The organism is Dehalobacter sp. TBBPA1 (assembly GCF_040931655.1).
In the GTDB taxonomy this organism is placed as follows: domain Bacteria; phylum Bacillota; class Desulfitobacteriia; order Desulfitobacteriales; family Syntrophobotulaceae; genus Dehalobacter; species Dehalobacter restrictus.
Map to the genome: position 1 here is coordinate 477,053 of NZ_CP162385.1, position 461,373 is coordinate 938,425.

Annotated in this window: 460 protein-coding genes, 1 tRNA gene, 5 pseudogenes, 3 riboswitches and 1 other annotated feature (2 of these 470 only partly in view); of the genes and pseudogenes, 382 read left to right on the forward strand and 84 right to left on the reverse strand. The window is 44.3% G+C overall.

Translation table 11 applies throughout. The features are described 5' to 3' along the window. The 4 genes from argC to AB3489_RS02415 all read left to right on the forward strand — a co-directional run. Positions 1–906 carry the 3' portion of an N-acetyl-gamma-glutamyl-phosphate reductase gene (gene argC, locus AB3489_RS02400; protein WP_368293820.1) on the forward strand. 123 nt of this gene lie to the left of the window's left edge, so 906 of the gene's 1,029 nt are visible here — the last part of the coding sequence; the start codon falls outside the window, past its left edge; it ends in the stop codon at positions 904–906. Positions 907–973: 67 nt separating this feature from the next. Beyond that, positions 974–2,221 carry a bifunctional glutamate N-acetyltransferase/amino-acid acetyltransferase ArgJ gene (gene argJ / locus AB3489_RS02405; RefSeq protein ID WP_368293821.1) on the forward strand — a complete coding sequence of 416 codons (1,248 nt, stop codon included), beginning with the start codon at positions 974–976 and terminating at the stop codon, positions 2,219–2,221. A 118-nt stretch (positions 2,222–2,339) separates the two neighbouring features. Then, positions 2,340–3,242 carry an acetylglutamate kinase gene (gene argB, locus AB3489_RS02410; RefSeq protein WP_368293822.1) on the forward strand — a complete coding sequence of 301 codons (903 nt, stop codon included), beginning with the start codon at positions 2,340–2,342 and terminating at the stop codon, positions 3,240–3,242. Positions 3,243–3,302: 60 nt separating this feature from the next. Next, the gene (locus AB3489_RS02415) at positions 3,303–4,526 is read left to right on the forward strand and encodes an aspartate aminotransferase family protein (protein ID WP_368293823.1); all 1,224 of its coding nucleotides are present in this window, start codon (positions 3,303–3,305) and stop codon (positions 4,524–4,526) included. 100 nt (positions 4,527–4,626) lie between these two features. Here the strand turns inward: AB3489_RS02415 and amrB are convergent, their stop codons facing one another. Then, positions 4,627–5,508, reverse strand: a complete 882-nt coding sequence (gene amrB / locus AB3489_RS02420; RefSeq protein WP_368293824.1) for an AmmeMemoRadiSam system protein B — start codon at positions 5,506–5,508, stop codon at positions 4,627–4,629. Between the two features lie 62 nt (positions 5,509–5,570). Then, positions 5,571–10,538 (reverse strand): Ig-like domain-containing protein, encoded by a 4,968-nt coding sequence (locus AB3489_RS02425; RefSeq protein WP_368293825.1) that lies wholly within the window; start codon positions 10,536–10,538, stop codon positions 5,571–5,573. Between the two features lie 349 nt (positions 10,539–10,887). Between AB3489_RS02425 and AB3489_RS02430 the strand changes: the two genes are divergently transcribed. Together AB3489_RS02430 and AB3489_RS02435 are read left to right on the forward strand one after the other, a co-directional pair. Further along, complete coding sequence (locus AB3489_RS02430) at positions 10,888–11,268, forward strand: iron-sulfur cluster assembly scaffold protein (protein WP_368293826.1); 381 nt, start codon at positions 10,888–10,890, stop codon at positions 11,266–11,268. Between the two features lie 147 nt (positions 11,269–11,415). Then, the gene (locus AB3489_RS02435; RefSeq protein ID WP_368293827.1) at positions 11,416–12,606 is read left to right on the forward strand and encodes a pyridoxal phosphate-dependent aminotransferase; all 1,191 of its coding nucleotides are present in this window, start codon (positions 11,416–11,418) and stop codon (positions 12,604–12,606) included. A gap of 106 nt (positions 12,607–12,712) precedes the next feature. On the opposite strand, the gene AB3489_RS02440 is transcribed toward AB3489_RS02435, so the two are convergent. The 6 genes from AB3489_RS02440 to AB3489_RS02465 all read right to left on the reverse strand — a co-directional run bounded on the left by AB3489_RS02440 (position 12,713) and on the right by AB3489_RS02465 (position 17,689). Further along, entirely contained in the window at positions 12,713–13,213 is a 501-nt protein-coding gene (locus tag AB3489_RS02440; RefSeq protein WP_368293828.1) for a HyaD/HybD family hydrogenase maturation endopeptidase, read from the reverse strand. Positions 13,214–13,329: 116 nt separating this feature from the next. Further along, positions 13,330–13,953, reverse strand: a complete 624-nt coding sequence (gene cybH / locus AB3489_RS02445) for a Ni/Fe-hydrogenase, b-type cytochrome subunit (protein WP_368293829.1) — start codon at positions 13,951–13,953, stop codon at positions 13,330–13,332. Positions 13,954–13,973: 20 nt separating this feature from the next. Then, positions 13,974–15,539 (reverse strand): nickel-dependent hydrogenase large subunit, encoded by a 1,566-nt coding sequence (locus tag AB3489_RS02450; protein ID WP_019225238.1) that lies wholly within the window; start codon positions 15,537–15,539, stop codon positions 13,974–13,976. 3 nt (positions 15,540–15,542) lie between these two features. Next, positions 15,543–16,622 (reverse strand): hydrogenase small subunit, encoded by a 1,080-nt coding sequence (locus AB3489_RS02455; RefSeq protein WP_019225239.1) that lies wholly within the window; start codon positions 16,620–16,622, stop codon positions 15,543–15,545. A gap of 357 nt (positions 16,623–16,979) precedes the next feature. After that, the gene (locus AB3489_RS02460) at positions 16,980–17,276 is read right to left on the reverse strand and encodes a DUF5668 domain-containing protein (protein WP_368293830.1); all 297 of its coding nucleotides are present in this window, start codon (positions 17,274–17,276) and stop codon (positions 16,980–16,982) included. Beyond that, positions 17,273–17,689, reverse strand: a complete 417-nt coding sequence (locus AB3489_RS02465; RefSeq protein ID WP_019225241.1) for a PspC domain-containing protein — start codon at positions 17,687–17,689, stop codon at positions 17,273–17,275. Before AB3489_RS02465 ends, AB3489_RS02460 begins: the two co-directional genes overlap by 4 nt. A gap of 298 nt (positions 17,690–17,987) precedes the next feature. Between AB3489_RS02465 and AB3489_RS02470 the strand changes: the two genes are divergently transcribed. The 8 genes from AB3489_RS02470 (at position 17,988) to AB3489_RS02505 (ending at position 29,669) form a co-directional block, all read left to right on the forward strand. Beyond that, entirely contained in the window at positions 17,988–22,262 is a 4,275-nt protein-coding gene (locus AB3489_RS02470) for an acyl-CoA dehydratase activase-related protein (RefSeq protein WP_368293831.1), read from the forward strand. Positions 22,263–22,391: 129 nt separating this feature from the next. Then, a complete protein-coding gene (locus AB3489_RS02475) occupies positions 22,392–23,009 on the forward strand; it encodes a DUF47 domain-containing protein (RefSeq protein WP_019226820.1) in 618 nt (205 codons plus the stop codon). After that, complete coding sequence (locus AB3489_RS02480; protein ID WP_368293832.1) at positions 23,002–24,012, forward strand: anion permease; 1,011 nt, start codon at positions 23,002–23,004, stop codon at positions 24,010–24,012. The genes AB3489_RS02475 and AB3489_RS02480 overlap by 8 nt, the downstream gene beginning before the upstream one ends. 246 nt (positions 24,013–24,258) lie before the next feature. Continuing rightward, complete coding sequence (gene argF / locus AB3489_RS02485) at positions 24,259–25,203, forward strand: ornithine carbamoyltransferase (RefSeq protein ID WP_368293833.1); 945 nt, start codon at positions 24,259–24,261, stop codon at positions 25,201–25,203. Between the two features lie 26 nt (positions 25,204–25,229). Next, the gene (locus AB3489_RS02490; RefSeq protein ID WP_019226817.1) at positions 25,230–26,435 is read left to right on the forward strand and encodes an argininosuccinate synthase; all 1,206 of its coding nucleotides are present in this window, start codon (positions 25,230–25,232) and stop codon (positions 26,433–26,435) included. Between the two features lie 145 nt (positions 26,436–26,580). Further along, the gene (argH, locus tag AB3489_RS02495) at positions 26,581–27,963 is read left to right on the forward strand and encodes an argininosuccinate lyase (protein ID WP_368293834.1); all 1,383 of its coding nucleotides are present in this window, start codon (positions 26,581–26,583) and stop codon (positions 27,961–27,963) included. A gap of 353 nt (positions 27,964–28,316) precedes the next feature. Further along, positions 28,317–29,090, forward strand: a complete 774-nt coding sequence (gene nadE, locus AB3489_RS02500; RefSeq protein ID WP_368293835.1) for an NAD(+) synthase — start codon at positions 28,317–28,319, stop codon at positions 29,088–29,090. Continuing rightward, the gene (locus AB3489_RS02505; protein WP_015043883.1) at positions 29,091–29,669 is read left to right on the forward strand and encodes a hypothetical protein; all 579 of its coding nucleotides are present in this window, start codon (positions 29,091–29,093) and stop codon (positions 29,667–29,669) included. 59 nt (positions 29,670–29,728) lie between these two features. Here AB3489_RS02505 and AB3489_RS02510 read toward each other — a convergent pair whose 3' ends face one another. Beyond that, complete coding sequence (locus AB3489_RS02510) at positions 29,729–30,496, reverse strand: D-alanyl-D-alanine carboxypeptidase family protein (RefSeq protein ID WP_368293837.1); 768 nt, start codon at positions 30,494–30,496, stop codon at positions 29,729–29,731. A gap of 51 nt (positions 30,497–30,547) precedes the next feature. Beyond that, positions 30,548–31,903 (reverse strand): UDP-N-acetylmuramate--L-alanine ligase, encoded by a 1,356-nt coding sequence (gene murC, locus AB3489_RS02515; RefSeq protein WP_025205215.1) that lies wholly within the window; start codon positions 31,901–31,903, stop codon positions 30,548–30,550. A 281-nt stretch (positions 31,904–32,184) separates the two neighbouring features. On the opposite strand from murC, the gene AB3489_RS02520 reads away from it, so the two are divergent. Next, positions 32,185–32,550, forward strand: a complete 366-nt coding sequence (locus AB3489_RS02520; RefSeq protein ID WP_019226812.1) for an acyl-CoA synthetase — start codon at positions 32,185–32,187, stop codon at positions 32,548–32,550. A gap of 475 nt (positions 32,551–33,025) precedes the next feature. Here the strand turns inward: AB3489_RS02520 and AB3489_RS02525 are convergent, their stop codons facing one another. Beyond that, positions 33,026–34,441: an MFS transporter gene (locus tag AB3489_RS02525; RefSeq protein WP_368293838.1), complete on the reverse strand. Its 1,416-nt coding sequence runs from the start codon at positions 34,439–34,441 to the stop codon at positions 33,026–33,028. Between the two features lie 184 nt (positions 34,442–34,625). On the opposite strand from AB3489_RS02525, the gene AB3489_RS02530 reads away from it, so the two are divergent. Continuing rightward, positions 34,626–34,859 carry a DUF378 domain-containing protein gene (locus tag AB3489_RS02530; protein ID WP_015043877.1) on the forward strand — a complete coding sequence of 78 codons (234 nt, stop codon included), beginning with the start codon at positions 34,626–34,628 and terminating at the stop codon, positions 34,857–34,859. Between the two features lie 123 nt (positions 34,860–34,982). Here AB3489_RS02530 and AB3489_RS02535 read toward each other — a convergent pair whose 3' ends face one another. Continuing rightward, a complete protein-coding gene (locus AB3489_RS02535) occupies positions 34,983–35,702 on the reverse strand; it encodes a PrsW family intramembrane metalloprotease (protein WP_368293839.1) in 720 nt (239 codons plus the stop codon). A gap of 208 nt (positions 35,703–35,910) precedes the next feature. Between AB3489_RS02535 and AB3489_RS02540 the strand changes: the two genes are divergently transcribed. Next, positions 35,911–35,985: transfer RNA gene (locus tag AB3489_RS02540), tRNA-Thr, on the forward strand. A gap of 647 nt (positions 35,986–36,632) precedes the next feature. Here the strand turns inward: AB3489_RS02540 and AB3489_RS02545 are convergent. The 3 genes from AB3489_RS02545 to AB3489_RS02555 all read right to left on the reverse strand — a co-directional run bounded on the left by AB3489_RS02545 (position 36,633) and on the right by AB3489_RS02555 (position 39,618). After that, positions 36,633–37,301 carry a DUF6320 domain-containing protein gene (locus AB3489_RS02545; RefSeq protein ID WP_368293841.1) on the reverse strand — a complete coding sequence of 223 codons (669 nt, stop codon included), beginning with the start codon at positions 37,299–37,301 and terminating at the stop codon, positions 36,633–36,635. Between the two features lie 26 nt (positions 37,302–37,327). Next, positions 37,328–38,611 carry a hypothetical protein gene (locus tag AB3489_RS02550; RefSeq protein ID WP_368293842.1) on the reverse strand — a complete coding sequence of 428 codons (1,284 nt, stop codon included), beginning with the start codon at positions 38,609–38,611 and terminating at the stop codon, positions 37,328–37,330. Between the two features lie 80 nt (positions 38,612–38,691). Continuing rightward, positions 38,692–39,618: an alpha/beta hydrolase gene (locus tag AB3489_RS02555; protein WP_368293843.1), complete on the reverse strand. Its 927-nt coding sequence runs from the start codon at positions 39,616–39,618 to the stop codon at positions 38,692–38,694. 148 nt (positions 39,619–39,766) lie between these two features. Between AB3489_RS02555 and AB3489_RS02560 the strand changes: the two genes are divergently transcribed. Beyond that, positions 39,767–40,285, forward strand: a complete 519-nt coding sequence (locus AB3489_RS02560) for an HD-GYP domain-containing protein (protein ID WP_019226795.1) — start codon at positions 39,767–39,769, stop codon at positions 40,283–40,285. 128 nt (positions 40,286–40,413) lie between these two features. Here AB3489_RS02560 and AB3489_RS02565 read toward each other — a convergent pair whose 3' ends face one another. The 3 genes from AB3489_RS02565 to AB3489_RS02575 all read right to left on the reverse strand — a co-directional run bounded on the left by AB3489_RS02565 (position 40,414) and on the right by AB3489_RS02575 (position 41,407). Then, positions 40,414–40,557: a hypothetical protein gene (locus AB3489_RS02565; RefSeq protein ID WP_368293844.1), complete on the reverse strand. Its 144-nt coding sequence runs from the start codon at positions 40,555–40,557 to the stop codon at positions 40,414–40,416. Positions 40,558–40,576: 19 nt separating this feature from the next. Then, positions 40,577–40,771 carry a hypothetical protein gene (locus AB3489_RS02570; protein WP_019226797.1) on the reverse strand — a complete coding sequence of 65 codons (195 nt, stop codon included), beginning with the start codon at positions 40,769–40,771 and terminating at the stop codon, positions 40,577–40,579. 321 nt (positions 40,772–41,092) lie between these two features. After that, entirely contained in the window at positions 41,093–41,407 is a 315-nt protein-coding gene (locus AB3489_RS02575; RefSeq protein ID WP_368293845.1) for a nucleotide pyrophosphohydrolase, read from the reverse strand. A 125-nt stretch (positions 41,408–41,532) separates the two neighbouring features. Between AB3489_RS02575 and cdaA the strand changes: the two genes are divergently transcribed. The 5 genes from cdaA to glmS all read left to right on the forward strand — a co-directional run bounded on the left by cdaA (position 41,533) and on the right by glmS (position 49,198). After that, complete coding sequence (gene cdaA / locus AB3489_RS02580) at positions 41,533–42,360, forward strand: diadenylate cyclase CdaA (RefSeq protein WP_015043824.1); 828 nt, start codon at positions 41,533–41,535, stop codon at positions 42,358–42,360. Beyond that, complete coding sequence (locus tag AB3489_RS02585) at positions 42,347–43,594, forward strand: YbbR-like domain-containing protein (RefSeq protein WP_368293846.1); 1,248 nt, start codon at positions 42,347–42,349, stop codon at positions 43,592–43,594. The genes cdaA and AB3489_RS02585 overlap by 14 nt, the downstream gene beginning before the upstream one ends. 11 nt (positions 43,595–43,605) lie before the next feature. Continuing rightward, positions 43,606–45,213 (forward strand): NAD(P)/FAD-dependent oxidoreductase, encoded by a 1,608-nt coding sequence (locus AB3489_RS02590; RefSeq protein WP_368294564.1) that lies wholly within the window; start codon positions 43,606–43,608, stop codon positions 45,211–45,213. Between the two features lie 87 nt (positions 45,214–45,300). Next, entirely contained in the window at positions 45,301–46,647 is a 1,347-nt protein-coding gene (gene glmM / locus AB3489_RS02595) for a phosphoglucosamine mutase (protein ID WP_019226801.1), read from the forward strand. 721 nt (positions 46,648–47,368) lie between these two features. Then, positions 47,369–49,198: a glutamine--fructose-6-phosphate transaminase (isomerizing) gene (gene glmS / locus AB3489_RS02600; protein ID WP_019226802.1), complete on the forward strand. Its 1,830-nt coding sequence runs from the start codon at positions 47,369–47,371 to the stop codon at positions 49,196–49,198. A 168-nt stretch (positions 49,199–49,366) separates the two neighbouring features. Here the strand turns inward: glmS and AB3489_RS02605 are convergent, their stop codons facing one another. Continuing rightward, on the reverse strand, positions 49,367–50,356 hold the full coding sequence (locus tag AB3489_RS02605; protein ID WP_019226803.1) for a sigma-54-dependent Fis family transcriptional regulator: 990 nt from the start codon (positions 50,354–50,356) through the stop codon (positions 49,367–49,369). A gap of 187 nt (positions 50,357–50,543) precedes the next feature. Here AB3489_RS02605 and AB3489_RS02610 point away from each other — a divergent pair, with 187 nt between their 5' ends. Then, positions 50,544–50,897 carry a hypothetical protein gene (locus AB3489_RS02610; protein ID WP_019226804.1) on the forward strand — a complete coding sequence of 118 codons (354 nt, stop codon included), beginning with the start codon at positions 50,544–50,546 and terminating at the stop codon, positions 50,895–50,897. Between the two features lie 258 nt (positions 50,898–51,155). Here AB3489_RS02610 and yedF read toward each other — a convergent pair whose 3' ends face one another. From yedF to AB3489_RS02625, 3 genes are all read right to left on the reverse strand, one after another. Continuing rightward, positions 51,156–51,494, reverse strand: coding sequence for a sulfurtransferase-like selenium metabolism protein YedF (yedF, locus tag AB3489_RS02615; protein WP_019226805.1), 339 nt, complete (start codon positions 51,492–51,494; stop codon positions 51,156–51,158). 104 nt (positions 51,495–51,598) lie between these two features. Next, positions 51,599–51,829 (reverse strand): DUF3343 domain-containing protein, encoded by a 231-nt coding sequence (locus AB3489_RS02620; protein ID WP_019226806.1) that lies wholly within the window; start codon positions 51,827–51,829, stop codon positions 51,599–51,601. Further along, the gene (locus tag AB3489_RS02625) at positions 51,826–52,968 is read right to left on the reverse strand and encodes an aminotransferase class V-fold PLP-dependent enzyme (protein WP_019226807.1); all 1,143 of its coding nucleotides are present in this window, start codon (positions 52,966–52,968) and stop codon (positions 51,826–51,828) included. Before AB3489_RS02625 ends, AB3489_RS02620 begins: the two co-directional genes overlap by 4 nt. Positions 52,969–53,250: 282 nt before the next feature. On the opposite strand from AB3489_RS02625, the gene AB3489_RS02630 reads away from it, so the two are divergent. The 5 genes from AB3489_RS02630 (at position 53,251) to AB3489_RS02650 (ending at position 58,129) form a co-directional block, all read left to right on the forward strand. Continuing rightward, on the forward strand, positions 53,251–54,144 hold the full coding sequence (locus AB3489_RS02630; RefSeq protein ID WP_368293847.1) for an RluA family pseudouridine synthase: 894 nt from the start codon (positions 53,251–53,253) through the stop codon (positions 54,142–54,144). 305 nt (positions 54,145–54,449) lie between these two features. After that, the gene (locus AB3489_RS02635; RefSeq protein ID WP_019225988.1) at positions 54,450–55,019 is read left to right on the forward strand and encodes a LemA family protein; all 570 of its coding nucleotides are present in this window, start codon (positions 54,450–54,452) and stop codon (positions 55,017–55,019) included. 10 nt (positions 55,020–55,029) lie between these two features. After that, on the forward strand, positions 55,030–55,782 hold the full coding sequence (locus AB3489_RS02640) for a YgcG family protein (RefSeq protein ID WP_368293849.1): 753 nt from the start codon (positions 55,030–55,032) through the stop codon (positions 55,780–55,782). 66 nt (positions 55,783–55,848) lie between these two features. Beyond that, on the forward strand, positions 55,849–56,778 hold the full coding sequence (gene cysK / locus AB3489_RS02645) for a cysteine synthase A (RefSeq protein WP_368293850.1): 930 nt from the start codon (positions 55,849–55,851) through the stop codon (positions 56,776–56,778). 67 nt (positions 56,779–56,845) lie between these two features. Further along, positions 56,846–58,129, forward strand: coding sequence for a homocysteine synthase (locus AB3489_RS02650; RefSeq protein WP_368293851.1), 1,284 nt, complete (start codon positions 56,846–56,848; stop codon positions 58,127–58,129). A gap of 194 nt (positions 58,130–58,323) precedes the next feature. Here AB3489_RS02650 and AB3489_RS02655 read toward each other — a convergent pair whose 3' ends face one another. Next, positions 58,324–59,244: a selenium metabolism-associated LysR family transcriptional regulator gene (locus AB3489_RS02655; protein WP_368293852.1), complete on the reverse strand. Its 921-nt coding sequence runs from the start codon at positions 59,242–59,244 to the stop codon at positions 58,324–58,326. 230 nt (positions 59,245–59,474) lie between these two features. Here AB3489_RS02655 and AB3489_RS02660 point away from each other — a divergent pair, with 230 nt between their 5' ends. The 18 genes from AB3489_RS02660 (at position 59,475) to AB3489_RS02745 (ending at position 77,533) form a co-directional block, all read left to right on the forward strand. Further along, positions 59,475–60,239 (forward strand): acyl-CoA dehydratase activase, encoded by a 765-nt coding sequence (locus tag AB3489_RS02660; RefSeq protein ID WP_019225993.1) that lies wholly within the window; start codon positions 59,475–59,477, stop codon positions 60,237–60,239. A 19-nt stretch (positions 60,240–60,258) separates the two neighbouring features. After that, the gene (locus AB3489_RS02665) at positions 60,259–61,401 is read left to right on the forward strand and encodes a double-cubane-cluster-containing anaerobic reductase (protein ID WP_368293853.1); all 1,143 of its coding nucleotides are present in this window, start codon (positions 60,259–60,261) and stop codon (positions 61,399–61,401) included. 252 nt (positions 61,402–61,653) lie between these two features. Beyond that, positions 61,654–63,903, forward strand: coding sequence for a heavy metal translocating P-type ATPase (locus AB3489_RS02670; protein ID WP_368293854.1), 2,250 nt, complete (start codon positions 61,654–61,656; stop codon positions 63,901–63,903). A 28-nt stretch (positions 63,904–63,931) separates the two neighbouring features. Continuing rightward, positions 63,932–64,147, forward strand: a complete 216-nt coding sequence (locus AB3489_RS02675) for a heavy-metal-associated domain-containing protein (RefSeq protein WP_287896889.1) — start codon at positions 63,932–63,934, stop codon at positions 64,145–64,147. Then, entirely contained in the window at positions 64,147–64,914 is a 768-nt protein-coding gene (locus AB3489_RS02680; protein ID WP_019225997.1) for a ThiF family adenylyltransferase, read from the forward strand. The genes AB3489_RS02675 and AB3489_RS02680 overlap by 1 nt, the downstream gene beginning before the upstream one ends. Before the next feature lie 119 nt (positions 64,915–65,033). Next, positions 65,034–65,495 (forward strand): MarR family winged helix-turn-helix transcriptional regulator, encoded by a 462-nt coding sequence (locus tag AB3489_RS02685; RefSeq protein WP_368293856.1) that lies wholly within the window; start codon positions 65,034–65,036, stop codon positions 65,493–65,495. A gap of 283 nt (positions 65,496–65,778) precedes the next feature. Continuing rightward, entirely contained in the window at positions 65,779–66,594 is an 816-nt protein-coding gene (larE, locus tag AB3489_RS02690) for an ATP-dependent sacrificial sulfur transferase LarE (protein ID WP_019225999.1), read from the forward strand. Positions 66,595–66,636: 42 nt separating this feature from the next. After that, entirely contained in the window at positions 66,637–67,590 is a 954-nt protein-coding gene (epsC, locus tag AB3489_RS02695) for a serine O-acetyltransferase EpsC (protein WP_019226000.1), read from the forward strand. 129 nt (positions 67,591–67,719) lie between these two features. Further along, the gene (locus AB3489_RS02700; protein ID WP_019226001.1) at positions 67,720–68,169 is read left to right on the forward strand and encodes an Rrf2 family transcriptional regulator; all 450 of its coding nucleotides are present in this window, start codon (positions 67,720–67,722) and stop codon (positions 68,167–68,169) included. 233 nt (positions 68,170–68,402) lie between these two features. Next, positions 68,403–69,332: a cysteine synthase A gene (cysK, locus tag AB3489_RS02705; RefSeq protein ID WP_025206108.1), complete on the forward strand. Its 930-nt coding sequence runs from the start codon at positions 68,403–68,405 to the stop codon at positions 69,330–69,332. 43 nt (positions 69,333–69,375) lie between these two features. Beyond that, complete coding sequence (gene pdxS, locus AB3489_RS02710) at positions 69,376–70,266, forward strand: pyridoxal 5'-phosphate synthase lyase subunit PdxS (RefSeq protein ID WP_368293858.1); 891 nt, start codon at positions 69,376–69,378, stop codon at positions 70,264–70,266. Between the two features lie 61 nt (positions 70,267–70,327). Next, positions 70,328–71,611, forward strand: coding sequence for a homocysteine synthase (locus tag AB3489_RS02715; RefSeq protein WP_025206107.1), 1,284 nt, complete (start codon positions 70,328–70,330; stop codon positions 71,609–71,611). A gap of 54 nt (positions 71,612–71,665) precedes the next feature. Next, positions 71,666–72,787 (forward strand): tRNA 2-thiouridine(34) synthase MnmA, encoded by a 1,122-nt coding sequence (gene mnmA / locus AB3489_RS02720; RefSeq protein WP_025206106.1) that lies wholly within the window; start codon positions 71,666–71,668, stop codon positions 72,785–72,787. Positions 72,788–73,395: 608 nt separating this feature from the next. Then, positions 73,396–74,595, forward strand: coding sequence for a saccharopine dehydrogenase family protein (locus AB3489_RS02725; RefSeq protein WP_368293860.1), 1,200 nt, complete (start codon positions 73,396–73,398; stop codon positions 74,593–74,595). Next, on the forward strand, positions 74,595–75,800 hold the full coding sequence (nspC, locus tag AB3489_RS02730; RefSeq protein WP_368293861.1) for a carboxynorspermidine decarboxylase: 1,206 nt from the start codon (positions 74,595–74,597) through the stop codon (positions 75,798–75,800). Before AB3489_RS02725 ends, nspC begins: the two co-directional genes overlap by 1 nt. Positions 75,801–75,935: 135 nt before the next feature. Then, positions 75,936–76,868: a homoserine O-succinyltransferase gene (gene metA / locus AB3489_RS02735; protein ID WP_019226007.1), complete on the forward strand. Its 933-nt coding sequence runs from the start codon at positions 75,936–75,938 to the stop codon at positions 76,866–76,868. Between the two features lie 115 nt (positions 76,869–76,983). After that, positions 76,984–77,244 (forward strand): GIY-YIG nuclease family protein, encoded by a 261-nt coding sequence (locus AB3489_RS02740; RefSeq protein WP_368293863.1) that lies wholly within the window; start codon positions 76,984–76,986, stop codon positions 77,242–77,244. A gap of 121 nt (positions 77,245–77,365) precedes the next feature. After that, positions 77,366–77,533, forward strand: coding sequence for a DUF1540 domain-containing protein (locus tag AB3489_RS02745; protein ID WP_019226009.1), 168 nt, complete (start codon positions 77,366–77,368; stop codon positions 77,531–77,533). A 95-nt stretch (positions 77,534–77,628) separates the two neighbouring features. On the opposite strand, the gene AB3489_RS02750 is transcribed toward AB3489_RS02745, so the two are convergent. Both AB3489_RS02750 and typA read right to left on the reverse strand, forming a co-directional pair. After that, entirely contained in the window at positions 77,629–77,943 is a 315-nt protein-coding gene (locus AB3489_RS02750; protein WP_019226010.1) for a hypothetical protein, read from the reverse strand. A 192-nt stretch (positions 77,944–78,135) separates the two neighbouring features. Then, entirely contained in the window at positions 78,136–79,965 is a 1,830-nt protein-coding gene (gene typA, locus AB3489_RS02755) for a translational GTPase TypA (RefSeq protein ID WP_019226011.1), read from the reverse strand. 353 nt (positions 79,966–80,318) lie between these two features. On the opposite strand from typA, the gene AB3489_RS02760 reads away from it, so the two are divergent. The 3 genes from AB3489_RS02760 (at position 80,319) to AB3489_RS02770 (ending at position 83,891) form a co-directional block, all read left to right on the forward strand. Further along, positions 80,319–81,023, forward strand: a complete 705-nt coding sequence (locus AB3489_RS02760; protein WP_019226012.1) for a CHAP domain-containing protein — start codon at positions 80,319–80,321, stop codon at positions 81,021–81,023. A gap of 286 nt (positions 81,024–81,309) precedes the next feature. Then, a complete protein-coding gene (gene uppS / locus AB3489_RS02765; protein WP_015043787.1) occupies positions 81,310–81,951 on the forward strand; it encodes a polyprenyl diphosphate synthase in 642 nt (213 codons plus the stop codon). Positions 81,952–82,041: 90 nt separating this feature from the next. Then, positions 82,042–82,303: a binding site (T-box leader), on the forward strand. A gap of 94 nt (positions 82,304–82,397) precedes the next feature. Then, positions 82,398–83,891, forward strand: coding sequence for a 2-isopropylmalate synthase (locus tag AB3489_RS02770; RefSeq protein WP_368293866.1), 1,494 nt, complete (start codon positions 82,398–82,400; stop codon positions 83,889–83,891). Positions 83,892–83,970: 79 nt separating this feature from the next. Here the strand turns inward: AB3489_RS02770 and speD are convergent, their stop codons facing one another. Beyond that, entirely contained in the window at positions 83,971–84,786 is an 816-nt protein-coding gene (gene speD, locus AB3489_RS02775; protein ID WP_019226014.1) for an adenosylmethionine decarboxylase, read from the reverse strand. Positions 84,787–85,017: 231 nt separating this feature from the next. Between speD and murI the strand changes: the two genes are divergently transcribed. Then, a complete protein-coding gene (murI, locus tag AB3489_RS02780; RefSeq protein WP_336571217.1) occupies positions 85,018–85,785 on the forward strand; it encodes a glutamate racemase in 768 nt (255 codons plus the stop codon). A 16-nt stretch (positions 85,786–85,801) separates the two neighbouring features. On the opposite strand, the gene AB3489_RS02785 is transcribed toward murI, so the two are convergent. Then, complete coding sequence (locus tag AB3489_RS02785; RefSeq protein ID WP_015043783.1) at positions 85,802–86,140, reverse strand: DUF190 domain-containing protein; 339 nt, start codon at positions 86,138–86,140, stop codon at positions 85,802–85,804. Positions 86,141–86,154: 14 nt separating this feature from the next. Next, on the reverse strand, positions 86,155–86,562 hold the full coding sequence (gene crcB / locus AB3489_RS02790) for a fluoride efflux transporter CrcB (protein WP_368293868.1): 408 nt from the start codon (positions 86,560–86,562) through the stop codon (positions 86,155–86,157). Positions 86,563–86,803: 241 nt separating this feature from the next. Here crcB and AB3489_RS02795 point away from each other — a divergent pair, with 241 nt between their 5' ends. The 3 genes from AB3489_RS02795 (at position 86,804) to AB3489_RS02805 (ending at position 89,613) form a co-directional block, all read left to right on the forward strand. Further along, positions 86,804–87,043 carry a FeoA family protein gene (locus AB3489_RS02795; RefSeq protein ID WP_015043780.1) on the forward strand — a complete coding sequence of 80 codons (240 nt, stop codon included), beginning with the start codon at positions 86,804–86,806 and terminating at the stop codon, positions 87,041–87,043. 196 nt (positions 87,044–87,239) lie between these two features. After that, complete coding sequence (gene feoB / locus AB3489_RS02800; RefSeq protein WP_368293869.1) at positions 87,240–89,261, forward strand: ferrous iron transport protein B; 2,022 nt, start codon at positions 87,240–87,242, stop codon at positions 89,259–89,261. Between the two features lie 22 nt (positions 89,262–89,283). Further along, positions 89,284–89,613 carry a FeoC-like transcriptional regulator gene (locus AB3489_RS02805; RefSeq protein ID WP_368293870.1) on the forward strand — a complete coding sequence of 110 codons (330 nt, stop codon included), beginning with the start codon at positions 89,284–89,286 and terminating at the stop codon, positions 89,611–89,613. 54 nt (positions 89,614–89,667) lie between these two features. Here AB3489_RS02805 and AB3489_RS02810 read toward each other — a convergent pair whose 3' ends face one another. Further along, positions 89,668–90,393: an outer membrane lipoprotein carrier protein LolA gene (locus AB3489_RS02810; protein ID WP_368293871.1), complete on the reverse strand. Its 726-nt coding sequence runs from the start codon at positions 90,391–90,393 to the stop codon at positions 89,668–89,670. 379 nt (positions 90,394–90,772) lie between these two features. On the opposite strand from AB3489_RS02810, the gene htpG reads away from it, so the two are divergent. Next, positions 90,773–92,650, forward strand: a complete 1,878-nt coding sequence (htpG, locus tag AB3489_RS02815) for a molecular chaperone HtpG (RefSeq protein WP_368293872.1) — start codon at positions 90,773–90,775, stop codon at positions 92,648–92,650. Next, a complete protein-coding gene (locus tag AB3489_RS02820) occupies positions 92,637–93,374 on the forward strand; it encodes a ZIP family metal transporter (protein ID WP_368293873.1) in 738 nt (245 codons plus the stop codon). Before htpG ends, AB3489_RS02820 begins: the two co-directional genes overlap by 14 nt. A 14-nt stretch (positions 93,375–93,388) precedes the next feature. Here the strand turns inward: AB3489_RS02820 and AB3489_RS02825 are convergent, their stop codons facing one another. Further along, the gene (locus AB3489_RS02825) at positions 93,389–94,978 is read right to left on the reverse strand and encodes a sensor histidine kinase (protein WP_368293874.1); all 1,590 of its coding nucleotides are present in this window, start codon (positions 94,976–94,978) and stop codon (positions 93,389–93,391) included. Between the two features lie 89 nt (positions 94,979–95,067). Beyond that, positions 95,068–95,751 carry a response regulator transcription factor gene (locus tag AB3489_RS02830; protein WP_019226022.1) on the reverse strand — a complete coding sequence of 228 codons (684 nt, stop codon included), beginning with the start codon at positions 95,749–95,751 and terminating at the stop codon, positions 95,068–95,070. A 286-nt stretch (positions 95,752–96,037) separates the two neighbouring features. Here AB3489_RS02830 and metH point away from each other — a divergent pair, with 286 nt between their 5' ends. Continuing rightward, the gene (gene metH, locus AB3489_RS02835; RefSeq protein ID WP_368293875.1) at positions 96,038–99,529 is read left to right on the forward strand and encodes a methionine synthase; all 3,492 of its coding nucleotides are present in this window, start codon (positions 96,038–96,040) and stop codon (positions 99,527–99,529) included. A gap of 58 nt (positions 99,530–99,587) precedes the next feature. On the opposite strand, the gene AB3489_RS02840 is transcribed toward metH, so the two are convergent. Continuing rightward, the gene (locus AB3489_RS02840; protein ID WP_368293876.1) at positions 99,588–100,355 is read right to left on the reverse strand and encodes a hypothetical protein; all 768 of its coding nucleotides are present in this window, start codon (positions 100,353–100,355) and stop codon (positions 99,588–99,590) included. A gap of 277 nt (positions 100,356–100,632) precedes the next feature. On the opposite strand from AB3489_RS02840, the gene nrdR reads away from it, so the two are divergent. The 11 genes from nrdR to AB3489_RS02895 all read left to right on the forward strand — a co-directional run bounded on the left by nrdR (position 100,633) and on the right by AB3489_RS02895 (position 112,594). Further along, a complete protein-coding gene (gene nrdR, locus AB3489_RS02845; RefSeq protein WP_025206092.1) occupies positions 100,633–101,091 on the forward strand; it encodes a transcriptional regulator NrdR in 459 nt (152 codons plus the stop codon). Positions 101,092–101,173: 82 nt separating this feature from the next. Next, a complete protein-coding gene (locus tag AB3489_RS02850; RefSeq protein WP_368293877.1) occupies positions 101,174–103,297 on the forward strand; it encodes a ribonucleoside triphosphate reductase in 2,124 nt (707 codons plus the stop codon). Between the two features lie 61 nt (positions 103,298–103,358). Continuing rightward, positions 103,359–104,030 (forward strand): anaerobic ribonucleoside-triphosphate reductase activating protein, encoded by a 672-nt coding sequence (locus AB3489_RS02855; RefSeq protein WP_368293878.1) that lies wholly within the window; start codon positions 103,359–103,361, stop codon positions 104,028–104,030. Between the two features lie 312 nt (positions 104,031–104,342). Continuing rightward, complete coding sequence (locus tag AB3489_RS02860) at positions 104,343–104,468, forward strand: hypothetical protein (protein ID WP_368294565.1); 126 nt, start codon at positions 104,343–104,345, stop codon at positions 104,466–104,468. A gap of 192 nt (positions 104,469–104,660) precedes the next feature. Then, the gene (locus tag AB3489_RS02865; protein ID WP_368293879.1) at positions 104,661–105,917 is read left to right on the forward strand and encodes a hypothetical protein; all 1,257 of its coding nucleotides are present in this window, start codon (positions 104,661–104,663) and stop codon (positions 105,915–105,917) included. A gap of 217 nt (positions 105,918–106,134) precedes the next feature. Next, positions 106,135–106,959, forward strand: coding sequence for an NYN domain-containing protein (locus tag AB3489_RS02870; protein ID WP_368293880.1), 825 nt, complete (start codon positions 106,135–106,137; stop codon positions 106,957–106,959). Between the two features lie 218 nt (positions 106,960–107,177). Continuing rightward, positions 107,178–107,477: a WYL domain-containing protein gene (locus AB3489_RS02875; RefSeq protein WP_368293881.1), complete on the forward strand. Its 300-nt coding sequence runs from the start codon at positions 107,178–107,180 to the stop codon at positions 107,475–107,477. Positions 107,478–107,516: 39 nt separating this feature from the next. After that, on the forward strand, positions 107,517–109,769 hold the full coding sequence (locus AB3489_RS02880) for a hypothetical protein (RefSeq protein WP_368293882.1): 2,253 nt from the start codon (positions 107,517–107,519) through the stop codon (positions 109,767–109,769). Between the two features lie 197 nt (positions 109,770–109,966). After that, positions 109,967–110,803 (forward strand): VanW family protein, encoded by an 837-nt coding sequence (locus AB3489_RS02885; protein WP_368293883.1) that lies wholly within the window; start codon positions 109,967–109,969, stop codon positions 110,801–110,803. A gap of 257 nt (positions 110,804–111,060) precedes the next feature. Further along, positions 111,061–111,855 (forward strand): class I SAM-dependent methyltransferase, encoded by a 795-nt coding sequence (locus tag AB3489_RS02890; RefSeq protein WP_368294566.1) that lies wholly within the window; start codon positions 111,061–111,063, stop codon positions 111,853–111,855. Positions 111,856–112,006: 151 nt separating this feature from the next. Continuing rightward, positions 112,007–112,594, forward strand: coding sequence for a sugar O-acetyltransferase (locus AB3489_RS02895; protein WP_368293884.1), 588 nt, complete (start codon positions 112,007–112,009; stop codon positions 112,592–112,594). 190 nt (positions 112,595–112,784) lie between these two features. On the opposite strand, the pseudogene AB3489_RS02900 reads toward AB3489_RS02895, so the two are convergent. Continuing rightward, a pseudogene (locus tag AB3489_RS02900) lies at positions 112,785–113,054 on the reverse strand (type II toxin-antitoxin system PemK/MazF family toxin); the annotation flags it as partial. Between the two features lie 304 nt (positions 113,055–113,358). Between AB3489_RS02900 and AB3489_RS02905 the strand changes: the two are divergent. Both AB3489_RS02905 and AB3489_RS02910 read left to right on the forward strand, forming a co-directional pair. Continuing rightward, entirely contained in the window at positions 113,359–113,877 is a 519-nt protein-coding gene (locus AB3489_RS02905; RefSeq protein ID WP_368294567.1) for a hypothetical protein, read from the forward strand. Positions 113,878–114,153: 276 nt separating this feature from the next. Further along, positions 114,154–114,435 carry a DUF4160 domain-containing protein gene (locus AB3489_RS02910; RefSeq protein WP_368293885.1) on the forward strand — a complete coding sequence of 94 codons (282 nt, stop codon included), beginning with the start codon at positions 114,154–114,156 and terminating at the stop codon, positions 114,433–114,435. Between the two features lie 208 nt (positions 114,436–114,643). On the opposite strand, the gene istB (AB3489_RS02915) is transcribed toward AB3489_RS02910, so the two are convergent. The 3 genes from istB (AB3489_RS02915) to AB3489_RS02925 all read right to left on the reverse strand — a co-directional run bounded on the left by istB (AB3489_RS02915) (position 114,644) and on the right by AB3489_RS02925 (position 117,190). Then, a complete protein-coding gene (istB, locus tag AB3489_RS02915) occupies positions 114,644–115,396 on the reverse strand; it encodes an IS21-like element helper ATPase IstB (RefSeq protein ID WP_368293886.1) in 753 nt (250 codons plus the stop codon). Then, a complete protein-coding gene (gene istA / locus AB3489_RS02920; protein WP_368293887.1) occupies positions 115,389–116,924 on the reverse strand; it encodes an IS21 family transposase in 1,536 nt (511 codons plus the stop codon). The genes istB (AB3489_RS02915) and istA (AB3489_RS02920) overlap by 8 nt, the downstream gene beginning before the upstream one ends. A gap of 101 nt (positions 116,925–117,025) precedes the next feature. Continuing rightward, positions 117,026–117,190, reverse strand: coding sequence for a hypothetical protein (locus AB3489_RS02925; protein ID WP_368293888.1), 165 nt, complete (start codon positions 117,188–117,190; stop codon positions 117,026–117,028). 86 nt (positions 117,191–117,276) lie between these two features. Here AB3489_RS02925 and istA (AB3489_RS02930) point away from each other — a divergent pair, with 86 nt between their 5' ends. The 3 genes from istA (AB3489_RS02930) (at position 117,277) to AB3489_RS02940 (ending at position 119,803) form a co-directional block, all read left to right on the forward strand. After that, complete coding sequence (istA, locus tag AB3489_RS02930) at positions 117,277–118,494, forward strand: IS21 family transposase (RefSeq protein WP_019224716.1); 1,218 nt, start codon at positions 117,277–117,279, stop codon at positions 118,492–118,494. Then, positions 118,491–119,270: an IS21-like element helper ATPase IstB gene (gene istB, locus AB3489_RS02935; RefSeq protein ID WP_019224717.1), complete on the forward strand. Its 780-nt coding sequence runs from the start codon at positions 118,491–118,493 to the stop codon at positions 119,268–119,270. Before istA (AB3489_RS02930) ends, istB (AB3489_RS02935) begins: the two co-directional genes overlap by 4 nt. Positions 119,271–119,332: 62 nt before the next feature. Further along, on the forward strand, positions 119,333–119,803 hold the full coding sequence (locus tag AB3489_RS02940; protein ID WP_368293889.1) for a VOC family protein: 471 nt from the start codon (positions 119,333–119,335) through the stop codon (positions 119,801–119,803). A gap of 151 nt (positions 119,804–119,954) precedes the next feature. Here AB3489_RS02940 and AB3489_RS02945 read toward each other — a convergent pair whose 3' ends face one another. Next, positions 119,955–120,245 carry a type II toxin-antitoxin system RelE/ParE family toxin gene (locus AB3489_RS02945; RefSeq protein ID WP_368293890.1) on the reverse strand — a complete coding sequence of 97 codons (291 nt, stop codon included), beginning with the start codon at positions 120,243–120,245 and terminating at the stop codon, positions 119,955–119,957. Between the two features lie 72 nt (positions 120,246–120,317). Between AB3489_RS02945 and AB3489_RS02950 the strand changes: the two genes are divergently transcribed. Continuing rightward, positions 120,318–121,106, forward strand: a complete 789-nt coding sequence (locus AB3489_RS02950) for a DUF3102 domain-containing protein (protein WP_368293891.1) — start codon at positions 120,318–120,320, stop codon at positions 121,104–121,106. Positions 121,107–121,331: 225 nt separating this feature from the next. Here the strand turns inward: AB3489_RS02950 and AB3489_RS02955 are convergent, their stop codons facing one another. Further along, on the reverse strand, positions 121,332–121,805 hold the full coding sequence (locus AB3489_RS02955) for a hypothetical protein (protein ID WP_287896346.1): 474 nt from the start codon (positions 121,803–121,805) through the stop codon (positions 121,332–121,334). Positions 121,806–122,006: 201 nt separating this feature from the next. After that, the gene (locus AB3489_RS02960; RefSeq protein ID WP_368293892.1) at positions 122,007–122,894 is read right to left on the reverse strand and encodes an FRG domain-containing protein; all 888 of its coding nucleotides are present in this window, start codon (positions 122,892–122,894) and stop codon (positions 122,007–122,009) included. Between the two features lie 333 nt (positions 122,895–123,227). Between AB3489_RS02960 and AB3489_RS02965 the strand changes: the two genes are divergently transcribed. The 4 genes from AB3489_RS02965 (at position 123,228) to AB3489_RS02980 (ending at position 125,973) form a co-directional block, all read left to right on the forward strand. Beyond that, a complete protein-coding gene (locus AB3489_RS02965; protein ID WP_368294568.1) occupies positions 123,228–124,334 on the forward strand; it encodes a saccharopine dehydrogenase NADP-binding domain-containing protein in 1,107 nt (368 codons plus the stop codon). 140 nt (positions 124,335–124,474) lie between these two features. After that, positions 124,475–124,759, forward strand: a complete 285-nt coding sequence (locus AB3489_RS02970) for a hypothetical protein (protein ID WP_019226043.1) — start codon at positions 124,475–124,477, stop codon at positions 124,757–124,759. After that, positions 124,760–125,551, forward strand: a complete 792-nt coding sequence (locus tag AB3489_RS02975) for a lipid II flippase Amj family protein (protein WP_368293893.1) — start codon at positions 124,760–124,762, stop codon at positions 125,549–125,551. It abuts the gene before it with no gap. A gap of 170 nt (positions 125,552–125,721) precedes the next feature. After that, entirely contained in the window at positions 125,722–125,973 is a 252-nt protein-coding gene (locus tag AB3489_RS02980; protein WP_368294569.1) for a CoA-binding protein, read from the forward strand. Between the two features lie 216 nt (positions 125,974–126,189). Here AB3489_RS02980 and AB3489_RS02985 read toward each other — a convergent pair whose 3' ends face one another. Next, a complete protein-coding gene (locus AB3489_RS02985; RefSeq protein WP_131930284.1) occupies positions 126,190–127,377 on the reverse strand; it encodes an IS256 family transposase in 1,188 nt (395 codons plus the stop codon). A 99-nt stretch (positions 127,378–127,476) separates the two neighbouring features. Between AB3489_RS02985 and AB3489_RS02990 the strand changes: the two genes are divergently transcribed. Next, positions 127,477–127,704: a CoA-binding protein gene (locus tag AB3489_RS02990; protein WP_368294570.1), complete on the forward strand. Its 228-nt coding sequence runs from the start codon at positions 127,477–127,479 to the stop codon at positions 127,702–127,704. Between the two features lie 59 nt (positions 127,705–127,763). On the opposite strand, the gene AB3489_RS02995 is transcribed toward AB3489_RS02990, so the two are convergent. Further along, positions 127,764–128,825, reverse strand: coding sequence for an HD-GYP domain-containing protein (locus AB3489_RS02995; protein ID WP_368294571.1), 1,062 nt, complete (start codon positions 128,823–128,825; stop codon positions 127,764–127,766). A 95-nt stretch (positions 128,826–128,920) separates the two neighbouring features. Beyond that, positions 128,921–129,006: riboswitch (cyclic di-GMP riboswitch) on the reverse strand. 324 nt (positions 129,007–129,330) lie between these two features. Here AB3489_RS02995 and AB3489_RS03000 point away from each other — a divergent pair. The 5 genes from AB3489_RS03000 (at position 129,331) to AB3489_RS03020 (ending at position 133,431) form a co-directional block, all read left to right on the forward strand. Continuing rightward, positions 129,331–129,909, forward strand: a complete 579-nt coding sequence (locus AB3489_RS03000) for a DUF3795 domain-containing protein (RefSeq protein ID WP_368293894.1) — start codon at positions 129,331–129,333, stop codon at positions 129,907–129,909. A 63-nt stretch (positions 129,910–129,972) separates the two neighbouring features. Beyond that, the gene (locus AB3489_RS03005) at positions 129,973–130,842 is read left to right on the forward strand and encodes a pentapeptide repeat-containing protein (protein ID WP_368293895.1); all 870 of its coding nucleotides are present in this window, start codon (positions 129,973–129,975) and stop codon (positions 130,840–130,842) included. Position 130,843: 1 nt separating this feature from the next. Beyond that, entirely contained in the window at positions 130,844–131,389 is a 546-nt protein-coding gene (locus AB3489_RS03010; protein WP_368293896.1) for a DNA-deoxyinosine glycosylase, read from the forward strand. A gap of 57 nt (positions 131,390–131,446) precedes the next feature. Further along, the gene (locus AB3489_RS03015) at positions 131,447–132,199 is read left to right on the forward strand and encodes an SGNH/GDSL hydrolase family protein (RefSeq protein WP_368293897.1); all 753 of its coding nucleotides are present in this window, start codon (positions 131,447–131,449) and stop codon (positions 132,197–132,199) included. Positions 132,200–132,288: 89 nt separating this feature from the next. Then, positions 132,289–133,431: a hydrolase gene (locus tag AB3489_RS03020; RefSeq protein WP_368293898.1), complete on the forward strand. Its 1,143-nt coding sequence runs from the start codon at positions 132,289–132,291 to the stop codon at positions 133,429–133,431. 30 nt (positions 133,432–133,461) lie between these two features. Here the strand turns inward: AB3489_RS03020 and splB are convergent, their stop codons facing one another. From splB to AB3489_RS03040, 4 genes are all read right to left on the reverse strand, one after another. Continuing rightward, positions 133,462–134,526, reverse strand: coding sequence for a spore photoproduct lyase (splB, locus tag AB3489_RS03025; RefSeq protein ID WP_368293900.1), 1,065 nt, complete (start codon positions 134,524–134,526; stop codon positions 133,462–133,464). Beyond that, positions 134,501–135,247 (reverse strand): Ni/Fe-hydrogenase, b-type cytochrome subunit, encoded by a 747-nt coding sequence (gene cybH / locus AB3489_RS03030; protein WP_368293901.1) that lies wholly within the window; start codon positions 135,245–135,247, stop codon positions 134,501–134,503. The genes splB and cybH (AB3489_RS03030) overlap by 26 nt, the downstream gene beginning before the upstream one ends. Positions 135,248–135,406: 159 nt before the next feature. Beyond that, positions 135,407–137,104: a nickel-dependent hydrogenase large subunit gene (locus AB3489_RS03035; RefSeq protein ID WP_368293902.1), complete on the reverse strand. Its 1,698-nt coding sequence runs from the start codon at positions 137,102–137,104 to the stop codon at positions 135,407–135,409. 22 nt (positions 137,105–137,126) lie between these two features. Then, positions 137,127–138,266 carry a hydrogenase small subunit gene (locus tag AB3489_RS03040; protein ID WP_368293903.1) on the reverse strand — a complete coding sequence of 380 codons (1,140 nt, stop codon included), beginning with the start codon at positions 138,264–138,266 and terminating at the stop codon, positions 137,127–137,129. Positions 138,267–138,532: 266 nt separating this feature from the next. On the opposite strand from AB3489_RS03040, the gene AB3489_RS03045 reads away from it, so the two are divergent. Continuing rightward, a complete protein-coding gene (locus AB3489_RS03045) occupies positions 138,533–139,051 on the forward strand; it encodes a DUF2179 domain-containing protein (protein WP_368293904.1) in 519 nt (172 codons plus the stop codon). Positions 139,052–139,176: 125 nt separating this feature from the next. Here the strand turns inward: AB3489_RS03045 and AB3489_RS03050 are convergent, their stop codons facing one another. Then, the gene (locus AB3489_RS03050; protein ID WP_368293905.1) at positions 139,177–141,273 is read right to left on the reverse strand and encodes a glutamine synthetase III; all 2,097 of its coding nucleotides are present in this window, start codon (positions 141,271–141,273) and stop codon (positions 139,177–139,179) included. Between the two features lie 428 nt (positions 141,274–141,701). Here AB3489_RS03050 and amrA point away from each other — a divergent pair, with 428 nt between their 5' ends. The 4 genes from amrA to AB3489_RS03070 all read left to right on the forward strand — a co-directional run bounded on the left by amrA (position 141,702) and on the right by AB3489_RS03070 (position 146,756). Continuing rightward, entirely contained in the window at positions 141,702–142,964 is a 1,263-nt protein-coding gene (gene amrA / locus AB3489_RS03055) for an AmmeMemoRadiSam system protein A (protein WP_368293906.1), read from the forward strand. Between the two features lie 21 nt (positions 142,965–142,985). Continuing rightward, the gene (gene amrS, locus AB3489_RS03060; protein WP_158208483.1) at positions 142,986–143,933 is read left to right on the forward strand and encodes an AmmeMemoRadiSam system radical SAM enzyme; all 948 of its coding nucleotides are present in this window, start codon (positions 142,986–142,988) and stop codon (positions 143,931–143,933) included. Positions 143,934–144,221: 288 nt separating this feature from the next. Further along, positions 144,222–145,484 carry an ammonium transporter gene (locus tag AB3489_RS03065; RefSeq protein WP_368293907.1) on the forward strand — a complete coding sequence of 421 codons (1,263 nt, stop codon included), beginning with the start codon at positions 144,222–144,224 and terminating at the stop codon, positions 145,482–145,484. 339 nt (positions 145,485–145,823) lie between these two features. Then, positions 145,824–146,756: a TIGR01212 family radical SAM protein gene (locus tag AB3489_RS03070; RefSeq protein WP_158208481.1), complete on the forward strand. Its 933-nt coding sequence runs from the start codon at positions 145,824–145,826 to the stop codon at positions 146,754–146,756. Between the two features lie 72 nt (positions 146,757–146,828). On the opposite strand, the gene eam is transcribed toward AB3489_RS03070, so the two are convergent. Continuing rightward, positions 146,829–148,091 (reverse strand): glutamate 2,3-aminomutase, encoded by a 1,263-nt coding sequence (gene eam / locus AB3489_RS03075; RefSeq protein WP_368293908.1) that lies wholly within the window; start codon positions 148,089–148,091, stop codon positions 146,829–146,831. A 344-nt stretch (positions 148,092–148,435) separates the two neighbouring features. Here eam and AB3489_RS03080 point away from each other — a divergent pair, with 344 nt between their 5' ends. The 5 genes from AB3489_RS03080 (at position 148,436) to alr (ending at position 153,586) form a co-directional block, all read left to right on the forward strand. Beyond that, positions 148,436–149,038 carry a TrkA C-terminal domain-containing protein gene (locus AB3489_RS03080; RefSeq protein ID WP_368293909.1) on the forward strand — a complete coding sequence of 201 codons (603 nt, stop codon included), beginning with the start codon at positions 148,436–148,438 and terminating at the stop codon, positions 149,036–149,038. Between the two features lie 21 nt (positions 149,039–149,059). After that, positions 149,060–150,412, forward strand: coding sequence for a sensor histidine kinase (locus tag AB3489_RS03085; protein ID WP_368293910.1), 1,353 nt, complete (start codon positions 149,060–149,062; stop codon positions 150,410–150,412). A 26-nt stretch (positions 150,413–150,438) separates the two neighbouring features. After that, positions 150,439–150,795, forward strand: a complete 357-nt coding sequence (locus AB3489_RS03090; protein WP_019225252.1) for a holo-ACP synthase — start codon at positions 150,439–150,441, stop codon at positions 150,793–150,795. Positions 150,796–150,888: 93 nt separating this feature from the next. Further along, the gene (locus AB3489_RS03095) at positions 150,889–152,466 is read left to right on the forward strand and encodes an NAD(P)H-hydrate dehydratase (RefSeq protein ID WP_368293911.1); all 1,578 of its coding nucleotides are present in this window, start codon (positions 150,889–150,891) and stop codon (positions 152,464–152,466) included. A gap of 1 nt (position 152,467) precedes the next feature. Continuing rightward, positions 152,468–153,586, forward strand: coding sequence for an alanine racemase (alr, locus tag AB3489_RS03100; protein ID WP_368293912.1), 1,119 nt, complete (start codon positions 152,468–152,470; stop codon positions 153,584–153,586). Between the two features lie 214 nt (positions 153,587–153,800). On the opposite strand, the gene gdhA is transcribed toward alr, so the two are convergent. Further along, complete coding sequence (gene gdhA / locus AB3489_RS03105) at positions 153,801–155,135, reverse strand: NADP-specific glutamate dehydrogenase (protein ID WP_025206067.1); 1,335 nt, start codon at positions 155,133–155,135, stop codon at positions 153,801–153,803. 314 nt (positions 155,136–155,449) lie between these two features. On the opposite strand from gdhA, the gene gltB reads away from it, so the two are divergent. The 3 genes from gltB (at position 155,450) to AB3489_RS03120 (ending at position 164,342) form a co-directional block, all read left to right on the forward strand. Then, positions 155,450–160,006 carry a glutamate synthase large subunit gene (gene gltB, locus AB3489_RS03110; RefSeq protein WP_368293913.1) on the forward strand — a complete coding sequence of 1,519 codons (4,557 nt, stop codon included), beginning with the start codon at positions 155,450–155,452 and terminating at the stop codon, positions 160,004–160,006. Between the two features lie 2 nt (positions 160,007–160,008). Beyond that, positions 160,009–161,493 (forward strand): glutamate synthase subunit beta, encoded by a 1,485-nt coding sequence (locus tag AB3489_RS03115; RefSeq protein WP_287895934.1) that lies wholly within the window; start codon positions 160,009–160,011, stop codon positions 161,491–161,493. Between the two features lie 242 nt (positions 161,494–161,735). After that, a complete protein-coding gene (locus tag AB3489_RS03120) occupies positions 161,736–164,342 on the forward strand; it encodes a PEP/pyruvate-binding domain-containing protein (protein WP_368293914.1) in 2,607 nt (868 codons plus the stop codon). 78 nt (positions 164,343–164,420) lie between these two features. On the opposite strand, the gene AB3489_RS03125 is transcribed toward AB3489_RS03120, so the two are convergent. Together AB3489_RS03125 and AB3489_RS03130 are read right to left on the reverse strand one after the other, a co-directional pair. Beyond that, entirely contained in the window at positions 164,421–164,786 is a 366-nt protein-coding gene (locus tag AB3489_RS03125) for a NifB/NifX family molybdenum-iron cluster-binding protein (RefSeq protein WP_019225259.1), read from the reverse strand. 21 nt (positions 164,787–164,807) lie between these two features. Continuing rightward, the gene (locus AB3489_RS03130) at positions 164,808–165,176 is read right to left on the reverse strand and encodes a helix-turn-helix transcriptional regulator (protein WP_019225260.1); all 369 of its coding nucleotides are present in this window, start codon (positions 165,174–165,176) and stop codon (positions 164,808–164,810) included. A gap of 231 nt (positions 165,177–165,407) precedes the next feature. On the opposite strand from AB3489_RS03130, the gene AB3489_RS03135 reads away from it, so the two are divergent. The 3 genes from AB3489_RS03135 to rpoN all read left to right on the forward strand — a co-directional run bounded on the left by AB3489_RS03135 (position 165,408) and on the right by rpoN (position 168,282). Further along, on the forward strand, positions 165,408–165,854 hold the full coding sequence (locus tag AB3489_RS03135) for a PPC domain-containing DNA-binding protein (RefSeq protein WP_287895928.1): 447 nt from the start codon (positions 165,408–165,410) through the stop codon (positions 165,852–165,854). A gap of 97 nt (positions 165,855–165,951) precedes the next feature. Next, entirely contained in the window at positions 165,952–166,620 is a 669-nt protein-coding gene (locus AB3489_RS03140; protein ID WP_019225262.1) for an HD domain-containing protein, read from the forward strand. A gap of 276 nt (positions 166,621–166,896) precedes the next feature. Continuing rightward, positions 166,897–168,282 carry an RNA polymerase factor sigma-54 gene (rpoN, locus tag AB3489_RS03145; RefSeq protein ID WP_368293915.1) on the forward strand — a complete coding sequence of 462 codons (1,386 nt, stop codon included), beginning with the start codon at positions 166,897–166,899 and terminating at the stop codon, positions 168,280–168,282. Positions 168,283–168,534: 252 nt separating this feature from the next. Here the strand turns inward: rpoN and AB3489_RS03150 are convergent, their stop codons facing one another. The 4 genes from AB3489_RS03150 to AB3489_RS03165 all read right to left on the reverse strand — a co-directional run bounded on the left by AB3489_RS03150 (position 168,535) and on the right by AB3489_RS03165 (position 172,999). Next, on the reverse strand, positions 168,535–170,253 hold the full coding sequence (locus tag AB3489_RS03150) for an NADH-dependent [FeFe] hydrogenase, group A6 (protein ID WP_368293916.1): 1,719 nt from the start codon (positions 170,251–170,253) through the stop codon (positions 168,535–168,537). Next, the gene (locus tag AB3489_RS03155; RefSeq protein WP_242836951.1) at positions 170,253–171,539 is read right to left on the reverse strand and encodes an NADH-quinone oxidoreductase subunit F; all 1,287 of its coding nucleotides are present in this window, start codon (positions 171,537–171,539) and stop codon (positions 170,253–170,255) included. The genes AB3489_RS03150 and AB3489_RS03155 overlap by 1 nt, the downstream gene beginning before the upstream one ends. Beyond that, complete coding sequence (locus tag AB3489_RS03160; RefSeq protein ID WP_025206058.1) at positions 171,523–172,002, reverse strand: NAD(P)H-dependent oxidoreductase subunit E; 480 nt, start codon at positions 172,000–172,002, stop codon at positions 171,523–171,525. Before AB3489_RS03160 ends, AB3489_RS03155 begins: the two co-directional genes overlap by 17 nt. Positions 172,003–172,339: 337 nt before the next feature. After that, positions 172,340–172,999, reverse strand: a complete 660-nt coding sequence (locus AB3489_RS03165) for a redox-sensing transcriptional repressor Rex (RefSeq protein WP_025206057.1) — start codon at positions 172,997–172,999, stop codon at positions 172,340–172,342. Positions 173,000–173,490: 491 nt separating this feature from the next. Then, positions 173,491–173,625, forward strand: a riboswitch (molybdenum cofactor riboswitch). Positions 173,626–173,698: 73 nt separating this feature from the next. On the opposite strand from AB3489_RS03165, the gene glp reads away from it, so the two are divergent. From glp to AB3489_RS03205, 8 genes are all read left to right on the forward strand, one after another. Next, positions 173,699–174,916: a gephyrin-like molybdotransferase Glp gene (gene glp / locus AB3489_RS03170; protein WP_025206056.1), complete on the forward strand. Its 1,218-nt coding sequence runs from the start codon at positions 173,699–173,701 to the stop codon at positions 174,914–174,916. A gap of 89 nt (positions 174,917–175,005) precedes the next feature. Then, entirely contained in the window at positions 175,006–176,025 is a 1,020-nt protein-coding gene (locus AB3489_RS03175; protein ID WP_368293917.1) for a molybdopterin-binding protein, read from the forward strand. Between the two features lie 51 nt (positions 176,026–176,076). Next, the gene (moaA, locus tag AB3489_RS03180) at positions 176,077–177,039 is read left to right on the forward strand and encodes a GTP 3',8-cyclase MoaA (RefSeq protein ID WP_287895916.1); all 963 of its coding nucleotides are present in this window, start codon (positions 176,077–176,079) and stop codon (positions 177,037–177,039) included. An 8-nt stretch (positions 177,040–177,047) separates the two neighbouring features. After that, positions 177,048–177,536, forward strand: coding sequence for a cyclic pyranopterin monophosphate synthase MoaC (gene moaC, locus AB3489_RS03185; protein ID WP_287895914.1), 489 nt, complete (start codon positions 177,048–177,050; stop codon positions 177,534–177,536). A 111-nt stretch (positions 177,537–177,647) separates the two neighbouring features. Further along, a complete protein-coding gene (locus AB3489_RS03190) occupies positions 177,648–178,145 on the forward strand; it encodes a molybdenum cofactor biosynthesis protein B (RefSeq protein WP_019225272.1) in 498 nt (165 codons plus the stop codon). 28 nt (positions 178,146–178,173) lie between these two features. After that, complete coding sequence (locus tag AB3489_RS03195) at positions 178,174–178,590, forward strand: MOSC domain-containing protein (protein ID WP_368293918.1); 417 nt, start codon at positions 178,174–178,176, stop codon at positions 178,588–178,590. A 74-nt stretch (positions 178,591–178,664) separates the two neighbouring features. Beyond that, positions 178,665–179,174 (forward strand): molybdopterin-guanine dinucleotide biosynthesis protein B, encoded by a 510-nt coding sequence (gene mobB, locus AB3489_RS03200; protein WP_019225274.1) that lies wholly within the window; start codon positions 178,665–178,667, stop codon positions 179,172–179,174. 41 nt (positions 179,175–179,215) lie between these two features. Further along, positions 179,216–179,656 carry an MOSC domain-containing protein gene (locus tag AB3489_RS03205; protein WP_287895910.1) on the forward strand — a complete coding sequence of 147 codons (441 nt, stop codon included), beginning with the start codon at positions 179,216–179,218 and terminating at the stop codon, positions 179,654–179,656. A gap of 66 nt (positions 179,657–179,722) precedes the next feature. Here the strand turns inward: AB3489_RS03205 and AB3489_RS03210 are convergent, their stop codons facing one another. After that, positions 179,723–180,271 (reverse strand): gamma carbonic anhydrase family protein, encoded by a 549-nt coding sequence (locus AB3489_RS03210; protein WP_019225276.1) that lies wholly within the window; start codon positions 180,269–180,271, stop codon positions 179,723–179,725. 244 nt (positions 180,272–180,515) lie between these two features. Between AB3489_RS03210 and AB3489_RS03215 the strand changes: the two genes are divergently transcribed. The 17 genes from AB3489_RS03215 (at position 180,516) to AB3489_RS03295 (ending at position 199,177) form a co-directional block, all read left to right on the forward strand. Next, positions 180,516–181,943, forward strand: coding sequence for a MurT ligase domain-containing protein (locus AB3489_RS03215; RefSeq protein WP_368293919.1), 1,428 nt, complete (start codon positions 180,516–180,518; stop codon positions 181,941–181,943). Then, the gene (locus AB3489_RS03220) at positions 181,940–182,740 is read left to right on the forward strand and encodes a type 1 glutamine amidotransferase (RefSeq protein ID WP_368293920.1); all 801 of its coding nucleotides are present in this window, start codon (positions 181,940–181,942) and stop codon (positions 182,738–182,740) included. Before AB3489_RS03215 ends, AB3489_RS03220 begins: the two co-directional genes overlap by 4 nt. A 159-nt stretch (positions 182,741–182,899) precedes the next feature. Beyond that, entirely contained in the window at positions 182,900–183,187 is a 288-nt protein-coding gene (locus AB3489_RS03225) for a CopG family ribbon-helix-helix protein (protein WP_019225279.1), read from the forward strand. Beyond that, positions 183,177–183,527: a type II toxin-antitoxin system PemK/MazF family toxin gene (locus tag AB3489_RS03230; RefSeq protein ID WP_015043684.1), complete on the forward strand. Its 351-nt coding sequence runs from the start codon at positions 183,177–183,179 to the stop codon at positions 183,525–183,527. The genes AB3489_RS03225 and AB3489_RS03230 overlap by 11 nt, the downstream gene beginning before the upstream one ends. 173 nt (positions 183,528–183,700) lie before the next feature. Continuing rightward, on the forward strand, positions 183,701–185,839 hold the full coding sequence (locus tag AB3489_RS03235; RefSeq protein ID WP_368293921.1) for a Tex family protein: 2,139 nt from the start codon (positions 183,701–183,703) through the stop codon (positions 185,837–185,839). 200 nt (positions 185,840–186,039) lie between these two features. Beyond that, on the forward strand, positions 186,040–187,263 hold the full coding sequence (locus AB3489_RS03240; protein ID WP_368293922.1) for an amidohydrolase family protein: 1,224 nt from the start codon (positions 186,040–186,042) through the stop codon (positions 187,261–187,263). A 17-nt stretch (positions 187,264–187,280) separates the two neighbouring features. Beyond that, positions 187,281–187,706, forward strand: a complete 426-nt coding sequence (tsaE, locus tag AB3489_RS03245; protein ID WP_368293923.1) for a tRNA (adenosine(37)-N6)-threonylcarbamoyltransferase complex ATPase subunit type 1 TsaE — start codon at positions 187,281–187,283, stop codon at positions 187,704–187,706. Positions 187,707–187,778: 72 nt separating this feature from the next. Next, on the forward strand, positions 187,779–188,489 hold the full coding sequence (gene tsaB / locus AB3489_RS03250) for a tRNA (adenosine(37)-N6)-threonylcarbamoyltransferase complex dimerization subunit type 1 TsaB (RefSeq protein ID WP_368293924.1): 711 nt from the start codon (positions 187,779–187,781) through the stop codon (positions 188,487–188,489). A gap of 73 nt (positions 188,490–188,562) precedes the next feature. Beyond that, the gene (gene rimI, locus AB3489_RS03255) at positions 188,563–189,051 is read left to right on the forward strand and encodes a ribosomal protein S18-alanine N-acetyltransferase (protein WP_368293925.1); all 489 of its coding nucleotides are present in this window, start codon (positions 188,563–188,565) and stop codon (positions 189,049–189,051) included. A gap of 210 nt (positions 189,052–189,261) precedes the next feature. Continuing rightward, the gene (gene tsaD / locus AB3489_RS03260; RefSeq protein WP_368293926.1) at positions 189,262–190,281 is read left to right on the forward strand and encodes a tRNA (adenosine(37)-N6)-threonylcarbamoyltransferase complex transferase subunit TsaD; all 1,020 of its coding nucleotides are present in this window, start codon (positions 189,262–189,264) and stop codon (positions 190,279–190,281) included. 345 nt (positions 190,282–190,626) lie between these two features. Beyond that, entirely contained in the window at positions 190,627–191,202 is a 576-nt protein-coding gene (locus AB3489_RS03265; protein WP_368293927.1) for a 5-formyltetrahydrofolate cyclo-ligase, read from the forward strand. A 40-nt stretch (positions 191,203–191,242) separates the two neighbouring features. Further along, positions 191,243–191,740, forward strand: coding sequence for an NADH-quinone oxidoreductase subunit NuoE (gene nuoE / locus AB3489_RS03270; RefSeq protein ID WP_019225287.1), 498 nt, complete (start codon positions 191,243–191,245; stop codon positions 191,738–191,740). 13 nt (positions 191,741–191,753) lie between these two features. Beyond that, positions 191,754–193,700, forward strand: coding sequence for an NADH-quinone oxidoreductase subunit NuoF (gene nuoF, locus AB3489_RS03275; RefSeq protein ID WP_368293928.1), 1,947 nt, complete (start codon positions 191,754–191,756; stop codon positions 193,698–193,700). 115 nt (positions 193,701–193,815) lie between these two features. Next, entirely contained in the window at positions 193,816–196,491 is a 2,676-nt protein-coding gene (gene fdhF / locus AB3489_RS03280) for a formate dehydrogenase subunit alpha (protein WP_368293929.1), read from the forward strand. 243 nt (positions 196,492–196,734) lie between these two features. Then, complete coding sequence (locus AB3489_RS03285) at positions 196,735–197,571, forward strand: NYN domain-containing protein (RefSeq protein WP_368293930.1); 837 nt, start codon at positions 196,735–196,737, stop codon at positions 197,569–197,571. Positions 197,572–197,633: 62 nt separating this feature from the next. Further along, positions 197,634–198,719: a hypothetical protein gene (locus AB3489_RS03290; protein ID WP_019225290.1), complete on the forward strand. Its 1,086-nt coding sequence runs from the start codon at positions 197,634–197,636 to the stop codon at positions 198,717–198,719. Between the two features lie 236 nt (positions 198,720–198,955). Continuing rightward, positions 198,956–199,177, forward strand: coding sequence for a hypothetical protein (locus AB3489_RS03295; protein ID WP_025206043.1), 222 nt, complete (start codon positions 198,956–198,958; stop codon positions 199,175–199,177). 155 nt (positions 199,178–199,332) lie between these two features. On the opposite strand, the gene AB3489_RS03300 is transcribed toward AB3489_RS03295, so the two are convergent. Further along, a complete protein-coding gene (locus AB3489_RS03300) occupies positions 199,333–199,530 on the reverse strand; it encodes a hypothetical protein (RefSeq protein ID WP_015043670.1) in 198 nt (65 codons plus the stop codon). A gap of 220 nt (positions 199,531–199,750) precedes the next feature. On the opposite strand from AB3489_RS03300, the gene AB3489_RS03305 reads away from it, so the two are divergent. From AB3489_RS03305 to AB3489_RS03395, 19 genes are all read left to right on the forward strand, one after another. Then, positions 199,751–200,209 carry a MarR family winged helix-turn-helix transcriptional regulator gene (locus tag AB3489_RS03305; RefSeq protein ID WP_368293931.1) on the forward strand — a complete coding sequence of 153 codons (459 nt, stop codon included), beginning with the start codon at positions 199,751–199,753 and terminating at the stop codon, positions 200,207–200,209. Positions 200,210–200,245: 36 nt separating this feature from the next. Then, the gene (locus AB3489_RS03310) at positions 200,246–201,085 is read left to right on the forward strand and encodes a DegV family protein (protein ID WP_019225293.1); all 840 of its coding nucleotides are present in this window, start codon (positions 200,246–200,248) and stop codon (positions 201,083–201,085) included. 181 nt (positions 201,086–201,266) lie between these two features. Beyond that, positions 201,267–201,557 (forward strand): ArsR/SmtB family transcription factor, encoded by a 291-nt coding sequence (locus AB3489_RS03315; RefSeq protein WP_368293932.1) that lies wholly within the window; start codon positions 201,267–201,269, stop codon positions 201,555–201,557. Positions 201,558–201,645: 88 nt separating this feature from the next. After that, positions 201,646–204,105 carry a CoA-disulfide reductase gene (locus AB3489_RS03320; protein ID WP_368293934.1) on the forward strand — a complete coding sequence of 820 codons (2,460 nt, stop codon included), beginning with the start codon at positions 201,646–201,648 and terminating at the stop codon, positions 204,103–204,105. Between the two features lie 201 nt (positions 204,106–204,306). Further along, positions 204,307–204,924 carry a molybdenum cofactor guanylyltransferase gene (locus AB3489_RS03325; protein WP_368293935.1) on the forward strand — a complete coding sequence of 206 codons (618 nt, stop codon included), beginning with the start codon at positions 204,307–204,309 and terminating at the stop codon, positions 204,922–204,924. Positions 204,925–204,942: 18 nt separating this feature from the next. Then, positions 204,943–205,278 carry a P-II family nitrogen regulator gene (locus tag AB3489_RS03330; RefSeq protein ID WP_368293936.1) on the forward strand — a complete coding sequence of 112 codons (336 nt, stop codon included), beginning with the start codon at positions 204,943–204,945 and terminating at the stop codon, positions 205,276–205,278. Positions 205,279–205,540: 262 nt separating this feature from the next. Continuing rightward, positions 205,541–205,825 carry a co-chaperone GroES gene (groES, locus tag AB3489_RS03335; protein WP_015043663.1) on the forward strand — a complete coding sequence of 95 codons (285 nt, stop codon included), beginning with the start codon at positions 205,541–205,543 and terminating at the stop codon, positions 205,823–205,825. Between the two features lie 73 nt (positions 205,826–205,898). Next, positions 205,899–207,533, forward strand: a complete 1,635-nt coding sequence (gene groL, locus AB3489_RS03340; RefSeq protein ID WP_019225298.1) for a chaperonin GroEL — start codon at positions 205,899–205,901, stop codon at positions 207,531–207,533. A gap of 829 nt (positions 207,534–208,362) precedes the next feature. After that, positions 208,363–208,677 carry a YmaF family protein gene (locus AB3489_RS03345; RefSeq protein ID WP_368293937.1) on the forward strand — a complete coding sequence of 105 codons (315 nt, stop codon included), beginning with the start codon at positions 208,363–208,365 and terminating at the stop codon, positions 208,675–208,677. Positions 208,678–208,805: 128 nt separating this feature from the next. Then, complete coding sequence (locus tag AB3489_RS03350; RefSeq protein WP_019225301.1) at positions 208,806–209,471, forward strand: hypothetical protein; 666 nt, start codon at positions 208,806–208,808, stop codon at positions 209,469–209,471. Between the two features lie 127 nt (positions 209,472–209,598). After that, positions 209,599–210,138, forward strand: a complete 540-nt coding sequence (gene hpt, locus AB3489_RS03355; protein WP_015043658.1) for a hypoxanthine phosphoribosyltransferase — start codon at positions 209,599–209,601, stop codon at positions 210,136–210,138. A gap of 87 nt (positions 210,139–210,225) precedes the next feature. Beyond that, positions 210,226–211,758 (forward strand): glutamine-hydrolyzing GMP synthase, encoded by a 1,533-nt coding sequence (gene guaA / locus AB3489_RS03360; protein WP_019225302.1) that lies wholly within the window; start codon positions 210,226–210,228, stop codon positions 211,756–211,758. Positions 211,759–211,951: 193 nt separating this feature from the next. Next, complete coding sequence (locus tag AB3489_RS03365) at positions 211,952–212,272, forward strand: hypothetical protein (protein WP_368293938.1); 321 nt, start codon at positions 211,952–211,954, stop codon at positions 212,270–212,272. Between the two features lie 255 nt (positions 212,273–212,527). Next, positions 212,528–212,794, forward strand: a complete 267-nt coding sequence (locus AB3489_RS03370) for a hypothetical protein (RefSeq protein ID WP_019225310.1) — start codon at positions 212,528–212,530, stop codon at positions 212,792–212,794. Positions 212,795–212,833: 39 nt separating this feature from the next. After that, positions 212,834–213,595 carry an A24 family peptidase gene (locus tag AB3489_RS03375; RefSeq protein WP_368293939.1) on the forward strand — a complete coding sequence of 254 codons (762 nt, stop codon included), beginning with the start codon at positions 212,834–212,836 and terminating at the stop codon, positions 213,593–213,595. 233 nt (positions 213,596–213,828) lie between these two features. After that, entirely contained in the window at positions 213,829–214,356 is a 528-nt protein-coding gene (locus AB3489_RS03380; protein WP_368293940.1) for an NAD(P)H-dependent oxidoreductase subunit E, read from the forward strand. Then, on the forward strand, positions 214,353–214,745 hold the full coding sequence (locus tag AB3489_RS03385; RefSeq protein WP_368293941.1) for a ferredoxin: 393 nt from the start codon (positions 214,353–214,355) through the stop codon (positions 214,743–214,745). Before AB3489_RS03380 ends, AB3489_RS03385 begins: the two co-directional genes overlap by 4 nt. 46 nt (positions 214,746–214,791) lie before the next feature. Further along, positions 214,792–216,123: an NADH-quinone oxidoreductase subunit F gene (locus tag AB3489_RS03390; protein WP_368293942.1), complete on the forward strand. Its 1,332-nt coding sequence runs from the start codon at positions 214,792–214,794 to the stop codon at positions 216,121–216,123. 11 nt (positions 216,124–216,134) lie between these two features. Then, positions 216,135–217,919: an NADH-dependent [FeFe] hydrogenase, group A6 gene (locus tag AB3489_RS03395; protein ID WP_368293943.1), complete on the forward strand. Its 1,785-nt coding sequence runs from the start codon at positions 216,135–216,137 to the stop codon at positions 217,917–217,919. Here AB3489_RS03395 and AB3489_RS03400 read toward each other — a convergent pair. The 5 genes from AB3489_RS03400 to AB3489_RS03420 all read right to left on the reverse strand — a co-directional run bounded on the left by AB3489_RS03400 (position 217,916) and on the right by AB3489_RS03420 (position 223,534). Next, positions 217,916–219,190 (reverse strand): SLC13 family permease, encoded by a 1,275-nt coding sequence (locus tag AB3489_RS03400; RefSeq protein WP_368293944.1) that lies wholly within the window; start codon positions 219,188–219,190, stop codon positions 217,916–217,918. The genes AB3489_RS03395 and AB3489_RS03400 overlap by 4 nt on opposite strands. A gap of 128 nt (positions 219,191–219,318) precedes the next feature. Beyond that, positions 219,319–219,461: riboswitch (cyclic di-GMP riboswitch) on the reverse strand. Between the two features lie 98 nt (positions 219,462–219,559). Beyond that, a complete protein-coding gene (locus AB3489_RS03405; protein WP_368293945.1) occupies positions 219,560–220,735 on the reverse strand; it encodes a glycosyltransferase family 2 protein in 1,176 nt (391 codons plus the stop codon). Continuing rightward, on the reverse strand, positions 220,732–221,424 hold the full coding sequence (locus AB3489_RS03410; protein ID WP_368293946.1) for an acetyltransferase: 693 nt from the start codon (positions 221,422–221,424) through the stop codon (positions 220,732–220,734). Before AB3489_RS03410 ends, AB3489_RS03405 begins: the two co-directional genes overlap by 4 nt. Before the next feature lie 3 nt (positions 221,425–221,427). Next, a complete protein-coding gene (locus tag AB3489_RS03415; protein WP_368294572.1) occupies positions 221,428–222,597 on the reverse strand; it encodes a DegT/DnrJ/EryC1/StrS family aminotransferase in 1,170 nt (389 codons plus the stop codon). A 25-nt stretch (positions 222,598–222,622) separates the two neighbouring features. Further along, entirely contained in the window at positions 222,623–223,534 is a 912-nt protein-coding gene (locus AB3489_RS03420; RefSeq protein ID WP_368293947.1) for a glycosyltransferase, read from the reverse strand. 188 nt (positions 223,535–223,722) lie between these two features. On the opposite strand from AB3489_RS03420, the gene AB3489_RS03425 reads away from it, so the two are divergent. Both AB3489_RS03425 and rfbB read left to right on the forward strand, forming a co-directional pair. Next, on the forward strand, positions 223,723–224,748 hold the full coding sequence (locus AB3489_RS03425) for a glucose-1-phosphate thymidylyltransferase (protein ID WP_368293948.1): 1,026 nt from the start codon (positions 223,723–223,725) through the stop codon (positions 224,746–224,748). A 46-nt stretch (positions 224,749–224,794) separates the two neighbouring features. After that, a complete protein-coding gene (gene rfbB / locus AB3489_RS03430) occupies positions 224,795–225,802 on the forward strand; it encodes a dTDP-glucose 4,6-dehydratase (protein WP_368293949.1) in 1,008 nt (335 codons plus the stop codon). A gap of 103 nt (positions 225,803–225,905) precedes the next feature. Here rfbB and AB3489_RS03435 read toward each other — a convergent pair whose 3' ends face one another. Both AB3489_RS03435 and AB3489_RS03440 read right to left on the reverse strand, forming a co-directional pair. Then, positions 225,906–226,700 (reverse strand): protein-glutamate O-methyltransferase CheR, encoded by a 795-nt coding sequence (locus AB3489_RS03435; protein WP_015043640.1) that lies wholly within the window; start codon positions 226,698–226,700, stop codon positions 225,906–225,908. A gap of 78 nt (positions 226,701–226,778) precedes the next feature. Beyond that, positions 226,779–227,219: a YaaR family protein gene (locus tag AB3489_RS03440; protein ID WP_019225323.1), complete on the reverse strand. Its 441-nt coding sequence runs from the start codon at positions 227,217–227,219 to the stop codon at positions 226,779–226,781. Positions 227,220–227,249: 30 nt separating this feature from the next. Here AB3489_RS03440 and AB3489_RS03445 point away from each other — a divergent pair, with 30 nt between their 5' ends. Continuing rightward, entirely contained in the window at positions 227,250–228,293 is a 1,044-nt protein-coding gene (locus AB3489_RS03445; protein ID WP_368293950.1) for a M28 family metallopeptidase, read from the forward strand. Positions 228,294–228,336: 43 nt separating this feature from the next. On the opposite strand, the gene AB3489_RS03450 is transcribed toward AB3489_RS03445, so the two are convergent. Both AB3489_RS03450 and AB3489_RS03455 read right to left on the reverse strand, forming a co-directional pair. Then, positions 228,337–229,212, reverse strand: a complete 876-nt coding sequence (locus AB3489_RS03450) for a flagellar motor protein MotB (RefSeq protein WP_368293951.1) — start codon at positions 229,210–229,212, stop codon at positions 228,337–228,339. 38 nt (positions 229,213–229,250) lie between these two features. Further along, positions 229,251–230,051 (reverse strand): flagellar motor protein, encoded by an 801-nt coding sequence (locus AB3489_RS03455; RefSeq protein WP_015045321.1) that lies wholly within the window; start codon positions 230,049–230,051, stop codon positions 229,251–229,253. Positions 230,052–230,401: 350 nt separating this feature from the next. On the opposite strand from AB3489_RS03455, the gene flgM reads away from it, so the two are divergent. From flgM to rfbC, 14 genes are all read left to right on the forward strand, one after another. Beyond that, entirely contained in the window at positions 230,402–230,686 is a 285-nt protein-coding gene (gene flgM / locus AB3489_RS03460) for a flagellar biosynthesis anti-sigma factor FlgM (RefSeq protein WP_368294573.1), read from the forward strand. Continuing rightward, positions 230,687–231,172, forward strand: a complete 486-nt coding sequence (locus AB3489_RS03465) for a flagellar protein FlgN (protein ID WP_368293952.1) — start codon at positions 230,687–230,689, stop codon at positions 231,170–231,172. A 78-nt stretch (positions 231,173–231,250) separates the two neighbouring features. Next, the gene (gene flgK / locus AB3489_RS03470) at positions 231,251–232,777 is read left to right on the forward strand and encodes a flagellar hook-associated protein FlgK (RefSeq protein WP_368293953.1); all 1,527 of its coding nucleotides are present in this window, start codon (positions 231,251–231,253) and stop codon (positions 232,775–232,777) included. Positions 232,778–232,789: 12 nt separating this feature from the next. Further along, positions 232,790–233,677 (forward strand): flagellar hook-associated protein FlgL, encoded by an 888-nt coding sequence (flgL, locus tag AB3489_RS03475; RefSeq protein WP_368293954.1) that lies wholly within the window; start codon positions 232,790–232,792, stop codon positions 233,675–233,677. Between the two features lie 79 nt (positions 233,678–233,756). Continuing rightward, positions 233,757–234,317 (forward strand): DUF6470 family protein, encoded by a 561-nt coding sequence (locus tag AB3489_RS03480; RefSeq protein ID WP_368293955.1) that lies wholly within the window; start codon positions 233,757–233,759, stop codon positions 234,315–234,317. Between the two features lie 67 nt (positions 234,318–234,384). After that, positions 234,385–234,837: a flagellar assembly protein FliW gene (locus AB3489_RS03485; protein ID WP_368293956.1), complete on the forward strand. Its 453-nt coding sequence runs from the start codon at positions 234,385–234,387 to the stop codon at positions 234,835–234,837. Beyond that, on the forward strand, positions 234,837–235,097 hold the full coding sequence (gene csrA / locus AB3489_RS03490) for a carbon storage regulator CsrA (RefSeq protein ID WP_368293957.1): 261 nt from the start codon (positions 234,837–234,839) through the stop codon (positions 235,095–235,097). Before AB3489_RS03485 ends, csrA begins: the two co-directional genes overlap by 1 nt. Before the next feature lie 102 nt (positions 235,098–235,199). Continuing rightward, the gene (locus tag AB3489_RS03495; RefSeq protein ID WP_368293958.1) at positions 235,200–236,273 is read left to right on the forward strand and encodes a glycosyltransferase; all 1,074 of its coding nucleotides are present in this window, start codon (positions 235,200–235,202) and stop codon (positions 236,271–236,273) included. 186 nt (positions 236,274–236,459) lie between these two features. Beyond that, a complete protein-coding gene (locus tag AB3489_RS03500) occupies positions 236,460–238,535 on the forward strand; it encodes a glycosyltransferase (protein ID WP_368293959.1) in 2,076 nt (691 codons plus the stop codon). Positions 238,536–238,592: 57 nt separating this feature from the next. Next, positions 238,593–240,002, forward strand: a complete 1,410-nt coding sequence (locus AB3489_RS03505) for a glycosyltransferase (RefSeq protein ID WP_368293960.1) — start codon at positions 238,593–238,595, stop codon at positions 240,000–240,002. 31 nt (positions 240,003–240,033) lie between these two features. After that, positions 240,034–240,813, forward strand: coding sequence for a glucose-1-phosphate cytidylyltransferase (gene rfbF / locus AB3489_RS03510; RefSeq protein ID WP_368293961.1), 780 nt, complete (start codon positions 240,034–240,036; stop codon positions 240,811–240,813). Next, complete coding sequence (gene rfbG, locus AB3489_RS03515) at positions 240,806–241,867, forward strand: CDP-glucose 4,6-dehydratase (protein ID WP_368293962.1); 1,062 nt, start codon at positions 240,806–240,808, stop codon at positions 241,865–241,867. Before rfbF ends, rfbG begins: the two co-directional genes overlap by 8 nt. An 11-nt stretch (positions 241,868–241,878) precedes the next feature. Further along, complete coding sequence (locus tag AB3489_RS03520) at positions 241,879–243,102, forward strand: methyltransferase domain-containing protein (protein ID WP_368294574.1); 1,224 nt, start codon at positions 241,879–241,881, stop codon at positions 243,100–243,102. Next, on the forward strand, positions 243,103–243,663 hold the full coding sequence (gene rfbC, locus AB3489_RS03525) for a dTDP-4-dehydrorhamnose 3,5-epimerase (RefSeq protein WP_368293963.1): 561 nt from the start codon (positions 243,103–243,105) through the stop codon (positions 243,661–243,663). On the opposite strand, the gene AB3489_RS03530 is transcribed toward rfbC, so the two are convergent. The 3 genes from AB3489_RS03530 to AB3489_RS03540 are packed head-to-tail and all read right to left on the reverse strand — an operon-like array spanning position 243,631 to position 245,642. Further along, entirely contained in the window at positions 243,631–244,302 is a 672-nt protein-coding gene (locus AB3489_RS03530) for a hypothetical protein (protein ID WP_368293964.1), read from the reverse strand. The genes rfbC and AB3489_RS03530 overlap by 33 nt on opposite strands. 18 nt (positions 244,303–244,320) lie before the next feature. Further along, positions 244,321–245,136 (reverse strand): NAD-dependent epimerase/dehydratase family protein, encoded by an 816-nt coding sequence (locus AB3489_RS03535; RefSeq protein WP_368293965.1) that lies wholly within the window; start codon positions 245,134–245,136, stop codon positions 244,321–244,323. A 17-nt stretch (positions 245,137–245,153) separates the two neighbouring features. Further along, positions 245,154–245,642 (reverse strand): acyltransferase, encoded by a 489-nt coding sequence (locus tag AB3489_RS03540; protein WP_368293966.1) that lies wholly within the window; start codon positions 245,640–245,642, stop codon positions 245,154–245,156. A 308-nt stretch (positions 245,643–245,950) separates the two neighbouring features. On the opposite strand from AB3489_RS03540, the gene AB3489_RS03545 reads away from it, so the two are divergent. From AB3489_RS03545 to AB3489_RS03760, 44 genes are all read left to right on the forward strand, one after another. Further along, positions 245,951–246,763 carry a flagellin gene (locus AB3489_RS03545; RefSeq protein ID WP_368293968.1) on the forward strand — a complete coding sequence of 271 codons (813 nt, stop codon included), beginning with the start codon at positions 245,951–245,953 and terminating at the stop codon, positions 246,761–246,763. A 104-nt stretch (positions 246,764–246,867) separates the two neighbouring features. Then, a complete protein-coding gene (locus AB3489_RS03550; protein WP_368293969.1) occupies positions 246,868–247,686 on the forward strand; it encodes a flagellin in 819 nt (272 codons plus the stop codon). A gap of 181 nt (positions 247,687–247,867) precedes the next feature. Beyond that, on the forward strand, positions 247,868–248,233 hold the full coding sequence (locus AB3489_RS03555; protein ID WP_368293970.1) for a flagellar protein FlaG: 366 nt from the start codon (positions 247,868–247,870) through the stop codon (positions 248,231–248,233). 18 nt (positions 248,234–248,251) lie between these two features. Beyond that, positions 248,252–249,706: a flagellar filament capping protein FliD gene (gene fliD, locus AB3489_RS03560; RefSeq protein ID WP_368293971.1), complete on the forward strand. Its 1,455-nt coding sequence runs from the start codon at positions 248,252–248,254 to the stop codon at positions 249,704–249,706. A gap of 93 nt (positions 249,707–249,799) precedes the next feature. Beyond that, positions 249,800–250,210: a flagellar export chaperone FliS gene (gene fliS / locus AB3489_RS03565; RefSeq protein ID WP_368293972.1), complete on the forward strand. Its 411-nt coding sequence runs from the start codon at positions 249,800–249,802 to the stop codon at positions 250,208–250,210. After that, positions 250,210–250,773 carry a hypothetical protein gene (locus AB3489_RS03570; RefSeq protein WP_368293973.1) on the forward strand — a complete coding sequence of 188 codons (564 nt, stop codon included), beginning with the start codon at positions 250,210–250,212 and terminating at the stop codon, positions 250,771–250,773. The genes fliS and AB3489_RS03570 overlap by 1 nt, the downstream gene beginning before the upstream one ends. Positions 250,774–251,112: 339 nt before the next feature. Further along, on the forward strand, positions 251,113–253,251 hold the full coding sequence (locus tag AB3489_RS03575; RefSeq protein ID WP_368294575.1) for a chemotaxis protein CheA: 2,139 nt from the start codon (positions 251,113–251,115) through the stop codon (positions 253,249–253,251). Between the two features lie 20 nt (positions 253,252–253,271). Further along, on the forward strand, positions 253,272–253,718 hold the full coding sequence (locus AB3489_RS03580) for a chemotaxis protein CheW (protein WP_368293974.1): 447 nt from the start codon (positions 253,272–253,274) through the stop codon (positions 253,716–253,718). Next, positions 253,702–254,769, forward strand: coding sequence for a chemotaxis response regulator protein-glutamate methylesterase (locus tag AB3489_RS03585; protein ID WP_368293975.1), 1,068 nt, complete (start codon positions 253,702–253,704; stop codon positions 254,767–254,769). Before AB3489_RS03580 ends, AB3489_RS03585 begins: the two co-directional genes overlap by 17 nt. A gap of 7 nt (positions 254,770–254,776) precedes the next feature. Then, the gene (gene flgC / locus AB3489_RS03590) at positions 254,777–255,259 is read left to right on the forward strand and encodes a flagellar basal body rod protein FlgC (protein ID WP_368293976.1); all 483 of its coding nucleotides are present in this window, start codon (positions 254,777–254,779) and stop codon (positions 255,257–255,259) included. Between the two features lie 3 nt (positions 255,260–255,262). Further along, a complete protein-coding gene (gene fliE, locus AB3489_RS03595) occupies positions 255,263–255,583 on the forward strand; it encodes a flagellar hook-basal body complex protein FliE (RefSeq protein ID WP_368293977.1) in 321 nt (106 codons plus the stop codon). An 18-nt stretch (positions 255,584–255,601) separates the two neighbouring features. Continuing rightward, positions 255,602–257,203, forward strand: coding sequence for a flagellar basal-body MS-ring/collar protein FliF (fliF, locus tag AB3489_RS03600; RefSeq protein ID WP_368293978.1), 1,602 nt, complete (start codon positions 255,602–255,604; stop codon positions 257,201–257,203). Positions 257,204–257,205: 2 nt separating this feature from the next. Beyond that, positions 257,206–258,213 (forward strand): flagellar motor switch protein FliG, encoded by a 1,008-nt coding sequence (gene fliG / locus AB3489_RS03605; RefSeq protein WP_015043597.1) that lies wholly within the window; start codon positions 257,206–257,208, stop codon positions 258,211–258,213. After that, on the forward strand, positions 258,197–259,063 hold the full coding sequence (locus AB3489_RS03610; protein ID WP_368293979.1) for a FliH/SctL family protein: 867 nt from the start codon (positions 258,197–258,199) through the stop codon (positions 259,061–259,063). The genes fliG and AB3489_RS03610 overlap by 17 nt, the downstream gene beginning before the upstream one ends. After that, positions 259,029–260,342 (forward strand): flagellar protein export ATPase FliI, encoded by a 1,314-nt coding sequence (gene fliI / locus AB3489_RS03615; protein WP_368293980.1) that lies wholly within the window; start codon positions 259,029–259,031, stop codon positions 260,340–260,342. The genes AB3489_RS03610 and fliI overlap by 35 nt, the downstream gene beginning before the upstream one ends. Further along, positions 260,342–260,773, forward strand: a complete 432-nt coding sequence (locus AB3489_RS03620; protein ID WP_368294576.1) for a flagellar export protein FliJ — start codon at positions 260,342–260,344, stop codon at positions 260,771–260,773. Before fliI ends, AB3489_RS03620 begins: the two co-directional genes overlap by 1 nt. A 13-nt stretch (positions 260,774–260,786) precedes the next feature. Continuing rightward, on the forward strand, positions 260,787–261,002 hold the full coding sequence (locus AB3489_RS03625; RefSeq protein ID WP_083916770.1) for a flagellar FlbD family protein: 216 nt from the start codon (positions 260,787–260,789) through the stop codon (positions 261,000–261,002). Beyond that, positions 260,992–261,426, forward strand: coding sequence for a flagellar basal body-associated protein FliL (gene fliL, locus AB3489_RS03630; protein ID WP_015043592.1), 435 nt, complete (start codon positions 260,992–260,994; stop codon positions 261,424–261,426). Before AB3489_RS03625 ends, fliL begins: the two co-directional genes overlap by 11 nt. Positions 261,427–261,461: 35 nt before the next feature. Then, positions 261,462–262,454 carry a flagellar motor switch protein FliM gene (fliM, locus tag AB3489_RS03635; RefSeq protein WP_368293981.1) on the forward strand — a complete coding sequence of 331 codons (993 nt, stop codon included), beginning with the start codon at positions 261,462–261,464 and terminating at the stop codon, positions 262,452–262,454. After that, a complete protein-coding gene (gene fliY / locus AB3489_RS03640; RefSeq protein ID WP_368293982.1) occupies positions 262,447–263,628 on the forward strand; it encodes a flagellar motor switch phosphatase FliY in 1,182 nt (393 codons plus the stop codon). Before fliM ends, fliY begins: the two co-directional genes overlap by 8 nt. Before the next feature lie 17 nt (positions 263,629–263,645). Further along, entirely contained in the window at positions 263,646–264,008 is a 363-nt protein-coding gene (locus tag AB3489_RS03645) for a response regulator (protein WP_020491880.1), read from the forward strand. Positions 264,009–264,010: 2 nt separating this feature from the next. Next, the gene (locus AB3489_RS03650) at positions 264,011–264,487 is read left to right on the forward strand and encodes a FliO/MopB family protein (protein ID WP_368293983.1); all 477 of its coding nucleotides are present in this window, start codon (positions 264,011–264,013) and stop codon (positions 264,485–264,487) included. Next, positions 264,484–265,134, forward strand: coding sequence for a flagellar type III secretion system pore protein FliP (fliP, locus tag AB3489_RS03655; RefSeq protein WP_368293984.1), 651 nt, complete (start codon positions 264,484–264,486; stop codon positions 265,132–265,134). Before AB3489_RS03650 ends, fliP begins: the two co-directional genes overlap by 4 nt. A gap of 36 nt (positions 265,135–265,170) precedes the next feature. After that, complete coding sequence (gene fliQ / locus AB3489_RS03660; protein ID WP_015043585.1) at positions 265,171–265,443, forward strand: flagellar biosynthesis protein FliQ; 273 nt, start codon at positions 265,171–265,173, stop codon at positions 265,441–265,443. Between the two features lie 24 nt (positions 265,444–265,467). After that, the gene (gene fliR / locus AB3489_RS03665; protein WP_015043584.1) at positions 265,468–266,247 is read left to right on the forward strand and encodes a flagellar biosynthetic protein FliR; all 780 of its coding nucleotides are present in this window, start codon (positions 265,468–265,470) and stop codon (positions 266,245–266,247) included. Further along, positions 266,235–267,302: a flagellar biosynthesis protein FlhB gene (gene flhB, locus AB3489_RS03670; RefSeq protein ID WP_368293985.1), complete on the forward strand. Its 1,068-nt coding sequence runs from the start codon at positions 266,235–266,237 to the stop codon at positions 267,300–267,302. The genes fliR and flhB overlap by 13 nt, the downstream gene beginning before the upstream one ends. A gap of 438 nt (positions 267,303–267,740) precedes the next feature. Then, positions 267,741–269,801 carry a flagellar biosynthesis protein FlhA gene (flhA, locus tag AB3489_RS03675; protein ID WP_368293986.1) on the forward strand — a complete coding sequence of 687 codons (2,061 nt, stop codon included), beginning with the start codon at positions 267,741–267,743 and terminating at the stop codon, positions 269,799–269,801. Then, the gene (gene flhF, locus AB3489_RS03680) at positions 269,801–270,991 is read left to right on the forward strand and encodes a flagellar biosynthesis protein FlhF (protein ID WP_368293987.1); all 1,191 of its coding nucleotides are present in this window, start codon (positions 269,801–269,803) and stop codon (positions 270,989–270,991) included. Before flhA ends, flhF begins: the two co-directional genes overlap by 1 nt. Then, positions 270,984–271,850, forward strand: a complete 867-nt coding sequence (locus AB3489_RS03685; protein ID WP_368293988.1) for a MinD/ParA family protein — start codon at positions 270,984–270,986, stop codon at positions 271,848–271,850. The genes flhF and AB3489_RS03685 overlap by 8 nt, the downstream gene beginning before the upstream one ends. Positions 271,851–271,920: 70 nt before the next feature. Then, a complete protein-coding gene (locus AB3489_RS03690) occupies positions 271,921–272,565 on the forward strand; it encodes a flagellar brake protein (RefSeq protein WP_368293989.1) in 645 nt (214 codons plus the stop codon). A 2-nt stretch (positions 272,566–272,567) separates the two neighbouring features. After that, the gene (locus AB3489_RS03695) at positions 272,568–273,164 is read left to right on the forward strand and encodes a chemotaxis protein CheC (RefSeq protein WP_368293990.1); all 597 of its coding nucleotides are present in this window, start codon (positions 272,568–272,570) and stop codon (positions 273,162–273,164) included. Continuing rightward, positions 273,161–273,643 (forward strand): chemotaxis protein CheD, encoded by a 483-nt coding sequence (locus tag AB3489_RS03700; protein ID WP_368293991.1) that lies wholly within the window; start codon positions 273,161–273,163, stop codon positions 273,641–273,643. The genes AB3489_RS03695 and AB3489_RS03700 overlap by 4 nt, the downstream gene beginning before the upstream one ends. A gap of 40 nt (positions 273,644–273,683) precedes the next feature. Then, complete coding sequence (locus AB3489_RS03705; protein ID WP_368293992.1) at positions 273,684–274,058, forward strand: hypothetical protein; 375 nt, start codon at positions 273,684–273,686, stop codon at positions 274,056–274,058. Between the two features lie 15 nt (positions 274,059–274,073). Then, complete coding sequence (locus tag AB3489_RS03710; RefSeq protein WP_368293993.1) at positions 274,074–274,826, forward strand: FliA/WhiG family RNA polymerase sigma factor; 753 nt, start codon at positions 274,074–274,076, stop codon at positions 274,824–274,826. 100 nt (positions 274,827–274,926) lie between these two features. Beyond that, positions 274,927–276,267, forward strand: a complete 1,341-nt coding sequence (locus AB3489_RS03715) for a flagellar hook-length control protein FliK (protein WP_368293994.1) — start codon at positions 274,927–274,929, stop codon at positions 276,265–276,267. 15 nt (positions 276,268–276,282) lie between these two features. Continuing rightward, the gene (locus tag AB3489_RS03720; protein WP_368293995.1) at positions 276,283–276,747 is read left to right on the forward strand and encodes a flagellar hook capping FlgD N-terminal domain-containing protein; all 465 of its coding nucleotides are present in this window, start codon (positions 276,283–276,285) and stop codon (positions 276,745–276,747) included. A 74-nt stretch (positions 276,748–276,821) separates the two neighbouring features. After that, positions 276,822–277,748 (forward strand): flagellar hook-basal body complex protein, encoded by a 927-nt coding sequence (locus tag AB3489_RS03725; RefSeq protein WP_368293996.1) that lies wholly within the window; start codon positions 276,822–276,824, stop codon positions 277,746–277,748. A gap of 60 nt (positions 277,749–277,808) precedes the next feature. Beyond that, positions 277,809–278,627 (forward strand): flagellar hook-basal body protein, encoded by an 819-nt coding sequence (locus tag AB3489_RS03730; protein WP_368293997.1) that lies wholly within the window; start codon positions 277,809–277,811, stop codon positions 278,625–278,627. A 2-nt stretch (positions 278,628–278,629) separates the two neighbouring features. After that, positions 278,630–279,037 (forward strand): flagellar basal body rod protein FlgB, encoded by a 408-nt coding sequence (gene flgB, locus AB3489_RS03735; protein ID WP_368293998.1) that lies wholly within the window; start codon positions 278,630–278,632, stop codon positions 279,035–279,037. Positions 279,038–279,068: 31 nt separating this feature from the next. Further along, a complete protein-coding gene (locus tag AB3489_RS03740; protein ID WP_368293999.1) occupies positions 279,069–279,848 on the forward strand; it encodes a flagellar hook-basal body protein in 780 nt (259 codons plus the stop codon). Positions 279,849–279,890: 42 nt separating this feature from the next. Further along, positions 279,891–280,319, forward strand: a complete 429-nt coding sequence (locus AB3489_RS03745) for a chemotaxis protein CheW (RefSeq protein WP_368294000.1) — start codon at positions 279,891–279,893, stop codon at positions 280,317–280,319. Positions 280,320–280,450: 131 nt separating this feature from the next. Further along, positions 280,451–280,561 carry an RCKP-type rubredoxin-like domain-containing protein gene (locus tag AB3489_RS03750; protein ID WP_019226161.1) on the forward strand — a complete coding sequence of 37 codons (111 nt, stop codon included), beginning with the start codon at positions 280,451–280,453 and terminating at the stop codon, positions 280,559–280,561. 116 nt (positions 280,562–280,677) lie between these two features. Further along, the gene (locus AB3489_RS03755) at positions 280,678–281,016 is read left to right on the forward strand and encodes a hypothetical protein (protein WP_368294001.1); all 339 of its coding nucleotides are present in this window, start codon (positions 280,678–280,680) and stop codon (positions 281,014–281,016) included. A 115-nt stretch (positions 281,017–281,131) separates the two neighbouring features. Beyond that, positions 281,132–281,755, forward strand: a complete 624-nt coding sequence (locus AB3489_RS03760) for an adaptor protein MecA (protein WP_019226163.1) — start codon at positions 281,132–281,134, stop codon at positions 281,753–281,755. 21 nt (positions 281,756–281,776) lie between these two features. Here AB3489_RS03760 and AB3489_RS03765 read toward each other — a convergent pair whose 3' ends face one another. After that, positions 281,777–281,959, reverse strand: coding sequence for a hypothetical protein (locus AB3489_RS03765; RefSeq protein ID WP_368294002.1), 183 nt, complete (start codon positions 281,957–281,959; stop codon positions 281,777–281,779). Positions 281,960–282,102: 143 nt separating this feature from the next. Between AB3489_RS03765 and selA the strand changes: the two genes are divergently transcribed. The 4 genes from selA (at position 282,103) to AB3489_RS03785 (ending at position 288,351) form a co-directional block, all read left to right on the forward strand. Continuing rightward, positions 282,103–283,551, forward strand: coding sequence for an L-seryl-tRNA(Sec) selenium transferase (gene selA, locus AB3489_RS03770; RefSeq protein WP_368294003.1), 1,449 nt, complete (start codon positions 282,103–282,105; stop codon positions 283,549–283,551). Positions 283,552–283,818: 267 nt separating this feature from the next. Then, complete coding sequence (gene selD, locus AB3489_RS03775) at positions 283,819–284,913, forward strand: selenide, water dikinase SelD (RefSeq protein ID WP_368294004.1); 1,095 nt, start codon at positions 283,819–283,821, stop codon at positions 284,911–284,913. Next, complete coding sequence (locus AB3489_RS03780) at positions 284,910–286,154, forward strand: LCP family protein (RefSeq protein WP_368294005.1); 1,245 nt, start codon at positions 284,910–284,912, stop codon at positions 286,152–286,154. The genes selD and AB3489_RS03780 overlap by 4 nt, the downstream gene beginning before the upstream one ends. 247 nt (positions 286,155–286,401) lie before the next feature. Further along, on the forward strand, positions 286,402–288,351 hold the full coding sequence (locus AB3489_RS03785; RefSeq protein ID WP_368294006.1) for a flagellar assembly protein A: 1,950 nt from the start codon (positions 286,402–286,404) through the stop codon (positions 288,349–288,351). Here AB3489_RS03785 and AB3489_RS03790 read toward each other — a convergent pair. Continuing rightward, complete coding sequence (locus AB3489_RS03790) at positions 288,348–289,265, reverse strand: Na/Pi cotransporter family protein (RefSeq protein WP_368294007.1); 918 nt, start codon at positions 289,263–289,265, stop codon at positions 288,348–288,350. The two genes, AB3489_RS03785 and AB3489_RS03790, sit on opposite strands and share 4 nt — an antisense overlap. A gap of 340 nt (positions 289,266–289,605) precedes the next feature. Between AB3489_RS03790 and AB3489_RS03795 the strand changes: the two genes are divergently transcribed. The 24 genes from AB3489_RS03795 (at position 289,606) to ftsZ (ending at position 315,534) form a co-directional block, all read left to right on the forward strand. Then, positions 289,606–291,114: a TldD/PmbA family protein gene (locus AB3489_RS03795; protein ID WP_368294008.1), complete on the forward strand. Its 1,509-nt coding sequence runs from the start codon at positions 289,606–289,608 to the stop codon at positions 291,112–291,114. Continuing rightward, positions 291,098–292,423, forward strand: a complete 1,326-nt coding sequence (locus AB3489_RS03800; RefSeq protein WP_368294009.1) for a metallopeptidase TldD-related protein — start codon at positions 291,098–291,100, stop codon at positions 292,421–292,423. Before AB3489_RS03795 ends, AB3489_RS03800 begins: the two co-directional genes overlap by 17 nt. Before the next feature lie 59 nt (positions 292,424–292,482). Further along, positions 292,483–293,262, forward strand: coding sequence for a histidinol-phosphatase HisJ family protein (locus AB3489_RS03805; protein WP_368294010.1), 780 nt, complete (start codon positions 292,483–292,485; stop codon positions 293,260–293,262). A 352-nt stretch (positions 293,263–293,614) separates the two neighbouring features. Continuing rightward, positions 293,615–293,785: a DUF362 domain-containing protein gene (locus AB3489_RS03810; RefSeq protein WP_019226170.1), complete on the forward strand. Its 171-nt coding sequence runs from the start codon at positions 293,615–293,617 to the stop codon at positions 293,783–293,785. A gap of 158 nt (positions 293,786–293,943) precedes the next feature. Further along, positions 293,944–294,366 (forward strand): Fur family transcriptional regulator, encoded by a 423-nt coding sequence (locus AB3489_RS03815; RefSeq protein WP_019226171.1) that lies wholly within the window; start codon positions 293,944–293,946, stop codon positions 294,364–294,366. Between the two features lie 255 nt (positions 294,367–294,621). Beyond that, positions 294,622–296,790, forward strand: a complete 2,169-nt coding sequence (locus AB3489_RS03820) for a beta-galactosidase (RefSeq protein ID WP_368294011.1) — start codon at positions 294,622–294,624, stop codon at positions 296,788–296,790. Positions 296,791–296,886: 96 nt separating this feature from the next. After that, positions 296,887–297,081, forward strand: coding sequence for a DUF1858 domain-containing protein (locus AB3489_RS03825; protein WP_368294012.1), 195 nt, complete (start codon positions 296,887–296,889; stop codon positions 297,079–297,081). Positions 297,082–297,288: 207 nt separating this feature from the next. Next, the gene (locus AB3489_RS03830) at positions 297,289–298,548 is read left to right on the forward strand and encodes a patatin-like phospholipase family protein (RefSeq protein ID WP_368294013.1); all 1,260 of its coding nucleotides are present in this window, start codon (positions 297,289–297,291) and stop codon (positions 298,546–298,548) included. A gap of 176 nt (positions 298,549–298,724) precedes the next feature. Further along, positions 298,725–299,162, forward strand: a complete 438-nt coding sequence (gene mraZ, locus AB3489_RS03835) for a division/cell wall cluster transcriptional repressor MraZ (protein WP_368294014.1) — start codon at positions 298,725–298,727, stop codon at positions 299,160–299,162. A 75-nt stretch (positions 299,163–299,237) separates the two neighbouring features. Beyond that, the gene (gene rsmH, locus AB3489_RS03840; protein ID WP_368294015.1) at positions 299,238–300,176 is read left to right on the forward strand and encodes a 16S rRNA (cytosine(1402)-N(4))-methyltransferase RsmH; all 939 of its coding nucleotides are present in this window, start codon (positions 299,238–299,240) and stop codon (positions 300,174–300,176) included. A 21-nt stretch (positions 300,177–300,197) separates the two neighbouring features. Next, on the forward strand, positions 300,198–300,722 hold the full coding sequence (locus AB3489_RS03845; protein ID WP_368294016.1) for a cell division protein FtsL: 525 nt from the start codon (positions 300,198–300,200) through the stop codon (positions 300,720–300,722). A gap of 47 nt (positions 300,723–300,769) precedes the next feature. Further along, on the forward strand, positions 300,770–302,827 hold the full coding sequence (locus tag AB3489_RS03850; RefSeq protein ID WP_368294017.1) for a penicillin-binding transpeptidase domain-containing protein: 2,058 nt from the start codon (positions 300,770–300,772) through the stop codon (positions 302,825–302,827). A gap of 78 nt (positions 302,828–302,905) precedes the next feature. Continuing rightward, a complete protein-coding gene (locus AB3489_RS03855; RefSeq protein ID WP_368294018.1) occupies positions 302,906–304,384 on the forward strand; it encodes a UDP-N-acetylmuramoyl-L-alanyl-D-glutamate--2,6-diaminopimelate ligase in 1,479 nt (492 codons plus the stop codon). Continuing rightward, entirely contained in the window at positions 304,374–305,780 is a 1,407-nt protein-coding gene (gene murF / locus AB3489_RS03860) for a UDP-N-acetylmuramoyl-tripeptide--D-alanyl-D-alanine ligase (RefSeq protein WP_368294019.1), read from the forward strand. The genes AB3489_RS03855 and murF overlap by 11 nt, the downstream gene beginning before the upstream one ends. 237 nt (positions 305,781–306,017) lie before the next feature. Further along, positions 306,018–306,179, forward strand: coding sequence for a hypothetical protein (locus AB3489_RS03865; protein WP_368294020.1), 162 nt, complete (start codon positions 306,018–306,020; stop codon positions 306,177–306,179). A 70-nt stretch (positions 306,180–306,249) separates the two neighbouring features. Beyond that, a complete protein-coding gene (mraY, locus tag AB3489_RS03870; protein WP_368294021.1) occupies positions 306,250–307,257 on the forward strand; it encodes a phospho-N-acetylmuramoyl-pentapeptide-transferase in 1,008 nt (335 codons plus the stop codon). Positions 307,258–307,275: 18 nt separating this feature from the next. After that, the gene (gene murD / locus AB3489_RS03875) at positions 307,276–308,643 is read left to right on the forward strand and encodes a UDP-N-acetylmuramoyl-L-alanine--D-glutamate ligase (protein ID WP_368294022.1); all 1,368 of its coding nucleotides are present in this window, start codon (positions 307,276–307,278) and stop codon (positions 308,641–308,643) included. An 82-nt stretch (positions 308,644–308,725) separates the two neighbouring features. Beyond that, positions 308,726–309,838: a putative lipid II flippase FtsW gene (ftsW, locus tag AB3489_RS03880; RefSeq protein ID WP_368294577.1), complete on the forward strand. Its 1,113-nt coding sequence runs from the start codon at positions 308,726–308,728 to the stop codon at positions 309,836–309,838. After that, positions 309,839–310,948: an undecaprenyldiphospho-muramoylpentapeptide beta-N-acetylglucosaminyltransferase gene (gene murG / locus AB3489_RS03885; protein WP_368294023.1), complete on the forward strand. Its 1,110-nt coding sequence runs from the start codon at positions 309,839–309,841 to the stop codon at positions 310,946–310,948. 65 nt (positions 310,949–311,013) lie between these two features. Continuing rightward, positions 311,014–311,889, forward strand: coding sequence for a UDP-N-acetylmuramate dehydrogenase (gene murB, locus AB3489_RS03890; RefSeq protein ID WP_368294024.1), 876 nt, complete (start codon positions 311,014–311,016; stop codon positions 311,887–311,889). 21 nt (positions 311,890–311,910) lie between these two features. Beyond that, a complete protein-coding gene (gene murA, locus AB3489_RS03895) occupies positions 311,911–313,173 on the forward strand; it encodes a UDP-N-acetylglucosamine 1-carboxyvinyltransferase (protein ID WP_368294025.1) in 1,263 nt (420 codons plus the stop codon). Between the two features lie 61 nt (positions 313,174–313,234). Then, a complete protein-coding gene (locus AB3489_RS03900; protein WP_368294026.1) occupies positions 313,235–313,960 on the forward strand; it encodes a cell division protein FtsQ/DivIB in 726 nt (241 codons plus the stop codon). A 13-nt stretch (positions 313,961–313,973) separates the two neighbouring features. Beyond that, complete coding sequence (locus AB3489_RS03905) at positions 313,974–314,318, forward strand: small basic family protein (protein ID WP_020491924.1); 345 nt, start codon at positions 313,974–313,976, stop codon at positions 314,316–314,318. A gap of 151 nt (positions 314,319–314,469) precedes the next feature. Next, positions 314,470–315,534 carry a cell division protein FtsZ gene (gene ftsZ / locus AB3489_RS03910; protein WP_158208468.1) on the forward strand — a complete coding sequence of 355 codons (1,065 nt, stop codon included), beginning with the start codon at positions 314,470–314,472 and terminating at the stop codon, positions 315,532–315,534. Between the two features lie 500 nt (positions 315,535–316,034). Here ftsZ and AB3489_RS03915 read toward each other — a convergent pair whose 3' ends face one another. Then, on the reverse strand, positions 316,035–316,667 hold the full coding sequence (locus AB3489_RS03915; RefSeq protein WP_368294027.1) for a TetR/AcrR family transcriptional regulator: 633 nt from the start codon (positions 316,665–316,667) through the stop codon (positions 316,035–316,037). Between the two features lie 207 nt (positions 316,668–316,874). Here AB3489_RS03915 and AB3489_RS03920 point away from each other — a divergent pair, with 207 nt between their 5' ends. From AB3489_RS03920 to AB3489_RS04030, 23 genes are all read left to right on the forward strand, one after another. Next, positions 316,875–317,939: a YhgE/Pip domain-containing protein gene (locus AB3489_RS03920; RefSeq protein WP_368294028.1), complete on the forward strand. Its 1,065-nt coding sequence runs from the start codon at positions 316,875–316,877 to the stop codon at positions 317,937–317,939. 487 nt (positions 317,940–318,426) lie between these two features. Continuing rightward, positions 318,427–318,879: a peptidoglycan-binding protein gene (locus AB3489_RS03925; RefSeq protein WP_368294029.1), complete on the forward strand. Its 453-nt coding sequence runs from the start codon at positions 318,427–318,429 to the stop codon at positions 318,877–318,879. 313 nt (positions 318,880–319,192) lie between these two features. Continuing rightward, complete coding sequence (locus AB3489_RS03930; RefSeq protein ID WP_368294030.1) at positions 319,193–320,086, forward strand: sigma-E processing peptidase SpoIIGA; 894 nt, start codon at positions 319,193–319,195, stop codon at positions 320,084–320,086. Positions 320,087–320,118: 32 nt separating this feature from the next. Beyond that, positions 320,119–320,823, forward strand: a complete 705-nt coding sequence (gene sigE / locus AB3489_RS03935; RefSeq protein WP_368294578.1) for an RNA polymerase sporulation sigma factor SigE — start codon at positions 320,119–320,121, stop codon at positions 320,821–320,823. Positions 320,824–320,903: 80 nt separating this feature from the next. Continuing rightward, positions 320,904–321,677, forward strand: a complete 774-nt coding sequence (gene sigG, locus AB3489_RS03940; RefSeq protein WP_368294031.1) for an RNA polymerase sporulation sigma factor SigG — start codon at positions 320,904–320,906, stop codon at positions 321,675–321,677. Between the two features lie 113 nt (positions 321,678–321,790). Beyond that, positions 321,791–322,048 (forward strand): YlmC/YmxH family sporulation protein, encoded by a 258-nt coding sequence (locus AB3489_RS03945; protein ID WP_368294032.1) that lies wholly within the window; start codon positions 321,791–321,793, stop codon positions 322,046–322,048. A gap of 87 nt (positions 322,049–322,135) precedes the next feature. After that, the gene (gene pgeF / locus AB3489_RS03950; protein WP_368294033.1) at positions 322,136–322,936 is read left to right on the forward strand and encodes a peptidoglycan editing factor PgeF; all 801 of its coding nucleotides are present in this window, start codon (positions 322,136–322,138) and stop codon (positions 322,934–322,936) included. A gap of 24 nt (positions 322,937–322,960) precedes the next feature. Then, the gene (locus tag AB3489_RS03955; RefSeq protein WP_368294034.1) at positions 322,961–323,944 is read left to right on the forward strand and encodes an HlyD family efflux transporter periplasmic adaptor subunit; all 984 of its coding nucleotides are present in this window, start codon (positions 322,961–322,963) and stop codon (positions 323,942–323,944) included. 109 nt (positions 323,945–324,053) lie between these two features. Then, positions 324,054–324,743 carry a YggS family pyridoxal phosphate-dependent enzyme gene (locus tag AB3489_RS03960; RefSeq protein WP_368294035.1) on the forward strand — a complete coding sequence of 230 codons (690 nt, stop codon included), beginning with the start codon at positions 324,054–324,056 and terminating at the stop codon, positions 324,741–324,743. A 49-nt stretch (positions 324,744–324,792) separates the two neighbouring features. Next, complete coding sequence (locus AB3489_RS03965) at positions 324,793–325,320, forward strand: cell division protein SepF (RefSeq protein ID WP_368294036.1); 528 nt, start codon at positions 324,793–324,795, stop codon at positions 325,318–325,320. A 95-nt stretch (positions 325,321–325,415) separates the two neighbouring features. Beyond that, complete coding sequence (locus AB3489_RS03970; RefSeq protein WP_368294579.1) at positions 325,416–325,658, forward strand: YggT family protein; 243 nt, start codon at positions 325,416–325,418, stop codon at positions 325,656–325,658. A 414-nt stretch (positions 325,659–326,072) separates the two neighbouring features. Then, the gene (gene pduL, locus AB3489_RS03975) at positions 326,073–326,654 is read left to right on the forward strand and encodes a phosphate propanoyltransferase (protein WP_368294037.1); all 582 of its coding nucleotides are present in this window, start codon (positions 326,073–326,075) and stop codon (positions 326,652–326,654) included. A 26-nt stretch (positions 326,655–326,680) separates the two neighbouring features. After that, a complete protein-coding gene (gene lspA / locus AB3489_RS03980; protein WP_368294038.1) occupies positions 326,681–327,151 on the forward strand; it encodes a signal peptidase II in 471 nt (156 codons plus the stop codon). Further along, positions 327,132–328,097 (forward strand): RluA family pseudouridine synthase, encoded by a 966-nt coding sequence (locus AB3489_RS03985; RefSeq protein WP_368294039.1) that lies wholly within the window; start codon positions 327,132–327,134, stop codon positions 328,095–328,097. The genes lspA and AB3489_RS03985 overlap by 20 nt, the downstream gene beginning before the upstream one ends. Positions 328,098–328,258: 161 nt before the next feature. Beyond that, the gene (gene pyrR / locus AB3489_RS03990) at positions 328,259–328,804 is read left to right on the forward strand and encodes a bifunctional pyr operon transcriptional regulator/uracil phosphoribosyltransferase PyrR (RefSeq protein WP_368294040.1); all 546 of its coding nucleotides are present in this window, start codon (positions 328,259–328,261) and stop codon (positions 328,802–328,804) included. 130 nt (positions 328,805–328,934) lie between these two features. Next, a complete protein-coding gene (locus AB3489_RS03995; RefSeq protein WP_368294041.1) occupies positions 328,935–329,870 on the forward strand; it encodes an aspartate carbamoyltransferase catalytic subunit in 936 nt (311 codons plus the stop codon). Next, complete coding sequence (locus AB3489_RS04000) at positions 329,857–331,194, forward strand: dihydroorotase (protein ID WP_368294042.1); 1,338 nt, start codon at positions 329,857–329,859, stop codon at positions 331,192–331,194. Before AB3489_RS03995 ends, AB3489_RS04000 begins: the two co-directional genes overlap by 14 nt. Then, on the forward strand, positions 331,194–332,288 hold the full coding sequence (locus tag AB3489_RS04005; RefSeq protein ID WP_368294043.1) for a carbamoyl phosphate synthase small subunit: 1,095 nt from the start codon (positions 331,194–331,196) through the stop codon (positions 332,286–332,288). The genes AB3489_RS04000 and AB3489_RS04005 overlap by 1 nt, the downstream gene beginning before the upstream one ends. Beyond that, positions 332,289–335,465, forward strand: a complete 3,177-nt coding sequence (carB, locus tag AB3489_RS04010; protein ID WP_368294045.1) for a carbamoyl-phosphate synthase large subunit — start codon at positions 332,289–332,291, stop codon at positions 335,463–335,465. A gap of 271 nt (positions 335,466–335,736) precedes the next feature. Beyond that, positions 335,737–336,564 carry a dihydroorotate dehydrogenase electron transfer subunit gene (locus tag AB3489_RS04015; protein WP_019226790.1) on the forward strand — a complete coding sequence of 276 codons (828 nt, stop codon included), beginning with the start codon at positions 335,737–335,739 and terminating at the stop codon, positions 336,562–336,564. After that, positions 336,551–337,477 carry a dihydroorotate dehydrogenase gene (locus AB3489_RS04020; protein WP_019226789.1) on the forward strand — a complete coding sequence of 309 codons (927 nt, stop codon included), beginning with the start codon at positions 336,551–336,553 and terminating at the stop codon, positions 337,475–337,477. The genes AB3489_RS04015 and AB3489_RS04020 overlap by 14 nt, the downstream gene beginning before the upstream one ends. 5 nt (positions 337,478–337,482) lie before the next feature. Then, positions 337,483–338,175: an orotidine-5'-phosphate decarboxylase gene (gene pyrF, locus AB3489_RS04025; protein ID WP_368294047.1), complete on the forward strand. Its 693-nt coding sequence runs from the start codon at positions 337,483–337,485 to the stop codon at positions 338,173–338,175. A gap of 161 nt (positions 338,176–338,336) precedes the next feature. After that, positions 338,337–339,491 (forward strand): GGDEF domain-containing protein, encoded by a 1,155-nt coding sequence (locus AB3489_RS04030; RefSeq protein ID WP_368294048.1) that lies wholly within the window; start codon positions 338,337–338,339, stop codon positions 339,489–339,491. Here AB3489_RS04030 and AB3489_RS04035 read toward each other — a convergent pair. Beyond that, on the reverse strand, positions 339,481–340,974 hold the full coding sequence (locus AB3489_RS04035) for a diguanylate cyclase (protein ID WP_368294049.1): 1,494 nt from the start codon (positions 340,972–340,974) through the stop codon (positions 339,481–339,483). The two genes, AB3489_RS04030 and AB3489_RS04035, sit on opposite strands and share 11 nt — an antisense overlap. A gap of 446 nt (positions 340,975–341,420) precedes the next feature. Here AB3489_RS04035 and pyrE point away from each other — a divergent pair, with 446 nt between their 5' ends. Continuing rightward, positions 341,421–342,026: an orotate phosphoribosyltransferase gene (gene pyrE, locus AB3489_RS04040; protein ID WP_368294050.1), complete on the forward strand. Its 606-nt coding sequence runs from the start codon at positions 341,421–341,423 to the stop codon at positions 342,024–342,026. Positions 342,027–342,260: 234 nt separating this feature from the next. Here the strand turns inward: pyrE and AB3489_RS04045 are convergent, their stop codons facing one another. Beyond that, the gene (locus AB3489_RS04045) at positions 342,261–344,078 is read right to left on the reverse strand and encodes an NFACT family protein (RefSeq protein WP_368294051.1); all 1,818 of its coding nucleotides are present in this window, start codon (positions 344,076–344,078) and stop codon (positions 342,261–342,263) included. 140 nt (positions 344,079–344,218) lie between these two features. On the opposite strand from AB3489_RS04045, the gene AB3489_RS04050 reads away from it, so the two are divergent. From AB3489_RS04050 to AB3489_RS04120, 15 genes are all read left to right on the forward strand, one after another. After that, the gene (locus AB3489_RS04050) at positions 344,219–346,975 is read left to right on the forward strand and encodes a calcium-transporting P-type ATPase, PMR1-type (RefSeq protein ID WP_368294053.1); all 2,757 of its coding nucleotides are present in this window, start codon (positions 344,219–344,221) and stop codon (positions 346,973–346,975) included. Between the two features lie 335 nt (positions 346,976–347,310). Next, positions 347,311–348,147, forward strand: coding sequence for a diaminopimelate epimerase (gene dapF, locus AB3489_RS04055; RefSeq protein ID WP_368294054.1), 837 nt, complete (start codon positions 347,311–347,313; stop codon positions 348,145–348,147). A gap of 82 nt (positions 348,148–348,229) precedes the next feature. Continuing rightward, the gene (locus AB3489_RS04060) at positions 348,230–349,465 is read left to right on the forward strand and encodes an LL-diaminopimelate aminotransferase (protein ID WP_368294055.1); all 1,236 of its coding nucleotides are present in this window, start codon (positions 348,230–348,232) and stop codon (positions 349,463–349,465) included. Positions 349,466–349,651: 186 nt separating this feature from the next. Then, on the forward strand, positions 349,652–350,530 hold the full coding sequence (locus AB3489_RS04065) for a YicC/YloC family endoribonuclease (RefSeq protein WP_368294056.1): 879 nt from the start codon (positions 349,652–349,654) through the stop codon (positions 350,528–350,530). Between the two features lie 60 nt (positions 350,531–350,590). Next, on the forward strand, positions 350,591–350,860 hold the full coding sequence (gene remA / locus AB3489_RS04070; RefSeq protein WP_019226779.1) for an extracellular matrix/biofilm regulator RemA: 270 nt from the start codon (positions 350,591–350,593) through the stop codon (positions 350,858–350,860). Between the two features lies 1 nt (position 350,861). After that, on the forward strand, positions 350,862–351,443 hold the full coding sequence (gene gmk, locus AB3489_RS04075) for a guanylate kinase (protein WP_368294580.1): 582 nt from the start codon (positions 350,862–350,864) through the stop codon (positions 351,441–351,443). Between the two features lie 38 nt (positions 351,444–351,481). Continuing rightward, a complete protein-coding gene (rpoZ, locus tag AB3489_RS04080; RefSeq protein ID WP_015043499.1) occupies positions 351,482–351,697 on the forward strand; it encodes a DNA-directed RNA polymerase subunit omega in 216 nt (71 codons plus the stop codon). Next, positions 351,684–352,892, forward strand: coding sequence for a bifunctional phosphopantothenoylcysteine decarboxylase/phosphopantothenate--cysteine ligase CoaBC (coaBC, locus tag AB3489_RS04085; protein WP_368294057.1), 1,209 nt, complete (start codon positions 351,684–351,686; stop codon positions 352,890–352,892). Before rpoZ ends, coaBC begins: the two co-directional genes overlap by 14 nt. Before the next feature lie 6 nt (positions 352,893–352,898). Further along, complete coding sequence (metK, locus tag AB3489_RS04090; protein ID WP_015043497.1) at positions 352,899–354,080, forward strand: methionine adenosyltransferase; 1,182 nt, start codon at positions 352,899–352,901, stop codon at positions 354,078–354,080. Between the two features lie 262 nt (positions 354,081–354,342). Continuing rightward, on the forward strand, positions 354,343–355,608 hold the full coding sequence (locus AB3489_RS04095) for a phenylacetate--CoA ligase family protein (protein ID WP_368294058.1): 1,266 nt from the start codon (positions 354,343–354,345) through the stop codon (positions 355,606–355,608). Positions 355,609–355,645: 37 nt separating this feature from the next. Continuing rightward, complete coding sequence (locus tag AB3489_RS04100; RefSeq protein ID WP_019226635.1) at positions 355,646–356,041, forward strand: ACT domain-containing protein; 396 nt, start codon at positions 355,646–355,648, stop codon at positions 356,039–356,041. Between the two features lie 157 nt (positions 356,042–356,198). Further along, complete coding sequence (locus tag AB3489_RS04105) at positions 356,199–356,834, forward strand: DUF3793 family protein (protein ID WP_368294059.1); 636 nt, start codon at positions 356,199–356,201, stop codon at positions 356,832–356,834. 43 nt (positions 356,835–356,877) lie between these two features. Next, the gene (locus tag AB3489_RS04110) at positions 356,878–357,432 is read left to right on the forward strand and encodes a manganese catalase family protein (protein ID WP_368294060.1); all 555 of its coding nucleotides are present in this window, start codon (positions 356,878–356,880) and stop codon (positions 357,430–357,432) included. A gap of 59 nt (positions 357,433–357,491) precedes the next feature. Continuing rightward, positions 357,492–358,826, forward strand: a complete 1,335-nt coding sequence (locus AB3489_RS04115; protein ID WP_368294061.1) for an aminotransferase class V-fold PLP-dependent enzyme — start codon at positions 357,492–357,494, stop codon at positions 358,824–358,826. Positions 358,827–358,902: 76 nt separating this feature from the next. Continuing rightward, positions 358,903–359,385, forward strand: a complete 483-nt coding sequence (locus tag AB3489_RS04120; RefSeq protein WP_019226639.1) for a DsrE/DsrF/DrsH-like family protein — start codon at positions 358,903–358,905, stop codon at positions 359,383–359,385. A gap of 44 nt (positions 359,386–359,429) precedes the next feature. Here the strand turns inward: AB3489_RS04120 and AB3489_RS04125 are convergent, their stop codons facing one another. Further along, positions 359,430–359,711, reverse strand: a complete 282-nt coding sequence (locus AB3489_RS04125) for a hypothetical protein (RefSeq protein ID WP_019226640.1) — start codon at positions 359,709–359,711, stop codon at positions 359,430–359,432. Positions 359,712–359,978: 267 nt separating this feature from the next. On the opposite strand from AB3489_RS04125, the gene AB3489_RS04130 reads away from it, so the two are divergent. The 4 genes from AB3489_RS04130 to AB3489_RS04145 all read left to right on the forward strand — a co-directional run bounded on the left by AB3489_RS04130 (position 359,979) and on the right by AB3489_RS04145 (position 362,551). Next, entirely contained in the window at positions 359,979–360,473 is a 495-nt protein-coding gene (locus AB3489_RS04130) for an NfeD family protein (protein ID WP_019226641.1), read from the forward strand. Positions 360,474–360,487: 14 nt separating this feature from the next. Next, positions 360,488–361,489 (forward strand): flotillin-like protein FloA, encoded by a 1,002-nt coding sequence (floA, locus tag AB3489_RS04135; protein ID WP_015043488.1) that lies wholly within the window; start codon positions 360,488–360,490, stop codon positions 361,487–361,489. Between the two features lie 10 nt (positions 361,490–361,499). Continuing rightward, complete coding sequence (locus tag AB3489_RS04140; protein ID WP_368294062.1) at positions 361,500–362,126, forward strand: hypothetical protein; 627 nt, start codon at positions 361,500–361,502, stop codon at positions 362,124–362,126. Between the two features lie 74 nt (positions 362,127–362,200). Then, on the forward strand, positions 362,201–362,551 hold the full coding sequence (locus AB3489_RS04145; protein WP_020492619.1) for an arsenate reductase family protein: 351 nt from the start codon (positions 362,201–362,203) through the stop codon (positions 362,549–362,551). Positions 362,552–362,557: 6 nt separating this feature from the next. On the opposite strand, the gene hisC is transcribed toward AB3489_RS04145, so the two are convergent. Then, entirely contained in the window at positions 362,558–363,616 is a 1,059-nt protein-coding gene (gene hisC, locus AB3489_RS04150) for a histidinol-phosphate transaminase (RefSeq protein ID WP_026156547.1), read from the reverse strand. Between the two features lie 236 nt (positions 363,617–363,852). Between hisC and AB3489_RS04155 the strand changes: the two genes are divergently transcribed. From AB3489_RS04155 to ligA, 13 genes are all read left to right on the forward strand, one after another. Further along, positions 363,853–364,185, forward strand: a complete 333-nt coding sequence (locus tag AB3489_RS04155) for a YerC/YecD family TrpR-related protein (protein ID WP_020492621.1) — start codon at positions 363,853–363,855, stop codon at positions 364,183–364,185. A gap of 2 nt (positions 364,186–364,187) precedes the next feature. Next, positions 364,188–365,348 carry an ATP phosphoribosyltransferase regulatory subunit gene (gene hisZ / locus AB3489_RS04160; RefSeq protein WP_026156548.1) on the forward strand — a complete coding sequence of 387 codons (1,161 nt, stop codon included), beginning with the start codon at positions 364,188–364,190 and terminating at the stop codon, positions 365,346–365,348. Positions 365,349–365,425: 77 nt separating this feature from the next. Continuing rightward, on the forward strand, positions 365,426–366,097 hold the full coding sequence (gene hisG / locus AB3489_RS04165) for an ATP phosphoribosyltransferase (RefSeq protein WP_026156549.1): 672 nt from the start codon (positions 365,426–365,428) through the stop codon (positions 366,095–366,097). A gap of 23 nt (positions 366,098–366,120) precedes the next feature. After that, positions 366,121–367,407: a histidinol dehydrogenase gene (gene hisD / locus AB3489_RS04170; protein ID WP_020492624.1), complete on the forward strand. Its 1,287-nt coding sequence runs from the start codon at positions 366,121–366,123 to the stop codon at positions 367,405–367,407. Between the two features lie 70 nt (positions 367,408–367,477). Then, complete coding sequence (gene hisB, locus AB3489_RS04175; RefSeq protein WP_020492625.1) at positions 367,478–368,062, forward strand: imidazoleglycerol-phosphate dehydratase HisB; 585 nt, start codon at positions 367,478–367,480, stop codon at positions 368,060–368,062. Positions 368,063–368,151: 89 nt separating this feature from the next. Then, the gene (gene hisH, locus AB3489_RS04180) at positions 368,152–368,763 is read left to right on the forward strand and encodes an imidazole glycerol phosphate synthase subunit HisH (protein ID WP_026156550.1); all 612 of its coding nucleotides are present in this window, start codon (positions 368,152–368,154) and stop codon (positions 368,761–368,763) included. Continuing rightward, positions 368,760–369,488, forward strand: a complete 729-nt coding sequence (gene hisA, locus AB3489_RS04185) for a 1-(5-phosphoribosyl)-5-[(5-phosphoribosylamino)methylideneamino]imidazole-4-carboxamide isomerase (RefSeq protein WP_020492627.1) — start codon at positions 368,760–368,762, stop codon at positions 369,486–369,488. The genes hisH and hisA overlap by 4 nt, the downstream gene beginning before the upstream one ends. Positions 369,489–369,711: 223 nt before the next feature. Next, positions 369,712–370,470, forward strand: coding sequence for an imidazole glycerol phosphate synthase subunit HisF (gene hisF / locus AB3489_RS04190; protein ID WP_020492628.1), 759 nt, complete (start codon positions 369,712–369,714; stop codon positions 370,468–370,470). Positions 370,471–370,535: 65 nt separating this feature from the next. Next, positions 370,536–371,216 (forward strand): bifunctional phosphoribosyl-AMP cyclohydrolase/phosphoribosyl-ATP diphosphatase HisIE, encoded by a 681-nt coding sequence (gene hisIE / locus AB3489_RS04195; protein ID WP_020492629.1) that lies wholly within the window; start codon positions 370,536–370,538, stop codon positions 371,214–371,216. A 63-nt stretch (positions 371,217–371,279) separates the two neighbouring features. Beyond that, positions 371,280–371,465, forward strand: coding sequence for a hypothetical protein (locus tag AB3489_RS04200; protein WP_083916799.1), 186 nt, complete (start codon positions 371,280–371,282; stop codon positions 371,463–371,465). Beyond that, positions 371,462–371,779 carry a MazG-like family protein gene (locus AB3489_RS04205; protein ID WP_020492630.1) on the forward strand — a complete coding sequence of 106 codons (318 nt, stop codon included), beginning with the start codon at positions 371,462–371,464 and terminating at the stop codon, positions 371,777–371,779. The genes AB3489_RS04200 and AB3489_RS04205 overlap by 4 nt, the downstream gene beginning before the upstream one ends. A 149-nt stretch (positions 371,780–371,928) precedes the next feature. Next, the gene (gene pcrA, locus AB3489_RS04210; protein ID WP_020492631.1) at positions 371,929–374,202 is read left to right on the forward strand and encodes a DNA helicase PcrA; all 2,274 of its coding nucleotides are present in this window, start codon (positions 371,929–371,931) and stop codon (positions 374,200–374,202) included. Between the two features lie 112 nt (positions 374,203–374,314). Further along, positions 374,315–376,315 carry an NAD-dependent DNA ligase LigA gene (gene ligA / locus AB3489_RS04215; protein ID WP_020492632.1) on the forward strand — a complete coding sequence of 667 codons (2,001 nt, stop codon included), beginning with the start codon at positions 374,315–374,317 and terminating at the stop codon, positions 376,313–376,315. Between the two features lie 68 nt (positions 376,316–376,383). On the opposite strand, the gene AB3489_RS04220 is transcribed toward ligA, so the two are convergent. Further along, positions 376,384–377,109: a hypothetical protein gene (locus AB3489_RS04220; protein WP_020492633.1), complete on the reverse strand. Its 726-nt coding sequence runs from the start codon at positions 377,107–377,109 to the stop codon at positions 376,384–376,386. 419 nt (positions 377,110–377,528) lie between these two features. Here AB3489_RS04220 and gatC point away from each other — a divergent pair, with 419 nt between their 5' ends. The 48 genes and pseudogenes from gatC to AB3489_RS04460 all read left to right on the forward strand — a co-directional run bounded on the left by gatC (position 377,529) and on the right by AB3489_RS04460 (position 416,976). Beyond that, positions 377,529–377,813 carry an Asp-tRNA(Asn)/Glu-tRNA(Gln) amidotransferase subunit GatC gene (gene gatC, locus AB3489_RS04225; protein ID WP_020492634.1) on the forward strand — a complete coding sequence of 95 codons (285 nt, stop codon included), beginning with the start codon at positions 377,529–377,531 and terminating at the stop codon, positions 377,811–377,813. A gap of 152 nt (positions 377,814–377,965) precedes the next feature. Then, the gene (gene gatA, locus AB3489_RS04230) at positions 377,966–379,429 is read left to right on the forward strand and encodes an Asp-tRNA(Asn)/Glu-tRNA(Gln) amidotransferase subunit GatA (RefSeq protein WP_020492635.1); all 1,464 of its coding nucleotides are present in this window, start codon (positions 377,966–377,968) and stop codon (positions 379,427–379,429) included. Beyond that, positions 379,430–380,881, forward strand: a complete 1,452-nt coding sequence (gatB, locus tag AB3489_RS04235) for an Asp-tRNA(Asn)/Glu-tRNA(Gln) amidotransferase subunit GatB (protein WP_020492636.1) — start codon at positions 379,430–379,432, stop codon at positions 380,879–380,881. It abuts the gene before it with no gap. 139 nt (positions 380,882–381,020) lie between these two features. Continuing rightward, positions 381,021–382,160: a homocitrate synthase gene (gene nifV / locus AB3489_RS04240; protein WP_020492637.1), complete on the forward strand. Its 1,140-nt coding sequence runs from the start codon at positions 381,021–381,023 to the stop codon at positions 382,158–382,160. Positions 382,161–382,242: 82 nt separating this feature from the next. Next, complete coding sequence (locus AB3489_RS04245; protein ID WP_020492638.1) at positions 382,243–382,929, forward strand: CPBP family intramembrane glutamic endopeptidase; 687 nt, start codon at positions 382,243–382,245, stop codon at positions 382,927–382,929. 176 nt (positions 382,930–383,105) lie between these two features. Then, positions 383,106–384,464, forward strand: coding sequence for a 23S rRNA (uracil(1939)-C(5))-methyltransferase RlmD (gene rlmD, locus AB3489_RS04250; protein ID WP_368294581.1), 1,359 nt, complete (start codon positions 383,106–383,108; stop codon positions 384,462–384,464). Between the two features lie 223 nt (positions 384,465–384,687). Next, positions 384,688–384,945, forward strand: a complete 258-nt coding sequence (locus AB3489_RS04255) for a hypothetical protein (protein ID WP_368294064.1) — start codon at positions 384,688–384,690, stop codon at positions 384,943–384,945. 139 nt (positions 384,946–385,084) lie between these two features. Continuing rightward, the gene (locus tag AB3489_RS04260; protein WP_368294065.1) at positions 385,085–385,807 is read left to right on the forward strand and encodes a hypothetical protein; all 723 of its coding nucleotides are present in this window, start codon (positions 385,085–385,087) and stop codon (positions 385,805–385,807) included. Between the two features lie 124 nt (positions 385,808–385,931). Next, positions 385,932–386,219, forward strand: a complete 288-nt coding sequence (locus tag AB3489_RS04265; RefSeq protein WP_368294066.1) for a DUF4314 domain-containing protein — start codon at positions 385,932–385,934, stop codon at positions 386,217–386,219. 180 nt (positions 386,220–386,399) lie between these two features. After that, positions 386,400–386,756, forward strand: a complete 357-nt coding sequence (locus AB3489_RS04270) for a hypothetical protein (protein WP_368294067.1) — start codon at positions 386,400–386,402, stop codon at positions 386,754–386,756. A 15-nt stretch (positions 386,757–386,771) separates the two neighbouring features. Then, positions 386,772–387,620: a DNA adenine methylase gene (locus AB3489_RS04275; protein ID WP_368294068.1), complete on the forward strand. Its 849-nt coding sequence runs from the start codon at positions 386,772–386,774 to the stop codon at positions 387,618–387,620. Further along, positions 387,617–388,120, forward strand: a complete 504-nt coding sequence (locus AB3489_RS04280; RefSeq protein WP_368294069.1) for a hypothetical protein — start codon at positions 387,617–387,619, stop codon at positions 388,118–388,120. The genes AB3489_RS04275 and AB3489_RS04280 overlap by 4 nt, the downstream gene beginning before the upstream one ends. Positions 388,121–388,176: 56 nt before the next feature. Next, entirely contained in the window at positions 388,177–388,734 is a 558-nt protein-coding gene (locus AB3489_RS04285; RefSeq protein ID WP_368294070.1) for a YodL domain-containing protein, read from the forward strand. A 24-nt stretch (positions 388,735–388,758) separates the two neighbouring features. Next, a complete protein-coding gene (locus tag AB3489_RS04290; RefSeq protein WP_368294071.1) occupies positions 388,759–388,998 on the forward strand; it encodes a DUF6133 family protein in 240 nt (79 codons plus the stop codon). Positions 388,999–389,015: 17 nt separating this feature from the next. Next, positions 389,016–389,393 carry a SpoVG family protein gene (locus AB3489_RS04295; protein WP_368294072.1) on the forward strand — a complete coding sequence of 126 codons (378 nt, stop codon included), beginning with the start codon at positions 389,016–389,018 and terminating at the stop codon, positions 389,391–389,393. 29 nt (positions 389,394–389,422) lie between these two features. Then, the gene (locus AB3489_RS04300; RefSeq protein WP_368294073.1) at positions 389,423–389,653 is read left to right on the forward strand and encodes a DUF6133 family protein; all 231 of its coding nucleotides are present in this window, start codon (positions 389,423–389,425) and stop codon (positions 389,651–389,653) included. Then, positions 389,643–390,065, forward strand: a complete 423-nt coding sequence (locus AB3489_RS04305) for a prepilin peptidase (protein ID WP_368294074.1) — start codon at positions 389,643–389,645, stop codon at positions 390,063–390,065. Before AB3489_RS04300 ends, AB3489_RS04305 begins: the two co-directional genes overlap by 11 nt. A gap of 14 nt (positions 390,066–390,079) precedes the next feature. Continuing rightward, positions 390,080–390,283 carry a hypothetical protein gene (locus AB3489_RS04310; RefSeq protein ID WP_111888597.1) on the forward strand — a complete coding sequence of 68 codons (204 nt, stop codon included), beginning with the start codon at positions 390,080–390,082 and terminating at the stop codon, positions 390,281–390,283. Between the two features lie 39 nt (positions 390,284–390,322). Then, positions 390,323–391,123 (forward strand): Flp pilus assembly protein CpaB, encoded by an 801-nt coding sequence (locus AB3489_RS04315; RefSeq protein ID WP_368294075.1) that lies wholly within the window; start codon positions 390,323–390,325, stop codon positions 391,121–391,123. A gap of 2 nt (positions 391,124–391,125) precedes the next feature. Continuing rightward, positions 391,126–391,938, forward strand: coding sequence for an AAA family ATPase (locus tag AB3489_RS04320; RefSeq protein ID WP_368294076.1), 813 nt, complete (start codon positions 391,126–391,128; stop codon positions 391,936–391,938). Positions 391,939–391,991: 53 nt separating this feature from the next. Beyond that, a complete protein-coding gene (locus AB3489_RS04325) occupies positions 391,992–393,389 on the forward strand; it encodes an ATPase, T2SS/T4P/T4SS family (RefSeq protein ID WP_368294582.1) in 1,398 nt (465 codons plus the stop codon). A gap of 7 nt (positions 393,390–393,396) precedes the next feature. After that, positions 393,397–394,326: a type II secretion system F family protein gene (locus tag AB3489_RS04330; RefSeq protein WP_368294077.1), complete on the forward strand. Its 930-nt coding sequence runs from the start codon at positions 393,397–393,399 to the stop codon at positions 394,324–394,326. Between the two features lie 6 nt (positions 394,327–394,332). Then, positions 394,333–395,205 (forward strand): secretion protein F, encoded by an 873-nt coding sequence (locus AB3489_RS04335; RefSeq protein ID WP_368294078.1) that lies wholly within the window; start codon positions 394,333–394,335, stop codon positions 395,203–395,205. A gap of 14 nt (positions 395,206–395,219) precedes the next feature. Further along, a complete protein-coding gene (locus AB3489_RS04340) occupies positions 395,220–395,615 on the forward strand; it encodes a DUF4320 family protein (protein ID WP_368294079.1) in 396 nt (131 codons plus the stop codon). Beyond that, positions 395,606–396,148: a hypothetical protein gene (locus AB3489_RS04345; RefSeq protein WP_368294080.1), complete on the forward strand. Its 543-nt coding sequence runs from the start codon at positions 395,606–395,608 to the stop codon at positions 396,146–396,148. Before AB3489_RS04340 ends, AB3489_RS04345 begins: the two co-directional genes overlap by 10 nt. A 100-nt stretch (positions 396,149–396,248) precedes the next feature. After that, positions 396,249–396,806 (forward strand): DUF6550 family protein, encoded by a 558-nt coding sequence (locus tag AB3489_RS04350; protein WP_368294082.1) that lies wholly within the window; start codon positions 396,249–396,251, stop codon positions 396,804–396,806. Between the two features lie 74 nt (positions 396,807–396,880). Further along, the gene (locus tag AB3489_RS04355; RefSeq protein WP_368294083.1) at positions 396,881–398,623 is read left to right on the forward strand and encodes a hypothetical protein; all 1,743 of its coding nucleotides are present in this window, start codon (positions 396,881–396,883) and stop codon (positions 398,621–398,623) included. A 27-nt stretch (positions 398,624–398,650) separates the two neighbouring features. Next, the gene (locus tag AB3489_RS04360) at positions 398,651–398,992 is read left to right on the forward strand and encodes a DUF3852 domain-containing protein (protein WP_300687950.1); all 342 of its coding nucleotides are present in this window, start codon (positions 398,651–398,653) and stop codon (positions 398,990–398,992) included. A gap of 12 nt (positions 398,993–399,004) precedes the next feature. Further along, a complete protein-coding gene (locus tag AB3489_RS04365) occupies positions 399,005–399,442 on the forward strand; it encodes a hypothetical protein (protein ID WP_368294084.1) in 438 nt (145 codons plus the stop codon). Between the two features lie 67 nt (positions 399,443–399,509). Beyond that, positions 399,510–400,412 (forward strand): conjugal transfer protein TrbL family protein, encoded by a 903-nt coding sequence (locus tag AB3489_RS04370; protein ID WP_368294085.1) that lies wholly within the window; start codon positions 399,510–399,512, stop codon positions 400,410–400,412. A gap of 54 nt (positions 400,413–400,466) precedes the next feature. Beyond that, positions 400,467–402,111: pseudogene (locus tag AB3489_RS04375) on the forward strand (DNA cytosine methyltransferase). After that, positions 402,112–402,369, forward strand: coding sequence for a hypothetical protein (locus AB3489_RS04380; RefSeq protein WP_368294086.1), 258 nt, complete (start codon positions 402,112–402,114; stop codon positions 402,367–402,369). Further along, positions 402,357–402,977, forward strand: coding sequence for a hypothetical protein (locus AB3489_RS04385; protein WP_368294087.1), 621 nt, complete (start codon positions 402,357–402,359; stop codon positions 402,975–402,977). Before AB3489_RS04380 ends, AB3489_RS04385 begins: the two co-directional genes overlap by 13 nt. 58 nt (positions 402,978–403,035) lie before the next feature. Then, positions 403,036–404,799, forward strand: a complete 1,764-nt coding sequence (locus AB3489_RS04390; protein WP_368294583.1) for a VirB4 family type IV secretion system protein — start codon at positions 403,036–403,038, stop codon at positions 404,797–404,799. Further along, positions 404,799–405,287: a hypothetical protein gene (locus tag AB3489_RS04395; RefSeq protein ID WP_368294088.1), complete on the forward strand. Its 489-nt coding sequence runs from the start codon at positions 404,799–404,801 to the stop codon at positions 405,285–405,287. Before AB3489_RS04390 ends, AB3489_RS04395 begins: the two co-directional genes overlap by 1 nt. 12 nt (positions 405,288–405,299) lie before the next feature. Beyond that, on the forward strand, positions 405,300–406,349 hold the full coding sequence (locus AB3489_RS04400; RefSeq protein WP_368294089.1) for an amidoligase family protein: 1,050 nt from the start codon (positions 405,300–405,302) through the stop codon (positions 406,347–406,349). Positions 406,350–406,358: 9 nt separating this feature from the next. Next, positions 406,359–406,862, forward strand: coding sequence for a gamma-glutamylcyclotransferase family protein (locus AB3489_RS04405; RefSeq protein ID WP_368294090.1), 504 nt, complete (start codon positions 406,359–406,361; stop codon positions 406,860–406,862). Between the two features lie 6 nt (positions 406,863–406,868). Continuing rightward, positions 406,869–407,948 carry a M23 family metallopeptidase gene (locus tag AB3489_RS04410; protein ID WP_368294091.1) on the forward strand — a complete coding sequence of 360 codons (1,080 nt, stop codon included), beginning with the start codon at positions 406,869–406,871 and terminating at the stop codon, positions 407,946–407,948. A 48-nt stretch (positions 407,949–407,996) separates the two neighbouring features. After that, positions 407,997–408,539: a DUF6329 domain-containing protein gene (locus tag AB3489_RS04415; RefSeq protein ID WP_368294092.1), complete on the forward strand. Its 543-nt coding sequence runs from the start codon at positions 407,997–407,999 to the stop codon at positions 408,537–408,539. Between the two features lie 11 nt (positions 408,540–408,550). After that, a complete protein-coding gene (locus AB3489_RS04420; RefSeq protein WP_368294093.1) occupies positions 408,551–408,931 on the forward strand; it encodes a DUF3846 domain-containing protein in 381 nt (126 codons plus the stop codon). Positions 408,932–408,943: 12 nt separating this feature from the next. Beyond that, a complete protein-coding gene (locus AB3489_RS04425) occupies positions 408,944–409,342 on the forward strand; it encodes a DUF6103 family protein (protein WP_368294094.1) in 399 nt (132 codons plus the stop codon). 63 nt (positions 409,343–409,405) lie between these two features. Next, on the forward strand, positions 409,406–409,666 hold the full coding sequence (locus tag AB3489_RS04430; protein ID WP_368294095.1) for a DUF6103 family protein: 261 nt from the start codon (positions 409,406–409,408) through the stop codon (positions 409,664–409,666). Positions 409,667–409,831: 165 nt separating this feature from the next. Beyond that, entirely contained in the window at positions 409,832–409,954 is a 123-nt protein-coding gene (locus tag AB3489_RS04435; RefSeq protein WP_368294096.1) for a hypothetical protein, read from the forward strand. A 121-nt stretch (positions 409,955–410,075) separates the two neighbouring features. Next, positions 410,076–410,495 carry a hypothetical protein gene (locus AB3489_RS04440; protein ID WP_368294097.1) on the forward strand — a complete coding sequence of 140 codons (420 nt, stop codon included), beginning with the start codon at positions 410,076–410,078 and terminating at the stop codon, positions 410,493–410,495. Between the two features lie 14 nt (positions 410,496–410,509). Continuing rightward, complete coding sequence (mobP3, locus tag AB3489_RS04445) at positions 410,510–413,191, forward strand: MobP3 family relaxase (protein WP_368294098.1); 2,682 nt, start codon at positions 410,510–410,512, stop codon at positions 413,189–413,191. Between the two features lie 211 nt (positions 413,192–413,402). Further along, complete coding sequence (locus tag AB3489_RS04450) at positions 413,403–414,806, forward strand: DUF3991 and toprim domain-containing protein (protein WP_368294099.1); 1,404 nt, start codon at positions 413,403–413,405, stop codon at positions 414,804–414,806. A 55-nt stretch (positions 414,807–414,861) separates the two neighbouring features. After that, complete coding sequence (locus AB3489_RS04455) at positions 414,862–416,709, forward strand: VirD4-like conjugal transfer protein, CD1115 family (protein ID WP_368294100.1); 1,848 nt, start codon at positions 414,862–414,864, stop codon at positions 416,707–416,709. A gap of 12 nt (positions 416,710–416,721) precedes the next feature. Beyond that, complete coding sequence (locus tag AB3489_RS04460) at positions 416,722–416,976, forward strand: helix-turn-helix domain-containing protein (RefSeq protein ID WP_368294101.1); 255 nt, start codon at positions 416,722–416,724, stop codon at positions 416,974–416,976. A gap of 291 nt (positions 416,977–417,267) precedes the next feature. Here AB3489_RS04460 and dcm (AB3489_RS04465) read toward each other — a convergent pair whose 3' ends face one another. Then, positions 417,268–418,494, reverse strand: coding sequence for a DNA (cytosine-5-)-methyltransferase (gene dcm / locus AB3489_RS04465; RefSeq protein ID WP_368294103.1), 1,227 nt, complete (start codon positions 418,492–418,494; stop codon positions 417,268–417,270). Positions 418,495–418,676: 182 nt separating this feature from the next. On the opposite strand from dcm (AB3489_RS04465), the gene AB3489_RS04470 reads away from it, so the two are divergent. Both AB3489_RS04470 and AB3489_RS04475 read left to right on the forward strand, forming a co-directional pair. Then, the gene (locus AB3489_RS04470; protein WP_368294104.1) at positions 418,677–419,069 is read left to right on the forward strand and encodes a hypothetical protein; all 393 of its coding nucleotides are present in this window, start codon (positions 418,677–418,679) and stop codon (positions 419,067–419,069) included. A gap of 9 nt (positions 419,070–419,078) precedes the next feature. Then, positions 419,079–419,228, forward strand: coding sequence for a hypothetical protein (locus tag AB3489_RS04475; RefSeq protein ID WP_368294105.1), 150 nt, complete (start codon positions 419,079–419,081; stop codon positions 419,226–419,228). Here AB3489_RS04475 and AB3489_RS04480 read toward each other — a convergent pair. Then, positions 419,208–420,566 carry a transposase gene (locus AB3489_RS04480; RefSeq protein WP_368294107.1) on the reverse strand — a complete coding sequence of 453 codons (1,359 nt, stop codon included), beginning with the start codon at positions 420,564–420,566 and terminating at the stop codon, positions 419,208–419,210. The genes AB3489_RS04475 and AB3489_RS04480 overlap by 21 nt on opposite strands. A 215-nt stretch (positions 420,567–420,781) precedes the next feature. On the opposite strand from AB3489_RS04480, the gene AB3489_RS04485 reads away from it, so the two are divergent. From AB3489_RS04485 to AB3489_RS04550, 14 genes are all read left to right on the forward strand, one after another. Next, on the forward strand, positions 420,782–421,429 hold the full coding sequence (locus AB3489_RS04485) for a hypothetical protein (protein WP_368294108.1): 648 nt from the start codon (positions 420,782–420,784) through the stop codon (positions 421,427–421,429). Between the two features lie 9 nt (positions 421,430–421,438). Continuing rightward, on the forward strand, positions 421,439–421,792 hold the full coding sequence (locus AB3489_RS04490; RefSeq protein ID WP_368294109.1) for an ASCH domain-containing protein: 354 nt from the start codon (positions 421,439–421,441) through the stop codon (positions 421,790–421,792). A gap of 265 nt (positions 421,793–422,057) precedes the next feature. Further along, entirely contained in the window at positions 422,058–422,255 is a 198-nt protein-coding gene (locus AB3489_RS04495; protein ID WP_368294110.1) for a helix-turn-helix domain-containing protein, read from the forward strand. Further along, the gene (locus tag AB3489_RS04500; protein WP_368294111.1) at positions 422,245–422,898 is read left to right on the forward strand and encodes a DNA-3-methyladenine glycosylase; all 654 of its coding nucleotides are present in this window, start codon (positions 422,245–422,247) and stop codon (positions 422,896–422,898) included. The genes AB3489_RS04495 and AB3489_RS04500 overlap by 11 nt, the downstream gene beginning before the upstream one ends. Further along, positions 422,891–423,214: a nucleotide pyrophosphohydrolase gene (locus tag AB3489_RS04505; protein WP_368294112.1), complete on the forward strand. Its 324-nt coding sequence runs from the start codon at positions 422,891–422,893 to the stop codon at positions 423,212–423,214. Before AB3489_RS04500 ends, AB3489_RS04505 begins: the two co-directional genes overlap by 8 nt. Before the next feature lie 43 nt (positions 423,215–423,257). Then, positions 423,258–423,995, forward strand: coding sequence for a hypothetical protein (locus AB3489_RS04510; RefSeq protein ID WP_368294113.1), 738 nt, complete (start codon positions 423,258–423,260; stop codon positions 423,993–423,995). A gap of 13 nt (positions 423,996–424,008) precedes the next feature. Beyond that, complete coding sequence (locus AB3489_RS04515; RefSeq protein ID WP_368294114.1) at positions 424,009–424,530, forward strand: Bsp6I family type II restriction endonuclease; 522 nt, start codon at positions 424,009–424,011, stop codon at positions 424,528–424,530. A gap of 11 nt (positions 424,531–424,541) precedes the next feature. Continuing rightward, on the forward strand, positions 424,542–425,465 hold the full coding sequence (locus AB3489_RS04520) for a hypothetical protein (RefSeq protein WP_368294115.1): 924 nt from the start codon (positions 424,542–424,544) through the stop codon (positions 425,463–425,465). 12 nt (positions 425,466–425,477) lie between these two features. Next, on the forward strand, positions 425,478–426,068 hold the full coding sequence (locus AB3489_RS04525) for a Bsp6I family type II restriction endonuclease (RefSeq protein WP_368294116.1): 591 nt from the start codon (positions 425,478–425,480) through the stop codon (positions 426,066–426,068). Between the two features lie 62 nt (positions 426,069–426,130). After that, a complete protein-coding gene (locus tag AB3489_RS04530; RefSeq protein WP_368294117.1) occupies positions 426,131–426,529 on the forward strand; it encodes a hypothetical protein in 399 nt (132 codons plus the stop codon). Positions 426,530–426,600: 71 nt separating this feature from the next. Continuing rightward, entirely contained in the window at positions 426,601–428,160 is a 1,560-nt protein-coding gene (gene dcm, locus AB3489_RS04535; RefSeq protein WP_368294118.1) for a DNA (cytosine-5-)-methyltransferase, read from the forward strand. Positions 428,161–428,367: 207 nt separating this feature from the next. Next, positions 428,368–429,357 carry a helix-turn-helix transcriptional regulator gene (locus AB3489_RS04540; RefSeq protein ID WP_368294119.1) on the forward strand — a complete coding sequence of 330 codons (990 nt, stop codon included), beginning with the start codon at positions 428,368–428,370 and terminating at the stop codon, positions 429,355–429,357. Positions 429,358–429,407: 50 nt separating this feature from the next. Beyond that, positions 429,408–429,719, forward strand: coding sequence for a hypothetical protein (locus AB3489_RS04545; protein ID WP_368294120.1), 312 nt, complete (start codon positions 429,408–429,410; stop codon positions 429,717–429,719). Positions 429,720–429,727: 8 nt separating this feature from the next. Next, positions 429,728–430,543, forward strand: coding sequence for a GIY-YIG nuclease family protein (locus AB3489_RS04550; RefSeq protein WP_368294121.1), 816 nt, complete (start codon positions 429,728–429,730; stop codon positions 430,541–430,543). Between the two features lie 43 nt (positions 430,544–430,586). Here the strand turns inward: AB3489_RS04550 and AB3489_RS04555 are convergent, their stop codons facing one another. Further along, positions 430,587–431,099 carry an ImmA/IrrE family metallo-endopeptidase gene (locus AB3489_RS04555; protein ID WP_368294122.1) on the reverse strand — a complete coding sequence of 171 codons (513 nt, stop codon included), beginning with the start codon at positions 431,097–431,099 and terminating at the stop codon, positions 430,587–430,589. Positions 431,100–431,164: 65 nt separating this feature from the next. After that, entirely contained in the window at positions 431,165–431,587 is a 423-nt protein-coding gene (locus AB3489_RS04560; RefSeq protein WP_368294123.1) for a helix-turn-helix domain-containing protein, read from the reverse strand. A 179-nt stretch (positions 431,588–431,766) separates the two neighbouring features. On the opposite strand from AB3489_RS04560, the gene AB3489_RS04565 reads away from it, so the two are divergent. The 7 genes from AB3489_RS04565 (at position 431,767) to AB3489_RS04595 (ending at position 438,850) form a co-directional block, all read left to right on the forward strand. Then, positions 431,767–432,357 (forward strand): hypothetical protein, encoded by a 591-nt coding sequence (locus AB3489_RS04565; RefSeq protein ID WP_368294124.1) that lies wholly within the window; start codon positions 431,767–431,769, stop codon positions 432,355–432,357. Positions 432,358–432,646: 289 nt separating this feature from the next. Then, positions 432,647–433,195, forward strand: a complete 549-nt coding sequence (locus tag AB3489_RS04570) for a sigma-70 family RNA polymerase sigma factor (RefSeq protein ID WP_368294125.1) — start codon at positions 432,647–432,649, stop codon at positions 433,193–433,195. Positions 433,196–433,854: 659 nt separating this feature from the next. Beyond that, positions 433,855–434,067 carry an SHOCT domain-containing protein gene (locus AB3489_RS04575; RefSeq protein ID WP_368294126.1) on the forward strand — a complete coding sequence of 71 codons (213 nt, stop codon included), beginning with the start codon at positions 433,855–433,857 and terminating at the stop codon, positions 434,065–434,067. Between the two features lie 81 nt (positions 434,068–434,148). Further along, entirely contained in the window at positions 434,149–435,753 is a 1,605-nt protein-coding gene (locus AB3489_RS04580; RefSeq protein WP_368294127.1) for a recombinase family protein, read from the forward strand. After that, positions 435,750–436,718, forward strand: a complete 969-nt coding sequence (locus AB3489_RS04585; RefSeq protein WP_368294128.1) for a recombinase family protein — start codon at positions 435,750–435,752, stop codon at positions 436,716–436,718. The genes AB3489_RS04580 and AB3489_RS04585 overlap by 4 nt, the downstream gene beginning before the upstream one ends. Continuing rightward, positions 436,663–438,327, forward strand: a complete 1,665-nt coding sequence (locus AB3489_RS04590; RefSeq protein ID WP_368294129.1) for a recombinase family protein — start codon at positions 436,663–436,665, stop codon at positions 438,325–438,327. The genes AB3489_RS04585 and AB3489_RS04590 overlap by 56 nt, the downstream gene beginning before the upstream one ends. Positions 438,328–438,415: 88 nt before the next feature. Further along, the gene (locus tag AB3489_RS04595) at positions 438,416–438,850 is read left to right on the forward strand and encodes a resolvase (RefSeq protein WP_368294130.1); all 435 of its coding nucleotides are present in this window, start codon (positions 438,416–438,418) and stop codon (positions 438,848–438,850) included. 47 nt (positions 438,851–438,897) lie between these two features. On the opposite strand, the gene AB3489_RS04600 is transcribed toward AB3489_RS04595, so the two are convergent. Further along, positions 438,898–439,140, reverse strand: a complete 243-nt coding sequence (locus AB3489_RS04600) for an AbrB/MazE/SpoVT family DNA-binding domain-containing protein (RefSeq protein ID WP_368294131.1) — start codon at positions 439,138–439,140, stop codon at positions 438,898–438,900. A gap of 229 nt (positions 439,141–439,369) precedes the next feature. On the opposite strand from AB3489_RS04600, the gene AB3489_RS04605 reads away from it, so the two are divergent. From AB3489_RS04605 to AB3489_RS04640, 8 genes are all read left to right on the forward strand, one after another. Further along, the gene (locus AB3489_RS04605) at positions 439,370–439,603 is read left to right on the forward strand and encodes a single-stranded DNA-binding protein (protein WP_368294132.1); all 234 of its coding nucleotides are present in this window, start codon (positions 439,370–439,372) and stop codon (positions 439,601–439,603) included. Between the two features lie 11 nt (positions 439,604–439,614). Beyond that, on the forward strand, positions 439,615–440,367 hold the full coding sequence (locus AB3489_RS04610; RefSeq protein ID WP_368294133.1) for a DUF6414 family protein: 753 nt from the start codon (positions 439,615–439,617) through the stop codon (positions 440,365–440,367). Continuing rightward, the gene (locus AB3489_RS04615; RefSeq protein WP_368294134.1) at positions 440,364–441,470 is read left to right on the forward strand and encodes an AAA family ATPase; all 1,107 of its coding nucleotides are present in this window, start codon (positions 440,364–440,366) and stop codon (positions 441,468–441,470) included. Before AB3489_RS04610 ends, AB3489_RS04615 begins: the two co-directional genes overlap by 4 nt. 286 nt (positions 441,471–441,756) lie before the next feature. Then, positions 441,757–443,556 carry an ATP-dependent endonuclease gene (locus AB3489_RS04620; RefSeq protein WP_368294135.1) on the forward strand — a complete coding sequence of 600 codons (1,800 nt, stop codon included), beginning with the start codon at positions 441,757–441,759 and terminating at the stop codon, positions 443,554–443,556. Then, positions 443,556–445,451 (forward strand): ATP-dependent helicase, encoded by a 1,896-nt coding sequence (locus tag AB3489_RS04625; protein ID WP_368294136.1) that lies wholly within the window; start codon positions 443,556–443,558, stop codon positions 445,449–445,451. Before AB3489_RS04620 ends, AB3489_RS04625 begins: the two co-directional genes overlap by 1 nt. A gap of 406 nt (positions 445,452–445,857) precedes the next feature. Further along, positions 445,858–447,114, forward strand: coding sequence for a recombinase family protein (locus AB3489_RS04630; RefSeq protein WP_020492640.1), 1,257 nt, complete (start codon positions 445,858–445,860; stop codon positions 447,112–447,114). 95 nt (positions 447,115–447,209) lie between these two features. Beyond that, complete coding sequence (locus tag AB3489_RS04635; protein WP_026156552.1) at positions 447,210–448,277, forward strand: ATP-binding protein; 1,068 nt, start codon at positions 447,210–447,212, stop codon at positions 448,275–448,277. Then, complete coding sequence (locus AB3489_RS04640; RefSeq protein ID WP_020492642.1) at positions 448,270–450,534, forward strand: S8 family peptidase; 2,265 nt, start codon at positions 448,270–448,272, stop codon at positions 450,532–450,534. Before AB3489_RS04635 ends, AB3489_RS04640 begins: the two co-directional genes overlap by 8 nt. Positions 450,535–451,002: 468 nt before the next feature. On the opposite strand, the gene AB3489_RS04645 is transcribed toward AB3489_RS04640, so the two are convergent. After that, positions 451,003–451,845: an SDR family oxidoreductase gene (locus AB3489_RS04645; RefSeq protein WP_026156553.1), complete on the reverse strand. Its 843-nt coding sequence runs from the start codon at positions 451,843–451,845 to the stop codon at positions 451,003–451,005. A 262-nt stretch (positions 451,846–452,107) separates the two neighbouring features. Here AB3489_RS04645 and AB3489_RS04650 point away from each other — a divergent pair, with 262 nt between their 5' ends. Next, positions 452,108–452,356, forward strand: coding sequence for a hypothetical protein (locus AB3489_RS04650; RefSeq protein WP_243103603.1), 249 nt, complete (start codon positions 452,108–452,110; stop codon positions 452,354–452,356). Further along, complete coding sequence (locus AB3489_RS04655; RefSeq protein ID WP_243103606.1) at positions 452,352–452,972, forward strand: AraC family transcriptional regulator; 621 nt, start codon at positions 452,352–452,354, stop codon at positions 452,970–452,972. The genes AB3489_RS04650 and AB3489_RS04655 overlap by 5 nt, the downstream gene beginning before the upstream one ends. A 201-nt stretch (positions 452,973–453,173) precedes the next feature. Here AB3489_RS04655 and AB3489_RS04660 read toward each other — a convergent pair whose 3' ends face one another. Together AB3489_RS04660 and AB3489_RS04665 are read right to left on the reverse strand one after the other, a co-directional pair. Beyond that, the gene (locus AB3489_RS04660; protein WP_083916800.1) at positions 453,174–453,959 is read right to left on the reverse strand and encodes an integrase core domain-containing protein; all 786 of its coding nucleotides are present in this window, start codon (positions 453,957–453,959) and stop codon (positions 453,174–453,176) included. Beyond that, positions 453,952–454,041, reverse strand: a pseudogene (locus AB3489_RS04665) (DNA recombinase); the annotation flags it as partial. The gene AB3489_RS04660 and the pseudogene AB3489_RS04665, both read right to left, overlap by 8 nt. A 135-nt stretch (positions 454,042–454,176) precedes the next feature. On the opposite strand from AB3489_RS04665, the gene AB3489_RS04670 reads away from it, so the two are divergent. The 12 genes and pseudogenes from AB3489_RS04670 to ligD form a co-directional block, all read left to right on the forward strand. After that, the gene (locus AB3489_RS04670) at positions 454,177–454,785 is read left to right on the forward strand and encodes a class I SAM-dependent methyltransferase (protein ID WP_020492646.1); all 609 of its coding nucleotides are present in this window, start codon (positions 454,177–454,179) and stop codon (positions 454,783–454,785) included. Between the two features lie 45 nt (positions 454,786–454,830). Then, a complete protein-coding gene (locus tag AB3489_RS04675; protein ID WP_034382451.1) occupies positions 454,831–455,232 on the forward strand; it encodes a hypothetical protein in 402 nt (133 codons plus the stop codon). Positions 455,233–455,340: 108 nt separating this feature from the next. Then, positions 455,341–455,502, forward strand: a pseudogene (locus AB3489_RS04680) (beta-ketoacyl-[acyl-carrier-protein] synthase II); the annotation flags it as partial. A gap of 151 nt (positions 455,503–455,653) precedes the next feature. Continuing rightward, entirely contained in the window at positions 455,654–456,184 is a 531-nt protein-coding gene (locus tag AB3489_RS04685) for a putative immunity protein (RefSeq protein WP_020492647.1), read from the forward strand. Positions 456,185–456,234: 50 nt separating this feature from the next. Further along, positions 456,235–456,600: a hypothetical protein gene (locus AB3489_RS04690; protein WP_085958643.1), complete on the forward strand. Its 366-nt coding sequence runs from the start codon at positions 456,235–456,237 to the stop codon at positions 456,598–456,600. A gap of 315 nt (positions 456,601–456,915) precedes the next feature. Further along, complete coding sequence (locus AB3489_RS04695; protein WP_020492648.1) at positions 456,916–457,248, forward strand: PadR family transcriptional regulator; 333 nt, start codon at positions 456,916–456,918, stop codon at positions 457,246–457,248. After that, entirely contained in the window at positions 457,248–457,595 is a 348-nt protein-coding gene (locus AB3489_RS04700) for a DUF1048 domain-containing protein (protein ID WP_020492649.1), read from the forward strand. The genes AB3489_RS04695 and AB3489_RS04700 overlap by 1 nt, the downstream gene beginning before the upstream one ends. 9 nt (positions 457,596–457,604) lie before the next feature. Beyond that, positions 457,605–457,979 carry a DUF1048 domain-containing protein gene (locus AB3489_RS04705; RefSeq protein ID WP_020492650.1) on the forward strand — a complete coding sequence of 125 codons (375 nt, stop codon included), beginning with the start codon at positions 457,605–457,607 and terminating at the stop codon, positions 457,977–457,979. Further along, positions 457,963–458,049, forward strand: a pseudogene (locus AB3489_RS04710) (ABC transporter ATP-binding protein); the annotation flags it as partial. The gene AB3489_RS04705 and the pseudogene AB3489_RS04710, both read left to right, overlap by 17 nt. 515 nt (positions 458,050–458,564) lie before the next feature. Then, entirely contained in the window at positions 458,565–459,113 is a 549-nt protein-coding gene (locus AB3489_RS04715) for a hypothetical protein (protein WP_131929835.1), read from the forward strand. Between the two features lie 124 nt (positions 459,114–459,237). Further along, entirely contained in the window at positions 459,238–459,366 is a 129-nt protein-coding gene (locus AB3489_RS04720) for a hypothetical protein (RefSeq protein WP_020492653.1), read from the forward strand. Between the two features lie 9 nt (positions 459,367–459,375). Further along, positions 459,376–461,373: the 5' portion of a DNA ligase D gene (gene ligD, locus AB3489_RS04725; protein WP_026156554.1), read on the forward strand. Its footprint extends 417 nt past the window's final position; 1,998 of the gene's 2,415 nt are visible here — the first part of the coding sequence; it begins with the start codon at positions 459,376–459,378; its stop codon lies off the right edge, out of view.

Consider the following 461,373-nt stretch of genomic DNA (forward strand, 5'->3'; position numbering starts at 1 on the left):
ATTTCAGATATTTGCCCTCACCTTCAGGAAAGTCTGGAAAACGTGCTGGAGGCAGAGGAGATACCTGATGTCAACGTGATGTTTATGGCACTGCCGCATGGTATAGCAGCGGCCAGAGCCAGGGAATTGATGGAACGCGGCATAAAAATTGTGGATCTTGGAGCCGACTTCAGACTTAAAGACGCCCAGGAGTATGAAAATTGGTATAAGGTTAAGCATGCTGATCCAGCTCTGCTGCCAGAGGCTGTCTACGGACTACCTGAACTATACAGAAATGAAATTGCGGGGAAAGCCCTTGTGGCGAATCCGGGCTGTTATCCCACAGCATCCCAGCTAGCACTGGTGCCGCTACTCCGGACAAGACTGCTTGATCCAACCGGCATCATCATCGATGCCAAGTCAGGTGTCTCAGGAGCAGGCCGCGGGATTGTCCAGAACCTTCATTATTCCGAAGTAAATGAGAATTTTAAAGCTTACGGTGTTGGTGTGCATCGCCACACACCGGAGATCGAGCAGCAGCTAAGCGGGGCAGCGGATGCGAAAGTCATGATTAGTTTTACCCCGCATCTCGTGCCAATGACCCGAGGCATACTGGTTACCGTTTATGCAACTGTCAAGAGTGGAATAACGGAGCAGGAACTGCGGGATTGCTGGCAGCAAGCTTACGAGAAAGAACCGTTTATTCATGTGCTGCCGGAGAAAGAGTGGCCCCAAACGAAATATACGTATGGGAGCAACCACGCATTCCTTCAGCTAAGATATGACCAGCGGACCTGCAGGGTCGTCCTGGTTTCCGTGATTGACAATTTGGTCAAAGGAGCATCCGGCCAGGCCATCCAGAATATGAACATCCTGTTTGAGCTGCCGGAAACGATGGGCCTTCAAACCACTGCGCTCTGGCCATAGGAGATAAGTGGGCGTTTCATTTGTCCCCAAACATCTAGAGACAGAAAAAATCGAAGGAGGAATAAAAATGACGGATAAATTATATCCTTGGCAAGAAATAAATGGCGGGATTTCCGCGCCGCTCGGATTTTATGCCTGCGGGGTCAAAGCAGGAATCAAATATCAAGATAAATACGATCTGGCGCTGATCTTATCTGAGATCCCGGCCACTGCGGCAGGGATGTTCACGCGTAATGTCGTGAAGGCCCACCCACTGGTACTCACCGAGAAACATCTTGCAGACGGCAAAGCGCAGGCTGTTATTGTCAACAGCGGCAATGCCAATGCCTGTATGGGCGAGATTGGAGAAAACGCTGCCTTGGAGATGGCCAGGGTGACCGCAGCAGAGCTCGCCTTTGCTCCGGAAGATATTCTGGTATCGTCTACAGGGGTAATCGGGCAGGAACTGCCACTGGCTAAAGTCATCCCAGGAATCAGGCTCGCAGCAAAGGAAGTTCAGGCACTTAAGGGAAAAGTCTCCGAAAGTGAAAAAACTGAATACGCTCACCAGGCGGCGTTGGCTATTATGACCACAGACACGGTTTGCAAAGAACTTGCTTTTGAACTGCAGTGTGCCCAGGGAACGATAAAACTTGGCATCATGGCTAAAGGCTCGGGTATGATCCACCCTAATATGGGAACGATGCTGTGTTTTATCACGACGGATGCGCAGGTTGCGCAGGATAAGCTGAAAGGGCTGCTGAAGGCAGAAACGGATGAAAGCTTTAATATGGTGACCGTGGATGGAGATACCAGTACGAACGATATGGTCGTGATCTTAGCCAACGGATTATCGGGAGTTGCGCCGGAAGGTCAGGAATGGGAGGATTTTTCTGCCATGGTCCGGGAAGCCTGCTGTACGATGGCCAAAGCGATTGCAAGAGACGGCGAAGGGGCCAGCAAGTTCCTGGAAGTGAAAGTTGCAGGGGCCGCATCATTGGAAGCAGCTAGAATGATTGCCCGCAGTGTCTGTTCCTCTAATTTGGTGAAATCGGCTATGTATGGCGAAGATGCCAACTGGGGAAGGATCCTGGCTGCAGCGGGATACTCCAGAGCCAGCTTTGATCCGAATAAAGCGGATATCTACCTGAATGGACTGCAGGTCGCTGCACACGGACAGGGCCTGCCATTTTCCGAGACGGAAGCTTCGGTTTTGCTGAAGAATGCAGATATTAAGGTCGACGTCGTTCTGGGTGACGGAAAAGAACAGGCTGTGGCCTGGGGTTGTGATCTTACACATAAGTATATTGACATCAACGCTGATTACCGGACGTAATAATGCCAGCGTAATTGAGTGACTATTAAATATAAATGTTAGTTCCGGTAATTATCTGTTTAAAACACTTGAGTTTTTTGAGACACCTTATGAAGAGGAGTAAAGGAGGCGCATCAAAATGGAAGATTTCAGTGTGAAGATCAGCAATCTGGATAAGGCCAATATTCTGATCGAAGCCTTGCCGTATATTCAGAAGTTCTCTGGGTCTACCGTTGTGATCAAATACGGCGGGCATGCCATGATTGATCAGGAGCTTAAAGAAAAAGTCATGCTCGATATCCTGTTGCTGCATACGGTTGGTATCCGTCCGGTTATTGTTCACGGCGGAGGACCGGAAATCAATACGATGCTGAAGCGTGTCGGTAAAGAAAGCACGTTTGTGCGGGGCTTAAGGGTTACGGATAAAGAGACTATGGAAATTGCAGCGATGGTCCTGGTCGGAAAGCTGAACACGGAGATTGTTTCGATGCTAAACAGCTTTGGCGGAAAGGCAGTAGGGCTGAACGGCCAGGATGCTAAACTGCTCGTCGCCGAGAAGAAACCGATGCAATTGGCAAATGAACGAGGATTGGTTGAGGAAATCGATCTTGGGTATGTCGGTGAGATCAAGAGGGTTACACCGGGGATCATTACCAGCCTTTTGGATCAGGGATATATTCCGATTATTTCACCGCTGGCCGGTGGAGATGATGGGGAAAGCTATAATGTAAATGCCGATACGGCTGCCGGAACCATCGCCGGATCCTTAAAAGCTGACAAATTCCTGCTTTTGACCGATGTTAAGGGAATTATGAAAGATATCAATGATCCGGAGTCTCTTATTTCTGTTATCCCGAAGGAAGATGTACCGGCAATGATGACGGAAGGGATCTTTAAAGGCGGAATGATACCGAAAGTAGAATGTGCAGTAAATGCGCTGGAACAGGGAACAGGTACCGTTCATATCCTGGACGGCAGACAGCCGCATGCGATTTTGCTGGAGTTGTTTACTGACGGCGGGATCGGGACGATGATAAAATAAACGGGAAATAATTCAATAAATCGTATTATAGTGTAAGTCTATTAATAGCAAGAAAGGTCGATGGTCGATATGAATATAGAGCTAAATACGGAACAAATGATCGCGATGGGCAAAGAAAATGTCATGAATACGTACGGCCGCTTGCCAATGGCGTTAGTCAAAGGATCTGGATCGCTGGTCTGGGACAGTGACGGCAAGCAATATCTGGATTTTGTCGCGGGGCTGGCTGTAACCTCACTTGGACATGCCAATCCGGAGATCGTGGAAACCATCTGCGAACAGGCCGGAGAGATCCTGCATACCTCCAATCTGTACTGGATCCCTGGGCAGGTCAAACTCGCGAAGATGCTGACGGACAATTCGTTTGCGGATAAAGTATTCTTCTGCAACAGCGGAGCGGAGGCCAACGAAGCTGCCATCAAACTGGCGAGGAAGTATGCCAAGGAACATTTTGGGGCTGAAAAAATTCAGATCGTATCCCTGAAGAATTCATTCCATGGCAGGACGCTGGCAACGATAACTGCCACAGGCCAGGCCAAGTACCAGAAGGGATATGAGCCACTGCCGGAAGGATTCTCCTATACCACGCTGAATGATTTGAGCGGACTGGAAGGGGTTATCAATGAGAAGAGTGCGGCTGTAATGATCGAACCTGTGCAAGGGGAAGGCGGCGTGCACCCCGTTTCGCGTGAGTTTCTGCAAAAAGCCAGAGAATTATGCGACAAGTACGGGGCGCTGCTGATCTTTGACGAAGTCCAGTGTGGGCTGGGCAGGACCGGGAAACTGTTTGCCTACGAGTGGTCCGGCGTAAAGCCGGATATCCTGACGCTGGCCAAAGCGCTGGGTAATGGTGTGCCGATTGGCGCGATGCTAGCAACAGACAACGCAGCAGCTTCTTTCCAGCCGGGAGACCATGCTTCGACTTTCGGAGGCAACCACCTGGTTTCGGCTGTCGGCTGCAAAGTAATGGAGATCATGACTCGGGAAGATTTTCTGACCGGGATTGAGAACAAGGGGTATTATTTCCAGGATAAGCTGCAGAAGTTAGCTGAAAAATTTGATTTGCCCGGTAAGGTCAGGGGACTCGGGCTGATGGTCGGCCTGCCTGTTGAAGAAAACGGCCCTGAGATTGTCAACAACTGCTGTGCAAACGGATTGCTAATCAACTGCGTCGGCGGCAAGACCCTGCGTTTCCTACCGCCGCTTACAGTCACATTTGACGAAATTGACAAGGCAATGGAGATTCTGGAGCAGGCCTTTCAAAGGAGCTTTAACGTAAAGTAAGAACAGATAAGATAATAATAACCAACAGATTAAAATGAATAAAAAGGGAGGGCGTAGCCAAACTCTATCAGAGTGCCGTTACGCCCCCCTTTTATGATTTTCAGATATCAGCGTAGAACACTAGCGTAAAATAGCTGGTTGTCTGAGTCATATCGTTTTGCAGAAGTATACCGGAATTTGTGTTGCCCAAAACGTGAAAAGCCCGAATTCCTTGTTTCTCAGCCAGCCGGAAAGATGCAGTGAGTGATGCGGGGGAATCCAGGTAATCATTGCCCAGCCTGAAGAGGGCAGGATAATTGAATTCCTGCATATATTTCAAGGTTTCGCGGTCTTTGCCTTGGGCCTCGACCCGGGTCAGATAATGCGAAAAGTCAACCGAGGAGATCAGGACCGTATGTTCATTCAGACAGGGCTCTAATCCGGCAAGCAGCGTATTGACTTCCTGAAGGGTGACATCATGATGCAGAATGAGCGGTACAATCTTTGCTTTGGGAAGATAATGCTTAAGAAGCGGTGCCAGGGATCCAATGGAATGTTCCAAAGAGAGGGTTTCCTCATCTCTGCTTGCTAGGTTGTTTTTAAGCAGAAGGTTGACGGTCGGCTGATCCGTTTCGACAAGGCCTTCAGGAGTCTCCCAGTTAGCCAGGCCTGTAATGATTCGGTTCCCTTTGTTAAGATGGTTTGGGCCCACCAGGATGATTAGGCCTGGCTCCTGCGCGGCAAGTATTTGCATCAGATCATTAATGAGGCGGGCGGCTGTCAGATGATGAGGCATCACGGCACTTACGATTCTTTTATCGACCGTTGATGGTACAGCAGGCTGGTCCGCCAGGATAGCATTTAATTCCTCCCGGGTGATAAAACCGGGATGGGAGGAAACGGATATCCCGCCGCCTTCGCCGGAGGATTTTTCCGTTAGGCTTGTTCCGCCGCATCCGGACAGGAGTAAGAAAGAAAAGCATAATAATAGTAGGACAGTCATGCTTAAGAAGGTTTTACATAAAACGAAGCAGCGAATATTCGTAATAGGTCATGCCCCCATTTTTATTTGATCACAATCCTGGATTGGCTGCCGCTTGTATAAACGATACTGTTCTTAATGTTGCTCAAAACGGGTGCTTCACAGTTAAATTCACCAGGTGAGATGACTCGTGCCAGATACGTAATCGTGCCTTTGTCCTTGCCGACGTGGAAGACCAACTTTTGTCCATTAACCTCTGTCGGATAATCCCAGTGATTTTTGGCAGTCGGGTCTTCATTGTAATTTTCGGGACGAGGGATAAGAGCAAGACCAGCAGGAAGTACATCCACAATTTCATAAAGCCCCTGGGGTGCTTTATCGCCGATGTTATAGCTTAACACGACCTGGACGAGATCCTGGCGATGGAAGGTATTTGTCTCCGTACTACCGGTGCGATAGGTGTGGCTGATCTTAAGATCTGTATTTTCTGATCCTTCTCCGGCTTGAACCGGAACACTGTAGTAGCTTATTATGCCAACCTTGCCTTTAATCCTGGTAAATGATATTTTCGTCAAATCCTTAGGAAGAATGGTCAGTTTAAAGAAGTCCATATTTTTTAAGGTTTTGGTCTCTTTTTTTCCGTTTAGTTCATAGGTAAAGCTTACCGGCGAAGAGGCCATATACTGAAGATTGTAGCGGAGTATCTCCAGCTGCTCGAGCGTATTCAAAATATCTTTGCCGGGATTCTCAAGCAGGTACTGGTAAAGCTTGTTTTTCTCCGGCTGGTCCAGGCGCGCTGCCAGAAGTGCCATCCGGGTTGTAGCCAGAATCATATCATCCTGATCGCTTCCTACGTTGATTCGCAGCACAGAACCGAGGTCCTGCTGATAAGTGCTGAGCAGTTCCTGATAAACCTGTTTGGCGTAGGCTCCATCCCCGGTTTCCAACAGAGCCAGAGCCAGGTTGATTTTTTCTTCCGCAGACAGATCTTCCTTCTGCATATAGTTGTCAATTTGCTGAAGAACAGGCTCTCCCAGGGAAGCAAGTCCGAGAAGAATCATACTTTCATCGTCTGCTGCAGGTGTCTGACTTCCCTGATTCCCTTGATCTTCCTCTTTTCCTGATTCTCCTGTGTCTTCAGCTTCCAGAATTCTGTAAAAATAGCGGATTAAGGCCTGATCATCAAAGACACCTGGGGCAGCGGAGGCGACCATTGCGGTCAAGGCCGGATCACTTTCTCCATAAGAAAGAATGCTGATTCCACCGTCGGACCGCTGGTAAAGGAGCAGAGAATCCCGATCCTCCCTATCTTCAACCAGAGGGATATTAGATTCGGGACTGTCGGAGAAATACTTTTCCAAAAGCCTGGCGGCTTCCTGGGCGGCAAGCTTTTGCTCGAGGCGGCTTCCATTATTCCAGATAAGCTGGTAAAGTCCCCGGAGGTATTGGCTCTTCTCAGAATCACTGAAGATCACTGTCGTTGGTTCTTCAGAAGAACCTTTGAGTCCATGGCCTTCCGTTAAAAGATTTTGGTCCGATACAATCCTTTGCTGAAACGATTTTACTGCGGTAAATTCCTTGGTCAGCGTGTCGGTAAGGCCATTCTGACTGCCGGATACGGTCAGCCGGTAAGTACCTGCTTCGAGGGTCGGAAGTTTCCAATCTGTAGCAGAAAATGCGGCATCGCTTTGACGCCACGTCTGCTCCTTCCCACTGAGACTGGTTAGTTTCACGGTATAAGAAACATTTTGGCTGCTTTTGAGTTTTTCTCCATAAGAACGTGTAAGGACAATCGGAGAGTCTCCTATGAGATAATTGCTGTTCAATGTCACTTCGACAAAGAACGGCAAACGTACCGTAAGCTGCGAGGTGCCACTGCCAGCCTGAAGATTCTGAGTAAAAGCCTGATAGGTAACCCGCCAGGATGTCAGATTGTCCGGCAGGGTAAAGTCCGTTGAGGCATTCCCGCCACTGTCGGTTTGCAGTGTGGTGAAGAGTACGGTATCCCGAAAATCACTGCGTTCCGAACCGCCCTCCCCGCCGGACTCAGCAAAACCATAGAAACCAGGGTGATAATGGGACTTTCTGGTTATCAGTGTCAGATACTGATTATCACCATAGAGGCTGTTCAAAAGATCTACACGCTGGTTTTGCAGGCTGAATAAGGCTTCATCGACAAGATTAAGATTAATCTGAGCCCTTTTAACCGGGGCATTGTTGCTGTCGGTCACCTTAAGGCTTAAGTGAACTTTATCGCCGGGCCGATATTCAGTCTTATCCGATTGTACCGCGACATTCAGTTTTTTTGTTTGGCTTGCAAATGGTATCATGACGCTGCTCGCTTCATAGTAGCTGTTCCCGTCGAAGTAGACCCCGCCTACGGTAACATTTGGAATGTATGAATCGGTAAATAAAAAGCTGTACTTAGGGGTAGTGCTTACCTGGTAGGCATCAATGACTTTTTGACCGTGGTAGAATAAAATATTTCTTCCGGCAGGATTTAAAACTTGGCTATTGACCATCATGGACACCTGAACTTGGTCCCCAGGATTATAACCGTGAATACCAGGTGTTCCCTGCAGGAAGTAATAAGCGTTATCCGGCTGAGGATCCTGTTTGCTGATAGATAATTGTCTTGTAAAGGATCGGCCGTCACTGTCGTGTGCTGTAAGATAGAGATTGTAGGATTCCTTCGGATCAACTTGACCTGTATATTTCAGCGTTCCGTCAGCATCTGTCGTTAGTGTAAACTCACTGACCAGTTTTGTGGCATAGTCATAATTATAAGATTTGACTATTTTTTTACTGATGAAATCATAGTACTGACCTGTTTCGGTTCTTGTAACGACTTCCTGGCAGAGCTTAGCTTTCACCGGGGCATTGGCAACCGGCCCCTGAAGATAGTTCTCTTCAGAAGCAAATTCTCCATTGTTTAGCTTGGTTAAATCAACAGATGACAATTTGGCGGAGAGGGTATAGGTATCTTTCTGGCGGACTGCTTGGCCGTTGATGTAGACTTTGCTTTTAAAGACAAGCAATTCAGCGTAATTGTAGATTTCACCTGCTTCCGGAAGGGTGGCGTTGGCCGCACATGTCTGGAAATCGTAGTCCGTATAATTCTCTGCGTGAGCCTTGCCGGTATAGGAAAGTACCGCCGTTCCTTTTGCATCGGTGGTCAGGTCACCTTCCTGATCAGACAAAAAGTAATGCAAAGACAGATTTGGGACAGGCGTGCTTTCAAAGAAGGAGGCCGAGAACTGAAAATTCACCTTCTCTCCAGCGAAGATGGCTTTCTTATCTTGAGTCAATGTTACTTGATAGGCCGGTTTTTGGTAGTTTTCTACGGAAAAGCTTCGTGAGAGCAGCTGAACATCGCCAGATTTAACCTGCAGTTCATAGTAACCGGGTTTTAGAACGGGAAGTTTGATTTGACCCTGAAAACAATCATCTTTTACTGCGGTCTCCTGGGTCAGGACCGGAGAAATCTCACCCCCCGGGTAGTAGGCGCCGTCATAACCATACACTTCAATCGTGAGATCACGAAGCGATTCAATCTGACTGCCCTGCGCACTGTTCCCGGACCGCGGTGCAGCGATTCCCCAAAAGTTCACCGTATCCCCAGGCTTATAAAGTCCTCGGTCCAAATAGAGATACTTCCAGTAATCCGACGGATTGATCTGGCCGGTGTTACTTTCTTCATACCAAGCCTCTATAGGGACAAGGATTTCTTTGCCTCCCTGCCGGATCCAGGCATAGTTTCTCTGCTCGCCGGACAGCTTTTGCTTGATTAAAACTGTACCGGATTTATCCGTACTGGCGGTAATCTTCTTATTTTCAAGACTGACAGTGGCTTCAGCAACGGATGTTTTGGTCTGCAGGTCATTAACCCAAAAGAGGCTTTCATCCTGTCCCTGGGCAAGGTAGACGGCAAGATCAGTTACCTGGAACCAGACTTGCCTGACGGATTCGTCTGCCTGGAATTCTGCGGAATAGTACCCTGCTTCCAGGGTTTCTGGTAGCATGATGTATTGATTATAAGGGTCTGTCTTCAGAAATTTGGTGTCATATTCAGCCAGTATGTAGGCTGACGATAATTTTTCGAGATAATGGTTCAAGGTATAGTACGACCAATCAGGCAGCACATCCCGTTTCGCCAGAGAGGCTTGAAAGATTTGGTGATCCGGATAGCGGTAAAGGTTGATATGAAGCGGAGGTGTGTCTATGATTTGGCCTCCCGAATACGTATTGTTGGTGAAATATACGGAAAATGCAGGCTGCTCACTGGTACTGAATTCGGTCAGACTTGTGTTCAGATCAAACGTAAAAGGAGGATTGTTCTGTTCAACCGTCCCGGTCTCAAAGCTGAAACGATAGTCTTCGAACAGGGTTTCCGTCGTACCGGGGAGTACAAAGCCTTTTTTGAGCGTGACCGTATAGACGGTGGCCGGTTGCAGTGCTTCCGGCGTAAATACCAGCGTTTTTTTGTGCTTTTCGAAAGCCCCCTTCAACTCGGGTGAGATACTGAAATAATCCTTCAGGCTGCTAATTTCATAGTTGTCGGAAGAGAAAGTCAATTCGATTCCCGTGTCTACCGGAACAGAGGTGCTTTTATTTCCAGGAAGGGAACGAAGCACCTGAAAGGCTGCTTTGGTCTGGAAGGCCCAGCTAAGGTTTTCCTTTCCCGATGCTTCCGGATCAAAGGCCAAACGATAAATCGTATTCGGTGCTAATTTTTCCTTGGGAATAATTTTATAGCTCTTGCCGTTATTCTGTTTATCCAAGGTGTAGGAAAATTCCGGACGAAGCTTGAGTGATGTTTTCACCATTTTTTCAGTCAGGCTTTCTTTACTGGTCAGTAAAAAAGTTGTCGTGGTATCAATCCCGAGCTGATCCAAGTCAACCGCAGTAATAGCGATATCCGAGGCCAAAACTGTTGTGTCATTTAGACGGAAAAAGTCAAATCCGTAGAAAATGCTGATAGCCATTACAAGAACTAAGGCGATGCCGATTGACCTTTTCCAACTCATCAAGTTCCTGAAATTCTTTGCCATAAATTAACCATCCTTTCGACACAATACGATGGTATTGTCAGTTTAATATTATATTTAGAAGCATCTCATAACTGATTAGCGTGTTTAACAACATATTAGACGTAATTAATCGATAATTCTATACATCTGACAAATATCCTTTTTATGGATGAAGCACTTTGTTCACGGATTTGCAGCTGCGTGTGCCGCTGCACGCCATACTATGTTTATGCAAAAACACTCTTTTTTAGACCACACTCGTTTAGATTTGAGAAAAAAGAATTTTGGTTGTAGACTATTAAAGAGAATAGGTCAAAAGGGTTGGAACGATTCTGGAAAAACAGGTTGGGATTAGACCGGAGGAAGAAACGTGGATTATTCGGATAAGGTTATTGAACATTTTATGTGCCCGCAAAATGTGGGCAGCATGCCTGATGCAGATGCCGAGGGAATCTTTGGAGATGTGACCTGCGGAGATTCGCTGACGATCTATCTGAAAGTAAAGGATGGTATCCTGACGGATATCAGTTATCTGGTGTTTGGCTGTGCCGCGGCGGTGGCAGCAAGCAGCATGTTTACGGTTTTAGTAAAAGGAAAAAGTATTGAGGAGGCTTTAGATATAGGCGGCAGAGACGTTTTCGACGCGTTGGATGGCTTGCCGGCAAGTAAAGTCCATTGTTCCGTACTGGGTCCCCAGGCCCTGAAAAAAGCTATCGAAGACTATGAATCCAAAAGAAAGAATCAGGGCTAAAAGTGTCGAAAATCTTGTCAAAATGGCAGAAATATGATGAAATTTTTGATTGTTTACGATATGATAATAAATAGTTTCAATAATAATGCCTGCAATCATGATGTCTGCAACATATACAGAACGCCATAGGTGAAAGGATTTGAAAGTATGAAGCTGTCCCAGCGCATTCTGGGCATGAAGCCGTCTGCTACGTTGGCTGTTGACGCCAAAGCCAAAGAATTAAAGAGCCAGGGAAAGAATGTTATTTCGTTTGGATCCGGGGAACCAGATTTCGTGTCCCCGCCGTCCGCTTTCAAGTATGCGGCGGAAGCGATGGAAAAAGGGAAAACTCATTACACATCAACACCTGGGGTTCCTGAACTTCGTCAAGAAATTTGTGCTTATTACCAAAAGGAATTTGGTCTGAAGTTTGATCCGGGACAGGTAGTCGTTGGCCCGGGAGCCAAACCTTGCATATATGAAGCGCTGGCAGCGATCGTTGATCCAGGGGATGAGATTGTCCTGCTTGCGCCGGCTTGGGTAAGCTATATCGAACAGATCCATCTTGTAGATGGGAAACCGGTGATCGTGGAAACAGAAGATAGTGGTTTTATACCAAGATTGGACCGCGTGGAAGCCGCAATTACGGACAGAACCATCGCACTTTTGCTGAACTCCCCATCCAATCCGACAGGGGTCCTATTTGACGAGAAGACCGTTAGAGGCCTGGCTGAGATCGCCCAGAAGCATGATCTCTGGCTGATCTGGGATGAGATTTATGAGAAGCTGGTTTACGGTCAGAACAAACATGTTAATCCGCTGCAGCTTATGCCGGAGCTGGCTTCCCGGACAATTATCATTAACGGGGTGAGCAAAGCCTATGCGATGACAGGCTGGCGGATCGGTTATTCGATTGCCCCACTCGAGTTATCTTCCAAGATCAATTCGTTTCAAAGTCATCTTACCTCCAATGCCTGCTCCATTGCCCAATGGGCCGCAGTCGGGGCGATGCGGGAAAGCAGGGAAGATGTGCTGAGAATGAAGGCAGCTTTTAGTGACAGACGGGACCTGATCTGCGGACTTTTGCGTAAAATGCCGCATATCTCCTTTCCGGAACCTGAAGGTGCCTTTTATGTTTTTGTAAACATTAAGAACTGTATCGGCATGTCCTTTGAAGGACAGAAGATCAAGGATGATATCGGATTCTGCAATATGCTGTTGGATTCCGAACTGGTTGCCGTCGTACCCGGCAGTGCCTTCCTGGCGCCGGGGTATTTACGGATTTCTTATGCAAGTTCTCCGGAACAGATAACGGAGGGTATGAGAAGACTGCATTGTTTTCTGGATAAGCTGAAATAGTGAGGTTTGTTGTAAAATCCTAAGTTTTCAAAAAGATACTGCCAATAGTATAAAACTATCAGCAGTATCTTTTTAGATTTAAAGTTACGCTTGAAGCACTTTATGCCTATTCGGCATGCGGAATAGCCAGGAAGCTGGATGCGGCATTGATTTGGCCGAATTCCTTAAACATTTGTTCCTTGAGTCGCGGGAAAACCGCCTTAATCTCCTCGGACAGGTCCATGCCCCATTCAAGACTCTTCGGCTGAACACCGTAGATCAGGGTTTGGGGAGTATTTCCCAGAATGTCTGCCAGTGCGAGAACTTCCAGAATGCCCACCTGATGAAACGATACTTGGTACTTCTCCGGGAAAACCCGGATATCTTCCGGACAGAACCGGAAGATACTGCCGGGCTCTGTCTGGGCATTGATTGCATCCACAATGATCAGGAAATCGGTTTCCTTGATCAGATGGACCAGTTCCAGACCGGCTGTTCCGCCTTCTAACAGCTCGACGTTGTCAGGAAGTTCTTCAGGCTTAAATTCATTTAAAAACTGAACGCCTAAGCCTTCGTCACTTAGTAAAACGTTCCCTACGCCCATCAGCATAATTTTTGGTGGAGTCATATGTGAAGTCCTTTCCTAAAAAGTTTCGTAAAGTAAAGCTAGTAATACGATGATACTAGCTTTACTTTTAATATTATACTCAATATGATGGAATTGAATCTTTCAGCCTGTAAATATCAGCCTTTTATGACCGATTGATTTGCTTTGTTAGCGCCACCCTTTTCTTTCTTACCGGTTTTACCGAAGAACATCAGAAAAAACTCATCCTTAGCTTCAGTAAAGACAAGGTAAACATGAACAAGGATGATCGCAATAAACAACCACATCACAACATAGTGGATCCCTCTGACTGCAGCCAGGCTGCCAAGTGCTTGAGCAGCTCCTGAGAACTTCATCGGCAGATATAGAATGATCCCGGTGATGGCCTGAAAGACAGCCAGGACTGGTAATGCAATATAGGCACATTTCTGCAGTCCATTGTATTTGTTGGTCTTTGGATGTTCCTTACTGATAAACAGATAATATTTAATCTGGGGGATAAAAGTCTTCAGATCTAGTTTGTTCAGGAAAAACTCCTTATAATCTTTATTTTTCCCGAAAAAGGAGACATAGAAACGTACAATCCCATTGATCACCAGAATGTACATGAAGATAAAGTGGAGATTTCTGGCGACATTCATATTGGCTCCCTGGAAAGGAGCATGGATGATAAAACCGGTCGAGATCAGGACCGCAAAGGTGATTAAGTTTATCCAGTGAGAGATTCGCTGGGTAAACGGATGATCAGATGCTTTAGCCATTTTTCGTTCCCTCTCTTTCCTTAGAAGCCGATATTGTATTTCTTGATTTCGTTGCTTTGCGGATCGATTAGGTGAATTGCACAAGCCAGACATGGGTCGTAGGAACGGATGACACGGACGACATTGATCGGATTGTCCGGATCTGGTACCGGTACCCCAATCATGGATTTGTCAACCGGGCCTAAAACGCCGTTTCCATCTGTCGGTGAAAAGTTCCAAGTCGAGGGGACGACCATTTGGTAATTTGCTGTTTTATGGTCTTCAACTTTAATCCAGTGGCCAAGCGATCCGCGGGCAACTTCAATCAAGCCTGCGCCCTGACCGCTTGCGGGGATTTCCCAATGATCGGTATCATGGATCTTAAAGTTCGGCTTGCCCATTTCGGCAATGAGGGAATCGACCCATTCGAGCATTTTCTTAGCCATAAGAATGGTTTCCACCGCCCGGGCGGCATGACGGGCGACAGCGCCGGGTTTGATGTTATATTTCGTAATAACGTCCATAAGCACTTTCGGCTGCATGACGAGCATACGGGCGAGCGGTCCGACTTCCATCGGTTTGCCTTCATAGCGCGGTGCTTTGACATAGGTATAGGCGTCCTTCTTATCCAAGTCAATAACTGTGTCTTCCTCATAAGGAGTTCTGCCTTTGTCACTCTTGTACCAGGCATGCGTGATATCTTCCGTGATTTTGTCGATACTGAACGGATGAACGGTCGCCAGGTTATTGTCGAGAATGATACCCGATGTAAATAACAAGTCTTTTCCTTCTGCATCTCCGGCAAAGCCACCATAAGACATGTAATTGCCATGACTACCGCCAACGCCGGCCTGAGCCAAAGGCAGAAGCGGCCCGGTCCCGAAGGTCAGGACATCCTGGAGGTAGACATTTTCAACGAAGGCGATCTGCTCCATCAGCATGGAACGGTATTGGAAGACTTGCTCCAAAGTAGGCAGTATCGTGACGCCGCCGACTACGATCGAGGATTGGTGTGGTTGTTTACCGGCGAATATCGCAGACATTTTCTTGGCTTTTGCCTGCATTTCCAAGGCTTTCAGGTAGTGCGCAACAGCCATCGTAACGAGTTCAGGATCGCTGACACAATATTGATCAGGATTGTAACGTGGCGTCAGAGGCGCCGTATCGTTAGCTGCAACCAGTTTCAAAATTTTGTCCTTAACGCCGTTTAAACCAGCGTCATTGCCTTTGTACTGGGCAATCGCCATGACATCCAGATAGTCCAAGGCAGATAGATGATAAAAATGGAGCGGGTGGTCATGCAAGAGCGTTGCGCCGTAAATCAGATTGCGAATAAGACGGCCGCCATAGGGGACTTCGGCACCAAAAGCAGCGTCCAAAGCCAGCGCGGAAGCTAAACCATGTACTGTCGAGCAGACGCCGCAGGCACGTTCCGTAACATAACTGGCATCTCTGGGATCACGACCGATAACCAAGTTTTCAAGGCCCCTGTACATGGTGCCTATGACACGGGAGTTAGAGACGACACCATTTTCGATCTCTACTTCTATTTTCAAGTGGCCTTCAATACGGGTAATGGGATCAATGACAATTTTCTGTGCAGACATTCCTTACTCCTCCTTATGTCCGTGGTCTTTTTTGCCTAAACGGCCGGTTGCTGCCGTAGCTGCAAGATGAACGGCAAGGCCTGCTACGGCAACGCCTCCGATAATCTTGCCGGTAGCATCGGCATTAATTTGGCCGATGCCGGGAAGTTCAAAGCCTTCTTGTTTGTCATAAAGAGGACTGAAGGTTTTAAAGAATCCTGCCTCTGAACAACCGGAACATGGTGAACCGGCGTTGATACAGAAGTTGGTATTGTCGTTGTACCAAACCTGTGCGCAGTCGGTATACGTCTTCGGGCCTTTGCAGCCTTTCAGGAGCAGACAATAGTCTTTTTGGGTGGGATCATTCCAGTCTTTCAGATAGTTGCCGGCTTCAAACTGGCCGCGGCGCGGGCAGTTGTCATGAAGCAGCTTACCGTAGAAAACGACCGGGCGAGCCTGATCATCCAAGGGTGGAACCGTGCCATAGGTCAGGTAGTAAACAATCGTTCCGAGCATGGTGGCCGGTTTGACCGGACAGCATGGAAGATTGATGACAGGGGTTGAAATGTTGTTTTGTTTCAACAGTTCACGGACGCCGACAGCGTCAACCTCACAGGCTCCGGGAATTCCGGCGCCATCGGTTGCGCAGCTGCCGACAGCAATAATGGCTTTAGCTTTCTTGGAAGCTTCCAGGACGGTTTCCCGGAAAGGTTTGCCGCCCACCATGCAATACCTGTCTTCCTTTGAAGGAATAGCTCCTTCGACAACGAGCACAAAGTTTTCTTTCAGGGCCTCCTGATAAGCTTCCTCGGCCTTATAGCCGGAAGCCGCCATAATGGTCTCATGATAACGAATCGAAAGCATATCCAGGACCACTTCAGCCGCTGACGGGTTCAGTGTTGCCAAAAGTGACTCAGAACAGCCTGTGCATTCCATTCCATGAAGCCATACGACCGGCGGTTTGTCCAAGGCAGTCTCAACAGCCTGAGTGACCTTGGGAGATACTGCAGCAGGGAGACCCAAAGCTGCCGTAGTCGCAGTCATCAGTTTTAAAAAGCTGCGCCGGGATACTCCTCTTGCTGCCAGAGCATCAAATGTGTTCATTCTGCAATTCCTCCTCCACATGTCCAAAAAATAAAGTTCTTACTTAATATAAAATAGGATAAAAATTATAAATATTTAGATAATACATTTTCGTAAAAATATATTATTGCAGTGAGCAATATACCGAAAAAAATCATCCAAATATATATAAAGTTTATCTATTTTCCAAATTAATAAATGCAAGAAGCGTGCCAAAATATAAAACGGCTAAAAAGCATGCAAGTAAGCTAAACACGAAAAAGTCATAGTTAGATAAATTATTAAAATAGACAAAATGTTTATCTTTCTGATACGAACTGTATCATCTGGAGAGACATAAGAACGAACTTGCAAAAATATAACTTAAGGTCAATGCAATCAGTAAAGATGTTCCTGCAACTTAAATTCCGGGTAATTCAACGTGCCGTTATTCATTCCATAAATACCATAAAACATGATGCAGATGACGATGATGATCCATACAATCATTTTCATCATGGAGTTTTTATTAATCAATAGACTGACACCGGCACCAATCAATAGCAGAGGCCAGAGCTTCCTGAGTGATAGGAAAAAAGTTCCGATGATTGAAAACGAAAAAACGTCAAGATTACTAAGCAGCCAGATTACACCGACCAGAATGATCACCGCACCCAGGGTAATATTTTTTTTCATTGATGATCTCTCCTCGCAAACAATACGTAAACGCCAACGGCAATCAAACCTATGGGTAGCAGGATGTCAATGTCGAACCAGTCGAAGAGTCTGTCTGACAAAAATACAGCACCAACAATGATCAGCGCAATGCCAAATACTTTAAGGCTTTTGTCCTTATTGATGGCCTGATTATGATCATTGTTTGGGATATCTGCCGAGTCGGCATAGTTCTGAGAACTGCCAAATGAGCCAAAAGGTTTTTGAGGAATCACTACCCAGCAGACGAGATAGGCAAGAATTCCAATCCCAGCAAAAAATGCGAGCAGCCAGATAATCCGTACAATCGTAGGATCTATTTCAAAATATTCCGCAATTCCAGAGCAGACCCCTGCAATCACTTTGTTTTGAGACCGATAGATTTGTTTACCCATGACCCATCCCCCTTAATCCAATTCAAAAGGAACTTCCTTGATGGTTTAGCTTTTTCACGGAATCGAAAAGTCATTTTTTCATAAATCTATGGATTCTCATCATTTATATTCCAGCGGTTCTATTTTGAGAGCTCCATCTGTTCTGGGTAATAATATTCCATTGTGATTTCATAAGACTATATTAACACGAAGGACAGAATGTGGGTAGAAAAATTTATATTATTTTTCTAATAACTTCAGACGGTAAGGTAGACAATGAATAATAACCCCCTCAGATGGAAAAATAATTCTGCTGAATTTGTTTGAGGGGGAATGTAATCTGGATTCGCATCATCACAGAATCACTGACAAAGAAAAGAATAACCTTCATGTTGGGATAGACATAGGTTCCACCACTGTTAAAATTGCTGTCTTAAATAAGGAAGGCGTTCTGTTGTTCAGCCGGTATACCCGGCATTATTCGGATATCTGGAGCACGTTGCAAAGGCTGGTGGATGAAGCCGGTCAGAAATATGCGGCATTTTCGCTGACGGTAGCAATTACAGGTTCAGGCGGACTGGCTGTGGCTGAACATCTGGACATTTCATTTATTCAGGAGGTCATTGCCGGAAGCAAAGCAGTGGATCGTTATCTGCCAGGAACGGATGTTGTCATTGAGCTTGGCGGAGAAGATGCCAAGATAACCTTTTTTGACAAGGGGTTTGATCAGCGGATGAACGGGATCTGTGCGGGAGGAACCGGTGCTTTTATTGATCAAATGGCTGTCCTGTTAAAGACGGATGCGGCTGGTCTGGATGCGCTGGCTGCCCATAGCCGGGTCATCTATCCGATTGCCGCCAGATGTGGGGTTTTTGCCAAAACCGATATTCAACCTCTCTTAAATGAAGGAGTCCGCAAGGAGGACATTGCAGCTTCGATCTTTCAGGCGGTTGTAAATCAGACCATTGGAGGGCTTGCCTGCGGACATAAAATTAAAGGGAAAGTTGGCTTCCTCGGAGGACCACTTCACTTCCTACCGCAGCTGCGAGTTCGGTTTCAGGAAACGTTGGGGCTGAAGGATGAAGATATGATTGTGCCGGGAAATTCCGAAGTTTATGTAGCTATCGGAGCGGCCCTCGCCTCTGCTCAGGATAAAGATATTACATTTGAACAGCTTGGTCAAAAATTGAGAACAGACAAAAAAAAGCTTCAGTATGAAACAGCCAGACTTGATCCACTTTTTGCAGATGAAGAGGAATACCGCGCGTTTGTAAGGCGGCATGCCCAAAATATTGTCAGCACAAATCAGCTGGAGATGTACCAGGGCCAATGTTTTTTAGGTCTGGATGTAGGATCTACCACGACAAAAGCTGTTTTGATCGATCCGCAAGGCACCCTTCTTTATTCCGCCTATACTAATAATGAAGGCAACCCTTTGGCTTCGGCAGTCAATATTCTGAAAGAACTATACAACAGGCTCCCGGAAAACACAAAAATTGCTTATTCTGCCGTGACTGGCTACGGAGAAAAACTGACTCAGGCAGCTCTTTTTTTTGATATGGGGGAAGTTGAGACCATCGCTCATTACACAGCCGCCAATCATTTCCTGCCTGGAGTCAACCTGATTCTGGACATCGGCGGACAGGATATGAAATGCCTGAAAGTAAAAAACGGTGTGATTGAAAATATTATGTTAAACGAGGCCTGTTCATCCGGCTGCGGTTCTTTTATTGAAACATTTGCGAGGTCACTGGAAATGAATGTGGCGGATTTTGCCCGCAAAGGACTTTTGGCTCAAAATCCTGCCGATTTAGGATCGAGATGTACGGTTTTCATGAATTCCAAAGTAAAACAGGCCCAAAAAGAAGGCATGACGGTCGCGGATATTTCGGCAGGATTATCCTACTCCGTGATCAAAAACGCGCTCTATAAAGTAATTAAGTTAAAAAGCTCTGAGGAATTTGGTGAAAAGGTTATTGTCCAGGGAGGGACTTTCTTGAATGATGCTGTGGTTCGCAGCCTGGAACGGACCATTGGCCGAGAAGTCGTCCGTCCGGACATTGCCGGCCTCATGGGAGCCTTTGGTGCGGCCCTCTTGGCCAGGAACGCCTGGCGGGAGGGAGTGGCTACGTCGCTGCTTTCCCCAGATCAAATTAATAACTTTTCGGTGGAAGTCAGCGCAGCCCGCTGCGAAAACTGTCAGAATCACTGTTTACTTACGGTCAACTGTTTCGGTGACGGGCGCAGGCACATTACAGGAAACCGCTGTGAAAAAGGATCAGAACGCGATCAGACAGATGAAATTCCGAATCTCTATGCCTATAAACTGAACAGGATCTTTCATTATACGCCACTGGCAAAAGAAAAAGCAGTCAGAGGAACCATCGGGATCCCAAGGGTTTTAAATATGTTCGAGAATTATCCTTTTTGGTTTACTTTTTTCACCCGTCTTGGTTTCCGGGTCGAGCTGTCGCCGGTTTCCACCCGGAAGGTTTATGAGGCGGGCATGGAGACAATTTCTTCCGATACCGTTTGTTATCCTGCCAAACTTGTTCACGGTCATATCGTGTCATTGATTAAACAAGGCGTGAAGTTCATATTTTATCCCTGCATACCGAAGGAGAGAAAAGAAATAGCCGGGGCGGACAACTGTTTTAATTGCCCGGTGATCAACGCTTATCCGGAAGTGATCAAAGCCAACATGGACGAGTTGAAGCAAAGCGGTGTCCAATTCTGGAATCCTTTTCTGCCGTATGAAGATAAAAAAAAGCTTAGTAAGAGATTGTATGAAGAACTGAAACATTCAGGCATTACCCTTGCAGAAATCATCCAGGCCGTCGACGCAGCCTGGAATGAAGATCTGAATTTCAAACGGGATATCCGCAAAAAAGGAGAAGAGGTCTTGCAATGGCTTGCAGAAACAGGAAATCGCGGGATTGTCCTTTCCGGCAGGCCTTACCATCTGGATCAGGAAGTTAACCACGGCATACCTAAAGTCATCACGGCCCTCGGAATGGCAGTGCTTACAGAGGATTCGGTAGCCCATCTCGGAAAAGTCACCAGGCCACTTCGGGTTCTGGACCAGTGGATGTATCATTCCCGACTTTACGAAGCAGCAGATTTTGTTGCCGGAAGACCGGAGCTAGAGCTTGTCCAGTTAAACTCATTCGGCTGCGGGCCGGATTCAATTGCTGCGGAACAAGCCCAGGAAATTTTACATAAAGCCGGTAAAATCTATACCATGATTAAAATAGATGAGGTCAGCAATCTGGGTGCAGTCAGAATAAGGCTTCGCTCGCTTAAAGCTGCGATGGATGCCAGAATAAAACATGATCATTCGATAGAGGACCCGGCAAAGGGGCCAAATGCCGTTCAGAGACCAATATTTACCAAGAAAATGCGTAAAACACATACCATTCTTGCTCCACAGATGGCGCCGATCCATTTTGAATTTGCCCAGGAGGTCGCCCGTTCGGAGGGGTACCATTTTGAAGTACTGGCTATAGTTGAAAAAGAAGATATTGAAGAAGGCTTGAAATATGTTAACAATGATTCCTGTTACCCTTCGGTCATTATTATCGGGCAGCTGTTAAGGGCATTGAAATCCGGAAGATACGATCTGAACAACACCTCAGTCATTATAACCCAGACGGGGGGGCCCTGCCGGGCCAGCAATTATTTGGGGCTATTAAAGAAAGCGCTTCAGGTCTCGGGACTGGAACACATTCCGATACTCTCGCTCAATGTCGCAGGCTTGGAGAAAAACCCCGGATTTAAGTTGACGGTCTCCATGGCGGTCAAAGCAATCATCGCCATGCTTTACGGAGACCTGCTGATGAAGGTTTTCTACCGGGTAAGGCCTTATGAAACAAATGCGGGAACAGCGGATCAGCTTCTGAGAAAGTGGATAGATATCTGCAAGATCAATGTTGCCAATGGAGACCGCAGCTTATTTCGTGAAAACCTGAAGGGCATTGTTCGGGATTTTGAAAATATTGAGATTGTTCAGCAGAGAAAACCCCGGGTTGGATTGGTCGGGGAGATCCTCGTAAAATTTCACCCTGCGGCGAATAACAACATGGCCGAGTTTATTGAAAAAGAGGGCGCAGAAATGGTGGTTCCGGGACTGATGGAGTTTTTACTTTACTGCTGCTATGGGAAGGAATTTAACTATAGATATCTTGCCGGTAAGCGATCTTCCAGAGTCATCGGAAATCTGCTGGTCAAGTATATGGAAAGCTATCGTGAAGATTTAAGGGCTGCCTTAAAGAATAGTAAAAGATTCGATATCCCGCCAACGATTCAGGAGATGGCGGAAAGTGTCAAACCATTCCTTTCCCTGGGCAACCAAACCGGAGAGGGTTGGCTGCTGACTGCGGAAATGGTGGAGCTGATCAAAAGTGGCGCCAACAATATTATCTGCATGCAGCCGTTTGCCTGTCTGCCGAATCATATTACCGGCAAAGGAATGATCAAGACCCTGAAAGAGCAGTATCCCCAGACCAATATTGTTGCCGTGGATTATGATCCCGGAGCCAGTGAAGTGAACCAGATCAATCGGATTAAGCTGATGCTGGAGAGAGCTTTTGGCTGAATCTTTCGTATTCTACCCATTGTTTTAAGTGCCTGTTTTTTATAAATTTAAGTATCTTATCCTTGGCTCTTGTGCTAAGATAATGTGGGAAGATTTGACCAGGTTATGATAAAGGAGGAAGTAAAGACTGTGTCAAAAAAAGAAAACGACTTTTTTGTACTTATGAAGGAAAACGCGCAGCTTATTTGCGAAAGCTCGCTGGTATTAAAAGAAGCAGTTAAGGATCCCACCACTTTCCCGGTCAAGATGAAGGAACTCATTGATTTGGAACACCGTGCCGATGATATTACCAACAAGATCATTGACAACCTGAATAAGACACTGGTGACGCCAATGGACAGGGAAGACCTCTACTCATTGGCGACAAACATGGATGATATCATTGATTTTATTCAAGGCGCCTTGGAACGGATGATCATGTATAAAGCGACGCCGCCCCACTCCGGGGTTGAAGAGCTGATTCGGGTTCTAGATGACTGTATCCATATTATTAAAATATCTGTGGACAACCTTCCCAGTATTCGCACCAAATTAAAGCTTATTCTTGAAAACACAGAAAAAATCCATAAACTGGAAAGCGAGGGAGATCGTTTATACCGGAGTGAAGTAGGCAAGCTGTTCGAAAATGAAAGCAATCCAATTGAAATCATTAAATGGAAAGAAATACTGGAACATCTGGAAGACGCCACGGACCGTTGTGAAGATCTCGCGCTTGTAATAAAAGGGGTCGTATTAAAATATGTCTAGTCTGCATATTGCATTATTCGTTGTCGTACTATTTGCGTTGGCATTTGATTTTATCAACGGATTTCATGATACTGCCAATGCCATAGCCACTTCGGTTTCGACAAGAGCGCTTACGCCAAGGACCGCAATCATTATGGCCGCGGTACTCAATTTTATCGGCGCGATGTACAGTACAGGGGTTGCCAAGACCATTGCAAAGGACATTGTCGATGCGAACAGTGTTACTTCCGAAGTGATGATCGCCGCACTGATCGGAGCGATTTTCTGGAATCTTTTGACATGGTATTTTGGTATTCCGAGCAGTTCTTCCCACGCGATTATTGGGGGAATCCTCGGAGCCGGGATCGCGGCAGCGGGACTCGGTGTTGTCCAGGGGGCCGGCATCAAGAAAATTGTCTTGGCGCTGCTGTGCTCGCCGCTCGTCGGCATGGGACTCGGTTATCTGATCATGACCATTCTATATTACCTGTTCCGCAATAAAGCGCCGATGAAAACGAACAATATCTTCCGGAGGCTGCAGATGGTTTCAGCCGCACTACTTGCGTTTAACCACGGTTCTAACGACGCACAGAAATCCATGGGTATTATCACGCTGACGCTTGTCGCCATGGGGGTACAGTCGACGATGGATGTTCCGCTCTGGGTAAAGCTCCTGTGTGGAATAGCCATTGCTTGCGGTACAGCAGTGGGCGGCTGGAGAATCATTCATACCCTCGGTGCCAAAATCTTTAAAATTGAGCCGATCAACGGATTTGCCGCAGATTTGTCATCCTCGATCGTTATCTGGGTAGCGACGGCGTTTCCGGGTCTCCATCTGCCGGTCAGTACCACGCACGTGGTATCCGGTTCCATTATGGGAGTAGGCGCTGCCAAACGTATTTCGGCCGTGCGCTGGGGCGTTGCGCAGCAGATGCTGATTGCCTGGTGTCTGACGATTCCTTCCACGGCAATCGTCGCAGCTCTGTCTTATCATCTGATTACACTCGTGGAGAGAATTCTCTAATCTAATATTCTAACGTAAGATACTGGAATTCTGCATCTTATATCGGATAAATACCAACTGATGCTATAGATGCTTTTATACAATCAGGTAAGCAGATCGTAGATTCAGTCTTCTTTTTTAATCCTCAGGAGGGTAAGGGTTACCCGTCTGGGGATAGCTTCTTTTTCATCAGGGATATTGAATAATTATGCATGATGAGGTATAATAATGCAATATTGCGTATTATTGAGATAAAGGAGAATAATGATGGTTCAATTAAACAAAGGCAAGTTTAAAGGCAGAGATTTTATTACACTGAATGCTTTCACAGCAGAAGAAATCTCATATATGGTTGACGTCGCCATGGAATTGAAGGCTGAGAGAAATGCCGGAATTCCCCACCCTGTCCTGCAGGGGAAGGTTTTGGCGATGATCTTTACCAAATCTTCGACGAGAACCAGAGTGGCATTTGAGGCCGGTATTTATCAGCTCGGCGGCTCCGGAATGTTTCTGAGCGCCCGCGATATCCAGCTGGGACGCGGTGAACCGATCCAGGATACAGCAAGGGTCTTGTCCAGGATGGTCGACGGCATTATGATCAGAACGTTCAGCCATCAGGAGGTTCTTGATCTTGCCGAGCATTCCTCTGTGCCGGTCATAAATGGCTTGAGCGATTTTCTGCATCCGACACAGATTCTGGCCGACCTTTTGACCATTAAAGAAACAAAAGGCAAGATTCAGGGATTGAAATTAACCTATATCGGTGACAGCAATAATGTGGCAAATTCCCTGCTGCTTGGCGGCAGCAAGATGGGCATGAACATCGTGATTGCTTCACCTCAGGGATACCAGCCGGTTCCGGAAATTATGGATCTGGCTTGGAAGAATGCATCTCTCAGCAGAAGTACGGTGCAGATCGTCGAAGATCCTGTGGCGGCTGCCAGGGGAGCGGATATTCTTTATACCGATGTTTGGGCCAGTATGGGACAGGAAGAACAAAGCGAAATCAGGAAGAAAATTTTTGCGCCGTATCAGATCAATGACGAAGTGCTTGGGGCAGCTCATCCTGAAGCGATCGTCATGCACTGTTTGCCTGCCCACCGCGGAGAAGAGATCACCGACAAAGTGATGGAAGGTCCTCAATCCGTGGTATTTCAGGAGGCTGAAAACCGGCTTCACGCCCATAAAGCGATTATGGCGCTGGTCATGTAATAAATATAAAATAAAGGAGAAAGCGTATGGCTAAAGTAGTGCTTGCCTATTCAGGCGGACTGGATACATCCATCATTATTCCATGGCTGAAAGAAAACTATGGTTATGAGGTTGTCGCGATGGCGGCAGATTTGGGACAGGGAGAGGAACTGGAACCTCTTCATGAGAAGGCTGCTAAAACCGGAGCCACCAAATTATATATTGAAGATTTGAGAGAAGAATTCATTACGGATTTCATTTACCCGACGCTTCAGGCAGGAGCCGTGTATGAAGGCAAATATCTTCTCGGAACATCCTTTGCTCGTCCGCTTATTGCCAGAAGGCTTGTGGAGATTGCTGAAAAAGAAGGCGCAGTCGCTGTTGCGCATGGCGCGACAGGGAAAGGCAACGATCAGGTTCGCTTTGAACTGGCTGTCAAAGCGCTGAATCCTGATCTGAAAATTATTGCTCCGTGGAGAGAGTGGGACATCAAATCGCGGGATGATGCGATTGATTATGCCAAAGAACGCGGAATCCCTGTCCCGGTTACCAAGGACAGACCGTACAGCATGGACCGTAACCTGTGGCATTTAAGCCATGAAGGCGGTGACCTCGAAGATCCCTGGAATGAACCGAAGGATGATCTTTATCTACTCGGGGTTTCCCCGATGCAGGCGCCGGACCAGGCCGCGTATGTGCTGATCGATTTAGAGAAGGGCATACCGGTAGCTGTCGATGGAGAGAAACTTGCACCGATTCAGCTGATCGAGAAATTGAATGCCCTGGGCGGCAAGAATGGAATCGGGATTGTCGACATGGTGGAAAACAGGCTTGTCGGGATGAAGTCGCGCGGGGTATATGAGACTCCCGGCGGGACAATTCTCTATGCCGCGCATCAGGCGCTGGAACTGTTGACCCTTGACCGTCAGACCCTGCATTATAAGGAACAAATTGCGCTGAAATATGCTGAGATGGTCTACGATGGTGTCTGGTATTCACCGCTGAGAGAAGCACTCGATGCGTTTGTAAAAGTTACACAGAAAAATGTTACCGGAACCGTCAGGATGAGACTATATAAAGGAAACTGTACACCGGTAGGGATAAAATCCCCTTATTCGCTGTATAATGAAGAATTTGCAACGTTTGGCGAAGATGCTGTCTACAACCAGAAAGACGCAGAAGGTTTTATTAATCTGTTTGGACTGCCTCTTAAAGTCCGCGCTTTAATGGAGAGAAAATCAGGCTTACGTTAATCATGATGCGCAACGGTGCGCGAGCATGGATTTGCGGGCATGGAACACAAGGATGTCAATTGTCTAAGCACATTGCGCATTCTTGTGTTCTGTCATATTGTTGCGTTATACTATACTTAATTTTGATTCGGAAGGAGTTAAACCAATGAAACTTTGGGGAGGACGTTTTGAGAAAGACACCGATTCCCTGGTCGAAGATTTCCACTCATCGATCTCATTCGACCGGCGCCTTTATAAATTTGATATTATGGGAAGCATTGCTCATGCCGGAATGCTCGGCAGGATAGGTATCCTGTCAGCCGAAGAAACGGAGAAAATAATAGGGGGACTGGAATGCATTCTGGCGGATATTCAGGCGGGAAGGGTTGAATTTGAAGTCGGAGCCGAAGACATCCATATGAACGTTGAGAAACTACTTACGGAAAGAATCGGTGATGCCGGTAAAAAGCTCCATACCGGACGCAGCCGGAATGATCAGGTTGCGCTGGATTTTCGGCTATTCTTAAGAGAAGAAATCGACAACACCAAAGATCTCCTCACTGCGCTGCTGGAAACCCTGCTTGACTTGAGTTCTAAACATCTTAAGACTTGGATGCCCGGATATACCCATCTGCAAAAGGCCCAGCCGATAACCCTGAGCCATCATCTTATGGCCTATGTCCAAATGTTTTTGCGCGATCTGGGACGGCTCGGAGATACTCGCAAGAGACTGAACCTCTCCCCGCTCGGATCGGGCGCGCTGGCGGGTACGACCTTTGCTTTGCGTCGGGAAGAAGTAGCTGCTGAACTGAATTTTGACGGCGTCACGCTTAACAGTTTAGACGGCGTTAGCGACAGAGATTTTGCTTTGGAATTTCTGGCAGCTGCATCTATCATGATGATGCATCTGAGCAGGCTGTGTGAAGAACTGATTATCTGGTCGAGCGGTGAATTCTCTTTCGTTTCGATTGATGATGCCTATGCCACCGGATCGAGTATTATGCCGCAGAAGAAAAATCCTGATGTCGCAGAACTCGTCAGAGGGAAAACTGGCAGGGTGTATGGGGATCTCATAACACTGCTCACCGTTATGAAAGGACTTCCCCTGGCTTATAACAAAGACATGCAGGAAGACAAGGAATGTGTGTTTGATGCTGTGGACACCATCCAAAAATCGTTGCTGGTCATCCGGCCAATGCTGGCTACAATGAAAGTGAATGCCGATATTATGGCAAGGGAAGCTAAGAAGGGCTTTACCAATGCCACAGATTTGGCTGATTATCTGGCCAAAAAGAATGTTCCTTTCCGCGAAGCCCATGCGATTGTGGGCAGGCTGGTACTGGAATGTTCCCACAGGGGCTGTTCGTTGGAGGATCTGACGCTGGAAGAACTGAAAACAGTATCCGAATTCTTCGAGGAAGACCTTTATGAGGCTATTTCTCTTCAAACCTGCGTTCAGAAGAGGAGCGTTACCGGAGGTCCTGCACCGGAGGCTGTTCAGACAGCGATACAGTTTAGTAAAGAAACTCTGGATCAACTCAGGTGGTAAAAAACAATTAAGAAAACAATCAAGTGTAAATTTAGCACGAATAATGGTACATTTTGCTGCCTTCAGAGTATTAATCAAGAAATTTTAAGAATATGTTAAGAATATGTAATTAGAATGTAAAAAATGTGAAAATAACAAATAGCCGGCGATGCTGAAATGACGGTACATAGCAAAGAATGCTGACAGAATCCAACGGTCATCTTAAAATTTTGTGGATAAAAATGTGGATATTGTGGATTAAGTTAAAAGAATGGATTCTAAAAAAATATAAAATTTAAATTTTATGTCTAAACTTTTGATAAATATTTGAATGATCATAAAACTATTGTGAAATAAAAAAGGAGGCCGTACCGGTGTGGAGTACTGAAGAAATACTGGAACGCCAAAAGCAGGTTGTGGAATGGCTGCGGGGAAAAAACACTGAGGCAAAGACCAAAGGTTTGGTCTGCGGAATTTCCGGCGGTGTAGATTCTGCGGTGGTGGCAGCTTTATGCAAAAAAGCATTTCCTGATTACTGCCTTGGTGTGATCATGCCATGCCAATCAAATCCTGCGGATCGCGAGGATGCCTATTTGATTGCAGAGACCCTTGGGATGGAAGTGATCGAGATTGATCTCGGGGAAGCACATGCAGCCATTTATGACCGGATGAAGACCGCTTTAAAAGCTAATCAGACGCCTCTGAATATTCAGCAAGCAGGACAAGGGAACCTTAAAGCACGGCTCCGTATGTCTACGCTGTATACGGTAGCCAATATCAGGGAGTATCTGGTTGTCGGGACAGACAATGCCCCTGAGAGCTATACCGGATATTTTACGAAATATGGGGATGGCGGCGTGGATCTTCTGCCGATCAGCTCACTTACCAAGACGGAAGTAAGAGCCTGGGCAAGGGCACTGGGCCTGCCGGAAAAAATAGCTTCCAGAACACCGACTGCTGGTCTTTGGCAGGGACAGACCGATGAGGGAGAGATGGGTTTTTCCTATGATCTTATCGATAAATATCTTTTGGGAGAAAAGATTCCTGACGATGTTGTCGCCAAAATCGAAAGACTGCATAAAATGAGTGAGCATAAACGGCAATTGCCCCCAACCATCGAATTAGAAAAACCGGAGAGGCTGGATTAGATGAAACTACGGATCGGATTAGATATAGACGGCGTCGTCGCGGACAGTTTTCCTGTGTTCACAGAAGAACTCAACAGGCAATACGGCAAAAATATTATGGAAATTGACAATTACGATATGTCGAAAATCTACGACGTTGACTGGAATGAACTAGACACCTTTTTTGACAAAAATATGGAAGTTCTCTTCTCAACACCGGAGCCGGTCAAAGGGTCGGTTGAGAGCATTGTTTCCTTAACAGAAGCAGGGCATGAAATCATTTATGTGACAGCCAGAAAGCCGGGAGCTGAGGAACTAATCACAAAAAAATGGCTTGAAGAAAAACAAATCCCCCCGGGTGAAAAGATATTCACAGGGGGGCTCAGCAAGACCATTGCGGTCAAGGAACACGGTATTGATGTGTTCGTCGATGACTTTATTTCCAATTCAGTGGAGATCGTTTCCATGGGCATTCCGGTGCTACTGATGGATGCGCCTTATAACCGCGGAAATCTTCCGGAAGGTGTCATCCGCTGTTATGACTGGAATGACGTTGTATGTCATATTGAGCAATTCAGCAGGAACGGTATTAACCGGTAGAAGAATATTTTTTTACTTAACGCGCGTGCCATATCTATACAAGTTTACGAATAATAAGATCAAATCTTGAAGAACAGGTATTCCTCGTAAGTGAGATGCTGTTCATAGAGTTTCGTGGCCAGGTCTTGTCCGATATAGCGCAGATGCCAAGGTTCGTAGGTATATTCCGTCAGGTATTCTTTGCCCTTCGGGTAGCGGATGATAAAGCCGAAACGATGAGCATTATCTTTCAGCCAGACATATTCGTCCGTATCTCCAAATGTCTCTTCCAGACCGAAGTTAACGCTCTGGCAGGATACATCCATTGCCAGACCGGTTTGGTGTTCACTTTCACCGGGTCTCGCACTGATTTGGTTGGCTTTTTCCTCGGTTCCGTACCGTCGGGTAAAACTCGCAAATAAATCCTGCTGCGTTTGATAGGAGCGGTAGCCTGATACACCATAAAAAATTACACCATTTTCTTTCGCAGCAGAAAATAATTCCTCGAGCTTCGCAGCAGCTTCCTGACGCAGCATTCTTTTCTCAGCTTTTTCCTTAAAAGTAAAAGGAATGTTGACTTCAACCAGATCCGGTGGAACATAATCGGAGGGAAGCTGATTTTGTTTATTCACTAAAACAGCGATGTTGGCAACATCGTGATAATTTATCGCTTCCTTACTCGCAGCGCCGATTCTTAGCATAAAGGTATCAACCGGAACGTTTTCTGCAGATGTTTGCGAACCCTGAGAATCAGGGGAAGCATCAGGAATGCTCATTTGAATACAACCGCTTATGAAAAAAATCCCAAATAGAATGACAAGTAAAGAAAAAATCAACTTATTTTTCATCGTTTCTCCTGTATGAATCGTCGAAGTTACTCAGCGGTCAGGAAACAGCGCTCAAGAGACCAAGTTTTGCCCTACTTTGTAAATATCGCCCGCTCCGAGCGTAATAACGAGGTCGCCTTCTTCAAGGGTTTGGTCAAGATAAGAACTGATTTCGTCAAGCGTTGGAAAATAACGGGTGGTAATTCCTTTTTCTTTCATCAAGTCGGCAAGTTTTGCTGAAGAGATCGGGTTTACCCCGGCTTTTTTTTCGCGCGCCGAGGAAAAAATTTCTGCCAGCAAAACCTCATCGGCATCCTGAAAGGCCTGAGAAAACTCATAAAAAAGTTTTTCAGTCCGGCTGAAGGTATGAGGCTGAAATACTGCCCGGATTCTTCTGTCGGGGTAGGAAAGCCTTGCTCCATCCAGGGTCGTTTGGATTTCTGTCGGGTGATGGGCATAATCGTCAACAATAACTGCCCCGTGTTTTGTGCCAAGACGTTCGAATCTTCTTTTGGTACCATTAAAGCCGCTCAGCGCCTGAAGCACGGTATCCATCGATATTCCGAGCCTGGAAGTCAGGGCTATGGCAGCTAGGGCATCCAGAATGTTATGTTTTCCTGAAACAGTCAAATGCAGCTTACCTATATTTTTTTTATTCATCATCACATCAAAACAGCTTCCGTCATTATCGAAAACAACGTTTGCAGCGCTGACATCAGCATCGGCCGAGAAACCAAAAGTTGTAACCGTTGCTTTGGTCTTAATCCTATCTATATTCGGATCGTCATGCCAGATAATCAGATTGCCCTCAGCAGGCAGCTTGCAGGCGAGTTCGGAAAAAGCGCAGACCACATCATCCAAATCCTTAAAATAATCGGGATGATCCAGTTCCATGTTGGTAATAATCAGGTGCTCGGGAGAGTAATTTAAGAAGTGCCTCCGGTATTCGCAGGATTCGGCTAAAAAGAGTTCTCCCTGGCCGGCATGGGCGTTGCCGCCAATACAGGGCACGTCGCTGCCTACGACAATCGTAGGGTCCAAACCTGCATCAAGCAGGATTTTTCCAGCCATGGCAGTTGTCGTAGTCTTGCCGTGAGTCCCGGTTACACAGACTCCTTTTTTCTTGGACATCAGTTTGCTCAGAAATTGAGGGTAAGTCAGTACCGGTATGTTAAGCTCTTTGGCCCGGCTAATCTCCGGGTGACTGTCGCAGTAAGCGGCAGAGGTGACAACCAAATCAGCGCCGACAACATTCTCTGGGTCAAAGTTCAGGACCTCAATGCCTGCCTTCTCTAATACAACGTCTGTAAAAAATCTTTGCGGTACATCGGATCCGGTAATCACGGCATCTTCTATCAACGGTGTAATCTGGGCAAGGGCGCTCATCCCGGTTCCTTTTATGCCAACAAAATGAATATGTAATTGCAATGTGCATCTTTCCTTCCGGTATTCTATTCCTATTACATTATACCCAAATATCTTGAAAAAGGTATCTGTCAATACGTAAATCAAAGATATTCTTCCCGAAAACAGTTAACATGAGAATTAGAGCTGTTCAGCCTTCCAACAATACCATTAACCTCAAATCGGTAGGGAAAAGCCGCATTTAATATTATAATACAAATACGACTAAAATATAAGATTTATACGCATTTTACAGCTTAGTTTATAACTGCAATGTTCTGTCACAAGAAGGGAGGAAAAACGCAATGTCCGGATATGCAGCACTACCTGATTTTGAAATCTTAAATGGCCGGGAGCTTGACGGTCTTATCGTTAATGATAAATTTGTAAGTTATTACCAAGTAGAGTCTGCTCTTTATAATTATCCCAAAGTGTTCGAAGCAGGTGTCATCGTTAACAGCCAGAATGGTGAAAGCGTGATCCTCAAAGTATATCTTGCGCTCGAAGATTCTTTTTCGGCGAAGGAAGAAAGAGAACAGTACTGCTTGAAGGTAGAACAGTATATTAGAAACAGTTTTTCATTTAAAATGCCCATCCGGGTATTGATTCGAGAAAAACTGCCGATGACCAGATCTGGAAAAATCCTGCGCTCTGTTCTTCGTGATTATTAAGATAAAATGTTTATAATTGAATCAAATTTAAACTAAAAAAGGACCTTCTTGTATTGAAGGTCAAAAAATGAAAATCAAGAGTAGAATTAATGAGACTAAATGAGTAAAACGAAGACAATATAATAATAATCATAAAATACACAAAAATCAATAAAAAATATAACCATATTATCCATCTTAAACCATAATTCCCACGGAATTATGGTTTAATTTATAACTGGTGAAAATTAATATTTTAACTTTAAATAAAACAATCGAGAATTAACAAATCAAAATCGACCTGCGAATATTATTGCCTGAAGCTGCAAAAGATAGTACTGGAAAAAGGGAAATACCGTAAGGTAAATAACCTTTTTCGAAGGCTATCCGCCCTGTAGCGGAAACAGATACCCGGTCAGTTAAGCTACCGGGTATCTTCATGATCGCCATGTACGGCCTAATGCCGCAGTGTCATGGATAACAAGGAGCAGCAATCTTATGCCTGATTATTATTGACGTGGATTTTGCCGCGGTAGAAAGAGAAGAAAATACCAACAGCACAAAGGCAGGCTGAGATCAGAAAAGCAAGGTGAATACTCTGTGTAAACTGCGGATAGTATTCAGGCGTAATCTGGTTTTTGCCGACAAATATGGAAATCAGCAGCGTAGCTGTAGCCATACTCAGCATCTGGCCCAGAATCCTCATCACAGATACTGAGGCGGAGGCAACCCCGTAATAATGATTATCTACGGAACTCATGACTGCATTGGTATTCGGAGAAGAGAATAAGGCAAATCCAAGACCCAGCACCATCAAAGCAGCTATGATCAGGAACAGAGAAGTATGCGGGCCGATAAAGGAAAGCAAAAACAAGCCTGCGGCGGTTCCGGCCATGCCCCAAGAAGCAATTCTGGCGGGCTCTTTTTCATCGGATAGGCGTCCGGCCATAGGGGAAATTAAGGATTGGATAATAGGCTGGATAATCAGGATGATTCCGGCATGCTCTGAAGACATGCCCTGGACGTACTGCAGATATAGACTCAGAAGAAAAGTTACGGAGTAGGAACCAGCATAATTGATTAATGCTGCTACGTTGGAAAAGGCAAAAACCCGGTTATTCTGAAAAAGCCTGATTTCTAACACAGGATTTGAGATCTTGAGCTGGCGTTTCACAAAGAAAACAAAACAAACAATGCTGAAGAGGATCAGGATAATCCCGAGAATATCCGGTAAAATGCTCGAACCATAGATAAGCGCAATCAGGGTAACGGCGAAAATCAGACTGCCTGGAATATCCAGTTTATCATTTTTGGCATCGGCCCAATCGCTCTTGACATATGTGATCATTAAGACCGTGATCAGGACCCCCAAAGGAACCAATACCAAAAAAATGCTTCTCCAACCCCAATGCTCGGTTAAGAATCCGCCTAGAAAAGGTCCGACAGCAAGTCCTACATATATGGCTGAAACATTAAAGCCCAGGGCTTTGCCGCGTTCTTGCGGGGGAAAGGCCGAGGTGATCAGCGCCATTCCCGCAGTTGCGATCATCGATGCACTAATTCCCTGCAGGACTCTCATCACGAGTAATAGTTCAATATTTGGGACAAAACCTGAGATTAACGTGAATGCAGTAAATGAAATTATCCCCCATTTATAAAGCCTGGTCCGGCCAAGGATGTCGGCGAGTTTGCCGATAGGAAGAAGAAACACAGCCGAAGACAACAGGAAAGATGTCGCAATCCAGCTTAAAACGACAGCATCTGCTGCAAATTCCTTTTGAATTGCAGGCAGCGCGATGTTGATAGATGAAATCATAAACGGAGTCAGAAAAGAACCTGCGGTTGCTATAAACAAAAGGGTGCGCTTAACCATTTTGCTGTCATCTCGGGCGTGGTCATGATGGACGTTCATAAATACTCCTTTTTAGTTGGTTTTTGATCCCTTATTCTTTTTATTAAAACAAAAACATACCCTAAAAGAACAAGTCATAGATTATTATAAATGATTGTTTATGAGTCGTAAATTAACGTTTCGATGTATAAATTTTACATTTTATTGACATCCTATTAATGATTAACTTTTAAGGAGGTTGCCCATGAATATTTGGCAGAAGATTGCCCTTGCAATTATTATCATCGGGGCCATAAACTGGGGAATGATTGGTTTTTTTCAATTTGATCTTGTCAATGCCCTCCTCGGAGGGATCAGTCCGCTCCCTCCAAGAATCGTCTATGCACTGGTCGGACTTAGCGGCCTGTACTGCATCACGCTCTTATTCGTACCGAATCGCGAATATGAGAGAGAAGGACGGATCCAGCATAATCCTTAACGAGTCGGCAAAATTACTCAATAAGTCCAACAAGAAAAAGGAACCGAGTATATCTCGGTTCCTTTTTCTTGTAGAGCTTTAGCCTGCGTTTACAATGGCGACAGGACATAGGTGTACAGTCTTTTATTCAGCAGGTTGCCCGGCGGGGATTTTTTGGTATTTTTCCCTTGATTCTTTGTAATACCTGTTAAGTTTCCTAAGATTAACCGTCCACAGGTAAATGATATACGGTAAAAACAGCGTAAGCAGAATTGGAATTTCCGACATCAGAATAAAGTCAAAAAAACCGTGAAGCAGGATAGGAACATATAAGGATTTTCTGAGGTAAGCTCTTTCAAGATAAGGATGATTGGAGAACTTTGCCAGGGAAAGGTAGTATCCCATCGTCACACCAAGTAGCACGTGGGTCGGCACTGAGAATATTCCTCTGGAAAGGCCTACATACGGGTTGGCTGAAAAGTTTACAAGGACATACATGATGTTCTCGACTGTTGCGAAACCCAACGCGGCAAATACGGCATAGACAATCCCGTCCAGCTTTTCATTAAATGCCGGATTCCGATAGACTGTCCGCAGGACAACTGCCCTTTTGAAAAATTCTTCGGTCAGTCCGGCAACGACGAAGGCATTGAAAAAAGCTGCCGCTACCCCGGCAAAGATGTTCAGGGACGTCAGAAATTTTTCAAACAGCACGATCGGGATGACTGCCAGCGCACCCAGGATAAACACTTTTATAAGAAGATGCAAAGGCTCTTTATCGAAACGGTCGGTATAATAGACTGCCAGGCCCAGGGCAATTACAGGAGTAAGTGCAATTACCAATATTCGCAGATCGAATAGCAAAAGATCACATCCTTTTCTGTAAATTTATCTCCTGTGAAGTACATCTTCAACAGCAAGCAGCTTGAATTATGTTAAGCTTTATTATTTGCAGCCGGAGCATCAAACATTCCTTATAAATTTTTTCATTTTCCCACATTTTTGATTATTTTACCCTTAACAAATTATTTTTCTTATGTTATACTGTTAAAGCTTATGGGTTACCAAACATGCCGATGTGGCTCAGGGGTAGAGCAGCTCACTCGTAATGAGCAGGTCGTCGGTTCGATTCCGACCATCGGCTCCACTAGAAACAAGACCTCTAGGGTTTTTCCTTGGAGGTTGTTTTTGTGTTTGTATGCGTATTGTGTGTCAGAAAAATTTACAATTTATTAATAGTTTACTCAGTTTTACAAATTGACCTTTGAAGTTGACCTTTTTTATTTGTGCATCAAAACCTGCACCAAAACGCAAGACTTTTTAATAAAGTTTATGCATGTACTATTTTAGCGCAAAATACCATTGATTACCAAGGTCCATGCAGGTTTTGATAGTTTTCAGCAGCCCCTATTTTGCTAATTGCTAAAATAAGCAGCAGGTAGAACGAATCTGGATGCTTTTTTAATATCCGAATTTATTCTAAATGTCATCCTTTTCGCTCCTGCTTCGGAATGCTCCTATGTCCCGATCAGTGAGCCGGTATTGTGACTTCTCAAAATTGAAGTTCAGATCGAATGACTTTAGTTTTCCGCATCGATCTTCAATATTCTGTACGATTTTTGTAGTAGTTTCGCTCAACATAAGACATAGATCGTCTTTTGTAAATCCATTTTTTCTGATTATCATTTTGCAGCCCTTTACTAATATATTTGTAGACAGAGTTTCCTGTGAAAGTGGTAATCGTCCATGTGGATAGGCATAATATACTTTGGTAATATTTGGGTTGAAACCATGTTAAATATGCATGCGTTTGGCTAGTTCTGCCTTGATATTTTCCCCTTGAAAGATCAGGATCGCAGAGAGGAATATGATGCTGACGGCAACAGAGATTACGGAAGGGTATAGCACATGAATCCAGTCAAACAAGAGGAATATTACCGGAATGATGCCGAGAAGACCATCTAACAGAAAATAAGTAATGTAATCTCTGGCCCTGAGCTTCATAATTTTCGCCGTTACATACAGCACAAACATGGCGGAGACAAACAAAATAGGAACAACAAAGTCTAGGGACCAGCCCCGCCAGCCGGTTCCCCAGTCCCAGATAACACTGAGAAAAGATAAAATGGTTACCTGCCACATGATATTCTTGGTAATATGATGCCTTTTCTTGATGACGATAATTAAACTCAGCCACATGCTGATGAGGCCGAATAAAGCAAAAACAGGCCAGTTTATACTCGAGGGGAATAACGCATAGACCACAAAACTGACGACCAGAGCAACGACAGAGGTAAAGATCATAATCCGCAAGGCTAGATGCCGTTCATAGAAAGGAGGAACTACCGGATAGATTTCCTGCTGATCGTAGGCACCATCGTGTCCCGGCAGAATATTTCCGCATAGGGGACAATTTCTTTTATTGCCGCGTATGCGGACCTGGCAATGACTGCAATATTGCATAAAGATGATCCTCTCTGTTAACTCGATTAAAGATTGCATGTAATTTCAATGTCGATGCCGTTTTCCGAAAGGAACTCAAAAAAAGTACGTTGAATTTCAGTTTCCCGGAAGGGTGAACTAAAACTTACAGCCAGCCTGTCATTGTAGGAGCATATGCTGATATGAGGCATTCTGGCGCTGCTGCAAAGGCTAAACTGCCGAATATAGCGTTTGAATTCTTCTGGAAGCAAGATTTGACCAATATTCGTTATTGCCGCAGTGATCCCCCTGTCAGCAATTTTGCTGGCCAGGCGCAGCGAATAATCCTTGAAAGGCAAAGGAATAATCCGGGTCAGAAGATTCTTTTCAATTGACATTAATTGATTTAAGCGTTGATTTAAGCTTTCTGCAGTAAGCTCTTTTCGGAAGTCCTCACTTACACCTCGAATCACGTCTTGAAAATCGGGGCTTTCTTGGCCAAAGGGATAACCAATATTCATCGTGCTGAAAAAATTTCTGGTTGTTTCCGATTGGAAAAAATTCCGCAAATTAATCGGGACGGACAAAACCACGGGATCATTCTTCGTGCGTACAGGCCTTTCCTTATGTAGGGCATAAATAAACAAGGCGGCAATAAAAACAGTCAAAGTAGCATTATATTCATGTGCTAATTCCAAAGCTGCCTTGGCAGACATCGAACCTTCGATTACTTTCACTTTGTTTTCATCCAGCCTGGTTCCACGAATGCGATAAGTCCGGGCTGTTTTTGCTTTGTTCGGGTTATCCATCAGCTTCAGAATATCCAGATCCCGGCCTTCAAAATACCTGCCGAAACTGTCATCCATTTTTTCGCTGATCGAGGCGTTTGGCTTGAATTCAGGGATTTGGTCCGCAAAGGCTTCCTTATGCCGCAGACGGATATAATGATAGACCAGGGTTCTCATGAACCAGAGCGCCCCAGTACCGTCAGATAAAGCATGAAAAATTTCCAGATTGATTCTATTGTGGTAATAGGACACCCGGAAAAGCAAATTTTTTCTGTCATCAAGATAGATCGGCGCACAGACCGGATCAGACTCCCTTTCAACTACAGGATGTAGGTCACTGGTCTGAAAATAATACCAGAATACGCCTTTCCTTAAGACGGATTTATAAAACGGAAAATAATCCATCGTGATATTCAGGGCTTCCTGCAACATTTCAGGATCTACAGCGTTATAGAGTTCACAGGCCAGCCGGAATACTTTCGTATCTTTATTGCTGCATGTTGCCGGAAAGATCTTAGAGGCATTATCCAGTCTAGTCCACTCAACGCTCTTTCGCTGTCTCATTCGATCACCTTTCTGATATCGTACTATGTTAACCCTAAAATTAGAATATTGAGAATCTGCTCGCTATCATATTAAAATTTTTAGGTTGACAATGTACTGCCATCTAAAAAAGAATTAATCACCTTATAGCATGTGATGAGGTGCTCCGTGTTCCATGCCAGCGAGAAGAAACCATGAACAGCGTCTTTCATTCGATATATCATGACATCGTTGCCGGATTCCCTCAGACGTATTCCATAAGCCTCCCCCTCATCGCGGAGTGGGTCAAATTCAGCCGTGATAATCAGTGTCTGGGGCTGATTCGATAAATCTTTAGCTAAGAGTGGTGCTGCGTAAGGGTTGTTGCGGTCTTCTTCTCTTTGAACATATAGATCCATATAATCCTGAATGCGTTTGGCAGTTAATATATAATCTGTACCATTTTCCCGTATAGACGGAAATGGAGAGCTTGGGCTATGATCAATATAGGTTGCGGGATAGATGAGTATTTGACGGGGGGGCAGAAATTCACCCCTATCTCTGGCCATTAAAGACACGGCTGCTGCCAGATTGCCGCCCGCACTGTCCCCAATCAAGGTAATATCCTTGGGACTGCATTGCAGCAGATCATGGCGTAAGGATAACTCCCTGGCAACATGATAACATTCCTCAATGCCAGCTGGGAAGGGGTTTTCCGGCGCTAAAAGATAATCTACGGAAATAACCGTATGATTGGTCTGATCCGCCATTTTGGCACAGACATTGGTGTAGGAATCAATGTCTCCAGTAACCCATCCTCCGCCGTGAAAGAAGATTAGAACTCTGGGGATTTTTTGGTTTTCAGGACGAAAAATGCGCACCGGGATTTCTCTTGAAGCAACAATGATCTTATGGTCCAATAAATTGTACAGCGGCTTAAAATATGGATGTACAACCTTCTGGACTTTCCGGTAGATCTTATAGGTCCTCTTAATATTTACATCCGGATAGGACAGTGCTTTTAAAAGCCTTTTTCTGAAGCGTTTCATTGAACGACCTCTCTTTCGCTGTGCTATCCTATCCTGATTCCATTATAATCGAAAAACGCAAGTTTATCGATTATAATTCCACATTTGCCGGCGGCAATTTGTTCCCTTATTTGATGCTTGTCCATATACTGATGAAGGGGGGATTGGAATGAATGATCCCTGGGATTTGAACCATCAGATAAGGACACAGCGTCTGGCCCTCCAAATAGCGAGGAATTTAGGTATTGTCAAGGAGGAACAATTAAAGCCAATTAGTATTGCTTCACGACTTCACGATATTGGGAAAATAAGCATCCCCTCAGACATTCTCCTGAAACCCGGAAAATTAACTGATTCAGAATTTGCGGTCATCCGGATGCATCCCGAAATTGGTTGGGCGGCAATATCTAGGGTCAATTTCCCATGGCCGATTGCTGAAATCATTCTTGAGCACCATGAAAATATGGATGGCTCGGGGTATCCCCGCGGTTTAAAGGGGCAGGAAATACGATTTGAAGCCAAAATTATCAGAGTCGCGGATACTATCGATGCGATGGCAAGTGATAGAGCATACAGGGCAGCCCAGTCGAAACAGGAAATCATTTCGGAGTTAAACCGCGGAAAAGGACTCATTTATTGCAAGGAGATCTGCGAAGCTGCGATAGCCTATCTGACAGCCGAATCATAATCGAAGAACAAAAAATCCAAATAAATAATAATAATTAAAATGAAGAGAAAATAAGCCCAAAGAAATACCAGACAGCATGAATTATCTGGTTTTTTCTTTGGGCGAATCTTTTGCCGGGCAGCTGGTTCTTACTTGCTTTTTTTAAAAGCCAATAAGACCAGTCCTTCATTGTTAGCTTTGTATTGAGAATTCAGGGTTGATTCAGCTTGTTTGACCTGATTTAGCTGGGTCTGATCAAGTTGGGCAAAATCCATATGCATGACACTGTCCACGGCTTAAGACCTCCTTAAATTAAAAGCGGTGTTCATATAAGTCAATCCCGCCCAATATCATATGGGCTAGACCAAACCCGATGATCCCGGCACTGATTAGGGGATATACTTCCCTTTTGTTCATACCGTTTTTTTTCATATCTTTGACCCTTAAGGCAACACCGGCTGCTGTGACTGCAGTTCCTAATGCGCTGGGTATCAAGCCTTCCCGCATCGTCATTCCCTCCTAAATTAAAATTCTGTCTTTAGCTTTAACCAATTTAGCAAATTTTATTAGCTGTCTTTAAATGAAATTTTTTGACAATTGATAAAATCTCTAACTTAGATAGAAAAATACCCCTGCGTCCAGGGGTATTAGATAAGTTTGCGCCAAGTCTAATAAAATATGTATCTCAGCCTACTTTAGCATAATGAAATATTGATGGTCAATAGATTTTGCCAAGTACTGGGTAGGGTGAATAAAAAATATTTTACTAATTACAGAAAAAGGTATAAAATGGTACTTGTTGTAAATGCGCCCGGCTAGTCATTCCGGCTATTTTCTGGTCCAGCGGTCGCTATCCCGGAGACGGTATTTTTCCATCATTCCTTCAAAGGATTTTTCAAGGTCTATCTGAAGCGAATTGGCCATACATATGATGATAAACAGAATGTCGGCCATTTCCAGCGCAAGATCACCCTCCTGCTCGGACGGTTTCTTGGGTTTTTCTCCGTAACGATGATTAACCTCTCTGGCCAGCTCGCCAACTTCTTCGATCAGCCGGAGCATCATCGAAGAGGGCTGCCAGTAACCCTCTTCAAATTGGGAAATCCAATTATCGACTTCTTTTTGCCAATCTTTGATATCCATCGCGAACAATACTCCCTTGCAGTTTATTGTAAGTTCAATTTTAAGGGAATTTTTTCTGTCAGGCAAGGAATTTAGGGATTAATGTAGAATCATGATCCATTGATCTATTTTTAAGGAGTGAGACAGTGGCATATCTGCAGACGTTTGCACAAATGGTTCAATGGAAAGATTTCGTAGATATTGTCGTTGTCGCGATCATTATCTATCAATTACTTATGCTGATTAAAGGAACAAGGGCCGTCCAATTAATCAAGGGTCTTTTTGTGTTTATGGTCATTTCTTTGATTGCAAGGCAGCTTGGACTTACAACGCTGAACTGGATGGTGGAAAAAGTCTGGACCATGCTGGTGGTTGCGCTGCCTGTCGTTTTTCAGCCTGAGTTAAGAAGGACCCTGGAACAGATTGGTAGAGGTAAGTTTATTACCATGCATCCGGCGACAACCGGACCTGAGGAGTATAAGAAGCTGATCGAGGAAATTGTCAGGTGCAGTCAGGTTTTATCGCAAAGCCGTATTGGCGCTTTGATCGTCCTTGAAAAAACAACCGGGATTCAGGAATATGTTGAGACCGGTGTTAAAATTGATGGGGTTGTCTCTTCAGAGTTCCTGGTCAACCTATTTATTCCAAAGTCGCCGCTCCATGACGGCGCGGTGATTATCCGTGGGGACAGAGTTGCGGCTGCAGGCTGTTTTTTGCCTTTGACCCAGGATAACGGGCTGCAGAAGGATTTGGGGACCAGACACAGAGCTGCTTTAGGGCTTTCAGAAGTATCAGATGCGCTGGTTATTATCGTATCTGAAGAAACTGGTGTCGTTTCTACGGCCAAAAACAGCAGGCTCACTCGCTTCCTCGATGAAAAGAGCCTCCGCGATCTTTTAAAGAATGAGATACTGGTCGAAAAAGCTTCCGGGCACAATCTGTTCCGAAGAGGTGACAACAATGCCAATACGTGATATTTTACGGCGAAACCTTGGATATAAAGTGATCTCTCTGGTCCTGGCGATTGTTTTCTGGATATGGCTGACCAGCCAGAATAATTCCTCAATTTTTTCAAAGAATATTGATACCCGGCAGCTGGTGTTTTACAACCAGCCCTCCAATATTGGGATCATATCGCCGGTTCCGACGATTACGATCCGGATTGACAGTTCCTCCCAAGAAAGCAGTGTCAAAGACCTGGTTGCTTATGTCGACCTCAAAGACGCTGTAGCCGGGGAATCCACCTATGGTGTTCAAATTAATGCACCGGAAGGTATAAAAGTTGAAGAAATCAGTCCGAAAACAGTGACATTAAAGCTGGATCGGCTTGAAGACAAGATTGTCAAGGTTCAGGCCAACGTTAAGGGTGAACCGGCTTCCGGCTATGTGGCAGGCGAACTGTTATTCACTCCTTCCGTGGTCAATGTACGGGGACCTGCGTCGGTCCTGGCCAACCTTACAAGCGTCACCGTCGATGTAGAATTTACAGATCTCACAGAGAGCAAAAGTGTGGTTAGGCCGGTCTACTTTACTGATAACCAAAATGCGGGGATTTTTGACGCGAATCCGTACCCCACACTGCAGGCTTTTCCCGATACTGTTGAGGTAATCATGCCGGTATATGCAAAAGGGACGGCGAGTAAAACTGTGCCGCTCCGGGTGGTAACTAAAGGGACACCTGCGGATGGAATGGAAGTACGGCTCGTGACTCCGCTTCCGTCACAGGTTCAGCTCGTTGGTAAAGAGGAAGAACTTGAAGCGGTCGAATATTTAAATCTTGGGACTATTGATATCAGCAGAATTACCAGCACCAAAACCATTAATGTTTCCCTGAATTCAATTGCTTTGCCCAAAGGAGTGTCTTTCAGTAAGGGAACAAAAATCAGCGTCATGGTTTATGTCGGTGCCAAAGCGGAGAATGAGATCATGAAAGGGATACCGGTCGGGATTAAAAATATTCCCGACGGACTGACTGCTGATAACATTCAGCAGATCGATGTCACGGTCAGCGGATATCCGGATATTCTTAAAGCGCTGAAACAAGAGGATATTTCCTGTTGGATAGATGCTAAAGGCCTGAAGGAAGGGACATACTCCGACGTATCGGTACTGTGGGAAGTCCCATCCGGGGTGACAATGGTTAGTATACCCAAAGTGCAGCTTGTTCTGAAGGCAAGCACAGCAACTTCCGGAGATAATAAAGAATAGAGTTGGATAGATTGAATCTGATTTGGTCGGATCTAAAGCTGCCTGTGGACCAGGATGAGGGGGAACTGCCGGATATTCTGGCCCGCAGATTAAGAGTGACACGCGAAAAGATCAATAACCTGCGGATACTACGGCGTTCTGTTGACGCACGCCAAAAGCCGGAGCTTTTTTTTGTTTATACCGTTGAGTTTTGTGCTCAGATTTCCGGTCCGGAATTAAGAAAAGCAATGGCCCATTATCCGCGGCTGAAAGAAAAAGTGTTTGTCCCGGAGCACCCGCTAAATGGCTACCCGGCGTCCAAACTTGCTTTCCGGCCGATTGTGGTGGGGACAGGACCTGCGGGATATTTTGCTGCGTTGACCCTGGCCCGGAAAGGCTACAGGCCGCTGGTGCTGGAACGTGGAGACAAAGTTGAAGACAGAAGTGGAACAGTTGAACACTTTTGGAATACAGGAATCCTCGATCCGGAGAGTAATGTCCAATTTGGGGAAGGCGGTGCCGGGACATTTTCCGACGGCAAGCTGACCACTCGGATTGATGACCGAAGAGTACGGGAAGTATTAGAAAGTTTTGTGGAATTCGGAGCCAGCCCCGAAATTCTGTATGCAGCCAAACCACATATCGGAACCGATATACTGAAGAAGGTCGTCGCGGCAATGCGGGCTAAAATTGAAGCTTTGGGCGGTGAGCTGCTCTTCCGGACCAAAGTGACCGGTTTGAAAACCGCCAACAATCAACTGAAGGCTGTGGAGATCGATGGTGCGGAGACGATCCCGGCGGAAACGGTGATTCTAGCAGTCGGACACAGTGCGCGGGACGTTTATCAGTTCCTGAAGGTTCTTGGCGTGCAGCTAGAAGCGAAGCCTTTGGCGGTCGGCGTGCGAATCGAGCACCGGCAGGAATATGTCAACCTGACTCAATATGGGGTCCCTTTCCACGCTCGGCTAGGTCCGGCAGACTATCAGCTGACCTATAAAGATATAAGCAGCGGCCGAGGCGCTTATACGTTTTGCATGTGCCCTGGTGGACAGGTGATTGCCTCTTCTTCCGAAGACGGAGGGATCGTCACCAATGGGATGAGTAACTTTTCCAGGGACACTGCCATTGCGAACAGTGCGGTTGTTGTGACAGTCAGTCCCAAGGACTTTGCTTCTAGCGACCCATTAGCAGGCATTGATTTTCAGAGAGAATGGGAGCAGAAGGCTTTTCTGGCCGGAGGAAGGAATTACTGGGTACCCGCTCAGTCGGTACAGGATTTCTTGCGGAATCGGCTGACTAAGGAATTTTCGCTTGTACCGACGTATCGGCCGGGATATACATCGGTGGATCTGCATACGATTTTGCCGGATGAAATCGGCAGCGTGATCGAGAGAGCCCTGCTGGCCTTTGATCAGAAAATGAAAGGTTTTGCCGGTGCCGAAGCCACACTTTCTGGAATTGAATCCAGAACGAGTGCGCCTGTCAGGATCCTGCGCAATGAATCAGGCCAGTCCGTAAACCTGAAAGGTCTGTTTCCGGCAGGAGAAGGAGCTGGGTACGCCGGCGGGATCACCAGTTCGGCGGTCGATGGACTCAGGGCTGCCGAAAAATTGATGGCGCAATATACGCCCAAAGAGTAAAAAAAGTTGGAAAATCCAAAAAAAATAAACCAATTAACAGTATATATATAACCTTAAGTTGACTGGAAATGAAAGGGGAGCTTGAATTTGGCCAGACTTTTTGGAACGGATGGAGTCAGAGGAAAAGCAAATACGGAGCTTACGCCGGAGCTTGCTTTCAAACTTGGAAAAGCAGGAGCCTACGTTTTGGGAAAAGGGCAGGAAAAAGCCAAAATTGTCATTGGCAAGGATACCCGGATATCAGGAGATATGTTGGAGGCAGCGCTGGCAGCAGGTATTTGTTCGATGGGAGTCGATGTACTGAAGGCTGGGGTCCTTCCAACGCCAGGCATCGCATTTTTGACCCGGACGTTGGAAGCAAGTGCCGGTGTTGTCATTTCGGCGTCGCATAACCCTTATGAGGACAACGGTATTAAATTTTTTGCCGGAAGCGGATTCAAACTTTCGGACGAGCTGGAAGATGAGATTGAAGATACACTGAAGAGGATTGATGAGCTGGAATTACCTTCAGGCGGCGACATTGGCAGCATTGTGGAAGTCGAGAATGCGTCGGAGAAATATGCCGCATTCCTGAAAAAAACCTCCGTATCCCTGAAAGGGCTTAAAATCATCCTGGATTGCGCCAACGGCGCGGCTTATGAAGTGGGCCCAAAAGTACTGGCCGATCTCGGTGCTGAGGTCATACCACTCTATAACCAGCCTGACGGGATCAATATTAATGTTCACTGCGGTTCGACGCATCCGGAAGCGCTCGCTAAAGAAGTCCTGCAGCATGGTGCGGATCTCGGGCTGGCCTGTGACGGAGACGCGGATCGGATCATTGCTGTTGATGAGAACGGCAATATTCTTGATGGCGATGCGATCATGGTGATCTGTGCGCGAGCCCTGAAAGATAAAGGGAAGTTGGCCCATGATTCGCTGGTTGTAACCGTGATGAGTAACATGGGACTGCATAAAGCTCTCCGCAAAGCTGGCATCCGGATCCTTGAGACCAAGGTTGGGGACCGCTACGTCATGGAGAAACTGCTGGAATCTGGCGCAATCCTCGGTGGGGAACAGTCCGGCCACCTTATTTTTCTGGAACACAATACGACGGGTGACGGGCTGCTCTCTGGTCTGCAGCTGTTGTCCGTAATAAAAGAGAAAAAAGCCAAGCTGTCCGAGCTGGCCAAACAAATGAAACGATTCCCGCAGGTCCTGGTGAATACCAGCGTCGGTAGTAAAGACAAGATTATGCAGAATGAGCAAGTGAACCTGAAGGTCAGAGAGGTTCAGGAAAGCCTGGGCGAGGATGGCAGGATCCTTGTTCGTCCGTCCGGTACGGAGTCTCTGATCCGGGTCATGCTGGAAGGACCGGACCAGCAGGAGCTAACCAGGCTGGCTGAAGAAGTCATCAAGGTGGTCAGTATTGTCGATCAGAATGACCTTGGCTGAAAAGGGTTAGAACCCTTTGACGGAAAATGTAATAGAATAAAAATGTAATAGACCGGCACCAACCAAGTTTTTTTTCGGATAATCTTCAGATAATCTTGAGAAAATAAGTCTGTACCTATTTTCTCATATGGATTATAATAGGAAAGTCGGAAGCATTGCTGGTCTGTTACATTGATAGATAATAGACTGCTTATGAGGAGGTGGTTGGGAATAGGTTCAGGGACTAAAAAATGAATAGTGGATAATTTTGACGGTTTACAGTATACAGTTTACACTGCGGATCTTTCCGCACAGAAATGTAGCGCCAGAACCCATTTTGGGTTGACGAGGAAGAGGTTAATCGAAGTTTTCGGCGGGTGCCTCTCGGTGGCTTGTCATCGTTAGATTCGTTGCAAATCCGGAAAGCAATTTCCGGGACAAGAGCGGATCAAACAGGAAGAAGGTTTTCTTTGCGGAATCCCTTCAGTTGTCCGTGCTTTTCTACGCCCGATTGCGAAGCAGTTGGGAAAGAAGTCACGAACAGGGTTAACAGGTCTTGACTTGTTTTGATTTGTCTTGCCTTGTTATATCTTCTCTCACTTTATGTTTGTATGTTAGAGATCTGTAGCCGTCCTTGACGGCTATTTTTTATGGCTGACGGAAATATAATGTTATAGGAACACGTCATGAATGAGACAACAACTAAAAAATTATTAAAATTGAAACGAGGAGAACAAAAAACATGTGTGGTATTGTAGGATATTTTGGAGAAAAATCGGCTGTTCCAATTTTGGTTGAAGGTTTAAGAAAGCTTGAATATAGGGGATATGATTCCTCGGGCATAGCGGTCATGGAAGAAGGCGGGATCCGGATCACCAAGAGTGTTGGGAAACTTGTCAACTTAGAGGAAAAGCTGGGCAACCGCACTTACAATGCAAGAATCGGAATCGGCCATACCCGGTGGGCAACGCACGGCAGACCGTCTGATGTGAATGCTCACCCGCATATGGACTGCCATGGAGATTTTGCCGTTGTACATAACGGAATTATTGAGAATTATCTCGAGCTTAGAGAATGGCTGACTGCGGAGGGACATCTTTTCCGTTCCGAAACGGATACGGAAGTGCTGGCTCATCTGGTCGAACATTTTTATAAAGGGGATCTCCAGGACGCAGTCAAAAAAATGCTGGCCAAGGTAGAAGGGTCCTATGCAGTCGTCGTTTTGAGCTATAAGAATCCCGATGTTATGGTTGCAGCCCGCAAAGACAGTCCGTTGATCGTCGGTATTGGAGACGGAGAATATTTTGTCGCGAGCGATATCCCGGCTGTACTTAAATATACGAGAAAGACGTACATCATGGAAGACGGGGAAATGGTGACCGTCTCGGCCGAAGGTTTGAAGTTCTCCGATTTTACGACAGGCGAATGTGTTGAAAAGAGCGTCTTTGAAGTCACTTGGGATGCTGTGGCAGCCGAAAAAGGCGGTTACGAGCACTTTATGCTAAAAGAGATTTTTGAACAGCCGAAGGCCCTGCGGGACACGCTGGCCGGAAGACTGAACCACGACCATGTTGTGCTGCAGGAAGTGGATCTTACCCCGAAAGAGGTTGCTTTATTCAATAAAGTAGCAATTGTTGCCTGCGGAACTGCGTATCATGCCGGACTGATCGGCAAAGGGCTAATTGAACACTGGGCCAAAATACCGGTCGAAGTCGATATCGCTTCAGAGTTCCGGTACAGAGCGCCTTTGATTGATGATAAAACTCTGGTCGTTGTAATCAGCCAGTCAGGAGAAACGGCCGACACCCTGGCAGCTTTGCGCGAATCAAAAAAGAAGGGAGCCAGAGTTATCGCGATCACCAATGTCGTCGGCAGCTCCGTGGCTAGGGAAGCACACGATGTGATCCACACCTGGGCGGGACCGGAAATTGCCGTGGCCTCGACGAAAGCTTATACGACCCAGATCGAAGGAATGATCCTGCTTGCACTTTATCTTACGCAGGCCAAAGGAACCATGCCGAAGGAATGGATCACCGAAATTATTTCCGAACTTGGCAAAATTCCTGATAAAGCGGAGATTATCCTCAAAGAAGGAGCTGAACGCATTAAGACCCTAGCCAGGTACTTTGAAGAAGTGGGCAGCGCATTCTTTATCGGGCGCGGCCTGGACTGGGCAGTTGCGCAGGAAGGTTCTCTGAAGCTTAAAGAAATCTCGTATATTCACGCTGAAGCCTATGCTTCAGGTGAGTTAAAACATGGCACGCTCGCGCTGATTACAGAGGATACACCGATTATCGCGCTCGCAACCCAGAGGGACCTGTACGAGAAAACGGTCTCGAATGTGATCGAGGTTAAGGCCAGGGACGCCAAGGTCATCGGGTTTACGTTTGAAGGAAATACCGATTTCCACAAGTCGGTTAATGAAATATTCTATATCCCGGAGACCGTCAATGAGCTTGCTCCGCTCTTAACGGTGATTCCACTGCAGCTTCTGTCCTACTATGTTTCTGTCGCCAGAGGGAACGATGTCGATAAGCCCAGGAACCTGGCTAAATCAGTGACGGTTGAGTAATATGAAGCGTATTTGGTAATCCTACGGAAGATACTGAAAAAGCCGGCCAAATAAAGTTTTTAACAAAAAAAGTAGCCCCCTGAATGTGGGCTGCTTTTTTGCTCTCAACTTATTGCCGTTTTCCAACGGAAGCTCTATAACTAGGGCGTTTGCGCGCCCTGGTATATTTTACTTAAGACCATACTCCTTGATTTTTCTGTACAATGTTGATTTTGATAAGCCCAGCTCTCTGGCCGCTTCGTCTTTGTTTTTATTTTTACACAAAGCATGCATAATGGCTTCTTTTTGTATATCCCTTAAAGGCAGCGGATCATTGCTTTGTGTTACACTTACGGTGGTTTGCCTGTGTTTGATTTCATTCGGAAGGTCTCCGATATTCAGTATGCCGTTTTTGGCTTTAAAGACCGCATACACCATCGCATTTTTTAACTGCCTGATGTTTCCGGGCCAGGTATATTCCACAAGCGCTTTATAGACCTCAAAACTTAATTTGGGTGGTTCACATTGTAGTTCTTTACTGATCTGATCCAAAAAATAATGCGCGAGCAGGAGAATATCCTTTCCTCTGTCCCGCAACGGGGGTATGTCGATCGCTAAAACGGATAAACGGAAATATAGATCGCTTCGAAATGTTTTTTCCTGTACCATTTGAAACAGGTTCTGGTTAGTTGCGGCGATAAGTCTGAAGTTTACCGTGGTGTACTTGCTGCTGTTGATCCTGACGACTCTTTTGTCCTCGAGGACACGTAATAATACAGGCTGGACTTCCAAAGGCATATCCCCGATTTCATCCAAAAACAAAGTTCCGCCATTGGCAGCCTCTATTTTACCGGGCTGACCGTTTTTGTTGGCTCCGGTAAAAGCCCCTCCTTCATAGCCGAATAATTCACTTTCAATTAAATTTCTGGGTATAGAAGCACAATTAAGGGCGACAAAAGGCCCTTCAGGACAATAATCATGATGAATTGCCTGAGCAAATATCTCTTTTCCTGTCCCACTTTCACCATTTAGCAGAACATTATATGTAGACTTGCTGATATTCCTGGCAAAATCAATGGCCTGTACGATAGGCCGGCTTTTCCCGACAATTGCTTCAAAAGTATGAATGGTGTCATGATTAAGTTGAGATTGCTTTTCAATTCTTTCTTGAGATAGCATGAAAATTTCGGCTCCTTTTGTTTTGTCGATTAGATGCTTAGGGTCAATATTATCATTATCTGAAAATTATGTCAATTCAAATTTTACCCAAGTGTTATAATCATCTATCAATAAAATTTGCCTTGTCAGACACTTAAGTAATATAATTATCTGAAAAAACCTGTTACTGGGTAAGGAGGTTATCCCATTGTCAACCTATCATGCAGCGGCATGGATGGTGCCTGCAGAAAGCGGCCTAAAAAAGAAACATGTCCAGAAGGTGCTCGCACTTTTGCCGGAGGACTGCGAACTGGTCCCGTTTGAGATTCATGGTAATAACTCCTCGGCTTACGGTTTTGCGACCATTGAGGTTATTGACGAAGAGGAAAACGGGCTGGAGACGATCATCGATCTGCTGGAACCGCTTGTCGAAGACTGGACGGAGGATTCTTCCGACTGCACATTAGACCTGCCGGGCGGAAAGCAGACCTATATCGGCTGTGACTACCGTACAGTAATGGTTAGCGGAGTAGATCCGGAACCGCACAGTCATCATCATTAAAATCGTTTAAGAGTAACAAGATACAGATATTTATTGAACAAGGTCAAGATCGTTGGCTATACTGCGAAATCAATTGCTGAGCGGCTAAAGAAAAAGGAGGAAATATGAATTTTCCCTCCTGAAGGATTTTATGTTAAAAACTCTGAAGGACCACTGAAACATGGTGAGTTGGAACGTGCTGCCAACTGGGTGAAGCAAGTAATATCGTAAGTCATTTTTGCTTAAACAGTATATTCCTGCGGCATAACTGAACGGATGTTACCCAAGGGTAATTACTTTCTCAGCCTCGGCCATAATATCCATATTCAGATACATGTTGCCGATTTCACCTACCTTGACCTGATCCTTCAGGTTGTAGAAGTCCAGGCAGATGCCACAGGCATAAATGGTAACCCCTTTATCGACTAAAGTCTTTAAAATGTTCAGAACTGGGGCATCTGCCGTGACCAGCTTGACGCCCTCGTGCAGGAATAAAATATGAGAGGGCAAATGGTCTCCCTCGCTCAGACTGTAGAGATAGGAATACATTAATTTTTCTCCTAGGATTTCTTCACCTTTACCGAAACCTTTACTTGTAACCAACAATACGTAACCCATAAAAAATGCTCCTTTCAATATCCAATATTCATTTATACAAAAAGACAAGAATCATACATCTTAAATCCAAAATTTAATATGATCCCTGAAGCAAAAAATAATCATCAATCCATACGGACAGCTTTGAGTGGGAGAATGTCATGCTGCTCCAAATACGCTTCAACACCCTGCTGGTCGGAGCAGGCGATCTGGATCGCGAGCCCGCAGCCCTGGTTAATTGAGGGAGGGACCGGTATCAGGACAAAAGGCCAGCTGCCTGAATTCAAAAGATCTTCTGCTTCAAGCGTCTGATGAACGGACCTGAAAACAAGGGCGACATTTTCCGAACTTGTCACATTGAACCTCCCAATATGGTGTTTAAAGCAGCCAATAACGCCGCTATATCCGACTCTGTTTGAGAATAATTGATACTGATGCGCAATGCTCCGCGATCAATGGTTCCAGCTGTTTGATGGGCTAAGGGGGCACAATGCAGTCCGGAGCGGGTAACAATATCAAAGCGGCGGTCCAGCTCCAGAGCCACGCTGTCAGGGGTATGATTCCGGAAAACACAGGACACTAGGCCGACTCTCGCATTGATGTCACAGGGGCCCAGAATTTGGATTTCCGGGATATATTCCAATCCTTCAAGCAGGATAGACATCAGTTGAAGTTCATGGCTGCGGATCTTGGGGAGACCCTCATGCAATATGAATTCTACCGCAGCCCCAAGGGCCGCGATTCCCGGGATATTCCGTGTGCCGCTCTCCATCCCTTCCGGCCAGATATCCGGTTGTTCAAGGGTCAGGGAATGAAGGCCTGTCCCTCCATAAATCAGGGGATTCAAAACAAGATCTGGCCTGGCATAGTATCCGCCAACCCCTTGAGGTCCCGACAGGCTCTTATGGCCGGTAAAGGCTAAAAAATCGATGTGCTGGTCTTCCACGTCAATTGGTATCACGCCGGCAGTCTGGGCCGCATCCACCATAAACAGGCAATGGTGCGCTTTAGCGATTTGTCCGAGCTGCTTGATCGGAAGAATCGTGCCCAGCACATTCGAGGCATGCGTAAAACAAAGCAGGCGGGTATTGGGCTGGAAATTAGATTCCACGATAGCGGGATCCAAAAAACCCTCCCGGCTGCACGGAACAATTGTATAGGAAATTCCGCTCTTTTTAAGATATTCCAGCGGACGGACAACGGCATTATGTTCAAGGGAGCTGATCAGAACATGATCCCCAGTCTGAAGAAGTCCATGAAGTCCCACATTGAGCGATTCGGTGATATTCTGCGTAAAAACAATTCTCTCAGTATTTGCGATGCCAAACAAGCGGCTTAAAGCCTTTCTGGTATGAAGAAGCTCCCGCCCGGCGCGCAGAGAAGATTGATTGACACCGCGTCCGGCACTCCCTCCCTGACGCAGGACCCGGTCATGGGTTTCGTAGACCACCTCGGGTTTCGGCCAGGAAGTTGCGGCATTATCAAAATAAAGCAATTCCGTCTCCCCTTATCACATGGATTTAATATGACTTATTTTAGCATAGGGACATTGGATTTGCATCTTCTCCCGACAGAATCTGCTATCTCTAATTCCGATCGGTCCTACTGTCAAGTATTCAAGACATCAATCGATACCCGAATACAATTATTGTTTATAATTCAATTGATGCTCCGGAATTTAATCAATGTTTTGAATCTAATTGAATTATTATTAACCAGATCGCGGTCAAAAATGGTGAAGGAAAAGCATGGTCAAAAGACATGAGAGAGGGATCTTATGAAGAAATTCCAAACATTTCGGATTACGGAAGAACATCAGGGCTTGACTGTCGAGCAGTATCTGAAAAGTATTTTACAATGTTCCGGCAGAAAGATTCAAAAGCTGACCAGAGCAGGCGGAGTGCGTCTCAATAAAAGAAATGCTTATCTTCAGAAAAAGATAAAAAGCGGGGACATCTTGGATGTTCTCGTTTTGGAAGATCAGTTCTTTGGGGTTAAGCCTGAGCCGGGATCGATTGACATTTTGTTTGAAGATCCGGCACTTATTATTTTATATAAACCAGCCGGCATGTTGGTGCATCCAGCAGGGCAAACAACCGGCGGAACGCTGGCTAACTATCTGGCGGAGTACTTTCGGGAAAATGGAGAGACAATTACCATTCGTCCTTTACACCGTCTGGATCGGGATACTACAGGCTGTGTGGTATTTGCCAAAGATGCACGAACCCAGTCTGAACTGGAAAAACAGTTACAGGATGGGAGGCTGAAAAGAAAATATTACGCAGTGGTCCGGGGAAGAATTGAGCCGCCATCCGGTTCTGTTGACGCACCGATCGGACCGCATCCAACACTGCCGAACCGGCGGGCTGTTCATGATCAGGGGGAGCGTGCGCTTACCCATTATAATACGATCAAGACTTTTGAAAATTATTCTCTGTTGGAGCTTACCCTTGAAACTGGAAGAACACACCAGATTCGCGTTCATCTCTCCTCACGTGGCCATCCTGTGCTCGGAGACAGAATGTACGGGAAGCGCTCCTCCCTGATACCCAGACAGGCCTTGCATGCCAGATCCGTCTCGTTTTGCCATCCCGCGAGCGGAAAGTTAATTGAAATACAGGCCCCTGTTCCACCTGATTTGGAAAACCTAATCAGCCATCTTTCTTTATAGTTTTTGGGGAGTGACTTTTACCACCACCAGGTTCTGTAACGGTATCTCGGCCTGTATGCGCCAATGAAAAGGGGAAGTCTCAAAGGAAAACCGAAAAAAACATGCTGTTCACCTCTTTTTATATTGGTAGATATATCCAGTTCTGATATATGTTCATTATGCTAAAAATTATCTTGTCTATGATACCGGTCGTCTCGTTTCTTTATCCAAAAGGTAAAAAGGACAAAAAAGGATTTAAGATGTTTCGAAAATTATGTTAAGATGTTCCTAAGATCAAAAAGAAAATTACTGAATGGGGGAGAAAAATGAAAAAGACAGCTATTGTATTGGGAATTATCCTGATTCTAATTATGATAATTGGAGGTTCTTTGATCGGCAGCTATAACAGTCTGGTGACTGCTGATGAAAATGTAAAAAGTAAGTGGAGCCAGGTCGAGAACCAGCTGCAACGCAGAATGGACCTGATTCCAAATCTTGTGGCAACAGTCAAGGGATATGCTGCGCATGAAAATGAAGTATTTACCGCTATCGCGGATGCGCGTTCGAAACTGGCCGGAGCCCAGACAATCAATGAAAAAGTAGCAGCGGACGATGAGCTGAGCAGTGCTTTGTCCAGATTACTGGTGATCGTTGAGAATTATCCGGATCTGAAAGCAAACCAGAACTTCATTGCCCTGCAGGATGAACTGGCCGGGACTGAGAACCGCTTGGCAATTGCCCGTCAGGATTATAATGAGGCTGTTCAAACGTTTAATACTTCTATCAAGCGTTTCCCGAGAAATATTATTGCAGGGATGTTTAATTTTGAAAGCTACACTTACTACGAAGCCGAGGAAGGAGCAGAAAAGGCTCCGGTAGTAAAATTTGGCGAGTAGGAGGACAGGAATGGCAAAGAAACTCCTTTTCGTATTCCTGGCTGTATTTTTGCTGACGGCAGGGGTTTGCCCTTCTCTGCTGGCAGTGACGCTGCCGGTCAAGCCGGCAACGGATATCTATGTACAGGATTATGCCGGTATGCTGTCAGATACAACAAAACAGGAAATTCTCAGAATTGCCGCTGCTCTGGATGAAAAAACCTCGGCCCAGATCGCCGTTGTGACGGTTGATTCCCTGGAAGGCAGCACGGTTGAGGAGTATGCCAATAAACTGTTTCGGGTCTGGGGCATTGGAGATCAGGAAAAAAACAACGGTGTATTGTTCCTGATCAGCAAAGATGACCGGGAGCGCAGAATAGAAGTGGGCTATGGTCTGGAAGGTAGGATTAATGATGCCAAGGCCGGTCGTTTTCTGGACCAGTCTACACCGTATTTCCAGGATGGGGATTACGACGGCGGCGTCTATCTGGTATTTAATCTCCTGGTCGCTGAGGTCTGCCAGGAATATGGTATTGATGATCTGGGGGCATCGGAGGAATTAGCAGCTGAAGAATCATCAGGATTTGATTATGACTGGATCATCATCATTGTTGTGCTCGTTATCATTATTTACTTTAACAGCCGTAACAAAGGCAAGCGGAGCGGCAATTTTCGTGGTCCTTTCGGGGGGGGATTCGGAGGCGGATCTTCCGGCGGTGGTTTTGGTGGTGGCGGGTTCGGAGGCGGTTCTTCCGGAGGCGGCGGATCATCTCGAGGGTGGTAGAGAAGCATACCGAAAGTGTTCGCAGACATATGAAATATTGTCAGCTGGGTAAGGATGGTGCATAAAATGGGAAAAATATATGACGGTTTGACGGAGCTTATTGGCGGTACACCGCTGGTAAGACTTCATCATATCTCTGCCGGAATCAATGCGGAGGTAATTGCGAAGATTGAATCGTTCAATCCTGGTGGTAGCATCAAGGACAGGATCGCTTTGAATATGATTCTGGATGCCGAGAAAAAAGGCCTCATGACAAAGGATTCGGTGATCATTGAACCGACCAGCGGTAATACCGGCATTGGCCTGGCTTTTGTTGCAGCGGCCAAAGGGTACCGGCTGATCCTGACCATGCCGGAAACAATGAGTGTAGAGAGGCGGAAGCTGCTTCAGGCTTACGGTGCTGAAGTCATCCTGACGCCAGGTTCGGAAGGGATGACAGGTTCAATTAAAAAAGCAGCGGAGTTGGCCCGGGAAATCCCAGGATCCTTTATTCCCCAGCAGTTTGAAAATCAGGCCAACCCTCAAATCCATCGGGAGACGACGGCTGAGGAAATCTGGGCCGATACAGATGGCGAAATAGACATTCTGGTTGCCGGAGTTGGAACAGGAGGCACGCTTACAGGTATAGGAGAAGTTCTGAAGGTGCGTAAACCTGAACTAAAGGTGATCGCAGTGGAACCTCAAGGCTCTCCGGTCCTCTCAGGGGGCAGGCCGGGTTCCCACAACCTTCAGGGAATCGGAGCAGGGTTTGTTCCCGGAGTTTTAAACATTGACCTCATTGATGAAATATTCCAGGTGACGGATCAGGAAGCGTATCAGACGGGAAGAGAACTGGTGAAAAAAGAGGGAATGCTGGTCGGGATTTCCGCCGGTGCAGCCGCTTTTGCCGCCCTGGAAGTTGCCAAACGTCCAGAAAATGAAGAAAAAATGATTGTGGTCATTCTTCCGGATACCGGTGAAAGGTATATAAGTACTGAAATGTTTCAGGATAAATAAATATAATTGCGAACCCAGAAACATAGGAACATATGAACATTTAAAAATATTTAAGAGGGGAAACAATATGAGCAAAAATAACTGGAAATTTGATACTTTGCAAGTACATGCCGGTCAGGTGCCTGATCCGACAACAGGTTCCAGAGCAGTACCAATTTATCAGACGACTTCGTATGAATTTAAGGATACGGATCATGCGGCTAAATTATTCAGCCTGGAGGAATCCGGCAATATCTATACCCGGATGATGAATCCGACGACGGATGTCCTGGAAAAGAGGATTGCAGCGTTGGAGGGCGGAGCTGCCGCGATTGCAACAGCATCCGGATCGGCCGCTGTCACGTATGCCATCTTAAATATTGCCGGTGCTGGCGATGAGATTGTATCTGCGAATACGTTGTATGGCGGAACGTATAATTTGTTTTCGACGACGCTGGCCAGACTTGGTTTAAAAACCACGTTTGTGAATCCCGATGAGCCGGAAAACTTCCGGGCTGCCATCACGAAAAAAACAAAAGCTATCTATATAGAAGCCCTTGGTAATCCGGGCATCAACATTATCGATATTGAGGCTGTGGCCCAAATCGCGCATGAAAATGGTATCCCGCTGATTATTGATAGCACATTTGCATCACCTTACCTTCTCAAGCCGATTGAATTCGGCGCGGATATTGTTGTGCATTCCGCAACGAAGTTTATCGGCGGACATGGCACGACAATCGGAGGACTGATCATTGATTCCGGAAAATTTGACTGGTCGGCAAGCGGCGAATTTCCGGGGATGACCGAACCTGATCCGAGCTATCATGGTCTAAAATACTTTGAAGCACTTGGACCCTTGGCCTATATTTCCAAAATCCGGCTGCAGCTGATCCGGGATACGGGAGCAACGATCAGCCCGTTTAATTCGTTCCTTTTGCTTCAGGGACTTGAGACTCTGTCTCTCCGGGTCAGACAGCATGTGGAGAACACCAGGAAAGTCGTTGATTTCCTCCAGGGTCATCCGCGTGTCTCCTGGGTCAATTACCCGGAACTTAAAGAAAACAAATACCATGCGCTAGCCAAAAAATACTTTCCGAAAGGAAGCGGTTCGATTTTTACTTTTGGGATTAAGGGCGGCATTAAAGAAGGCAAAAGGTTTATCAATAACCTGGAGTTGTTCTCTTTGCTCGCGAATGTCGCCGATGCTAAATCTCTTGTCATTCATCCGGCCAGCACGACTCATGCCCAGCTGTCTGAGCAAGAACAGCTTGCTTCCGGCGTGACGCCGGATATGATCAGACTGTCCATCGGTATTGAGGATGCCGAAGACATTATTGCCGATCTGAAGCAGGCACTCGATAAAATCTGAGTGAGCCATAAAGTATTATGTATATATACGGGACGTAATCTAACCGCTCTTCTATTAGCGCCCTCCTGGCGCTAATAGCCGTGCTTCACATCCATGTTACGCTTGGATGGGTTAGATTACATCCCGTTTATATTTTTTGGAAATGATAGATGGTTTCTAGGGTCATAAATTTTTATGCAGTCTAAAATGTCAAGTTAGTCAGGCAAAGATGCATATTGATTCGAAACAAGACCGGCTGATTCCAGGCAGAAGTGAATAAAAGTTTCTGCCCAGGGAGACAGGGTTCTTTTTTTATGGTGGGCAAAATAGAACATTCTTTTTTCGGGCAGTTCGGCAAGTTCATAGGCATTGATCTGTCTGCTTTTGACATAATCCAGAGCGGCTATGCCTGAAATGATTGAGATGCCAATCCCTTCCCTGACACTTTCTTTAAGAGCTTCGAGGTTGTCGCAGTAGCCGGCAACATGCAAGTCGGAAAGCGTAATACCTGATGTATGCAGCATTTGAACGACATTTGCCTGGGTGCCCGAATCTGACTTCCGAAAAATAAAAGGGTAATCCACCAGTTCAGTAATGGAAATATGATTGTTTAAATGAATGCTGCTGGGTGTGATTAAGACCAGCTTTTCTTGCAGAAAAGGAATAAAAGTCAACTGATCCTCGTGGTATTGTTTACCCAGCACACCAATTTCGGCATCCCCGTTCAACAGCTTGGCTGCAACAATTTCCGAACCGCTCTGGTTAAGGACAAATTGAATTCCTTTATACTCCCCCAAGAATTTGGCCAATAAAGTTGGAATTGCATATTTAGCCGGAACGCTGCTGGCAGCAATATGCAGATGACCGTCAATTTTTGCAGTCCAGCCTTTCATTTCCCATAGTGCCCTGTCTTTTACATTGAGTATTTCCCTGGCCCATGGATACAATTTCTCCCCAAAAGGTGTTAAGACAATTTCCTTTCCAAGCCGGTCAAACAGTTTTTGACCAAAGTAGTGCTCCAGATTGCTTATATGCGTACTGACCGTCGACTGGCTTAAAAAAAGACTTTGGGCAGCCTTAGAAAAGCTGTTTTTTTCTGCTACTTGTGTAAAAATCTCCAATTGATGCAACAACATGATATTCACTCCCTCAGATAGGATAGGCTGTTAGTCTTTGCTTTATCCGTTAGTCCGTTAACGTTAATGATTTTATATTATCGTTATTATCGATAGATAGCAATCCTATTTGAAGATAAAAAGTATTTCAAGAAAGATCTGACGCTTGCTATAATAAAGTAATTTGAAAGCTTGAAGCAGAGGGAATTAATGCTTAATCAATTATTGAAAAGGTATGCTGGAGGCCCGAGATGAAATGGACAGTGGGTATCGACATCGGATCCGTATCAACCAAAGCAGTTCTTTTTAATGGAGAACAGGTTGATTCAAAAATTATACCGACTGGCTGGAGCCCTTCCCAGGCAGGGCAGGAGGTTCTGGAGCGCCTGCTGAAGCCGCAGGGACTGACCCGTGATGATATTAGTTTGCTTGTCGGTACAGGCTATGGCCGTATTCAACAGGGAATGTTTGATAAAACGTTCAGTGAAATTACCTGCCATGCCCGCGGTGTACATTATCTGCTGCCGGAAGCCTGCGGGTTGATTGATATTGGCGGTCAGGACAGCAAGGTGATCGGTTTTGGCGAAAAGGGCAAAGTTGAAGACTTTGTGCTGAACGACAAATGCGCGGCCGGAACCGGAAGGTTCCTGCAAGTAACCGCCCAAACACTGGGCCTGGAGGTTTCGCAGTTATCCGCCCTCGCCGAAGATGCCGACCCGGCTGACATCAACAGTATGTGCGCAGTATTTGCCGAATCAGAAATCATCGGCTTGCTGGCGCAGGGCATTACTGTCGAAAGTATTGTCGCCGGTTTGTTAAAGTCCATCGCGAAACGCATCAGCGTGATGGCTGGGAAGATCCATTTTCAGGATACCGTTGCTTTTTGCGGCGGGGTAGCTCAGAACCAGGTGCTTAAAGACCTGCTTAGTCAGGAAATAGGATGCAGGCTGGCTGTGCCGCCGTGTCCTCAGGCTGTAGGGGCTCTGGGAGCTGCAATCCTGGGGTATGAATTATAAAAGAGGAGGAATAAGAAAAATGAGAGCTCAAACAATGGCTTACTTCGACCAGCTGATCCCTAGCGGGATGGTCATGGCCAAGGAGGCCAAGGAACAAGGCAGAAATGTAGTAGGGTATTATTGTGTATTTTCCCCGATAGAACTCATCGAGGCTGCAGGGGCAGTGCCCGTAGGGCTTTGTGCGACCAAACAGGAACCAATAGCCGAGGCGGAAAAAGTACTGCCGCGTAATCTCTGTCCGCTGGTCAAATCCAGTTATGGCTTTGCTGTAAGCGGTAAATGTCCCTTTTTTCATTTTGCAGACATTGTCCTGGCCGAAACGACCTGTGACGGCAAGAAAAAGATGTACGAGCTGCTGGCGGAGCATAAGCCGATGATCGTGCTGGATATTCCGAACAGCTCCAATCTGGAAGACAGACAGGCCCATTGGGTCAAACAAATTTACCGAGCCAAGGATTATTTTGAAAAGAATTTAGATGTCAAGATCAGCAACGAGAAGCTCGCTGAGGTCATCAGGACCTACAACGAGGAAAGAAAGCTTTTAATGGAACTGGTTAGTCTCAATAAATTGCATCCGACTCCGATTTCAGGTACAGACCTGCTGAAAGTGCTGTGGGGAAGAAGCTTCCAGTTCAAACGCGATGAATACACCGCCAAGGTCAAGGAACTGATTGCTGAACTTAAAGAAATGACAGCAAAAGGTGAAGGTGCTTCCCAGCCTTCCAGTAAACGGATACTCATCACAGGCTGTCCGACGGGTACCGGACAGGAAAAAGTCATGCAGGTTATTGAAGAAGCAGGCGGAGCAATTGTGCTGCAGGAATCCTGCAGCGGCATTAAAGGTCTGGTTGATCTTGTTTCCGAGGAAATGGATCCGTTTGAAGCCTTGGCTGAAAAATACAGCAAGATCCCGTGCTCCTGCAGTTCCCCGAATACCGGCCGCTTTGAACTGCTGAGCAGACTGGTTCAGGAATACAACGTGGACGGGGTTGTGGATATCACATTGCAAGCCTGTCATACGTACAATATTGAGTCTTACTCGATCAAGGAACATCTGAAAAAAAATCATAATATCCCGCTTCTGCAGATTGAAACAGACTACAGTGATGCTGACCGCCAACAAATCAAACTCAGAGTCGATGCCTTTTTGGAAATGTTGTAGAATAGCAAATTCTCTTCCAGTGCTGCTAATTAATGAAACCCACTTTCTCCTGCGAACATGAATCATCGCAGGGGAAAGTGGGTTTGTTTTTGAACCGTCAATTGAAATCTGATACAATTAAAAACAAGGCAATGGCAGGGGAAAAATTGACAAGATTATCCGATATTAGCTAAGGTAACAAATAAATAGACTGTGTTTAACAAAATTATTTGGAGCGAATGAAAGAACGCCAAGCTGAAAGGGGGGAACACGATGGCGAAAAAATCGCTCAAAATAGAAGGCATGACCTGCGCAGCCTGTGCAAAGGCTGTTGAAAGGGCAGTACGGAAACTGCACGGAGTTGAAGAGGCCAGTGTCAACCTGGCTACAGAGAGACTAAGCATCCGTTATGATCCTTCCACACTACGCGTTTCAGATTTCAAAAAGGCGGTTGAAAAAGCCGGATACAGGGCTTTGGAAGAAGACACAAAGATTGATGAAGATAAGGTGAGAAAAGAAAGAGAAAGAATGGTTCTCTGGCAGAAGTTTGTCCTGTCCGCAATCTTTACTGTTCCGCTGCTGATCGTCACGATGGGGCATATGTTTGGCAGCGCGATTGGCTTTCATTTGCCGAAGATCATTGATCCGATGATGAATCCTTTGAACTTCGCGCTGGTTCAGCTGATTCTTATCCTGCCTGTGATCGTCGCAGGCTATAAATTTTTTACAGTTGGCTTTAAAACGTTGTTCAAGGGAAGCCCGAATATGGACTCTCTGATTGCGATCGGCACTTCGGCAGGATTCCTTTATGGGGTGTTTGCAGTTTCCCGGATTATCACAGGAAATGCGGAATACGCCAATCATCTGTACTTTGAAGCGGCGGGGGTAATTCTGACGCTGATTACGTTGGGCAAATACCTGGAATCCGTGACGAAGGGCAAAACCTCGGAAGCGATTAAAAAGTTGATGGGGCTTACACCGAAGACGGCCATCATTATCCGGGATGGAAAAGAAATTGAGATCCCGATCGAAGAGGTTGAGGCCGGTGATATTATCTTTGTGAAACCGGGAGAAAAAATGCCTGTTGACGGTAATGTCGTTGAAGGGACTACTTCCGTGGATGAATCAATGCTTACCGGTGAAAGCATACCGGTGGAAAAGAATCCAGGTGATGCAATCATCGGGGCCAGTATTAATAAAAACGGGATCATCAAATATGTAGCGACCAAAGTCGGAAAGGACACGGTCCTTGCGCAGATCATCAAATTAGTTGAGGAAGCACAGGGTTCCAAAGCGCCGATTGCCAAGCTGGCCGATGTGATTTCCGGTTACTTTGTGCCGGCGGTGATGGGGATTGCTCTTCTTTCAGCTTTAGGCTGGTATTTTATCGGAGGGCAGTCTACAGTTTTCGTGCTGACCATCTTTATCTCTGTACTTGTTATTGCTTGCCCCTGTGCCCTGGGGCTGGCCACACCTACCGCGATCATGGTCGGAACAGGTAAAGGCGCCGAATACGGGGTTTTGATCAAGAGCGGGGTGGCGTTAGAAACTACACATAAAATTAATACCATCGTTTTTGATAAGACCGGTACGATCACGGAAGGGAAACCCAAAGTCACAGACGTTATTACTGCTGATGGGATCAGTCAAAACGATCTTCTGCAGCTTGCCGCCTCAGCCGAAAAAGGATCGGAGCACCCGCTTGGAGAAGCAATTGTTAAGGAAGCTGAGGACAAAGGTCTGACTTTTAAGAAACCTGATACATTTAGAGCAATTCCCGGTCAGGGGATTGAAGTTCAGATCGAAGGCCGGAATGTGCTGCTTGGCAACAAAAAATTGACAGATGAAAGAGAAATAGTCCTTAGCCACTTCGAAGAAGTCTCGCATCAATTGGCCGGAGAAGGCAAGACCCCAATGTATATTGCGATTGACAACACCATTGCGGGGATTATCGCCGTAGCCGATACGATAAAGGAAAACAGCAGCAGGGCGATTGAGGTCCTCCATAACATGGGTATCGAAGTTGCCATGATTACCGGTGACAACAGAAGAACGGCCGAGGCCATCGCGAAACTTGTTGGGATCGACAGAACGCTGGCTGAAGTCCTGCCTCAGGATAAGGCAAACGAAGTGAAGAAGCTCCAACAGGAAGGCAGGAGGGTCGCCATGGTTGGTGACGGCATCAACGACGCTCCGGCCCTCGCCCAGGCAGATATCGGGATAGCTATCGGTTCAGGCACGGACGTTGCGATGGAATCCGCGGATATTATTCTGATGCGAAGCGACCTGCTCGATGTTCCGGCTGCGATCCAGTTAAGCAAAAATACAATCAGAAATATTAAGCAAAATTTATTTTGGGCATTTGGTTACAATATCCTTGGTATCCCTATTGCGATGGGAATCCTGTATATCTTTGGAGGCCCCCTGCTGAATCCGGCCATTGCCGCCGCTGTCATGAGCTTCAGTTCGGTATCGGTATTGCTGAATGCACTGAGGCTAAAACGGTTCAGGCCGGTAAGGTAACTCAATTAATCTACGAGGAGTGTAAAATATGAAAAAGAAAATTGCAATCGAAGGTATGAGCTGCAGCCACTGTGTCAGTCATGTAAAAGAGGCCTTAAGTGAATTTGAAGGTGTAACAGAGGTCAATGTTAATTTGGAGTCCAAGACGGCCATACTGGAATCATTAAGTGACATCAAAGATGAAGCAATTCAATTGGCGATTGAGGATGCCGGTTACGGAGTCGTAGGAATCGAGGTTTTATAATGCAAAATCAGTTTTCCCGTACGGCATTGTTGATTGGTCAGGAAGGCCTGTCAAAACTTCAGAGCAGCAAAGTGACTATTTTCGGTTTGGGCGGGGTCGGCTCCTATACGGCCGAAGCCCTGGCCAGAGCTGGTATAGGTTTCTTTAAACTTGTCGATTTTGATGAGATTTGCCTGACAAACATTAACCGGCAGCTTCATGCCCTGCACTCGACGATTGGCAAAGCCAAGGTTGAGGTAATGAAACAAAGGATACTGGATATCAACCCCAACGCAAAAATAGAAACCTTCCAGTTCTTTTATCAAGAGGAAGGAGCTGAAGTTTTCTTTGCCGAGAAACCGGATTATGTGGTTGATGCAATCGATACGGTAAAAAGCAAAGTAAGTCTGGCCAAAGAATGTCACCGGAGAGGGATTCCGCTCATCTCGTGTATGGGAGCCGGCAACCGTCTGGATGCACTCAGTTTTCGCGTCGCCGATATATCCAAAACAAGCGGCTGCCCTTTAGCCAAAGCAGTACGCAAACTCCTGAAACGGGAAGGTATTACGCAGGGGTTCAAAGTCGTCTTTTCTCCGGAACCTACTTTGAAGCCTTTGGAACAGGAAACGAGCTGCGAGTCCAATTGTATTTGCCCCAGTGGTGATGCCCACTGTTCCCTGAAACGTCAGATCCCTGGCAGTATATCTTACGTTCCGTCGATGGCTGGTCTGCTGATGGCAGGGGAAGTCGTTAAGGATATTATTAAGAAAAATTTTAATCGGGATTAAAATAACCCTATTTTGGGAATGATGATTGAAAATTGTTGGTTTCACGGTGAATATGGAGTCAAAAATGACTTGACGAACAAGAATAAGTAGTTGTATTATACAACTAAGGAGAGGTACCGATGAAAAACAACCGTCAATTGCTTTGTCTGCTTGCTGAAATGACTAAAGCGTCCAGATGCTGCCAGCAGGATGCGATCCTTGGCGGGGGTGTCACGTTTACCCAGTTTTATATTTTGGACCTTGTAGGAAGCTATGGCACAATGCAGCTTTCGGATTTGCACCCATTACTTGGCGTCGAAAAAAGTACCTCGACGAGACTGATTGAACCCCTTGTCCAGCAGGGGCTGATTATCAAGCAAAGGTCTGAAATTGACTGCAGGGCCATAAACCTGATCCTGACAGGCGAAGGTCAGAAAACGAAGGCCGATTTATGGAAACGCGTGGATTTCTTTTTAAGAAAACTATCGGCGGAAATCCCGGAAGAAAAGCAAGAAGAGGTTTACGAGAACGCGTGGATATTTCTCAAAGCGGTGAAAAGAGTTCTTAATCAAAATTGTTTTGAGATGAATATGATGCCTTAGGAATTTTCCGGTGAGAGGAGGTGTACACAAATGTTTACAAAACATTGGATGTTGCGTGAAACCGCTCATTGCAAAGAAGGCTGCATAATTTAGTCTTGGGGAAGACGGTAAACTCCCTGGAAGAGCCCGTTAATCGGGCTCTTTTTTCAGCTTGCTGCGTTTGGCAGTGTTTTTTGAATCTATCATCTGATCCTATTAAAACCATAGAAATTATGGTATATTAAGCTGAAAAGAATATCATACAGCTTAATAAACATTCAGATATACAAAAAGAGGCTGATCAATGGATTACAAAGATAAACTTGTTCTGCTGAAACAAGAACTCAAGAATATGGATAGGGTAATGATTGCATTTTCCGGAGGGGTGGACAGTACTTTCTTAGTGAAAGTTTCCGGAGACGTTCTTGGCAAAAATGCGATTGCCGTCACGGCCAAGTCTTTTGCTTTCCCGGAGAGAGAGCTTCGGGAAGCTGTGCAGTTTTGCCGGCAGGAAGGGATTAGTCATTTGCTGATTGAATCCGAAGAGCTGGATGATCCTGAATTCGGCAAAAATCCTTTTAACCGCTGTTATCTCTGTAAAAAACAATTGTTCAGCAAAATATTGGGGATCGCGGCTGAATACGGCGCAAAATATATCGTGGAAGGATCCAATGCGGATGATTTAAGCGATTATCGTCCGGGAAGGCAGGCTTTAGAAGAGCTGGGTATACAGAGCCCGCTGCTCCAGGCGGGGCTGACGAAAGAGGAAATACGCCTTCTCTCCAAAGAATATGGCTTGGCAACCTGGGATAAACCCTCATTTGCCTGTTTGTCTTCCAGAATTCCCTATGGTGAAGAAATCAACGAAAAGAAACTAAAGATGATTGATTTGGCAGAACAGTATTTGCACGATTTGGGGTTCCGTCAAGTCAGAGTGCGCCACCATGGTGATATTGCCCGGATCGAGGTATCCCCGCAGGAGAATACAAAGATAGTCCAACCGAATTTAGCACAGAAGATCTATAAGACATTTGCTGATATTGGATTTACTTATACAACACTTGACCTGAAGGGTTACCGTAGCGGCAGTATGAATGAAAAGATTAACACAAACGGCTAAGACCATCTGCTTATGTAAATTTAAATATTCGGGGGAATCATTATGAGGGAAAATGGTAACACACGAATGAATCAACTTGTTTCGAGTATTGTCTCCAGCTATCAGGAACAACCCAATCCCTACAACCAGTTGTCCTGTCAGCTTCCGAACAGGGATGTTATCATCGAGATTATTTATCTCTTGCGGCAGCTTTTATTCCCGGGGTATTTTGGCAAGCAAAACCTGACTGAAAGCACCTTGGAATATCATATTGGGAACTTGCTAATTGAGATCAACGAAAAACTAAATCAACAGGTGACCCATGCGCTCAGACATCAACATGACAATACGGCATCTTGCGATGAGATGGAAATCAGTGAAAGGACAGAAGAAATATGTTCACATTTCTTGAGCAAAATCCCCGAAATAAGGGAATACCTGGCCCTGGATGTACAGGCTGCTTTTGACGGAGACCCGGCTGCTGATGATAAAGCACTTGTAATCTTTGCATATCCAGGTCTTTTGGCAGTCAGTATTTACCGGCTGGCGCACGAGCTTTACCTTCTCTCTGTTCCGTTGATCCCGAGGATAATGACTGAATTTGCTCATAACGAGACAGGAATTGATATTCATGCAGGGGCCAAAATCGGTAAATATTTTTTTATTGACCATGGTACGGGCGTCGTTATTGGCGAAACTACTATTATTGGCGATAATGTTAAGATCTATCAGGGTGTAACGCTGGGAGCCCTATCCACCAGAGGCGGGCAAAGCCTTCGCAGCCAAAAGCGCCATCCGACAATTGAAGATGATGTGACTGTCTATTCCGGAGCCTCAATATTTGGCGGGGAAACGATCATCGGAAAAGGTTCAGTTATTGGCAGTAACGTGTTTATTACCCAATCTGTCCCGCCTGGAACCAGGGTAATCATCAAAAATCCGGATCTGATCTTTAAGGGGCAGGAAACGCAAAAAGATAAGATGGAACTGACAAACGAACTGGACCTGGAGACTTAAAAATAGCTAAAGGGCACTGGCTGAGTGCAATTTATACGATTGTAAGGCATACAAAACTATAGATATTAGCGATTATGAGTTAGATTATTAACGAAGCGATAAAATCTGAAGAAAGGAAAGAGGGTCGACTTGAAAATATCAACAAAAGGAAGATATGGTTTACGTGCGATTCTTGACGTGGCCCTGAATGAGCACGCAGGACCGGTAACCATTCATAGTATTTCCGAGCGCCAGGATTTATCTGAACGCTATTTGGAACAGCTGCTCATTACACTGAAACAGAACGCGCTCATCAAAAGCATCCGCGGATTCCAGGGAGGATATATTTTAGGCAGAGAGCCTGAAAGTATTACGGTCGGTGATACGATCAGAGCACTGGAAGGCCCGATATCTCCCGTCGACTGCGTCAATGACAATAATCCGGGTGCCTGTTCCAGAGCTGAATTGTGCGTAACCAAAATGGTATGGGACGATCTGAAAAATGCAATGGTAAAGGTACTGGATTCTTATACTTTGGCGGACCTGATGGAGGAATATAAAAAAATGAACAATAATTCCTTTGACAATTATTGCATTTAATACTGTGTATTTTAATCTTGCCCCATGGTTGTTTGGAAAAACCATGGGGTTTTTTATATGCCCGTTACCTGGCAGCATAAGGTCAATTTTTCTCTATGGAAAACTATAAAGTCCATAGGAATAACAGATAAATTAGTCAGAATAGTATTGACAAATGCTTAAAACCCTACTACTATATCTTTAAACACTACAAAAACTATAGACATTGTGATATTTAGAAGGGGCGTGTTTAGATGAGTAAAATCTATGAAGAGTTAACAGACTTAATTGGTGGTACTCCATTGGTAAAATTAAATAAAATAACGGTGGGGATAAAATCGGAGATTGTGGCTAAACTGGAATCCTTCAACCCAGGTGGAAGCGTCAAAGACAGAATTGCCCTGAATATGATCAAAACGGCTGAGGGAAAAGGGCTGATTAATAAAGATTCGGTGATCATTGAACCAACGAGTGGAAACACTGGAATTGGACTGGCCTTTGTTACAGCAGCCAGAGGATACCGATTAATTCTGACGATGCCGGATACAATGAGTGTTGAAAGACGTAGCTTGCTTAAAGCTTATGGTGCTGAACTTGTATTGACCCCTGGGGCTGATGGAATGAACGGGGCTATAAAAAAAGCGCTGGAGCTGGCGGAGGAGGTGCCAAATTCTTTTATCCCCCAACAGTTCGAAAATCTCGCCAATCCGGAAATTCACCGTAACACAACCGCTGAAGAGATTTGGAGTGATACAGACGGGAAGGTCGATATTTTTGTAGGCGGCGTAGGAACAGGCGGGACGATTACAGGGGTTGGTGAAATTCTTAAATCACGGAAACCTGATGTTAAAATCATTGCGGTGGAACCGAATGATTCTCCTGTTTTGTCCGGTGGGAAGCCTGGACCGCACAAGATTCAGGGAATTGGGGCAGGGTTTATTCCACAAGTCCTTAATCTAAAGCTTGTCGATGAAATTTATAAAGTAACAAATGATCAGGCTTTTGAAACAGGGCGCAGACTGGCCAGGGAGGAAGGGCTCCTGGTGGGGATCTCATCCGGTGCCGCAGTCTATGCAGCCCTGGAGGTTGCTAAACGTCCGGAAAATGAAGGAAAAAGGATTGTTGTTGTCCTTCCTGACACCGGTGAACGTTACCTGAGTACGCTAATGTTTCAGGAGAGTTAAGTGCAGTCGAAATAAGAAATATTTAATCAATACGGAGGCCATGATGAGCAAGACAGAAAAAGGAACATGGAAACTGAAAACAGGATTAGCGGAGATGCTGAAAGGCGGAGTGATCATGGATGTGACAACTCCGGATCAGGCCAAGATTGCTGAAGAAGCAGGCGCATGCGCAGTTATGGCCTTGGAACGCGTTCCGGCAGATATCCGGGCAGCCGGAGGGGTGGCCCGAATGGCTGATCCAACAATCATTCTAAAGATTATGGAAGCGGTTACGATTCCGGTTATGGCCAAAGTGAGGATTGGGCATTTTGTCGAGGCACAGGTGTTGGAAAGTCTGGGCGTAGACTATATCGACGAGAGTGAAGTCCTTACCCCGGCGGATGATCTTTATCACATTGATAAGCAGGCCTTTGCAGTACCTTTCGTATGCGGAGCCCGCAATCTTGGAGAGGCTTTGCGCCGGATCGGAGAAGGCGCAGCGATGATCAGGACTAAAGGAGAGCCAGGAACGGGGAATATCGTTGAAGCAGTAAGGCATATGCGGACGGTACTGAGTGAAATCAGAAGACTGAAAACAATGCCGAAAGAAGAGGTAATGACTGCGGCCAAAGAGATGGGAGCACCTTATGACCTAGTGTTGTCCGTCGCCAAAAACGGGAAGCTGCCAGTAGTGAATTTTGCCGCAGGCGGAATTGCAACCCCAGCGGATGCCGCTTTGATGATGCAGTTGGGTGTAGATGGGGTCTTCGTAGGCTCCGGAATCTTCAAGTCATCGAATCCGAGGGCACGGGCTAAGGCCATTGTTCTGGCAACAACCAACTATAACGAGCCTGAGGTCTTAACCGAAGTATCCCGGAATTTAGGTGAAGCGATGCCGGGATTGGAGATTTCTTCAATCAATGCCAGTGAACGAATGCAGGAACGCGGCTGGTGATATTAAGTTTAAAACATAAATTAAGAAAATAATTATAAAAACATAATGAGGAGATGTTGATATGAACAAAGAAAATTGGAAATTTGATACATTGCAGATCCATGCCGGACAGGTCCCTGATCCGACTACCGGCTCCAGAGCCGTTCCGATTTATCAGACCACATCATATGTATTTAACGATGCCAAGCATGCCGCTGATTTGTTTTCTCTGGCAGAACCCGGCAACATTTATACCCGGATTATGAACCCGACATCCGATGTTCTGGAACAGAGAATCGCTGCGCTTGAAGGCGGCGTTGGGGCGCTTGCCGTAGGGTCAGGTTCGGCTGCCATCACCTATTCCATTCTAAACATTGCCGGGGCCGGAGATGAGATTGTCGCTGCCAGCACGCTGTATGGCGGAACACATAATCTTTTCGCAATTACGCTTCCGAAGCTGGGGATCAAGACCCATTTTGTGAACCCCGATGATCCCGCAAATTTTAAGAAAGCAATCACAGAGAAGACCAAAGCCATCTATGTAGAATCAATCGGTAATCCGGGGATCAATATCGTCGATATTGAAGCCGTTGCCAAAGTGGCACACGATAACGGGATACCGCTTATTATTGACAATACGTTTGCAACGCCTTATCTTCTGAAACCTATTGAATACGGAGCAGATATTGTGGTTCATTCGGCAACCAAGTTTATTGGCGGTCATGGTACCACCATCGGCGGGCTGATCATTGACGGCGGAAAATTTGACTGGGCTGCAAGCGGCAAGTTCCCTGGATTTACAGAGCCGGATCAGAGTTATCACGGACTGGTCTATGCAACATTGGGTGCACCAGCCTATATTCTGAAAGCCAGAGTGCAGCTCTTAAGAGATACCGGTGCGGCCCTGAGCCCGTTTAATTCTTTCCTGTTTATTCAGGGCCTTGAAACACTGTCTTTACGTGTCAAACAGCACGTGGCAAATACCTGGAAGGTTGTTGATTATTTAAAAAACCATTCCAAGGTTTCGTGGGTGAATTATCCAGGTTTAAAAGGAAATAAATACTTTGATTTATCGTTAAAATATTTTCCGCAAGGCCCTGGATCGATATTTACGTTCGGCATTAAAGGTGGTGCGGAAGCGGGAGTTAAACTGATCAACAATCTTGGATTATTTTCTCTGCTCGCCAATGTGGCGGATGCCAAGTCCCTCGTGATTCATCCTGCCAGCACAACGCATGCCCAACTCTCCGAGGAAGAACAGCTGGCTGCAGGGGTATCACCCGACATGATTCGGTTATCGATTGGGATCGAAGATGCTGATGACATCATTGCTGATTTAGAACAGGCTTTTTCCAAAATAGACTAATCAGTGAATTTAAAATATAAGTTTTGAGAAGAATAACAACGGCAGGAGAATGTTATGAAGAAAACTGTGGTTGTTGCCATGAGCGGCGGAGTGGACAGCTCCGTCGCCGCTTTGTTGTTAAAACGGGAGGGCTACCGTGTTATCGGTGTCACCATGCAGATCTGGCCGCAATCCGAGGACAAGGCCAAGGCATGCTGCAGTCTGGAGGCAGTTAACGATGCCCGCAGGGTAGCCTGGAAGCTTGAAATTCCGTATTACGTGATGAATTTCAGGCAGGAGTTTGAAGACAAGGTGATTGACCATTTCTGCAATGAATACCTCCGGGGCAGAACGCCCAACCCATGCATCGAATGCAACAGGCATTTGAAATTTGATGCTTTGCTGCAGAAAGCCCGTGGTCTGGGTGCAGATTTCATTGCAACCGGTCACTATGTAAGGAAAGAATACGACGACAAAACACAGCAGTGGGTGTTAAAAACCGGGATCGACGAAACGAAAGACCAGAGCTATGCACTCTACCATCTGACCCAGGATCAGCTTACCTATACACTTTTTCCGCTGGGAAAATACTGCAAAGCGGATGTCAGGCAAATTGCCAGCAGGGAAGGGCTTGCTGTCGCGCAAAAAGCGGAAAGCCAGGATATCTGTTTTGTTGAAGGGACAGCGGGGGATTTTATTGAGATGTACCGTCAACTTCAGGATATTGGACAAGGCAATATTATTGATGCTGAGGGGAATTTGATTGGGCAGCATAAAGGGATTTACCACTATACGGTTGGACAGCATAAGGGACTCGGACTCGCCCTCGGTTTCCCTGTTTACGTGACAGCGATCGATGCTGAAACCAATACAGTCCGGGTCGGAAGAAAAGAAGAACTATTCAGCTCAGGTCTGCTTGCAGAAAATGTGCATTTGATTTCCTCTGTGTCTCCTGAACTCCTACAAAACATATCGGTTAAGATCAGATACAATGCACCAAAAGTCTCTGCAGCGGTCAATTTGTTGCACGATGGAACAGCCGAGGTGGCCTTCACAGAAAAACAGCGAGCGGTAACTCCCGGGCAGGCGGTCGTGTTTTATGACGGAGATCATGTCCTGGGCGGCGGTGCGATCCGATCAGCTTTACAATCCAAAGGTTTTACCGCTATGAGAGAAGTACGTGAAATTCAAAAGTAAGATCTTAAAAAAAACAATGAAAAAAATGAAAATGAAGCTTATTAAAACTAATTTATAAAAACTATTGAAATATCTCGAAATATTAGATATAATTTCAGTTGCGAAAAGAGGCAGTAGAGCCTTTTCAGCAAAGAATTTTTTGACCGTTCTCTGCAGAAGCTATAGAGGACCAAGGCCATACGGACAGCCGGGTCAAAAGCCGAAGTTGGCAACTTTGTTGCCTTATTGATTGAGCCGGGGCGGCTCGAAGCGTTATGAGTTGGCTAATTCATAGCCGTGTGCAAATCCGCTGCACATCACACTTGTGAAACGATCAATAAGAGTAGTAAAAGTAATTCCTTGCTATATAGACTCTGAAACCTCGAAAGCTGAATAAATAACTCTAAATGGAAAGGGCCTTCGCCCTTGACGTAAATAGAGCCAAATAAACAAGTTTTTCATGATCGTCGCGCTTAGGTGTGGTGTACTGCCTTGGTTTGCAGTACCGCCTCCTTAAGTGTTTTTTATTTGTCAAAATGTCTGCGAAGTTTTATGTTTTATGATCAGTAGAGGGATGAAAGTCAGGAATTTACAGCAAAAATTATTTCAGCGATTGGAGGAAAATAATTATGGGAAAAGTACTCGTTATCGGTTGCGGCGGCGTCGCCGGTGTGGCAATTCACAAGATCTGTCAGAATTCAGAGGTATTCGGAGAACTGTGTATTGCCAGCCGTACGAAATCAAAATGCGATGCTTTAGCGGAAAAACTGGGCAGAGGTAAAACAAAAATCACAACAGCCCAGGTGGATGCTGACAACGTGGAAGAACTGATCGCGCTGATCAACAAAGAAAAGCCTGATGTCGTGCTGAATCTGGCATTACCGTATCAGGACCTGCATATTATGGATGCTTGCCTGGCCACAAAGACCAGTTATGTAGATACCGCCAATTATGAGCCTGAGGAGACTGCCCACTTTGAATATAAATGGCAGTGGGAATACCGGGAGAAATTCAAAGAAGCCGGAATTACCGCACTGCTCGGTTCAGGTTTTGACCCAGGGGTCACCAGTGTATTCAGTGCCTACGCATTGAAGCACCACTTTGATGAGATACATGAAATTGATATTTTGGACTGCAATGGCGGTGACCACGGTTATCCGTTTGCGACGAACTTTAACCCTGAGATTAATATCCGCGAAGTCACGGCCAAAGGCAGCTATTGGGAAAATGGCCACTGGGTGGAGACCGAGCCGATGGAGATCAAAAGGGAGTACAATTTCAAGGGCGTCGGTGTCAAGGATATGTACCTGCTGCATCACGAGGAATTGGAAAGCCTGGCGCTGAATATTAAAGGCATCAAACGCATCCGTTTCTTTATGACTTTCGGACAAAGCTACCTGACACATCTGAAATGTCTCGAGAATGTCGGTATGACGAGCATTGAGCCTATTCGTTATAATGGAATGGAAATCATCCCTTTGCAGTTCTTAAAAGCTGTCCTGCCGGATCCGGCCTCCCTTGGCCCGCGTACCAAGGGCAAAACCAATATTGGCTGCATTTTCAAGGGAATCAAAGATGGCAAGGGAAAAACCTACTATCTGTATAACATCTGCGATCATGAGGAGTGCTATCGCGAAGTAGGAAGCCAAGCCATCAGCTATACAACCGGCGTGCCGGCGATGATCGGGGCAATGCTGGTCATGAACGGTACCTGGGCGAAACCTGGTGTTTATAATATGGAAGAGTTTGATCCCGATCCTTTTATGGAAGCACTCAATAAGTGGGGTCTGCCCTGGGAAGAAGACTTCAACCCGGCGCTGGTACCCTGATGGGAAACGCAATAATGGATCTGTACGCAAGAGAACAGAATACTGAGCAGAAGGCTGTAGAAATAGAAAATGCAGAGAACTGGTTTGACCGTGTTCCGACTCCGAGCTATGTGGTTGATGAAAATCTGTTAATATCAAATTTAGAAATTTTACAAGACGTTCAGGAACAGAGCGGAGCAAAAATTCTGCTCGCCCAGAAGGCATTTTCAATGTTCCGTGTATACCCTTTGATTGCCCAATATTTGTGCGGAACAACAGCCAGCGGTGTGTACGAGGCGAAGCTTGGCCGCGAAAAATTTGGCAAAGAAGTGCATATTTTCAGCCCGGCTTACCGGGAGGACGAATTTGATGAGATCTTGACTGTATCCGATCATATCATATTCAATAGCTTTTCTCAGTGGGATAAGTTTGGTAAGCTGGCACTTGCCGCAGGGGCAGAATGCGGCCTGCGGATCAACCCGGAATGTTCCACCCAGGAAGGTCATGGCATGTATGATCCGTGCGGACCCTATTCCAGACTCGGTGTGACCAGGGCAAACTTTAAGCAGGATCGGCTCAAAGGCCTTTCCGGACTGCATCTGCATACACTGTGCGAACAAAATGCCGATGCGCTGGTGACAACGGTTGAAGCCTTTGAGAAGTCGTTCGGTCAGTTCTTGCCTGGGATGAAATGGCTGAACCTCGGCGGCGGGCACCACATTACACGTGAAGATTACGATCGGGAGCTTCTGATTCGGACCATCAAGCGTCTGCGGGAAACCTATGGCATTACAGTGTATCTGGAACCTGGCGAAGCGATCGCGCTGAATGCCGGTTTTTTGGTCTCATCCGTGCTGGATACGCTGCATAACGGTATGAACATTGCTATCCTGGATGCTTCAGCTGCCTGCCATATGCCGGATGTACTGGAAGTTCCGTACCGTCCCCGGATAGTTGGCTCAGGGCAGCCCGGAGAAAAGAAAACTACGTACCGTCTTGGGGGGCCAACCTGCCTGGCCGGTGATATCATTGGGGATTATTCATTTGATCGGGCCTTAAATCCCGGAGACCGTCTTGTCTTCTGTGATATGGCGATTTACTCCATGGTCAAAAACAATACATTCAATGGGATACGGCTGCCGGATATTGTCCTGAACAAGGCTGACGGTACCATTGAGACTGTCCGTAGCTTCGGCTATGAGGATTTTAAAAACCGCCTGTCTTAAATGAAATGCCAGTTTTTCATTATAAGACAAGGCCTTTTGAAGATATGGCATTCTCAGTAAAAATAGGTTATACTGTTCTATTGGAGCATGCAATTGAGCAAATACTGTTGACACTGAACTTGAGGAGGAAAGCTAATGCCGATCAAAATTCCGGACGATTTACCGGCAAAAGAAATCCTGGAGAATGAAAATATATTTATTATGGGTGAAGACCGGGCACAGCACCAGGATATTCGTCCTTTAAGAATAGCACTGCTTAATTTAATGCCTACCAAAATCGTTACCGAAACGCAGTATTTACGCTTGATGAGCAACTCACCTCTGCAAATAGAGATAACACTGCTCTACACTTGGACGCATAAGCCTGCAAATACTTCGGAAGAGCATTTAAGCAGGTTCTACAGCTCTTTTGATGAAGTGAAAGACCAAAAATTTGATGGTCTGATTATCACCGGTGCACCAGTCGAAAATCTGGAATTTGAAGATGTAGACTACTGGGATGAACTCAAACAAATCATGAAGTGGAGCCTCACCAACGTTTATTCAACCATACATGTCTGCTGGGGAGCCCAGGCGGGATTATACTATCATTATGGGATTCCGAAATATCCGCTTGACAGTAAAATGTTTGGGATATTCAACCATAAGATTATCAATCATAACAACAACAATAATTTTCTGCGGGGGTTTGACGAAGTATTCAATGCACCGCATTCCCGCCATACGGAAGTCCGGATCGAAGATATTGAAAAGCATCCGGAACTGGAAGTCCTGGCAACATCGGATGACGCTGGTGTCTATATGGTCGCCGGGAAGCATGGCCGACATCTTTTTGTTACTGGACATCCCGAGTATGATGCGCTTACGCTGAAAACCGAGTATGATCGGGATGTGAATAAAGGCCTGGATATCGCGGTCCCCAATAATTACTTTCCTAATGATGATCCGAAGGGAATGCCTCAGGTCACCTGGAGAGGACATGCCAATTTACTTCTTTTAAATTGGCTGAACTACTATGTATACCAGCAGACGCCTTTCGACCTTGGACAATTGGCTGAGTCGGACTGAGTTCTAAGTTGCTGAGCCAACTGAGCCAGATTAAATCAACTCAACTGTTTTGTTAAGCTTAAATTTTGAAGCTTTAGATAGCATGCGTATCTTTTTCTTTTTGGGGGCTTCCGGATTGTTTTATGTTTATATTGTAGAATGCAAAGATGGGACTCTGTATACGGGTTGGACTGTGGACATAGAGAAGAGGCTGACAGCCCATAACAGGGGTAAGGGTGCAAAATATACCCGGTCACGGTTTCCTGTTGTCCTCAAATATCTGGAACAGGTGGCATCCAAACCGGAAGCATTTCAAAGGGAATACAGTATCAAACAATTAACCCGGGAACAAAAATATCAGCTGATTGCCCAAAGCAAGTCGGATCAAATAACCTGATGAAATGTCAGGTTTTTTTTACATAAAAATTAAGCACAGAATTTACCTTTCCGGCCACAGAATATTTTCTTTTCAGCGGTCCATAATAAAACGAAAATATTAAAACGGAGGTATTTTTGCGATGAAAGCCAAGAAGATGCAAGGACCTAACACTGGAATTAGATGTATGGTCAATACCTGTTATTATTATATGAATGGGGATCACTGCACAGCTGAAAAAATCGAAGTGCAGCCTCGGAATGCAGGCAACTCCGAACAGACCGACTGTGCGACCTTTAGCAAAGAATAACAGGGAAAACGTAGGGGGGATTTATCCCCTCTTTTTCTCTTCTTGTTACCTTCGTTTCAATGATAATTATTCTCTCTTATTATTGATTTTCTGCTCTACTGAAGCGGTATACCGGTGTTCCGCTCATACCTTTGAATAAGAGGGTCAATGAGGACGGCAGAGATAAGACCCAGGTAAGCAGAGACAAAACCGAAGCCCAAGAATGCAATGAACTGCTGCAAGTCAGGCTGAAGTGAATGGTAATATAAGAAAATAGCTAAACCGCACCAGAAGCCCTGGCAGAACGGGCAGCCAAACAGCTTGCGAAAAAAATAGCCTTTCTGCCTAAGGGCATCTCTGATCTTTTTAAATAAGACAAAGTCAAATAGAAAAAAACGAAGGCTTAAAGCTAGCAGAAGCTCAAAAACCATTATAGATCACCTGATTTTTTAAAATTTGTCCTTTTACATTCCATATTATGGTAAAATGAAATAATATGTGCCTGGTTAATGATGACCAGGTTAAAAATTAAAAAACAAAAAAGCCTGATGCAAGAATCATCCGGAAAGGGATTTAGGATTCTCGCTCAGGCTTTTTCGTTATCAGGTGTTCTGATTTGAGGATTAGATTCCGCTCATATTTTTTTGTTTTTCATAACGGGTGCGGGTGTTTTTGTCTAAAAATCTTTTGCGCAGGCGAACGTTGATGGGTGTAATTTCTACATATTCATCATCATTGATATATTCCAGGGCTTCTTCCAGACCGAGCAATTTGGCCGGTTCCAGTCTCAGGCTTTCATCGGCTCCGCTGGAGCGCATGTTGGTCAACTGCTTTTTGCGGGCAATGTTGATATCAATATCCTGTTCGCGGTTGCTTTGACCGACAATCATACCTTCATAGACTTTGGTTCCGGGATCAATAAACATTCTGCCGCGGTCCTGCAGCTGAAACAACGCATAAGCGGTGGATTCTCCCGGATCTGAAGCGACCAGGACTCCCCGGTTGCGCCCTTGAATATCTCCCTTATACGGTTGATAGGAATGGAAGACATGAGCCATGATTCCTTCCCCGCGGGTTTCGGTAAGATAGTCCCCCCTGAAGCCGATCAATCCGCGTGCCGGAATCAAAAACTCCAGGCGTGTAACTCCACCGGACATGTTGACCATGTTCTGCATCTCAGCTTTACGGGTGCCAAGCATTTCAATCACGGTGCCGGTGCACGAATCAGGAATATCACAAGTCAGATGCTCAAATGGCTCGCATTTGACACCGTCAATCTCCTTCAGAATGACTTCCGGTTTCGAGACCATCAGTTCGAAGCCTTCTCTTCGCATATTTTCAATCAGGATGGACAGGTGCAGTTCTCCGCGTCCTGATACCTGAAAACAGTCCATGTTTTCAGTTTCTTCCACGCGGAGACTAACATTTGTTTCAATCTCTTTAAACAGTCTTTCCCTGAGCTTGCGGGACGTGATATGTTTTCCTTCTGTTCCGGCAAAAGGACCTGTATTGACCATGAAAAGCATGGTCAGGGTAGGTTCGTCAATTTCAATCATCGGAAGAGGTTCCGGATTCAACGGATCAGCTATGGTTTCTCCGATATTGATATTGGGAATGCCGCTGATAGCTACGATGTCTCCGGCATTTGCTTCAAGTACATCAACCCGGCCTAAGTTCTGGAAGGTAAATACTTTACCGACTTTGACTTTCTCGATCGATCCGTCTCTTTTAATCACAGCGACTTGAGTATTAGCAGTCAGCTTGCCCCGAAAGACACGCCCGATAGCAATCTTGCCAAGGTAATCGTTATAGTCGAGTGTTGTTGCCAGCATTTGCAGCGGACTTTCAGGATCGCATTCCGGGGGCGGAATTTCTTTTAAGATCGTTTCAAATAACGGGATCAAGTCTTCAGTCATTTCTCCAGGCTCATAACCGGCATTTCCCTGACGGGCCGAAGTATACACAATTGGGAAATCAAGTTGTTCATCACTCGCACCCAGCTGCATAAACAGCTCCAGAACTTCATCGACAACTTCGTAGGGACGCGCTTCAGGCCGGTCGACTTTGTTAATGACGACGATGGGTTTCAAATCCAATTCCAAAGCCTTACGAAGCACAAATTTGGTCTGAGGCATCGGGCCTTCAAACGCATCAACAACCAGAAGCACACCGTCGACCATTTTCAGGACGCGTTCGACTTCTCCACCAAAATCGGCATGTCCAGGGGTATCGACAATATTGATCTTGACACCCTGCCAGTTTACGGAAGTATTCTTAGCCAGAATGGTAATTCCGCGTTCCTTCTCCAGATCATTGGAGTCCATGACTCTTTCTTCGACTTGTTCATTGGAGCGAAACGCTCCGCTTTGTCTGAGCATGACATCGACGAGACTTGTCTTGCCATGATCGACGTGGGCAATAATTGCCAAATTTCTTAAATGGTCAGCGTACATTCAATTTCTCCTGTCGTAATCTAATTCTTTCTCCTTAACAAGTAAGAACATAAATAAGAATATTGGTATTTGCATATCGAAATCTTAAAGAAGTAATACTTGCCAATCGTCCTGCATGTGAAGAGGACTTAACCTTTAACATTATAATACGTTTAAACTTTTTTTCAAATTAATTTATTTTTCCTGATTTTTATTTTATTTATTCTGTAATCAGATTTTGTCCATATTTTATTGGAGCTGTTTCAACAGCATTCTGCAATCAGCATTTTATGGGCTAGACTTGCTTAAATAGGCAGAGAAATATATAATTTCATGTGGACGAGTATAAAACACATCATGAAGGAGCAGACCCGATGAGGAAATCCAGACGATACTATCGCAGACGAAACAAGACACCGTTGCTCGCCATCTTAATCATCGTATTTGCCTTAGCAGTCGTAACGGGATCCAAAATAGTTTCCGGCAATGCACTCGATCATTCTCAGACAGACTCAAGCTACGGTGCCCAAACGGCTGATCATTCCAGTGAAGCAGCGGACACTGCGCGTCTCATCCGGCAGGCTGACGTTGCAGCCGGTATGAAAATCGATGAATACAAAGGTGTGGCAGTCTATTCCAATGGCGCGGATTATATGTCCAGTCACGGCTTAAGTTATAGTAAAGATGGTTATTATTACGGCTACAAGTGGCAGTGCGTAGAATTTGTAAAACGATTCTATTATGAAATCTATCATCATGAGATGCCTGACGGCGCTGGAAACGCCAAATATTTCTTTAATCCGATGCTGGCACAGGGAAAACTGAATGAACAGAGAGGTCTTGTTCAGTACGTTAACGGAGGGAATGAAAAACCCCGGGAAGGAGACCTGCTGGTCTTCAATGAGGGGTCTTACGGTCACGTTGCAATTATCTGCGGAGTGGCTGACGAATGGATTGAAGTCATTCAGCAGAACTCAGAGGTTCCCAGGGAAAAATACAGTCTTGTTTACAAAGATGGTACCTATACGATATCCGGAGACAGAGAACCGGCCGGATGGCTCAGAGCTAGCAGCAGGTAAACCTGGCCATAACAGCAAAAATTTAAGAAATTGAGAAACCAGAAAAATATTAAGGCTGAGTCGAGATGGAGAATTTCGACTCAGTCATTTTAGTATATCAAAAAGTAGAAATACTACTTTCTGATATACTAAATGCAGCTATGGTTGACGCCAAGGCGTGGCGTCAGCAAAGATTTCTTTTTATTAGCTGAAATAATTTGTAATAATCTACGATAATTGGAAACAATAATGGTAAACCTGTAGAGAATATCGAACATTATCGGCATAGTGTAAAGGAGTATCCAGAATGAGAATTCCCAATCATATTGGGGTTATCCCAGATGGCAACCGGCGATGGGCAGACAACAATGGATTACCAAAGGAGATGGGCTACCGGGAAGGTCTGGACCCGGGACTTAAACTTCTGAAATTATGCAGGGGAGCCGGCGTCAAAGAACTGACCTATTATGGTTTTACAGTGGATAATACCAAAAGACCAGCTACTCAGAAGAAAGCTTTTGTGCAGGCCTGCATTGATGCAATTGGTATGATTGCGAGCGAGGACGTGTCCTTGTTAGTGATTGGCGATACAGAATCTAAGATGTTCCCCAAAGCGCTGCTGCCATATACGCGTCGGACAAAAGTCGGCAAAGGCGGCATTAGAGTGAATTTTCTCGTCAATTACGGCTGGGAATGGGATCTGGGAAATCTTCGTACTGCCGAAAAGAATAAGAGAAAGGTTATTAAAGAGTTAAAATCAAATGATATTTCCAGAGTTGATTTGCTGATCCGCTGGGGAGGAAGACGCCGACTCAGCGGTTTCCTGCCTGCACAAAGTGTTTATGCGGATTTCTATGTACTCGATGATTACTGGCCTGATTTTAAGGAGGAGCATTTCTATGATGCTCTGAAGTGGTATAATACGCAGGATATTACTTTAGGCGGTTAGAAAAAGAATGTGAGTGGAGAATGCACAGTCTCGGTGAATAAAGGTATTGACAAAGAAGTAATTGGACTGATATAGTGAATAGAAATATATGAAAAGATGATGACAGGGAATAATAAGTCCGGAGTATTTGTGCAGAGAGCCGCAGGCTGGTGAAAAGCGGTCAAGACGAAAGACTGAACTCCCCCTTGAGTTGCCGGCTGAAACCATTCAGGCAGTAGGACCGGACGGAGTCTTCCACCGTTAAAAGGAAGGGGATATCGGAAGATGGTTTCACTGTTTTCCCGCATCCTGTAGAGTGAACGGCATGTGCCGTTAACATGAGTGGTACCGCGAATTGGCCTTCGTCTCATTAATTGAGACGAGGGCTTTTTGATGTCCAAGAATGGACGAATGACGCGATTCAACAAATGGCAGGGAGCGACAAACTATAATGAGGAGGTATTAGAATGCGCAGATTATATTTGTTTGACACCACGTTAAGGGATGGTGAACAATCTCTCGGGATCACGTTAAATGTCCGGGAAAAACTAGAGATTGCCAAGCAGCTGGCTACACTCGGCGTAGACATTTTGGAGGCGGGCTTTCCGGCTTCATCTCCCGGGGACTTCGAATCTGTGAAAATCATTGGCAGGGAAGTTAAGGGAATCACAGTGTGTGGACTGACCCGTTGCGTGAAAAAAGATATTGACCTTTGTGCCGAGGCCCTCAAAGAAGCTGAGAACCCTAGAATTCATACCGGAATCGCCGTTTCCCCGATTCATATGGAGAAAAAACTCAGGCTAAAACCGGAACAGGTGGTCCAAAAGGCTGAAGAAGCTGTCAGACATGCCAAAAAATATCTGAACGATGTCGAGTTTTATGCTGAAGACGCTTTTCGGAGTGATTATGATTTTCTGGCTAAGATATTTGAGCGCGTAATTGCAGCCGGAGCAACAGTCGTAAATATCCCGGACACTGTGGGATACGCGACTCCTTGGGAATTCGGCGAACTGGTCTCCTATATCAAAACGAATGTCCCTAATATTGACCGGGTGAGAATAAGTGTCCATTGTCATAATGATCTTGGAATGGCCACAGCAAACACCCTAGCTGGCGTTATGGCCGGGGCCGATCAAGTGGAAGGCACTATCAACGGGATAGGTGAAAGAGCCGGCAATACTGCTTTGGAAGAAGTCATTATGGCGATGTATACCCAGAAAGATCGCTACGGCATCGATTTGGCTGTAAACCCCCGGGAAATTGCCGCGACCAGCAGACTGGTTTCCTCAATCACAGGGGTTCCTGTACCGAGCCATAAGGCGATAGTTGGGACAAATGCGTTCATGCATGCTTCCGGCATTCATCAAGATGGTATCCTGAAAGAGAAACAGACCTATGAAATTATTGATCCGGAGATCATCGGCGTACCGAGGAACCAGATTGTCCTGAGTGCCAGATCAGGAAGGCATGCGCTGAAACACAGGATGGAAGAACTCGGATATAAGCCGGAAGATAGCCAGATGAATACCCTTTACGAAGAATTTTTATTGTTGGCTGATAAGAAACAGGAGATCTATGATGAAGATCTTCATGTTCTGATGGGAACGGGAATACCCGAGCAAAACGGGATCAAGGTCAAGAATATATCCGTAGCTACATCAGGGAAGCAGTCGGCCACCGCTGCTGTTACCCTGGAAATACAGGGCACGGAGATAACCGATGCCGCGATCGGAAACGGTCCTGTCGATGCGGTATTTAAAGCAATTGATAGGATTACCGGTAAGGAAGTCCGGCTCGAAGATTACAGTATCAAATCTGTAAGCCGCGGTAAAGAGGCGTTGGGGAATGCAACTGTTAAAATTTTTGCCGACGGAAATTATTATGTCGGCAAGGGAGTAAGTACCGACGTCATCGATGCCAGCGCCCATGCGTATGCTGATGCCGTCTCCAAACTAAGCTAACAGACAAGGAAAAGACGGTGTCGACTAACTACTTTTTTCGTAGTTTGCGACACCGCCTTTTTTAAGATTCATAAAGCATTTAGAAAACATTTCTCCCGGAAAAAATCTCCTGCATCTCATGTTTGATTCTTTGTTTGACCCTTCTTCTTTTGCTGGAGGATATCTCTTCTTTTTCAGCTCCGAACAGATAATGATCAAGATCAAACTCTCTTAAAAGCATCTTGGTGTGAAAAATATTATCCTGATAGACATTAACATCGATCAGCTGATATCGGTTTCTGGTTTCTTCCGAAATAAAATTCTGAATGGAATTAATCTTATGATCAATAAAATATTTTCTACCGTTAACATCCCGTGTAAAGCCCCGGACACGGTAATCGATAATCGCAATATCCGGTTCAAAGCTTGTAATCAAGTAGTTTAAAGCCTTTAGCGGCGAAATCTGGCCGCAGGTGGAGACGTCAATATCGGCCCGGAACGTACTAATCCCCTTGTCAGGGTGGTTTTCCGGATACGTATGCACTGTAATATGACTTTTATCCAGATGACCGACCAATGACTGCGAATCAGGACCCGGGGCTTCGTTTTCAAGAATTTCCATCGGTTCACGGACCATAATCTGATTTTCAGCGACCAGCATGGTGACACTGGCACCCTGAGGATCGTAATCCTGATTGGCGATATTCAGAATATTGGCTTCAATGATCTCAGCGACAGAAGTCAGAATTTTAACCAGCCTGTCGGCATTGTATTCTTCATCAATGTACTCAATGTATTTCTTATGTTGATCCTGCGATAAAGCATAGCAGATATCATAGAAATTAAAACTCAACGTTTTCGTCAGGTTGTTAAAACCATATAATTTTAATTTTTTATTGATAGGTTTTATATTCATTTTCTTGCACCTATACCAAATATTATTTTTAAGCCTTTTTCTCTCAAGTAACTACTTTATTATACATATTTTTTAGCTTTTTCTATAGACAGTTCGAATATTTTTTGAACAAAAATTTTTAAACAAATCCTTTTAAAAACAAGATGAAAATGGTGATAATATTCTTTGTAAGATTAACAAGATATAGGTTATAATTTATTAAGAAAAAACAAAGTTTGTGAGTTGAAAAAAATGCGCATAGGCTTCTTTGACTCCGGGGTCGGTGGAATCACCGTACTGCATGAAGCGATAAAGCAGCTGCCCCGGGAGGATTTTATTTATTACGCGGATATTGATCATGTGCCTTATGGGACCAAAAGCAAGGAAGAAGTCCTGAAACTGGTTTTGGATGCTGTTGATTTCATGGCTGCTGAAGGGATAAAAGTTCTGGTAGTCGCCTGCAATACGGCGACGAGTATTGCCATCAATGAGCTTCGCCAAAGATATGATTTTCCAATCCTTGGCATGGAACCGGCAGTAAAACCAGCTGTCGAGAATAATGGTTGCAAGAGAATACTGGTCATGGCCACCCCGCTCACACTTCGCGAAGAAAAGTATCAAAATCTGGTCACCAGACTGGATCAGGACCATCTTGTAGATGGCAAAGCATTTCCGGAGCTTGTTGAATATGCTGAAAATTTTTATTTTGACAAAGATGAAATCCTGAAATACCTGAATCGCAAACTTGGCATTCATAATTTGACCGAGTATGGTACTGTCGTTTTAGGATGCACACACTTTCCATATTTTAAGCGGATTCTGCAGGAACTGTTTCCTGCTGATACGCACATTATTGATGGAAGTACCGGAACCGTCAATTATCTGAAAAAAATCCTGACTGAAAGAAAACTTTTTGCTGAGGACGGTCATGGTCAGGTCACTTTCTATTCTTCAGGCCGAAAAGAGCTGCCGGAATCCCGTTATGCCCGGTATCTCCTGCTGCTGGATCAAAATCAATAAAGCCGCTAAGACGGCTTTATTTTTTTGGCAAATATTTCATTACTTCCAAATCTTCTATGGTTATTAATCCTTCGTTCACGACCTCGTCCAAAAAAAGCAGAAAGTCCTGCAGATATTCGGCGCTGTCTATCACTTCAATAACAATCGGAAGGTCATTGGAAAGGTCCAGTATTCTTGACGTTTTTATTCTCGTATTGGCGCCGAATCCTTCAATTCCCCTAAAGACAGTCGCACCAGCCAGGCCCAGCTCTTTGGCCTTTAAGACAATTGTGTGATAAAGGGATACTCCTTTATATTTACTGGCTTCTCCAATATAGATACGGATTCTTCTAGCCTGACCAGATATTTTTACCATCGAGATCCCTTCCTTTATTTTATTAATAGCTGAGTCAGGCTCATTCCAAGCCAGACGGCAATCAGTCCGACGAGCATGCTTCCCAGACCGTTCAGCACAGCTACAATAATCTCTCCGCTCTTAATAAGATTCAGGGTTTCAAGGCTCAGCGTAGAAAAGGTTGTAAACGCACCCAGAAAACCCACAGATATAAATAAACGGGTATTCGGGCTGGTCACCAGATTTTCGACTCCTAGTACATAGACAATACCCAGAGCAAAACACCCCAGCATATTGACGACGAAGGTCCCCCAGGGAAAAGTATAAAAATATTTTTGATAAATCCAGGTGGAAAGCACATAGCGGGCAATAGCTCCAAGTGCACCGCCTAAACCAATCACCAGATAGACGGAATAACTCAAAGGAAGATCAGCCTCCTGCAAAGTTAAATACTCCCTGAAAAAAGAGTTATTTAAGTATATCATTTCATTCCGGCATATTTCAATAAAAGCTCAGGATAAAAAGCTCAATACTTGAATACTTGAATACTTGAATAGGAAGATACGAATTGACATTTTGAGCAATAAACGTTATATTAATAATATGAATTCGATAATCATTATCAAAATTGTCATAACAATTTGAACAAAATATAAAATTGTTAAAATTCATAAGGAGACTGCAATGGACGCTACCTTCCTTACAATGGACAAGATACCCGTAAACTCGAATGCCAGAATTGTCAATATACACATGGATGCTGTATTAAGAAAAAAACTGACAGATATGGGCCTGGTCAAAGGGACAGAATTTAAAGTTGACGGCCAAGCTCCGTTGGGGGACCCTATGAAGATTAATCTGAGAGGATATCATCTGGCTATCCGTAAAAGCGACGCCAGGAAAATTCAGGTTGAGAAGATTTGAAACAGATAATAGCAATCTGCCTCCCTACTTTTGGCCATTAAATGATAATCATAATCACTATCATATATAGTCTTTGATTATGAATGATAAGCACCGCAAATGATACCTTGTTAAAACAGGAATAGACAGCAATAAATATTGAAACAAATATTGTACGAAATGCTTAATCGCAAGAGTTTCAGGGGAAGGATAACAGATGGAAAAGAATTTTACGATAGCTCTCGTTGGAAACCCAAACTGCGGGAAAACAAGCATTTTTAATGCGTTGACAGGCGCGAGGCAGCATGTTGGCAATTGGCCGGGAGTAACCGTTGAGAAAAAAGAAGGTACGGTCAGTTTCAACGGGAATGAGATCAGCGTAATTGACTTACCCGGGGCGTATAGTCTTTCCGCCAGTTCGGAAGATGAAATGGTTGCGGTAAACTATATTTTGCAGGAAAAACCCGATGTTGTTGTGAACGTGATTGACTCAGCAAATCTGGAGAGGAATCTTTATTTCACGTTACAGCTGATTGAGATGGATACAAATGTAATCATTGCTTTAAATATGACAGATGAAGCAGTGAAAAAGAATATTTTCATCAATACAGCGAAACTTAGAGATGCTCTTGGCGTATCGGTTGTCACTACAGTGGCAACGAAGAACAAAGGGATTTGGGAGCTGCTAGAGACTTCAGCGGCAATGAAAGTAAAACCAGGCCGGCCCGTCCAGCCAGACTATTGGCAAACGATGAACCGGGAATCTGGAGCTTTGGCTGAGGCCCTGGTCGAAGAAGGTATTGCTGGTAAAGAATCGGCGAACTTGGTGGCTGTCAGGCTGCTGGAGGATGAGGCTTTTGCTCAAACGCAAATAGCAGGTTGTCCTACCCTGGAAAAACTGGCTGACAAGGAAAAAGACAGAATAACCAGCCGTTTTGGTCTTGAACCCGGAATCTATCTGGCAGACCAGCGTTATATCTTTATCGGCCAAATCATTAAGGATTGTGTCCGTAGGGAAACGCCTCCGCAAAGAGATCTGACAGAAATGATTGACAGGGTCGTGACAAATAAATGGATCGGGATTCCTTTGTTCTTTGTAATCATGTTTTTGCTGTATCAGATCACAATGGGTCTCGGCAATAATGTTCTTGGGGGCTATGTGGACAGCGCCTTCGGGATCCTGGGGCGGTATGTTTCCGGCTTGCTGGTAAACGCTCCGGTCCTGGCCAAGTCCTTTGTCAGCGATGCCCTGATCGGCGGGGTGGGTTCTGTACTCGTATTTATCCCGATGATGTTTACCATGTATTTCTTGATTTCTTTTCTCGAAGACAGCGGTTATATGGCCAGGGCAGCCTATGTTATGGACCGGCTGATGAATGCTGTCGGGCTGCACGGAAAAACGGCCGTTGCAATGATTGTCGGCAGCGGCTGCAATGTGGCCGGAATCATGTCCACCCGAACCTTGGACAGCCGGAAAGACCGCATGATCGGCATTTTAATCAGTCCGTTTATTTCCTGCAGTGCCAGGCTTCCAGTCTATGCGCTGTTTGCCGGGGCATTCTTCAGGGGCAAAACGATCGGCATCATACCGTTGGCAGGATTGGTCATTTTTTCACTGTACCTTTTAGGGATCATGGTTGCTGTTGCCGCGGGGAAAATCCTGAGTGAAACACTGTTCAAACAGGAAAAATCCTACTTTGTTATGGAACTTCCGCCTTATCGTCTGCCAACGCTGAAGAGCCTGATACAGCACATGTGGGAAAAAACGGAGTCGTTTGTCAGAAAAGCAGGGACTGTGATCCTCGGGATCGTCGTTCTGATCTGGATACTTTCTGTTTTCCCAGTCGGCGTTGAACCAGGCAGTACCGAAAGTCTCCTTGGAAAATTAGGCGCAGTCATCGCACCTGTATTATCCCCGGCTGGTTTTGGCAGCTGGCAGGCTTCTGTAGCACTTCTTGTCGGGATTGGTGCCAAGGAAGCAATCATTGCGACGTTCGGGTTGGTTTACGGGACAGGCGAAGGAATGCTCGGAACAGTCTTAGCACAGCATTTTACGCCGCTCTCCGCCTATGCCTTTATGGTAATGACCCTACTTTATTCACCCTGTGCAGCGACAATCGGAATAATTAAAAAGGAGACTAATTCTGTTAAATGGACACTGTTTTCTGTTCTCTACTCACTGATCATTGGCTGGATCGCGGCGGTGCTGATCTTTCAGCTCGGTTCGTTGTTCATCTGAAGAATAGGCAGGAGGTATTGCGATGCTGATCAATTTGTTAACAGAAATTGCCGATAAACAAGCAAACTCCTTTTCTTCGCTGGCAAAAAAATTAGACCTCGATCCAGAGATGATTAAACAAATGCTGAATGACCTGCAACGACTTGGATACCTGACTGCGGATAATGTAGCCTGCGTCAATGAACCATGTAAGGGGTGCGGGGGCTGCTGCAGCAAAGGAAACGGAGAAGCGGGAGCAATCTTGTGGACGCTCACGGCAAAGGGGAGAGTACTTTTGGAAAGTTTAAAAAATACTGCCAACAGTATAAAACAATTAACAGTATCTTCTAGATTTAAAGTTACGCTTGTTTAAGAGTTCACCCTAGCAGTTGGAAATATGAAAAAACCATTCATCTACTATTATCTGTTATTTATTGCTGTCGAGATTCATCATGCCGTTAATGTCGACCACTTCCATTCCTGACGGCAGGTCGAAAGTCCCAGCGGGTACGGCACCTGTTCCAATTTGCAGGTTTTTGAATTCCATAGTGGTCATCTCGCCCCCTGCCTCATATTGGGCCTTCACAACAATGCCGTACTCGGTGCTGATCCATTCCTTGACAGTTGATCCTTCGCTGGTGAAAGTAAGAACTTTGCACTCCATGCCGTTGACCGTTTCAGTCCCGCCTATTGTATACTTAGATTCAACGAGACCACTGACATAATCAACAGGGGTGGTGGTGTCCGGACCGTTATATTCACTTAACGTCATTTTTATGGCGCTGTTCTGACCCGAGGTATAAGTAATAAACTCCTTCTTGGACTTATCAAAAATAAATGTCATCTTTGGGCCGTTAAAGGTGCCCTCCATTTTCATTTTCTGATCCTTGAGCCAGACTTTGCTTTCCGAAGATGCTCCGCCGCCAACAATCACATAATCATAGGCCATTTCTTTGACCAGCTGTCCTTTTCCGATCAGACCGGATACAATTTCATTATCATCAGGTAAAGTTTGTGTTTCTGTTTCTGTCGGAGCCGAGGTTGCTTCATTTTGGGCAGCTGATTCTTCTTTCCCGCCGCAGCCGGATAAAGCCCCAACGCAAAGAAGCAGCAAAATGAGCAAAAGCGCAAGATACCGTCGCGTCAATCTCATGATATTTTCCTCCTATACCTTCTTTTGTATTCGGATAATGGAATTTAAAGATTTAATCATTCCATAAGAATGATGGCAAACTCTATTAGCGGATAAATCTTCAAAAATGATATTTTGTTAAACCATATTTCGTTATATTATTTTTCGTGATGACTCGTAAAAAGTCCTTTATATACGTATCATTTTATTCCAGAAATTAGAACACCATCCTGAATACTGGAATATTTTTTTTGTTTCAGTGATGAAAAGTCAGAGGAACAAGTATTTGAAGGAACAAGTATTTGAATGTTAGATTTTTTTCCATTCCATGGTATAATATGATGGTCGATTTTTGATTCGACCAAAGCACAGCCATATGAAATGATTGGGAGGGTTGGTAATGATGAATAACAATGTTGAAACTAGGGAGTTTCAGACAGAAATCACCCAGCTGCTGGATATTGTTATTAATTCTCTCTATACGGAGCGAGAGATCTTCTTAAGAGAATTAATATCCAATGCAGCTGACGCTACGGAGAAACTGCGCTACTGCAGGCTCACCGAAAATGAGATAAGCGGATCCGAACAGCCGCTGGAAATTTCCATCGAAACGGATGAAGAAAAGCACACGCTTACCATTACCGATAATGGGATCGGAATGACCAAAGAAGAACTAATTGAAAATCTGGGTACGATCGCCCATTCAGGATCCAAGGAATTTATCAGACAGCTGACAGAGGTCAGAAAGGCCGGATCCGGAAGCAATACCGATTTAAGCCTGATTGGACAGTTCGGCGTCGGATTTTATTCGGCGTTTATGGTTGCGGAGAAAGTAACACTTTATACTCGCTCTTTCAGACCGGACTCTGAAAGCTGGATCTGGTCTTCAAACGGAGCAGGAAGCTATTTAATAGAACAGGGTGACCAAAGCAATTATGGGACCAGGATCGTTCTCCAGTTAAAAGAAAATGCCTATAATTTCAGCAAAGCTGACGAAATCAACAGGATTATCAAACAGTATTCGAGTTTTGTCCCTTATCCCGTGAAAGTCAACAGTGAAAAAGTCAATACCGTCGAAGCAATATGGACGAAAAACGCATCCGAAATCAGTGAGCAGGAATATACGGAATTCTATAAATATATTGACAATGCTTTTGACGAGCCATTCTACAGAATGCACTTTTCCTCCGATGCACCGCTTTCCATTAAAGCACTGCTGTTTGTGCCCGGAGAAAATTATGAGCGGTTCGGCTTCAGCAAAATGGAGAGAGGCGTTAACCTATTCTGCAAAAAAGTCCTGATTCAGGAAAAATCCGAAGCCATCGTGCCGGAGTGGATGCGGTTTGTACGTGGCGTCATTGACAGTGATGACCTTCCCCTGAACATTTCCAGGGAGACCCTTCAGGACAATGCGCTTGTCGCCAAACTGAACAAGGTAGTCACCGGCAGATTCCTAAAGTATCTCGAAGAGCAAGCCAAAGATGATCCGGCCAAATACAATCAATTTTGGGAAAAATTCAGCAGGTTCATTAAAGAAGGAGCAGCTTCGGACTATGCCCACAAGGACGCACTGGTCAGGCTCCTGCGCTTTGAATCCAACATGACGGCTGAAGGTGAGCTGATTTCACTGGAAGGCTACGTTGGAAGAATGAGAGAGGAACAAAAAGCGATCTATTATGTCAGCGGTTCCAACCGTAAAGTCATCGAATCCGGGCCGTATCTTGAGATCTTTAAGGACAAGGGCATTGAAGTGCTTTATACGTATGAACCGATTGATGACTACATCTTAAGCGGGCTTCCAGAGTTCAAAGAGAAGAAGATTGTTGCGGCCGAACAGGACAGTCAGGATCTGCCGGATTTAGATGCTGAGCAGCCCAGTAATGCCGAAAGTGATATTCCCGAGGATGAAGTGAGGGCCTTATTGGATTGGTTCAAAGAAACTCTTGGGGACAGGGTAACCGAGGTGCGTGCTTCCAAACGTCTCGTGGACAGTCCCGCTGTTGTGCTCAGCTCATACGGAACGCATAGCATGCAGAAAATGATGCAAATCATGAATAAGGATATGGAAGGTATCCCAGCGGGGATTTTGGAGATTAACAGCCAGCATCCGGTCATTCAGGGAATCAATGAGCTGCGCAAGTCGGGCGACACATTTGCTGCGGCAGCGGCGGAACAGATTCTGGAAAACTCCCAGATTGCCGCCGGACTGATCATCGATCCCAGGAGTATGGTCAGCAGACTCTACAATATCCTGGAAAGAGCGGTTGTTAAGAAATAATATCGGAGTGATTATTATTACCATTCTACTCTACGGGTTGATAGCAGGTCTGGTTACCGGGCTTGGCGCTGTCATCTCTATCTCGATAAAAAATATCACGAACAAGATACTTTCAATATCGCTCGGATTTGCGTCAGGAATCATGATCGGGATATCTGCCTTAAGTCTGATTCCGACCAGCCTGGACATGAGCAACAGTATCATTTGTATTGCCGGTTTTGCAGCCGGGGCTCTGTTCTTGTTTCTGGTGGATATTTCAATGCCGCACATTCACAAGGTTGAAGCGGATTTGAGTAACTATGCCAAGATGGGGTATTTTATCGCGCTCGGAATTACACTGCATAATCTTCCCGAAGGGATCGCGATCGGCGCGACCAGCGAAGTATCGTATCACATGGGTATCATGACAGCCTTAACAATCGGTCTTCATAATATTGCTGAAGGTCTTTGTGTGGCGATGCCGCTGTGTCTCGCCAACGTCCGTAAATCGAGGGTCGTCCTGATCACGACCATGACCGGTATGTCAACGCTGCTCGGTACCGGGCTGGGAATGATTCTTGGCCTGATCTCTCCGCTTATCATCGCTTTCTTTCTGGCGTTTGCGGCCGGAGCAATGATCTATATCAGCAGTGACGAACTGATTCCGAAAAGCCACCATTCCCACAGTGAATATGCCAATGTCGGCATCATGCTCGGCTTCATTCTGGCATTAATCCTGTCATAGAATTATCTGTGGCATCAATTACTTTGTGTCATCAAGCTATCGTTTTTCACGAGAACCAGCGGGAAAAAAATCGTAAAGGACGTTCCTTCTCCAGGGGTGCTTTCGACCCGTATTTCTCCTCCGCGAAGGTACACCAGTTCCGATACGATTGCCAGGCCGAGTCCCGATCCTTGGCCTTTTCCATGGGAACGGGAACGGTCTCCCTGGAAAAATCTTTCAAAAATATGAGGAACGTCTTCAGCCGGGATTCCTTCACCGTTATCCTTGACGGATAGAATAAAACGGGAATTCTCTGCTTTGGCGAGGATATCAATCGTTCCGCCGGAAAGTGTATGTTGAATAGCGTTATTAACAAGATTGTACAGAATTTGTTTCAGTTCATCAGGTTTTAATGGAAGCACTTGCGACGTATCCAGGACTTCCGAGACGAAATCGTCAATTGTCCGGAAATCCTGGCCGTTGAATCTGAAAGTACGGTCTTTAAGCAGCGGGGCCAAAAGCGGCATAAGTTCAGGAAGAACATCGTGCAGTCCGGAATTGAGCTCTTCGGAATGATCGCTGTTTATTTCTTCTTGGGCAATCCGATTTAAGGTCAGAAGACCTTCGGTAAGCCTGATCAGTCTTTCTGTCTCGATCAGCATAGTCTGATGGGCAGCATCTAAAGTTTCTTTATCTGGCATACCCGTCCGCTGAAGTATTTCCAGGAAGCCTCTGATCGAGGTCAGCGGAGTCCTGAGTTCATGAGAAGCATCGGCAATAAACCGGGCCATTCGGTTTTTAGCCGATCTTTCCGTATTTAGAGCATTTTCCATCTGTCCGAGCATATGGTTTAAAGCTTCCCGAAGCTGCTGAATTTCCGAAGCGGTTTTATTCATATACGGAAGGCGCAGGTCATAGCGGCCGGCGGCAATCTTGCGGGCCGTATAGGAAATGTTCAGAAGCGGTTCCAATGGTTTCTGCAAAACCAGCGCCGTAAAAAATGTACTGAGCAGAATAATGATGATCGCGTTAAAAGTATACCCTCTGAGATTTCGGCTCAAGATCAGGTCCTGCTCAGCCAGCGGCTGACCGATCAAAGCATAGCCCGCATAGGGCTGAATATCGTTGTTTTGTTCCAGGGGGAGACTGTTTACCGAAAGCTGGTTCGTTACGACCGGGGCCACCATCAGCATATACTGCTGTTCATCGGTATCCTCAAAAATAAAACATCCGCCGGATCTCGCCTTCTCAGCAAGATCAAACTGCAGTTGGCTGCGGCTGAGATTAGGGACCGTGCTGTTCGCTTTGCCGTAGCTGTAAACAATCGATTTAAGTTGATGGTCGCTGGTATAAAACGCCACAAAATTTCCCGGGCGGAGTTCGGAGAATCTTCCCGGAGGAAACTCACTGCTCGAAAGCCAGCTCCCCATACTGTTCCGTATGGCGTAATAGTCTGAAAGCAGGTTCTGCTCCACGCTCTGATACAGGGAATTTTTCAAGGAAGTATACTGAATAGCCCCAATTAACGTAAAAAAAATGATATGGCACACCCAGAAACGCAGCAGGAGCTGCCCTACAAGGGATTGCCGCCAAATATTTAATTTTTCCAGAGGATGAATTTTCATGATGATCTCCCTAATGTGATCAACATTCAATGCGTCATGATATTCCTGTGTAAAATGCTTGATATTTGATATCTCGTGCAGACTGCCGGTTACTGCTGCTCCGTCTGCAGGTGGTAACCGAGGCCCCTGACGGTTTTAATAATTGTATGGTCCAGATCCCCAAGTTTCTCTCGAAGATAGCGGATATATACCTCGACGATATTGTCCTCTCCTTCAAAATCGTAACCCCAGATGTGAATCAGGATTTGTTCTTTACTCAACGTTTGGTTGCTGTTCCATAATAGATAGGACAGCAGTTTATATTCAGTAGGAGAAAGCTGCAGAGGCTGATCATCGAGCAGGATTGACTTTTTCAGTTCATCGATCGTAAACCGGCCAATGGTTCTTTTGCCGGATAGATCCGGGAAACGGTTACGCAGCTGAACCTCGATCCGGGCCAGCAGCTCGTCAAAGTGAAAAGGTTTAACCAGATAGTCATGGGCTCCGAGGCGCAGTCCTTTGACAATGTCTTTGGATGTATCCTTGGCAGTCAGCATAATCATGGAAGCACCGGATATTTCCGGGATGGATTCACATAGTTCATATCCGTCCATGACCGGCATCATAATGTCAAGGATGATGACATGAGGTTCAAAGACAGGGATTATTTCCAGTGCCTTTTTTCCATTGTCCGCTGTTCCGATATCGTAACCCTCCTGCTTCAGCCCCAGGCTGAGCATCTGGCGGATTGAAGCGTCGTCATCCACGACAAGTATTCTGAATTTATTGGCCATTCGTTTATTCCTCCTGTGTCTTTAAAATACACGATTATTCTGAAAGGAAACTGAATACAGTCATATTTGTCTGAATATCGCCATATATTACTATTTTAACGGTTTGAGCAATTTTAACAAGAATTTTCTGCAGCTCAGAATATCCGGATATGCTGCTACGAAGCTTAGAATATACAAAAATGACTGCTCAGGAAATACGCAGGAAATACGAAATGTATAGATTGGACGAATCGTATAATCATGGTAAAATAATATGATAAACCCAAGGGAAGCTTGGAGGAAAAGTTTGCAAAGAAGTGGTGAGACCATGAAACAACAGATTTTTAATGAATTGCTTACGAGAAAAATTCTGATTCTGGACGGAGCAATGGGGACCATGCTTCAGCAGAAGAATCTGTCTGCTGAAGATTTTGGAGGGCCTGAGCAGGAAGGCTGCAACGAAATCCTGACGCTCACCCGTCCTCATATCGTGCGTGATATTCATGAGGCCTATCTGAAAGCCGGTGCGGATATCATTGAAACCAATACCTTCGGAGGTACAAATATTGTCCTTGGGGAATATCATCTCAGGGACAGGGATATGGAAATCAACGAGGCTGCGGCACGGCTGGCCCGCGAAGCGGCCGACAAATGGTCCACAGCGGAAAAACCGCGGTTTGTAGCTGGATCCATGGGTCCGACGACCAAGATGCTGGCCTTTGGAGGCGGTATTGCTTTTACGGACCTCGAAGAGGCTTATTACCGCCAAACTCTTGGCCTTATTAAGGGAGGCGTCGATCTGTTGATCGTCGAAACCTGTCAGGATACACTGAATATCAAGGCGGCAGGACTCGGGATCCAGCGTGCCTTTGCTGAACTTGGGCGGAAAGTGCCGCTGGTCGTTTCCGTGACGATTGAACCCTCGGGTACGATGCTCGCAGGGCAGAATATTGAAGCCTTATATATTTCGATACAGCACCTGAAGCCTGCTGCCGTCGGTATGAACTGTGGCACCGGCGCAGAACTGATGAACGATCACCTCAGAACCCTGGAGGGAATTGCCGCTTGTGCCGTGAGCTGTTACCCGAACGCTGGGCTACCGGATGAAGAAGGCGGTTATCGGGAAACTCCGGAAGAGTTTGCCGGAAAGATGGCCGCTTACGCAGCCAAAGGCTGGCTGAACATCGCCGGCGGCTGCTGCGGGACGACGGACCGCCATATCGAAGCGCTGGCTGCAGCCCTGGCCAAGTATGCTCCAAGACGGACAATGGCAGCGGAACGGAGCAGCATCACCGGGCTTGAACCGGTCTGGCCCGAAGAAGACAACCGCCCGCTTCTGGTCGGCGAGCGGACCAATGTGATCGGTTCCCGCAAATTTAAGGAACTGATCGCCGGTGAATATTATGAAGAAGGTTCCGAGATTGCCCGAAACCAGGTCAAGAAGGGTGCTCAGATCATAGATGTCTGTGTGGCTAATCCAGACCGGGACGAACTGGAGGATATGGTCAGTTTTCTACCCCATGTTGTTAATAAAGTCAAAGTGCCGCTGATGCTGGATACGACCGATCCTGCGGTTTTGGAAGCTGGACTCCGGCTGATTCAGGGCAAAGCAATTATCAATTCGATCAACCTTGAAAATGGACGGGAACGCTTCGATGATGTTGTTCCGCTGATCCGAAAGTTCGGGGCTGCAGTCGTGGTCGGATTAATCGATGAACAGGGTATGGCCCTGACCCGGGAGCGCAAGCTCGAAGTGGCCGGACGCTCTTACGATCTGCTGGTGTATGAATATGGTCTTTCGGCTGCCGATATTATCTTTGATCCGCTGACATTCCCGGTAGGGACCGGGGATGCTAAGTATCTCGGTTCCGCAGTTGAGACCATTGAAGGCCTGCGCCTGATTAAGGCCAAATATCCGGAATGCAAGACGATTCTTGGGATCAGCAATGTCTCCTTCGGTCTGCCTGCGGCAGGCCGGGAAGTGCTGAATGCCGTATTCGTCTATCTGAATACCGTAGCCGGGCTGGACTACGCGATTGTTAATTCCGAAAAACTGGAACGTTATGCGACGATTCCGCATGAAGAGAAAAAACTGGCCGAAGACCTGCTCTTAAATACGAATGACCAGACCTTAAAAGCCTTTACCGATTTTTACAGAGAGAAAAAGGTCACGGAACAAAAACAGACGTCCAGGCTTTCCGTTGAGGAACGGCTGGCAGGAACGATTGTTGAAGGCTCCAAGGAGGGCCTGGAAAACGATCTGTACGAGGCCCTGACGAAATACCGGCCGCTCGAAATTATTAACGGCCCGTTGATGAAGGGGATGGAGGAAGTCGGCAGCCTCTTTAACAGGAACCAACTGATCGTGGCTGAAGTTCTGCAGAGTGCCGAAGTCATGAAGGCAGCGGTGACCATCCTAGAGGCCTATATGGAAAAAGCCGAAGATGCGGTCAAAGGGAAGATACTGCTCGCGACGGTCAAGGGCGATGTCCATGATATCGGTAAGAATCTTGTGGAAATCATCCTGTCCAATAACGGTTATAAGGTGATTAACCTTGGCGTCAAAGTCAGTTCTGAACAGCTGATTGAAGCGGCTAGGAAAGAGGCCCCTGATGCGATCGGGTTATCCGGACTTCTGGTCAAATCAGTTCAGCAAATGCTGCTGACGGCCCAGGACCTGCAGGCAGCCGGGATCAATACCCCGCTGATTCTCGGAGGCGCGGCTCTGTCCCGAAAATATACCGAAGAAAAGATCGCTCCGCAATACGGCGGACCGGTCCTGTATGCGCGCGACGCTATGGATGGCCTGAATCTCCTGAATGGTCTAAAAAGAAAACCGGCTAATGATTCCGGAAGCTATAACGTAGCTAAAAATAATGATCAGGCCGGTAATGTTGGTACGATTTCCGGTAACATCCCAGACAGTATCTCCGGCAGTATTTCTGACAACCACATCGAAAATAAGTTTTCGCCGGTCAGCTTTGACGGACCTGCCTGCCGCCCGCAGCATACAGCACGGGAGGTCCTTCTGGATTATCCGCTGGCGGAGATTATCCCGAACTTGGATCTGCCTTTTATCCTGAGGCGTTATCTCGGTGTCAAAAACAAATTGCGCCACTCTTCCCAGGAAGAAATCAAGGCAGCGGAAAGTCTCCTGCTGGATTCCGCAGATGTTTCCCAAGATAAATCAGCCAAAATCCAGATATTTGTTCAGGATTTCCTGGAAGAGATCCAAGAACACAAGCTGATTACGGTCAATGGGGTATTCGCGTTTTATCCGGCCTGTGCGAACGGCAATACGGTCGCTATTATGGATTCAAATATTGTCCTTGAAGAACTCAGTTTCCCGCGTCAGCAAAAAGATAATGGCCTTTGTCTGGCTGACTATGTCCGCCCCCGGAACAAGCATGTTGGACAGGAGCAGGCGTATGATTATCTTGGAATGTTCGCGCTGACCACGGGCCTGGGGATTAAAGAAAAGGCCGAGAATTACCGGGACAAGGGTGAATACCTGAAGTCTTTTCTTCTTCAGGTTCTGGCCCTGGAGCTGGCTGAAGCATTTGCTGACATCATGCATGAAAAAATGCGTAAAATCTGGGGGATTGACAACGGCATCCGGGTTTCTCCGGGCTACCCGATCTACCCTGCACTGGAAGAACAGGCTAAGCTATTCAGACTGCTGAAACCGGAGGAGATTGGAATAACGCTGACAGAGAATTTCATGATGGACCCCGAAGCGTCTGTTAGCGCTGTTGTTTTTTCTCATCCCGAAGCTAAAATATTTAATATTAACCGTTGATCTCTGCAATAAACGCCATGAAATCCCGTCTCGAGACTGAGGCGGGATTTCGAATTTTTCAAAAACCATAGTTTTGCCTTCTTCTGCTAAATAGACTTGAAGCATAATTCTGATTTTGATCAAATAGTTCATAAGAATTTTGGACAGTTGGATTTTGAACAACAGGCTGGACGAAGGTACTCGGTGCTTCCTGGTTAGGAGAAGGAACTATCGGCCCGGGGACTATTTGGTTCTGCGGACGGATTCCAGTCGGGAAGGACTGAAGATTTTTACCAAAGCTAAACAAGCCTCTCCGTGTTTTTTGACGCTTTCTGTTTTGCTTTTCAATCTTTTTTTCTGCTTTGGTTTGTTTTCTCCCGCGTACACCTGCTTTAGATTCTATTCCTGTTTCTGTTCTTTTTGTCCTTTTTATACCTTTACTTGTATTAATAACTGTACCTGGACCGGTGCTTATTCCAGTATCGGTACCATTTCCTGATCCTGAACTTGGTCCAAGTCCTGATCCTGCTTCTGTCACCATTGTCTTTATTCCTGTGCCACTGTTTGCCTGGGGATTTCCGGGCAAGAGGAATGAAGGGGGATTTCCTTTAAAAATGACTTTATTAATAAGCGGATAGCCGACCCGGTTCAATAAAAAGGTACCGGTTTTACGGGCCATAGGAATACCTATTCTTTTAGCAAGTGGAAGTCCGACTTTCCTGGCAATGGGCATGCCAATTTTTTCAGCAACGAGGGGACCAACTTTACCGGCGATGTATGGCTGAAGTTCCCTCAGTACAATCGGTGCAACTTTTTGCAGAAGATAGGAGGGTTGACCAATACTCATGGGGATTCCTCCTTATGGTTATAATGGAATATATTTACAATAAAAGGATATGTTTTTTTGACGGAAGTGTGTTTGTCTTGATTTATTTATTTTGCAATGATTTGGGACTTAAGTAATGTTTTGCATGAAATCTTCAAGAACTAAAATCGCAAGCAAAACGTAAAATAATCCATATAGAAGGCCTTAGATGCATAAAAACGCCAATAAAAGGCGATTGCTTACTATATATAGTGTTGATAAAATAAGGAATATACAAGATATAGGAAGGATGAGGGTATTGCGCTGTCCTTTTTGCCAGAGTGACGACACGAAGGTGCTGGATTCCAGACAAATTGAGGAAGGTACTGCTATCCGACGCAGACGGGAATGCGATGTCTGCACAAAGCGTTTTACGACGTATGAGCGCTACGAGGATTTTCAGCTGATTGTCGTGAAAAAGGATGGCAGAAGAGAGCCCTTTTCCCGTCACAAACTATTGTCCGGATTGAACAAGGCCTGTGAAAAGCGCCCCGTGTCCACTGAGCAGCTGGAAACAATGGTCACTGATATTGAAAGAGAAATGCGTGATATCAACGACCGTGAAGTGCCGAGCGAATTGATCGGTGAGGCCGTCATGAAAAAACTGTTTGCAGCAGATGAAATTGCGTATATTCGCTTTGCTTCTGTTTACAGGCAGTTCAAGGATATTCAGAAGTTTATGGAAGAGTTGAACGGACTGGTAAAGCGTCGCAAATAAAACAGTCCCCCAATTGAGATCCTTGCGATAAAGACAGGATATCCATGCAAATAAATATATATGGGAGCAGGAGGACTAAGCCATGTACGTTGTGAAAAGGGATGGAAGAAGAGAAATTTTTAATCAGGAGAAGATTCGCAAGGCGGTAGAAAAGGCTTTTATCGCTACCGAAACCCCCAATGTCACCAACTGGGCGAAGATCGTTACCGACAGGGTATTCTCGGAATTGGAAGCTGCTTACAGTAAGAATGAAGGCTTCCAAATCGAGCAGATTCAGGATAAAGTTGAAGATGTCCTGATGCAGACAGGAAATACCAATGTCGCCAGAGCATATATAAGATACCGCTTCCAGCATGAAATCATTCGAAATCAGGAAAGCGCCAAAAACGATAACAATCAATTATTCTCTGATTACCTGGGGCTGGGAACCTGGGAAATCAAAGAGAATTCCAATATGGGATTTTCGGTTCAGGGGCTTAACCGGTTTGTAACCAGCAAAGCGACTAATGCTTTCTGGCAGTCCCTGCTTCCGTCTGAAGTCGGCAAAGCGCACGATTCCGGTGCTTTGCATAATCATGACATGGGAGATCTTGCTCCATATTGCGTCGGCTGGGATCTCAAAGACCTGCTTCTGGTAGGTTTTAGGGGAGCGGAAGGTAAAACGACCTCCAGACCGGCCAAACACTTTCGTTCCGCACTCGGACAGATCGTTAATTTTGTATATACCTTACAGGGAGAAGCTGCCGGTGCTCAGGCACTCTCCAGCTTTGATACCTATCTTGCTCCGTTCGTCAGAGTGGATAACCTTGATTATAAACAAGTCAAACAGGGGATTCAGGAATTTATTTTCAATGTCAATGTCCCGACCAGGGTAGGTTTCCAGTCTCCATTCTTTAATATTACGCTCGATGTGCGGGCGGCCGAATCAGCCATCAAAGATGAGCCCGCTGTCGTTGACGGCAAATTCCTGGATACGCCGTACCGGGAATATCAAGCTGAGATGGATATCATCAATATGGCGTTCTGCGAGGTCATGCTCGAAGGTGATGCTGACGGCAATATTTTTAGCTTCCCGATCCCGACGTACAACATCACGAAGGGCTTTGACTGGAACAGTGAAGTTTCGAGAGCGATCTTCAAAATGACCGATAAATACGGAATCCCGTATTTTGCGAATTTTATCAATTCCGATATGAATCCGGAGGACGCCAGAAGCATGTGCTGCCGTCTGCGTCTGGACAACAGGGAACTCAGAAAACGCGGAGGTGGCCTGTTCGGAGCCAATCCGCTCACAGGAAGCATAGGGGTTGTAACCCTGAACCTGCCGTTGTACGGCTATCTGGCTAAAGGCAACTGGGACCAGTTCATCACGCTGATTGATAACCACATGAACATCGCCCGGTCTTCGCTGCAGACCAAACGCAAAACGCTGGAGATCCTGACGGACAATGGCTTGTACCCGTATACCAAATTTTATCTGAGGGATATCAAGAAACGTTTCGGCAAGTACTGGACGAACCACTTCTCGACGATCGGTCTGGTCGGCATGAATGAAGCGATCCGTAATTTTACTTCGGACGCCGATGACATCACCACTGTTTTCGGACAGAATTTTGCCAAGGAAACATTGAACTATATGAGAGACCGCATCCAGGAATTCCAGGAGCAAGACGGAGACCTCTATAACCTTGAGGCAACGCCCGCGGAAGGTACGAGCTACCGTCTGGCCAAAATCAACAAAAAGCATTATCCCGATATCATTACGGCCGGTGACAATGAACCCTATTACACGAACTCCACCCACCTGCCTGTGGGCTATACTAGCGACCTGTTCCGCGCCGTGGAGCTTCAGGATGACCTGCAGACGCTTTATACCGGAGGGACCGTGCTTCATGGCTATCTTGCTGAAAGTCTCGATGATCTTGCCGTCGCCAAGGCTGTCGTACGCAGGGTATTTGAGAACTTCCAGCTGCCGTATTTCACGCTGACTCCGACCTTCAGCATCTGCGAAGACCACAAATATATCAAAGGTGAACATTTTAACTGCCCCGAGTGCGGCAGGGAAACCTTAGTCATGACGAGGGTCACCGGCTTCTATAGACCGATCTCCGCCATGAACCCTGGCAAACAGGAAGAGAAACAAGAAACTGTCAAATACCGTGTTACGGGCGTCACGCCAAGTCTGTTTGACGGCGTAGCAAAATAACAACCTAAGTCAATAATGCGAACTTTGCAGGAATGGCATAAAAAGGGATGGATAAAAGATTATGCTGATGGATATTGAACCTTTTTCTCTGGTAGATTATCCCGGTCATATTGTAGCAACCGTCTTTTTTGGGGGATGTAATTTCCAGTGCGGTTACTGCCAGAACCCTGCCCTGGTCGATGTGAAGGAGAAGCCGCAGACTTCTCCTTCCGCTGTCATAGAATTTATGAAGACCAGAAAAGGGCTATTGGACGGAGTATGTCTAACGGGCGGGGAACCGCTTTTATCTTCGGCCCTTGTGCCTTTGGTTAGGGAAATCAGGGAACTAGGTTTTAAGGTGAAGCTGGATACAAACGGCTGTTGCCTTGAAAAACTCCAGGAAGTTGCGCCTTGCTTAGACTATATTGCGATGGATATCAAGTGCACTCCGGAAAAATATCCGGAGCTGACCGGATGCAGGAACAGTGGCGACAAGGTATCCGAAACGATCGGATGGATCAAAAACAACGGAATCCCCTATGAATTCAGGACAACAGTGCTGCCGGTCTGGCATCCTTTTGAGGATTTAACTGCGATCCGTAAGCTTCTCGGTCAGGAGACCAGCTGGGTGCTCCAGCAATTTCGCCAGCCCCCCCAGGGAGTCCTCGATGGAAAAACCTATGAAGCATACCCGGATTCCTGGCTTAAAGAAATGGGAGAGAAGCTAAACTGCCCAGTCCGTGGCTTGAAATAAAGAATTAAAGATTAAGGATGATCCCTGTATTGAACAGAGATCATCCTTTATTTATTCTTGTCAGAAATACTTTTGAATACTACTTTTGAATATTTGTCTTGCTGCTGTAAAAAATGTTGACCATATCTCCATGGAATACTAAAATAGTAAAGAATGGTATTTTTTTGAAAAATATTCACCTTCTTGTAAGAGTGAGGAGAAAAATATTTATCAATGCCTGTAAGTATGCATCTATAGATAAAAGGGTATCCGTACACTCCTTAAGACACTCCTTTGCCACCATCTACTTGAGGTGGGCATGATTTAAGGTATATCCAGGAATTACTTGGACACAGCAGTTCAAAAACAACGGAAATATATACTCATGTTAGCATAAAAGATCTTGGTAAAATCAAAAGTCCTCTTGACAGCATTGGAGAAAGCTGGAATAACAGCTAAAGGAAATATTCCCGAACTAGGTTCGTAAATACCTCCATATTCAGATATAATACGAACCTAGTTCGGGAAAAAGACGTTATCGGAAAGATGAGGCTGAGACCGCCGCATCCATGCGGCGGATTAATTTGATGAAAAGATATGTGGTGATTATAGAAGTTAAATAGACAATGAATAATTAAGGAGGCTTTGGAGATGGAAGAGAAAATTGAAAACGCGTCTGAGACAGTTCAACCTGAAAGTGGTAACGCTTTATTGGAGTCCCAAGTAAATACTCAAGATGCACGTGATTCAAAGAAGGGTAAGAAAAAAAGGGCAAATAGAGTAATACCAACCTTATCCTACGAAGAGAGCTTAACAATTGCTAATGGAATATGGCAATATGCATCCGGTCAAAAGATCAGAAGAATAACATTATTTGATCAAATTGGAAAGTCACCTGATAGTGGTCCTAGTAGAACTTTAGTAACAACTTCTTCAAAATACGGAATTACAATAGGGGGATATCAAGCAGATTATATTGAATTATCTCCAGATGGAAATATTGCTACAAATCCTGACGAAATCCCTTCAAAGAAAGTAGAAGCAAATTTTAAATTAGCTATTGAAAGCAATGATTATTTCGCTAAATTATATAATCAATATAAGGACATGAAACTACCTGCCAAGTCCGTAATGATTGATTTTCTTAGAGATCAGGGTTTAGAAAGTGATGATTGTACAAGTTGTGTAGAGCTATTCATTATTAATGCAAAATATATTGGTTTAATCAGAGTAATAGCAGGCTCTGAAAGAATAATCTCTATTGAACAATTAATTGAAGAAATGAGTATAAACGCAAAGGAAGCTATCGTTCCCAAAAATGAAATTCTTGATAAAAAGCCAAAGATGACAATTGAATCAAAGCCATTAGCAAGTGTTACTTCAAATAATGATGGAGACAAATGGTCTAGAACTTGCTTTTATATTACCCCAATTGGACAAGAAGACTCTGAGGAGCGAAACCATTCAGATTTATTTCTTAATAGTATTGTAGAACCAGCATTAGAGGAATTTGGGTTGAATGTTGTGAGAGCTGATAAAATAAGCACTCCAGGGATGATAACATCGCAAATTATTGAACATATTGTTAACTCAAAACTGGTAATCGCTGATTTATCATTTCATAATCCCAATGTATTTTATGAGCTTTCTTTAAGACATACATTTAACTTACCAACAATACACTTAATTAGGAAATCTGACTATATACCTTTTGATTTAAACAATTTTAGAACAATTGTAATAGATACTACAAATATTTATACCTTAGTACCTCAGTTAGAAACATACCGTACATCAGTGGCCATGCAAGTAAGACAATTAATGGAAAGCCCAGACATAATGGAGAATCCAATATCTGCATATATGGAAAAGATGGGTAAAAGCACTAAGATAAAGGAAAATAAATAGAAGAAATATATTATTAAGGGTGCGACTTCCTGTCGCACTCTGTCTATGGGGGCCTCATCCATCCGATAACAGAGAAGTCCCGAAACTTAGAATATATGAAAGTAATAAGACGCTTCGGGACTTCTCGGGACGTTAAATGAAATGCGGCGGAAAGTGCCGCGCCATCCTTGGCGCGGATTAGTAGAAGAATTTTTAGATTTACAGGGGGAGGAAAAAGGTGTTTAAAGGAACTATATTTGTTGATGGCTCAAACTTCTTAGGTTCGCTTAGTAAAGTAGGTATACAGATTCAGATTAAAGATTACGAGACATTTTTTAGGTATGTATTTGACGAATCAGTAAAGATATGGAGTGAATGCCTCAGGGGTAGTAGTGTTACAACATTAATGAATAGAGTTTATTGGTATGCTGTTGGCAGTATTGACATATGGGATTTTAATAAACCAGAAACTAAACAACATTTATATGAAATTTTTAATAAAGAAAAAGAACCTAAGAAAACTTACATGAACTTAATAGGAAAACAGAATGCTGGTATGCCACAAAATGAAGTTGCACAAAAAGCTTGGGATGTGCTTTTTGAAGAAACAAGGGCATGGTATCAGAAAAGAAAAGCAAATATTGATGGTTTTGGGAACTTCTATACTGGATTACAACGTAGTTCGGATTTTATAGAAGTAATTAGTTGCGGTCATTGGAAAATAAAACCGTTAACCAAAGTGATTCTTGAAAAAGAGCTTGATACACGTATGGCAGTAGACATAGTTACCTTAGAAAGTATTTATGATTTTGCACTAATAATATCTGGAGATGCAGATGTTATTCCTTCTATTGAATACATTAAGAAAAGAGGCAAGCATGTTGGTGTCGTTGAGTTGATTAAAGGGTTTCCTCCCGAAAGAAAGGGACAACAGTTTTCGAATCGGTTAGGAACGGTTGCAGATTTTGTCGTTAAAATTTATGAAATGGACTTGGTTAAAAATGGTATAGCATCGCAATTGACAGATGATAAAGTGATTAAATCTTATGAAGATATTGATTAGCAACTTATTGATTAAGGCGCCCCATCCGTGGGGCTCTGGCTCCGCGGGCCCGCCGCACATCAGAGAACACAGAGTTCCCAAAACTTTGATTATATGAATGTAGAATGACGCTTCGGGAACTCTTGAACGTTAAATAAAATTGGTCGCAAAGACCGCGCCGTCCTAGCGCGGTTTCATAAGGGGTAAAATTATATATATATGAAATGGAGATGATTATTATGGTAAGAACAAATCTCAGAAACGCAATCAAAGAATTAAAAAAAGTAAGGATCTCTTATGAAGGAACAGAAAGAATTGTACATCCATATTTAATTGGGATTAATAAAAAAGGGAATGAGTCATTGAGAGCATATCAAGTGGGTGGATTTAGCTCTTCTGGTCACCTTCCAGAATGGCGACTATTCTTGCTTGATCAAATAGATTTTGTGGAAATTATTGATGAATATTTTCAGATTAAGAATGATTACAATCCTGATGATAAAGGGATGACTCAAATTATTTATAGAATTGAGGCCTAATATTTGATTTAGAAAAAATTTAATACAGGGGTAACAAAAATGAAAAAAATGCATTTGAACCTTGCAAATTGTTACGGAATTTCAAATATAACTCAAGTGCTAGATTTTACCATTGATAATGCCGTAGTTTTATATGCCCCTAATGGAACAATGAAAACATCATTAGCAAATACATTTAAAGATTTGTCATTAGATAGGCTGCCCTCTGATCGAGTTTATGGATTGCCAACAATTTGCGAAATAAAGGATGAAACAAATAACCTTATTGACAAAGATGCCATACTTGTTATCAGTCCATTTGAACAAACATTAACAAAAGAACAAGGAAAACTTATGGCTGATCCAATATTGCAACAAAGATATATAACCCTTCATGCTAATTTAATTGAAACGAAACAAAATTTATTTAATAATATTAAACAGCAACTCAATTATAGTTTAAGAACAAAATTTGATCCGGAACAATCTATTAGTGAAGATTTTAAAAAACCAGTTAGAGACATTTATGAAACATTAAAATTGATTAATGATGAAATAGATATTGGCAAGAAAAGTAGCTTTTTAATTTCTGATATTAATCATTCTGTGCTTTTTGACCCGCAATCCTTGGCATTCTATAAGAAAGATAATAATGCAAAACTTATTAAACAGTATTCTGAAAAATACGAGGAGCTTTTGAATCAATCAAAATTTTTACACAAGGGAATTTTTGATCATAAAAATTTTTCTAATGTTGCTAAAAATTTAAAAGAAAATGGTTTTTTTAAAGCAGAACATCAAGTTATTATCAAACCTAAAGAAAAAGATGACTCATTTCCCACAATTACCAGCGAAGAACAATTAAATAAATTATTAGAAAAAGAAAAGGAAAAAATATTAAATGACGCTGAGATTAAAAAGATATTTGATAAAATCACTTCCGAAATTGACGCAAATAAAGGAACAAAAGAATTAGATGTTTATTTACAATCTAAGCCTGAATTGATCATTGAACTGGAGAATATAGAGGAATTCAAGAAGAAAATTTGGATTGAAGTTTTCAGAGATAATATTTCTGAATTCAAAAAATTGATTGAATTATATGATAAAACATTTGAAAAAATAAAGGAAATTTATCTAGAAGCTAAAAATCAAGAGACTCGATGGGGCCAAGTACTGACTATTTTTAAGGAACGATTTCATGTGCCTTTTAAGCTTGAACCTAGCAATCAAGAAGATGTTATTCTTCAAAACAAGATGCCTATTTTTAATTATATCTTTGAAGATAAGAATAATGGAGCTAGACAGATTAAAGAAAATGAATTGCTCGATATATTAAGTACTGGGGAAAAAAGAGCATATTACTTATTAGATTTAATTTATAAAGTAGAAATTTTACGTAAAGAAGATAAACCTGCTTTGCTGATCTTAGATGATATAGCTGATTCTTTCGACTACAAAAACAAGTATGCGATTATTGAATACATAAACGATATAAAAAACACTTTTAGTTTAAGTGGTAATAAATTATTTACAATAATAATCTTAACTCATAATTTTGATTTTTATCGCACCTTGGGGTCAAGATTAGTGAATGGTAGAAACTGCTATATATCTTCAGAAACAGAAGATAGTATCAAATTGACTCCCTGCAACTATATTAAGAATTATTTTAGTTATATCAAAGACCAATGTTTAATTAACTCTAAAACATTTATTATTGCGGCGATTCCTTTCGTTCGAAATCTGATAGAGTATACTTACTCAGATACTGATCCTGAAATCACCGATTATCATAGACTAACAAATCTTTTACATATTAAAGAAGATACTTATACTATCTCGATGAATGAATTACAGTATATTTATAACAAATACTGGCTCAATAATGGGGGCGCTTTTGCGACTGAGATAAAGGATAGTGTAGTAAATATAATAGTAAGTGAAGCAAACAAAATCTCAAGTGATCCCAATTTATATAATCAAGTAAATATTGAGAATAAAATTGTCCTATCAATTGCAATTAGGCTTAAAGCAGAAGAATATATGATGGAGCAAATTAAGTCACATGTTACTAATGGAGTGAATATTATCAAAGAGATACAAGACAATATTAACCAGACTGGTCAGTTATATTCAAAATATAAGCAGTATGTTTCTAATTTTTCAAACAATCATTGTAGACATCTAGAAAAAGTCGTTATGATGACTCCTGAAAACATTCATATGAATTCATTTATGTATGAGCCAATACTAGATATGCAAGGTGTACATTTAGCTGAATTATTAGCTACTATTAATTGCTTGGAATGATAGAATATCAGTTATTGGAAGAGGATAAAATTTGAGGTGCCGCCGTCCGTGGCGTAGCTGAAGCTGTGGGCGACCAACTTCATTTAACAGAGTGTTTACGACACTTTGCCAATATGAATGTGGTTGGGACGCGTCGTAAACACTCGAGACGTTATATGACATATCCGCAAATATGGGGGGAGTGAAAAGCTCTGGCTATGAAGTCAGTATATCAGTCTGAAAGGCCAGTGACTCGTTCAAGGCTTCGACTGTTTTTTGGAGGGCTTTACTTTACCTGGCGTCGTTACTTCCAATGGTTTTTTGTCAGTTCGACACAGTATGCGACTACTTTCCAGACAAGTCAACTTCCTTTCAAGGTGGCTGATCATTGTACCCCATTGTATCGGCGCCTCCGAAATGTTGATATGTGGTTGCAGGAAAACAAAGTGACCAATTTAAAGTTGGCTACGGCTAAGATAAATGGGCTAGTTCTTAAACCAGGAGAGACACTTTCAATCTGGCGTTTGGTTGGCAAACCAACTAAGGCAAAAGGTTACTCAGAAGGGATGGTCCTAAATAACGGTTCGTTTATTCCTGGAGTAGGAGGGGGCCTATGCCAACTATCGAACCTTATTTATTGGATGACCTTACATACACCATTACTAATTACGGAGCGGTGGCGTCATACTCATGACGTATTTCCGGATGCCAACCGGACTCAACCATTCGGAAGCGGGGCTACAGTTGTTTACAATTATATAGACCTCCAAATAAAGAATGAGACACAACACAGCTATCAACTTCTAATAAGGGTAGGAGAATCGGACTTAGAAGGAGAATGGCGAAGTGAACAACCATTGCCTCAAAAATATGAAGTTTACGAAAGTGACCATTTGATCAAACAGGAATGGTGGGGCGGTTACATGCGTCACAACGTTATTAGGCGTAAGGTGTTTGATCTAAATAGCAATCAAATAGGTGACGAATTTATAACGGAGAATCATGCAATTATGATGTACGAACCCATGTTGGCAGGAGGTACGGAGGTTGTTTAAGTATGCGTTTGGGGGCGGATACATCACATAACAGAGGGTTTAGGGACATCGGAGAAAATATGAATGTAGTAACCAGACGTCGCAAACCCTAAGGACGTTAAATGAAATTGGTCGCAAAGACCGCGCCGTCCTGGCGCGGATTGTGAAAGTAGGTTTGGGGATTTTTTGACTTGAAGTTCTAGTAATTTATAAAACAGGGAACTGTATTTCTATAATATTGTTTTATCATATCCACTTGGGTTTCTAATTGAGAGTCTCTGGTCGAATGTGCTAATTACGATAAAGGAGAGAATAAATTAATGATAGCTCAACGCAACGATTTTACTTATCGACTTCTTATGGATGCTGGTATAAAAAAAGGGCTACGGGTATTGGATGTAGGATGTGGTTCTGGAGAGGTAACTTTTCTAGCGGCAGAAATTGTGGGTAGTACAGGAGAGGTAATCGGGTTTGATTCGAATGAAACTGCGATAGCTGCAGCACGGGATTCTGCCGTAAAAAACCAATTCGCTAATACAAAATTCATAATAGCTGAAATTGACAAGTTGCCGCAAGATCTTGGCCGGTTTGATGCTATTGTTGGACGCAGGGTCTTAATGTATCAACCAGACGCAGTTTTTAGCATTAAGAGCCTCTTGCCCTACCTAAAGACTAAAGGATTAGTTGTTTTTCAGGAGAGCGATTCAATGGGGTCGTTCAAGGATGTAGATTTAATGCCATTACACACACAGGTACAAACTTGGATCTGGAATACTGTGGCAAAAGAAGGCGGCAATATTCATATGGGCATGAACTTATATTCAGTGTTTAAACAGGCAGGGTTGACTATCTCCCAGATAAGGGCGGAGGCAGTCTTACAAACACTGGAAACTGGTAGCGACCTTGCATGGGTTGTTCAAAAGATGCTACCCCGTATTATCAAATTGGGTGTAATTAATCAAAAAGAAATTGAAATTGATACATTGGAGGAACGTTTGAATAGTGAACGGCAGAATGCTAATACAGTATTTGTAAGAGATATGGCATTTGGCATCTGGGCAACTATTCATTAATAATAAGCTCAATACAAACCCTCACAATTGAGCGTTCTACGAAACCGAACGCAATGGCGCGCCGTCCTGGCGCGGTTAATGGAATAATATCATAGCTATTTTCCAATAGTAAGATTGATAATATCTGATCAAATAGTGGAAGGGAATAGCTATGGATGAGAAAGTAAAAATGATAAATGGAGAGCTATATAAGGCTAATGATGAAGAGCTTTTCAGAGAACGACAAACTGCAAAGAGAGCTCTATACCAATTTAACTCCTTACACCCAGATGAAATCGAAAAGCGAGATGATATTATCAGGAGTTTGTTTGGTAAGGTAAGGGATAATTTTTTTATTGAGCCACCGTTCCACTGTGACTATGGCTATAACATTTACATAGGAGAGAATTTCTACTCGAACTATAATTGTACTATCTTAGATTGTGCCAAGGTTTTAATTGGCGATAATGTTTTGTTCGGACCAAATGTTAACCTTTTTACAGCAGGGCATCCTATAAATTTTGAGGTACGTAACGAAGGTTTTGAATATGCTTTACCGATAGTTATAGGCAATAATGTTTGGATCGGTGGAGGAGCAATCGTTAATCCGGGAGTTACTATTGGTGATAATGTAGTAATAGGTTCTGGAAGCGTAGTAACAAAGAATATTCTATCTAACTCTATTGCGGTTGGTAATCCATGTAAGGTAATACGAATAATTTTAGACACAGATAGATTACATAAAGACAATTGTTATTGAGGGGCCGCCGTCCTGGCGTCTTCAGAATTTGGGGGCGTTCGGCTTCGTATAACAGAGCACTCCCGCAACTTAGACTAGATGAATGTTAGAAGACGCTGCGGGAGTGCTCAGGACGTTATCTGTAATGTCCATTTCGGAGTTGAATTTTGAGCTTCGTTTTGGAAACAAGAAAAGACCTGCAAGAGGTCTCTCAGTTATTTACTTCAATTATTCTATTAAGGATTCTAAAAAATTCATCTCCGTCTAATTCTCCACAATAAGAGCCAATCTCATCTTTGTCAATTCTATGAAGTTTATGAGTTTTGACATAAGATAGACGGGATAACCCGGCTTCTTTCCATTTATAAATGGGTTCTTTAAATTGATCGAAGTACGTTAGTGGGTTATTTGGTGGAGAACTAGTAATTTCGGCTATTGTGAGTAGATTAGAATCTTTATCAGAGTTAACAACAAGGACGGGTCTGACCTTCGATTCTTATTTATCTTCATAATAAACTTCAAGCCAATGAATATTACCAGTATTAACCAAAAAACTATTCAATAATATTATGCCCATTCAATGGAATTTAGAAAAACACAGAAGAATGGGATAAAATGGTATATAATGAATGGGAAGTCTTAATTATATATTCTTTGGAGATGGACACTACAGATAACAAGGTTTTACCGTAACTTAGCCTATATGAAAGTAGTATGACGCTACGGCAAAACCCAGCCGTTAGTGCGCCATTTGGGTCATAATAAGGAGGAAAAGAAGATTGAATATGCGTAAGACTGCGAGTCTAGCCTGTAAAATTCTTGGCATATTTTTCATCATTCAAGGGACAAATGTATTGTCAAGTATACTTATATATTCTGTGTCAACGCCTAATGCTGTAGTTCATGAGAGTTTATTAAATGCTATATTTTCATTAGTTTATATTCTTTTTGGTTTCTTGTTATGGATTTTCTCTGGAAAATTGTCTTTGATATTGACAAAAGAAGAGCATTATTCAAATGAAGGCTCAGGCTTAAGGTCTGTTGATTTACAGAGAGTACTTTTTTCGGTTCTGGGTCTATATTTTATTGGGCATTCAGTGCCAAGGTTAGTTTCAGCATTAATGAGCATGTATCCCATGAATGGAATTTCTACAACAAGAGTATTATTTAGTTCGATAGGAATAATTACAGAACTTATCATAGGATTAGGAATATTTTTTGGTTCACAGGGGTTAGTCCGACTTTTAGATTTAATTAGAACAGCTGGATTAAAAAGAGAGAATAACTCGGAGAACGAAGAATGATTGAGTATTCCTCGGCCAACGGCGCATAACACGCCTTTCCCAAAACTTAGCATAGATGAATATGACGCTTCGGGAACGGCTAAACGTTCGTGCGCCAAGCAAAGGTTGGTACTTCTTACAAGGTGAAAGTCATTGTTGGGCAAGGTTTAGCCAACAACCCATATCGCGTGTTACGCCGAAGCTGGCAACAGTAAGGTGAAGCGTACACAAAGAAATTATATAGGCCATAGGGAGAACCGTAGCTCAATAGTAAGTGAATTCTACGGTATTAAGATTATGATGTTTTGGAATGAGCATGTTCCTCCACATTTCCACGCAGAATATGGAGAGAATAAAATATATATTTATTTTGTTGATGGAAAGATCAAGCTTTTTGATGCTTCCGAAATTATCAAAAAGGGAGTTTTTCAACAACTCCAGAACATCGAGTTATTTATAAATTCTTGTACTGTTCTGCGTATTTCGGCGTATCCGGACAGGCATTCCGGAGGCATCCGGACACCGTTCCGGAATTATCCGGACAGTAAACCGGGAACATCCGGACACTTTGTCGGTTAGTTGTTCATGTAATTTGTAGTAGCCCCAATGCCTTGAAGCATACCCCAAATTATGGATATGGTCAACAAGAACCTTCGCCGTCGTGGTTGTGGAGAGTGTGGTCAGGCTCTTTTAATGAATACCCCATGCTGCCTGTCCAAGCTTTGTGGTCAACCTGGAGCGTAAGCGCAGGGTTGTCCCCAAAGCGGCACTATCCACAACCTGTTTTCTAAAACGACAGATCCTTGATCATCTTTTTGGCAGTCACTTCTCTCATAGATATTTTGGAATCCAAAGGCAGGATGTACGCATTATGAATCACACGGTCCATAATGGCATCAGCAATTGTTGGATCCGGGAACAGATCATACCACTGTGTATGAGAAACCTGGCCGGATAGCACCATAGAACCTTTGTTGTAACGGCTTTCAGCGATTTCCAGGATGTCTCGGCTTTCTTCAAGCGAGTAAGCTTTCAGACCAATGTCGTCTAGGATCAGGAGCTTGATGTTTTGAAGGCTTGACATATACCGGCTATACCGGTTTTCCTGTTTGGCTTCCTGAATTTCTAAAAGTAATTCAGGCATTCGGAAGTATTTAGCAGGATAACCCTGCCGACAGGCACTATTCCCTAAGGCGCAGGCGATGTACGATTTACCGCTTCCCGTTTTGCCGGAAATTACAACGTTAAGTTTTTGTTCGATGAAAGCGCACGTCGCCAGGGTTTGGATAACCTTTTTGTCAATAGTACGATCGACGGTGTAGTCGATATCCTCAATGCAAGCATCCATGCCAAGCGTAGCCTGGCGCAAGAGCCTCCCGATCCGGGCATTTTTCTTTGACAACCACTCGCGTTCTACCATGAGTCCCAGCCGGTCTTCGAAGGAAAGCTCTCTTAAATGGACATCCGGATCACTGACCATTTCGGCCATGACTTTTAGCTTTAAACTTTTCAGTTTCTCCACGGTAGGATTGTTAAGCATGGATGCCACCTCCCGCGTAGGAACGGCTTCCTCGGACGTTAGCATGTGCAACGATCTTGCAATCGTCAGCCTTTAGAACTTTTGCGGTTACCTGTTTCAGGATGATGTTGAAGTACTTGAAAGTATACGTCCTTTTAGCAAGTGCTTCTTCACTGGCTCTTTCCATAGACTCAGATGGATAGCTTTTACTCAGTCTCATGATACCCATACAAGCCCGGTAGGTTTGTACCGGATATTCCCGGCTTTCAAGGACGTGTTTAATGAGTTCCAGCGTGTTCGGACCGATTGTTTTGGCCCAGGACAGAAAACGCTCTGAACTCCAGCCCGAGACGGCTTTATGTCCCTCCGGCATATGATCCGGCAGTGTCGTATACCGCTTGTAAGGGTTATGGTTTCTTGGGAATACGGCGATCCTTTCGCCGCTCACATAAATTTCAATCGTTTTGGAGGTGGCCCGGATGGAACATTTCTGTCCAACATAGGTGTAGGGGACGCTGTAGAAGAATCCCTCATAATCCACATGGTAATTGAACTGGATTTTGGTCTCTTTCCACTCGGCAAATTCATATTTCCCGGCAGGCAGTGACTGCAAACAAGGTTTGTCGATCTTTTCAAAGGCACTTACCCGGTTACCTTCCATCTTTTGAAAAGGTCGCACGATGAACTTGGCCAGTTCTTCTTTGATCGCCTGGTTGAGCTCATACAGGCTGAAAAACTGTGTGTTTCTTAAAGCCGCGATGATCTTTCTGGAGACATTGCCGACCATATTCTCATCCGCTGCTTTGTCTTTTGGCTTGGCTGCCCGGGCTGGGATGATTGTTGTGCGGTAAAATCGTCCCATTTCGTTGTAACTCTTGTTGAGCACCGGATCGAACCGGTCAGGTGTGGTGACGGCAGTCTTTGTATTATCCGGGATCGTCACTTTCGGAACACCGCCATAGTATTCATACGCTCTGATATGAGCATCAATCCAATTCGGCAGCTTCATGTCGTCATAGGCATAGACAAAGGGGTAAGCACTAGCCGGAAGTACCGCTACAAAAAGGTAAACCGTTTTGATTTCCCCGGTTTCCGGATCCACATAAGACATGGTTTGGCCGGCCCAGTCGACCTGCATTTCTTCGCCTGCTTTATGTTCGATATGCATGGTGAGCTGATTGGCCTTCTTGAATTTACGGTACCGGTCGCAAAACTGCGTGTACATGATACCGTCAGGATGCTTATGTTTATATTCTTCCCAGAGAAGCATCAGGGTGACACTTCTTCGCTTCATCTCATAGAAAACATATTCCATATCCGGTTCGGGCATTGTATGTTTACTGGTTATCGGCGGATAAAGTAGTGACAGCAATTGTTTGTCCGTTAGTGTTACGGGCCATGTGACTCCGGCATCTTCCGCTCTTTCAAGCACTTCCGATACGGTGGATTTACCGCAATCGCAGGATTTTCCGATTTCTCTCAAGGATAGACCGACTTCATGTTTTAATCTCAAGATTTCTTTGACTTTCAGCACTTCCAGCCTCCTCATCGTGTTGCCCCTTTCTTTCTTCTAAAGAAAGGGTACCAGTTAGCTTACTAACTCGACAAGGTGTCCGGATGCTGCCGAAATGCTGTCCGGATAATTCCGTTTTACTGTCCGGATGTGCCCGTTACGCTGTCCGGATACTGCCGGAATCGGTGTCCGGATGTGTCCGAAATATGCATACTGTTCTTAATGACACTTTGGCGCGACATCGTGTCGCGCGTTTTGCAAGAAAGGATTTGGGGTGAAAAGAACGATGCTAAAATACCCATAATAAACGGTTGAAAATTCCCCACAAACAACGTACTCTTCTCCACAGGAGGAGAGGCAATTAATGGTACAAAGTGAGGAATTTTTTATGATCAGAGACTTAAAAAGCAAAGGAATGAATGTCACTCAAATCGCTAGAGAACTAGACTTAGATCGAAAAACAGTATCTAAGTGGATAAAAAGCAATGAGCTTCCAGCATATCGGAAGAGAGCCCGATCCAAAAGCAAACTGGATAATTACACGACTTACATTGCTCAGAGAATGAACGAAGGCTGCGTCAATGCCATGATCTTATTTGATGAAATCAAGGCTATGGGCTATCAAGGCCGGATGACAATTCTCCGAGATTTCATGAAACCGCATCGAGAGCAAATGAGAGGTAAAGCCTCCATACGCTTTGAAACCCCACCAGGTAAACAAGCCCAGGTTGATTGGGGTGAATTTAAGATCTTGAAGGAAGATGGAACGTTTATTAAAGTTCATGCTTTCATTATGATCATGGGACACTCCCGGAAACAATTTGTTGAATTTACCGAGAACGAACGTATTGAGACACTTATCGGTTGTCACGAACGGGCTTTTACCTTCTTTGGTGGTGTACCGGAAACCATACTTTACGATAACATGAAAACTGTAGTTAAACACAGTCACCAGACTGGCACAAATAAATGGAACGACAAGTTTTTGCGTTTTGCTAAGCATCAGGAATTCAATCCGTTGCGCTGCCGTCCCTATCATCCTCGTACGAAAGGCAAGGTAGAAAACGGCGTCAAATATCTGCGTAAGAACTTTTGGCCGAGAATTCGAACCGTATCGAGTCTGGCCGATTTGAATGGAGCAGTTAGGTTATGGCTGGATACAGTCTGCAATGTCCGACTACATCAAACAACTCGTGAAATTCCATTCGAAGCTTTCAAACGTGAGAATCTTAAACCTATGAATCCTGAGTCATTCTTACTTCATGATCTGCAATCCCGAAAAGTAATGAATGACTGCACCGTTAGCTACGAAGCAAATTTCTACTCCGTTCCGTACCGTTTTGTGGGCCGACGCGTTGGAATTCGGGACTTAAACAACGGGCATCTGGAAATCTACGATGAAACCGGTATCTGTATTACGTCGCATGTAAAACTTTCCGGTAAATACCATGCTCTGCACAATAAAAAACACTTTGAGGGATTACAGACATGGTCTCAGAATAAAGTTGCCGCCACAGCACCGATTCTGATACCAGAACAACCACCCAAAGTGTATCAAAGACCACTACAGGTCTATGATTCGCTCATAAGCGAGGTGACACAATGATTCACGAGCGTATGCATGAGGCTTGCGAAATCCTCGGCCTGATCCATATGGATGCCGTGTATGATCACCACGCGGAAGAAGCTTCCAAGGGTAGTATATCTTATCTTGAGTTTCTGGACAAGTTGTTGTGGGCTGAGATTGAAGCCAAGCGTGAACGGGCTGCGAAAGCAAATATGAAAATGGCTAAACTGCCATACGTAAAAACACTTGAAAAGTTTGATTTTGACTTCCAACCCAGTGCAAATGCCAGAAAAATAAATGAACTAAAAACCTTAGGATTTGTAGCCCGATCTGAAAACGTGGTATTCCTTGGTCCGCCTGGTGTTGGCAAAACCCACCTAGCAGTAGGACTTGCGGTAGAAGCTATTAAAAATGGGTACACGGCTTACTTTCTAAGCGCCCATGAGCTGATTGCGATGATTAAGGAGAACATCATCTCGGGGCGGATTCATCGTAAGATTAAGACCTTGTGTAAACCCGGCATCTTGGTTATTGATGAAGTCGGGTATGCAGCGATGGATGATGAAACAGCGCATTATTTCTTTCAGATCATCTCCAGTCGTTACGAAAAGGGATCGATTATCCTGACTTCAAATAAATCTTATGGAGAATGGGGTGATGTATTCGGCAATAACGTTGTAGCTACGGCTATTCTTGACCGCTTGCTGCACCACTCTACAACCATCAATATTAAGGGAGACAGCTATAGGGTAAAAGAAAAGAAAAAAGCTGGTTTCTATGATTCAAGTAAATTTGAATCAACTTCTGCCGGCTAATTGGGGAATTTTCAACCGTTGTTTTTGAGGAATTTTGCACTGGTGTTGACAGGGGTAAGGGAATGAAATACGTTTGTTCGCTAATAGTCGTGAAAAATATGCAAAGATCAAGAACTTTTTATGAGAAGTTAGGTCAAAAAGTCAAATATGATTTTGGCGAAAACATAGAATTTGATGGAGGTTTCTCTATTCATTTAGAAGAACATTTTTCAAAGTTACTAGGGATAGGACAATACAATATCCTAAAGAAATCGAATAACTTTGAATTGTATTTTGAAACAGAAAAAATCGGCAGGGTATATGATGAAATGAAAGAAGTTGGAGTAGAATTTATTCATGAGGTTAGAGAGCAGCCATGGGGGCAAAGGGTAATGCGGTTTTATGACCCGGATTATCATATTATCGAAGTCGGGGAATCAATGGAATCTGTAGCAATTCGATACTTCCAATCTGGAATGACGGTTGAGGATATTTGTAGGAGAACATCATTGCCTGGTGAGTTTGTTCAGAAAGCAATAGATTTGAGGGAATAGTGAATGTTCAAGGGCCTCCCATCCGTGGTCGGCTCCGAATTCTAGACCGTCCAACTTTACATAACACGCAGTTCTCGCAACTTTACATAGATGCATGCGGTCATGACACATCGGCAATTCGCGGGATGTGACTCTAAAATCTGGCTTTCGGCTATATCAAGAAGCTATATTGTCTTTTCCCGTGAAGGATTCTCCGGATTTCAATTATTTCATCAAGTACAACATAGAAAACAAGGTAATTTCCTATTACTAAAATGCGGTAGTTTAGATGCATAAGGCGCATGTCTTTGGGAACAGATCCAATATATGGAAAAGCTTCAAGCTTAGAAATTGTTTGATCGACTTCGTCTAGGAAATCATGATAAGACGTATTTTCCTTATATTGTGTAATAAACCTCATCCTAAAGCATCCCAATTTTGAAAGGTGATTTGATAGGTTCATAGACAAGCATTCACCATCTGAAGCCCGTCTGCGTATGCTGTAATTAAAGCTACCAAAAAGGCGGGAATAAAAATGAATGAACAAATCACTGAACGTACGCCGGTTGTTATTGCAGCTGAGATTAATAGAATCAAACAACAGACTTGTAAAATTATGCTTACCAATGCCATTGAGGTTGGCAAGCGCCTGAAGGAGGCCAAAGCCCTGCTTCCGCATGGAGAATGGGGAAAATGGTTGATCGAATCGGTGAGCTATTCCCAGCGCACAGCCAACAGACTAATGCAGCTCTTTGAAGAATATGGAGATAAACTGTTCGCTTCCATCGGTGACGGTGGCAGCTCAAATTCGTCAGCGCTGACGAATTTAACCTACTACCAGGCTCTCCTCCTTCTGGGGATTCCGGAAGATGAGCGGGAAAAATTTATCTTGCAGCATGATGTTAAAGATATGACTTCCCGGGAGCTTGATCAGACTCTCAAAGAACGGAACCAAACCGCTCCGGAGAAAGTGCAGGCTCAAGTCACGCCCATACCAAATAATCCTCAGGATATCAAAATAGAATATATAACCGTCAAAAAAACCGACAAACCAAAAAGTGGGCCAAAAACTGCAGTCCCCTCAACCTTTACCACGGAGTATGAAGAAAAATGCGCCGCTTGCTGCAAAACGATCGCCGATACATTCTACGAACTGCTGATAGCGCTCGGCCAACTGGCCAGACTTGATCCGGCGGTGAAGGAAAAATGCAGCAAAGATGCGAGCCGGCTTGCAGAAAATATGGTCGAAAGGCTTAAAGAGTGGCCGCCTGTTGTCAAGACGAATATGAAGGTTGAGACCTACGCTATCCATGAAAGGTGGTAGAATCGCCAACTCCTTACCAAAAGGAGAAGGCAAAACCAGACCACTGGGAATCTCGGCAGTCAAAGACACAGCATTCTTGCGGCTGATCAACAAATGGCTGTAAGGTTTTACAGAGCACTGGCCGGAAGACTTTGCAGATAGAATGGATAGAAGAGTGTTTTGCCTAAATACGAAAGCTTTGTTTTATGACATTTTTTGGAGACGATATGTAGAAGGCTAAGAAGTTTATCTTTGAGAATTTGGTTTATTATTAAATTCATAGTATTTAGCTATGATTAACGAACTTAATACACCAAGAACAATGAAGTTAATAAGTGCCATTAATGTTGAACTAATCTCACTCCGCATCCAAGGTGCTATGTTTACCAGTGTTTGCATTATTCCAGTATTACCAATATAAAAAAGTGAGGATACGCCTAAACCTTTAATTAAATAATAGTCTTTGCCAGTTAATCTGATAACAATAGTAACAATAACGCCTAATCCAGACCCAAGAAGAAACTGAACGATGTAACCTATTAGAATTCCAGCTGGGGTATAGAGAACGTCAGTGTTTAGCAAAATGTTTCCAGCTACTACCCAAGGTGGCGTAAATTGAATACCAGATAAAAGAAGTATCCAGTCCATTAAAGTCATGACAATTGCTGCAAATATTCCACTGATTGTTCCGATAGTAATAGTATCATTATATTTTTTCAAAGTAGTACCTCTTTTCTAACAGAATGATACAAATATAGTCTGTTCAGAAAAAGAGAATTTTATCAATTAACTAATTAAGTTAAGCCCTATAGACTTTACGTATGAATAAAATGTTTTTAGTATAAGAAGAGTCGCCCTCCATTAGCGACTTCTCAATCTGGGGGGCGAACAATCTGGGTCATTTTTAAAACTTTTAATATCTTACATCGGAATAATGGAATTGGTGATAGAAGACAACTGACCTTCCTCTTGGACTTCAAGGTTAATTTGACGGGTAACCTCAGTGATATCCGGATAGAGGGTAAAGCGTGTCACACCATAATGCTCAAGTTGAGAAGTGATCAATGGAATTTTGTTGGCAGCGACACAGATCTCAAGGAGATAGTCCGAAGCGTCTGAGAAGAGATTCAATGGGATAATCTCTTTATCATGGGGGAATACAGTAAAAACCCCTTTTTGAGCGACAATGTGTGGATTGTTCAAGGGGCCGATGACAGCGGCAGGCTTCTTATTGGCAAGGATTTCAGCGTTCGGCCCAAAGTAGAGATCAACGATCTTCTCATCTACATTGGGAATATAGCCAGCTTTAACAAAGCTATGAAATGAGAATGCTTCATTGAGCAGAACGGGATTTAGAATCCAAACTGCAGCATCTTTGCCAACATCGTTAGCACCCCGACCATCCAATGCAAAGAAAAGCGCAGTAAGCGCATCTCGGCTCCAATCCAATAGTCGGGTTGGTACTCCGTAATGCTGCATCATAAAGAGCCAGTGCCAATAAGCTGCCGGACCATTCGGAATGGGAAAAGAGGGCAGTTCCTGTACGAAAGGAATAGCATAAGATTTGAACTTAGATAAATAGATAATTTCCATTTGGGGATTGCGCCCTCTTCGTGTGATGCTGGGTTCTAAATTGAATGCGTTTTGGTTTGCCGGTTGGTTTTGACCACGGTACCATAATTCACATCTGCCCCCCGCGGGGCAGATTTTTTGGAATGCATAATCTACAGCTCTTAAATAATCTTCAACACTTTCAATCCGAGTCACACAACGAGTAACTGGACTTGATTGTTGTATTTCAGTAGACATTTCCCCACCTCCTTTATAAGTTATGAAAAGTAGGACAGGGAAGTGCGTGTATGGAGTTGTCATTTGAGTGAATGTGTAAATCTACCGACTTCCGATGACAGCCGGTTCCCGCCACTTGGAGGATGATATTAATACATCAAAGAAGAAAATAATGGAAGATAGTGTAAGCTTAGGATACAATAGGGGTATCATCCCTTTTCATTATCATAGATGCCGCTGAAAGCGACATAAGGACGAGTTAGGTGACAGACCATGCGAGATTTGTAAGGGACTAGTTTTTGGAGTTTTCACTTAAAAGTGAAAGTACTGGCCAAAAGAAAGGAAGAAAAAATGATGTCTAAAATTCTTATCCTAGGTGGGACAGGTCAAACTGGTAAATTGATATCGCGTCATTTATTGGAGTATTCCGAAGCTACCGTTACAATTGGGACACGATACCCCGACAAGGCGCAGGTATTTGTTGATGAGCTGAATCAACATTACCCCGGTTTACGTGCATCGGCTGTTTATGCAAACGCATCAGAAGCAGAATCCTTACGAACAGCGTTTAAAGACCAGTCTATCGTTGTGGTCGCAGCACCAACGACCGCCTATACCGAAATCGTGGCCCAGGCTGCGCTTCAGGCTGGGATTGATTATCTCGATGTGCAGCTTGGCTCTAAGAAATTTGCTTATTTGCAGTCCCTTGCTACAGAAATCAAAAGCGCTGGAAGAACTTTTATCACGGAGGCCGGGTTTCATCCTGGGCTCCCTTCCGCACTGGTTCGTTACGTGGCCACCCATATGGACTCGATTGAAAGCGCCATAACAGCTGGCTATCTCAATATGGGGAAAGATCTTCCTTATACCGAAGCAGTTGACGAATTGGTTGAATGTTTCAAGGAATATCAGGCTCAGGTCTATAAGAACGGACAATGGACGAAAAAAAGCTCGTATGAAATACGTAAAATAGATTTTGGGGGCGACATCGGATTGAAGCAGTGCTATTCCATGTTCTTTGAGGAATTGCAGCCGCTGCCGGAGTTGTACCCCTCGCTCAAGGATCTTGGCTTTTATATATCGGAGTCACACTGGGTGACAGACTGGGTGATCATGCCAGTTGTCTGGATGTGGCTAAAGATCATGCCAAACGCTGTCAGATCCATTGGCAAGCTTTTATGGTGGAGCATGGGCACTTTTCACAAACCGCCATATCGGGTTGAACTTCTGGTTAGGGCATCTGGATCTAAAGATGGGCAGATGATTCAACCCCACGTCAGCGTTTCTCATCCCGATGGTTACGAATTAACAGCTATCCCTGTTGTTGCAACTTTATTGCAATACTTGGATGGCTCTGCCCGTAAGCCTGGACTTTGGATGATGGGGCACTTGGCTGAACCGAATCGTCTTCTAAAGGATATGGAAAAAATGGGTGTGAGGTGCATATCAAGCTTTTCCTAAACGGCAGCTGCTTATTTGAATGTACAATCTGCATTGGACTTTACAAAAAATTGAGTCAAGATTGAGTCAAGAAGGAATTTGTCAAAATACCCAGAAATAACAATCATAACCATGTAAATATTTATACAAGGAGTAATCACATGGAAAGATTAACAAAAGCATTAGAAAGCAATGGTCTTTTTATTGTGGACGATTTTCAAATACAGCATGATGCAAACGGTTATTCTGGGGAAGCCATTAACAAACTGGCAAAGTTCGAAAATTTTTATGATGATTTGATATTCAAACAAAGTGAAATCTCTATGGGATTAGAAAAGCTAAGATTTGAAGGCAAAACGAATTCAGTAAAATTCAAGCAACTGCTGACGAATAAAATGACCAATCATACAATATTAATTCTTTTGAAAACGTATGGATTGCAGTAAATGGAAAAGATGCTAATAGAATTAATGATTCTTACAGTTGTCATTCATATTGTCGATACCCTGGCCTACTCTGTACGCTTGAATTCCGTAAAGAGCGGACAGGTTGCTTTATCTTTTTCACTTTTCAACATGTTTGTTCTTGTTTCACGGACAGCCAACATGTTTCAGGGACCGTTAATTGCAAGCATTGTTGGTTTAAGTATAGCGCAAGGACTGAACCCGATCAGTGATTTGCGGTCGGTTATTTTTGCTGCGACAGCGGGGACCCTATTTGGAATCCTGCTCATACCTACATTTTTAAAGATATTTGAAGTTGCTGTCAAACGTTTAGAATTAGCCGGTTCTGTACCTTCCTTAGTTGTCGAGGCCCTGCAGGCAAATAATATCAAGCGAATTGTAAAAAGTGCTGTACGGCCTTCGAAGACAATGCTGGAAAGACTAAGGTATAGAGAGATACCCAAAAGGTTACTTGTTATCAATGTTTTGGTTACAGGTATATATACCATTGGGGTCCTTGCCGCTAATTACTCAGCTCTTCTGGTTCCGGAGCAAGCAGCACTAGCAGCAGCAGCTTCATCAGGAATCATTAATGGCATGGCAAGTATTCTACTCACTTTTTTTATCGACCCAAAATCGGCAATTATTACAGACCAGGCATTGAAAGGAATAAGGCCTTATGCTGATGTGAAAGCATTGGTCATTATGCTTATTGCTACAAAACTAATTGGCACATTATTGGGGCAAGTGCTGTTTTTGCCGGCCGCCCAGATTATTGCAAGCTTTTACATGTAGTATGACGCCTGTTCATCATGAATATTAGCAAGGAAATAAGAGCCTGTTTATTAATGCGATAGGGAACTGAAAATAGTTTTCACAGAAAATAAATATTGGAAGAAGGAATTAGCCACATCACCAAGAAAGTAAACAATAATTTAATAAAGGGGGTCATTTTTTTGACGACAATGAGCTCAGTCAATGATTTTCTAGACCAGCGTACTTTAGCGGTGGTCGGGGTATCCAGATCCGAAAAGAAGTTCTCGCGTAGGCTGTATAGAACGTTAAAGAAGAGAGGGTATAATGTTTTTGCCGTAAATCCCAATATGGACAGTATTGACGGCGAGATCTGCTATGAGAACCTTCAGTCTTTACCGCAGAAAGCCGATGGCGCAGTGATCGTCGTCCCTCCGGACCAAACCAATAGGTACTGTCAATAATTTTTCGCAAAATTGATTTTCTGCTTGGTATAGATTTATATATATTGACCCCAGAGCAAGACTTGATATGGGGGCGGCGGATGCTACCCTAAATCAGGGGATGGGGCTTACCCAAAAGGAATACATCATTTGAGCCACATCCCGCGACCCATTGAAGCATCCGACGTAGGGTCCCATGTCAAGTCTACCCCAGAGATTTCTAGTTAAATGTCGGCATTAACCAGCTAAGCTATTTTCCTTGTTCATTTCTTCAAGATGCCTCATGCTCATATAAAGTTTAGTTCCCCAAGCTTTACTAGCCACATGTCGGAGTCGCGCACAGACCAGCATCAATGCAGAGTTGCCATCCGGGAAGGTACCAACTACGCGGGTTCTTCGGCGGATCTCCCGATTCAGCCGTTCAATAACATTGTTGCTGCGCAGTTTTGTCCAGTGAGCTTGAGGAAAATCCATATAGGTCAAGGTTTCTGAGATACTATCCTCAACCTTCTTGGCTGCTTCTTTTAATTTCATGTCTTTAAGTTTCTTTGCTACAGCGATAGCTTTCTCTTTGGCCGCCTCTTTATCTTCCTGAGCATGAATAGCTTTAAGCATCGCAGCGACTTCTTTCATCTTAGATCGCGGGGTCACTGAGAATACATTCCGGTAAAAATGAACATGACAACGTTGAAATTTAGCTTCCGGAAAGGTTTCGGTCACTGCTTCTAAAAGTCCTAAACACTTGTCGCCGATGAATAATTGTGTTCCTGTGAGTCCGCGGTCTTTTAGGCTTTTGAGAAATTCCTGCCAACTGGCTTTGTCTTCCTTCATTCCTTCAGCAGCACCAATAACCTCTCTATATCCGTCTTCATTGACGGCCAAAGCAATGAGAATCGCGACGTTCTCGTATTCACCGCCCCAATTGCGCTTGAGATAAATCCCGTCAACATACACGTACGGATATTTGCCCTTCAATGGCCGGTTCCGCCAGGTTTCGATGTGACCGTAGACTTTCTTGTTTAACTGGCTGACCGTTCCGGCGGATACCTTCGTCCCCCAGAGTGCTTCGGTGATGTCCTCCACACGACGGACGGATACACCAGCTAAATACATCTCAATTAGGGCTTCTTCTACGGAGCTTTCGCGGCGTCGATAACGCTCAATGATTGCTGTTTCAAAGGCAACGCCTTTCAGTTTGGGCATCTTCAATTTGACCTCTCCAGAAGTTGTGGTCAGATTCCGCTCATAATGGCCGGATCGATAACCTTTTCGTTCTTCTGATCGCTCATACCGGCCGGCATTCGTTAGCTCAGCGGCTTCCTGATCAAGTAATTTATTCAGGGTTTCCTCCACACTGTGACGGACTAATTCTTTCAACTCCTGCTTTATTGCACCTTCATTTAAGTGTATAATTTTCTCAGACATATTCGCAGCTCCTTCCTGGTAGATTTTGTGTGGTAACTTTATCATACCAAGCAGTTGCGTTTATGTCCTTATTTTTAGGACAATTTATGAATTTGCGAAATTAATGATACCTTATCAACCAATAAGGTCGTTAGGGACGCGGTAGAAGCTGGAGTCAAGCATATCTGGATTCAGCAGGGGGCTGAATCCAAAGAAGCTATAGACTTTTGTACGGAAAACCAGATAAACGTCATCCACGACCAATGCGTCCTAATGTTTGCAGAACCATCGTTTCCTCATTCATTCCACCGGTCCGTATTGAAGGTGTTTGGAAAACTTCCGAAATAATAGGTTAGCCGGCTCAAAAAACATTTGAGCCGGCGTTTTTTTTTAAGAAATGGACAGCTTCACTCGACAATGGAAACAATAAAGGTTGTAAGATCTTCGACAAGGTTATATTCCTTAGCCCGGACATGGGCCAACCCTTTGTCAGCGATTAATATCCTGATAATTGGGCGCATCGGCAAACTTTTATTCTGGTCAACCACAATCCCAACTTCACCTGTATTGAGCTTAACGGTACAGCCGGTCGGATAGGCTGCAACATGCTTTAAGAACGTTACAACCAACTGCTGGGAGAATAGTTTGTTTGCACATCCCATTACAATTTCACAGGCTTCATGCGGGACGATCCGGGAGTGGCCCGGGCCATCATTGACCAGATTATCATAGAAGTCGGCCAGCCCGACGATTTGAGCCAGGATATGGAGGTGCCGGCCGGACAGCTTCCGGGGATAGCCGTTTCCGTTCAACCATTCGTGATGCTGCAAAGCAATATGCGCACTCAATAAATTCAATTCCGGTTTGTTCCGAAGTATTTCAAATCCATGTACAGTATGCGTCTTATATAGGTCATTTTCCTTCGGAGTAAAGGCCTCACGTTTGGCGACAAGCTCTTTTGGCAGTTTGACAGTCCCGATATCGTGAAGCAAAGCCCCTACCGCCAGCGCCTCCAGGGTATCTTTATCCAGTCCCAAAGCTTTGCCCAAAATGGTCGCAAGGACACAAACACTGACTGAATGCGCATAAACTTGATTGTCATAGCTCCGCATATCTGTCAGGCTCAGAAATATCTTTTCTTGAAACAGGACGTCCCCGATGATGTTGTTTACTGTCTTTTTTACCTGAAAACCATTGAGATCTTTACCGATTCGTACCGCTTCCGCTAAATGTTCAATGGAGTTCATTGCCTCCCGCCTGTTTTCCTCGGAAATAACATCCTCAATAACGATATCCTTCGTTTCGTCATCGTCCACATAGACAATACTAATGCCCAGTTCTTTTAACCGGTCGATATATGGCTGGGTCAGCGTGACTCCTTTCCCAAGCAATGAACGGCCGTTATGCGAGAAAATGGTTCGTCCCAACACGTCTCCCTTTTGAAGCCGGTTTACACTTACCTGACGCAATTGTAATCTTCCTTTCCGATAAATCAGTGCTAGCTGAAGCAACAAAAAAATCACCAGCAGATTGCATGGCGACATTCAAAACAAACCTGAGCGGATTCGGTAGCCTGGCAGTCATCAGAATTATTCTGGAAGACCCATAGCTTTGCGTCCCTGGCTTTCACCAAGTTTGCCATTGTCGTTGCTCCTGTATCCCTATTCGATTGATATTTCGGTCACAGAACTATTGTAGCACATCCCTTTCAGGTTCTACAGGGGTTATTCGAAAAAATATTCTTTATTTTGGCGCCAAATGATCAATGTTTCTTGGTTTAGCAGAGGAATCCGCTTAAATTCGTATAACTAATTAATGATGTTTATACGCGTGTGGATCGGTACAATTCCCGTTAAATAAGCCTATTCCGTATGCGTTAATAAGCAAGATCGTGAAGTACAGAGTTGCGGAGAACTGTTCTGCACGGGTTGAACTCTGATTTTTATCAAACATTGCTATCAGGAGATGTATGCGATGGTCAAATCAATGGTAAGTAAAGAATACAGGCGGAAATGCGCCGACTTTTCATTATGCGGATTGAATTGCTGTCTTTGTCCGCGTTTTCATACGGACGGTTCTTCAAAGTGCCCCGGCTGCGGGGGTCCGGACTTTTTTTTGAAGCATCCTTCCTGTGCCGTAATTACCTGTAATAAAAAGCATGAAAATGTTGAATACTGTTTTGAATGCAGTGTCTATCCATGTGAGAGGTATCAGGCTCCAAGCGAGGCCGATTCTTTTATATCCTATCAAAATGTGTTGCAGGACCAAGCCAAGGCTAAAATGGACCTTCAAAATTATCTTGAAGGACTGACGGAAAAACACAAAATTTTAGGCGAACTAATCGCGAATTACAATGACGGCAAATTAAAGGGATTTTATTGTCTGGCGGTCAACCTGCTGCCGCTTTCCGTCTTGAACCATATGATGGATAAGATCCATCATATGGATCAGACCAACTGCAAGGGCAGTGCTGAAGAAGCCGTCCGCTTGCTGAAAGCGGAAGCCGATCGCCTGAATATTCAACTGGTTCTTAGAAAGGCGAAAAAGGATTAGACAAGCTATTCAAGCATCATTTCTGGGGTAAATCAAAAGTTCTTAGTTTTGGAGGATCAAATATTGTCTGGAATTCGTGAACCAATAGACGTTTTTGCTGAGCAAAGATGCAGTCTGAGAGCTGACTGCGAGAACTGCTTCGGATTGTGCTGCACCGCGCTGTATTTTTCAGCTTCGGAAGGCTTTCCAAACGATAAAGAGGCCGGTCAGCCTTGTCGGAACCTGCAGGAAGACTTTCGCTGCAGTATCTATCAAGATCTTCAGGGACTGGGTCTGAAAGGATGCATGGCATTTGACTGTTTTGGCGCAGGGCCAAAAGTATCCAGGCTCAGTTACGGTGGCAGAGACTGGCGGCGATCACCGGAATCCCGGGAGCAAATGTTTGAGGTTTTCCTTGTCATTCGGCAGCTTCAGGAGATGCTCTGGTATTTGACAGAAGCAGAGACATTACAGCCGGCTCATTCAGTTCATGAGGCGCTTCGTACCCTGCGGGAAGAGACGGAACGGCTGACACTGCTCAGCCCGGGTGAGCTTCTGAAAATGGATGTGCCCTTATATCGTACCGGAGTAAATACCCTGCTGCTTCAAACAAGTGAACTGGTCCGTGTTTCTGTTTGTCAGGAGCGGAATATTCAGGCCGGGATTCGGAAGACCTTTAAGCGCAGGAGCAGTCTGATTGCTGCAGATCTCCGGGAAACGGACCTCAGAGGGGCTAACCTTAGAGGAGCCTGTCTGATTGCCGCAGACCTCAGCGGGACCGATCTGGGCGGAGCTGATTTGATCGGGGCGGATTTGCGCGATGCCGATCTCAGCGGTACTGATTTAAGCCAAAGCATTTTTCTGACCCAAGCCCAGCTGAATACGGCGAAGGGGGATAAGCGTACCAAGCTGCCGCCATCACTCTTTTATCCCAGACAATGGAGTTTGGACTGATATGGAAATGGAAATCATCTATTCATTTGAACCGGTCATCAATCAGGAGTCCCGGGTATTGATCCTCGGCTCGATGCCGGGAGTGCAATCGTTGAGGGAGCAGAAATATTATGCACATCCTTACAATCACTTTTGGCGGATTATGTATGCGCTTTTTGACGACAGCTACGGATGCTCTAATGCTGGGGTATCACGGATGGAAGAAAGTAGCAAACTTCCGGATCCTGATTATGAGAACAGGAAACAATTTCTTTTGGACAGAAAAATTGCCCTTTGGGATGTCATTCGTAGCTGCTCCAGAGAAGGCAGCCTCGATACCAATATCGTCAATGAACAAACCAATGATTTTAAAAATTTATTTATTCGGTATCCACATCTGGAATTACTTGCATTTAATGGAGCAAAGGGCTTTAATATATATAAGAGGAAAATCCGTCTGGAGTCTGCTTCCATTGCCTATCTGCAATTGCCCTCGACCAGTCCGGCCAATACGATGAAATTTGAGGAAAAGCTGACACATTGGAAAGCAATTTTAAAATACTTATGAAATCTTGAAGTAATACCCATGAAGTTTTAAGCAAGTCGTTGTGAAAGGTGTGAATTGATGGATAACAATCAGCCTGAACTGAAAGATAATTATACATTTCTGATTGTAGGGGATTCCATTTCCAAAGGCGTGATCTATAACGAGGATCAGGGGAAATATTCGTTATTGGACAGAAACTATGTTTCTCTGGTCCAGAACAGCCTGAAAGGCATGGTTTATAATGCTGCGAAATTTGGTAATACCATCAAAAAAGGTATTGAACGCCTTAACCGGGATGTCTCCAAAACGCGTCCGGATATTGTACTGATCGAATTTGGAGGCAATGACTGTGATTTTGACTGGATGCAGATTGCGAGTGATCCAATGGCAGAGCATGAACCCAAAACGGACTTCAACGTTTTCGGGAAAATGCTTACAGATACCATTATTTCGCTTAAAAACAATAATATTATCCCGGTGTTGATGACGCTTCCCCCGCTTGACGCCGATCGGTATTTCAAGTGGATTAGCAAAAACAGTAATGAGATAGGAAAAAGTATATTAATTTGGCTGGGAAGCGTTACAAAGATATACTGGTGGCAGGAACGCTACAATTCTATGATTGTGAACATTGCAGAGGAAACCAGGACGAGATGGATCGATGTCAGAGGTGCTTTTTTGAAGACACCGGATTTTACGCAATTGCTTTGTATTGATGGGATCCATCCGAATGAAGACGGGCATAAGGTCATTGCCCAAAAGGTGACGGAATACCTCAGACAGAATTACAATTTTCTGCTCAAAGATTCTTCCGCGGACACCCTTTCTTAGTACAATTAGAAAGTATAAGTTTTCCACCCTTTACGCTTTTTATCATTTATTTATTTAACATGGTACTATTCCTAGGAAGGATCAGAATATTGAAGAATTTGCTGGATATGCTCAAAAGAAATAAGACCCCGCTGATTGTGTTAGGTGTCATTATTACGGTGTTGCTCATCATTAAACTGGTTCTGGTGGATATTGTCTATATTGGCCATCAATACGAAAAGAACAGGATTATTACCCCATGGGGGGAAAAGATAAAATCGGCAAACCTGTCTGTAGATTATACAATTGAACAAGCTCTTAGCGATATAGACAGTCTCGGGCTGAATACCCTGAACGTCCCTGTCCAAATTGATATTCCGTCGTTGACAGCCAGTACGATGTGTATCAATGCCGAAAGTGAAAAGAAAGCGGTCCGGCTGATTAAACGCTTAAAATATAAAGGAATTAACGTCATTCTGGAACCTTATCCGTATATTCAAAACGGTGAGAAATATGAGACGGATCTCAAGCCGGATGATATTAACCAATGGTTCTGGAACTGGAAACAGGTCGTCCTTGCCGAACTCATCCGTGATGTGGCTAAGCCGAATAAAGTCTACGCCCTATGTATCGGTTCCAACTTTGATCAATTCGAGGATCAATGCGGTTATTGGACCGATGTCGCGGATTTTGTCAGGGCGGGATACCCGGGCAAAATGACTTACCGGACAAACTGGTGGTATACAGCTGAATGGAATGCCGGGCAGAATTTGGCGTACGATACCTACATTACAAAATTAAATAATCCGCTTCTTGGAAAAGTGGATTTTATCTCTGTGGCAGCTTATTTTGAATTGACCGACCAGGAGACCAATACGGTAGATAACCTTGTAAGCTCGATCTATAAGACCCGAATTTTCGACCGAAACCAGAATATCTATGATGAATTAAAGCAGCTGTCTGCGAAATGGAACAAACCTGTATTCTTTGGTGAATTGGGTTTCCCAAAAAGAGACGGTGCTGCAGTTCATCCCTGGAATCCCTTGCCGTCGGAAATAATTAATAACCAGGAGCAGGCAAATTGCTTTCTGGCTTATCAGCAAGTGTATGAAAAAGAAACCTGGCATCTTGGGTTTTCTGTTTTTGCTGTGGGCAAAGATGATGAAAATAAAAATTATTACCCGAGCGAGCAAAGCAAGCAAGCCATTAAAAGATGGTATGCCGAATACCAGCATACTGGCAAGGAGCAATAACGTGCCATGGACGGTACTATAGCCGAAAAGCTAAATAAAGTATTTGGCTTTTGCTCCGGGGAAATGACGGTCCATAAACGCCAGAAAGGAAGTCTTTATTTCCTCCATTTCAACGGGTGGGTAGACATATTTTCCGTAGCCGAACTGCCCGAATTTAAATTTACGCGAAGCTTCATCCATCGGTAGGCTTGTCTGCGGATAGATATTTAAAATATTGGACTTGGCCCGGGAAGAAAAACGATGTGTGATAAATTCAAATGTAAGCGCTGCAGGAGAAAAGTTTGCCGGAGAAGCGGCTTTTAACTGCTCTGCCAGGTCAGCAAAGAGCTTTTCGTATTGATCCATCCAGTTCTCGAATCTGATAATCGGGGCAATAATAAAACCTAAAGGGTAGCCGGCGCCAAGTACTTTTCCGGCTGCCCTTATTCTATTTTCAGCGGATGGTGTCCCATGCTCATACTTTCTGATGATTTCTTCGCAATTCAGGCTGAAACGAAACCTGGTATGGCCGTGATGTTCCAGATCCAAAAGGCTATCGACGTCAGTGAATTTTGTAACAAAGCGGAACCTGCCCTGAGGCTGTCTTCCAAAAAATTCAATGCTTTTTCGCAGACTGCCTGTATATTGTTCCACCGGGATTGGGTCGGAAACTGCGGCTCCTTCGAAATAAGTGATCTCGGGTAAACGTTCCTGGATTAAAGTTTGGGCTTTTTCAAGCAGTTCATTCATATTGACATAGATGCGGATGTACGGTCTTGCACCCAGCGTCGTGGCTAAATAACAATATTCGCACATCCCGGGACAGCTTGTGGTCAGCGGCAGCTGATAATGAGCCGAGGGTTTGCAGGTTTGAAACGTTTTTCCGCGTTTGACACCGATCACCAATGTTTTTTTGGCTTCAAAATAGGTTTTGGCAGCAGTATCCCCGCTCAGACCGGTTATTCTGTTGTGAGAGCTTGTCGCTTTGACCGGAATCTTGATTTGCCGAAAATAATCAACAAGCTTCTTCCCAAGTGGATAATTCAGGGCTTCAGGCTCATAAAAGACCTGTTTGGGCTCGAAATTCAAGTTAATCCCCCTTCTGGAGTACAACATATTCAGGGGTACGGGCTTCTTCAGCGCCGACAGTAGAGGGTAATTCATATTTATACCCATTGATCATGGATGAGGTAGTAGCATCATCATCCAGAAGATCCTGTCTGAATACAAGGTAGAGGTGAATCAACAAAAAGACCACATAGCCCCAAGCGACAAGATGATGACTCATTCTGACCAAATTTTCGTTGTGAAAAGCCGGAATGACCCAGGAAAAAAACTTTCCGGATATACCATCCGGATTGGTGCCTATCCGCATAGCGAAACCCGTTATAATCATGAAAAAACTTCCGATCCAGATGAAAAGAAGATAAGATAGCTGGGCCAAGGCATTATGCCCGAGATGTCCCTGATGTTCTCCTCTCATAAATAAATAGTAGCGGATTGTTGACTTGAGGTCCTGCCAAAAAGCCTTCTGCCAGAAACGTATTTTGGCATATTCATTGCCTGCCCAGAACCAATAGAGGCGAAATAACAGATTGGCCGTAAAGATAAAAGCGGCTATTCCATGCCAGTAGCGAACTGATCCCATTAAAAACTGCTGGAATGCTTCTCCAGGGGTAACGAAAACAGGATTTCCGATATACAAACCTGTGAGAAAGAGTACGGTGACGGCGGCTGCGTTTATCCAGTGAAACATCCGGACAGGAAATTGCCAGACATATACCGGTCTGCGCTGCGGCATCGGAGCGGAACTTTTCTTTTCTTTGGATAAGGCCAATCGTAATCCCTCCATATCATTTAGAATGAAGTACAGATTCTCTTGGATAACCCTACTACCAGTCTGGGGGGCACAGTTCCGCAGGATAGTGTAGTGCGGCTGTTTCGACTGATTGTGCCGTCTCCATGGCACGCAGACATTGTGGCCCCTGGATTTTCCCTAGCTTAGTGGTTTTCCTTGCGGTGTTATCAGGTGTGCTGCGCAGGCGATGCAGGGGTCAAATGAGTGAATGGTCCGGAGCAGTTCCAGGGGCTGGTCGGTAGCAGCGACCGGTGTGTCGAGCAGCGACGCCTCATATGGACCTTTTTGTCCTGTAGCATCCCGTGGTGAGGCATTCCAGGTTGTTGGCACAACCGCCTGATAGCCTTCCACTTTGCCGCCGCGGATTTTAATCCAGTGAGCTAGGGCTCCTCGCGGGGCCTCAGCCCAGCCAACACCCTGCGCTTCTGCCGGCCAGCGGCTCGGTTCCCATTTTTCAGGATTGAAGGTCTGTGTGTCACCGGCTTTAATATTAGCGATTAGGTCCGCATAAAAACCGGCAAGTTGATCGACACAAAATTTTGCTTCCAGTGCTCTGGCCAGCGTTCGTCCGAGCGTTGAAAACAAAGCGTTGAGCGGAAGATCCAGTTTCCGCAGGGAGCTGTCGACCATTTCCTTGATTTCCTTATTGCCTTTGGCATAAGCAACCACGAAGCGGGCCAGCGGGCCGACTTCCATCGCATGGCCCTGCCAGCGCGGTGTTTTGATCCAGCTGTATTTTTTTGATTGATCCAAATTGTGATAAGGTGGTTTGGGCCCGTCATACGCTGGATCCGTCCGCCCCTGCCACGGGTGAAGCCCGGCATCCTTATCCGCATATTGATACCACGAGTGAGATACAAATTCCTGAATATGGTTTGGATCCTTTAGATCAAGATCATAGACTTTGCTCAAATCTCTGTTCAGGACAATCCCGCGCGGGAACAGGTAGCTGTCCGGTTCGTGGATATCGACGAGTGGTACACCGCCGTAGGCCAGGAAGTTGCCGATCCCGCCTCCCCAAAGATCTTTTTTATAAAAACTAGCAATGGCCAGAATATCCGGAATAAGAACCTGGTTGACAAACGTTTGGGCTTCATCGATCTTCGTTTTCACAAGATTCAGGCGTTCCATATTCAGAACATGGACATCATCAAGGTTGATGCTCGAAGCATGCCCGCCGACCAGATAGTTCGGGTGCGGGTTTTTCCCTCCGAACACGGTATGGACTTTGGCAATTTCTTTTTGCCAACTTAATGCTTCCAGGTAATGCGCGACTCCCATTAGATTGGCTTCCGGCGGTAAGCGATAAGCGGGATGGCCCCAGTAAGCATTGGCAAAAATGCCAAGCTGACCGCTTTGGACAATATTCTTAACTTTATTTTGCACATCCCTGAAGTAGCCTTCGGAAGAATTAGGCCAGGAGGAGATGGACATGGCCAGACTGCTTGTTGCTTTAGGATCAGCCTTTAACGCGCTTAAGACATCAATCCAATCAAAACCATGCAAATGATAAAAATGAATCACATGATCCTGGGTAAATTGGGTCAGCGTCATGATATTGCGTATGTAATTGGCATTTTTGGGGATCGGATAATTCAAGGCATCTTCCACTGCCCGCACAGAAGCAATCGCATGGATGTGCGTGCAAACACCGCAGATTCGTTGGACAAACGCCCAGACATCACGTGGATCCCTGTTTTCGACAATCTTTTCAATTCCTCTAAATGTTGTTCCTGAGCTGACGGCATCGCTGATCTTTGTACCGTCAACAATGGCTTCAATGCGTAAATGACCTTCGATCCGGGTGACAGGATCCACAACAATTCTTGTTGTCATTGAGATTCAAAACCTTTCTGCATTAGTCTTCTTTATCATTCGTCTTCTTAGTTACGTGTCTTCTTTGTTCAGTATCTGTACTTCTGTTCGGGTGGTTCATTTTCCCACGCCCTTTGGCAGCGGCCGTAATTCCCCCATGGGCAACAACACCCAGACCGGCCACACCTAAAGCGGCAAGACCGATATGGTCAGGGTTGCCGCCGATGGCCTCATTGGGGATCTCAGCCAGGTGAGTATAAAAAGGCGTGCTGGAATCATACCAATTATTCTCGGAACAGGCCATACAAGGGTGTCCTGATTTCACAGGAAAGCTGACTCCGTCATTCCATTCCGTTACGGCGCAGGCATTATAGGCGACTGGGCCTTTGCAGCCAACTTTATACAGGCACCAGCCTTTTCTGGCACCTTCGTCATCGAAGCGCTCCACAAACTGGCCGGCATCAAAGAAGGCCCGGCGGGTGCAGCCGTCGTGGACACGTTTGGAGTAAAAGGCTTTAGGACGACCCAGGCTCGTTAATTCCGGGATTTTCCCAAATGTCAGGTAATGAACGATTGTACCGGTGATGACTTCAGCAATGGGCGGACATCCGGGAACGTCAATGACAGGCTTGTTCTTGACAATTCTCCGAATCGGTACAGCCTGTGTTGGATTGGGGTGTGCCCCCTGGACACAGGCGTTGGTCGCACAGGAGCCATACGCTATCACGGCAGCTGCTCCATCGGCACATTCCTTCAGGAGCTCGTTGGCAGTCATTCCGCCGATGGTACAGTAAATGCCGCCCTCTGCCAGCGTGGCGCTGCCTTCGACTACCAGAATATATTCCCCGTAATGTTCCTGCATTGTTTTTAGACGGACAGACTCTGCCTGTGTTCCGGCTGCGGCCTGCAGCGTCTCCATATAATCAAGGGAAATCATATTGAAGATCAGGTCCGAAAACAAAGGATGGGCGGACCTGATGAAAGACTCGCCGCAGCAGGTGCATTCCTGCAGATTTAGATAAATGACAGGTGGGCGTGACTTGTTTTCCAAAGCTTCCACAATTCTGGGGACAGCGGTTGCATCGAGTCCCAGCATTGCTGCAGTCATGGCACAGAACCTTAAAAAGTCCCGCCGGGATATTCCTTTCTGGCGGGCCCAGTCATAATAGCTGCCCTTTTTCAATATTTTCCCCTCCCGATATAGAATATTGGCTTACGGAATGAAAAAAAGCCAGTCTTTTGCCAGTTCGTCGTTATTGTGTGTTCCTTAGCATATTTTATTCATTTCTTTACATATACAGGTATTTTTGTAATACGCAGGAGATAATAGGCAATGTGAGTGAGACAGCAATTCAGAAAAATTCGGAACAGCATAGTAGAATTACGCTAAAATGGATCATAATAATATCAAGGAATGATCCAGCCGAAAAAAGAAAATTGGTGATAAGAATGAACCAAGTAGTCCTGTTTGCTCTGCTAATCATGGCTATTAATATTACGTACGTATCACTGACAACGGTACGGTTTATCCTTGTGATCAAGGGCTTAAAGGAGTATGCTTCCATGCTGTCCATGATCGAAGTGCTCGTGTACATTGCCGGATTGTCTATTATCCTGAAAAACCTGGACAGTTACTGGAACATCGCAGCCTATTGCATCGGCTATGGTATCGGAGTGTATCTGGGAAGCAGGATCGAGGAAAGACTTGCTCTCGGGTACATGACTGCCGAGGTCATTGTTGATTCGCTCGATGAGACGCTTCCCAAATTATTGCGTAAGAAAGGATTTGGCGTTACGACCTGGACCGGGGAAGGCCGCGACGGGAAACGCCTCCTAATGTTGGTTCTGGCCAAAAGAAATCGGCAAAAAGAACTTTTGAATATTGTTAATGATTCCTGCCCAAGTGCGTTTATATTTTTCCAGGAGCCTAAGAATTTCCGCGGAGGATTTTGGGCCGGCAGGCGATAAGAACTCAAAACAGTAAATGGCCTGCAACGCTGATGCGGGATAGAGAAATGACGATGAGAATGTAATAAAATAGCAGAGGAGAGGGCTGGTGCCCTCTCCTCTGCTATTTTTCTGAAGGGTATGGATTAAATGATGAACAGCATTTCCACATAAGTCGGCAGCGGCCAAAGCTCCGCGTCAACAAGTGTTTCAAGCTTATCCCCATAGATCCTCAATTCATTCATCGCGGCAAAGACGATATCACGGTAGTAAACCGCATTGGCATGGACATCTTCAACGTCAGCCGCGCCCAAAACAGCTTTTTCCAAAGCCACAGTTTTGGCTTTAAAGGAACCTAAAGCCGAAGATACTTCTTTGATGACTTGTTCCTGAGCCGAGGTATCCGCAGAAGCCACGGCAGCTTTAACGCTTTGTACGGAACCGGCCAGGTCAGTTGCATATTTTGCAGATGCGGGAAGAATAAGCCTGTTAGCCATATCAATCATCGTTTTGGCTTCAATATTGATCGTTTTGCTGTATTGCTCCAGCAAAATCTCGTAGCGGGAATGAACTTCCTGTTTGCTCAATACACCGTGTTTCTCGAACACATTAACACACTTCTCGTCAATGAAGTGCTCCAAAGCTTCCACCATGGATTTGATGTTCGGCAGACCGCGTTTTTCTGCTTCTACGACCCAGTCTTCGGAATAGTTGTTGCCATTGAAGATGATACGATTGTGTTTGACCAGAATTTCTTTCAAGAGGGCCTGCAGTTCGCTGTTAAAATCGGCAGCCTTTTCAAGCTTATCGGCAATCTGGCAAATACTTTCAGCGACAATCGTATTCAGGACCATGTTTGGGCCGGCGATGGATGCACTGGAAGGAACCATGCGGAACTCAAATTTATTTCCGGTAAAGGCAAATGGTGAAGTCCGGTTACGGTCGGAGTTATCCTTCGGGATTTCCGGAAGCGTGGACACGCCGACTGTCAAAGTGCCATTTGGTTTGGATGATACAGCACCGCCGTTATTTTGGATTTGTTCGACAATATCCGTCAACATGTCGCCGAGGAACATGGAAATGATCGCCGGAGGAGCCTCATTCGCGCCGAGACGGTGGTCGTTTCCAGGGTTGGCGGCGGAGACCCTGAGCAGTTCGGAGTATTCGTCCACAGCTTTAATGACAGCACAAAGGAAAGTTAAGAACTGAGCGTTATCGTGCGGGGTATTTCCCGGATCAAGCAGATTCTGTCCATCATTGGTGCTCATGGACCAGTTATTGTGTTTCCCGGAACCGTTGACACCTGCAAACGGTTTCTCATGCAGCAGGCAGACCAGATCATGATGCAAGGCAACCTTTTTCAAAGTATCCATGACCAGTTGGTTATGGTCGGTAGAAACATTGGTTGTTGAGAAAATTGGGGCAATCTCAAACTGGCCAGGAGCAACTTCGTTGTGCTGCGTTTTAGCCAAAACGCCTAATTTCCAGAGTTCTTCATTCAATTCTTTCATAAAGGCAGCAATGCGCTCTTTGATGCTGCCGAAGTAATGGTCTTCCATTTCCTGGCCCTTAGCCGGAGGAGCGCCAAAGAGTGTTCTGCCGGTAAGGACTAAATCCATTCTGGCATCAAAAAAACTTTTATCAATCAGAAAGTATTCCTGTTCGGGTCCGACCGTAGAAATGACCCGGGTTGCTGTCGTATTGCCGAATAATTTTAACAGTCTTACTGCTTGTTTGGAGAGTGCTTCCATAGAACGCAAAAGCGGAATTTTTTTGTCGAGAACTTCACCGGTATACGAATAGAATACTGTGGGAATCGTCAGCGTGACGTTGCCGTTTTTCTCTTCTCTGGCAAAAGCCGGAGAGGTGCAGTCCCAGGCAGTATAGCCTCTGGCCTCAAACGTGGCTCTAATGCCGCCGCTTGGGAAAGAAGATGCATCAGGTTCACCTTTGATCAGTTCTTTGCCGGAAAACTCCATAATGACTTTGCCGTCGGCAGTCGGAGAAATAAACGAGTCGTGCTTCTCGGCAGTGAGTCCTGTCATCGGCTGGAACCAGTGGGTGTAGTGGGTAGCTCCTTTTTCAATCGCCCAGTCTTTCATTGCATTCGCAACGACTTCGGCGACATCTGGATCCAGCGCTTTCCCGTCCTCAATTGTTTTCTTCAAAGCTTTGTAAGTTGCTTTGGGCAGCCGTTCCCTCATGACGGCATCGTTAAAAACGTTCATTGCAAAGATATCCATTGTTTCGAAATCTCCCTTCAGATTTAGATATTAAATAATGGGTAAATAGATAAATAACCACAAAAAGCAAAAAAAGCAAAAACAAACTTAACCCTCAAAGCGTTTGGTTGAGGAATAAGCATCTTTGCTTAAATTACCTATAAAAATATATCAAAAAGTTAACACACTTTCTTAGAAATAACAAGTGTTTATTCCGATGTATACAAAATATAATCCGGGGATAATCCGGATTATAATTAATCCGGTTCCAGCAGATGAATCGGCAGGATAAATATGCATATAAAAAGAAAATATATAAAGATAAAATAGTACTTGAAAAAGAAGTAAATTGACAGAAGCAAATCCGATGAAATAACCGATATGAGAAAATCAATTGCCAAAGGCTCGGCGTCAGCCAAATTTTCTTTAGAAACTAAGGGGGTATTGCTATGAGTCTTGTCTATGTAGGGTTTGTTCCTCATCCTCCGATTCTCGTGCCTGAGGTCGGGCATGGTGAAGAAAAGGGTTGTCAGCAAACAGCAGAGGCTTATAGGACGCTCGTTCAGCAAGTCATTGGGATGAATACGCAGACGGTTTTGATTGTGTCTCCTCATGCGAAGCTGGCCGAGCAGGGTTTGGTAATCTTAGACGGAGACACTCTCTCCGGGAGTCTCAGCCGTTTTGGGGCAGGCCAGGTTAGCTTAAGCTTTGAAACAGATCAGCAACTCGCGGAGACCATCAGGGAAGAGATTCCTGATGCTTTTCCTGTTCGGGCAGAGCTTGATCATGGTTCACTCATTCCGCTTTATTTTCTTCATCAAGCCGGATGGTCCGGGAAGATTGTTGTCTTAAGCATGCCGATGAGCCGTCCGGAATATTACGGAAAAAAAGTCGGCCAAATTTTAAATGATGCAGCTGAACGCTGCGCCTTGCTTGCAAGCGGTGACCTTTCCCACCGGCTCAAAGAAGACGGACCTTATGGATTCCACCCTTCAGGCCCCAAACTGGACCAGCTTATAGTCAAAGGATTGAAAAGAGATACAACACTGCTCAGGGGGATTCCCGCTAGTCTTTTGGATGAAGCAGGTCAGTGCGGCTATCATTCCCTGTTGTTTGCACTCGGGGCGCGAGAAGGCGCGATTAAGGTTCTCTCCTATGAAGGACCGTTTGGTGTAGGTTATCTCATTGCTGAGATCTTTCGTTCTTCACCGATTGCAGGTTATGCCAGGGAATGCCTGACTTACTATCTTACATCCCAGCCTTTTGACAGGTTAGATATTCCTGGAGACCCTCTGCTGAAAGAAAAGAAAGGCTGCTTTGTTTCCCTTAAAAAGGATGGGGCATTGCGGGGCTGCATTGGTACGATCCAACCGGTAAGAGAAAACCTGGCTTCAGAAATTAGACATAACGCCATAGCAGCAGGTACCCAGGATCCACGCTTTTGGCCGATACAAGCGGAAGAACTGCCCTTAGTATCTGTATCTGTCGATGTTCTTGGAGACATGGAGAAGATTACTGGACCCGAAGAGCTGGATCCTCAGCGTTACGGGGTAGTTGTACGTCGGGGTGGAAAGGTCGGGCTGTTGCTGCCGCATCTTGAAGGGATTGATACGGTTGAGGAACAGGTCGGAATAGCCAAACAGAAAGCTGGTATTGATCCGGGGGAGGAAGTCGAGCTCTGGCGTTTTGAAGTCGAACGTTTTTTTGAATAACAGGAAAGAGGGATGAAGCATATGACAGGATTTTCTGAATGTCCGCTATGTCCGCATCACTGTAAACTCAAGGAAGGCCAGTCCGGATTCTGTAAGGTCAGAGGGTGTCGGAACGGTGAAATCATACCGCTGACTTTTGCTGAAGTCGCTGCGTTTCATCTTGATCCTGTGGAGAAGAAACCGCTTTATCATTTCTATCCGGGAAGCCGGATATTCTCTGTCGGCGGCTATGGCTGCAACCTGCACTGCTTCTTCTGCCAGAACCATGAGATCTCCCAGAAATATGAGCAGGGCCGCCGGATTTCCCCGAAGCAGCTGACGGAAATGGCCGCGGAAGACCAGTCCGTCGGGATTTGCTTTACGTATACGGAGCCTCTGGTTTGGTACGAGATGATCATGGAGACAGCTCCGCTGGTCAAAGAACGGGGAGGAAAGGTCGTCCTGGTATCCAATGGGATTATCGAACAGAAATACCTCGAATATCTAATCCCTTACATCGATGCGGTCAATATTGATATCAAAGGGTTTACTTCGGAATTCTACGAGAAATACACCGGTGGGAAACTGGAGTGGGTGCTAAAAACAGTTGAAACGCTGGTATCAAATGTTCATACCGAGATCACAACGCTTGTTATCCCGGACTTGAATGACAATCCGCAGGAAATTGAGGCGCTGGCCAAATGGCTGTCCGGCTTAAATGCTCCGCTGGCGTGGCATTTGAGCAAATATCATCCAATGCATAAAAGCAAAATACCGGCAACTGATGAAAAGAAATTAAAGAAACTATGGACGCTGGCCAAAGAAACCCTGCCCTATGTGTACCTTGGTAATATGGCAGGAGGAAATACGACCTATTGTCCGCAATGCGGGCAGGAAGTCATTACCAGAGACCTTCAGGTAACCATGAAAACCACGGAAGGGAAATGCGGGCACTGCGGCCGGGATATCTGGGGAGTTGGACTCTTATGACCAATGACAGGTTTAGGATTAACCGGGTATGTGTAATATTGAAGAATGTATACAGGAATGTATACATTATTTAAACGAAAAACCTCTTTACAGATTGTTTATCGGGTAATATAGTACAGATAGATCGTTTGTTATACGCAAGTCAATCAGGCAACGGGGCCTCAAAAAAGTGCAATACTTTTTTGAGGCTTTTTTTTATTAGTCAATCGGCGCGTAGCTAAAGACTTGTATCAAGCTATCTATAAATCTATAAGAAATACATCAAGAAAAGCTAAGGAGGAGAAGAAAATGAATTACACAACTGGGGATATTGGTTTTATGATTATTTCCACAGCACTTGTTATGTTAATGACACCCGGTCTGGCCTTTTTTTACGGAGGACTGGTTAAAAAACGTCATGTTTTATCCATGATGATGCAAAGTATTATCGCGATGGGTGTTGTAACACTTATCTGGGTAGTTTTAGGTTATTCGCTTGCTTTTGGGCCAGATATCGGTTCAGTCATCGGCGGCCTCGACCATCTGATGCTGAAGGGCGTAGGGCTGGAGCCGCGAACTGAAGGCGCTACGATTCCGCATCTGCTCTTCATGGTCTTCCAAATGATGTTCGCAATCCTGACACCGGCCTTGATGACCGGTGCGACTGCCGAACGCTTGCGTTTTCCCGCATTTGTTTTACTGATGAGTTTCTGGAGCTTACTGGTGTACGTTCCGATCGCGCACTGGGTATGGGGCGGCGGCTGGCTTGGAAATTTAGGTGCACTTGATTTTGCCGGCGGTACTGTTGTTCATATCAGTTCAGGCTTCTCCGGTCTGATCGCAGCACTTGTGATTGGAAAACGCATCAATAAGTCCACAGATCCGACCATTCCGCATAATATTCCTTACGTGATTCTGGGCGGCACCCTGCTATGGTTTGGCTGGTTTGGCTTTAATGCAGGCAGTGAACTGGCGGCTGACGGAATTGCAGTAATCGCTTTTGTGACCACATTTATTGCAGCTGCCTTAGGGCTTTTGGGCTGGGTCGTTGCAGAAAAACTGCACCGTGGGAAGCCTACTGTCCTGGGGGCAATTTCCGGAGCTGTTGCCGGACTGGTAGCCATTACACCTGCTTGTGCCTATGTAACAAATGCCTCCGCAATGGTAATCGGCCTTGTAGCCGGCGGATTATGCTACTTTGCAGTTGCAATCCTTAAAGATAAGCTTGGTTATGACGACGCGCTGGATGCCTTCGGCATCCACGGAATCGGCGGAACTTGGGGGGCTCTGGCGACAGGCATCTTCTGCACAACCGCAGTTAACCCTCTCGGTAAAGACGGCCTGTTCTACACTGGCGATTTCCATCAAGTCGGCATACAGCTCATCGCAGTACTAGCAACGTATATATACGCAGGTCTGGTAACGTTTATCCTGCTGAAAGTCATTGGAGCGATCACTCCGCTCACAGCTACAGAAGCTGAACAGGTCAGCGGTCTTGATACGACCCAACACGGAGAAAGTGCTTACCCCGATTTTGAAGGATTAACAGCAAATTCGATCTATAATTTATAGAAGCAACAAGATTGCGTTATAAGTGTAGACCTAAAGTATGATATGCAGTAAAGTATGATATGCAGATGTAATCTTATGAAGATAATGAGACCGGAATCCAGATGTATGCCGCCGCTAGGCTGGAAATACATTTGATTCCGGTTTCTGGCTTTATATGGAGAAAAATTACAGGTTTCTTCGCCATTGTTGTTTTGTTTCAGACCAACTAAAGCTATAATAGGATACAGGAAAAGACACAAAAGTACATATGACACAAGACAAGTCTATAATACAGAGACTTATTTAACACATGGCCTAGCAAAAGAGATACGATATTGCACGTTGAAACCGGGGTTGAACATGAATAAACGCTATTATACATTAAATGAACATTTCCGCGGATTTTTTGGCGAAAAAGTCATCAAAGTATCTTTGGATGCAGGTCTCAGCTGCCCAAACCGGGATGGGACGGTAAGTGACGGAGGCTGTATATTTTGCAGTGAAAAAGGCTCCGGCGATTTTGCAGGGCAAAGAGGTCTGTCCATTCGCGAACAGTTTAACCAAGTTCGGGAAAGGACTTTGAAAAAATGGCCAAAAGCGAAATACATTGCTTATTTTCAATCGTTTTCTGCGACGTATGGTCCTGAAGATTATCTGGGAAATTTGTACCGGGAAGCATTGGCGCTGGAAGATGTCGTCGGCTTATCCGTTTCGACCAGACCGGACTGTCTGAACGAAGCAATCCTTGATGTTCTGGAAGGCCTGAATAAGCAGACCTATCTATGGGTAGAACTGGGTTTGCAGTCTGTTCATAACAAAACTTTGGACTGGCTGAACAGAGGACATGATTTCAACTGTTTTCTGGAGGGTGTAAATAAGCTCAGACAAAGGAATATCCGGGTATGTACCCATATCATCATGGGGCTTCCCTGTGAAAGCCGGGAGGAAATGTTCAGGACAGCACAGGTGATCAGTCAAATCCCGATACAGGGTATAAAGATTCATTCGCTTCATATTTTAAGAGGGACTCCTCTTGCGGATCTCTACAGCCAGAGTGGTCTTCGGCTACTTTCCATGGAAGAATATATAGACCTCGTAGCCGATATCCTGGAGATCCTTCCTCCCGATATGATTATCCACAGACTCATGGGCGACGGACCTCTCAAAGATGTCATTGCCCCAATGTGGACCCGACGTAAATGGGAGGTCTTAAACGGCATCGACCAAGAGATGGAACGAAGAGGAAGCTTTCAAGGAATTCATTATAACGCCAAAATCCCGTTAACCTGGTAAATGCGGTTAACGGGATTTTACTTGAGAGAGTGATTTTACTGACTTCTATATGACTAAGGCATGCAATCAAACTTAGCCTTCATCAGCGTAATGATTCTCATAATAAACAATTTTCCCTTCCCACGTCTTCAAAACAGCCCGGTGTTCATCGAGGGAAAGAAGATATTGGGGGAGAAGCGGGGTTTTGCCGCCTCCTTTTGGGGCATTGATAATATAGGTTGGAACGGCCAGACCGGAGGTGAAGCCTCTGAGCGCTTCCATCACGGCTAGACCTTCCTGAATGGACGGAATAAAATGCCGGGTGCCTTTGACGTTTTTGGCGTGAAAGATATAGTAGGGACGGACACGGATTTTCAGTAATTCCTGATTCATTTTCTTCATGACATCGGGGTCTGTATTGATGCCTTTGAGCAGTACGGCCTGATTCCCAAGCACAACACCGGCTGAAACAAGCCTATCTGCAGCCTTTTTGGCTTCCAGGGTTACTTCTTTCGGATGATTAAATTGAGTATTGATATAGATTGGCGGATATTTGGCAAGTATGGCTAAAAGTTCATTGGTAATCCGCATTGGCAGGGTTACAGGGACCCTGGTTCCAAGGCGTTTGATTTCAACATGCGGAATACTATGAAGTTCAGCAAGCAGCCATTCGATGGTCTGGTCACTTAAAAGAAACGCATCCCCGCCTGTGATCAGCACATCCCGGATTTCTGGGTTCTCACGGATATAATCCAGCGCGGCTTTCAGGTCTTCTTTTTCCTTGTGTCCGTCTGTTTCGCCGATATTGCGCCGGCGTTGGCAGTGACGGCAGTACATGCCGCACATGTTGGTAACATTAATGATCAAGCGGTCCGGATAGCGTCTGGTGATACAAGGAGCGGGAGAGGTTAAGGCTTCTCCCATTGGATCTTCTTCTCCGCTTTTATCAAACAGCTCTTCTATTTTGGGTATTCCCTGCAGAAGGATGGGGTCTTCAGGGTTGCTGAAATCCATTAAACTAAGGTAATACGGTGATACAGCCCAGCGGTATATCCGTCCGACTGTTGAGATCTCATTTTTTTGAGCATCAGTTAACGGAAAAAGAGAATCCAGCGTGTTGACATCCGTGATCCTGTGGCTCATTTGCCAACGCCAGTCATCCCAAATTTCCTGGGTTGCCCCGAAGTATTGGAGGATCCTTTCCTTCTGGGCAGAATATAAATCTGTCAGATTCAGTCCGGCAGGTATCTGATTAGCTTTTTGCAGATAGGGTTCGATCCGCTGCTTTAATTCTTCGGCACGTTTAATAGAAAAATAGTGATAATCACGATGCGGTCTATATAGCTCAATTGCCATATTTAGCCCCCCTTTCAAATGCTAATTACAGAAAAAACCTCCATATCATACAAAATAGCAACGCTAAAGATTATACTGCCAACCAATCATAACATTGTAAGTTGTTGGCAGTCAAGAGGGTTAAAATGTCTGATCACGTCAAATAATAAAAAAATTTGAGGGTATGGCGCTATTCCAATATTGCCTGGGAATGGTATTTTTTTATCGAAAAGATTGTCTTCCCCAACTCCCTAGGGTAGAATTACATAAAAGGCAAAAATTTAATGCGTGCATGATAGAAGATACGGGTTGATTGACATGGTACTAGGTATCTGAAGTCAGCAAAGAAAGAAAGGGATCATATCTTGGAGCAGGCCAAATATCAGGAAATTGCGAATGAGATCGCGCATGCCGTCGTTCTTGGCGAGTTCCGTGAAGGGGATAAAATCCACGGAAGGTCGACCCTGGCAGGAAGATTCAATGTTTCTCCGGAGACGATCCGTCGGGCAATTGCTATTCTGCAAAATGAAGGAGTCGTCAGAGTAAAACCGGGTATTGGCATCATTGTGAACTCCAGGATAGAGGCCGAAAAATTTTTAAAGTCTTTTGACCAAAAAAATGAGGTTCAAGCCTTTATTGACGAGTTGAAAAGCCTGATGGAGCAGAGAAAGGAAATTGACAGGCAAATTGATGTGCTGCTTCAGAAAGTTTCGACCTATGCCGACCGATATATCTCTTGCTGGAATGACGTTGAAGAACTTAAAATTCAGCCGGAGTCATCCGCAATCGGCTGTTCCCTGAGAGAGCTTAAAGTCAGAGAAAAAACTGGAGCAACAGTCGTAGGGGTTGTCAGAAACGGCAATGAGAATTTTTCTCCTGAAGCCGACTTCCTGCTCGAAGAAGGAGATATTCTTCTCGTAGTCAGCTCGGAGAATGGCAATAAAAAAGTCCGGAGCTTATTGAAATAATTATACGAGGGAGGTGTGACGATGAAAAATATGAATGTAATCCTTGTTCTGGTCATCGCCCTTGAAATCGCTCTGGGTCTTTATTTGCAGAATACTTTTCTATTAGCCGCTTTTATGGTGATTGATGCCGGATATTTCTTCTGGTATATGAAAAATTTAGAGAAAAAGGCCGTACCGCTGCATACGTTAAGCAGGGCAGACCTGAGTGTAAAGATCGCTAACGAAACACTTCCTTACCTGCGCGGTGGTCTGAATAAACAAAACGCCGAAGCCATTGCCAAAATCATTCAGGGGATTGCTCAGGTGGCCGCGGTCTCGATCACCGATTGTGAGAAACAGCTCGCCTATCTTGGGGCAGGCTGCGACAGGCACCACCCCGGTGATAAGATCCTGACGGCAGCGACTAGAGAAGTCATACAGACTGCAAAATATAAAGTTGTTCAGACGCAGGAAGAGTTAAACTGCCCGATGTCGGACACGTGTGACTGTCCTTTGGCTGCGGCAGTCATTGTTCCGCTTTCCTGCAAAGGAAACGTTGTCGGAACATTTAAGCTCTATGAAACGAAGGGCGGAAAGATTTCTCCTGACCTGATCAGGCTTGCGCTTGGCATGGGCCAGATTTTAAGCCTTCAGGTGGAAGTAGCTGAACTGGACCATCAGACCAATCTGACGATGGAAGCCAGACTCGATGCTCTTCAGGCTCAGATCAATCCGCATTTCTTTTTTAATGTTCTGAATACAATTATTGCCACCAGCCGAACCAACCCCAACCGGGCCAGAAGACTCTTGATCCATCTGGCCGAATTTTTCCGTAAGTCTTTAAAATCTAAAGGTGCACTCATTTCTCTTCGGGAAGAGATGGAATTTGTTAATAATTATTTTGTGCTGGAAAAAGCTCGCTTTGGGAAAAAGCTGAAGATTAAGCTGGAAATTCCCAAGGAACTGATGGATGCCGAGGTGCCAAGACTGAGTATTCAGCCTCTAGTTGAAAATGCGGTCAAACATGGGATTACCCCCATGATCATGCTGAATGGTGTTGTAACGATCCGGGTCAGGGAACTCGGGCTGGAAGATGGTAAAAGCGAACTTTTTGTAGAAGTCATTGATAACGGAATGGGGATTGAAGAGGATCGGCTGAAAGATGTCCTGCTGCCCGGTGTAGGCTCAGGCAACGGTGTAGGGCTCGCCAATGTCCATGCCCGCCTGAAGGGCTTATATGGTTCAGAATACGGATTAAACATTGAAAGCAAAATAGGTGAGGGGACGACTGTAAAAATGAGGCTTCCATACAAACAGACCAGTCCGCAGCAGCCTTCTGCCGAACCCTGGATTCAGGACCCTATGTCTAGTACCAGGGCCAGAAATGGTATTTGATTTTACGAAGAAACGGGGAACTTCATTTGTATCCAGGTATAGATATTGTTGAAATAGCCAGATTTGAACAGGCCTGCCGGAGACATTCAAAACTGGTTGCCAGACTGTTTACCGACAGGGAGCTGGCTGAACTATCAAAAAAACATATATCTTCTCTGGCTGCCAGGTTTGCAGGCAAAGAAGCGGTACTTAAAGCACTGGGGACGGGACTCAGCGGTCTAAGCTGGCATGATATTGAGATCCTGCGGAATGAAGCGGGAGAACCAATCGTATATTTGAGTGAAAGGGCACAGGCTGCAGCGCGGTCGAGAGGAGCAGAGAGAGTCCGAATAAGCCTCTCTCACAGTAAAGATACGGCCATAGCATCTGTTATTCTGGAATAGATGCAACGGACGGGCATTTTAGGGTTGACATGGTACTTGGCAGTGTTCATTATAAAATAAGTAGGAAAAGTTTTTCCGAGGAGGATAGAAAAAATGCGTATTGTAAGTGCCGGACAAATGCGCAGCATTGATTCCAACGCAATCAATCATTTTGGAATCCCCGGGTCAATTCTTATGGAGAATGCAGCGTTGGCAGTAGTAAGGGAAATAAAGATTATTCTGCTGAAGGATGAAAAAAAGTCGCTTCGCGGTTTGAGAGCAGTTATTCTTGCTGGAAAAGGCAATAATGGTGGTGACGGTCTGGCAGTGGCCAGGCATCTCTGTGTATTAGGGATGGAAGTGACTGTTTTTCTTTTCGCAAATCCTGCTGAGCTTCAAGGGGATGCCAAGCTGAATTATGAATTGTTTCAGAAAATGGGAGAAAAGATCATTCCTGTCGAAGACGAAAAACAGCTTCGTCTATTCAAGCTTGCCCTGATGCAGTCTCAGGTTGCTGTTGATGCGTTGTATGGAATAGGCTTTAAAGGAGAAATTCCGGAATCCCTGGCAGGTTTCATTGAAGACTTAAACAAAGCCGATCTGCCGGTGGTTTGTGTCGATATTCCCAGCGGTCTGGAAGCAGATACGGGGAAAGTACATAGGATTGCAGTCCAGGGAGATGTGACAGTTACCTTTGGCTTGCCAAAGCTTGGACATTTTCTCGGAGAAGGATTAATCTATACAGGAAGGCTGGTCATTGACCAAATTTCAATTCCCGAAAAAGTGATAGGTGAAGAAAAGATCTTTGCCTATCTATTGACGGATGAAGTCATCCGGCCTTTGATTCCAGCAAGGCACACACTGGGCCATAAAGGTACGCATGGCCGGGCGGTTCTGATTGGGGGATCGCTTGGAATGAGCGGGGCTGTCATCTTGGCAGGAAAGTCGGCTCTGCGCTGCGGGGCAGGGCTTCTTCAGATCGTTACCCCTGAAGCGATTGCTGAGACGGTCGATTTGGGAGTCATTGAAGCTACGGTCTGGCCAGCAAAGGATTATGAAATGTTAAGCGTCAATGCCTGGCCGGTCATTCAGGAGCGGTTACAAGGAGCTGACGCTTGTGCAGTAGGTCCCGGACTCAGGCAGACGGAGTCATTTCTTAATGTCATAAAAAATATACTGATAGAGACCGATGTACCGGTAGTTCTGGATGCAGACGCGTTGAATCTGATTTCCCGCGAACCGGATGTACTCAGCTTAAGGAAAGGCAGAGGTAATCTTATTCTGACGCCTCATCCTGGGGAAATGGCTCGCATATGCGGCTGTTCAATTGACGAGGTTCAGGAGAACCGCTTAAAGATAGCGCTGGCCAAAGCCCTGGAATGGGGTACCATTGTTGTCCTGAAAGGCGCAGGTTCGGTCGTTGCTTCGCCGGACGGCAGAGTTTTTTTGAATCCGACGGGTAATGCAGGACTTGGCACAGGCGGCACAGGGGATGTGCTGACCGGAAGTATTATGTCCTGGATTGCCCAGGGTGTCCCTCCGTTAGGTGCAGCTTGCATGGGGGTTTATCTTCACGGTAAGGCCGGAGATGTTTTAAAAGATCAGTTTGGTTTATCAGGTTTCACAGCTTCGGAGGTAGCTGATTGCCTCCCAAGGGTCAGAAAAGAGATAGAGCAGTTAGGAGATTTTTAGAATGAATATTTTTCGTCCGGTTTGGGCAGAAGTTGATTTGGGGGCTTTAAGACGCAATTTAAAAAGGATACAGCAGTACGCCGGCAGTGAAATAATGCCCATAGTCAAGGCAGATGCCTACGGACACGGTGCAGTGGAGGTTGTTCGGACTCTTAAGGAAGAAGGGATTACCAGATTCGGGGTTGCTATCCTGGAAGAAGCTTTGGAGCTCAGAAGGGAATTCCCGGACATTGCCCTTATGGTTATTGGACCTACATTGTCGAAGTATTCAGAAATACTGGTCAAAGAAGAGATCATTCCTGAAATATTTCAGATTGAACAAGCTGAAGCCCTTTCAGCGGCAGCGTTGAAGCTGAATAAAACAGCGAGACTTCATATCAAAGTGGATACGGGAATGGGTAGGACAGGGTTCCGCGAAAATGCACTCGAAGATATTCGGAAAATCGCAAAGCTTCCAGGCCTTTATCTGGAGGGGATTTATACCCATCTGGCCACGGCCGACAGCACTGATTTGTCTTATGCGAAGCAGCAGCTGAAGATCTTTGATGACTTATATGAAAAGTTATGTGCTGCAGAAATAAAAATTCCGATCCGTCATGCCGCAAACTCTGCTGCAATCATGCAAATTCCCGAAAGTCATTACGAACTATGCCGTCCAGGAATCATTTTGTACGGACTTTTACCGATGGATCACGCCGGACAGGAAGCTGGATTTGAACAGGTCATGTCTTTAAAGACCCGCATTTCCCAGCTGAAGACCATCGAAAAGGGCGAGAGTGTTGGCTATGGAAGGACGTTTATTGCCGACAGGCTCACAAAAGTCGCAACGCTGCCGATTGGTTACGGTGATGGTCTGCGCCGTTCTCTGTCCAACAGCGGTGAGGTCTTGCTGAAGGGAAAGAAAGCCAGGATCATCGGCAAAATATGCATGGATCAGATCATGGTTGATGTAACAGAAATTGAAGAGATCCAAGAAGGGGATGAAGCCGTTCTGCTCGGCAGAAACGGTGACCTGTTTATTTCCGCGGATCAGATTGCTGAACAATGCGGAACGATTAGCTATGAGATCCTGTGCGGTATTTCCAAGAGAGTGCCGAGGGTGATGGTTGAGAGCAAATAGTTATTTGAGCAAGTCTGTATGTTTTTTTATTCTGGGAGATAGAAAACTTACATTTGTGGACTAAATTATAGACTGTTTTTAAAAAAAATTTAAGATTAAAAAGACCTCTTGGGTGCGAGTTGTTTTGAACATCTCAGTCCCCAAGAGGTCTTTTTAATTTCAATAGTATCAAGACTATATTATGGATATCACAAATCGGTTAGGCAGCTCCGGCTTAGATTACGCCGTGAGCCAGCATGGTGTTAGCAACTTTCAGGAAGCCTGCAATGTTAGCACCGACGACCAGGTTGCCTTCACAGCCGTATTCTTTTGCAGCTGAGCTGGCATTGCGATAGATGTTGACCATGATGTCTTTAAGTTTGGCGTCAACTTCTTCGAAAGTCCAGGAGTAACGCATGCTATTCTGGGACATTTCCAGAGCGGAGGTTGCAACACCGCCGGCATTGGCAGCTTTACCAGGAGCAAAGATGATTTTATTGGCATGGAATACTTTGACTGCTTCCGGAGTAGAAGGCATATTCGCACCTTCACCGACAGCAAAGCATTTATTGGCAACCAGAGCCTTGGCGGATTCTTCGTTCAATTCGTTCTGCGTAGCGCAGGGAAGAGCGATATCGCAAGGAATGGTCCAGATGCCTTCGAAGCCTTCTTTGTATTCGGCTTTCGGGTGGAATTCCAGATAATCTTTGATTCTTCTTCTTTCAATTTCTTTGAGCTGCTTAACGGTCTTTAGGTCAATACCGTTTTTGTCGTAGATGTAGCCGTTGGAATCGCTCAGGGCAACAACATTGGCACCCAGCTGCATGGCTTTTTCGGCTGCATAAATCGAAACGTTGCCTGAACCGGAGATAACAACGGTAGCACCTTTAAAGGATTTGCCGATGTCTTTAATTGCTTCGTCCATCAGATAAACCAGACCATAGCCGGTTGCTTCGGTACGAACTAAGCTTCCCCCATAAGTCAGGCCTTTTCCAGTAAGTACGCCTTCAAAGAGATTTCTGACTCTCTTATACTGGCCGAACATGTAACCGATTTCTCTGCCGCCAACACCGATATCACCGGCAGGAACATCAGTGTCTGCACCAATATGTTTGCAAAGTTCGGTCATGAAGCTCTGGCAGAATTTCATGATTTCGTTATCGGATTTGCCTTTGGGATCGAAGTCGCTGCCACCCTTGCCGCCGCCGATCGGAAGTCCGGTCAGGGAGTTTTTGAAGATCTGCTCAAAACCTAGAAATTTGATGATGCCAAGGTTAACAGACGGGTGTAAACGCAGGCCGCCTTTGTAAGGACCGATAGCGCTGTTGAATTGAACACGGAAACCACGGTTAACCTGAACATTTCCTTTGTCATCGACCCAGGGAACTCTGAACATGATCACGCGTTCGGGCTCGACGAGCCGCTCGAGGATACCAGCTTTTTCATATTCGGGATGTTTGGCAATTACCGGTTCCAAAGATTCCAGCACTTCCTTGAGTGCCTGGTGGAACTCGGGCTCGTTCGGACTTCTTTTGATAGCCTGTTCCATGACTTGTTGGACATAAGACATATTTTTTACCCTCCAGAAAAAATAATGTTTTTTTATCAATAACCGTATTCTACAATATTAATTTGCGTTTGAACATAACAAAACAAACAATATACTGTATTCATTATAAGATATTAGTGATGCAAAATAATGAATTTATAATATTAAATTTAAATATTTAAACATTGGCATTAAAATTATACAAAAAACTAAAAAATACAAAGATAATTAAAATGAATACAATATTTTTTAGTTAAAACAGTTATGTTGTTGATGGATTTTTGGTAAAATCGTAAAGAAACTATAGATGTAAACTCCAACAAAGGGTGTGTAATATGAAATACAATCAATTGCCAGAAAAACAGGGTCTTTACGATCCAGCCTTTGAGCATGATGCCTGCGGTATGGGATTTGTCGTGAATATCAAAGGTGAAAAATCGCACGACATTGTCGAGGAAGCTTTAACCGTTCTGGAAAACTTAAACCACAGAGGCGCCAGTGGTGCGGATGAGAATACGGGTGACGGCGCTGGTATTCTGGTGCAAATACCCCATGACTTCTTTAAACGGGAATGTGATGTTCTCGGCTTTAATTTGCCGGAAAAGGGCAAATATGGTGTAGGGATGATTTTTGCGCACAAATATGAAGATTTTCGGGTTACCCAGATGGATTCTTTTGAAAAGATTGTTCGTGAGGAAGGACAGAAGATTCTTGGGTGGCGGGAAGTCCCGATTGACAAATCGACGGTTGGCCATAGTGCCAAAGCTGTTATGCCCCGGTTTATACAGGTTTTTATCGGAAGAAGCCCTGATCTGACCGATGATATGGATTTTGAAAGAAAGCTCTATGTCATTCGAAAAAGAGCAGAAAAACTGATCATCCCAATGTGTGAAGACAAGGGAGGCTCCTTCTATGTTGCCAGCCTTTCCAGCAAAACCATTGTGTATAAAGGTATGCTTACAGCCGAACAGCTCAGGAATTTTTATCTGGATCTTTCCGACCTTGATTTTGTTTCAGCGCTGGCCATGGTTCATTCCAGGTTCAGCACGAATACCTTTCCAAGCTGGGAGCGGGCGCACCCGAACCGGTATATTGTCCATAATGGGGAAATCAATACCATCAGAGGAAACGTGAACTGGATGAAGGCCAGGCAAAAATGCATTGATTCACCGTTGTTTGATGATATTTCCAAGGTATATCCGATTGTTGACGAGTCAGGCAGCGATTCGGCTATGTTTGACAACAGTCTTGAGTTTATCCATCTTACCGGCAGATCACTTCCCCATGCTGTCATGATGATGATTCCTGAGCCATGGGAAAAGAATGATCTGATGTCCAAAGAAAAAAAGGACTTTTATGAGTTTAATAATTTTATCATGGAGCCCTGGGACGGACCGGCTGCCATGGGCTTTACGGACGGAACAGTTATCGGTGGCGTACTGGACAGGAACGGACTCAGACCATCACGTTATTATGTCACCAAAGATGATAAAGTCATCCTCGCCTCAGAGGTGGGAGTTCTCGACATCAAACCTGAAAATGTCAAGTATAAAGGCCGTCTAGAACCGGGTAAAATGCTCCTGATCGATACGGAAGCACAAAGGATCATTTCTGATGAGGAAATCAAAAAGAGTGTTTCCCTGATGCATCCGTATGAAGAGTGGAATAAGAAGCATATTGTCTATTTAAGTGATCTCCCTGCTGACGACGAATTGGAAGCACCGATGCTGGAAGATATCATCTCCCAGCAGAAAGCATTTGGCTATACTCATGAGGATATCCATAAAATGATTCTGCCGATGGCGATTGATGGCCTTGACCCTGTCGGATCGATGGGCATGGATTCACCGCTGGCAGTACTTTCAGACAAACCTCAAATGCTGTACCATTATTTCAAGCAGCTTTTTGCCCAAGTGACGAATCCCCCGATTGATGGCATTCGTGAGGAAATCATTACCTCCGGCACAATGCTCCTGGGGAATGCGGGAAACCTTTTGGATCCTGACCGGACGCATAGTTCCGCAGTATATCTGGAGTCACCTATCCTCACCAATACTCAGTTGGATACCATTATGAAATTAAATAACGGGAAGTTCAAGACAGCCAGGATTTCCATTCTTTACAAGGCGACTGGCGGCCTTAGAGCAATGGAAAGAGCTTTAGAAAAAATATCCCGGGAAGCAGATAAAGCAATTGCTGATGGCGCAAATATTCTTGTTCTTTCGGATAGGGGCGTTAATAAAGAATTTGCTGCTATCCCCGCTCTTCTGGCATCTTCAGGGCTGCATCACCATTTGATACGCCGTGAAATCCGGACAAGTGTGGGTATTGTTCTGGAGACCGGAGAAGCCAGGGAGGTACACCATTTTTGTGCCTTGATCGGGTACGGTGTTACCGCGATCAACCCCTATATTGCTTACGAAACGATCAGAGACCTGGCGGCCAAAGGAATGACGAATGGCCTAAGTTATCAGGAGGCCAAAAAGAACTATATTAAAGCCTCGATCAAAGGCATCTTAAAGGTGCTTACGAAAATGGGTATTTCGACGATGCGCAGCTACCATGGTGCCCAGATATTTGAAGCTGTCGGCCTGAAAAGAGATCTGATTGACCGCTACTTTACGCAGACGCCATCCCGCTTGGAAGGAATCGGTCTTGAAGAAATTACAATGGAAAATCAAATGCGGCATGAAAGCGCTTTTGATGAGAATGCACTTTACACAGATACACTGGAAATCGGCGGTTTCTACCAATGTAAAGATAGCGGGGAGATTCATCTCTACAACCCGGAAACAATCTACCTGCTTCAGCGCGCCTGCAGGGAAGGCAATTACAATCTTTTTAAAGATTACTCCAGAAAAATTAATGACGAGGAGATCTATACACTTAGGCAGCTGCTGGATTTCAAAATAAGCGCCGGAGATACGATTCCAATCGAAGAAGTCGAACCGGTTGAGTCCATCGTCAAAAGATTTAAGACCGGGGCGATGTCCTATGGCTCAATCAGCAAGGAAGCTCACGAATGTATGGCGATTGCCATGAACCGTTTGGGCGGCAAAAGTAACAGTGGTGAAGGCGGCGAGGATCCTGAAAGATTCAAAAAGTTGCCTAATGGCGACAGTCTGATCAGTGCCATCAAGCAGGTTGCTTCAGGTCGCTTCGGTGTTACCAGCAGCTTCTTGGTAAATGCCTCAGAAATACAGATCAAAATGGCACAAGGAGCCAAGCCTGGAGAAGGTGGGCAGCTTCCAGGCCGGAAGGTTTTTCCGGCGATTGCCAAAGTCAGACACTCGACACCAGGAGTCGAACTAATCTCACCTCCGCCGCACCATGATATCTATTCGATCGAAGATTTGGCGGAACTGATCCATGACCTAAAAAATGCCAACCGTGATGCTCGAATCAATGTTAAGCTTGTTTCTGAAGTGGGTGTCGGTACGATTGCGGCCGGTGTAGCCAAGGGAAAGGCCGATGTTATTCTGATCAGTGGCTATGATGGCGGTACAGGTGCTTCACCGCGAACAAGCATTAAGAATACAGGATTGCCGTGGGAATTGGGTCTTGCCGAAACCCATCAGACCCTTGTGCTTAACCGCTTGAGGGACAGGGTCGTCCTGGAAACAGACGGTAAGCTTCTGTCAGGCAGAGATGTTGTCATCGCTGCGCTCCTAGGCGCTGAGGAATATGGATTTGCCACTACCCCACTCATTTCCATGGGCTGTGTGATGATGCGCGTCTGCAACCTGAACACCTGTCCGGTAGGTATTGCAACCCAGAATGAAGAACTCCGCAAGAATTTTGCCGGCAAACCTGAGCATGTTGAGAATTTCATGTTGTTTATTGCACAGGAAATGCGGGAGATCATGGCGAAACTTGGCTTCAGGACCATTAATGAAATGGTTGGACGTACAGACAGGCTCAAACACAAAGAAAATATTAAGAATTGGAAAGCAGCCCAGGTAGATCTTTCCCAGGTTCTGTATCAACCCTACGCCGGTGCAGATGTCGGCAGATTTAAGTCACAGCAGCAAAACCATGGACTGGAAGAATCCTTGGATATGCGCAAGCTTTTAAGAATGTGCAAGCCGGCCCTGGAACACAAAAAATCAATCCGGGCCAAACTGAAGATCAACAATGTGGACCGTGTGGTTGGAACCATTGTCGGCAGTGAAATAACCAAGCGTTTCGGGGAAGAGGGGCTTCCTGAGGATACCATTAAGCTGACCTTTGTAGGTTCTGCCGGTCAAAGCTTTGGTGCATTCGCACCCAAGGGCATGTCCTTGGAACTTGAGGGTGATGCTAATGACTATATCGGCAAAGGCCTTTCGGGTGGTAAAATTATGGTCTATCCGCCAAAAACTTCGGATTTTGAACCAGCGAAAAATATCCTGATCGGCAATGTCGCCTTCTACGGCGCAACTTCGGGTGAAGCCTATATCAACGGAATCGCCGGCGAAAGATTCTGTGTCCGAAACAGCGGCGTCAATGCGGTTGTTGAAGGTGTCGGCGACCATGGCTGTGAATATATGACCGGAGGAAAAGTTGTGATCCTGGGTAAGACAGGACGGAACTTTGCTGCGGGTATGTCCGGCGGTGTTGCCTATATCCTTGATTTTGAGGAAATATACTGCAACAAGTCCCTGATTCTTATGGAAAAAATTACTTCGGAAAAGGAACTGAAAGAAATCAGGGAAATGATCCGTAAACATGTAGCGCACACGGGAAGCCCCCTCGGCCGGAAAGTACTGGATGATTGGGCGATTTACGCGCCAAGATTTACGAAGATCATACCCAAAGATTATAAAAAGATGATGGAAAATATCGATAGAGCTCACAAGGCTGGCTTAAGCGGTGAAGAAGCCCTGACGGCTGCCTTTGAAGGGAAGGTCTGATCATGGGAAAAGCAACAGGATTTTTAGAGTATAACAGAATCGATCCGAAGAAAAGAAAGCCTGAAGAGCGGATCAAAGACTACAATGAAGTCAAGATTCCTCAGGATCCTGAAATTGTCCGAACGCAGGGCGCACGCTGCATGGACTGCGGTGTACCTTTCTGCCACGGCGGTGTGCTCTTGAACGGCGCCGCTTCAGGTTGCCCGCTGCACAATTTGATTCCAGAATGGAATGAGCTCGTCTATAAGGGACAGTGGCGGGAAGCATACAAGCGGCTGACCAGAACGACGCCGTTCCCGGAATTCACCTCAAGGGTTTGCCCTGCACCTTGTGAAGGGGCTTGTACCGAAGGCTATATCATGGACGCTGTGACTATTAACAGCATTGAATATGAGATTATCGAGAAAGCGTTTGCCGAAGGATGGGTAAATCCTAAGAAGGCCAAAGCCACCGGCAAGAAAGTCGCTGTTGTCGGTTCGGGTCCGTCCGGACTGTCTGCAGCCTATTATCTGAATGCCGTCGGCCATGAGGTCACGGTGTATGAGCGGGATGACCGGGCTGGGGGACTTTTGATGTACGGGATCCCCAACATGAAGCTTGATAAACGATTTATTGAAAGACGGCTTGATGTACTGAAGGCATCTGGGATAGAATTTGTTCTGAATACCGAAGTCGGCAAATATATGAAGGCCCAAGAGCTCGTAGACAACTATGATGCCGTTGTACTGTGCACAGGAGCTACCAAGCCCCGGGGGCTGGATGTGGAAGGCAAAGATCTGAAAGGGGTTTATTATGCCGTAGACTTCCTAAAAGCGACCACCAAAAGCCTATTGAATTCCAACTTAAAGGATGAGAGTTTTATTAGTGCCAAGGGTAAGAATGTCATCATCATTGGCGGCGGGGATACCGGGACGGACTGTGTGGCCACGGCAATCCGGCATGGCTGCAAAAGTGTTTTTCAGTTTGAAATTTTGCCTGAGCCGCCTGCCCATCGTATTGAGGCTGCGAACCCCTGGCCGGAATGGCCGAAAAAATTGAAAGTGGATTATGGACAGGAAGAAGCAATCTGTCTTTATGGCAAGGATCCGAGGAATTATTGCATTTCCACCACAAAGATTGTGGGCAATGAGAACGGTGAGGTCAAGGAAGTTCACACAGTCAACCTTACCTGGGTCAAAGATGCTGCCGGCAGAATGGTTCCACAGGTGACTCCCGGAAGTGAAAAGGTATGGGAAGCGGACCTGATCCTGCTGGCCATGGGCTTTTTAGGGCCTGAAGATAATATCCCCACAGAGCTTAAGCTGGAGCGGGATGCTCGCAGCAATGTCAAAGCGGAATATGCGTTTTTTGAGACGAATGTTGACAGAGTTTTTGCTGCTGGCGACATGCGCAGAGGTCAGAGTCTGGTTGTCTGGGCTTTCCAGGAAGGAAAGCTGGCCGCTAGAGAAGTGGACAAATATTTGATGGGAAAAAGTATAATTATCTAGCCAATTGTTATGATAAACAGAGTGCAATGCTCATGGCGGATGTGATAACATGATATTACACGGCATCCACCGTTATGCTTTATCATACCGCATAGTAAAGCCAAGTAATGGAAGATGCCAGGATTCATTGCTTGGTTTTTGCGTATCGGTTATTGGCTGCTTGCACATATAGATTTGGGTGTCAGCAATTAGTAACTTTAAGGATAAAATGATAGCTAAATTGGCGTAAGGAATGATGTGTAATGGATCAGCGTAAGAAAATAAGATCCGGCCTGCCGGGGCTCGATGAGATCATCGACCATCTCAGGATTGGCGATAATGTTGTTCTGCAGGTTGACAATATCGCAGATTATGAATCCTTTGTGCTGCCTTTTGTCAGAACGAGTCTGGACGAGGGCAGAACAGTGATTTATATGCGGTTTGCGCGTCATTCTCCAATTATTGACGACAATGAAAATGTTAAAGTGTATCATATTGACGCCGAACACGGTTTTGAAGCTTTTTCCACGCAGGTCCACCAGATTATTGCAGCTGAGGGAGAAGAGGCTTTTTACGTTTTTGATTGTCTGTCCGATCTTTTGTACACCTGGGCAACGGATCTTATGATCGGCAACTTTTTTCAGATCACCTGTCCGTATTTATATGAACTGAAAACAGTGGCTTTCTTTGCAATTTATAAAAATATGAATTCGTATGAGACGATTTCCGCGATTCGGGAAACGACCCAGGTATTGATGAATATCTATAATGTCAGGGGACAGACCTATATCCATCCGGTCAAGGTGATCGACAGGTATTCACCGACGATGTTTCTGCCGCATATCAAACAGGCGCAGGATTTTATTCCGTTAACAAGCAGCAGCGATGCATCAAAGCTGTTTGCAGATATGTCTCTGAATGTATTTGATGCTCCGCGAAGGCATTTGGATTATTGGGACCGGATGTTTTTGAAAGCGTCAGACACCTATGAAAAGGTAAAATACAGCCGTATGCCGTCTGCTGAGGAAAAAAACCTGGTAGAAAAGCTCTGCCGGATGGTTTTAAGTCGCGATGAAAGATTCCTTGAGTTGCTGACGAAGGTCTTTACTCTGGAAGATTTGCTTCAGATCAAGTCAAGTTTAATTGGATCGGGATTTATCGGCGGCAAAGCGGTCGGAATGCTTCTGGCCAGAAAAATTTTGCTTGAAGATGAAAATTTTGATTATAAAAAAATTCTGGAACCCCATGATTCGTTCTACATTGGTTCTGATGTCTTTTACACTTATCTTGTTAAAAATGGTCTCTGGAAACTTAGAATGGAGCAGAGAAAACCTGAAAAATATTTTTCTCTGGCCAGAGTCATTAAAAGCAAAATACTCAGCGGTGTTTTTCCGGAGAATGTCAAAAACCATTTTTTGCGGGTCCTGGAGTACTTTGGACAATCACCGATCATTGTCCGCTCCAGCAGCCTTTTGGAAGATGGATTTGGCAACTCTTTTGCTGGAAAATATGAAAGTGTTTTCTGTACGAACCAAGGTACGCTCGAACATCGCTATCTTGAATTTGAAAACGCTGTGAAACAAGTCTTTGCCAGCACGATGAGCGACGACGCGCTGATGTACCGTTTGAAACGAGGAATAGCCGATCAGGATGAGCAGATGGCTTTGCTTGTTCAACGCGTATCGGGTTCTTATCGTAAGGAATATTTTTTCCCCGACCTTGCTGGGGTTGGCTACTCAAACAATATCTATGTCTGGGATGAGAAAATGTCTCCGAAAGCGGGCATGCTGCGGGTAGTTGTAGGTCTAGGCACTCGGGCTGTAAACCGTACGGCGGGTGACTATGCCAGAATTATAGCGATTGATGAACCTTTATCATCACCTTTAACGGATTTTGATGATTACAGGCAATATGCCCAAAGAAACATTGATGCGCTGATGGTAACCAAAAACAGCATGATTGGTATCGCGTTTAACGATCTTTTAAACGAAATTGACGATCCCAAACTGCATTATTTCGCGCAGAGAGACTATACTGCAGAAAAAATGATGAAAGAAATAGGCCAGCAAGACCGGCAGGCCTGGATTATTAATTTTGATCAATTTCTGTCCGATTCCACTTTTGTCGGGGTCATTCAAAAAATGCTTAAATGCCTGGAAAAATTCTACGCATATCCGGTGGACATTGAATTTACCGTTAATTTTAAAGATTTGAATCATTATCAGATCAATCTTCTGCAGTGCAGGCCGCTGCCCGCAAAAGGTCTCAAAAGTAAGGTGGTGTTCCCGAAACATATTGATTTCCAAAAAACATTCTTTCAAAGCCATAATACTTTCATGGGCGGGAATATCCATTATGGTATTCAGCGAATCATTTATGTCGAGCCTGAAACCTACAGCAGGCTAAGTGACCTCGAAAAATACAGGGTAGCCAGATGTATCGGCAAATTGAACAGCCAGATTGAGAAAGAAAACATGACCGTGCTGTTGCTCGGCCCTGGACGATGGGGTACCAGTACGCCTTCGCTCGGCGTGCCTGTTTATTTTTCCGAAATTAATAATATCACTGTCCTTGGTGAAATTGCAGTTAAAGAGGGCGGGTTCACCCCGGAGATATCTTACGGAACCCATTTCTTTCAGGATCTCATTGAAAGTGATATCTTTTATGTGGCGCTTTTTCCGGAAGGCAGGGGAGGAGTCCTTCAGACAAAACTATTAAACCACTTTCCAAATTTGCTTCCTGAGCTGCTACCACTGAGTGCCTCCCTTGGAGAAATCATTAAAGTATATGATGTTAATAAAGGAATGCATAAAGCCCTGGAGATTATTGCTGATGTCGGGAAACAAAAAGCGGTATGTTTCTTTAAATAGAATTGATGGCTGACAAGATAAAAAAGTAGCCCTTCGGGGTTGTTTTTCCCCCTTAGGGCTAGAAAATATCTATCAAGGTTAGTGGCATCCGTGATGGCTGCAGCTGTTCATGGCAGAGAATTCCGGAAGCTGGTTATCCAGGAAGAGCTGGATGTTACCCGAAACGGTGGCATTATCAACCCGAAAAGCACGCACCCCTTGCGCATTGAGTTTCATTAGGGCACCTGCACCGATTCCGCCAACCAGAATCGCGTCCACCTGTTCTCCACCCAATGCCTTCAAAGGCTGGCACATCCCGTGCTCATGATGAGAGTCTCCGTTGTCGATGACTTTCATCTCTTCTTTATCCAGGTCGTAGATCAGAAAAAATGGGGCTGAGCCAAAATGATCATAGGGGATACTCTCAAGTCCTTTGTCTTCTTTTACAGGGATACAAATTTTCATGTTTAAGCTCCTTTTCTCGGTTTATTCATTGCTTGAACGCTCACAGCACTTTTCACGCTGGGCCTTGCAAGCATATTGACAATTGAATGGGACGCTGAAAACATCTTTATAGTGACCCGAGGTGTGGGTGCCTGATATCTGCTCAATGAATCCGATCAGATCTTTAAAAACAGATTGCTGCAAATTGTATTGTACGAAGTAGCCTGTTTTCTCGCCAATCAGAAGGCCGGCTTCCTTTAAAATTTTAATATGTTGGGACACGGCTGCTTCGGAAATTTGAAGATGTCTTGCAATTCCTTTAGCACAGATGCTTCTTCTGGACAAGATAAGCAAGATCTGCAGTCTTGTTTCGTCAGAGAGCGCTTTGAATACCTGCACAATTTGCTCCATATATCCTCCGGGTATTTTTAATTAACTAACTACTTAACTAAATTATAAGGCACTTAAGTGATTAAGTCAAACAAACTGTTTTCTAATCGGTTATAAAAGAAACGCTTCTGAAGACTGGCATTTCTCTATGTTATAATGATATGAAGATTTTTACGCCTTTATTTAAAAGCGTTTATTGCAAGTCATTGGCAACCCGGAATGATTACAGGCCATAGAAAGAAGGGGACAGCATTGAAATATTTAGAAGCGACACTGGGGAGAATATTCATTCTGAGATTGGAACAAGGAGAAAAAATCCCAGCCATTATTCAGGATTTTGCCGAAAAACACCAGATCAATTCCGCACTGGTTCATTTTTTGGGAGGGGCGGACAAGGGCAGTAAGGTCGTCGTAGGACCTGAAGACGGACAGGCCCTTAAACCCCGCAAGATGGTGACAGAGCTTCAAGGCACCAGCGAAACACTGGGAGTCGGAACTTTGTTCAGAAACGAACAAGGGAAACCGGTCTTGCATATGCACGCCGCTTTTGGCAGAGAGGGAAAAACAGTAGCAGGCTGTGTACGTGAAGGGGTCGATATCTGGCAAATCGGCGAGGTTGTCATGATTGAACTGAATACAAGTGAGGGCTCTAGAAAAATTGATTCTACGACAGGTTTTGAGCTGCTCGAAATAGAGTAGATATACCAACTGATTCTTGGCAGTATTTTTTTCGATTTTGAATGCGCCGCGGGCGAATACAATGCTTTATTGGGACAGGGAGGCATAGAATATATCGATGGAAAAACGGTATCAGGTTCTGCAGGATATTGTAGAGAAAGAGCTGTCTTATGCGGCCCACGATCTGGATCATGTTATGCGGGTCTATCATCTTTGTTTGATTCTGGCCGGGCAGCGGGATGATGTCGATACGGAAGTATTGATTCCGGCTGTCCTGCTTCATGATATTGCCAGAGCCAAAGAGGATGAAGATAATTCCGGAGAGATCGACCATGCCGTATTGGGTGCGGAAATGGCTGAGAAGATCCTTCAAGACCTAAATTATGATCCGAATTTGAGACAGGAGATCACACACTGTATTTTAGCGCACCGGTTCAGAACAGGACATCAGCCGGAGAGCATCGAAGCCAAAATCCTCTTTGATGCCGACAAACTTGATATCATTGGAGCAACTGGGATTGCCCGCTCTTTCATGCTTGCTGGCCAGCACGGGGAAAGGCTATATCATGAGGTTTCTGTCGAAGAATATCTGAAGGAAAATATCGGTGAGAACGGCAGGATTAAAGATGCTTCCAAACATACGACCAACCTGGAATTTGAACTTAAATTAAGAAAAATACCGGATAGGCTGTATACGGAAGAAGCGAAAGCAATCGCCAGAAAAAGGGTCAGATTTATGGAGCTATTTTTCAAGACTTTAGTGGAAGAAGTAACAGGAAATAAATAATCGAAATAAATAATCCTTGGAACGAATCTGTAAAAAATTGGCTGGAAAATGAAGAATAATTTACATAAAAAAAATTAAAAAACACTAATAGAAAGTATTTTAAATAAGTTGTATACTTGAACGTAGATATCGTTTGGCATGAATCTTGCCGTAAGGGTCAAGTTGATGTATCTATCCGAGTAAATCCTGGTTTTTAATGTGAAAAGAATATGAAAATGCCGTCTGTCCGGGAATCTGTATAGTATTTTAGTTTGATTCAGAAGGTGGAAGGAAAATATGAGGCAGATACGCCAAGATATATTTCTTGAACAGCAACAGAGATTGTTCATGACCACTGAACTGCGTCAGGCAATTTCTGTATTGCAGATGTCGACTCTGGAACTAAGCGAGTATATCACAAAAAAAATAGAAGAGAATCCTTTTCTGGACGAAGATGAACCCGTGGCTGAAAACAATGAGGTTGTCAGCAAAACTGCAATCCGGGTTAATATGGACGACCTGATTGAACATTTCAGCAGCGACAGCAATATGGGTCATATCTGGAATGAGAAGAATGAAAATAACACCGGATACGAACAATATCTGTCTGATCGGCCAAGTTTATATGAGCAGCTTGAATTACAATTGAATTTAGAGATCAAAAATCCTGCGGATATTATCATTGGAAACTTTCTGATAGGAAGTATTGACCGGAACGGCTATTTTACAACAGAACTGGAATATGTCAGCCAAAAATTGAATGTTGCCGTTGAGAGAGTGGAAGAGGTCCTAAAGGTCATTCATACTTTCTATCCTACCGGCGTAGGTGCCCAAAATCTTCAGGAATGCCTGCTTCTGCAAATGAGAGCAAACGGCAAGGACAGTGAGCTTGCGGAACAGGTTATTCAAAACTACTTCCAGGAGCTTGCCGACAAAAAAATAATGAAAATAGCCGATGCCCTCTCCGTGTCTACGAAGCAGGTCCAAGAAGTCTATGATCTTATCAGGACGCTTGATCCTAAACCCGGACTGCAGTTTGGCGCTGAAAGAAATTCTTTTATCTGGCCTGATGTTACGATTATGAGAGACCAGAACGATTATATGGTTATTGTAAACGACTTTGATTTTAACTATTTGAGAATCAATAAGACATATGTGGATATTCTCCGTAATTCAAATGCATTATCTGATGATGTAAGAAAATATCTTGAAGAAAAGTTTGATTCCGCTTTGGGGCTCATCCGCGGAATTGAACAAAGAAGACTGAACATTTACAAAGTTGTGCAAAGCATTGTTGATATTCAAAGAGAATTTTTTGACAATGGCATTGAATACCTGAAGCCCTTGACCATGAGTCAGGTTGCGGACCTAGTCGGCATCCATGAATCTACGGTAAGCCGGGTCACCTGCAACAAATACGTTCAGACGCCGCGCGGACTGTTTGCTTTGAAGTATTTCTTTAACTCCGGTGTGGGTTCTTATGACTGCGACAAAATAAGTTCCAAAAGTGTCAAACACTTGATCCAGGATATCATTAATAAAGAAGACCCGAACCAACCACTGAGCGACCAGGATATTATGATGATGCTTGTGAACAAAGGGATGAGGATCTCCCGGAGAACTGTTAACAAGTACCGTCAGAGTATGGGGATACCTACAAATTTACACCGTAAAAGATATTAATTGTCCAAAGCATTTGATGATTTTGAACTGTATTTGGGTGGAAGATTAGTCAACATAATGCAAAGGAACCGCAGGTATTTAATAACATCCACGGTTCCTTCACATTATATTGGACTAGGTCATTTAGGTGAGGAGTGTTCAGAGAAGGTATATTTAGATAAAGAGTGTCCATTGGAAGGAGTGTTCAAGGGGAAGGTATATTCCAGAAAAGGGTGTTCATGGACGAGTTGCTTTTGCTTTGGCATCACTGCGCTAACTGCGGTTACAATATTGGGTGTGCAAAAGCTTGTGGGATAATTCTCCGAGGGGCTCAAGCAGAAAGTCCTGATAGAGTTCCTGTACTGCCGGATTTTCATGCGACTTGCGTAGCGGCATGTTTTCATCGACCTGGTACAGGGCTTGAATCCGGCTGGCTCTGATCTCATTGGTCGTGCCGTAAGGCTGGCCTCCTCCGCCGATACATCCTCCGGGACAGCACATGACCTCGATGAATGTATAATCAGCCTGGCCTGCCTTGATCATTTCCAGAATTTTTTTGGCGTTGGCAAGTCCGTGAGCAATCCCCGCTTTTACTTCCGTTCCGGCAAGATCAACCGAAGCTTCTTTTACGCCGGCCATTCCGCGCACGGCTGTAAAGTTTAAGTCAGTCAGGGTTCTACCTGTAACAACTTCGTACACGGTACGCAGGGCTGCTTCCATAACTCCGCCGGTTGCTCCGAAAATAGCGGCTGCACCTGTTGATATGCCGAGGGGCGAATCAAATTCAGCTTCAGGCAGAATTTGAAAATCAATACCTTCATGCTGCAGCATTCTGCTGAGTTCACGGGTCGTGAGGACAATATCAACATCCTGATTGCCACTTGCACACATTTCCGGACGCTCAGCTTCATATTTTTTGGCAGTGCAGGGCATAACGGAAACAACGATAATGTCTTTGGGATCAAGGCCGCTGACTTGTGCATAGTACGTTTTTGCCACGGAACCGAACATTTGTTGCGGGGACTTGCAGGTTGAGAGATGAGGAATTAATTCCGGATAATAATGTTCCAGATAGCTGATCCAGCCAGGACTGCAAGAAGTAATCATCGGCAGGACGCCGCCGTTTGCTATCCGGTCCAGTAATTCATGGCCTTCTTCCATGATGGTAAGATCTGCTGAGAAGTCCGTATCGAAAACCCGGTCAAATCCCAAACTGCGCAAAGCAGAAACAAGTTTCCCTGTCGCGATTTCGCCTGATGGGAATCCAAATTCCTCAGCCAGTGACACCCGGACGGCCGGGGCGACCTGAACGACGACATGTTTTTGGCGATCGGCGAGAGCTTCCCAGACGCGGTCGGTATCATCCCTTTCATGAATTGCACCTACCGGACAAACCAAAGCACACTGTCCGCACTGCACACAGGCGACATCAGCCAGCTGTTTGCCGTATTCCGGTGAAATGCTGATTTCCGTACTGCGGTTATGACTATAGAGGATTCCAACGTTCTGAATATAGTGGCAGGCTTCCGCGCATCGGCCGCATTTGATGCACTTATCCGGATTTCTGACCAGTGAAGGGGTTGAGAAATCCTGAGAGAAACTGTGTTTTCTTTTTTCTCCTTGGATATCCCTGACTCCGAATTTGGCGGCGATTTGTCTGAGCTCACAGTTGCCGTTGCGGATACAGGTCAGACACTCCTGCGGATGATCAGCAAAAATTAATTCCAGAATCGTTCGTACGGTTTCTCTGACTCTCGGAGAATTCGTCGTGATGTTCATTCCGGCTGTTACCTTGGTGGAACAGGAAGGCACGAGGTTTTTTATGCCTTCTACCTCGACCACACAAATCCGGCAATTTGCCTTGACGCGCTGATCAGGATGGTGGCAAAGGGTTGGAAGATCAATGCCCTGTTGTCTGGCTGCCTCTAAAATAGTGATTTCAGGTGCAACTGCCGTTACCTTACCGTTTAGCGTAATATTGATAGTTTGCATCAGGCGGTCTCCTCCTCAATGAATGATGGTTTGTTATCACGGCAGGAAGCAAGATATTCATCCCGGTAATAGGCCAGGGAGGAACGAAGGCTGTTGCCGGCTGCTTGGCCGAGACCGCAGAAGGAAGCTTCCTGAATCGCCCGGGTATAACGCTCCAGCGTGCTAACATCCTGACGCACGGCTTCTCCGGCGAGCAGCCTGTCAAGGATCAGATTGGCCTGACGCAGACCTTCCCGGCAGGGCGTGCATTTGCCGCAGCTTTCATGCAGAAAGAAGCGCAGACGGTTTTGAACGTTTGACAAGATCGAACGGGTGTCGTCCAAAACAAAGATAGCCCCTGATCCGATCGTAATCCCGGTTTTGGCACAGGCCAGATATTCCAGCGGGGTAAAAAGCATTTCCGGCGGTATCAGAACGCCGGAAGCGCCGCCAATGTTTACCGCTTTTATGGCTTTCCCGGTCTTTGCTCCGCCGCCATATTCGTTGATAATTTGAGCGAAGGTCATTCCGAATGGTACTTCAAATAAACCACGGTTTTGGACATCGCCGGAAAGCGAAATCAACTTGGTTCCGGGACTGTCCGGTGTACCAAAAGAACGGTACCAAGATGCACTTTTTTCAATGATTTTGGGGATATTGGCAAGCGTTTCAACATTGTTGATCAACGTGGGTTTTTGCCAGAGACCGGCTTGGGTCGGGTAAGGGGGTTTCAGACGCGGACGGCCTTTTTTGCCCTCGATGGAGGAAATTAACGCGGTTTCCTCACCGCAAAGATAGCTTCCGGCACCGGAAAATAGTTTTAAAGACAAGCTGAAACCGCTGCCAAGAATATTGTCTCCAAGGAACCCGCGGCGCTCGGCTTCTTCGATGCTTTCGCGCAGGATTTTCTGTGCTTCAGGATACTCGTGCCGCACGTAGATATAGCCTTCGGAAGCTCCGGCCATAAACGCCGCGATGGTGATGCCTTCCAACAGTTGGAAAGGGATATGGGTCATAATGAACCGGTCCTTAAAGGTGCCTGGTTCACCTTCGTCGGCATTGCAAATGATATAACGCAGTTTTTCCGTGTTGGCTCGAAGCATTTTTATTTTTTCAGCAGTAGGGAAAGCAGCTCCGCCCCTGCCGCGCAGTCCGGCATTCGATATTTCTTTCAGGGAAGTTTCAGGACCCTGGGCCAGGGCTTTGGCTAACGCGGAATATCCACCGTTTTGACAATGATGGTCCAAGTCGACATGCCTGCCCGGAGAAATATTAAAAATCTGATCGTCATCAAGCATTTTGTTCATCCTGATATTCCTTTCTTAAATTACGGATAATGGCGACCGCAGCTTCCGGAGTCAGGTCACCATAGACCGCATCATCAATTTTGATGGCCGGAGACATATAGCAGGCACCAAGGCAATTGACGCTTTCCAGAGAAAAAAACCCGTCTGCTGTTGTCTGTCCGATCTTAATACCGAGTTCCTGTTTAATTGCAGCGAGGATGGAAGCTTTGTTGGCATTTTCACAGGGCGCGTTCGTACATATCCGGATAATGTGTATGCCCCGTGGTTTCAGGGAGATCTCACTATAGAAAGATGCCGTAGAATAAACTCTGCTTCGGGAGATATTCATTTCCCGGGAAATTTCATTTACGGCTTCTTCACTCAGATGATTCTGAGGGTCGGCATCCTGAACGGCTAAAATTACTTGAAGCAACAAGGCTTCTTTTTTCCCAAACCGGTTGACAACTTCTTTGATTGCCGTCATTTGATCACACTGCCTTTCTGTAACCTTTCTGCAGGAAAGTTTACCTGTGCTTGCTTCAGTGTAATATGGGGCAAAATGTAAATCAAGAATAGTTATTTATTTGACAAAATAACAGAATAACAATGCAAAATAATAGACATTGCTAGCAAAGTTATAAATATATTTAACAATGCTGTTAATTATTTAACAATAAATAAGAAATCTCCCGGTTCAGTTTTAACAGGGAGATTATCAGGGCTATTTGTTATTTTTCTTGAATTGATTATTCTATTTTTATATGCCTATTTGTTTGCCTAATTGTTGATTGCTTTATGATCTATTCAACAATAATTGCTGTTTATGGTTTTTCTTTCAGAGACTCTTCCCTCAGCGACTTTTCCTGAAGGTTGTATCCGAGCACCATCAGACAGTCAATCATATGGGTATTTTCCACAATGATATCTTCCGGCATCATCAGTTCGACCGGAGAGAAATTCCATAAAGCTTTAACGCCTAAATCAGCAACCAACCTGGCGACCTCACCGGCGCAATTTTCCGGCACGGTCAAAACCGCAATATCCACAGGGTTTTTGCTCAGAAAATCTGGCAGGTCATCCACGGGCTGGACCTCAACGTTTCGAATTTTTTCGCCGATCAGTTCAGGCTTGACATCAAAGATCCCGGCAAGTTTAAACCCGCTTTTTTCAAAATTCGCGTGTTTGGCCAAAGCATGGCCCAAACTTCCGGCCCCTATAATGATCATGGTATGAGAATGCTGCAGTCCAAGCAGTTTGTGTATTTCCTGATGCAGAAAACCGACATCATAACCATATCCCTGTAAGCCGTTGCCGCCAAAACAGAAAAAGTCCTGTCTTACCTGAGAAGAGGTCAGACCCATTCGGTTGCCCAAATCTTTAGAGGAAATCCTGCTGATTCCCAATTGCAGCAGTGTTGAAAGATACCGGTAATATCTGGGCAAACGTTTTACAACCTGACTGGATAGTTTCTTTTCGTCCATCGACAGTTTCACCTCAAAATTGAATAATACGCAGTATAGTATATCATAATTTCGAAGTCTCGGGATGGGAACTGATAATTTTTTAGTCTGAGAATTGCTGGATAATCTGTCTATTCCAGCTAATTTCTAAATCTGGAGGCAATAGATGAACAACAAATGCCTGTTTTGAAAATTTTTATGACTCATTTTTTAACAAATGATATCATTGCTTAACGAAACAAAAAATGCTTTGGTGATAACATGATGGGCATTTCTCAAGGCTTGCAGGGTTATTAACGCTGTTAAACGAAGTAAATTTGAAACTGGCACATATTTTGGATTGATTATTGAATAAGGAACGAGTAAGATAAGTATAATCTTATCTTACCATGCCATTACCCTTGGGTGTGTTCCTTCCCTTTATATAACCCTACTAGGAGTGTTCACCTAGTAGGGTACCCCCTTCAATTGCTGAAGCGAATATAAGCAAAGGAGTCGGCGGATCACAACATTAGAATATTTTTCTCCGAGCCTTGGATCCTAAAGTTGCAATGCGGCTATGGATGCAAGGTCTGGACAAAGTCCACGGAGTAGTAGAAGAAATTCTGTTACTTGCTGTATTGCGAAGGAGATGTGAAAAGAATTGGTTTGTTTGCCGAGCCAAAAATCTTTATCCTGCATGTCCGTGCAGGATTTTTGTGATTAATAAGGAGGATATGCATGCAAAAAAATATTTCGTTGGAAGAAGCCCAAAGTTTGATATTTGATTATTGTCCTTTGACCGAAAAGGAGAATAATCATTTAGCGGATACCCTCGACAGGATACTGGCAGAGGATATTGTTGCCAGGGAAAACATTCCGCCGTTTTCGCGTTCACCTTATGACGGTTTTGTTTTCAGGGCCGAAGATACTGCGGGAGCCAGCGAAGCTAATCCGGTCACCTTTGAGGTGATTGAAGAAGTGCCGGCAGGTTATACGGCCCAAAACGCTGTCAGCAAGGGTCAGGCAATTAAAATTTTGACAGGAGCTCCGATCCCTGAAGGCGCGGATGCAGTTGTCAAATTTGAAGAGGTAGAAGTTCAGGGTAGCAAGATATCTGTTTCAAAGGCCTTCATGCACGGTGAAGATATCGTGCCTGCGGGTGAAGATATTGCCGTAGGTGATCTGATAGCGGCTGAGGGAACCGTTGTTACGGCACCGCTGATGGGGCTGATGGCCTCCCTCGGTATTGCGGAAGTACTGGTTTATAAACGTCCAAAAATTGCGATTATCTCTACCGGAGACGAACTGCGTGATGTAACGGAGCCTCTAGCTCCTGGTAAAATCCGAAACAGCAACAGCTATACACTCCAAGGCTATCTCCGTTCACTTGGTGTAGAGCCTGTCGTGATGGGGATATGCAAAGACAAGAAAGAAGATGTTGCGGTCCTGGTCGAAGAGGCTTGGAAGCAGGCCGACTTGGTACTGACGACCGGAGGCGTATCGGTGGGAGACTATGACGTGATCCGGCATGCAGCCGATTATCTTGGTGCCGAAACACTTTTCTGGAAAATTGAGATTAAACCGGGCTCACCGTGTCTGGCCGCAGTGAAGGACGGGAAGATGCTGATCGGCCTGTCAGGCAATCCGGCCGCAGCAATGGTAACTTTTCAGCTGATGACTGTCCCCTACATTAAAAAAATGACCGGCAGAAAGGATTATTGTTATCGAAAGATCGAAGTGACCCTGAAGAAAGATTTCCGAAAACCAAGTCCTCGCCGAAGATTTTTACGCGGCAGAATGCTTTACGAGAATAGCATGGTCATCATGGAATCGACCGGAGAACAAGGCAATGGTGTACTGCGCTCCATGCTCGGCTGTGATATCCTGGCGGAAATTCCGGAAAAGAGCGGACCAGTCAAAGCCGGTGAAAAATTAACCGCTTATATCATTGAATAGAAGCAAAATGAAAAAGTTGGAATTTAATAAGAATGGGAATCAAATAAGAAGCTGTTATACGATTTTATGGCCTAAGGAGATGAATAAAAGTGAAAAAAATAGCAGTCCAGGATGCAGTCGGCATGACCATTTGCCACGATATAACGAAAGTGATTCCTGGGGAATTTAAAGGCCCCGCTTTTAAAAGAAATTATGTGATCAAGCAGGAAGATATCGAGGAACTGTTGAGTCTTGGTAAAGAGCACATCTACGTCTGGGAAGAAAATGCCGATGAAATCCATGAAGACGATGCGGCGATCAGAATGGCACAAGCTGTCATGGGTCAGAACATCAGTTTTTCGGAACCTCAGGAAGGTAAAACTACGTTGATTTCGACTCAAAAAGGTTTGCTGAGGATCAAAAGCTCATTGCTGCACGAAATCAATTCGATCGAACATGTTACGATACCGTCCTTACCGAATAATTTCAAGGTTGAAGTTAATCAGAAAGTTGCAGCAACCAGGATTATACCGCTTGTTACCAAAGAAGAAAATATTCGCAAAGTAGAAGAATTATGCACCCTTTATGGTCCGGTATTTCATGTTGAGCCGTATATAAAGCTCAGGGTTGGGATTGTAATTACCGGAAGTGAAGTGTATAAGGGAAGGATCAAAGATAAATTTGGGCCTGTGATCAGGAAGAAACTTGAGTATTTTGGCGCGGAAATCATCGGTCTGGAATATTGCCCTGATGAATTGGAATTGATTCAAGCGAAGATCACAGGTTATATGGAGCAAAAAGCCGACATGATTATTATGACCGGGGGGATGTCCGTAGATCCCGATGATCTTACTCCTGGGGCGATCAGGAGTACCGGTGCAGATGTTGTAACATATGGTGTTCCTGTTCAGCCCGGCAATATGTTTATGCTGGCTTATTTGAATGGGATACCTATCTTAGGCGTACCTGGAGCGGCCGCCTATTACAAGACCACTGTCCTGGATGCGGTACTCCCGAAGATCTTTGCTGGAGAGACACTGAACAAAAATGATTTTATCCGCATGGGGGAAGGCGGTTTATGTTTAAACTGCCAGATGTGTCAATATCCAAACTGCTATTTCTGCAGATAAGAATTTTCATTCAGTTTACGGGTATACGAGTGTAAGTGGGGAGTTGGGATAATGATCGATGCATATGGCAGGGATATCAATTATTTAAGAATATCTGTAACGGATTTATGCAATTTAAAATGTACGTACTGTATGCCGGAAAAAGGTATTGAGAAAAAAGAACGCTGCGATATCTTAAGCCTGGAAACTATGGAAAAAATCGCCGAGACAGCCGTTAAACTCGGGATCACCAAGATCAGGCTCACTGGCGGAGAGCCATTGGTAAGGAGAGGGATCCTGGATCTGGTCCAAAATATTGCCTTGCTGAAAAACAAAGGACTCAAGGAACTGGGACTCACGACCAACGGGCTGCTTCTGAAAAAATATGCGGATGACCTGAAAAAAGCTGGGCTGACGCGGGTAAATATTAGTATTGACAGCATGGATCCGGCCAAATATAAGGAAATTACCCGCTGCGGTAATGTTCAGGATGTTCTGGAAGGGGTCAGGGCGGCAAAAGAAGCAAAACTATTTCCATTAAAGATCAATGTCGTTCTTATTGGCGGATTCAACGACAATGAAATCGAAGATTTTGTCGCGATGACGATGGATGATGATATCGAAGTTCGTTTTATTGAGCTTATGCCGATTGGGGAAGCTGGAGCATGGGGCCGGGAGCATTTCTTGTCCAACGAAGAAATACTAAAAAGAGTACCGACGTTGATCCCGATGCCATTTAAAGGACATGGCAGCGTAGCACGTCTCTACAAACTTCCGAATAGCAAAGGTAAGGTTGGTCTGATCAGCTCGTTAAGCAGTCATTTCTGTAATTACTGTAACCGGATCAGGATTACGCCCGACGGCAAACTGAAACCATGCCTTCATTCCAATATCGAGATCGATATCCGGAATTACGGTGAAAACGGACTTGAGAAGTTTCTGATGGATGGAATCATGGCAAAACCCACCCGGCATTGTATCCAGAGCAGTGACTTTGAGCCGGTAATAAGAAATATGCACGAAATAGGCGGGTGAAAAATGACATGAGTGAACTGACACATTTCAATGAAGAGGGACGGGCCAAAATGGTTGACGTAAGCGGGAAGGCTGAAACCACTCGCGTGGCGGTAGCACGCGGCGAGATCCGGATGAAGCCTGAAACCCTGACGCTAGTCAAGGAGGGACTCATGGTTAAAGGGGATGTGCTGGCGGTGTCGCAGGTTGCAGGTATCATGGGTGCCAAAAAAACTTCTGATATTATTCCGATGTGCCACCCGCTGCTGTTGTCGGGAATAGATGTTTCTTTTAAAATCAACGACCAGGAAAGCAAGATTGAAATTCAGGTAACAGTTAATAACTCCGGCCAGACCGGCGTCGAAATGGAAGCACTTACGGGAGTTTCTGTCGCAGCGCTTACCATCTATGACATGTGCAAGGCTGCAGAAAAGGATATGGTGATCGGGGATATCTGTCTGGTCAGTAAGTCCGGCGGCAAAAGTGGCAATTATATCCGAGCGGATAAAACAAAATAAAATATCCGAGAGACTCATAAATAATAAATTACGAAAAAGAAATGAACAAGATATCCAGAACAAAAATGACGGACGTACTATTCAAAAAACTCTTCGGAGAGGTGAAGAACGATGATCACTGTAGGCGTTATCACAGCCAGCGACAAAGGGTCCAGAGGAGAACGCGAGGACTTAAGCGGACAGGTCATTAAAAATATGGTCGAAGAGATCGGCTGGGAAGTTAGAATTCTGGAAATTGTTCCGGATGAACAGAAGATCATTGAAGCCAAGTTAATTGAATATGCCGATGAACATAAAGTGGATGTGATATTCACGACCGGAGGAACCGGGTTTTCACCGAGGGATGTGACCCCGGAAGCTACGCTGGCTGTCGTCGAAAGGCTTACTCCGGGAATTCCCGAGGCGATGAGACTAGAGAGTCTGAAGGTCACGCCAAGAGCGATGCTTTCCAGAGCAGTCGCTGGAATCAGAGGCAAAACTGTGATTATCAATTTACCGGGAAGCCCGAAAGGTGTTAAAGAATGTCTGACAGTTGTTCTGCAGTCGTTGGAGCACGGCATAGAAATTTTAAAGGGGACTGCCGGAGAGTGTGCACAGCCAATGAAATAAGACTTTTTAAACGAGGAGTGGAGAAATAATGGCTGGAAAAGTATTGGCCATCAATATCAGCGATGTTCGTGGAATTGTAAAAACAAGCATACCCGAAGTCAAGGTGCTTGAAAACTGGGGACTGGAAGGAGATGCCCACGCCGGCGACTGGGACCGTCAGGTCAGTATATTTCCCGAAGAAGCTCTGGTTAAAGTTCCCGAGCATAAAAGAAAAGAAGTCATAACGGCTGGTTATACCGAGAACTTTACAATCTCCGGGATTGCACTTGACGACCTAATGGCTGGAACGACTATCAAAATCGGCGAAGCCGAAATCCATATTGTTAAGGTCGGCAAAGAACACAAGGAACATGGCCGGCCGTATATTGTCAGCAGAGAAGGCCGCTTTGGCAAAGCCGTCAAGGGTGGAAAAGTGAAAGTCGGCGATGAAGTCACCGTTATTTAGAAGGGATCTTAATAAGAGTAATTTTAACGCGGTAACCTTACGAAGTAACCTTACACAGCTAGGGGGAGATCACCGTGAATGATGTTCCAGTCATATGTTTCGTTGCTGCGAAATCAGGCACCGGCAAGACAACTTTCATAGAAAAACTAATCAGGGAAATGACGGAACGCGGTTTTAAGGTCGGCGTGATTAAGAGCGACGCCCACCGTTTCGATATTGATAAACCGGGAAAAGACAGCTGGCGGTTTACTGAGGCCGGAGCAAGATCCACGGCAATTATCGGGCCCGATCAATATGCGGTCATTCAGAAAACCGAGGCGAAGAAAGATATCGAAGATGTAATTGCAATGATTGAAGGTGTCGATATCATTCTGGTCGAAGGGTTTAAGATGTCCCAAAGACCAAGATTTGAAGTTGTAAGAAGAGAACTTGGCACCGACATTGTTTCTCCTTTGGAGAACTTACTTGGCGTCATTACGGATATCCATGATCTTGCTGTTCCGGTTCCGTTGATCGATATCAATGATTTTCAGGGTGTCGCGGATCTTATCATTGAAAAGTATCTGTTTAGCAGCATAAAATAAGAATTCAATGTTTTATATACCTAAAGGAAGGGGTATCCTATATGCCGAAAGTAATTGCTGTCAATATCAGTGAAACAAAAGGGGTTCCGAAGCAAGAAATTGAAAAAGGCTATTTTAAAGTGGATCATGGTTTAGTAGGGGATGCGCATGCTGCCAACTGGCACAGACAGGTCAGCTTGCTCGGAACTGAAAGTGTCGATAAATTAAAACAGGCCGGACTGACTGGTCTGGATAACGGCAGATTTGCGGAAAACCTCACGACCGAGGGCATTATTCTGTATGAGCTTCCCATAGGTACAAAGCTTAAAATCGGTGAGACGCTGATGGAAGTGACCCAGATCGGCAAACAATGCCATAACAGCGGATGTGCCATTAAACGGCTTGCCGGGGACTGCGTGATGCCACGTGAGGGAATTTTTACCAAAGTCCTGTCTCCGGGATGGATTAAACCGGGGGACGGCATTGAGATCGTGGAACAGTAAATCATATTTTACAAACAAACTAAATGAAAAAGATAGTTGATAAAGTATTTCAACTATCTTTTTAAATCACCAAAATTCAGAGGGAAAAGACAGTGATGATATCGGGTATCCTTGAACAAGATATTCCTGGCCTTTGGCCACGTACCTCTCTGCTATTTGGCGAATGGATATCAATTCTTCCGGCGTAATTTCTCTGATTACCCTGGCGGGAGAGCCAAGGATCAGAGAGTTTGAAGGGAATATCTTTCTATCCGGGACCAGGGAGCCAGCGCCCACAATCGAATTTTCACCAATGACAGCTTCGTTCATGATGATTGCACCCATCCCGATCAGAGAGCCTTTACGAATCGTACAACTGTGGAGGATACAACCATGGCCGACAGAAACCTCATCTTCAATAAGTGTCGGCAGATCGGTATTCACATGGATAACACTTAAGTCCTGAATGTTTGTTCTTTGACCGATGGTAATCGGGGCAATATCTCCGCGCAGAACACAATTGAACCAGATACTTGCGTGGTCTCCGATGGTTACGCTACCAATGATTTTTGCGCCGTCCGCCACATAGACGGTTTCTGCGACCGACGGCCTAACGCCCTGATAGGGAATGATCATAGGATTGCTTGCTCCCTGCTTTTTATCTTTAAAAATATTATAGATTCCAGGACAGCTTTTGTCGAGAAGGGCCTGCCGCTAAAAGCTTGGCACCAGTCAAATTTTCTTGGAAAACAAGCAAACCCTTAAGTTGCTGTTTATTTTAGGTGTAAGTTAGGTTATATTAATAGGGATGTTTAAGAATGTTTGGAAATAACAAAGAAGTATGTTGTTACAACAACTAAAAAATAAGGAGCAGCTCCTGATGAAAATCCGTTTCTACCTGGCGCTTTGGACAGGAAAAATCGTATTGATATTGATGCGGCTTTTGGGGAAGAAAGGCACAACCTTCCCTGGATTTATTGCGCTTAAGATTTGCCCCAATATTATTGGCCTCTTGGCTTCCAGTTTTCCGGAAGGCGCAGTGATTATTACGGGAACCAACGGCAAAACGACAACGAACAACCTACTCGCTTCTATCCTGAAGACAGCCGGAAAAAGGATTGCTTTTAACCGGGAAGGGGCCAATATGCTTACGGGGATTACAGGAGCATTGCTGCAGAATACTACATTTGCCGGCATGCCACAAGCTTCTGTCCTGCTGCTCGAAGTGGATGAAGCTACACTGCCGGGGCTATGCAGGCAGCTGACTCCACGGCTTGCTGTGATTACGAATTTCTTTCGGGATCAGTTGGATAGGTATGGCGAATTGGATACGACGATTAAGCTGGTAAAAGAGTCGCTGCCTGCCGCAACAGAACTGATGCTGAATGCGGATGATCCGCTAGTTGCTCAGATCGGAACCGGCCGGAAAGGTGTATTTTACTTTGGGGTAAGCACACTGCCCACAAGCTCTGCCGACAGCACGGAAACGCGGGAAGGGCGATACTGTTCGCACTGCGGTCAGGAATTGTCTTACACGCTGTTTCATTACGGTCAGTTAGGGTACTATAGGTGCCCTGGCTGCGGTTTCAGCCGGCCTGATCCTTATATTGAAGCGAAAGAAGTCAAAGTGGAAAGCAGGGAGATCTCGTTCAGGATAGATGATGACCATGACGACCGCGTCTATCAGGTACCTTTGCAAGGGTATTATAATCTGTATAACGCGCTGGCAGCTTTCTGTGCTGCGGACCGTCTGCAGATATCCAGAGAGGATATTGGTGCCGGACTGAACCGGTATGTTTCCGATGCCGGGCGAATGGAACAGTTTTCGCTTCCCGGATGTGAGGCAACGTTGACCCTGGTGAAAAATCCAACAGGTTTTAATCAGGTCATCCATACCATTGCAGAACTGCCTCGGTCTGTCCGCTTGCTGATTGTGATTAACGATCTGGCGGCCGATGGCCGGGATATATCTTGGTTATGGGATGTCGACTTTGAAATTTTGGCTTTGCGTCAGGATGACGTGAAACAAATCATATGCTCCGGTTTAAGAGCTGAGGACATGGCTTTGCGGCTGAAGTATGCCGGAATTAAGGAAGACAGGATTACAATGGAACATTCTCTGGAAAAAGCGGTGGAGATGCTGGAACAGCCAAGCGCCAACACGGTGTCAGCGGTTGAGACGGCTGCAAGCATAGCAGATGGAGAAGCCGTATTTATTTTGCCAACCTACACTGCCCTTTTCCCGATGCGGGATATTCTGGTGAGAAGAAAAACCGGAGAAAAACAGCGTAAGGTGGTAAATATATGAAGCTCACCATTTTTCATCTTTATCCGGATTTGCTTGATTTATACGGCGACAGGGGAAATGTTCTGGCGCTGGCTGCCAGATGCAGGTGGCGCGGCATTGATGTCGAGATACGCAGAATATCTTTGGGGGAAGAAATGGATTTCTCCGAGGCGGATATTCTTTTTCTGGGGGGCGGTTCAGACCGGGAGCAAAGCCTTTTGGTTCAGGATTTGAGCACCAGATCCTCAGAACTTAAAGCAGCGATCGACGATGGACTTGTCATGCTGACCATTTGCGGCGGTTACCAGCTTTTGGGGCTGTATTATCAGACCGGAGACGGAAAAAAAATTCCGGGCCTGGGTATCCTGGACTTCTATACCATTGCCGGAAACAAACGACTGATTGGCAATGTCATTGTTGAAATGGCACCTGAACTTCTGAGTTCCGTGTCGGGAAACATTCTCCGGCAGACCGATGGCGTTGAGGTGTTCAATACCATGGTCGGATTTGAGAACCATTCTGGGAAGACCTATCTTGGATCAGAGCTGAATTCCTTGGGAAGAGCGCTGAGGGGTTATGGCAATAACGGAGAGGATTTACAGGAGGGTGTATGGTATAAAAATGTTTTCGGGACTTATCTCCATGGACCGTTGCTGCCGAAAAATCCCCATATTACCGACCTGTTGCTGGGACTGGCGACAAAAAGAAAGAATCCGGCTTATCAGCTGGAAGTCCTGGGAGATTCTCTGGAAAAAGCAGCGCATCATGCGGTTATTGAGCGTTTTCTTACAGCAGGATTCAGGGCAGGACCCAAATAGGATCAGAACAGGAAAAAATTACATGATTAAAACCAGGAAGAATTATTGAATATTACTTGTACCCGGCCGTGTCTTCGTTGACACTTTAGAGGGTGAGTCGCTATAATAAAATAGGATTGCTTAATGGGGCCTTCCGTGGCCATGAAGGGGGTGCCTTGCTTGGCAGAGACTAGGCGTATTGTTGTATGTTTGCCGGAAAGCATTATTGAGGAAGTAGACGAAATCGTATCGTCAGAGAAGTTAAACCGGAGTGATTTTATCAAAGAAGCTGTTTACAGTGTATTGATTGAACGGCGAAAAGCAGGAATACGAGAGCAGATGCGGCAGGGATATGTTGAAATGGCTCAAATCAACCTGTCGATGGCAGTAGATTTATGCCAGGCTGAAGAAGAGGCAACCATGCGTTATGAAGGGAAACTAGCTTGGAGTGTCGGGTATGAGTATTAAACGCGGGGAGATTTTTTATGCGGAACTAAACCCCGTTGTAGGTTCTGAACAAGGCGGCACCAGGCCGGTCTTGGTTATTCAGAATGATATTGGAAACCAGTATAGCCCGACAACAATTATCGCAGCAATTACATCCCAGATTTCAAAAGCCAAACTGCCGACCCATGTGGAAGTCAAAGCTAAACGAAGCGGTTTGGAAAGAGATTCTGTTATTTTGACTGAACAAATCAGAACGATCGATAAGAGCCGGTTGAAGGAAAAAGTCGCAGTGCTCGACGAGGAAGTAATGCTCAGGGTTGATGAAGCTATTGAAATAAGCCTTGGGCTGACGGAGATATGAAGGATTTCAATGGATGAGGCCAAATTACATAGTACGGAATAACGCAGCGTACAGGCTTCTAACACCTGACGCTGTTTTTTATACGGAGGGGAGACATGGGGACGTTTCTTTTATCCCCTCGAGGGGGCAAAAGAAACGTCCCCATGTTCCCATGATTGGAGGAAAAAAAAATAATGGACTTTATTAGCGTCATTTCGAGGGAGTTAGGATTGAAAACCTGGCAGGTCGGGGAAACGGTAAAGCTCCTGGACCAGGGGAATACCATTCCGTTTATTGCACGCTACCGCAAAGAAGCAACCGGAGAATTGGATGAAACTGTACTCAGAACCATGGCAGATCGGCTGGAATATATCCGGAACCTGGAGCTCAGAAAAGAGGAAGTCATCCGCTTGATTAACGAACAGGGCAAGCTAGATGACGGTTTAAGATCCAAAATAGAAGCTGCCGCCAAACTGCAGGAAGTCGAAGACTTGTACCGGCCGTACAAGCAGAAAAAAAGAACCAGAGCCTCGATAGCCAGAGAAAAGGGCCTGGAGCCTCTGGCGGATTGGTTATTTAACCAGCCTGTCAAAGGAAGCCTGCAGGAAGAGGCCGCTAAGTATCTTAATCCCGATTTGAATGTCCATGATGCTGCTGAGGCCTTGAGCGGAGCCCGGGACATAATTGCCGAGAACGTTTCCGATGATGCGGAAACAAGAAAACTAGTTCGGGCCAGGATCTATGAATGGGCAGAAATTACAGCCAAAGCGAAAAAAGAAGAGTGTTCGCCTTATGAGATGTACTATGAATATAAGGAACCTGTCCGTAAAATTCCGCCGCACCGGGTTCTGGCTTTGAACAGAGGAGAAAAGGAAGAATTCCTTTCCGTAGGGCTTGAGATTGAAGCGGATAAGATTCTGCAATTACTGGAAAAGAAATACCTGCAGGGAGGCCCCTGCCAGGAGTTGATGAAAGAGGCCTTGCAGGATAGCTATAAGCGGCTGATCTACCCATCGATTGAAAGGGAGATCCGGGCCGAGATTACCAGCAGGGCAGGAGAACAAGCTGTCAAGGTGTTTTCCGCCAACTTGCGGCAGCTTCTGCTGCAGCCGCCGGTAAGAGATAAAGTGATCATGGGGCTCGATCCCGGTTACAGGACAGGCTGCAAGTGGGCGCTGATCGATGATACAGGAAAACTTGGAGAGGTAGGGGTGATCTATCCAAACCCTCCACACAATAAAAAGCAAGAAGCCAAACAGCTCATTGCCAAAGTGGTGGAGCAGTATGGCGTCCAGATTATTGCAATTGGCAATGGAACAGCTTCCCGCGAAACGGAGGAGCTCGTCACCGAATTCATCCGGGAAAGCGGACGTCCGTTGGAATATATTATTGTCAGCGAGGCAGGGGCTTCGGTTTATTCGGCTTCGCCACTGGCCAAAGAGGAATTCCCGGATTTTGATCTTTCGCTGAGAAGCGCGGTATCCATCGCCCGCAGACTGCAGGATCCTTTGGCTGAGCTTGTCAAGATTGAACCGAAAGCAATCGGTGTTGGTCAGTACCAGCACGATATCCAGCCTAGGGTTTTGGAAAGCTCGCTGGGTGGTGTCGTCGAATCCTGCGTCAATACAGTCGGAGTCAACTTAAATACGGCTTCTCCGTCTATTCTGAAATTTGTCTCCGGATTGAATTATACAGTCGCCAAAAATATTGTTTCCTACAGGGAGAAGAACGGCAAATTTCGTTGCAGGGAAGAACTGAAGAAGGTATCCCGGCTCGGGGAGCAGACCTATATTCAATGTGCCGGTTTTATCCGACTGCCGGATGGGAATAATTGTCTGGAGAACACACCGGTTCATCCAGAGTCTTATGATGTCGCCTCGGCAATCCTGAAGAAAGCCAATTTGACAGCGATGGACCTCAAAACGAATCCGGAGCGGGTGCGAGCTGCGCTGGGAGGTTTCAGTGCTGAGGGGTTGGCTGCGGAACTTCAGGCAGGCGTACCGACCGTTAAAGATATTCTTGAGGCTTTGCTGAGACCCGGGAGGGATCCGCGTGAGGACCTGCCGCGTCCACTGCTGCGTCGGGATATCACCAAATTGGAGGACCTGCAGGTAGGAATAAGTCTGGAAGGGACGGTCAGGAACATTGTTGACTTTGGCGCATTCGTCGATATTGGCGTCAAGAATGACGGATTGGTTCATATCTCGGAACTCAGCAACAGTTATGTCAGACATCCGATGGAAGTTATCTCGGTCGGCGATATCGTGAAGGTCAGAGTCCTCAGTATCGATCACGCCAGAGGTCGAGTCAGCCTCTCGATGAAGGATATTTAATAAATCATTCTTGAAATAACTTGATACAAAGAGTAACATTCAGGCATGCAGATCTTCTGAAAAAAACTCTATAAATCAGTCTGGCGGCCACAGTTTCACTGTGAGCGCAGCATGGACGACGGCACAGGAAGCGTGAAGGCGTTTATAGCCATTATAAATGTATTTGTACGATAATACCTTAAAGTGAGGAAATATTTCATATGAGCAATCAACAGATCATTATTGCCGGCGGAAATATCAAGCCAATGACCGGAGAGCCTGAATTTACAGGGAGTATTTTGGTCAAAGACAGTAAAATTGCAAAAATTATGAAGCATTCGGTTGCGGAGACAGATGAAGACGAAGAAAGTGCGTTCAGAGAAATGTTCGGCCTAAGTACAGAAGAGCCGGTACATATTGTGTCTGCCAGGGGAAAATGGGTTTTGCCTGGTTTCATTGATGCGCACTGCCACGTCGGGATTGGAGAAGAAATCTATCAGCATGAAGGTGACGATCTGAATGAAATGACGGATCCCCTGACCCCGGAACTTCGCGCGATTGACGGAATCCATCCTGAAGATGAAGGCTTCAGGGATGCACGGCTCGGAGGAGTCACCGCTGCGTTTACCTGCCCCGGAAGCGCAAATGTCATTGGGGGTACAGGTGTTGTTGTCAAAACGGCGGGCCGTGTGGTCGAAGAAATGATTCTGAGAGATCCTGCAGGACTCAAGATTGCGTTCGGTGAAAACCCCAAATTTGTATACGGAGAACAGAAAAAAATGCCGATGACGCGGATGGGAACCGCAGCCTTGCTCCGGCAGGCGTTGGTAGATGCTCAAAACTATCGGGAGAAACTGGAACAAGGCCAAAAGGATTTGGACAAACTTCCTGAACGGGACCTGGGACTTGAAACCATCAATCTTGTACTGGACAAAAAAATACCGCTCAGAGCGCATGCCCACAGGACAGATGATATCATGACTGCTATCCGCATAGCCCGCGAGTTTGACGTGGACCTTGTTCTGGATCACTGTACTGAAGGACATAAAATTGCCGATATTCTTCAGCAGTATGGCTATCCAGCGGCTGTAGGTCCTTCTTTCACAAACAGGGCTAAAGTAGAGCTTAAAGATAAAACATTCAGCACACCGGGAGTATTGAACAAAGCAGGACTTAAAATAGCGATCATCACTGATCATTCCGTTACCCCTATCGAGCATCTGCCGCTGTGTGCAGCGATGGCTGTCCGCAACGGACTTGAGGAAGAAGACGCGCTGAAAGCAATCACGATCTGGCCGGCTGAAATACTCGGGGTAGCTGACAGAGTCGGATCTTTGGAAGTAGGAAAAGATGCTGATATTGTCGTATGGGAGGGCAAGCCGCTCAGTTTTGAGGCCACGCCCCATACAGTATTGATCAACGGTTTGATCGTAAAGCCCGAGTGAGACGGGAGCGTGAAAATATGGAACGGCTGATTGAATCGGGAAGTTTTGAGGAGACTTTTCTTCTCGGGAAACAGCTCGGACAAAGTATCCGGGAAGGCACGGTCATCTGTCTTTATGGAGATTTGGGCTCGGGCAAAACCGTCCTGGCCAAAGGGCTCGGTGAAGGACTCGGGGTTACAGACACCATGACAAGTCCGACATTTACCCTGATTCAGGAATATAGCACCAAAATTGATGGACTGAAACTGATTCATATGGATTTATACAGGCTCCGCTACCCGGAAGAAGCAGAAATCATTGGTGTTGCCGATTATTTCCGGGATGACTGTGTCTGTTTGCTGGAATGGCCGGAGATCATTGTGGATTTACTGCCGGAAGACAGACTCGAAATCAGAATTCAGGGAAGCGGTGACCAAACCCGTTTAATTATGCTCAATTTTTGACATCATACTTGCTAAAAAGCTTTAGAATAAATCTGTGGTCCTAAGAAAAAATAATTAAGAGCAGTGAGGCTTATGAAATATCTGACAATCGATACAACGACAAAGATGACTGCACTGGCCCTGGGTCAGGATGGCAGGCTGGTCGGAGAGGGATTTCTGAACACTGGGAAAACCCATTCTGAAAGACTGATCCCGATGCTGGATCAGCTGCTGAATGCTGCCGACTGGAAACCCGTGGATCTTGATTTTATCGGCGCAGTCCGGGGTCCGGGGTCGTTTACCGGCATCAGGATCGGAATCGCCACAGCCCAGGGACTTGCACAGGTCCTCAATATCCCTTTGGTCGGAATTACTTCACTGGATACGCTAGCCTGGGCCGGAAAGGGCAGGCCGGAAGAAACCGTTGTGATCCTTGACGCCCGTAAAAATGAATGGTATTATGCCCGCTATATTTGGCGGGAAGGCAGAGAGTGCCTGGACGGGCCGAAGGCTGTTACGCCGGAGGCGCTCACAGTGAAGTTGAAGGAACTTCAAAAACCTTGTTTTTTTGTTGGGGATGCGGTTACCGGAGCCAGACAATTCCTGGAGGAACAACTCGGCAGCCAGGCCGTTCTGCTGTCCGAATACCAGTACCTGCCCAGAGGAGCCTATGCAGCATGTGAGGTTTGGGAACAGTGGAAGGCAAGATGCTTTGACGGGAATTTTCAGGCCCTGGAACCCATTTATATTCGTCTCTCAGAAGCTGAAACCAATTATCTTAAGAAACAAGGTATAATGCAGTAGTCATATTGGTATTCTCAACATACTATAATTCTGAACCATCATTAAAAAGAATACTGATATTCAGGTGATAAAAATGTTAAAAAGAGGTCAGGCCGAACAGAATAGGGAACCTGAGGCGGAGGTTATCGTTCGTCCTATGCAGCTTGAGGATATCCCATCCATTGTGGCGATTGAGGAAGTATCATTTGCCACGCCATGGACAACGGAGTCCTTTACATCAGAACTGAAAAATAATGTTTTAGCCAATTATTTTTGCCTAGAGCTGGATCACAAGGTTATTGGCTATATAGGGCTTTGGATCGTCATGGGAGAGGGCCATATTACAAATGTTGCAATCTGGCCAGGATGCCGCGGTAAGGGCTGGGGTGAATACCTGATGAAAAACGTGATTTATCAGATGATTGCCAAAGGCGTGTTGCGGTTTACACTGGAAGTCCGGGTATCCAATCAGGCGGCGCGGAATCTGTATGAGAAATTAGGTTTTAAGGCCGCCGGAGTACGCAAAGGGTACTATTCCGACAACCAGGAGGATGCACTGATTATGTGGGCCAGTCTCAAGTAGATCGATTAGTAAATTACGTTATCCTTTACCGTCAAAAAGCTGCACTTCGTATCGTGCTCCGCTTGGCGTTGGCCATCCATTCCGGAGACCTAGCCTGCAGCTAGTGCAAGCTACTAATGTTATTTAGAAATTGCTGTACTAGACTTGTTAACCTTAGAATTAAAAATTAAGGATTTACGGGTACTTAACTGGTCTCGTTGGAGGAGTATTGTGGACAATAACAAGAATGTAATAATCTTAGGTATTGAAACGAGTTGTGATGAGACGTCGGCGGCAGTCCTAGCCAACGGCACGGATTTAAAAAGCCACATCATCTCATCTCAGATTGGTACCCATCAAAAGTATGGCGGCGTTGTCCCGGAAATAGCATCACGGGAACACTGTCTGCATATCAGCCAAGTAGTTGCAGAGGCCCTCGGACAAGCAGGTATGGGATTCAAAGGTCTTTCTGCAGTTGCAGTGACGTACGGCCCGGGCCTGGTAGGGTCTCTCCTGGTGGGAGTATCTGCTGCCAAAGCCATGGCCTATGCAGCAGACATTCCTTTAATCGGCGTCAACCATCTGGAGGGGCATGTTTATGCCAATTTCTTGGAGCATCCGGACTTACGTTTCCCGCTGCTGGCGCTTTTGGCATCCGGCGGACATACCAATCTGATTATTTTTAGGGGGCATCTAGACTATGAAGTGATCGGCAGAACCAGGGATGATGCTGCCGGGGAAGCCTTTGACAAAGTAGCCCGGGCGCTCGGATTTGGATATCCGGGCGGTCCGAATATCCAGAAAGCTGCTTTCGAAGGAAACACAGCAGCTTTTGATTTTCCCAGAGCGATGCTGGAGACCGGGAGCTTTGATTTTAGTTTCAGCGGGTTAAAGTCCTCAGTTCTTAATACCTTAAACAGTGCCCGGATGAAGGGCGAAGTTTTGAATACTGCCGACCTGGCAGCTTCTTTCCAGGCTGCCGTTGTGGAGGTGCTTGTGCAGAAAACCCTCCGGGCCTTGGAAAAATATCCGGTTAAGACCTTGGCTCTGGCCGGCGGGGTTGCAGCAAACAGCAATTTGCGGCAAGCGCTGCAGCAGGAACTGGATCACCGCGGGATCTCTTTTGTTTATCCTTCGCCGGTATACTGTACCGACAATGGTGCGATGATTGCACTGGCCGGTTATTATCGCTTTATGAATGATGATTATGCTTCATGGAAGTTAAATGCAGTTCCTGGCTTAAATCTGTAAAATTGGAGGACGCAGTTACATCAGTTTATATTCAATTATTCGTTAATAATTATCAAAATTATCAAAAACTTTATATTTTTTATTTATTATGGTAAAAAAATCGACAAAAAAGAATAGGTATTAGAAAAACATAGGATGCAATATTTATCCACAACGATTGTGGATAATGTGGATAAACCATGAAAAAACTTGTTCTTTGGCTACTGCGGATGGGGATAATTTCTTAGGAGAAAAATGCTAAACGAACATCATTGTTAGGAAATTGCAATTTTAGAAGTGATTAATGTCGAAAATTTGATTAATTTTGCTCTATAATGCAGACATATGACCAGGAGGAAGCAGAACGTGAACGAAAAAGAAAAAGATTTATTTCGAAAAAAAGTTCTTCAAATCAGGAGGGTCATGACAGCTGATGAACGTAGGCAAAAAAATGATCGGATTCAGAGGAATATAATGTCTTTGCCAGATTATCAGAACGCTGAGATAATTATGATGTACTTAAATTATTGGGATGAAGCAGAAACTACAGAGGTTGCCGAAGAAACGCTTAAAGCACGAAAAAAGCTGATCATTCCGTTATGTCAGGGGGAAACCATCATTCCGTGTGAGATCAGAAATGTTAAAAATGATGTGCAGTCAGGGAATTTTGGGATCAGAGAGCCGCGTCCCGACCGCTTGCATCCGGTATCCCCAGAAGAAATTGATCTGATTCTAGTTCCGGGTGTCGTATTCGACAGGCAAGGCGAAAGGATTGGTTTTGGCAAAGGCTTTTATGACCGTTTTCTGCCTCAATTAAGGAAAGACGTCTGCATCGTCGGTTTGGCGTACGATTGTCAGCTGGTTGAAAAAATTGCAGCAGAGGATCACGATTTTAAAATGTCTTTACTGCTTACAGAAAATGGTGTAATCTATGTTCCATAATCATATTTGCGAAGATTATGACAATTTAAGGAGAGTGAATATGTGTAAGTGTTGTGACTCCAAACAAGAGGCAGTATTTGCTGATTCCAACCAACACAGGCTGAATGAGATCCTCTCTGCTTATCAGGGTCATGATGGTGCTCTTATTCCGGTTCTCCAGGAAGCTCAGGAAGTGTATGGTTATCTTCCTGAGGCCGTCATGCGGGCCATTGCCAAAGGACTGAAGATTCCTGAGGCAAAAGTATTTGGCGTCGTTACTTTCTATGCTCAGTTCAGACTGAAACCAACAGGCCGTAATTTGATCCGGGTTTGTATGGGAACGGCCTGTCACGTCAGGGGCGCTCAGAAAGTACTTTCTGAGATTGAACGTGAACTCGCAATTGTTGCCGGAGAGACTACCGCTGATCAAAGATTCACGTTGGAAACCGTTGCTTGTATTGGAGCCTGTGGCCTGGCTCCTGTCATGACCATCAACGGTCAGGTTTTTGGGAATATGAATTCCGGCCTGGTGTCGGATATTCTGAAAAGATTTAAATAAGGGAGGGGAAACGATGAAGGTTTTAGCGAACCCGTGTTGTGAAAAATGTCATCATACAGCATCCACTCCCTGTTCCGATTATGTTCAATGCAGGACGGAAGGACCGTTGTGCCATGACTATGTTTCCTGCAAACAGCAGAGGCAGAAACTGATGTCTTTGATCCTGGAACCAGACAGAAAAAATAAGCAGGTTCTGGTCTGCAATGGAACAGGATGCTTTTCTTCGGGTTCCCAGACATTAATCGATCTACTCAGGGAAGGATTGGCTGAAAGAGGCATCCATACGGCTGACGTCCGCTCTACGGGCTGTCATGGTTTTTGCGAACAAGGGCCAACCGTGATCATTGAACCGGACAAGACTTTCTATACGAAGGTTAAAGCGGAGGACATTTCCGAAATCATCGAAAAAGATATTATACGTGATGAAAAAGTTGAAAGACTTCTTTACGAGGATCCGGTATCGGGGAAACTCGCGGCAAATTTTGAGACCGTGAATTTATTTGCCAAACAGAAACGGATCATCCTTGATAACTGCGGCAAGATCGACCCGGAGGAAATCAGCCATTATCTCGCTAAAGACGGCTACAAGGGTTTGGCCAAAGCGATTCAAACCATGAGCCCGGACGAGGTTGTGGAGGAAGTCAAAAAATCAGGATTGAGAGGCCGCGGAGGTGCAGGTTTTCCGACAGGACTTAAATGGAGTCTATGCCGCAAGTCAGAGGGCACCAAAAAATATGTGATCTGCAACGCCGATGAGGGAGACCCCGGTGCGTTCATGGACAGGGGCGTTCTTGAAGGAGACCCGCATGCGGTGATTGAAGGAATGCTGATCGGAGCTTACGCGATTGGCGCTGACGAGGGTTATATCTACTGCCGGGCCGAGTATCCGCTCGCGATCGACAGGCTTAAAACCGCGATTGCCCAGGCTGAGGAAAACGGATTACTGGGCAATAACATCCTGAATTCCGGATTTAACTTCAAACTAAAGATCAAAGCCGGTGCAGGCGCTTTTGTCTGCGGCGAGGAGACGGCCCTGATTGCTTCCATCGAAGGCAAGCGCGGGATGCCGACGGTCAGGCCTCCTTACCCTGCCGTCAAAGGTCTCTGGGGGAAACCGACCAATATCAACAACGTCGAGACTTGGGCCAATGTACCGTATATTTTACGGAATGGCACAGACTGGTATACGCAATTCGGCACTGAAAAAAGCAAAGGCACCAAGATATTTGCTCTGACCGGAAAGGTCAATAACACCGGCCTGGTGGAAGTGCCGATGGGGATCACGCTGAGGGACATCATCTTTGATATCGGTGGCGGGATCAAGGACGGGAACCAATTTAAGGCTGTTCAGATCGGGGGGCCCTCCGGAGGCTGTCTGCCCGAGGAAATGCTGGATATTGAAGTCGACTATGATAATCTGACCGCCGCAGGAGCAATGGTTGGCTCAGGCGGACTGGTTATCCTTGATAATACAACATGTATGGTCGATATTGCCCGTTTTTTCTTAAGCTTTACCCAGAAGGAATCCTGCGGCAAGTGTACACCCTGCCGGGAAGGAACGAAGCGGCTTCTGGAAATCTTGGTTCGGATCACCAAGGGTGAGGGGCAAGCTGAGGACCTGAATACGCTGGAAAATCTGGCCAAGGTTATCAAACGGACATCACTGTGTGGTCTTGGTCAGACAGCCCCGAATCCGCTGCTCGCGACACTGCGCTATTTCCGTTACGAATATGAAGCCCATATCTTTGAGAAACGGTGTCCGGCACATGCCTGTACCGCGCTGATGGAATATACGGTCGACAATGAAAAATGCAAGCGCTGCGGGCAATGTTCCAAAGTTTGTCCGGTCGGCTGCATCACCGGGGATAAAGAGACACCTTATGTGATCGATACGCAGAAATGCATTAAATGCGGGGCTTGTCTGAAAAAATGCAAATTTAATGCAATCAGCTTAGCTTAGTATTTCAAATGGTTATCCAGATAAGCCTAAGAATGGCTGATCTGGTATTCGTTTATTTGAATGTCGAGTGATTGGTATTGTTTGCTTGGATGAAAAGTGAAAAAGGAGTGAGAGTGTGGAAAAGGTTCAACTCCAAATTGACGGAAAAACTGTATTGGCCTCAGCAAAATCTACGATTTTGGAAGCTTGCCGGAAAAACGGGATTTCTGTTCCGACACTGTGCCATGCTCCCGAACTGACCAACTGGGGCGCTTGCAGGTTGTGCATGGTCGAAGTAGAAGGCATGCGAAACCTGGCTACAGCATGTACGATGGAAGTACAACAGGGGATGGTCGTAAGGACTTCAACACCGGAAATTAGGGAAGCCCGCAGAACTATCCTGGAATTGATTTTAGCGAACCATGATATTGACTGCCTAACTTGCGAAAAGATGGGCAACTGCGATCTTTCCCGTTATGCTTATGAATATCAGGTTAAAGGAAATACTTTTCAGGGAGAGAAACGCTGCTCTGACCCGGACGACAGCAATCCGTTCATTTTTCGGGATATGAATAAATGCATTTTATGCGGCAAATGCGTAAGGGCTTGTGCCGAGATTCAGGTCAATAATGTTCTAGACTATTCCAAACGCGGTTTTGAAACTCAGGTCTCACCTGCTTTTAACCTGCCGTACGGTGACTCGGATTGTGTATTCTGCGGCTCATGTCTGGCCGTTTGTCCGGTTGGCGCACTGACTGAAAAACAAATGATCGGCAAAGGACGTCCCTGGGAAATCAAAAAGGTTCGGACCACGTGTCCTTACTGCGGAACAGGTTGCAATTTTGACCTGAACGTCAAGGACGGCAAAGTGATCGGAGTAACCTCCAGTTTGGATGCACCGGTTAATGGCAGGGCATTGTGTGTGAAAGGACGGTTTGGATATGATACGATCCACAGTCCGAACCGCCTGCAAGCTCCGTTGATCAGAAAAGACGGTGAACTGGTCGAAGCGGACTGGGGCGAAGCCCTTGATCTTATCGCAGAGAAATTCACGACAATCAAGGCCGAAAATGGCCCTGATTCGCTGGGTGCTTTAAGCTCAGCACGCTGTATCAATGAAGACAATTACCTGATGCAAAAACTGATGCGCGCAGTGATCGGAACCAATAACATCGATCATTGCGCCCGGACCTGACACGCTCCCTCTGTGGCCGGTCTGGCCACTTCATTTGGCTCGGGAGCTATGACGAACTCAATTGGTGAAATACCGCATTCCAAGGTTATTTTTGTGATCGGTTCCAATACGACTGAAGCTCATCCCGTCATCGGCGGCAAGATCAAGCAGGCAGTACGCAACGGCTGCAGACTGATTGTGGCCGATCCGAGGGGAATCGAGCTGACCGGGTTCGCCGAAGTCTGGATGCGGCTGCGGCCCGGAACAGACATCACGCTGGTCAACGGGCTGATGCATATCATTCTGAATCAGGGATGGGAAGATCGTTCCTTTATTGAAAAAAGAACGGAAGGATATGAAGGACTGAAGGTGATCCTTCCCAAATATACGCCCGAGTATGTCAGCAGGGTTACCGGGGTTCAGGAGGAACTTCTTTATCAGGCTGCGGAGATCTATGCTACAGCCGAAAGTGCCCAGATCTTCTATACACTGGGCATTACCGAGCATATCACCGGTACGGACAATGTGATGTCCCTGGCCAACCTTGCCATGCTGACCGGCAATCTTGGCAAAGAAAATTCCGGCGTCAATCCGCTGCGGGGACAAAACAATGTCCAGGGAGCCTGTGATATGGGCGCGCTGCCGAACTTCTTCCCGGGATATCAGAAAGTGGAAGACGAAAAAGCAAGAGACAAATTTGAAAAGGTCTGGGGAGTACCTTTAAACCCGAACAAAGGGTACATGATCCCGGATATGTTTGAAGCCTCTCTTAAAGGGAAGCTGAAAGCAATGTATATCATGGGTGAGGACCCGGTTTCAACGGATGCGGATGCCCACCATGTACGCAAGGGACTACAGGCACTTGACTTTCTGGTTGTCCAGGATATCTTCCTTACCGAGACAGCCAAACTGGCCGATGTCGTGCTTCCCGGCGTGAGCTACGCGGAAAAAACCGGAACATTTACGAATACCGAACGCCGCGTGCAAATGGTCAACAAAGCGGTTGAGCCTGCTGAAGGCGCCAAACCGGACTGGCAGATTATCAGTGCCATTGCCAACAGAATGGGCTCTGACTTCAACTATCATTCAACGGCAGATATCATGAATGAAGTCTCTTCATTGGCGCCGCAGTACGCGGGTATTTCACACGAACGTCTCGGAACGCATGGCCTGCAGTGGCCGGTTACCTGTGAGACCCATTCGGGTACTCCAATCCTGCATATGGATGGCTGCACGCGGGGCAATGGGCTGTTTATGCCAATTGAAGCCAGAGTTTCGGATGAGCTACCGGATAAGGATTATCCTTTCCTGCTCAGTACCGGACGCAAACTGAGCCACTATAACATCTCGACGCGCTATTCAGACGTGTTAAGTGCTTATTCGGCAGAAGAATTCGCCGAGGTCAACCCTGAAGATGCCAGGAACCTAAATGTCTGTGACGGTGAGAAGGTCAGGGTCTCCTCGCGCCGGGGTGAAGTGGATACAAAGGTCAGGGTAACGGACAAAGTTCCGCCCGGAATGATCTTCATGACGTTCCACTATGAGGACTCCCCGGTCAACGTTCTGACGAACGCAGCTTGCGATAAGGTCTCGGGTACGTACGAATACAAGGTGTGTGCAGTTAGAATTTCGAAGTAAAACAATACGGGCAGTTGCTAATTATTGCATCATCAAGGTAAATTTAAAGAATATGCATGAAAGGCAAAAAATAAAAAATTTGTCACCGACTAAAAAAGTCTTCCTTCAGAGTTTAAATCTGAGGGAAGACTTTATTTTTTCTAGAAAGAAAATCATAGACTTTTGATAAACATAAGCCTGTCACTCCTTGTCCGAGGCAGACATATATTGATAGAGGAACAATGAGCAAAAGGGGTATCTTCATTGAAGGCAATAGCATTTGTTGATTACGAAAATATCTGGGAAGGCCTTCACGAATACGGCTACAGGCTGATGCCCGAGGAGTTTATTCAGCTCCTGGAGGACTATGCGGATCATATTGGAGTGGATCTAAAAGCCGTCTATTTGTATGCAAATTTTGACAAGGAAGAATTCTGGAGGACCCAAACTGCCTTTGAAAAGAAAAACATCTTCACGCGTCATGTCTATGGGAAAAATAACTATGTGAACACTGAAATCCGTGCAAATGCGGCGGATACGGAACTGATGCTGGAGGTTCAGGAAATTCTGGTGACCAGACCGAAATCCGCAGAACTATTTCTTTTATTTACAAGTGATGGCGATTTCCTGCCTATTATCCGAAGAATCCGTGCCTGGGGGAAAGAAGTCCGAATCATCGGTGTTAAAGACAAAATCAATCACTTGCTGATTCCTTACTGTGAAAGTCTGGATGTTTTCTTTAATCTTCTCAATAAGGATTCTGCCAAGTATATGCCGGTTGATGATTTTCCGACAGGAATCGAATTAATTGCTGAGATGCAGATGAGACTGCCCTATGTTGCTTCCACCAGGGCTCGGTCGTATTTAAGTACCAAGCTAGGAAGAACGGCCTCTGAAGTCAAAGATTTTATCCAGTACCTTTTGACGGAGAACTGCCTGATAGAAAAAGAATTCCGTGATCCAAACCTTGTCATCAAAAAGACCAAGATCTATTTGTTAAACCTGGTCAACCCATTGATCACAGAAATCCTGGGCAGTAATCTGACAGAACAGCTTGCAGCCCGTTATGCAAGATTGAGTTCAGAGATTGTTGAGAAGTAACGGAAGCCTGTCACCGATTGTCCTTTTTTCTCATAGGATATGGAAAAAAGGAAAGGTGTCCAATGAACGATCAGCTGCAAGAAATGTTGGCAATGCCCGGAGTCATAGGCTTTGGTAACGGGATTAAAGAAACCAATGGTCATCCGACGGGAACGGAAGCATTACTTGTTTTTGTCGAGAAAAAGATTCCCCGCTCGGAACTCAGGGACAATGAATGTGTACCAAATTTGATTAACAATATACTCACCGATGTCATCGAAATTGGGGAAATTTTTGCTCACAATGAAGCCAGTGGCAGGCGCGCAGCAGCACAAGGGTTCATTGTTTTCCTTCGAAACCTCGTGGGGAATCCCGCGAAAAATTTCCCCAAAACCCTGCACAAAAACCTGACCTCCAATTTTAATGCAAGAGCTACAACCAAAGAAAGAATAAATGCTGGTGACTTCCTGAGCCTCTGGAGATGGCTAATTAAAGAACGGGGAGGTTCTTCGGCGGTCAGCAGGACTTCTTTGATCAGACCTGCAGTCCCGGGTGTCAGTATTGGTCATTATCAGGGAAGAGCCGGAACCTTTGGAGCGTTAGTCTATGATCAAAAAAGCAGCCAGCCCCTGATCTTATCCAATAATCATGTCTTGGCGAACACATCGATGATGAGCAATGCCCGGGCCTCAATCAACGATCTAATTACTCAACCGGCAGGAATAGATGGTTCAAATGAGGCTATCGGTTATCTTGCAAGGTATGCGGCATTAAATGTTTACCCTAATCCGAATTGCGTGGACTGCGCTGTGGCCAAACCGGTAAGTGCCGCCGCTGTGAGTCCGGAAATATTGGAGATCGGTAAAGTTACGGGTGTGACTGAGGCCGCATCCGGCATGACGGTAAAAAAATCAGGGAGAACTACAGGACTAACGATTGGCAAAATCAGAGCAATTAATTCAACAGTAAAAGTCAATTATGGAGAAGGTAGAATTCTGTTATTTGAAAAACAGATCATTGCTTCCAAAATGTCTGAACCGGGCGACAGTGGATCCTTGGTTGTGGATCACAGAAACAGGGCTGTAGGTCTGCTATTTGCCGGCTCAAATCAAAGTACAATTATTAATCCGATTAATCAGGTTCTCGAAACACTTCAAGTAAAGTTCTAGCGCAGTTATTCAAACTCTGGTTTTGTACCTGACGTACATACCAGAGTTTTTTGACTGCCGCGAATGAACCGGCATTTATTGAATTGCTCGCAAATCCGGCGCTTTTTGAAATGGACTTTCTTTGGCATGGTTTGTGTATATTAAAAGAGGAGGGTTCCTGGCAAGGAATCCTCCGTAAGACCAGACGTTGCTGTTTGTGTTCCCTATTCCGAAACTGCGCTTATCTGAGGGCTAAAATGATCAATGCAATAAGCAAGATGACAAAGGCGATGATTAATACCGGAGAAAAGATAAAAAAGTTAATAATAAGGAATAAACTTGCTAAAACAACTCCGGCTATCAATCCCGGGATAAAACCAATAACAGGCGGTGGGGGGACTGGCGGAATCGGTGGAACAGGTGGATGTGGCGGAACAGGCGGAATAGGGGGCAAAGGTGGTCCAGGGGGGAAAGGGTAACGATTACAGCAACAGCCGCCCAACCGTTGATCAAAAAGCAATGACATTGAAATTCCTCCTCTTAAGATGAAGATAGGGCCCAGAGGGCTTTAATAAGATAAGAGGAACATGGGCTGCCCCAAAAATATTTGGACAGCCGCAAACTGCATATCCCTTTAGAAACTCAAACGGAAAATGACGACTCCGAGAAGCAGCAAGATCAGACCGGCCAGAATCGCGATTGGGTTAACGATTGAAGGCCAGGCAACTAAAAATAACCCCAGACCAGCGGCAGCAATTGCACCAATCAATCTGAGGACAGGGAAAGACTCTGACGAATCTACTTCCTGCGTACGGATAACCTGTTGAAGCATTGTATGGTCCCCTTTCTTCTTGTGTCACAGCATCGACTTGTCTTTTTATATTATTCGGCTTGTCTGAGGTATGTTCATAATCCAAGGGGTTTTATGGTATTTTTTAAAAATTATTTCTAAAAAATATATTTCGAATTGACAAAAACATTGGCCTGACATATAGTAAAACTAATTTAGTTTGAGCGTCAAAACAAAGAAGTATGATGGTAAGTGGTGCTTTATGAATAATCTTTATGGGACTTTAAATGAACTCCTGGTAAAACTATTCAACGACATTCTCCAAATCGAAGAACTGTCCCTTAAGGAGAATGAATTTAGCGACCTCTCTATTACAGAAATACATGTAATTGAAGCAATTGGCCTCACAAAGCGCAACATGTCTTCTGTAGCCAGAGACTTGGACATTACGATCGGGACTCTTACCTTTTCGGTTAACAACCTTGTGCAGAAAAGCTATGTGAACCGGATCAGAAGTGATGATGACCGACGGATTGTGCTAGTTTCTCTTACCGACAAAGGTGTACAGGCTTATAAGCATCACGCCGGGTTTCATGATGAAATGATCCAAACAACCATTTCCCGACTTTCGGATGAGGAAATGGAAGTACTTGTCTCGGCTCTCGAAAATATTAACGGGTATTTTAAGGTCAAGTACAATTTGAAAAAAAGAGAAAAATAACAGAGCAAGCTGCACAGACACGGGAGGTTGGAAAGAATGTCAGTTAGAATTATTACGGACAGTACAAGTGATCTCCCCGGCTATTTGATAGAGAAATATAACATTATTGTCGTGTCGTTGAAAGTCCTGTTTGGGGAAGAGGAATATAGAGACGGCGTTGATATTACCAATGAAGAGTTTTATGCCAAAATGGCAAGACATAAAGAACTACCGACGACAGCCCAGGTGAATCCGGGTGAGTTTGTCGAGGAATTTACCAAACATGTAGACCAAGGCGATGAAATCATCGGTATTTTTATTTCTTCCAAGCTGAGCGGAACGTATAATTCCGCTGTAATGGCCAGGGAGATCATAAATAAGGGCAGAATCTATGTAATCGACTCTAATAGCGCTACTTTCGGACTTGGACTATTGGTCGTTGAGGCAGCCGAGATGGCTGCTGCAGGTAAAAGTGCGGAGGATATTGTTCAAACAATTGAGATTCTGAAAGATCAGGTTCAATTCTATGGCGTTATTGACAATCTAGAGAATCTGAAAAAAGGCGGAAGACTATCAGCGACCAGTGCATTTGCCGGCAGTATCCTGGGTATTAAGCCAATTATTTCTATCAAAGACGGAGCGGTCATTGTCGTAGGAAAAGCCAGAGGAAGAAAGAAAGCCTTCTTTTGGATTCTGGAGAACCTAAAAAACAACCATGTGGATTTAAATAATAAGAGAATTTGTATTGCGCAGGCTGCAGCACCTGAGAGTCTGGAGGAATTTAGACAGATCATTCTCAAAGAATATGTGCCAAAAGAAATTGTGGTATTTTCGCTGGGCCCTGTGATTGGAACTCACGCTGGCGCAGGCTGCATAGGAATAAGCTGTTTCGGATAGGGAAGCAGACCCGTTTATGATGATTCGCCCCGCATCTTCAGTAGGAGGTGCGGTTTTTTAGCATCACAAAAATAGAATTTACGGATAGAGGAAAGAAAAGAATGAATAACGGTAATGATAGAATTGACAAATATATTTATATATCTTAATATTCAAATATAAGAATATGGAGGGGATTTGCTTGTTGACTTATAAGGATAATCCGGTTTATTTCGAAGAAAAGGCGGATATATTAAAAGTACTTTCCCACCCTGTCCGGCTTTGCATTGTCAAAGGCCTGATGGAAAATGGGGAAAACAATGTAATGAGCATGCAGAATTGTCTGAGTATTCCGCAGTCGACAATTTCTCAGCACCTATCTGCGTTGAGAAATAAGGGGATCATAAGGGGTAGACGCGAAGGACTCGAGGTTTTTTACTCGGTTCAGAATCCGCTAGTGAAAAAGCTGATCCATCTGATGTTTTTCGAATGATGCTAAATATTTGAATTTGAATATTAAGCCAATTAAACTAAAAAATAAATTATTGAAAATAATATAGGGTCGAGGAGGTCGTTATCTAATGCGTAAAAAAATTGTGATTGTCGGTGGGGTGGCTGGAGGAGCAACCACTGCTGCAAGATTAAGAAGACTCGATGAAAAATCGGAAATTGTTATATTCGAAAGAGGCGAACATATTTCTTTTGCGAATTGCGGACTGCCCTATTTTATTGGAGGCGTGATTAAAGGACGGGATAAACTTCTTGTCCAGACCGTTAAAGGAATGACAAACAGATTCAATCTGGACATCCGGACAAAATCAGAAGTAATCGCGATTAATCGGCAGGATAAAAAGATCCAGGTAAAAAACCTCGACACGGGTGTCGTCTATGAGGAAAGCTATGATATTCTAATTCTTTCGCCCGGAGCGAGTCCTATCGTTCCGGGGATTGAGGGCATCACCGGAAACCCGAGGGTATTCTCGCTTCGAACAATTCCCGATGCCGAAGCCATTGACAGTTATATTGATCAAAATCAGGCCAAAACAGCGGTCGTTGTAGGCGGCGGATTTATCGGCCTGGAAATGGCCGAAAACCTGAAAGAACGTAACCTTGATGTCTATCTGGTTGAAGCTACCGATCAGGTACAGCCCTCACTGGATTATGAAATAGCGAGTCTTCTGCACACCCATCTCCGCGAAAAAGGTGTCAGGATGATTCTTAAGGACAGTGTCGTGAAGCTTGAAGGATCAAAGGTCTATCTTCAGAGCAGCCAGGAGATTGAAGCAGATATGATTGTGATGGCTATCGGCGTTCGTCCGGAAAACATGCTCGCTGTTCAGGCCGGCCTGGAGACCGGCGAAAGAGGAGCTATCCGGGTCAATGGATATCTGCAGACCAGTGATGAAAACATCTATGCAATCGGTGATGCGATTGAAGTAAAAAACTATGTCACAGGACTTCCGACAAACATACCTCTGGCCTGGCCGGCAAACAGACAGGGCAGGCTTCTGGCCGACAATTTGTATGGCAACCGTAAGCCTTACCGGGGGACTCTAGGAACTTCTGTTGCCAAAGTATTTGATTTGACGGCCGCTTCCACGGGCATCAATGAAAAAACAGCAGCTAAAATGGGAATACCGTATAGGGTCATTCATATTCACCCGAATTCCCATGCCGGATACTATCCGGGTTCGACGGTGCTCGATATGAAGATGGTCTTTACTGAAGACGGCAAAATACTTGGTGCGCAGGCCGTCGGGCGCAAGGGTGCAGAAAAGAGAATTGATGTGATTGCAACGGCTATCAAAGGCAATTTAACGGTTTATGACCTTCAGGATCTGGAATTGGCCTATGCACCGCCTTATTCCTCAGGGAAAGACCCGGTCAATATGATTGGGTATGCCGCGGCCAATTTGCTGGATCATATGGTCAAGACTGTTCAATACCATGAAATCGACGATATTGTCGCTGCTGGAAACATTTTGGTTGACGTCAGGCAACCTGAAGAAGTAGAACTGGGCAAGATCAACGGGTCAATCAATATCCCGCTTCCGGAGCTCAGAAAGAGGCTTGGGGAGTTGCCCAAAGATAAGCCGGTTTACCTGACGTGCCAGATTGGCCTTAGGGGATATATTGCGGCTAGGATCCTTCAACAGCATGGTTATGACCCGATCAACCTTGACGGAGGTTTCCGGACGTATACCAGTGTTTACTGGGCGGTTGAAAAGAAGGATAAAGGAGCGGTAAAAGTTGATGATACCGGAAAAGCTTTTACCGAATCCCCGGAGGCCAAAATCGCAGCGGATAAAGTGATCGACTGTTGTGGTCTACAGTGTCCTGGACCGATCAAACAGGTATTTGAAAATATGAAACTCCTAGAAGGAGGCCAGGTCCTGGAAATCTTGGTTACGGATCCCGGCTTTGCGAGGGATATTGAGGCCTGGTGCAGCAAGACCGGCAATACGCTGCTTAAAACAGAATTAAACGGGGATTATCTGAAAGCCTATCTGCGCAAAGGAAGCGTGAAGCCCGCCGACCAGCCGCAGGTAAACGTTGTGGTGGAGGAAAAACCCAAGGGCGCGACGCTGATTGTATTCGAGCAGAATATGGATAAAGCCTTGGCCTCATTTATCATTGCAACCGGTGCGGCATCCATGGGTAAAGAAGTGACGATGTTTTTCACATTTTGGGGGCTGAATATTCTTAAGAAACATGACGCGCCTAAGGTAAGCAAGGATTCCCTGGAGAAAGCCTTTGGCATCATGATGCCCCGCGGACCAAGAAAACTGCCTATCTCCAATATGAATATGGGTGGTATGGGTGCGAGAATGATCAAGTATGTCATGAAAAAGAAAAATGTTGATAGTTTAGAAGAACTGCTGCACAATGCGATGAAAATGGGTATTAAGATCGTAGCCTGCTCCATGTCGATGGATGTGATGGGCATCAAGAAGGAAGAACTGATCGATGGCGTAGAAATCGGCGGTGTTGCCACAATGCTTGCCAAGTCTGAGGAATCAAACTTGAATCTATTTTTCTAAGACATAAAATAGTTAATTTTTAAGATCTTTGAGCTTTATTGAGGAAAATAATTTATGTAATTTCCACTGAAAATATGGTAGATTATTAAGTACAGACTTAGTACCTGATATACCATTATAATTATTTTAGGGTTTACAAGTATTAGAAGGTATTTCGCAGGGAACGTCTAAATAGTAACGTCTGAATATGTTTGAAGGTAGATGGGCGTGGAAAAGAAAAAGCTGGAGATCACAGGAGTGCTATTTGCCGGAGGAGAAAGCAAAAGAATGGGCCAGAACAAGGCATTCCTTGAGATAGGCGGAAAACCGCTTCTGGAAAGAAATCTGGAAGTGCTGGACAGTATCTGTAGTGAAGTCCTTATCAGCTGCAGGGAGCCTGAACAATATTCTGGATACGGTTATCAGGCGGTTGCCGACCAAATCAAAGGTAAAGGGCCGATGGGCGGGCTGTATTCCGTCCTTCCGGTGGCTAAGTATGACTATGTCTTCGTGGCTGCCTGTGATATGCCGTTCTTAAACAGTGAAGCCATTGCCTATATTTATGAACGGATTGAGGATTATAAGTTGGTTCTCCCGTATGTTCGGGACAGACTACATCCGCTGCACGCCTTTTACCACAAAAAAGTGCTTAAAGTTGTCGAGAAACGGATTAAAGAGGACAAACTGCGTCTATTTGATATTGCTGATGAATGCAGGCATAAGATCGTGGATATTTCTGAGGAGATGGAAGGCAGCATGCTGAAGGAAATGATCGAGGAAAGTTTCCTGAATGTCAATACGCCTCAGGAGTGGGAACTCATTTTACAAAAAATCCAATAATGCTTTGGGGAGGTTGGAATGAAAAAGATTGAGGCAGTAATTCGCAGCAATAAACTTGACCAAGTGGAAAAGGCGCTCAGTAATTTGGGAATCAGCGGGATTACCGTATCTCAGGTACTTGGCTGGGGAAGGCAGAAAGGGAATATCACCGAGGTTTACCGCGGAACGGAAGTATCCGTCCGGCTGCTGCCCAAAGTCAAACTCGAAATCATTGTCAATGATTCGGAAAGTGAAAGCGTTCAGGAAACCATCAGGGAGAATGCCCTAACCGGTAAATTTGGCGACGGCGTCATCTGGGTGACCGCTGTTGAGGACTTCCGCCGGATCCGTACCGGAGAAAATTTTTTTGATTAAAATCTGCTAACAGTAATGAATAAATAAGGAAAATTACGGTTATTCTATATAACGTATTTATTAAGCGTTATAGCAATTTAAAGATTGATGAAGAAAATAAGTGATAATCAATTCTAATCGTCCGTAGTTATGCGTGGATGGGGTTGCAATACTACCAGACGTTGCATATTATTATACCTAGGTATTAGCACTCATCTTGATTGAGTGCTAACAATAAAGCGAAATATAAAAATATAAAGGTTTCAAGGAGGGAAATTATTTTATGAAACTCAAACCGTTGGCTGACAGGGTAATTATTAAAGCGGTCCCGTCTGAGGAAAGAACTAAGAGCGGGATCATTATGCCCGACACCGCAAAAGAAAAGCCTCAGGAAGGCGAAGTGATTGCCGTAGGTCCTGGAAAAGTTGAAAAAGGGGAAAGAATCCCAATGGAAGTTAACGTCGGCGACCGCGTGATTTATTCTAAATATGCCGGCACAGAAGTTAAATATGACGGAAACGAATATTTGATTTTAAGAGAAGCCGATATTCAGGCAGTCATTGGTTAAGTAACAGCCCAGTATTACTTATCAGATAACATTCCAAAGTATTTTTTGATAGAATTAAAGGAGGAACATTTAGGTGGCTAAACAAATCATTTTTAACGAAGATGCCCGCCATGCCATGGAGCGTGGTGTCAATAAGCTTGCGGAAGCTGTCCGCGTTACATTGGGACCCAAAGGCCGCAATGTTGTTTTGGATAAAAAATTTGGTTCCCCGCTAATCACCAATGATGGTGTGACGATCGCCAGAGATATTGATCTGGAAGACCCGTTTGAAAATATGGGAGCACAGCTTGTAAAAGAAGTTGCTACCAAGACAAACGATGTAGCCGGTGACGGCACGACCACAGCGACCGTTCTGGCTCAGGCCATTATTCGTGAAGGTCTGAAGAACGTTGCTGCCGGCGCTAATCCGATGGAAATCAAACGCGGTATTGAAAAAGCTGTAGAAGCGATTGTTGCTGACGTTAAAGCAAATGCCAAGACTGTAGAAAGCAAAGAAGCCATAGCTCAGGTTGCTTCGATTTCCGCTTCTGATACAACGATCGGCAGTCTGATTGCCGAGGCTATGGAAAAGGTCGGCAAAGACGGTGTTATCACTGTTGAAGAAGCCAAAGGCATGACCACTGAACTGGAAGTTGTTGAAGGAATGCAGTTTGACCGTGGGTATGTTTCCGCCTATATGATCACCGATACCGATAAAATGGAAGCTATCTTAAACGATCCGTTCATTCTGATCACCGACAAGAAGATCAGTGCAATTGCAGATATCCTTCCTGTTCTGGAAAAAGTAGTCCAGGCTGGCAGACCGCTCCTGATCATCGCTGAAGATCTGGAAGGCGAAGCTATGGCTACCCTGATTGTCAATAAACTCCGCGGAACCTTTACGGCCGTAGGCGTTAAGGCTCCCGGTTTTGGAGACCGCCGCAAAGCGATGCTCGAAGACATTGCTGTTCTGACCGGCGGACAGGTCATCACTGAAGACCTCGGCCTCAAACTGGAAAATACTTCGCTGGATATGCTCGGACGCTGCCGACAGGTCAAAATAACCAAGGAAGAAACAACCATCGTTGATGGCAACGGCGACCAACAGGCTATCAGTGCCCGTGTTGAATCCATCAAGAAAATGATTGAAGAAACAACCTCCGACTATGACAAAGAAAAACTCCAGGAACGTCTGGCTAAACTGGCCGGCGGCGTTGCCGTCATCCAGGTTGGAGCAGCTACCGAAACTGAAATGAAAGAAAAGAAACTGCGCATTGAGGACGCTCTGGCAGCTACTCGCGCCGCAGTCGAAGAAGGCATTGTTGCCGGTGGCGGCACAACTTATCTTGATGCAATTGCTGCACTTGATAACGTTGACGTATCCGGCGATCAGAAAACCGGAGTGGCTATTATCCGTAAAGCACTGGAAGAGCCTGTCAGACAGATTGCTAATAATGCTGGTCTCGAAGGTTCCGTCGTTGTGGAAAAAGTCCGCAACAGCTCTAGAGGCGTAGGCTTCAACGCGATGACTGAAGTTTATGAGGATATGATTGCAGCCGGTATCGTTGACCCGGCGAAAGTAACCCGTTCGGCTCTGCAGCACGCAGCTTCGATCTCCGCTATGCTCTTAACCACAGAGTGCCTCGTTTGCGACCTGCCTGAGAAAGAAAATCCAGCAGCTGCCATGGGCGGCATGGGTGGCATGGGCGGAATGGGCGGCATGATGTAGGAAAAGACCAAACCCATTGATATATCATGCGCTGATAAAAAATATCCCCTACGGGGTAGCGTGAAGGTGATAAAAATAATCTCCTGGTATAGGGGTTATAATAAATCCTTCGGTTAGAGGTTTCTCATTAGTTTGCTGAACTTTTGGGAAGCCTCTTTCTTTTTTTTGTCTTATCATAAATGGTTAATCAATCTCATAAAATAAAATTGTGAACAAAAAATCTATAAGGAATTTCCCTTATAGATGGGCAAAGCAACCATATTGCTTGGTGTAAAAAGTAGTTCAATTTGTAGGCGGCTACTTTTTACACATAAGGCTAGATCTAGGCAAGTTTTTAATTAAATACATAGTTTAATTATTTGGATAATCAAAGCGATCAGGCTTACAAGAAGGGAACAGGAACCAAAAATGATCATCATTGTCTGATAGAGTTTTGTCATAGTCCAATTCCTCCTCTCAAGAAGAATTGGTTGCTTTACCTTTAGAAATTTATTATTCTAAATATATTTGTAGTAGTATATATGCTAGTTATACAAGTTTAGACTTAAAATGTTTGTCTTAAGAATTAAGTAGACTGTCCGAGATGGATGGTCTTTTTAGAGAGTTCGGTGAACGTCTTTGGGCATCTCCGTTGTTTTCGGGGACAGGTTAGGAATGGCCAAATATCTTTCCTCGCAAAAAAACTTTGCAGAGGAACTTGGCCTACTAATTTAGTCATATAAAAAGCGGGCTGGCACCTTAAATACTTATTTGGTTAAAGATGGAAGAATAGAATATGCTCAAAAAATATCCTCTGAAAATATTTTATAGAAAGAGGAGGTTATCTTTTATGGTGCAAACTGCGAAAAGCCCGCCAAACCATAATCATGGAAGTTCAACGCATACATCCTGCGATTACGGGCATTCTCATCAATGCTTGGATATTTCGGGAATAGCTATTTCAACCGGTGATAGTCATGTTCATCATTCAGAAAATTTCGTTTTGTATGAGCATGGACATACGCATTACTACAAAGCTGTTTCGAGCCCTTCAATTCCGCTGAAGAATGGATGGCATGCGCATAATTGGGATTTCTACACGACCGTAGACAACGGCCACCGACATCGAATTTCCGGTGTGGATATGGCGGCTCCCGGCATTTGATCCATTGATTTCGGATTTGCCAATAGGCAATCGTATAATCGATAATTCAGCCCAAACAGGAATTACCAGTAATACCTTGATTTAGCCGGTCATAATATTAAGTAAGAACTCCGCCAGGAGGGCAAGGCATGAAAAAGAAAATCATTGTTGGTTCCATCATCATTTTTTTGTTCGTCATTGGAGGAATGATTACCATAATGCGTCAGCCCGATCCGCAGCAGCTGGTTATCTTGGGCCTGGAAAACCTGAACAAAGCCAATTCATTTTCTTATGCTTTAACGCAGCAGCAGACAGTGGATGGCAAAGCGCGGTTACTGACGAGGATTACCGGCTATAAGAGCGGTGAAAACATTCAGATTCAGGGTCAGCTGGCGGGAAGCAAAGTTGAGATGATTAAGGTGGGTGATGTTCTCTACAACAAGGACCCTTTCAGCAAAGCGTGGGTAAAATTCAGCGATGTATCAGTTGCCCAAAAAGTCTTTCTGGTGGAGCTTAACCCTTTGGCCAGTCTGCAGTTGAAAGAGATCGGTGAGGTGATGCTTAAAGGAGAGAAAGAACTAAACAGCAAGAAATGCTGGGTATGCACGCTAAAACCAAGTGTACAGAATCAGATGATGGAAACTCTATGGACCGGTTTTGAGTACACGCTCTATATCACCAGAAGCACCAAAACTGTAACGCAGGTTGAAGTGAGAGCGCAAAACAAAGAAACCGGAGAACCGATGACCCTGATCCTGGAATTTAAGGATATCGGAAGAAAGATTTCAATCCAGCCGCCTGAAACGGCAGAGTAAATGTCTGGCTTCATAAAAGAAGGTACTGCAAAAACGCTGTTCGAATGCAGTTTTTGCAGTATCTTCTTTTTTATCCTGTTCAACTTGTGATATAATTCAGTGGTAATAGCTTAATGGAGTGGTAGGAATGGAAAGAAAGATTGCGAAGGTGCTGATAACCGAGGAACAGCTAAAAAAAAGGGTGGCCGAACTGGGTGAACAGATTACCAACGAATATTTTGGCAAGGATCTTCTGACCATTGGTATTTTTAAAGGGGCTGTGCCTTTTTTTGCAGATTTGATCCGGCAAATCAGAATTCCGTTGAGATATGATTTCATGGCCGTTTCAAGCTATGGGAGCTCCAACCGTTCTTCAGGAGCCGTCAGACTACTGAAGGATCTGGAAACCAGTGTCGAAGACAAACACGTGCTGATTGTTGAGGATATTGTTGATACAGGGCTTACGCTGAAATACTTGAAGGAAAACCTTCTCAGGAGACAACCCTTAAGCCTAAAGATTGTCACGCTTCTGGACAAGCCGGAGCGGAGACAGGTCGATATTCAGCCTGATTACAATGGCTTTGTGATACCAAATGAGTTTGCAGTCGGCTATGGGCTTGATTATGACGAAATGTACAGGAACCTCACGTATATTGGCGTTTTGAAGCCCGAGGTTTATGAGAAATAAAATCAAAAGAGATTACTCCATTTTACTGCCAGTTAAGAAAAATCATATCATAAGTCTCAGTACTGAAATGTTGAAAGGATGATGCAAGTGGAACGTGAACTGGTGTTGGTTCTTGACTTTGGTGGACAGTATAATCAGCTGATTGCGCGCCGGGTCAGAGAAGCAAAAGTATATTCAGAGATGATTTCATATAAGACCCCTGTAGAGAAGATTAAAGCTATGGCCCCGAAAGGAATCATTTTCTCGGGAGGTCCCGCTAGTGTCAATCAGGAGGGCGCGCCTTTCATTGACCCGGCAATCTATGAACTGGGGGTACCGATCCTCGGAATCTGTTATGGTATGCAGCTGATGACCGTACAGCTAGGCGGACGTGTGGAGAGACCGCAAGCCCATGAATATGGGAAAACAGAGATCACGATTGAATATAATGAAGGGGTCTGGCACGGACTCAAAGGTGCTCGTCAGTGTTGGATGAGTCATGGGGACTCAGTGCTGGAACTGCCTGCCGGTTTCATCCGGGCTGCCTTTACTGCCAATACACCGGTTGCGGGAATCTACTGTCCGGAAAAGAACTTTTACGGCGTCCAATTTCATCCCGAAGTCAAACATACCCCGGAAGGACAGGCAATGCTTGAGAACTTTCTATACAGGGTATGCAGCTGCCAGGGCAACTGGACCATGGAATCCTTTATTGAATCCCAGGTACAGGAGATCAGGAAGAGAGTCGGAGATAAAAAGGTCTTATGCGCGTTAAGCGGCGGGGTCGATTCTTCTGTCGCCGCAGTGCTTGTTCATAGAGCGATCGGGGATCAGCTAACCTGTATTTATGTCGATCATGGATTTATGCGCAAGAATGAATCGGAGCAGGTCAAGGATACGTTTATTGGAAAGTTTCACCTGAATCTGGATTTCGTCGATGCTTCGGAACGTTTTATGGCTAAGGTGAAAGGAATTTCCGAACCGGAAGAAAAACGCAAACGGATTGGCAATGAATTTATCAGGCTGTTCGAAGATGAAGCCCGTAAGTTAGGCCAGATTGATTTTCTGGTACAGGGTACGCTTTATCCGGATATTGTAGAAAGCGGCACCGAAACGGCTGAAACCATTAAAACGCACCACAATGTTGGCGGGCTGCCTGAAGATATGCAGTTCGAACTGATCGAACCTTTACGGATGCTTTTTAAGGATGAAGTCCGGGAAGTCGGACTGGAACTTGGCTTGCCGGAAGAGATTGTCTGGCGCCAGCCATTCCCAGGCCCGGGGCTTGCAATCCGTATCATCGGCGAAATCACGCCGGAAAAGCTGGATCATTTAAGAGAAGCGGATGCAATTGTCAGGGAAGAGATTATTAAAGCCGGACTCCACATGGAGGTATGGCAATACTTTGCGGTGTTGCCCTCTATCCGCAGTGTCGGCGTGATGGGAGATGGACGCACGTACGGTTATCCCATCGTCTTAAGGGCGGTCACGAGTGACGATGCGATGACGGCCGACTGGGCAAAGCTGCCGTACGAACTGCTCGAAGTCATCTCGAACAGGATCGTCAATGAAGTCCACGGTGTGAACCGCGTGGTTTATGACATTACCTCTAAACCCCCCGGAACGATTGAGTGGGAATAAACGGAAAGCCTATAGGCGATATCAGTAAGCCATGGTATATTAATATTGAAGCCACCAACTCTAACCGCTAACAAGGTCGGTTTTATGGGTATATCAGAAAGTATAATTACTTTCTGGTATATCTAAGTGCAACTAAGCAGCAGCCAAAGACTTGGCACCAGCCAAGTTTTCTTTATAAAAAGGGGTGAATGTCATGAGAATCACGATTTTACCCAAAAGCAAGTCCGGCAGAAAATCCTTCATCCTGGTGATTGTCAGCTGGATTTTGTTTGTCGTGGGTTCCGTACTTCCATACAAGGAAGGGTACTCCGGCTTAGAACTGATCTCGCATAATCCCCTTCAGGTTGTCATTACCGTTCTGATCTTTGCCGCAGGCATTGCAGCGGCCATTATTGGACTGAAAGCTGTTATCAGGAAGAAAGAGCGGTCGGTTCTGGTTTTTCTGGTGATTCTGATCGGCGTGTATTATATCCTGAGTTTTTGCGGCGTCGCTGTGAACGTGTTTTTTAGCTAAACATCTCTTTTGATGGGATGTAACCGTACTCGTTTTTTTAGCAAGTATCGCAGCCTTTATTACAGGAATAAAAGCGGTACGTAAACATAAAGACAACGCTATTCTCGTCAGGATATCCATCATTCTGGGATTTTGTACGATTCTGTTTCTTCTGCTGCACAGCTTATTTATCAATGATTAGAAACGATCAAAATAATTTTCGAATATATACAATAATAAGGTTGAAGGCGTTAAGTGACAGGAAGGGATGATCATATGAAGACAAAGTTATGGCCCCAATCTCGTTCCGGCCGATGGTCGGCTGGACTGAGCATTGCTTTTATTGTATTGATCGTGCTGAAATTGATGGGCGCATTGCCTTTGCCGACGTTTGCAGTAGCTGCATTGGGATTAGCAGGCTTTATTGCCGGAATTGCTGCAATCGTTGGGAAAAAGGAAAGGGCGATCCTGGTGTTTCTGCCAATACTCGTAGGATCACTGATTATCTTCTGGACTGTGGCGGAGATTGTTTATCCACATTAGGCCTTTAATTAATTCCAGCATTAAAAAGGTGGTGCCGTCTTGATCGAAAATATTATCATTTCTTTCATTGTGCTACTGTATGGTTTAGTCATCGGCAGTTTTCTGAATGTGTGCATTTACCGGATTCCGATCGGGAAAAGCGTTGTTGGCGGGAGATCCTACTGCCCGCACTGTGATACGCTGATTCCGTGGTATCTGAACATCCCTGTTTTCAGCTATCTCTTTCTGCGGGGGCGCTGCAAAAACTGCCGGGGGCTGATCTCCCCGGTCTATCCCGCGGTCGAGCTGCTGAACGGGATCTTGTACCTGATTGTCTGGTTCACCTATGGACTGAGCCTGGAAAGTGCTTTTCTGGCAATGCTTTTGTCTGTGCTGATTGTCGTGTCGTTTATTGACTGGCAGAAAAGGGTGATTCCGAATAAGCTGGTCGTTTTTCTGTTGGGCTTAAGTGTTTTGCACGGCGTCTATCAGAGCGTGTATTTTGGAGCTGCGTGGTATACTTGGGTCATTGGTTTTTTTGCGGCTTCCGTACCGCTTTTTTTTCTGAGCTTATTTTTTCCCGATGGCCTAGGCGGAGGAGATATCAAGCTGATGGCTGCAGCAGGGCTTTTTATGGGCCCACCGGTGCTGTTGGCGTTATTCCTTGGTTCGTTGTACGCAGGTCTTACTGCACTGTTACTGATCACAGTCAAAAAAGGATCCCTGAAATCAGAGATTCCTTTCGGACCGTTTCTGTCCCTCGGAATATTTACTGCTATGATCTTTGGAGGGCAGATCTTTCTATTCGCTGTGCAGGTGTAATGGAACGTAAGTAATTTAAAAATGATGATATGAGTAATAAAGAAAACAAGATAATGGCTGACCCGAAATGCAATGAATATGCAAAAGTTCATTGCATTATTTTATGCCAAGCTCTTGTCTGAATAAATCTATGCTATTTTTCCAAACTATTACTGAATAGTTCTTTGCCGTAAAAACGTCTTGAAACGATCAGAAAAATCATTGCTGTTATCGGAAAGGATCGTGTACCTGCTATGACTAAGCCACAGGCAATCGATGTTATGGAACCAACCAATGAAAATTTGCCCAGAGAAAAATTCGAGGAACTGGAAGCTTTTATTAACAGTTTACCAACAACGAAAAGTGCTCTGATTGAAATCTTACATAAGGCCCAGAATATTTTCGGCTATTTACCGAGGGATGTACAACTTTTTATTGCCCGGAAATTAGGAATTCCGGGAGCGGAAGTATTCGGAGTCGTCAGCTTTTATTCCTACTTTACAACCAAGCCAAGGGGAAAACATACGATCAGTGTCTGTATGGGGACAGCTTGCTTTGTCAAAGGGGCGGATAAAATTATGGAAAGGCTGAAAGAAAAGCTTGGCATTGAATCTAATGAAATTACACCTGACGGTCTTTTCGGTCTGAAAGATGTTCGTTGCATCGGCACTTGCGGCATGGCTCCCGTTATGATGATCGATGACAAAGTATTTGGCCGGGTGAGAGAAGAGGACCTAGATACCATCCTCGAATCATACCGCCGGAAGGAGATACTGGTATGAAAGTTGGTTCGTTGGAGGACTTACAAAGAATTAAAGAAGAATACCAAAAAAATATGAATATAGAACAAGGCGGCCAAAAGCCGGAAGGACAAATCAAAATTCTTGTGGGGATGGGCACCTGCGGCATCTCATCAGGTTCAAGGGAGACCTACAATACTTTTTTGGATGAGATCACTGCCCAGAACATAACCAATGCCAAAGTTGTTCCAGTTGGCTGCATTGGCTGCTGTCACTCGGAACCAACTGTTCAGATAAATAAATCGGACGAACAACCGGTTCTCTATGGCAATGTAACCAAAGACAAGGTCCGGGAAATTATTGAGCAGCATATAAAAAACGGCAAAGCAGTTGAAAATCTCTCTTTGGAAATAAACTTTGACCGGGTGTAGAAGCGGGCGTAGATTACAAAGTGCGTAAATTTATTTGGAGGCTATGATGTCAGAAACAGCAAAAAATCTGAAACAGTACCGGATTGCCCTGCGCAATTGCGGTCTGATTAACCCAGAAAATATCTTAGATTATATTGCGGTCGGAGGCTATGAAGCCTTGGGAAGAGTGCTGACAACAATGTCCCAGGATCAGGTCATAGACGAAATAAAAAAATCCGGGCTGCGAGGCCGCGGCGGAGGAGGATTCCCTACAGGTCTCAAATGGGAAATTACAAAGAATCAAGAAAACAAGGACAAATATATTATTTGCAATGCAGACGAAGGTGACCCCGGGGCTTTCATGGATCGGAGCATTCTGGAGGGCGATCCTCATTCCATTTTAGAGGCCATGGTGATCGGTGGCTATGCGATTGGCGCCGCCACCGGATTCATTTACATTCGGGCCGAATACCCGTTGGCAATTTCTAGGCTGCAAATTGCTTTGCGGGAAGCCCGAGAATTGGGCTTCCTGGGCGAAAATATTTTCAACATGTCTTTTTCCTTTGATATCCAGTTGAAATATGGAGCCGGGGCTTTTGTCTGCGGGGAAGAAACAGCGCTTATTAACTCCTGTGAAGGAAAACGCGGTGAGCCAAATTTTAAACCGCCTTATCCTGCGGAAGAAGGATATTGGGGCTGTCCGACCTGTGTAAACAATGTGGAGACGTTTGCCAATATTTCTCCGATTATCCTCAAAGGGAGCAGTTGGTTCGCTTCCATTGGCACTGAGAAAAGTAAAGGGACCAAGGTTTTTGCGCTGGTCGGTAAAGTCAAAAATGTTGGCCTGGTCGAAGTCCCCATGGGAACAACCTTGCGAGAAATTATCTTTCAAATTGGCGGAGGTATCCCCAACGGCCACAAATTCAAAGCCGTTCAAACAGGGGGACCGTCCGGAGGCGTGATTCCGGAGAAACACCTGGACATTCCTTTAGACTATGATAACCTGCTCAGTATCGGGTCCATGATGGGATCAGGGGGCATGATCATCATGGATGAAACCGATAATATGGTCAATATCGCCAAATTTTACCTGGAGTTTACGATGGATGAATCCTGTGGACGCTGCACCCCCTGCCGGATCGGTACCAAGCGGTTATATGAAAAGCTGAATCTCATTACCCGCCGCAAAGGAACGATGGCGGATTTAGATGCCATCAAACAGCTTGCTTACATGGTTAAAGGTAGTTCGCTCTGCGGGCTTGGTCAGACTGCGCCCAGCCCGGTCATCAGTACCATGAAATATTTTTGGGACGAATACCTGGCCCTGATCAAAGACATCGACCATCCTCGGGGGGAAGGCCATTATCAAGCAAAGAATAAAATTGGTCTGAAATCATAAGGAGGCTAACCATGACCCACGTTCAACAAACGCATCCTGCTAAAAAAATGATTGATTTTAAAATTAATCATCAATATCTACGGGTCCCTGAAGGCATCACCATTTTGGAAGCCGCCCATAAAGCAAGAGTTCGGATTCCAACTTTATGTCATCTGGATTTGCATGATATCAAAATGGTCAATCAGACGGCTTCCTGCAGGGTCTGCATGGTTGAGCTAATCGATGAGAAGACAAACCGGAATAAACTTGTCCCGTCGTGCGTAACCACCATTACGGATGGAATGGAAGTACTCACGCATACGCTTACAGCGATTACAGCCAGAAGAATGGCGGTTGAACTCCTGTTATCGAATCATCCCAATGAATGCTTTACCTGTCCCAAAAACGGAGAATGTGAGCTTCAGGCCTTAGCTGCAGAATTAGGGGTTCGGCATATCCGCTGGGAAGGTGAACGGATGAATTATCCGAAGGACGTATCCAGTGAGGCAATCGTCAAAGACGCCAACAAGTGCATTTACTGCCGGCGTTGTGAAACGATGTGCAATAAGGTCCAAACCTGCGGTATCCTGTCAGGGATCGGCCGTGGATTTGAAGCCTTTGTTGGCCCTGCCTTTAACATTCCGATGGTAGAGTCTTCTTGTACTTACTGCGGTCAATGTGTTCAGGTATGCCCTACAGCAGCGCTTACGGAAATTAATCATACCGATAAAGTATGGGAAGCTTTAAATGATCCGGATAAATATGTGATTGTCCAAACTGCTCCGGCTATCCGCGTAGCCATCGGAGAAATATTTGATATGGAACCAGGGACGATTGCAACCGGCCAGCTTGTAACCGCCTTAAAGCGTATCGGATTTAACGCAGTTTTCGATACGGATTTTGGAGCGGACTTGACAATTATGGAAGAAGCCTCAGAACTGATCTACCGTCTGCAGAACAATAAAACACTTCCGATACTTACGAGCTGCTGTCCGGCCTGGGTCAAATTTATTGAGCATCAGTTCCCTGAATTGTTGGAAGTGCCTTCCACCTGCAAGTCACCGCATATTATGTTCGGTACAATCGTCAAAACCTATTATGCCGAGAAGAATGGCATTGATCCGGACAATATCGTGGTGGTCTCCGTCATGCCCTGTATTGCCAAGAAAGCCGAGGCCAAGCGTCCGGAACTAACTAAGGATGAGCATAATAACGTCGATATTGTCGTCACGACCCGGGAACTTGGCCTAATGATCAAGGAAGCCGGTCTGGATTTTATCAATCTGCCTTCGAGTGAATATGACAAACCATTGGGTGAAACCACAGGAGCCTCAGTGATCTTCGGAACTAGCGGCGGGGTTATCGAAGCTGCACTCAGGACAGCTTATGAGTGGCTGACCGGTGATGAATTACAGAAAGTTGAGTTCGAGCAGCTCCGGGGAGATGGAGGCTTACGAAAGGCCACAGTTCAAATCGGCGACAAGATGCTACGGATAGGCATTGCCAGCGGGCTCGGAAACGCCCGGACCCTGCTCGAGGAAATCAGGGACGGTAAGAATCAATACGAAGCCATTGAAATTATGGCTTGTCCCGGAGGCTGTGTTGCCGGAGGTGGGCAGCCCTACCATCACGGCAATTTTGAAATTGTCCGCAAGCGTCAGGAAGCCATCTATCAGGAAGATAAAAATAAAAAGATCAGAAAATCTCATGAGAATTCAGAAATCCAAAAACTTTATCAGGAATATCTGGGCCAGCCTTTCAGTGACACTGCCCATAGATTGCTTCATACTCATTTTGAAGAGAGAGAAAGAATCTAATAGTACCGCAGCAAAATATACGCCGAGGCGATCACAATGGATAGAATCATGAACGGAAATCCGATCAGAAAGTATTTTTTGTAGCTGATCGTATAGCCGTTTTTTTCGGCAATCCCTGAGACAATGACGTTGGCCGAGGCACCGACAATTGTGCCGTTTCCGCCCAGGCAGGCGCCCAGAGCCAGAGACCACCAGAGCGGCTGGAGCTGTTCTGGGGTCAGCCCGCCGAGAACCCCGATTTTTTGAATCAACGGGATCATGGTGGCCACGAATGGAATATTATCGACGAAAGCTGAAAAAATAGCGGAAAGCCAGACAATCAGCATCGCCATGACGACCGGTACACCGCCGGTAAGCCCAAGGCTCCATTCAGCAATTTTGTCCAGGACGCCGACTTCGACCAATCCTCCAACTAAAACGAATAATCCGGTAAAGAAGAAGATCGTCGGCCATTCAATCGTCAGAAATACCTCTTCCGGTTCCTCATGGCTCAGCACCATGAGCAGCATGCCTCCGGCCAGCGCAATCGTAGCGGTCTCAACATGGATGACGGCATGCAGCATAAAACCGACAATGGTCAGAGCGAGCACGGCCAGGCTTCTTTTGAGCTGGGCCCAGTCTTTAATATAGTTGTATTCATTTTGCGACAGCAGCAGGGCGATGGATTCCTTATCGGTCTTTAGCTTTTGGCGATAAAGAAAATAAAAGCCCAATAGGGTAACAGCCAAGATCACAATCGTCACAGGTGCCAGGTTCACCATGAAATCCATAAAAGTAAGCTCTGCCGGTCCGGCAATCATGATATTCGGCGGATCACCGATCAGCGTCGCGGTTCCCCCGATGTTGCTGGCTAGAATCTGGGTAATCAAAAAAGGTATTGGGTTTAATTTCAAGGTTTCAGCAATCACAATGGAAACCGGAACGACCAGCAAAACAGTCGTCACGTTATCCAGAAAAGCCGATAAAACGGCAGTCAGTATAGCCAAAGAGATCAGCAGTCTGATTGGATTGCCTTTGACTTTCTTGGCGACCCAAATAGCCAGAAAGCCGAAGACACCGGAACGTCTGGTCAGATCGACAATGATCATCATGCCGATAAGTAAGCCCAGCGTATTCCAGTCGATGTGTTCCACAGCAGTTTCCTGCGGGAATACACCCAAAATAATCAGGAGACAGGCACCGAGGGCCGCGGCGACAGCCCGCGGGATTTTCTCCGTTACGATCAGTGCATACGTAGCTACAAAAATAACAAGGGTCAGAATCAAGGTCATGAATCGTGCACCTCCATCATTAGTGTGGTCAATTTTTATTGGCCTAACCGGTTAGAATATACAAAATAGTTGAAATAAAAAAGAGCAGATCCATAAAAGAAACTGCTCCCCCCTGAGAAGTTCAAAATCCTTGTAGTCTGGCAATCCTGTCAGAATATCCTGGAAATGCATTTGGATTCCATTCATTTTGTATTGCATGCATTTCAAATTCCCTGATTTAGACCCATGACTTTTGCGTCCTTCACTTTCATGAAGTTTGCCCCAACACATTAAAAACCATATTATATTTTATTGAAATCTGAAAAATCCTGATCAACCGGATTGTGTCCAGAAAAGAAGTATAGCATCTTCGTTCATATTTTGTAAAGATCAGTTCGATCTTCTCAAATAATATTCAAAATTCTCGAGTGCCCAGGCATCATGGTACAAATTCCCTTCCCGGGATGCAGGGTCCAAAAGTGAAGTGCAATAGGCTGTTCTTTTTCCATCGGCTAGCTCTTGAAATATTTCGAGGTATTTCCATTTGGCCTTTTTGGCAAAGCTTTCGTTACTGTTGGCTTGCTTGGCCAGCATAAAGCAGGTTTTTATGCTTCTGTTCAGCGTGCAGAGGCTTTGGGCCTGACACTTGTCACAGCCGATGAACTGGGTCATATCAATTTCCACGGTCGTGACAAAGCCGACTTTGAAAGGTGTATAATGCACAATCCTTGGCGATAATTCAGCATCGCCATACCCGCATTCCTCATTCCAATAACCAATCCGGTCAATGAGCTCGGGCCGTAACCCCTGAAGACATCCCGGAATAAAATCCATGATTACATCAATGCCGGCATTTCTTAGCTGAAGATAGGATAGATCATTCTTGACCTGAGGAATGACGGGAGGGAGAAATCTCGGATAAGGGTTATCCCGCATGGTTCCTAAGAGACCCACTTCCGGAAAAGCTTCAAATATTTCCATATACCTGGTCAGCCAGTTTTTGGTCTTGATATAGACATCGCTGTCAATCGTGAAGAAATACTGGTTGGGCTTTCTCTTTCTGAGGTTGTAGTTCAGGACATAGATTGGCCCCCGGTTAACCTTCAAGCGTGTTTTGGATTTAATTCTTTTGTCCTGAAGGCTTTTGATATAATTCCAGGTATCATCTTTGGAGTTGCAGTCGATGATATGCATTTCAAAATCTTCGTCTGAATCCAAAATCTTGTTTAGGTTCTGCATGGTAAGCCCGAGACGGTTGAAGGTAACATAGCTGATAAAAGGAGGAGGGGAGGTGCCGTCTGTCGGGTTCTGTACAGAAGGTTCAATGATTTCTTCCAGGATCCCAGGATCTAGAATCTGTTGAAGGATGGTGGCGTCGTCTAATTCTTCCCAGTCAATGTTTTTTGGAACCGCTTGTTGAGAAATCTCCGTAGCAGGGGTGTCAGCGGCTTCCTGAACAGGGAAGGGGCTGACGCGTTTTTGCAGGGCAGAGGCTTGGGCCTGATTAATGGCTTCAAGAACAAGCTGTATCGCAGTTTTGATCAAAATAGAAGAAAGTTCCTTCATATCATCAGTCCTTTAGGGGAATGGGTTTCAACCAATTCTTTTAAATGTTTAACTGGTCGGGCAGGGACACCGACGGCCATGCAGTATTCCGGGATGTTGCGAGTGACGGCAGCGCCAGCCCCGATGATGCTCCACCTGCCAATCTCTTTTTCGGGGATCACCACAGTTTTGGAACCGATTTCACAACCTTCATGGACCTGCACGTTTCCGGCCAGGGTGACGTCCCAGTATAAAGAGGAGTAATCCCGGACAGCCGTATCGTGGCCAATCCTGCAGCCCGGATTTAAGGCTACGTGACTACCTATCCTGACATCCGTCGACAGAAAACTGTTCCAGCAGATGATATTGCCGCAGCCCAATTGAACGGAGTGGCTTATTCGGGCAGCGGGATGAATCAGGTTGGCAAAATACAGCTGAAAACAGGACAGGCTGGCGATCAGACGGTATTTATCCGTCGGTCTCGCGATCGCACATACAATCCAGAGAGGGTGCCCTGTGTTTTTTTCGAGCCAGTCCAGGTTGCCCAGAACAGGATAGTTATTAATAACCTTTCCTTGTTTGGCCGGAGTTTGGTCGATATAGCCCAACAGGTTCCACTGTTTTTTTTCTGTATTGATATCTTCAACGAGCTCGGTAGCTTCCCGGCCAAAGCCGCCGGCTCCAAAAATGATGAGATCTTTTATAGCCAATGATCACACGCCCAATTCAATTGAAAATTTTGTTGATTTGCTTTTTATTTTTATCTCCCTGATGATGCCGCCTATTTTTTGAACGTCGGACGCTGACATTCTGCCGTGAAGCGGCAGAGCCAGAACACTTTCCGCGACTTTGTTGGCTGTGGGCAGATTGTCTGCGGAGGAGGAAGGAAGACCTTTAAAACACTTAAAATTGCTGCAGAGCGGGTAAAAATATTTTCGGCAAAAAATATTGAAGCTTAACAATCGGCTATAGAGCTCGTCCCGGGAGATACCGTATGCGGCCGGATCAACCCGGATAACAAAATACGGATAATTGGCTGTAATTTCTTCAGCCTCCTGGGAGACGGTTATCCCAGGGACATCAACCAGCACTTGCCGGTACAGGTTGGTAAGATATTTCCTTTGGGTTATTTCAGCTTCCACTTCTTTTAAGAGCAAAATGCCGACAGCAGCCTGCAATTCGTTCAGTTTGCCGTTTATACCCGGTTCGTCCACACTGTAGTCTTCTTTTAGACCAAAATTTCTCAAACACTTGGCTTTCTGCTGGAGGTCCTGATCCCGAAAGATAAGTGCACCGCCTTCGACGGTGTGAAAGATTTTGGTGGCATGAAAGCTGAACATGGTGATATCTCCATAGGCGCCGATCGGTTTATCCTTTATTTTCACACCAAAAGCGTGGGCACCGTCATAAAGTACTTTCAGGTTATGCCTTGCTGCAATCCGGTCAATCTTTTCGACCTCGCACGGATGGCCGAAAACGTGTACCGGCAGGATGGCAGTGGTTTTATTCGTAATCAGGGACTCGATACGGTCGGCATCAATATTGAAAGTGGCTTCTTCAATGTCGCAGAAGACCGGCGTAAGATGATTCCAGGCCAGCGCGTTGGCCGTAGCGGCAAAGGTAAACGGGGTTGTGATGACTTCCCCGGACAGATCCAGGGTTTTGCATGCAATTTGCAAGGCATTCGTGCCATTTGCAAAAACCGATAAATATCGGGTGCCCAGGAAAGCAGCCAGTTTTCTTTCCAGTTCTTGGGCCATCTTCCCGTTATTGCTGAGCTGCCTGCTTTGCCATATTATTTCGAGCATGCTGTAAGTCTCCGCCAAGTCTGGCAGCAAAGGTTCGGTAACATAGACCGGTTCAGAAAAACCATCATTGTTTATCATTTTTTTCTCCCCTGGCAAATATTCAGTTGGCTTTGGATGCATAGAATTGAAAGTTTTCGGTTGCCCAGTCAAGATTGTAGGTTTCCTCCGCAGTGGAGTTACAACTGAATAATGAAGTGCAGTATGGGGAACGGGCACCGCTCTGCAGATCCTTAACTGTTTCGTCAAATTTCCAGTGGTATTGTTCTCGGAATAATTTATTCTGGTTTAATTTCTCGTAGATGGTAAAACAGGTTTCTCCGGTTTTGGTCTCTCCGTTTTTTGACAGACGGCAGAAGGATTGACCGGGACATTTGCCGCAAACTATTTGTTGTGGGATAGAAATGTTCACGTTCATCAGAATTCCTGTTTTAAACGCTGTAAAATGATTAGCCCTTAGAAACAGCTCCCTGCTGCCAAAATTATTTTCTTCACTCCAAAAACCAATTTTAGAGATAAGATCAGGGCTCAAGGCCAGGATGCTACCGGGCATATAATCCTGCGAATAATCAGACCTGTTCTTGGTCAATTCCAGATAAACCAAATCATTTTTGATGACTGGGTTAGTCGGAGGCATATTTCGGGGCGGAAACCCAGCATGAATACTGAGTAAACCGATATTCGGAGTATTTTTAAACACCCTTAGGATGTAGGTCAGCCAATTTTTGCTTTCAATCACAACATCCTGATCGACAGCGATAAAATATTGATCATCTCTTCTCTTGGACAGATTCAGATTTGAGGCGTAGACCTGTCCTAGATTGACAGGGAGCCTTGTTTTAAATTTGATCCGCCTGTCCTTTAGACTTTGGATATATTTCCAGGTCCCATCTGTGGAATTATTATCAACGATTGCTAATTCAAAGTTTTCCGGCGTTTCAAGGACACTTGAAAGGCTCCTGATTGTCTGGCCCAGGCGGTTAAAGGTTACATAGCTTAGGAGCGGCGCTACCATTTCTATATCTCCCTCCTTAATCGTCTTTTTACTTGATCATTCCTTCAGGTTCTGTTAGGGCAACTATCACTTTATTATATGGGAGGAGTTGTCCGGGGTTACACCATTGCGGTTCTTGTGCAATATTATATTAGAAAGACAACCCTCTCTTTATAGAAAATCTTATCGGTTAAAGGCAGGAGAATAATTTGAAAGCTCTGATTTTAAGCGGAGGAACCGGAACAAGGCTTAGACCACTGACCTATTCCAAGGCGAAACAGCTTCTTCCCTTGGTCAACAAACCAGTTCTGATCTATCTTATTGAAAAGATAGCCAGGGCAGGTATCCATGATATTGGAATTATCGTTGGGGATACGCAGGAACAAGTAAAAAAAACGGTCGGCAGCGGAGAAACGTGGAGCACGGCAATCACCTATATTCATCAGCATAAATCCCTGGGGCTTGCCCATGCTGTTCGGACTGCGGCCGACTTTCTTGGCCACGATGATTTTGTGATGATCCTTGGAGACAACATCTTCAATATGGAGCTGGATAGTTTCATTAAAAATTTCTACCAGCAAAAGGCCAACACCAGCGTATTGCTTCATACGGTCAGCAATCCTTCCCAATTCGGGGTTGCGGTGGTGAAAGACGGATTTGTAACAGCGCTTTACGAAAAGCCTGAGAAGTATATCAGCAACTTGATCATCACAGGAGTCTATGCCTTTGACAACAGCATTTTTGCAGCGATTGACAAAATCAAACCGTCCCGTCGGGGAGAACTTGAGATTACCGATGCAATCCAAAATCAATTGGAAAACGGGGCCAGGGTCACTTGCGATCTGATCCGGGGATGGTGGAAGGATACCGGAAAATTAGACGACATTCTTGAAGCAAATCGCTTGATGTTTGATGCAGCGCTGGCCCAAAAAATCCAAATGGGAAATAATGTGACCATTCGGAACAGTATTATTCAGGGGCCAGTTCATCTGGACGATGATGCTGTCATTACGGACAGCTTTATCGGACCGTATACGACAGTGGGCAGAAGAACCCGGATTACAGAATGTGAGATCGAAAATTGTATTATCCTAGAGGATACGCAACTTGCCAATGTCTCCAAGAAAATCAGCGGAAGCTTAATCGGAAACCAGGTTTCCATTCAAGGCAGCCCCGAAAACAGCTCTTCAGCCAGTACTTTTTTTCTTGGGGACCACTGTCAGATCGATCTCTAGTTTGCCAGTTGAGCTGGCCGAAAGAATATAATTTGAGGTGTAGAATATGAGAGTTCTTATGGTTACCGGTGGCGCAGGCTTTATCGGAAGCAATTTTATTAAATATATTTTGCAGCGCAATCAGGATGTTATCGTCATTAATTTTGATAAACTGACTTACGCAGGAAAGGTGGAAAATCTTCAAGACCTGGCAGCTCATCCAAGGTATTATTTTACGCAAGGGGATATCAGTACTGCGAAAGAAGTTAAACGCATTCTTCAGGAATGTGACCCCGATGATGTGATTAATTTTGCTGCCGAATCGCATGTGGACAGAAGTATTACCGATCCTCTGGTTTTCGGTCGAAGCAATTTGATGGGGACTTTAACGCTGCTTCATTGTTTCAAGGAACATTGGGAGAAGAACGGCTTTACGGGAAAACGCTTTATTCAGGTTTCCACCGATGAAGTATACGGAAGTCTTGATAATGAGTCAGAACAGTTTTCGGAGCATTCCATGATTCGTCCAAACAGCCCATATTCGGCTTCCAAAGCAGCTGCTGATTTAATGGCCAGGTCTTTTGCCAGAACTTACGGCTTTCCGGTGATCGTGACCCGGTGCTGCAATAACTACGGACCCAATCAGGATAAAGAAAAGTTTATTCCGCATAGTATTATTCAGGTTTTACAGGATATGCCGCTGACTGTCTATGGGGATGGGTCCCATAAACGTGAATGGATCCACGTACTGGACCATTGTGCGGCGCTTGCGGAGATACTTTCGGACGGGGAACCAGGAGAGGTGTATAATATTGGGAGCGGGGAGGAAACATCGAACCTAGAGATGGCCCGGACCATACTGAACATGCTGGGTAAACCGGTGGATGCGCTGGTTCAGGTTGCCGACAGGCCCGGACACGACTGGAGATACGCGCTGGATAGCACGAAGCTGAAAACAAAGCTGGGTTGGCAATGCCGGTATCATCTTAACGAGGGAATTGGGGATACGATTCAATGGTATCGGGACAACCGAGCCTGGTGGGATAAACCTGACAGCAAAAACCCGCTGGGATGAATTCAAAAAGATGCTGCCAAGAGTTTGTAAACTATTAGCAGCATCTTATTCGGTTTGTGCTCTCGTTTAAGGTTTAGTAAGATTTTAGAGGGGAGCAGCTTTTCTATAATTTCTGATAAAAGAACGAGGAAACGGATTTAAGGCCGTGCTGGCTTTGGCCGAATAAATGCTCTGTACAGCCTGTGAAAAGTATCCCTTTCGGGTTCAAGGAGTCTGCAAATTTTTTGTACAGCACATCCTTCGCTTCATCGGTAAAATAGATGACGACATTGCGGCAGGCAATCAGATCAAAGCCTCGGTCAAACTTGTCGGTAAGCAGGTTCTGCGCCTTGAAGGTCAGATTCCTGGTCAGCGTGTTTTTGATTTGGAACTTCTTTTCAGACTTGTTGAAGTACTTATCGAGAAGATGGGGGGGAGTGCTGGCAAAATCACGCTCGTCATAAATACCCGACTGGGCCTGTTTTAAGACGTTGATGTCAATATCTGTTCCTAGGATACTGAAGTTTATTCCAGGAAAATATTCTGCCATGACGATCGCCATGGTGCACGCTTCCTGGCCTGCTGAGCAGCCCGCGCTCCATATTTTTAAGGAAGATCTGGTCTTTAACAGGTCGGGGATAATTTTTTCCCTAAAGACATCCCATTGCTTGACATCGCGGAAAAACTGCGTGACATTGATGGTTAGATGTTTAAAAAACGCATCGTAGAGGTCAGGTTTAAGACTGAGATCTTTCAGGAAGTCCGTATAATCTTCCTGGTACCCCCTGGTGCTCATGAAGTTCAGGATTCGCCTTTTCATCTGGTTTTCTTTATAATAGTTCAAGTCAAGACCGCTGACATTTTGGAAGGATTTAACGAATCTAGGATAATCCGTAATCATGCCAGTGCTGTTCATCATTCTTTTTATTACTCCTTTCGCTGGTACAACATTTTAAATACTTTTCAAAATATTGTAAAGACCAACTCGTTTTTAATATCAGGTGAATAGATCGATAATAAGTCCTTTAATCTCATGGATTTTTTCCAGGATTTTTAAAGGTTCAGACTGAGAAGAGAGTACTTGTTCACCCAATTCTTCCAGTGCCTTGTTGATCTTCGTTACCCTGGCCATGACTTTCGGCTGACCTCGGTAATCCCAAAAGGTTTCCTCCTGCATATTTCTGCTTTTTCCAAAGGTTGACTGAAGAAAACTTTTGACCATGGTTTTAAATTCCGTCAGATTTTCCAAAGATCTGTTCTCGGAGAGTTTTTGCCCCTGCTTTTCAAGGCGTTCCAGAAAAAGTTGCATTTCCTGGCTTTGAAGTTGACGGGAATGTGATAAAATATTGCTGAAGCTGCTTTCCTTTTTTTCTGAAGTTTGATGAAGGTCAATCCCAAAGTTATTTTTTTGGGTGGAACTGTTGATTTTTAGTGACATGTTACTCCCTCCGTGAAAGGATTATAAAATATGAAATCACGTCGGACTTTTCTAAAAATTGCAGCCGGAATGGCGGCATTTGTTATCCCCTGGACGGTCCTGCCTGGGGCCTTGGGGCAGAAACTCGGAAGCCTTCTGGGAATTCCATCTTCCAGTATTGAATTTGCTTCAGGCGAAGGTACTGTTTGGGTGCCTTCAAGCAAAGCGATTTCCAGAAAAGCCATCGAAGATGTCCAGTACTTGTCTCATGCCAATCTTGAAGGCCGCCGGGCGGGAACTGCGGGAGAGACCAAAGCACTTGTTTACCTGGAAGGACAATTCAAGGCCTTGCTGCTGGAGTCTTTTAGCGCTGACAACTACTGGCAGCTCTTTTCAATTCCTTCGATGAAAGAAAAGATGATTGACGGCAGAGCACTCTTTCGACCGGATGAAATGGACACACTTCGGGTCCCAGCGGCTAATATCTTAGCTGGTATTACCGGAAATAACCCGGAACAGACACTTATCCTCTCTGCCCATTTTGACCATCTCGGTATTTACAACGGGGAAGTCTATCCAGGTGCGAATGACAATGCTTCTGGTGTAGGCTGCATTCTTCAAGTCATGCGTCAACTGGTGAAGGAAGCACAGGACGGTTTTGCGCCTAAAATCAATATTGCAGTGGCTTTTTGGAGTGCTGAGGAAATGGGCTTTCTGGGCTCCAAATATTTTGTACAGAACCCTTTGATTCCGCTCTCCGAAATCATAGCTGTGATTAACGCTGATACAGTTGCCAATGGGGCCGTGGGCGAGTATATTCTCTGGTCAGCCAGTGAAAGCTCTCAGACTTTGATTGAGACCATGAAAGAAGCCGGTAGAGTAAATGGGGCGGTCCTTGAGCATGTTTCTGGCGGCAGCCATCACAGCGATGAAATATCCTTTACAGGCACCGGCATCCCTGCGGTAACCATTCTGGGCAAGGAGTGGCTGGTGAACAATCACACGCCGGAAGACAAAATATCCGCAGTCAACGAAGAGAAACTGGAAATGACGTGCAATATTATCTATAGAGCCATCAAAAGCCTGGCTTACTAAAGTGGTAAGTGTGCTAGTAGATCGATTCGGAGTCCTGTAACAGCTAGTTGCTGCTGTTTCCGTTGCTGTCGGCACCTGTGGCCGTATTGCTACTGCTGCTGCCCGGTTCGAGCAGATCATACTTGGAACGCAGGATAATCAGGTCGACTCTGCGGTTGGTGATTCTTCCCTGTTCTGTGCTGTTATCGGCAATCGGGCGGTACTCACCGTACCCTGCTGCTGACAGCCGAAGGGGATCAATCTCACCGTCATCGACAAGAATATGGACGACATTGGTCGCCCTGAGTACGGACAGTTCCCAATTGCTTCGAAATTCTGCGGTATGGATTGGCAGGTTGCAGGTATGTCCTTCCACTTTTATATAATTCGGTGAGGCGGACAGGACCGTGCTGATTTTTTTCAGGATGGCCCGCGAATTCGTTGATATTTCTGCCGAGCCGCTGTTAAACAGCAAGGTGTCCTGAATACTGATGACCAGGCCTCGTTCCTCAATGGATGATACGAGTTTATTTTCAATTCCATTTTCTTTCGCAAACTGGTCCAATTTGGCTTTGATCCCCTCTATTGTAAGGCTTTCCTGATAATCCGTATCGCCTTGACCAGTTCCTTCTGAAGGGGTGGTCTCCTGCCCTACTCCTTGCTGGTCATCCTGGCCTGTCGAAGTTGAACTTTCAGTGCTCCCGCTTTCAATGAAAGAATCCCCGGCCTGTGTTTCCGACAGGTTAACCGCAGAAGGTGCCGCACCGCCAAGCGTTATGCTCAGGGATTGGGCCATTGCCCTGAATTTGTTGGCGTCAACCTGACTCATTGAATACATCACAATAAAAAAAATCATTAATAGCGTAATGAGGTCCGAGTAGGTGACAAGCCACCGTTCCTGACCAGGGGGGTGGCCATCTTGTGTTTTATGCCTTCTCATTTTATCACCGCTTCTGTTCTAATGCTTTTAGTACTTTATTAATAATTCACTTCACTGGCTTCAAATGCACCTTCAAATTTGGTTTCTTTTTCGGGCATATAACCGAGGTGAGTTTTGAGTTTTTCTTTCAGGATCGCGGGGTTCTCCCCGGATTGAATCGAAATAATCCCGTCAAGAATCATTTCCATGGTCTGCACTTCCATTTGGTTTTTTATTTTCAGCTTGGCTGCGATCGGCAGATAGACCAGGTTAGCCAGACAAACACCGTAGAGGGTAGCAATAAAGGCTGCGGCAATCGAACCGGAAAGACTGTCGGGGTCCGTCAGATTACCAAGAACGTGAACTAGACCCATGACTGTTCCGATAATCCCCAAAGTCGGGCTGTAGCCGCCTGCAGACTCGAAAAAGGTGATCCCAACCTTATGTCTGTTTTCCAAAACAGCAATATTAGATTCCAGGATGCTTCTGGTGATCTCCGGGTCTGTACCGTCAATAACCAACTGCATGCCCTGTTTGGTGAATTTGTCATCGACGGTTTCCAATTCCTGCTCAAGGCTTAATAGTCCTTCCTGACGGGCTTTCTCAGAAAAATGCACCAGGGTGAAATAGGCTTTCTCTACACCGAAGGATTGATTCATGAAAGCAATTTTTAACCATTTCGGCAATTTCTTAAGCTCGTCTAAAGGGATACCGATTACCGTAGCGCCCAGTGTGCCGAAAACAACAATAAATATGGGAGATACAGCAAACAAAGAACCAAGATGCCCGCCTTCTAAGACAAAACCGAATAAGATACCGAAAAATCCCAGGACAAGCCCCAAGATGGTAGTTATATCCATTGACCGATGTTCCTCCTGTGCAATCTTCATTAATAACTGCTTTGCAGATATTCTTCATATACGTTTATATACTATTAATAACGTAATTCTTAACCGAAAACATTAGGGTTTTTGATCGTTATTTATCAAGCCAACCAATATTATACAGCATTCTACCGGATAATGACACGAGAAAGATTATTCCAAAATTTATAAATGGGCATAATAGCGTGATATTAGGAGATATTAAGAGTTGTTAAGAGGTAATTAACCTTAATCAGTCATGGAGGTTGTTCAGATTGCTGGGCTGCTGGACGATAAAAAAACTGTATAAAACTAAAAAAGATAAAACAGTCAGGTTGGTGAATGTGATGAAAATAGATGGTACCTCGATTTCCCCCGTCGGTAGTGTCCAAGCTGCGACTCGGGTATCGCAGACCAGTAAGGTCAATACGGTTTCAGAAAAGGATCAGTTGGCCGTATCTGAAAATGCGCAGGTTTTTCAAAAGCTGCTGCAAAAGATGAAGGAGATGCCGGACATCAGAGATGATAGGGTCAAGGCAATCTCGGAACAAATTGCCAATGGTGAATTTAACCTTGATGCAGCTTCTATTGCAGAAGGAATTATTTCTCCAAGCGGGATGGAGGGAAAATAAATGGCAGAATATGTAGCAGGTCTGGAAAATAACCTACAACAGCAAATTGCTTTCTATCGGCAGTTGGTCGAATTAGAACAGGAAAAGCAGAAAGCGCTCGTGGACAATGTTATTGAGAAAATAGAAAGCATCACTGCTCAGGAAGAAAAAATTCTGCTCGAAGTCGGACAGTTGGAAGAGGAAAGACTTTACTGGGCAGAATTTTTTGGTAAAGAGGTTGGCAAGAAAGCAGAGGATATTACCTTAACGGATCTGATTCAATATTCTCCGGGCTTTGAGCCGATTGGCCAGGAATTCGAAAAAGTCATTAGCCAACTTAAAAATTTACATGAAATCAATGCCAAATTGCTTAAAAGTGCTTTGAGTATTGCCGATTTTACGTTGAGACTTCTAACGGGCCAAAAGCATACAACATACTCAAATCCTTCAAATAAGGGTGTAAAAAATGAATTCGGTCAAAATAATTTGATTAATAAGAGCATCTGATTTTCAATTCGTAATATTCAAACACGACAGGGTTTTCTGCAATAAGCTCAAGGACTTGATAAAAAAGGAGTAACGGGTATGTACTCAACATTTATGGGGCTGGAAACGGCCTATAGAGCTTTAATTACATCGCAGGCGGCTACCGATACGACCGGCCAAAACATTTCTAATGCCAGTACTACGGGCTATTCGAGACAGGTCGCCAATTTGCAGGCAACAACGCCGCTGACGATTACCGCTAACAGCAAGGATTTGAGCATTGGTACGGGTTCTTTTTTAAGGGATATCACAAGGGTGAGAGATGCTTATCTCGACCAACAGTACCGCAGAGAAACATCACAGTACGAATATTGGTCTGGAAAGGAAGCGACCTTAAGTCTGACTGAGCAGTTTTTTAATGAAACTTCGAATTACAGCCTTAGCTCCGATATGTCGGAATTTTGGAATGCCTGGAGTGATCTGGCTAATTCTCCGGAGGAAAGTGCCTCTCGTATCGTTGTCAGGGAAAAAGCAGTATCGCTCACGGAAACTTTTCATAATGTTGATCAGCAGATCACTTCTTTGCAGAATGACCTTAATAACAGCGTTGATACAACGATCACAAAGATTAATACATTTTCCAATCAGATACAGCTGCTGAATAATCAAATCCGGAATGCTGAGATCAGAGGGGACAACCCAAATGATTTAAAGGACCAGAGAGACCAAATTGTTGATGAGCTGTCCAAAATTGTGCCGGTTACCGTCGAGGAATCCCTGGATCCCAATTTTACGGATAGATCCGTAGGAAATTATTCGGTGAAAATTGGGAATTCCACTGCTGCCGATAATGTGCTCGTCACAAACGGCTCGGCATATCACCTACAGGAGAACCCGGTTCCGACAGATGCAGCCACGGGTTTTAGCGAGGTATGGTGGGAAGCTTCCGCGGACGGGACGAAAACTGCCGCTGAGGTTGATCTCGGGAGCGGCATGGGTTCTCTTCAGGCCGACATCGAAATGCGGGATACGTATCTGAGCGAATTTAGGGGCAATTTGAATACACTGGTTACGGTTATTGCCGATTCAGTCAATGCGCTTCACCAGTCAGGTCAAGGACTCACGACAGATACGGGACTGGACTTCTTTACCAGCTCGGATTTAACCAGTCCGATAACGGCCGCGAATATTATTGTGAATCAAGACATTCAGGATAACGTCAATCTCATTGCGACCGGGATTGCGGATGCTACTGGAGTCTCGTCCGGTGACAGCAGCATTGCCCTGGCTATCTCTGCACTGTCATCTGGCTGGGACAGCCTGACAACTTATGCTTCCGTGCCGGCCAGCATCACTGCGCTGGGAGCCAGTTCAATCTTGGACTACTACGAAGGATTAACGGCAGAACTTGGTTCTGATGTGGAACAAAGCACCAGAATGGCTGAAGGCCAAAATGTACTTGCCACACAGCTCAGCAATTCCAGAGAAGCACTGTCAGGGGTTTCTTTGGATGAAGAGATGATTGATATGATTAAATTCCAGAAAGGGTACAGTTCGGCAGCCAGAATTGTGACGGTGCTGGATACCATGTTGGAATCACTTCTGGGCATGGGTGTCACGAAATAGGAGGAATAAGCGATGCGCATAACGAATAATATTCTCAGCAGCAACCTTTTGTCAAATCTGCAAAAATCCAGCAATAAGATGATTGATCTTCAGAACAACATTTCCACAGGCGAAGCAATATCGAAACCCTCGGATGATCCGTCCAAAATTACGGCTATTCTAGGGCTGAAGACGAATATTACATCGATGGAGCAATGGAAGGACAATGCCAGCCAGGCACTTGACTATATGTCCAGTGTTGAATCGGTGACTGCCAATATGACTTTGATGCTGCAGCGGTTAAGAGGGCTTGCGGTCCAGGGGTCCAGCCAGACCAATTCCCCGGAAGATCTGGGTGAAATTAAGAAGGAAGCTGATCAGATTATTGAGCAACTCGGCGTCATGGCTAATAGCCAGGTCGGTTCACGCTATATTTTCAGCGGGACAAACACGGATACTGCTCCCTGGTCGGGTACGCTTTGGGAGGGCAATGCCGAATCACTCTCAGTGGAACTGGGCGCCAATGTCAGTTTTGATATTTCGATCAATGGCCAGCAGCTTTTTGGCGTCAATTCTGCGACCGGGGTCAGCGATTTTTTTACAGCGCTGAATAATTTTTCAACGGCACTGAATAATGGTGATTACGCCGCAGTCGGTAATTCCATCTCTGATCTTGATTCGCTATTAAGCTCGTTTATCGATGGCCGGGCAGAACTCGGAGCGAAGATCAGCAGGGTAGAAACAATCAATAACAACCTTGAGACCAGTATCATCAATGCACAGACGAACCTGTCCAATCTTCGGGATACGGACCTGGCAGCAGCGATTGTGGATTATAACTCCACCATGAATACGTACCGGGCGGCGTTGTCGGTCGGTGCCCAAATTATCCAGCCTTCTTTGGTTGATTTTCTCCAATAAAAACAGCTTCAACAATGTTATCCTTGAATTAAATTTGTTTTTTCTTTCAGCGAGAAATTGATTGCCGGGAGGTGCCGGTATGATTACCCTACAGATTAACCAGCAGTTTGCAAGGATCGGCTTAAATATTAATGATGCCAGTTATGAACTGAATAAAAAGCAGCCTGGTTTACAGATTGACCAGATCCATCCAAATGTTCAGGTTCAAACATCACGACCGAACCTAGAAATTGACTCCAGTTCGATGCGTGAATCGATGGGGTTTGGAAATATCTGGTTTATGGTGCAAAGCCTTAAAGCAAATGCCGATGCCGAATTCCAGCAGGATCTGGAAACGATCGTTCAAACGGGGCGCCGAATCGGCGAGATTGAAAATGATGTGCCAATTGGACAGGTCGTGTTTGAAACGATGGCCCCACCCGAGAGCGAGGTCACGATTGCTGCGCTTGCACCCATTAAAATTCAGTATACATCGGCTGAAGTGCAATCCAGCCTTCAACAGGGCGATGTTCAATATTCCGCAGATTTGGGCAAGGTATCGATAGACGGCTTTACGTATCCGTCCGTTCATTCTTATATTGAGCAGCAGGCTTACCTCGAGATCAAAGCGGTAGGACAAGCCATTGACATCAAACAATGAGAATGAAAAGGAAATGAGTATGAGTATGAGTATGAGTATGAAACATACCAAGGAGGAAGAATAAATAATGGGAGACATGGGAATAGAATCAACCATCTTTTTCCCTGAGGGAATACCGGGATTTGAAGAGTTAAAAGAATTCTCCCTGAATATTGAAGAGGATACTTTCCTGGCTCGGCTGGAAGCTACCGCTAACCGGGAAATTGCATTTTTTCTGGTCCGGTCACAGCTTTTCTTCCCGGAATATTTGCCTGAAGTGGATTTGAGTCCGCGTGAATTAGGAATTTTGGATATTGGAACCTCTGATCAAGTGGACGTTTGGAATATCATCACCGTACACGCCAATAACTTAGTCCAGTCGACCGTCAACCTGCGTGCTCCTCTGATTCTGAATTCGAGGACCCATAAAGGGGTTCAATTAATCCTGAACGAGGAGATTTATTCATCCAGACAGCTGCTTTTTCCAACACAGCAGGATCCTATCGCTACAAAAAACGATGAAGAAGGAGCTGTGGACTGATGCTGGTTTTATCACGGAAAATCAATGAAAGAATTATGATCGGCGACGATATTGAGATTGTGGTGGTTGCGGTAGTCGGAGATCAGGTCAGGATTGGCATTGAAGCACCCAAAGATATTAAGATTCTGCGCAGCGAAGTCTATGAAGAAGTGCAGAATCAAAATGTGAAGGCTTCCGCTGCATCCAAACTTCCGGAAGCAGATTTATCCGACCAGCTGAAACAGATGCTTAAGGGGAATTTGTCTGGGAATAAAGAATAAAGAGCATACGATAAAAACTCTCTTAATTTTGGAGAGTTTGATTTTTAATAAAAATTTTTGGTTACTCGTTAAAAGATAAATTTTTGGAGTTAAGAGAGCAAGATGAGAAAGCTATCTTTGGTCATGATCGTTAAAAATGAAGAGAAGGTCTTAGTCAGATGTTTGGACAGTGTTAAACATCTTGTTGATGAAATGATTGTTGCGGATACGGGTTCCACGGATAATACGAAAAAAATTGCCCACTCTTATGGTGCTAAAGTATGCGATTATGTTTGGGAAGATGACTTTGCCAAGGCTCGGAATTTTGCGCTGAGTTACGCGGCAGGGGATTGGAATCTAATCCTCGATGCTGATGAAGTTCTTATACAGGGAACGAAAGAGAGTATTCAGCACTTTATGGAGCAGCCTGAGGCCATCGGTAGAATCAAAGTGGTCAGTAAGATTAAGCAGGATCATGAAATAAGAACTTCCAGCACCTGGGTTTCCAGGTTGATTCCGAAAGGAATTTATTTTGAGGGCAGGGTTCATGAGCAAATTAAATCGAGCCTTCCACGGGTCAATACGGAAATTGAAGTGAATCATGACGGCTACTACGAAACGGACAAAACGGGCCGAAATTTACGGTTATTGCTTCTCGAACTGGACAATCATCCTAGTGACCCTTATCTTCTTTACCAGACAGCCAAACAATACAAGTTATCCGGCCAATATCAGACGGCAAACGACTATTTCGAAAAGTGCTATCAATTTCTGGGTCGAAACGCAGGCTATAGAGATCTTGTTGTGATTGACTATCTTTACAATATTCTTGCCACCGGAAGGCTGTTTAAAGGAATCGGCATGATTGAAAAAGAAAGAGCGCAGTTTGCCGATTATCCGGATTTTCATTTTGTATGTGCTCTTTTCTATAGGGAGCTTGTTTTTTCGGATGTGAACAAATATATTCACTTGTTTCCGGAGATTGAACGGGAATATAAGACCTGTCTTCGATTGGGAGAGACCGATAAGTACAGTACAATGACCGGAACGGGAAGTTTCCTGGCAGCCTATAATCTGGGCGTGTATTATGAAACAACCGGAGACATGGTTAAAGCCAAAGAATTTTATACCAGAGCTACATCAGAAGGATATGAACCTGCTTTAACCCGTATTGCGGATATGAAGCCAGACATTTAAAAAATATTAATTCTGGCTGGGCATTGATTTGCTTTTTATCAGAATTTATTCTCCAGAAATACAGGAGTATAGCCGATATTATATTTAGTACCATGTAAACGCTAAATCTTTAATATCCTGGTGGCAGGAACTAAAAAAATTATTTAAGAATTGATGACTGACATTTGCTAAAGGAAGTGGGTCGTTTTGAAATTAAGCATCGGTATGATGGTAAAAAATGAAGAGAAAAATCTGGAAAGATGTTTGGAAAGCCTTAAGCCGCTTTTAAACGCAGTATCTTCAGAACTTATCATTGTTGATACAGGCTCAACGGATCAAACAGTGGAAATTGCCCAAAAATATACGGATAAAATATATTTCCATCCCTGGGAAAATGACTATTCAAAAATGAGGAATATAACAGTGCGGTATGCTCGGGGAGAATGGTTTATGTTTGTGGATGCCGATGAAGAGCTGAAGGGATATGAACCAATCGTTCAATTTATATCAACAAAGGTTTCTAAGAATATTAATGCGGCAGCGATCCAGATCGATAATATTTTTCAAACCAATAATACCAGTAAAGTTGGGACTGGCGTAGTCACGCGTTTATTTCGTAAAACAGCAAAATTTGGTTTTCGAGGTGTTATTCATGAAGAGCCAATCTTCGAACCACCGCTGGCAGTCCTTGGCGTCCAGCTGCTGCATTATGGTTATCCGGCCGATGATCCGGAGCTTAGGGAACGAAAGCTCAAACTTTACGAGCCTATTCTGCGGCAAGCTATCGAAGAGGATCCGGATAATGTCGGCTTATTGTTTTATTTGTCCAACACGATTGCTACGTTTAAAAACCATAAAGAGGCTCTGGAACCTGCGGTCAGAGCTTATGAAACAGCCAAAAGAAAGAACCTGGACCCGGTGGAGTATTTCTATGTATATAGTACCCTTGCTATGCTATACAACGATAGCGGGGAGTATAAGAGAACAGTAGAACTAGCGCAGGAAGGTCTGAAATACAGGGAATGGGCCATTGACTTATGGTTTTGTCTTGCTAAAGCCCAAGGGATGCTGAAACAATACCAGGAAGCAATTGCAAGTTACCAGAAGTATTTATACTATGTGGAAAATTATGATCAGTTTCGAGGAAAAGATCCGAGAATCATCTCAAATTCATTTTCTCATAAAGACGATGTTTACTATGATTTAGCTGTAATGTATAAGGAGATAGACCAGAAAGAAGATGCACTGGAAGCACTCGAGAAGCTCGAGACCATTGAAATGATTGAAAAGGCTGTCCCTCATCAAATTTCACTTTACTTAAATCTTGAAAAATATCAAGAAATAAAATGCTTCTATAATAAAATAAGCAAATTCGCAAAAAAAGACTTGGGAAAAAGTTTCTGTTTAGCTCTGGAGACTTTATTGCTTAGTGAGGACGAGATAAAGCGGGAAGAAGTGGCCCGACTTTTCCATAATGAGGATTCGGAGTATGGCTTATTAAACACAATCAGGCTTTGGGGGCAGAAAAACGTGACTAACCAGCTTCTGAGCGGGATTAAGAGCCTTTCGCTTAGTGAGCTTGGGTTTTATTATGGCGATATTTTCTATTTTGTTACGAAAATGAAGCTCCCTTTAAACAGTGTCAACCTTGAAATTCAGGAGCAGGAACTGGAATTGTTGTTCAAATATTTAACTGAAAAATATCCCGATTTTGCCGAAGTATGTGATGCATATCTGCAAAGTCGGGATCAAAATGCCACCCTTGAAGAACAACGGGTCCATAAAATATTACGGAGGATCATGCTTCAAGCGGAAAACCTTGATGAAGAAAAGTACGATCAGGTACTGGACAGATACATCCATGAGGGTATCGGTTATATCAGGAGAATCTACAGGCCGGAACTATTTGAAAATGACAAACCTTATCTTCTGGCCAATAAGGAAGAAATATTCTTCTATTGTCTTGATAAAGCTCGTTTCGTAGAAAATTCCGATCAGGCCCAATATGTAAGGTATTTGAAAAAAGCACTTCTTGAGTATCCTGACTTGAAAAAAGGGATAGAAGTGCTTTTGGACAGGCTGACGAAAAAAATAGACGTTCAGGCGCAGCCTGCAGTCAGCGCTGAAATGCAGGAGTATGCGCGGATTGTGAAAGCCAATCTGAAACAGTTCATTCAGAACGGAATGTTCAAAGAGGCAAGGGAAATTATTCAGGGCTATGAGGAAATTATCCCGAATGATCCGGAAATTGCTGAATTTAAAGCTGATATGGAGGATAATTGATTAATACTGCGAAACCAAAGAACATGTTCATTTGATAAAAATGTTGGAGGTTAATCTATGTACAATGATGCTGTAAACCCTTTAGTGAGTATTGTCATTCTGGGATATAATCATCTCGATTATACAAAGCTAGCCATTGACAGCATTTATCAATATTCTGAAGGAATTGATTTTGAATTAATTACGGTCAATAATGGTTCGTTTGATGGTACAAAGAAGTACTTTGACAGCTTACCCAATAAGAAAAAAATCCATCTGGATAATAATGTGGGACCAGTCAATGGGTTCAATATTGGGTTGAAAGCTGCTGAAGGCAAGTATATTGCCGCTGTCTGTAATGATTTTATATTTACAAAAGATTGGCTAAAAAATCTTATCTTATGCATGGAATCTGATGAAGAAATTGGTTTTGTGGCTCCAGCGGCTAGCAATGTGAGTAATTTTCAACAGATACCTGGCAATTATAAGAATATTGAGGAAATGCAGGACTTTGCAAGAGCATTTAATCATTCAGATCCGGATAAATGGGAAGAGCGTGTTCGGCTGATGCCAACAGTTCTTTTTGTGAAAAGAGAAGTCTTAGATCTCGTAGGTTATTACGATCCGAAATTTTACTTTGGCGAATTTGCCGATGACGATATGAGCTTCAGAATTCGCAGAGCGGGATATAAACTGGTTTTTGCCGCTGATACCTTCACGTTCCATTTTGGATCGATTACCACGGGTGCAGGGCAAAAGGAAAACAAGTCCCTGGAGGTTAGCCGTCAATTTTTTATTGATAAATATAATCTTGATGCTTGGACAGATGTTCATTACGATTTTGATTTGCTTAACCTTGTTGATTATGAAGAGGCTAAGGGGAAAAGCGATATTCGAATTCTTGGGATTGATCCAAGATGCGGTGCGACAATCTTACAGCTGAAAAACAAGTTAAGAAATCAAGGGCAGAAGGATGTACAGCTTTTTGCATTTACCAAAGCGTACAAATATATGACCGATCTGGAGACAATCTGTCAAAGCGCAATTTGTGGAAATTATCACGATATCAGCAAAAATTATACGAATGAAAAGTTTGATTATGTTATCATTGGGGAACCTGCCCAACATTATGATCATTTTATTGATTTGATTGGAACTTTGAAGACGTTATTAAAAGAAAACGGACAAATCATTTTATCTGTAAATAATACGATGCGATATGATCTGTTATTAAGTATGATGGCAGGAATGGAAACAGGTATTGCCCAGAATGGATACGTCAAGGTATTTGATCTCGTCAGTATGGAAAAAGAATTAATGGCTTTAGGCGTTCAAGTTAAGAAAGTAACCATTGACACGAATGAAGTTGAGGGAAATGATAAAGTATTTTTGGATAATTTAGCGGATATCTTTCCTGAACAGGCTAGAGAAGTTGTGAAATTAAGGATGAAGGCCAACAGGTATTTTTTAAGCCTTTGGTTAGCGTAGGATATCAATTTTAATATTTGGGGGAATAGCGATGAAATGTGTTATTCTTGCTGGCGGACTTGGAACAAGGCTATCAGAGGAAACTACAGTAAGGCCTAAGCCTATGGTTGAGATAGGAGGGCATCCGGTTCTTTGGCATATTATGAAAATCTATTCTTTTTATGGTATTAATGAGTTTATTATTTGCCTTGGCTATAAAAGATATGTCATCAAAGAGTATTTTGCAAATTATTATTTGCACCAATCTGATATTACGTTTGATTTAAAAAACAACGAGATGCATATTCATAACAATACGAGTGAGCCGTGGAAAGTAACGCTTATTGATACAGGTCAAGATACAATGACTGGAGGAAGATTAAAGCGAATTCGGGACTATGTGGGTCGAGAAACATTTTGCTTTACCTACGGTGATGGGTTATGTAATGTAAATATTCAGGAGTTGATTCAATTTCATCTTGAACAGCGAGGGAAGGCTACGTTAACAGCGGTTAATCCTCCTGCAAGATATGGTATGCTAGAATTTAGTACGAATAAAAATAGAATCAGGAAATTCAAAGAGAAGCCTGAAGGGGAAGACAGCTGGATTAATGGCGGCTATTTTGTGCTTGAACCTGAAATATTCGACTACATTTCCGGCGATGATACAGCCTGGGAGACCGAGCCTTTAGAGGAATTGGCCAAAGAGAAGAAACTATTTGCATTTAAACATGATGGTTTTTGGCTTCCCATGGATACTTTAAGGGACAAGATAAGACTCGAAGACTTATGGAACAGTGGGCAGGCTCCGTGGGTGACTTGGCATGAATAATCAATTCTGGATTGGCAAAAAAGTATTGATCACCGGACACACCGGGTTTAAGGGCGGATGGTTATCTTTGCTTCTGCAAAACAAGGGCGCAGAAATCTTAGGATATGCCCTTGAGCCTCCAACCCAGCCGAATTTTTTTACGCAAGTTGACCTGGAACATCATATGGCTTCTGTCTTTGGGGACATTCGCGATATAGAACACTTGAAAAAAGTAATCGCGAATTTTAAGCCCGAAATCATTTTTCATCTAGCAGCCCAGTCACTTGTGAGGGAATCATATCGAAACCCCAGGGAAACATTTGAAATTAATATAATGGGAACGGTCAATCTTCTGGATGCTATCAGGGAGTGCGATAGCGTACGGGCAATCGTCAATGTTACGAGCGACAAGTGCTACGAAAATAAGGAATGGGTTTGGAGCTACAGAGAAAACGATCCAATCGGAGGACGTGACCCTTATAGCTGCAGTAAAGGGTGCAGTGAGCTGATTACAAGTTCTTTTCGCCAGTCCTTTTTGAACGAATTGGGTATTTCTGTTGCTTCTGTCCGGGCAGGTAATGTTATTGGTGGTGGAGACTGGAGCCAGGAAAGATTAGTTCCTGATATCATGAAGGCGATCATTGATAACGCAAAACCGGTCATTAGAAATCCATTGGCGATAAGACCCTGGCAGTATGTGCTCGAGCCTCTGTCGGGATATATCCTATTGGCAGAGAAACTTTTTATGAACGGCATAAAGTATGGGGAACCATGGAACTTTGGCCCTCCCGACAGTCATGTGGTAACAGTAGGGGAATTGACGAATTTTGCGATGCAAGAATGGGGAACCAGTCTGCACTATGAATATGATCAAAGCAAAGCACCTTATGAAACACAGGTGTTGAAGTTGGATAGTTCGAAAGCCAGGATGTTTCTCGGCTGGGAAACGAAGCTTGATATTTTGGACACTATAAAATGGACGGTCGACTGGTACCAGGCTTATGCGTTCGGAGATAATTTAAGACAAATAAGTCTTGAATATATTCGGAAATATGAAAAAATAGGGGGAGAGTAGGATTGAGCAAAATGACATGCCGGTTTTGTGGGGAACCGTTGGTTCATACATTCGCCGATCTGGGGGAATCTCCGCTTTCTAATGCTTTTATTAAACCTGAAAATCTTAATAAGAAAGAATACTTTTATCCGCTGCACGCATATGTTTGTGATGCATGTTATCTTGTTCAATTGCAGGAATTTGAGTCTCCTCAAGCAATTTTCGAGGATTACGCGTATTTCAGTTCATTTTCAGAGAGCTGGCTGCGGCATGCTCAGACATACACTGAACAGATGATCCACGGATTCGGAGTCAATCTACAAATGCAAGTGGTAGAAATTGCATGTAATGATGGATATCTTTTACAGTATTTTGTCAAACACGGGATACCTGTATTGGGAATAGAGCCGGCCAAAAATGTGGCTTTGGAAGCTGAAAAAAGAGGAATTCCGATTATAACAGAGTTTTTCGGTGAAAATTTAGCCGCACACCTGGTTGAAAAGGGGGTTAAAGCGGATCTTCTGATTGGCAATAACGTTTTGGCACATGTCCCGGATTTGAACGATTTTGTCAAGGGCTTAAAGATACTCTTAAATTCGAGCGGTATGATTACGCTCGAATTCCCGCATCTCTTACAACTTATTAATGAAAATCAATTTGATACCATTTATCATGAGCATTTTTCTTATTTTTCGCTGTTGACTGTACAAAAAGTCTTTCAAGATGTTGAGTTAGAAATATTCCATGTCGAGGAAATTCCTACACATGGCGGTTCCTTACGGGTATATGTCAAACACAGCGAAGACGCATCCAGAATAAAAATGGATAGCGTCACCAAATTACTGCAGAAAGAAATGGATGCCGGTTTAAATGATATTCAAACTTATATTTGTTTTGCTAAGGATGTAAGAAAAATCAAACAACAAATTATGCAATTTTTTAAAGGGATCAAAGAACAAGGGTGCACAATTGTTGGTTATGGGGCACCCGCCAAAGGAAATACATTGTTAAATTATTGCGGAATGGGAACAGATACGATTGAATATACGGTTGATCTTAATCCCTATAAGCAAGGACTTTATTTGCCTGGAACACATATTCCGGTTTATTCTCCGGAAAGAATTGCGGAGACGAAGCCTGACTATATTGTTATCTTGCCCTGGAATTTAAAGAGCGAAGTCATGGAACAGTTGGCTTATGCAAAAAACTGGAGGGCAAAGTTTGTCATTCTTATCCCCAAGATTGAGGTATTCTAAATGATTTTCAAGGAAACCAAACTTCCAGGCGCCTTTTTAATTGAAATTGATCCTTTGCACGATGAAAGGGGTTTTTTTGCCAGAACATGGTGTTCGCTGGAATTTTCAGAACGAGGGTTAAATCAAAACCTGGTCCAGTGCAGTATTTCTTATAACTATAAAAAGGGCACTTTGCGAGGGATGCACTTTCAGGACCCTCCATATGAAGAGGCAAAATTAGTAAGGTGTACAAGGGGCCGGATCTTTGATGTGATTGTTGATTTAAGAAGTTCTTCTTCTACTTACGAACAATGGTTTGGGGTCGAATTATCTGCGGAAGGTAGAAACATGCTTTATGTTCCTGAAGGGTTTGCACATGGTTTTCAAACCTTAGAGGACTGTACAGAGGTTTCTTATCAGATATCGCAATTTTATCATTCGGATCATGCAAGAGGATTTAAGTATGATGATGCATCCTTTGGCATACAATGGCCGCTTCCGGTAGCATCTATTTCTGAAAAGGATTCGTGTTATCCCGATTATGGAAAATTAAGAAAAATCAACATTAAAGAATTGCTGTGACCAGGGCCTAACGCTTCGTTTGGTATGGATTGCGCCTTGATTGTCCCGGTAAACAATATGGCGGTCAGGAATGTCTTGTTCATAAACAACGGTGCTAATCCCAAGGGAGACATAATTTCCAATATGCGAGTCTCCGATAATTGAAGTATTTGGCAAAAGGGAAGCACCTTTGCCAATCTGCGGATATTTGCCATGGTGAGCACCAACTGTACAACCTTGAGTGACAACAAGAAAATCTGAGTATGCCGCTTTTCCGAGCACCGTCCCCATTAGGTGCAGAAATAAAAAAATATCAGGAAGATTTGTATCATACATACAATTGAAACTGTGCAGGGACTTGTTTAAATAGAAAAATTTTGCCGCGAGCTTTTCATCCTCAGTTTCTTTCCAGACTGAATTGGACAAAAACCAAAGAAATACGGCATATTGATCCGAATGAAGATGATTCAAATAGGTTTCGCCCTGACTATAGTATGAGGTTAAACGAAGATGTTTAAAACAGTGATGAGTACGGTCAACAGCCAGATCAAAGGCTAACGAGAATTTATCGGTATCGATTCTTGCGTTGTCAGGGAAAAAATGATCCACTTGCCTTAAAACATAGTGACTGAATTCCTTAGGGGATAATGAAAGATTCATTTAGTATATCGCCTGCCTTTAAATTGGATTGATATGCTGGTATTCCAAGATAAGATTTTTTATGAAATCCAGAGGATCTGAAGGTGTGAAATGAAATTCTTTGGTGATGCGATCAATGTCAATCAAGGGGAAAGTGACCGGGACTGCATGATCATCGACATGTATTTTGCAGCGGATAAGTTTCTGAAGAAGATCAGCAATCGTTTGGTGGAAAATATTTTGGCCGGATGCCACATTATACACTTTTTGTTTGCCAGAGCTTGATATTTTTAGGAGCATCCTGGTAACGTCATCGATCGCAACATAATCTTTTGTAGAAGCAAGCGAAGTCCTAAATGTTACTTCGCCGGTGGTCACAGCATCTTTTATGATGGAATAAAGAAAATTATCCGAAGAAAAATCATTGCCGCAGACATTAGAAAGTCGCGCGATTCTAACTTTTGGATTATCGGTAGCGTGACAAATGGATTCCCCCATCAACTTGGAGATATTGAAAATATCTTCCTTGTTTTTGGGATTAACAGTCAAGTCGGTATCTTCATCAGCTTTTATCGTATTTATATATATTCTAGTGGAAGAAAGGTATAAGAAAGAATGATAAGAGGATTTCTCCAATAGATCGGACAGTAAGGTGACATGCGCTCGGACGGTATCAAAGGATCTGCTGCGGAAATCGGAAGATAATCCGGCACAGTAGATTACATTGCCCAGGGGAGCACGGAAAATCGAATCATCATTCCGGTCAGGAGTAAAATAAGACTGTCCTAGTTTTTTTAGCTCATTGACCAGATGTTTTCCAATAAAGCCATTGGCACCGATAATGGTCGTTTTCATATTCTCCCCTCCTTGTGTTACTTACGGTATTCTTTTAAGCGTAAAGGATGACCATAATACACACCGTAATCTTCAAGTGTTCCACTGACAATTGAGTGGGCACCGATAACTGTGCCAGTTCCGATATGAGCTCCGTCAAGAACTACACAATTTGCCCCGATCCAGACATCATCACCGACGAAAATTCCTCCTCTGCTGGGCATAAATCTCTGGTCCACTATTTTTTGATTTCTGACATGGTACTCGTGGTTGACAGGAGCAAAGGTGCAATTGGCAGCAATTAGAACATCACAGCCAATTTTAACGCCGTTTCCACTATAGATTACAACGCCGGAGTTAATAAAACTGTTTTCGCCAATTTCAATATCCCCCATACCTCCGACAGGTTTTATTTTAACGAAGGAATCAATAACAACACCAGGAGCGATTGAAATTCTTGAGCCTCTGATGGAATCTTCGATATCTGCCAGAGGTGATATTTTCGCTTGCGGAGAAATAATCAACACTTATTTCTGTGCCTCCTTTATAAAAGTAACATCGTTGGTCAAAACCAGTTGACTATATTATATCAGAATGAGGTATTATTGAAAAAATTATTAATTTAAATGAATGATAGATTTAACAAAAAACAGAGAAAAAGAGAGTAATTTTAAGAAAAAAGATCTTAACTGCTATATATTCGGGAAAATGGTCCTAAAGAATATTTTCAAATGTACGAAAATATAGGTAAGAACAGGTTTTCCATTGCCGGCGGAAACCTGGAACAATAATACCGCAAGGATGCGAAATATCAAATTTCATGGAGGGAAAAACTATGATAGTCAACACCAATTTATCGAGCCTGAGCGCTCAGAGAAGCTTGAACACAACCAACAAAGCCATGCAGAGTTCCTTGGAGAAACTGTCCAGCGGCTACCGGATCAACAAAGCAGCCGACGACGCTGCAGGTCTGGCCATCAGTGAAAAGATGACTAGCCAGATCAACGGCTTGAACCAGGCTTCGGACAATGCTGAAAGTGCCATTACATTGATTCAGACCGCAGAAGGCGCGTTAACTGAAACCCACAGCATTCTCCAAAGAATGAGAACCCTAGCTGTTCAGGCGGCCACCGATACTAACACGACTGCTGACCGTGCCGAAATCACGCTGGAAATCACCCAACTAAACAGTGAAATTGATGGAATTGCCAACAGAACCCAGTTTAACGGAAAGAACCTGCTGAATACTGCAAGCAATGCCTTCACGTTCCAGATCGGTGCCAACTGTGGCCAAACGCTGAGTGTCACCTTGAATCAGATGAATAACGTATCATTAGGCGTTAGTACAATTTCTGTATCTTCACAGACCTTTGCTGCAGCTGCGATTGCAACGGTTGATGCGGCTATTACTGCAGTTTCCGACGAACGTGCCAAACTTGGTGCTAACCAGAACAGACTTGAACACACTATTGCCAACCTGAATGTTGCTTCCGAGAACCTGACATCTGCCAGATCGACTATTAAAGACGTGGACATGGCTGCTGAAATGTCGGACTTCACCAAGAATCAGATTATCAGCCAGGCCGGTGTTGCGATGCTGGCTCAGGCCAATCAGGTTCCGCAGAATGTTCTGAAGCTTCTATCCTAATTCTTAACAAATAAAAGACAAAGTGTTGTTAAGATATCAGCAAAATACGAAAACATTAAATAATCGCAAGGATGCGAAATATCAAATTCATGGAGGGAAAAACTATGATAGTCAATACCAATTTATCAAGCCTGAGCGCTCAGAGAAGCCTTAACACAACCAACAAAGCTATGCAGAGTTCCTTGGAGAAACTGTCCAGCGGCTATCGGATTAACAAAGCAGCTGACGATGCTGCAGGTCTGGCCATCAGTGAAAAGATGACCAGCCAGATCAACGGCTTGAACCAAGCTTCTGACAACGCTGAAAGCGCCATTACACTGATTCAAACCGCAGAAGGTGCCTTAACCGAAACGCACAGTATTCTCCAAAGAATGAGAACCCTTGCCGTTCAGGCGGCTACGGATACTAACACGACTGCTGACAGAAATGAAATAGCACTGGAAATCACCCAGCTGCAAACTGAGATTACAGATATTTCCGGTAGAACTCAGTTCAACGGACAGACCCTGCTGAATGGCACCAATGCGACTTACACATTCCAGATTGGCGCCAACAATGGACAGACACTCACCGTTACGCTCGGCACAATGACTGCCGCGGCGTTGACTGTAAACGCTGGTGCCATTACGCTGACCACACAGGCCGGTGCTGCAGCTGCAATTACAACGATTGATGATGCGATTAAAGCAGTATCCGACGAACGCGCCAAACTTGGTGCAAATCAGAACAGACTTGAGCACACCATTGCCAACCTGAATGTTGCTTCCGAGAATCTGTCATCTGCCAGATCGACCATTAAAGATGTCGACATGGCTGCCGAAATGTCGGACTTCACCAAGAATCAGATTATCAGCCAGGCCGGTGTTGCGATGCTGGCTCAGGCTAATCAGGTTCCGCAGAACGTTCTTAAATTATTGTCCTAAAGATTCGTTTTCTAAATAGCCGGCATAAATAAAGAGCTGGCCGGGTCATCTCGGTCAGCTCTTCTTCCAAAAGAAAACGCATCGTAACTAAGCCTATAATATCATTTGCGATTTAACATAAGTACAGCTATATTGTTCGTTTTTGCATACTAGAAAAATCCATTATGAGGAGGAATTCAAAATGGTCAGCGCTGTCCAGCCAACTAACCTGAATCCGGTAATGCCGCAGGATACTTTTTCCGGCCAGAAACTTGAGCAGGGAAAAAATGAGGCGCCCCGCCTGGTTGTCGATAAGAAGGACAATGCTGCTTCGGCAGAGCTTCCACGGGAGGAAGTCGAACAGGCTGCGGAAAAAATGAACCGGTTGATGGGGCTTTTTAATAAGAAACTGCAGTTTGAAGTTGCAGAAAAATCCGACAGGATTGTCGTAAAAATCATTGATCAGGAAAGCGGTGAAATCCTGAGTGAAATCCCGCCGGCTAGGGTTGTCGAAATGCTTGAATCTGTTCAGGATTCGGTAGGCTTACTGGTGGATGAAAAAGCCTAGGGAAAGGGGATACCGATCATGACTTCGAGTTTATCACTTTCCGGAATATCCGGATATGATTTCAGCGGAATTACCGAAGCATTAATCAGTAACTACAGCAAACCGCTGACGACGATGCAAAACAGCTTGAGTAGTCTTCAGGAAGAAAAATATGCCTGGCAGGATATCAATACGCGGTTGTCGGCGCTGGAAAACACCCTGGCTGATTTGAAAAAGTCTTCAACCTGGACAGGGACTTCTGCGGTATCGAGCAATGAGACCATCCTCACAGCTTCCAGCGACGCTTCGACGCTGAAGGGTGTTTATGCGGTCGAGGTAATCCAGCTGGCTAAAGCACAGACGGCCGCAAGTACTGTCCAGAATGTTGCAAGCGCCTCCACGTCGCTTACCGGACTCACAGCCGGGACGTTTCAAATCAGTGTCGGGAGTACAACGGCCGATATCACCGTAGCGGACGGGGCAAGTCTTCAGGATATTGCCACTTCCATCAACAATGCCGGAGCAGGCGTGAATGCTTCGGTCGTCAAAGTCAGCGGCGGCTATCAGCTCGCACTGGTATCGTCCAAAACCGGAACAGAATATGCTGCTGATTTTACGGATACTACTGGAAACGTGCTTGATTTTCTAGGGATCAAACCGTCTGCTACTGGAACGCTGAATGTTGTTCAGTCGGCTCAGGATGCGCAGCTGACGATCAACGGGATCACGAATATCACCAGTTCGTCGAATACCGTAACTACGGCGATTGATGGGCTGACCCTGAACCTGAATAAAGAGGCCGTCGGAACAACCGTCAACGTAACCGTTGCGGCCGATTATACAAAAGCCCAGGAAGCTGTTCAGGCTTTTGTTGACCAGTATAACTCCCTGCAGACTTTAATTGAAACGGATTTGGCCTATGACGAAGAGTCTGACACGAAAGGCGTCTTATTTGCAGATCCGACAGTTCAGAGTATTCAGAGCAGGCTCAGAACCCTCCTGTCTGATTCGATGGGAAGTATGGGCGGCACGTTCAGTCTTCTGTCGGATGTCGGTATTGATACTTCATCCGATAATTTCGGCAAGAGTGCTTTGCTGGAGTTTGATACGGATGCCTTTGCAGAAGCACTGAAAAAAGATGCTGACGATGTAGCCAATTTGTTCGGCGCACCAGCCGGCGAGGTGACCCCAGTCACAGAAACAACCGAAACGACGCAGGCCCAGGGTTTGGCCAACATTTTGGAAGAGTATCTGAATCCGATGGTGAAGTATGGTGGGTCTCTTGACCAGACAGAAGATGGCTATGCCAGTCAGATCAGTGACCTGAAGAGCAGAATGAAAGACTTCCAGGGAAAAATTGATGCCTACACGGAGCGGATTACAAACCAATATTCAAAGCTGGAAGCACAGCTCTCAGCTTTGAGTTCGGAGAGCACCTATATGACCTCCCTGCTTAGTTCGATGAGCAGTTCCAGCTCCGACTCAAAAAACTAAGATTATCATCGAACCAAGGCACGACTCAAAATATGCAGGTTCATTTATACAGGTTACTTAATACTGGTTTAATTTATGTCAGGAGGCTGGGCAATGAATACAGCGTTACAACAAAATGCCTATCAAAATTCTCAGACTGCGTACAAACAGGCGTCAGTCGAGACTTCCTCCCCCGAAAAGCTTATAACAATGCTTTATTCAAAGGTGATTCTGCTTTTGCATCAGACGGAAAAAGCTTTTGAGGAAAAAAAGCTGGAAGAGATCCATAACAATCTCTTGCGGGTTCAGGATATTATCAGCGAGTTGGACAGGACCCTGGATATGGAGAATGGCGGCGAAATCGCGCAAAACCTGCGTGAGCTCTATCGGTTTTACTACATGGAAACGATCAAGGCGAATATCAAAAAGGATCCAAGCTTCCTGCCGCCCGTGCTTGATTTTTTTGAAGCATTCAGGGATGTCTGGATCGAAGCAGCCAGGATCAGCCGTTTGGGGGCAAAATAATGCTGAAAAAAACGATCAATTTCTTACTGGAAATCTATCAGTGTCTCCTTCCCCAGTGCGAGCAGCACCTGGCGGTTTTAGCGGAATACAACAAAATGTTGGATGATTACCAGACAAGCAAGCAAGACAAGAAGGTCTTGTTCCATCCGGAAACAGCGGACGCCCTTGTGCTTACCGAACAGGAAGAAATATTTGACGCACTGCTTCAGAAGTTTTCGGAAACCAGGGCTCAGACGTTTGCCAGCTTCAAATTGAATATTGATAAGACATCACAGCTGAAAGATGAGCTTTGTCAGGCCATCGGCGTTTTGCAATTCCGCAATGAGTTGCTGGAGCCCTATCTGAGTGCTACTGAATATCGCCAATTCTGCGAGAGTCATGACGCGTTGGGAATCACCCTGGATAAGATCCGGGAGATGGATCAGCAGATCATACCCAAGATCCAAACAGAATTAGAATCTGTAAAAATAGAGCTTGCCCGTGTTAGAGGGGTAAAAAAGATGAAATTTGCCTATGGCAGTCCAGTGTCCCGTGAACCAAGGTTTATTGACAAATCGAAATAGTTTTCCAATAAAATAGTCCCAAAAGAAAATCCTGCGCAAGGGATTTTTTTTTGGAAAAACCCAATGTTTGTAAGTTGTTTGTAAGTTATTAACTATTATATTTCTGGCTTCGAAAATTTTACGATTTAATTTAAAATAAAATGAACTATAAATTCGACAATGCTACAGAAAAATTGCATATTATCTAGACTATTTGGAGGATTTTAACAAGAAACGGCGAACCTTGTAATTTAGGTTAATTATAAAATTTTCAGTTTTCTTTAAACAATTATATGAAGAACTTGTTGGAACAACAATGATGACAAAGGGGGGAGAAAATTGAGCCAAGGTGAGAAGAATATGGGAATAGATCTTGATGACTTTCTGGAGTTCTATTTGCTTGATTCACAGGAGCAGGTTGAGAAGCTTGGCTCTGGTCTTTTGCAGTTGGAAAGAGACGGCGAAAATATTTCGCTGGTTAATGATCTTTTCAGAAGTGCGCATAGCTTAAAGGGCGCTTCAGGAACCATGGGATTTACCCCGATCGTTGAATTAACGCACGCCGCAGAAGACCTGCTCGATAAAATGAGACAGGGAAAGATGATGGTTACCAACGAGATCATCGATGTGTTGCTGGCGGTAACCGATAAAGTAAAAATGATGTTGGCCCAGGTCGAGCAACGTTCAGATATTTTGGTCGATTATGGTGATCTGACCTCTCAGATGAAGACGATCACCGAGACCGGAGCTCTGGTGCAGAAAAGCAAGCCGTTTGTCGGAAGAAATCAGGTGGAGGAACAGGAAGAAAAGCCCAGAGTTGACTTTGCCCTGTCACCGGAGGAAACTGAGACGGTTAGCGAAGCGGCATTTGCAAGCAAGTCAGTTTATTGGCTTAACGTGGCGCTTGAACAGAATACCATGATGAAGGCAGTAAGGGCGGTTATGGTTATTCAAAGGCTGGAGCTGCTCGGCAATGTCGTGAAGATCATTCCCTCGATTGATGAGCTTGAAGTTTGTGAAGCGCTGGAGTTCGACATTTTGTTTGTGACCAATGAATCACAGGAAGACATTCGGGCCGACATCCTTGAAGTATCTGAAATTCACGACACTCAAGTCATGAATTACACGTTGCCGGAATCAGATGCTCAGGAGATCGGTTTAACCGTTCAGGCCGAAGAGACAAATCTTGTCCGAATAGAGGAGAACGTTGAAGAGCACGTTCAAATGAGCCGTTCTAAACAAGCGGATCAGCGAGAGCAAAAGAACCAGCCTGTTGAGCAGAACACGAATGGAAAGCCACAGAAAGATGTCAATCAGGTGCATACGATTCGTGTGGACACAGCCAGAATGGATAATCTGATTAATCTTGTCGGAGAAATGGTAATTACCAGGACGAGACTGGTGAAAATTGGACATGACCTACAGATGGAAAACCAGTCCGATCCGCTTGTTGCAAGCCTTAATGAAGCAAATGTCTACCTCGGGCGTTTGATGAATGATCTTCAGGAAAGCGTCATGAGGCTGCGTATGGTGCCGATTGGCACGATATTCAGCCGTTATCCGCGTCTCGTCCGGGATTTCTGCAGGAAGACCGGTAAAAGGATTGAGCTTGTTATTCACGGCGAAGAAACAGAGCTGGACAAGACTGTCATCGAAATGATCGGTGACCCGTTGACGCACATTATCCGTAACTCGGTTGACCACGGTATAGAAGCGCCGGAAGAAAGACTCACAGTCGGGAAACCTGAAGTAGGAACGATTACGCTCGATGCCTACCATGAAGGAAACCATATTGCGATCATCGTTTCGGATGACGGTTACGGACTTAACATTGACAAGATTTACAAAAAAGCCTTGGAAAAGGGCCTTGTCGGTGAAAGGGAAGGCCTATCCGACAGCGATATAGCTAATTTCATTTTTCTGCCGGGATTCAGCACGGCCGATCAAGTGACGGATATGTCCGGGCGCGGGGTTGGCATGGACGTTGTGAAAAAATCCATAGCCAATTTGGGCGGCATCATTGATATCAAGACAAGCAAAGGCGTTGGAACGTCGATGATAATCCGGCTGCCGTTGACGTTGGCGATTATTCAAGCGCTGCTCGTTGAAGTAGGCAAAGAGACTTATGCAGTGCCGTTGTCTTCTGTTGTTGAGACACTGCTTGTCAACAAGCGTGATATTAAGACTGTCGGAAGCCTGCCGATGGTTCAGCTTAGAGGGAATACCTTGCCGTTGATTTCCTTGAAGCAGAAATTTGATTTGCCCGAAAGTGAAACCGTAAATGAGGAAGTTTATGTCGTTGTGGTTGGCTTAGGCGATAAAACCGTAGGAATCATTGTCGATGAACTACAGGGCCAGCAGGAGGTTGTCATCAAGTCTCTAGGGGATTATCTGAACGGTTTGCCAGGGATTGCAGGGGCAACGATTCTCGGAGATGGCAAAGTAACATTGATTTTGGACATCGGATCACTTCTTCAGGATATTTTGATCAAGCGCTAAGAAAGGTGGTACTCAAATACATGGCTGAAGAACAAATGGTTACTTTTTCGTTAGGTTCGGAAGAATTTGGAGTGAATATTATGAAAGTACAGGAAATCATCCGGATTCCTCCTGTTACAAGGGTACCGAAGGCCCGCAGCTATATTGAGGGTGTCATCAATCTGCGCGGAAACGTCATCCCGATTGTTAATCTCAGGTCCCGCTTCGGTATGCTCCCCGAGGAAGAAACCGATCTAAGCAGGATCGTTGTTCTGCAAATCGATAGCAGGGTGTTTGGCGTTATGGTTGACAGCGTAACAGAAGTGCTGTGGTTGGACAGTGAAGCGATAGAACCGCCTCCGCCGATTGCACTTGGCATGGATTCAAATTACATCCGTGGAGTTGGCAAAATAGGTGAAAGATTGCTTATCCTCCTGAAGCTGGATCAACTTATGGGTGGAGATGGCATGAATGAACAAACTGCTTAAGCCGATCAAGGTCCTGATCGTCGATGATTCACCTTTCATCAGGATGTCTCTGAAAAAAATTCTAAGCAATGATCCGGCTATTCAAGTAGTGGCTACTGCACAGGACGGAAAAGAAGGGATATTAAAGCTTCAGACCCTAAAACCAGATGTTGTGACCATGGATGTTGAGATGCCGGTGATGAACGGCTTGGAAGCCCTGGAAGAGATTATGCGTTGGCAGCCGACGCCAGTCATTGTGTTAAGTTCTGTAACAACTGACGGCACTAAGATGACGATGAAAGCTTTTGATCTTGGCGCTATTGATGTTGTCGCGAAACCCTCAGGCAAAGAAGGAGATGATCTCTCGGCCCTGGCTGAAGAGATTGTTTTGAAAATAAAGAGTGTCGCCGGGGTAGACCCTACCCGTTTGAACAAAAAAAGCCTGGGGTCTGCGCCAACGCTTGTCAAACAGCAAATACAGCCAATTGGCCGCAAAATAGAAGTTGTTGCAATTGGTACTTCGACGGGCGGACCAAGCGCCCTGCAGAATGTTCTGAGCAAACTGCCCAAAAATTTTCCGGTTCCCGTAATTGTCGCCCAGCATATGCCGGCTGGATTTACCTCCTCCCTGGCTTCCAGGCTGAACAGTATCTGTGAGGTTACAGTGAAGGAAGTTGAGCACGGTGAGCTGCTGAAAGCAGGTACCGTTTATATCGGACAGGCCGGGAAACAGTTTCAAGTGGCAAGAAACAGTAGCGGGCTTACCGCGAATGTCACCGCGGAATCGCCGATTGTCACACTTTACAAGCCCTCTGTCGATGTAATGTTTCTGTCTCTGGCGAAAGAAGCCGGAGCCGGTGTGCTGGGTGTCGTGATGACAGGGATGGGGAACGATGGTCTAGCAGGCATGAAAGCCTTGAAGGCCAAAGGGGCTTATGCAATTGCCGAATCTGAAAAGACCTGCATTATCTACGGTATGCCCCGCTCCATTATTGAAGCGAAATTGGCCGACAGAATCGTAATGCTTCCCGATATCGGGAATACAATGATAGAGTGTGTCAAAAGGAGGTAGTAAAAACATGGGTCTGTTTACCGGTATGAATATCAGCGCCTCTGGTCTTACCGCCCAAAAACTTAGGCTTGACCTGATATCCAATAATATTGCCAATATCAATACAGCCAATACAGGACAAACAACTGTGGCCGGTAACCCCATTCCCTATCAGCGCGAAGTTGCCGTCTTTTCTTCTCGCCCATCTGAAACAGATTTTGCAGATGTATTTAAGGATACCCGTACCAAGTTAAGAAGCGAAGGGGTTCAGGTCACTGCTGTTGTTCAGGATAACAATGAGTTCAGGCTGGAATACGATCCGAATAATCCGGATGCGGCCAAAACAGCCGAAGATGGGATCCCTGTCGGATATGTGCGCTATCCGAATGTAACCCTTGTAGCGGAAATGGTTGATATGATCTCAGCTAACAGGTCTTATGAAGCGAATGTAACCGCCCTGAACGCGAGTAAAGCGATGGCTTCCACAGCCCTCGGGATTGGAAAGGGGTAAAAAATGAGTAATGCAATTGGCCCTTTTACGACAATTGTTCCGCTTTCCCCTTTGGATAACTCTGGTGCTTTCCAAACATCCAAAGCGAACAATACCAATAGTTCCACTGATTTTTCTTCTTTCCTGAGTGACGCGCTCGATAAGCTTGAGAGTACGCAGTCTGAAGCTCAACAGGCTGCGGCAGATCTGGCCACGGGTCAAGTCGATGATTTCCATACGCCGGTCATTGCGATGGAAAAAGCCAGCCTGGCTTTAGGACTGGCGGTTACCGTGCGCAATAAAGTTGTTGATGCTTATAATCAGATCATGCAGATGCAAATCTAATTCTAGGGGGAAAGGTAGTTGAATTTTTCCTTAACGGAAATACTGAATGCTGTACGTAATTTTTGGGAAAAACTGACCAACCCGCAAAGGATTATTCTAGTAGCCGCGCCGGTTATTGTTGCGACTGCTTTGATCAGCCTTATCTTTTGGGCAAGCCGTCCTCAGTATACGGTTCTGTTTTCTAGTTTGGAAACTACGGAAGCCGGAGCGATCACGGAGGCACTCAAAGGATTGAATGTTGAATATCAACTGGCGGATGGGGGTTCAACTATCCAGGTTCCTCAAAAGGATGTTGCAGAAGTCCGGTTGCAGCTAGCCAATCAAGCTCTGCCCAGTGAAAGCAAGTTCAGTTTTGATTATCTGAATCAGATGAGAATCGGTGAAACTGACGAAGACCGTAAACTGAGGTATGTATTGGGATTGCAGACTGAACTGGAACAAACGATTGGAACGCTTGACGGTGTGGAATATGCAAGGGTTCATATTGTTATGCCTGAAGACGCGCTGTTCTCCGAACAACAGAAAGACACAACCGCTGCAGTAACGATCAAACAAAAATACGGAAAGGAGATGTCGGAAGATCAGGTTAGGGCAATCGCAAATCTTTTATCTTATTCGGTCGAGGGACTTAGTATTGATAAAGTGACGATTGTTGATACCGATGGCAATGTCTTATCCGACATTCTCGGGAGCAGCACTTCCCCGCAAAAATTATCCGCGACCCAGCTTCAGGTTCAGCAAACATATGAAAACGACATTCAGAATTCTGTACAAACGATGCTGGATAAAGTATTTGGGGCCGGTACAACGATTGTTAGAGCGAATGCTACTATTGATTTTGATCAAAAAAAGATTACCAGTCAGAAAAATGAAACCGGGGCTGTTACCAGCCGTCAGGAAGTCACAGAGAAAAGTAGTAATACTTCTTCTAACGGTGGTGTTGCAGGGACAGAAACCAATGTGCCCGGATATCCTGTCACCGGACAGAACGGCACAACTTCGACTTCAGAAAAAAACAGTTTGACGGAGAATTTTCAGCCAAGCATGACCCAGGAAGAAACGGTCGTAAGTCCCGGGCAAATCAAAAGACTGACCGTATCTGTTCTGGCGGATTCGGACAGTGTGACGGATGAACAGCTTGATAATATCAAAAATATTGTTTCTTCCGCGGTCGGTTATAATCAGGATCGCGGTGATGTGATTGAGGCGGCCAGACTGCCTTTTGAAAAGACGACGGCGCTTGAAGAGCAGGCGGCAATAGAAGAAGCCGCCCGCAAGGCCCAGATTCTACTGTATGCGGAGATTGGCGGAGGCGTGCTGCTGGCGATTATTCTTCTGATTGCATTCTTACGGTCCAGATTGAAAAAGAAAGAATTGGCGATCGAGTCAATGAATATGGCAGATGGATCGAGATTTGTCACGCTGCAGGAAGCTGAGCAGATCCTGGCGTCGCAGATTGAGGCCGAACGTCAAGCCGACTTGAAACTTGCACGGAAGAAAGCCAAAACTACGGAAGAAATTGAAAAAGAGAAGATCCGTCAAGAAGTCGAAAAATATACGATGGAAAATCCGGATGATGTGGCAAGATTAGTCAAAACTTGGCTGACTGAGGAGCAATAAGGATGAGCAGCGGAATTTTTACGGGATTACAAAAAGCAGCAGTACTACTGATTACCTTGGGTCCGGAAAGATCTTCGGAGATCATTAAATTTCTTTCGGAACCGGAGATCGAACAGCTTACGTTGGAAATGTCCAATATGCGCAAGGTGTCTGAGGAACAGAGAGACTCGGTCATTGATGAATTTCATAAAATGTGTCTGGCCAGCAATTACATTGCGCAAGGCGGCATTGAATATGCCAGGGATGTTTTAGAAAGGGCTTTGGGACAGCAAAGAGCATTTGATATTATTGGACGTTTGTCCTCTTCTTTGAAGATGCGTCCTTTTGACATTGTCCGCCGCACGGATCCTAAACAGCTGTTTTCTTTTATCCAAGGCGAGCATCCGCAAACAATTTCTTTAATTATGACTCACCTTCCGCCGGATAAAGCGGCTACGATTTTAGCGAGCCTGCCTCAGGATCTGCAGGCTGAAGTCACAAAAAGGATTGCCCTGATGGGAAGAACAAGCCCCGAAGTGCTGAAAGAAATTGAGAAGGTCCTTGAAAACAAAATCTCCAATCTTGCCCCGACCGATTATACATCTTCAGGCGGGATGCAGTCTGTCGTTGATATGCTTAACAGGGCAGATCCTGGTACGTTAAAAACCGTCATGGATGTTCTGGAAATGGATGATCCGGATCTCGCCGAACAGATTAAGCGGCAGATGTTTGTGTTTGATGATGTCATCCTGCTTGACGATCGTTCTGTTCAGCTGGTGCTGCGTGAAGTTGAAACCAAGGACCTTGCCTTGGCCCTGAAAGGTTCCAACGAAGATGTCACACAGAAGATTCTCACGAATATGTCCAGCAGATCTGCCGGTATGCTGAAGGAAGATATGCAGTTTATGGGCCCCGTTCGGCTGCGTGAAGTTGAAGAGGCCCAGCAGAAGATTGTCAAAGTAATTCGCAAGCTGGAGGAAGCTGGAGCGATTGTGATCTCCAGAGGTGGTGCAGATGAAATTATCTACTAAAACCTCAGTTCTGAAGAGCAAAGTCATTGAAATTACTTCTCCGCGTATTCTGGAGTCACCCGATCCGGAGAAATACAGAAACAGGACAAATGTTTACGATACTTCGTCTGCCTTGGCCGTGCTGTCCGTTATTGAGGACCGTACGGTCATGGAGCAGTGTGTGACTGAAACGGCTTCGGTTGCAGAGGAAGACTGGGGACCGGAGGTCTCCGATATCCTGGCGAAAGCTAGGGCTGAAGCCGATGAGCTGATTGCCAAAGCCCAAAAAACATCGGCTGAAATCATTGAAAATGCTCGGAAGGAAAGCGAAGCCTTAACCGTCGAGTATCAGGAAAAAGTCAGAAGCGAGATTGCACCTGTCGCTTTCACGGAAGGTTATAATAAGGGGCTTGAAGAAGCTCAGTCTCAGGCCGACGTGATTACCCAGCAGGCCAGAAACTATCTGGAGATGGCCCAAAAGATCCTGGCGGATGAATTCAATAAAGCAGACAGGGAACTGGCAGACCTTTGTCTGAAGATTTGCAGCAGAATTATTCATACCTCATTGGACATCGATCCTGAAATTCTTTTGGGCATCATCAAGAATCTTACCCTGCTGCCCAGTGACAAACAGAGCATAAAAATTCACCTGTCCAGTAAAGATTGGGATTGGTATAAAGATCTCCCGGCTGAGTACAAACCTGGTTATCCGGTCATTGTCGATGAAACGCTCAAGGCCGGAGATGCATTTTTGGAATGTTCCGAGGGAATATTTGATGCCCGGATCGAACTGCAGCTGGAAAAGATAGAGAAATACCTCAAGGAGGAGTTGAAGTATGGCCGACTGGAAGGCGCTGGCCCAGAAAATTGAACAATACGAGCCTATTTCGGCCCGGGGATTAGTCTCTAAAATCAGCGGCCTTTTGGTTGAAGCGGATGGCCCGAGGGCCAGCGTCGGAAAATACTGCCATATTATGGCTTCGAACTCCAATGCGATCCCTGCTGAGGTCGCTGGCTTCAGAGGAACAAAAACACTGCTTATGCCTCTCGGGGAGTTGGAAGGCGTAGCCCCAGGCGATAAGGTGATCCCCCAGGATGAAACGCTGAATGTCAAAGTCGGGCCTGGATTGCTGGGCAGAATCCTTGACGGGCTTGGTCAGCCCCTTGATGGCAGACCTTTGAATACGGATCAATCGTATCCGCTTCATAATAAGCCACCCAGTGCGCTGTTCAGACCGCGTATTCGTGAGCCTCTTAACGTTGGGGTTAGAGGCATCGATGGGCTGCTGACAATGGGCAGAGGCCAAAGAATGGGGATATTTGCCGGATCAGGTGTCGGTAAAAGCACCCTCTTGGGTATGATGGCCCGGAATTCGGAAGCCGATGTGAACGTGATTGCGCTCGTTGGGGAACGCGGACGGGAATTGCGGGATTTTATGGAGAAAGACCTTGGAGAAGAGGGTCTATCCCGGTCTGTGATCGTTGTCGCGACATCCGACCAACCTGCTCTCGTCAGAATGAAAGCCGCCTTCACGGCAACTGCGGTCGCCGAATATTTCCGCGACAAAGGTAAAAATGTGCTGTTCATGATGGACTCCGTGACCCGTTTCGCGATGGCCCAGCGGGAGATAGGCTTAACAGTCGGAGAACCTCCGGCAACCAGGGGATATCCTCCGTCGGTATTTGCCATGCTGCCAAAACTGTTGGAAAGGGTTGGTCTATCCGAAAAAGGCAGTATTACAGGGATCTATACCGTCCTTGTTGACGGTGATGACCATAATGAACCAATTGCGGATGCTGTAAGGGGAATACTGGACGGCCATATTGTTCTGACCAGGGAACTGGCGTCGAAAAACCATTATCCGTCCATCGACATCCTGCAATCCATCAGCCGCTTAATGAACGATGTTGCGGATCCGCAGGTCAGGGAACTCGCCGGGAAAATCCGGGAGCATCTCGCAGTCTACCACGAAGCCAAGGACTTGATTGACATCGGTGCCTATGTGGCGGGAAGCAGCAGCCGGATTGACCAGGCTATCAAGCATCATGAAAAGATACGCGCATTCGTCTGTCAGAATACGGATGAAAAATGCTGTTTTGCCGAAATGTTGAGCTTCATGAAAAATGTTTTTGAAGAGGGCGATAAGTGATGCCTTTCAAATTCCGTTTGGAGGCTTCTTTGCGGCTTGCCGAGCAGGAGATGGACATCGAGCAGGGGTTGCTGGCGCAGGAGCTCAGAACGCTGGGCAACTTGACTGAACAAAGGGATCTCCAAACGCAGCTTTTGAACGAGGCCTTCGAGAAACAAAAAATAGCTTGTCTTGAAGAGCCGCAGATACTGAACCTCTGGCAAAGATACTGTTATGATCAAAAGAATATTTTGCTGAAGCGAGAAAAAGAAGTCGAAGAACAAAATATTCAGGTCGAAAAACAAAGGGAAAAGCTGCTGGAATGCCGAATTAAAACAGAAAAATACAAAAGGCTTAAAGAAAAAAAAATAAGACTTTTTTATATAACAAAATTAAAAAAAGAACAATCGGAGATTGATGAAATTGCCCAGAACCTCAGAGGCTGGAAATGACAGGAGGATTGATGTGATTTATTTGACAAGACTGAACAACAAAGAATTTACAATAAACCCCGACTTGATTGAGACGGCGGAGGCTACTCCCGACACGGTCATTACACTGACCACTGAAAAGAAGTACGTCGTCAAAGAATCCATTGATGAGCTCATCGAAAGGATTGCAGAATTTCGAAGACGCTGCCATCCAGAATTCAGAGGAGGAACCCGTAGTAATGAAAATTAAAAGAATTATTGTACCCCTTATCTTTATTGTTATCGGAGCAGGGCTTGGCGTAGGCGGCACGATTGCTAAAGATAAAATCTTCCCGGGTTCCAGTTCTGGCACCGCACAGGTCGAAAAAGTTACGGAGGAAGTCGGACCGCTGATTGAAATGAAAGACGAATTCATGATCAACCTCGACGGAGGTGGAATGGTAAAGACGAATATTGTGCTGGAAGGCGTGAACAAGAAATCTCAAGAGAAGATCACTGCAAAAGAGATATTCTTGAGAGACCGTATCATTTCCGTGATTGGATCGAAAGGAATTGACGATATTCGGACAAATGAAGGACGTGAAAAACTCAAAGAGGAGCTGCTGACCGAGCTGAATAATGTCTGCGGTGACCAGATCAAAGAAGTATTGTTTAAAAATTTCATTTATGATTAACAAATCTCAAACAGTTTAAAAGGAGGAGGGATTGGATGGGTGAAGTATTATCCCAGGCGGAAATCGATGCTTTGCTAAATGCATTATCAGACGGCTCAGTTGATGAAGAAACCATAAAAATGTCCAGCCCTCATAAAATTAAAGTTTATGATTTTAAAAGGCCCAACAAGTTTTCCAAAGGACAGTTGAACTCCTTGCTGAATATCCATGAAAATTTTTGCCGTTCACTGGCGACTTTTCTGGCTGGGAACATGCATACTGCTGTAGATGCCAAAGTGCTGTCTACCGAGCAGGTAACTTATGATGAATTTATCCGTTCTCTGCCCTATCCGACGATCCTTGGGATTTTCAGCATGCCGCCGCTGGAAGGAAACGGTCTGCTCGAGCTCAGTCCTTCACTGGCCTTCATTCTGGTGGACAGACTGCTCGGCGGACATGGGATGGAACCGGCCAAAAACCGTGATTTGACGGAAATCGAACGTAAGATTATTGTCAGCCGGCTCAGCAAGATTGTTCAGTTAATGGGGGAAGCCTGGGCTGAAATTTTTGAAGGTAATCCTCAGCTAATCAATGTGGAGACAAATTCCCAATTTACCCAGATTGTTGCTTCAAACGAGATGGTGGTTGTTGTGACCATGGAGGTGAAGATTGAAGAGCAGTCTGGGATGATCAATGTTTGTCTTCCTTATATTGTTATGAAACCAATTTTAGAAAAGTTAAATAATCTACTGCTGTTTTCTTCGGGAGGGAAGGTCATATCCCCTGAGGAAAGAGAGTTGATCCGGCAAAAGATTGAATGGGCCAGAGTACCGATGAAAGCCATTATCGGCAAAGCCCAGATTACCATACAGGATCTGATCAATCTGGAACGGGGGGACGTGATCCCTCTGAATCAGGGCATCAAGGATCCTCTCGCTGTCTACGTCGGAGAATACATCAAATTCAGAGGAATGCCTGGTTTATTCGGAAACAGAATGGCAGTGCAGATTACTGACGTCATTAAAAAAGGGGGGAATGAGGATGGGTAACGGAATGCTTTCGCAGGAGGAGATAGATGCCTTGCTGTCCGGCTCGATGGATATCAATTCCCAAGAGGCCGACGAGCCTGTTTCAGGTAGCAGCCAGACTATTCAGCTTACCGATATGGAAAAAGACGCCATGGGGGAAATTGCGAATATATCGATGGGGACAGCGGCAACAACTTTATCTCAACTTGTCGGAAAGCGCGTAGAGATAACTGCTCCAAAAGTTGACCTGACCACAGCGCAGAAAATATTTGAAGATTATCCTGTGCCGCATGTTCTCATTGATGTCAAATATAAAAAAGGGATTGAAGGATCCAATATGCTGGTTCTTTCCCGCGAAGACGGTTCCATTATTGTGGATCTGATGATGGGGGGGACCGGTAAGAGTCCGACAAACGAACTATCTGATATCCAGTTAAGCGGTATCTCAGAGGCCATGAATCAAATGATGGGATCGGCAGCCACATCCATGTCTACGATGTTCAATTCGGTTGTGGACATCACACCTCCCCGCGTCATCGTAGCGGAGGAGGAGAATGAGGTTTATGAGTTAAGCAAGAATCTGAATGCCGATGAACCATTGATCAGAGTTTCTTTTAGAATGATCATAGAAGGAATCATTGACAGCGTTCTGATTCAGGTGCTCCCGTTTGAAGTTGCCAAAGGCATGGCCGACAGGCTTCTGGGACAGATGTATACCTCGCCGGTACAGGAGACAGTGCCGGAGCCCCAATACACTGCACCAGCCATGTCTGTACAGCCTGAGCCGCAGATACCGAAGTCGCAGGTTCCGCCACCTTCGCCGATGGAGACAATATGGCAGCCGCCTGTGGATTTTCCTTCCCAGAGGGTTCAGCCGACCTTTGTGCAGCCGGCGCAGTTTGCACCGCTTTCTTCGGGGGGGCTCGCAGGTCTGCCAAGCAATCTGGGACTGATTTATGATGTTCCGCTCCAGGTCAATGTTGAGCTCGGTAAAGCAATAAAAACGATCAAGGAAATCCTGGATTTGGGTCCCGGATCCGTCGTTGAACTTGACCGCCTGGCAGGCGAGCCGGTCGATATGATTGTTAACGGCAAACTTATCGCCAAGTGCGAGGTTGTCGTAATCAACGAGACCTTTGGAATCCGTATCACAGAAATTGTGAATCCAAATGAAAGAATCGACACATTAAACTAGATCAAGGAGGAAGAGTAGTGGGTAAAACAGTTTTGCTTGTTGATGACGCCGCTTTTATGAGAATGATGCTCAAAGATATCCTGGCCAATAATGGCTATCAGGTTGTTGGTGAGGCAGAAAACGGGATGGTTGGTGTCGACAAATACATGGAATTGAAACCGGATATCACGGTTATGGACATTACAATGCCCGAAATGGATGGGCTTCAGGCTGTGAAAGAGATCAGAACCAAGGATCCGCAGGCCAAAGTCATCATGTGTAGTGCAATGGGTCAGCAGGCCATGGTTATTGAAGCCATCCAGTCCGGAGCAAAAGATTTTATTGTAAAGCCCTTCCAAGCGGAAAGAGTACTTGAAGCGATCGCCAAGGCGCTGAAATAGCCATGAACGGATATGAAAATCAGCCTTATCCGGGTGCTTCAGAAGCTGCAGCATCAGCGACAACCGCAACGGAACCTTTTTCCTGGGCCGGTCTGATCGGGATGATTGTCGTCTTTCTGATTATTCTCGTCGTGGCCTTATGGCTGATGAAACGTCTGAACCGCTTTTCGGTGCGCAATATTCAGTCTCCGTGGGTAAGAGTCCTTGACCGGCAGGTCTTAAACGGCCAACAGACCCTGTATTTGGTCGAAATTGCCGGTAAGATTCAGGTGCTTGGCGGGACGGATCATCATATCACAAAGGTGGCCGAGATTGACGATCTTGATGTTGCTGCTGAAATTCTTGAAGAAATTGCCCGACAACCGCAGGAAAAAATGGACAGATGGATGTCCGGCATCTGGAAGAGATTAAGAAAGAAGCAAAAGAATGAATCGTTCTCTGCTGAACTTGAGTACTATCTCAAGGAGGAGAAAAAATGAACATAACACTTGATGTAGGGCAGACTGGCTCAGCGGTTCAGATCCTTTTACTTGTTACTGTCCTTTCCTTTGCACCGGCTATTCTGGTATTAATGACTTCTTTCACCCGGATTGTTGTCGTTTTATCTTTTGTCCGTAATGCGTTGGGAACACAAACGCTGCCCCCTACCCAAGTCATTATCGGACTTTCTTTATTTCTTACTTTTTTTGTCATGATGCCAACGTTCAACGAAATCAATACCAATGCGCTTCAGCCTTACCTGCAAAGCCAGATAACGAAGGAGGAAGCCTTGGACAAAGCCCAACAGCCGTTGCGAACGTTTATGTTTAAACAAACCAGGGAAAAAGATCTGGCGTTGTTTGTGAATATGGCAAAAATTGAGCAGCCCAAAACGTATGGGGATATCCCGACGTATGTTTTAATCCCGGCTTTTGTCATTAGTGAATTAAAGACGGCTTTCCAGATGGGTTTTGCGATTTTTATTCCTTTTATTATTATCGATATGGTTGTATCGAGTACGCTGATGTCGATGGGGATGATGATGCTGCCTCCGATGATGATTTCCCTGCCGTTCAAGATATTACTGTTTGTTCTGGTTGACGGATGGTCATTGGTGGTGAAGTCTCTGGTTTCAAGTTTCAGTTAAATGGATTTCCAAGAAATTTGCCAGAGGTGAAATGGAATGTCTGAAAATCAAATTCTTGCTATGGCCAAAGAAGCAATAGCGATAGCAGTCATTGTTGGTGGACCGGTCCTGGCGGTAAGCCTGCTTATCGGTCTTATTGTGAGTATTTTCCAGGCTATGACGCAAATACAGGAGCAAACACTGTCCTTTATTCCAAAATTATTGGGAGTTGCCGTGATTCTGCTTATCTTGGGTCCCTGGATGCTAAATGTCATGACCACTTACACAGCAACGCTCTTTACAGAGATTGCCACATATGCCCGGTATTAAAAGCAGCCCAATGGAGGAAGCAACTTGAACCTGTCTGATTACTTACAGTGGAATCTTACTCTATTCATGCTTATCTTTTCCCGCTGGGCAGGAATGGTCATGCTTGCTCCGGTGTTCGGCGCAAAAGGCGTTCCGGCGATGATAAGACTTGGTCTCGCTGCAGGACTGTCCGTTGTAGTATATCCACTGATTCAAGCCCAAAACCCTGTCATACCGAATGAATTGCTCCCTTTGATTGGGATACTGGTGAAGGAGACGCTTCTGGGCCTTACGATAGGATTCATTATCAACTTGCTTTCCATGGTCATGCAGGGAGCTGGGCAGCTGATTGATTTTCAACTCGGGTTTATGACTGGGAATGTTGTAGATCCGATCAACGGTATGCAAAGTCCGATGACGGGAAGTTTCCTGGCTATGATTGCAACGATGCTGCTACTGGCCACAAACTCCCATTACTATATCATCGCTGCGGTGACCAAAAGTTATGAGTTTCTACCGATTAATCCTGCCGGGGTGAACTATGGCGCAGAATTTTTTATTGAAATTACCGGGAAGGTCTTAAGTTTATCGCTGCAGATTGCAATGCCGGTCTTTGGCGCCATATTACTGGCGGATGTCGGTGTCGGCCTTTTAGCGAAGATCGTACCTCAGCTGAATATGTTTTCCGTGATATTCCCGGTAAAGATCATTTTTGGCTTGGCCATGCTGTATTTGATGATTGCTTTCTTTGGAGATACGGTATCCAGAGTTTTCGATATTACGATGCAGTGGATTTTTGAACTGTTCAGGGGGTGGAGTGTATAGCTGAGAAAAGGTTCCCGGCGACTCCCAAGAAAAAGCAGGACGCCCGTAAAAAAGGCCAGATACTTAAAAGTCAGGAACTGACTTCGGCGGTAATGCTTCTGGCAATTATCGGTTTGCTGAAAATATGGCTGCCATATGTGTTTCAAAGGTTAGCTAACATTTTTACGTATACAGCAAGTCTCTCCGTGGACTGGAATATTCAATCCCTCTGGAAGGTTGTCATCGATGTTTCCTGGCAGTGCCTGCTGATCCTGGCTCCGGTATTTGCTGCCGCGCTGGTGATCGCCTTTGCCGTAAATTTTCTGCAAACGGGGCCGGTGTTCATTACCGAGCCTATGATCCCGAAATTCTCAAGAATGAGTCCGATTGAAGGGGTCAAAAGAATGTTTGGTCTAAAGGCCCTGGTCAATTTGGTTAAGTCCTTGTTCAAAGTGCTGGTGATTGGTTATTTTCTTATCGATGTCATTCGAAAAAACATCGATGTATTTTCGGCACTGCAAGGAGCAGAAGTTGGTCAGTCCCTCATTTTCCTAAGCGGGTTGTTGTTTGAAATGGCCTGGAAAATAGCGCTGGCCTTTCTGGTTATTGCATTTGCTGATTTCCTTTATCAATGGTGGGACTATGAGAAAAATCTCAGAATGTCCCAGGAAGAAATCAAAGAAGAATATAAACAGACTGAGGGAGATCCGCTCATTAAGAGCCAGATTAAGAAACGACAGCGCATGATGGCCATGCGCAGAATGATGGAGGATCTCAAGCAGGCCGATGTCGTTATTACGAACCCGACACATTATGCAGTCGCCCTAAAGTATGATACAGCCAAATATCCTGCTCCCTATGTCGTCGCCAAAGGGCAGAATGAAATAGCTTTAAGAATCAGGGCGGCTGCGGAAGAAAACAATATTGTGATTATGGAAAACAAGCCTTTGGCCAGATCGCTTTATTCCCAGGTTGAGCTTGGGCAGTCCGTGCCAAGGGAACTATACAAGGCAGTCGCCGAAGTCCTGGCGTTTGTCTTCCGCCTTAACAAGAAGAGACGATCTTATTCAGCGTAGCGGAGCTAGTACTGTATGTGAAATTGCTTGTTGACTTAACCTTTTATATATTACAGAACCATTATGTTAGGGCAAGTCTGGGGGCTACAATACCGCTTTTCGGCCGTTGTGCCATCCATGGCACAAAAGGCCGCGCTACGCAATCCTGCTCCGCTCACAGCGGAACTGTGGCCCCCAGACTGATCTTATGATTACTTATGTAAGTTTTATCCTGAAGATTGTCTATGCTTTCTAATCAGCTTAGTAGTTATTTGAAGAGTATTGTCTTTGCGTCAGAGATCAGTCTCCGTAATATATAGCCAGCGCGGCCTTTTGCGTCAAGGAGGACGCAACGGCCGAAAGCGGCTATATTACGGAGACCTACCCCAAACCTTTTTTTGAATAGATATGAGTATCATTATCGCAAAACACTGAATTAAAACAGGAGGATACTGCATCATGGCCACAGCTCGTGCGGGCAGATTAGCAAGAAATACGGATATTATCGCAGCCATCAGCATTGTCAGCATTATTATTGTCATGGTCATTGGCGTACCCGCAGGCTGGCTTGATTTTCTTATTACCTTAAACATTACTGGATCAGTTCTGATTCTTCTGCTGGCTGTCTTTACAAAGGATCCACTGGAGTTTTCCGTACTGCCTTCTTTGCTGCTGACCATGACACTGTTCCGACTTGCCCTGAATCTTTCCACGACGAAACTGATTTTACTCGAGGCTGAGGCGGGGCAGGTCATTCAGCAGTTTGGAGAGTTTGTCATCCAGGGAAATCCGATTGTCGGCTTTATTGTGTTCTGTATTCTGGTCGTGGTACAGTTTCTGGTCATCACCAAAGGTGCGGAACGCGTATCCGAAGTTGGGGCCCGCTTTACCCTGGATGCAATGCCCGGGAAACAGATGAGCATCGATGCCGACCTGAACGCCGGCATCATCACGGATCAGGAAGCTAGAGCCCGAAGACTGCATATCCAACAGGAAGCAGATTTTTACGGTGCGATGGACGGCGCTAGCAAGTTTGTCAAAGGGGATGCCATTGCGGCAATCATTATCCTGCTAATTAACATTATCGGCGGCTTTATTATCGGGATGGTAACCAAGGGTATGGCGGTCACCGACGCTCTATACACCTACACGCTGCTGACGATCGGAGACGGTCTGGTAACTCAGATCCCGGCGCTGCTGATTTCAACCGCTACTGGCCTTATCGTAACCCGAGCTGCATCAGACAGTAACCTCGGGCAGGATCTGGCCAAACAGCTGTTCAGGACTCCAAAGGCGCTTTATATTACTTCTGGGGTATTGGTAGCTCTTGCAATTTTTGGCATGCCCCAGGTACCGATGCTGATGTTCGCCACCGCTACTGCCGGAATGGGTTACTACCTTCAGCGCAACACTGCTCAGGCAGCCAAGAAAGAATCGGAGGCAGCGGTTAGAAGCGATATTGACGAGACCAAAAAGCCTGAAAATGTAATGAATATGCTTGGAATTGATCATATGGAACTGGAAATCGGCTATGCGCTGATTCCGCTGGTTGACGCCGGTCAGGGCGGGGACCTTCTAGACAGGATTATTCTGATCCGCAGGCAGCTGGCCGGGGAACTCGGATTTATCGTTCCGGTGATCAGGGTCAGGGATAATATGAATCTGCAGCCGAATCAGTATACGATCAAACTGAAAGGCGCCGAGGTTGCTTCCGGGGAATTGATGACCGATCATTACCTGGCCTTCAGTGGGGGAATTGAGGATGATTCCATCCAGGGCATTCCGACAAAAGAACCGGCCTTTGGTCTTGATGCCAAATGGATTAACGCGTCGGTCAGAGAGCAGGCTGAACTTTCCGGGTATACCGTCGTCGATGCACCGACTGTACTCGCGACCCATCTGACGGAAGTTCTAAAAATGCATGCCCATGAGATTATTAGCCGGCAGGATGTGAAGAAATTAATTGATCATGCCAAGGAACAGTCGCCGGCAGTTGTCGAAGAGCTTATTCCCGACCTGCTTAGTCTGGGGCAGGTTCAGAAGGTACTCAGCAACCTGCTGCGGGAAAGAGTATCGGTTAAAGACCTGGTGACGATCCTGGAAACGCTTGCTGATTGTGCTCCTTTGACAAAAGATATCGACAGGCTCACCGAATATGTCCGGCAGAGTTTGGCCCGCCAGATCGTACAGCCCTTCCTGAATCCTCAAAAAAAATTGCCGGTAATTACGCTTGAACCCAAGATTGAGCAGATGATTTTGGATAATCTTCGCCCCTCGGACTTCGGCAGTTACGTGAATATTGATCCGAATGTCATACAGAAGCTCTTAAAAAGGATAGGCGCCCAAGTAGAAAAAATTATGCTGCAGGGACACAATCCCGTAATGTTGTGTGCTCCTGTGGTCAGGATAAGTTTAAAAAGAATGACAGAGCGTCAGCTTCCTCACCTGGTCATCCTGTCTTATAATGAACTTGTACAGGGAATAGAGGTTCAGGCTCTTGGAATGGTGGTGTTGGATTAATGAGGGTGAAACGGTTCGTCGGTGACAATGTGGCAGATACAATGGGGAAGATCAAACGGGAGCTTGGGCCGGAGGCAGTGATTCTGCAGACCCGCCAGATTAAAGAAGGCGGATTCCTGGGCTTTTTTGCGCGTACAAAAGTGGAAATTACCGCAGCGATCGAAGAAAGACAGCAAAATTATGCCGCGATGAAGCCAGCGGAGGATGAACCTGTCAAAGTCGTTAATACGGATGCGATAAAAAAGGCCTATGAAGCTTACAGAGAAAAAGAAAATGAAAACACGAGAGAGCAGAGTATTTCCGATGATGCCCAGTCCGAAATCAAACAGATGCACAATATTTTAAAAGAAATCAAAGGGCATATCACCAAAGGGGACTTAAGCAGCAGTGCTGAATCCAAACCCTACTCCCACTGGGTTAATTTTCTGACGGATAGAGGAGCCAGCAGAGAGACTGCCGCTGAGCTGCTCGAACCTATCAGAAACGATCTTGCCGAAGACCAGTGGAAAAACAATGCAAAAGTATTTGAACTTTTGAAAAATCAAGTAGAAAGGTTATGTTCAAATACCGAGGTCATCAGGCCTAGCAAATCAAGGACACTGGTGGTCGCGATGGTAGGACCCACCGGAGTCGGGAAAACAACAACCATTGGGAAGCTTGCAGCAGGTTTCAGCATCATTGAAAGAAGAAAGGTGGCACTGGTGACTGCTGATACATTCAGAGTAGCGGCGGTCGAACAGCTCAGAACTTTCGGAGAAATCATTGGTGTTCCCGTTGAAGTCGTCATGACGCCGGAAGGGTTGAAGGAAGCGATTGATATCCATGCCGACAAAGAACTTATTTTTATTGACACAGCCGGACGCAGTCCACAGCACGACCTTCATATGGATGAACTGGAAGCTTTTTTGGACAAGGCCAAACCTGATGTGACAATGCTTGTCATGAGTGTCACGACCAACCTGACAGACCAGATGAAAGTTTACGAAAGGTTCAATGAGTTATCCACGCATCTGATCTTAACAAAGCTGGATGAGAGCTTTTCTCTCGGTTCCATACTTGATCTTCTGGCAAAAACCAATTTGCCTGTTGCATATTTAACAAACGGACAGAATGTCCCGGATGATATTGATGCAGCTACTTCCGAGAAACTAACCCGGTACGTTCTTGGGGAGGATAATCCATATGCATGACCAAGCAAGTATACTCAGGCAGATGGCGAGTGAAAGAGAAGTTGCAATGCCAAGAAATATGCGGGTCATTGCAGTCAGCAGCGGCAAAGGCGGTGTGGGCAAGACCAGTTTTGTGGTGAACTTGGCGCTTGCTCTGACCGAATACAATTACAGGGTGATTATTCTCGACGGAGATCTTGGACTGGCCAATGTCGATGTAGCTTTTGGGATCACGCCGAAATACAATATTAAACACCTGCTGACTGGCGAAAAAAGAATTGAAGATATTCTTTACCCAATTGGCAAAGGAATCAAAGTATTGCCTGGAGCATCTGGAATGGTAGAGCTCGCAAATTTGGACAGAGGACAGCTGAAAAATGTTCTTGTTAATCTTGGCCGCCTTGAAAAAATGGCAGATATTTTACTGATTGATACCGGAGCGGGTTTAGGACATACCGTACTGAACTTTATCAGCGCGGCGGATGATGTCATTCTCGTTCTGACGCCGGAGCCGCCTTCCATGACCGATGCTTATGGACTGATCAAATCAATCAAAAGTCCGACCGGGAAAGTGAATCTCAACATTGTGGTAAATCGGGTTAAGAGTGAGACAGAAGCCAAGCAGGCCTATGAAAGACTGGAGCATGCGGTTACGAAGTTTTTGGGTATGCCCATCAGTTTATTGGGATGGGTTTACGACGACCCATCAGTTGGACGTTCCGTGATGGAACAGAAGCCGGTCGGATTATCGGATCCTGAAAGTTATGCCTATCGCTGCGTGCAATGGATCGCCGGAAATGTTGCAGGCGTATATATGCAGCCTCCGACTCAAAGCAGCGGAATCAGAGGATTTATTTCTTCTCTGCTGAAACTGAAATAATGAAATTAAGATAACGTAGACATCAAACGATGTGACTAGCCTGGTCAGAACTATTTGGGGAGTGATAAAGATGCTTTATAAAGACAAAATATATGAAGGCTTAAGTGTCCAAATTGTTGTCCCTGAAGGAGAATATCAGGGCAGATATAAGACCAGGGTAGAAGAGGTTGGGCAGAAAATCATAACCATCGGGGTACCGGTCGCTGACGGCCAGTTTATTCTGCTTCGAGAGGGAACACAGCTGGAAGTGGTATTTGTCGACGACCTGTCGGCGTATTCCTTTTCGACCGTCCTGATCAAAAGGTTTTCTGTTCCTATTCCAACGTTTATCATCGAATTTCCCGAGAAAATATCCAAAGTTCAAAGAAGAAAATATGTCAGGGTCCAGGTGGTTAGGCCTCTCCAATACAGGATAGTGGAGAGAAACGGTTTAGGGATAGAGCAGAAAGGATTTATGCATGATTTGAGTGGCGGCGGTTTGCTTTTTCACGCTAGAGAGTGCATACCTGAAAAGACACCGGTTTTGGTGGAGCTTGTCATCGGGGATACGCCGATGCAGATTCCGGCAATTGTCGTTCGCTGCATGAAAGAAGAAGAAAAAGATTCTTATCTGGTTTCTGCGGAGTTTTATGAGATTTCTGAAAAAACGCGTGATAAAATTATTACCTATGTGTTTGAGCTGCAACGAGAGATGCGTAAGAAAGGACTGGTTTGAACATGGAGATATCTGCAATCAGGCTGGAAGCTTTAAAGGAAATTGGAAATATAGGTTCCGGGCATGCGGCAACAGCACTTTCTAAACTGCTGCAGGCAAGAATAGACATGTCCGTGCCGAAAGTATGGCTTGTCCCGCTCGAAAAACTCGGCGAGGCGCTCGGTGAATACGATACCGTCCAGGTGGCCCTTTATCTGAAAGTCGAGGGGGACGCACCCGGAAAGGCTATTTTTGTCCTCCCGATTGAAAGTGCCAGGGTCATAGCCCAAAAACTGCTTTCACTTCCGGAACGTCCGGATATCTTCAGTGACGAAATGGCGCAGTCGGCGCTGCAGGAAGTCGGAAATATTCTGGTCAGTTCCTTCATCATCGCATTGTCCAAGTTTTCCGGAGTCCTCCTGCATCCGTCAATTCCGGCCATGGCCATTGACATGGTCGGCGCGATTATTGACGGTGTCCTGCTGGAAGAAGGAATAATCGATGACGATGTTTTGATCATTGATACGAAATTATCCGGGGTTAAAGAAGTGGAAGGGAAATTTTTCTTTATTCCAAGTAAAGGTTCTCTTGATAAATTATTGGGAGTATTTGGTATATGAGCAAGACAATCATTGTAGGAATGGCTGATTACAAAGTGGAAAAGGCTCCTGACAAGCTGATGACGGCAGGCCTAGGTTCGTGTATCGGGGTATGTGTTTATGATTCGTTATCCCAGATTGGGGGAATGGCCCATATCATGCTTCCCAACTCTTTGGAGAGCCTTCAGGGCAATCCGATGAAGTATGCCGATACATGCCTGGCCATGATGCTCGAGGAAATGTTTAAGCTTGGGGTTATAAAATCGAGACTCAAAGCCAAAATGGCCGGTGGGGCTCAGATGTTTTCGTTTGGGAATAAGGCACCGCTCTTAAAAATTGGGGAGCGCAACGCCCAGTCAGTGGAACAGGAATTAAAAAAGGCCGGGATTCCGCTGCTCGTCCACGATGTTGGCGGCAACTTCGGGCGAACGATCACTTTTGACATTCAATCCGGCGATTTGCATGTGAGGACCATTAACCATGGGGAAAAGGTGATCTGATGGCAGAGCCAGAAAAAAACTTGAAAAAAACGCATTTGGATTGTCAGTTATCAGCGCCGGAATCGTTCTGGTATTCTCCATATTCAACGGTTATCGTTATCCTGCTATCATACTACGAACCGTGCTGGCTTTTTTATTTATTTATCTTTTGGGCAAAGGGCTTATCCTGTTATGGAACAAGGCCTCTCCTCCGGTCAAAGAAGAAAAAACACCTTCCAAAATCGATATCTTCCTTGGGGATACTGAAAGTCAGGATGAGAACGCCCCGAATAAGACGGGGCAGCCTGCAGAGAGCCTTCTGTCACTAAAAAAACGGGTTCCGGGCCAGATCAACAACCAGATCATGAATCATTTACCGGATGCCGCGGCCAGAGCGGAGATTGTCAGAAAAATGGGTTGGGGCGATGATCAGTAAGGAGGTGTATGCTGCATGTATAAAGGACAATATGATACACCCAAACAAGCTGTATGGACAGAAGAGCATTTAGAGAAATTCTTGCCGCTCGTGAAAAGGATTGCAGGCCGACTAGCCATGTCTCTGCCAGAACATATTGATCAGGAGGACTTATTTGGTTACGGCGTATTTGGCTTGCTGGATGCGCTTCAAAGATTTGACCCTTCTCGCGGCGTAAAATTTGAAACGTATGCAACGTTACGAATCAGGGGTTCGATTATTGATGGATTAAGAACAATGGATTGGGTTCCGCATTCAGCGCGCCAGAAGGTCAAGCAGGTTACGCAGGGTTATGCCCGGCTGGAAAACCAACTCGGACGCAGCCCAACCCTGGAAGAAGCAGCCCGGCACCTCGATATTTCCGTTGAGGAATTGAATGCCACCCTGCTGCAGGGACAGTATATGACACTCGTGTCGCTTGAAGATGTCAATTCCAACGATAACGAGGATATCACCAGTTCACCTCTTGATCTGATTATTGACCCGAGCTCACAGGATTCGTTTGGCCAGATCGAAAAAGAGGAACAGAAACAGATTTTGACGGAAGCCATTGAGAGATTATCGGAGAAAGAGAAGCTGGTGGTCGCTTTATATTATCGGGAAGAACTGACTTTAAAAGAGATATCGGCGGTGATGAGTTTATCAGAATCACGTATCTCACAAATTCATTCTCAGGCCATCTTACGATTACGCGGCTATCTGGGAAGACAGAAAAAGAATATTTTTTAAACCATTTTGGAGGACAAAATGGTTTTTTTATTTGGCAGAAACTAAAGTTCGGGCCAAATTTCGCCGATATATTGAATAACAGTATACAGGAGGTGAAAGGATGAATGTAGCGAATGTTTTGACGCCTGTAAATGTTGAAGGAACAAAAACTGATTCTGCAGCAGGAAAAGAAGGTAAGGGCCTTGACCAGAACAACCTTCTGTTTGCGCTTTTTATGCAGAAGTCGAATCCTTCCAACAAGGCTGATGAACAAGTTCTTGGAGAATTGGCGGAAGCTGGTTCGGATTCCGATTCAGGAGAAGTCACCATTTCTGACGGGACTGTTTCGGAACTGAGCACTTATCTGCAAATTCTTCAAAACCTATTTCCGGCTGGCATGGAGGCCACTTCCGGATCAAATGGAGATCAAAATAGTTCCCTGGTATCAGGTTTAGCACTGAAAGGAAACGATGCTGCCTGGATGATGCTCGGACAAGCCTTGCAAGAAGTTCTTTCCTCAGGCGCAGGGCAAGCCGATAAGACTATGACCAATGGCGAAGGTTTACACCTCGGGAACTACCTGCAGGCTTTCGGACTTAAAGGGATTTCTGGTTCGACGGCCGATTCTCTCGATCCAGCGGAGTTGGATGATATATTAGGATATTTAAAAGAGCTCTCTGGGAAAATTGTTTCACAAAAAAACCAGAATAATCAAGCAACAGAACCTTTGGATACGAATGCGAAGCTGCTCAACTGGCTGACTGACAAATTGTCTCTGATTCAAGATAAGAGTGGAGCGGACAATTCTGCCGCAACAGCCCAGGAGACAACCACTCAGAGTGCCCTGAGCGGTGTTACAGCGGCGGACGATTCTGCAGAAAACAAGCAGAATTCATCTTCTTCGGGAAACAACTCTCAAAACGATTCAATGGACAGCTCAACAGACCCGAACCAGATACTGGTTTCAGGCAACAGGACTGATGGTGCTCTTGCCAGTTCGGCGATTGATATAAGCAGTGTCAAGGCAGGATTACTCAATCCAGGTGCGGTTTGGGACCAGGTTCTGGGCATCCTGAACAAACAGGATCTGAATTCTCAGGAGATTAAGGAACTCTCCATTCAGTTGCAGCCGCAGGACCTTGGGAAGCTGAATGTATCCATGAAGCTTGAAAATGGGCAACTGCATCTGATTATCAATGCTTCTGAACAAGCTACGGGATCGTTGCTTCAGAACAATCTGCAGGATTTGCGGAACGGCCTGGCGCAGATCGGCGTTTCGTGCGGAACTCTTGAAATGGGTTACCGCCAGAATGACCAGCAGTCTTCGCAGGACAGGAATGACTACCGCAGTCAGCAGGAAACAGCCTTAACCCTTCAAGAAGAAGCAAGCAGTATTTTACCGGTATTTACGTCTTACCTGACGACAAATAGCCAGGGTAATCGAATTAACGTCAGTGTCTGAAACGAGGAGGAAACCATGACAAGCGTTTATAATGTAACCGGTACAACTTCGGATACAGCCGCGACTACAGGCACAAGCACCGGCACCAACAGTACCGACAGTACGTCTTTGGATAAACAGGCCTTTCTTCAGCTTTTGGTTGCGCAGCTGCAAAACCAGGATCCAATGTCTCCGATGGATGATACTCAGTTCGTTGCCCAGCTTGCTCAGTTCGGTTCTCTTGAACAGCTCTCAAACATGGCAACAGCGATGGATGAGCTGAAAGAGAGCATGGTTACGTTGAACAGCCAATCTCTGTTGACGCAAGGAGCGGCAATGATCGGCAAACAGGTAACCTGGACTGACAGTACTGGAGCATCGCAGAACGGAACGGTCACTTCGGTAAAATGGTCCGATGGTTCGCTGGCCCTGGTGGTCGGGGACGCCGAATTGTCTTTAGAGGATATTACAGAGATCAAAGGATCTGCTGCTGCACCGTAAGCAAAAGGCAAAGAAAATGCGTCTGTATCAGAACAACTTTTGAATAAAATTGAACTAACAGGAGGAAACGCCTTATGATGCGTTCACTATATTCCGCAATTACGGGTTTAAGAAATCACCAGACCGCGATGGACGTTATTGGCAACAATATCGCCAATGTCAACACGAGTGGATATAAAAGAGAAAGAGCCAGTTTCGCGACGATGCTCGGTCAGGCCTCCCAGGGAGCTTCAGCCCCCAGTATGACTAATCCTGCGGATATTACGACGACTACGGTAGGAGGAACCAATGGGATCACGATCGGACTGGGCAGCGTGCTTGGATCCGTCGACAAGATCATGACCCAGGGCAGCTCTTCCTATACCGGAAAACCTACGGACATGATGATCCAGGGAGAAGGAATGTTTGTTGTCGAGGTAGGGACGAGTACCTATTATACCCGGACCGGCAATTTTGACCTTGATGAAAACGGTATGGTGGTTGATTCGAACACCGGAGCGAAAGTCCAGGGTTACCTGAATACCGGCTTTGCAAGTCCGACAGCTTATCCTGCAAATCTTACTCTTCCAGCCTCTCTCTCTGATATCACGATTAATCGGGGAGATACGTATACACTTGGCGGGGTTGCCTATACGCTGGACAGCTATGGTATCGATTCTAAAGGTGTGGTAACCGGCGTCTTTACAGATGCTTCCGGCAACTCAATCAGCCGCGAAATGTATCAAATAGCACTTGCTACATTTAACAATACGAACGGACTGAATTATGAAGGAAACAACTTTTATACAGAGAGCAACAATTCCGGTGACGCCAATCTTGGAGTCGCAGGTAGTGCTGAGAAAGGCGATATCATGACCGGTTATCTGGAAATGTCCAATGTTGACTTGTCCCAGGAGTTTACGGACATGATCGTAACCCAACGTGGCTTCCAGGCCAATTCCAGAGTTATCACCGTCTCAGACTCTCTGCTTGAAGAACTGATCAACCTGAAACGCAGCTAAGAATGAAGGATATTTGTCGTTGACGGAGAAGTATTAAGCAGATAAAGGAGATTGCGAACAATGAAGTTGTCAACGGAATATTTACAAACGCTTCAGGATCGTATCGATATGATTGGTAATAATCTGGCCAATGCCAGCACGACAGGTTTCAAGGAACAGCTGCTGTCCATTGAAGAATGTTACGATGTTCAGGACAGAAGTAATACGATGGCGCAGTACGGCGGCATGCCTGTGACGCAAAATCCGGTAATTCACATCAATCAATACGATGGAAACCGCATCAATTTTACTCAAGGGTCTCTGGTGGGTACCGGGAATCCTTTGGACCTCGCGATCTGTGGAGATGGATTTTTTCAGGTGAAAACCACGGATGGAAAAATTGGATATACACGGTCAGGTGTTTTTGGCGTCGATGCTGCCGGAAACCTGGTCAATAACGAAGGCATGCTGCTTGAACCGAAGGTGGCAGTTCCGGATAATGTGATGGACATCAGTGTTAACAGCGATGGTACCATCTATGGCGTAAGGACAGTTGCAGAAAATGCGGATACGACTGTCCTTACTGGGGAAGAGAAAAACCAGAGCAACATCGTCACCCTGGGCAAGATTTCTGTTTTCCACTTTACGAATTCCGATGGCTTAGAACAGGCCGGAAACAATGTCTTTTTTGCAACCGAAGCCTCGGGCGAGGCCACTGCAGGGGTTCCTGGGGAAGATGGATTTGGCGTTATTAAGAGTGCGATGCTGGAAAAATCCAATACGAATCTATTAACGGCGATGACTGATCTCATACGGATCCAGAGAGCATATCAGGTGGATGTCAGGATCACGCAGGACGAGGATGAGATGACGGTCCAAACTATTGCGATGAGGAGATGAGTATGGCAGGTTGGCTGGATAGTCCGATTTTTAATTTACTCGAGGGCGGGTTGGATGGACTCGGACTGCGTCAGCGTGTCTTAGCCGACAATATTGCTAATAATGACACGCCCGATTTTAAAAGATCAGATGTTAGTTTCGATAAAATCCTGCAGGCCACGATGGACAGCATGAACAATACAGCAGCAGTATCCGGCACAGAGCCCGGCCATATCCGCATTACGGGGACAGGGCTGACTTCAGACGGCTTTGTAGTTAAGGATGAGAACACCACCTACCGCAATGACGGAAATAACGTGGATATTGACCTCGAAATGACCAGGCTTGCAGAAAATACGCTTCAATACAATTCATTATCCAGGATGCTGACGATGCATCTTTCCATGCTGAAACAGGCAATTCAAGAATAGCTATCCAAGAATAGACGTTCGTTGGAGGGGCGTGAGTTTTTTGCTCAGAGGATTATATACAGCAGCTTCAGGTATGATTATGAATAACCAACAGAGTGAGGCAATAGACAGGAATCTTGAAAACATGAACAATCCCGGTTATCTCGAGGAAAGTGAAAGAGTCACTTCATTTCCGCGTCTGCTGGTCAGCAGGCTTACCCCTTCTACGACCAGTGATAAGCCTTCGGAAAATGTTCCACTGGGAATCATGGGAACGGGTGTCTACGCGGAGAAAGTCTTATACAGCACAGAACCCGGTTTGATCCGGGAAACCGGGAATATGACTGATGTGGCACTTAACGGTGACGGCTTTTTCGCCATTGAAACGCTTGACGGGGAACGTTATACCAGAAACGGACATTTTCAGGTTGATCCTTCCGGCATGCTCAGAACAGCAGGCGGTAATCTTGTTCTTGGTCAAAATGGAGCAATCGGCCCTTTGCCGGACGATTTCACCATTCTGCAGGATGGAACAATTATCAGTACTGAGAGCAGCCAGGTCATAGACAGACTTACAATTGTGGACATCCCTGCGGAAGATCTGGATCGTGACGGACTTACGAGTCTTTATAACAGCCAGAATCAGCCTACGGAGATACTACCTAAAAACATCCGGGTTGAACAGGGTTTTATTGAGGAATCAAACGTCGACCTAAATGCGCAAATGGTCAAAATGATTCAGGTAACGCGCTCGTATTCAGCGAATCAAAAAGTGGTCCAAACCAATGATGAAATTTTACAGAAAGCCGTCAATGAAATTGGAAAGGTGTAATCGGCTTCTGAAGAAGCAGAACATGCGTAAGAGGTGATAACTATGGGCTTCCAATCCGTTATTTTTTTGCTGGGTGGCGAAGAATATGGCCTCCCGATTGAGGTCGTGCAGGAAATAACACAGCTGACAGAAGTTCATCCTGTACCCCAGTCCACGCAATATGTCAAGGGCCTTATTATTATCAGAGGTCAGGCAATTCCACTGATTGATCTGCATGCCAAATTTGCGATTCCGTCCCGGAATGAGGCTGGGTTTGCAATCATTATGAAAATTAATGACAATGTTGTCGGCATTGCCGTTGATGAGATCATTGAGGTAAGGACACTCGAGAATGTTGTCCAGGCTCCTCCTTTGGTTGCTGCCTCATTTATCGGAGGAATTGTCAATCTCCCGGACAGACTGATCGTTCAGCTTGATCCGGCATTTATTTTTAGAACCGATGAGCTGGAAGATTTAAAGGCTTTGGCCTGATTGGCTCCGCTTGCCTGTTTACTGGTGGCTGGAGGCTTGGTAGGCTAACTTGACTTTTTTCAGATATTGATTTATATTAATTTAAAATTGAATTCATTTTAAATTAAATTAGAAAAGGAGGGCATCTGAGTATGGCTTTGTGGGAATGCAGTGTATGCAAAAAGGTCTCTGAAGGAAGATGTCGTCCAAAACAATGTCCCGAATGCGGCGCTGACAAAGAAAAGATAGTGAAAAAGGATTAGCAGTGCATATCGACTATTACTTATATCTTTTTAAAATTAGTTGGCCGGCTTTGAGCGGTCTTTTTCTTGTCTGCATTTTTATAGGGACAAAATGTCTTTCTATACTTAGAAAGGCGTTGGCCGAAAAGAATTATTTCAGAAAATTTCTTGCTGCAGCAAAATCGCTTTTCCTGGTCTTGATCGTTTTTATTTACTCCCTGATGTTTATGGATTACAATCGGGATTGGCTGAACGACCCTGCAGTATCGAAAGGGGTCATCGAAAGCCTCACGGCGGAAGCTGAGCAGTATACGCTCATTTTACGCAGCGGAGAAGAGATACTCACGTTAAGTATTGATGCGGCTGCTTTCCATAAGCTTCATAAGAACGATTTAGTGGAAGTCACTTATCTTCACCAGAAAAAACAGGTAGTTCAATGCAGCGTATTAACCCGACAAGCTGACAATTTCATATAATAGCATAGCTTATGTTTGACATTTAATGGAATTGATTATTGACGTCTCATGATATAATATAATTAAGCAATCGTGTTTTTATCAATGACGTCCATGGAAAGGAGAGGTGGAACTTATGCGTATTCTTAAGGTAAATGACAATACGGTTCGCATTTTTATCTCCTTTACCGAGCTCGCAGATCGCAATATATCTCTTGCTGACTTGTTTCAACGTTCCGCGAGAACTGAACAGTTTTTTTGGGAATTGATTTCAAAAGCCAGAGATGAGGTAGACTTTAGTTTAGATCAGCCTTTCTGGATCCAGGCTACTGTTGCTTCAGAAGATGAATTTGTCATAACGGTAATTAAGCAGGAAGAACAAATTGATGCGGAAATTAACCATATTATTCAAACCGCTTTTGGAGAAAAGAAAAAGAATCCGCGCCCTTCTCCGAAGTTTGCGTCTGAAAAGCAATGGGTATATTTGTTTGAAGAATTCGAAGATGTTATTTCCGCAGTCCGTCTTTTGCCGGGGATTCTCCAGCTTCAATCCGCGTTGTTCCAATATGAAGGTGAATATTACCTGACAATCAGCAATATTGGAAACCCGCGTAAAAAGAAACTGGCTGAAGCGATACTGGATGAATTTGGGGAATCTGTCATGACCACGGATACTTTTCTCAAAGAGCACGGTGAAACGATTATCGAGGAAGATGCCGTAAAAATCTTAAAACGCCTCGAGAAAAAGAAAAGGAGCTAACAGCTCCTTTTGTTTTGGGTACTAGCCGGCAGGATTGAAATGGCCTGCCTTGTAGAGCTTGCGGATACTGATCAGGCAATCCGGGCAAACGGGTTGCTTTTTAAACAACAGAAGCTGATCCTTGCCATTGCAGAAAATGCATTTGGATGTTTTTTTTGCTTGAAACACGCAGAAGTCGTATATTTTTGTTCCGGACGGCTCCATTGCCCTTCCCCCTTGGATTTATTTCAGCGGGCTGAAATGTTATTATGATAATATTAAACGATCCGGCTTGTCGAAATCCTAAAAAAAACCAAGCGGGTAAGAATGAACATTTTGTCTTAGATTGCAGAATTCGGGGTGTTTTTTTGAGAAACAGCAAACTGCGTCTTCTTCCTCCAGTAAACGAGGTCATTGCCGAATTAGCAAAAACCGATGTCTGTAACGGTTATGAACTTTCGGCAATTACCTGGGCTGTAAGGAAGGCTTTGGAAAAAGCCAGAAAGATTCTTTTGGATGATCTGAATCAAGATGGTGAAGAATTGAATAGTGGAAAAACTAAAAAACTTCAGAATTTTTTATACTGTCAGCCTGAAGAATTTGTACCGGTCTTTCGAGCGTGGTTGTATAAGGAGATCCGGGCAGAATTGAGAGGTTACGGAAGTATGAAGAGAGTCATCAATGCTACAGGTGTAATTCTGCATACGAATTGCGGACGAGCACTGCTTGCTCCGGAAGCCGCCGCTTATGTCGCGGAACAGGCTGTTGTATACAGCAATCTTGAGCTTAACCTTGAAACCGGAAATCGCGGTTCGAGGTACAGCCATATCGAAGAAATTCTGGCAGAGCTGACCGGGGCTGAAGCATCCCTTGTTGTGAATAACAATGCAGCAGCGGTACTTTTAATCATGAATACTTTTGCCGTCCATAAAGAAGTCATTGTTTCCCGCGGAGAACTGGTGGAAGTCGGTGGATCTTTCCGCATTCCTGAAGTGCTCAAAGCAGGAGGGGCAAAATTGGTGGAAGTCGGAGCAACGAATAAGACCTGGCTGAAGGATTACCAGGAGGCGATTGGCCCGGAGACGGCGATGCTGCTGAAAGTACATACCAGTAATTATCGAATTCAGGGATTCCAGCATGAAGTTCCGGTTGATGAGCTTGTGGTGCTCGGTAAAGAGTCGGGGATTCCGGTTGTCGTGGATCTTGGCAGCGGCAGTTTCCTGGATGGATCGGAATATGGTCTTCCGCAGGAGCCGACGGTGCAGGATACGCTGAAAAGCGGAGCTTCACTGGTCTCTTTCAGTGGAGATAAACTTTTGGGAGGACCTCAGGCCGGAATTATTATCGGCAAAAAGGAACTGATTGATTGCTTGAAAAAAAATCAGCTTACTCGGGCTTTGAGAGTTGATAAGCTGGTTCTGGCTGCCTTGATCGGAACTCTCCGTTTCTATCAGAGAGGGGAAATCGGTAAAATACCTGTCTGGAATATGCTTTCCCATACAAAAGATGATCTTCGGAAAGACGCGCTGAAGCTTAGTGAAATGCTTGCCGGCCTGCCCGGTTTGGAAATACAGGTTATGGACGCTGAATCCTGCGTCGGAGGCGGGGCTTTTCCGACGGCGGTTCTTCCGACTTGCGTATGTACGGTAAAGCCTCAGCAGGGATCAGTTGTTGATCTCGAAAGGTTTTTGCGGCAGGGAAAGATTCCTATTCTGGCACGCATTGTGAAAGATACAGTATATTTTGACCCGAGAACCCTTCTGGCGGAGGATTATCAAGTGATTGCAGACCGGCTACAGTCTTACACGAATTCTTGACTTAACCTTTGGATATTTTTACTAACTCCAGATTAGGTCTCGTAATGGATGGCCGGCGCCGAGCGGAGCATGGATTGCGAAGCGCGGCTTTTTGTGCTATGGATGGCACAACAGCCGGAAGCGGTCATCTATTACGGAGACTAACCCGAGCAAAGCCGAAGCGTCTTTGTTGAAAACAGAATTTTGAGTAGGCCTGCAGGTTATGGTATAATTGCTTTTGAAAAAAGCAAGTGAGCAACAAAGGAGAAAACGAAAGGAGGGAAAGCAATGTCCGGCGACAAAATAAGACTGACGCAGTACTCGAGCAAATCTGGCTGAGGGTGCAAGATTGGTCCTGGTGACCTGGCACAAGTTTTGTGTCACTTTCCAAAACAAACGTCCAACCCGGATCTTCTGATCGGCTTTGATACGTCAGATGATGCGAGTGTCTACCGTCTTAATAACAATCAGGCGATCGTCCAGACAGTTGACTTTTTTACTCCGATCGTTGATGATCCATATTCTTTCGGACAAATTGCCGCAGCCAACGCCCTCAGTGATATCTATGCCATGGGTGCGCGTCCGCTGACTGCGCTGAATCTTGTTTCTTTTCCGATTGATAAGCTTGATAAAAGCATATTAATGGAGATACTAAGAGGGGGAAAAGACAAAGTTGCAGAAGCCGGAGCCTTAATCATCGGTGGGCATTCGATCGATGATCCTGAACCGAAGTATGGTCTGTCCGTAACAGGCATTGTTCATCCTGATCGGGTGCTGACGAATTCCAGCGCCAGGGAAAACGATTTGCTCGTTCTGACAAAACCATTAGGACTTGGGATTATCACGACTGGGATAAAAAACGGGATTGTCCCAGCAACGGATGAGAAAGCCGCCATTGAGGTCATGGCACAGTTGAATAAGGAAGCGTCGGAGATTGCAGTCCGGACCGGGGTAAATGCCTGTACGGATATTACCGGCTTTGGTCTGTTGGGGCATCTTCACGAAATGATGAAAGCCAGCGGTATGCAGGCTGAGATCTTTGCAGGGAATGTTCCGGTTTTGGGCTGTGCCTGGGACTGTCTAGAGAAAGGAACAATCCCCGGAGGAACGTTATCCAACCTGATTTATCTCGAGGATTATCTGGATGCAGCGTGCAGTCTGGACTGGAAATTGATCCTCGGTGATGCTCAGACTTCAGGTGGGCTGCTTCTGGCAGTGCCTGAAGAAAAAATTGAAACGCTAATCACGGAATGTCATAACAGGAATGTGCATTCTGTCGAAATCATTGGCAGAATATCGAAGGGAGAACCCGGAAAAGTATTAATTCGTGGGGGAACCCATGCCTTTACCAAGACTACGATAAATGGAGTGGGACAGACTTGAGGAAGAAAAAAAATAAAAAAAGGAAAGCTTTTACGATCATTGCAGTTCTGCTCGCAGGGATTATTGCCGGTTCGGCTGCCTTTGGCTACTTTTTCTTAAATCAAGGAAGTACAGGTACGGGGGGGAGTACAGAAAATTCAAGTACGGACTCTCTTAACAAACGGATAAGCTTCCTGTTAATCGGTGCAGACAAAAGGCCCGGACAGACTTCCTATAATACGGATACTATTATTGTTGCGAGTGTGGATCCTGATACGAAATTAATTTCTCTCTTGTCCATTCCCAGGGATACCAGGGTCAGCCTTCCCGGATCAAATTCTTACGTCAAAATTAATTCGGTCGTGATGTACCGAGGAATTCCTGAGCTGATGGATGAGGTTACCGAACTGACGGGCATACTGCTTGACGGCTATGTCGTAACCAATTTTGACGGTTTTAAAAGTATTATCGACACAGTGGGCGGAATTGAACTCGATGTTGAAATGGATATGTACAAAGAGACCGGAGACGAAGTTGACGGCGTGATTGACCTGAAAGCCGGAGAGCAGCATCTGACCGGGACTCAGGCGCTCCAGTATGCCAGATTCCGGGGAGACAGCACCGCGGACATCGGCAGAACTGCACGGCAGCAGAAGGTTTTGAAAGCAGTAGCCAAAGCAGTCCTGCAGCCCTCAACCATTATTAAACTACCCAAGCTTATTCCTCAAATCAATGAAGTTGTTGAAACCGATCTGAAACTCGCGGATATTCTAAGATTATCCAAGGCAGCCGCAGCTTTCGACAGTTCAAACATGGTGAATCAAACACTGCCTGGCTATGGACTTTATCTTGACAATATCAGTTACTGGGAAGTCAATCCCGATCATGCCAAACAAGTGACTAAGAATCTTCTGCTCGGGATTACTACCGATATAACCATCGACGGGACAGTCCTCGACCTGCTGAGTCCGGAACTTCGGTCCCATATCACGGTACCCGGCAGCTCTTCAGATCCAAACGGCGCCGCGTCTCCAGGTCACGATGACTCGGGCAGTACGAGCGGGAGCAGTGAAGATTCATCCGGAGCAGCGTTGAATGACGGAAGTACGGGAACAAGCGACGGAACCGGTACGGACATTGGACAGGGTACGGGTAGTCCGGACCAGGGCAACAGCCTGGGGCAGGATGAAAGTAATTTGAACAATGGCAATGCTTCAAATAAAAAGACAAAGGAAATAAAGCTATTAATCATTCCTGAATAATTCTCTTGTAGACAAATATCGAAATAGTCAGTAAAATGAGAGAGAATAATCATAAAATACTGTAATCATGCTATTACAGTATTCTTTTTTTAAAAAAAATATAAATTCACAGATAATTCTTTGGCTAATTTTCGTTAATAATCTGATACATTTACTTAATATATATGTTTTTTTAGGACTAAAGTCCTATGTGCTTTGTTTTTGAAATAAGACTATTTTTTCAGGTTGTTTAAGGAGAGTGCGGGCCATGAAAGAAATGATTGCAACAGGTAAAACGTTGGAAGAAATCAGAGAGAGATGGTCTCGGGAATGGGGCTGTGATCCTGAAGCGCTGCAGATAGAGACCATAGAGAAACCGGGAGTCTTCAGCAGACTCTATAAGGTAAAAGTAATTTTGCCGGATTCGGATAAACAAAATTTTCCGCAGGAAGATACTCAGGAGGAAGATACCCGGGTCCTCTGGGATCAAGTCAAATATACGATTTATCCCGGATCGCAGGTGCAAAGCATCGTTCCTTATCCACATGCTGGGAAATTATTTATGCTGGGCAACGAAATTGGATATGAAATGCCCGTTAATAAAGGTGATACCTTTGAATTCTATCCTTTGGTCCAGCAGGGTGGACTTTCCTGGGGAATCTCAGTTGAGCCGGATGGCAGCAAAGCTGTCGCGAGAGTCAGACACGCCCGTGCGGGTAAATTCGTCCTGGCCAATTCTCTCCCGAATTATTCGCAGTTTGTACTGGAACAACATGTTTCCTTTGACGCTTCCCCTGAACCTGATGAGCTGCCAACGGAAGCAAACCTGCTGAAAGAAATCAATGACAAAGGAATTGTTTATGGAATAAAAAGCAATCTTTGGGCGGATTTTATGGCAGTCGATGGTGAAAGGGAAATTGTCATCGCTGAAGCAACCCTGCCGATTCCAACTGTTCAGCCCCAGCTAATCGACTATGTTGGTGAACCCGTATTTCAGAATGAAGAAAGCAATGAAGACAAAATTGATTATTTTGCTTGTAAGATTGTCCTTTGCCAGAAGGATGATATTCTGGCCAGGAAGATCCCGGGTAAAGAAGGGGTCCCCGGTACGAACATTTTTGGAAAAGCCACTCAGGTTGATAAAATCAAAGACTTCATGATTACAATGAAGAAGAATGTCTATTTGACTGAGAATATGGAAGTTAAAGCCTCCTGTTCCGGTACACCGGTAAGGGTCAATAAGAATACATACTTGGTTGAGAACGCGTTTATTCAAAACAAAGATGTTGATCTGAGTACCGGAAGCATCGACTTTCCAGGCGATGTGTTTATCGGGGGCAATGTTACGGACGGACTGTATATTCATTCCTCCGGCGCAGTCAAAGTACAGGGCTCTGTCTCAGGCGCTGATATTAAAGCGGAAACGGGACTGGCAGTAAGAAATAATATTATAGCCAGTAAAATACTTGTCGGAGAGAAACATGTCTCTAGATCCGAGTTTATCAAAACCATGCAGGAAGTCAGTGAAGAGCTTGCGCTCTGTGTTCATCAGATTGAGCAGCTGCAGGGAGTATCCGCCAATACGAGTGTTGGCCAGCTGTTCAAGGTCATCCTGGAGAAGAATTTTCAACAATTGCCAAAGAAGGTTGAAGAGCTGGAGAGACTGCTTAACAGCCAGGAACGCGGGTTTGTATCCCCGGAGCTTGATCAGGCGATACGTTCGGTGAAGCATTTTATGATCGGATTAGGACCGCTTCAACTTAAAGATACGCTTTATCTTAAAAATGCCCTGAAGATTGTAGGTTTCTTCATGGCCACCAAAGGACTGGCCGCCTCGGCCAGTGTTCTTTGTGACGTCAGTTATGTCCAGAACTCTGAAATCAGCTGCGCCGGCGATTTCTTCTGCCATAAAGGCGTGTACAATTCCATTTTAAAAATTGAAGGCTGTATGAAAATTCATGGTGTCTGCCGCGGCGGCGAGATCAGTTGCTCGGGTGATGTTTACATTTGGGAACTTGGCGGCTCGAATATCAGTGCCACGACAATCAAGGCATCCAAAGACAGCCATATCAATATCGAGTTTTGCCACGCCAATATTAAAATTTTCATTGGCAAAGAGCTGATCAAGATTGATGAACCGGCTCAAAAAGTTGATATTTTCAGGGACAAAGGGAACCTTCAGGTTGGAAAGCTAAGATGGGACGGTAGTACGCGCTAACGGGATCTGGCCAGTAACCGGCTGATATAGGGCAGCAGAGGAAGAACCATAAGCGAAGACAGGATGTTAAAAATTGTATGACCGTTGGCAATCTGGCGGCTGAGGCTTCCTCCAAGGAACCTGATCATCTCGGTCAGCGGATCCAGAAGCGGGTAAAACATCAGAACGCCAAAAACGTTAACGAACACATGAAATAACGCAACCCATTGAGCGGATCTTGAAGTAAAAGCTGAGACAATCAAAGCGGTGAAGCAGGTCCCGATATTGGCTCCGAAAATAAAAGCAAGGGAGGTTGGCAGATCAAGCCAGCCTCTTTCTGTTAAAACCATCACAAGGCCTGCCGTTGCACTTGAAGAATGCAGGGCCGCCGAGAGAACGGTACCTGCCACAATGCTTTCAAGATAGCTGCTGTTTAGATGGAGTAGCCGTTCCTGGAAATATGAGGTCGAGGCAAGCGGGATCATCGCGGATTCCAAAACGGAAAGAGAGAAAAACATCAGGCCTAAGCCGGCCAACGCATAGCAAAAGAATTTTATTTTGCCTTTCAGCAGCCAGAACCCTAGAAATCCGGGCGGGACCAGCCATATGGCGAAATCCTTGAGCGGCAAAGACAAAAGCTGGGGCGTTACCGTGCTGCCAATATTGCTTCCGAGGATCAGTCCGAACGTATTTTGGAAGCTTAACAAACCGGCGTCAACAAAGGAAATTGCCATTACGGTCAGCGCTGTGCTCGATTGCAGGATACTTGTCGCCAGAATGCCGCTGATGAATCCTCTCGCGGTGGTTGCGGTGAATCTCTGCAGAACGAGCTGGAAATAAGACCCTGTGAATTTTTCCAGGCCATCTCTAAGAATTTTTATTCCTGTCAATAATATCATCAGGCCTAAAAAAGTAAAACAGATGGGGACAAGCATCAGCAGCTCCTTCAGCTTTTCAGAATAAGATTACTCGGTTAATTTTATTCGCTTGAACCAGCCGCATGTCTGAATTATCAAACGCTAGTACAACTTTCGTTAAATAATTACACAAGCAGCCCTAACAACATGATTTTAATATATATATTTCTGTTAAATAACAAAAAAACTTGCGACCATCTGCCGCAAGTTAAGAAAAGAGAGGAGTGGGGATAAAATTGGAAAACGTGAGACTAATATCATTGTGTCCTGTTTTCTAAGAAACTATGCAAAAGTTTTTTTGCAGGAATTTGGTGCTTTTTATGGAAAATAGATTGCATACATCCATTTAGGGGGGGACGTGTTGAACCCAAGAAAAATCAGAATGGTCGTTGGTAGAACGGCTGGATGCCTGCCGTGTGGATACCTGATCGTCAGAGCCCAGGCCAGACGGGAGATCAATATTAGATTGAATAATGGAAGGCTTGAAAATATAGCTACATCAAGTGAAAATGGGATTGGAATTCAGGCCTTTACGGAAAAAGGAGCCTGTGGATTTGCTTCCGTAAACCGCATCAGCAATGCAGAGGCTGTCTATACAGCACAAAAAGCGATGGAACTGGCTGAGGAAAACGAGAATACAGGCTGTGAATTAAACCGGGAAATTTTTGGTGCTCCCAAAATTTTCAGCGAGATTCCGAATAAAGCGGTTTATGGTTTTGATTCGTTTACACCGGAAGAACTTGCAGAGTTAGCGGGAGGAATTCACCGGCAATTGAGAGAAAAAGGGTCTGAAAAATCGGAAATTTCCTGGCAGACAAATTTCAGGCTAATCGAGGATTTTTGGTGTATTGGCAGGTCGGATGGGACTCTAGTTTCTTTTTTTATTCCTAGAGCCGTCTTGTCTCATCAGGGAACGGTAAAAGAAGGCGGACAGGCACAAAGCTTTTCAGTAAACAGCAGCGGTGTCGATGCCGGAGTCCTGCTGGATGAAAGAAGCAGCGGCGCACTGCTGCATAAAACGATTGACAAAGCAAGATTCGTGCAAAAAGTATGTACAGCTCCGCTTCTGCCGGTGGGAAGCTATCCCTTGCTCATAGACTATGGGCTTGCCAAGGGATTGGCCCATGAGGCTTTCGGGCATGCGGTGGAATCTGATTTAATGGAAGAATCGATCCTGGGCGAGGTCGGCAAGCTGAAAACCGGACTTGTTATTGCACGTCCTGATGTCGATATCATTGACGGTCCCCTTGAAGGGGATTGGGCTTATCAGCCCTATTCGGCCAACGGTCTCTTCCGGGAAACCGTACACGTGGTCCAAAATGGGGTACTTAAACAAGGACTTGGCGACATTTTTTCGGCCGCCAAAGCCGGCATGCCGGTAACCGGAGCAGGGAGATCAGAATATTTTGGCTCCGTTGCGCTGCCCAGGATGACCAATATCAGATTGGTGACAGCTACGCATATACCAATACCTACAAGTGACGGTTTGACGGAAGAAATCAGCCACTTGCGGCGGGGACTTCAAAATGAAGGCCTGCTCGGGGAGGGTTTTCATATTTTACTTTTAGGTTATCGGGGAGGGCAGGTTAATACCAGAACCGGAGATTTTGTTTTTCAATGCGATGGGGCGGTAAACCTCGCCGATTTAAAGCTGCCGGTTTACCGGCCCGGAATTTTTAGCGGGAAAATCCTTTCTGTGTTAGATTCTGTCAAATTAAGCCTTGGAGAAGCGCGCTACGATGCCATCGGGACCTGCGGCAAAGCCGGTCAAATGGTTCCGTCCAGCGGCGGAGGAAGCGGTTACATTCTTTTGGACAAAAACGAGAATGTCAAGTTGGGAGGGAATACTGTTGAGCAGCCTGCTTGATCAAATTCTTGATGTTCTCCGGAAAGCGCAGGCCGGCAAGCATATGGCCGGCGGTTTAAGGATCCTGGATTGGAGAATTACCTGTTCTCAGACCCAGATGATAACGCTGGGAATTAAGAACAATTCCACCGGCGGTGTTTATTCTCCGCCGGCGTTAAAAGATTCGGAAAGAGCAGAGATTTATCTTATCTGGGAAGACGGAAAATGCAGCCACTCCGTCGTTCAGAATCCACCTCCGGGTCGGAAAAATCGCTGGCAAACGGAATTAAACGGCTGGCGGGCAGCAGCCTTTAAAGACAAGTATGCAGCAAGAATTCCCGAACCTTCGGAGCTTCCAGATGTCGGGATTGCCGAACAGAAGCTTCATGATATTGTCTGCCGAGACCGCAGCTGTTTATTTGAACAGCAGGGAAGGATCAGGGCGGATGAACCTGTCCAAGCTTTAAAAAATGGACAAATCATGGCAATTTGGGGAAAAAGTAATATCCTGACATCGACAGGGATCCAGGCCGCTTTTGAGGAGAGCCGATACGCCGTATCTTGGTCCTTTGACAGTATCGTTGCTGAAGGGTTTGCGGAAAGGCGCCTAATTACGGCTGAGGAATGGTTGGGGTTATGGGAAGAATCTGTCTGTAGATACCGCCTTCTTGAGAATCAGGGAGAACCGGTCCGGTCTGGAACAAAAGTAATTTTGACGCCTGCGGTGGTATCCCAGATGATCGATCAATATATCCTGCCAAATTTCAGAGGAGAAAATGTTCTGGAGAGGCAGAGCAGATTCACAACGCAGGATTTCTCCGGGCATATACCATTATTTGATCCGGAACTGACAATAGAGATCAATCCTCTTCTGCCGGGCAAATGGGCAAGCTATGTGCTCACAAATGAAGGGGTACCTGCAATGCGCACAGAGCTGCTTCGTGGTGGGCGCTTGGAAACACCGTATCTGAATCTGAAAGACGCCGGACGCTTCGGGGCAGGTCCGACTGCCATCCCTTACAGTTCGGCAGGAATACGTGTGAAGCATACCAGGAAGATAAGCTGGAAAGATCTGGTCGGAACGATTGAAGACGGGATCATGATCTTATCTGTTCTCGGCCTCCATACGCAGAATCCGGTTACCGGCACTTTCTCCTTGACTGCACCCTGCGCTTTGCGCATTAAAAACGGAGTTGTCGCCGGGAAAACGGATGTCAGGATAAATGGAAATTTCTGGGACATCCTGCGGAGAGAAGATACAGTTTATGCGGATCATCCACTGTACAATCATCCGTATCTGATGTTTCATATTCCGCCGGATAATCTTTAGATAGAATGGATCAGTCGATCTAAGGTTTAAAAAAAGTATTAAAGGTTACGAGGTAGGTTATGCTTGATTTACATGTTCATTTGCTCGGACATCTTGACCGGGAAGTAACAAGGGGAAATATCCGTCTTTTTCTTGACGAGGCTAAAAAGAAGAATTTAGTTCAGATTGGTTTTGCAGATCATGATATGTACTGGAATGACCTAAACCTGGATCTGATCAGGGAAGTCGCCGAAGAGTATCCTGAATTGCAGGTGAGAATAGGTCTTGAGGTCGACTATCGGGAAGAAAATGAAGAACTGATCCGCAAACGGATTAGTTCATATCCCTTTGACTATACGATCGGTTCTGTCCATGAAATTAGCGGATGGTTCTTCGATTATCCCGAGGAAGAAGAAGAACATCTTAGGCGGGACCCTGACAGCTTGTACCTGGAGTACTTCGCGCTGGTGGAAAAAGCAGCTGCCAGCGGAATGTTTCAGATTATCGGGCATTTCGATTTGATCAAACTGTTCAAAATCAGGCCGCGGACAGACGTAAGGATTCTTGCAGCCAGGACCCTGGAAACGATTAGGAAGCAAGGACTGGCCATCGAAGTCAATACCAACGGACGGTATAAGCCTGTGCAGGAATTTTATCCGGAGCCGAAACTGCTTGAACTGATTTACCAGATGGGCATCCCAATCACCCTAGGCTCAGATGCGCATGAACCAAGTACGGTGGGACGTGATCTTGAAGAGGTTGTCCAGCAGTTAAAGCTATTCGGCGTAAAAGAAATAACCGGGTTTGCGGGGCAAAGACCTCATGCTTTGATGTTTAAAAACACTCTGATTGGAGAATAATAGAACTAAACATTGACGTTAATTGTTAATTGCGTTTCTTTGTTCACAATAACACAAACGGGAGATGGAAATTCAATGATTGAAAGATGCCGTTCCTGCGGACACGAACACGATGATATTTCCAGGGTCACATTTCGCCGCAACCACGTTAGCAACCGGATGCTTCCATACTGTTCCTATTGCCTGAGGAGATTATACAAGGTGCCATACAGGCCTTAGTATTTCAAATATTTTAAGGTTTGCATGGCAATCATTTTTCTTTCCGGAAATAGCTTAGCTCAAAAATACACTTGTCTTTTTGTCTGCACTTTGATATAGTTGCTGGTGAAATAGGAAAAGGAGGGTTGGGACTATGGCATACATTATTACTGACGACTGCACAACATGCGGATCCTGTGTTGACGAATGTGCAGTAGGAGCTATTAGCGAAGGCGACGGCAAATATGTCATCGATGCTGATACCTGTGCAGAATGTGGCGCTTGTGTAGACGCTTGTCCTTCTGGTGCAATTATTGAAGGATAATTAAATACTGCAATAAAGAAAGAGTATCTGAAAGATGCTCTTTCTTTTTATTGACGGCATTTGTCCAGTGGGTATATAATTATAATGATTCTAAAAATAGACTAAATTTACATACAAACTCAAAGCTTCTCAACAATTGACGAAAGGAATTGAAAGCCGTGAATGCTGTCGAAATTCTAAAGGGATTAAAGGATAAGGGAATACGCTTTACTCCCCAAAGGCAGGCAATTTTGGAATTTTTATTAGTTACTGATTCCCATCCCACTGCGGAAGAGATCTACAAACAGGTGAAGACGAAGTTCCCCGGTGTGAGCCTGGGCACGATTTACAACACACTAAATATGCTCAAGGAACATGGGTTTCTTCTGGAACTTCCTTGTGGGGATATGTCCAGCCGTTTCGATGGTAATCCGGTAAACCATTATCATGTGATGTGTTCGAGATGTGGCAGGGTTGTCGATTTTCATAGCGCATTAATTGATATGGATGCAATGGTCACTGATAAAACAGGCTTTGATGTGCATACCCATAACCTGGTGTTTTATGGGGTATGTCCAGGTTGTCAAGACAGCAAAGAATAAGGCTCTCCGTCAAATGTTGGGGTGAACTTCTAAACAAGAGAACGCTAAATATGATGCTGGTAATAGTTTCAGACTGTTATCAGCATTTTTGATGTCCGTGGATGGATAAATGCCGCGGTCATAACATCTTTCTGATGGATCTAAGTGTAACTAAGGCTGCCAAAGCGCTTGGCAGCCAAGTTTTCTAATTTTTTGCAGGTTTTTTTAGGGCTTTGCTCGAAATAAATATGAAAATGCAAGATTTTGCGAGGTTTTATGTTTAAAAGATTTACAGTCATACTTGTTTCGATGTTTATTATTGCTGCTCTTGCAGTATCCATATGCTGGGAAAATACTCCGGGTGTTGAACTATACAGTGATAACCCTGTCACTAAACCGTACAGGATTGCCCAGGACTTAGGCGGAAAATGGAATAGCTATTCAAGCTTAAGACAGGCTTTGACCTATGAAAATGAGGCAATGGATAACATGATTGATGTTTTGGACCTCAACCAGGCCAAAGATTTGATTATACCTTCGAGTCAAGGGTTCGATGTTGCCGCTAAAAAATTTTCTGTTACCGGCAAATGGAGTTACAAGACGGCTCAGTTGGTTCTGGAAGGGGTAAACGGAAAGGTAAGCGTATTCTTAAACGGCATTGATGATGTGAATTTGATCGGTGAAGTTGAAGGAAACGGCGGCGTATATATTTTAAACTTTCCTGCCTCCAGATTTGATTTCAGCAAGGAAAACACGTTGTACCTGAAGGCTGAGAAGAACAGCGTTCAGCAGAACAGAATTTTTGGCTGGTTATGGCCGGAACAAGGAAAAATTACCGGTCAGGTACGCTTGGAGGCAGTATCAGAAACGACCATTGATTTATCGAGCATAGCTGTTTCGTATGATTCAGCGAAAAAGCAAGTGAAGGCCCGCGTGAAGATCAAGCATCACGATATGCTGGAGCAAGGACCTTGGGTCTTAAACGGAGCTTTAACCGCTAATCAGCAGAAGCTCGCCGAATGTGTACTTCCGCTGAGTACCAACGGCAAATTTGAGCAAGACGCGGAGCTGGTTTTTCAGGTGCCGACTGCGCATTCCTGGAGTCCGGAAGATCCTTTCCTGTATGAGCTTAATCTGAATATAACCAATAACCGCGGAGGCTATGACAGTCTTCAGCTCCCGGTCGGAATCCGTCAGCTGGGAACAGCAAACGGAAAATGGATAATGAACGGTACAGCCTTGGACGTCCGGGGCCAAATCATTTCCCAGGAACAGGATTACACAATTCGAAATCAGCGCCAGACGGAGACCTTTCTGAAGAACCTTAAATCCGGCGGCTATCATGTGATCTGCTTTATGGGCTTCTTCCCTGATGAGAGCTGGCTGTATGCCGCAGACAAGCTTGGCGTGGGCGTATGGCTGGAAATGCCTGTCGGTTTTACGGCATCGTCTAAGATACCGGATCCGGCGGTTTTTGAAGATCTTTCTGCCGTTGCGGCAAAGCATCCGTCGGTATTAGCCTGGACGATTGCCAAAGGCATTGATGATTCCGCGGCTTCCTCAGAATACTTTCGGAAGGCTGGAGATATGATTTCCGGCTTTTCACAGTATCAACTTTCATTCCCAAAAGGTCCGGTTGATTCAAGCGTAACAGAGAATATTTTGATCCTGCCTGAAGGATTGCAGGGTGAATGGGGAAAACTGACTTATTATTCCGATGGGTCAGCCAACATGGTGCAACCATCAGATTCCAAATGGAAAACGGAAAAAGTTGCCGTAATTTTATGGCTGATCTGCCTCGTGTTTTTGAGCGCCCAAAACTTCTTCTCGATTAAATGGAAATACCAGGAGCTGTTTAATGATTTGCCCAAAAGGGCCGTGCGCAGAGCTTTTTTTTGGTGTTGTCTGTCGCTCGTGGCCCGCATGGGAACGCTCGGAGCGATTGTTGCTTCTCCGCTTTTTAGTTTTTCGGTCGGTACCATACCGCCCTGGATTTCTTACGACTTCACCTGGCTAAAGGAAGTACAGAATCTCCCGTTTGTGCTTGTCTGCATCCTTATCTCCTTCTTTTTGATCCTCTTAAGACTGCTGCAGGTTGGAGTTGCAGCTTCAGCCTTCCCTCAAAATCCAGGGACGTTGGGGCTGACATGCTGGATGGAAAGAAAATACGGCTGGATTGTTCTTGTTGGCGTTGCTTTCGTGCTGACAATATACGGCATGCCTTACTATTTCCCGATTGCAACGTATGCCCTTCTATCTGTTATATTCCTGCCTGCCAGGATCAGAGGCTCCTGGAAAGCCGGTGGGAAACACTCACGCCTGCTGATCGTTCCAGCTACAGTCTTTTTTGGCATCCTGATCACGTGTTTATGGCATTACCAAGATTTTTCTTACCTGATTCAAATGGTCTTGCCCAACATCGACTTTTCTTTTCAATTATTTTAATATCTCTCTAAATTCTAATCACAAATGAATTTGTTTGCTTCTTATAATGAAATATTTTATAATAGCATTGAACTAACTTGTACAGGAGGAAATCGAATGATCACGAAAGATATGGTTATCGGCCAGGTTCTCAGAGAATACCCGCAAACGGCAGAAATTTTTGTGGCACTTGGTATGCACTGCCTGGGATGCCCATCCGCAACAAGAGAGAGTGTTGAAGGCGCTGCGATCACACATGGCAAAAACCCTGATGATCTGGTGGCAGAGCTTAACAAAGCCGTCGGACAGTAAGGACTCCAAGTACCCCAATTCTCGCAACAACAAGGCCCTGCGGTATATTCCGCAGGGCTTTTTTAGTGTATCATAAGAGTAAGCATTTTTGATAGAAATAAGAGCAATAGAAATAAGAGCAGGTGAGGTTACCGCCAAAGGTTTGGCATAGATTTGGTTTTCCTTATCTGGTATGAACTTCAGGAGTTTGAGTGAAGGAGTGGAAGGATGTACGGTCTTGTTTTGGAAGGCGGAGGTGCAAAAGGCGCCTATCAGATCGGAGCTTGTAAGGCGATGCGGGAATTGGGCATAAGCTACGGGGCAGTGGCCGGGACGTCCATCGGGGCGCTGAATGGGGCGATGATTGTTCAGGACGAACTGGATAAAGCGTATGAGCTGTGGTATGAGATGTCTCCCTCGAAGGTATTTGATATTGAAGAAGTGCGGTTGGAAGAACTTAAAAAGTTGGACATATCTCATGACGGATTGCTTTACTATATGAAAAAGACCAAGGAGATTGCCTCCAGCAAAGGCCTGGATATCACATTTATCAAAAAACTGCTTCAGGAAATCGTGAATGAAGACAAGCTTAGAGAATCCAAAATGTTGTTTGGATTTACGACGGTCTCCCTGTCGGATATGAAACCCATGGAATTTTTTCTTGAGGATGTTCCCAAGGGCAAAGTTGTAGAGTATTTACTGGCAAGCTCAAACCTTCCTGCTTTTCAGCAAGAAAAAATCGACGGAAAACACTATCTTGACGGCGGTTTCTATGACAATTTGCCTTTAAACATGCTGGTTGGCAAAGGTTTCAAAGAGATCATTGCGATCAGGACCAACGCGCTGGGCCGTCGCAGAAAGCTTACGGACAGGGAGGTTCATGTTGAATATATTTCTCCCGCCGAGACGCTTGGCAGTATCTTGGATTTCAGCAATGAACAGGCCAGATACCATCTTAAACTTGGTTATTACGATGTTATAAGGCAGTTCAGGCGTCTGAAAGGCCAAAAATATTATATTGAACCAACCGGGGATGAGGACTTTTTTATCCGCATGATGCTGTCTCTCGGTGAGAAAAAAATTTTGGCGTTGGGAGAAAAGCTGGGCTTTAAAGGCATTCCTTACAGGAGGATGCTTTATGAATATATTATACCGAAGATTGCTGCTTTGCTTGATATGAAAAAAGAAACAAGTTATGAGGAAATGGTAATTGCTCTTTTGGAATTTATTGCCCTGGAACAGGATATCTATAGGTTTCGAGTCTATTCGTTTCAGGATTTTCTGGAATTGGTCAGTATGAATTTACGGGAAGTGAAAACAAAAAGCAGCGGGGAAGCCTTCGCCCTGCCTGCTTTCGTGAAGCAAAGCGGCGTTCTGCCCAAGATGGTGAAAAATCTGATTCTGCGGGAACTGATTCGTGAGCTTTTCCAAGAACAGAATTTTGCTGCTGCGGTCCTGCCAAATAATAATTTGCAGGACATTACCTAATCATTACGTTTGGATTTTTTTGGTTAGCGGATTAAGGAAAACATAAAAGATAGGGACTAAATTCCTATTTTTTTTGTTTTCTTTTTTTTGCAGCAGGAATTCTTAAAAAAATAGAGAATATGTGGGGTATAGTGGGTTGAAGTGGTAAATGAGTGGTGCCTGGTGGGGTGAAGATTATGTTCATGGGGGAATTTCTCCATACGATAGACAATAAAGGCCGTCTGATCATACCGGCAAAGTTCAGAGAGCTTCTTGGCAATAAGTCGTTTATTACCAAGGGGATGGAGGACTGTCTTTTTCTTTACCCTGAAAACGGATGGCTTGATTTTGTGGAGAAGCTGAAACAGCTTCCGGTATCGCAAACCAGAGCCCGTGAATTTACCCGCTTGTTCTTTTCCAGTGCTGCCGAGTGCGAATTTGATAAACAGGGGAGGATCTTGGTACCTGCTAATTTACGGGAGCGTGCTTTTTTGGAAAAAGATGTCGTTGTTGTCGGTGTCATGGATAGAATCGAGGTCTGGGATTCCTTGAAATGGAGAGAATACAGCACCAACGCAGCCCAAAATTATGAAGATGATGCTGAGTCCCTTGCTGCAATGGGTTTAATGATATAGCAGAATACACCATCGTACATAGGCTGAACAAAAAGTGGGTACGCTTGCATAAAGCAAAGAAAGGAATGGCCCTAAGTGGTTTTTGAGCACCAAAGCGTCCTGCTGCAAGAGACAATTGAAATGCTGTTTACAGACCCTGACGGACTATACGTGGACTGTACGCTGGGGGGAGGCGGGCACTCGGCACTGCTGCTCCAGCAATTGAGTGCTTCGGGCAAGCTGGTATGTTTTGATCAGGATGAAACTGCTGTTGCCAATGCCCGTATGAAGTTCGCCTATGACCCAAGAGTCACTGTTTTTCAAAAGAACTTTGTGGAACTTGAGGATACGATTCGGGCGAATAGCTTATTGCCGGCAGCGGGGATCATGTACGATTTAGGGGTCTCGTCGCCCCAACTGGATGAAGCGGAAAGGGGCTTCAGCTATATGCAGGATGCAGTGCTCGATATGCGCATGGACCGCAGAAAACAGCTTACTGCCGAAGAAATCGTCAACAACTGGAGCGTGGAAGACCTGGCCGGAATTATCCGGGATTACGGAGAAGAAAAATGGGCGCTAAGAATTGCAAAGTTTATTGGCGAAACCCGAATTCACGATAGAATCAGAACAACAGGGCAACTTGTTGAAATCATAAAGAATGCGGTCCCTGCTGCAGCCCGCAGAGAAGGACCTCATCCTGCCAAGCGCACTTTTCAGGCTTTAAGGATTGCTGTGAATAAAGAACTTGAGGTGCTGGAAGAAACATTGGATCAGGCTCTGCGATGCCTGCAGGATGGCGGAAGAATAGCTGTCATTACCTTTCATTCTTTGGAAGACAGAATTGTTAAAAATAAATTTCAGTCCTGGATGGGCAAATGTACGTGTCCTCCTTCTCTTCCGGTTTGTTGCTGTGGGGCAAAGCCCCTGGCGAGGCTGGTCAATAAAAAACCGATTGTTCCATCCAGGGAAGAGGAAAATGATAATCCCAGATCGCGGAGCGCCAAGCTTCGTACTGCTGAGAAACTTAAGGTCTAAATAGGGGGGGAGAAGAATACGATGTTAACAGCACAGAGAAAACTACAATTCAATGAATCCTTTGCCTATCAGGAATATGATCAGGTTCTTGATAAAGGCAAGCCAAAGGCCAAAAAAGCCGCCCCGTCCAAAAAGACCTCTCAGATGCTGAAGTACCGGGCCATGGCACTCGTGGTCATGTTGGGGATCATTGGAATGTTTGGTCTGATTGGAGCAAAAACAGTACATATCACCGTGGTCAAAGCTGCGGAAATCAAAGCCCTGCAAAAAGAAATTCAGACCCTGAACGTAGAAAATGATCTGTTGCAGGTTGAAGTCGACAAGCTCAGCTCCGTTTCCAGAATTGAAAAGGTTGCCCTGGCGATGGGCATGGAGAAGCCGGAAGGAACGATCTATATTGCCAGCAGCCTGATCCAGCCTGAGAGTACAGCAGAGGTTGACCAAACTCAGAAGACTGCGGCGGTGCCGGATGAAGGCAAAGCCAATTCTATATTTGAAAATGTTTTCAGCATATTTTCTAGTTTTTTTGCTTCAACCCAAAGATAGCGTCGCCTGAGTTTAATCTACCTCTGCTCAAAAGGGGTAGATTTTCTATGGTGCAATACATCAAGACGCGTAAAAGAATTCTCTTATTATTTGGGCTATGCAGCCTTTTCCTGCTGATTCTGATTATCCGGCTCGCGTTTGTTCAGCTACGGGACGGCCCTTTTCTAAAAGACCTGGCGGATGCCGAGCATTACCGCGGTGTCCCAGTCGCAGCTAAAAGAGGCAATATTGAAGACTGTAACGGCAATATCCTAGCGATGAGTGTCAGTGCCCAGACAGTCTATGCGATTCCGGCCGAAGTCAGAAAATCTAAACGACAGGATGAAATAGCGGCCGGACTTGCCGCTATTCTGGACATGGACCAAGGACAGGTTTTGCAAAAAATTACGAAACGGACTTCCGTCGAGTATGTCAAAAAGAAAGTATCTGCGAAAGCTGCAGAAGAGATCACCGGGAAAAATTTCCCGGGTATCGGTATTATTGAAGACAGTACACGGTTTTATCCGAATCGCTCATTGGCGGCGCATATTTTAGGTTTTACCGGTATTGACAGTCAGGGGCTGGAAGGAATTGAATACTCCAGGGATGAAGAACTTACAGGAACATCCGGCAGCATCCTTACTGAATACGGAGCAAACGGTATAAAAATTCCCGGAGGCCAGCATGAATTTATCCAGCCGGTTCAGGGAAATACAGTCAAACTTACCATTGACAAAAACATCCAGGCTTTTGCCGAAAGAGAGCTGACTAAACTGATGGCTGGTCAGGGTGTCAACATGGAAGGCAAAGTTCCAAAGAATGCCTCTATTCTTGTTATGGAGCCTTCAACAGGACGGATGCTGGCGATCGCTTCTGCACCCACTTATGATCCGAATAACTACCAAGCGTCCAATGCATCAACCCGACGGAATATTGCAATTCAAAATGGTTATGAACCAGGGTCAACCTTTAAGATTATTACACTCGCTGCAGCAATTGAAGAAGGTGACTATAACCCGAAAGAAAGCTTTACAGATCCTGGTTATGCGACAATTTTAAACAAAAAAATTCGCTGTTGGAAAGCTGGCGGACACGGAGCTCAAACCATGGTGGAAGTTGTCGAGAACTCCTGCAACCCGGGATTCATTATGCTGGGGCAGCGCCTCGGGATGGATAAGTTCTATCAATATCTGACGGCGTTCGGTTTTGGACAGAAGACAGGGATTGAAATGTCCGGAGAGGCAAAAGGTATCCTGGCCAAAAAGAAGAAAGCAACGGCCTTGGATCTGGCTACGATGTCCATTGGCCAAACCAATAATGTTACCCCTATTCAGCTCCTGACAGCAGTTTCGGCGGTCGCCAACGGAGGGACGCTGCTTGAGCCCCAGTTGGTTCAGGAAATTACAGTGCCGACAGGTGAAGTACTTGTCCCGTTTGCGAAGAAGACGGTGCGGCGGGTCATCAGTGAGGATACGGCTAAGCTCGAGCGTGAAATCCTGGAGTCTGTCGTCACCAATGGCACGGGCAGAAGGACCTTTCTTCCCGGCTACCGGGTAGCCGGGAAAACCGGCACAGCCCAGAAAGTCGGCAGCGGCGGCTATATTCAGGGGGAATATGTTGCTTCTTTTATCGGGTTTGCACCGGCAGATCATCCACGTCTGGCAATTCTGGTCATTATTGACGGTGTCCCGTTCTACGGCGGGGTCGTGGCAGCCCCGGTATTCTCGAGCGTTATGCTTGATTCCCTGAAATATCTTGGCGTCCAGCCTGATCCGGATGCTCCGCTCACTCCGGGAGAACCGCTTTATGGCGTGGAATTCCCCGCTGTCAAAGAAGCCGCCACGGTACCTTCTGTTTTGGGGTATTCTCCAGCAGAGGCTCAAGCCACCCTTATAAAACAGGGATTTAACGTGAAAGTTGAAGGAAGCGGTGCAGTTGTAATTGACCAGATCCCCCATGGTGACGCAGAGGTGGAAAAGGGTTCGACAGTGCTGCTTTATCTCGGAACGGAAACAGGTAAAGAAACCTTAGCTCCCTGGCTGGAAGTGAGTGACCCGGACGTGGAAGCGATTGAAAACCTGGGAGAGCGGATCCCGATCAGCCTGAATCCGGACCTGGCCGAATAAAGACGATAGGTCACAATCGGGATGGAGTTAGAAAAAAAAGCATGATTGTGGTAAGATAGCTGAGAAGAGGTGTAGCTCGTGTCTAGTTCTGAAAAAACACTGGCGGAAATCATTGTCGGTATGAAACAGGTTGAAGTGCTTGGAGATACGCAGACGGTAATTAATGGGATCGCCCATGACTCAAGAACGGTATCTCCGGGCAATCTATATGTGTGCATTAGAGGTTATCAGGCGGACGGTCATGCGTTTGCAGAGGCTGCGGTCCGGGCCGGCGCTACAGCGTTAGCCGTGGAGGAGTTCCTGCCGCTAGCCGTACCCCAGCTTAAATTTGTGGATACTCGGAAGGCCATGGGTTTTTTAGCTGCTGAGGTCTTCGGGAATCCATCCGGCCGACTTGAACTTGTCGGTATAACCGGGACGAACGGCAAAACCACAGTGACGCATCTGATTGAGCGGATCGTGCAGCAAAGTGGAAAGAAAACCGGTCTGATCGGCACGCTCGGCAGCAGAATAGGGAATAACGCATATCCCGGCCAGCATACGACACCGGAGTCCACGGAGATTCAACATTTACTGGCTGAAATGGTCGCGGAGAATGTAGACCTTGCTGTGATGGAAGTATCTTCGCATGCGCTCGATTTGGGAAGAGTTAACGGCTGTGTATTCAATGCCGGGATTTTTACTAATCTGACCCAGGATCATTTGGATTACCATAAGGATATGCAGGAATATCTCAAAGCGAAGGCGCTACTTTTCTCCGGCTTGAACGGCGGAAAAGCCGGCCAGCTGGCTGTGCTCAATGCTGATGACGGCTCCTGTGTTTTTCTGAAAGAACAGGCAGGTTGCAGGGTAGTCACATATGGTGTTGATCATGAGGCGGACTACCGGGCTGTGAATATCAGGCTTTCAGACAGAGGTGTTGAATTTGACGTGCTTTTTCACGGGAAAAGCGCCGGGATTTTTTACAGTACCCCTGGTAAATTCAGTGTTTACAATGTCCTAGCCGCAATTGCCTGGGCACTGGAAAGCGGATATCCGACTGAGATTGTGGTGCAAGCGCTTCACAGTATCAAAGGGGTTCCGGGAAGATTTGAGAGTATTCGCAAAGGCCAGCCTTTTCTGGTTATTGTCGATTATGCCCATACACCGGACGGCCTGGAAAATGTTTTGCGTACGGCCAGAGAAATCACTGGTGGAAAACTGATCACAGTATTTGGCTGCGGCGGTGACAGGGACCGAAAAAAAAGGCCGCTTATGGGAGAAGCCGCGGGCCGTTTTAGCGACTACATTGTCGTAACCTCAGATAATCCCCGGACTGAAGATCCTGATGAAATTATTAAAGATATTATTCCGGGGCTTAAATCAGCCAATTACAAGGTGATAAAAGACCGCCGCAGTGCGATCGACGAGGCCTGTATGGCAGCCGGTTCCGGGGACACGATACTTATCGCCGGCAAAGGGCATGAAGATTATCAGATTCTTGGCACGGAAAAAATACATTTTGATGACCGGGAAGAAGCAGATAAAGTTCTTAGGAGATTGGGTTATGTGGAATAGCGGTATAATTGCCGAAATTCTTGGCGGCAGACTTTACGGTTCGGAGTCGGCCTATTTTGAGGGATGCGTCATTGACAGCAGGGCAGCTTCCGGAGGAGCGCTGTTCACTGCGATCCGGGGAGAAAAGACCGACGGGCATCTATTCATCAACAAAGCCTTTGAAGCCGGGGCGTCAATTGCGTTGGCGGAAACCCACAGCCTGGAAGAATTAGGGATTCCGGTTATTCCCGCAGGCAAAGCAATCATTGCTGTGAAGGATTCTCTACGGGCTTTGCAGGATTTAGCCAGAGCGTGGAGAAAAACGCTTGATCCTGTGGTCATTGGGATTACCGGCAGCTGCGGCAAAACGACGACCAAGGATATGACGGCTGCCGTACTTGCTAAAGGCTTTAAGGTTCATAAGAATCTGGAAAACCATAATAATGAGATCGGGCTGCCGCTGACCATCCTGAATGCACCGGCAGGAACCGAGATCATGGTTCTGGAGATGGGAATGCGCGGACTTGGGCAGGTTAGGGCCCTTTGCGATATTTGCAGCCCTTCGGTTGCTGTGATTACGAATATAGGGACAACACATTTGGAGTTGTTAGGATCACAGGAGAATATTGCGAAAGCCAAATGGGAGCTGATTGACGCTCTGTCGGGAGGCATAGCCGTGCTGAATGCAGAGGATGCGTTCAGTGTCAGCAAGGCAGCCACTGCTGAGGTGAAAAAAGTCTTCTACGGGATTTCCGGTAAATATGTGTCTCCAGATGTTTATGCTGTCAATATCCGAAGCTCCGGGACGCTAACGACGTGTTTTGAAGTTGTATCCGGCGAGGACAGAGCTGAAGTTCGCCTGCCGCTGCCGGGAGAGCATAATGTGCTCGATGCACTGGCGGCTTTGAGTGTTGGACTGGCTAAAGGGGTATCCCTGGCTGAAGGAGCCAAGGCACTCGAAGAACTGGAACTGTCCAAAATGAGGCTCGAGATTCAGCAGGGCGTTTTCGGGAGTACGATCATTAATGACGTGTATAATGCGAATCCTACCTCCATGAAAGCTTCACTGCACGTGCTTGCTGAAAGCGGAGGGGCAAAAACGATTGCAGTGCTTGGCGAAATGTATGAGCTGGGAGATTTTGCCGTTTCTGGGCACCGGGATGTCGGCCGGGCTGTGGCGGAGCTGGGAATCGACACGCTGATCACAGTCGGCAAAATGGCTGAAGATATTGCGCAAGGAGCTTCTGAAGCAGGTTTTCCCGCCTCCGGCATTCATATTTGCAGCGAATGTGCAGAGGCCGTTTCTGTGGCAAAGAAACTTATTGAGGAGATGGGCAGCGACGTCTGGGTATTGGTTAAGGGATCTCGCGGCATGAGGATGGAGCGCGTAAGCGGTGCGCTTTGTCAGGAAGAGTAGACGACGATATTTTTTTGGGTTGGTCTGCGAGCCACAATACCGCTTTTCGGCTCTTGTGCCCTCCGTGGCACAAAGAGCCGCGCTCCGCATCCGGCTTCGCTTGGCGCGGAACTGTGGCTCGCAGACTGATTGAAAGATATGAAAGTATTTCTCTTAGGTATTCAATTGCATTGCTTACTTGCTAAAGAAAATAGAAAAAAGCAGCACACCTCTTATTTGAAAGAGCTACAAAGCATCTTGAACTGGCAAAAAAATAAGTCTCTAATCTCCCATGATCAGTCTGCGAGCCACAGTTCCGCGTCAAGCGGAGCACGGATTGCGGAGCGCGGCATTTGCGCCATGGATGGCGCAATTCGCCGAAGAGCGGTATTGTGCTTGCAGACCTACCCGATAGAATAATTCTTTCTAAGTTTTGTGTGTATACAACTTCGAATTAAGTGATTAAGGTTAAGAAAGGAACATTCAGGAAGTGACGGAAAAAATCTATCTGGCGGCGGGGGTTGCCCTGCTGGTAAGTCTTCTGGCGGGACCTTTTTTGATTCCGGTCCTGCGTACATTAAAATTTGGTCAAAGTATTCGGGCGGACGGTCCCAGGAGACATCTTGCCAAGGCCGGGACGCCGACGATTGGCGGACTTATATTTCTTATTGGAATAACAGCCGGGGTGTTGATTATTGCGGAAAAGCCTTATTCACCCGGAATAATAACCATGCTCCTTGTGACCTTGGGCTTTGGTTTACTTGGTTTTTTGGATGATTTTTTAAAAGTAATCAGGAAGCAAAATCTTGGCTTGCGGGCCTGGCAGAAACTGGCCGGGCAAATTCTGCTTGCGGTGATATTGGTCGGAGTTTCCACCTTGTACCTTGGTAGAGGTACAGCGGTAGAACTTCCGTTTACGGCTTTGGAAATAGATTTAGGGATTATCTATTATCCGCTGGTCATACTTATTGTGGTGTATATGTCCAACGCAGTTAACCTGACAGACGGACTGGATGGACTGGCCGCAGGCTGTACAGTCATTGCGGCTGCCGGTTATGTCGGCATCGCTTATCTGGCTGCGCAGACAGGATTTATTGACGGCATCGCTCTTTCTTCCAGCGACCTTGCGGTTTTTGCCGCGGCCATTGCGGGAGGCTGTCTGGGATTCTTGAGATTTAACATCCACCCGGCCAGGATCTTTATGGGCGACTGTGGATCACTTGCTCTGGGCGGAGCGCTGGCAACAATCTCGGTCCTCAGCAAGAGTGAGTTTGTTTTGCTGATTCTCGGCGGGGTCTTTGTTCTGGAAGGTCTGTCTGTTGTTCTTCAGGTTGTTTCTTTTCAGACCCGGGGGAAGAGGATATTTCGGATGAGTCCGGTGCACCATCATTTTGAATTGGGCGGTTGGAGCGAAAAAAAGGTTGTACGTGTTTTTTGGCTGGCTGCAGCCATCTTTGCGTTGATTGGGGTTAGCGCCTTTTGGTTCATGATCAATTAAGGTTGGAGGGATCGTACTGTGGAATTAGCCGGAAAAAGAGTATTGGTCGTAGGCGGCGGCAGGAGCGGCCTGGCTGCGGCTCATAAGCTTCAGAGCAAAGCAGCTGAGGTCTTTCTTACCGATATGCAGCCTTTGGCCAAGCTTACAGGCATAGATGAATTGAAACTGGACGATGCTCATCTTATTTTGGAAAGGGAACCGGAGCTGAAGGATATCAGGCCCGATTTACTGGTTTTATCACCGGGGGTTTCCCCGTTCCTGCCGTTTATACGGCAGGCTTCAGCGACGGGTATTCCACTCTGGAGCGAGGTAGAGCTTGCTTTGAGGGATTCAAGGGCAGTGATTGCCGGCATAACCGGAAGCAATGGCAAAACGACGACCACGACGCTTGTCGGAGAGCTGGCTAAGGAAACCGGACGTGAGACAGTCGTTGCCGGAAATATTGGACTTGCTTTATGCGGCCAGGTTGAACATCTTGATCAGAATGGGATTATTGTTGCAGAGCTTTCGAGCTTTCAGCTGGAATTGATTAATAAGACCAGGGTGAACATTGCGATCTTTTTAAACCTGACCCCCGATCATTTAGACCGGCATGGTTCACTGGAGAGGTATGCTGCAGCCAAAGCCAGGATTCTTGAAAACCAGACGGAACAGGATTTGGCCATCCTAAACTGGGATGATCCGACTGTTAAAGAATTGGCCGCTATAGCCAAGGCCCGGGTGGTATTCTTCAGCTTGAAGGAAAATTTGCCAGACGGAATCTGCTTAAATGGAGAGGATATTGTCCTAAAAAAAGATCATAGCGTTGCCGCGACGATTATCGGACGCAAGGAACTGCTGCTGAAGGGTGGCCATAATCTTGAGAACGTGATGGCTGCAGTGGCAGCTGCGCTCGAGTTCGGACTCGATATCTCCAAAATTGCTGACGTACTGCATCACTTTCGGCCGGTGAAACACCGCCAGGAAATCGTTGGCAGATTTGATGATATTCTATATATTAATGACTCCAAGGGAACCAATCCTGACTCATCGATCAAAGCCCTTCAGTCCTATGAGGAACCGATCGTGCTGATTGCCGGAGGTAAAAACAAAGGCCTTGATATGACGGAATTCTTGCAGGAAGCACGTATAAGGGTAAAAAGTCTGATTTTAGTGGGGATGGCGGCTCCGGAGCTTGAGGAGATTGCTGTCCGTTTAGGGTTCCCGAAAATTATCCGGACGCTTGATTTTAAGGATGCTGTCAATATTGCTATTACCGAGGCAGTGCCGGGTGACGTCGTCTTACTGTCGCCAGCCTGTACAAGTTGGGATATGTTTAAAAGTTATGAAGAAAGAGGGGAATTGTTTAAGGATTTGGTGCGTAAGCATTATAGCGAACCCGAATGATACTAAGATGCACTGGGAAAGTATCGGTGTAAACATAGTACCATTCCGGAACCCGAATGATTTTGGAGGGGGGAGCTATGTGATCCGAAAATTCCTAAAAGTTGACCCGGTTCTGCTAGGCGTGATTCTTATCCTGCTGCTGATCGGGATCATCATGACCTATAGTTCCAGTGCTGTGAAAGGCTACCTGTATTATGAGGATCCTTATCATTATTTTAAAGCGGACCTGCTGTGGGTAGCTCTGGGGCTTGCGGCCATGGGTGTCGCCGTCATGATTGATATCGCGTTTTTGCATAAGTGGGCGAAACCTATTTTATACGCAGCTTTGTTTCTGCTGATCCTGGTTAAGATCCCGGGAATCGGCAGGACAGTGAATGGTGCAACCCGCTGGATCGGACTTGGTCCGATGTCCATCCAGCCTTCCGAAGTAGCGAAACTGGCCATGGTGCTGATCATGGCGAGGTTCCTTACTGTAAACCCTTATCAAATCAAGTCATTTTGGAAGGGCATCATCCCGTCCCTGGCTCTGCTGGGTGTGGTCTGTGCCCTGATTATGCTGCAGCCTGATCTCGGTACAACGCTGGTAATTGCCGCTACTGTTTTCTTTATGCTTCTGGCCGCAGGGGCCAGAATGTGGCACATGGCAGGCCTTGGTTTGGCCGGGTTGGCCATGGTGGTTGCCGCGATTGCAGCTGCTCCGTACAGAATGCGCAGGATCTTTGCTTTCCTTGATCCGTGGGCTGATCCTTCAGGCAAGGGTTATCAGACGATCCAATCACTCCTGGCTCTTGGGCCTGGCGGATTATTCGGACTGGGACTCGGTCAAAGCAGACAAAAATTTCTTTATCTGCCTGAGAACCATACAGATTTTATTTTTGCCATGGTTGGAGAAGAGCTTGGTTTTGTCGGCGCCTCACTCGTTGTTCTGCTCTTTTTCCTTTTCATCTGGCGCGGCTTCCGGGCAGCGATGCTGGCACCGGAACCATTCCTTGGCTTGATGGCTGTGGGTTTGACATCTCTGATCGGGATTCAGGCCATGATCAATATGGGTGTGGTATCAGGTGTTTTGCCGGTAACGGGAATCACCTTGCCATTCCTAAGCTACGGGGGTACATCACTTTTATTTACAATGATCGGAGCCGGGCTGCTCTTGAATATTTCTGCGGCTGCGGGCAGATCTGAGGAGGTCTTTTAATTGCGGGTTATTGTAACCGGAGGCGGTACAGGTGGGCATATTTATCCTGCAATGGCAATCGCCAAAGCGCTGCAGGAGCGGCTGAATGATATCCGCATCCTGTACGTTGGAACAAGAAGCGGTATGGAAGCGAAGCTGGCTCCGGAAAACGGTCTTGAGTTCCGCGGGATATCCGGTCAGGGGATGCCGCGGCAGTTAAGTACCGAAGTACTGAAAGCAGCCGGCACGAACGTTAAGGCCTTATGGGAGACGAAAAGGATCTTGAAGGAGTTTGATCCTGATCTGGTAGTAGGGACCGGCGGTTATGTATCCGGTCCGGTGGTACTTACAGCAGCCTTTTTTGGCATTCCGACCGTTTTACATGAACAGAATGCTTTTCCGGGCAAGACCAATAAAATATTGGCCAGAATGGTCAAACGTATTTTGCTGACATTTCCGGAAAGTGAAAAATATTTTGGGGTTAAAGACAAGGTTAAGGTTGTCGGCCTGCCGGTCAGGGAAGAAATCGGCAAAATTGACCGCAAAGACGGAGCAAAGGCCTTTGATTTTGATCCCGGTAAAAAAACAATCTTGGTCACCGGCGGCAGCAGGGGCGCGCTGAGTATCAACCAAGCGCTGATTGGGCTCCTGCCAAAATTGGCCCCATACCCGGATGTCCAGCTGATCTGGGCAACCGGAACAGCGACGCATGATACGATTTTAAAGGAGCTTGAAACGCGTAACATTGACTGGCAAAGAAAACAATGGAAAGTCTTAGCCTACGTTGAGCATATACCGGAAGCTCTGGCCTGCTCTGATTTGTGCATCTGCCGGGCCGGGGCATCCACGCTGGCAGAACTCTCGGCTGCCGGGAAGGCCGGTATCTTGGTCCCGTACCCGTATGCGGCTGAAAATCACCAGGAATATAACGCCAGGGCTTTTGAAAATAAGGGAGCAGCTTGTGTTATTTTAGATAAGGAACTGAATACGGAGATTCTGTGGGACAATGTTCAAAAAGTACTGCTGAATCCGTTTAAGCTGGAAGAAATGGCAGCGCGGGCAAAGGAGGTATTTGCGCCCGGAGCTTTGGACTGCATTATTAATCTCTGCCTGCAGACTGCCTGGAAATAAACTTCTTTAACACTGCAAGCCGGATCAGCATAAGATATGCTGTAAGGAAAAGGGAAAGGAATATCATGTACTTACCGAACATAAAGGGTAGGATTGAAAAAGATTATCCTTTAAGAAAGCTGAATACCTGGAAAGTCGGCGGTATGGCCGAACTTGCTGTCTGGCCCCGGGACACTGAGGAACTGGTCTCCGTGATTGAGGGGTGCAGGAAGAATAACACACCGTTTCTGCTTCTGGGCCGGGGTTCAAATGTATTGCTGCCGGATCATGGATTCAAGGGTGTGGTGATTGTTGTTACAGCCATGGACAGCATTCGTTGGCAGGGGGAAGAAGTCACGGCCGAAGCAGGTTATTCCTTGATGCGTCTGGCCCGGGAGGCAGGAGAGAACAGCCTTAGCGGGCTCGAGTTTGCCTGTGGGATACCAGGGACACTTGGCGCAGCAGCAGCCATTAATGCTGGTGCTTATGGTGGGAAAATTGGTGATTTGGTTAAGAAAGTTAGTGTATTGACGGCCGAGGGAAAAATTGAAATGATACCGAAGGACCAGATTGCTTTTGGGTATCGCAGCAGTTCCCTTTTAGAAAAGGAATGCATTGTCCTGGAATGTACGCTGTCCCTCCATCCGGGGGATCAGGCCGTGATCCAGGCTCAGATGCAGGGTCTTATGGCCAAAAGAAAAGAGCATCAGCCATTGGAGTATCCCAATGCAGGAAGTGTATTCCGTAATCCTGCCGGAGACTCCGCGGGAAGGCTGATCGAGCAGGCAGGGTGGAAAGGACGCCGCCTTGGGGATGCTCAGGTATCTGAGAAGCATGCCAATTTCATTGTGAACAGAGGGAATGCCTCAGCCGCTGATATTTTAACGCTTATTCAGGTAATTCAAACAGATGTGTCCGAAAAATTTGATATTCAGCTCGAAACAGAAATACGCGTCATTTAATTGGCTAAAGGGGGAGGAGACATGACGATGGATCGTTATGTCATTACGGGAAAACAAAGACTTGAGGGAAGTATTCGGACCAGCGGAGCAAAAAACGCATCACTGCCGCTCATGGCAGCCGCCATTCTGGCCGATGGAAAAACAGAACTGCAGGGAATTCCTCATCTCACAGATATCCTTTGTATGGGCGAAGTTCTGAAAAGCCTTGGCTGTAAAACACAATTCAGCTCAAATGAACTGACCATTGATTCCTCTTCACTGAATGACTGCATTGTCGATGAAGCGTTAATGCGGAAAATGCGGGCATCCAACTTGATTTTAGGCCCGATGCTCGCACGAAACGGAAGGGTTAAAATATCCAGGCCGGGCGGCTGTGCGATTGGGACACGTCCGATGGATCAACATATTAAAGGGCTGCAGGAACTCGGCGTACGTGTTGAAGAGAGACATGGTTACATAGAGGCCATAGCGGGGAAACTCAGAGGCGGAGATGTCTACCTGGATATCCCGAGTGTCGGGGCTACGGAAAATATCATGATGGCTGCGGTTCTGACCGAAGGCACAACCATCATCCGCAATGCGGCCAGAGAACCGGAAATTGTTGACCTGCAGAATCTGCTGAATAAAATGGGGGCCAGGATCAGAGGGGCCGGAACGCACGTCCTGCGCATCGATGGCGTAGCGAGACTCAAGAGTACAGAACATGCGGTCATCCCTGACAGGATAGAAGCCGGGACGCATATGGTCGCTGCCGTTATGACAGGCGGAGACATCCTGGTGGAAAACGTGGTTCCCGAACATATCAGCCCTATTATTGCCAAACTGCGCCAGGGAGGGGCTGAAGTAATCCCTTATGGAGACAGTGTCAGGGTACGTCAAAAAGGACAGTTTAAAGCGCTCGAAATAAAAACGCTGGTCTATCCGGGATTCCCGACCGATATGCAGCCGCAGTTCATGGCACTGTTAACGATTGCTGACGGAACAAGTATTGTCTCCGAGACGATTTTTGAAAACCGCTTCCAGCATGTCGCTGAGCTGAGACGGATGGGAGCCAGGATTACTGTTGAGGGGAGAACGGCAATTATTAACGGCCGGTCCAACCTCGAAGGTGCGTTTGTGGAGGCGACTGATTTGCGTGCCGGAGCGGCTCTCTTTCTGGCTGCTTTGGCTGCTGAAGAGGGTACAGTTCTGGAGAGGATTGATCATATTGACCGGGGTTATGAAGAACTCGAGGAAAAATACAGGACTTTGGGAGCAAAAATACAGCGGGTTGTCAAACAATAGTGTTGCACCTTACCAGGCGGATAATGTAAAATAGATAAAACAAGAGCAGGAGAGGAAGATTTTGGCTCAAACCAGATCAAATACATTTTGGATCTATGCAGCGGCTTTGATCTGTCTCATTGCTGTAGGGCTTTATATGTTTTCCAAATCAGATTTTTTTAACGTGAAGGAAGTCAGGACAGTAGGATTAAGCAATGTCACCGAGAATGAAGTATTGCAGCTTTTGGGAACCGTAAAAGGTGAGAATATTTTTTTGACCGATACCGAAGCTCTGGCGATGAAGGTCAAGCTTCATCCGCTGATTGATCAGGCGCAAGTGGAAAAGGAACTGCCGGCAACGCTGGTGATCAAAGTACAGGAACGTGTACCGGCCGCAATGATCTTAAATAGCGACGGGGTTGTCGTCGTGGATCTGCAGGGCGTCATTCTGAAATTTTATGATTCCTGGCCCGCGGAAGACAATCCAGTGTTGACTGGAATCAAAGTTCCGGAAACAATCGGGCCCGGGCAAAAGATTGACAATACAAATTTACACAAGGCCCTTCTTTTGCTGGGACAAACCCCTGCGGAACTACTGCCGCTGATTGGAGAGGTTCACAGCACAACGGACGGGCAAATAAGCCTTTATATGACCTCCGGTATTGAAGTGAAAATAGGATTTGACACCGAGTTTACAGAAAAGATGAAGCTGCTTCAGGAACTGTTAAACAGTGAAGAATACAAAACCGTGGAAAAAGCTATTCAATATATTGATTTAACGGCAGGGAAACCTGTTTTAGGAAGATAGCGGGGGATAGATTATGTGGCTGCTGCCTGTTTTTGGATTGATTCTTGGACTATTAATTGGTTTTATAAGTCCGTTCAGTATTCCAGTGGACTATACCAAATATTTTTCAGTAGCGATTTTAGGCGCGCTGGACTCAGTCATGGGCGGTATAAGGTCCTATCAGGAAGATCATTTTGACAGTACGATCTTCCTCAGCGGTTTTATCGTCAATATCATTATGGCCAGCCTGCTGGCATTTATCGGGGACAGAATAGGCGTCGACCTGTATCTTGCTGCCGTGGTGGCCTTTGGCACCAGATTATTCCAAAACATCAGTATTATTCGCCGGCATATCATCAATAGATATCATAAAACCTGATTGGAACAAAAAAATTTAAATATTATGACGGAAAAAGAGGAGTAATAGTTTCTCATCTCGAACTCATATAGTTGGGTTGACGATTAACCGTTTGCATCGGAAAAACATAACCAATAGATGAGGACTAGAATAAGGAGAGGCAGGGGAAAAGATGCTCGAATTCATTAGTGATGAGATGCAGTTTGCACGGATCAAGGTAATAGGAGTCGGCGGCGGCGGAAACAATGCCGTAAATAGAATGATTTCCGTTGGTCTTAAAGGAGTAGAGTTCATCGGGCTGAATACAGATGCTCAGGCGCTTCAAATGTCCAGAGCAGCTGAAAAAATACAAATCGGCATTAAACTCACCAAAGGACTCGGTGCAGGAGCTAATCCGGAAATCGGTCACAGTGCGGCCGAAGAGAGCCGCGACGAGATTGCCAAAGCGCTGCTTGGTGCCGATATGGTTTTTGTTGCCGCCGGTATGGGTGGTGGAACAGGAACGGGAGCCGCTCCCGTTGTTGCCGAGATCGCCAGGGAAATTGGAGCCTTGACAGTCGGCGTTGTTACTAGGCCTTTCTCGTTCGAGGGACGCAAAAGAGCCATGCAGGCTGAAAGAGGAATCCTTGAACTGAAGGAAAAGGTTGATACGCTGATTACCATTCCAAATGACAGACTCTTGCAGGTTGTCGATAAACATACGACGGTCCAGGAAGCCTTCAGCATTGCTGATGACGTACTGCTGCAAGGCGTACAGGGAATTTCCAACCTGATCACGATTCCGGGACTTATCAACCTTGACTTTGCCGATGTCAAGACCATCATGTCCGATACCGGTTCGGCACTGATGGGTATTGGACAGGCTTCCGGAGAAAACAGAGCGGTCGATGCCGCCCGTAAGGCAATTTCGAGTCCGCTGCTTGAGACCTCGATTGAAGGCGCGAAGGGTGTTCTGCTGAATATCACCGGTGGTCCAAGCCTGACCCTGCTTGAAGTCAACGAAGCTTCCGAGATTGTTGGTGAAGCAGCCGATCAGGAAGCCAACATTATCTTCGGCGCAGTCATTGATGAAAACCTAAAAGATGATGTCCGGGTAACGGTCATCGCCACAGGCTTTGACCAGCGGTCCAGCTTCGTCAAAAAAGTAAAGAACCCGCAGGAAACAGCCAAGATGGATGACTACAATCCATTCAAGGATCACGTGGATATTCCGAATTTCCTGAAGTATAAAAGATAAACATTAATTTTTAATCATAAAAGTTGGTTCTATTCAACGTTGAAGGCGTCTCAATAAGGCGTCTTTTTTGCTATCCTTATTAACTCAGAAAACTGCCGAAAGGCTGATCAGGCTCTTAAAAGAAAACGACTCCGGAAGAATACCGGCACAACATAGCAAATTACAGATACCCACTCACCACCGCCAGGCATGTCCCAGAATCTGAGGCGCCTCAGATTCTGGGACATGCCGTTAAGAAGATGTTTTACACACTTGCGACCAATCCATATGAAGTCATATAAGCTAAAATCCAGCTTCTTCGCTGTTACTGTGCTTCATAACCCCGATGCCGCCGTAAAGCTTATCAATCAAATCATTTGGATCTGGTCTGCACGCCACATTTCGCTCTCGGCAGATAGCGCCCTCCCTGGCGAGTCGCTCTTTACCATCCATGGCATCGCGACATTAGGCCATCTGTGGCCGCATTTAATTTAAATACCTTGTCCTCGTACTAAAAAACATTATATTTCCTTTGGCATTCGGGAGGAAGTATTGGGGGTTAAAATACCTTGAGCCAAGCCATTAAACATTAGTTCGTTATATAAGGCAGCCAGTTCATCTATGGGTATTTTCATACCATTTTTTATCCAATATATGACAATACCGACATTTGCCGATAGACTATATTCTAAAATTAATTCGTAATGGTCTTTATTTATGTTAATTTCCTTATCACGTAATAATACATTATCAAGGAGTACAAGTTTTACGTAATCTTTGATTTTATTAATAAACGAAATGTCACCGGTTGGGCCGAGAAGGGCTTCAAAATACAAGTGATGCTTTTGTATATAGGCAAGTATACTACTGAAAGCATTTCTTGCTATATGAGGGTCTCTTATTATAATGATATCTTTGCTAAACTCAAGAAAAATTTCTTTCATACCATTCAGCAACTCATTTTCAATTTGCTCACGTAAATCATAAATATCCTGGAAATGAAGATAGAATGTTCCCCTATTAAACCCGACTCGAATGCAAAGCTCCTTAATACTCATTTTATCAATCATTTTATAATGATTTAACGCAATGAAAGCATCCATGAAAATACGTTTTGTCTGAATGGACTTTTTTGGTCCAGCGATTCCCGTCATAAAAACCACTCCTATGTAACAATTAGGGAGATACGCGGAAATATAAACATTTTCAAATGATCTGTTGATTGATCACGGTAATCTTCTATGATATTTTTATAATAAATCAACACTGTGTTGATTTCAATAGCAGTGTAGGTGAATTACATAGCCTAAGAACATAGCCTAAGATTACAGCCTAAAAAAGAAAATAGGGAAAGGGTTGAGATGATGGAAATTATTGCTGGTATTTTAAAACAAAAAATATTGTGGATTGGATTAGCAGTGGTGGTTCTATTTGCATCGGTGCTGACAATTGCACTTTTAGGATCAACGATTAATGCTGAATTGAAAGGTGCGCCTATGGCTTTAGTTTTGCAGGATGAGGGAGTAGCCTTGCAGTCCGGAGTAGAATTGAATTTGGGGCAAAAAATAGCAGACTCGGTCATGACATCAACCGGCAGCCAGGACAACGCAACCTTTAAGTGGACGATTCTCACTGACAAAAATGAGGCGATGGATGCAATGAATGATCAGAAATATTATGGTGCTTTGATTATTCCAAAGGACTTTAGTAAAAAGGTGATGTCTGTCACAAGTGCAAACCAGACGCCTGGTGAAGTTGAGGTATATATCAATAACGGAATGAGTCAAACCGTTGCCAATATTTTGACGCAGGTTATGGCAAAAATGGAGACGGGTATCAATGACCAATTAAGAACACAGCTGGCAGCTCAGCTAGCCAGCGCTACGAAACAAACTCCGGAGATCGGTCAAAGTCCGTCAGAGCAAACCAGTCAAACGGCTTCGGCCCAAGCCGCAGCAATGCAAGCGCAGAGGCAAATGATGCAAAATCTGCAGCAGAATACGCTCGTAAGTTTTACAATTGACAAAGTTAACGTTATTCCCGATCACAGTGCCAATGGTAATGCACCTGTTTCTGTCACAATGCTGGCTTGGATGACCGGCTTAATATCATCCATACTCCTCTTTTTTGTGATAAAGAAAGTTGAGCCAACTAAAAAAACGGAAAAGGCGCTTACGATTGGAATACAGATCGTTTGTGCCATTGCGTTTTGCTTCATTGCTTCGTTGGTTATCTTGATTGTTGGAAACGGTTTATTGAAAATGACGGTTCCGAACAGTTTTGAGTTCTGTTTATATTTTACACTGATAAGCTTCAGTTTCTTCCTAATGCAGTCAATGCTGGTAAACGGATTAGGTGCCCAGGGAATTGTACTTGTCATGCTGGTATTCTTTTTTTGGGCTGCCAATGATTTCTCTGCCTTATGAAATGCTTTCCTCTGCGTCAAAGTTTTGGTTATATTCCTGGATGCCTTTACGCTTTGGCGTAGAGGTGATGCGGGATTTCTTCTATTTTGCCGGTACCAATATGATTAAACCCATGACATGGTTATTGTCGGCCGGAGCTATATGCTTGGTTCTATCCTTCCTCTCCGTGTTTATGCCTGTTAAAAAAAGCAAAACTTCAAATCTAGGGTTTTAAACAGAGATCCTAAAATTATACCTAAAATTTTGCTGGCTTTTCATTCAACGATAGAAGAAGGCGGTGTTGCGTAACTACTTTTTTGTAGTTTTGCGGCACCGCCATGTATTTTTTGATAACCGAAGAGCTTCCAAGCGCTTGGGAATTTTGGGGCAGGTCTTTTTCACATAGTCACCTTAATAAAAATAAAATGGTGGTAAGCTTATAAAAACGATAATGCCCAGAACTTACTAGAAAAAATAAGGATAATTAACATGGAAGGGGGCAGCTCCAATGAGCTTTCGGCTAACTAGAACGCTCAGGCTAGGAATGCGTGGTAATGATATCAGACAGCTGCAAATTGCGCTGATCGAACTGGGCTATGATCCAGGAACTCCAGATGGTATCTTTGGTCCCCGTACCCAATCAGCAGTAATGGCCTTTCAGCAAAATAACGGGCTGGTACAGGACGGAATTGTAGGTCCGGTAACGACAGCAGCTTTAAGCAGAACCCTTACTGAACCTGCTTTTCTCAAAGTCGGTTCCAGAGGTCCGGAAGTTGCTACACTGCAGTCAATCCTTAAAGAACTCGGCTATGGCCCAGGAATGGCTGATGGAGTATTCGGGTCTAAGACCAGGGAAGCTGTGATCGCTTTCCAAAGAGATTATAGACTTATCCCAGATGGTGTTGCAGGACCGCAGACCTTTACAGCTTTAGATCAGGTAATCCGCAGCAAGACAAGGTAGTTTCTACAAACGTTAATATTTAGTGCACTGCCACCCATATGCTGGTGGTTAATTTAGCGACCACATACATTGAATCCCAGAGGTTTTGGCATGTCAGCAAGGATTAAAGCGAGCAGCTGCGAGAACGTGCAAGCGGGGTGCTTTGGGCAAGGCTGATACCCCGAAAAAGAAAAAAAAACCAAATATCCCCCATAATCTGTATTCCCTTAGCCAAAAAAATCGCATCCCAAGCCCACGTAAAGCGACAGGATTTCTCTCTGTGCAGAGGTATAATTTGTTAATGAAATGACTTCGCGCAGAAAGGATTTCGGGTATGGTCTACCTGGATATTATTCTGTTCATCAATGGGGCTATGGATGCTTTTTTGTTGGTTTTTACGGCCCATCTGCTTCGAAAAAAGATTCAGGTTCGAAATCTACTGGGAGCAGTTCTTCTTGGCGAGCTGCCAATTGTATTCATCATCTTTGGTCCCTCGTTGGTCATCGCTGTTTCCAGAATCCTGATTCCTGTTGGCATGGTCGCAGTAGCTTTAAAGACCAAAACAATCCCTGATCTGGCTAAAGGACTCCTGTATTTCAGCCTTCTGGCATCCTTAAGCGCCGGAATCTATTATGCGCTGGCGGGTTGGCTTGGGTTGGAAGGCACAGGGCTGGCTTTAAAGGATTTATGGGTCCTGCCTGTGATTGCCCTGATTCTGACCGCAGGATGCCAGGTCTGGGAGAAAATCCAAAAAACGACGTTATTTCTCGACAATGTGTGCTACGAGGTTGAGCTGTCTTTTGAGAATGGCCGGCAGGCACAGATTAAGGCACTGCTGGATACCGGAAACGAACTGCGGGACCCGCTGACCGGGACACCTGTGATGGTCGTGGAAGAAAAAGCTGTGGCCCAGGCCCTACCGGAAGAAATTCAAAGGTTTCTGCTTATGCCCTGGAGGGAAAGTGCCAACCCCTGGACTTATATCTGGAACAGTGAAGACCCCTGTATACAAAAAATGGTGTTCATCTCCGCCAGGGGAATCAATGGCCAAACCTGGCTGCCGGGAATCCGGCTCGGATCTGTTAAGATCCGTCAGGGGGAAAAAGTATGGGAACATGCCGTTACCGCCGCCTTGGTCCCGCATGGTCTGAATTCGGAAGGTAAATTTGTGGCCCTGCTGCATCCGGAACATATTCAAATGCCAGTTGGCAAGGAGGAGATCGCCTGATGAACCGCATCAAACAGTACTATAGGGCAGTAATGTCGGCATTTAAGAGAAAATTAATTTTTTTGTCCCTGAAACTGCATCGGGTAAGGGAGGTCTTTTATGTCGGCAGCAGCGAAGCCCTGCCGCCCCCGCTGCGCCTGGAAGAAGAGGAGTATCTGATCACGAGACTCGAGCATGGGGACCTTTCGGTGAAAGATATGCTGATCGAGCGCAACCTAAGACTGGTTGTTTATATCTCCCGCAAATTTGAGAACACGGGAATCGGTATCGAGGATTTGGTTTCGATCGGGACGATCGGTTTGATTAAAGCGGTCAACACCTTTGATCCCGCCAAGAAAATCAAGCTGGCCACTTACGCTTCCCGCTGTATTGAAAATGAAATTCTAATGTATCTGCGCAGAAATAATAAAATAAGGACAGAGGTTTCTTTCGATGAACCTCTAAATATCGACTGGGATGGCAATGAGCTGCTTCTGTCCGATGTACTGGGAACGGAGAACGATATCATCTCGCGCCCGATCGAAGAGGAAGTCGACAGGCAGCTGCTGGATCTCGCTATGGGCAGTCTGAGTGAGCGGGAAAAGCTGATTATGGAGCTTAGATTCGGCATGGGCGGATGCGAAGAAAAGACGCAAAAGGAGGTGGCTGACCGCCTCGGGATCTCGCAATCATACATATCCAGACTCGAAAAGCGCATCATACGCAGACTGCGGAAAGAATTTGTCCGGCTGGAATAACGATTTGGAATAACTTGTCTGCTGTCAGGGCATACTCTCCAGAGAATAACCATGAAAAACCACATCTGGAGGGTATTTTAATGGTCTTAAACAAGGTTGAGATCTGCGGAGTGAATACGTCCAAACTGCCCGTCTTAAGTGGTGCCAAGATGAAAGAACTGTTCTTGAAATTTCAGGCCGGGGACAAGTCGGCCCGCGAACAGCTGGTCCGGGGAAATCTTCGCCTGGTACTCAGCGTGATTCAGCGGTTCAGCAATAGAGGGGAGCATGTGGACGACCTTTTTCAGGTAGGCTGTATCGGCCTGATGAAGGCGATCGACAATTTTGATCTTGGTCAGAATGTCAAGTTTTCTACCTACGCTGTCCCCATGATTATTGGGGAGATACGGCGCTATTTAAGGGATAACAATCCGATCAGAGTCAGCAGATCTTTACGGGATATCGCCTATAAAGCCCTGCAGGTTCGGGACAAGTTGGCATCGGAGTGCTCGCGGGAGCCAACAATCAATGAGATTGCCGAGAGACTGGAAATCTCCCATGAAGATGTTATTTTTGCGCTCGATGCAATTCAGGAACCCGTATCTCTCTTTGAACCGATCTATCATGACGGCGGCGATCCGATTTTTGTCATGGATCAGATCGGTGATGACAAACAGTCGGACAAACTTTGGCTGGAATCAATTGCGATCAAGGAAGGTATGGGCAAACTCGGAGAAAGGGAAAAGAAGATTATCTCGCTGCGCTTCTTCCAGGGCAAAACCCAGATGGAAGTGGCCGAAGAAATTGGGATATCCCAGGCACAGGTCTCACGCCTTGAGAAAGCCGCTTTGAAGTATATGCGCAAGCATGTCTGAGTCCCAAATAGGCATTGGCCTAAAAATATCTTATCAAAACATCTCGCTGCTTTTAAAGTGTCATGATTGCACCCCCTCCTCATATGATAGTAAGTGAGAGGAGGGGCTTTGCCATGAGAGTCTCTGAATTGAGGGTACTCGATATTATCAACATAGAGGACGGGCGGCGCTTAGGGCCAGTCATCGACCTTGATCTGGATTTGGAAAAAGGGGTTGTGAAAGGCATCATTATCATGGCTTCCTCCCGGGCGAAAGGCTTCTTTGGCAACGGGAGGACGGGTGACGTGTTTGTTCCTTGGGAAAAAGTGATCAAGATCGGTATTGATGTAATCCTGGTCGACGGCAGGGATTTAATCAATATCAACTATTAAGCATTGTAAAAGAGCTGTATTCAAAGGTTTTTTTCGATATAATCAATAGAAATGATTTAAGGTTTGGCTGCAATGAGGTATAATCATATGGCATGGAAAAAACAAACGGTCAGCGGACTGGCTTACCTGACAATTCCCAGATGGTCCGTTCACGGAGTAACCGCCGTATTCTCGACCAGGGACGGGGGCGTCGGCAGCCCGCCTTATTCCTCTTTGAATCTGGCTTTGCATGTCGGTGATACGATTGATGATGTTATACATAACAGACGGATGTTTCTGGCCGGAATAGGGCGGTCGCTGGAAGACTGTGTTGCCGCTGAACAGGTTCACGGCACTGCTGTACGGTTTGTAACAGAAAAGGACCGGGGCAGGGGTATGCGGGATTTGGTATCGGCGTTGCCTTCCTGCGATGGAATGCTGACAGCGCAGGACGTAGGGCTGCTAACTTTTTATGCGGATTGTGTGCCTATTTTCTTTTTTCATCCGCGCAGCAGAATCATCGGGCTTGCGCATGCCGGCTGGAGAGGAACGGCAGCCAATATCGTCCAAGAAATGGTGAACGGGATGATTCAAGCCGGAGCTGATGCGGAAGAATGTTTGGCCGCGATCGGCCCCTGCATCGGACCCTGCTGTTATGCTGTTGGAGATTCTGTCGCTTCAATATTTCGAGAAAAATGGAATGAACCTTCCGTGCTTTCAGAAACAGCACCGGGTGAGTACCGTCTCGATTTACAGGAAGCAAACCGTCAGTTGTTGATCTCCGCCGGAATTCGCGCAGAGAATATATTGACCGCTCAAATGTGCACATCTTGTCATGCCGGAGAATTCTTTTCTTACAGGAGAGAAGGGATAACCGGCAGGATGGCCGCTTATATCGGATTCTCATAAGTACTGTTTTTAAGAGGAATGATAATGGCTAAAAAAACCAGAAAAAGATTTAATGTATTTTTTATGATATTGGTTTTATCTATCATTGGTCTATTCCTTTGGGATTACCGGTCATCGTGGATTGCGGGCTCACTTTCGTTTGAGACTGTTCATCAGGGCCTTGTACAACACGAGAAAACGGTGAAGGCCGTATTTGCCAATACGGAAACCGTATTGACGGCACCGGCTGAAGGAACCGTTGTACTGGTTGGCGAGGAAGGAAAAAGATTTAAAAAAGGTGAGTCAGTAGCCCGGGTGATCCCTGCCGGAGTAGGACATGAACAATCCGACTCAGGAATATGGATAAGTGCGCCGGTTTCGGGCCTGTTTTATTCGCAGCGGGACGGGCTGGAACAGATCATGACACCGGAAAATTTGATGAATATGGATCTGGACAGATTATTGGCCCAGACGCAAAATAACGGAACAGAAACAGAGCAGACAGAGACTGCCCAGGAGAACACCAAGGAGAACAGTCAGCCCGCAGATAACAGTCAGAATACCATAGTCAGTCTGCATTCCCCAATCGGCAAGATGGTGAACAACCTTTATCCGAGCTGGGTGTTTGTGTATTTGGGAATCCAGGATTCCCTGGCAGTTGGAGATGTCGTTGCGTTTGTGATTGATGACGAAGAATACTATGGTACGGTCATGAAACTTTCGGCGCAGCCCGGAGGAGCAGTCATCCGCTTTAGTCAATATGTACAAGGGACTGAGGAGAATAGGATACGCGAAATTGCTTGGAGATTCAAGTCCCCGACCAAAGGTTTGGTCGTTCCGGCCAGTGCCTTGTGCACTTCCGGTGAGGAGAAAGGGGTCTATGTCCTGGAGGATGGCGTGATCCGCTACCAGGGTGTCATCGTCAAGGACAGCAACGAGAATTTAGTCTGTGTCGAAGGCCTTCCGGAGGGTGTCCAGGTCGTCGTTAATCCGAGAGAAGGCATTGAAGGCATGTATGTAAAGTCCTAATTTTAAAAATGTCAATAAATTCAGCCATTTCCTGCATAAAAAGCAGGGAAATCAAGGAAAATGTAGAACATATAAATGATCATACGCCAACACAGGCGGCAGGAGTCCAATGAGTATCATCAATAACATTTCGGAAGTACAGCAAAAAATTGCGGCAGCCGCTGCGAGAGCAGGCCGCAGCCCGAAGGATATCGCACTTCTGGCCGTATCCAAGACAGTGCCTGAAGACAGGATCATGGAGGCATACAGGGCGGGTTTAAGGGCTTTCGGGGAAAATAAAGTGCAGGAGTGGCAGGCCAAGCACCTCTTGTTGCCGCAGGATTGCCAGTGGCATCTCATTGGCCGTCTGCAGACGAACAAGGTAAAATACCTAGACGATAGCATCGCCTTGATTCATTCGCTGGACCGCTTTGCTCTGCTGGAGAAGCTGAATCTGGAAGGGGAAAAACGTCAGATTCGATGGAAGACGCTTGTCCAGGTCAATGTTGCGAGGGATGAGGCCAAAGCCGGTCTCGAGATTGAAGAACTTCGGGACTTTATGGATAGCGTGCACGACTTTCCCTATGTGACAGTTCATGGGCTGATGACGATTGGTGCCCTTGATGCCGGACCCGGAGAAACAAGAGAGTATTTCCGGAAACTCAGGGAGGTCCGAGACGATTTACTGACGAAAGGTCTCGGAGGGCCTGAAGGTCTTCCCCACTTGTCGATGGGGATGAGCCAGGATTATGAAATTGCGGTTGAAGAGGGCGCAACGATTGTCCGGGTCGGAAGTACGATTTTCGGGCACAGGAATTAACATATTTTACATAAAACTTATAAAAAATTAAAAATCATGGAGGATGAAAATGGCAAAGATACTTGACAAATTTATAGGTATTATGGGTTTTGGGGACGATGAGGACGATTTCGAACCTGAAGAATTAGAAGAAGAGTATTCCGGAAGAGCGGAGAAGTCCAGAAACAGCAGTTTTAGAGATAGTGCGCTCAGAGAATCAGCTCCGAGCGAATCCTTCAGCAGGGAAACATACAAAGACAATGCCCTGAAAAGAAAACAAGCTTCTGTGGTCAGCATTCATACCCAAAAGCAGGTAAGGGTCATCGTCGTAGAGCCGGTTTCTTTTGAGGAAGCCCAGGGAATTGCCGAGCATCTTAAAGCCCGCAAATCAGTTATTCTGAACCTGGAACGGACCGACGGTCATCTGTCCCAGCGGATCGTTGATTTTATCAGCGGTACGACCTATGCTTTAGGTGGAAATATGCAGAAGGTTGGCAATGGTATTTTCCTGTTTGTCCCCAATAATGTGGACATTAGTGGCGAGCTGAATTACAAAACGACCGAACGGGATATCCTCTGGCCTAAAATCAACAATTAACCGGAACATTCACCATCGGCATTAATCTTGGGGGGGTAATCAGAATTACGATTCTTTATTGGAGTTACGCAATTATCGACAAGGTCCTTCTGATCCTGGAATGGCTTGTAATCATACGCTGTATTTTATCTTGGATACCTCATTCGCCAAGTAATCAATATATTCGGATTATTTACGATATCACTGAACCACTTTTAAGGCCTTTTCGAAAAATACGGTTTGGCAACCAGGCAATGATGGTGGATTTTGCCCCTTTTTTTGCTGTCCTGGCCATCGTGCTGATTAAAAGTGTGGTTCTTGCGCCGCTTTATGCGCTTATTGCCAAGCTCATTATCTAGAACAGAAGAAACGTCCAGCAAATGCGGCGAGATATTGAATATCGCAAATAGAAAACTCGTCCTGAGACGAGTTTTCCGTATTCTCAACCGAATGCCCTTTATCCATGATGGATTCTACACCGTGAAGGCCATTTAAACGCCTTTACACTTCCTGGTCCGTCGCGGGGTTTGACTTCGTATGGTAAAATAATTCTAGTATTCCCATTACCAGATCTGCCGGGGATCGGAATCTTTGAAGACAAAGAGGTTTTTTGAATCTTAAACGTACGGAATGCAGGATATCTGCAGCTATCTGGTTTATAATAGAAACATGAAAGTATTGCGGTCATTTATGTCGGAAAGCTTTTGATAAGCAGTTGTTGCGAGTATGGACCATGGAGCAATCATGCAAACAAATATGGAGGAGTGAACGTCATGCGTACATTTTCTGTTCCGGTTGGAATATCCAATCGACATCTTCATCTTTCTGAGGAACATATGAAACAGCTTTTTGGCGAAAACAGTATACTTACCATAAAGAAAGACTTAAGTCAGCCTGGACAGTTTGCGGCTGAAGAAACCGTAACGCTGATCGGCCCCAAAGGGAAACTGGAAGGGGTTCGGGTTCTGGGACCTACCCGGGATGAGACCCAGGTGGAGCTTGCTGTGACAGATGCGATTAAACTGGGATTAAACATTTCGGCAAGAGATTCCGGCAATACCGAAGGGACACCCGGTATTGATATAGCAGTCGGAGATAAAAAAGTAAGTCTGGAACGCGGAGTCATTGCTGCGATGCGTCATATCCATGCCAGTGAAGACGATGCGCTGCAGTATGGCATCAAGGATAAGGATATGGTGAAAGTGCTTTTTGAAGGACCTCGTGGCGGCATTCTTCATAACGTTTTGGTCAGAGTAAAATCAACCTATGCATTGGATCTGCACATTGATACCGATGAAGCGAATGCGCTGGGGCTTAAAAACGGAGATACCGGAACGGTAATCATTGAGGATTAATGATTCATTAGATGGAGGGTAACCTTTTGCCATTCTTATATACCTGGGTAACACTGATCATTGTCTTAGTCTTAGACCGTCTCAGTAAATGGGCCGTTCAAAGTAATATGATGCTGGGAGAAAGCCAGGCCGTAATCCCGGGCTTTTTCCATCTGACCTATATTTTGAATCCCGGTGCGGCCTTTGGCATGCTGCAGGGCCAAAAGTGGGCGCTGGTCACTGTTTCTGTAATTGTTCTTGCCGCCCTGTTCTATTTTCAAAGAAAAGTGCCGCAGAGACAAAAGCTTATGCGGGTAAGCATGGGGCTGATCGGGGGGGGAGCGCTTGGCAATCTCTGGGACCGATTGCTTACCGGAAAAGTGATTGATTTTCTTGATTTCAGGGTCTGGCCCTATATTTTCAATATCGCCGACAGCATGATTGTCATCGGCGGTATCTTGTTGATTATTCTTTTGATGCGAATGAAAGAGGATACAAATGACGAATCACCATTTTGAAGAAGAAACGCAGGATCATTTTATTGAGGAGCCGGATAGTGAGGAATGGCAGTTTGTTCAGGCAGCTCCCGGCCAGCGGCTGGATACCGCGCTGGCGGAATGCACCTCACTGAGCAGAAGTTATCTACAAAACCTTATCCAGCAAGGATGCGTGCTTGTCAATAGCCAGTCTAGGAAGGCCAATTACCGGGTTCAGGAAGAAGACCGTGTTGAGATCAGTATTCCTCCTGCGCAGAAGCTGGATGTTCTACCTGAAGAATTACCGCTGGATATTGTGTATGAAGACGATGATCTTCTTGTGGTCAATAAACCTCAGGGCATGGTGGTGCATCCTGCTCCTGGTGCGTGGAGCGGAACGCTGGTCAACGCACTGCTGTATCACTGCCAAAACCTTTCCGGGATTAATGGTGTCATCCGCCCGGGAATTATTCACCGGATCGACAAAGATACTTCCGGGCTGTTGGTCGTTGCTAAAACGGATGACGCGCATCATCATCTTGCCCATCAGATTAAAGAGCACAGTGTTGGACGAAGCTACAGGGCTGTCGTTCACGGGCTGATGTCGGAACCGTCGGGAACTGTGGATGCACCCATTGGCAGAGATCCAAAGGATCGTAAGAAAATGGCGGTTGTTTTTAAGAATTCCCGCAATGCGGTGACGCACTATTATGTACTGGAACGATTTATGCAATTTACCGAGATCAAAGCGGTGTTGGATACAGGAAGGACCCACCAGATCAGAGTACATATGGCCTATTTGAAACATCCTGTGCTGGGAGACCCACTTTACGGGCCAAAAAAAAATCCTTTTGGCATGACTGGGCAGGTTCTTCATGCCGAGACACTGAGTTTTATTCATCCGAGGACCGGAGAAAAGATGACATTTACGGCAGATCCACCCGAATCATTTCGGGACGTTCTGGAAAAGCTAAAGAATAGCGATTGACATTTGGTGCATAGTACACTAAACTAAATTATAATAAAATTGAATCAGTTGCCTTTAAAATTGTCCCGTGAGGCAGGTAAGGCAGATAAAATGTTGTACGTGAAGTATGGCTGTCTGCTCCTGCAGGCAGCTTTATTATTTTTGAAAGAAGGCGAACTCAAATGGAAGGTACGCCAAAAAACAGGATCATGGATGCGGACGGGATCCGCAGAGCGATTAGCAGGATATCCCATGAAATCCTGGAGAAGAATCAGGGAACGAAAGATCTTGCCCTGATCGGGATAAGGACGAGGGGAGTCCCTTTAGCGGAACGCATTAAGGAAAGGATTGCAGAATTTGAGGGTGTATCGATTCCTCTCGGGCTGCTTGATATCACACTTTATAGAGACGACCTGAGTACGATTGATATTCAACCTGTGTTGCATGAGACCAAAGTGCCATTCAGCTTAGATGGGAAAATCGTCATTTTGGTCGATGACGTTTTATTTACCGGCCGTACAGTCAGAGCAGCGCTCGATGCGCTGCTGGATCTTGGAAGACCATCGAAAATCCAACTGGCCGTTTTGGTAGACCGGGGGCACCGGGAACTGCCGATCAGGGCCGATTATGTCGGCAAAAATGTTCCGACTTCCAGCAGGGAAATTGTTTCTGTGTGCCTGGAAGAAACGGATGGAAGTGAAGAAGTATTCCTACAGGAAAAAACATAACGAACATTTTGAGTCCAACCCTTTAAATGTTATCCTGAGAGATAGCCAAGGGAAAGCGAGAAAGTTGATTATTCAATTCCTCCTGCCCTTTGGCTGGAGGAATTTTTAATGATTGATGGGAGGCGTACGCATGAATTGGAAGCACAAGGACCTGCTTGATCTGGACATACTGACAGCGGAAGAAATCAAACATATCTTGAAGACTGCGGCTCCGATGAAAGAGATTCTAGCAAGACCCAATAAGAAATTACCGACACTCAGAGGAAAATCTGTGGTGATGCTTTTTTATGAAAACAGCACCCGGACCAGGACTTCCTTCGAGACTGCAGCCAAAATCCTTGGAGCAGATACGTCAAATATTGCAGTTGCCCAAAGCAGTGTAAGTAAGGGAGAAACCCTTCTGGATACAGCGAAGACCCTTCAGGCCATGAAAGTTGATTTGGTAGTCATCAGGCATGGCAGCTCAGGGGCGGCAGAGTTCCTCGCCGACGAGCTTTCAGCCGGCGTGATCAATGGCGGTGACGGCCAGCATGCCCATCCGACTCAGGCCTTGCTGGACTTTTTTACGATGCAGGAAAGACTGGGCGAACTTCAAGGCAAGAAAATTGTGATTGTCGGCGATGTGCTGCACTCTAGAGTTGTGCGGAGCAATGTCCTCGGACTGAAAAAACTTGGTGCGGAAGTCGTTTTGGTTGGCCCGCCGACGCTGCTGCCATCGGAAATGAATTACCTTGGTGTGAAGACCTCTTACGATTTGGATAAAGAACTGCCCGGGGCCGATGCGGTGATGGCTCTCCGTCTTCAGTTGGAAAGGCAGCAAAGCGGCCTCTTTCCGTCAATCCGGGAATACAGCAGGTTATACGGTCTTAGCCTGGAAAGGTTAAAACAAACCGGCAAAGATACCATTATCATGCACCCCGGTCCGATGAACAGAGGTGTCGAGATTACGAGTGATTTGGCTGACAGTGTGCAGTCTGTGATTGAAGAGCAGGTCACCAACGGTGTTGCCGTTCGGATGGCTTTGATTTACTTGTTGATAGGAGGGACAGGCAGTGTTGTGGATTAAGAATGCGTATGTGATTGACCCGGCCCAAAGATTGTCCGGGATCAATGATGTCTTGGTTAAAGATGGCGTTATTGTGAAATCAGCCAGGAGCCTGCAGCCTGCAGACGTTCTGGAAGCGCTGGAAGCCCAGAGGCTTGACGATGTGCTACAGGTTGAGGGGGAAGGAAAATATTTGTTCCCCGGTCTAATTGATGTGCACGTGCATCTCCGCGAACCCGGTCAAGAGGAGAAGGAAGATATCCGTAGCGGTTCCAGAGCTGCGATAAAAGGAGGATTTACCTCGATACTCGCCATGGCCAATACAACGCCGATTGTTGACAACCGTGCGCTAACGGAATTTGTGCGGCTGCAGGGAGAACGCGCCGCTATGGCCAGAGTCTATCCGATCGCGGCGGTAACGAAAGGTTTTCTTGGCAAAGAGCTGGTCGAGATGATGGATATCCTCGACGGCGGAGCAGTGGCGTTTTCCGATGACGGTAAAGGAATCCAGAATGCTGAGATGATGCGTCTGGCACTGGAATACGCCAAACTAACTGGCTGCCCAATCATCAGTCATTGTGAAGATGACAGCCTGGTCGGACACGGTGTGATGCGCAAAGGTGAAATGAGTGCGAGACTCGGCTTAAGAGGAATTCCGGCCAGCGCCGAGAGCGTAATGGTGGCCAGGGATGTGCTGCTGGCGGCTGAAACAGGAGGGAAACTCCATATTGCGCATGTATCGACCAAAGAAAGTGTGCAGATTATCAGAGAAGCAAAAAAAATGGGTGTGGATGTAACGGCCGAAGTGAATCCGCACCATCTGATCTTTACGGATCAGGATGTTAGCCTGACCGATGCCTCTTATAAAGTCAATCCACCGCTTCCTTCAGCAGAAGACCAGATTGCGCTATTGGAAGGCTTGCTGGACGGGACGATCGATATGCTGGCGACAGACCACGCCCCGCATACCTGGGAAGAGAAGACCCGGCCTTTCGCCGAAGCACCGTTTGGGATCAACGCGCTGGAAACAGTCCTAGCCGCAGTCTGGCAGAACCTGGTGTTAAAAGGGAAAATAACCCCGGATCAGGTCATCGCTTTATGGTCGGTGAACCCGGCTCGCCGTTTCGGCCTGCCGGGTGGAACGCTTCGACCCGGGAGTCAGGCCGACTTGGTTCTGTTTGACCCGGAATACCGGGAAATGATTTCTGCGGAGACAATGGAGACAAAGTCGCAGAATACCCCTTTCCTGGGACAGGAGATGCAGGGATTTCCAGTAATGACCATTGTCGGCGGAAAAATACGAATGGCTGGAAGAAAGCTTTTAGACAATAAGGAGGAAGCATAATGGCCTGGCTGGTTTTAAGTGACGGAAAAGCTTTCGAAGGAGAAAAATTTGGCCCCTGGATTGGTGGAGACCACGTGATCAAAGGGGAAGTCGTATTCAATACTTCAATGTGCGGATATCAGGAGATGATCACCGATTTGTCCTATGCCGGACAAATCCTGACATTTACTCACCCGCAGATCGGGAACTACGGCTGGCATAATGAAGAGAGCGAAGCTGACAAGGTACTGCTTAAGGGTATCATCGTGCGGGAGCTCTCGGCCGGCGAAGGCAGTTTGCATGCTGATGGAAGCCTGGAGGATTTCTGTATGCAACAGAATATCCCTGGCTTAAAAGGCGTCGATACCCGGGCATTAACCCGCTATATCCGGAACAACGGGACGATGCCCGGCATAATGGTCGAGGAATTGGAACAGGCCGCAGCGTTCTGGCAGAAAAGCACGCCGCAGGATTTTGACCCTGAAAAACATTGGGTGTACCAGGCGACATCCGACGAAGAATATGTCATTCCCGGTAACGGTCCGGAGTTGGCCGTACTTGATCTTGGTGCCAAAAAGAATATTTTGCGCTGCCTGCAAAAAAGAGGTTACCGGCTGCATGTTTTCCCTGCAGGGACTCCCTCTCAGAAAATAATGGAGTTGAGGCCACAGGGACTTGTTCTGAGCAATGGACCTGGAGATCCAGCCCGTTTGCCGGAGATCGCTGAGAATATGGGGAAACTGATTGCAGAATTACCGATTATGGGCATTTGTATGGGTCATCAGATTATGGCAATGGCCGCGGGCGCTTCAACCTACAAGCTGCCGTTTGGGCATCGCGGAGGGAACCATCCTGTTCAGAACAAAGAAACGGGCAAAGTAACCATGACTTCTCAGAATCATGGTTATGCTGTCAGTGAAGAATCGCTTCGAGGAACTGGGTTTAACATCATGTATGCGAATTTGAATGATGGCACGGTTGAAGGCCTGAAGCACGAAAAATATCCGGTTTTAACTGTGCAATATCATCCTGAAGCTGCACCGGGCCCTGAGGAAAATGATGAAATATTTGACCGCTTTGCAGAGATACTGAACGCTAAATGGGGGGAAATGTAAATGCCAAAACAAAATTGGCAGAAGGTCATGGTGATTGGTTCAGGACCCATCGTGATTGGACAGGCGGCTGAATTTGACTATGCCGGAACGCAGGCCTGCCGGGCTTTAAGGGAAGAAGGCGTGGAAATTATTCTGGTCAATTCCAATCCGGCTACTATTATGACGGATAAGGAAATTGCCGATAAAGTATATATCGAACCGCTGACACTGGAGTTTTTGGAGAGAATTATTGAGAAGGAAAGACCCGACGGACTCATTCCGACTATGGGCGGCCAAACCGGACTGAACCTGGCTTTCCAGCTAGCCAAAGCCGGTATTCTGGACCGCTGTGGCGTTACGCTTTTGGGAACGCCGCTGGAGAGCATCAGCAAGGCGGAGGACAGGGAGCTTTTCCGGAATTTGATGAACGAAATTGGGGAACCGATCCCGGCAAGCTCGATTGTTTCGGATGTACAGGAAGCGTTAAAATTTGCTGAAGAAATTGGCTATCCGGTGATTGTTCGGCCGGCATTCACGTTGGGCGGTACCGGCGGCGGGATCGCCAAAGATGCGGATGAATTGACAACGATTGCCGCCAGCGGAATCAAAGCCAGTATGATTGGGCAGATTCTGATCGAAAAAAGCGTAGCCGGCTGGAAAGAAATTGAGTATGAGGTGCTGCGGGACAGCTGCGGCAACAGTATTACGGTTTGCCATATGGAGAATATGGATCCTGTCGGCGTCCATACCGGTGACAGCATTGTCGTGGCGCCCTGTCAGACGCTTACGGATAAGGAAGTTCAGACACTTCGGACTTCGGCCCTGAAAATCGTGGCTGCCCTTGGTATTGAAGGGGGATGCAATGTTCAATATGCGCTGCATCCGGAAAGACTTGAATACTGTGTCATTGAGGTCAATCCGCGTTTGAGCCGTTCGAGCGCGCTGGCTTCCAAAGCGACCGGTTACCCGATTGCCAAGGTGGCTGCCAAAATAGCGATTGGCTATACGCTGGCCGAACTGCCGAATGCGGTAACGGGGAAGACTTCGGCCTGTTTTGAGCCTGCCCTCGACTATGTGGTCGTGAAGATCCCGCGCTGGCCCTTCGATAAATTCTCCGATGCCGACCGTAGGATTGGTACACAAATGAAGGCAACCGGAGAGGTTATGGGTTTGGGCCGCAATTTGGAGACGGCCCTCTTAAAGGCGGTGCGCTCTCTTGAGACGAAAGCCTACGGCATCCTGCTCGAAGAGATGGCGTACATCGACGATGAACTTCTTCGGAAAAGATGCAGCCTGCCGGAAGATAATCTGCTCTTCGTGATCGCGGAAGCTTTCCGCAGGGGATGGACTGTAGACGAAATTAATCGGTTAAATGCGTGGAATCCTTACTTTTTGAAGAAAATAGAAGGGATTGTCAGGACATCCACAGAAATAAAGCAGCAGGTCTGGGATTTAACAGCCTTAACAAAGGGCAAGCGGCTGGGCTATTCCGACCGCGAGATTGCCCGTCTTTGGCATGCAAATGAGCAGCAGGTCTATGATTTCAGGATCCAAAATAACCTGAAGCCTGTCTTTAAAATGGTCGATACCTGCGCCGGGGAGTTTGAAGCGACGACCCCGTACTTCTACTCGAGCTATGATGCCGAGGATGAGGTCCAGCCGACAGACCGTCGGAAAGTTGTCGTCCTGGGATCGGGGCCGATCAGGATTGGTCAGGGCATCGAGTTTGACTATTGCTCGGTTCATGCTGTGAAGGCGCTGCGCAAGGCAGGTATTGAGAGTATCATTATCAACAATAATCCGGAAACAGTGTCTACTGACTTTGATACGGCCGATAGGCTTTACTTTGAACCGCTCACGATTGAGGATGTCACGGCAGTCCTCGAGAAAGAAAAACCTGAGGGTATCGTCGTCCAATTTGGCGGACAGACTGCGATTGGGTTATGCAAAGGACTGGCGGAACGCGGTTACCGGATTCTTGGTACGACGGTCGAAGACACGGACAGAGCAGAAGAGAGAGGAATCTTTGATGAAGTTCTGCAGCAGCTGGGCGCTCGACGGCCCCGCGGCGGATGCGTTTCCAACATGGAAGAAGCTGAAAAGCTTGCAGAGGATATCGGTTATCCACTGATTGTACGTCCTTCCTATGTGCTTGGAGGAAGGGCTATGCAAATTGTTTATGAACCTCAGGAACTCCAGGGCGTATTTGCAAGGGCTTTGGCGGATTTTCCGGGACAAAGCATCTGGATCGACCAGTATCTTCTCGGCAAAGAGGTCGAAGTCGATGCGATTTCCGACGGGGAAACCGTCTGCATTCCCGGAATCATGGAACATCTGGAACGGGCCGGCATTCATTCCGGCGATTCGATTGCGGTCTATCCGCCCCAAACGGTTGCAGACAACATCAAAGAAATCATCGAGGACTTAACCATTTCGCTGGCCCGGAGCCTGCGGATCAAAGGCTTATTGAATATCCAGTATGTCATCTATAAAGACCAGGTCTATGTTTTGGAAGTCAATCCCCGCTCCAGCCGTACGGTCCCTTTCTTAAGCAAGATTACCGGCGTGCCGATTGTGGAATTGGCCACCCGGGTTATCCTTGGAGAGAAGCTGGGGAGCATGGGTATTAAATCTGGTTTGTGGCCAGTTGGAGAGAAGGTTGCGGTAAAGGCGCCGGTATTCTCTTTCTCAAAGCTGCTGCTCGTTGAACCTTCTCTCGGCCCTGAAATGAAATCAACCGGAGAAGTCATGGGGATTGATTATGATTATGAAAAAGCGCTCCAGAAAGCATTGATGGCCGCCGGCATGCAGATATCGGTTTACGGCACGCTGCTTGCAACCCTAGCTGACCGCGATAAGGAAGACGGGATACGGCTGGTCAAACGTTTTGCCAAACTTGGCTTTAGAATCATCGCCACGGAAGGGACGGCTAAGGCAATTTGCCAGTCCGGTATTGAAGTTGACACGGTTGGTAAACTTCATTCCGGATCAGACGATATCATTGAGAAAATCCGCAAAGGACGTGTCCAGTGTGTCTTAAATACAACCACACACGGCAGAATCATTGCCAGCGACGGTTTTGCGATCCGAAGAAGTGCCGTTGAACACGGCGTACCGTGCTTTACCAGTATGGATACGGCCGAAGCCTGGCTGCATGTTCTGGAAGCCAACATACCGAGTATCGTGCCGCTCAGCTAAAGTATCTAGGGTTGGTCTGGGTGTCACAATTCCGCTTTCGGCAGCTAGCGCCCTCCATGGCGCTAACAGCCGCGCTCCGCATCCATGCTTCGCTTGACGCTGGAACTTGTGACACTCAGACCTAATATGGGGTAATCAGGCTTGAATGAAATTATTTGAGCAACACTTTCACTAGCTGCAGGATTTATCAACGTAATGGATGGGCAGCGCGTCATCCATCGTGGTGAAAGGCCTTTGCAAATAAAATCGATCTACTAGGAGTGAGCATATCATGGACCTCAAGGAGAAAGTCGTCTTCAATGAAAGGATCGGACATCCCGTACAGGGTTTGTACAAAGTTGTTTTGAGTGGAGAAGCTGCCAAAACAGCTCGGCCGGGCCAGTTTCTGCATATCCAGGTCACGGATACGAGTGACCCGCTTCTGCGCAGACCACTTAGCATTGCCGGGATCGACCCTGAACGTGGAGAAGTGACCATCTACTACAGAATCAAAGGGAAAGGAACCGAACTTCTTTCAAGGATACCGACAGACCAATATCTAAGTGTTCTGGGACCACTGGGGACAGGCTTTTCAATTCCGGAGAAAGGGGAGCTTCTGCTGATTGCAGGCGGAATAGGGATGTTTCCGCTGTTCTCTGTGATCCAGGCCGCACAGAAAGTTCCAGTAAAGATAAAAGTCCTCTGGGGAGGAGAAAACAAAGATTTTCTGGACAGTGCAGATTTAAATCTGCTGCTGCAAAAAGGTTTGGATGTTGAACTTTCAACACTGGACGGAAGCTGCGGAGAGGAAGGCTTAGTTACAGCACTGCTCGAAAAGTATTTAGCTGATAAAAACACGCAGCAATTACTGAGCAAGGGCCTTCTGCGGGCTGCAGCTTGTGGTCCGAACGGCATGCTGAAGGCTGTCGCGGGGATTTGCCGGAACAACGATGTTCCGCTCGAAGTTTCTTTAGAAGAGCGGATGGCCTGCGGGGTAGGTGCATGTTTGGGATGTGTCTGTACCGTTAGAGATGCAAATGGCGGACTGAAACGAAAACGCGTCTGCAAAGAAGGACCGGTAATGAATGGGCAGGAGGTGGTCTGGGATGCAGACATTTAATCTTGAGACTGATCTGGCAGGATTAAAGCTTAAAAATCCTGTCATCACTGCCTCCGGCACGTATGGCTTCGGTGAAGCCTATGCTCCGTTTTATGACCCCTCCGTTCTCGGCGGGATCACAGTCAAAGGGATTACACCGCTTCCGCGTCTTGGGAATCCTGTACCGAGGCTCGCGGAGACTCCATCAGGCCTACTGAATTCTGTAGGCTTGGAAAATCCCGGACTGGAGGCTTTCTTAAAAAACTATCTGCCGGAGCTAGCCTTGCTGGACACAGCAGTGATTGTCAATATCTCGGGTTTTTCACTGGAAGATTATGCGCTGATGGCATCATCCTTCCAACGCGGCTGCGGGATTGCAGCCCTGGAAGTTAACATCTCTTGTCCGAACATCAAACACGGCGGGATGGCTTTCGGAACTGATCCCAAGAGTGCGGAAGAAGTCATCACTGCCGTCAGAAAGGAAACGGATCTGCCGTTGATTGCGAAGCTGTCTCCGAATGTGACCGATATTACAGCGATGGCTAAAGCTGTGGAAAGTGGCGGGGCGGATATCATTTCTTTGATTAATACGCTTCTTGGCATGCAGATTGATCTCAATGCCCAGAAACCGGTGTTGGCCAACACGATGGGGGGGTTATCCGGTCCCGCGGTCCGGCCGGTAGCCGTCAGAATGGTCTATCAGGTCTATCAGGCTGTAAAGCTGCCGGTCATCGGCATGGGAGGAATTTTGACTTGGCAGGATGCTATCGAGTTCATGCTGGCAGGTGCTTCGGCAGTGAGCATCGGAACAGCTAATTTTGGCAATCCGCTTGCGCCTGTTGAAATTCTGGAAGGAATTAAGGCCTATTGCAATCAAAGAGGCTATCAGTCGGTCAAGGAAATCGTCGGACTTGCCCATGGGCAGAAAGGATGAAAAAAATGGAAACTTCACATAGTTTAAATGAAAAGGTCATCGTGGCTTTGGATGTCAATACGAAAGAAAAAGCCCTGGACATTGCCCGGGAACTTGCCGGCTGCGGGTGCTGGCTGAAGGTTGGCCTTGAGCTTTATGCGCTTTCGGGGTTAAGCCTGATTCAGCAGTTCAAAGAGCTCGGATTTAAAATATTTCTCGATCTCAAGCTGCATGATATTCCGACTACCGTCGAAAAAACCCTAAGCGTGCTAACCGCCTCCGGCGTGGATATGATCAATGTTCACTGCAGCGGCGGATACGAAATGATGGCCAGAGCGGCCGAGGTCGGCCATAAGGCCGGCAAAACCATTATCGGCGTAACCGTCCTTACAAGTATGGGACAGGAAGACTTGACATCGATCGGGGTGCAGGGCAGTACGCAGGAGCAGGTACTGAAACTGGCAATGCTCGCCAGGAAAGCAAATTTGAACGGGGTCGTTTCTTCCGCGCAGGAAGCAAAAATTCTCCGGGAGGAATGCGGAGAAGATTTTCTTCTCGTAACACCGGGGATCCGGCCGGCCTGGAGCGAAAAAAATGACCAGGTGCGGGTTCTTACCCCGCGCATGGCCCTGGAAGCCGGAAGCTCTTATCTGGTAGTCGGCAGACCGATTACCTTGAATGATAATCCCAGGGAAGCCATAGAGCACCTATGGGATTAAAATAGGAACAGTATTTGTATTGACAGGATTTGGCTATCGTTATATAGTTGTGACGTTAAAAGTTGACATATGTTGATATATTGTTTGAACCTATATTTTGCAGTATAAAAATGACAGCATGAACTTGACGGCATGAAAAAAATCATGAGGTTAGGCAATTCATGAGGTTTGAGCGTTTACGTAAATACTTTACGATTGTTCCAAAAGAAAATAAGGATGAATTTTCGCGTCAGCTTTGGAAAGAAAATTTCTTAAAGCTAATTGTTATTGCGGGATTCTTTAGCATTTGTGAAAGTTCACTGCTGATCTTTTTTCCGCGTGCGGTCGCAGACGTTAAAATTAGCATATTAATTTTTGTTTCGATTAGTTTGCTGATGCTTCCGCTTCTTATTCAAATATACCGGAAATACGACGTTTACAGAAAGGAAATCATCTATTGCACAGAAGTTGGGTATTTAATCATTTTACTGGTTTTTGGCTGCGCGCTTAGTATTTTGCCTCAAAATGAGCTTGTATCAATCAATCCATATATTATTGCAGTATTTGGTATAGCAGCTTTTATCTATTTACCGCCTTTGACAAGTTTGGTCGTGTATTCTTTCGTCTATCTTTTCTTTTTCCTGGTCATTCCCTACTATCAGCCGAATGATTATATTGTTGAGATTTTGCGTATCAATGCTTTCATTATGAACTTGTGTGCCTGGATTTTTTCCAGGATGGTATTCAGAATCAGATTATTTTCCTTGATTTATAAGAAAGAAATTGAAGCCAAGAACACAATATTGGCCGACCTGTCCGTCCGCGATTCGATGACATCCCTATATAACCATGAAAATCTCTTTCTGAAACTCAAGGAAGAGATTGAACGTGCCAAACGGATTGATTATCCACTGTCTATCATTATGATGGATATCGATGATTTTAAAGACATCAACGACCGGTTCGGTCATCAATGCGGAGACGATGTCATCATCCGTGTTGCCGGAATATTGAATCAGGCATGCCGGAGTACCGATATTATCGGCAGATATGGCGGGGACGAATTCGTCATTATCCTACCTGATACTGCCTCGGATGAGGTTTTATTCCTGGCGGAACGGCTGAGATCTAAGATAGCGCTAGCTGATTCTCGGGAAGGCATACATATAACCGTAAGTGGAGGAATCAGTGAGCTTAAAGAAGAATCGGCCGAGGAACTGATCAAAAAAGCTGACCTCCAGCTGTATAAAGCGAAAGCTAACGGTAGGAACCGGTTTGAAGCAGGATCTCTGGTAGACGATGTCCAGGGAAGCTTGTGGGCTAATTTCAGAGGATGATAACGCCATTGAACTCTACCCTGTTGCGTCCTTGTTCCTTGGCTCGGTAGAGAGCGTTATCCACCTTCTTGATCCAGGAATCTATGTTATCGGTATTGGCTAGTTCGGCGACCCCGATGCTTGTCGTGATTTCTCCGACTTCCTGGAACAGGTGTTCCGCAATCAGCTCCCTGAGCCTGTCGGCGTACTGCACGGCGTTTCCGGCCCGAAGGTGAGGCGCCAGGATCAGGAATTCCTCCCCTCCCCAACGTGCTAAAGAGTCAAAGCTTCGGATATTATCCCGCAGAAGGTTCACAAACTCAATTAAGGCCTGATCCCCAGCCTGATGTCCGTAATTGTCGTTGATCAATTTGAAGTGGTCAATATCCAGAAGCAGCAGGGAAAGCGGATACTTGTTACGTCTGGAACGTTCAATTTCAATTACCGAATTCTTCAGAAAGCATCTTCGGTTCCAAATATTTGTGAGCTGGTCGGTGAATGCTGATTTCTCCAATTCAGCATTCACTTTTTTTAAAGCTTCAGCTGTTCGTTTGTGCTCTTTCAGTTCTTTGCTCAGAGAGTGGATCAGCTTGAGATTTTGGATAACCGTGCTGAGCTGCCCGCAAACAGCCTGAAGCAATTCCTTATCTTTGGCTTTGAAAGGCTTATTATGCTTATTAATCAATCCAATGCCGCCGATCGTTTTTTGTTCAAATATGATCGGAAAAGCCATTTCATCAGTAAAGCCATAATCAAAAAATAACTGTTTAATGCTTTCATCAATTTTAGTTTTTTCCGTATACTTGGCGTATGCCACAAAGTCTGATGTAAGACTTTGACCGATAAAACCGACATACTGCGGCAGAATTTCTATTTTGCGAATAATCTCTTTGGGCAGTCCAAGCGTATAATATAACGCCGAGCTTTGCAGGTAGTCATCATAAAAGTAAAACACAAAAGCATCAAATTCAAACGTGCTTTTCATAATACCGGCAGCTTGTCGGATGAGTCTGTTAATGTTCTTTTCACTTGTCGTCGCCTGATAAATATTATATAAGACCTCAAGACGGTTGTACGTCTCTTTTAATTCTTCCTCTACCTGGACCCGGTCCGTGATGTCGCGGACAATGGATGTAGCGAGATATTTATTACCGACCAATTGTCTGACTGTGCTTAGTACTTCGACCGGGATGAGATGACCGTCCTTATGTTTGTGAAATGTCCGGAAAAGAGAAAGTCCTCCGTAATCAACATATTCAATAATGTTTTGGTCAATTCCGCCCGCAACAATAGGGGCAAAGTCCCTAATATTGAAGGTGAGCAGCTCTTCTCTGGTGTAGCCCAATGTCCGGCAGGCGGCTTCATTGACGAAAGAGAGGTTTCCTTCGTCATCGACCCAGAACACGCTATCGGGTATTTTTTCAAGGCTCATGAAGGCATATAGAAGTTTTTCTTCTTTATCCTGCTCACTTTTGAAATAGACATCAAAATCCTGAAATAGCATTTAAACCACCTTGGTAAATGACCTATTATTTTCTAATCATAAATAATAGATTATTTTAGTTTTTAGATATTATCAAATAGTGATTACTAGTAAATAAAAGAAATGTAAAATAAAGTAAGAAATATTTCTGTAATCTATTATATAACAAAAAATAATAAATATAATAACTATTTTTGTAAATAATGCGGCAAACGTTTTAAGTATGAAACCATTGTTCGTAGCCATCGAAGATATCCTATTCTTCAAGAGCAGCTTGGTAGGCAGTACGGAAATGCTCCTTTCGCAAATGAACAGAACAAAATTTGAGATAGATTCCACATCAAAATAGTTCCTTTTTTCTGAATCAATGTGGTAGAATATTTTAAGTGCCATAATACATGTAAAATTCATTGTACTGGTATTTCACGGATAAATTCAGAAATCACATTTTGGAAGGTGGAATAAACGTGTCTGATCATTCAACGACTGAAAGATTAAATGAAAATGACATTCTCGATATTTTCAAGGAGACCGGAGCGCTGCTTCAAGGTCATTTTCTTCTTACTTCAGGGAAACACAGCGCGCGTTACATGCAGTGCGCCCAGGTACTTCAATATCCGAGGAAGGCTGCAGTTCTTGGGAAAGAGCTGGCCAGAAAATTTGAAGGAATGGAGATCCAAACCGTTATTGGTCCTGCGATGGGCGGGATTGTTGTTGCCCATGAGGTTGGTCGGAACTTAGGGATAAAATCAATCTTTACTGAAAGACAAAATGGGGAAATGGCGCTCAGGAGAGGCTTCAAGCTTGAACCCGGCGAAAAAGTCCTCGTGGTCGAAGATGTTATCACGACCGGCGGATCGGTTAAAGAAGTCATCAATATCGTCAAGGAAGCCGGTGCAGTTCCGGTCGGTGTAGGCGTGCTTGTGGACCGTAGTGGTGGCAAAGCTGATTTTGACGGACTTTTGCTGCACAGCTTGATCCAGATGAATATTGAAGCTTATGAGCCGGATGATTGCCCGCTTTGCAAGCAGGGTATCCCGTGGGAGAAACCTGGGAGCCGGGGAATAAAATAAACCTAAACAAGTAAAGAATTTGATATTTAGGTAGGACTCCATAATACATAGTCACTTTCGGCTTCTTGTGCTGTCCTTGGCACGTCGCTCCTTGCCATCCTTGGCATCGCGACATTAGGCCATCCGTGGCCGTCAAAAAGCCGCGCTCTGCATCGTGCTTCGCAGACGCTGGCTATGTATTACGGAGTCTATTTTATGGTATTTGCGAAGTTTTCTCTAGCTATTGAACGCTGATTATCGAGTTATCTGTTGTTCGGTAGCTAGGAGCCGCTCGATAGCATCCTGCTCCGGTGTCAATAGAAGAGACCAGTTTTGCTCATAAACAACCATCCCGGGTTTGGCCCCCCGGGGTTTTTTGATTTGCCGGACGTGAGTATAGTCGACAGGGACATGGGAAGACCCCCTGGCCTGGCTGAAATAAATGGCAAGTGCCGCAGCATCGAGCAAAGTATTATCGTCCGGGAACTCCTCCTCTTCAGACAGAGGAACAATAACATGGGAACCCGGAATATTCTTGACGTGAAGCCATAGATCGCCCGGCTTCGCTTCCCGCCAGGTCATCCGGTCATTTTGCTTATTGTTGCGTCCGACCAAAATGGTTTTGCCGCTCTTAGACAGATAGACATGTGGCTGAGAAATAGAATTCTGTTCTCTTCCGGCAGCTTGTTTCTTTTTCGTCTGGTGCCTGTCCTGTTTTTTGATATATCCCTGATCGATCAGTTCCTGATAGATCTCATTAAGTTCGATATCGTCTTCAGCCTGGTCAATGCTTAGAGCTAGTGTCTGGAGATAATTCATTTCTTCTTGGGCAGTTTCCTGCAGAGGTGTGGTTTTTTTAATCGTTGATTTGGCCTTATTGTAGATTTTGTAGTAGCGCTGAGCATTGTTAATGCCGGTCAGGTTTGGATCAAGCGCAATCGTAACAGATTTGTAATCGGGATCGGTGTAGTCTTCTACGGTAACTTCTTTCATGCCCGATGCAAGCGTATAGAGATTGGCCGTCAAAAGTTCTCCGAGTTTTCGATATTCCAGCCCTTTTTGAGCCTTGGCGATTGTATCACAATAGATAACGTCTTTCTTTCTGATGTGGACAAAATGATCCTGGACAACCTTGCGGAGCGAGCCTTTTTTGGCCTCATTCTTCTGACTGGTCATTCTTTGGGTGTAATACAAATCTATCGCGTCATTTAGGAACGATGTTTTCTGAAGTTTGAGACCTTCGTACTGCACATACGGAATAAAGGTAAAAGCAGCCGGCATGTTCTTGTCCCGTCCGGACTGATAATATACGCACGGATCAACGGCTGTATCCTGTTTGGCCAGCAGGAAAAAGGAATAAGCTTGGAAAAGACGGCTCAGGTCAATTTGTCCGCAGTTGTCAAGAAGCACATCTAGCTCAAGACAAGCCCTCAGAACAAGCTCTTTGGCCAGTTCAGGGCTGATACCATCAAACAGATTCACCAGGACATCACAGACTTTCCGGTCAAGCGGGTACCCGAGGATGACTGACATCCATTTTTGTTCATCGCTGACAGCTTCGGCTTTATGCTGGGAAGGCGGTGAGATATACAATCTTCCGGGAAGCACTTCCCGGTGTCTGCTCAGGAGATGGGAATACCGTCTGATTCCGTCCAGAACAATGTTGGTCTGAGGATCGACTAAAATCAAATTGCTGTGCTTGCCCATGACTTCCAGGATAAGCTGATAATCTTGAAGATCGCCTCTTTCATTGTAATTCTGTACGGTCAGGGTAATGATGCGTTCCAGTCCGGACTGACTGATTCCGATAATCTTGCCGCCTTCGAGATGTTTGCGTAGAATCATGCAGAACATCGGAGGTGAGACAGGATTTTTTTTATTTTGCTCAGTCAGATGCAGTCTGGCGGAAGTGCTGCCGGCATTTAACAGCAGACGCAAATTTTTCCCGGGACTCCGCAGTAAAAGATGGACCTCCTCTTTTTCAGGCTGCTGAATTTTATCAATACGCGTTCCAACCAGAACGGGCTCAAGCTCTTTCAATAGATGATAGAGTGTAATACTGTCAAGGGCCATATCGTTAACTCCTTAAAACTTAAATGTTTTCTCGACAAGCTAATCAACAAAATTCAATATCAGTATAACATAAATCCGGGAATTTTTTCTGGACAGGCCGAATAGCATGTACTAATGGAAATGAAAAGGAGGAGCAAGAAATGCAGCGGCAAGTTTGGCACATATTAACCGGCGGAGAAATATGCAAAGGATTTAAAGTAGATTCTGAAAAGGGTCTTAGTGATAGGGAAGTCAGCCGGCGGCTGGCAGAATTTGGTCCGAATTCTCTGGTTGTAAAAAAAGGGGTTAACCCGGTTTTCTTATTTTTGGGTCAGTTTAAGGATTTCATGGTTCTGGTGCTGATGGTTGCTACGCTCATTTCAGGTCTGCTGGGGGAAATTGCGGACGCAGTAACCATTCTGGCTATTGTTTTTCTGAATGCAGTACTCGGCTTTATTCAGGAATACAAGGCGGAAAGGTCCATGGAATCGCTGCGTTCCCTGACGGCACCGGAGGCGATGGTTCTGCGTAATAGTAGGACAGAAAAGGTACCTGCATCCGGCTTGGCTCCGGGGGACATTCTCATGCTGGAAGCAGGTGACCGGATACCTGCCGATATCCGATGGCTGAACACCTCAAACATCCGTGTGGAAGAATCAGCGCTGACCGGAGAATCCCAACCGGTCACTAAAATGAACCAGCCTTTGACTGACGAATACAGTTCGGTTGCCGACCGGAAAAACATGGGCTATATGGGAACCGTGGTTGTGAACGGGAGGGGACTTGGGATCGTTATAGCCACAGGCATGAATACCGAGATGGGTATGATTGCCGGAATGATTCAGGAGGTGAAGGAGGAAGAGACGCCTCTGCAAAAAAGGCTGGCTCAGCTTGGGAAATGGCTGGTCACGATCAGTCTTGCCGTCTGTGTTGTTGTCGTGGTGACAGGAGTTTTACAAGGAGAAAGCTTCGAAAAGATGTTTTTTGCCGGAGTATCTCTGGCAGTCGCCGCGATCCCTGAAGGTCTCCCGGCAATTGTTACGGTTGCGCTGGCAATCGGTGTGCAGCGGATGGTCAAACGCAACGCAGTGATCCGAAAGCTTCCGGCTGTGGAAACCCTGGGCTGCGCGACTGTAATCTGCTCAGATAAGACCGGAACGCTGACCCAAAATGAAATGACGGTTCGGCGGATTTTTTGTGATAACCAAGTCATTACGCTGACGGGTCAGGGTTATGACCCCAAAGGCGATTATCATGGCGCTGACCCGTATAAGGATAAAGGCCCTCTGAAAGAACTGCTAAGGTGTGCAGCCCTATGCAATAATGCTGTATTAACCAAGAAAGGAATTCAGGTGGCAGGACTTTTCAGAGGCAAAGGTCAGGACAGCATCTGGGGAATCGAAGGTGATCCGACGGAAGGCGCCCTTCTGGTTGCGGCCGCCAAAGCGGGAGTCTGGCGGGAGGCTTTGGAACGGAAGGAACAAAGGGTTGCGGAAATCCCTTTTGAATCGGAACGGAAAAGGATGACGGTTATTTATAAGAATAAGGAGGAATATAAAGCCTACGTCAAAGGAGCGCCGGATGTTGTTCTGGGACTATGCTCGCGGGAGATGACGAAGGATGGCGTGGTGGAACTGACCTCCGAAAGAAGAAAGCAAATTCTGTTTTACAATGACGAGATGGCATCGCATGCACTCAGGGTTCTGGCGCTTGGGCTGAAAGATGTCCGGCGCGGCGAACCAAACGGTGATGTGGAAAATGATCTAATATTCCTGGGTTTGACCGGGATGATTGATCCACCACGTACGAGTGCGGTGAAAGCGATAAAAGTATGCCAGGCTGCCGGGATAAAGCCAGTCATGATTACCGGGGACCATAAGCTGACGGCGCAGGCTGTTGCGAAAGAACTTGGGATCATTCACGGATTTAATGAACGGGTCGTTACCGGAATAGAACTTGATCAAATGACAGATGAAGATCTAAGCCACATGGTCATGAATATTTCGGTGTTTGCCCGGGTCGCACCAAGGGATAAACTTAGAATCGTCAGGGCTTTAAAAAAGAACGGCCAAATTGTGGCGATGACCGGAGACGGCGTCAATGATGCCCCCGCTGTGAAAGAAGCGGATATTGGAGTCGCCATGGGGCAGACTGGAACCGATGTCACCAAAGAGGCGTCGGCCATGGTAATCTCTGATGACAATTTTGCGGCGATCGTCGCAGCGGTCGAAGAAGGAAGAGGAATTTATGACAATATCCGAAAGTTTATCCGGTATCTTCTTTCCTGCAATCTCGGAGAAGTGCTGACAATGTTTCTGGGAACACTTACAGGGCTACCGCTGCCTTTGCTGCCGATACAGATTCTGTGGGTCAATCTGGTTACGGACGGTTTGCCGGCGATGGCTTTGGGGGTGGACGGAACAGAGCCGGATATCATGAAGAGGGTTCCGCGTCAGCCGGAGGAAAGTGTATTTGCGCGAGGATTAGGGCAAAAGATTCTAATCAGAGGAACGATTATTGGTTTAGCGACACTCTTTGTTTTTGTCATCGGTTTATGGTATGGCGTCGGTCTTTTAGCGGCACGGACCATGGCGTTTACCACGCTTGTTTTTTCTCAGCTTTTTCATGTCTTTGATTGCAAGTCGGAACGCCGCGGAATCTTTGAGGTTGGTATATTTTCTAATCCATTGCTGGTCGTGGCAGTAGCCATCTCTGTTACCATGCAGCTATCGGTCATCTATCTTCCGGCTTTGCAGGCAATTTTCAAGACCACAGCGCTGGTCGGCTGGCAATGGCTTGTCATTCTGGTGGCTGCCGGCGGACCCAGCTTAATCATTGGCCTGACACGACTTATTCGGAACAGGTATCAGCCAGCTAAATCCAGCCCAAATTTTAGCTTTAAGAAAAGCGTTCACTAACTCTAAAATATGTCTCCGTAATGGATGGTCAGCGCTAAGCGGAGCATGGATTGCGCAGCGCGAGATTTTGTGTCAGGGATGACACAATGACCGAAAGCGGCCATCCATTATGGAGACTGACCCGAACATAGCTACGTATTATTGCAGCTTACGGGACCTACGAATTAATCTAACATAATGAAAACATACATTATGTATACTTCAGACAAAAATATTGACCCTTTGCTGTTCTCATAGTATTCTTAAAGAAACTTGGCTGGCGCGGCCCACGGGCTTTTGCGATTTGGTCATTTTTCGAACAGACTCTGTAAAAGGCAGCGAGAGGAGAACCCTTTATGGATTTTGTGAAAATGCATGGTCTGGGAAACGATTTTATCTGCCTGGATCATTTTCTTTTTCCGACGGGTATGGATTATGCCGAAACCGCTGTCCAGCTTTGCCACAGACAATTCGGCGTCGGCGGTGACGGTCTTATTGTGATTCTGTCTTCCGATGTAGCCGATGCAAGGATGAGGATATTTAATTCAGACGGTTCTGAACCGGAGATGTGCGGCAATGGCATACGCTGTTTTGCAAAATATGTTTATGAAGCCGGTTACGTTCAGAGAGATTCGCTTAAGATAGAAACGTTGGCTGGAGTTCTGAATGTCAAACTGGAGATCTGCCGGGGAGCTGTACACCATGTTACGGTTAACATGGGCGAGCCGTGTCTTGATCCCATTAAGATACCTGTTTTGGCCGGAACGGACACTGCACTTAACCAAAAACTTGAGGTTGCCGGGCAAGAATATATTTTTTCGGCGTTATCGATGGGAAATCCGCATTGTATTATTTTTACCGAGGATTTGGAATTGCTTCCATTTGAAACGCTGGGTCCTGCGATCGAGAAACACCCGCTGTTTCCGAGAAAAACAAATGTGGAGTTTGTCAAGGTAGACAATTCAGGTGAAATAACCGTTAAGGTGTGGGAACGCGGAGTCGGCCCAACGCTGGCCTGCGGAACGGGAGCCTGCGCATCTGTGGTTGCAGCAGTACTGGCTGGTAGAACCGGTAGAACTGTGATTGTTCATTTGCCCGGGGGGGACCTGAAGATTGAATGGCAGGAAGGTCAGCAAGTCCATATGACGGGTCCAGCAGTCTGTGTTTTTCGCGGAAGTACGCTTGAATCATAAGACATCATCATACTTGAATGACTACTATAGTAAAGACTACATCAGGGAATTATAACTACATATTTACAGGAGAGTGAATAGAATGGCTTTTGTCAATGAAAATTATCTTAAACTGCCTGGAAGCTATCTCTTTTCGGAAATAGCCCGCCGGGAAAAGCAATTCAGACAGGAAAACCCGGACTGTGACTTAATAAAAATGGGTATTGGTGATGTGACCCGCCCGCTTCCGCCAGCCGTCATCGAAGCAATGCATCAGGCTGTCGAGGAAATGGGCCAGCAGAAAACCTTTAGAGGATATGGCCCAGAACAGGGATATGAGTTCCTGATTGAAAAAATCATTGAGCACGATTTCAAGCCCCGCGGTGTCGACCTGGCAGTTAACGAAGTGTTTATCAGTGACGGGGCCAAGACGGACACCGCCAATTTTCAGGAGATATTTGGCATGGGCAATATCCTGGCTGTTACAGACCCGGTTTATCCGGTTTATGTGGACAGCAATGTCATGGCTGGACGTACCGGTATTTATAACAACGACAAAGGACAGTTTGAAGGAATCGTTTATCTTCCCTGTAATCAGGAAAATGGACTGAAACCGGCGCTTCCCAGCACGAAAGCAGATATGATCTACCTGTGCTATCCGAATAATCCGACTGGAACGACACTTTCGGCTGAAGAACTGAAGAAATGGGTCGATTATGCACGTGATCATAAGGCCATCATCTTATTTGATGCTGCGTACGAAGCTTTCATACGGGAAGACGGTATTCCCCATAGTATTTTTGAAATCGAAGGTGCGCGCGAAGTGGCCGTGGAATTCAGGAGTTTTTCCAAGACGGCTGGCTTTACCGGGACTCGCTGCGCATATACCATCGTTCCAAAGGAAGTCATGGTCTATGATTCCAAAGGAGAAGCGCACAGTCTGAATAAATTATGGCTTAGAAGGCAGACCACAAAATTCAATGGAGTATCTTATCCGATCCAGGCTGCCACTGCTGCCGTATTTTCTGAGGCAGGGAAACAACAGGTCAAAGAGACCATTGATTATTATATGGATAATGCCGCAATTATTCGGACTGGTCTCGAAAAAGCGGGATATACCGTCTTCGGCGGTGTGAATGCACCGTATATCTGGCTAAAAACACCGGGACAGATGGGGTCCTGGGAATTCTTTGACAAGCTGATGAAAGAAGCCAATGTTATCGGAACACCCGGAGCGGGTTTCGGTGCGAGTGGGGAAGGATTCTTCCGGCTGACGGCTTTCAACACTAGGGAGAATACGGAGAGGGCCATTGAAAGGATAAGGACCAGAATGATATAGAGCTATTAAGCAGGATGAAACAATCCATTGTTTGAGAACGTGATTTAATTGAGGGGCTGTTTGTCTCCTCAATTTTTTTTCTGGTACCTTGTATAACTCTAAAACGCATGTAAAAGGAGCAAAGCATAGTATTCTTGCCCTTCAGAGTAAAAGAATGGTATGATTGTCGTTAAGGAGTTGAGGGAATTGGCAAATAGTATGACTGGTTTTGGCAGAGGGGAAGCTCAGGGACTCGGAGTCCAGATTTCAGTAGAAATGAAGTCAGTGAACAATCGCTTCCTGGAAGTCCTGGTGAAACTACCAAGAAGTTTGAATATCATTGAGGAACGTTTTCGTAAAGCCGTGCAGGAAAAAGTCCAGCGGGGCCGCGTTGATATTTACGTGAATATCAAGGAAACGGAAGAAAAAAAGAGATTAGTTAAGGTTGACAAAGATTTAGTGCTGTCGTATGATAATTCTCTGAAGGAATTGGCAAATTTGCTCAATACCACGTATAAGAGCGATCTTTTTAGTCTGGTTTCGTTCCCTGAAGTACTCAGTGTTGAAAACGAAGAGACGGATGCAGAAGCCTTGTGGCCATATCTCAATATGGCTTTACAGGAGGCGCTGAACCAGTTAATTCAAATGCGTAGGACTGAAGGGGAGAGACTGGCCAAGGATTTGCTGAAAAAATTAGATGACCTTTCCGGAATGGTTGATCAAGTAACTGTAAGAGCGCCGCAGGTTGTGGCGGAATATCAGGAAAAATTAAGGGAAAGGCTTGCGGCGCTTCTGGCGGACACTTCGCTGGATGAAGCTAGACTGATTACCGAAATTGCCATTTTTGCCGACAGGTCTTCTATTGAGGAAGAGCTGGTCAGGCTCGGGAGTCATTTTGAACAATTTACCAAAGCCTTTTCAACCAATGAGCCGATTGGACGGAAACTTGATTTTCTGGTTCAGGAAATGAATAGAGAGATTAATACCATTGGATCTAAGGCGAATGATCTGGAAATTTCACATATTGTTGTCCAAGGGAAAAGTGAACTGGAGAAAATCCGGGAACAGGTTCAGAATATTGAGTAACACGATGAAAAAGAGCAATAACGCCGGTATGCAGCGTATTGAATATGGGAGGTATAGGAATTGGATATCAAATTGATTAATATAGGATTTGGCAATATTGTATCGGCCAACAGAATTATCTCGATTGTAAGTCCGGAATCAGCACCCATTAAGCGAATTATTCAGGAAGCGCGCGATACAGGAATGCTCATCGATGCCACCTATGGGCGAAGGACGCGTGCCGTCATTATGTGTGACAGCCACCACGTAATTTTGTCGGCTGTTCAGCCTGAAACGGTTGCCCATCGTCTGACCGCCAAAGAATCCAGTAGTGAGGATCCGGTTGATTAATATGGAAGACAAAGGGCTGCTGATTGTGGTCTCAGGTCCTGCAGGAGTTGGAAAAGGAACGCTGTGTAAGCGGCTTTTTGCCGAGTGCGGTGATCTGGAATATTCTATTTCTGTAACGACCAGGGCACCAAGACCGGGAGAAACAGAGGGAAAAGAATACTATTTTCGTTCCAGGGATCAATTTCTTAAAATGGTTGAGAATAATGAGTTTCTGGAATGGGCAGAGTTTTGCGGAAACCTGTATGGAACCCCAAGATTTCATGTGGAAAGTGTCCTGAAGAGAAACAAGACCATCTTACTGGAAATCGATATGCAGGGAGCAAAAATTGTCAAAAAGGCTTTTCCGGATGGTGTGTTTATTTTCATTGTTCCGCCTTCCCTGGAAGAGCTCGCTGAAAGGCTTTATGGAAGAGGAACGGAAACACCTGAGGTCATGCAGCGCAGACTGGCACTAGCCGTTCAGGAAATGAAAAATATGAAGGATTATGATTATGCTGTTGAGAACGACGAAATTGGCACTGCGGTAGAAAAGCTTAAGAGTATTATGATTGCAGAAAAATGCCGGGTGAGTTCAAAGCCGTAATAATTTTAAAGTCGCTCTAATTTGAAGGAGGAATAACGATGAAGCAGCCTTCTTTGGATGTTCTGATGTCCCAGGCAGACAGTAAATATACCCTAGTGGTGGCAGCTGCTAAAAGGGCCAGGGTACTCATGAACAATTTGGATGCAAGTGAATTTAAAGATACAAAACCTGTTAGCAGGGCTTTGCTTGAGATTGCAGACGGAAAAGTCTATCCTGACTTTTTTGATAAGGTAACGTCAGATGCTTTGCGGTAAACGTGTGCTTCTGGGCGTAACAGGCAGTATTGCTGCCTACAAAGCGGTCGACATTGCCAGTAGACTGGTGAAAAGCGGTGCAGAGGTCTTTGTCGTGATGACAAAATCAGCGACAGAGCTCGTTGCGCCTTTGACATTTAGAAGCATATCAGGACAGCCGGTTTATACGGAAATGTTCACGGAACCTAAAATGTGGAACATTGAACATATTTCTCTGGCCCAGAAGGCAGACATCACCTTAATCGCTCCGGCGACAGCCAATATCATTGCGAAGATGGCTGTCGGTCTTGCTGATGATTTTCTTTCTACCGTCTTGCTGGCTGTCAATAATCCAATCTTTGTAGCTCCGGCGATGAATCATGCCATGTATCATCACCCTGCAACGCAGCGGAATCTGGGGATTCTTCAGCAACGGGGTATTCATATGATCGGGCCAGCCAGAGGTTTCCAGGCCTGCGGGACAGAAGGCGACGGCAGGATGAGTGAGCCTGCGGAGATCATTGATTTCCTTCAGAATTTTATGTTAAACCGGGAAATCATGAAAGGCCGGAAAGTGCTAGTTACGGCCGGCGGCACCCGCGAGGAACTTGATCCGGTCAGATATCTTGGAAATTACAGCTCAGGCCGCATGGGCTATGCAATTGCTGAGGCGTTTGCTGAGGCAGGCGCACAGGTGACCCTGGTCAGCGGACCCTCGGATATCCTGCCCCCGTTCGGCGTGGAAACGGTCCGGATTATTTCAGCGGAAGAGATGTATCTGGAAGTTATGACACGATATGCGGAACAGGATATCGTCGTCAAAGCAGCTGCTGTTGCTGATTTTCGACCTGCAGTCCGCAATGAGCAAAAGATCAAAAAAGACGGAGAGTCTGTTATCTTAGAATTAGTTCCGAATCCAGATATTCTGTCAGCTTTGGGAGCTCGGAAGAAACACCAGTACTTGGTTGGCTTTGCTGCCGAGACCCAAAATGTGATTGAAAACGGTCTGGAAAAGTTGAAACGCAAAAAGGCCGATATGCTTGTAGTCAATGATGTCACAGCACCTGGTGCAGGTTTTGGCACAGATACCAATATTGTTAGTTTTCTTTATCCCGATGGCAGAAAAATAGATCTGCCCAAAATGAGCAAGCTGGATGTCGCCAGAAGGTTGGTGCAAGAGATTGCCTTGAACAAAGGTATTGGATCAAAGGAGTGATTTTGGATGGGTTACAAATTATTTACCTCAGAATCTGTTACCGAAGGACATCCCGACAAAATATGCGATCAAATTTCGGATGCAATTCTTGATGCCGTCCTGTGTCAGGACAGAGAAGCACGAGTCGCCTGTGAAACATCTGTGACAACCGGGCTGGTTCTGGTAAGCGGCGAGATTACCACCCATTGTTATGTGGATATTCCAAGAGTCGTAAGGGAAACCATCAGACAGATTGGATATACGAGAGCCAAGTATGGCTTTGACGCAGATACATGTGCGGTGCTGACCTCGATTGGAGAGCAGTCCAGTGATATTGCCTTAGGCGTTAACAAAGCACTGGAGGCAAAAATATCCGAAGAAGATATCAGTGAGATCGGTGCAGGAGACCAGGGGATGATGTTTGGCTATGCGACAAACGAAACCGAAACATTCATGCCGGTGCCGATTGATCTTGCGCATAAGCTGGCCCGCAGGCTAGCTGAAATCCGTAAGGCGGAAGTGCTGAACTATTTAAGACCTGACGGTAAAACGCAGGTTACCGTTGAATACGAGGACGGAAAACCCAAAAGGATCGATACGATTGTAATTTCGACCCAGCATCATCCTGAGGTTTCCCAGGAGCAGATCAAAAACGACCTTCTGGAACATGTCGTAAGACCAGTGGTTCCATCTGAAATGCTGGATGAGAATACCCGTTATTATATCAACCCGACGGGCAGATTTGTGATTGGCGGGCCTCAGGGTGATGCAGGACTTACCGGCAGAAAAATTATCGTTGACACCTATGGCGGTATGGCTAGACATGGTGGCGGGGCGTTTTCCGGAAAAGATCCTACGAAGGTTGACCGGTCCGGGGCTTATGCCGCGCGCTATGTGGCCAAAAATGTTGTCGGAGCGGGCCTAGCTGACCGCTGTGAGATTCAGATCGCCTATGCGATTGGGGTTGCGCGTCCTGTCTCCATTTCAGTTGAAACATTTGGGACGGGTAAGGTCAGTGATGATAAGATCATCACGCTGATTAATGAAACGTTTGATCTTCGTCCGGCTGCAATCATCAACACTCTGGATCTCCGCAGACCAATCTATAGACAGACCGCGGCCTACGGGCATTTTGGGCGCAATGACCTTGACCTCCCGTGGGAGAAGCTTGATAAAGTCGAACAATTAAGGAAACTGGCCGGACGCTGAAACGTTGTTAAGCTTCCCAATAGAAATAAGTTATAGCAGAGAAAAATTATCGATATTAGTAGAAGAATAACAGACTGCAGAGGGTGTCGTGGGAATCCAGGGCATCCTTTTTTATGTTGATAACAGGAAAATAAAAACTTATAATTTTAATTAAAAGTGCTATTTCAAAATACAGATTCAAATATGGATTATCTTGATATATAATATACCTATTGTTAACAGTTAGCGTGTCAAAATAAGTTTGAGGCAGGAGGATGGTAGGATGACTCAGGATGAATTGTTACTTCATTTAAGAAAGACCATTGCACAGGTCTTAAAAGCTCCCTACTACAAGAAAAAACTGGCTGAGGTGGGTATCTATTATCCCGGCGATGTCAAATCCCTGGAGGATTTTCGGAAGATACCATTGACGGATAAAGAAGCGTTACGCCAGAATTATCCTTTTGGATTATTTGCCGAGCCATTGGAAAAGATGGTCAGAATCCATGCTTCCTCAGGGACAACGGGAAAACCGACCGTTGTAGGGTATACCCGTGAAGATATTCAGTTATGGGCCAAAATTGTGGCCAACGGTCTCAGAAGGGCTGGCATTACGTCCAACGACGTTGTACAGGTCGCTTATGGCTATGGCTTGTTTACCGGCGGTATGGGACTGCATTACGGATGTGAAGAACTTGGGGCTTTAGTCATTCCGATCTCCGGCGGCAACACCCAGCGTCAGCTGATGCTGATGCGTGACTTTGGAAGTACGGTTCTTTGCTGTACTCCGTCGTACGCACTTTATCTGGCAGACAGTCTGGGGGAAGAGGGTATGACCAAAGAAGACCTGAAGCTGAGGGTCGGGATATTTGGCGCTGAGCCCTGGACAGAACAGATGAGGGCAGAGATTGAAGCCAGACTTGGTATTCGGGCGCTCGATATCTATGGATTGAGTGAAACGATGGGACCCGGCGTTTCTTTGGAGTGCCTGAAAGGCGAAGGGCTGCATATCGATGAGAACTTCTACCCTGAAATTCTCGATAAAGACGGAAATGTTCTGCCAGAAGGAGAAACAGGAGAACTTGTTCTTACCAGCTTTAACAAAATGGGTTTCCCCGGACTTCGCTATAGAACGAAAGATATTACCAGCATCACCTATGGAAGCTGTACGTGCGGCCACACCGGCTGGACGATGAAGAGAGTGTCGGCCAGAGTCGATGATATGCTGATTATTCGCGGTGTCAACGTCTTCCCAAGCCAGATTGAAGAAGCGATCCTGTCGGTAGGTGGAATCGAACCGCATTATCTGATTGTTGTGGACCGTGAGGGTAATCTCGATACCCTCGAAGTGCAGATTGAGGTGAATGCGGCAAGCTTCAACGATGAGATCCGGGAACTCGAAGAGCTCCAGCAAAGGCTTCAAAGTAAAATACATGAGATCCTTAATATTGCGGCCAGGGTGCGTCTTGTCGAGCCGAAGAGTATCCCGCGCAGCGAAGGAAAAGCGAAGCGTGTAATTGATAAACGCAAGGAAAAACAATTAAGCTAAATTCTCCTAAATGAAAAAAATAAAGGGGGAAAAACATATGTTACAACTGTCAATTTTTCTGGAAAATGCCCAGGGCCGTCTGGCAGACGCACTGAATACTTTAGCTGACCTTCAAGTCAATATCCGCGCGCTGTCCCTTGCTGACACCAAAGATTACGGTGTACTCAGGATTATCGTGGAGAACCCGGAAGAAGTTGCGGAGAAACTCCGGGAGCGCAATTGTGTCGTCAAGATCACCCGGGTCTGGGTGCTAAAAGTTCCCGACAGTCCGGGAGGTCTGGCTGGACAACTGAACAAGCTTGTTGCCGAGGGTGTGAACGTTGAATATATGTATGGTTTTGTGGAAAAGGAAAACGAGCAGGCCCAGGTCGTTCTAAGAGTCAGAGATGCTGAAATCATGCAGGCCGCGATGGACAAACTCGCGCTCAAATGAAGAAAGTAAGCGATCAAACACAGTATTAAAGTATAATAACAATATGAAAAAAACCTGTTTCCTTACAAAAATAAGGAAACAGGTTTTTTGTATAATCCGTTCTGGCATTTAGGAAAATAAATCTAGTACCATTGAAAATTTGTTTTTGGAGGATGATATGCAGGACTTCATTGCGACTTACACCAGCCAAAGAAAAAAACAGGAGACCCGGCAATATCTGCTCGATAATATCACCTATCATCTCGCACCGCTACTTATCGCATCCAAGCCGGCTGAACTGCTTACATTTACCACTGCCATCAAAAAAGATGCGCTGGAGACCTGGGATCAAATCAAAGGTAGGCTTTACCCCTATGTGATGGTTCAGGAAATTGTCAGGAATAAAGCTTCTGTCAGCGTATTATTTTATGCCGCAGACAGATTATCTTCAATACTTCAAATCCCTGAGAACCAGTATTTCTTAAGATCACTGGATTATTGTGGGGAGACGGATCAGGATACGGCAATCCGGACTTTAAAACAAAAATGGATCATTGGGCCTTTCCCTCACGAAATCGGACTATTTCTGGGCTTCCCACTGGACAATGTGGCAGATTTTATCTATTTCCCCGATAAAAAACCTCTGCTGACCGGTTACTGGAAGGTCTACCATGCTCCTGAGAAAGCCAGGAGAATATTTCAGGAATATAACGAGGCCAGATATGCATACATCCGATACATGCTCGACGGGAACAAAAGTGAGGGCTTTTTAAAATGCATGGGTCGGAACCGGTTGAAAGGATCTTCAATATAATAAGCTAAAGAATGATTTGCCATGGCCGTCAGGAGGAATTGGGATGTTTAGTTACCAGAAACGTTTACTATATCCGGTTTATGTTGAGCAGAAAAATGAGAAGCTGGCCTGGACCTTATTGGAACATATCGGCGGGAAAGACGGGGAATTTACTGCTTTTACACGTCATATGTATCAGCGCCTGCATGTGATCAATCCATATATTCGTGATCTTTTGGGTATGATTGCTTCGGAAGAGCTTGCGCATATGGAGATCATTGCAGCTGCAGTCAGAAAGCTTGGCCTTGCTGATTTGCCGCTTGCCAATTCCGGGCAGGAGCCCTGGAATATGGAATATGTTGAGAAAAGTACGGATATTAATGAGATGCTCAAAATTAATGAAGAAGCGGAAATCAGGGCTAAGAGACTGTACCTGCGGCATCTCACACTGACTGAGGACACTTCACTAAAGAAAATGCTCCAATTCTTAGTCAACCGGGAAGAAGTTCATCAAAGATTACTAAGAAAAAGCGGTGTTCTAGTGACTCAGGAAGCCAATAATGAGCAGTTCTCGACGCTGATTCATGAATATAAAATGAGTTTGCGCGTAATGAAGTAACAAATTTTCCCTTGGTCAATAAACTATGAGGGGATTATTATGTTATAGGGGAGAGGAAAATGAGTATTGCTATTACCAAAATGAATTATGGTAAACTGGTTATCGGAATTGATGCGGAGGTTGAGCTCAAAAACGGTAAAAACTGCAGGGGAATCAATTTCGACAATGCAGCAACGACCCCGCCTTTTGTTTCAGTGCTCCAGGAAATCAGCAGTTTTGCACCGTATTATTCGTCAATTCACAGGGGGTCCGGCTACAAGTCCAAATTGTCTTCGGAAAAATATGAAAGTGCCAGGAAAACAGTGATGGATTTTGTGGGTGCAGACCACAAAAGGGATGTGGTGATCTTTGTTAAGAATGCCACAGAAGCTATCAATAAAGTGGCCTTCAGGCTGTCACAGGACGTGGATCCATACATAAAAAGTGTTATCCTTTCAACTTCCATGGAGCATCATTCCAATGACCTGCCCTGGCGGGAAAAGTATGAGGTCGATTATATTGAAGTGGATGAATGTGGCAGGCTAATCTTTAACGATTTTATTGAAAAGCTGGAAAAATATAAAGGCCGGGTCAAGCTGGTAACTGTAGCCGGAGCTTCAAATGTAACAGGTTATGTCAATCCCGTACATCGAATTGCTGAATGGGCTCATAAATATGGTGCAAAGGTCATGGTTGACGGATCACAGCTGCTTCCTCATCAGCCGTTTGATACGAAGCCCTCCGCTTCCAGCAAGCATATCGATTTTCTTGTTTTCTCCGCACATAAGATGTATGCGCCTTTTGGGACCGGCGTTCTGATTGGCCCCAAAGACTTTTTCCTGAAGGGAAGCCCCGATTATCAGGGCGGAGGAACAGTCAAAGCTGTAACCCGTGATTTTGTAATCTGGAATGATCCTCCTTCCAAAGATGAGGCCGGAACGCCCAACTTAATGGGCGTGCTGGCCTTGGCCGCAAGTATAAAAACCCTGAGCGCAATCGGGATGCGAAATGTGTACAAGCATGAAAAAACCCTGACATCTCAACTGATTCAGGGATTAAAGAAAATAGACTGTATCGACATCTATTGTGCAGAAGATCAAAGTCAGGAACGGGTCGGGATTGTCCCCTTTAATATGAAGGGCATTTATCATGAGAAACTGGCGGATATACTAGCCGGAGAAGCCGGAATTTCTGTCAGGAGCGGGTGTTTCTGCGCACATCCTTACGTTCAAAAGCTGATGAAAGTCGAACCAGTCATCTTAAGTGCAGTTGCAGATCATCTTCCGGAAAACAGACCCGGGATGGTCAGAGTCAGTTTTGGTTTATACAATGAACCTCACGAAGTTGGCAGGCTACTGGAAGCATTGCAGGAAATTGCCAAAGACAGAAGACGATATTTGAAAATGTACAGCTAAGACAGTCAAGCCTGCATAAAGATAAGAACCATTACCGACAATAAAAACATACATCTAAGAAATGGTGGTGCTTATCATGGAAAAAGAGAAGAAACTCAGCCTGATTTTGTTCAGCGGGGATTATGACAAGGCGATGGCTGCCTTGATCCTGGCTAATTCGGCCCGCGAGCTCAACATGAAAGTCAGTATCTTTTTCGCTTTTTGGGGTCTGTGCCTGATACGCGATCCGGAGAAGATGTCTTTGGAAGACAAAACAGTTTATGAAAAAATGTTAGGAATGACGGCACCGAAAGGTCCGGAAGACCTGCCGCTTTCCCGGATGAATATGGCTGGCATTGGAAAAGCCATGCTGAAACAAATGATGGAAGACCAGGACGCACCAAATCTTTCCGCTTTTCTGAAAGGAGCGCAAAAAAAAGGGGTAAGCTTTTACATATGCAAGCTTTCCCTTGAGATCATGGGTTTTACACTTGAAGAAATGATTCCGGATGTCAAAATTATGACAGCGAAAGATTATCTGCAGGATGCCCTGGAAGCGGACATAGAGCTTTTTATCTAAACTGTTTATCGGCTTCTTCCTTTACACTGTTTCCTTAAAGTTTGTTATATCTTCGGTATCCGGTATTCGTTCTCTGTATTATCCGCATCAATCACAGTCATATATTCCCGCTGACTGCCATTGGCAGTTTTATTCCGCGTCCCTTGGCGAAAGGCATTTGCCCCGAGTATGGTCTTTTTCTTCTTGCTGAAAAATTTCTGATAGATGACGCGGGTGGAAATCCCGATGCCCAGGAGAAGCAAAAAGACCCAAGAAACTATTACTGCCAGGAAAATCATTCCTAAAGCAAAAATGGAATATAGAAGATATTTTAATAAATCAGGCATTTATATCACCTCTGACTATTATTATAAGCAGTAAGCTTAAGATATGATTAATGCAGACAAATGATTAATGCAGATCATTAATATGCAGAATGAATCTTAGGTTATCGGATAAGCTCTAAGGTGAATTTAATCATTGCCGGATATTGTAAGGTTTAGAAGAACGATTGTCTTTACGAATGAAGTCATGAATCTAACGTGACAGTACGAAGAAGGAATAGCCCAAAAAGTAAAATTATGCTAAAATAAGCGAAGAAAGGGGATGTGAATTTGGATGTTTTTGTCGGGATTTCTCTTTCCCTGATTATTGTAGGAATCATTCTGGTTATTCTGGAAATATTCATTATTCCAGGCTTTGGCGTCTCAGGGATCATCGGGCTTTTGATGATGATCGGTGGAGTATTTTTAGTGGCTGATTCGTTCGCCGAGGGCGTCGTGTATCTTCTGATCATACTTATTATGGCAGGGCTGCTGATCTATATTGGGTATAAAACGGGTCGGCTGAAAAAACTCTGGCGTAAGGTAACTTTGGGGGAAAAGCAGAGAACCGAAGAAGGCTTCGTAGCACCCAAAACAGATTATAAACACTATCTCGGGAAAACAGGAAAAGCCCTGACCCTGCTCCGTCCGGCAGGCACAGCGCAGATTGAAGGAGAACGGGTCGATGTCGTCACAGATGGAAGTTTCATCCCAAAAGATTCTGCGATAAAGGTCATCGCGGTTGAGGGTACAAGAATCATTGTGAGTAGGGAAGAAAATGAATAGGAGGTTATAAACATATGACAACGGCACTTGTTACAACGGTGATACTGATTATGCTGGTTCTGATTATTCTAATGGTTCTGTTTACGTTTATTCCGGTCGGTCTCTGGATTTCGGCTTTGGCAGCTGGTGTTAATATCGGCATATTCACACTGATCGGGATGAGACTTAGGCGAGTTGCACCGATCAGGATTGTGAACCCATTGATTAAAGCACATAAAGCTGGTCTGGGACTTACCCCGGCACAGCTTGAGGCCCATTACCTTGCCGGAGGAAATGTCGACAAGGTTGTTAACGCATTAATTGCTGCGGAAAGAGCGGCCATACCGCTTAAATTTGAAAGAGCCGCAGCCATTGATTTGGCAGGACGTGATATTATGCAAGCGGTGCAAATGTCCGTTAATCCGAAAGTTATCCAAACACCCACTGTCTCTGCTGTTGCACAAAATGGGATTGAATTAAGAGTCATAGCAAGAGTCACAGTTCGGGCAAACATTGACCGTCTGGTTGGCGGAGCTGGTGAAGAAACGATTATTGCACGCGTCGGAGAGGGCATAGTAACAAGTATCGGTAGTTCCTCTTCCCATGCCAATGTTCTCGAAAATCCGGACATGATATCCCAGGCTGTTTTGAATAAAGGGTTGGACTCCGGAACAGCTTTTGAAATCCTCTCCATTGATATTGCCGATGTCGATGTCGGCAAAAACATTGGAGCGCAGCTGCAAACAGATCAGGCTGAAGCGGACAAGAGGATTGCCCAAGCCAAAGCGGAGGAACGCAGAGCGATGGCGGTAGCCAGGGAACAGGAAATGAAAGCGTCCGTTCAGGAAATGAGAGCAAAAGTCGTGGATGCGGAAGCGGAGGTGCCACTGGCACTGGCGTCAGCTTTAAAAGAGGGACGCCTTGGCGTTATGGATTATTACAATCTGCAAAACGTGATTGCAGATACCCGCATGCGGGATAATATCGCTGTCACAGCCAAAGGAGATGAACCGGAAACGACGATACCCAAGAAGTAGGTGATGTTCAGTGGATATCATAACATTTATCATTATTGCGGTTGTAATTTACAGCTTCTTTGCCAATAAAGACAAGCCTCCGCAACGCAGGCCTGTTAGGCCGGAGGACAACAGGCCGTTGTCCGAACCTCTGACAACCGAGATGGACAGGGACATTTCCCGGATGGAAAGAAAGAAAAAAGGAAATTTCTTCGAAGATCTGGAAAGACAGCTTAGGGAATCTGTGGAAAAGGCTGAGAGAGAGCTGCAGGCTGGACCGTACGGATCAACCGTCAAGAAAAAGGCTGCTGCCCCTCCGACTTCTGCTTCTTCAGTTCCGCGGAAAGCTGAAAACGTCCAAAAAACAGAAAACAAATGGAGAGAAGAAGGACGATCGGACTATGATCGGTATATTTCCAACGAGGGCACCCAGGGCATTGAAGGCCTCGGCGGTGATGAAGGAACCGCAGACCAGGAAGGGACTTGGGGATCCGAAGGTAGTGATTATACCAACAGAAAGATCACACCGGGAGATCAAATTTCTCAAAAAAGAGCGGCCTTTGGTCTTAATTTATCATCTTCGGAAGTAATGCGTGGCGTTATCTGGGCTGAGGTCCTAAAGGAACCAAGGGCTAGGAGAGCATTTCCGCGTAGATAAATAAGACAATAATTATTGATATACAACAAAAAATAGAATGAAGAAAATCAAATCAAGAGAAATTAAGAGAGTTTATGAACATACAGATATTTGGAATCAAAAAGTGTTTTGATACAAAAAAAGCGGAACGCTGGTTTAAAGAGCGCCGCATTCGATATCAGCTCATAGATCTGGACCAAAAGGGATTAAGCAAAGGAGAACTGCAGAGTGTTAAAGCAGCGGTGGGTCTAAACAGCCTGTTTAATACCGGAGGCAAGGACTATTTGCGCTTAAATCTGGACAAAATCAGTAGTTCAATTGTCAGAGAAGAATTATTGCTGAACAATCCCGGTCTTTACCGGACACCAATCGTCCGTAACGGCAAACAGGCTACAGTAGGGTATGTCCCTGAAGTTTGGGAATTATGGGTTAGTAACGAACCATAACAAACCTTATGGGTTAATCTTGGTAAGTGCTTGGAGCAGGCTGTCCATCTCCTCGTCACTGCCGATGCTGACGCGTAGGTAATTGTCGATTTTGGGCTGGCGGAAGTACCTGACCAAAATGCCCTGCTGTCGGAGTGCGGTGAAGACCTCTTCAGCCTTGAGCACGGGGTGGGATATGAAAATGAAATTTGCTTGTGATGGAATCACTTGCCAGCCCATTTGCCTGAGTACCGGAACGATCCTTTCCCTCGTTTGCATCACTTTTTGTCTCGTGACTTGGAAGTAGGACTCATCCTTCATGGCTGCGATTGCTCCGGCCATGGATAAGCGGTCCAATGTATAGGAATTAAAGGAATTTTTGATCCGGCTCAAGCCTTCCATCAGCTCATCCTGACCCAGAGCAAAGCCAACTCTTAAGCCTGCCAGAGACCGGGACTTGGACAATGTCTGGATTACCAGCAAATTGGGGTACTTCTCAATAAGCGGAATGGCAGTTTCACCGCCGAAATCAATATAGGCCTCATCAACGATGACTACCTTATCCATATTATGGATAAGGATTTTTTCTATCATTTCGGGCGTCACATAGTTGCCGGTAGGGGCATTGGGGTTCGGAAAGATGACTCCGCCTTCCGAACCGTAGAAATCAGGCGGGTATAAAGAAAACTCTTCTCTCAGCGGGACCAGCCGGTAGTCCAGCTGAAATAAATTAGCATAGACCGGATAGAAACTATAGGTAACATCCGGGAACAGGATCGTGCGGCCCGGATCAAAAAAAGCCATAAACGCAAAAGCCAGGATTTCATCCGAACCGTTTCCAACAAATACCCACTCCTTTTTCAGGCCATAATATTCGGCTACGGCCTGGCGCAAGTCCTCACCGCCCGGATCGGGGTATAACTTCAGTTTCTCATTTGCGGCTTCTTTGATCGCTTCGAGGACCAAGGGAGAAGGCGTATAGGGACATTCGTTCGTGTTCAGCTTGATATATTTTTTGTCTTTCGGCTGTTCTCCCGGTACATACGGTTTTTGACCAGCCGCAATTTTGCTCCAGTATTTGCTCATTCGCTCACTCACTCTTTTCCATAAAAAAATAAACCGTAGATTTTCCTTCATTTCTAAGTAAAAAAATAAGACGTTGAGTAGATTATATCCCGAGTATATCGGGCCTGCAAGCCAATTCTGGATTATTCTTTTTAAACGGAGGCACAGGATTAAAGATTTTTTACAATTATACTTGACATCGGTTCAATACTTTAATAAATTAAAGTGTGAAAGAGATAACCCGGAGGTAAGTCATCATGCTGAGTGACGAAAGGATCAGGGATACCCTGACCGATTCTCTTATTGAAGCGATCCTTCTGCTCAAAACGAAAGAGGAATGTTACAGCTTCTTTGAAGATTTGGCTACGGTAGCGGAGATCAAGGCCCTCGCGCAGCGGCTGGAAGTCGCCCGTATGCTGGAGGAAGACGTGACCTATTCCAGGATTGCTGAAGTTACCGGAGCAAGCTCTGCCACCATCAGCAGGGTCAAACGTTGTTTGAACTATGGCGCTGACGGTTACAAGATGGTTCTCGAACGAATGGAGAAAAATAAAAAAAATAAGAGCTTTCAGAAAAATGAGGTGCAATAATTATGGAACGTTCATCATTAGGGCTTAAAATTCCGGAGGGGATGATCGATCTTCTGCCGGCTGAATTAGCACAGCTGGAGGAGTTGGAAGGAAAAGCAATCAGTGTATGCAAAAATTGGTCTTATCAGAAAGTTGCGACACCCGGACTCGAATATCGGGCCTGTGTCGAGCCTGACGCAGACAAGGATGACCATTTATATAAGTTCTTTGACAAAAACGGTCATACGCTCGTATTAAGACCGGAATTCACAACCCCGATTGCCAGGATGGTTGCCACAAGACAGAAAGGCGGACAATTTCCGCTGCGGTTCTGTTACAGTGGTGATGTTTACAGGAATGATTCCGCCCGTTACCGGGAATTCAGGCAGGTGGGCGTTGAACTGATCGGCTCGGACAATGACATTGCAGACGCTGAAGTTATTGCGCTGGCTGTAGAAATCATGAAGACACTCAAAATCAGAAATTTTCAACTGAACCTTGGGCACAACGGGATTTTCTCGGGACTAGCCGAAGAGATGAGGTTTGAAACCAAAGTGAGGGAGGAACTGGAAGACGGTATAGCACGTAAGGACATGGTAAAACTTGAAAAAATCGTTTCTTCCAACGACTTGCCCGAGCCGGCGAAAGAACTTCTTCTATCCCTGCCTCATCTGACCGGGAAAGAAGAAGTCCTGGATAAGCTTCAAAACTGGACGCATATTAAGCCGATCGGAAAAGCTGTGGAATCTTTACGGACCATCTATTTGTATTTAAAGGAATTCGGCGTTCAGGACTACGTATCCCTGGACCTTGGAATCTTAAGAGGATTCTCCTATTATACAGGCGCAATCTTTGAAGGTTATCTTCCGGGAATCGGCGTTCCGCTGATTGAAGGAGGACGTTATGATGGTCTCTATGCAGATTTTGGAATGGATTACGGCGCAACAGGTTTTGCGGTTAATCTCGGCCTTATGCTCGAGAAGGCTGCAGATTTTGAATTGGATAAGGCCGATGTTTTGGTTTACGGGCAATCCCCCGGAGCTGTGATCAAACGCTGCCGGGAGCTCAGAAAAAGCGGCAAAAAAGTTGAGATGGCCCTCGGATTCCTGACGGACGCCGATGCCAGAAACCTGGCTTCCAGCCGCGGAATTGCGCTGCTGGAGAAGATTGAGAGCAATAAATAAGTGTCATTTAACATCGTTAGCAATTAATTTAAAAGGCCATTGGTCTAATCATCAATCTTTGGAAGGGGCTTTGTATTGTGCCGAAAAATTATTTAACCATAGCGCTGCCAAAAGGAAAATTACTGACGGATTCAGTGGCGCTTCTGACTGAAGCGGGGCTGGACTGCAGATCGGTAGAAAATGATTCCCGTAAACTGCTGTTTGATCTTCCTGGATCAGAGGCGAGGATTATCATTTGCCGCCCGACGGATATTCCCACTTATGTAGAACAGGGAGCGGCAGATATCGGTTTCGTCGGCAAGGATACCGTAATCGAACAAAACAAAGATGTTGCTGAACTGGTTGACTTAAAATTCGGGTATTGCCGCTTTGTTGTGGCGATGCCGGAGGAAAACCTGCCGCAGAAGCTGCCTGACGGACAATATGACCTGAGCGTGCTAAACCAAAAGAGAGCTGCAACCAAGTTCCCGAGAGTTGCCCAACTGTTCTTCAATGAGCACGGTATGCAGGTTACACCGATCAAACTGCATGGCAATATTGAACTTGCTCCCCGGGTGGGTCTGGCTGAGATGATTGTGGATATTGTCTCAACCGGTAAGACCTTAAGAGAGAATAATCTGGCCGAGGTCGCCCAGATCCTTGAAGCTACGAGCAGAATGATTGCCAATCGCGTGTCCTATCGGGTAAAATACGAACGTATTCAGGGGCTTGCAGAAAAAATGAGAGTCCTTGTCCAGCAGTACGACTGATATTGCCAAAGGAGGTTTAGACGATGAAGACTGTACAAAAAATTGAGGATATTGACCTGAAAACGCTTATTAATAAATCCTACGGCAATGACCGTGACTTGGAAGAAAAAGTGGCAGGAATCCTGCAAAAGGTGCGTGAACAGGGTGATGAAGCCATTTATGACTTGACTGCCGCGTTTGACGGGGTTGACCTGAAGGCCTCGGGACTTCGGGTCACCGACCAGGAGATATGGGAAGCTTATAAAAAAGTAGATGATGAGTACCTGGAAGCAATCAGTCAGGCGATCAACAACATTAGAACCTACCACGAAAAGCAAAAAAGGGTTTCCTGGTTTGATACTGCCGAAGACGGCAGTATCCTTGGCCAAGTCATTCGCCCTTTGCAGCGGGTCGGGGTCTATGTTCCGGGGGGAACAGCAGCTTATCCATCTTCCGTTCTGATGAATGCGCTTCCGGCAGCCGTGGCTGGAGTCGAGGAGATCGTCATGGTTTCTCCGCCGCTGAAAGATGGAAGCCTTTTGCCGGAGGTACTGGTCGCTGCCGCGGAGTGCGGTGTCAAAGAGATCTATAAGGTCGGAGGCGCCCAGGCGGTCGCTGCTCTTGCTTTCGGCACAGCATCGATTGCCCCTGTGGATAAGATTACAGGGCCCGGCAATATTTTTGTAACCCTTGCTAAGAAAATGGTCTATGGAACCGTAGATATCGATATGCTGGCCGGACCGAGCGAGATCCTTATCCTTGCGGATGAAAGCGCTGTCCCGGAGGAGCTGGCGGCAGACCTGCTTTCGCAGGCTGAACATGACAGGCTTGCCTCAGCAATTCTCGTTTCACCGTGTTCCGATTTGCTGGAAAAGACGGTGCTTGAGGTGGAGCGCCAGCTTGAAGCACTGCCGCGGGCTGAAATTGCCAGGGATTCCTGGGATACTTACGGGGCTGCAATTCTGGTCAGGGATATTCAGGAAGGGATAAACCTTGTCAACCGCATTGCCCCCGAACACTTTGAACTCGCTGTGCAGGAACCGTTCGCCTGGCTGGGCAAGGTGAAAAATGCCGGGGCGGTGTTCCTGGGGAGATATACACCGGAACCGGTCGGTGATTATTTTGCGGGACCAAACCATATCCTGCCGACCGGGGGAACCGCCCGCTTTTACTCTGTCCTTGGCGTCGACACCTTTGTTAAAAGAATAAGTGTAATCAACTATTCCGAAGAAGCTTTGCAAAGGGATACCGCCCAGATTGCATACCTTGCCCGCAAAGAAGGGCTGGAAGCACATGCCAGGGCTGTAGAGGTCAGACAGAAGAAGCTTTGAAATCGTGATAGCGGAAGAACAGTAAATTCATGTATAATATAAAAATAAGGTTAATAAGGGGGCCTATAGAGTGAGGAGTGCCAATCTAAGCAGAACAACCCTGGAGACGGAAATAACACTGGCGCTGGCCATTGACGGCAGCGGTAGAGTAAGCGTAGATACCGGGATCGGTTTTTTTGACCACATGCTTGATGCCTTTTGCCGGTTTGCCCATTTTGATCTGGAGATTGAAGCCGGGGGGGACCTGAAAGTTGACCAGCACCATTTGGTGGAAGACTGCGGGATCGTTCTTGGACAGGCGATGAAAGAAGCGCTTGGGGACAAGTCCGGAATTGAGAGGGTCGGGGACTGCCTGTTTCCGATGGATGAAGCCCTGGTTCAGGTTGCTGCAGATATTTCCAACCGCGGGTTCTTGGTCTGGAAAGTAGATTGCCCGGAAGGGATGGTCGGTGATTTCCCTGTAGAGATGGCGGAAGAATTTTTTCGGGCCCTGGCGACGAATGCCGGCATCACGCTGCATATAGGCATGCTGGACGGAAAAAACAGGCACCACATTCTCGAGGCTGTATTCAAAGCCGCGGGCAGGGCCCTTGGACTTGCTGTAAGGAAAAGCAGTCTTGTTGACGGTGTGCCCTCTACCAAAGGGAGCTTATAGAATAGACCTATTATTCTATTCTAATTGTATGGTTGACAAGGTACTAACTGATAAAATAGTCCGTGTAATTACTGGAGGACATCATTAGAATGATAGGCATAGTAGACTATGGACGCGGAAATCTACGAAGTGTGGAAAAGGCGTTTGAAAAACTTGGATTTTTAGCGGAGATCATAGAATCTCCGGAGAAGCTGACCGGTACGGACGGAGTTATTCTTCCTGGAGTCGGCGCTTTCGCTGATGCCATGGATGAGCTCGCCAAAGGCGGCTGGCTTGACCCTTTAAAACAATATGTACAAAGCGGCAAACCTTTTCTGGGCATTTGCCTCGGCATGCAGCTGCTTTTTGAGGTTGGTGAGGAGCATGGAGAACATAGCGGTCTTGGTTTTCTGAAAGGCCGGGTGGTCAAATTCCCGCCGGGCTTGAAGATTCCGCATATGGGATGGAATAAGCTAAATGTTATCAGACAGAACATGCTTTGTAATGATATTCCGAACCATTCTTATTTCTATTTTGTCCACTCTTATTTTGCTCAGCCGGCCGATCAGGACTACATTGCCGGGACCAGCGATTATGGACTGGAGTTTCCTGCCCTGGTCGGCAAAGACAATGTCTGGGGTGCACAGTTCCACCCGGAGAAGTCCAGCCCCTGGGGTCTGGTCATGCTCGATAATTTTGGGAAATGGGTGAAAAATCAATGATCATATATCCGGCGATTGATTTAAAAGACGGCAAAGTTGTCCGTCTCCTGCAGGGTAGAATGGAGGATGCAACCGTATACTCCGATGACCCTGCAGGGGTGGCGGCCGATTTCATGGACAGAGGGTCAAAGGTTCTGCATATCGTCGACCTGAACGGGGCATTTTCCGGAAAGCCCGTAAACGATGAAGCCATTCGGGATATTGTAAAGAATGTTTCGTTGAAGATTCAGGTGGGCGGTGGTATCCGGACACTGGCCAGGATCGAGGAACTGCTGGATTTAGGTGTATCAAGGGTCATACTCGGGACGGTCGCGGTAAGGGATCCGGAGCTTGTGACAGAGGCTGTTCGCAGGTATGGCGATCAGATTATTGTCGGGATCGATGCCAAAGACGGCATGGTCGCGGTTCAGGGATGGGCGGAAAGCACCGGCCTCAAAGCTGAGGATCTCGGTAAAGCGATGAAGCAAGTCGGCGTTTCCCGGATTGTCTTCACCGACATTTCCAGGGACGGAATGCTTGGCGGTCCGAACATTGCCAGCACGGTCAGGATGGCCGAGACGACCGGACTTAAGGTGATTGCATCCGGCGGTATTTCCGCGTTGGACGATCTGGATAAACTGAAGGCGGAGGCTGACCGTGGAATAGCGATTGAAGGTGCTATTGTCGGAAAGGCTATCTATTCAGGCGCTTTCACGCTGGAAGAGGCACTGCGGGTGATCGCCTAGAATATAATTTCTATTTAACTTTTACTTATATCTCATAGATTAAGTCGCGTAATGGACAGCCAGCGCCAAGTGGAGCAAGGCGACGGTACAGGAAGTACATAGGGTCGAATACGTCACGGATAACATGGTATTCGACAAGAAGCACGGAATTTTGTGTCAAGACACAACGACCGAAAGCGGCCCTCCATTACGGTGACCTACCCAAGCAAAAGGAGCAAAATAAATGCTTGCCAAACGAATTATACCTTGCCTCGATGTGCATGATGGCCGGGTAGTTAAAGGAACGAATTTTATTCACCTGCGGGATGCGGGAGACCCTGTGGAACTTGCTTCGCTGTACGATCGCGAGGGTGCCGATGAACTTGTATTTTTGGATATTTCAGCTTCTGCCGAAGGCCGTGAAACCATGGTCGATGTCGTCCGAAGGACTGCTGAGAAAGTGTTTATTCCCTTTACCATCGGCGGGGGCTTAAGAACGATTGAGGATATCCGGAGAATGCTGCGTGCCGGAGCAGATAAAGTCTCCTTAAATACGGCTGCTGTTCAAAATCCGGAATTGATCGAACAAGGGGCTCTCACATTCGGCAGCCAGTGCATTGTTGTCGCAATCGATGCCCGCAAAGTCGGAGAGGGCCGTTGGGAAGTGTATACGCACGGAGGCCGTAAACCGACCGGGACAGATGTACTGGAATGGGCCCGGAAAGTTGAAGAACTTGGGGCAGGTGAAATCCTGCTGACTTCGATGGATCGTGACGGAACCAAAGAGGGCTATGATAACGAACTGAACCGGTTGGTAAGCAGGGCTGTGACCATTCCATTAATTGCGAGCGGAGGAGTCGGAAACCTGAAACATATGGCGGAAGGTCTGACGGAGGGGGAAGCGGATGCTGTCTTAGCCGCGTCGATTTTTCATTACAGGGAGTACAGCATCAAAGAGACAAAAGATTATCTGGCCGGAAAAGGCATACCCGTTCGAAGATAATCTTAAGAAATTGATAATCGCAGGAAAAAAAGCAAATTGGGATATTAAAAAAGGAGTCAACCAAGATGAACAGTAGATTTGAGTCAGGGTGTATCGATATTTCCAAAACCGTACAGGCTGTGAAGTGGGATGAAAAAGGTCTTGCTCCGGCCATTGCCCAGGATGCCGAAAGTGGAGAAGTGCTAATGCTCGCCTACATGAATCAGGAAGCACTGAAAAAAACGCTGACTGAAGGCAAAGCGTGTTATTTCAGCCGCAGCAGAAACCAGCTCTGGGTCAAGGGAGAAACTTCAGGTCATTACCAGGAAATCGTCGATATCCGGTTTGACTGTGACCGCGATACGATTCTTCTGAAAGTCAAACAAACTGGAATGGCCTGCCATGAAAACTATTACTCCTGTTTTCACTACCTGCCAGGATCTGAAACGTGCTGCGGCCAACCGAATACCAAACCTACTGTCTCTCTGGGTAGAACTTTGGAAATGCTCGCCGAAGTCATCAAGCAGAGAAATATCGAGAGGCCGGAAGGTGCCTATACGACCTATCTCTTTGCCAAAGGGATCGACAAAATCTTGAAAAAAATCGGTGAGGAATGTGCGGAAGTCATCATTGCCGCTAAAAACAATTCACTCAGTGAGATCCGCTATGAAGCTTCCGATCTGCTGTACCACCTGCTTGTCATGCTGGAAGACAGAAACGTACCTTTATCTGAGATTGCCGAAGAGCTCAATTCAAGAAGAAAATAAATTTATATTTCACAAGGATGCTTAGAATACTGGGTATTATCCTGTTGATGGGGGATGAGTTAAATGGATCATCAATATTGTCCAAGATGTCAACTCTTGCAGCCAATGGCATTGACTGAAACAGTAAGAGAAGAAAAAAACGGGGACCGTACAGTGAAGATCAAAACCATCAGCTATTCTTGCACAGCCTGCAATACATTTGTTCAAAGTGAAGATGTCGTAATGCCTGCTAAGGGAGAAAAAGCATGAACGAAAAAGTAATGAAGACCATCACATTGCCGCGTTTGAACAGGCTGAGCCCTTCCCTCGAAAGTACTGCGTTAAAGATCATGGAAGAATCTGGAGAACTTGCTCAGGCGATCGGAAAATTCCGTGGCTTAAACGGAGAGGCGCTGCGGGTGGAAGAGGCAGAAGCGATGCAGATGGTCGCCAAGGAGCTGATGGATGTTGCTCAGACTGCGGTCACCATGATGTTCGTTCTGGAAGAGCATTACGGGATTGATCTCAATGAGGTTCTGACATCGCATCTCAGCAAATTGAAAAATAAAGGATATTGCGATTAATCTCTTATAATTAATCTAATTATTTTTCTCGAACACCCGTTCTCCTTTTACTTCTTATGTGGTAAAATAAGGATAATGTTTTTGTGTTGGCCATAAACGTTTATATTTGAAGATTTTAATTTGGAAATGACAGAAAGGTGATCTTATCAATGTATTATCTTAAGGACCTGAACCCTGTCCAACGGGAAGCAGTTGAAAGCGGAGAGGGTCCTCTTCTTATTTTAGCCGGGGCCGGTTCAGGCAAGACAAGAGTATTGACTTACAGGATCGCTCATCTGGTAGCCAAAGGCGTTAATCCCTGGAACATTCTTGCGATCACGTTTACGAATAAGGCTGCTAAAGAGATGAGAGACCGTGTTCTTGCGCTGGTAGGCAGTGAGGGCGAGGGACTCTGGGTAGCGACCTTTCATTCTACCTGCGTGCGGATCTTAAGGCGGGAAATCAATATCCTGCCGGAATATTCCCGGAGCTTTGTGATCTATGATTCCGGGGATCAGCTGACAGTACTCAAGGAGTGTCTCAAAGAACTAAATCTTGATGATAAGAAGTTTGCGCCGCGGGCTGTTTTGGCGACGATCAGTGATGCTAAAAACAAGCTTTTAGGGCCTGATGCTTTTGCTGCGGAGGCCAGAGATTTCTTTACCGAAAAAGCGGCTGAGGCCTACCGCCTATACCAGAGAAAGCTTTCCGGCAATAATGCCCTGGATTTTGATGACATCATCATGCTGACAGTGAAAATATTCAGGGAAAACCCGAATGTCCTAAGCTACTATCAGGAGAAATTCCGCTACATCCTCGTCGATGAGTACCAGGATACCAATCATGCCCAGTATATTCTGATCAAGCAGCTGGCCGCGTGCTACCGTAACCTTTGCGTCGTCGGGGACGACGATCAGTCCGTCTACGGCTGGAGAGGTGCCGATATCCAAAATATCCTGGATTTTGAAAGAGACTACCCGGAAGCCAAAGTATTGAAGCTGGAGCAGAATTACCGTTCGACTCAGAAGATACTGCGGGCTGCTAACGAAGTCGTCAGTAATAATGATAACCGCAAAGGGAAATCCCTCTGGACAGAAAATACAGAAGGAGAGGAAATTGTTCTCTTTAAAGCAACAGATGAGCATGACGAAGCCCGCTTTGTGACCGGAAAAATTCGTGATCTGGCTGATACAGAAGGCAGACCGTATAACGATTTTGCGATACTGTACCGTACGAATGCCCAGTCCAGGGTGCTGGAAGAACACCTCATGAAGGAAAGCATACCCTACAGGATATATTCCGGGGTTAAGTTCTATGAACGGCTCGAAATCAAGGATATCCTGGCTTATTTGCGGCTGCTGAACAATCCGGCCGACCGCGTCAGTTTTGCCAGGGTCATTAATGTGCCCAAAAGAGGTATTGGAAAAAGCAGTCTGGATAAAATACTGGAGTACGCTGAGGAACAGGGCCTGCCGATTTTGGATGCGCTGACTGAGGCAGCGTATATTCCCGGTCTCCAGACCAAAGGCGTCGGCACACTTACGAACTTCTATGAACTGATGATGTCTTTAAGGCAGGAAGCTCAAAAGGGTGTGCCACTGACTCAGCTGACGGAGAAGATCATAAGAGATACAGGATACATGGCCTCACTTAGAGCGGAGAATACCGTGGAGGCTGAAGCTCGGATAGAGAACCTCAATGAATTTTTATCCGTAACAGCCGAGTACGATAATAACCTTCAAGATTACCTCGAAGATCCTGATCTGGAGGCTGACCAGAATATGCTTATTCTGGGAGGATTCCTAGAACAGGTTTCGCTGGTCGCGGAAATCGACAGTTTTGATGAAGAGGAAGATGCCGTGAAGCTGATGACCATGCACAGTGCCAAAGGATTGGAATTCCCGGTCGTGTTTGCGGTCGGAATGGAAGACGGGATTTTCCCAAGTAGCAGAAGCCTTTTGGAGACGTATCTGCTCGAAGAGGAACGTCGGCTGTGTTATGTCACGATTACTCGGGCCAGAGAAAAGCTATTCCTGAGTACGACCGAACAAAGGATGATCTATGGTCATATCCAGAGCAGTGTACCTTCCCGTTTCCTGAAAGAGATCCCCGAAGAACTTTTGAAAGAGGAAATATCCCGTCGGGAGATTCTTGGGAGAGGATTCGGGTCTTCTTCCCAAACCAGGAACTATGCTGGTGGTGATACTGCTTACGCTTCAGGCAATTCCTTTACCGGATGTAAAAGCTGGAAGGACAGTGGATCGTCTGTTGTAAGCTCTGATCCCGGAAGCTTTCTGGTCGGTGACAAAGTCGAGCATCCCAAATTCGGCCACGGTATTGTAATGTCCGTAAAAGGTGAAGGGAACAGTGCTGAAATCACGGTTGTTTTCAGCGGTGTAGTTAAAAAACTGATTGCTGAGTATGCCCGGCTGTCTAAGATATAGTAGATTTTTCGATGCAAAATTAAAAGATTCGATAAGCCTTGGGTTAACCTTTCGGTGAAAGGCGAATAAGCCTACACAGGGAAAATACGAGATTAAGGTAAGGGGTTTCGGTATGAATCAAAATAACCGTTTGCTTGAACTCAAAAATATGATCGAAAAGGCCAATTATCATTATTACGGCCTGGATGATCCGATTCTTACGGATGCTGAGTATGACCTTTACTTAAAGGAACTCATCGAGATCGAACATCAACACCCGGACTGGGTCACGCTTGATTCTCCTTCCCAGCGGGTCGGAGGGGTTGTCGCATCCCAGTTTCCGAAGGTCCGGCACCCAGAAACGATGCTGAGTCTCGATAACGCTTTCAATGCCGAGGAATTAATGGACTTTGACCGTCGGGTGCGCGGTGTGGCACCCGATGCGGAATATGTCGTAGAATTGAAGATCGACGGGCTGACGGTAGCCTTAACTTACCACGAAGGTATTTTGCAGCGGGGGGCAACCCGCGGGGACGGTGAAGTCGGGGAAGAGATCACAGCAAATGTCCGGACCATTAGAGCGGTGCCGCTTCGGCTATACAACACAGATGGCGGGAAATTCGAAGGTTCTGTGGATATCCGCGGCGAAGGATATATGCCGAAGGACTCCTTCCTCCAGCTGAATACGGAGCGGGAAGAAGAGGGACTTTCCCTGTTTGCGAACCCGAGAAATGCGGCAGCCGGTTCCCTGCGTCAGCAGGATTCCAGGATCACGGCGCAGCGGAAACTGGGGTATTTTGCGTATCAGCTGATTCAGGCCGAACAGATGGGAATCAGTACCCAGACTGGAGTGTTGGAAGCCTTAAGCAGACTCGGATTTAATGTTAATCCAAACTATCAGCTGTTTTCAACCATCGAGCAAGTGATTGCGTACTGCAGCCGGATGACGGACGAACGGCACGGTTTCCATTATGAGATTGATGGACTGGTCATCAAGGTGAACAGCTTTTCTCAGCAGCGAGAGCTCGGCTATACGGCCAAAAGTCCGCGCTGGGCGATTGCTTATAAGTTCCCGGCCGAACAGGTCGAGACCCAGGTGAAGGATATTGAGATCAATGTGGGCCGGACAGGAGTGCTCACCCCGACTGCGGTTCTTAAGGACGTATTTGTGGCCGGTTCTACCGTGGGGAGGGCCACGCTGCATAATCTGGACAATATCCGGGATAAGGACATCCGGGTCGGCGATTACGTATTAATTCATAAGGCTGGAGATGTGATTCCTGAAATCATCAAATCGCTGCCAGAGAAACGTACCGGTCAGGAAATGGTGTTTGCAATGCCTGCTAACTGCCCGTCCTGTGGCAGTCCAGTTTACCGGCTGGAAGGAGAGGCTGCCCATCGCTGCCAGAATATCTCCTGCCCGTCGCGCCAGAGAGAAGCCCTGATCCATTTTGTGTCCAGGGATGCGATGAATATTGAAGGTCTCGGCCCCGCTGTGGTCAGCCAGCTGCTGGATGCCGGGCTTGTCAAAGACGCCTCCGATTTATATTATCTTCAGTACGAAGACCTTGTTCAATTAGATCGGATGGCTGATAAATCGGCCCGCAACCTGCTTGCTTCGATCGAAAAAAGCACAGAACGCGGCCTGGCTTCATTGATTTTTGCGATGGGCATCCGGCATGTCGGGGTCAAAGTCGGCAAGATCCTGGCCGCAAGGTACCGCAGCATGGAAGCTCTGGAAAATGCGACCGAGGAAGAACTCCGGGAAATCGGCGATATCGGCGGCATCATGGCCAAAAGTATTGTGAGTTTCTTCAGCGCCCCTGCAAATCACGAATTTCTGAATCGGCTGAAGGCGGCTGGTGTCACCATGACCGCAGCAAATATGTCTGTTTCGCAAATCCTTGCCGGGAAGAGTATTGTGGTGACTGGCGCACTTCGATCGTGGGAACGGCGCGAGATCGAGGACCTGATTGAACATCTCGGTGGTAAGGCTTCATCAAGTGTAAGCAAAAAAACATCCCTGGTTCTCGTCGGTGAGAACCCCGGTTCAAAGTATCATAAAGCCAGGGAACTTGGAATCCCAGTCTATACTGAAGATGAATTCAAGGCGCTGATTAATACCGAAGAATAAATGCCAAAAACGGTATAGAAAAAAACAGCTGCCAACACATAGTCAGCAGCTGTTTAAGCTGGCAATTATTACGGCTTCACAATAGGTTTAGGATCCAAAGCGAGGTACTCTTCCGTAATTGGGATGTAGTAAAAGCCGTCTTTGATGTTACTACTGATTCCAGCTATAATTTCCGGCAGATTATCGCACTTGATGTCCAGAAGGTTCAGGAGCTTATTGGACCAGCCCTCAGGCAGGGGATTAAGCATAATCAGATTGATGTGCTGGAACAGGGATTTGATTTCTGAGGATATTTTGTTCAGGGATCCGATGGCAGCCCATATTTCGATAAGTGAGCCATCTTCTTCCTTGCGGTTGGCTGTAATATAATCGAGTCGGCCGAGCTGCTCAGCAAACTCAGGAATATTCCAGTACTTGGACGGAAGATCGATGAAAATCCGGACTCGGTTTGTTATGTTTTTTTCGTGGATTGACCAGGTAGCAAGGCATTCCAGAAAAGTGATGATTCGGGGTGCGTAGTCGCAGGCACAGTAGTATATACCTGGTTTTGTAGGTTCGGTGACCCAGGAAATATCGGTTTCATAAGGATCGATCGTGTGGACAGGATTATTGGGAGGATTGTACCAAATACGTTTTTCTGAATCTGTCAGGACGATGTTGATGGAATGATCCTCAACAAAGTCTTTTCCCTGGAGTATGGACCAAATGAGGCGGGTCTTTCCGGAACCCGCTTCTCCGAGAATAAGGTGGCTTCCCGGAAGGAACTTTTGAAAAGGTCTGACATTCTGCTCCATTGGCATTACTTCCTTTCTGATTCAGTTGTATATTTTGAAATAGTGATTATCTTCTCCTTAAGCATCATTATCGCTACTTTTTCTTAAAGAAAAATGAGAGCGTTTCGGCGTTTTGCAACGTATTGAATTACATAGTTCTACGTCAAGTGTCAATCACCTTTTAATTTTTTCAGGCGGCCAAAACTTTTTCTCTGTCATATTTCTAATCATCTATTTTATACTCTACCTACTCGTTATCTTATGTTTCAGTTTGTTATTTTTTTTTATTATTTCTACTCATCGTAGTTTATACCGATTAGCCAGAGTTTCTTATATCTAACTTGGATTTGCTTGCTTTTCCGGCTTTTCCTTGCCCCATAAGTTTATTTTTGTTATATTTATTTATATGTCCATATTGAGAAAGGCGGCGTTATTGAGTTATGAAGCTATCCAGAGAAGAAGTGGAACACGTTGCTCTTCTGGCCAGGCTGCAGCTTTCAGAAGAGGAAGTGGAATTATATACGGAGCAGCTGAATTCAATCCTCGGGTATGCCGAAATGCTCCAAAAGCTTGAAACGGATCAGGTTTTTCCGACCGCCCATGCTGTGCAGCTTTTTAATGTTTTGCGGGAAGATGAAGTCAAACCTTCAATGAGCCGGGATAAAATCTTAAAGAATGCACCTGACGAAGACGACGGGTTCTTTCGGGTTCCGAAAATCGTCTAGTATAGAACAGAGACTAACCGGATTTAAAGTAGCTTTGTTGATAACGGGATCTACAAACTTGATCAGTAATTGATCAACAAGCCGGTTGCTTCTGACAAACGATAATTGAATGTTTCTCTGATGTCCCGGATTCGGAAAGGAGTACCAGGTTCATGACAATTTTTAAGTCACTTGAAGAACTACATCATATGCTCGTACAGAAAGAGATCAGCTGCGTGGAATTAACCAGAGCGTATCTCGACTATGTTGACAGTGCGGATTGCTGGGTTAAAGCGTTTTTGACGGTAACCGCGGATTCGGCGCTGACCAAAGCAACGGAAATTGATAAGAAGATTACTGCAGGGGAAAGTCTTGGACCGCTCGAAGGGCTGCCCATGGCTCTGAAAGATAATATGTGTACGGAAGGAATCCCGACCACCTGCGGTTCACGGATTCTTGAAAATTTCAATCCGCCCTATAACGCCACGGTGACTGAACGGCTGAACGCGGCAGGGGCCGTGCTGGTCGGCAAACTGAATATGGATGAATTTGCGATGGGGTCCTCCACCGAAAACTCCGGTTACTATCCGACTGCGAATCCGTGGCATTTAGATAGAGTACCGGGCGGATCTTCCGGAGGTTCGGCTGCCTGTGTCGCAGCAAGGGAAGTGCCGTTTGCGCTCGGTTCGGATACCGGAGGTTCCATTCGCCAGCCTGCAGCCTTCTGTGGAGTCGTTGGCCTGAAGCCTACCTACGGTGCTGTGTCACGCTACGGCCTCGTCGCTTTTGCTTCATCACTTGATCAGATTGGACCACTCACGACGAACGTCAAGGATAATGCCCTAGTCCTGAATACGATCGCAGGCCATGATCCGAAGGATTCCACTTCAGTACCGTTTGTTAAGCCAGATTATACCCAATTTTTAGAAAAAAATGTAAAAGGCCTTAAAATCGGGATTCCCGATGAATATTTTGCTTCCGGCCTGAACCCGGATGTTGCTGAAGTAATTCAAAAGGCGATCCGAACCTTTGAAAGCCTGGGCGCCGAAGTCGAGCGCTGTTCACTGCCGCATACGGAATATGCCATGCCGGCGTACTACATTATAGCTCCGGCCGAATGCAGTTCGAACCTGGCCCGTTATGACGGGGTCCGCTATGGTTACCGTGCCGAGGCCGATGATATGAGCGAGATGTTCAAAAAGACCAGGGAAAAAGGCTTTGGCCAGGAGGTTAAGCGCAGGATCATGCTCGGAACGTACGCCTTAAGCTCGGGTTATTATGATGCCTATTACCTGAAGGCCCAGAAAGTGCGGACGTTAATCAAGCAGGACTTTGACCGCGCTTTTGCCAAATATGACGTGCTGCTGTCACCAACAGCGCCGACCACCGCGTATAAGATCGGTGAAAAATCAGATCCTTTGGCCATGTATATGGGAGATGTCTATACGATCCCGGTTAACCTGGCCGGTTTGCCGGCTATTTCCGTGCCGGCAGGATTTGTCGACGGAATGCCGGTCGGGATGCAGCTGATCAGCAAGCATTTTGATGAAGGTACGCTGTACAAAGCTGCTTATGCGTTTGAACAAAATACTGAGTATCATCTGCAGATGCCTGCGCTGCTCAAGGAGGTGCGCTAGATGTCTTTCGCTGATAAATATGAAATGGTTTGCGGCGTGGAGACCCACGTTGAGATGGCTACGAAAACCAAGATCTTTTGCGGCTGTTCGACGGAATTCGGCGGAGCGCAGAATACGCATGTTTGTCCGGTCTGTCTGGGACTGCCGGGCGTCCTGCCGGTGCTAAACAAAGAAGTCGTCAACCTCGCCATCAAGGCGGGTTTGGCATTGAACTGCGAGATTGCCCAATTCTCCAAATTTGATCGGAAAAACTATTTTTATCCGGATTTAACGAAAAACTATCAGACATCCCAATATGACCTGCCAATCTGTAAAAGCGGCTGGCTGGACATAACAGTGAATGGAACGAATAAACGAATTGGCATTACGAGAGCTCATATGGAAGAGGATGCCGGAAAACTGGTGCATAGCGGAGAGACCATTACCACGTCCAACAGTTCCGGGGTCGATTATAACCGGACGGGTGTACCGCTTCTGGAAATTGTCTCGGAACCGGATATGCGCTCAATAGATGAAGTTCTGGTTTATTTGGAACAACTGGTTCAGATCATGGATTATGCCGGAATTTCCGACTGCAAACTCGAACAGGGTTCCGTCCGTTTTGATATCAATGTCTCGCTTCGCCTGAAAGGGGCCGAGCAATTTGGCACGCGGACCGAGACCAAGAATCTGAACTCTTTCAGCTCCGTCCGCCGCTGTCTGGAATACGAAACTGAGCGTCAGGCCGAAGCCCTCGACGACGGTGAAGAAATCATCCAGGAAACGAGAACCTGGGACGAAGGAAGAGGGATGACGCTGTCGCTTCGATCCAAGGAAGAAGCCCACGACTACCGTTATTTTCCGGAGCCGGATCTGATGCCGCTCGTGATTGACCGCGACTGGGTCGAGAGAATCAGAGCGTCCATGCCGGAGCTGCCTGCCGCCAAGAAAGCAAGACTGCAGGCTCTTGGACTTTCAGAATACGACGCCGGAGTCATTATTGCTTCCAAAGCGATGGCTGCATTTTTTGACCAGGCGCTTGCCAGGATCGACGATGCCAAACTTCTAGCAAACTGGGTCATGGGAGATTTGAGCGGCCTGCTGAAAACCAACGGACGCTCTTTTGAAGATTCGCCTGTTTCTCCTGAACAGCTGGCAGGGATGTTGGCGCTGATTAAGAAAGGCGACATCAGCGGCAAGATCGGCAAGACTGTGCTGGAAGAGATCTATAACACCGGCAAGGATCCGGAGATGATCATTAAAGAGAAAGGACTTGTCCAGATCAGCGATGAAGGCGAACTCGGGAAAATCGTGGACAGCATTCTTGCCGCCAATGAAAAATCCGTCGCTGATTACCAGGCCGGCAAAGAGAGCGCGCTTGGATTTTTAGTCGGCCAGGTCATGAAAGCGACGAAAGGACAGGCTAACCCCGGCCTGGTCAATAAGCTGCTGAGAGATAAACTGGCGCAATAAAACACAATATAAAGCTCATAATAAAGCATACCAAAAGTGCAATTAAAGCACAAAAAAGCATAGTAGAGCAAGATATAGTGCCAGAATAATAAGACATACTTAATAAATACAAGAATGAACACATTTAGAGGTGGATAAAATGGGAAAAGTAGCGGATACCGGATTGGTGATTGTGGACACCACCCTGCGCGACGGGGAACAGACCGCCGGGGTTGTCTTTTCCAATCAGGAGAAATTAAGGATTGCCCGGATGCTCGACGAGATCGGGGTTAACCAGATCGAAGCGGGAATACCGATTATGGGCGGCAAAGAACTTGATGCCATCAAAGGCATCTGCAACCTCGGACTGAAGGCCAGTATCATGGGCTGGAACCGCGCCGTGATCAAGGACATTGAAGCATCACTGTCTTGCGGCTGTGATGCCGTGGCCATTTCCGTATCGACCTCAGACATTCACATCAAACATAAATTAAAAACCACGCCCGGTGCAGTTCTGGACATGATGATCAAAGCAACGGAATTTGCGAAAAAGCATGTCGATTATATCTCCGTCAATGCTGAGGACGCTTCGCGATCAGATATGAACTATCTGGTAGAATTTGCAATGGAGGCCAAAAAGGCCGGTGCAAACCGTATCCGTTATTGTGATACGATCGGGATTCTCGATCCTTTTCTAACCTTGGACAGAATCAAAACCTTAAGAGAACGCGCCGATATTGATGTGGAGATGCATACGCATAATGATTTCGGGATGGCGACGGCCAACGCTTTAGCCGGAGTGAAGGCTGGAGCCAGATTTATCGGTGTGACGGTGAACGGCCTTGGAGAAAGAGCTGGCAATGCAGCGCTGGAAGAAGTCGTCATGGCTCTGAAATACCTGGAAGAAATAAACCTTGGCTTTGTCACGGAGCGATTTGTGGAATTATCCGAATACGTCTCCAGGGCTTCAGGACGAATCCTTCCGCCCTGGAAAGCCATTGTCGGCAGCAATATGTTTGCGCATGAATCCGGTATTCATGCCGACGGCGCATTGAAGAATCCGAAAACCTATGAGGTATTCCGTCCTGAAGAAGTCGGGCTGGAAAGGCAGATTGTGATCGGTAAGCATTCAGGTACAGCCTCGATTAAAGCGAAATTCAGGGAATATGGCAGAGAGCTTACCTCTGAGCAAGCTGATAAGGTCCTGAAGCATGTAAGATCCCTTGCAGTCGATATGAAACGTTCACTTTTCGATAAGGAACTGATTTATATTTACAAAGACCTTTATGGAAATGAATAAGAGGTAGAATTACTTTCAGATGGAAATATGCCGAGACTGAACACCCATGGTTAAAAATAACAATAACTGGAGATAGGTATAAATGAACGCTTTGGAAAACCCCAGATGGAACTTCTGGCAGGCTCTTTACCTGATTCTTATTGTCTATGTTCTGGAATTTGTTTTAGGCTGGCTAAAGCCGCTAGAGAACCTTGGCTATCTGAAGGGGTATATCAGCTATCTTGTCATCGGTTTTGGCGAGGGTCTACTCTTTTTTGTTGCACTGTTTTTATTCTTCAAGATCCTGCGCGGATCATTTGCTGATTTGGGACTGACCAATTTAAACTGGAAATGCTTTCTGGCCGGACTGGGCGGCGGTATAGTGTTATTTTTTGTAGTCGGTCTTTTGGGAAATGTCCTCGTGGAATATTTCGGGAAGCCCGAACCCCAGAGCTTTGCACTGGCCGTTGAGGGCGTTGATTCCATCTGGCAGCTGATGCCGCTGGTTCTGCTAGGCGGTTTTATCGTACCGCTTAAAGAGGAAATGATTTTCAGGGGACTGATCTATCCTCCGCTGCGCCAGGGGTATGGCAAAGCGAAGGGCATTCTTTTTGCAGGACTGTTTTTCGGACTGATGCATTTCGATCTGATAAGATTTGTACCGCTGGTGATCGGAGGCCTGGTGCTGACTTTCCTATACGAAAGAAGCAAGAGCCTTTGGACTTCAGTCATTGCGCACGGGGTCTGGAATATTTTGATGGTCATCTTGATGTGGTGGCAGCGGGGATAGAGCGTATTCCTATTTCAGAGCAAAGACCCGGTGCTACAGGACACGGATAGAACATATTTCTGCAAGCGGGATAAAGACAAGATAGTGGCAAGAGAATCTGAATGAGGCTAAGATCATTCGGAGTTTGAAATAAGAGCATGTTCGGACGAGACTGCGAACAGAGAGAAGAAGGATCCATGGTTAATAAAAATGACCGACATAAGGGTACTTATTATACCGTCGCCAGAGAAGAGCGCATCGGCGCGAAAAACCTGGATATAGAAATCGTCCGTTTGGCTTCCGATGGATCCGGTGTCGGCTATACAGACGGAATCACCACCTTTGTCCCGGGGATGCTTCCGGGAGAAAAAGGCAGAATACAGCTGACGGAACAGAAGAAATCTTACCGGAGAGCACAGATTGTTAAAATTGAACAAATGTCTGAAGAAAGAGTAGAGCCGCCCTGTACAGTTTATCCCGTCTGCGGCGGCTGCAATCTTCAGCATGTTGAGTACCAGACTACGCTCATTTGGAAGCAAAGGTGGGTTGAAGATGCCCTGCGGAGAATTGGCGGATTCACCGATATTCAGGTCGAACCGGTTCTGGGCATGGACGATCCCTGGCGCTACCGTAACAAAGCAGTTTTGCACCGTGATCTGAAAGGCCGGTTTGGCTATTATTGTGAAAAGTCTAAAGATGTAACAGTTTTTGACGATTGTCTGCTGCTGAGTCAGGAGACCAACAATAGAATAAAAAGAATGCAGCAGGTGATCGGAGAATGCTGCGAGGGAATCAAGACGGCCACGTTCCGGGAAAGCAACCGCGGCAAGGGACTGCTTGTCTTTGACGGCAATACGGAAAACACGAAAGAACTGGATCGATTGATCAGTAAACTGAAAGAACAAGCTGGATTTTCTCCTCAAAGCTGTTCGATTACGATTCCCCGGAGGAATAACGTGTTTGAGGGGAGCGGGGCCCAGTATCTGAATGAACATTTAAACGATCTACGCTTCAAAGTCTCCCCGCGTTCTTTCGTTCAGGTCAATCCGGCGCAAACGGCGGTGCTGTATGGACTGGTACTGGATTGGGCCGGACTCACGGGAGAAGATGAGGTTTGGGACCTCTACTGCGGTATCGGTACGATGACCCTGATGCTGGCCCGGAAAGCCAAAAAGGTATTGGGCATCGAGGAAAATCCGTATGCGATCGCTGATGCTAAAGACAATGCCGAGGACAATAACATCACCAATGTCCGCTTTGTAGAAGGGAAAGTCGAGAAGAAGATGGCGGCACTTTCCGGAACCCCGAGCGTCGTAGTGTGCGACCCGCCCCGGGCTGGCATGGAGCCGGAAGCCCTTGAAGGACTGCTTGAGATCAGTCCGGAAAGAATCATCTATGTGTCCTGCAATCCTGCCACCCTGGCCAGGGATTTAAAGGTGCTTTGCCGGAATACTTATCGAATCGAGCGCGTACAACCAGTGGATATGTTCCCGTGGAGTCATCACGTGGAGGCGATAATTCTGATGACACGTAGTGGTTCGGGTGAGAAAAAGTAGAGTTTGACCACAACATGTAGTGGTTTTCGACCAAATTCGGGGCCAAAAAACATCAAAAAAATGACGTTTTTTGGCCCCTTAAAAATGGCGAAAATATAGATGACATCTCGAATTTGATGAAAAACGAGTGTTTTTAGTGGTTTCTAATGTAACAAAGACATAATTGATTTTTGAGTGATGTGTAGCAAATTTGAATAAAAAAACAATTAGGGGAGGGATAGCAATGGCACGTTCTTTTAAAGATTCTTTTTCGGGATTTGGCAGTGAACTATTGGAACGCATAAGAGAAAACTGGAATGCAAGGTTAGATGATGCTGCCTTTGAAGAAAGAGTCAGTGGAATTGAAAAAGCTACCATGGCTCTACGTGAAGCAGGAGTTGAAGATGCGAAAATCATTTATCTTCTGCAAAAGCATTGGGATTTACGCCTTAGCGAGGCCAATGATTTTTTGTCACAAGAAATATACATTCAAGAGAGGTAATTTAGAAGGGTGGAAACGTCCCAAAGCTAAATTCTAATTTAATATTTAACTATGATTGTGATATTAGTGAAAAATGATATTACAATTCATACGGCAAGTTTTAGGTCGAATTAACGACCTACAGACTTGTCGTTTTTTTATGTTCAAAATTCAGAAAGAGAGGGAAAAAAAGATGTCAAAGTATTTTATCAATGATTCAGAACTTCAAGAGCTAGAACAGTTGATGATGTTGGTTCCAAATTTCTCACCAAGGGGTAGAGAAATAATTGTTGTCCACGGATTTGGAAAGGCAGAAACACAAGAAAGAAAAGAAGAGGTCTTGCCCACCTTACCAGAACAATTCAGATTTGATTCAGATATTGGATGTCTGAATAGTAATGGTAGAGGTTCATCTTATGATCGATTCATTTCAAGTTGCTTTCATGAGTGTAAGTCGTACCGGCTTCAAAGTCGCCTTGAGTATTTAATTAGAAACTGCTCGGGTGATTTTTTCATTAGCCCAACACACAGAGCGAGATTTGATTCAGTGTGTCGGTTGCAAGAAATTCCAGTTGAAAACAGAAGTCCAATCCTTCTGGCAGTATTATTATTACTGACTGCTGATGAAAAACTCTGGTCTGCCGCTAAGGATCATGTTTATATCGATAGTTTTGATTTTAAGAAAATGAATCTAAGCGGGATCAATACTGATGGCTATGCCATCTACCAAATGGCAAAGACTATCTATACGGCAAGAGAATATATCAGAATGGATGAAATTGCCGATAAGTTTTTAATAGGTGATCAGGCATTCAAAGCAATCATTCATTCAGTACTCATTGCCAAATACGGAGCGACTGTGTTCCAAGTAAAGTTTAAATAAAGCTACCTTTCTACAGAAATAACTTGTAGGAAGTGTGGCTTTTTTTATTGCCACGAAATGAAAAGGAGGGATTAGACTTGAACATTGAAATCAAGAAAACAAACAACATGGGAGGTATCGGAATATGAAAGGTTTTTTATCTCAAGAGGAAATTATAAGAATTAAAGAGCAATATCCTGTAGGCACTCGAATTGAACTCATCGGTATGGACGATCCCTATGCACCTATTGAGTCTGGGACACAGGGAACCGTTGAAATCGTGGACGATGCAGGTACCCTTCACATGAAATGGGATAACGGTAGAACACTAGGCATCGTTCCTGGGGAAGACCAGTTTAAAGTAATCTCAAAGCCATCTGAGGAAACAATGGACAACGAGCAGAAGCAAGGTATGGGAGGTATGAACATGTAAAAGATAATAGTACTAGAACTCAATCAATTGAATAATCAATGGTATAAGGGTACGGCAATTAAACCGTACATTTTTTATGTCATAAATCCAATGGGCCGCTTGAAAAACTGCAATATGCAGTGAATCAAGCGGCCTTTTTTTATTTCTAGAAACTATCCCACCAGAAAAGGAGGCGAGGAGGTGGAACATGTAAATTTAAATGAGAGATTTTTAATTCACTTAAAATGGAATCACACAGGTGCAGGGAGGGCTGTGCAAAGTAAGGGATTGGAACTTCGGTTTCAAATGAGCGGAAGGAAGATCCGTGACATTGTTAATGCACTCAGGTGCGAAGGACATCCTATCTGCAGTGACGATGGTGGTTATTATTATGGCGCTAATAAACATGAGGTTCTCGCAAGCATACGACAGCTCAATAGCCGGATTGAGAAAATTGCAGAAGCAAAAAATGGTCTTGTAGATTCCCTGTCCCTCTATCCAGATTCAAGTAGCAATGAACAGCTTCAAATCTGGTTTTTGTGTGTGAAGGAGGGATGATTTATTAATAGTTTTATGAGTTGGATAGGTGGAAAGAAATCCATGAGGGAACTGATTGTTTCGCTCTTTCCGCTTTATTATGAAAGGTATATTGAAGTATTTGGTGGTGGTGGCTGGGTCTTATTTCATAAACCGCCGGGCAATGATTTTGAAGTTTATAATGACTTTAATAGTCTACTCGTCAACCTTTACCGATGTGTGAGAGATCAATATGAAGAACTTCAAAATGAACTGAGGTATGTTTTAAATTCAAGAGAGGACTTTGATGAAGTCAAAGCTGTCCTTGATAAGGCGTATGTTGAAAATGACGTTAAACGTGCAGCTTGCTTTTATCAGCTCATCAGATACAGCTATGCATCAGGATTGACGAGTTTTGGTAGCCAACCCCATGACATCAGAAGCAATTTTCCAATCATTGAGCAAGCCCACAGAAGACTTGCGAAAGTCGTCATCGAGAATAAAGATTTTGAAAAGCTGATTCGGCAATATGATCGCCCTGTCAGTTTTTTTTATTTGGATCCGCCCTACTTTGACACTGAAAAATACTATAAGAATGTCGGAGAAGGTGGTTTTCAAAAGGAAGATCATATCAGACTAAGAGATACATTGCTTGGCATCGAAGGGAAGTTTCTGCTTTCCTACAACGACTGCGAGTATATCAGAGAACTGTATGATGCTCCTGGCATCACAATTGAAAGCTACAACCGTATCAACAACATCAAGCAAAGATATGATAACGGCGCTCAGTTCCCAGAGATACTCATAGCCAATTATGACCTGCATGAACGTGAGCGAGACGGCTTAGGGCAAATGAATTTATTTGATATTAATAACGAACTTAACAAGGAGGAAAACACCCTATGAAAAGACTAGAACAAGCAGTGAAAGGTTTTCTGTGCCTACCTATTACAGAATTGGCAGAAAGAAAAATTGGTGATGTCGGAATGCTCGAAGCAACCATCATCAAAAGTGGTGTGGTGCTTACAAAGTCTGAAATGACTGCGATGGAAGTACTAGATACCATTGAGGGACTTGAAGAAATACTCAAAGATTTGTATAACGCTTTAGTTAGTGGAACAGGTGTTTGCTGTGAGGATTGCGACCCTGCTGAAACAGAAGATGCTGTCGCAATAAAACTGCCAGAATTTATTCTTGAAGATGCAGGCATTCCAAAAGATGCTAAGCTTTGTGCTTTCACAACTGAGGCAAGTGGTGAAGTAACTGTCATGGAAGCTGAATACAAATATGATCTCACCGATGTGCCTGAAGACATGCTCAGGTTATTAAAGGACATTGGAGTTTGCTTGTCTTGCCTCAATGAGTGCTTGATGTCTGAAAGAATCGTTTATGGAAATAGGAAGTAATCTAAAACTCAAATCAGTTAATGAGGGCGGGCATGGGGCAATGGGAGGTGATATAAATGGGCGGCATTGAAATAAAAAATGGACTACTTGTCTATTATGGAAACCCAGCTGGCTATGTCAAAGATGATAGAGCGACCGTAGACACGATGTTTCAGAGTAAAGAATTCGAAGAATGGCTTTCTGAAAAGAAATTTAATGCAAATTGGGCAGAAGGCATTTTCGAAAGGCTTTCTAAAGGTGAACAGTTAGGGTCCCCACTAGAGACAATCAGTCCTCTTAAAAACGTTCGAATCTGGCAATTGAAATCAGACTCGGATCTAGAACTGAGATTCAGAAACTATGATGAGGTGCTTAAAGTATCCGGAGAACCGAGTAAGAACAATTATGATGTTGTCTTTGATGGGGAACTCGAGACGAATGATCTTGAGTCCATCTATACAAAGTTCAACATGGACCACCCAACAGACTTTAAAGGGCACTCTCTTTCAATTTCTGATGTGGTGGAGCTTTACGATGAAAATAGTAGCGAATTTAACTATGTAGATCAATTTGGATTCAAAGCAATTGAATTTGCAGATCAGTCACATGAACAAGGCATGACACTTGGCATGTAAAACTAAAATGATGGAGGATTATCAATGAAGAAATTACTAAAGAAATCAAATGAGTTTGCTTTAAAACAACTTATCAAGGCGCAGGCAGCCATGAGAAATAACAGAGGGGAAGGCTATATCGATACGGCAGTGAAAATTTTGATTGCAGTGGTACTTGGCGCACTTCTCCTTGCAGGGCTCTACGCTTTGTTTGGCGATGTGGTTATGCCGACACTGACTCAAAGAATCAGAGACATGTTCAACTATAATGGTGGTCCACGTTAAGAGAGGAGCGATAAATAATGGGAAAAACAACAAGCAAACAGAAAAAAGAAGACACAGGCCTTCACTATGATGTAAAAATCCAAAGCATCAGACCAGAAGGAACCTTGAGAGCTACAGCAACGGTCAACATCAATAACGCTTTCGCTATCAGAGGTATCAAACTTATGGAAGGATCAAAAGGATTATTCGTATCTATGCCAAGCTACAAAGCGGGCAATGGTGAGTACAAAGACATCTGTTTTCCTTGTACCTCAGAGTCTAGAAAAAACTTTGATCAGGCCGTTCTGAATGCCTATGAACAAGCCTTGACTCAGGGGCATGCACAGGAACAAAAGGATGAACAAAAGCAGGAAGGGCCTACACAAGGTGATCCATCACAAGAGATGACAATGTAAACAATAAAAGAAAGATGAGGTTAAATCATATGAAGAGAATCATGAGAAGAGTAAGCAATGAATTAATGTCAAAGGTAGTCCTTGCAAAAGCTGCAATCAGTAACAACAAAGGTGAAGGCTACATCGATACAGCAGTTAAAATTCTGATTGCAGTAGTGCTTGGTGCATTACTTCTTGCAGGGCTTTATGCTTTGTTTGGTGACGTGGTCATGCCCACCCTCGAGCAAAGAATCAGGAATATGTTCAACTATGCCGGGTAGCAGCATCGTTCAAGCGGTGCTGTTTTTTTGTTTGATGGGATGTGCAGTCTGTACAGATATCAAAAAAAGAGAAATTCCAACAGCCATATGGTCATCGATGGCGCTGATATCACTGATTTATTTTAATGCTGTTCATCTGTTCGGCATATTGGCAGCACTCCCATTACTCATTGCAGCTATGATGAGTCCGTCAGGTATTGGCGGTGGAGATATTAAGCTTGTAGCTACAGTCGGACTTGTTATCGGCTTTTGGAAAGCACTGATTGGGATGGCCATTGGACTGAGTCTAGTGATAATTTTTCATGGAGCATTAAAAATGATTTATAGAATCACGAGCAAGGAGTATGGGCGCAGGGCGTATCCGCTAGCGCCTTTTCTCGCTCTTGGCTATACATGTGTCTATTTCGTATAAAGGAGATGGTGATAGTGTTTGAAAAGGGACAGCGATTTGAAACGAGTTATAACCATGAAACTTATGCATATGCAGGCAAGTGGTCAGGATCCATGGTACTTGCTCCTGAAAATGACGGGAATACAGAGGTTCTCATCTATACAGAGAATGAAGTAAATGAATTGATTGAGACTGGCGAGTTAAGGTTGATCGCGGGTCTGGAAATGGTGATGCGGTAATAATCTTATGATCATAAACTATAAAAAACGGAGGTACGTATGAATATTTTTAAAAACAGAATGGTTGTCGGGGTGTTTTGCATTGTGCTTTCACTCCTCATTTGCTTTGGAATAACGCCATTGTTCAATAAAGGCATCAGTCAAAAGACTGAGATTGTCAGAGTGACTAAAGAAATTAAGGCAGGGGCTCAAATTACAAAGGATATGGTACAAAACATTGAAGTCGGTGGATACAATCTTCCATCAGATGTTGTGAAATCAAAAGAAACTGTTGTTGGAAGCTATGCTCTAGCAGATTTATCGATAGGTGATTATATCCTAAGTGCAAAAGTTTCAAAATCACCAGCTGCTGAGAACGCTTATTTGTACAATCTAGACGGCAGCAAACAGGCTATGTCTATTACCATTAAGAGCTTTGCAAACGGTCTTTCTGGAAAGCTTCAAAGTGGCGATATTGTATCAGTCATTGCTCCGGATTTTAAAAAGCAAGGAATGACTGTCATTCCTCCAGAGCTTAAATACGTTGAGGTCATTTCTGTAACAGCTCCTAGTGGGTATGATGCCAATACAGGGGAGCAGAAAACCAATGAGGACGAAAGGGAATTGCCATCGACTGTTACACTCCTTGTAACACCAGAACAGGGAAATATACTAGCAAGTCTTGAAGCGGATGGGAAGACCCATCTATCACTTGTATATCGTGGTGAACCGGTAAATACGAAGAAGTTCCTTGATATTCAATCAAAAGTCCTTTCAGAAGCGTATCCGAAGAACAAGGAGTCTGACAAAACCGAGAATAAAGCATCTAAGGACTCAAATCAGGTTGGTGAGGTGGAATAATAATGATTAACTTTAAGAAGAATTCAATCTTCTCCCGTGATGTCAAAGAAGAATCGGTAAAAGAAGAGATCCTCCATGGCGGTGTTCTTGCTGTTTGGGGGAGTCCAGGATCAGGGAAGACAACGACTGCCGTCAAACTAGCCAAGTATCTTGCAGATAAAAAGAAAAATGTCATTTTAGTACTGTGCGATATGACTGCACCGATGCTACCTTGCATTTGTCCGCCATCAGATTTGGAATGTGAAAAGTCACTCGGAAGCATTCTGTCTGCGACACATGTGACCGAATCGTTGGTGAAATACAACATGATCACCCACAAGAAGATGGCCTACCTAACAATGATTGGTATGCTGAAAGGCGAGAATGAGTACACCTATGCTTCGTATTCAAAAGTGCAAGCGATGGAATTCATTGAATCGCTTAGAAAAATAGCGCCATTTGTTATCATTGACTGCAGTAGCTACATTGCCAATGACATTCTATCAGCTGTTTCACTTCTTGAATGTGATAGTGTTCTCAGGCTTGCCAATTGTGATTTGAAGTCTATAAGCTATCTCTCCAGTCAGCTGTCACTCTTACAGAACAGCAACTGGGATATGGACAAGCAGTACAAAGTCGCATCCAATGTCAAATCCAATCACGGAATAGAACATATTGCAGTAGCACTTGGGAGTCTTTCTTTTAAACTGCCCTATTCAGAGGAAGTGGAAGAACAGACCTTAGCAGGAAATCTACTTGCAGACCTTACCCTTAAAAATAGTAGGGAATACAGAAAAGAAATTGAAAAAATTGCAAAGGAGGTGTTCGGATGCTAGATAATCAAAATGAAAAACTGATTGAACCAATGGAAAATCGAATCGAAGAACTCATGAACACCTCAAACAAATATAAGAAGAATAAGGAGTTGGGTACTGAAAATCGTACACACTCCTTATTTTTTGCCCCTGAGTCAGAGAAGAAAGATTTTCAGACTGTCCTCAAAGAAGTGCAAGAATACATCTCTAGCAACTACTCTGTTCTGATCACCGATCAGGGGTTAGAAGATGCTAAAGAACAGATGAAACGTTACATCAGCAAGTACGTTATGAATGAAAGAATTGCAGTCAAGGGAATGGAAGGACAAGAACTGGTTGATGCACTCTATACTGAAATGGCTGAGTATGGTTTTCTCACAAAATACATCTTTGGGAAAGGCATTGAGGAGATAGATATCAACTCATGGCAGGATATTGAGGTGCAATACTCTGATGGTAGGAATGAAAAATTAAAGGAGCACTTCGACTCACCTGAACACGCCATCAATGTCATCAGAAGGATGCTTCACGTATCGGGAATGGTCCTTGATAACGCAAGCCCTGCAGTTCTTGGACATCTTTCAAAGAATATCCGAATTGCTGTCCTTAAAACGCCACTTGTAGATGAAGACGTTGGCATTGCAGCATCTATCCGAATTGTTAATCCTCAAAGTATGAAAAAAGAGGATTTTGTCAGGAGCGGTACAGCTACGGAAGAGATGCTCGACTTCCTGTCCAACCTGATCCGCTACGGTATTTCTGTTTGCGTAGCAGGGGCAACAAGCTCTGGTAAAACTACTGTCCTGGGATGGCTACTTACAACAATTCCAAACAATAAGAGAATCTATACCATTGAAAATGGATCCCGTGAGCTAGACCTAATCCGTCAAGATGATGGGAAAGTCGTCAATTCAGTGATTCATACCATCACTCGTGACAGTGAGAATGAAAAACAAAGAGTCGACCAAATCATGCTTCTTGATATGGCACTGAGATTTAATCCGGATATTGCAGTGGTTGGTGAAATGCGTGGGGCTGAAGCAAACGCTGCTCAGGAGGCAGCTCGAACAGGTATTGCGGTACTTACAACAATTCATGCTAACTCTTGTGAAGCAACCTACCGAAGGATGGTATCCCTTTGTAAACGTGCGGTGGATATGTCTGACGATACGCTCATGGGATATGTAACAGAAGCCTATCCTATCGTTGTCTTTTGCAAACAGCTTGAAAATAAGCAGAGAAAGATGATGGAAATCATGGAATGTGAGATTCTACCGGACGGCTCTAGGAATTATCGCGCACTGTTTCAGTACATCATTACGGAGAATCGAATGGATGAGCAGGGCAAGTTTATCATTGAGGGAACACATAAACAGGAGTATAGCATTTCCGAGAGCTTGTCCAAAAGGCTCCTTGAAAATGGGATGCCCATTGAAATGATCAATCGAATGAAGCGAAGGGAAGGGAAGTGACTTAAAGATGAATGTAATACTACTAATAGCCTGTATCGGAATGATCACGGGCTTTTTTATCATCTTATCGCTATCGCCAATGGAATTTACAGATAGCGTTTTTAAAAATATATTGAACAAACCGCGCAGTATCAAAGAAGAAATAAATGAAATAACAAAACGAAAGAAAGTGTCTTACTTTAGACGAGAAGTCATTGAAGTGCAGTCAATATTGAAGCTGACTGGTCGAGAAGGATGGTTTCCAATGATCTGCGCAGTGTCGTTATTACTTTTTGCCATTGGCAGTGGAATTGCAATTGTGCTTGGCAATTTCTTTTCAGTGCCTGTTCTTGGTATCGGTTTTATGCTTCTACCGTTTTGGTATGTGAGGCTGACACAAACCCATTTTAAAAGGGATATTGCAGCTGAGCTTGAAACAGCTCTGTCGATCATCACGACAGCGTACCTAAGAAATGAAGATATTGTGACTGCGGTAGAAGAAAACATCGACTATCTGAATCCGCCAGTTCTGTCTGTATTCAAGGGATTCGTCTATCGCATTAAGATGATCAACCCAGACATTGCAGCAGGTTTGGAGGACATGAAAGTTCAGCTTGAAAACGCTGTGTTTCGTGAATGGTGCGATGCTTTGATCGCATGCCAGATTGATAGAAACCTAAAAACCACACTGACACCCATTGTATCAAAGCTCTCTGATATGCGAGTGGTAAATGGCGAGCTCGAAAACATGGTCTTTGAACCAAGAAAAGAATTTATATCCATGCAGCTCTTAGTGGTTGGCAACATACCGCTATTATATTTTTTGAATAAGGACTGGTACAACGCTTTAATGCATACACCCCTTGGGCAGATTATTCTAGCCATCTGTTTTGCTGCGATCTTTATTTCAGCAGCATTTGTTATTAAGCTAACACAGCCCATTGAGTATAGGAGGTAGGCAGAAATGATGATATTGATTGTGTTATTTGGACTTCTGTTTGCCTTGGGTCTGTTCTTCGTACTAGCCGAGGTATTCAAGCTTCCAAGGCTTGCAACCGGGAAAGCAATGCTCTCTGCAACAAGTCAACATAAAGGTAAGGCAAAAAATCTGGATGTTTTGATTGGCAGCTTATCGATGAAACTTGCCAAACAGCTTCCTATGGATGAATACAAAAAAAGCAGGATGAAAAATACGCTCAAAGCAGCAGGAATGAGTCAAAGTCCAGAAGAATTCATGGCATTCGCACTTGTTAAAGCTTTACTTGTGACGTTTGGTGTTATTCCGTGCCTTCTGGTTTTGCCGTTACTTGCTCCTGTTTTGATGTGCCTTGCGGTGATGATCTACTTCAAAGAAATTAAAAAGGCCGATGAAAAACTGTCTGCCAAAAGAGAAAAAATTGAATCCGAACTGCCAAGATTTGTGGCTACGATTACACAAGAACTAAAGGCAAGTAGAGATGTTCTTGGCATACTTGAGAACTTTAAGAAGAATGCCGGGGAGGAGTTTGGAAATGAACTAGACGTTTTAACGGCGGATATGCGGTCCAGCAGTTATGAAGCGGCTCTGACAAGATTTGAAGCAAGAATCAACTCACCGATGTTATCAGATATCACAAGAGGATTAATTGGTGTTCTTAGGGGTGACGAAGGGGGCGTATATTTTCAGATGCTTGCCCATGATATGAAACAATTGGAACTTCAAAGATTGAAAGCACAGGCAATGAAGATACCACCCAAAATTCGAGTGTTCAGCTTCATCATGCTCATGTGTTTCCTCATGACCTACATGGCCATTATTGTGTATGAAATTCTACGTTCCCTTGGCGGAATGTTTTAGGGAGGTGGTGTCGTGTGAAGCAGTTATTAAAAAGCAACCGTGGTGAAGGATACATTGATGTGGTAGTACTTGTCCTTTGTGCAATGCTCGTGATTGCGCTAGCGGTAAAGGTTTTTCCTGCCTACATCATTAAACAGCAGGTGGACACCTTTGCCATTGAGCTGATGAGAGAAGCAGAAGTTGCTGGAAGAGTGGGAACAGAAACTACCCAGAGAGAACTGATTTTGAGAGAAAAAACTGGAATTATCCCAACGATTGTATGGTCAAAATCAGGTCAGATTCAGCTCAACGAGGAAATAACAGTGACGGTGACTTATCCGATTAACATAGGACTGTTCGGAGGTTTTGGATCCTTTCCAATTACCCTCAGATCAGATGCCGCAGGAAAGGGGGAGGTCTATTGGAAGTAAATAAAATACTGTCAAACAACAAGGGTAGTGGCTTTCCGCTTGCAGTTGCCATCACACTATGTCTGGTCATGATTTTCACTGGGATATCTGAATATTTTAGGCTCATGATAATTGCACAGGGTGTTCGTGATGCACTTCAGTCAGCTGTCATTTCAACAGTCAGTGACAATTATGATGATGTTTATCATGGTGTTCGTGAAGGTTACTCAGGTGGGTATCAACCTATCGATTCAGATTTTGAAGAGTCCTTCGACTATGGTGATGTTTATGATCGTTTAGATGGCATTCTTGGTCTGAATCAACTTGGCTATGAGCACATTAAAATAACCAGTGAAGGTAAAACAGAGTTTAAAATATGGGATTTGAATGTTGATATCCAAAATGCACCACTGGCTAGCGGCGATATTAAACAGCAAAGGTTTAAGGTGGATAGTTCCATTATGCTTGAAGTACCTGTATCATTTGGTGGAAAACTTCTGCCACCCATGATAATTAAGGTCAAAAACAGCGCTGGTTACACCCCAAAATTTTAGATTCTAAGAACTTGTAAAATTATAGTAGACTATTCAAAAGGCTTGTGCTAGGGTGAGGTTTAAGAAGGACAATACTTTAAAAATTAAGGAGGCATTTCTCATGAAAAATATGAATGATAAAACGAAGAAAAGAGTAGTACTGGCTTGCGGTCTTGTGATCAGCGTGGCACTTATTGTGATGATCGGGGCTAGATTTACGAAAGCACCAGTGACCGAGGCAATCAATAATACTCAGAACACTGAAATAAGCAAGGTTGTCGTAGAAAACCCAAATGGTGCAGAAACAAATAAAAACGACGAGGTCAAGGTCGAGCCAATTGTAGTACCAAAAGAAACTCAAGTGGATAGTGGCGCAGATGATACAGGAACAGACCAAACAATTCAAGGTGATGTTCCCGATAAACCAACTTATACTGAAGAACAACTGACTGATCCGACACATAAGCCTGACGGCGAAAAAGTAGATCCACCAAAATCAGAAGATAAGAATCCTACAACGACTACAACACCAAAGCCAAATAAACCAGTAACGACTACGGAACAGAAACCTTCTGGCGGATTACCTGGATTTGATAGTGTGCCAGATGGTGGAGCAAATGAAGTGATTGAAGTAAATGACATGTATGAGAACGGAAACAAAATAGGTGACATGGATTAAACTAAACTAAAACTTGATAAATTAGAGAGCACTGCAGAAATGCGGTGCTTTTCTAATTGCAGAAAGGAGATCAGATGGAGAAGGTAAAGAGATTACTTTTGGCATTTTTGATGATGTTCATCTTGTCAGTTCCAACAAATGCATTCGCAGATGGTGACGGAAATATTGATAACGGTGGAGGGGACATGGGTCAAGGTTCTAGCACAAATGTGTGGTCCCCAGGAAATGAAGGTGTTAGAGTGACTGTTATTCGTAGCAGTGACCATTCGGTTGTGACTATTCCAATCGATATCACGAACAAGAAACCCAGTGCATCCATATATAATTTTGGGAAAGTGAGCAAGGTTCAATATAGCAATGGTAAAGCACTATCTCCGGTTAAGGGTGGATATCAGTCTATAAAACCGAAACAAACAATCCCTAAAATAATTAGCACAAATGGGAAAACCAATTTAGCAGCCATAAAAAGTTATTTTACAGATGAGCAAGTCATTCGATCTATTGCAACGCTCACAGGAATGAACTTTGATATTTTGACAAACGGTGATTACAAATTACTTCTCGAGCCAATGGCGTATTACAAATTTGAAGGCGTCATGATTGCAACCACAGCAACTGAAGCAGCCATGTATGATGAAAAAGTAAATGGCTTACTGCGAAAAAGAATGGTCTCATTGACACATAAGAATTTGCCACTTGCCATGTTTTTAGAAGTGTCAGATTTGGGATATTCAGCGTGGGGTGGCAGCGCAACATCACCAGCTACTAATGCAAATATTAAATCGTATTTGGGGCTAGGTATCGTTAGATTTAAAGACGCACCAACTGAAACACCAGTAGTAAGTACTAATGATTATGAATACCGGGTCAACACGGATGTCATCACAGCGGTTACAGTTAGTGGTGGTCAATCGGATCCAGATCACCCAACGCGTGTCAGTTTTAGCATTGAAGGAACTACCTATAACGTTGGAAATGTATTTTATCCGAGTGGTGATTCACAACTAGCATGGATCAAATGGAGGACGCCTTCAGAACCAAGAAACATGACCATACAAGTAAATGTAAGTGGACCTGGAAATACGTCGAAATCAACGATTCATGTGAAGATTGTTGATCTTGATAAGAATCCACCACCAAATCCTGTAGCAGATGATAGGAACGATGAGTTCACATTTTCATCAGTACCTGCAAGACAAGAAATGACAAGGGCAGATTGGAGTATTTGGCGCCCTTGGTGGTTTGCATACTGGGTTGATGAAGGTCATTGGGAGAGAGACTCTTGGACGGATAGCGAGGGACACTCACACTCGAGTAGTTACTGGGTATCAAATTGGGTTGATCGAGGATGGTGGGAATTTAATCTAGATCAATATTATGCTACTTTTTCATCGAACATGAGTATCAAATGCGACAGTAATAACCCAACATCAAATGGCAGAACGATGAAAAGTGGATACGGAATCAATGAATCGGTAACTGCATCAATTACCAGTAACCAAAGCACTGCAGTCACACATCCTCAAAATGCAGTGGCTTATTTCCCAGAGTTTCAGTACAAAACTTACTGGAGGCTACTTGAAAAAATTCAAAGTGGATCAACGGCTAGATTTGAGTATAAGAGGAATCCATATAGCACGTACAATAACCGAACACACTTCACACCTATATGGATGCCTGATGGAAACTACACAGTGAATACTTGGGTCATCGATGCATGGACTCCTGTTGGGATGTTATCCATGAACCTAACGGACTCATTAACAATCAGGGGAAACCTTTGGAATGACTGGCACATTGCACCGCTAAAACCTTAGTTAAAACAAGAGAGGTGGAAAATATAAATGAAAAAATATAAAAAAATAGCAGTGATTATCTGCATGGTATTACTGCTGACATTGATGTTTAGTACCACAGCCTTTGCAGGTGGTACTGGAGATGTTGCAGGAGCAATTGAGAGCACTTGGACTGATGCCTCTGGGCAAATCAAAACAGTTGTGAACAAGGTAGTCTTTCCGGCAATTGACCTTATTCTAGCGGTTTTTTTCTTTGCTAAACTTGGGATGGCATACTTTGACTATCGGAAACACGGACAATTTGAATGGGCAGCGCCGGCCATTTTGTTTGCGTGTCTTGTTTTCACATTAACTGCCCCAACATATATTTGGAAAATACTCGGGATATAGGAGGCCTTGTCTATGAACTTTTTTGAACAGGAACTAAGAAAATTTTTCGCGAAGGATCACGCATTCGACGATGTAAAATTCATCGGTAAAACCTGCTATGGTACTTTGGGAGAGAAGACAAGAATGAAACTTGAATTTGTAACGCTTGGAACTTATCAGAAATATGAAGGGATTAAGGCAACAGTCATTGATAAAAATGATGGCGTCATTGACACACTCACTTTGAAGTTTTCAGATGTTTGGGGAAAGAAAAAACTCAACAGTCCTAACTTTAGAGATGGAATAGAGCCATACGTCTGGATTTATAACGAAAAAGCGGAGTGGTATGCTTACGAGCCAACGAATGCTGATTACAAAGTAATGGCTGAATCAGTGAGTGACTATGCTGAACTATTCAAAGAGCAGACACAAGAGATGAAATGCAGTTATTCTCTAAATCAACAAATGTAATGAGAGAGGCATGTCGTGATAAAAACGGCATGCCTTTTCACTTTGATGGAAAGGAGGTAGCTGTCAAATGTTTATATGGGATTTTGTAATGGGTGATGTCATGGACCAGATTATTGATTGGTTCTATGGTCACCTCGTTGGTTTTCTGGGAGATTTCTTTGCCCAGATGGGTAACATGGGTGTTGAGCTTTTTGATATGACATGGGTGCAAAGCATTGTGCTTTTTTTCACTTATCTTGCTTGGATGCTGTATGTGGTGGGGTTAGTTGTGTCTTGCTTTGAAACAGGAATTGAGTATCAATCAGGAAGAGGAAGCGTCAAAGATGCTGCGCTTAATGCTGTTAAAGGATTCATGGCAGTGAGTCTTTTCACAACAGTACCGATCGAACTCTATAAGTTATCAGTAACTCTACAAAGCAGTTTAACCGCAGGCATTACGGGTCACAATAGCGGCGTTGGTGAACTTGCAAATGCAATCATTGGAGAACTGGGAAACATCAGTGACGTTTCAAGCGTAGGCAGTTCAGGTGTTTTCGGTGGACTTTCTACGATAACAAGTCCTATTATGGCACTTTTTATAATTATCCTCATGGGATATGCAGTCGTTAAAGTGTTCTTTGCCAATCTTAAAAGAGGTGGAATCCTGCTCATACAGATAGCGGTAGGAAGTCTTTATATGTTCTCGGTTCCAAGAGGATACATCGATGGATTTATTCAGTGGATAAAGCAAATCATTGGTCTTTGCCTCACGACTTTTTTGCAGGCAACAATACTGACTGCAGGCCTAATGGTGGTAAAAGATAACGCGCTCCTCGGTCTTGGACTCATGTTATCAGCAGGAGAAGTACCAAGAATCGCGGGTGCCTTTGGTCTAGATACATCAACAAAAGCCAATGTGATGAGTGCGGTTTACACCGCTCAAGCAGCCGTTAATACAACTAGAACGATTGCACGGGCAATACCAAAATAGATTAATTGGGAGGATTATAAAAATGTTACGAATGGCGCAAAGGGAGGCGTTGCCATGATTACTATAGGGAGCCTCTTTGATGGAATTGGAGGCTTTCCACTTGCAGCAGTCTACAATGGTATTGTTCCATTGTGGGCAAGTGAAATTGAGAGTTTTCCAATTGAGGTCACAAAAATAAGATTTCCTGAAATGCTTCACGTAGGGGATATTACAAAACTTAGTGGAGATACCCTTCCTGTTGTGGACATTATTTGTGGAGGATCTCCTTGTCAGGATTTATCTGTTGCAGGACAAAGAGCTGGACTTGCCGGTGAGCGATCAGGACTTTTCATGGAACAGATAAGGATAACGAAAGAAATGAGGAGTGAAGATGGAAAACGAGGCAAAACAAATGACCTTGTGCGACCTCGATTCTTCGTTTGGGAAAACGTCCCTGGAGCATTTTCATCAGCAGAAGGAGAAGATTTCAAAGCAGTTCTTGAGGAAACCGCAAGAATTGCTGACAACAACATACTTATACCTCGACCTCCGGGAGGGGTATGGAAATCTGCTGGGTGCATTTTGGGAAGTCAATTCTCAGTTGCTTGGAGAGTTCTCGATGCTCAACACTGGGGTGTCGCCCAACGACGCAAAAGAATCTTTCTTGTCGCAGATTTTGGAGGATACACCGCTCCCAAAATATTATTTGAGCAAGACCGCTTGCTTAGGAATACTTAGGAGGTCGAAAGCTAGAGATAAAGAACTACCATTTCAACTTAAAAAGGCTCTCGAAATTCAGGCAGGTATCACTCATTTGGATCAATATTTATCGAACAACTTGGAAACAGAACTGAGGTCATATCACATCAATCAACGAAACGAGGGCATTGATCTAAATGGAATATCCGGTGCATTAATGGCAACTCAAAATATGCAGATGCAGACCTTTATTGCAGAGCCTATGATTTGCCTTAACGACCAAGGTGGTAATCGGATGGATATCACTGAGAATATTACATCCACGTTGAGAGCTTGCATGGGAGGGCATCTGCCAATTGTAACTCAGCACTTTCAAAAGGGTGTTGAATCAGAAAGGGGAGAAACTGAATTACTTTTCGATAATCATGCGAAGGACTGTAGATACACTGGTCCACTGCATGTAGCTCCCACAATTGCAGCAACATATGGGACAGGTGGTAATAATGTTCCTTTGGTTTCAAAACACATGAATGACGAAAGTTATTGTATCGCAAGTAACATCATCAATCGGCAAGATAAGAATGGTGGAAATGGTTGTGGCTTTCAAGAAAATATAAGCTATACCTTGACTACAGCAGACATCCACGCTGTATGTTCAATCCCGAAAGCCTACCAGAATATCGTTGGAGCTTTGTGTGTAGGTGATGAAAAAGGAATTGGAAATCAATATGTGAGTCAAGATAAATGCATAATAGACTATCAAGAGATGACATCTGAGAAAACTGAGGATACTGAAATTGATAAAAGAACATCCTCAATAAATCTTGTTCGGAGATTAACCCCACTAGAATGTGAAAGACTTCAAGGCTTTCCGGATGGGTGGACAGATATACCAAAAGCATCAGATAGTCCGAGATATAAAGCGCTCGGAAATAGTGTAGCAGTTCCATGTGTAGATTTTATTATGCATGGAATTGCTTGTTTTTTGAGAAAAATCAGGCAAGAAGAGGAGGAGCGATAGATGTACATGTACCCTGACAACCTGAAAGCTAAAGCCACACTTTGGCTTTGGGAACTAAAAGATATAGGCATTATTGGAGTGGGACTTCTGATATCTGTATTTGCACTTTCACAGACTGGAATCTTGGTTCCTATAGTGATAACAGCAGTTTATGCCTTTTTAGCAATCCGATTTGAGGACACGAGTATTTTGGATTTTATCCGTTATGCTTGTGCCTTTTTTATTTTAAAGCAGCAAATGTATGAATGGAGGTTGTAGATTTGAAAAATAATCGTCAGAAAGAAAAACAAAAGCAGTCCACTAGGGAGCTCATAGGGATCAATGAAATCACCGACTATAGTATTAAAACGGCCTTCGGGGAGCTTGTCTATTTCATCATTCATCCAACAAACATTTCTGTTTTATCAGAATCAACAGTCAGTGCAAGGATCTATGCCCTCATGACTGTGCTTAAAGGAATTGCTGAGATTGAAATGCTTTGTCTAAACTCAAAAGAGAACTTTGATGAAAACAAGCAATACTTGAAAAAAAGAATGGAAGAAGAATCAAATCCAGTGATTAGAAAACTACTTCAAATGGACAGTACCAATCTCGACCGAATGCAGGTTCAAATGGCTACTGCCAGGGAGTTTCTAATCATTATTAGATTAAACAGAGGCGATGAGAACAGTCAGAAAGATAAAACTTCAGATGTGTTTCCTTATCTATCAAGAATTGAAAAAAACCTTAAGGATCAAGGCTTTACTGCTAGACGAGCAGATAATGCTGACATAAAGCGATTACTCGGAGTCTACTACGAGCAGAATGTGACGACAGAGAAGTTTGAGGATTATGATGGCGAAAGGTGGGTGATTATCGGTGAGTAAAAAAAGAAGTGAGAAGTTGTCCAGTTATGATAGTGAAAAAATAAAAGCATTTGTTGACATGATTGCTCCATCAGTCATCAAATTTAACGTGGACCATTTTATCTGCGGTAACACATTTCGTTGTGTTTGGGCACTCCGTGAGTATCCGACAAGCACTAATGAGCAAGCAATTCTCAGACATCTGGGAGAGAAAGATGGTGTTACACTGCGTATCTATACAAGACAGGTGACAGCAACTGAAGAAAAGAAAATCATTCATAATGCAGCCAATAAGAACCGCATGCATTCCACAAGCACGAATGACCTTCAGCAGACCGTCACCGCAGAAAGTAACCTTCAAGATGTGGTTACTTTGGTATCTACCATGCACCGAAATAGAGAACCATTACTTCACTGTGCTGTTTATATTGAACTTACTGCTAGTGATATGGATGGCTTAAAGCTCTTGCAGACGGATGTTTTGACTGAACTTGTAAGAAGCAAATTGAATGTGGATCGTCTGATGCTTAGACAGCAGCAGGGTTTTATGTGTGTTGGGCCAACGGGTAGAAATGCGTTCGGCAGTCAGTATGAAAGGGTGCTTCCGGCATCATCAGTCGCCAATCTATATCCATTCAACTATTCGGGTAAGACCGATAGCAATGGCTTTTATTTAGGCAGAGACAAATATGGATCCAATGTCATTGTAGATTTTGATAAGAGAGATGATGACAAAACCAATCCGTGTATCCTCATCTTGGGGAACTCCGGGCAGGGCAAGAGCTATCTCTTGAAACTCATTTTGTGCAACATTTTGGAATCAGGCAAGAATGTCATCTGCCTTGATCCTGAGCATGAGTATGTGGAGCTCGCTGATAACATCGGTGGATGCTTTGTAGATTTGATGTCTGGTGAGTACATGATCAATCCGCTTGAACCCAAAACATGGGATGAAGGCGGATCGCCACAAGATAAGGATGCTCCCATTGCTTTTAGACAGGCAACAAAACTCAGTCAACATATTTCATTCTTAAAAGACTTCTTTAGATGCTATAAGGATTTTGATGATAAGCGCATTGATGTCATAGAAATTATGCTTGGCAAGCTATATAGCAAGTGGAACATCAGCGACAACACCAATTTTAAAAGCTTAAGTTCCATCGACTATCCGATCCTTTCAGACCTTTATCAGTTGATAGAAGAAGAATATCAAAACTATGATAAAGGCAAATTTCAACTGTATACAACAGAATTGCTTCAAGAAATACTCCTTGGGCTTCACTCTATGTGTCAGGGGGCTGAAAGCAAATTCTTTAATGGGCACACCAACATCTCATCGAATCGCTTCATAGTGTTTGGTGTGAAAGGGCTACTTCAAGCGAGTAAAAATGTGAAAAATGCTTTGCTTTTCAATATACTATCCTTCATGAGCGACAAGCTTCTGACGGAAGGAAATACAGCAGCTGGGATTGATGAGCTCTATCTGTTCTTAACCAATCTCACTGCAATTGAATATATCCGAAACTTTATGAAACGTGTGCGTAAGAAAGAATCATCGGTTATTCTAAGTTCTCAAAACCTAGAAGATTTCAATATCGAAGGGATTAGAGAACTGACAAAACCGCTGTTTTCCATTCCAACGCATGCGTTTTTATTTAATGCAGGCAATATCGATAAGCAGTTTTACATGGATACCTTGCAGTTAGAAGAATCAGAGTACAACCTCATTAAGTTCCCTCAACGTGGGGTCTGCTTATATAAGTGTGGGAACGAACGATATAACCTTGCCGTACATGCCCCGGCATATAAAGAAAAACTGTTTGGAAAGGCAGGTGGAAGATAATGAATACCCATAACAATCTAGTGGAACTTAGAAAGAAAAAGGACGAGATCATTGCCGATATGAAAGCTTGCATTACCTATACACCAGATCAAGTAAACGATCTGCTATGCCTAATGGAGCAATATATAAAAGCAGAGACAGAAGAACGGCAAAGGCTTATTGGCCAGATCAGAAGATGCATGGATGGAGAAATCTATGATAATCCTTTCGAGGCGTATTATTGTTATTCAATCGATGACATTGAAAGATTCGACCAGATCCTGAGCAGTTTTATCAATCAAAGTAAGGGCCTTGGCTATAGACAATTGGAGCTTGAAACTGAGGTGCAGCAGGTAGTAAATCAACTGAATCATTTGAATGCCAGTTGCAGTGACGAGTTAATTGATTCTTACCGAAGAGAAAAGCTGATAAGTCTGTTTGAAGACGTAGGAAAGCTTCTAAAAATTGAGGGCATCAAAGGAACTATCAATGATCACCGAACATGGTAAGGCGGTGAAACCATGGACCTACGAGAACAGAAATTTGGAATTGAAATTGAAATGACAGGCATCACAAGACAAAGAGCTGCCGAGGTGCTTTCAGAATACCTTGGCGGCTCTTCTGATTATGAGGGAGGTGGGTATGGCGCTTATAGTGTAGACGATAGTGAAAATCGAAAGTGGAAACTGGTCAGCGATGCCAGCATTCAGTGCCAGAAAAAAGTTGGTAACCGGAAGCAGATTGCCGACCGAGATTACAGTGTCGAGCTTGTAAGTCCTATTTGTAGGTATGAGGACATTGAAAAGATTCAGGAGATGATCCGAGTTCTTAGAGAGGCAGGGGCTTTCAGTAATAAATCCTGTGGCATTCATATTCACATCAATGCAGCACCCTTTGAAGCTTATCAGCTCAGGAATTTGGTGAACATTATTGCTTCAAAAGAAGACATGGTCTACCGCGCTTTGCAAGTGGATTCACAGAGAGAACGACGCTATTGCAAGAAAATAGATCCAGAGTTTCTCGAAAGCATGAACCGCCAAAAGCCCAAAACCATAAATCAACTGCAGAACCTGTGGTACAAGGGGAACGATGGTAGCTATCAGCATTATCATGACAGTAGGTATCACTGCCTTAATCTTCATTCTGTCTTTCAAAAGGGAACGATTGAATTTAGAGCATTTAATGGGGCACTTCATGCTGGCAAGGCGAAAGCTTATGTTCAGTTCTGCATGGCAATTACTGCTCAAGCTTATAACCAACGTTCAGCGAGTCCTATAAAAACGGTGTCAGACAATGAGAAATATACGTTCCGTGTTTGGCTTCTACGCCTTGGTCTTATAGGGGAGGAATTTAAAACAGCACGAAAGCATCTGTTAGATCATCTTGAAGGTAATATCGCATGGAAGTCCCCAGAACAGGCCATTGCACAGAAAGAAAGGCTTCGAAAGAAAAAGGAGCAAGAGCTCATTGAACCTAGTGAATCAGTAATGAATCAAACAGAATATGTAGCCATTGAAGAAATTCATCAGGAGGAAGAGTCTCCTGCTTTTTCTATGTCTATGGGAATGTAGGAGGAAAAAATGCAGAAAGAAAAACTATATATCGCCTATGGTAGCAATATGAATTTGCCCCAAATGAAACAACGGTGTCCCACAGCAAAACCAGTGGGAACAACTGAAATCAAAGATTACGAACTGCTATTCAGAGGTTCTAAAACGGGTGCTTATGCAACGATAGAGCCAAAGGAAGGTAGCACTGTTCCTGCTATGATTTGGTCTGTTGGTCCCAAGGATGAAATTGCACTAGACCGATATGAAGGATATCCGAGGTTTTATGACAAGGAAACTGTGGAACTTGAGGTAGATGGTGAGTCTGTGTCGGCTTTTGTCTATGTAATGACAGAAGGACATCTCCTTGGCATTCCGTCTAATTTTTATTTGAAAACCATTGAAGAAGGCTATCAGGCCGCAGGGTTTGATACGGAAATTCTAGAACAGGCAGTCGAGTATACCAAAGAACGAATGGAATCAGAGCAAGTTGAAGACTACGAACAAGATAATATGTATGGACTCGGGTGGTGGTGATAAAAAATGGCGGATCCAGTTTTAGTGGCTAGAGCTGTGGCGATGGCCCTTAGTGATGAAAGAATTAGAAAAAGTGTTGGGTGGACGATAGTTGCTATACTGTCTCCAATCATTGTGTTAATCGCTATTCTTTGTGGAATGCTTTCAGGAACTGCAAATCATAACAATGCAGCACTAGAACTGTGCTTTCATGGAGGTGCTATAGCGGGTAATGTACCAGCAGAGTACCGCGAGCACATCGAGAATATGCGAAGTAGCTTTGCTGTTCTTGATGATGCGATCAAAGAGGTAAGTTCAAATATGGAGGGTGGAGATAGTCTGGATTCAACAAGAATCAAGGCTATTTTTTATTCTCTGTATTTCGGCGCCGAGCAGCCATCCCAGGTAAACAGCAAGACATTTGTTGATTGCTTTGTAACTTATGAAGAACGCACAAGGTCGGTGATTGGTGAAGACGGAACAACTCATACTGAAGTTTATACCGTTACAGTTCCAATAAAAGACCAGCCTACCATCTATAAAAATATAGATAAGAAATTGGGCATTACCGTCACAAGTGAAAATAAAGCAAACGCAACAGAAATCTATTATCGGATATTGTACGGAAAACCTGCGCCTACTTACGGTAGTGAGTTTGACGATTTTATAAACGGAATTGCAGTTTCAACGGAGCCTTTCATTGGTGAGGATGGGTTCTGTTCGCCTGTCGGTGCTAATTGGAGGAGTGCTGTGACGAGCGAATTTGGATATCGAGCGGATCCTTTTACCAAAAAGAAAAGAGGGCATGGTGGTATAGATTTGGGGATGCCCAAAGGAACACCTGTCTACTCGGCTCTAAGCGGTACTGTCATGTTGGTGAGGTACTCAACCTCTGGATATGGCTATCATGTCGTTGTTGATCATGGCGGTGGCGTTATCACTTTGTACGGGCATTGCTCGAAAATTCTTGTTAGTGAGGGCGAACCAGTAACTGTAGGACAAGAGATTGCCAAGGTCGGCTCTACCGGAAGAAGTACAGGAAACCATCTACATTTTGAAATCAGAGTGGGCGGTGAAAAACAAAATCCAAGAAATTACTTACCCTAGAAAGGATGTGGAGAAATGCTAAAAACAAATGCAATATTTTTTAGAAAAGTGAGTGAACTAGAAACACAGCCATGTGTAATTGAAGCTATACAGTTGATGAACCAAAGTGAATATGATGAGCTTTCAAAAGGATTGCTAAGGGACAGGTCTTTTATTTCAGATAAAAAAGAAGATATGTTCACAGACCCGTCTGGACAAACCCACTGTCTGCTTGCACTGAATGAAGAAAGTGGTGATGGCATTTTGATTGATAGCAGTGGCTATAACTACGCAAGATACATCAGCTTCATGCCTAATATTAAGGCGTACATTGATCAGCAAATCTCTCAAGTAGCAGATCAAATCCTACAGGAGGCTGCCGAAAATACATCGAATGGTAGTTGGATTGTGTACTTTGATGAAATCGCTGAACAGCACAGTCTTAATGTGAAAGTGAATAACGGAATCGGTACATTGCTTGTGAACGAGCTTCAAGGCAGAGAAGAAATGGCGGAAATTAACTTGGAGGAGGATTGCCTTGATATGACGCTTTACCTCGATTTCTGCAAGAATATCAATCCATCTGAGTTAGAACAAAACATGGGAATGTAGGGGGGACTACGATGATGAAAAACGAAAATACGATTAAGGTACTGAAAATTGAACCCGGGAAAATGCCTTATGAAAAAGAAATGGTCAATGAACTTGAAGGGATTCAAGCTGAAGTAGAAGGTATGTTTGAATGTGTTTATCTAGATCACAACTGCATTGCCGTAGTGAATGAAGAAGGAAAATTGAATGGAATGGCGCTTAATCGAAGGATTGGTAATGACATTATTGCTGGTCCTTTTTTCATTTGTGGTGATAGCGATGATGGTGAGTTTATTTCATTAACAGATGAGCAGATGGATGTGTTCGCTAGTGAATTTAAGGATGCACCTGTATTTACTGGTGATGAACCAGAGGCTCAACCGAGAATGATTGTTACTAGTTTCAACTATTAGGAGGTGCAAATCATGAGTATAACAACAGAAAAAACAACGCTTCAGGTGAGCTTTCCAAAAGAAAAGTTGGAGGCGCTCAAGTTTTATATGGACGAAAAGGATACTACTGTTGAAAAAGAATTGCAGGGTCATATCAAAAGTATTTATGAAAAATATGTTCCTGCAGCGACAAGAAGATACCTTGATCGAAACGATCCTGCAGAAGGTCTGCAAACTGAAGTCAGAGTTGAAGCAGAGGAACAAGCACAAGAAATAATCGCGCCAACGCCTTCGACACGTGGCAGAAGACGTAACGCCAGAGAACAAAATGAGGAGACTGGGGACTCAAATCAGTTAGTTGAATCCGAAAGTGCAGATGAAAATCAGGAGCAAAGTGAAGAACAATCACAAGGGATGAGCATGTCTATGTAGACTTTTCTCATCTTAACATTGCACATTAAAGCTATGAAAAATCATATTTGGAGGATGTCGATTATGAAAAAAGAAACAATTGCAATCAGCCTTGAGGCTGAAAAACTGAGAGCGATTAAGAAGTATATGGAGAAAAAAGAGGCCGATCTGCAGGCAGAGATGGCGGATCAGCTACAAAAGCTTTACGAGAAATACGTGCCGGCCAATGTCAGAGAATACATTGACGAACGAGAAGAGGACGAAATCGCGCCAGAAAAGACAAAAAAAGTGATCAAAACAACTACTCATCCGAGATCCATTCCAACATCTCATGAAGGGCAGTAGTTAATCGGGCTTTTGAGCCGTCATTTGCCCCTGTGTGCAATTCTTTGGCATGGAGTGGAGTAACACTACCCCCTGCTGATATTTTGGCGAAATTTGAGCCGAATCTAGCAGTTTTTAAAACCCAGAAATGAGTCGGTAATTGAATGTGAAATCAGGCGAGAATTGGTGCTGATTCTATTTATGATTCTGGTGCGGGATAAAGCAAGGTGCTGTGAACCGCCCCTTGCACTCACAGCGGTCGGCAGTGCCGACCGCAATTCTAAAGGTTTTAGGGATTCTTACCAATGAAGTGTTAGGTGCTGTAAAACTACAATTATGCTGTGTAAGGTGCTGTAAATTGCTTCAAAGCCTAGAAAACACCTGAGATTTAGGTGCTGTAAGAGGTGCTGTAAAGAAAGGAGGTTAACAATTGGGGAAAAAGAGTGAATTGAAGGAGCGTGTTGTGGCTTGGCTTTACCCAGAAATGATCGAAAAGATGAATAATCTCATGGAAAACAACAACATGAAGAATCATACAGAGTTTGTCGAGCAAGCAGTAAATTTTTATATCGGATATTTAAGTGCACAGGACAGCACCATGTATCTTTCAAAAATAATTCTCGGTGCAATACAAGGCGTGCTAAAAGAAACGGAAAATCGACAAGCTAATAATTTATTTCGTTTGTCGGTTGAAATGTCCATGATGATGAATATCCTCGCAGCTGGACTTGAAATCGGTGATGAAGACTTGCGAAAGCTTCGTGGACGGTGTGTCAATGAAGTGAAAAAAACTAAAGGAAGGATAAGTATGGATGAGGCTGTGAAGTTTCAACAAGGGATAGAAGAATAGATGGGAGGTGACTTATGCCCAGAATCATTTTGAAATGTCCTTATTTGAAAGGAGGCAGAAAGAAGACTGCTTCTCATCTTTCAAATCTAGTGACATACATGGCGACAAGAAGCGGTGTCGAAAAAATATCGAAGTCTAACGCCAATCTTCCATCTAGTTTGAAACAAGAAGATTTGATTCGTCAAATCACTCAAAAATTTCCTGAAACCAAGGATCTGTTTGAGTATGAAGACTATGTTCAAAATAAAACAGTTGAGAATGCATCAGAATTTATTTCAATTGCATTAGAACAGAACATCGATAAGATAGGTCAGCGAAAAAACTATATCGACTATATCGCCAATCGTCCGAGGGTTCAACGAATGGGGACACATGGTTTATTCACTGGCGGAGATGATGAAATTGTATTAAGTCATATTGCCGAAGAAGTGGGTAATCATACCGGCAACATCTGGATTCCAATCATTTCACTCAGAAGAGAAGATGCGATTCGCACAGGATTTGATAGTGCTGAAGTTTGGCACAATATGCTTTCTTATTTTGCTCCTGAAATCGCAGAGTCGATGAAGATTCCGATTGAGAATTTTAGATGGTATGCAGCATTTCATAACGAGAGCCATCATCCTCATGTGCATATGGTGTGCTATTCGAAAAATCCTAGAGAAGGTTACCTCACGAAAAAAGGCATCGAAAAGATGAAGTCTGGGCTTGTAAAAAGTATTTTTAAAAATGAGATGCAATTAATCTATGAAGAGCAGACTCGAAGACGCAATCTGCTTAAAAGTGAAAGTCGCGAGGTGATGCTTAAACTCATTCAAGAAATAAAAGTAGGTACAGTAAATAATCCCAGAATTGAAGAAATCTTTTTGCACCTATCTAAAGAACTCAAGTCAACTACAGGCAAAAAAGTATATGGATATCTTCCTCCAGGGTTAAAAGAGATAGTAGATGAGCTTATAGATGAAATTTCTAAAGAGCAAGTTGTATCTAAAGCCTACGAGCTGTGGTACGAAATGCGTGAAGAAGTTATAAATAGCTATATGGATGAGTTCTCAGAGCGTCTTCCACTTTCAAAACAGAAAGAATTCAAATCAATCAAGAACATGATCATTGCTGAAGCTAATCAGTTTTCGATGGATGCATATGATATCAATGAGCTCGATGGAATAGATGATAGCGAATTGCTAGAAGAGATCTTTGAAAGCAATGAAACTTTTGTTGTCAACAGTCCAGAAGAAGTTGACAATGAATCATTAGGAAGTGTGGAAAGTATCGTAAGTAGTGAAACCTCTGAAAATATGTTTGTGAAATGGACTGATGAATATCAATTGGCTCGTGATTATCTTTTTGGCACGGAGGAGATTCAACAAGATTTTGACGAAGCATTCGTATTTCTTTCGGAAGAAGCGCAAAAGGGAAATGTACTTGCCGTTTATGACATAGGGCGAATTTATTCAGACGGTCTTGGTGTTGAAAAAGATTATGAGATTGCTCATGAATATTATGTAAAAGCACTTTCGTGTTTTCAAGAAGTGGAGGCACAGAAACCTTGGGAATACACTGAATACCGCATAGGTAAAATGATTGCCGTAGGACTCGGAACAGAACAAGATTATCAGACTGCAGCTGAGTGGTTTCAACTATCAGCAGAGAAGAAATACAAATATGCACAGTATTCCCTCGGAGCACTGTACCACCGAGGGCAAGGCGTTGAAGAAAATCTCATAAGAGCATTTGAGCTATACCTGAAGTCTGCAAATCAAAATTTTCCTTATGCAGATTTTGAAGTGGCCAAGATGTACCGTGATGGTGTTGGCACAGATCAAAACGGAATAAAATCTGGACATCACTTTCAAAAAGCTTTCAGTGGGTTTGAAGTCTTAGAGAACACCAGTCATGATGATAAAATCCAATATCGTTTGGGATGGATGCTTCAAAATGGTATTGGAACAGAGCCAGATTTGCAAAAAGCTAAAGATTACTATGAGAAATCAGCAAAGCTTGGCAATGTATATTCAAGCTTCGCACTAACAAAGATAGTTCTTAAAGAGGATAACCCTGATCCAGAAGAATTGAAAAAAGCAATCGAGTTTCTGAGTGCCGTTACAAACAGTGATGATTTAGTACCAAAACATATTAAATCATCCGCAGTTTATTTACTTGGAAAACTTTTTCTTGAAGGTAAGGTAATGACTAAAAATATACACCAAGCGATTCGATGCTTTGAGATATCTCATGAATATGGAAATCAGTGGGCAAGCTATCAGCTTGGGAAGCTGTTCTTGCAAGGAAAGGAGAATCCAAAGAACATTGAAAGGGCCATTTTTTATTTGACAAACTCTTCGGAAGCTGGCAATCCATTTTCACAGTATCTTTTAGGAAAGACCTATTTACTTGGAAAAGATGTTACTAAAGATAAGGACCAAGCAATCAAGTGGTTGACCTTATCTGCTGAGCAAGGGAACGAATATGCAAAACTTTTTTTAGATAATATTGATAAGTTCAAAGATCCTTCTGTAGCACTTGTCATATCCCGTCTGCTGAATCATATGGAAAAGATCTTTGAAGAGAACCTGACACCACATAGGAACTCAAATGGGATGAAAATTGATAGTAAACTGCTTAGAAAGTTGAAGGAGAAGAAAGTGGCGCAAGGTCATAAAAGAAATGATAAGGATCATGAGATGCTAATTTGATAATACCTATTGTATAAATAAGAAGTAGGCACAATTGATTCCTAAATTTATTATTCGAGGAGAAGTTGAATGAAGAAAAATCGAAAAATCAAATCAAAATCAATCTATAGAAATTTTGAAAAGTTAAACATCAATCCCTACATGAAACGCCGTCCAGTAAAAAGGACGGCGTTTCATCGTATAGGAACCAGAAGACAATAGGCGGTGCATTATGGGGACATACATTCATTTTACCGACGATCAAAAGCAAAGAGCCAATAGCGTAGATCTTGTTGAATTTTTAAAAATGCAAGGAGAGACACTTTTGTCTTCCGGAAGAGAGAAGCGCCTTGAAAGTAACCACAGCGTAACTGTGCGAAGGAATGAGTGGTTTGATCATGCAACTAAGGAAGGTGGACTTGCGATAGATTTCGTTCAATATTTCTATGGGCATACATTTCCTGATGCGGTTACAATGCTTCTTAACGGCGAGCAAGGCAATCCATACACTAAGGCAAAAAAAGATCAAGAGACTAAAAAACCATTTAAACTTCCGCCGTGCAATAATGACATGCGAAGATTATTTGCATATTTAGTCAAGCATAGATTGATAGATCCTGAAGTGGTGAGTTTCTTTGTCAAAGAAAAACTTATTTATGAAAGCAAAGAGCTGACTGCTGATGGATCAAAGGAATATCATAATGCCGTGTTCGTGGGCTACGATGAAAACGGAGTTTCAAAGCATGCTCATAAGAGAGGACTGTATTCGGAAGGAAAAGGCTATAAGGGGAATATCGACAGTAGCAATCCATGTTATAGCTTTCATCACATCGGAAACAGCGATCGGATATATGTGTTTGAGGCTCCAATCGATCTGCTGTCCTTTATCACAATGTATAAAGAATCGGGTTGGAGAAAACATAGTTACCTTGCACTTTGTGGTTTATCAGAACAGGCACTTTTCAAAACTCTTGAGTGGAATACAGAACTAACCCATGTTGTTTTGTGCTTGGATCATGATGCGGCTGGGATTGAAGCTTGCGAGAAAATTGAAGACATGCTTGCTGAGAAAAATAAAAGTTGTAGCAAACTACAGCCTTGTTTCAAGGATTGGAATGAAGACTTAAGAGCAAGACAGAACTTAATTGCGATTCCGTCTGAGGAGCACCCACAACATCGATTGAAAAATGATCTGTGCGAAGAAATACTGATTCTAATGAAAGATATGGGATCGATGAATTTAGGGTATCCCGATGGAATAGACATACTGAAGCAAGCCCAAATAAAAAATGAAAATCAAGCTGAAGCCATGAAGTTGGCATCAGCTGTTTTTTTATGTCTAGCATTGAAAGAACATCGGCAATTAGGTCATCAGATGACGGCAGAAGAAATCATTCAAAGTATGAGTGAGCAGTTTCGTGCATATCAAAATCGGAGCCGATGGGATCCTACGTTCTCTGAAGTATCCGATGAGCTTTCTAGAATAAATATGAGTGCAGAAGCCATTGATGAAACAGAAGTGTTGAGCTATGCCATTGGATTTCAGAAAGTTGCTTTAATCCTTCTGAAATCTACGATTAAGCTAGAACTTCTTGTGCAAAAGCAGATACAGACTCAATCACTTAATATGTCATGAAATCATGAGGCGTGGGAGAAATCCCATGCCTCATTTTTATGAAAGGATGTGAAAAATGAATTCTCAAGTATATATGTTAATAGCCACTGCAGCCGTTATGTTTTCTGTTATTGGCGGACTGTCCTTACTAGCCCATTACTATACTTTGAACGGTATCAAATCCAAAACCGTTGGGGATGGACAGCATGGTGTTGCAAGATTTGCAACAAAAAAGGAAATTGAAAGTACTTATCATCATATACCATTCAAGGTTAAAGAGTGGCGACAAGGTATCAACCTACCAATTGATGAAAAAGGCAATCCGATGCAAGGATTAATAATTGGATGCAAAGGATCAAATAACATGGTGACGGGTCTTGTGGATCCTGGAGATGTCCACTGTTTAATGATTGGTGCGGCAGGCGTTGGTAAGACAGCATATTTTCTATATCCGAATCTAGAATATGCCTGTGCAAGTGGAATGTCTTTCATTACAACAGACACCAAGGGTGACCTAGCAAGAAATTATGGGATGATAGCTAAGGAGAGCTACGGCTATAATATTGCGGTCATTGATCTACGTAACCCAACCCGAAGTGATGGGAATAACTTGCTTCATTTGGTCAATAAGTACATGGATTTATATCGAGTAGATAACAACAATTACTCTGCGAAAGCAAAAGCAGAGAAATATGCAAAGATTATTTCAAAAACGATCATTTCAACTGATGGAAACAATGCTGCCATGGGACAGAATGCATTCTTCTATGATGCGGCAGAAGGACTTCTCACATCTGTAATTCTTCTAATTGCAGAATTTCTCCCACCGACAATTGAAAGTGGTAAACGAGTAGATAAGCGACATATCATTTCTGTCTTCAAAATGGTGCAGGACTTGATGGCACCGAGCAAGATAAAAGGAAAAAGTCAATTTCAGCTCTTGATGGATAAGCTACCACCAACTCATAAAGCAAAGTGGTTTGCGGGTGCAGCTCTCAATTCGGCTGAACAAGCTATGGCATCTGTCCTCTCAACGGTACTGTCAAGGCTTAATGCGTTTCTTGATTCTGAGATGGAGCAGATCCTTTGTTTTGACACGGCGATTGATGCTGAAACGTTCTGTAACGAGAAATCAGCAATCTTTCTCATTCTCCCAGAGGAAGATAACACCAAGTATTTTATGGTGTCACTATTCTTACAGCAGTTCTATCGTGAGATGTTGACCGTGGCAGATGAAAACGGTGGCAAGCTACCTAACCGAGTGATGATCTACGCAGATGAAATCGGAACCATCCCAAAGATTGAGTCTTTTGAGATGATGCTATCAGCTGGTCGATCGAGAAGGATATCGGTAATTCCAATTATTCAGTCATTCGCTCAGCTCGATAGAAACTACGGAAAAGAAGGCAGTCAAATTATCACAGATAACTGTCAACTTACAATCTTCGGTGGATTTGCACCAAACTCTGAAACTGCACAGGTGCTCTCTAAGGCACTTGGTAGCAGAACTGTGATGAGTGGTAGTATTAGTCGAGGAAAAAATGATCCGTCTCAAAGTCTGCAGATGATTGAAAGACCACTTCTCACTGCGGATGAGCTTAAGGCATTACCCAAAGGAAACTTTGTTGTTATGAAAACTGGTGTACATCCAATGAAAACAAGGATAAAGCTCTTCTTGGACTGGGGGATTACATTTGATAAGATATACGAAACTGAGGAGAAGTCCCATCGCAAAGTGTACTACGCTGATAAAGAGGAGCTAGAAGAAAACATTGTGAGACATACTATGGCATTGGAAGTTGATGATGACTCTGCTGATGATGAGAATGCTGAAACTGGTAAAAGAGGTGGTACCCTTCATGCTCCTGCAATGGATCCAAGCGATGAATCAGCCGTAAAACGAAAAGCTATTATTAGGACATAGGAGGTGAGACGGTTGAGTTTCTTCGGGAATTTATACAGAGAAGAAATACCTCATCGAGCCAAAGCGGTATACATGTATTTAAAAGACAGAAGCAATGTAGACGGTGAATGTTGGCCAGCCATAAAAACCATTGCTAGAGATACTTCAATGTCTGTGAGTACTGTAAAACGAGCTTTAGATGATTTGTTGAAGTGCGGATTACTTCGGAAGGAATGTAGCTATAGGGAGAATGGCAGCAATTCTTCAAATCACTATTTTTTAAAATAGAAATATGACAGATTACGAAAAATGTATAGTTTTCCTCCAAGGGGAAGCTATGCCTTTTTCGTGGACTGAGGTGGGGTTCATGATGGACTGTCCAGAAGGAATCACTTTAAGAGTTTATTAACAGCAGAGAAAGAATATATATTTAGCTTTATTTTTGATATAGAGGGGGTACTTTTTAACATCGACATTGATATCTAAAGACAAGTAGCTAGGATTTGAAAGTAATCCTAGCTACCAATTAGTAAGTTTTAAATCCAAATGATTAATTTTCAAAAAACATAAGCTACTTGATTAAATAATATTTAGTATCTGTTCTGAGATCATTTTGATTATGGGTATAGATACAGAATTCCCTGCTTGTTTGTAAAGGTGTGCATCTCCATATGGTTTGCTGTTGAAATTTGAGGGAAGTGAGTAACCATTACCAATTGGAAAACCTTGTAGTTTAAATGCCTCAGATGGCGTTAGCTTTCTAATGCCATCGCTAACAAGAATTATGGGAACGTTATGTCCACCTGTTCCCATATTAGCGGTTAGAGTTGGACATACGTTACTTTTGTTTTTTCTTACATACTTACTACGCCTAAGCTGATAGAATTGAAAGGACTCATTGATGCTCTGTTCTAAATTTATTATGCTAGTATCTTCATTCCGTATCATGTCTCGAGTAGGAGCAAAATATCTGGGATATCTATCGGGAGTATAGTAATATTTACGATCTTCTACATTTGTGTGATTAATAATGCTTTGGATATCATTAATGCGATCCTGAGGGGTCTTATTTACTTTAAACTCATCTATCTTTTCAAATAAATCAAATTTCAATGAATCAGAATTATTCAAAAAACCAATGATGTAAAGGCGTTCTCGGTTTTGTGGCAAATCACTATAATGCATTGTGTTCAAAACGTATTCTTTAATAATGTAACCAGCTTTCTCTAATTCATTCTTTATTACTTTGTATGTTTTCCCATTATCATGCGAATGTAGGTTTTTAACATTTTCTAAGAATAAAAAACGGGGTTTTCCGTGCTTTTCACCTAACTGATTTATTAGCTCTATAATACTTAAAAAGAGATTTCCTCTGTCATCCTCGAATCCCTTTTGAGCTCCTGCGATACTAAATGCTTGGCAAGGAAAACCCCCATTTAGCAAGTCGATTTTATCGTTAAGGATAGTATCATGCATTTTTTCGTAATACTTAGATTCATATTGAGTTTTCAGTTTAGCAAGACTTTTTTTTATGATCTTCTTATGAGATTCATCTGTAACGGAGTTAAGTTGCATGGTCAGTTCTGAAATTTTTTCTAAAACTAATGACGGCTTAAGAATTAAGTTCAAATCCCCTTCAAGAAGAGTATGATCGAAATTTGTTCTATAAGTTTCACATGCGTATTCATCAATTTCATTAGCCCATACTAAATTAAATTCAGCCTCTTGATTTTGGGCAGTTTTCATTCCAAGGCAAACTCCTCCAACGCCTGCAAATAGACTTCCTACATTTAATTTCACTTTCATATTGATTCCTCATTTCATTTTTTGTGTAATGTTAACTCTGAATACATACAATGTCCAATGTATTCTTTGAGAATTTTATAGTATTCAATTTACACTTTTAATGCAGAATGTTATGAGTTTGCAATATATGATATAATTTTATTGTCAAGTATAAATGCGAAAAATATATGGAGGTTTATATAATGGCAATGAGAGTAGCTTCAATAAAGAAAGATCAATATGATAAATGTGTTGAATTTGGACTTTGGGGTGATGAAAGATCAAGCGTAAAACGATGGGATATTGAAGATTTATTGGTTTTCAAAGTAGAAAATAAAATCAAGAGTATTGCTAAAGTCACAGGTTTAGCGTTTGAGGATGACTTACTGATTTGGGATAATGGATTCTATCCTAACCGTATTCCTATTGTAATTTTAAAAGAATTCGATGACGAAAAGGCTGTTGAGATTTATGAAGTTTTTAGAAAAAGCATGCTTGAAATTTATGGAGAAAAATACGGATGGGTCATTCTGAATAAACATCCGTTGATAGATACAATAGAGGACAAACTTGCAAGTTATATCGATTGTATTTAGGAGATTGTGATGGGTGTTTTAAATAAAAAACAGGCAATTGAATACTTAGGAATTAGTGAAAAACAATTCAAAAATTATTTTGAAAATAGCAAAGAAATTGTTGGATATAAAGAAAAGGGAAAATGGTATTTTAATAACTCAACTTTCGCACACCAATAAACCAAGCAAATGCCTGATGTGACTGGGCTGAGTTTGAATCCAATTGTCTAATAGACGCAAAACCAGTTTGTTTGCTTGTTGAGAAACACTATTCTTGATTTCGCTTATTATCTCTAGCAATGACTTAAGCGAGTCAACAAAATCAACCTGCTTGACTTCATCGCAAAAGTCATAGAATAATTCACCAAAAGTCCTGTGGTCAGTGTGTTGTCTATGAATCCATTGCAATATGATGAATCGAGTAAATACAATGGTTGTGTGAGCAATGGTCATGTCAAAACTGCGCCCTTGGAACTCTTTAGCGAGCTTCAGAAGTGATTTGGAAGCTTTGAAGAACACCTCGATATCCCAGCGCATACCATAAATCCGAACAACTTCAGCTGCTGTAATCGCCATGTCAGTGCAAAGAAGCGCTAACCATTCTTTCCGCTTGTTTCTGTTCTTGATAAAGACAAGCTTAACTTTAATTCCTGATTTGGTTTTAACGTGTATCTGACCAATCACATCGTTGAAATCACTTGCTTTCAGTTTACCTCTTAATTCTGGGAGGGAGTACCATACACCACCGAACTCGTATCTTTGCTTTTGATTTTTCACCATTCCTATAACATCCAAGTCGAAATCCAGCATTCTCTTAATCATTGGCTCATTAGTAAACCAACTATCCATAAGGATATAGTCCGCAAGAATTCCCGATTCTAAAGCACTCTTCACCATCTTGTAAACACTGTCTGGGCGCTGTTGCAAAGCATCTTGGCGTCTTTTGAATCCATGAGTACGTTTATCAATGCGTTCATCTATCTCGCTCAGACGGAGCTTGTCTTGAACTGAACTAAGCATATCAAAATCGACAGGTACAAAGCTATGACCATCAGACCAGCCAAGGGTTAGCATGCTAAAGCCTTTTACCATCTTTCCGGTCACGTGGTCGAAAACACGGGCTAGCAACTCTACTTTTTTACTTCTAGACCTTGAGAAGAGAGAATCATCGACAATAAGCACTTTTACCCGTTTGTCACTTGTAAGTCCTGTAAATGATTGAATAACATTAAGCGACAGAGCGGCTAAAAACCTTCTCCACGCAAAGGTTGGCTGTTTTAAGAAGCGATAATACGAATCCTTTTGAGGGCGATCTTTACCTTTTGCGCTATCAAGAAGTCGGTAAAGATTCTTGTTTTCGAATACAAGAATGATCAAAAGTTGAAAAAGATATGCAGCGCTGAATCCTTCACTTTTTCTTATGTTTGCAAATCGGAGAATCTTGTTGATCTTCAACGCTTTGAAAGCTCTTGAAATTTCAAGGTTGTTCTTTTCAGATAGGTCATGTTGGTGTATCATGTATGTGTGCACCCTTTCTATTTGACTATGGTCGTGTGGTTACTTCCATTTTATCAAATTTCGGGTGCATTTTCTGTCTATATTACAATATAATTTGAGAAATACGTTGAAATTTCAATGCTTTCAAAAGGTTTTTATCATGCGAAAGTTGAGTTAATAAGAGTGAGCTGAAGAGTTGGAAAAATCTAAAAGAAAGCCGGACAATTAATTTGTCATTGGCAGACTATGAAAAATGCTTTCAATTTGCAATCAAGATGGTTTATGGTGGACTATCATTAAATGGAATTCGAGGACAGCGAAGTGAAGTTCAAGCTGTGGATGATGTAATATTAGGTATTTTAGCTGAACATGCTGTCAAAAAATTTCTAATGGATCATTATGGTGTAGATATAGGTCTAGATGAAGATGTGCATACTGACCATATAACGCCTCAGGATATTGTTTCTGTAAAAAAGTGCAACACAAACATGAGAAAACCCAAAATAGGTGTTGGAGTTAAAGCAAGTAAAATTAAAAGCAGTTATTTGGTTTTAGGAGGGAATGAAGTTGATTTTGATGATAGGAGATCAGATGCCTATATTTTCGCCAGAGTTGACCTCCCTTCCGATCATCTCTTTAGAATTTTACGAGATCATTCATTTTTCAAAACGGTAAAAGAGTACTTGGATAATGACCAAAAGTCCAGAAAAATTGATAAGCTAAAAAATGTACCTGTGTGGATTTGCGGATTAACATATTTAGAAGAATTAGAAAAAGTTAAAGAGATACCAGGTCAAAATTTTGATGGATACAGGTATGTTAAAAGTGTTGCGAAGATGAAGAATTCAGACAATGATTGGCTAGAATTTATTGAAAACATATAGGAGTAATTGATGAGAGGTTTGATTATTAAGTCGCCATATATTGAAGAAATACTCGCTGGAACTAAAAAGTGGGAAATAAGAGGTAGCAATACAAAAATTCGGGGACAGATTGCGCTTATAAAAAGTGGCTCATCAAGGATATTTGGCACGGTAAATATTGTTGAAAGCAAAGAAATAACAATGGACGAGTATAGAACTTGGAAGATTGGCAGAGGAGCTAATGTCGATGAGGTGATTGAAAGTCCATACAAAAGAATATTTGCATGGGTGTTGGAAAAACCTGTAATATTCAAAGAACCAATTGTCTACAAACATCCTATGGGAGCAATTATTTGGGTCAATTTGGACGAATATGAATTATAAACTGGAGTTGTGTAATTGAGATCCTGTTAGTAGATTGGATTGTATATGTTCTTTGTGAAAGCCAATTAAAAGAAAACATTGCAAGTAGTTTGAAAAAAATATATGAAATGATAATACAATGAGAGCAGCAATAAAGAATGTTGATAAAATCAATGGCTTTATTGCTGTTTTTCTTAGTTATACAATCTAATTCAGATTAAATCATACTTGTTCATAGACGATAGTTGCATCGATATGTTAGAATAATTAAGTTGGAGGTGTTTCTGTGTTTAATAATTTGGATGAACGGTGGATTTCGTTGGAAGAGGTTGCAAAGTATTTAGGCGTAAGCAAAGACACTATTTACTTATGGATTTCAAATAAAAGTCTTCCAGCATATAAAATGGGTAGGTTATGGAAGTTTAAAATTGAAGAAATTGATGATTGGGTCAAAAGTGGGAAGGCATCAGAAAATGAAAAATAACATTTTAAGAACCACACGACTAATCGATACAGCATTAATTAATAACGATTCAGAATTAAGAGTTCTTATAGATACAATTGGGCCACTTGAAGTTGAAACGCGCACAGATCATTTTATAGCCTTAGCTAAATCAATTGTTGGTCAGCAATTGTCTTTTAAGGCAGCCAATACGATTTGGAATAGGGCAATAGATATTTATGAAGGTGAGTTGACTCCTGAAAGAACACTTGAAATTGATTTAGATTTATTGAAAAGTGCAGGGATTTCATCATCAAAGGCACAGTATCTTAAAAATTTATCCAGAGCTTTTATTGATGGTGATATAAAGCCTGATAACTTCATGAATATGGGAAATGACGAAGTAATCGAGATGTTAACTTGCGTTAAAGGCATAGGTGTTTGGACTGCTGAAATGTTTCTAATATTTTCACTGGGGCGCGAAGATGTATTTTCTATAAATGATGTTGGATTGCAAAGAGCAATAAAATGGCTCTACAAATTAGATGGAAAGATTAGCAAAGATAGATTACATGAGATTAGTTCAAGGTGGGTGCCATTTAGAACTTATGCATCCTTATATCTTTGGGAAGCTATAAATAGAAATATAATTGCTGGAAGAATTGAGGAACTGAAAAATGAATAATAAAGAGAATATGGTTGATCTTCAACGAAAAGTAAGTCGGTTTGTTGAAGAGAGAGATTGGAAATCATCACATACTCCTAAGAACCTTGCAATGAGTATTGCAATAGAGTCTGCAGAGTTAATGGAAATTTTTCAATGGAAGTCAAATATGGAATCAGAGATAGTAAACGATCCGAGAATTTTAGAGCATATCGGAGAAGAACTTGCGGATGTTATGATTTATTGTATGTCCATGGCAAATCACTTTGGAATGGAAACTGACGCAATTATTAACGATAAGCTTAAGAAAAATGCAGTGAAATATCCAGCCGATTAGTGTTTGTAATTCATGGAAGGCGGTGCATTAATTGTTGCATAAAATGGAAACGAAAAAAGATGGCGTATTCATTACACAAAGAAAAAATTTCAACGCGATTGGTACTTTTAAGCAAGAGACGATTAAGAGTACTTTGGATTTTGCTTATGCCATGAGTTTTGGAATGTCTGGTGAGCATAGAAATCATCGGAGTGGCGGAACACATTTGAGAAAGAATGGCGAGATATTTGCCAATACATTTCAAGGAAAACTTTCTGAATTTGCTGTTTACAATAAACTTTATAAAAACTTTGAATTGCAAAAGCCTGACTTATCAACATATGGACTTGGAGAATGGGATGATTATGATTTTGTAATTAACGAGAAGAAGATTTCTATTAAATCAACAAAGAGTTTTGGAAATCTTTTATTACTCGAGACAAAAGATTGGAATGAATTGGCACAGTACATTCCCAATATTGGTAAAGGATCATCAACCTATGATATTTTTATTCTAGTGAGAATTGAGCCATATTGCGAAGATATTCTAAAAAGGATTAAAGCTCTGTATTCAAATACTGAAAGCAAGGAACAGCTTTCCTCAGCAATACTATCTTTAGAATGGAAATATGATATTCCAGGTTTTATAACCATTGAAGATTTAAAGTATGCAATAAGCAATAAGCACATTATTAAAAAGGGTGAAATGCTTAATGGCAAAACTCCTATGGATGCTGAGAACTATTATATTCAATCGGGGGATATGAAAGAAGTTGGTACCTTGGAGAAATACCTTAAGTAAGTAGGAGGGTTTAATGGGGCTGAAAAAAATTTCCAAAGAGGATTTTGATGAATGTATAGATATTTATTTTGAATGGAAAAAGCTATCTAAAAGAATAAAAAAAATTTACGGACGTGGATTAAATTTTCCTGAACTTGTTTCTGAATATTTATGTTGTTATGTTAACAAGTTTGAACATAGTACAAAAAAAGGATCAGAAGATGCTGTAGGAAAGAAGGGAAAGAAGATTCAAATTAAGGCAACTAGTAATTACAATAGTGATTTATCTTCATTTGGGCCGAAAAGCGAATTTGATGAACTACATTTTGTAAGATTGAATTTAGAAGAGGACAAGCTTGAATTTTATAAAATATCACCTAGAAGGTTAAATAAAGTAATAGTCAAAAAAAATATAACTTTTAAAGAACGACAAAAGGAAGGCAAAAGGCCAAGATTTTCAATCATTAATAAATTGATAGAACCATTACAGTTAGAACCATATGCTACTATAGACCTTATCAATAAAAAGATAAGTAGAACTATGATTAAGGATTAGGGTGATAGATGATGATGGATTCTGATAATAAAATGGGAAAAAATGTATGGTGGAGTGGTTTCGGTACAACAGCAGTATTCTTTTTTTTAGGGCTCTTAATAAATCATCAGTTTAATATAAAGTGGCTGATAATAAGTTTAGGAGCAGGTAGTTTAGTGCTCTGTATATATTTTTCTTGGAATTATATTAAAAGAAAACGGATGCTGGAAATTTCCAATAATGTTTTGGCAACAGATTTGTCGAAAGTTAAATCAGAGATGGATGACTTAATAAAAAGCGTGTCTAATTTGAAAACTGATAATGATACTTTAGCTTTTGAAAAAGCAGATCTAGAAAATAAGTATTTTCAATTAATAGATGAGCGAACGTTAATGGATGATGAAAATGCAATGATGATTAAACTCAATAGAGCACTTAGTGAATGTATTAAGTATTATAAAGATATGTTGTTTTATCCTTCAAATAAGAAATCAATTTTACCGAGAGTGCTTGCTAGCATACAAATGTACATAAATGGATGCATAAGTATTTATCCTAATCAACCAGAAATCAATGTTTCATTATTTATTAAATCAAAAGATACAGAAGAACTTATAATCTATGAATCTACGAAGCACAGTGAAGAAACTAAAGTCGAGAAAAAATTTGGTTCGGATTCTTTAGTTTTCTATGTGTATAAGGTTAAAGAACCTGCGATGAGTGATGATGTTACAAAAAATAAGCCATTTAGATTTAGTGATGTTTATTCAAATGGAAAAGTGAACTTCAGTTCAATTCTCTGTATTCCTATTTATAATGAGGAAAAAGATTTGTTTTGTGGAGTACTTTGCATAACGGGTGATGTTCCATTAGTAGAAATATATGAAAACAACACGGAATACTTTGAAAATGTTAAATCGGTTATTGTAGTTTTGAAAAAAATGAATGCATTTTAGGGAGGTAGAAAAATGAAAACGGTTAATCAAATTTTAGAACTACCAGAAGGTAATTATTATGCTAATGTAGATGTCTTTGGACAAGAAGACGCATCTGCCTTGTTTGGCATATATAATAGTTGGCGCAATTTATGTTACTTGCTAAACCAAATGAATGCAAGATCTGTTAATTTGCCAGAAGGATTATCCGAAACGGCATTTTGTATAGCTAAGAATGTTTGGCGGTGTTCTTCAAACATTGCAGGTGCGAATTCATCGTATGATTGTTATGACCCATACGCGGGAAGAGGCAATAATAGAATTCAAGTAAAAGCATGTAGCGTACTTCCAGATCTAACTTCATTTGGACCGAACTCAGAATGGGATAGAATTTTCTTTGTAGATTTTTATCGTCAAGGCATGTGGGATGGTACTTTTGATGTTTATGAAGTTGGTACGGAGGACATATATAATTTTCCTGTAAATGCACAGCAAACTATGAAAGATCAGAAGGCTCAAGGGCGAAGACCACGATTTAGTATCTATAGTGGTTTGATACAAACAGGTAGATATATTTCTAAAGAAACATTCCTAATTACAGCAGAAAATATAGTGAAAGTGTAAGTTGTTTAATTTGAAGTTCTTACTAACAGCTATATGTAAAAATAAATAGTGGAGGTGTTATTGTGGCAAACACAGGCGATTCATATGTAATTGAACTTAAGCGGGCTCATCTTGAGTGGGGGTCATATAGACATACCAATTCAAGAGGTGTTGTATATGGAGAAGGGTATATTCCGATTCCAATTGATGTTGCTTACTCATATTCAATTTATAATAGTAATTTTAGGAGAACAGGTTTAGGATATAACCTATTCAATTGCAGATCTGTAGATGGTTATTATAATGGTGTTTTAAAAGCAGGTGGTAGTAGAGAAGCTGGCGATGTTTACGCAAAGCAATTTCATGGAAATGGAGATTTACAAGCTTTAGGTAATTGGTTTGCTCATGTGAACGCTAATATTGGTGATAGAGTTGAAGTAACTTGGGTTTCTCCACTGGATATAGTGATTAGGCTAATATAGTAAGTTGTTTTTAAAACAACTCTCTGTACTTAGAGAAATATAAATAATGAATTGAGGAAGAGGAATATACAATGAAAAAGAAATACAAAGTTGGAAGTCTATTTGCTGGAGTAGGTGGAATATGTCTTGGGTTCATGCAAGCAGAGAATTCTGAAGCTGAATATGAGGTCGTTTGGGCAAATGAAATTGACGAATATGCATCTGAAACATATAGAACAAATTTCAAGCATAATTTAATTGAAGGTGATATTGAGCTGGTATTAAAACCGGAGCTTGTACAAGTTAGGATTGACCATATAAAAGCCCAATTGAAGAGCATTGATGATATTTCTAAAATAAAGTTGGAACTCAATAATCTTATAGCTGAAATAAACAACAGCCCGCAACTAAATGAGGAAATGACGGCTTCGTTTACAGATTTATCCAAAGATATTTGTGAAAAAAGTGAACAACTTAAATCGATTTCCAAATTTGAAAATCATGTTGAAGAAGTTCTGCAGATCAACAGTAAGATTGAATCAGTAACAGATAAAGGTCAGCTATTGAAACTAATTAGTAATATGATTGAGCTTGCTGATAAATTAACCTCAAAAACAGAGAAAAAGGATATTGAAAGACTTTTAGCAAAATATCAAGATCAGTTGTCTGCAAAATATTATGAACAAATGCATGATAGGATTCTTGAAGAGGAAATTGATGTATTAAATGGTGGATTTCCTTGTCAAGCGTTCAGTATTGCAGGTGAACAAAAAGGTTTTGAGGATGAGAGAGGGAATTTGTTCTTAAGCATAATTGAGCTAATTAAACAACTGGGTGAAAGACACCGCAAACCAAGACTACTATTTCTTGAAAATGTTAAAAATTTAGGTTCTCATGACAATGGAAGAACATATGCTGTTATTAAGAGGGAGCTTGAAAAAACAGGGTACACGGTTTATGAATCTGTACTTAATACGATGAGCTATTCGTACTTACCTCAGAATAGAGAAAGAATTTATATTGTTGGATTTCTAAATGAAAGCGATGCGAATAGATTTCAACTTTTTGAAAACATTTCAAAATTTAAAACAGTCAAGTCATCGGAAGAGCGCATGATGGACATTAAGAAAATTATCGATTATGATACTCCGCAAGATGATAAATACTATTATACTAAAGAAAAATATCCGCATTATTTTGTTACCGAGGAAGAATATGCCACTCAAACTCATTCAAAGAAAGATGTCAGAATCAATTTAGAAGAAGATGTGAATGAGATGTATCAATTCTATCAAGTAAGAAGAGGACAGTACGTCAGGAAAAATCAAAGTGATGTGTGCCCAACGCTTACTGCAAATATGGGAACTGGTGGACACAATGTGCCTTTGGTTAAAGTAGAAAATGGTATAAGAAAACTTACGCCGAAGGAATCTTTTAAATTACAAGGATTCCCTGTTGGCAATGGATATGTATTGCCTGAAAAATACAAAAACAAAAATTATGCAGATTCAAATTTGTATAAACAAGCTGGGAATGCTGTTTCTGTTCCAGTAATTAGATTTTTAGCAGAAGAATTATTGAAAGTTCTTGCAAGCGACGAAAGCATTGATGAGAGCGATTTAGAAAAAAAAACTGATGCAGTAATCTCGTAATATACTTGCGAGCAATATTTAATATTCCATTATGTTAAAACAGCCGGTTGCATTGTGCAACGGGCTGTTTTTTGTTAGTGTTTGAACTTTGATTTGCATTAATGTGTCAAACTCAATATTCACTATCCGATTTATTGGACACATCTTGTGATATTATGATATCATTAGTGGTGTTCTTATTGTAGTCAGACAAAATGAGGTGATTCTGTGGCTAAGAGCTCAAATCAAAAACTTAAGCTATTGTATTTATTGAAAATGCTGAATGAAAAGACAGATGAAGATAATACTATGACAATCCATGACATGATAGCAGAGCTTGAACGTTATGGTATCACCGCTGAGCGTAAATCTATCTATGATGATTTAGAAGCTCTCCGTAATTACGGGCTCGATATCGGGAAAAGGAAATCGAAGACTACAGAATATTTTGTAGCTAGCAGATTATTTGAACTTCCTGAACTTAAACTGTTGGTAGATGCTGTTCAATGCTCAAAGTTTGTCACGCATAAAAAGAGTAATGAACTCATTAAAAAAATTGAGAGTTTGGCAAGTCATAGACAAGCACAGTCGCTACATCGTCAAGTGTATGTCTCAAATCGAGTTAAAACAATCAATGAGAGTATTTACTATAATGTGGACAGGCTTCATGCAGCAATTGCTGAGAACAAAAAAGTATTATTTAAGTATTATGACTATGATATACAGAAAGAAAAGACATTCAGAAAAAATGGAGATAAATATTCGGTCAGTCCTTATGCCTTGTCATGGGATGATGAGAATTATTACTTGGTTACTTTTTCAACTAAATATAATGATTTTACCCATTATCGAGTAGACAGAATGACGGAGATTGATCTGAGCGATGAAGAAAGGGATCCTTTGCCTGTTAGAGAGCACTTTGATATTGCCGAGTATACTAAAAAGGTTTTCAATATGTTTGGCGGTGAGGATGTGATGGTGCAACTACAACTTGATAATTCACTTGTGAACGCAGTGATAGATCGCTTTGGGAAAGAGATAGTGATTGGCAGAATGGATGATAGTAGCTTCTATATCTGGATAAAAGTCGCTGTTAGCTCAACTTTTTTTGCATGGATTATGCAATTTGGAAATAAAGTGAAGATACTATCACCAGAAGCAGTTGTTGATCAATATATGGATCAGTTGAAAGGTATTTGTTCACTTTACAGTGACTAGTCAGTTCAGGAAATTTACTATTTATGTTTATCAAAATTAAGGAGGACCATATGAGATTTACTTTAGTTTTTGAAAATCATCAGGAAGGCATTGGTGCATCTTACGATTTACTTTTTGCACCTTGTCCAATTTGGGATGCCGCGGGTAATCTCATTTTGAATTTAAACCCACAGGATCCTCACTTAAATTCAGGTTGTGTGAAACGACTAATTGAGCATGAACATTTACAAGGTGTTGAAAAGTGCATTCTTGTTATTCATTCTACTGGTCACGGGGATAACAAGAGCTTAAAAATCTTAATGAGTGACCTGGATGCATTGGACATCAAATACAGTATTGTAGACTTTTCAATAATAAAATAATGGTGAAAATGATGATTCTATTAAATGACATTTTAAATTTTCCGAAATCTCAGTTAAAAAATGTAAAAATTCGATTCAATCAAAGTAATGGTGATGATTTTGATCCAATTACTTTTTTCAAAGAAAAAAATCAAAGGCTGTATGATGGGCAGTTTTGGAATTACTCAAAAGCAAAATCTTTCAAAGTGGGTCAGGTTGCCATCGGCTTTGTGAAAATAGGAAGTAATAAATGGCTTTTATTTGATATAAGTGAAATAACTAAGGATTTGGAAAAGTATGAAGCTGTGGGTTATGAGTACCGCACACTTGAGCAATATAAAAAGTACTTTGGTCGATTAGTAGTGAGATATTCTAATAAATCTCAGAATCTGATTAGAAAGGCTGAAAGTGTGATTGATGAATGTGAAGTACTTGAAATAATTGAAGATACATTTGAAGATGATGGCTTCCCAGGGTATGAAAATATTAATTTATCATGGCATGATCTGAAACGTGTGATTGAGAAAAAAGATTGGAAAACTGCGTTAGAGAATCAAAAGGGCGTTTATTTAATTACTGACATTTCAACCGGGAAGAGATACGTAGGTTCTGCATATGGAAAGGACATGTTGCTAGGTAGATGGCGAAATTATGTAGATAATGGCCATGGTGGTAATATTGATTTGAAGGGGCTTGATAGAGAGTACATCAAATCAAACTTCAAATATTCAGTATTAGAGATATATAAATCAATGACTAATGACGAAGTTATTATCGGCAGAGAAAGCTATTGGAAGAGAGTATTACTTACAAGAGATGAGCGTTTTGGATATAATAAGAATTGAGATGATATTCAAAATAAAACGGATGAGCTCACAACCATCCGTTTTACTTACGCAAAAAATCAGATTTAGCATCAATTACATTGTTGAATTGATAACCTCTAGTATTCATTGAAGATATCTTGATAGCGACCAAATTTATGTCAGTAGATAAGGCTTTAGCAATTTGCTCAATGTCATACCCATCATAAGCCAAAGTCAAAATCTTATCATCTGGCAAGAGAATCTCTGAAGCAAAAAGATTGGCTTCATACTCCGGCCGACTTTTCATATCATAGAGCATGAACTCTTGTAAACAGACCCTTTTGGCTAAATCTTGATGCAATATATCATGGCCAAGCTCGTGAGCACACACAAGCGTTTTAGAGTAAGAGTCAAGTCTCTCATTTATGACAGCAAAACGGTTTTTCTTAAGATATTTATACATTCCTTTCAAACTTCCGAGGTCTGCATAAAAGACTTCAACGCCAATGGCTTTGCACAATTCAAACGGATCCCGTGTATCATATTTTTTAATAAGCTCATGAGCAACAGTATGAATATAATCTCTCTTTGGCATGATAAATTCACCTCCCCCAGTGTAACAAGTATAACAAATGAACTATCCCTAAAAACGGACAGTGACTATTCATTAGGCTCGCTGTTTTTTTGATATTTTTTGGGGGTATATTTTTTATTATTATCTTTCGCCTTCCAATACATCTCTGTAATAGCTCTAAATACTTTATCCTTATCTTCTTCGCCCAGTTCCCCTCCTGCAAATAGTCCACCAAGTTCTTCAACAAGCAGTTTAGCATCTTTTTTCCCACGTGCGCCATACTTGGATGCTGCTTCTACAATAAAATTGTCTTCTTCTTTCATGAGTTCTTCGATTGTGGTGCTTAAAGCAACGCACAGCTTGTTTAGAATAGCCACATCTTTTGGATAACGTTGATTGCTCTCGTAGTTCTGAATAGAGCGCAATGAAAGTCCAGTTTGATTAGCTAACTCCTGTTGACTCATTTCTGCCAAATTCCTGAGTTCTTTAATTTTATCACCAAACAACATGACCAAGACTCCTTCCGGTTATTTTGCATTTAGAATGCAGTAATGTTCATAATATTCTGATTGACACAGAACATACGTTCGAGTATAATTTGATTATTGAACATGCAACTTCGTTCGTAATAAATATACCACTACTTGTTGCCCAGAGTCAACATGAAATATAAGGAAGGATTGATGCCATGAGAAAGGAAAGCAGAGTAATGAAGCAATGTGGGTTAATGTTTAAGGGATTGAACATTGATCGTAATTCTGTTCTGCATAAAACAAAATTGCTACTCAAGATATATAGACCCGTTGTTTGGTCAACATCAAATCGTGTTTTTGAAGTTTGTGAGAGTGCAGAAATGTACTGTAGTCGAACAATGGAGGAAGCGCTTGAGTATCTGGCGAATTACGCTCCAGATAACGAACAGGAAAGATTTTCAGAGCGTGTGAAATCGCTTTTTGAAACACAGTGGCTGATTTTGCTAATAGACAACACAATGAATAAAATTTATGAGTATCCTGATAACGGTCAACTGTATCATGAAATACTTAGTAAGCAATACTTGACCGTTTATAAATACACAGAGTTTGAAATGTTGGAGTTATTGGGGCTTGAGCGCAGTACATATTATGACAAAAAGAAAGAGGCTCTTGATTTATTTGCAATTTGCCTATGGGGTTATACTATCCCTTCAATGAGAGGTCTGCTTGGCATTGGTGAGGAATCACTTGAAATACCAGATTTCTTTCAAATCATAAATGACCCGACTAATTCCCGACTATAACCCGATAAAGTTCCGACTAAGTCCCTACTGTATTCCGACAATGGACATGTTACACTGACTATGCTGGTGAATTATGGCATAAAATAATTGAATAATAATTTGTGAACACCTCAAAGCCAATTTGGTTTTGGGGTTTTTTAATGCCAAATTTTCGCAGCAAGAGGGTCAAGCATAATTGGAGGTTGTTCTCACTTCCTGTTGTGTTTGCTTACTATAAAAAGGCTAGAAGAGCCGGGTCTAACAGAAATGTTATTCCCGGCTTTTTCTATGTCCATTTTCAGGAGGTCACATGAAAAAGTCACTGCAATGTTCGCAGATAAGATGCCGAGATCCTCCATTTTCTGATGTTGATGCAACCAATCAGAAATCAGAAAAGGAGGAAATACAAATGGCAACAATGAAAAGAATTCCGAATTACAGAAAAATGTATCCAACGGCAAGTGAAGAGGTGATTGAAGTGTTAAGGCAAGGGGAGAGAAGACTTAGGTATTTAGAATATGACATTAAAGTTGAGCGATTTGTTTTGGATGAAACCAAGCAAGTCGCTTTTTTTATTCCTAGCAGGGAGGATTCGCTAGAGCGCTTGATTGAAGCAGAAGAACAATTTGTAGATGAAGAAATTGATGTTGAAGATGAGGCAATTAATAAGGTCTTGATTCAAAAGCTCAGGGAGAGTTTAAAATGCTTGGATTCAGATGAATTTGACTTAATTAACGCTCTTTTCTTTCAAGGAAAAACAGTTCGTCAATTATCTACAGATAGTAGTGTGCCGGTAATGACAATTCAAGATAGAAAAGTTAGAGTGCTCAAAAAGTTGAAAAAAATATTGGGAAATTGAAAAAAAATCCGTACAACCGCCCTTCCCATCGTGGAAGTAAGTGAGGGGATCTTTTTATTCTCTCAAATGCACCTTGAAAATTTCATATCCGATTTCATAAATACGTTAGCTGATGAGCCTGAAAAGGAAAAGCGACACGGTTAGATGCGCGAAGACCACCTGTAAGGTCAGAACAGATCCATGCAAATGGATTTTTTCTCTTGGGAAAATTTTTCTCTGATTTTATAAATGCGGCCAACAATTAAGGTGCGAGCGGGTCCGTCTGATCCAGAAACAGAGAAGGGGAGCAAATGCTCCAGACAGTTCGACTGTTTTGCCATAACCTCATCAGCCTATAATGATACTTCTGCCCAGCCACAGACATCGCAATGGGGGTAGCCTGCGGAGATCCCGGAGGAGGTGAGAATCCTATGATGAGGTGAACTGCCCTCAGTTTATGAAATCGCCCTAATTGTCGTAAAAGACAATTGAACTGGGGAATTTGTGTAAAATACAGTGCGAATGAATCAAAGAAAACTGACTTAATTTCAGAACCCATGGGGATTACAGGAGTCTATTGACTCACTTTTCTTCTGGTGTTTGTATTACTAATGCCAGGAGAAAAGTAATCCCTATTATTGTGATATTAAGAAAAATTGAAGGGCGAAAGGAGCAGAAATATGGAAAGTGAAATGAAGAAAATAGCCTCCGATTCAGCAAAACTACATGGCATGACAAAAGAACAATCCAAGTGTGAAGTTCAATATAAGATGGCGCAAAAGATGTTGGGCATCCTGCTCCGAAGAGGGATTGTAACCGAGGAAGAACGAAAAGAAATAGATGAATTGAACCGCCAATCCTTCTCACCACAGCTTGCCAAAGTATATGTGTAAAAACACTTGCTTTGTACAGTGTGTTGGAGTAATGTGTGTTGCTAACAGGTGATGATAATCCTAGAAAGGAGGTAAACGCATATGGCAAAAAAAGTGATGAAGATTGAACCAGTCAGGCAAAAGGTGATGCACGAATTAAGACCTAAAAAGCGTGTTTGTGCATACTGCAGAGTCAGTACGGATTCCACCAAGCAACACACATCCTATGTTGCTCAAGTAGAGTATTATAAGAACTATATTGGCAAACGTGAAGAGTGGGAATTCGCCGGTATCTTTGCTGATGAAGCAAAAAGCGGCACACAGGTCAAAAGCCGTGACGAATTCATCCGAATGCTCAAGGAATGTGAAAATGGCAATATCGATATTATCGTCACCAAATCAGTCACTAGGTTCGCCAGAAATACCATAGACAGCATTGAAGCTATTAGAAAGCTAAAGGCACTTGGTGTCACCATATACTTCGAAAAAGAAAACATCAACACCATGTCCGAGCAAAGTGAACAGATGCTGACAATTCTAAGCTCAATTGCTCAAGGTGAATCAGAAAGTATCTCCACAAACAATCGCTGGGGAATACAAAAAAGATTCAGAGATGGCAGCTATAATCTCGGCTGTGTGGCTTATGGCTATACGAAAGATGAAGATGGTGAGCTAATAATCAATGAAGATGAAGCTGCAATAGTACGAAGGATATTTCAAGATTATCTAAACGGAAAAGGATCCTATGTAATTGCAAGAGATTTGACCAATGATAATGTGCCACCCGTTAGGACTGCCGAAACATGGAATGACAGTGTGGTAAAAGGTATTCTACAAAATCCAATATACGAAGGTGATCTGATTTTACAGAAAACCTACACTACTGAGGTGCTCCCTTACACGAAGAAAATAAATCGTGGGGAGATGCCTCAGTTTTTTATTAAAGATAATCATGAACCGATTATCAGCAGAGAGCAAGGACTGATGGTTCGTGAAATCTATGAATACCGCAGAAAACAGATGGGCATGGATGATAGCGGAAAGTATCAGAATCGATATGAGCTAAGCAGTAAGATCATCTGTGAAGAATGTGGTGGAACCTTCAGAAGACAAAAGATTTACATCGGGAAACCTTATGAAAAAATACAGTGGAGCTGTAAAAACCATCTTAACAGCAAAGAAAATTGCAAGATGAAAGCCATAAGAGAAGATATCATCAAAAGTGCTTATCTTACCATGTGGAATAAGCTAGTCAGCAATTATACCTATATCCTAATACCACTGCTAGATTCCCTAAAGAATCTGAGAACATGTAAAGCACAAGAAGACGATATCGAGAACCTAAATCACAAAATTATGGAACTGACTGAGCAGAGCCATATCCTGAGACGAGTTGTGCAAAAGGGATATATGGACTCTGCTCTTTTTATACAAAAGCAAAATGCACTGAATATCGAAATTGAAGAAACAAAGAAAAAGAGGAATGGTCTGCTGGATTCAAACGGATTTGAAAAAGAGATTGAAGGGACCATAAGGCTCCTTGAAATTATCAAATACAATCCAGAAATTATGGATACCTATGACGAGAACCTACTTGCCCATACGGTGAATATGGTGCTCATAGGACAAAGCGGAGCAATTACATTTCAACTGGTCAATGGGCTCAAATTGACTGAGTACATCAGTATAGGTGGTGAGGATATATGATGCAGAGACATATGCCAATGGGATACAAAATGGTAAATGGTCAGATCCAAATTAATGGAGAGCATGCGAAAATCATCAAATCGATTTTTGCAGACTATGTCAAAGGGAAATCTTTAAAAGCTATCGCAACGGAGCTGACAGACAGAAGTGTCCTTAATGCCAATAAGAAACCCAATTGGAATCATGGTTCAGTGGGCAAGATACTACAGAATGTTAAATACCAAGGGGATGAGTTTTATCCACGACTTATTGATGAGGCGACCTTTAAAAAAGCCCAAGACCTAAGAACTGCTACTGAAGTAAAGCTTGGCAGAACACATCAATTTAATGCGATGAAAAATCAAAGCATTTTTAGCGGAAAAATCAAATGCGGTGAATGCGGAGAAACCTATAAAAAGTATGTCGAACACGCAGGAAAGCCTTCAGAGAAAATCAAATGGAAATGTAGAAACTATATTTTTCAAAACCGAGTTTTATGCCGAAACAGTTTTTTCACAGAAGATGAGCTAAAGAGCATATTTACAGAAGCTACGAACCAACTGATCAGGCAAAAAAAGAGACTTGATAAGATACAACCAGATGAACCGCCGAAAATGAACCTCGAACTCAGACAGACTGATAATAGAATTAAAGAACTCGAGCAAGACGGTGAATTTTCAAGTCCAGAACTTGCAGAGCTGATTTTTAAAAGAGCTGTGCTTTATTACGAAGGCTCAAAGGTTGCAGATCAAAAGCGGAATGCTGAAAAATTAAAATCGGCTCTCTCAGATATAAATACCTTGACAGAATTTAATGCGGAACTGTTCGAAACCATTATTAAACGGATGACGGTTTATAAAGAGACATCCGTGAAAGTGGAGTTTATAAATGGAATCATTATCAACGTAAGCATAGAGTATAAACGAAAGGATGGTAAATATGGCAGTAGCGAAAAAGACGGTAGCAATCATACCGCCTCAAGTTAAATATGACAAACATACACGAGTAGAACAGAAGACACTTCGTGTAGCAGCCTACTGTAGAGTCAGCACCTTGCTGGAGCAACAGGAAGGCAGTTATGAAGCGCAGGTTGACTATTATACGGAGAAAATCAATAGCAATCCCAATTGGAAATGTGCAGGTATATTTGCTGACGATGGAAAGAGCGCCACGCAGACGAAAAAACGTGATGATTTTAATGTCATGATCGAAGCGTGCATGGCAGGTAAAGTAGACCTAATCCTAACAAAATCGGTGAGTAGGTTTGCTAGAAACACAGTGGATGCGCTTCAATATATCCGAAAGCTGAAGGAAAAGAACATCCCAGTCATTTTTGAAAAAGAAGGGGTCAACACCATGGAAAGTGGTGGCGAACTCCTAATTACGATTCTTAGCAGCCAAGCACAAGAAGAAAGCCGTAACATCAGCGAAAACACAAGATGGGGCTTAACAAGACGGTTTGAAAACGGCATTATTTCAGTAAATCACAAGAAGTTTTTAGGCTACACAAAAGATGACGATGGAAACCTTGTGATCGTTCCAGATGAAGCCATCATTGTAAAGCGGATCTACCGAGAATACCTAGAAGGTAAAAGCATCATTCAGATAGCTAAGGGACTAGAAGAAGACGATATTAGAACGGTAACAGGACTTGATCACTGGCATCCCGGGACAATCGACAAAATGCTCTCCAACGAGAAATTTTGCGGCGATGCTTGTATGCAGAAGACCTACACAATCGATTTTCTAACAAAGAAAAAAGTGAAGAATGAGGGATATGCCCCACAGTACTACATCGAAGATAACCACGAAGCAATTATCCCCAAAGAGTTATATCATCAGGTACAGGTGGAAAAGGCTAGAAGAGCAAGTCTAAATAAATCTGCAGTTACAAGGAAATCAAATAAGTCAAAAAAAGAAAAGAGCAAGTACAGCTCGAAGTACGTACTAACAGAGCTGCTTGAGTGTGGAGAATGTGGCCATGCTTATAGAAGACAGACCTGGTCCAAATATGGACAAAAATCAGCTGTATGGCGATGTGAGGACAGGCTAAAAAATGGAACAAGCTCGAGATGTCAAAACTCGCCCACATTAAAAGAAGAGCAGCTCCACGATGCCATTATGAAAGCCATCAATAAGGTGGTGGAAAACAGTGGCGATTTTATAGAGACCTTCAGAGAAAATGTCATTCGGGTTATAGGCAATTATAGTACTCAGGGTGTTGCAACGGAATATGATGACCAAATCGATGAACTGCAAAAGCAGATGCTGAAACTCATCGAAGATAACGCAAGACAAGGCGCTGTAAGCGATGAATTTGACGATGCGTACAAACACTTATCCGAGCAAATCAATGAGCTTAAAAAGGCAAAATTAAGGCTTGTAAGGGCACAGAAACAGGCAGAGAACTATGCAGAGAGGGTTGAAGCACTGGACAAGGCTGTGGGCACTGTAAACCCACAAGTGAGGGAATTCGATCAAGAGCTTGTGAAGCGTTTGATATATAGCATAAAGGTGCATAAAGGGCTGAAGATAACGATACAATTTCACTCAGGAATCGTGATGACAGAGGAAGTGGATTGCTACGAGGATTAAAGATAAGTAATAGAGTAATCGACATCACACCGACCGTACCTGTTAATGCAGTTGCGGTTTTTTATTTGCTGAATGAATGAGTTACGCTATGGATCAAAACTTACAAATTACAATGAATGGAGAAGATAAAATGACTACAGAAGAGTTATATGAATTGATGGAAGACGGCAACCTTGGCTATGCCTGTGTTTATAAACAAGGAGACCAAGGAATGCATACAGATTACATGTTTAAAATGACGGCCGAGAATATTGCTAATTTTATTGGTAAGAATGCTTATGCAGCTGACAAGATTATAATGACGGATATGTGTGACAGCCTAATTTGTGAATCTGTTTATGGCGGATTTATTATGAATTGCCCAGATCAAAATCTCTGTCGAGAAATCATCCCTCATTTGGCTCCTATACAAATGGGAGAAGTAGAACCTAAAGATTTCCCAGTGGTGGGCAGAGAAGAGATGCAAGCACTATGGGATGCAGAAGAGGAATCTGTGATGCAAGCAGAAATTAGAATGTTGTAGATTGAACTTAATTAAAAAAAGACAGCCCGTTAAGCTGTCTTAATTGATCACATTGATTTGGTGACTTGAATGCATTCGGAACAAATGTTTTTGCCCTTAAATTCTTTGAGGCCCTTTGTACTACTGCAGATATAACATGTATCTTGATGTTTTCTAAGAACAATTGAATCACCATCTACAAATATTTCAATGGGGTCTTTCACATCAATGCTAAAAGTTCTTCTTAATTCAATAGGTAAAACAACACGACCAAGTTCATCAACTTTCCTAACAATACCAGTAGCTTTCATTTTTTTATTTTATCCCCCTTTTTCTTAATATAGAAAAGACTATCAGAAATTGAATTTCCAATCAATACCAAATTTGATTTTGTCAGAAAAGTATACTTACAGATTTGGAGCGGTTTGAAAAGAAATACTTTCCAAATAATTGTTTAATTCAGTTGTGAAAAACTTCCCATAGGAGTAAAATTGAAATAACAATGTTGTTAATATTGTTATCCATGTGGGAGGTAAGAAAATGCCAACGGTGAATGAACTATTAGATAAAGCAAAGGCTGAATTATCAAATTTATTACCCAGTGAAGTATTTCTTTTACGAGATCTGTTTAAGGGATACGAATGGAACAGGATTTCAAGAAGTGATAGATTGCTCCTTGGCACATTATTTCTCAACTATATAAAGACGGAGGATATAGGGGTTGTACCGATAGAAAAAACTTCATCGGGGCAACAGCGATATAAGTTGGATTAGGGGGATAAAATATGTCGAAGAAAAATGAACAAGAAAGAAAAATGATTAAAGTAGTATATTTCGATGAGCAATCTGCAATTGACTACATTGACATCGTAAATGGTGGGCACTTAGATTGGAGTACTGAAAAAGATAAAGAAAAACTAGCAAAAATTATTGCTGAAATCGATGCAGAAGTTGGAGGAGGCTTTAATTTTCTAACATGGTGGAAAGCGTCATTCAGTGGAAAAACAAGTTCCTCATATGATCATGAAGCTAAAACTGTAATCGGAACAAAAGTTACGAATACTCTATTAACGGATTATTTAGCTATTGCTGATGAAGATAAAAATATTAAAAAATTTGTAGATGTGGTTTATGCACCTGAAAATTCGATATCGATGTATAAAATGTATAGTCCGTATACAATTATAGTTCCTAAAGATGAGAGTCCAATAGATCTTGAAAAGTTAAATGAAGCTCTCGATAATGCCAGAGGCTATTATGAAATGTTGTTAAGTAGTGAAAAAAGTCCTAAAACAGTTTTGAGATTAAATAACAAAGCATTTAGAAATAATTACAATCTATCTGATTTAACTAAAATGAAGCTTGTATATTATGGAATTTGCGTTGGCGTATGCGATATATCAAAACTTGATATGGCAAAGGAGTTTGATTTTTCAAGAGCTTTACCAACATCTGAAGAAGTGGTAAGTGGTAAAACTGGAATAAATGATGGACAATTAAAAGTATATGATATAGTTCTGGCAGGTGTTGAAAGATGAATAGAGTGGTCATTTTTTATGGTTCACGTTCTGCTTTTGAGCAAATAATTCCCAAAAGAGATTGTAGAAATTTAACAGATTTGGTGATGGAGATAGATACTGATAATCGTAGTTTCGTTGTAGAGATACCAGATAAACCTGTAGAGGAAAAGAAGAAAACTCTAGTTGAGAACTTTATCATAGAGTCAGATGAATATTCTGGTGTAAGAGAGCATGTTATTTTAAATTTTGCTAATTTTCTAGCAAAATTGAATGTGAATAACCTCTATATTCAAAATCCCCCAATAGCTATTAGTTCGCAAATAGAAAAATTATATACGCAAGTAGAGATTATTAGACAAGAGTATAAAGCAATAAGTAAGGATAATTTAGTTGAATTATACAATAATTATCAAAACAAAATTAAAGGACAAAATAAAGCACTGAAACTGTTGTTACAGGCACTTTATCCTCTAACTAATCCAAACAGAAAAAAGCCAGTAGTAATACTTTTTTATGGAGATACAGGACTGGGAAAAACTGAGACGGCCCATGCTATTAGTGATGTTGTCAAAGAAAGACTATTTCGCAAACAATTTTCTATGTTTCAAAATAATCAATTTGCTACATATTTATTTGGTGGTACTCATTATGAAAAAAGCTTTGCGAAGGAATTACTTGATCGAGAATCTAATGTAATTCTTTTAGATGAATTTGATAAAGCAAACTCAACTTTTCACAGTGCGTTTTATCAGTTATTTGATGAAGGAATTTATGAAGATCAAAATTATCATTTAGAATTAAAGAATTCGATAATCATTTGTACATCTAATTATAAAACCGTTGATGATATAAAAAATAAGCTTGGAAAGGCAATATTTTCAAGATTTGATTCAGTGATAAAATTTGATGATTTGTCAACTGATTCAAAAAATCAAATTGCTTTTATGCAGTTTGAAGAAAAATATAATGCATATACAAAGTCTGAGCAATTAATAATTGACAGTTTTGACATCAGAGATAAATTAATTGAAAAATGCACTCAGTGTAATAATGCTAGGGAGATTTCTCATTTGATTGATGACACTTTTGCCTTGGTATTATTAACTAATCTAATCTCTTGAAATATGTTAAGTGTATGTGAGTTTAGTCTTTCATAAAATACACTGAGATAGATATGTGGTGAGTATGGGCGAAAGGAACAGATATATTTTATAACTGTCATTCAACTAATTTTTATAAAGAATATGTAATCACAAAAGAAGAAAGCTAATCATTTGAGAATCTTGATAATAGTAGTCACTGAAAGAAGAACTATTACACTTTTCGGCTATCTGATGGAACAGTAAATGTATCATATAAAATATATCTAGTAGGAAAGATTAAATTTCATATTATGGAGGAATTTAAATGAACATAAGAATACAAGATATTAGAATACGAAACTATAGGTCACTTAAAGAAGTAGATCTAATATTGGATGAATGTACTATGCTAGTAGGGAAAAACAATTGTGGGAAATCTAATATTATTCAAGCGATTGGATTAGCATTTTCTTTTACGAGTATCAGTAAAGAGGATGTATATACTTCTCCTGAAGAACCATATAATGATGAACGAAAGGTTATAATTGATGTTAGAATTGTGCCTATAGATGGAAAAGGTATTGTTCAAGATACTTTTTCAGATGTATGGACAAGAGCAATCGGCGATAGCGTAAGTATTGACGATCAAACTGATAAAGAATACTTTGCATTTAGGACAGAAATCAAATACGACAGAGACAGAGAAATTTATAGTAATAATAAGAGAAAAATTGACACTTGGACAAATATTGGTGAACCAAGAATTGGAAGTGTTATTAAAAGAGAAACCATTGAAAATATTGATAATATTTCGATTAATGCACAGCGAGATATTTCATTAGACATTAAGGACAGAAAGTCCGTATGGGGAAAACTCACTTCTAAAATAAAGGTTTCTGATAGTGTGCGAGGGAAAATTGAACATCAATTAGAAAAATTAAATAGGAAAATTATAAGCGAAAGTGATATTTTGAAGTTAATTGGAAAGGAACTAAGGGTGACTACTGCCGATAGGCAAAGTAAAGTAGATATAAGTCCGATAACAAAAGATATTGAATCATTATATCGTGGAATGAATATTTATTATACAAATATTGGATCTTCTCCTACCTCAGTTGATAATTTAGGATTAGGGATAAGAAGTTGGGCTGTGTTTTCAACTGTTAAGGCTGAAATATTATCAAGATCTAAGAAAGCTAAAAATGATGAGTTTGCTTATCATCCCTTGATTCTGGTTGAAGAACCCGAGGCACATGTTCATCCACAAGCTCAAAGACAGTTATATTCGGATATAAATGGTATTGTTGGACAAAAGATAATAACGACTCACTCACCTTATATAATTTCACAGGTAGAATTAGATAAAATTAGATATGTGAGAAAAGATGGACCTTTCACACTAGCATATCCTTTGCTTATTGATGGATTGGATTTTGACGATATTAGAAAAATACGCAGAACTGTTATGAATACAAGAGGTGAAATTCTTTATGCAAATGCTGTTATCCTGGCTGAAGGTGAAACAGAAGAGCAAGCAATTACTGTGTATTTACGTGAATATTTTAAAAAAGAGCCATTTGAATTGGGGATAAACGTAATTGGAGTTGGTGGTAATAACTATACTCCCTTCATGAGAATCCTAGATAGATTGAATATCAAATGGTATGTTTTTAGTGACGGAGAAACCAGACCTTTAGACGATTTGAAAAAATGTTTAAAGTTACTACGCAATTTGGAACGAACACCTGAATTATCTGATTTTGATAATGTTTTTTATTTGAATGATGGGAATTGTTTTGAAACCTATTGTTTAGAACAAGGATATATCAGAGAGATAAAGAAAGCGATATGTGATGTTGAGAACGATCCAAATTATATTAATTATTTTATTAATCAATACAATAATCAAATGGGAAAAGGTGGAGTAGTAAGAAATTATAAGGGTGATGAAGATGGTGGGGTGTATAGAGCAATAAAGGATTGTATGATTGCTGATAAAACAAAATATCCTACAGCAATTGCAGAAGAAATATGCAAAACAAAAATTAAAAGCAGAAGAATTCCATTAAAACTGAAAGAAATGTTTTCTAAAATTGAATTAGATTTGAAAGTGGGTGAGAGCTAATGTCGATAACGCTTTCTGATAAACAGAGGCAGATAGTAGAATTTTCAGGTAAAAATTTACTTGTAATCGCTGGAGCTGGGAGTGGAAAAACTAGAGTATTAACCGAAAGAATAATTAAACTTATTTCAACTCTAAAAAGAGGAGAGAAAGTTTTAGCAATTACTTTTAGTAATAAGGCAACTGATGAATTAAGAGAACGCCTTATTGCAAGTCTCGGTGAAGATAAATTGAATGAATCTGCATATATAGGAACAACACATAAGTTTTGCTTAGACTTGGTAACTTCGAGAGGCAGTTCTTTAGGACTGCCAGATGATTTGCATATATGTGAATCATATAATGATAGGCTTCAAATATTTAAAGAAGCACTTGAAATTGTTCCTCAATTTAAGGCAAGATATTTAGTCGAAGATGCAAAAGAAAATCAAAGAATTATCCGTGAATTATTAGATGAGTTGAGTAGTGCAAAGAGAAACTTAAAATTTGCTGACGATTATTCTGAAGATCCTATTGTACAACAATTATTTGAAGAATATGATAATATGCTTTTAATGCAAGGGGTCATTGATTTTGACGATATATTAAGATACGCATATCGTATTTTAACTGAAAGAGAAAGTATTGCTAGAGTTTATCGTAAAATTTATAAACATATTTGCGTTGATGAAGCTCAAGATTTAAACAAGGCACAATATGAGATAATTAGAGCTATTGCAGGAGATGAAATAGGGGTTACAATGGTGGGGGATCCCAAACAATCAATATATGGTTTTAATGGGTCTACTAGTGACTATTTAGAGAATATTTTTGTGAAAGATTTTTCAGCTGAGAGTATTGAGTTGAATGAAAACTTCAGATCATCAAAACTTGTAATAGAAGCAGCGAATAAAATTGAAAAGTCGTTTATGACTTATGGAATATGTAAATATGATGGTGAGTTCAATGTTTTTGAGTTTAGTAATGAAGATGATGAAGCTCAGTTTATTGTAGATAAGATTAAATATCTTGTTAAAAATGGGCATCAAGATGTAGAAAATAATAAAATTGAACTCAAGCAATGCGCGGTTATAGCAAGAAACAGATATGTTTTTAAGTTTTTAGAAGAAAAATTAAAAGAGAACAATTTAGAATACACTTTGAAAGTATCTGCAAAAGGGTCATTTTCAAGCGAATCTGATTTAATCAAAGCTTTTGAGTTGGGGATGAGATTATTGGTTAATGTTAAAGACCAAATTCATCTTAAAGAATTGTCGAAGTTAGTTTCAAAAAATAAAAGTCATAGTAGTTTTGATGTACTTAGATCAGACATGAATCTAGATGGAACATGGAGCACTTTGATAGGTAAATTAAATGAAGTTTGGGATATTTTATTGAAGAGTGAAAGTGAAATTAAATTTCATCAAGCATTAAAATCATTACAATTAATTCTTGATGAAAATCAGAATACTATGGATGAAAATGAGAAACTTTTAGCACAAGAAGATATTAAACTTTGGAAAGAAAATTGGAATAGTTATATTAAAAAGTCAAAAGCAGGAGAGCGGACACTTTCAAATTTCATAAGAACAGTATCGCTAGGAAGTGCATATACTCCGGAAGATAGAGGAATTGTATTAACTACAGTACATATGTCTAAAGGTTTAGAATATGATGTAGTTTTTATAATGGGATTGAATGAAGGTGTTTTTCCAGATTATAGAGCAGTAAATTCTCAAAAATATGAAAGTGATGAAAAACCCTTAATTGAAGAAAGACATAATATGTTTGTATCAATTACTCGGTCAAGAAGACTTTGTTATGTAACATACCCACTCTCAAAAGACACACCGTGGGGTACAAAATATCAGAAACCATCAAGATTTGTTCATGAGTTAAATTCTAATAAAATCGACTGATAATATGTGTCAAATCTTAATTGTGCCGAATAAAGCTTTCAAAGGCACAATGGTTTGAAAGTTTTATTGCGTACAATTTTTACGAACTTGTAAAGTTGTAGCAGCACAACTACTAGATGCCGAATAGAGATGACATCCCTTTTGGTCTTATTAGAGCGGAGGTTAGGATTCGAAAAACGGATTATTGTGATCCTATTTCGAGAAAAATATCCTTCCGCCAAGGCCCCAATAGGTTCACACGACATCATTTTTGTCTACTCAAGGCATTCAGAGGTTGTAGTCCTGTTGCAACGTTAAATCGTTAATGTTACAATGGATTGACAATAAGTAAACCTTGGAGCGTAAAAGCGATTTCGTTTTTTACGCTCCTTTTCTTAAGATAACTGAAACGAAGGAGGATATTTTTGTGAAAAAGATTAGGTTTATTCCGGCAAAAGGTTTAAATAAGAATACAGGAAACTTAAAAGTAGCAGCATATTGCAGAGTCAGCACCGAAATGGAAAGCCAGCAGAGCAGTATTGATCTTCAAATTAGGTATTACACTGATTTGATTCAAAAGAATCCCGAATGGGACTTTGCAGGTGTGTTTTATGATTACGAAAGTGGACTTAGAAAAGAGAAGCGTAATGGCTTGGACGAAATGCTTCAGAAGGCATATCGTGGTGAAATTGATTATATCATTACCAAGTCCATTAGCAGATTGTCCAGAAATGTATTAGATATGCTGACGATTATCCGGAGCTTGAAAGCAAAAGGCATTAATGTTTATTTTGAGAAAGAAAACTTGAATTCTATTGAAGACGAAAAAGAAATTGATATTGTTTTTAATGGGGTTATGGCACAGGAAGAAAGTCATAATTTGAGTGAAAATGTTCAGTGGGGGTATCGACGTAAATTTGAAAAAGGAGATGATTTTGCCGGCAAAATCCCCATGGGTTATAGGCGTGACAATGATGAGTGGGTAGTTCTGCCGGAAGAGGCCGATATCATAAGGAAAATCTATCAATTGTATTTAGAGGGAGCTACCTTACAGCAAATAAAAGAGTACCTGGAAGGACATCAGATTAAAACCGCTACAGGGAAAGAAGCATGGGCAACAGCAGTTGTTCAAAAGATTCTGAAGAACGAGAAATACAAGGGTGATTCTTTGCTGCAAAAAACATACACAGAAGATTTTATAACAGGCAGAAAAAGTAAAAATGTGGGGCAAAGAGATCAGTTTTATATAGAGAACAGCCATCCTGGCATTATTTCTTCTGAAGTTTTCGATAAGGTTCAGGAGGAAATGGCCAGACGCGCAAGATTAATTCATGAAGTGGATGGCACAGTAAAATCCAGCATTACCAAGTATAACGGCAAATATCTTCTGGGGAATTTGCTGGTATGCGACAATTGCGGTGCATCTTATCGAAGAAGAATAGAACGTGGCAAGGTTGTTTGGCGCTGTGCGACAAGGATTGAGAAAGGCAAAGACACCTGCCCTCACTCACCTACTCTGGATGAAGGTTGGGTAGTTGATACCCTGAGTGAGGCTGTCTGCCAGGACAGAGCTTATGATGAAAGCATAATCAGGAATGAAGTTGATAGGATCCAGGTTTATGATGCCTACATCCTGATTAACCGCACAGATGGATTGTCACAGGAGAAAAGTCTTCTGAAATGATTACAAAGAAAAATATATTTTGATATTATGTCCCATACATATATACTTATGTCCCGATATATGGTATGATGGAAAAGAGAATGGAGGTCAACATTATGAAAAAGCAAAATGTTTTAAACTTGATAAAATACCATGTTGAAAGAAATGAAAATGCGTTTAGAAACGAATCCATAAGCATAGCAAGATATTTTGACAGTATTGGTGACTATCAGTTAGCTGAATACATTATGAGCCTGATTGCAGAGTCAAATTTGTATACTCCGCAAGCTAGTGATTTTGAAAGTGAATTTTTAAAGCAACTGGATATCAGGGGAATGGCTCCGCTAAATTTACCTATAGATATATCTGATGATATAAAAGGTATTATTAATGCGGTCAACCACAATATAGGGATAAATAAATTTTTATTCGAAGGCTTGCCAGGTAGTGGGAAAACCGAGGCAGCCAAACATGTAGCTCGGTTACTTGATAGAACACTATATTATGTTGACTTTGATAACCTAATTGATAGTAAGTTAGGTCAAACCAATAAGAATATTATAAGCGTGTTTTCAGAAATAAATATGATTCCACATTCAAATAAAGTTGTTGTTTTATTTGATGAAATAGACGTGATTGCATTGGATAGGATTAATCGTAATGATGTACGAGAAATGGGCCGAGTTACTTCGACGATTTTAAGAGAACTCGATAGGTTAACTGATTTAAATAAAGAAATTGTAATTATTGCAACAACAAATTTATATACAAATTTTGATAAAGCGCTAACAAGGCGTTTTGATGCAGTGATTAATTTTAACCGATATAGCAAAGAAGACTTGATTGAAGTTGCTGAGTATTACTTCTCGTCTTTTATTAAGAATTTTAAAGGTATTTCAAAGGATACAAGGTTATTTAAAAAGATATTGGAAATATCCGACAAACTGCCTTATCCTGGAGAATTAATAAATATCATAAAAACATCTTTGGCATTCGGTGATACCAATCTCGAGCATGATTATTTAAGAAGGCTTTATAATAATTTAGTTGGTAATCTTGACCAAACTGACCTTGAACAACTTCATATACAAGGTTTTACAGTAAGAGAAATAGAAAAACTTAAGGGTGAATCCAAAAGCACCGTTTCTAGGAAGTTAAATAAGGTGGAAAACGCTGATGAATAATGTATTAGAATTGAAAGGTAAGCGGTTTGTTCAAGCGTCAAAAGGTGGTGGTGGCGGTGGTGCTGCCATGAATAGTAAAAAAGCAGTAACAAGCGAGCAATTAAATAAATTGCAATCTAAAATAAGTCGGATTGAAGAGTTTTGGAAGCAAGAAAAAAAGCCTTTTGAAGGCATATTAATTAGCGTCCATTATAATAAAATAGTTGCAAAAAGCAATCGGATTTCTGGGCTGTTTAGAGGGAATGATTCTAATTACGCTATTGTTGGTGCCAAATTCAATGAAGAAAAGAGCAAGCATATTATTACTTATTTTTTAAATGTTATAGATTTAGAGCAAAGCATTGACTTGCTTTCGAAAACAAGGCATGTGTTGAATACTAAATTTCAAGGAAGTATTGATAAACGCACTTTTGATAATGAGAAGATTTTTGGCAATGAGAAAAAGAAAATTGCAGGAACTATTCAGTTTGAACATCTCCCCATAAATAAATCTGTATTTAAACAAGTAATAGCAGATGTCTCATATATAGATGATTTTGAAGTAGAGATGGCAACACCTCAACTAAATCAAAGCATCATTACTCTATATGATACTGGCACAGATACAAAAAAATTATTTGAAGCTATAGGAATTGATATTTTAGCGAGTAAAATATTAGATAACCAGACAGTATTTTTAGACGAAAATCAGTTAAAACTTTTATTTGAAAAAGTTCCTTATCTTGTTTCAATGGCAACCGAGGACTTAGCAGAATTATCTCCGGAAGATTTTATTGAGGAATATAAGCAAGGCATGTTGTACATACCCTCTCCGACTATTGAACCTACTATTGGTGTTATCGATACCTTATTTGATAAACACGTTTATTTTAGTGAATGGGTTGAATATCGTGATATGGTTGATGATAGTATTCCAAAAAGTACAGGTGACTATCGCCATGGTACGGCTGTGTCTTCCCTTATAGTAGATGGTGCAAGGCTAAACCCATGGTTGGATGATGGTTGTGGCAGATTTAGAGTGCGACACTTTGGTGTTGCAGTTGGCTCGAAATTCTCCTCTTTTACAATTATAAAACAAATAAAAGAAATTATTGCTAATAATAAAGATATAAAGGTATGGAATATCTCACTTGGGAGCAATCAAGAAGTTAATGATAATTTTATTTCTGCAGAAGCTGCGATATTAGATCAGATTCAGTATGAAAATGATGTTATTTTTGTTGTGGCAGGAACAAATAAACCTAATATTAATATTGTGAAAATAGGATCGCCTGCTGATTCAATAAACAGTATGGTGGTTAATGCAGTGACTAAAAAAGGTTTATCAACAAAGTATGCTAGAAAAGGATTGGCATTATCGTTTTTTGCAAAACCAGATGTCAGTTATTATGGTGGAAGTGAGGAGCAATATATTAAGGTTTGTGAACCATTAGGGGCTGCAAATGTTGCAGGAACTTCATTTGCGGCTCCTTGGATTGCTCGAAAACTATCCTATTTAATTGATATTTTAGGTTTAAACAGAGAGATTGCTAAAGCAATGCTTATTGATGCAGCAAGGGATTGGAATGAAAATCCAACTCCGGAAGAGGTTGCACTTTATGGACACGGCGTTGTACCTATTAAGATAGGAGATATCGTTCAAACGAAAGATAATGAGATTAAGTTTTTGGTGTCAGATGTAAGTGAAAAGTGGAATACTTATAATTATCATTTTCCGATTCCCCTAAAAGATGATAAATATCCTTATATCGCCAGAGCGACTATGTGTTATTTCCCGATATGTGATAGAACACAAGGTGTTGATTATACTAATACTGAACTTAACCTTCATTTTGGTAGAATTAAAAATGATGGAAAAATAAATGAAATCAACAACGATAAGCAGAATCAAGATGAAGCATTAAGTACTGAAAAAAATTATCTTCTTGAAGGTGAAGCGAGGGACCGATTTAGAAAATGGGACAACGTGAAATATGTTGTGGAAAAACCGAAAGATAGAATGAGCCCAAAGAAATCATACACCAATAAGAACTGGGGAATGGAAATTAAAACAAACAATAGATTAGATCCTAAGGATGGGAGAGGTATTCGTTTTGGTGTTATAGTTACCTTAAAAGAAATCAACGGTATTAATAGGATTGATGAATTCATTAAAAATTGTACTTTAAATGGTTGGCTGGTTAATAAGCTTGATATTCAAACAAGAATTGATATTAACGAAAAAGTAAACGAAGATATTGAGTTTGAGAATAATTAAGATCTAAGGCTCTTTTATAAATGATCATATTCATAGATAGTTACTTTAGAAACGGGAAAATTTACTTAACTCTAAGGGGGTACCAGAGGGGTGCGACATCTTTTTTGTCTACTCAAGGCATACAGAAGTGGTCACGCAACTTGTCAGAAAAGGGTAATTTGATATGTTGCTGTTTCACCTCCATCCACGTTGAGATGGTAATTCTGATGACGAATAGTAGTTTTAAGGGCAAATAAGACAGGTTGACCACTATATGTAGTCATTTTGAAGCAAAAATTAAGCAAAAATCGAGCCGAAAAATTACGTTTTTTGGCTCGATTTTTTTGGGCATTTCATAGATGACATAGGGCATTTTAAATAATATAGCTCATGGTTTCTAAAGAAGTAGGGCTATTGACAGCAAGAACTGTACTTAATTTTGTATTAAACCAATATGATACAATCAATGGATAGTGTCCCTCCTGCGTTTTATTTAGTAGAAGGAAAATCAGTGGAAAGAGCCTGCTCTTTCTGTGACTCTAGTTCCTCGATACGACTGGAGAGTGCCTGATGAATTGCATAATATGACTCGCTGCCGAGAACAATTCTCTTCGGTGCTGGATTCCGGTCAACGCTGTCAATCATTATTTTTACCATTTTCAAAGGATCTCCTAAAGGTGCAGCCGCATTATTTTCAACAACGCGCCTTATAAATGATGCCGGGGAAGTCTCATAAGCATCTAGCTTGTCAGCTAATTTTAAGCTGCCCTTCAAAAAATTAGTTCGAGCCCCACCTGGCTCCACAAGTGTAAGACTGATGTTGAAGGGAGCTAATTCTTGCATTAATGCTTCAATAAATCCTTCAATACCCCATTTGGTTGCATGATATAAGGAACCTCCGGGTGAGGCGACTTGTCCGGCTACGCTAGATAGTTGAATAATTCGTCCGCTGTTCTGAGAGCGCAAGTGGGGTAAAGCGGCTCGTATTAACTGAATAGGACCGACGAGGTTTGTATTGATCTGATGGATAATTTGATCATTGGTAAACTCTTCAGCTGCACCAAAAAGACCATAACCAGCATTGCTGACAATGATATCAATTGTTCCAAGCTGCTGAAAAGCTTTGTTGATAACCTCATAAATTTCCGGTATGTCAGTTACATCTAAATGCGACACCCATAAAAGCTCTCCGTATTTAGCCTTAAGATCATCCACCGAATTCATATCGCGGACAGTACCAGCAACTTTATCGCCCCTCTCAAGGAGTTGTTCAGTCATATGCCGTCCGAAACCGCTGTTAATACCTGTTATAAACCAAGTTCTTTGTTTCATCTCTCTATACCTCATTCTTACTCAAGATTTAATCATTCAGAAATCATATCTGAATAGCTATATTATTGCAATAAAAATTGAAATAAAATATAAAGAACATGCTTAAAATTTGCCTAATCCTGCAAAGTACAAATACAAATACCTGCTATAAAAAAATTTTGATATAATATTTATAATAATCTTAAGAACTATAATCATTGAGTTAGAGAAATGATGTGAGCTAAAGTCATTATTATTCGAATAGAAGCTGGGTGAGAAAGAAGTGCTAGAACAAAAGGAGAGTATAAAAAAAGAAATATTATTTGAAGAGAGTGAATTTACCAAGCAGAAGGCATTGTATACTATGATTGAAACGGCAGAGAAGATTACTAAAGAGGATGGAATCACTAGAACAATAATTCCGTTTCTTTCTATTGTTAGGCACAGTCATGAAATTCCTATAACTCCAGGAGTTATGAATCCAAGTCATAGGAGCCTCAAAAGAATCGCCGTCTATTGGCTTACACATTGAATTTACTACAAGTGAAATTGCTTCTGTAGTGATGGATGCACATATTAAACTTAATATAAATAGTAAAGAACTTTATTTAGGAGCATTCGCAGGAAAAACAGATGAAGAACTGCTGGATTTATTTATAAGACTTTTGAAGCTCTGTGACAGACCTAAAGATAATTACTTTTTGGCGGAGCTTATTAAGCGAGAAATGATATATCGTCTATTGACTGGAGAGTATGGATACTTATTTTTTCAGCAGGTGCTTGTTGAACAGCAGGTGGATGGAATAGGTAAGGCTATAGATTGGATCAAGAAAAATTATAACTGCACTTTTACTGTGGAAGAGCTGGCAAAATTAAATAATATGAGTGTCTCAAGCCTTCACCATAAGTTCAAGGCTGTAACTACCATGGGACCATTACAATATCAGAAAGAGCTTCGTCTTCGAGAGGCAAGACGCCTAATGCTGAGAGATTCTTTGGATATTACTGCTGCTGCCATGGAAGTTGGTTATGTAAGCTCATCCCAATTTACTAGAGAATATAAGCGACTTTTTGGAAAGCCACCACTTAAAGATATAAGTGCTTTGCGAAAAAGTTTTAGAGCAGGTGTATTCGAAAGCAGCATATAAGATTACTTAAATCATTATAAATCGAAAAATCACTTAATAAATCCGCCAGCAGACAAAGGTGTAGCCTGCAAAAGTAGCACAAAAAATGACAGCAATAAAAAGACGTTTTGGCGTCTGGATCCAGGACCTGCTATTTTTGCGCATAGCAAAAAAAACATTGATCCAGGTGAACCAACTCAATCAGTTGATTGATAATAAAAATCAAGCTGCCCGTTTCTTGTAATTGTGATATAATCCTCCAAGAACAGGATCAGAAACCAAAATCGTATCAGCTACAGTGGAAACAGGCCATTCAATTGACGGAATAGGTGTCTGGCATTCAATACCCTGATGCGTCCTTGAAGGATTGTAATATCTATTAATATATTCACTAAGCAAATATTCAAGATGCCTTTCATTAAACGGAATAATATGATCAAGCAATTCCCGACGGAGGATACCACCGACTCTTTCGCAAATACCATTTTGCCAGGGGCAGTGATAGCCAGTCTTTTTGGATTTAATATTTGTGTTATTGAGGAATTGCTGGAAGTAAGCAAAGGTAAAAATGGTATCGTTGTCATGAATCAAATATTCCGGTGTTGCGCCATAGGGCGTTGCCTCCCTGATCTGCTGTGCTACCCATGCAGAGGATGGATTGGAAGTGACGGCAGAATGTTTGATCTTCCTGCGGTCATGACTTATGATAATGAGTACATACAGTACCTTGAAATACAAAGTCGGGACAACAAAGAAATCTATAGCCCAGATGCCCTTTTTATGGTTGTTAAGAGAGGTTTTCCACGACTGAATCTGTTTTCCGCTTGAGGTCTTTGGTGATTTGCCAATATATTTCGCAATGGTGTTGGGCACGGGAGCATCAGAAATACCAAGGTTAACCAGCCGCTCATGAATTTTCTCAGGAGAAATCAGAGGGTTTTCCCAATGAATTCTTTTGATCAGGGCTATGGTAGTGCCTTGTTCGTTTTCAGACTCAATCTTACACATCCACCGTCATTCCGGACTTAAATTCCACGGTGAATTTGTCCTCATAAACGGTGACTTTCTCAATCAGCCGCTGGACAAGCTGCGCAATTTATCTAGATTTCGGCCTGCTGGTACTGTTATTGCGAGCATTGGAAGAATAGATAAACTTCAAAACATTCGTGAGCAGTATGACTTGCTTCAAAAGTGCAGCACTGCTTGAACTAGAAAGGATTTGCATATGGAAAAAAAAGTATTCTTATTTAATAAAATTGCTGCTATTTATGGCCTTTTTTTTAATTGGCAAGTGAGGAACTACCGTCATGTTTTGAATAATATCAAAGAAGAGTTGGATTTTTCCACCTACCAAAGCATCATTGACATAGGATGCGGAACAGGAGCACTATGCAAGGTGCTCCTGGAATATGGTGTGGAGGTGACTGGGCTCGATCCCGCCGAAGCCATGCTCGCCATTGCTGCTAAAAAGACCGGGATAACAAAACCGTTTGGACCGAGTATTCGGTTTATTCATGGCGACGTGCTTAAGGGGTTGCCTTTTAGAGATCAAAGTTTTGATCTGGCCATCACATCTTACGTGGCTCACGGGCTTATGCTAAAGGAGAGGATAACCCTCTATAATGAGATGAAAAGAATTGCCAAGTATACCGCTATTTTGTTTGACTATAACGAACACCGTTCATTGATTACCGACATTGCGGAATGGCTGGAAGGGGGAGACTATTTCAGCTTCATCAAGAACATAAAAGATGAATTGATGAATCAGTTTGGCAATCTTAAAGTCATAAATACTGGCAAGCGTTCTGCAATGTATATTTGTAAAATTGAATAAGAATCTTATGTAAGGGTAAGATAACTCCTAAAAGGAGTGTCTAATATGTACTGGAAATATTCCCTTGGATTTTTGATTGCTTCCCTTGTTCAAGCTGCAATAATTGCGGCATCAGAATTCCTTGGTATTTCTACTCTTGGTGCAAAAATAACTTTTGGACAACTAATTATCCATATTCTTGCTGGGCAGGCTGTTGGATTTTTACTAATGGTTATAATGCAAGTCATAAAGAGTATAGCTAAAATGAATTTTTGGTTGCTTGGTTGTATTTACGGGGCTATTGTTTGGGTAATATTAGTTTCAATCAATTCTGCACAGGGCACTATTAATGCCCCCTGGACACAAGGAACATCTACAATAATAGCAAGTCTGCTAGCATTTTTTGTTTATGGAATATCTGTAACTTACACCATTAAAAAATACGAAGTACTAGGCGTTAAGGATTGATGCACTTTGTCTCGATAACAGGAAAAAGAAAATAACAATAAAAACAAAGCAAGGCACCCTACATTTAAATTCTCGTAGAGTGCCCCGTTCGTTTTTAAGCTTATTCATGTTGTCGCCCCTACGATCAATCTGACCACCCCGGATGAGGAATGCGATCTGGATTACGTGCCCGATAAGGCAATCAGACATGAAGTAAATTATGCTATTTCAAACGGTTTTGGATTTGGTGGACATAATGCTTCACTGCTCTTTAAAAAGTATCATTTTTAAAAAGCATATCTATGAAAACATCAAATTAGAGAAGGGATTTCACGTTGTGCCAAAAAAGATAATATGTTGGCAATTTTGCGGATGCTAATTCAGGAGTAAAAATCACTGCAAAACAGATTTCAGAAAAGGACAGAAAACAAGGAGGATGAGTATGCCAAAATTACGAAAAATGCTAAGCAACTGGGAGGCACCATATATTCAGTCGCTTATGAAATTAATTGAAACCCAGAGCAAGGCAACCCTTGCGACTTGGGCGCTTGATTATTCCGAGCGTGTTATAGTGCCGCTGTGGAGCAAGAACTATCCGGATGACTTTCGTCCGCAAAATGCTTTAAATGCTGCCCGCAAGTGGCTGTCAGGTAGCATCAAACTGCCCCAGGCGAAATCGGCAATCCTTGAGTGTCATGCAGCTGCTCGTGAAGCAGACGGAAATCCTGTTGCACAGGCAGCGGCGAGGACAATAGGCCAATGCGCATCGACCATTCATTCAGCACGGCATTGTATCGGGCTTGCTTTTTATGGAGCGATAGCGGTCGCTTATGATCAGCTTGGGACAATTGTGCCGTGGGGACAAATCGAGCAATGTGCTGCTGAAGAGTGCGAACGTATGGAAGCTGCCCTGCGTGCCGTTGCCGTGGAGAACGAGCCAAACCCGGCAAAGATCGATTGGAAATGCGATTAAGACCCATCGCAGGCCGGGGCATTCATGTTAAAATGATCGGGGGTGACGTTATAGTGAGTTACACAAAGGAGGAATTGGAAGAAGCTCTACAAATTGTATCTTCAACTATCAGCAGGTGTGAAAAAACACAGCCAAAATTTGCGGTGGGTACCTCTCAGCACACTCTCCTTAAGAACAGGATAAAAGCATTATGCATTTCAAAATTATTGATAACACATGAAAATGTTATTGACAAATATACAAAAGAAGAATTGATCAAAGCATTACACCCCGTATCTTCAATTATTAGCAAATGCAAAAAAGCACAGCTTAAATTTGAGGAGCGCACCTCTCACCATACCCGCTTCATGAAAATGATAAAAGCAATGTATATTTCAAAATCATTGATAACAGATGAAATTAGTAAAATAGGTTAAATTCCAGTTTGCTCATAATAAAACAAGGCACCTACGTTTAATTTCGTAGAGTGCCTTGGTAGTTTTTGCCCTAATTCACTCCACATCCGCCGCCATGCCGGACTTAAATTCCACGGTGTTTGTCCTAATTAGACTGATGTCATTCCTATACAAAACAATACCGAGTACTGTTTTCGTAATCAAAAAGAAATGAATACACACATTACTTTGGAAGATATTTTGGTTCTTAAAAACTTATTGATAACCATGCTATCATGTGATACTATATACCAGTAGTAAGTAGTACTTTATTCCGATTATACAGAATAGTAAGAGGTGATTTTTCTGGAAAACCTAACGGAAATGCTCAAAGGGGTGCTTGAAGGCTGCGTCCTTGAAATCATCAGCAGAGGGGAAACCTACGGATACGAAATTACGCGGCGGCTGAACGCTCTCGGATTTTCGGACGTCGTGGATGGAACAGTATATACCATCTTGGTGCGGCTTGAGAAAAAAAGGTTGGTGGGAATTACCAAAAAACCATCCGACATGGGGCCTCCGCGAAAGTTTTTTGCGCTCAACGATGCGGGACGTGAGGAACTGCAAAAGTTCTGGGAAAAGTGGGAGTTCGTATCATCAAAAATTAACGAGTTAAAGGAGAGGAAATAATGAATTTTTGGGAAAAGATCACAGGCAGCGACATGACTAAAGAAATGAAAATTTTTGAATTGCGAGCCGAAAAGCTGCCTGATGATTATCAAGCGGCATGGAAAAAAATCAAGCCCAATCTTTGGCCGCACTCAGATTTCACCGGTCGCAACCTCATGCCAATTCTTGACGGTGTGCTTGGCCTGCTTGAAGAAACAGCGGCGGACGGTCAGAGTGTCCAAGAGGTTTTGGGTGACGATATCAAAGGATTCTGTTCAGCGCTGGCCGGCGAAGAAGGGGCAAAGTCTTATCGTGACAAGTGGCGCAAGCAACTCAACAACAATATCGCTAAAAAATTAGTTAAATAGGAGGATAATATGAGAATACAAAATATCATCGAAGGCAAAAAAGAGTGGCGAGCGCACGTGGCGCGTGTCAAAGAACTCCCGCAAGATTATCAGATTGTTTATAAAGAGATCCAAAAATATTTCTTTAAGGTCGGCCCTGTTGAGCTAACCGAAGGAACGAGTCTGCTCTCGGGGATTGTTGATCTTTTTGAAGAGGGCGCAGCCTTGGGAAAAGGCGTGCTCGAAGTGACGGGCAGTGACGTAGCGGCTTTCTGTGATGATCTAATCAAAGATTCAAAAACTTACGCTGACATCTATCAAGAATCTGTTAACCAAGAAGTTAACAAGGCTATGAAAAAGGTTACGGATAAAAAAGGGGGATATCGGGATAGAAAAAGCAATTGAAGTGAAAGGGCTGCAAAAGTCCTACAAGAAACTTTATGTTCTAAAGGGTGTGGATTTCGAGGTAGAAAAAGAAAGCAGGGGGACGGTTCATCTGCTTGCAATTACCTCATCGTTATGATAGGACGACATTTTCTACTAGTTTCTGACATTCGTGGTAAAGAAGATTTTTGCTGAAGAGTAGGTTCTGTTGAGAAGTCTGCTAAGGGACTGGCAGATCTGCTGACAGAGCCAATTTGTGGAGAAAAGACAGAAAAATATTTTGATAGAGGTACGGTTGAGAGAAAGTCCTCGTCACTTTCGTACAATCTTGAAAATGCACAAACAAAAAAAGAAAAACAACGGTGAGATGAACATTTTCTATATTGAAAATAACCATCCGCCCTTTCAGCTTCTTAAGAAAAAGGTAAGGATCTAAAATAATTTCTTTATTGTCCGAGCTTTTTCCGTCCGTTTTCACTCTTGAATAATTATACTATTCAAATCAACCTATCTGGCAAGATCAATGAGAGTAATTTATGAGTAATTGGATCGTTTGCAGGAGATGCTAATAATTGTAATAAAGCTAAATCTTTAAGGGTGCAGATAATGAGAATACCTATAATATCTTTGATATTATTCTCAACCTTAATCTTAATTACTGTAAGAAGTTTTTTGGCCCGAAAACATCTTAAAATTTTGCTGGGACTTATTATTACCTATATTGGCTTCTTATTTTTTATTTGGCTGGAAAATAAGTTTGGGTTTGAAATATATGATTTTGTCCTAATACTTGTGACCATAACCATCTTTGCTCATTTTTATTTTGGGGAGAATCTTCGGCTCTACTATAAGACAAAGTATTTTGACCGATACCTGCATCTTTTTGGAACAATGGCATTTACATTATGTCTCTATTTGATTATTATCAGGACATTAAAACCGGTCATGTCTCCAAACAGCGTTATTTTTGTTTTCGTAGTAGCTTTAGGAGCTCTTATCGGTGTTATTTTCGAGCTTTGTGAATTTACAGCGGATATGATATTTAAAACGAAAAAACAAAGAGGGTTAATTGACACCGATGTTGATTTAATATTTGATATTATCGGGGCGACATTAGCGGGTAGTTTTGTATTATACTTTCCAAAATTATTTTGAGTTGTTAAGTTCATCTAAGGGATATATCCGAGCAAGAACTGAATATGGCCAAAACGCTGATCAATTCCATGGACACACTCTTTGACGTCGCAAAATACAAAGACGAATACCGAAGGAACTCCGCATGCTCATCGAAACAAGAATTTCCGGCAAGGAGGTCATCGCTGCGGAGGCCGGCAATACCGGCAAAGCCATTGACCTTATGGAGGCCCTTAAGGTCAGCGTTGAGAAGGCCAAAAAAAAAAGGAATTAGCGTAATTGTATGTCTGGTCAACTCAGTGAATACAACCAAAAAAGAAACTTTGCAAGAACGCTGGAACCGGAAGGCAAAACAGAAAATTCAGAAGAGCATCTAAGATTTGTCGTCCAACACCATATGGCCCGTAGGGACCACTATGATTTGCGTCTGGAATGGAACGGTGCTCTTTTGAGCTGGGCGGTGCCCAAGGGTCCATCCTACGATACGCATGATAAGAGGCTTGCTGTACAGGTGGAGGATCACCCTCTTGAATACAGGAACTTTGAGGGGACGATTCCCAAAGGGGAATATGGCGGCGGAGTGGTCATGCTCTGGGATGAAGGTTTATGGGAACCGCATGTAAATGTGGATGAAGGGCTTCGACAAGGCGGGTTGAAATTTGTACTAAACGGAAGACGGCTGAAGGGAAAATGGGCTTTGGTTCGTTTGAAAGAGAAGGCCGGTGAGGCCAAGGTTAACTGGCTTTTACTCAAAGAAAAAGATGAATACGCCAAAACCGACACCGGGATTTCTGGATTTACCACCAGCATCACGACTGGACGCACGATGGCGGAAATTGAGGCTGGTGAAGAGGGTAAAATCACCAGGAACCCCTTCAATAGAGCGGACGAGCAGCTCGCTAAATTGGTAAATACGGTTCCCAGTGGCGAGGATTGGCTCTATGAGTTGAAATATGACGGCTATCGGATTCTGGCGTTTGTGGAAGATAACAGCGTCCGTCTGATTACCAGGAAAGGCCATGATTATACAAAGCGGTTTCAGAATGTCGCGACTTCTCTCATCAATTTGGCTGCCGGAAGGGCGATGATTCTGGATGGCGAAATGACAATTACGGACGCATCGGGCAAGACCGATTTTCAGGCTCTGCAGAATTATATGAAAAATCCCAAGGCTCAAAACCTGACATATATTGTCTTTGATCTGCTTGCGCTGGATGGTGCTGATCTTCGGGGAAACCGCTTGATTGATAGAAAAGAAGCGCTTGAAGCTTTGATGAAGGATGCACCAAAAGGCCTCTACTATAGCCGGCATGTCAAAGGAAACGGAAAGGAAAGTTTTATTGCAGCCTGTGAGGCAGGTATGGAGGGAATAGTCGGCAAAAAATATGATTCTGTCTACAGCGGGACGAGGAATGGTGACTGGATCAAACTGAAGTGCGATAAAAGGCAAGAATTCGTCATTGGAGGATATACGCTTTCGGACAAAAAAACAGGCGGAGTAAGTTCTCTTCTCCTTGGGGTCTATGAAGGTGAGGATCTAGTCTATGCCGGACGCGCCGGAACGGGTTTAAGCGAACGCAATATGAAAGAGCTCGAGGAAAGATTCCTAAGCTTAAATAAGGCGGAATCGCCTTTTAAACTTGCGCCGAAGCCAAGGGCAAATGAAAAAATAACCTGGATTGAGCCCGAACTGGTTGCAGAAATCAAATTTGCCGAATGGACCGAGGATAATCTGTTAAGGCAGGCAAGCTTTAAAGGCTTGCGGACGGATAAGAATCCCAGAGATATAAAGAGGGAATCACCCATCAAGGAATTGGAGAGGTCAATGGAAGCAAACGGTGGCGGTATTATCATCGGAGGAATAAAGATTACAAACCCGGATAAATTGATGTTTGACGACCCTGAAATCACCAAAGCGGATATAATCCGGTATTACGAAAAGGTGTCAGAGCGCATGCTGCCGTATGTTGCGCACAGGATCCTCAGTATTGTGCGCTGTCCCAAGGGAATATCGCAGACATGCTTCTACAAGAAACATCCCGGCTCGGACAGCAAGGGAGTTGTTACAATGCCCGTCCCCACCGGTAATGGAAAAACCGAAGCCTATTTTTATATTGAGAACGTATCCGGGCTTTTATCCCAAGCCCAGATGGGCACACTGGAATTTCATACCTGGGGAAGCCGAGTCGACGAACTTGAAAAGCCAGATATGATGGTATTTGATCTGGATCCGGATGAAGGAATGGATCTAAGCAGGGTGCGTCAGGGGGTACGGAACATC

What these genes read in the sequence shown, in the direction of transcription:
- AB3489_RS04325 (WP_368294582.1), top strand. Translation starts at nt 391,992, where the DNA reads ATGAACACCTCAAACAAATATAAGAAGAATAAGGAGTTGGGTACTGAA.
- moaC (WP_287895914.1), top strand. Translation starts at nt 177,048, where the DNA reads ATGAGTGAACTGACACATTTCAATGAAGAGGGACGGGCCAAAATGGTT.
- AB3489_RS02510 (WP_368293837.1), bottom strand. Translation starts at nt 30,496, where the DNA reads ATGAAAAATAAGTTGATTTTTTCTTTACTTGTCATTCTATTTGGGATT.
- AB3489_RS04145 (WP_020492619.1), top strand. Translation starts at nt 362,201, where the DNA reads ATGAACATACAGATATTTGGAATCAAAAAGTGTTTTGATACAAAAAAA.
- AB3489_RS04705 (WP_020492650.1), top strand. Translation starts at nt 457,605, where the DNA reads ATGAGAATACAAAATATCATCGAAGGCAAAAAAGAGTGGCGAGCGCAC.
- AB3489_RS03845 (WP_368294016.1), top strand. Translation starts at nt 300,198, where the DNA reads ATGTTAACAGCACAGAGAAAACTACAATTCAATGAATCCTTTGCCTAT.
- AB3489_RS02760 (WP_019226012.1), top strand. Translation starts at nt 80,319, where the DNA reads ATGAGGAAATCCAGACGATACTATCGCAGACGAAACAAGACACCGTTG.
- AB3489_RS03380 (WP_368293940.1), top strand. Translation starts at nt 213,829, where the DNA reads ATGACTAAGCCACAGGCAATCGATGTTATGGAACCAACCAATGAAAAT.
- AB3489_RS02840 (WP_368293876.1), bottom strand. Translation starts at nt 100,355, where the DNA reads ATGAGTATTGGTCAACCCTCCTATCTTCTGCAAAAAGTTGCACCGATT.
- alr (WP_368293912.1), top strand. Translation starts at nt 152,468, where the DNA reads ATGAATATTTTTCGTCCGGTTTGGGCAGAAGTTGATTTGGGGGCTTTA.
- AB3489_RS02965 (WP_368294568.1), top strand. Translation starts at nt 123,228, where the DNA reads ATGTCTAAAATTCTTATCCTAGGTGGGACAGGTCAAACTGGTAAATTG.
- metK (WP_015043497.1), top strand. Translation starts at nt 352,899, where the DNA reads ATGGGTTACAAATTATTTACCTCAGAATCTGTTACCGAAGGACATCCC.
- rpoZ (WP_015043499.1), top strand. Translation starts at nt 351,482, where the DNA reads ATGAAGCAGCCTTCTTTGGATGTTCTGATGTCCCAGGCAGACAGTAAA.
- AB3489_RS04405 (WP_368294090.1), top strand. Translation starts at nt 406,359, where the DNA reads ATGCAGAAAGAAAAACTATATATCGCCTATGGTAGCAATATGAATTTG.
- flgB (WP_368293998.1), top strand. Translation starts at nt 278,630, where the DNA reads ATGGCAGGTTGGCTGGATAGTCCGATTTTTAATTTACTCGAGGGCGGG.
- AB3489_RS02525 (WP_368293838.1), bottom strand. Translation starts at nt 34,441, where the DNA reads ATGAACGTCCATCATGACCACGCCCGAGATGACAGCAAAATGGTTAAG.
- uppS (WP_015043787.1), top strand. Translation starts at nt 81,310, where the DNA reads ATGAGAATTCCCAATCATATTGGGGTTATCCCAGATGGCAACCGGCGA.
- AB3489_RS03685 (WP_368293988.1), top strand. Translation starts at nt 270,984, where the DNA reads ATGCATGACCAAGCAAGTATACTCAGGCAGATGGCGAGTGAAAGAGAA.
- yedF (WP_019226805.1), bottom strand. Translation starts at nt 51,494, where the DNA reads ATGGGTTACGTATTGTTGGTTACAAGTAAAGGTTTCGGTAAAGGTGAA.
- AB3489_RS04110 (WP_368294060.1), top strand. Translation starts at nt 356,878, where the DNA reads ATGTTTAGTTACCAGAAACGTTTACTATATCCGGTTTATGTTGAGCAG.
- AB3489_RS02480 (WP_368293832.1), top strand. Translation starts at nt 23,002, where the DNA reads ATGTCTAGTCTGCATATTGCATTATTCGTTGTCGTACTATTTGCGTTG.
- AB3489_RS03830 (WP_368294013.1), top strand. Translation starts at nt 297,289, where the DNA reads ATGTACGGTCTTGTTTTGGAAGGCGGAGGTGCAAAAGGCGCCTATCAG.
- dapF (WP_368294054.1), top strand. Translation starts at nt 347,311, where the DNA reads ATGGATTTTGTGAAAATGCATGGTCTGGGAAACGATTTTATCTGCCTG.
- AB3489_RS03995 (WP_368294041.1), top strand. Translation starts at nt 328,935, where the DNA reads ATGAATTGGAAGCACAAGGACCTGCTTGATCTGGACATACTGACAGCG.
- AB3489_RS03240 (WP_368293922.1), top strand. Translation starts at nt 186,040, where the DNA reads ATGAGCAATCAACAGATCATTATTGCCGGCGGAAATATCAAGCCAATG.
- hisH (WP_026156550.1), top strand. Translation starts at nt 368,152, where the DNA reads ATGATAGGCATAGTAGACTATGGACGCGGAAATCTACGAAGTGTGGAA.
- AB3489_RS03235 (WP_368293921.1), top strand. Translation starts at nt 183,701, where the DNA reads ATGGACTTTATTAGCGTCATTTCGAGGGAGTTAGGATTGAAAACCTGG.
- AB3489_RS03480 (WP_368293955.1), top strand. Translation starts at nt 233,757, where the DNA reads ATGATTACCCTACAGATTAACCAGCAGTTTGCAAGGATCGGCTTAAAT.
- AB3489_RS02885 (WP_368293883.1), top strand. Translation starts at nt 109,967, where the DNA reads ATGAAGTCAGTATATCAGTCTGAAAGGCCAGTGACTCGTTCAAGGCTT.
- AB3489_RS04395 (WP_368294088.1), top strand. Translation starts at nt 404,799, where the DNA reads ATGAATACCCATAACAATCTAGTGGAACTTAGAAAGAAAAAGGACGAG.
- ligA (WP_020492632.1), top strand. Translation starts at nt 374,315, where the DNA reads ATGAATCAAAATAACCGTTTGCTTGAACTCAAAAATATGATCGAAAAG.
- AB3489_RS03445 (WP_368293950.1), top strand. Translation starts at nt 227,250, where the DNA reads ATGAAATCACGTCGGACTTTTCTAAAAATTGCAGCCGGAATGGCGGCA.
- pgeF (WP_368294033.1), top strand. Translation starts at nt 322,136, where the DNA reads ATGGCATGGAAAAAACAAACGGTCAGCGGACTGGCTTACCTGACAATT.
- AB3489_RS02640 (WP_368293849.1), top strand. Translation starts at nt 55,030, where the DNA reads ATGGCAAAGAAACTCCTTTTCGTATTCCTGGCTGTATTTTTGCTGACG.
- AB3489_RS03420 (WP_368293947.1), bottom strand. Translation starts at nt 223,534, where the DNA reads ATGGTAGCGCCGCTCCTAAGCTATGTAACCTTTAACCGCCTGGGCCAG.
- AB3489_RS03955 (WP_368294034.1), top strand. Translation starts at nt 322,961, where the DNA reads ATGGCTAAAAAAACCAGAAAAAGATTTAATGTATTTTTTATGATATTG.
- AB3489_RS02680 (WP_019225997.1), top strand. Translation starts at nt 64,147, where the DNA reads ATGCAAAATCAGTTTTCCCGTACGGCATTGTTGATTGGTCAGGAAGGC.
- AB3489_RS04205 (WP_020492630.1), top strand. Translation starts at nt 371,462, where the DNA reads ATGAACGAAAAAGTAATGAAGACCATCACATTGCCGCGTTTGAACAGG.
- AB3489_RS04020 (WP_019226789.1), top strand. Translation starts at nt 336,551, where the DNA reads ATGCAGACATTTAATCTTGAGACTGATCTGGCAGGATTAAAGCTTAAA.
- AB3489_RS02805 (WP_368293870.1), top strand. Translation starts at nt 89,284, where the DNA reads ATGCTGATCAATTTGTTAACAGAAATTGCCGATAAACAAGCAAACTCC.
- nspC (WP_368293861.1), top strand. Translation starts at nt 74,595, where the DNA reads ATGGGAAACGCAATAATGGATCTGTACGCAAGAGAACAGAATACTGAG.
- AB3489_RS04275 (WP_368294068.1), top strand. Translation starts at nt 386,772, where the DNA reads ATGAGTTGGATAGGTGGAAAGAAATCCATGAGGGAACTGATTGTTTCG.
- fliQ (WP_015043585.1), top strand. Translation starts at nt 265,171, where the DNA reads ATGTCTGAAAATCAAATTCTTGCTATGGCCAAAGAAGCAATAGCGATA.
- AB3489_RS03450 (WP_368293951.1), bottom strand. Translation starts at nt 229,212, where the DNA reads ATGAGAAGGCATAAAACACAAGATGGCCACCCCCCTGGTCAGGAACGG.
- AB3489_RS03945 (WP_368294032.1), top strand. Translation starts at nt 321,791, where the DNA reads ATGAGAGTCTCTGAATTGAGGGTACTCGATATTATCAACATAGAGGAC.
- AB3489_RS04595 (WP_368294130.1), top strand. Translation starts at nt 438,416, where the DNA reads ATGGATCAAAACTTACAAATTACAATGAATGGAGAAGATAAAATGACT.
- AB3489_RS04280 (WP_368294069.1), top strand. Translation starts at nt 387,617, where the DNA reads ATGAAAAGACTAGAACAAGCAGTGAAAGGTTTTCTGTGCCTACCTATT.
- AB3489_RS02785 (WP_015043783.1), bottom strand. Translation starts at nt 86,140, where the DNA reads ATGGTAAAAATATCTGGTCAGGCTAGAAGAATCCGTATCTATATTGGA.
- AB3489_RS02975 (WP_368293893.1), top strand. Translation starts at nt 124,760, where the DNA reads ATGGAAAAGATGCTAATAGAATTAATGATTCTTACAGTTGTCATTCAT.
- AB3489_RS03960 (WP_368294035.1), top strand. Translation starts at nt 324,054, where the DNA reads ATGAGTATCATCAATAACATTTCGGAAGTACAGCAAAAAATTGCGGCA.
- fliY (WP_368293982.1), top strand. Translation starts at nt 262,447, where the DNA reads ATGGGTAACGGAATGCTTTCGCAGGAGGAGATAGATGCCTTGCTGTCC.
- AB3489_RS03330 (WP_368293936.1), top strand. Translation starts at nt 204,943, where the DNA reads ATGAAAAAGATTGAGGCAGTAATTCGCAGCAATAAACTTGACCAAGTG.
- AB3489_RS04100 (WP_019226635.1), top strand. Translation starts at nt 355,646, where the DNA reads ATGTTACAACTGTCAATTTTTCTGGAAAATGCCCAGGGCCGTCTGGCA.
- hisZ (WP_026156548.1), top strand. Translation starts at nt 364,188, where the DNA reads ATGGAACGTTCATCATTAGGGCTTAAAATTCCGGAGGGGATGATCGAT.
- fliE (WP_368293977.1), top strand. Translation starts at nt 255,263, where the DNA reads ATGAGTAATGCAATTGGCCCTTTTACGACAATTGTTCCGCTTTCCCCT.
- AB3489_RS02880 (WP_368293882.1), top strand. Translation starts at nt 107,517, where the DNA reads ATGAAAAAAATGCATTTGAACCTTGCAAATTGTTACGGAATTTCAAAT.
- AB3489_RS04515 (WP_368294114.1), top strand. Translation starts at nt 424,009, where the DNA reads ATGGGGCTGAAAAAAATTTCCAAAGAGGATTTTGATGAATGTATAGAT.
- cysK (WP_368293850.1), top strand. Translation starts at nt 55,849, where the DNA reads ATGGGAAAAATATATGACGGTTTGACGGAGCTTATTGGCGGTACACCG.
- AB3489_RS03570 (WP_368293973.1), top strand. Translation starts at nt 250,210, where the DNA reads ATGCTGAAAAAAACGATCAATTTCTTACTGGAAATCTATCAGTGTCTC.
- AB3489_RS04115 (WP_368294061.1), top strand. Translation starts at nt 357,492, where the DNA reads ATGAGTATTGCTATTACCAAAATGAATTATGGTAAACTGGTTATCGGA.
- rfbC (WP_368293963.1), top strand. Translation starts at nt 243,103, where the DNA reads ATGATTTTCAAGGAAACCAAACTTCCAGGCGCCTTTTTAATTGAAATT.
- AB3489_RS04060 (WP_368294055.1), top strand. Translation starts at nt 348,230, where the DNA reads ATGGCTTTTGTCAATGAAAATTATCTTAAACTGCCTGGAAGCTATCTC.
- AB3489_RS03300 (WP_015043670.1), bottom strand. Translation starts at nt 199,530, where the DNA reads ATGCTTCAACAGGTTATCCGTACGCAGGAAGTAGATTCGTCAGAGTCT.
- AB3489_RS02440 (WP_368293828.1), bottom strand. Translation starts at nt 13,213, where the DNA reads ATGACTCCACCAAAAATTATGCTGATGGGCGTAGGGAACGTTTTACTA.
- AB3489_RS04550 (WP_368294121.1), top strand. Translation starts at nt 429,728, where the DNA reads ATGATGATTCTATTAAATGACATTTTAAATTTTCCGAAATCTCAGTTA.
- AB3489_RS03370 (WP_019225310.1), top strand. Translation starts at nt 212,528, where the DNA reads ATGAAGACAAAGTTATGGCCCCAATCTCGTTCCGGCCGATGGTCGGCT.
- AB3489_RS02715 (WP_025206107.1), top strand. Translation starts at nt 70,328, where the DNA reads ATGAACAAAGAAAATTGGAAATTTGATACATTGCAGATCCATGCCGGA.
- ftsZ (WP_158208468.1), top strand. Translation starts at nt 314,470, where the DNA reads ATGCTCGAATTCATTAGTGATGAGATGCAGTTTGCACGGATCAAGGTA.
- AB3489_RS03585 (WP_368293975.1), top strand. Translation starts at nt 253,702, where the DNA reads ATGAACAAACTGCTTAAGCCGATCAAGGTCCTGATCGTCGATGATTCA.
- gatB (WP_020492636.1), top strand. Translation starts at nt 379,430, where the DNA reads ATGTCTTTCGCTGATAAATATGAAATGGTTTGCGGCGTGGAGACCCAC.
- AB3489_RS04635 (WP_026156552.1), top strand. Translation starts at nt 447,210, where the DNA reads ATGAAAAAGCAAAATGTTTTAAACTTGATAAAATACCATGTTGAAAGA.
- AB3489_RS02980 (WP_368294569.1), top strand. Translation starts at nt 125,722, where the DNA reads ATGAGCTCAGTCAATGATTTTCTAGACCAGCGTACTTTAGCGGTGGTC.
- AB3489_RS04545 (WP_368294120.1), top strand. Translation starts at nt 429,408, where the DNA reads ATGAGATTTACTTTAGTTTTTGAAAATCATCAGGAAGGCATTGGTGCA.
- mnmA (WP_025206106.1), top strand. Translation starts at nt 71,666, where the DNA reads ATGAAGAAAACTGTGGTTGTTGCCATGAGCGGCGGAGTGGACAGCTCC.
- tsaB (WP_368293924.1), top strand. Translation starts at nt 187,779, where the DNA reads ATGAAATATCTGACAATCGATACAACGACAAAGATGACTGCACTGGCC.
- flgM (WP_368294573.1), top strand. Translation starts at nt 230,402, where the DNA reads ATGAAAATAGATGGTACCTCGATTTCCCCCGTCGGTAGTGTCCAAGCT.
- AB3489_RS03140 (WP_019225262.1), top strand. Translation starts at nt 165,952, where the DNA reads ATGGAAAAACGGTATCAGGTTCTGCAGGATATTGTAGAGAAAGAGCTG.
- AB3489_RS03395 (WP_368293943.1), top strand. Translation starts at nt 216,135, where the DNA reads ATGACCCACGTTCAACAAACGCATCCTGCTAAAAAAATGATTGATTTT.
- AB3489_RS04400 (WP_368294089.1), top strand. Translation starts at nt 405,300, where the DNA reads ATGGACCTACGAGAACAGAAATTTGGAATTGAAATTGAAATGACAGGC.
- AB3489_RS02810 (WP_368293871.1), bottom strand. Translation starts at nt 90,393, where the DNA reads ATGAGATTGACGCGACGGTATCTTGCGCTTTTGCTCATTTTGCTGCTT.
- AB3489_RS02435 (WP_368293827.1), top strand. Translation starts at nt 11,416, where the DNA reads ATGAAGCTGTCCCAGCGCATTCTGGGCATGAAGCCGTCTGCTACGTTG.
- AB3489_RS04505 (WP_368294112.1), top strand. Translation starts at nt 422,891, where the DNA reads ATGAATAATAAAGAGAATATGGTTGATCTTCAACGAAAAGTAAGTCGG.
- AB3489_RS03010 (WP_368293896.1), top strand. Translation starts at nt 130,844, where the DNA reads ATGGAAATGGAAATCATCTATTCATTTGAACCGGTCATCAATCAGGAG.
- AB3489_RS04320 (WP_368294076.1), top strand. Translation starts at nt 391,126, where the DNA reads ATGATTAACTTTAAGAAGAATTCAATCTTCTCCCGTGATGTCAAAGAA.
- AB3489_RS04045 (WP_368294051.1), bottom strand. Translation starts at nt 344,078, where the DNA reads ATGGCCCTTGACAGTATTACACTCTATCATCTATTGAAAGAGCTTGAG.
- istA (WP_368293887.1), bottom strand. Translation starts at nt 116,924, where the DNA reads ATGAGGAGGCTGGAAGTGCTGAAAGTCAAAGAAATCTTGAGATTAAAA.
- AB3489_RS04315 (WP_368294075.1), top strand. Translation starts at nt 390,323, where the DNA reads ATGAATATTTTTAAAAACAGAATGGTTGTCGGGGTGTTTTGCATTGTG.
- AB3489_RS03215 (WP_368293919.1), top strand. Translation starts at nt 180,516, where the DNA reads ATGAAAATCCGTTTCTACCTGGCGCTTTGGACAGGAAAAATCGTATTG.
- AB3489_RS04645 (WP_026156553.1), bottom strand. Translation starts at nt 451,845, where the DNA reads ATGAAACAAAGAACTTGGTTTATAACAGGTATTAACAGCGGTTTCGGA.
- mraZ (WP_368294014.1), top strand. Translation starts at nt 298,725, where the DNA reads ATGTTCATGGGGGAATTTCTCCATACGATAGACAATAAAGGCCGTCTG.
- AB3489_RS04105 (WP_368294059.1), top strand. Translation starts at nt 356,199, where the DNA reads ATGCAGGACTTCATTGCGACTTACACCAGCCAAAGAAAAAAACAGGAG.
- AB3489_RS04125 (WP_019226640.1), bottom strand. Translation starts at nt 359,711, where the DNA reads ATGCCTGATTTATTAAAATATCTTCTATATTCCATTTTTGCTTTAGGA.
- AB3489_RS02865 (WP_368293879.1), top strand. Translation starts at nt 104,661, where the DNA reads ATGGAAGAGAAAATTGAAAACGCGTCTGAGACAGTTCAACCTGAAAGT.
- AB3489_RS04520 (WP_368294115.1), top strand. Translation starts at nt 424,542, where the DNA reads ATGATGGATTCTGATAATAAAATGGGAAAAAATGTATGGTGGAGTGGT.
- AB3489_RS02850 (WP_368293877.1), top strand. Translation starts at nt 101,174, where the DNA reads ATGTACGTTGTGAAAAGGGATGGAAGAAGAGAAATTTTTAATCAGGAG.
- AB3489_RS02905 (WP_368294567.1), top strand. Translation starts at nt 113,359, where the DNA reads ATGCGTAAGACTGCGAGTCTAGCCTGTAAAATTCTTGGCATATTTTTC.
- AB3489_RS02455 (WP_019225239.1), bottom strand. Translation starts at nt 16,622, where the DNA reads ATGAACACATTTGATGCTCTGGCAGCAAGAGGAGTATCCCGGCGCAGC.
- AB3489_RS03440 (WP_019225323.1), bottom strand. Translation starts at nt 227,219, where the DNA reads ATGTCACTAAAAATCAACAGTTCCACCCAAAAAAATAACTTTGGGATT.
- AB3489_RS04430 (WP_368294095.1), top strand. Translation starts at nt 409,406, where the DNA reads ATGAAAAAAGAAACAATTGCAATCAGCCTTGAGGCTGAAAAACTGAGA.
- csrA (WP_368293957.1), top strand. Translation starts at nt 234,837, where the DNA reads ATGCTGGTTTTATCACGGAAAATCAATGAAAGAATTATGATCGGCGAC.
- AB3489_RS03190 (WP_019225272.1), top strand. Translation starts at nt 177,648, where the DNA reads ATGATCACTGTAGGCGTTATCACAGCCAGCGACAAAGGGTCCAGAGGA.
- AB3489_RS04355 (WP_368294083.1), top strand. Translation starts at nt 396,881, where the DNA reads ATGGAGAAGGTAAAGAGATTACTTTTGGCATTTTTGATGATGTTCATC.
- AB3489_RS02660 (WP_019225993.1), top strand. Translation starts at nt 59,475, where the DNA reads ATGAAATGGACAGTGGGTATCGACATCGGATCCGTATCAACCAAAGCA.
- AB3489_RS03295 (WP_025206043.1), top strand. Translation starts at nt 198,956, where the DNA reads ATGATCAATGCAATAAGCAAGATGACAAAGGCGATGATTAATACCGGA.
- AB3489_RS03195 (WP_368293918.1), top strand. Translation starts at nt 178,174, where the DNA reads ATGGCTGGAAAAGTATTGGCCATCAATATCAGCGATGTTCGTGGAATT.
- AB3489_RS02925 (WP_368293888.1), bottom strand. Translation starts at nt 117,190, where the DNA reads ATGGGTATTTTAGCATCGTTCTTTTCACCCCAAATCCTTTCTTGCAAA.
- fliP (WP_368293984.1), top strand. Translation starts at nt 264,484, where the DNA reads ATGAACATAACACTTGATGTAGGGCAGACTGGCTCAGCGGTTCAGATC.
- typA (WP_019226011.1), bottom strand. Translation starts at nt 79,965, where the DNA reads ATGTACGCTGACCATTTAAGAAATTTGGCAATTATTGCCCACGTCGAT.
- AB3489_RS02655 (WP_368293852.1), bottom strand. Translation starts at nt 59,244, where the DNA reads ATGTTGTTGCATCAATTGGAGATTTTTACACAAGTAGCAGAAAAAAAC.
- flgC (WP_368293976.1), top strand. Translation starts at nt 254,777, where the DNA reads ATGGGTCTGTTTACCGGTATGAATATCAGCGCCTCTGGTCTTACCGCC.
- pduL (WP_368294037.1), top strand. Translation starts at nt 326,073, where the DNA reads ATGCGTACATTTTCTGTTCCGGTTGGAATATCCAATCGACATCTTCAT.
- floA (WP_015043488.1), top strand. Translation starts at nt 360,488, where the DNA reads ATGACAACGGCACTTGTTACAACGGTGATACTGATTATGCTGGTTCTG.
- larE (WP_019225999.1), top strand. Translation starts at nt 65,779, where the DNA reads ATGGATTACAAAGATAAACTTGTTCTGCTGAAACAAGAACTCAAGAAT.
- AB3489_RS04350 (WP_368294082.1), top strand. Translation starts at nt 396,249, where the DNA reads ATGAAAAATATGAATGATAAAACGAAGAAAAGAGTAGTACTGGCTTGC.
- AB3489_RS04420 (WP_368294093.1), top strand. Translation starts at nt 408,551, where the DNA reads ATGATGAAAAACGAAAATACGATTAAGGTACTGAAAATTGAACCCGGG.
- AB3489_RS04675 (WP_034382451.1), top strand. Translation starts at nt 454,831, where the DNA reads ATGTACTGGAAATATTCCCTTGGATTTTTGATTGCTTCCCTTGTTCAA.
- AB3489_RS02460 (WP_368293830.1), bottom strand. Translation starts at nt 17,276, where the DNA reads ATGAAAAAAAATATTACCCTGGGTGCGGTGATCATTCTGGTCGGTGTA.
- glp (WP_025206056.1), top strand. Translation starts at nt 173,699, where the DNA reads ATGCAAAAAAATATTTCGTTGGAAGAAGCCCAAAGTTTGATATTTGAT.
- AB3489_RS02895 (WP_368293884.1), top strand. Translation starts at nt 112,007, where the DNA reads ATGGATGAGAAAGTAAAAATGATAAATGGAGAGCTATATAAGGCTAAT.
- AB3489_RS03965 (WP_368294036.1), top strand. Translation starts at nt 324,793, where the DNA reads ATGGCAAAGATACTTGACAAATTTATAGGTATTATGGGTTTTGGGGAC.
- AB3489_RS02685 (WP_368293856.1), top strand. Translation starts at nt 65,034, where the DNA reads ATGAAAAACAACCGTCAATTGCTTTGTCTGCTTGCTGAAATGACTAAA.
- AB3489_RS04610 (WP_368294133.1), top strand. Translation starts at nt 439,615, where the DNA reads ATGTCGAAGAAAAATGAACAAGAAAGAAAAATGATTAAAGTAGTATAT.
- fliD (WP_368293971.1), top strand. Translation starts at nt 248,252, where the DNA reads ATGACTTCGAGTTTATCACTTTCCGGAATATCCGGATATGATTTCAGC.
- AB3489_RS03505 (WP_368293960.1), top strand. Translation starts at nt 238,593, where the DNA reads ATGTACAATGATGCTGTAAACCCTTTAGTGAGTATTGTCATTCTGGGA.
- AB3489_RS02795 (WP_015043780.1), top strand. Translation starts at nt 86,804, where the DNA reads ATGGACGCTACCTTCCTTACAATGGACAAGATACCCGTAAACTCGAAT.
- murB (WP_368294024.1), top strand. Translation starts at nt 311,014, where the DNA reads ATGTACTTACCGAACATAAAGGGTAGGATTGAAAAAGATTATCCTTTA.
- AB3489_RS03155 (WP_242836951.1), bottom strand. Translation starts at nt 171,539, where the DNA reads ATGAACAAAATGCTTGATGACGATCAGATTTTTAATATTTCTCCGGGC.
- AB3489_RS03925 (WP_368294029.1), top strand. Translation starts at nt 318,427, where the DNA reads ATGAGCTTTCGGCTAACTAGAACGCTCAGGCTAGGAATGCGTGGTAAT.
- AB3489_RS02570 (WP_019226797.1), bottom strand. Translation starts at nt 40,771, where the DNA reads ATGCGGGAAGGCTTGATACCCAGCGCATTAGGAACTGCAGTCACAGCA.
- AB3489_RS02450 (WP_019225238.1), bottom strand. Translation starts at nt 15,539, where the DNA reads ATGTCTGCACAGAAAATTGTCATTGATCCCATTACCCGTATTGAAGGC.
- AB3489_RS03150 (WP_368293916.1), bottom strand. Translation starts at nt 170,253, where the DNA reads ATGCAAACTATCAATATTACGCTAAACGGTAAGGTAACGGCAGTTGCA.
- hisA (WP_020492627.1), top strand. Translation starts at nt 368,760, where the DNA reads ATGATCATATATCCGGCGATTGATTTAAAAGACGGCAAAGTTGTCCGT.
- AB3489_RS04365 (WP_368294084.1), top strand. Translation starts at nt 399,005, where the DNA reads ATGAACTTTTTTGAACAGGAACTAAGAAAATTTTTCGCGAAGGATCAC.
- AB3489_RS02630 (WP_368293847.1), top strand. Translation starts at nt 53,251, where the DNA reads ATGAAGAAATTCCAAACATTTCGGATTACGGAAGAACATCAGGGCTTG.
- AB3489_RS04670 (WP_020492646.1), top strand. Translation starts at nt 454,177, where the DNA reads ATGGAAAAAAAAGTATTCTTATTTAATAAAATTGCTGCTATTTATGGC.
- AB3489_RS03095 (WP_368293911.1), top strand. Translation starts at nt 150,889, where the DNA reads ATGCGTATTGTAAGTGCCGGACAAATGCGCAGCATTGATTCCAACGCA.
- AB3489_RS03730 (WP_368293997.1), top strand. Translation starts at nt 277,809, where the DNA reads ATGAAGTTGTCAACGGAATATTTACAAACGCTTCAGGATCGTATCGAT.
- AB3489_RS03455 (WP_015045321.1), bottom strand. Translation starts at nt 230,051, where the DNA reads ATGGATATAACTACCATCTTGGGGCTTGTCCTGGGATTTTTCGGTATC.
- AB3489_RS02545 (WP_368293841.1), bottom strand. Translation starts at nt 37,301, where the DNA reads ATGCAATATTGCAGTCATTGCCAGGTCCGCATACGCGGCAATAAAAGA.
- AB3489_RS03050 (WP_368293905.1), bottom strand. Translation starts at nt 141,273, where the DNA reads ATGGATATCTTTGCAATGAACGTTTTTAACGATGCCGTCATGAGGGAA.
- splB (WP_368293900.1), bottom strand. Translation starts at nt 134,526, where the DNA reads ATGTTGTACTCCAGAAGGGGGATTAACTTGAATTTCGAGCCCAAACAG.
- AB3489_RS04220 (WP_020492633.1), bottom strand. Translation starts at nt 377,109, where the DNA reads ATGGAGCAGAATGTCAGACCTTTTCAAAAGTTCCTTCCGGGAAGCCAC.
- AB3489_RS04035 (WP_368294049.1), bottom strand. Translation starts at nt 340,974, where the DNA reads ATGCTATTTCAGGATTTTGATGTCTATTTCAAAAGTGAGCAGGATAAA.
- AB3489_RS04305 (WP_368294074.1), top strand. Translation starts at nt 389,643, where the DNA reads ATGCCGGGTAGCAGCATCGTTCAAGCGGTGCTGTTTTTTTGTTTGATG.
- AB3489_RS04560 (WP_368294123.1), bottom strand. Translation starts at nt 431,587, where the DNA reads ATGTTGTTTGGTGATAAAATTAAAGAACTCAGGAATTTGGCAGAAATG.
- AB3489_RS03000 (WP_368293894.1), top strand. Translation starts at nt 129,331, where the DNA reads ATGGTCAAATCAATGGTAAGTAAAGAATACAGGCGGAAATGCGCCGAC.
- AB3489_RS02745 (WP_019226009.1), top strand. Translation starts at nt 77,366, where the DNA reads ATGAAAGCCAAGAAGATGCAAGGACCTAACACTGGAATTAGATGTATG.
- rfbB (WP_368293949.1), top strand. Translation starts at nt 224,795, where the DNA reads ATGAGAGTTCTTATGGTTACCGGTGGCGCAGGCTTTATCGGAAGCAAT.
- hisD (WP_020492624.1), top strand. Translation starts at nt 366,121, where the DNA reads ATGAAGACTGTACAAAAAATTGAGGATATTGACCTGAAAACGCTTATT.
- AB3489_RS04565 (WP_368294124.1), top strand. Translation starts at nt 431,767, where the DNA reads ATGAGAAAGGAAAGCAGAGTAATGAAGCAATGTGGGTTAATGTTTAAG.
- rfbF (WP_368293961.1), top strand. Translation starts at nt 240,034, where the DNA reads ATGAAATGTGTTATTCTTGCTGGCGGACTTGGAACAAGGCTATCAGAG.
- pyrF (WP_368294047.1), top strand. Translation starts at nt 337,483, where the DNA reads ATGGAAACTTCACATAGTTTAAATGAAAAGGTCATCGTGGCTTTGGAT.
- AB3489_RS04245 (WP_020492638.1), top strand. Translation starts at nt 382,243, where the DNA reads ATGAACGCTTTGGAAAACCCCAGATGGAACTTCTGGCAGGCTCTTTAC.
- AB3489_RS03985 (WP_368294039.1), top strand. Translation starts at nt 327,132, where the DNA reads ATGACGAATCACCATTTTGAAGAAGAAACGCAGGATCATTTTATTGAG.
- AB3489_RS04475 (WP_368294105.1), top strand. Translation starts at nt 419,079, where the DNA reads ATGGGTGTTTTAAATAAAAAACAGGCAATTGAATACTTAGGAATTAGT.
- carB (WP_368294045.1), top strand. Translation starts at nt 332,289, where the DNA reads ATGCCAAAACAAAATTGGCAGAAGGTCATGGTGATTGGTTCAGGACCC.
- rpoN (WP_368293915.1), top strand. Translation starts at nt 166,897, where the DNA reads ATGAGGCAGATACGCCAAGATATATTTCTTGAACAGCAACAGAGATTG.
- AB3489_RS03715 (WP_368293994.1), top strand. Translation starts at nt 274,927, where the DNA reads ATGAATGTAGCGAATGTTTTGACGCCTGTAAATGTTGAAGGAACAAAA.
- AB3489_RS03385 (WP_368293941.1), top strand. Translation starts at nt 214,353, where the DNA reads ATGAAAGTTGGTTCGTTGGAGGACTTACAAAGAATTAAAGAAGAATAC.
- AB3489_RS04390 (WP_368294583.1), top strand. Translation starts at nt 403,036, where the DNA reads ATGATTGCTCCATCAGTCATCAAATTTAACGTGGACCATTTTATCTGC.
- AB3489_RS02770 (WP_368293866.1), top strand. Translation starts at nt 82,398, where the DNA reads ATGCGCAGATTATATTTGTTTGACACCACGTTAAGGGATGGTGAACAA.
- fliI (WP_368293980.1), top strand. Translation starts at nt 259,029, where the DNA reads ATGGCCGACTGGAAGGCGCTGGCCCAGAAAATTGAACAATACGAGCCT.
- AB3489_RS04265 (WP_368294066.1), top strand. Translation starts at nt 385,932, where the DNA reads ATGAAAGGTTTTTTATCTCAAGAGGAAATTATAAGAATTAAAGAGCAA.
- AB3489_RS04425 (WP_368294094.1), top strand. Translation starts at nt 408,944, where the DNA reads ATGAGTATAACAACAGAAAAAACAACGCTTCAGGTGAGCTTTCCAAAA.
- hpt (WP_015043658.1), top strand. Translation starts at nt 209,599, where the DNA reads ATGGAAAGAAAGATTGCGAAGGTGCTGATAACCGAGGAACAGCTAAAA.
- murF (WP_368294019.1), top strand. Translation starts at nt 304,374, where the DNA reads ATGTGGAATAGCGGTATAATTGCCGAAATTCTTGGCGGCAGACTTTAC.
- AB3489_RS02505 (WP_015043883.1), top strand. Translation starts at nt 29,091, where the DNA reads ATGAAACTACGGATCGGATTAGATATAGACGGCGTCGTCGCGGACAGT.
- AB3489_RS03805 (WP_368294010.1), top strand. Translation starts at nt 292,483, where the DNA reads ATGCTTGATTTACATGTTCATTTGCTCGGACATCTTGACCGGGAAGTA.
- AB3489_RS04685 (WP_020492647.1), top strand. Translation starts at nt 455,654, where the DNA reads ATGCCAAAATTACGAAAAATGCTAAGCAACTGGGAGGCACCATATATT.
- AB3489_RS03435 (WP_015043640.1), bottom strand. Translation starts at nt 226,700, where the DNA reads ATGATGAACAGCACTGGCATGATTACGGATTATCCTAGATTCGTTAAA.
- AB3489_RS02855 (WP_368293878.1), top strand. Translation starts at nt 103,359, where the DNA reads ATGCTGATGGATATTGAACCTTTTTCTCTGGTAGATTATCCCGGTCAT.
- AB3489_RS02910 (WP_368293885.1), top strand. Translation starts at nt 114,154, where the DNA reads ATGATGTTTTGGAATGAGCATGTTCCTCCACATTTCCACGCAGAATAT.
- AB3489_RS03850 (WP_368294017.1), top strand. Translation starts at nt 300,770, where the DNA reads ATGGTGCAATACATCAAGACGCGTAAAAGAATTCTCTTATTATTTGGG.
- AB3489_RS03345 (WP_368293937.1), top strand. Translation starts at nt 208,363, where the DNA reads ATGGTGCAAACTGCGAAAAGCCCGCCAAACCATAATCATGGAAGTTCA.
- argJ (WP_368293821.1), top strand. Translation starts at nt 974, where the DNA reads ATGACGGATAAATTATATCCTTGGCAAGAAATAAATGGCGGGATTTCC.
- hisIE (WP_020492629.1), top strand. Translation starts at nt 370,536, where the DNA reads ATGAACAGTAGATTTGAGTCAGGGTGTATCGATATTTCCAAAACCGTA.
- AB3489_RS03620 (WP_368294576.1), top strand. Translation starts at nt 260,342, where the DNA reads ATGCCTTTCAAATTCCGTTTGGAGGCTTCTTTGCGGCTTGCCGAGCAG.
- AB3489_RS04295 (WP_368294072.1), top strand. Translation starts at nt 389,016, where the DNA reads ATGGGAAAAACAACAAGCAAACAGAAAAAAGAAGACACAGGCCTTCAC.
- AB3489_RS03310 (WP_019225293.1), top strand. Translation starts at nt 200,246, where the DNA reads ATGTCAGTTAGAATTATTACGGACAGTACAAGTGATCTCCCCGGCTAT.
- AB3489_RS03810 (WP_019226170.1), top strand. Translation starts at nt 293,615, where the DNA reads ATGGCATACATTATTACTGACGACTGCACAACATGCGGATCCTGTGTT.
- AB3489_RS03130 (WP_019225260.1), bottom strand. Translation starts at nt 165,176, where the DNA reads ATGGAGCAAATTGTGCAGGTATTCAAAGCGCTCTCTGACGAAACAAGA.
- AB3489_RS03400 (WP_368293944.1), bottom strand. Translation starts at nt 219,190, where the DNA reads ATGACCTTGATTCTGACCCTTGTTATTTTTGTAGCTACGTATGCACTG.
- AB3489_RS02830 (WP_019226022.1), bottom strand. Translation starts at nt 95,751, where the DNA reads ATGGCCAATAAATTCAGAATACTTGTCGTGGATGACGACGCTTCAATC.
- AB3489_RS04300 (WP_368294073.1), top strand. Translation starts at nt 389,423, where the DNA reads ATGAAGAGAATCATGAGAAGAGTAAGCAATGAATTAATGTCAAAGGTA.
- istA (WP_019224716.1), top strand. Translation starts at nt 117,277, where the DNA reads ATGATCAGAGACTTAAAAAGCAAAGGAATGAATGTCACTCAAATCGCT.
- groES (WP_015043663.1), top strand. Translation starts at nt 205,541, where the DNA reads ATGAAACTCAAACCGTTGGCTGACAGGGTAATTATTAAAGCGGTCCCG.
- AB3489_RS02585 (WP_368293846.1), top strand. Translation starts at nt 42,347, where the DNA reads ATGCCAATACGTGATATTTTACGGCGAAACCTTGGATATAAAGTGATC.
- AB3489_RS03160 (WP_025206058.1), bottom strand. Translation starts at nt 172,002, where the DNA reads ATGACGGCAATCAAAGAAGTTGTCAACCGGTTTGGGAAAAAAGAAGCC.
- AB3489_RS03165 (WP_025206057.1), bottom strand. Translation starts at nt 172,999, where the DNA reads ATGGACGAAAAGAAACTATCCAGTCAGGTTGTAAAACGTTTGCCCAGA.
- glmS (WP_019226802.1), top strand. Translation starts at nt 47,369, where the DNA reads ATGTGTGGTATTGTAGGATATTTTGGAGAAAAATCGGCTGTTCCAATT.
- argH (WP_368293834.1), top strand. Translation starts at nt 26,581, where the DNA reads ATGAAACTTTGGGGAGGACGTTTTGAGAAAGACACCGATTCCCTGGTC.
- gltB (WP_368293913.1), top strand. Translation starts at nt 155,450, where the DNA reads ATGAAATACAATCAATTGCCAGAAAAACAGGGTCTTTACGATCCAGCC.
- AB3489_RS04255 (WP_368294064.1), top strand. Translation starts at nt 384,688, where the DNA reads ATGGCACGTTCTTTTAAAGATTCTTTTTCGGGATTTGGCAGTGAACTA.
- AB3489_RS04590 (WP_368294129.1), top strand. Translation starts at nt 436,663, where the DNA reads ATGGTAAATATGGCAGTAGCGAAAAAGACGGTAGCAATCATACCGCCT.
- AB3489_RS04335 (WP_368294078.1), top strand. Translation starts at nt 394,333, where the DNA reads ATGATGATATTGATTGTGTTATTTGGACTTCTGTTTGCCTTGGGTCTG.
- AB3489_RS04285 (WP_368294070.1), top strand. Translation starts at nt 388,177, where the DNA reads ATGGGCGGCATTGAAATAAAAAATGGACTACTTGTCTATTATGGAAAC.
- AB3489_RS03485 (WP_368293956.1), top strand. Translation starts at nt 234,385, where the DNA reads ATGGGAGACATGGGAATAGAATCAACCATCTTTTTCCCTGAGGGAATA.
- AB3489_RS03015 (WP_368293897.1), top strand. Translation starts at nt 131,447, where the DNA reads ATGGATAACAATCAGCCTGAACTGAAAGATAATTATACATTTCTGATT.
- AB3489_RS03915 (WP_368294027.1), bottom strand. Translation starts at nt 316,667, where the DNA reads ATGACGGGAATCGCTGGACCAAAAAAGTCCATTCAGACAAAACGTATT.
- eam (WP_368293908.1), bottom strand. Translation starts at nt 148,091, where the DNA reads ATGGCAATTGAGCTATATAGACCGCATCGTGATTATCACTATTTTTCT.
- AB3489_RS04525 (WP_368294116.1), top strand. Translation starts at nt 425,478, where the DNA reads ATGAAAACGGTTAATCAAATTTTAGAACTACCAGAAGGTAATTATTAT.
- AB3489_RS02550 (WP_368293842.1), bottom strand. Translation starts at nt 38,611, where the DNA reads ATGAGACAGCGAAAGAGCGTTGAGTGGACTAGACTGGATAATGCCTCT.
- AB3489_RS04155 (WP_020492621.1), top strand. Translation starts at nt 363,853, where the DNA reads ATGCTGAGTGACGAAAGGATCAGGGATACCCTGACCGATTCTCTTATT.
- AB3489_RS03555 (WP_368293970.1), top strand. Translation starts at nt 247,868, where the DNA reads ATGGTCAGCGCTGTCCAGCCAACTAACCTGAATCCGGTAATGCCGCAG.
- AB3489_RS04605 (WP_368294132.1), top strand. Translation starts at nt 439,370, where the DNA reads ATGCCAACGGTGAATGAACTATTAGATAAAGCAAAGGCTGAATTATCA.
- AB3489_RS03125 (WP_019225259.1), bottom strand. Translation starts at nt 164,786, where the DNA reads ATGAAAATTTGTATCCCTGTAAAAGAAGACAAAGGACTTGAGAGTATC.
- AB3489_RS03350 (WP_019225301.1), top strand. Translation starts at nt 208,806, where the DNA reads ATGAAAAAGAAAATCATTGTTGGTTCCATCATCATTTTTTTGTTCGTC.
- coaBC (WP_368294057.1), top strand. Translation starts at nt 351,684, where the DNA reads ATGCTTTGCGGTAAACGTGTGCTTCTGGGCGTAACAGGCAGTATTGCT.
- AB3489_RS03045 (WP_368293904.1), top strand. Translation starts at nt 138,533, where the DNA reads ATGAACCAAGTAGTCCTGTTTGCTCTGCTAATCATGGCTATTAATATT.
- AB3489_RS03085 (WP_368293910.1), top strand. Translation starts at nt 149,060, where the DNA reads ATGAAAAATATGAATGTAATCCTTGTTCTGGTCATCGCCCTTGAAATC.
- nuoF (WP_368293928.1), top strand. Translation starts at nt 191,754, where the DNA reads ATGAAGGTTTTAGCGAACCCGTGTTGTGAAAAATGTCATCATACAGCA.
- AB3489_RS02635 (WP_019225988.1), top strand. Translation starts at nt 54,450, where the DNA reads ATGAAAAAGACAGCTATTGTATTGGGAATTATCCTGATTCTAATTATG.
- AB3489_RS04385 (WP_368294087.1), top strand. Translation starts at nt 402,357, where the DNA reads ATGGAGGTTGTAGATTTGAAAAATAATCGTCAGAAAGAAAAACAAAAG.
- AB3489_RS03750 (WP_019226161.1), top strand. Translation starts at nt 280,451, where the DNA reads ATGGCTTTGTGGGAATGCAGTGTATGCAAAAAGGTCTCTGAAGGAAGA.
- flhF (WP_368293987.1), top strand. Translation starts at nt 269,801, where the DNA reads ATGAGGGTGAAACGGTTCGTCGGTGACAATGTGGCAGATACAATGGGG.
- hisC (WP_026156547.1), bottom strand. Translation starts at nt 363,616, where the DNA reads ATGAGCAAATACTGGAGCAAAATTGCGGCTGGTCAAAAACCGTATGTA.
- AB3489_RS03720 (WP_368293995.1), top strand. Translation starts at nt 276,283, where the DNA reads ATGACAAGCGTTTATAATGTAACCGGTACAACTTCGGATACAGCCGCG.
- AB3489_RS02665 (WP_368293853.1), top strand. Translation starts at nt 60,259, where the DNA reads ATGAGAGCTCAAACAATGGCTTACTTCGACCAGCTGATCCCTAGCGGG.
- AB3489_RS03825 (WP_368294012.1), top strand. Translation starts at nt 296,887, where the DNA reads ATGATCACGAAAGATATGGTTATCGGCCAGGTTCTCAGAGAATACCCG.
- AB3489_RS02555 (WP_368293843.1), bottom strand. Translation starts at nt 39,618, where the DNA reads ATGAAACGCTTCAGAAAAAGGCTTTTAAAAGCACTGTCCTATCCGGAT.
- AB3489_RS03210 (WP_019225276.1), bottom strand. Translation starts at nt 180,271, where the DNA reads ATGATCATTCCCTATCAGGGCGTTAGGCCGTCGGTCGCAGAAACCGTC.
- nifV (WP_020492637.1), top strand. Translation starts at nt 381,021, where the DNA reads ATGGGAAAAGTAGCGGATACCGGATTGGTGATTGTGGACACCACCCTG.
- AB3489_RS04720 (WP_020492653.1), top strand. Translation starts at nt 459,238, where the DNA reads ATGCTCATCGAAACAAGAATTTCCGGCAAGGAGGTCATCGCTGCGGAG.
- AB3489_RS02530 (WP_015043877.1), top strand. Translation starts at nt 34,626, where the DNA reads ATGAATATTTGGCAGAAGATTGCCCTTGCAATTATTATCATCGGGGCC.
- AB3489_RS02520 (WP_019226812.1), top strand. Translation starts at nt 32,185, where the DNA reads ATGTCCGGATATGCAGCACTACCTGATTTTGAAATCTTAAATGGCCGG.
- AB3489_RS02950 (WP_368293891.1), top strand. Translation starts at nt 120,318, where the DNA reads ATGAATGAACAAATCACTGAACGTACGCCGGTTGTTATTGCAGCTGAG.
- AB3489_RS03405 (WP_368293945.1), bottom strand. Translation starts at nt 220,735, where the DNA reads ATGAAGGAACTTTCTTCTATTTTGATCAAAACTGCGATACAGCTTGTT.
- rlmD (WP_368294581.1), top strand. Translation starts at nt 383,106, where the DNA reads ATGGTTAATAAAAATGACCGACATAAGGGTACTTATTATACCGTCGCC.
- AB3489_RS04330 (WP_368294077.1), top strand. Translation starts at nt 393,397, where the DNA reads ATGAATGTAATACTACTAATAGCCTGTATCGGAATGATCACGGGCTTT.
- AB3489_RS02825 (WP_368293874.1), bottom strand. Translation starts at nt 94,978, where the DNA reads ATGAAAATTCATCCTCTGGAAAAATTAAATATTTGGCGGCAATCCCTT.
- AB3489_RS04580 (WP_368294127.1), top strand. Translation starts at nt 434,149, where the DNA reads ATGGCAAAAAAAGTGATGAAGATTGAACCAGTCAGGCAAAAGGTGATG.
- AB3489_RS03115 (WP_287895934.1), top strand. Translation starts at nt 160,009, where the DNA reads ATGGGAAAAGCAACAGGATTTTTAGAGTATAACAGAATCGATCCGAAG.
- AB3489_RS02465 (WP_019225241.1), bottom strand. Translation starts at nt 17,689, where the DNA reads ATGGGTAAACAAATCTATCGGTCTCAAAACAAAGTGATTGCAGGGGTC.
- dcm (WP_368294118.1), top strand. Translation starts at nt 426,601, where the DNA reads ATGAAAAAGAAATACAAAGTTGGAAGTCTATTTGCTGGAGTAGGTGGA.
- AB3489_RS03710 (WP_368293993.1), top strand. Translation starts at nt 274,074, where the DNA reads ATGTATAAAGGACAATATGATACACCCAAACAAGCTGTATGGACAGAA.
- AB3489_RS04050 (WP_368294053.1), top strand. Translation starts at nt 344,219, where the DNA reads ATGCAGCGGCAAGTTTGGCACATATTAACCGGCGGAGAAATATGCAAA.
- AB3489_RS03535 (WP_368293965.1), bottom strand. Translation starts at nt 245,136, where the DNA reads ATGAAAACGACCATTATCGGTGCCAATGGCTTTATTGGAAAACATCTG.
- AB3489_RS04600 (WP_368294131.1), bottom strand. Translation starts at nt 439,140, where the DNA reads ATGAAAGCTACTGGTATTGTTAGGAAAGTTGATGAACTTGGTCGTGTT.
- AB3489_RS04500 (WP_368294111.1), top strand. Translation starts at nt 422,245, where the DNA reads ATGAAAAATAACATTTTAAGAACCACACGACTAATCGATACAGCATTA.
- fliS (WP_368293972.1), top strand. Translation starts at nt 249,800, where the DNA reads ATGAATACAGCGTTACAACAAAATGCCTATCAAAATTCTCAGACTGCG.
- moaA (WP_287895916.1), top strand. Translation starts at nt 176,077, where the DNA reads ATGATCGATGCATATGGCAGGGATATCAATTATTTAAGAATATCTGTA.
- AB3489_RS04480 (WP_368294107.1), bottom strand. Translation starts at nt 420,566, where the DNA reads ATGATACACCAACATGACCTATCTGAAAAGAACAACCTTGAAATTTCA.
- AB3489_RS04585 (WP_368294128.1), top strand. Translation starts at nt 435,750, where the DNA reads ATGATGCAGAGACATATGCCAATGGGATACAAAATGGTAAATGGTCAG.
- AB3489_RS03690 (WP_368293989.1), top strand. Translation starts at nt 271,921, where the DNA reads ATGCTTTATAAAGACAAAATATATGAAGGCTTAAGTGTCCAAATTGTT.
- istB (WP_019224717.1), top strand. Translation starts at nt 118,491, where the DNA reads ATGATTCACGAGCGTATGCATGAGGCTTGCGAAATCCTCGGCCTGATC.
- gmk (WP_368294580.1), top strand. Translation starts at nt 350,862, where the DNA reads ATGGAAGACAAAGGGCTGCTGATTGTGGTCTCAGGTCCTGCAGGAGTT.
- AB3489_RS03495 (WP_368293958.1), top strand. Translation starts at nt 235,200, where the DNA reads ATGAGAAAGCTATCTTTGGTCATGATCGTTAAAAATGAAGAGAAGGTC.
- feoB (WP_368293869.1), top strand. Translation starts at nt 87,240, where the DNA reads ATGGAAAAGAATTTTACGATAGCTCTCGTTGGAAACCCAAACTGCGGG.
- pdxS (WP_368293858.1), top strand. Translation starts at nt 69,376, where the DNA reads ATGAGCAAGACAGAAAAAGGAACATGGAAACTGAAAACAGGATTAGCG.
- AB3489_RS04290 (WP_368294071.1), top strand. Translation starts at nt 388,759, where the DNA reads ATGAAGAAATTACTAAAGAAATCAAATGAGTTTGCTTTAAAACAACTT.
- AB3489_RS02945 (WP_368293890.1), bottom strand. Translation starts at nt 120,245, where the DNA reads ATGAACCTATCAAATCACCTTTCAAAATTGGGATGCTTTAGGATGAGG.
- AB3489_RS02425 (WP_368293825.1), bottom strand. Translation starts at nt 10,538, where the DNA reads ATGGCAAAGAATTTCAGGAACTTGATGAGTTGGAAAAGGTCAATCGGC.
- AB3489_RS04625 (WP_368294136.1), top strand. Translation starts at nt 443,556, where the DNA reads ATGTCGATAACGCTTTCTGATAAACAGAGGCAGATAGTAGAATTTTCA.
- AB3489_RS02650 (WP_368293851.1), top strand. Translation starts at nt 56,846, where the DNA reads ATGAGCAAAAATAACTGGAAATTTGATACTTTGCAAGTACATGCCGGT.
- AB3489_RS04120 (WP_019226639.1), top strand. Translation starts at nt 358,903, where the DNA reads ATGGAAAAAGAGAAGAAACTCAGCCTGATTTTGTTCAGCGGGGATTAT.
- argF (WP_368293833.1), top strand. Translation starts at nt 24,259, where the DNA reads ATGGTTCAATTAAACAAAGGCAAGTTTAAAGGCAGAGATTTTATTACA.
- AB3489_RS02970 (WP_019226043.1), top strand. Translation starts at nt 124,475, where the DNA reads ATGGAAAGATTAACAAAAGCATTAGAAAGCAATGGTCTTTTTATTGTG.
- AB3489_RS02940 (WP_368293889.1), top strand. Translation starts at nt 119,333, where the DNA reads ATGAAATACGTTTGTTCGCTAATAGTCGTGAAAAATATGCAAAGATCA.
- flgK (WP_368293953.1), top strand. Translation starts at nt 231,251, where the DNA reads ATGTACTCAACATTTATGGGGCTGGAAACGGCCTATAGAGCTTTAATT.
- AB3489_RS02605 (WP_019226803.1), bottom strand. Translation starts at nt 50,356, where the DNA reads ATGCTATCTCAAGAAAGAATTGAAAAGCAATCTCAACTTAATCATGAC.
- AB3489_RS03325 (WP_368293935.1), top strand. Translation starts at nt 204,307, where the DNA reads ATGGGCGTGGAAAAGAAAAAGCTGGAGATCACAGGAGTGCTATTTGCC.
- istB (WP_368293886.1), bottom strand. Translation starts at nt 115,396, where the DNA reads ATGCTTAACAATCCTACCGTGGAGAAACTGAAAAGTTTAAAGCTAAAA.
- AB3489_RS04470 (WP_368294104.1), top strand. Translation starts at nt 418,677, where the DNA reads ATGGCAATGAGAGTAGCTTCAATAAAGAAAGATCAATATGATAAATGT.
- AB3489_RS03035 (WP_368293902.1), bottom strand. Translation starts at nt 137,104, where the DNA reads ATGACAACAAGAATTGTTGTGGATCCTGTCACCCGGATCGAAGGTCAT.
- AB3489_RS03545 (WP_368293968.1), top strand. Translation starts at nt 245,951, where the DNA reads ATGATAGTCAACACCAATTTATCGAGCCTGAGCGCTCAGAGAAGCTTG.
- AB3489_RS03530 (WP_368293964.1), bottom strand. Translation starts at nt 244,302, where the DNA reads ATGAATCTTTCATTATCCCCTAAGGAATTCAGTCACTATGTTTTAAGG.
- AB3489_RS03205 (WP_287895910.1), top strand. Translation starts at nt 179,216, where the DNA reads ATGCCGAAAGTAATTGCTGTCAATATCAGTGAAACAAAAGGGGTTCCG.
- AB3489_RS04575 (WP_368294126.1), top strand. Translation starts at nt 433,855, where the DNA reads ATGGAAAGTGAAATGAAGAAAATAGCCTCCGATTCAGCAAAACTACAT.
- nuoE (WP_019225287.1), top strand. Translation starts at nt 191,243, where the DNA reads ATGTGTAAGTGTTGTGACTCCAAACAAGAGGCAGTATTTGCTGATTCC.
- rfbG (WP_368293962.1), top strand. Translation starts at nt 240,806, where the DNA reads ATGAATAATCAATTCTGGATTGGCAAAAAAGTATTGATCACCGGACAC.
- AB3489_RS03580 (WP_368293974.1), top strand. Translation starts at nt 253,272, where the DNA reads ATGGCTGAAGAACAAATGGTTACTTTTTCGTTAGGTTCGGAAGAATTT.
- AB3489_RS02985 (WP_131930284.1), bottom strand. Translation starts at nt 127,377, where the DNA reads ATGTCTGAGAAAATTATACACTTAAATGAAGGTGCAATAAAGCAGGAG.
- murA (WP_368294025.1), top strand. Translation starts at nt 311,911, where the DNA reads ATGACGATGGATCGTTATGTCATTACGGGAAAACAAAGACTTGAGGGA.
- dcm (WP_368294103.1), bottom strand. Translation starts at nt 418,494, where the DNA reads ATGAAAGTGAAATTAAATGTAGGAAGTCTATTTGCAGGCGTTGGAGGA.
- fliM (WP_368293981.1), top strand. Translation starts at nt 261,462, where the DNA reads ATGGGTGAAGTATTATCCCAGGCGGAAATCGATGCTTTGCTAAATGCA.
- gdhA (WP_025206067.1), bottom strand. Translation starts at nt 155,135, where the DNA reads ATGTCTTATGTCCAACAAGTCATGGAACAGGCTATCAAAAGAAGTCCG.
- AB3489_RS03520 (WP_368294574.1), top strand. Translation starts at nt 241,879, where the DNA reads ATGACATGCCGGTTTTGTGGGGAACCGTTGGTTCATACATTCGCCGAT.
- AB3489_RS03610 (WP_368293979.1), top strand. Translation starts at nt 258,197, where the DNA reads ATGAAATTATCTACTAAAACCTCAGTTCTGAAGAGCAAAGTCATTGAA.
- sigG (WP_368294031.1), top strand. Translation starts at nt 320,904, where the DNA reads ATGGTCTTAAACAAGGTTGAGATCTGCGGAGTGAATACGTCCAAACTG.
- sigE (WP_368294578.1), top strand. Translation starts at nt 320,119, where the DNA reads ATGTCGGCATTTAAGAGAAAATTAATTTTTTTGTCCCTGAAACTGCAT.
- tsaE (WP_368293923.1), top strand. Translation starts at nt 187,281, where the DNA reads ATGGAACGGCTGATTGAATCGGGAAGTTTTGAGGAGACTTTTCTTCTC.
- AB3489_RS03930 (WP_368294030.1), top strand. Translation starts at nt 319,193, where the DNA reads ATGGTCTACCTGGATATTATTCTGTTCATCAATGGGGCTATGGATGCT.
- cybH (WP_368293829.1), bottom strand. Translation starts at nt 13,953, where the DNA reads ATGGCTAAAGCATCTGATCATCCGTTTACCCAGCGAATCTCTCACTGG.
- AB3489_RS03920 (WP_368294028.1), top strand. Translation starts at nt 316,875, where the DNA reads ATGATGGAAATTATTGCTGGTATTTTAAAACAAAAAATATTGTGGATT.
- AB3489_RS04200 (WP_083916799.1), top strand. Translation starts at nt 371,280, where the DNA reads ATGGATCATCAATATTGTCCAAGATGTCAACTCTTGCAGCCAATGGCA.
- AB3489_RS03575 (WP_368294575.1), top strand. Translation starts at nt 251,113, where the DNA reads ATGGGAATAGATCTTGATGACTTTCTGGAGTTCTATTTGCTTGATTCA.
- AB3489_RS04005 (WP_368294043.1), top strand. Translation starts at nt 331,194, where the DNA reads ATGGCCTGGCTGGTTTTAAGTGACGGAAAAGCTTTCGAAGGAGAAAAA.
- speD (WP_019226014.1), bottom strand. Translation starts at nt 84,786, where the DNA reads ATGAATATAAAACCTATCAATAAAAAATTAAAATTATATGGTTTTAAC.
- AB3489_RS03290 (WP_019225290.1), top strand. Translation starts at nt 197,634, where the DNA reads ATGAACGATCAGCTGCAAGAAATGTTGGCAATGCCCGGAGTCATAGGC.
- AB3489_RS02960 (WP_368293892.1), bottom strand. Translation starts at nt 122,894, where the DNA reads ATGTCTACTGAAATACAACAATCAAGTCCAGTTACTCGTTGTGTGACT.
- AB3489_RS03550 (WP_368293969.1), top strand. Translation starts at nt 246,868, where the DNA reads ATGATAGTCAATACCAATTTATCAAGCCTGAGCGCTCAGAGAAGCCTT.
- AB3489_RS03760 (WP_019226163.1), top strand. Translation starts at nt 281,132, where the DNA reads ATGCGTATTCTTAAGGTAAATGACAATACGGTTCGCATTTTTATCTCC.
- cysK (WP_025206108.1), top strand. Translation starts at nt 68,403, where the DNA reads ATGAGTAAAATCTATGAAGAGTTAACAGACTTAATTGGTGGTACTCCA.
- AB3489_RS03765 (WP_368294002.1), bottom strand. Translation starts at nt 281,959, where the DNA reads ATGGAGCCGTCCGGAACAAAAATATACGACTTCTGCGTGTTTCAAGCA.
- mobP3 (WP_368294098.1), top strand. Translation starts at nt 410,510, where the DNA reads ATGCCCAGAATCATTTTGAAATGTCCTTATTTGAAAGGAGGCAGAAAG.
- AB3489_RS03700 (WP_368293991.1), top strand. Translation starts at nt 273,161, where the DNA reads ATGAGCAAGACAATCATTGTAGGAATGGCTGATTACAAAGTGGAAAAG.
- AB3489_RS02675 (WP_287896889.1), top strand. Translation starts at nt 63,932, where the DNA reads ATGAAAAAGAAAATTGCAATCGAAGGTATGAGCTGCAGCCACTGTGTC.
- AB3489_RS04490 (WP_368294109.1), top strand. Translation starts at nt 421,439, where the DNA reads ATGAGAGGTTTGATTATTAAGTCGCCATATATTGAAGAAATACTCGCT.
- AB3489_RS03120 (WP_368293914.1), top strand. Translation starts at nt 161,736, where the DNA reads ATGGATCAGCGTAAGAAAATAAGATCCGGCCTGCCGGGGCTCGATGAG.
- gatC (WP_020492634.1), top strand. Translation starts at nt 377,529, where the DNA reads ATGAAGCTATCCAGAGAAGAAGTGGAACACGTTGCTCTTCTGGCCAGG.
- epsC (WP_019226000.1), top strand. Translation starts at nt 66,637, where the DNA reads ATGAGGGAAAATGGTAACACACGAATGAATCAACTTGTTTCGAGTATT.
- AB3489_RS03790 (WP_368294007.1), bottom strand. Translation starts at nt 289,265, where the DNA reads ATGCTTGTCCCCATCTGTTTTACTTTTTTAGGCCTGATGATATTATTG.
- AB3489_RS04260 (WP_368294065.1), top strand. Translation starts at nt 385,085, where the DNA reads ATGTTCAAAATTCAGAAAGAGAGGGAAAAAAAGATGTCAAAGTATTTT.
- AB3489_RS04095 (WP_368294058.1), top strand. Translation starts at nt 354,343, where the DNA reads ATGACTCAGGATGAATTGTTACTTCATTTAAGAAAGACCATTGCACAG.
- AB3489_RS03650 (WP_368293983.1), top strand. Translation starts at nt 264,011, where the DNA reads ATGAACGGATATGAAAATCAGCCTTATCCGGGTGCTTCAGAAGCTGCA.
- fliG (WP_015043597.1), top strand. Translation starts at nt 257,206, where the DNA reads ATGAGCAGCGGAATTTTTACGGGATTACAAAAAGCAGCAGTACTACTG.
- AB3489_RS03065 (WP_368293907.1), top strand. Translation starts at nt 144,222, where the DNA reads ATGAATTACACAACTGGGGATATTGGTTTTATGATTATTTCCACAGCA.
- AB3489_RS03905 (WP_020491924.1), top strand. Translation starts at nt 313,974, where the DNA reads ATGTGGCTGCTGCCTGTTTTTGGATTGATTCTTGGACTATTAATTGGT.
- amrB (WP_368293824.1), bottom strand. Translation starts at nt 5,508, where the DNA reads ATGACTGTCCTACTATTATTATGCTTTTCTTTCTTACTCCTGTCCGGA.
- AB3489_RS04640 (WP_020492642.1), top strand. Translation starts at nt 448,270, where the DNA reads ATGAATAATGTATTAGAATTGAAAGGTAAGCGGTTTGTTCAAGCGTCA.
- htpG (WP_368293872.1), top strand. Translation starts at nt 90,773, where the DNA reads ATGATGAATAACAATGTTGAAACTAGGGAGTTTCAGACAGAAATCACC.
- AB3489_RS04615 (WP_368294134.1), top strand. Translation starts at nt 440,364, where the DNA reads ATGAATAGAGTGGTCATTTTTTATGGTTCACGTTCTGCTTTTGAGCAA.
- AB3489_RS02490 (WP_019226817.1), top strand. Translation starts at nt 25,230, where the DNA reads ATGGCTAAAGTAGTGCTTGCCTATTCAGGCGGACTGGATACATCCATC.
- AB3489_RS02575 (WP_368293845.1), bottom strand. Translation starts at nt 41,407, where the DNA reads ATGGATATCAAAGATTGGCAAAAAGAAGTCGATAATTGGATTTCCCAA.
- AB3489_RS04570 (WP_368294125.1), top strand. Translation starts at nt 432,647, where the DNA reads ATGAAAAAGTCACTGCAATGTTCGCAGATAAGATGCCGAGATCCTCCA.
- AB3489_RS02725 (WP_368293860.1), top strand. Translation starts at nt 73,396, where the DNA reads ATGGGAAAAGTACTCGTTATCGGTTGCGGCGGCGTCGCCGGTGTGGCA.
- AB3489_RS04450 (WP_368294099.1), top strand. Translation starts at nt 413,403, where the DNA reads ATGGGGACATACATTCATTTTACCGACGATCAAAAGCAAAGAGCCAAT.
- AB3489_RS03785 (WP_368294006.1), top strand. Translation starts at nt 286,402, where the DNA reads ATGAAAGAAATGATTGCAACAGGTAAAACGTTGGAAGAAATCAGAGAG.
- fliL (WP_015043592.1), top strand. Translation starts at nt 260,992, where the DNA reads ATGAAAATTAAAAGAATTATTGTACCCCTTATCTTTATTGTTATCGGA.
- AB3489_RS04555 (WP_368294122.1), bottom strand. Translation starts at nt 431,099, where the DNA reads ATGCCAAAGAGAGATTATATTCATACTGTTGCTCATGAGCTTATTAAA.
- AB3489_RS03230 (WP_015043684.1), top strand. Translation starts at nt 183,177, where the DNA reads ATGAGTATTAAACGCGGGGAGATTTTTTATGCGGAACTAAACCCCGTT.
- AB3489_RS02415 (WP_368293823.1), top strand. Translation starts at nt 3,303, where the DNA reads ATGGTCGATATGAATATAGAGCTAAATACGGAACAAATGATCGCGATG.
- murI (WP_336571217.1), top strand. Translation starts at nt 85,018, where the DNA reads ATGCGCATAGGCTTCTTTGACTCCGGGGTCGGTGGAATCACCGTACTG.
- pyrR (WP_368294040.1), top strand. Translation starts at nt 328,259, where the DNA reads ATGGAAGGTACGCCAAAAAACAGGATCATGGATGCGGACGGGATCCGC.
- AB3489_RS04015 (WP_019226790.1), top strand. Translation starts at nt 335,737, where the DNA reads ATGGACCTCAAGGAGAAAGTCGTCTTCAATGAAAGGATCGGACATCCC.
- AB3489_RS04370 (WP_368294085.1), top strand. Translation starts at nt 399,510, where the DNA reads ATGTTTATATGGGATTTTGTAATGGGTGATGTCATGGACCAGATTATT.
- AB3489_RS04700 (WP_020492649.1), top strand. Translation starts at nt 457,248, where the DNA reads ATGAATTTTTGGGAAAAGATCACAGGCAGCGACATGACTAAAGAAATG.
- AB3489_RS03070 (WP_158208481.1), top strand. Translation starts at nt 145,824, where the DNA reads ATGAATAAACGCTATTATACATTAAATGAACATTTCCGCGGATTTTTT.
- flgL (WP_368293954.1), top strand. Translation starts at nt 232,790, where the DNA reads ATGCGCATAACGAATAATATTCTCAGCAGCAACCTTTTGTCAAATCTG.
- AB3489_RS03320 (WP_368293934.1), top strand. Translation starts at nt 201,646, where the DNA reads ATGCGTAAAAAAATTGTGATTGTCGGTGGGGTGGCTGGAGGAGCAACC.
- AB3489_RS03745 (WP_368294000.1), top strand. Translation starts at nt 279,891, where the DNA reads ATGGGCTTCCAATCCGTTATTTTTTTGCTGGGTGGCGAAGAATATGGC.
- AB3489_RS03305 (WP_368293931.1), top strand. Translation starts at nt 199,751, where the DNA reads ATGAATAATCTTTATGGGACTTTAAATGAACTCCTGGTAAAACTATTC.
- hisF (WP_020492628.1), top strand. Translation starts at nt 369,712, where the DNA reads ATGCTTGCCAAACGAATTATACCTTGCCTCGATGTGCATGATGGCCGG.
- rimI (WP_368293925.1), top strand. Translation starts at nt 188,563, where the DNA reads ATGTTAAAAAGAGGTCAGGCCGAACAGAATAGGGAACCTGAGGCGGAG.
- AB3489_RS03695 (WP_368293990.1), top strand. Translation starts at nt 272,568, where the DNA reads ATGGAGATATCTGCAATCAGGCTGGAAGCTTTAAAGGAAATTGGAAAT.
- AB3489_RS03220 (WP_368293920.1), top strand. Translation starts at nt 181,940, where the DNA reads ATGAAGCTCACCATTTTTCATCTTTATCCGGATTTGCTTGATTTATAC.
- AB3489_RS04660 (WP_083916800.1), bottom strand. Translation starts at nt 453,959, where the DNA reads ATGTGTAAGATTGAGTCTGAAAACGAACAAGGCACTACCATAGCCCTG.
- AB3489_RS02875 (WP_368293881.1), top strand. Translation starts at nt 107,178, where the DNA reads ATGGTAAGAACAAATCTCAGAAACGCAATCAAAGAATTAAAAAAAGTA.
- AB3489_RS04715 (WP_131929835.1), top strand. Translation starts at nt 458,565, where the DNA reads ATGAGAATACCTATAATATCTTTGATATTATTCTCAACCTTAATCTTA.
- AB3489_RS03465 (WP_368293952.1), top strand. Translation starts at nt 230,687, where the DNA reads ATGGCAGAATATGTAGCAGGTCTGGAAAATAACCTACAACAGCAAATT.
- pcrA (WP_020492631.1), top strand. Translation starts at nt 371,929, where the DNA reads ATGTATTATCTTAAGGACCTGAACCCTGTCCAACGGGAAGCAGTTGAA.
- AB3489_RS04360 (WP_300687950.1), top strand. Translation starts at nt 398,651, where the DNA reads ATGAAAAAATATAAAAAAATAGCAGTGATTATCTGCATGGTATTACTG.
- amrS (WP_158208483.1), top strand. Translation starts at nt 142,986, where the DNA reads ATGACAGGATTTTCTGAATGTCCGCTATGTCCGCATCACTGTAAACTC.
- AB3489_RS03365 (WP_368293938.1), top strand. Translation starts at nt 211,952, where the DNA reads ATGAGAATCACGATTTTACCCAAAAGCAAGTCCGGCAGAAAATCCTTC.
- amrA (WP_368293906.1), top strand. Translation starts at nt 141,702, where the DNA reads ATGAGTCTTGTCTATGTAGGGTTTGTTCCTCATCCTCCGATTCTCGTG.
- AB3489_RS03390 (WP_368293942.1), top strand. Translation starts at nt 214,792, where the DNA reads ATGTCAGAAACAGCAAAAAATCTGAAACAGTACCGGATTGCCCTGCGC.
- AB3489_RS03820 (WP_368294011.1), top strand. Translation starts at nt 294,622, where the DNA reads ATGTTTAAAAGATTTACAGTCATACTTGTTTCGATGTTTATTATTGCT.
- flhA (WP_368293986.1), top strand. Translation starts at nt 267,741, where the DNA reads ATGGCCACAGCTCGTGCGGGCAGATTAGCAAGAAATACGGATATTATC.
- AB3489_RS02750 (WP_019226010.1), bottom strand. Translation starts at nt 77,943, where the DNA reads ATGGTTTTTGAGCTTCTGCTAGCTTTAAGCCTTCGTTTTTTTCTATTT.
- AB3489_RS02560 (WP_019226795.1), top strand. Translation starts at nt 39,767, where the DNA reads ATGAATGATCCCTGGGATTTGAACCATCAGATAAGGACACAGCGTCTG.
- AB3489_RS04620 (WP_368294135.1), top strand. Translation starts at nt 441,757, where the DNA reads ATGAACATAAGAATACAAGATATTAGAATACGAAACTATAGGTCACTT.
- AB3489_RS04410 (WP_368294091.1), top strand. Translation starts at nt 406,869, where the DNA reads ATGGCGGATCCAGTTTTAGTGGCTAGAGCTGTGGCGATGGCCCTTAGT.
- metA (WP_019226007.1), top strand. Translation starts at nt 75,936, where the DNA reads ATGCCGATCAAAATTCCGGACGATTTACCGGCAAAAGAAATCCTGGAG.
- AB3489_RS02670 (WP_368293854.1), top strand. Translation starts at nt 61,654, where the DNA reads ATGGCGAAAAAATCGCTCAAAATAGAAGGCATGACCTGCGCAGCCTGT.
- AB3489_RS03725 (WP_368293996.1), top strand. Translation starts at nt 276,822, where the DNA reads ATGATGCGTTCACTATATTCCGCAATTACGGGTTTAAGAAATCACCAG.
- AB3489_RS04380 (WP_368294086.1), top strand. Translation starts at nt 402,112, where the DNA reads ATGTACATGTACCCTGACAACCTGAAAGCTAAAGCCACACTTTGGCTT.
- AB3489_RS04455 (WP_368294100.1), top strand. Translation starts at nt 414,862, where the DNA reads ATGAATTCTCAAGTATATATGTTAATAGCCACTGCAGCCGTTATGTTT.
- AB3489_RS04030 (WP_368294048.1), top strand. Translation starts at nt 338,337, where the DNA reads ATGAGGTTTGAGCGTTTACGTAAATACTTTACGATTGTTCCAAAAGAA.
- argB (WP_368293822.1), top strand. Translation starts at nt 2,340, where the DNA reads ATGGAAGATTTCAGTGTGAAGATCAGCAATCTGGATAAGGCCAATATT.
- AB3489_RS04510 (WP_368294113.1), top strand. Translation starts at nt 423,258, where the DNA reads ATGGAAACGAAAAAAGATGGCGTATTCATTACACAAAGAAAAAATTTC.
- gatA (WP_020492635.1), top strand. Translation starts at nt 377,966, where the DNA reads ATGACAATTTTTAAGTCACTTGAAGAACTACATCATATGCTCGTACAG.